Genomic DNA, 456,843 nt, shown 5'->3' with positions numbered 1-456,843 from the left:
GTAATGATCGCTGGCCGGGTCGTAGCGCATCGGATGGGTGAGGCGGCCCTGTTGTTCGAGATCGTAATCGGGCCATTGCCGCAGCTCGGTCAAGGTGTGCCGGGCGAAGAACGCGGGGTCCGCCTTGTTCGAGGTCAGTTCCCACGCCGTGGCTTTAGCGCCGTTCTCGCAGAATTCCAGCACCCGAGGATGGCCCGGCTTGGCCCAGGCGCAGCTGACGCAGGCGAAGCCGTCAGGCTTGTTCTGTTTGGCCAATGCAGTCGCAGCCTTGGCGAAGACCTGCTCGCGCCAGAGGATTCTCATCACTGCGTTCGCCGATCCCCAGCCACCGCTTGCATGGGTGTAGGGCTTGAAGTGGGCCTTGGGGTGAATGAGCATCACGAACTCCAGAAACCGGGGCAGGGCATACGGTTATGACGAATGCGGCCCCTGAAAGGTTCGAAAGGATCCGTGCAGGCAAAAAAAGGACGAGATACCCCGTGCGTGATATCCCGTCCTGTAAAGGGAACGGATCTAGGTGTTCAGGACTAGCGAGCCGTCGCTTTCCGGCAGGGGAATCTGGTCGCCGCCTGGCGTGAGGATGACCTTGCGGCATTCCTCGTCCTTCTTGTCGAAGATCCTGTAGCCTTCGGCAGCCTGCTCCAGGGCCATGCGGTGGCTGATGATGACCTCAGGGGCGAGTCGTCCGGTTTCAATGTGTTCGAGCAACTCTGGGAGATAGCGCTGAACATGGGTCTGGCCCATCTTGAATGTCAGGCCTTTGTCGAATGCATCGCCAAACAGGAAGCCGTGGATGAACCCTGCATACACACCGGGCACACTGACAACGCCACCTCGCCGGACGGCAGCGATGCATTGGCGCAGTGCCTTGCCGCTGCTGCCTTCGAGCTTGAGTGTGGCGAGTACGGTCTCGGTGGTACTGCCCTTGGCCTCGAAGCCCACCGCATCCACCACACCATCGACACCACGCATGCCTTTGGTCTGCTGGATGATGGTGTCCGCCGGGTCGTCATCCTCATCGAAATTGATGGGGATCACGCCGTAGGTTTTTTGCGCATAGGCAAGGCGGTAAGGGTGGTGGTCGACCATGAAAATCTGCTCGACCCCGAGCATCCTGGCGCAGGCCGCGCTCAACAGCCCGACCGGGCCGGCGCCATAGATCGCGAGGCTTAAGCCCTTGCCGACTGCCGCATTGGTCACCGCCTGAAACGCGGTAGGCAAGATGTCGGAGAGAAACAGCACCTTCTCGTCCGAGAGCGTGCCAGGCACTTTGAAAGGCCCGGTATTGGCCTTGGGAACCCTTACATATTCCGCTTGCCCGCCTGGAATGCCGCCATACAGATGGCTGAAACCGAACAGGGCAGCCCCTGGCGGAATGGACTTCTTGTTGAGGATCGCGCCGCGCCCGGTGTTGGTGGTTTCACAGGCGGCGAACAGATCCATCTGGCAAAAGAAGCAACTGCCGCAAGCGATCACGAAAGGAATCACCACCCGGTCGCCGGGTTGCACGGCGGTCACGCCCGAGCCCGCCTCCTCGACGATGCCCATGAATTCGTGGCCGAAGATATCGCCGTGCTCCGTTTTCGGAATCTTGCCTCGATACAGATGCAGATCGGAACCACAGATCGCTGTGGCGGTGACCCTAAGGATGATGTCGTCGTCGTTCTCGATGACGGGATCGGGAACGTTATCGACCTTGACGCTGTGGGCGCCGTGGTAGGTGAGTGCTCGCATGGCCTGTCTCTCTCATTGATGGGGTGGTAAGTGGGAGAGGCGGGTTGGCGCGGTGAAGTTCAGAGGGATGTTGAAGAGATGTGACTGGTGGTCATGAACGCGCCATCGTCCGAAGGTTATCGCGAGCAGGCTCGCTCCCACACGTGAAACAGTTTTGTCTTGACCTGTGGAGGCGAGCCTGCTCGCGATAGAGGTAAACGATAACGCGCAGGGTCAGGCAGCGATATCAGGGCGCGCCAGCGACTTTTTGTACTGTGCTTTCATTTCTTCCATCTGCGCACCCAGCTCATTGAGCTTGGCCTTGCCCAGCAGCTTGTTGGCCTGAGGGAACATCTCTTTCTCTTCTTCCTCGATGTGATGCTCCAGCAGTTCTTTGACCACTTTTACCCGGCCGGCAAATTCCGGTGTGCTCGGATCGGTGGCTTTAAGGTCGGGCAGCACCAGGGCGTCGACGGTGCGATGTTCTTCCTTGGCTTCGTAATACATTTCTGCTTCGTCCTTGCCGCCTGCTTCCTTGAACGCGGGGTACAGGATTTCTTCTTCCAGTTGAGTATGGATTGTGATTTCCATCTCCAGCTTGGCCAGCAAGTCCGTGCGTTTTTTGATGCCGCGATCAGTCGATTCACTCAACTGAGTGAGGATGGTTTTTACACGCTCGTGGTCTGCTTTCAAAAGTTCGATGGCGTTCATGTCAGGCTCCTTCATTCATCACGGTCAAAGGCGCGTCGATCAGTACGTCAACGCTGCACAGCCTTGAAAATTGCATCAGGCGTGCCAGATCTCTCGACGTAAAAATATGGTTATAAGTCAATTAGTTATCTGGATAAGTCGCATGATCCTGTCGGGCGTTCTGCATGATTGACCGCTCATCAACTTGCAGATTGCAGAAGGAAAACAGACGCACGTGTTAACGGCTCCAGAGAGCCGTTTGAATCATCGGCCCGGGTTGAGGGTCCACCGACCACGACCTTGGAACCGGACGTCTTCATGCCATACCTCCCCCTCAGCAAAGGCTGCCGTGGTGCTCCATCAGGAATGCAACATGGAAGTTGTTGATTCGGCCTTGATGGCCGCTCGCGCGCAGTTTGCGATCACCATCAGTTTTCATATCGTCCTGGCATCGCTGACGATAGGACTCGCCAACTTCCTCATGGTGCTCGAAGCGCTCTGGCTGTGGCGGCGTCAACGCGTTTATATGGACCTCTACCGTTACTGGCTGAAAATATTTGCCCTCAATGTCGCGGTGGGCACAGCCTCCGGGCTGATTCTGGAGTACCAGTTCGGGCTCAACTGGTCGCGCCTGTCGACCCAGGCCGGGGATATCCTGGGACCGTTGATGTTCTACGAAGTGCTGGTGGCTTTCTTCCTGGAGGCCGGGTTCCTCGGAATCATGGTATTCGGCTTGAAAAAGGTCGGTCCGCGCCTGCATTTTTTCGCGACTTGCGCGGTTGCCGTAGGGTCGCTGATCAGCGCCTTCTGGATACTGTCGGCCAACTCCTGGATGCAGACCCCGGCCGGTTACGCCATCGCTGCCGATGGCCGCTTCATTGCGCAGGACTGGTGGGCAATCATTTTCAACCCGTCATTCCCTTATCGGTTCGTGCACATGACCCTGGCCACGCTGCTGGGGACTGCCACCTTGCTGGCCGGTGTCAGCGCCTGGCAACTCTTGCGTGCCCCTGCCAATCCACGGGCCAGGCTGACTTACTCCATGGCGTTGTGGGTGATTGCGTTGCTCATACCGGTGCAAATTTTGGTGGGGGATCTGCACGGCAAGCACAGTCTGGAATTCCAACCCCAGAAGATAGCGGCCATCGAAGGTTCCTGGACGCGTCCGCCAGAGGGCGCTGGCGAACCTTTGCGCCTGTTCGCCATTCCCGATATGACAGAGCGACGCAATCATTGGGAGGTGGCCATTCCGCGCATCGCCTCCCTGTACTTGCGCCATGACTTGAGCAGCACCATACCGGCGCTCGATGAGTTCCCTGTGCAGGACATCCCGCCTGTGCCAGCGGTGTTCTTCGCCTTTCGCGCCATGGTCGGGCTGGGCCTGCTGATGCTGGCGCAGGGCGTGATCAGTCTGGTGTTGCGCCGGCGGCAGCGGTTGTACACGGCGCGCTGGATGCTGCATGGCAGTGTGTGGATGGCGCCAGCGGGCATGCTGGCGATGCTCAGTGGCTGGGTGGTCACGGAAATGGGGCGGCAACCCTTCACCGTGTATGGATTGCTGCGCACGGCCGACAGTCTGTCCTCGGTGTCGCGCGATCAGGTGCTCAGTGCCACGTGGACCCTCCTTGTGTTCTACCTGCTCACCTTCGGCATCGGCCTGTGGGTGTTGCTGCGCTTGTTGCGCCGTCCGCCAGGCGAGCACGAAGACGGGCCACAACCTGCCCTGGCGAAGGAGACGGGTCAGTCATGAGGGTACAGGCGCATGTTCGACACTGACTGGCTGACGCTGCTGTGCGCTGCGGCGCTGGGGTTTTCCGTACTCAATTATGTGTTGCTGGACGGCACGGACCTGGGTGTAGGCGCAATGATGGGCATGACCCGTTGCGCCAAACAGCGTCGGGCCATGGCGGTGAGTATCTTGCCCATCTGGGATGCAAACGAAACCTGGCTGGTCCTGGGCGGCGGCGGGTTGCTCGCGTTGTTCCCACGGGCCTATGCCATCCTCCTGCCCGCGCTTTACCTGCCGTTCATCCTGATGTTCCTGGCGTTGATTCTGCGCGCCATGGCGCTGGAGTTCCGAGACCATGCGCCCAATGAGCGAATCAAACGCGTGGTGGACGGCTTATTGATGTTGGGGTCGGTCGTTGCGGGAGGATGCCAGGGCATTGTGTTGGGCACTTTGGTACAGGGTGTCCCCCATGAGGGAGGGCAGTACAGCGGCACCGGATGGGAGTGGTCGAACGCGTTCCCGCTCTTCTGCGGCGCCGTGCTGGTGGTCGGCTACACGTGGCTCGGTGTTTGCTGGCTGTATTGGCGCACCGAAGGCGAACTTCAGCAGCGAGCGCGCCGGCTTTCGAGTGGCCTGGCGTTCCTGACAGTGGGGTTGCTCACGGTGCTGGTGATCTGGACGACGACTCTGCACGTGCAATATGCCCGTCGCCTGGAAAATCCGCTGGTCTGGCTGCCAGCCACGGCGATGGTCATTACGCTGCTGGCAGCTTTCCTGATGGCGTTTCGATCCAGACGTGATTTTTTGCCCTTGTTCGCGGCGCTGGGCGTGTTCATTCTCGCCTTCGCATTGATGCTCATCGCCCTGGTGCCGCTGATCATCCCACCGCAGATGACCTTGCAGGCCGCCACTTCCGGCCCCGCCACCCAGATGTTCATGCTGATCGGTTTCGCGGTGTTGATACCCGTGACGCTGGCCTATAACACCTTCGGTTTCCGGGTGTTCAGCGGCAAGATTCATCCGATTGAAGATTGAGGGAGCCGGTATTGAGATATCGCCCCCGAATCGTCCTGGGACGCCGTCCCGTCAGCCGGGGCCGGATCACCGTGCAATCGTATCTCACCCAACATCCATACGAACTTCGCCAATCGCCGGACTGTCCAGACCTATACGTGCACCGGCAAGCATCACAGCCGCAGGCTCAATGTATCAGTGAGAGGCGAAAGCGACATGACAACGACTGTAGGAGATTTTCTGGTTGAAAGGCTCAGCCAGTGGGGCGTGACACGCATCTTTGGTTACCCGGGAGATGGCATCAATGGTGTCTTCGGCGCGCTGGCCAGGGCACAGGGCAAGATCGAGTTCGTCCAGGCGCGCCACGAAGAGATGGCCGCCTTCATGGCCTCGGCGCACGCCAAGTTCACCGGTGAGTTGGGCGTGTGCATCGCCACTTCCGGCCCCGGCGCCTCGCACCTGATTACCGGCCTCTATGATGCCCGGATGGACCACATGCCAGTCCTGGCAATCGTCGGCCAGCAGGCCCGTGCCGCGCTGGGTGGGCACTATCAGCAGGAACTGGATTTGCTGTCGATGTTCAAGGACGTGGCCGGCGCCTTTGTGCAGCAGGCATCGGCACCGGCCCAGGTTCGCCACCTGATCGACAGGGCCGTGCGCACGGCCATCGGCGAGCGTCGAGTGACGGCGATCATCCTGCCCAATGACTTGCAGGACCTTGAATACGAGCCGCCGGGCAGAGAGCACGGTACGGTGCATTCCGGGGTGGGCTACACCAAGCCGAAGGTTGTGCCTTATGAAGCGGATCTGCAACGCGCCGCCGACGTTCTGAACGCGGGTGAAAAGGTCGCAATCCTGGTGGGGGCGGGCGCGTTGCAGGCGACCGACCAAGTGATTGCCGTGGCGGAAAAACTCGGTGCCGGTGTCGCCAAGGCGTTGCTTGGTAAAGCGGCGCTGCCGGACGAGTTGCCGTGGGTCACCGGCAGCATCGGGCTGCTCGGCACCGAGCCCAGCTACAAGCTGATGACTGAATGCGACACCTTGCTGATGATCGGCTCGGGGTTCCCGTACTCCGAGTTCCTGCCCAAGGAAGGGCAGGCACGCGGGGTGCAGATTGATTTGCAGCCCGACATGCTCAGCCTGCGTTATCCCATGGAGATGAACCTGGTTGGGGATGCCGGCGAAACGCTCTCGGCGTTGTTGCCATTGCTGGAGCACAAGACCTCGCGCCGGTGGCGCAAAAAGGTCGAAGGCTGGCGCAGCAGCTGGGAGAAAACCCTGGAAAAGCGCGCCATGGTCAAGGCGGACCCGATCAACCCGCAGCGGGTGGTGTTCGAGCTGTCGCCGCGTCTGCCGGAGCTTTCGATCATCACCAGCGATTCCGGCTCCTGCGCCAACTGGTTCGCCCGTGACCTCAAGGTGCGGCGCGGCATGAAGTGTTCGTTGTCCGGTGGTCTGGCTTCGATGGGCGCCGCCGTGCCCTACGCGATTGCCGCCAAGTTCGCCTTCCCGCAACGCCCGGTGATTGCTCTGGTGGGGGATGGCGCGATGCAAATGAGCAACATGGCCGAATTGATCACCGTGGCCAAGTATTGGCAGCAATGGGACAACCCCAAGTGGATCTGCGCGGTGTTCAATAACGAGGATCTCAATCAGGTCACCTGGGAACAACGGGTGATGGAAGGGGACCCCAAGTTCGAAGCCTCGCAGTCCATTCCTGACGTGCCTTATCACCTGTTCGCCATTTCCATTGGCTTGAAGGGCATCTTTGTCGAGCGTGAAGAGGACGTGGCTGCTGCGTGGGATGAAGCGTTGGCCTCGGACGTGCCGGTGCTGATCGAATTCAAGACCGACCCGAATGTGCCGCCGCTACCGCCGCACATCAAGCTCGAGCAGGCGAAGAAATTTGCCACCACCTTGCTCAAGGGTGATCCGGACCAGGCCGGCATTGTGGTACAGACCGCCAAGCAGGTGTTGGGTGCGGTGCTGCCACGCAAGAAATAGGCGCAGCCAGGATTAGCCCCATGACCAAAGTCATCAGCGCGCAGGACCTGCAGATTGATCTTGCAGATGCCAACGAACAGGGGCTGTTCAAGTGGTTGATTGCCAGCTTCCTGATGGGCAAACGCATTCAGTCCGAGATCGCCGCCGAGGCTTATCGGGTGATTGTCGACCGGCATCATTGTGATAGCCCGCGAAAGCTCGCGGCCTGTTCGCATCGTGAATTGGTGAGGATGCTCGGCGAGGGCCGTTATGTGCGATACGACGAATCCACGGCGTCTCGGCTATTGAGTCTCGCGCACACACTCAACGAGGAATACGCAGGCAAGGTGCTGAACGTGCGAGAAGCGAGTGACGATATTCGCGAATTTGAGAAGCGCTTGTCTGCCTTCGAGGGAATCGGTCCGAAGACCATCGAGATTTTCATGAGAGAAGCGGGCAGGGTGCTGTTTTGAACAAACCGCGTATTTACGTAGGTTGCGCAGGGTGGAGCATAGGGCGCGATTTTGCCGATGGATTTTCCGGCGAAGGCACGCATTTGCAGCGCTACGCTGGCAGGCTCACAGGCGTTGAAATCAGCAGCTCTTTCTACCGCCCTCATCGCCGGGCGACCTATGAGCGCTGGGCGCAATCGGTGCCTGAGGACTTTCGTTTCAGCGTTAAAATGCCGAAAGTCATCACGCACCAATTACGGTTGGCAGGTTGCGAGACGGAACTCGAAACGTTCCTTGATCAATGCGCTGGGCTCGGAGACCGTCTGGGCTGCCTTTTGGTGCAGCTTCCTCCGTCGCTGGCCTATGACGAAGCCGTAGCACAGCGCTTTTTCATGGCGCTCAGAGAGCAATGTGTCACTCCCGTTGTGCTGGAACCACGGCATGAATCTTGGTGCAGCGCGCAGCCGTTGTTGATTAGCCACCAGGTCAGTCAAGCCGCCGTCGATCCTTCACGTATCAGCACCGATAGGACGCCCGCCGGCACGCCGAGGTACTGGCGGCTGCACGGCTCTCCGCGCATTTATCACAGCCCTTACGATTTACCTTATCTGGAGAGTCTTGCGGTCCAATTGACAACGCAGCAGGCCGAGAGCACGTGGTGCATTTTCGACAACACCGCCAGCGGCGCAGCCATGGCCAATGCACTGACCCTCTTATCACTGCTTGATACCCATCTGTAGGAGCGAGCATGTCGAGGCGTCGAACCGTCGCGAAGCGATAGGCCAAACGACATCCAGATTGCCTGATACACCGCTATCGCGGGCGAGCCCGCTCCCACAGGTTCAGCGCAGAACTCCGCGCAAGTTTCCCTGTCGATTGACTTGCCGGCAATCGCTTGTCGACTACAACAATAAAAAAAGGTGATCGCGATGAACTGTCTTATTTGTGTAGGTGCGGCCGAGCGCATCCTCTGTTCGGGCCCCTGGGAAGAGCGGGACTGTCCGGAATGCGGACGCTATCGCGTTTCGGACGAGCTCATCCTGGCCTTGATCGACCAAGGCCAGATCTTTGATGTGAGCAAAACCAGGCGCTGGCTCGATGACCAGCGCACGGCAGGTTGCATCCCGTCGATTGAAGTGCACGAAGCCTTGCTGGTGACCTAGAACACTAGGCACCGATGTCTGTTGCAGCAGATGCAATCTTTCAATCAGCCAGTCACAATCGCCCTGGTTTCCAGGAAGGCTTCCAGCCCGTACAGGCCGTTCTCCCGGCCAATACCTGATTGTTTGAACCCGCCGAACGGCGCAAGCGGATCAATAGCGATCCGGTTGATCAGCACACCACCGGCCTCCAGTCGCCGCGCAATGGACTGAGCACGCTTGACGTCCGTCGAGAACACATAGGCCTGCAATCCGTAGACTGAGTCGTTGGCCATCGCCACGGCCTCGACGTCCGTTTCGTAGGTGAGGATCGACAGCACAGGGCCGAAGATTTCTTCCCGGGCGATGTCCATGTCGTTGCGCACCTGGGCGAACACGGTCGGCCTGACGTAGTAACCGCGCTCGATGCTCTCGGGGCGCCCCTCGCCACCAGTAATCAAGGTTGCGCCTTGTTCGAGACCCACGCGGATGTAGCGCTGAATGCGTTCGTATTGGTCGTGGCTGGCCAGCGGGCCGATGGCGGTGGCAGGGTCACGGGGATCGCCCACCTGCAACGTGGCCACGTAAGCGCGCACCCGTAGCAGCACTTCCTCCAGGCGCTGGCGTGGGACCAGCAAGCGGGTGCCGGCGATGCACGCCTGGCCGTTGTTCATGAAGGCGGCGGCCACGGCCTGCGGGATGACCGTGGCGAGGTCGGCATCGTCGAGCACAATGGTTGCCGATTTACCCGTGAGGCCCAGGCTTACACGCTTCATCGTGTCCACTGCTGTGCGGGCGATCCGCTTGCCGGTCTGGGTCGAGCCGGTGAAGGAGATCTTCGCCACGTCGGCGCTGGTGCTCAGTTCATCACCGACGTCTTCGCCACGCCCCAGCAGGATGTTGAAGTAGCCGTCTGGCAAGCCGGCGGCGTGCAGCGCCTGGGCAGTTACTTCGGTTTGCAATGGGCTGAGTTCGCTCGGCTTGATCACCGAGGCGCAACCGGCCCCCAGCGCCGAAGCCAGTTTGTTGCAGATGGTGCCGGCGACGCTGTTCCACGGCACGATCAGGGCCGAGACGCCGACTGGCACCTTGTGCACCACGCCGTCACCCAGGCGCTGGGTAAAGTCGTAGGTAGCGAGGATATCGGCGGTGCGGGCGAAACACTGCGAGGCGTACTGGCTGACCCACTGCGCACGGGAAACCGGGCCGCCATATTCCTCGATGGTCACGTCACGAATGTCATCGGCGCGGGCGAGCAGGGCGGCTTGCAGTGACCTGAGCATGTCGATGCGCTCGGCTTTACCGGTCTGTTCGAGCGATAGTTGTGCACGGTTGGCCGCTGCAATGGCTGCCTTGGCATCGTCGCGGTTGGCCAATGTGGTCGCACCGATGACCTCCTCGGTCGCCGGGTTGATGCTGTGTATCACCGTTTCGCCGTGCACAGGTACGAAACGGCCATTGATGTAAGCCTGGTTGAATTGGCGCATGCCATGCTCCTCAAGAGGGTTGAGCGCCAGTTTAGGGCTGAGCTATTGTCTGGACTACGCAGGCAAAGACGCTTGAGCTATCTGGAAAATCAGGACTATGCACAAGAGCGGACTTATCGAATTGCATGTGGTGCTGGCCGTGGCCCGTCGCCAGAGTTTTCGCGCCGCCGCCGTAGAGCTGGAAATGTCCACCTCGGCGGTGAGCAGCGCCGTGGCGGGGCTGGAAGCGCGCCTGGGCTCCCGGTTGTTTCATCGCACCACCCGCAGCGTGGCGTTGACCGATGCTGGCCGCGAGTTCGTCGAGCAGATCGCCCCGGCGGTCAAGCAGATCGAAGAGGCCATGATCACCGTCAGCGACCAGCGTCTGATACCGTCGGGCAGCCTGCGAATCAACAGTTCTCTTGGGGCGGCGTTGATGAGCTGGCAGCCATTCATGGCCGAGTTTTCCAGGCGCTACCCGCAAGTGACGCTGGACGTCGTCACTGAAGGCGAGTTGGTGGACATCATCGCCGAAGGCTTCGATGCCGGACTGCGACCCAGCCATCTGGTGCCCAAAGACATGATCCGTGTGCCGATCACCGAGGCGGTGCCGATGGTCATCGTGGGTTCGGCAGACTATTTTGCCGAGCATGGCAAGCCCAAGCGTATCAGCGACCTGGCCAACCACGCTTGCATCCGCGCCCGCCTGCCCAATGGCACGCCTTCACCGTGGCAGTTGCCGACCAGGGGCAAGGCGGTGGCGGTGGATGTGCCGGGCACGCTGGTGCTGGATGCGCCGTTGATGATGCGCCAGGCGGCGCTGTCTTCGATGGGGTTGGCGCAACTGGCGCGTTGGTATGTAGCGGATGATCTCGACAGCGGGGCGTTGGTAGCGGTGCTCGAGGATTGCGCAATGCAAACGCCGGGGCTTTGCCTGTATTACTCAGGCCACCGCCACGTACCGGCGGCGTTGCGGGCGTTCATTGAGTTGATACAGGAAGTGCGGGGTAAATGATCTATAGGAACACGATCCTCTCATGTGGGAGCGAGTTCACTCGCGATGGTCGTCAACGATAACGCGGGTTGTCTGGATGCCCGCGGTGTCCGGTAGAGCAATCAATGATGGGCTATTGCGGCCCAATGTCCCTCCGCTAACTGATTACGCCCCTGTGCCTTGGCGGTGTAGAGCGCCGCATCGGCCACCTCGATCACCCCTTGTAGAGGCTCCAGCTGGGCGCCCGTTGCCGTGACGATCCCAATACTCACGGTTACCCGTCCAAAAGGACTGGCGTCGTGGGCAATGTTCTCGAACTGCAATCGTTGGAGAATGCTGTGTGCCACGACCACGGCACCTTCTGTGCTGGTGTTGGGCATGATGACGGCTATTTCTTCTCCGCCATAGCGTGCCACCAGATCGGAGGGCCGCCTGACACACTCTTCAAGGATACGACCCACTGTCTGCAGGCACGCGTCGCCGGCGACATGCCCGTAGGCGTCGTTGAAACGCTTGAAGTAATCGATATCGAGCATCAGCAAAGCCAACGACGTGCCTTCGCGCTGCGCCCGCCGCGCTTCCCTGGCCAGGCTCTCGTCAAAACAGCGCCGATTGGCGAGGCCGGTCAGCGCGTCCTTCATCGCCAGCAATTCAAGCTGCCCGTTCGAGGAAAGCAATTGCTGCTGAGTCGTCAGCAGTTGGGCCTCTACCTGGGTTCGACGACGGATATCCAGGATCAAAAACCACCCGATGAGGCCGGTAAGACCCAGAAGCCCGCTCACGACGACTGCCGACAGCAAAGCCTCCATGCGCCACGCCGCCAGCGACTCTTGTTTCCCAAGGGCGACCGTCGTGACCAGTGGCAATACGTCACTCTTTCGGAAGGCATAAAGCCGCTCTACGCCATCCAGGCTGGAGGTAAACGAGGCGGTGCCGACAGATTGATCGACAAGATACTTCGCATAGATGGGCGACTTGGAAAAGTTGCGGCCCATGTCCTGCTCTCGGAATGGATAACGCACCAGCATCGTACCGTCGGTATAGGACAGCCCGATGGCCCCATCCTGGCCTACGTCGATCTTTCCAAACAGTCGAAGAAAGTTCTCGATGCCCAGGGTGACTGCGACGACTCCGGCAAACTGGCCTTGAGCATCATTGAAGCGTCGACTGACGGTGATGACCCATTCCTGGTTGGAACGGCTTTGGATCGGCGGGCCAATAAAGGTCTCACGGGAGGGATCGTTGCGATGATGAACGAAATAGGCCCGATCACGGCTGTTCGCCCCAGCCGGAATCGGCCTGTTGGAAGACATCAGCCAGTTTCCCTGATTATCGTAGACCGTCACGCCACTGAGCTGTGGCATCAGTGGCTGCTGTCGATTGATCAGCGAAGTGAATCGCTCTATCTGGGCCGGCCCGCTGCCTTCGGTTTCCAGGCGTTCGACGAGGCCAAGCAGCAGGAGCGAGCTCTGGCGGACAATGCCTTCGGAGTAGGTTTCCAGCGCCTGGGTGAGATTCAACCCCTGGATGTTCACTGCTTCCAGCACTTTTTCTCGGGACGCTATTACCTTCCAGATAGTCAGCGACGCCAGAGAAAAACCGATCACCAACATCAAAAGCACTACAAGCCGGGTATCACGCTTCACGTCACTACCTTATGGAAAGTCCTTTTCACATCCCAACAACAGTATGGAACAGGTTAATAGCTGCGGCTGTTTGCCCTCATGTTGCCAAGGATACAAGCTGCGATACGTTGCTGCAGCAACAGATTCAGAGCAAGGCAAGTGCGCCTTGACTCATGCCTTGGTCGTTGTAACGAACGCCCCCCCCCACTTGCGCAATCCGATCGAATCCTTGCCTGATCCTATGAACATGCAGGGTAATGGATAGGAATGATGGGACTCAAAGGCTACAGTCTGGCCATCAGGAGTCCTTCATCATGCGCCATGTCAATCCCAGCCAGGAATCGTCACTGGCCTTGAATATCGACCCGCGTGTCACTCACACGGGTGATTTTGCAACGTCGATTCCCGGGCTGGCTTTGTTTCGTCGCGACCAACCGATGGCACCTGCCGTGTGCATGGTCGAGCCAAGCCTGATTCTGGTGGCCCGGGGCGAAAAGCGTTTGTGGGTGGGCGGCGAGAGCTACCGTTACGACCGTAGCGGCTTTCTGATTACCTCTCTGGACTTACCGGCCAATTCCGAAGTGCTGGTTGCCAGCCGCGAGGAGCCCTGTGTCGGGCTGGTCCTGAAACTGGATGTGCCGATGCTGGCCGAAGTCATCGCCAAGGGCGGTATGCCTGCAACCCGCAGTCGTACGATCGACAAGGGCGTCGGCATCGGCACCATGACCACGGCGCTGGACGAGGCGCTCAATCGCCTGGTGGCGCTGCTCGATGAGCCCGAGGCGATTGCGGTGCTCGCGCCGTTGATCCTGCGTGAGGTTCATTACCGTTTGCTCAAGAGCGATCAAGCCGCGCGGTTGCGTCAGATCACGGCGGTGGACGGGCAGGGTTATCGCATTGCCAAGGCCATCGACTGGCTCAAGCTCAACTACACCATTCCTTTGCGGATCGACGAACTGGCGGCCCGGGTACAAATGAGCGCGCCGACCTTTCACCACCATTTCCGTCAACTGACTGCCATGAGCCCGTTGCAATATCAGAAATGGCTGCGCCTGAACGAAGCGCGGCGATTGATGCTCAGTGACCGCCTGGATGTGTCGCGGGCGGCATTTGCGGTAGGTTACGAAAGCCCGTCGCAGTTCAGTCGTGAGTACGGGCGGATGTTTGGCAGTGCACCCAGAAATGACATAGCCAGCCTGCGCGGCCAACCGGAGACCTTGTAGGAGCGAGCTTGCTCGCGATAGGGCCGTCAATTCCTGCAACAACATTGCCTGACACACCGCCATCGCGAGCAATCGAGCGTCGACCGGCTGCTCCTACAGTGGATTGGCGGTGTTTTAAAAACATAACTAGCCACACCAACCGATGATCAGCGGGTGAACCATGGAACTACGAATCAACCAGAAGACTTATCAGGTCGACGCCGACGCCGATACGCCCCTGCTGTGGGTGATTCGCGATGACCTGGGCATGACCGGCACCAAATATGGCTGCGGGCTGGCGCAGTGCGGTGCGTGCTCCGTGCTGGTGGACGGCAACGTCGTGCGCTCCTGCGTGACGCCGGTGGCCGGTGTGGTCGGTCGCGAAGTGACCACGATCGAGGCGATCGAGGCCGATGAAGTCGGCAAACGCGTGGTGGCGACCTGGGTCGAACACCAGGTGGCCCAGTGCGGCTACTGCCAGTCCGGCCAGGTCATGGCCGCCACGGCACTGCTGAAAAACAACCCCAACCCCAACGATGCCCAGATCGAGGCAGCGATGGTCAACCTCTGCCGCTGCGGCACCTATAACGCCATCCAGGCCGCCGTCCATGATCTGGCGGGCCAGCCTGCAACGAAGGGGGATGCCTGATGAACGCGCCTATCGATTCTGCACAAGCGTCCTTGCTGACCGACCCGGTCAACGTCTCCCGGCGCCGCTTCCTTGCCGGCACGGCCGTGGGCGCGCTGGTACTCGGTTTCGGCCTGCCGCTCGGTTCGGCGCGTGTTCAGGCGGCTGCCACTGTCGCCGGAGAACGTGGCACCCAGGTGCCGGCATTCCTGGAAATCCGTCCCGATAACACCGTGCGCCTGCTGTGCCCCTTCATGGAAGGCGGGCAGGGCACCTACACCGCCATGGCGCAGATCGTTGGCGAAGAACTGGATGCCGATCCGGCGACTTTCCTGGTTGAAGCCGCGCCACCGGGCGAGGCTTATGTGGTGATGGAAAACGGCATGCGCATCACTGGCGGCAGCATGTCGGTGCGCATGAGCTACCCGACGATGCGTCGCCTGGGTGCTTTGGCCCGGGCCATGATGCTGCAGGCCGGTGCCGAAAAACTCGGTGTACCGGTGGGCGAATTGACCACCGAGCCTGGCAAGGTGGTACACGCCGCATCGGGTCGGTCAGTGGCCTACGGCGAGCTGGCCGAGCGCGCCATGGACCTGCCGGTGCCGGATCCTGCGAGTGTGAAATTGCGCGACCCGAGCCAGTTCCGTTGGATCGGCAAACCCGTCAAGCGCGTCGACGCCTACGACAAGTCAACCGGCAAGGCGCTCTACAGCATCGACCTGAAAGTCGACGACATGCTGCACGCTGCGGTGCAACACGCGCCGCGCCTGGGCATGACCATTGGCAACCTGCGTAACGAAGAGCAGGTCAAGGCCATGAAAGGCGTGCACTCGGTGCATCGCCTGCCCGGCGCGGTGGCGGTGGTGGCCGAGCGCTGGTGGCATGCCAAACGCGCGGTGGAAGCGGTGCAAGTCGACTGGCTGGAACCGGGCGCCGACTCCAAGGTGCGGCCAATGCCGGCGGATTTTTCCAGCGATGATTACATCAAACGCCTGGCTGCCGAGAAGGGGCCGGCTCGTGACAGCGAAAACGAAGGCGATGTTGCCGGGGCTTTGGCCAGCGCCAAGAGCAAAATCGAGGCGACGTACCACAATCAGTACCTCAACCACGGTCAGTTGGAGCCACCTTCGGCGCTGGCACGCTATAACCCGGATGGCTCCCTGGAAGTCTGGCTTCCCAACCAGGCACCGGACATGTTCCGCGCCGACATCGCCAAGCGCACCGGCCTTGATGCTTCGCGCATCACCTTGCATTCGCCGTTGCTGGGTGGTTTTTTTGGCCGGCATTTCCTTTACGACTCGGCCAATCCTTACCCGCAGGCCATCGAGCTGGCCAAGGCCGTAGGACGCCCGGTCAAGCTGATCTGGACCCGTGAGGAGGAATTTGTGCGGGACGCGTATCGGCCCGTCGCGGCGGTCAATTTTCGCGCGGCACTGGACGCTGACGGCCTGCCGATCGCCATCGAAGCGATCAGCGCCACCGAAGGCCCCACCGAAGCCCTCGCCGGCAAGCAGGGCGAGAAAAACGACCCGACGGCCCTCGAAGGCCTGGCCGGCAAGTCGTACGCGATCCCCAACAAGCGGATTGCGCAGATTTACGTGAAAGGCCCGATGATGCTCGGCTACTGGCGGTCGGTGGGCAATTCGCTCAATGACTTCTTCTACGAAGCGTTCCTCGATGAAATCGCCGACAAGGGTGGCAAGGACCCGTTCGAACTGCGCCTGCACCTGCTGCGCGACAACCAGCGCCTGACCACGCTGCTTAACGCCGTGGGCGAGTTGTCCGGTGGCTGGAAACGCGGCCCGTTCACCGCCGAAGACGGCAGCAAACGTGCCCGTGGCGTGGCCATGGCTTCGCCGTTTGGCACGCAGACGGCTGTGATCGCCGAAGTATCGATCGAGAACGGCCAGGTCAGGGTTCACGATATCTGGCAGGCGATCGACCCGGGCAGCATCGTCAATCCGGCCATTGTCGAGGCCCAGGTCAATGGGGCGGTCGCATTGGGGCTGTCGCAGACGCTGGTGGAGGAGGCGGTGTACATCGACGGCAAGCCTCGTGCACGCAACTACGATTTGTATCCGATCCTGCCGCCTTCACGGATGGCCCGGGTGCACGTGCGCATTGTCGAAAGCGGGGAGAAAATGGGGGGTATCGGTGAGCCGCCGTTGCCGGCGGTAGCGCCTGCCGTGGCCAATGCGGTGGCAACGCTCACGGGGCAGCGTATCCGCAGCATGCCGTTAAGCCGATACACCTTCACTTGACCCGCACCGGAGCGCCCATGAATAACCGCCGATTCGCAAGAACCGCTGGCTGGTTGGCCGTGCCGTGCCTGATCGCGGCCGGCCTGCTGGCCTGGTATGTCACCCGCGAGCCTGCCTCGCCTTTGCCAACCGAGCCGGCCGCTGTGGCCGATATCGACCCGGCCCTGGTCACCCGTGGCGAGTACGTCGCCCGGCTCAGCGACTGCGTGGCCTGCCACAGCGTGCCCGGTGGCGCACCGTTTGCCGGCGTCCTGGAAATGGCCACGCCGCTGGGCAACATCCACGCCACCAACGTCACCCCGGACCGCGACACCGGCATTGGCGGCTACAGCCTCGCCGACTTCGACCGCGCCGTGCGCCACGGCGTCGCGCCGGGTGGTCGGCGGTTGTACCCGGCCATGCCATACCCTTCCTACGCCAAGCTCAGCGACGATGATGTACGCGCGTTGTATGCGTTCTTCATGAAAGGCGTGGCGCCGGTCAAGCAAGCGAATATCCCCAGTGACATTCCCTGGCCTTTGAACCTGCGCTGGCCCATCGCTCTGTGGAATGGCGTGTTCACCGACTCCGCGCCCTACGTGGACAAGCATGCCAAGGACGAACTGTGGAACCGCGGCGCCTACATCGTCCAGGGCGCCGGCCATTGCGGCAGTTGCCATACACCTCGTGGCTTGGCGTTCAACGAAAAGGCGCTGGATGAATCCGGCACGCCGTTTCTCGCCGGCGCGTTGCTCGATGGCTGGTATGCACCGAGTCTGCGCGACGATCACAACACCGGTCTAGGTCGCTGGAGCGAGCCGGACATCGTGCAGTTCCTCAAGACTGGCCGCAATAAACATGCGGTGGTCTATGGCTCGATGACCGAAGCGTTCAACAATTCCACGCAGTTCATGAGCGATGACGATCTGGCGGCGATAGCGCGTTACCTGAAATCGTTGCCCGGCGACCCACAGCGCGACGGCACGCCCTGGCAATATCAACCGGTGGCCGCCGCCGCGCTCGAGACGCCGGGGGGCCATACCTATGCGACTCGCTGCGCGTCCTGTCACGGTGCCGATGGCAAGGGGCAGCCGGAGTGGATGCCGCCGCTGGCCGGTGCCACGTCCGCCTTGGCCAAGGAAAGCGCGTCGGCGATCAACATCACCCTCAACGGCTCGCAGCGCGTGGTCGCCGCCGGTGTGCCGGACGCCTACCGCATGCCGGCGTTCCGCGAGCAGTTGTCGGACCAGCAGATTGCCGAAGTCCTGACGTTCATGCGCAGCAACTGGGGCAACCAGGCGGGGGCGGTGGATGCACAGGCGGTCGGCAAGCTGCGCGAGCACACCGACCCGGCCAGCAGCACCCCGATCATCCTGCAGATGCGCTAAGGAGAGCGAGCTTGCTCGCGATGAACGATCAGGCACCGCGGGCGTTCAGGCATCCCGCGTCATCGTTGATGTCCATCGCGACGGTGCGACGATTCGACAAGCCCGCTCCCACAGTTGACCGCATTCCCCTGTAGGAGCGGGCTTGCCCGCGATGAACGACCAGGCACCGCGTTGATTCAGGCATCCCGCGTCAAGGTTGGCGACCCTCGTGGCGGTGCGACGACTCGACAGGCTCCTCCCTGCAGGTCTGCGCCAATATGAGGTCGGCGGCGCGCTCGCCGATCACGACGCAGGGCGCCATGGTGTTGCCGGCCGTGATGCGCGGCATGATGGATGAGTCCGCGATCCGCAAGCCTTCGATGCCATACACTTTGAGTCGATGATCAACCACGGACAACGCATCTCGACCCATCTTCGCGGTGCAGGACTGGTGCCAGTAGGTCACCGCTGATTGGCGGATGAACCGCTCCATCGCGCGTCGATCACGTTGGCCGGGGACCACCTCTCGCTGCACGAGGCCAGCGAGGGCCTGGCTGTTGCCAAGCTCGCGGCACAATTGGATGGACGCGAGCGCAGCGGTCATGTCCTCGGGAGCGCTGAGCGAGTTCGCCTCGATCAGCATGTCGTCCAGCGGGCCCGCACCGGACAGGCGCAAGCGCCCGCGGCTCGCCGGGCGCGCAAGGCCGGCGAACATCGTCCAGCCATGCGCCGGCGCCTCGACACCCACCTCGGGCGGCGAGGGAACCGCAAATTCCAATTGGCAGTGCAGCAAATCCGGTGCATCCAGACGGGCATCGCTTTTCCAGTACAACGTTGTCTCGCAACCACTACCACCGATGGCCTGAGGCTGTCGATAAGCCCAGGTGCAGCCGAAGGCCACATGGTCCTGGTGATTCTGACCGACCCCAGGCAGGTGATTGATCACCTCGATACCATGGGCGCGAAGCTCATCATCCGGCCCTATGCCCGACTGCATGAGCACTTTCGGAGTGTTCACCGCGCCCATCGACAGCACAACTTCGTGTTCAGCGTAGAAGCAGCGACGCTGGTTTGCGCTCACGACCTCCACGCCGATCGCACGGGTCCCCCTGAACAGCACACGCGACACCAGTGCCCCGGTGAGGACGGTCAGGTTTGGCTGGTGCAGCCGAGGTTTGATGTAGGAGTCATACACCGACTCGCGCTGCCCCTGGTTGATGCGCAGATCCGCAATCGCGATCCCGCCGTGGCCCTCCATCATCTCGCCGTTGGCACTGTCGAACCGAGGAATGCCGAGTCCGCTCGCCGCCTCCAGGGTCGCCCAGGCCAGTGGCTGCGGGGCGGTTGGCTGAGTCACATGAACCGGGCCTGTCGTACTCCGGCGCTGCGCATCGGGCCGGCCTTGCCAGTTTTCGATGCGAGCGTAATAGCGTAGTACCGAGTCATAGCCCCAGGCCAGGTCCCCCGATTCGGCAGCGAAGTGATCCCAGTCCGAGCGATGCCCCCGCGCCCAGACCATCACGTTGATGCTCGAACCGCCACCCAGTCCCTTGCCCATATTCAATGGCAGGCGTCGGCCATCCAGATGGGCATTGGGTTGTGCTTCGAACGCCCAATCGCGTTCCGTACCCAGGTTCAATGGCCATTGTCCAGGCTCTGTGACCTCGGGACCGAAGTATCCCTGTCCGGCTTCGATCAACAGGACCCGAAGGTCAGGTCGGTCGGCCAGTCGGGCGGCGACGACGCAACCGGCCGTACCGGCTCCGCAGACGATGAAATCGTAATGGCTCATGCGTCACCTCCGCTGAAGGTGATGCTGATGCGTGTTGATCTGATTGTTTGCATGGTTGAGCTCCCTTTGAGGAAGCCCGGATTCTGCTGCCCCGTCTGGTCGCCCGGTATCGGTTGTTTATCCGACCCCTGGAGAGACCGGGTTGGCGCGTGCCAGGGCGGTGAATGCCTTGAGCGCGGCGCTGGGATTGCGTCGGTTGGGGTAGTACAGGCAGAGGTCGTCCCGGGGTGGCGTCCAGTCTTCCAGCACCCGCTCGAAAGTGCCGTTCTCGATTTCTTCCAACACATCCTGCTCCATGAAAAAACCCAGCCCCACGCCAGCCTTCACGGCGGCCTTGGCCACGCCAGGCTCATCGAGCGTGAGGGGGCCGTTGACTTCAAGCCGGGTCACTTCACCTTCGTACTCGAAATGCCAGGGATAGATCGCACCGTTGGGTAAACGGATTCGCAAGCACGGATGGCTGACGAGATCGGCGGGTGTGCGAGGTCGGCCGTGTTCGGCGAAATACGCGGCGGAGCCGACCACCGCGTAGCGTTGCCGCTGCCCCAGCGAAATCACGATCATGTCGCTGGGCACCAGGTTCGCGGACCGTACGCCGAAATCGAAACCCTCAGCGACGATATCGACCAGTCGGCCCTCGGTCACGATGTCGATGTGTACCTGCGGGTACTGCCGCAAGTACTCCAGCAACAGCGGCAGCAGTGCGGCGCGGGCAGCACTGGCAAAGGCGTTGATGCGCAGTATCCCCGAAGGTCCGGAACTGTGGGATTGCACCGCGTCGAGCGCGGCGCGCACATCCTGCAAGGCCGGGCCAACCTGCTCCAGAAACAGCCTGCCGGCTTCGGTCAGCGACACGCTGCGTGTGGTGCGATTGAACAGGCGCGTGGCGAGATGGGCTTCCAGACGAGCGATGGTGTTGCTCAACGCAGTCGTTGAAACGCCCAGGTCGATCGACGCCTGCCGAAACGATGCCCTGCGTGCCACGGCGATGACGGCGTCCAGGTCGTTGAGGCAGAGGCGCGGGTCTGACATTGGATAGTCCTGTCTGGCGGGATAGGTCATTCATATTTATCCCAGTTGAGCAAACTATCCCTCGAGCAGCAAGATCCGGGTATTCAATCAGTGAGACAGGAGAGCAAGTCATGAACCTCGAATTGAACGGCAAACGAGTCCTTGTCACCGGCGGAACACAAGGGGTCGGCCAGGCTGTCGTCAAGCTTCTCGTGGCCGAGAGGGCCAAGGTCGTGACGTCGGCACGGCATCCGACCGATGAGGTCCCGAATGTTTTGTTCGTCCCGGCCGACCTCTCGACCCGCGAAGGTTGCGCCGCGCTGGTCACCGCCATCCAGCAACACCTGGGTGGCGTGGACATCATCGTCCACGTGCTGGGAGGCTCCTCATCACCCGGTGGCGGATTTGCGGCGCTGGGCGAAGAACAATGGCAGCGTGAGTTCGACCTCAACCTGCTGCCGGCCGTACGTCTGGATCGAGCCTTGCTGCCGGACATGATCGAGCGCAAAACGGGCGTGATCATCCACGTGACGTCGATCCAGGGTCGCCTGCCGCTGCCCGAAGCCACCACCGCTTATGCCGCCGCCAAGGCGGCGCTGTCGACCTACAGCAAAAGCCTGTCGAAGGAAGTTTCACCAAAAGGTGTGCGGGTGGTGCGGGTGTCGCCGGGATGGATCGAAACCGAGGCCTCGGTGGCCCTGGCGGAGCGACTGGCCCTGGAGGCCGGCACGGATTACGAAGGCGGCAAGCAAATCATCATGGACTCACTGGGCGGCATCCCGCTGGGCCGACCCTCGACGCCGTCGGAAGTGGCTGACCTCGTCGTTTTCCTGGCTTCGTCCCGTGCGGCGTCCATTACCGGGAGTGAGTTCGTGATTGATGGGGGGACGGTGCCGACGGTTTAACGGGAGACCTGCCACTGACTGAACGCCGTGTTCATCGCTTGCCACGTCTCACCATCAGCCGGGATCAAATGTTCGATACGCAACGACTCGACCGTAATGTCCAGCGGCATGCCGAACGTGGTGAACGTGGACAGGAAATTCAGCTCGCCGTAGCTCGAGCGCACGCGGGTCAGTACCACGGGCGCAGGCGTGGTGTTCAACGCCACGGCCGGCGCGCCCGGCATGTCCCGCAGCCGCCGCGCCAGCTCGGGGTTGCTCAGCGCCTCTCTGGCGGCGCGCTGCCAGGCGATGGCACGGATCTCGTCGGCGTTGACCAGATGATCCCCCAGGCCACCGGGGCGTAACAGCGTGTCCAGCAAGTTCAGGCCCGACAGGCCGTTGGCGTCGATACCCACCATCGCCAGCAGCAGGCCGGTGCTGGCATTGGCGGCGGTGACATTCCAGTGGCTGTCGATGACGATGGCGGGCGCCGGGTTGTTCGCCTGCAAAATGTGCTCGACCGCATCAGACACCATCTTCAGCGTCGGCGCGTTGGCCCCGGATGCGACGTAGCGCGGGGCAAAACCTGCCGCGAGGAAAATCTCGTTGCAGTGCTCCAGCGGTACATCCAGCGCCGAAAGCAGGGCGTGCAGCGTGCTGGGGCTCGCCTTGGCGCGCGCGGTTTCCACGCAGCTCAAGTGGCGCTGGGAAACCCCGGCGAGCAGTGCGAGCTGCATTTGGCTCAGCCCCGCCTGACGACGCAGCCTGCGCAGTTGCTCACCCGCGCAGGTGCCTGTCGCCGGGCCGGTTGGGTGGAAAGGTAGGTGGCTCATGCTTGAACTCTGACTGTCCTTGTGAAGAGCGTCCATGACCTGTGAGGTCATTGAGGCATGGCGGACTCTAACACTACCTTGGCGCAACCACTCACCAGGGAGAACAGGATGAGAGTCAACTACCTCGCGCTGACCGTACTGATCATATTCACGCTCTATACCGGCTGGACGATGACGATCGCACAGCAATCGCTCGTGGCGTTCGGCCTTCAACTGCTGGCGCGCCCCGATACCGCACAGGTGGTCATCGACCTGTACTTGATGGCAGCACTGGCCTGTATCTGGATGGTTAACGACAGCCGATCGCGAGGCGGTAGCTGGCTCGGCGTAGTGCCGTATCTATTGATCACGGCAGTGTTCGTCTCGGCGGGCCCTTTGTTGTACATCGCGTTGAGGAAGCGCAGGCCATGAGCATCGTCCTGTCGGTCATCACAGTGCAAGTGTGTGAGGGACCTGTTCGGGAAGCTGTCGTTTGAGGCGGCTCAGAAATGCCTGAACACCGCCGCCGCCAACACCCCAGCAGCAATGGCCGGCAACGGTTTCTTCAACACCAGCATGGTTGCCGCCGTAGTCAGCAGTGCCAGGCGTGCGGCGTTGTCGCCTTCCAGTGCCATGGGCGCGAGGAGGGCGACCAGTACCGAGCCGGACATCGCGCCGATGAACTGCTTGACCCGATAGCCGATGGGCACGAAGGACATCACATAGACGCCGCCCCAGCGGGTGGCCAACGTGACCACGGCCATGATCAGCACGACGATGAAGGCGCCAGAGCCTGCGGTTTCAATGTTCATGCTTGTGCTCCGTCCACAGGGTCCCGGTAATGCCGCCGGCAACCGCGCCGACCACCACATGGCTGTTTTCCGGCAGGTACCGGTAGGCCAGCAACGACGCGCAGGCGGCGACGAACCAGATCACCAGCAGGCGCAGGTTCTTGTCGCCGCCCACCACCATCGCCAGCAGGAAGCAGCCCATCACCATGTCGAGGCCCAGCGCCTTGGGGTCGTGCAGGGTCCCGGCGAAAACCACGCCCAGCCAGGTGCCGATCACCCACGACAGCCACAATGCCAGCCCGCCGCCGAGTAACAGGCCCAGCCCAGGTTGACGGTTGCCGAAGGCTTGCATCGACAGCGCCCAGTTGGCATCGGAAGCCACCAGCATCACCGCGTAACGCTTCCTGGGTGGCACATGTTGCAGCCACTCATAGAGTGTGGCGCCCATGAGCAGGTGTCGGGCGTTGATGGCGAAAACGGTGATGGCCAGGGTGATCAGCGACACATCCGGCCCCCACAATTCCAGCGCGGCGAATTGCGAGGCGCCGGCAAACACCAGGGTGCTCATGGCCACGATGATCGACTCGCTGAGGCCCGCCTGGCTGGCCGCCAGGCCGAAAGCAGCGCCGAACACCACCACGAACAGGGAGATGGGCGCCAGTTTGGTGAATCCGACCCACACCATCTGGCGGTTGAATTCGTGCAGGTTGTCGTCGGCGTGTGTCATGCCGTGGGTATGTCCTTGTTGGGAGATTGTTCAGGGGTACTATGCCTGCTCCCCGGCATTAAGAAAAACGTATAAATCACTGATAAGCTATTCGCTAATCGAATGGTCGGGTAAGGCGATGAATTTCCAGGACTTGCAGATTGACTGGCTCAAATGCTTCGTGGCCGTGGTTGATGCGGGCTCCCTGTCGGGGGCAGCGCCTGAAGTGCATCGCAGCCAGTCGGCAGTCAGCATGCAGATCAAGAAGCTGGAAGCAGCCCTCACGTGTCAGTTGCTGGTGCGCGGCCCGCGCCAGCACCAGCTCACGCCCCAGGGGCAATTGCTGCTCGGTTACGCCCGGCGCATGCTCGACCTGCATGCAGAAACCCAGGCGGCCTTTCATGGCGAAGAGCTGAGCGGGCGGATTCGCCTTGGCGTGCCCGATGATTACGCGGCACGTTACCTGACGCCGGTGCTCAAGCGCTTCGCACCGAATTTCGGTGCGGTGGAGATCGAGCTGAACTGCGAGCAGTCGACGTCCTTGATTCCCCGGGTCAAGAGTGGCGACCTCGATCTGGCCCTGGTGTCCCGCGACAGCCCGCGCCATGGCACGCTGCTGTTCCATGAACCGATGGTGTGGGTCGGTGACCCGCAGTTCCAGGTCTGGCGCCGTGACCCGCTGCCCATCGCCGTGTACGAGGACGCCAGCCTGGCCAAACGCACGGCCTTGCATTCCCTGGCGCTCCAGGGGCGGCGCTTCAAGGTGGTCTACAACAGCTCCAGCCTCGCCGGGCAGATTGCCGCCGTCGAAAGCGGCCTGGCCGTGGCCGTGCTGACCCATTGCAGCGCGCCGGCGCACTTGCAGATACTGGGCAGTGAACAGGGCCTGGGCCCGCTGGAACCCATGGAAGTCTCGGTGTTTCGCAGCCGCGCCTCACGGGGCTCGAAGGCCGTGGACAGCCTGCATGACCTGCTGATCAGGACGCTGCGGCTGTCCGCGCCTGCCTGATCAAAATCGCAGCCAATCGACACTGCGCTCATGCATTCGGTCGCACCCCCGTGCCGTCCGGCCATTTGGCCGGTACAATGCGCAGTTCAACCGTGCCGAACCAGATAAAAAAACCTATGTCCTTGCCCAAGCATCACTTGGAACTGCTCAGCCCCGCCCGTGACGTGAGCATTGCCCGCGAAGCCATCCTGCATGGCGCTGACGCGATCTATATCGGCGGTCCGAGTTTCGGCGCCCGCCACAATGCCAGCAACGAGGTGAGTGACATCGCCGGGCTGGTGGAATTCGCCCATCGCTATCATGCCCGGGTGTTTACTACCATCAACACCATCCTGCACGACAACGAGCTGGAGCCGGCGCGCAAGTTGATCCACCAACTGTACGATGCCGGGGTCGATGCGTTGATCGTCCAGGACCTGGGCGTGATGGAGCTGGATATTCCGCCCATCGAGCTGCACGCCAGCACCCAGACCGACATCCGCACCCTCGAGCGGGCCAAGTTCCTCGATCAGGCCGGTTTCTCGCAGTTGGTGCTGGCCCGTGAGCTGAACCTCAAGGAAATTCGCGCCATTGCCGACGAAACCGAGGCGGCCATCGAGTTTTTCATCCATGGTGCGTTGTGCGTGGCGTTCTCCGGCCAATGCAACATTTCCCACGCGCAGACTGGCCGTAGCGCCAACCGTGGCGATTGCTCCCAGGCTTGCCGCCTGCCGTATACCCTCAAAGACGAAAAGGGTGGCGTGATCGCCTACGAAAAACACCTGTTGTCGATGAAGGACAACAACCAGAGCGCCAACATCCGCGCCCTGGTCGAAGCGGGTGTGCGTTCGTTCAAAATTGAAGGTCGCTATAAGGACATGGGCTATGTGAAGAACATCACCGCCTATTACCGTCAGCGCCTCGACGCCGTGCTCGAAGACCGCCCGGACCTGGCACGAGCGTCCAGTGGCCGCACCGCACACTTCTTCGTGCCCGATCCGGAAAAGACTTTCCATCGTGGCAGCACCGATTATTTCGTCAGCGATCGCAAGATCGATATCGGCGCCTTTGATTCGCCGACGTTCACCGGTTTGCCGGTAGGCGTGGTGGAAAAGGTCGGCAAGCGCGACATGCAGGTCGTGACCACCGAGCCTTTGTCCAACGGCGACGGTCTCAACGTGCTGGTCAAGCGCGAAGTGGTAGGTTTCCGCGCGAACATCGCAGAGGCCAGGGGTGAGTTCGAGGAGGAGGGCGAGAAGCGCTATCGCTACCGCGTCGAGCCCAACGAAATGCCGGAGGGCATGTACAAGCTGCGGCCCAACCATCCGCTGAGCCGCAACCTGGACCACAACTGGCAGCAGGCTTTGCTCAAGACCTCCGCTGAGCGACGCATCGGTTTGAGCTGGGTTGCCCAACTGGATGAGCAACGCCTGCACCTGACCGCCACCAGTGAAGAAGGCATCAGCGCCAGTGTGTCGCTGGACGGCCCATTCGGCCTGGCCAACAAGCCGGAACAGGCGCTGGAGCAATTGCGTGATCTGCTGGGCCAACTCGGCACCACCGAGTACCACGCCACTGATGTGAAGCTCGACGCACCGCAGGCGTACTTCATTCCCAACTCGCAGCTCAAGGCCCTGCGCCGTGAAGTGATCGAAGCCCTGACAGCCGCACGTCTGGCGGCCCATCCACGGGGTGGTCGCAAGGCGGAAACCAACCCGCCGCCCGTGTATCCGGAGTCGCACCTGTCTTTCCTGGCCAACGTCTACAACCAGAAGGCTCGCGATTTCTATCATCGTCACGGCGTGAAGTTGATCGACGCGGCGTATGAAGCGCATGAAGAAACGGGCGAAGTGCCGGTGATGATCACCAAGCACTGCCTGCGTTTCTCCTTCAATCTGTGCCCCAAACAGGCCAAGGGCGTCACGGGTGTGCGCACCAAGGTCGCGCCGATGCAGCTGGTGCACGGCAACGAGGTGCTGACCCTGAAGTTCGACTGCAAGCCGTGCGAAATGCATGTGATCGGCAAGATGAAAGGGCACATTCTTGGCCTGCCGTTACCGGGGAGCGTTGCGGAACCGGTGGTGGGTTACATCAGCCCCGAAGACCTGCTCAAGACCATTCCCCGCGCTCCGCACTGATGAAAACAAACCGGCCGAAATGGCCGGTTTTTTTGTGCCCTGTGGTAGGGGTTGCCTGGATGCCTGCGGTGTCTGGACTTGCATCGCGAGCAGAGCCGCCGCCGGACCTGTAGGAGCGGGCTTGTCGAGGCGTCGAACCGCCGCGATGGTCGTTAACGATGACGAGGGGTGCCTGGATGTAAGCGGTGCCTGGACTTGCATCGCGAGCAAGCTCGCTCCTACAGGTCCTGCGGTGGCTCGGCTTCACAACGAAGAAGGGGCAGATTGTCTTTCAACAAATCTGCCCCTTTTTTCGTGTACTGCGGTGAAGCGATGCATTCACGCGACACGGCGTTCGATCAGGCGATCCGAGCCACCTTCGGCCACGGCATCACTGAACAGTTTGTCAGTTTCGGTTGCTGCAACGGCGTCGCTGAACAACTTGTCAGTTTCGGTCGCGGCAACAGCATCACTGAACAGTTTGTCAGTCTCAGTCGCCGCTACGGCGTCGCTGAACAGACGGTCGGATTCAACGGCGGCAACGGCATCGCTGAACAGCGGATCAGTGTTGGTAGAAGCAGCGAAGGCGTTCAGTGCGAAGATCGAGAAAGCGATGCCGATGATGGTTTGGCGTTTCATGGTGTGTGCTCCTAGCGGTGGTCAGTGGGTATGGAGCTGATGTTACGCCGACGCGCCGATAAGAGAACTTCATTGAATTAATGGCTGTTATTAATTCGATCAATGATTGTCAGGTATTCAATGACATGGGTTTCTCACCTCCGGACGGGAGCCCGAAGCGATGCCGGACGAAATTCAGGAACGCGCCATAAGGTCGCCCCAGCGCCAGCATGATCACCGTCACACCGAGCGCCCCACGCAGCAATTCGTCGACGTTGGCACCAGAAATGGCCAGGATGGCGGCATAGATTGGCACTTGGAAACTGACCAGCGCGAGGGAGTCCCATGCGATCTGCGAGAACCGAGTCGTACCGGCATAGTGCATGATCCAGTCACGCCACAACCCATAGGGGCGGCCCGAAATCACCATCAACGCAGCGCCCAGCAGGCGCGCATGCAGCACCTGCTCCCAGCTCATGCCGGCCACGAAACGTTCGTTGAGGATGCCGGTCACGGTGAAGAAGAGGATCAATGCCAGTGTATCTGCAGCGAAGGATCCCCATGTGGTGTTTCCAGACAAACCGATTGTTCCTCCCGGCAGAAATGAGGGTGACGCCGCCTCAGCGAGCATCACCTTTACCACATTCAGCGAATTGAGGGTCGCCGATCACTCGTCAGGCATTCTTTTCTGCGTTGAAACCGTCGAAGTTCTCGAACACGCCCATGAATCCAGGAACGGTCGCCTCTCGTGCCCAGTCGCGTTGCAGTTCGCAATACATCTGCACTCGGCTGATAAGTTTTGCGCCGGCCTGTTCCATGCGACGCAACGCCGCCTCGTGCGCGGCGAGCGAAGTGCCACCGACCGCATCCACCGGCACATAAACCTCATAACCTTCCTGGATGGCGTCGAGTACCGGGAACGTCAGGCAAGCTTCGGTCCAAAGTGCGGTCATGATCAGCTTTTTGCGGCCGACCGCCTTCACCGCCTGCTTGAACTCGGTGTCTTCCCAACTGTTGATCGAGGTGCGGTCATAGGTGGGCAGGTGGCCGAGCACATCTTGCAATGGCTGAATCGGAGGCTTGTTGCGACCGGTAGCGACGTTCACGGTGGAGTGGATGATCGGAAGGTTGTAGTTCACCGCTGCCTTGGCGACGCTGGTGATGTTGAACACCAACTCATCGCGGGACATCGAGCGGATCGAGGAGACCTGGATTGGCTGGTAGTCGATGACGATGAGCATCGAGTTTTGCGGCGACAGCAACTGGTCTGTGTGCGGGTTGCGAAGAGTCTCGCTGGCCATGTGTACGTCCTTTTTTTTGGTTTTTTTACGTCTTTTCCCAGGCGCCATCGCCCAGGGACTGGCATTGTGTCGTTGCCAAACTCGACACGGTAGTGCCATTCTCGGACTAACTGTGTTGCACAATGAGGAACCCTGATTTGGATATCGAAGAACTGCAGACCTTCGTGGAGGTGGCTGATAGCGGCGGTGTTTCATCCGCTGCGTTGCGGCTCGGGGTGTCCAAGTCGATCGTCAGTCGCAGACTTGCCAGACTTGAGCAGGAACTGGGCGTGCAACTGCTGGCGCGATCCACCCGGGGGGCTGCACTGACGGAAGCCGGCGCCACCTTTCGCGAGCATGCGGCCAAGGTTTGCACCGAGATAGACCTGGCCAGGGAAGCGATCCTCCCCACTGGCCCGCTTCGCGGTCGCCTGCGTATTGCCGCGCCTCTGTCTTTCGGCCCGACGCACTTCGCCCCGTTGATCGCGGAGATGGCGCGGCGTCATCCTGGGCTGCAAGTCCAGGCGTGTTACAGCGACCGCTTTGTCGATCTGATCGGGGAGGGGTATGACTGTGCGATTCGTGTCGGCTACCTTCAGGATTCCAACCTGATCGCTCGATGCATAGGCCCGATCAATGGCAAACTCGTGGCCAGTCCGACCTACATCCAGACGCACGGTTCACCGCAAGTGCCGGACGACATCATCGCCCATCAGGCGCTGATGCAATCCACAGAGGCCTGGCAGTTCATGGACGGTGACAAGATCATCTCGGTTCGCCCCCAGGGGCGATTCAAGGCCGACAATGGCACTGCGCTGGTGGCGGCTGCCGTCGCCGGACTCGGCGTCGCTTACCTGCCGGATTGCCTCACGCACGCGCATCTGGAATCGGGTGCGCTCGTGCCGATCATGACCCGCTACCCACCACCGCCGGCGGGCGCCTATGTGGTACGCCCTCCCGGACAGCATCCGGCGCGCAAGATACGCTTATTGACTGAACTGCTGATTGAGTATTTCGGCGAGACCCCACACTTTGCCGGCGACGTACTCCCCTTATAGGAGGGAGCACGGTCGCGCTTGTGTCTACAGGTCATCCGGCAGGCTGAAATCGTTTCCTTCCAGGTGATGAACCGTCGGTTCCCCGCAAAAGTACTCCTCCAATGCCAGCATGAACACCCGATGGTCTTCACTCGCCTCGAAGCCTGGTGTGTGATCCTCAAGCGTTTGCCAGCGCACGATCAGGTTGAAGTGTTCAGGCGTTTCGATGCCTTGTGCAAGCACGTGGCCAAGGTAACCCTTCGCACGGCGAAGCAGTGGAACCACCTCGGCAAATGCTTCCCTGAAGCGTTCAACCTGGTGCTTGTAAACGGGGAGTACGGCGATCTCGTAAATCATGATGTTCCCTCGCGTGGGTTCAGACAGCCGACGGCTCGACGGCAATTGCAATTTTTCCTTGAAGGCCATTGTTAGGGCTCTCCAGGTGGGCATGGGCGGCGCCAATGTCGGCCAGTGAATAAACCGCACCCACATGCGGCCGCAACTGACCACGCTCTACCAGGGCACTCAACTCATCGAGCTTGCCGCGGTTTTGCCGGGTGAATACGAAGTGATAACTGGCGTTCTTGCCCCAGGCGTTGATCACGTTTTGCGGCTGGGCAATGTCAACAATCGACACCACGCGGCCCAGTTGTGCGAGCACGTCGGGGCTACGCGACAGTGTGTTGCCGCCGATAGTGTCGAACACCACATCGACGCCGTGGCCATCGGTTTCACGCAGGATAACGTCGACGTAATCTTCCTTTTCGTAGTCGATCATCACATCGGCACCCAGGCCTTTCACGAAGTCGAAGTTCGCTTCGCGCACGGTCGTGAACACCTTGGCGCCCATGGCTTTGGCCACCTGGATCGCGACATGCCCGACGCCACCTGCGCCACCGTGCACCAGAATGCTTTCGCCCACCCTGAGCACGGCTCTCACGGTCAGGGCCTCCCACACGGTTCCGCCCACCAGTGTCAGGCTTGCCGCCTCAAGATGGCTCAGGGAAGCAGGTTTTTTTGCAACGATGTTTTCGGCCGCAACGTGATATTCGGCGTAGCTGCCGGAACCTTCGAATATCTGCGGGGTGTACCAGACTTCGTCTCCTGCAGCGAAGGCGGTCACACCGGGGCCCACCGCCTCGACGACGCCGGATATGTCGTGTCCGGTGATCGCTGGCAAGGGGACCAGGTCAGCGTAGTCACCGCGTCGCACTTGATAGTCCAACGGGTTGATCGAGGTGGCGTGCACTCGCACCAGCACCTGTCCCGCGTGTGGCACGGGCTTGGGAACTTCGCGCAGTTCGAACGACTCGGGGCCGCCAAATGAGTTAAGGATCATTGCTTTCATGGGGAATTCTCGCTTCGGCAAAAAGGAATATCGGGAAAACTCGATGTATAAACTGAAAATTTTTACGACGTTTAGGCTAGGTCTTGATGGTCATGGCGGATCCTTGTTTCTGGAAAAAGGGATATCGGGAATAATCGATATGATGTGGTAAAAAAGTTACAGCTCTTTACCGATAATATCGGCCAGGGCGCTGATGGTTGCTTCATTGCGTTTGTAGTATGTCCATTGGCCAATGCGCCTGACTTCGACCAGGCCCGCGCGTTGCAGGGTGGCCAGGTAATCAGACACCGTCGACTGAGACAGTCCGACGCCTTCTTGAATGCTGCTGACGCAGACACCCACGGTATGCACGTCCCCTTCGTCCTGCGCCGGGAAGCTGTTCACGGGGTCTTTCAGGCCTTTGAGGATGTCAAGGCGAGTCCGGTTCGAAAGGGCTTTGAAGATGTCGAGTAATTCCATGGAGGTGAAGATATCGGAATTTACCGATATGTCAATCCGTCAATGCATGAATGACCGACCAACGGTCAATCAGGGACTGTGAACTTGATCTCCTTCTGCCGAGGCCGACCGGTGGTGCCAATGGGCGAACGACCCGACCGAGTGCGCCCATCGCGAGCAGGCTCGCGCCTACAGGAGAATATTCGGATTCGCTGTATGACGTATTTAAGTGACGTCTGTGTCTATCGGCAGGAATATCACGACGTTAGCGTGTGGGCACCATCGATTGAATGAGGCCGCCATGGAGCTGACAGCTATCCCGTTTGGCACGACCGACTGGTCGAGCATTGAAGTCACCGCGCACCCGGGAGAGACCGGCACGGCCTACTGGCGCACATGCCAGTTCGGGACGATTCGTGTTCGGCAGGTGGAATACAGCCCCGGCTACCTTGCCGATCATTGGTGCCACAAGGGGCATATCCTGCTTTGCCTGGAAGGCCGGCTGGAGACCGAACTGGAAGATGGGCGGGTGTTCACGCTGACCGCAGGCATGAGTTATCAGGTCGGCGACAACGCCGAAGCGCACCGCTCATCCACGCTCGTCGGTGCCAAACTGTTCATTGTGGATTGACCGGCCTGCTCAGTTCCCACCTATCCCGAGTGGCTGTTCTCGAGATAACAGCCAGTCGCCCAGCCATACCAAAGCATAAAAAGACAGCGTTGAAGTATGAGTGTCGGCCACTTGTTGAAGATTTAGAGTTTGCGGACAACAGTCCCCCAACTTGAGGTTGTCATGAACATCAAACAGATCTTGTGCGTGCTTTCCCTTGGAGTCTCCTTCATCGCCCAGGCGCAGTCGTTTTCCCTGACCAGCGACGACATCGCTCAAGGTAAATCGCTGACCCAGCGTGAGGTATTCAATGGCTTTGGCTGCGACGGCGCTAACCTCTCGCCGCAGCTTTCCTGGCGCAACCCGCCCGCAGGCACGAAAAGCTACGCCATCACTGTTTTCGATCCTGACGCACCCACCGGCAGTGGTTGGTGGCATTGGACCGTGGCCAATTTGCCGGTGACGGTCACCAGCCTGCCGCGGGGCGCGGGTTCAAACCTGCCTGTCGGAGCGGTCCAGGGGCGCACCGATTATGGCCAGGCTGGATTCGGCGGTGTTTGCCCGCCTGCGGGTGACCCACCTCATCATTACCAATTCACTGTCTGGGCATTGAAGGTCGATTCCTTGCCGGTGGATGCGCAGGCGAGCGGGGCGCTGGTGGGCTATTTACTCAATGCCAACGTCCTGGCCAAAGCGACGATTACCTCAACGTATCAGCGCTGACCTTGAGTGACGCACGACGAACCACTTCGTGCGATGCCGCCTGTCTCATGATGCACTGCGCGCTTGGCCGGGCAGGGAGAAACACATGTTCGTCCCGTGCCCCGGCGCGCTTTCAGTCCAGATGCGCCCTCCATGGGCTTCGATGATCGACCGACATATCGACAGGCCCATTCCCATCCCTTCCGGCTTGGTGGTGAAAAAAGGACTGAACAGTTTGGGCAGATTCTGCGCAGGGATGCCTGGACCATTGTCCTGAATGCGCAACAGCACGTCATTACCCGATGCCGTCTCCAGCAGGATGGAAATCCGTCGTCCTTTAGGTGGCATGCACGACAATGCCTGTAACGCATTCAACAGCAGATTGATGATGACCTGCTGCAACTGAATGCGATCACCCTGGACCCATAAACCGTCGTACCGTGGCTGAAACTCGATGTTGACCTTGTGCCGCCTTGTCTCCCTGCGTGTGAGCAGCAACGCCTCTTGCAGCACTTCCTGCAGGTTGATCGACAAGTACTGCGGTTCGGATTTTCGTGACAGTGCTCGAATGCCGCGAATGACTTCACTCGCGCGATGGGCTTCGCTCATGATGCGCTGGATGGCGCCGCAGGCTTCGGCAAAATTGGGGTCTTCGCGATTGAGCCAGCGCAAGCCTGCTTCTGCGTTGGTCGTCACCGCGGCGAGTGGCTGATTGACTTCGTGGGCAATGGACGCCGTCATTTCACCCAGGATCGTGATGCGGGTCACGTGGGCCAACTGTGACTGAGACTGATGAAGCGCCTCTTCGGCACATTTTGCAGCGGTGACATCCATCAAGGCGCAGAGGTACTCGCAGCATCCGAACGAGTCGGCCCTGCGCTGAGCGAGCATGCGAACATGTTTGCAACGGCCATCGGGCATCAGCAACCTGAACTCCGCTTCCGGACATTCGTGCTGGGCATAGGCCCCCTCAATCAGTTTTTTCAGGTCGCCCGTATCCTCGGGATGAGTGCGAGAGATCATCTGTTGCAGGGTGGGCTGCTCAGGCCCCTCGAACTCGAATATCCGCCGCGCCTCTTCAGACCAGCTCAGTTGCCCATCCGGCATTTTCAAGCCAACGCTGCCGGTGCGGCTCAGCCGCTGCGCCCCGGCCAGGCACGCTTCGCTGCGGTGCAAGAGCTGCACTTGTCGCTGCAAAGCTCCCCTGGCTGCTTTGTTCTTCAGTGCAAGGATTGCGCTGATGGTGATGGCAGCAAGGCTCACCAGGCAACGTTCGAAGGGCGGTACCTGCCATGTGTCGGCGTGAGAGACGTGGGAAAGCAGATACGCCGCCAGCGTCAGCAAGCAGCAAAGCAATGAGACCGTGCGCATGCCCCGGTAAGAGAACAGATCACTGGAGATCAGGATCACCGCAACGTAGAGCACCGCGATGGCCACATCCAGCGAGGTCAACCAGTCGACCAGGAAAATCACCAGCGTCAGCGCGACCGCTCCAAGCCTGAGCATCCATACATGGGGTGTATTGATCAATGCACGGTACTTGGACATGACTGAAGGGACCCTTTTCATTCCGACGGATTTTTCTTGTGTGGGCACATTGGAATGTCAGTGAAAGCCTGCCGTTGCCAGGTCGCCATCCGCGAAGCATCCGTCAGCGGTCAGTGCTTTGTCAGGTGGATTCGCGGGACCGAGCTTGACTGACCACAGGCCACTGCAAGCGGTTTCACCTACGCGTAGCGTTTTGCACAGGCCTCGGAATTTAACAGCGAGCCTACGGCGTACGATACTCATACCTTCGGTTAGTCAAGGTGTGTGCCGCCATGGCGCGCCTTGGAAGGGCGCTGTAGCATCAGCGCAGAATGGTTATGGAGCTGCCCATGAATCTCACGACCCTGGCGATATTCCTGCCTGCATGCTTCGCGCTGAACATGGCGCCGGGGCCTAATAATCTGCTGTCGATCAGCAACGCCACACGCTATGGATTGCGCACGGCTTGTGTGGCTGGAATGGGGCGCCTGCTGGCCTTTGCGATCATGATCGCGCTGGCGTCGGCAGGCCTTGCGGTGGTACTGCAAACCTCGGAGCTGGTGTTTTACGGGATCAAAATCATCGGTGCGGTCTACCTGTTCTACCTGGCGTATCAGCTATGGAGGGCCGACCCGCAGGCCGAGGTCGAATCACCGGAGGAGAGGGCCGGCCTGTGGCAGCTTGCGCGGCAGGAGTTCTTCGTTGCCGCCGGTAACCCCAAGGCCATCCTGATTTTTACCGCGTTCCTTCCGCAGTTTGTCGACCCTGCTGCGCAAATCAGCGCCCAGTTCGCCGTGCTCGGCTTGCTGTTTCTGGTACTGGAATGGATCGCCATCGGCATCTACGCCTACATCGGCCTGCACATGCGCCGCTGGTTCGCGCAGCCTCGGGGCAAGAGAATCTTCAATCGCTGCTGCGCCGGCCTGTTGTCTGCGGCGGCTTCGATGCTGTTGATGGCGCGGCGGGCCTGATCGAGGGAGGTCGCGCCACCCACCACTTCCTGCAAGCGAGTGGCCGAAGAGGAGGGGGCGAGGATTTTAACCGGGGTTCTGTGAAGGTCCATGTCAACGGTCTGGGAGGCGTTCAAAGTGACTGGGACACTACTGCCACTCTCAAACTACATCGACGCCTGCCCAAAGACTTCGTACAACCCGGTGAACGCTTGGGCAACACCAAAGGTAGCGATTGCGGCCGCGGAAATCGACGAGATGACCCGCATGAATGAAACGGGCATTTTTTTGCGCAGCGCCGCCGTTAGCCCGCTCAGGCACAGCCACCACGCAGCGGACCCCACAAATACCCCGGTGAGCATGGAGCAGGTGGCGAACCACATGGCGCCATCGCCCTGCTGTTGCTCGCCGGACAGTGGGTCAAGTGCTGCAAAGATCGCGATGAAAGCCAATATTGTCATTGGGTTGGAGAGGGTTAAGCCGAACGCTGTCAGAAAATCACGAGTGACCGCCACCGAGGCTTCCACCTGCGCGGCCTGCTTGGGCTTCAGCGCGTCACGGGCAATGCTCCACGCCAGCCATACCAGAAAGGCACCGCCCAACACTTTAAGCAAGACCGCGAGCGAAGGTGCAGACAAGGCGATCCCGGTAAAACCAATCGCCCCGAGGAACCCATAGACCGTATCAGCGCTTGCCGCCCCTAGCCCCGTTGCGAGCCCCGAACGGAAACCTCGCTTCAGACTTCGCTGCACGCAGAGCAGTCCAATCGGGCCCACGGGTGCGGCGATTGAAAAACCAATAACCAGTGATTTAACGAACAGCATGTTCCTCTCCCGGCAATACCCATTGATCACGGGGGAAATGGTAGGCGGCCCTTCAACTGTGCAGAATGGGTTTTCCAAGGAAAATTCACCTTCTACCTAAGGAATTAAGCCATATGGATGATATTGACTGGAAAATCGTTGAGCGGCTCCAGGCCAATGGCCGTATGACCTATACAGAGCTTGCCCGGCATGTGCACCTCTCCGTTCCGGCCGTCACCGAGCGCGTCAAGCGACTGGAGGAAGGGGGAGTCATCGAGGGATATGCGGCTCGGGTCAACCCGATAGCGGCGGGTTACCTGGTTGGCGCCATGTTGGCGATGACGGTGCCCCAAACGGCCAAGGCCAAATTTCTCAAGCTGCTGGAGACGATTCCGGAAGTTCTGGAGTGTCATCACATTACAGGAGCAGATTCCTACATCTTCCGAGTAGTCGCCGCCAGCATGAGCGATCTGGAGCGGCTGATCGAAAAGATCAACATCTACGGAGAGACGCGAACGTCGATCGTGACGTCTACTCCGATTCCTGCACGGGCGATTGAACGGCCTGCTCGATGATTATCCAAGTTGGGGCAGGGTAGGCCGCGTTTTGCCGATTTCTGCCGTTTGTGACGGGCAGAAATCGGCCAATAGTGGTCAGTCAGAAGTCGTGCTAATGCAGTTCAAAATCTGAAGACTCAGCTCGATAATAATTGTGCGTCAGGTCACTCCCTAAAACAGTGCATGCATTGACGCGCACGCCAAGTCCTTAGCTGCCCGTCGCAGAATGAACAGCGGGCAATTTTTTGCTTGCACAGAGGCTTCATCCGGTGGCGGAAATATTCCCAGACAACATTCGGATCGATATTTTCTCGGCGGGCAATCTCTTCTACTACTGCCTGATCACCACTTTTCGTGGAAACCCCCGATGATCGCTAGCGTTTCAATTGATGGGCAATAAACAGTAATTGATTCGCCGCATCGATTACAAACACGTTGACCATGGTCAGTAGACATAAATTCGTTTCAGTGCCTGGAACAGGAGATGACCTTTTTACTAGACGCTGGGTGCAGTGACAACGTCCGTTTCGGGTCGGTTGCTGCCCTTCAGACGTGACAACTACGGCACTCCGTAGCAAGTAAGCGTCAACGTGATCGTTCCCTCGCCTGGGAACGATCAGCCACTACCACTTACTCAATCGGGTCCAACTGATCCAACGCTCGATTAACCGCCAACTCCGCCAGCATGAGGACCTGAGTAATACCCAGCAGGGTGTTACGGTTGGTTCCTTCCGTATGATCCGCCACATCCATGGTCATGACGCTGGCGGATGCCAGGGATTCGCATGCGCTGCCGAGCAAGGTCTGTATGTCGACGTCGGGGTTGACGAAAAACATCGAGCATATTTTGCGGGGGGTGGCTTTGACGTCGGCGAAGAACCCGGGTTCGTAGTAGTCGGTGTCGGGTTGTTGTGAGTAGGACTTTTCGTTGGTGGATGCAGGATCGGCATCCGGTGCATCGGATTTTGACTTGGACATGAATGAAGCTCCTTACTTACAAAAAAAGAGAGCCATCACACTCGCTACCAAACAAGGGTGGCGGCCATGCACAGGTTGGTAGACCGGACGTAAGGAAACCGGCGTGCCCGTAGACACCCTGTGCATGGTCACCATGAGGCAGGGTCGAATGAACACTGCGAATCATGCCGCTATGCACCTTACGAGAAGCCGGGCTACCAAACCCCATCACTGTTTTTTCAGCGACAGGAAAACGATAAAACCCGCACCCAAGGTGCACAAGCCGGCGGATTCTGGCGTGGTGGTAGGCATCGGCGCAAGGTTGTGTAGCTTTCAGGAAGTAAATTGGCAGGCGATTAAACAAGCGGCCAGCGTCGAAAGCCAGGAGACGGACAAACGAGCCACGATAGGCGTCGTGACCACCCAATAAACTGCTCGGCAAGGGTTCCGGGGCATTTTGGGCTGAGCATGCTCGCGATGGTGGCCCAGGCACCGCGGGGCATCAGGCACCCCGCGTCATCGTTGACGACCATCGCGAGTAAACTCGCTCCTACAGGTCCGGTGTGAACCGCATGATTTGGGCGTGCCACGACCTCTGTAGGAGCGAGCTTGCTCGCAATGGTGGCCCAGGCACCGCGGGATATCAGATGCCCCGCGTCATCGTTAACGACCATCGCGAGTAAACTCGCTCCTACAGGTCCGGTGTGAACCGCATGATTTGGGCATGCCACGCCCCCTGTAGGAGCGAGCATGCTCGCGATGGTGCCCCAGGCACCGCGGGGCATCAGGCGCCCCGCGTCATCGTTAACGACCATCGCGAGCAAACCGCATGATTTGGGCATGCCACGGTCCCTGTAGGAGCGAGCATGCTCGCGATGGTGTCCCAGGCACCGCGGGGCATCAGGCGCCCCGCGTCATCGTTAACGACCATCGCGAGCAAACTCGCAAAATTCGGCCACGCCACGTCCCCTGTAGGAGCGAGCATGCTCGCGATGGTGGCCCAGGCACCGCGGGGCATCAGATGCCCCGCGTCATCGTTAACAACCATCGCGAGTAAACTCGCAAAATTCGGCCACGCCACGACCCCTGTAGGAGCGAGCTTGCTCGCGATGGTAGCGCAGACACCGCAGGGCATCAGATGCCCCGCGTCATCGTTAACGACCATCGCGAGTAAACTCGCTCCTACAGGGTGGATTGACACGAAAAACACCGCGAGGCATCAGGTCTACCTAATGCGATGACACATAAACCGAACCCGACGCCGGCGCCGGCAGCGCGTAGGTCGCTTTCATCCATTCAATCTCCGCCTGCGGCGTACGGCCAAAGAACCGTTTGAACTCGCGGCTGAATTGCGAGGCGCTTTCATAGCCGACATTGAACGCCGCCGCCGAGGCGGTCATGGCCTGGCGCAGCATCAGCAGGCGCGCTTGGTGCAAGCGCGTTGATTTCAAATATTGCATGGGCGAGGAGTCCGTCACGCTGCGAAAATGCAGGTGGAAATTGGGCACGCTCATGCTCGCTTCCTGGGCCAGTTGCTCGACATCAAGGCGTTCCTGGTAGCTGCTGTGGATCTTGCGAATGGCGCGGCTGACCTTTCCGAAATGGCCTTGGCGATTGAGCGCGGCCCGCATTGAGCCACCTTGCTCGCCGATGAGAATGCGGTAGTAGATCTCGCGTACCAGCAACGGCCCCAGGATGGCCGCCTCGCCCGACACGCTCATGGCTTCGAGAAACCGCAGCGTCGAGCGGCGCAGGGAGTCGTCCATCGGCGAGGCGTACATGCCTTTGGGTGGGGCGTCGCTGGGACCGTGTATTTCATCGACTTGCAGCATCAGCTCGCTGGCCATCTGCAAATCCAGGCGCATGTAGATTGCCAGCATCGGCTCGGCCGCGCTGGCATCGGTCTCCATGGTGAAGGGCAGGGGCACGGACACCACCAGGTAGTGCTGGGCGTCGTAGACGTAGACCTCGTCGCCCAGATAGCCGCGCTTGCGTCCCTGGCAGAGGATGACGATACCCGGGTCATAGAGCACCGGCGTACGGCTCAGCGGCTGGTTCGTGCGCAGGAAGCGTACATCGTCCAGCGCGCTGAGGTTGTAACCTTCTACCGGCGCGAGTTGGGTGAGCAACTGCACCATGCGTGCGGTGTTCGGGTCGGCCCCTTTCATCCACTCATCCTTTGCCGGGTGCTTGATAGTCGGTAGAGCGGGTCAGCGCTTCCCATTGTTCAATCTCGGCGAGCGCGCCTTGCAGTTTGTCACGAACCAGGCTCAGTGCGTCACTGCCCAGTAACAGGTGCCTGGGCGGGTTAGGACTGTCGATGATCTGCAGTATCGCCTGCGCAGCTTTGTGCGGGTCGCCCAATTGCTTGCCGCTTTTCTCTTCACGCCCCCTGCGCACCGGATCGAAACTGGCGTCGTAGTCGGCAATGCTGCGAGGCGTGCGCTGCATCGAGCGACCAGCCCAATCGGTGCGGAACGAGCCCGGAGCGACGGCGGTGACGAAGATGTTGAAGGGTTGCAGCTCTTTGCTCAGCGTATCGGAGATGCCTTCCAGGGCAAACTTGCTAGCGCAGTAATAGGCGATCCCCGGCATGGTGATGGTGCCGCCCATGGAGGTGATATTGAGGATATGTCCCGCCCGGCGCTGGCGGAAGTAGGGGAGCAACGCCTTGGTCACCGCCACCGGGCCGAACACGTTGACGTCGAACTGGTGGCGCATGTCTCCCAGTGGTGACTCTTCGAAGATGCCTTCGTGGCCGTAGCCAGCATTGTTGATCAGCACATCAATCGGGCCGTGCGTCGATTCGATCTCGGCGACCACTCGGTCGATGCGCTCGAAGTCGGTGACATCCAACATCACACCGTGTGCGTTTTGCGGGGAAAGTGCTTGAAAGGCCAGCAGGTCGGATTCGCGGCGGACAGTGCCGATGACGCGGTGACCGCGCGCAAGCGCCTCTTGTGCCAACGCGTTGCCGAACCCGCTGCTCACACCAGTAACGAATAGGGTTTTGGTGCTGATCATGGCGTACTCCCATCAATAGGTGAGGTGCCATGGTAGCCATCGCCCGATCACTGACCTATGCCGGTTTGTCTTCGAGCATTGCCTATTTCTATCAACACTTGGAATCAGGACACGAGCGGTGGGTGATCGAGTCATCAAGGTCTCGCCAGGGCGTGCTGGCGATCCAGGACTGTGTGCAGGAAGGTGCGTGAGGAAAACTTAATGCGCCCTCGCTTTCGGCTTGTGTCACTTCGCAAAACCGGCACACCACCACACCGCCTTTGAGCTGCCAATGTGCGTTCCAGGAAACGAGTTTTTCAGTCGGAGTCATGAGAAAACGGTTCGATTAACTGTACATTGAGATTGAAATTGTACAACTATTTTGAGGCCGCATCATTTAGTTCGACCGAGCGGCAATCCGTTTGAATTTTCAAAGACTTGAAGCATCACTTGCTTATGAGCAAAAGGAGACCCTCATGAGTCAAGTTGATCTTTTCGTTATTGAGTACAAGCTTCATGGGGAGCAAAAAAAGTTTGTCATTCGTACCGCCGAAATGAACAACGCGCATGCGTGGCAGTGGGCCAGTTGTGATGCTGGCGTTGCCCCCATTCCCAAGCCTGGCCGCAAGCCGCTGAAACCTATGACCAAACCGATGGCAGAGCGCTACGGCATTACCGATGTCCGGTGGCGCGCTACGCACTCGCTTGCATGGGATGAGGAGCATCAACATGGATAATCCGCAGCCGTCGTTGCATTGCGAGGATAGTTGGGAAGAAGCGCTGGCGAGTAATCGCCGGCTTTTTCGTGAGGCGGACAGATTGGAAGATGATGCCTATCGCATCATCGAGTCAGGGATGAATGACCCGGGGGGGCTGGCGCGTTTTTCCGAGGCAAAGGCATTGGCAGATGCGCAGCGAAGAGCTGCGTTTCTGGATTGGCTGCGGATCAAGCGCGAGAGGGCCGCTTCAAAGCAAGACGGCAATTAAGTCGCCCACCATCATCGCGGCACCTGACACAAATATCAGGGTCCCCAGCAGGGGCAGCGGATGAGTCACCAGATTCGTAAACGTTGTCATGAAGTCTGCCTCGTAAAAAGCCCTTGAATGGTCGACGCGGATTATCCGCGCCTTGCGTAGTGCTCGTCTGACAAGGGCAACGCATTGGGGAGAAGCGTGCCAACACCGAATACATTGACGGCCATACACACCTTGAGCGCTCTGCATGCCTGCTGACAGTCGAACTCAAAGCCTGCATGTGCTTTTTCCATTTTTTGAGCGAAGTAAGTCCTGACATTCAATTTTCGCGTGGGTTTATTCACGGCTGTAGCTCCGAAATAACAGCGACCCCGTAAAGGGGTCGCTTCAGGTTGATCAAGCATTCTTGCCTTGCACGAAACCAGAGCCCAGATCGGCTCCCGTGACAGGTTCGCTGGTGGGGTCGGAAGCAGTTCGAAGTTTCATCGCTTCAAGTACGGCTTCATCCGCTTCAGGGAGATCGACTGCTGCCAGGCCGTCGCCACCGTCGACTGCCGGTTCAGGATTTTCGACATATTCCCACTCGACACCTTCGTTCCATGGACCGCGAACATTGGGTTCGCCCGACATGTTGAAGTATGTGTTGGCGAACTCCGGCATCCCCGGGAGTTTGCCTTGCGGGAAGTTAGGCTGAATCGCATGAAGCGCTTTTTCGAACGATTTCTGGTGGGCAATTTCGCGGGTCATCAGGAACCCCAGCGCGTCCTTGATGCCTGGGTCATCGGTGACATTCATCAATCGCTCGTACACGATTTTTGCCCGTGCTTCCGCTGCGATGTTGGAGCGGAAGTCAGCAGTGGGCTCGGTGATGGAGTCCACGTAAGCGGCGGTCCAGGGGACGCCAGCGGAGTTCACCAAGGGCGCACCTGCTCCATAAAGCAGGCTGGTAATGTGGGAGTCATTACCGGCACCATTCATCGCGCGGTAAAGTTCTCCCTCTTCCTGCACGGCTTCGGCCAGTTGTCCCTTCGCACCCCGGTTGAGCATGACAATGATCGAGCCGACGATTTCGAGGTGACTCAGTTCCTCGGTCGCAATATCCATTAATAGATCCTTGCGGCCTGGATCTTCCTCGGCCAGTGCCTGGGTGAAATAGCGCGCTGCTGCTGCCAACTCGCCATTTGCGCCACCGAACTGTTCAAGTAGCAGGTTAGCCAAACCGGGGTTCGGTTCTGCTACGCGAACGGTGTATTGAAGTCGCTTGTTATGTAAAAACATTTTGATTTCCTCAGACCAGGTTTTATTCGCGTTCACCACTGTGGGTGTTGGCGTATGCCCTATTAGTGAGAGGAGGGAGGGGTCGAAATTTCCTTTTATTCGTCCGCGCCGTGACGAGCGGTATCGTTTCTAAAGTTCAAGTTTTTTTGCCAAAGACGCCCGCAAATGACGACGAAAAAAAGGGAGTCATTCACTCACACAGTTGTCTATAGCGTTAGCGGCTCGAGGCAATCACGCCACGGTTCGTATGAATTTAACGCGCACTCAATAACGAGGTAGTACTTATGAACAGCATTATTTATATCGTCGGCCTGGTCGTGGTGATCGCAGTTGTCCTGTCCTTTCTGGGCCTTGCTTGATCGTCCAACCACGAATAAAGCGGACGTCTGATTCAGCAATGTGGTTGAACGGACGTCCTTTTAAAACAGAGGTTCTCGTTCGGTTTGCTCACCCAGTTTGACAACTCGCCAACTTCCGAGGCCGTCTGTCGAACGTTCTGTAAGTTTTTGAAGTTATCCAGAACTCCGGCGCTTCAGATGTGGGGTGGCGATCTTCGTGCATCTGCCGGGGATCGCACTCACCCATTCTCTGAACAACAGGAGTTTCAAATGGCTCGCTCGAAACGCGCCGGGTTTGATCCAATACGTTCCAGCGTATTTGCCGCCACCATCGTTTCCTTTGAGCGTGAAGCTGCGCGTATCTCAAGTGGCTTGCTCTTCCATCAACCAGGCTCGGCGACCCGACGCCAGGGCCTGAATTAGGAGAAGCCATGTCGCAACCTTCATCTTCATTTCGTTTGGGGTCTCGCTCCTGGGTCAGGCATCTCAACCGATCCGGTTGGCTGGGTTGGTGTTTCTGGTTGATGGTCGTCGCAGTGGCGGTCTTGCTGTTGTTCAGCGGCTATGGCGCCTTCGTGGGTGCCAGCAGAGATTTTCTGCATCTCGCCGTTCTGGGAGGACTCTCGGGCTTTGGAGCAACTGCGCTGGGCGCTTGCGTTGCATTGATCCTCAGGGAAATCTCGTCTCGCACTCAGGACACAATGTTGGGGTTCGCTGCTGGCATGATGCTGGCTGCCAGTTCCTTTTCGCTGATCCTGCCTGGCATCGCGGCGGCCAGGGATTTGCTCGACAACCAGTTGCTGGCGGCGAGCATCGTGGTACTGGGGCTCGGCCTGGGGGTCGCGCTGATGATCGGCCTGGACCGATTTGTGCCCCACGAACATGTTGAAAGTGGCAAGCGCGGACCTGAAGCGAAGCGCATCAATCGGATCTGGCTGTTCGTGCTGGCGATTACCCTGCATAACTTGCCCGAAGGCATGGCCATCGGCGTGAGCTTTGCCTCTGGCGACATGAAGGTCGGGTTGCCGCTGACCACCGCCATCGCCATTCAGGACATTCCCGAGGGGTTGGCTATCGCGCTCGCATTGCGGGCCATTGGACTGCCGGCGAGCCGAGCGGCAATCATCGCCATTGGCTCAGGGCTCATGGAACCACTGGGGGCGATTATCGGCTTGGGTGTTTCCAGCAGTTTCGCCTTGGGATACCCGGTGGCGCTGGGCTTGGCGGCAGGCGCAATGATCTTTGTCGTGTCCCATGAAGTCATTCCCGAGACCCATCGCAATGGTCATGAAACGCCAGCCACGCTGGGACTGATGCTGGGCTTTGGGGTCATGATGTTTCTCGATACGGCACTAGGCTGACCTCTTGAATAGGGGCGTTCGTCCCGCGCGCAACAACCTCTTTGAACTCCTGTCGAGTCTGCTCCGTCCCTTCTTATGAGGGGCTCAGGGCAGTTGCACTGTGAAGTCCCGACACGACTTTTGCGAAGTGAGGGACGGCATGAATACTCAAGACAGCAGGGCGGCGACTTCGACGGGCAACCCGGGCGAGCATCAACCCGAGCAGGATTTTCAACATCTCAAGGAAGACCTGACCGAGTCGCTCGGCAGCGCGAGGGAGAAGGCTGATGCGCAGTTCGGTGAATACCGCGACACCGCCGCCGACCAGATTGAAGCGTTGGCGGAGGGCGCGAAATCGTTCGTCAATGAACTGCAGGATCACGACGGTCTCGGCATGTCGGATTACCTGACCGACATGGCAGAGTCCATGAGCGGCCTCGCGGGCAACCTGCGTGGCAAAAGTGCGGAGCAACTGTTACATGACGGTGCGCAGTTGGCGCGCAGCAATCCGGCGTTGTTCATTGCCGGCAGCATCGCCATCGGGTTTGGATTGTCGCGGTTTCTGAAGGCGGGCACTGGCGCGACAGTGGGCACCAGCGATCCGGCCGCCGGCCACTCGACGCCGCCCACCGATAGCTATGGCGTGCACCGTCCCTATGAAACCTCGGTCACGCCTGCGTCTGAACAACATCCCGGCCTGGCCACCGGCATTACGCCGGCCTCGCCCGATGCGCAGGACCATCCTGCCGATTTTGCCAGGCCTTCGACCACTCCAGATACCAAGGGAGCACTGTGATGAACAGAGACGATCCGGATCTTCGCGTGCAGCAACCTTACGCTCCCGCCGATGATGCCTCGGTGGTCGGGCTTTTGCGTCAACTCACCCGAGAAGTGCCCGCGCTTTTTATCAAGGAGCTGGCGCTGGCCAGGGCCGAACTTCAGGCCAGCCTGAATACCCTCAAGGCCGGCATCGCCGCTGTCGCAGGCGGCGCTATCGTGCTGCTGGCGGGCTTCATCATCTTGCTGATGTCTGCCGTCTACGGCTTGAGCATGTTCATGGCGCCTTGGCTGGCAGCGCTGATCGTTGGCGTGGTGGTGATGGTGATCGGCTTTGTGATGTTGCAATCCGGAAAAAAGCAATTTGAGCCTTCCCACTTCAAGCCTGATCGTACGCTGGATGCCTTGAATAAAGACCAGGAAGCGCTACGGAGGAAAGTCTGATGAAAAGCGAATTGGAAATGGAATCGCACAAAAGCCCGGAGCAGATCGAGCGTGAGATCGACGCGCAACGTGCCAACATTGGCGATATCGTCGACAAGCTGGAAAGCAAATTCACGCCGGGTCAGATGTTCGATCAGGCGTGGGGCATGATGCAGAACAACGGCACGGCTTTCCTCGGCAACCTGGGCACCAGCGTGCGCAACAATCCGGTGCCAGCGGTGCTGACATCCGTGGGTTTGTTGTGGCTGATGATGAGTCAGAACAAGCCGCCGCTACGGCAACCTGGCTATCGCACCGGCCCTGATCAGGATCGAATGGGGGAGTGGGCCGACGGATTGGCGGATGGCCTGGAGTCCGCGCGCGATCGTATGCACCACACCGCTGACTCAATCAAGGACGGGGTGCATTCGTTGAAGGACAAAGCGGCCCACGTGGGTGATCGCTTTGGCACGGCCACCGAGAACATGAGCCACGCCATGCACAACGCCAGTGATCGAATGGCGCGCAACTCACAGGTGGTTGGGCAGCAGTTCAATCAAATGCTCAAGGAGCAGCCCCTGATGGTCGCCGCTGCTGGCATTGCGCTGGGGGCGTTGATCGGTGCCGCGTTACCCACCACCAGCGCTGAGCAGCGCTACATGGGGCGCACCAGTGCGGGCCTGGTGGGCAAGGTGAAAAAGCAGGCGCAGGACGGATATGAGACGGTGCGCGATACGGTGACCAGGACAACCGACCACACGCAGCACGATGCATCCGTAAAGCCTGCGCAACGGCCTGAAGATTCCTCGCCAACGGATCTTTCCGGCGGGTTGGGGATGTCCTGAAACCTGAGATAACTCGGGGGGCTTCAAGCCCCCCGATGTTTACCCGGTTAAACGCTCTTTGCTGGATTACGCAGGACGCTGGTGCTGTACCCGGTGGCGATGACGCGCTCTGCCGCACGCTGTCGACAGGCGTCGCCAAATGCGCGGAAGATGGCCAGGTAGTCCGGATGGCCCATCACCTGCCATTCCGGATGCCATTGGATTCCGAGGGCGAAGGCCTTACTGCCTTCCACAGAGAGTCCCTCTATCAACCCGTCTTCGGCTACCGCCTCGATTCGCAGACCATGACCGACCGTTGCAATGCCTTGGCCATGGACCGAATTGACCTCGATGTTCTCCGCCAATCCCAGGCCCGACAGCACACCGCCTGACCGCACTTTAATCGCATGCGCGGGTGCGTACTGATCTTCGATGGGTTCGTTGCCCGGTGGTTCGTGCTCGGCGCCAGTGTCACCGAGCTGTTGATGCAGCGTGCCGCCGAAGGCGACGTTCATTTCCTGAAAACCGCGGCAGATCCCTAACACCGGCACGCCTGCCTCCACCGCCGCGCGCCAGAGTGGAAGCGATACTTTATCCCTGGCAGGGTCGTGCATCGTCCCCGGCGGGCTCGGATGGCCGTGGTAGTGATGCGGTTCGATATTGGACGGGCCGCCGGTGAATAGCAGCCCATCGAGACCATCGAGGATTTCCGCCGGGTCCAGCAACTCCGGTAGCAACGGTAATATCAATGGCAGCCCCTGGGCGCCGGTCGCGACCGCACGCGAGTATTTGTCGTCATTGATCTGGACGGGATGTTTGTTGATTTTCCATGAACAGGCAGTGACACCAATGATTGGCAGACGAGACATGTGAACCCCCCGATTCACGGCGATATGCCGTTTACCCGTTGGATTGCCCAACGGGCGTGGACGTTCAGTCGAATGCGCAGCGAAAGGCGTTGCCGTTACTGATGCGAGTAGAGCGCCAACGCCTTGGCGAACCCCTGCGCACGAAAGATCGCGCTGCCCTGGCCGAGATCCCCATCGCTGGCCACCAGATACACCTCGTTCGTGCCCGGCTTGAGCGCCATGCTGGTAGAGCGCAGGAAATGCCCGTCTTCACGTCCCGGAATCAGAATCTGCCCGATGGGCTGACCGTTTGGGTTAAGCACCAGCACCCGTCCCTGACTGTACATGGCCACATACAGATTGCCGTCTTCATCGACGCGCATCGAGTCGGGTGAAGGACCGTTGAAGCGATAGACGACGGCTTCGCCAAAGGGGGCGATGGTCTGCGCATCCTTGAGCTCGATGCGGTGCAGCAGGCCCGTGGCGAATTCGGTGACCCACAACGTCTTGCCGTCGGGCGAAAGCGCAATCCCGTTGGCGATCGCCAGCTTGGGCAGGATCGGAACGATCGTATCGCCGCCGGGCGCCACGTAGTAGACACCGCCACTGGGCTCGGTCGAGGTGCCTTTGAAATCGGTGAAGTAGAAACCACCCGCATTGTCGAAAACGAGATCATCGACCAGGTAATTTTTATCGCCGGCAATGATCACTTGCTTGGCGGAACCGTCGGCGTTGTAGGCAGTGAGGTTGCCGGTGTCCTTGAAGTTGCCCAGGCCAGCGACGAACAGACGGCCGTCCTTATGAATGGCCAGACCTGCCGAGCCCAACTCGTTTTTGGGCACGACAACGCTGAGCTTTTTCTGCGAGTCGAGCTTGAGTACCTGGCCACCGAACACTTCGACGAAGAACAGGTTGCCGTCGCGGTCGAACGACGGTCCTTCAAGTTGCAGCCCCTTGTCCGACACCTTGAACCACGGCTGCGCGGTGACAGTGGGCAGATTTTTTTCAGGCGCTGGGATGGCCTGCAACTGCCGCCCCTCCTTGGCGTAGGCCAAGGTGGGAATCGGCGTTTGTGCCTGGACGAGGGTGGCACTCGAGGTCAACACGAACAGCATGGAAATGAGCGTTTTCTTCTGCACAGTAATCACCTGCTTTTTATTATGTTTGCAAAACCTCAAGCGCCCAACAGTGCAGCCAGCGCCGGCACCGTGAGCACGGCGGTGTAATAGCCCATGAATTGCACGCCGATGTTGAAACCCAAAAAGCGTGACAGGAACCCGCCCAGCAAACCGACGGTGACAATGACCGAGAGGCCCAGCAAGCCACCTTCCCAGATGCCGATCACCAGGATCAGACCGACAAAGGTCGCGATCACCGCTTCATGGCTGATCTTGCGCGAGACAAACGCCGCCGCCCGGTGCGCGTAGTTCATGGTGAAGGGGTAGGCGACCAGGATTGCCACGATCACCGCCAACATGCCGTAGCCGAAGAATTCCCAGGTGCTGAGCAGCGAGTGCAGGTTGTTCACTTGCCCCGTGGCTGAGTCCACAGTGAAGCGCGGGGGCGCGTTGAACAGCGGCGCGGCGGGGCCCGCAGCCACCGGGCTCAAGGGCAGGCCAAAGGCAATCAGCGGGATCAGGGCTTCGGCAATGTAGGTGGATTCGGTAACGCCGTTGCGCGCGGTGATCACGGTGGTCAAGCGGTGGTAGACATGCTTGACGCGAGCACCCACCACTTCACCCATGATCACGGTCATGGCCACCGGGCTGAAGACGAAGGTCGCACTGGACACCGCTGCGGTAGCGGCAGTCCACAGGCTCTGTTTGCGATCCAGGACTTTGAGCGGGTTGGGAAAGAAGCCGCCCCAGCTCTTCACGTCAGGCGCCAGGGAAAAGCTGCGCACCGACTCACGACGCATGTTCGCTCGTTCGGCCGGCGCCATCATGGAAAAGAGCGCCGCGATCAAGGGGCCGATGGCGATACCGAGGAAATAACTGACGCTGAGCTTGACCCCATACTGTGCGGTGATGCTCTGCAAACCCACGATGATCATTACGAACGGGATCAACGCCAACACGGCTGCCAGGCGGCCCTTGGAGAACCAGGCAATGGCAATGGCTGCGGCCAGAAATACCCAGGGCGCCGCGTATTTGATCATGTCGCCGAACGGCGCAAGCATCACCGCGAACAACACGGCCATGGGCACCGCGATCAATGCGGCAATCACTGCACCGGAAATCATCTTGCGCAAGGCAATGTGTGGCACACCGAGGTTGCGCAGGAAGTTGGCTTCACGCATCAAGGGCGTCGCCATGGTGTCGCCCGGTATGCCCAGCAACGCCGTCGGCACCGCATGGGTCATGTGCTTGGCCACGGCCCCCGCCAGGAAGAATGTCAGCACGCCCGGCGCGGGCACGCCCAGTAATACCACCAGCAAGGTCAAAGGGGCGAGGGTGGTGGTTTCGTCGCTGCCGGAAATCAGGCCGATGCCGGCGAAGATCACGGCACCGAGAAGGCCCATGCCCAGAGCGATGAGGACTTGATCCAACAGGGCCGGCATCATGGCTGGCCTCCATTGATCGCTACGGCCGCACGTTCGGTGGCCGCAGGCTTGTCGCTGGCTCGGTCAGGCGCCGCCAACGTTCTTTCGTGCTCGGCGAACAGCTCGTAAAGGTCCATTTCGCGAAGCTCGGCGACCGTTTCCGGTGGCAGATCGGAAAGGCGCCCCAGATCGCCGAACTCGCTCTGCAATTCCTTCAGTACTTCAGCGCGCCAGGCGGGATCGGCTTGCTCCTCCACCACATGGCGCTTGGGCTTGAACAGCGCCGCACTGATGGCACCACCGGCCAGGCAGCCGACGATGCCCACCAGCATCGCGTAGGCGCGGGCCATCTGCGCCGAGGCGACCCAATGGGCCAGCACTTGTTGGGCGACGAAAAATGCGCCAAGGCTGACCATCGCGCCAATCGCGATGGAGTAGATCAGGTGACGACTGTCTACGGTGTCGCCCCAGACTTCGTACAATTGAGGTTTCAACAGAGTTCTCCCACCGCCCTAAGGGCTTTTATTGTTATGCACGCGTAGAGATGTGACGCGCGTCCGGCTTCCTGTCAATCGCCAACCCCGTGCAAGCCGCCCCGAGCGCCGACTTCGGCCAATCGCACGTTCTCTTCAGGCCCGGTCATCAGAGGGCGCGCTTTTGCTTGAGCAGTTGCTCGGCGTGATCGGCACGCACGTCCCGCGCCTCGACCATCTGCTTGACCAGCCAAGTGACTTCCTCGCCGCGAGCGCCCGCGGACAAGGCGATGTTTCGAGCGTGCAGCGCCATGTGGCCGCGCTGGATACCTTCGGTAGACAAGGCCCGCAGCGCACCAAGGTTTTGCGCCAGGCCGACGGCCACGGCAATTTCCGCGAGTTCCTGGGCCGTCTTGACGCCCAGGATGCGCAGTGACAGTTGCGCGAGCGGATGGGTTTTCGTCGCACCGCCCACCAGTCCCACAGGCATGGGCATTTCGAGGGTGCCGACCAGATGGCCGTTGCTGTCTTTTTCCCAGGTCGTCAGCGAACCGTAGTGACCGTCGCGACAGGCGTAGGCGTGTGCGCCGGCTTCCACCGCGCGCCAGTCATTGCCGGTGGCCACAATCAGCGGGTCGATGCCGTTCATGATGCCCTTGTTGTGAGTGGCAGCACGGTAGGGGTCGATGGCGGCAAAGTTGTAGGCATCGAGAATACCTTCGATCACGTCTTCGCCCGCATATTCGCGGGTGGTCAACAACTCGGGGGCGATGCGCACCTGGGCACGGGCCAGGCGCAGGTCGGCCAGGTTCGAAAGAATCCGCAGGCGCACCTTGCCGCCAGTGATTTCTTCCATCAGCGGTGCCACGGCCTCGGCCATGGTGTTGACCGTGTTGGCGCCCATGGCATCGCGCACGTCGACAATCAGGTGCGCGACCAGCATCGGGCCCCTGGGGCTGTGGGCGAAAGTATGGACCTCGACATCCCGGCAACCGCCGCCCAGCTTGTTGAGCAACTGGTCCTTGCGGTTGGCCAGTTCGATGATTTCTTCCTTGCGACGCATCAGGCTCAGGCGGGCGTTGTACGGATCGGCAACGTCGACGATCTGCACCTGGGCACGCATCAGCGGCAGGCTGCTGGAAGTCATGAAGCCACCGGCATCGCGCGCCAGTTTGGCCATGAAGGACGCCGCTGCGACCACCGAAGGTTCCTCGACCACCAGCGGCACGATGACATCGCGGCCATTGATCTGGAAGTTACTGGCAACCGCGTAGGGCAGTTCAAATGTGCCAAGCACGTTCTCGATCATGCCATCGGCAATGTCCAGCCCCAAAGCGCCGGCGTCACGCAGCAAGGCCACGTCGTCGGTGGGTAACGCGAGCACTTGTTGCAAGTGTTCAAGGCGCTGCGCAGGCGAGAGGCTGCGAAAATTCGGAAGGCGCGAATCGATACTCATGGGTAATCCTGTAGCGTTATTGTTTTCGAGTGAAACCACCCTAATGCGCTCTGTGCCTGCAAAGAAGGTACAGTTTGGACAGACAGTACCTAAGCTGTACCCTTGCGCATACATTCACTCGGGACGATGAATCATGGTGCGACTGACACTGGCCCAGCAGTTGACCGCCACACTGGTCGAGCAGATCGAGAACGGCACCTACCGCGAAGGCGACCGCCTGCCTTCGCTGCGCGAGTGCATGCGCTTGCTGGGCCATTCCAAGAACACCGTGATCAATGCCTACGAGGCGCTGGCGTCGCAAGGCCTGGTTGAGGCGCGCCACGGCCAGGGTTTTTTCGTCAGGCAAGGTGCGTCCATTCATCCCGAGCCGGAAGAACCGCCACCCTATGCCCGGGCCATGGACACCATCTGGTTGATGCGTCAGCAATTCGTTCGCGAACCGGGGCATTCGCCTTTGGGGGAGGGCTTTCCACCGGTCGACTGGTTGATGGACATGCGGCTGGATAAGTTCACCCGGCAGATCATGCGCACGGGTGTGTCCACGCTTTTTCGCTACGGCAATCGGTTGGGCAATGCCGGTCTTCGCCAACATCTGGTGCAAAAGCTGGCGAGCTACTCGATCACCGCCAATCCAAGACAAATCGTCACCACGCACGGCGCCAACCATGCGCTGGATCTGATCATCCGTCGTTTCATCGGTTTTGGTGACAGCGTTTTGGTCGAAGACCCCGGTTATTACCCACTGTTTGGCAAATTGCAGTTGCAAGGCGCGCGCATGCTTGCCGTGCCAAGGCTGGCGGACGGCCCGGATATCGACGTGCTGGAGCGTTTGCTGCAAGAGCACAGGCCCAAGTTGTTCTTCATCCAGTCCGTGGGGCATAACCCGACCGGCTCCGACATTTCACCGAGTAAGGCGCATCGCCTGGTACAACTGGCGGAGCGATACAACTTCATTCTGGTGGACGATGATGCGCTCGGGGATTTCAAATCGGCGTCGGCGATCAAAGTGTCCGCACTGGATCAACTCAAGCGCTCACTGTACGTCGGCAGTTTCTCCAAATCGGTGTCGGCGGCGCTGCGGGTTGGGTTCATTGCCGGCAGCAAGGACGTAATCGATGAGTTGGGCGACGTAAAAATGCTGCTCCACACCAGCACCTCGGAATTCTGCGAGCGCACGGTGGATGTGATCCTGGGCGAAGGGCATTTCCTGCGGCACCTGGTGAGGTTGCAGGAACGGCTACGGACAGCGACGGCCGCCGGCTTGCGGATGCTCGACGAGATCGGCGCCGAAGTGTTCTCGCGGCCGGAGCAAAGCCTTTATCTCTGGGCCAGATTCGCCCACGTGGATGACGCTCGTGAGCTGACCCGCGAACTGCTGCCAAAGGGCTTCATGATTGCTCCTGGGCATATCTTTTCTCCCGAGCAATCGCGCATCAGCCCCTGGACGCGTTTGAACGTGGCGTACCTGAATGATCCGTTGCTCAAGGCAGTATTGAAGCGCCCCAACCGTGGGCGCGAGCCTGCTCGCGATGAGTTTCAAAGGTGATGAGGGCCGCCTGGACGCGCCCGACACCTAAACCACTCCCCGACTTTTCCCGACTCAACTAGACTTGCGGCCAAAGTACATCGGCCGCGGCCAGTGAGACACCATGATTGCCCATACACCTACACTTTTTGCCTGCGTCGCCCTGGTCGCGACGATCATGGCGTTCTGTTTGATCCTGGTCGGACAGTTCAACCGGCGTGACGGCTTGCTCACCATCGGCTCGGGCCTTTTGGCGCATGCCCTGGCCTATGTCGGTTACACCCTCTATGGGCATGCACCGTTGTGGTTTACCTACGGCGCCGCCAACACCTTGCTCTCGGTAGCACTGGCGTTTTATGGGGCCAGCCTGTTCCGCATTGTCGAGTTGCCGGTGCCGTGGTGGCGGGTGTTCGCGCCGATGCTGTTGATGCTGGGGTCGATGATCAGTCTGATCGACACCCTGGAACCGCGCATGCTCGCGGCTACCATCGTGCTAATGGCGCAATGCACATTGATCATCTATTGGACGCTGCGCTACATACCCAAACAGGGAAGGGCGCGCATGCTGTTGATCATCGGCTCGAGCATCAGCCTGATCGGCCTGGGCATGCGGGTGGTGGCCATTCTCGGCGGCGGCGCTGCCGAGATGCGCTACGACATCAGCAACCTCAAGCAGACCATCTCGGTCAGTATCGGCACTTTTACCGCGATGATGATTTCACTGGGACTGGTGCTGCTGGCCAAGGAACGCAGCGAATCGTTACTGCAACGCCTGGCCTTGCGCGATGTGCTGACCGGCATTCTCAATCGCCGCGCCATTCTGGAACAGTTTGCGAAGGAGCTCGAACGGGCGCGCCGAGACAACTCGTACCTGGCGGTGGCCATGGTCGACATCGATCACTTCAAGCAGATCAATGACGTGCACGGCCATCTGGCGGGCGATGAAGTGATTTGTCATTGCGTCAACCATCTCACCCGACGGCTGCGTCAATCGGACAGCATCGGTCGATATGGCGGCGAGGAATTCCTGCTGTTATTGCCCGGCACCAGCCCCGATGGCGCCGTGGCGGTGCTCGATGATGTGCGTGCTTCGCTGGTCGGGGCACCAGCAAAATTCGGCGACACCAGCATCGACCTGCGCATCAGCATCGGCGTGTGCTGTGTCGTGCCGGATGAACGCGACACCAGCGCCAGTCTGCTGGCCCAGGCGGATGCAGCACTTTACGAGGCCAAGGCGATGGGACGTAATACCCTGCGTTTGGCACCTGTCAATCGAAGCGACGCACGGGAAGTCGATCCTTCAGCAACGTTGAGCAGGTGAACGAGTCAGCCGGCGGGTTTGCTGGTTCCCAAGCGCTGACCAGATAGCTGGCTTCAGCTATCAGGAAGCCTCTATGGGTTGAGCGGACAGCGGTAGACCGAACAGCTTGTCGAACACCAGGTTGAACGTGAAGGTGTACACCAGGAAAAACAACATCAAACCCACGTTCAACGCCAATGCCTCCAGCAGCGCAACGTGCAGGAAGTAGGCGAACAGCGGAACCAGCACGCCGAGCAGGCCAATCTCGAATCCTGTCGCATGCAGCACTCGGCGCCATAGCGTGCGGGTGCGGTCGACACGTCGAGCTTCCCAATATTCAAACACTGTGTTCCAGCAGTAATTCCACAGCATGGCAACGGTCGAGCTGGCGATTGCCAGTCCTGTGGAAAGCTGAGTGTCATGGCCTAGTGCGGTGAGGATCAAGGTATTGAATGCGACGGCGATCAATTCGAAAGATGTCACGAAAACCAACTTGCGTTTGACGCCTTGCATGTCCAATGCCTCGTACTGCGAATGTGTGTGACCGCCTACTATGGCGAAAAACTGACCCTTCGGCCAGTTTTGTCGGATACATGTTGGTACAGATGACGCGAGAAAGTCAGCGAGCCCCGGTTAGACTGGAGAGGGTTCGGTATTTCAACCTGATCTCACCGCCAGTTTTCCTGATGCCGACAAACAGTAGTTGTCAAAAAACACAACTGGCGTAGCATCGTAACCATGACAAGGATGCCCATGGACATACTCACACCATCACGTTTCGACGACGCCGGGGTTGCGCGCCCTAACGACAAGGCAGGCCTGGACCGCTGCCTACGTCTTTTGAAGGTGGCCCGACCAGAACAGTTCGCGGACCTGCAAAGGGTTTTCGGTACGCACAACGTTGACCTGTTCAAGCCCAGAGCTGCACACAATTGGGTGGTGATTGATGTAGGTGGCAATAACCTTCGGCTGATCGGCGGAGTCAATTACATCCGGCAAAAGTTTTACGTCAAACACGTCTACACCCATGCCGAGTACGACGTTGCCAACGCCTGGTATGCAAGAAACAAAGGGACAAAACGATGAACACCAGCCCAAACGATTTTCAAACCATGATTGCAACGCTTGGCGAGTTGTATGCGGTCATGGAGCGCCTGCGCAGCGAGTTCGTGCACGGCATCAAGACCCCGGCCGATTATGAGCGCGCGACCTGGTTGCTCGATGAGCTCACCGATGGCCGCGAACTGAACAAGGTCGAAGAGAAGATTCTCATTGAGCTGGAGGATGAAATGCTGGCCTACCAGCGCGATTCCGAACAGTTTCGTGAATCCAGCGCTGCACTCGGGACCACTTGCACGCCTGTGCAATTGATCAAGGATCTGATGCAGACTCTTGGTCTCACCGGTTCGGACCTCCCGGAAATCGGCGATAAAACCGCGGTGTCCAAGGTGCTCAGCGGGGACCGGCCAATCAGTCACAAGATGGCCTATGCGCTGGCAGAGCGATTTGCAATGGAGCCAGGCGCATTCGTGTCACCGGTCGCGGGGAAGACACGGAAAAAAGCCAACCTGGCTGATGCCGATAAGACACCGGTTTCTTATCGCTCGCGGGACAAGGTGGCGTTGGTGGAGTGCGCATTGGAAGCGACTGGAGAATACAAATCCGTGGGTTCCAAGGCAGACCCAGCGAAGGGCTAGCGCAATGGCGGGCCCTTCGCTGATGCAATCACTGATTGCGAGTCACCCGCCAGACCGTGTTGGAGAGATCATCGGCGATGATCAATGCACCTCGCGGATCGACCGTCACACCCACAGGCCGGCCACGGGTTTTGCCGTCATCACCGCGCAAGCCTGTGACAAAGTCGATGGGTTCTCCCGTGGCTTTACCGTTGCTGAAAGGCACGAAAATCACTTTGTAGCCCACCGGGTTATCCCGGTTCCAGCTGCCGTGCTCACCGACAAACACACCGTCGGCGAATCGCTCACCCATTGCGGCCGTCGAGAAGTCGACTCCCAGCGCCGCCACGTGCGAACCCAGGCTGTAATCCGGTTTGATCGCCGAAGCAACCTTTTTGGGATCCTGTGGCCGCGCCCGCGTATCCACATTCTGGCCCCAGTAGCTGTAAGGCCAACCGTAGAATGCCCCTTCCTTGACGGAGGTGAGGTAGTCCGGCACCAGGTCGGGCCCCAGTTCATCCCGCTCGTTGACCACTGCCCAGAGCGTTCCGGTGCCGGGCTGGATCTTCAGCGCCGTAGGGTTGCGCAGGCCGGTTGCATACGGCTTGTGCGCGCCGGTTTGGGCGTCGATTTGCCAGACCATCGCCCGATCCACTTCGACCTCCATGCCGCGCTCGGTGATGTTGCTGTTGGAGCCGATGCCCACGTAAAGCGAGCGCCCGTCCTCGCTGATGGCCAGCGATTTGGTCCAGTGGTGATTGATCGCCGAAGGCAGCTCGGTGATTTTTGCAGGCATCCCGCTGGCCTTGGTCTGCCCCTCGGTATAGTCGAAGCGCACCAGTGCATCCTGATTGGCGACGTAGATTTTGCCATCCGCGTACGCCAGTCCGTAAGGCGCATTGAGGTGCTCGGCGAACACCGTTTGCAGCTCGTACTTGCCATCCCCATCCGCGTCGCGAAGCAAGGTCAGGCGGTTACCTCCCTTGACCTTGGTGTTGCCCTGGGCCTTGATGTAGCTGGCGATGACGTCCTTGGGCTTGAGCTTGGCCGCGTTGCCGCCCCGTCCTTCGGCCACCAGGATATCGCCGTTGGGCAGCACCAGCGTCTGGCGCGGAATTTTCAAGTCTTGGGCAATGGCAGTGACACTGAAACCTTCGGGAACGGTGGGCTTCTGGTTACCCCAGGCCGCGGGTTCGGCGATTTTCATACTGGGCAACAGGCTGCGCTGCGGTTTCGGCATCTGAGGTTCAGGGCCACGAGCCTGAGGGCTGTCGGCTTCTCCACCGCAAGCGCTCAGGAGCATCGCCAGGGTCAGGGTGGCTACGGGGAAAACAGGCTTCATCGTGCACCTCCTGACCGCAAGTTGGTAAGGCCGATCCACGCCGAGGCGCCGCTCAGCACGGCAACGATGACCGACAGGATCAGGCCCGAAGGCATGACGGCCCACGCATCCTTGGCGTGCTCGAAGGCGTTGACCAGCCCCAGTACCCAATTGATCAGCAGGAGCAGGAAATACAGTGCAGGCCGGCCGGCTTTCGGTTGGGCCCGCAGTAGATTGGTCAGGGCAAACAGCAACGCGAGCCCACAGAACACCAGGCCCCCGGCAATCAGCCACGAGGCGAAATTGCTCCATTGGATCTGGTAGGTCCTGGCGTAGGTGATATCACTCAACAGCGCCCCGAGAAACAGGGCAACGGTGCCGCCCAGCAGTATCGAATGCAGCGGCCCCGGCGTGATTCGCGCAAGGGGATAGGTGGTGTCGGTCACGGCAAATCCTCATCGTTTATCGACCCTTTACGGATGCCCAGCGCCAGGCACTGATCCATCAGGTTCGCGCTGACTGCGCGCAGTAAAGGTGATCACGATGAAGGGGGCGAAGTTCAAAGAAATACCTGGCAGACCTGATCTCGCGGACCCAGGCAAGGTGACCTGGGCCTGCGAGCGATACGGACGTCAGGCGTAGTGCGGCAGCCAGAGGGCAATCTGTGGAAACATGATCAACAATGCGATCAACAGCAACAATACGAAACAGAACGGCAGGGCGCCGTACACTACATCGAGGAAGTTGCCCTTGTTGCGGATGCTCTGCACGACGAACAGGTTCATGCCGAACGGCGGGGTAATCTGGCCCATCTCGCACAGGATGATCAGGATCACGCCGAACCACAGTGGATCGAAACCCAGGGCGATAATGACGGGTACCACCAGTGGCGCGGTGGTAATCAGCATGGCGAGGGTGTCCATGAAGCACCCCAGGACAATGTAGAACACGATGATTGCCAGCAGCGTGCCCATCGGCGACATGTTGAGGTCGGTGACGAAACTCACCAGCGTTGAAGTGAGCCCGATGGACGCCAGTACGAAGTTGAGGAAAAACGCCGACAGGGTGATGAACAGGATCATCCCCGTCGTGCGCAGCGTCGACTCGAAAGCCTGGCCCAGGTTCTGCCAGGTGAAGGCACGTCTCCAAAGCCCCAGGGCGAACGCAGCGATCACCCCTAATGCGGCCGACTCGCTGGCGGTGGCAAAGCCGCTGTAGATGGCGCCCACCACCAGCACGAATATCGCCAGTGGTGGCAGCAGGTCCCTGATGCTTTCCCGGCGTTCGGCCCAGGTGGCGTGTTCCTTGGTGCCGCCCAGTTCCGGGCGCAAGAGGCAGGCAATCACGATCATCGCCACGAACATCAAACTCAGCAAAATGCCCGGGATGGTGGCGGCCAGGTACAGCTTGGGCACCGAGAGATTGGCGATCAGCGCGAACAGAATCATGTTGATCGACGGCGGAATCAGGATGCCCAGAGTGCCGCCAGCGGCGACCGAACCGAGAAAAAGCGGCGCTGGGTAGCCTTTGCGCTCCTGCTCAGGCAGGGCCAGGGTCGAAATGGTCGCGGCGGTTGCAACGCTGGAGCCACTGGTGGCAGAGAACAGGGCCGAGGCGCCGATGTTGGCGTTCATTAAACCCCCTGGCAGCCACGACAGCCATTTTGACACCGCGCCGTACATGCGCCCGGCAACGCCTGAGCACACGAGCAGTTCGCCCATCAGGATGTAGAGCGGAATCGCCACCAGCAGGAATTCGGCGCTGGTGCTCCAGGCGATTTCCCCCATGGCGTTGCTCAAGGGCAGAGTGGAAAACAGCTCGGACAGCGACATGCCCAGCAGGCCGACACTGACCGCTGCGGCCACGCTCAAACCCAGCAGCGCCAGGAGGGTGAAGAGGGTAAAGGCGAGCATTCAGTGTTCTCCAGTGGTTGGCGAAGGCGTGAACCCCGGCGCACGGCGGTGGGTTTCCTCCTCGATTTCTTCCTCGACGGAATTGATGCCGATCAGCCCGCTGATCGAAGTCCGCCGGCGCAGGCGGCTCAGGCTGGTGCAAGCCAGCACCACAATGGTCAGGGCGAAAAAGACATAACCTGCGAGCCAGATCGATTGCGGCAGCCACAACGGAATCTGCAGTGGCGTGGTGGAGGTCGAATGGAACTTGAGCGTGGTCCACAGCACCCCGGATGCATGAAACAGCAAGGTCCCGACAAACAATGCCATGCACCCCAGCGCCAGCAGGTCGAGCGCGGCCCTACTTTTGATGGACAGGCGTGAATAGACGATGTCGACCCGGATGTGCGAACGCTTGAGCAGGGCGACGGGGAACGCCCAGGTGCTGACAATGGCCAGCACATAACCGGCGATTTCGTCGGCACCGCCCATCGATACGCCAATGGTTTTACGCAGGATCAGGTCGACGCCGATCATCAAGGCGGTGCCCATCAGCGCGATACCACCGACCCAGGCACTGAGCCACGCGACGCTGTTCACAAGCCTGATGGCAGAAGATTCAGAGGGTTTCATCAGCGGTGTTCTCCGCAAACGGGGTGGATTCAAAACGCGAGGCCATTGGCCGGCGCTGTCAGGGTGTTTGCAGTTGCACGCCCAGGGTCGCTCCGGCTGTGGCATTCCAACGTTCCACGCACGGTGCACCGCAACGTTTGCCCCAGTCATTGGCGATGGCCAGCACGGCTTCTTGCATCGCCTGCCGTTCGGCGAGCGTCGGCGTGCTGACCTGCATATGTGCGGGGTGATGAATCTGGCAATCGGCTGCGCCGATGTTGCAGGCCAGGGCCGAGCGGTTCTCCCTGGTGGTTTCCTCCCACAACCGGTCTTCCAGTACCCGGGATTGCTGCTCGAGCAGGTGCTGTACCGTTTCTGGCAATGACTGCCAGCGCTTCAGGCCAATGGCATAGAAGCCGATCGACCAGTCCGTTGGCAGGTTATAGAGATGGTTGGCCACGTCGTACCAGCGGGCGGCATTGCCAGAACCAATGCCTGACACCGCGCAGTCGATGACCCCGGTTTGCATGGCGGTCACCACTTCAGCGAATGGCAGCGTCATGGGGGCGCCGCCGAGTGCCTTGACCATGTCGGACATGTTGCGTCCACGCACGCGAACTTTCCGGCCCTTGAGGTCTTGTACCGAAGCGACGGGCTCGCGGCAGAAGAACACCTGCGCCGTATAGGGGACGGTGGCCAACAGCTTGACGCCGTGACGCTCGGCCATGCGCGCGGCGAGCACGGGTTTGAATGCGCTCGATACGCGGTGGGCGGTCTCGATGTCGGCAGCCATGCCGGGCAGGTCGATACCTTCGAAAAACGGGTCGTCGCCGGCGACGAACGCGAAAACGCCCATGCCGATTTCAACGGCCCCGGAACGGATCAAACGCACCATTTCCGGTCCCTTGAGACCGCTTTCGGACAAGCCTCGCAGGCTCGCCGTGAGCTTGCCGCCGGAGTTGTCAGGTAACGTGGTGTTCCAGAACGGCGCTTCAACCGCTCGGTAGGTGTAATTGTGGCTGCCACCACCAATCACGTTGAAGTGAGTCGCTGGCACCGTATCCGCCAGGGCGGTCGGTCCAATCAGGCCACCGAGCACGGCCAGGATCCAGGGCGTTACAGGATGTAGTTTCATGGTAGTCCTGTTATTTTTTTGAAGGGGCTACATGGCAGAAACGAAAGATCGGTGATGCTGTTGTTCAGGACGCGCGGTGAATGGCCGCGTCGATGATGGCTCTGGACCCGACCACATCGGGAAATTTCTCGCCGTTTGCAAGCCGGGCGAGTGTGGTTTTTTCCCGCTCCTGAAAGTCGATGGCCTGACGAGCCAGCGTTAATACCTGCCACGGCCTGAGCACCACGATACCGTTCTCATCAGCGACCACTGCATCACCTGGGTGGATCACGACGCCACCACATTGGACCGTCGTACAAAACTCGCCTTCTTCACCCTTGAGTCGCGTGGTAATCGCACTCGCGCCCCACGACCAGATGGGCACACCATAAGTGCGCAGTTCACCCAGGTCGGTGACGTGTCCATCGATGACGATCCCGGCGATGCCGGCCTGTTTCGCGGCGTAGGCCATGGCGCCGCCCATGGCGGCAGTCACCCGTTCGCCACAGCGATCGACGATCAGGAAATCGCCGGGGCGGGCGCAGCCCATGGCGTGATGCAGGATGCCGCCATCGGCACCGGGCATTTTCACCGTGACCGCCGTGCCCACGGCCCTGACATCCTGGAAGTGCGCCTTTATGTCCGTACTCAAAATGCCTTGGGTAATGAAGTGACCAATGGTTGCCGGTTCTGCTGCGAAAAGTACTTCAAGTTCTTCTCGTGGGATTTGTTGTGGTAGTTCTCGAATAATATACATGCCGGTTTTACTTGTTTTGAGGGATGTCTGTTACATTGAGTCCATCCTAACAAGCGCATTTTTAATGCGGTAATAAAAATAGGCGACTCAGCGGCGGGACAATTTTTATCATGAGAATTACCCTGATGCAGATCGAGGCCTTTTATTGGACGGCCCGATTAGGCGGCGTGCACGCGGCCTCTCGACATCTTCATTTGACCCAACCGGCCATTTCCTCGCGTATCCGGGAGATGGAGTCCTTGCTGAGTGTGAAACTGTTCGATCGCAGCAAGCAGCGCATGACCATCACCGCCGATGGCCTGATTGCCCTGCAGCACGCCGAACTGGCGTTGAACAACAGTGTCAAGCTGGAGCAGTTTGCGGCCAAGCAGAAACAGAATCGCCGACTGCGCGTGGGCGCCGACGAGTGCTCGGCCATGGTCGGGCTGACGGCGGTAATCGCCGAAATCAAGGCACACTTTCCGGAAATCACCCTGGAAATTACCATTGACGTGGGCGCCGTGCTCAATCGCAAGTTGAATGACCACGAGCTTGATCTGGCGCTGCTGACCAATCCGATGACCCGTGATGATGTCACCGATATCTTCCTGGGGTGGATGACCTTTCAGTGGGTGGCGGCCGCGCACCTGGACATCGAAGGGGATACCTTTCTACCGGAACAGGCGTGCGCTCATCCCATCGTCACGCACTCGGCGCCGTCGACCCTGTATTCGGTGGTGGAGCGCTGGCTGAAGGAAGGTGGCGGAGTGTCCGAAGCCTTTCACTCCAGTAACTCCCTGGCGTTTATCGCCAAGATGATATCGGCCGGTCATGCCATCGGGATTCTCCCCGTTCCATTGATCCGCGATATGTTGGCCGTTGATTTGCTCAAGGTCCTGCCGTGCAATCCCCCGATAGAACCCGCCAGGTTTTGTTTATCTTATTTGACCGAAAGGCCCGATGTTCAACTTGAAGAACTGGTGTCGCTGACACGGGCTACTTTGATGAGACAGAACTTTTTGGTGAGTTGAAGTGCTCGGGTAACAGTAAAGGCCAAATCAGATTAGTTGATTTGGCCTTTAATCTTTAGGGTGATTCAATCACTTTTAGAAGGGGTAGTTATTTACCTTGAACACTTTTTTGAATGGACGAAATGTGTTGTCCCGCCTGATTCAGCCATGACAGGTCACTGCCCATCAGCAACATGTCAGCGCCCATTTGCAATAGGCGACTGGCCGTTTCGGTGTCCGCCGGGAAGCAGGGCACCATGACCTGAATGGAGCGCGCATGGCATTGCTCTATCAGCAGCGCCAGGCGATCCCGGACTTCGGGGTTGCCCAGGCGATAATCCACCGGCAACTGGCGCGACAACGAGTAATCGGCTGGGCCGAAATGCACCGCATCGATACCGTCGACGTCGAGAATCTCGTCGATGTTGTCGAAGAACTCAAAACTCTCGGCCATTGGCACGATAACGCTGCGGGCGTTTTCTGCCTCGGTGTAGCGAGCCCAGTCAAAGCCGGGCCCGGCGTAGTTCGCAGAGCGCACCGAACTGTCGCCACCTCGGCGCCCGAACGGCGGGAATTTGCTGTAGCGCACGATATCGCGCATCTGTGCAGCGTTGTGCACCTGCGGCACGATGACCCCCGAGGCGCCCATTTCCAATGCCTTGCGAATGTCCCATTCAAGGGTGCCGCGCACGCGAACCAGGCCATGGACACCGGCGTATTGCGCCGACAGCAGCAGCTTTTCCATGTCCTTGTCGACGCCCAGGGCCGTGTGTTCGGCGTCGATGAAGACAAAGTCCAGCCCCCAATTGCCGGCCACTTCGATGGCCATGCCGGAGGTGCTGTAGATGTTCATCCCGAACGTCGGACCATTGGCCATGCGCTCTTTAAGGGTCGTGATCTTGTTATGCATTGCGATTTCCTGAGCAGCGTGATGGGTCGCCTCAGACGCGATAAGTCTCTGGCAGGCGGTCGCGGAAGGGGTGGATTTCGAACACGCCGGGGTCGCGAATCAATGATTTGTTGCGTGCCTTCGCAAGGTCGATCTCCACGCTGAACACGCCGTCCTCCTGTCCTGCGCGCGTCAGGGTCTTGCCCGAGGGCTCGATGATGTGGCTCATGCCGATGAACTGCATGCCGCCGTCCATGTCGTTTCGGTTAGGTGCGACGAAATAGACGATGTTCTCGGCTGCCCGCACGGTGCTGAAAATGTCCGGCAGCATACGTGCCTGCTCGGGCCAGGCGGCAGGGAGTACCACGATGTCGGCGCCTTCCAGGGCCAGCGTGCGGATGACTTCGGGGAAGCGAATTTCGTAGCAGATCGCCAGGCCGATGCGACCGATGTCAGTGTCGAATACCGGGGCAGTCCATTCTTCAGGGCGGTCGGTGAAGCGGTCGCCGATCATGAACGGCAAATGGCGCTTGCGATGCAGGCCGACGATACCGTCAGGGCCGATCAGTGCGGCGGTGTTGAAAACTGACTCGGCGTTCTGCTCGTAAAAACCGACCACCAGATAGATCCCGGTTTCAGCCGTAACCTTGAGCAGGGGCGCGAGTGCGTCGAGGTGGATGGCGCTTTTTTCCAGTTCTTCGCGGCTGTCGAACGCGCCACCGGTCAACAGGCACTCGGCAAATGCGATCAGGCGTGAGCCCTGGCTGGCAGCCTGGCGGGTGAGTTCGGCGACTTTGTCGATGGTTTGCGCCGAGTTACCGGCGATCGGGTGGATCTGTGCGACGGAGATTTTCATGAAGCGAGGTCCTTTGATTGTCAGGCAAGCGTGCGTTTGATGGGGCAGCCAGCGCAGTGCCGGCTGCCGGGATGGCCAGGGCTATTGCGGCTTGTAGTCCACCGCTTCGTAGACTTTCTTCACCAGTTCGGGGTTGATCTGCGCCGCGTATTTGTCGATCACCGGGCGGATCTTCTGCTGGATGCGTGCAATTTCCTCGGTGGGCAGTTCGTTGACTTTCATGCCCGAACTGCCCAGCTCGGCAATCGCCTTGCTGTCAGCCTCGCGGGAAATCCGGCGCTGCTCGAGGCGCACTTCCAGCGCAACCTCCTTGAGCAACGCCTTCTCGTCATCATTGAGCTTGTCCCAGAAGGGTTTGCTGATCAGGACGATTTGCGGGTTGTAGTTGTGGTGCGTCAGGCTCAGGTATTTCTGCACTTCGTTGAATTTCGAGGCGAGGATCAGGGCGGCCGGGTTTTCCTGGCCATCCACGGTGCCGGTCTCCAGGGCCGTATGCACTTCAGTGAAGGGCAGGGGCGTTGGGTTGGCGCCCAGCGCCGACCAGACATCGAGGAACAACGGCGACTGTTGCGCGCGGATCTTCAACCCGACGATGTCTTCCATCTTTTCGACCGGGCGCACGTTATTGGTCAGGTTGCGCACACCCAGTTCCCAAAACGCCAGGCCCACCAGCTTCTTCTCCGGCAACTGGTCCGTCAGCATCTTGCCAACCTCGCCATCGAGCATGGCATCGACCTTCGCGGTGTCGGTGTAGATGAAGGGGAAGTCGAGAATGCCGAAGTCGGTCACATGATTGATCATCAGTCCGGCGTTCCAGGTCATCATCTCCACCACACCACCCTGCAGGGACGACAGTACCTGTACGTCGCCGCCGAGCACGCCGTTGGGAAAGGTCCGCACCTTGATCTTGCCGCCGCTCCGCTCGTCGATCTTCTTGGCAAACAGTTCCATGCCAATGGCGGGGGGAGTGCCCTTGGGGCTGGTGGCTGCGAACTTGATGGTGTGGCTGTTGTACTCGGCGGCGAAGCTCATGCTGCTGGCCAGCAGCAGGGCGGCCAGTGCGCTCAAATGTGTTTTCATGGTCATTCCTGTTTCTTGTTGGATTTTTAGTGGGCGAACCATTGCGCTGGAACGGTGACCAGATCGGGGAACATCACCAGCAGGAACAGCACAATGGTTTCCGCAATCAGGAACGGGAAAGTCCCCTTGAGCAGCGCTTCGTAACGGATGTTGCCGATGCCGCACACGACGTTGAGCACCGTGCCTACGGGCGGTGTGATCAGGCCGATGGAGCAATTGATCATGAACAGCACACCGAAGTAGATCGGGTCGATGTTGGCGGCGGTGACCACGGGCACGAGGATCGGCGCCAGCAGCAGGATGGTCGGCGTCAGATCCATGACCATGGAGATCGCCAGGATCAGTAGCATCAAAACAACGATCAGCAGTTTCGGGTTGTCCATGACCGGCTGGATGAGGTCGATGATCTGTCCCGGGATATCGGCGATGGTGATCATCCAGGCAGGAATCGAGGCCGCCGCGACCAGGAACATCACGGCCGCGGTGGTCTTGCCGGCGCGCAGCAACAGCTCACCCAGGGACTTGAGGCTCAGTTCACGGTAGATCAGCGACGACACCAGCAACGCATACACACTCGCCACAGCGCCGGCTTCGGTCGGAGTCACCACGCCAAAGCGCAGGCCAGCGACGATAATCACCGGCAGCATCAGCGCCCAGGTGCTGTCGACGAAGGCTTTCATGCGCTCCTTGCCGGATGCCTTGGGGCTCAGTTGCACATCGTTGTCGCGACGTGACACCAGCCACCAGGCGACTACCAGCGCCAAGGCAATCATCAGTCCTGGAGCAATGCCAGCCAGGAACAGCTTGGTGATCGACAGGCCCGAGGCGACGCCCAGGACCACAAAGCCGATGCTCGGCGGAATGATCGAACCCAGCACCGAGACCGACGCGATCAGGCCACCGGAACGGTTGCGGTTGTAGCCGGCGATCACCATCATCGGCAGCAGCAGCGCGGTCAGTGACGCGGCATCGGCCAGCGCCGAACCCGACAGGCTGGAAAGCAGCACGCCGGCAACGATGGTGACGTAGCCCAGGCCGCCGCGCAGGTGACCGACCAGGGAAATCGCCAGGTTGATGATGCGCTTGGACAGACCGCCGCTGTTCATGACCTCGCCAGCGATGATGAACAGTGGAATGGCCAGCAACGGAAAGCTGCCTGCCGAGTTGACGATGTTCTGCGCGATGATCTGGCCATCGAACAAACCGAGCAGTCCCATCAGGGCCACGCCGCAGAGGATCAATGCATAGGCGATCGGTACGCCGATGAGAATGGCGGCCATGAGCACGCCGACGAATAGGCCCAGTGCCATTATTTGAATACCCCGTGTGCGTTTTCAGGCGCTGGCTCAGCGGCCGGCGTGATCAGGTGCTTGCCCAGTTGGGCGCACAGCAAAACGGTACTCAATATCGCGAACACCAGACCGGCACCGTAGAACAGCGCCATGGAGACGCCGGTGGACGGTGCACCCACATGCAGGTTGATCAGGGTTTGTTTCCAGCTGCCTTCGAGGAACAGCCAAGTGGCGTAGAGCATCGCCAGGTAGGCCAGGGTCATCAGGTGTTTGGCCACCTTGGCCGAGACCCGGCTGGTCAGGATATCGACACCGATGTGGCCGTTCTCGTGCAGCATGAGTTGCGAACCGGCAAAGACCAGCCAGACGAACGCCAGCCTGGAAATCTCCTCGCTGAAGAACAGCCCGGAATTGAAGCCATAACGCAAAACGACGTTGGCGAAGATCAGCACGGTAATGCAAACCAGACACGCCACAATCAGTGTTTTAAGTCCGAGGAAATACAGTCTGAGGAGTTCTTTCATGGCACTTGCACTCCATTGAAGTTGGGGAGGGCGAGCAAGTAAGTCGTTGGCGGGACAGGGTCGTGAACCCTAAGTAAACGCGTGCCGATAAAGTGAGGACGATGCATGAGAAAGACCACCTTTTATTATTAGTTATACGTCGTCGTATGACCTGAGTTGAGTTTTTCTTTTTGCCCTGATGATGTCAACGCAATAGGGCTGGATGGCTGAGTCAATGTTTTTATTAAGGGGATAACGGAATTTAATCAACGTGGTTAAACGGTTGCCGGAGGAGGGTCGAGGAGGCTTCTTCAGTTATTAGGGGATTGTTTTAAGTGCGGTTGTATGATGTCGTATAAATTCAATTGCTTCTCCCATGACAATAACAAGGTGATAACAAGATGACCCCTTCCGAGCTTCAATCTGTCCTGTCCTCCGGGCTGCTGTCTTTCCCGCTGACCGACTTCGATCAGCAGGGCGACTTCAATGCGGCGGGTTATGCGCGGCGTCTGGAATGGCTGGCGCCCTACGGCACCAGCGCGCTGTTTGCGGCGGGCGGAACCGGTGAGTTTTTCTCTCTTGCCGCCAGCGAATACCGTTCGGTGATCAAGACGGCTGTCGATACCTGCGCCGGCAGCATGCCGATCCTCGCCGGCGTCGGCGGCTCGACCCGTCAGGCAATCGAATATGCGCAAGAAGCGGAGCGCCTGGGCGCCAAAGGCTTGCTGTTGTTGCCTCACTACTTGACCGAGGCGAGCCAGGAGGGTGTGGCGGCCCACGTCGAGGCCGTGTGCAAATCGGTCAAGATTGGTGTGGTGGTCTACAACCGCAACGTCTGCCGGCTGACCGCGCCATTGCTCGAACAATTGGCCGAGCGCTGCGAGAACCTGATCGGGTACAAGGACGGTTTGGGGGATGTCGAGTTGATGGTGTCGATCCGCCGTCGACTGGGTGATCGGTTCTCGTACCTGGGCGGCCTGCCGACCGCAGAAGTGTACGCCGCCGCGTACAAGGCGCTAGGCGTACCGGTTTACTCGTCAGCGGTGTTCAACTTCGTGCCGCAACTGGCGACCAATTTCTATCAGGCGATTGCCCGGGAAGACCACACAGCGGTCGGCAAAATGATTGACGATTTTTTCCTGCCTTATCTGGACATCCGCAACCGCAAGGCGGGCTACGCTGTCAGCATCGTCAAGGCCGGGGCAAAGATCGTTGGGCATGACGCCGGACCGGTTCGTACGCCGTTGACCGACCTGACGGGTGAAGAGTACGAAATGTTGGCTGCGCTGATTGAAAAGCATGGCAAATAACGGCCGCCCATGACTGGCAAGCGTCATGGATAGGCTGTGCCACGCCCCGCCAAAGCGATGCTCTGGCGGGGCGTTTTTCGTTACGATGCTGCGCTCATGGAGCGGGGTGATGTCAAGCGCCTGGCAATCTCCCCAAGCGATTCACTTCACACCATCAACCGCTGCCGGCAGCGTGAATTTGAACAAGGCTCCCTGGCCAAGCACACTCTCGGCCACGATGCGCCCACCGTGGGCCTCGACAATCCCCTGCGAGATATACAGACCCAATCCAGTGCCCGTTGGATTGCCTTCCTTCATCGTCCAGTAGCGGTCGAATACATGAGGCAGATGCTCCGCAGGTATGCCTTCACCGCTGTCGCGCACGGTGAAGACGATTTCGCCGCCGCACGATTCGGCGTGCACGCCTACCGTGCCCAGGCGCGGGGTGAACTTGATCGCGTTGCTGACCAGGTTCGACAGCACCTGGAACAAGCGCTCAGGGTCCGCCTGGATGCGCAGCTCGGGATCAGCCTCGAAGGAAATGCTGATGTCCTTGTCCAGTGCCAGAGGGGCGAGCAGCGCTTGAGCTTCCTCGAACATCTGGGCGACATCGAGCTTTTGCGGCGTGATCGTGTAGCGGCCCGCGTCGATCTTGGAGGTGTCGAGCAGGTCTTCGAGCAGCGTATTCATGCGCCCGGCGGCTTGTTGCATGGTGTCGATTGCGGTGGAAATGCGCCGCGAGGTGTGCGGGCCATCGGAGCTGAAGGTCTTTTGCATCATGCCGCATAGCATGGAAATGACCGTCATCGGATTGCGCAAGTCGTGGGACACCACGGCCACCAGTTCGTCGCGGGCGCGCACGGCTTCCTGCTCTCGACGCACCTGGCGAGCCAGGTCATTTTCCAGCGCCGAGCGGCGCAGGTCGTTGGCCGCGTAGAGGTCGCCGTGGCTCCACTTGGTGGAAATCCCGGACATTTCGACTTTCCAGATTTCGAACGAGGTGCGCGGTCGCAGTCGCAGACCCGTGTCGGAGTTCTCAAGATCCAGCGGCTTTCGCGGGTCGCCGCTCCATTGGATGTTCTCTTTGACTTCCGGACGGAACCACATCACGCCATTGTCGACAGGTTTGGGCAGGCTCATGGCAAGCACACCGCTGGCCACTTGCTGATACTGCGCGGCGGGTGGGTAGACACTGGCCAGGTGATGACTGGCGAACACCGGTTTGCCACTCTCCTGCAACCATTTGTGCAACGCGCGGATTTCGTCGGGCTCCGGGCAACTGCCGTACCGGTGCAGTTGCTTGTCCTCGATGATGGCGATGCCACACGCCCGGGCCAGCGCCATCAGTACTTGGGGTTGTTGGGCCAGGCCGTCGAAGACATTCTGTGGTGAGTCGATCATTGCCTGATTGAGCAGCGCCAGCGACTCGAGCTTCTCATCACGCTGGCGGCTCAGTTCCAGCGCCTCCATCGCGTTGATCTGCAGCGACAGCACCTGGCCGATGGTCTGGCAGGCCGTGCGCAACTCATGCGGGACATGCAACGGCTGGCGGTTGCCACAGCTGATCAGGCCCCACAGTTGGTCTCCGCGCATCAGGGAAATGCTCATCGATGAAAGCACCCCCATGTTCTTCATGTACTGGCAGTGAATGGGCGAGACGCTGCGCAGGGTCGCGAAACTGAGGTCCAGCGGGGTCTGGGTGTCGGGTCGCAGCTTCGGCACCAGCGGCACCGGCTGGTAATCGGCGTTGGGGATGATCCGCAACCAGTTGGTGCGATACAGCTCACGGGCCTGTTCGGGGATGTCCGACGCCGGGAAGAACAGGCCGTTGAACACTTCCATAGACGGGTCGGAAGCCTCGGCGATGACCTGGCCGTGGCCTTCCTCTTCGAATCGGTAGATCAGTACCCGGTCGTAACCGGTCATGGCCTGTATTTCCTTGACGCTCACGTCGTACAACTGTTGCAGCGTGGTCGCCGCTTGCAGGCGCTGGAGCATCCGCCCCAGATTCGTCTGGTTGCCGGCGACATTGCGCGGCTGGAAATTCTCGACATGAATCTCCAGTTCCAGGATCAGCACCCCTTCATGGCGATGCAGCAAGCCTTCGAACGCCGTGCCGTTGATTTTGAAGCGCAGGGGTGGGACGTCGAAGAGCGTAGGTTGCTGCAACGCTTCGCGTACGGCTTTGGCGTGTGCGTCACCGATGAGGCTTTGCAGCGGGCGCCCGATCAGCGTCTGCGGCTCTCGCGCCAATAATGTGTCGACGTTGGCACTGACCTGGATGATCTCCAGTTCAGGCTCGGTCAGGGTCAGCAGCAAGCCGTGGGGCTGGATGGCCCCGGGAAAACGGATAGGTTCGTCGGCGCAGTTGGCCAGGAGTTCTTCAAACGCGTCTTTGTCTTGTGGTGTCATACCAGAACCTCCTGGCTTTGCAGCCAACGTTCGAAACAACTGAAAGTCGTGTGTGCTGCGGCGACGACTGCCTTGCGCTCGTCGGCGTCCATTGGGCGGCTGCCCAGGTAATCGATGAAATCGCGCCAGCGGCGGCCGGTCGAGGCGCCATAGACATCCAGGAATGCGGCACCGTTTTCTGCGCCCAGGTCCAACCGTGAGGCGATTTCCCGACGCAGGATCTGCCCGCCGAGCGTTGCGCCTTCCAACACGTAGAGGACACCCAGACACGCTGCGGCGCTATCGATCACCGGCAAGTCTCGGCAGGCGGGCAGATCTTCCAGTGCTTGCTCGGACAGGCCCATGGCTTGCAGGTCGCGGCCCAAGGTCATGGCTTTGAGTCGCATGCGCAAGTCAAAATCTTCCGGCATGTACGCGCTCAACTGCAATGCGGTTTCCAGCGGTCGATAAAAACCGTAATAGGCCTGCATCAGGCGTTGGAAAGCCTGGACATCAAGGGTGTCGGAGAAAAACGGCAGACGTTTCTCCAGGGCGATATGCAGCACGGCGGTGCCGGTGCGCAGATCCTGAAGCACGGGTGGGACCTCACGGGTCTTGGGTTGCATGGTCATAAACTCTAATCCGACCTCGTTATGGCCATGACTGAAAAAATTCCGGTGTGCATACTACAGTTCTTGGGCAGAACTGGTTTGAGGGTTTTTTGTAATTGCGATGGCTGGTCCATGGTTAACTGACCGCCATTTTCTGGGAGGGTTCGCGCGATGGATACTGCATTCAAACACCCACTGTTTCTTGTAGGGCTGCCTCTGCTTGCCATCGGCATCAGTACGGAGAACACCGGTTTCTGGTTGCCCGGACTGGTGTTCATGGTCATCGGCTGGTCGCAGCGGTCGAAGAAATAACGCAGGAAAGCGTTCGATGGAAGCGCAAAGCAAAATTCTGGTGTTCTTGAGGCGCCACCGATACGTGGTTCTGACATTGATGATCGTCGCGACTCTGGTCAACGCGTTCGCCCGTTTCACCGGGGATTGGGAGCGCTTCTGGACCGTCCTGATGCTGCAGGCACTGTTCGGGCAGGCAGTGTTCAACTACCTGCGTGGGGGCACGGTGCAGTTCGCGACGGGTGGTGGGCTGTCAAAGGACGCCAACCCAATGGGCCGTGCCGCCCTGGCAACCTTCGCGCTGGCGGTTTATCTGGTGGCGTTCGCCTACGAGGGACAGCCGCGCGAGCCGTCCATTCATGATAAACGGCCAGGTGACTGGACGATGCCGACGCGGGAAGAGAACCGACCGTGAAGTACGCCAGCGAAGGGCAACCGCCTCAAATGCCGGAGGATGCGCCTTCGCTGATCATTGTTTTCAAGGCCCGCGCGATATCAAGGCGCGATTGATCGGTAATCCGCCCGGGATGCTGATCGAACATGTGCGGTGCCCCTGGATAGACATGCAATTCAATGGGCACGCCGGAGCGGGACAATCGGGTGGCGAAGGCCACGCCTTCTTCCAGGAACAAGTCCAGCGCGCCCACCGACAGGAATGTACGGGGCAGGTTGGCCAGGTTCGTCTGAAGCGCCGGTGAATACAAGCCCGCACTCGCTTGGCTCAGGGGGTGATCTGGGCGCAGGCAACTCCAGCAGAATTGGTTGGGGTGCGCGGACCAGCCAATGACGCCGGTGGTGCAATTGGTGTGCGGTGAACTTTCGGTGCCCGTGCGATGGTCAAGCATGGGATAAATCAGAACCTGACCGGCGAGTACATACTGCTCCCTGTCTCGAACCAGCATCGCCAGGGCGGCCGCCAGTCCTCCGCCCGCGCTGTGACCCATGATCACCAGGCGCTTTGCATCCACACCGAGCGATTGTTGGTTGGAATGCAGCCACGCCAGCGCCGAGTAACAATCATCCAAGGGAGCAGGGAAGGGGAATTCAGGTGCCAGCCGGTAGTCCACCGCGACGATAATTGCCTGTACCTGCTCAGCCAGATCCGCCAGATAATCATCGGCCATCTCCGGTCGGCCCAGGACGAACCCTCCGCCGTGCAGGTAGACGATTGCAGGAAGCTTGCTTTCAGGCGAGCTGCTTGGTCGGTACAGGCAGAGGCGCAATTTCTGACCATCGCAGCCCGGTATCCATCGCTGCTCGCAACGAAGCTCGTTCGCAGGCTTGAAGCCGGCATGCACACGATTACGGATGTCTGCCAGGGTATCCAGGGACCAGGTTTGTGTACCGGGCATCAGGAAACCTTGAAAGTCAGGGTCCAGCAGCTCTTCGGGTTTCATATCCGGCCTTTTTGCAGCGTCGGGCGCCTTTGTGAAGGCGCCGCTCGGGGTAGGTTTACAGCCAGGCCTTGATCTGTGCGCAGACGGCCGTTGTGGAAATGCCATAACGGTCATGCAACGTCGGCAGGGCCCCGGCATCCAGAAATGCATCGGGCAAGGCGATTTGCCGGAAGGTCGGGGTCACGCCGTTGCGCAACAACACACCGGCGACGGCCTCTCCCAATCCGCCAATCACCGAGCTGTTTTCCGCCGTCACCACGAGGCGACCCGATTTTCGAGCCTCGGCCAGAATGGCCTGCTCGTCCAGTGGCTTGATGGTCGGTACATGCAGGACCGCCACATCAATGCCATCGGCTTGCAAGTGTTTAGCGGCTTCGAGCGAGCGCATCGTCATTAAACCCGTGGAGATAATCAGCACATCATTGCCGGTGCGCAGAGTCTTGGCCTTGCCGATCTCGAACGTGTAACCGTACTCGTCTAGCACCAGGGGAACGTTACCGCGCAGCAGGCGCATGTACACCGGGCCTTGGTGAGCCGCGATAGCCGGCACAGCCTGTTCGATTTCCAGCGCATCACAGGGGTCGACGATCATCAGGTTAGGCATGGCGCGGAATATCGCCAGGTCATCCGTGGCCTGGTGGCTTGGGCCATATCCTGTGGTGAGGCCCGGCAGACCGCACACGATCTTGACGTTCAGGTTTTCCTCGGCAATTGCCATGCAGATAAAGTCATAGGCACGCCGGGAGGCGAACACGGCGTAGGTAGTGGCGAAAGGAACAAACCCTTCGCGGGCCATGCCTGCGGCCGCGCTCATCAGCAATTGCTCGGCCATGCCCATCTGGTAGAACCTGTCTGGGTGCGCTTTGGCGAAAATATGCAGGTCGGTGTACTTGGACAGGTCGGCGGACAGTCCGACAATGTCCGGGCGCTGCTCTGCCAGCGAAGCCAGGGCGTGGCCGAAGGGGGCTGAGCGGGTGGCCTGGCCCTCGGATGCGATGGAGGCGATCATTGCCGAAGTTGTCAGACGCTTTTTGCTCGGCACAGCGGCTGAAGTCGCAGGGGTGGCGTTGCTCATTGTTCTTTTCCTTCTTCAAGATTGTTCAGTGCCAGCTCCCATTCATGTTCTTCCACACGGATAAAATGGTTTTTCTCTCGTGCTTCCAGAAACGGCACACCTTTACCCATCTTGGTATCGCAGATGATGACGCGCGGCTGTGCGCCCGAATGGTTGCGGGCGGCATCGAAGGCGGCAACCAACGCTTCGAGGTCGTTGCCATCAACGCGCTGGGTGAACCAGCCAAAGGCTTGCCAGCGATCGACGATGGGCTCGAATGACAGGATTTCGCTGGAATAGCCATCGGCCTGCTGATTGTTGACGTCGACGATGGCGATCAGATTGTCCAGTTTCCAATGCGATGCCGACATCACCGCTTCCCAGGTGGAACCCTCATTCAGTTCTCCGTCCGAGAGCAGGTTGTAAACGAAGGAAGATGAGGCCTTGCGTTTGAGGCCCAAGCAAGCACCCACCGCAATGCCCAGTCCCTGGCCGAGGGAGCCACCGGTGATTTCCATCCCAGGGGTGTAAGCGGCCATGCCCGACATCGGCAGCCGGCTGTCATCCGAACCGTAGGTTTCAAGTTCATCGAGTGGAATGATCCGGGCTTCGATCAAGGCGGCGTACAAAGCAATGGCGTAGTGGCCGATCGAGAGGTAGAAGCGATCTCGTTCCTCCCACTGTGGATCTTGCGGCCGGTGGTTCATGGCGTGGAAATACGACACTGCCAACAGGTCGGCAGCGCCGAGCGCCTGTCCGACGTAGCCCTGGCCTTGAACTTGCCCCATGCGTAGCGCATGGTGGCGAATGTTGTGGGCGCGTTCGGCCAGTGTCACGGGTGATTGCGGTGCAGAGGTAGGGTTCATGGTAAAGCTCCGAGAAATCAACGATTGACCAGGGTTGCTGGGATGCGCAGGACCAGCGTGGCACCGCCCAGCAGCACGCCGGTAATCAGGTACATGCCGATGGCGCTGGAGCCGGTCTGTGTGGTGACCCAGCCGATCAGATAGGGCGAGCAGAACCCGGCGAGGTTGGCGAAGCTGTTGACGGCCGCGATGCCGGCGGCGGCCGATACGCCACCGAGCAAGGTGGTGGGCAGCATCCAGAACAGAGAGGTGGCGGACAGGATCCCCGAGGCCGCCAGGCACAGGCTGAGGATGGAAAGCGTCACATTGCCACCCACCAGGGCTGCCAGGCTCAGGCCGATGGCTCCCGCAATCATGGGCACGATGAGATGCCAGCGGCGTTCGCGATGTTTGTCACCGCTGCGCCCGACCAGCAGCATCGCCGCGATCGCGCAAAGGTAAGGCAGGCTGGTCAGGAATCCGATGTGCAGCGGATCGGAGACACCGGCATTACGCACCAGCGTCGGGAGCCAGAAAGTGATTGCGTACTGACCCATCACGACGCAGAAGTAGATGGCGGCGAGCAGCCACAGGCGCCTGTCCCGGATGAATTCGCCGACCGAGGCGTGCGTGACTTTCTGCTGGTTGTCTTCAGCGAGCTCGCGGGTGACCAGCGCTTTCTCTTCGTCGTTGAGCCAGTCTGCCTGATGCACCCCATCTTTGAGGTAGCTCAGCACCAGCAGCCCGACGATGACCGTTGGCACGGCCTCGATGACGAACATCCATTGCCACCCGGCCCATCCATGGACGCCGGCGAAATGGTTCATGATCCAGCCCGATAGCGGGCCACCGACCATGCCGGACAGCGGAATGGCGATGAACCACAGCACGGTCATGCGCGCCCGGCGATAGGACGGGAACCAGTAGGTGAGATAAAGCAGCAGACCTGGGGCAAGCCCCGCTTCGGCGATACCCAGCAAAAAGCGCAGGGCATAGAACTGCCACGCGGTTTCCACGAAGGCGAACAGGGCGGAAATGATGCCCCAAGTGATCATGATGCGGGCAATCCACACCCGTGCGCCGACTTTGTGAAGGATGATGTTGCTGGGCACTTCGCAAAGGAAATAACCGATGAAGAACATGCCCGCGCCCAGTCCATAGACGGCTTCGCTGAGCGCCAGGTCGTTCATCATTTGCAACTTGGCAAAACCGACGTTGACGCGATCCAGATAGGCGCACAGGTAGCACAACATCAGGAAGGGCATGAGGCGCCAGGCCGTTTTACGGTAGGCGTTGGAACGCACGGTCGAAACCGCTTCGAGCGACAGGGTTGTCATGATGGTCCGATCTCTTGTTTTTATTGACCGCCAGGCCATTGGCCCGGCTGCATCATCGATCCAGAACCGCACGGGCCATGCAGGCCCGCCCAGAGTGACTCAGTGAATCAGCATTCCGCCGTTCACATCCAGGGTGATACCGGTCAGGTATGAGGATAGGTCGCTGGCCAGGAAGAGCGCGGCGTTGGCGACGTCCTGTGCTTCACCCAGGCGGCCGAGCGGAATGCCGTCGATGATCGCGTGGCGGCGCTCGTCCTGCATCAGCCCACCAGTGATGTCGGTATGAATCAGGCCCGGGGCAATGGAGTTGACACGAACCTTGTCCGGCCCGAGTTCCCGCGCCATGGCCTTGGCCAGCCCCAGAACACCCGCCTTGGCAGCGCTGTAGTGCGGTCCGCCGAAAATGCCGCCACCGCGTTGTGCCGACACCGAAGACATGCACACGATGCTGCCGCCCCCCTGTTGGCGCATTGTGGGAATCACTGCTTGCGACATGAGCAGGGTGCCGCGCAGGCTGACGTCCAGCACCTTGTCGTAATCCGAAGGGCGAATGTCCAGCGTCTTGAGGGGCTGGGTGATCCCGGCGTTGTTGACCAGAATGTCGATGCGCCCGAAATGCTCGATGATTCTGGCGACGGCGTGCTGGACCTGGGTCTCGTCGGCCACGTTGGCCGCCAGGCCGAGATGGCCTTCGCCGAGCGATGCGGCAGCATCTCGCGCAGCCGATTCGTCCAGGTCGAGGATGACGACACGAGCGCCGTGTTGCGCGAAAGTGGTCGCGGTTGCGCGGCCAATCCCTCGTGCGGAGGCTGCACCGGTGATGATTGCGACTTTGCCTTGGACAAGCATGGGAGAGCACCTCTGAGTTGTTTTTATGAGGTCGGTTCATTTGGAGCCGATGACCCAGCTTGGTCTTGCGCGATGCCTGGAGCAATAAGGCAAATATCACTCGGTGCTGAAAAAATTCAGCACTCGCCAGCCTGGCTTTGCAATGATTGAATGTACCCATCCCCGGTTTCCGCCGCCTGTAAAGAAGTGAGGATGATCATGCCAACCTCCGGCGATACGCCTGCGGTGTTGCCACCGCTGAAAGCCATTCAGGCCTTTGAGCAAACAGCGCGCTTCGGTAACGTTGCCAGAGCGGCAGAAGTGCTTGACCTGACGCCTTCTGCGGTCAGCCATCAACTGGCCAAACTGGAAGCCATGATTGGCCGCCAATTGTTCCTGCGCACCGCCCGGGGAGTCACGCTGACGCCAGTCGGCGAGCAATACCTCAAGGAAATCTCGGGAATCCTGCACAGCCTGGCGGTGGCGACCGAGCGCGCCACCAGTGATGTCAGCCTGGATTGCCTGCGGTTGCATTCTTCACCCAGTTTTGGCCTGTTATGGCTGATGCCGCGGCTGGAGCAGTTTCGGCAGAGCAATCCGGACATCCAGCTGAATCTGTCCTGCTCCTACGAGTCGCTGCACTTCAGTCGCGACAAGATCGATGTCGATATTCGCCATGGCATGCCCAACTGGCCGAGCTACGAAGTGCGCACCATCGGCAACGAAACCATTTCTGTCATGGCCTCCCCAAAACTCCTTGAAAAACACCCCGTCGGCAGTGCCGCCGATTTGCTGGACAGCCAGTTGATCCTGTCGGAGGCGACGTTGATCAAATGGCCGCAACTGTTTGCCCAGCATGGGCTGTCACGTCCCGAGAAACCCTACACGCTGAGCTTCGACCGGTCTTACATGACGCTGGAGGCAGCCAGTCATGGGCTCGGTTTCGCGTTGGAAAGTACCTTGCTGGCCCGCGAATATCTGGCAAGGGGTGACCTGGTGGAGGTCGCGCCTTCGCTGAGTGCGCCCATCACTGCGCATCATCTGGTGTTTCCGCGCGCGCACTCCAGCTTCCCCCGCGTGCGCAGATTTCTCGACTGGATGCAGCAGGAGTTGGGGCACGACTTCGATTATTGAGCAGCGCGTCCCTGTCTCACGAGTCCGGCCGCTAGGCGGACCATTCGACCGTGTTGCGCAGCCGCTGTGCATCCTTGCCCGGCGGCAGTCCAAACATGCGCACATAGTCGCGGCTGAACTGCGAAGGGCTGTCGTAGCCCACGCGATAGCCGGCGCCGGCGGCATCGAACGCCTGCGCCACCATCAGGCGCCGGGCTTCCTGCAGGCGTAATTGACTGCGAAATTCCAGTGGGGTCATGGCGGTGACGGCCTTGAAGTGAGCGTGGAACGTCGAGCGGCTCATGCCTGCAACGTCGGCCATTTCTTCGATCCGGCAAGCTTCGTGGTAGTGGTTGCGTATCCACGCGATGGCACGGGCGATCTGGTTCAAGCGGCTATCTCCCCTGGCCATCTGCCGGACGATTCCGTTGGCGTTGCCGGTGAGCAGGCGATACAGCATCTCGCGAATGACCAAAGGCGCCAGCTCTTCGATGTCGGCTGGGGTATCCAGGAGCCTGGCGAGCCGGACGGCAGCATCCAGCATCGGCGCGGTGGTCGTGTTGAGCTCGATGCCCGATGTCGGCAGGTCGGTCGTGTCATCCGGTGCGCGATGGCGCAGGGCGAGCTCACTCAATACGCTCATGTCCAGATCCAGCACCAGGCACAGGTAAGGCGCCTGCTCGCTGGCCTCGATGACCGAGCCCATGACGGGAATGTCCACGGACGCCACCAGGTGCGTGGCAGCGTCGTAGACATACGACGCACTGCCCGCCACCACATGTTTGCGACCCTGGGCAATCAGGCACAGCGTCGGCTCGTAGACCACGGGCATCGGGATGGTGGGTTTGCTGGAGCGAACAAGACTGACCCCGGGGATCGGGGTGTCATGAATACCGTCAGTGGGCGCGTGGCGACTGATGAGGTCGATCAGGCTTTGCAAAGATTCCATGAGAACTCCGTTAAATGCCGGCTCGGATAATCGTGCAAGAAGGAAGGACGATTCATCTATAAGCGTGCGGGCCTTGGCGGGCAGACTTGTTTCGTACCGGTCAGCATCCACTTCTGTAAGGAGGCCATAATGCCTGCAACCACAGCACTCGACCACTACCGCCTGCTCGGACGATCAGGTATGCGCGTTTCGCCCCTTGCCCTCGGCACCATGACGTTTGGCGCCGACTGGGGCTGGGGGGCGGATGAAGCTGAAGCCCGGCAGATTTTCGATGCCTACGTCGATCATGGCGGCAACCTGATCGACACGGCGGTCAACTACACCAATGGCGCCTCTGAGCGCATTCTTGGCCAGTTCCTCAAGGGCAAACGTGACCGCCTGGTGGTGTCGACCAAGTTCACCATGGCCCGCGATCCCAGTGACCCCAACTCGGGTGGCAACCATCGCATGAACCTGATGCGCTCGGTGGAGACCAGCCTCAAGCAACTCGATACCGACCGCATCGAATTGCTCTACCTGCACGCGTGGGACTTCACCACCGGCGCCGAGGAAGTCATGCGCGCCCTTGATGATCTGGTGCGTAGCGGCAAGGTGCTCTACCTCGGTATCTGCAACACCCCGGCGTGGAAAATCGCCGAACTGCAGACCCTCGCCACATTGCGCGGCTGGTCGCCCCTGGTGGCATTGCAGATCGAGTACAGCCTGGTGGAACGCAGCGTCGAACATGAGTTGATGCCAATGGCGCAATCGATGGGGCTGGGAGTCTTGCCCTGGTCACCCTTGGGCGGCGGAATCCTCACCGGCAAATACGCTCGTGAGGATCTGGGCCAGGCCAGCGAAGCTAACGTCTCGGCGACGCGCAAGGGTGTCATCAGCTCTTCGGGGCATATGAATGAACGCTCCCTGCAAATTGCCAGCGTGGTGGCAGCCGTTGCTGACGAGGTGGGCGCCACGCCATCTCAGGTCGCCCTGGCTTGGACGCTGCTCAATCCGGCCGTGGCGGCCCCCGTGATGGGCGCCAGGACGCTGGCCCAGTCACGGGATAATCTGGGTGCCCTCAGTTTGCAACTGGCTGACGAGCACATCGCCCAGTTGAATCAAGCCAGCGCTCCCGAGCCCATCTTTCCGGGGCGCTTCGTCTCTCGGCCTATGGTCCAGCAACTGATATTCGGTGGCGCTCAATTGGAGCGCCGGGTGTGATAGCCGAAGGAGGCATATTCATGAGTTCCATCACCTTGCAACGCGTGCGCTCGATGACACTGGCATTGCTGGTTGGCCTGGGAACAGGGTCGACCGGGGCCAGCGCCAACTCAATGATGGCTGTCGAAGCACGAAACAAACAGCACGTCACCGAAGCCTTTGACCGCTGGGCCGCCGGTGGCACCACATTCTTCAGCGACATCCTGACACCGGATGTCGTCTGGACCATCAAGGGCTCAGGCCCCAGTGCGGGTGAATATCGAGGGGTGGATGCATTCGTCGAACAAGCGGTACGCCCCTTCGTTTCGCGCCTGTCCAGCCCGGTCCGGCCCGTTCGCAAGCAGATATGGGCCGATGGCGATCACGTGATCATTCAATGGGACGGCGTTGGTACGGCGCGTGATGGGCAGGCGTATCGCAACAGCTATGCCTGGATCTTCCATATGCGCGACGGTAAGGCGTTCGAGGCCACGGCCTTTCTTGACCTGGCCCCTTATGACGATGTGTTGCGGCGTATCCCTGAACAGGCGGCGAATTAGTCAGAAGGCCGATCAAACTGAATCTCTCCGTGCCTGGCGGTTCTACAACAGAACAGACAGGCACGGAGAAAGGAAAATGAGCACATCATTGAAGGTCGGGGACGCGGTGCGCTGGAATTCCGAGGCTGGGATCATCCACGGCAAGGTCGTCAAAGTGCACGTCAAGGATGTCGAGTTCATGGGGCGCCATCGCCCGGCATCGAAGGATGCCCCGCAATACGAGGTCAGGAGTGACAAGACCGGTCACCTGGCGATGCACCATGGCGAGGCGCTGCATCGCACTGGATCATGAAGCGCAACGATTCACGCGACTGCGCACGGCGTCCAGCATGCGCTGGCCGTAAAGACCGACACCCAGCCCCGCAACAATCAGCACCACCGCCACGATTTTGTTGATCGACAGCCTCTCATCGAAAATCATCACCGAACCCAGCAAACCGAACACCGGCACCAGCAAGGACAATGGAGCGACGGTGGAAACCGGGTATTGCTTCAGCAGTGAATTCCACACCCAGTAACCGAACAGCGTGTTGGGGTACACCTGGAACAGAATTGACAGCACGGCACGGTAGTCCAGTTGGTGGACCAGGGCGCTGTAACCCGCCGAACCGTTCACGGCGTATTCCAGCGCAAACAGCGGGATCGGCGAAAACGCGCTGGACCACACGAGGAAGGCGAACACCTGGGTGGTTCGGGCCTTTTTGTTGATCACGTTGGCCGCACTCCAGGCCACTGCACCCAGCAATACCAGGATCAGCCCGGCGGCGGTAACGGTGCCGTCGACAATGGAAAGAATGCTCAACAAGCCGCATAACGCGATGGCCATACCCGCCAGTTGATAGCGTGAGACCGTTTCCTTGAACACCCACGCACCCAGCAGGATGGTGAAAAACGCGCTGAACTGCAGCACCAGCGAAGCGATGCCGGCTGACAGTCCGGCCTTGATCCCCAGGTTGACCACTCCCCACAGTCCGATGCCGAATACCAGACCGTAGCCAATGATGTAGCGCCATTGCACATCGGGTTTGGGGATGAAAAAGAGGGCGGGCACGGCGCAGAGGCTGAAGCGCAGGCCGGCGAGAATCAGCGGGTCGACGGTGCTCAGCCCCAGTTTGATCACCGAGAAGTTCAGCCCCCAGATGGCGGTGATGGAAATGGCGAGCAGCAAGTGCCGTGTCTTCATGCGCAGGGTCCTTGATCGATTGCGGGGAGTTGTCGGGTGAAAAACCACAGAAGCAGTGCCGTTGCGCTGATCGACCCGCCCACCAGGCTCACCGCGGGCCAGCCCCATAGCGCGTACACCTGGGTCGCGGCGGCGGCGCCAAGCGCGCTGCCCACCGAATAAAAGCACATGTAAGCGCCGACCATGCGGCTTTGCGCGTCGGGGCGCGCGGTGAAAATCAGGCTCTGGTTGGTGACGTGAACGGCCTGCACGGCGTAGTCGAGCAGGATCACGCCGACAACCAGCGCGAGCAGCGAGGTTTGCGCAAACGCGATGGGCAGCCACGACACTGTCAGGAGCGCCAACGACAGGCCGGTCACCCGTTGGCCAAAACCTTGGTCGGCCCAGCGACCGGCTCGCCTGGCGGCCAGGGCGCCGGCAATACCCGCCAGGCCAAACAGGCCGATGGCGGTATGGGAAAGCGACAGCGGCGGGGCGCTCAAGGGCAGGACCATGGCTGTCCAGAGCACGGAGAAGGCGGCGAAGATCAGCAGGGCAAACAGGCCTCTGATGCGCAGGGTCGGTTCGGTCAGGAACAGCGCGAACAGTGAGCGGATGAGTGCTGGGTAGCTGTGCTTGACTCGCGGGGCTGCAGCGTCCGGTGCCATGTTGTAGAGCACCACCGCGAGGGCGAGCATGAGCCCGGATGAAACGAAATACACGGCGCGCCAACCGGCGAGATCGGCAATCAGCCCCGAGGTTAACCGGGCCATCAGGATGCCCAGGACGATACCGCTGGTGACGGTTCCCACCGCCTGCCCACGTTGTGCGGGTGTCGCCAGCACGGCGGCGTAGGCCACCAGCACCTGAACCACCACGGCGAGCAGCCCGACAGCGATCATCGACGCCAACAGCACCCACCACTGCTCGGCCGAGCCGACCGCCGTCAGCGCTAAGGAAGTCGCGAGCACTTGCGCCAGAATCAGCCATTTGCGGTTCAGCAAGTCGCCCAGCGGCACGATGAACAACAAGCCCAGCGCATAACCCACCTGCGTCGCCGTCACCACCCTGCCAATCAGAGACGACGCGACGTTCAGGTCTTGGGCCATGGTGTCGAGCAAGGGCTGTGCGAAGTAGATGTTGGCGACTGCAAGCGCACAGGTCATGGAAAACAGCAGGGTCAGTGATGGCGAAAGCCCCGCAGGCGAGTCGGCTTGGCGAACTGCGGTATCAGCTGTCATGTGCGGCTCCGTCGGTTAAACTGGTTTCAATTTAAAACCTGATTGACAGGTTGCTGGATCAGGTTTCAAAATGCAACCAGATTTAAGTGCGATTTCGCGAGGAGCAAGCGATGGTGCAAGACACTTCACCGCAAGCCAACGAGTGCCCGGTCGCCAGGACACTGCAAGCCATTGGCGATCGCTGGTCGCTGATGATCATCCGCGACGCGTTTGACGACATTCGCCGTTTCAGTGATTTCCAGAAGAACCTGGGCGTGGCCAAGAACATATTGACTGCGCGGTTGAAAGCACTGGTGGAGGTGGGGGTGTTCGACGTGCGACCAGCCTCGGACGGCAGTGCCTACAAGGAATACGTCCTGACGGAACAGGGACGTGAAGTCTTTCCGATAGTCGTCAGCCTGCGTCAGTGGGGGGAGCGGTTCCTGTTCGAGCCCGGTGAGACACGCTCGATGTTGCTCGACGACGAGGGCGGCGAGCCGGTGATGCCCATAGAAGTGCGCTCGGCCAGTGGCCGCAAGCTGGGGCCGGCGGATTGTCGGCGGGTGAGGGTTGTGGTCGAGTGAGGCAGTACCCACCGTTCCCCTGCAGGAGCGCCGGTCGACGCTCGATTGCTCGCGATGGTCGTAAACGATGACGCGGGCTGCCTGGACGCCCGCGGTGCCCGGGCCTCCATCGCGAGCGTGCTCGCTCCTACAGGGGCGCGGTGATCGGGGCGTCGTTGCGCTTGAACTTGATGCGCCGGCTCCAGGCGATGGCGGGGCGTTCGAACAGGCGGTAGGCAATGGCGGCCACGACGATGCAGCAGACGATGATCAGCACCGTCGCCAGGATGTCCGAGGCCAGGCCGTCGGGCATGAAACGCCGGTACACCCGCATTAATGTCCCGGTCACCGGGGAATGGAACAGGTACAGGCTGTAGGAAATCAGCGCTATCTTCTGCACCGGATAACTGGCCAGCAAACCCAGTGTGACGGACCGATTGAGCAGTAGGCAAAACGACAGGCCGGTCAATCCGGCCGCCATGGCAAATGAGTCGTCACCGAGCACCCCGATCAACAAAACCACGGCGCTGTACCCCATGGCGACAACCCGGCTCTGCAGCGTGCCGGACAGGGTTTGGGCGCACAGCACGCCTGTCATGAAACTGTACCAGAACGCAATAAAGCCGCCTTTCCAGCCGATCGAATGGATGAGTTCGGTGGGCCACAGCAGCGCCAGCAGCGCACTGGCCCAAATGAAGTGATTGCGCGATTTGAACGTTTCACTGCCGGCGGCCTGGTCAGCCAGCCACATCAGCAATGCAAAGGCGATGTAGAACTGCACCTCGATGCACAGGGTCCAGAACACTGTGATGATGTTCCTGATGCCCAGGAAATCCTGGAGAAACAGCATGTGCGCGAAAATATCCGTAGCCCCGGGAAGAGCCACATCGGGTTGACCGAACATCCGTTTGGCGGCAATCACCGCCACACCCAGGGCGATGGCCGCATAGTAGGGCGGGGCCAGGCGCACCAGACGGCGCGCGACAAAGTTGGCCGCGTTGGCATTGTTCATCGTCACCCGCGCCGTGGTGGTCGCCATGACGATACCGCTCAATACGAAAAAGATCGGCACGCCCAGGTGACCGGCATCGAACACCGCATACTTGACCCAGTGCGGGATGGCGGCAAGAAGGGTGGGGATGTGAGTGCCTTCGGACAGGTGGAACAACACCACCCAGAAGGCTGCGAAGCAGCGCAGGGCGTCGACCAGGGCGAGGCGATGCTTATCGTCAGTGGTGATTACACTCATTCCCGCGTCTCCATTGTCCAGCTACGGATTCTTATCGTTCTGTAATGCAACCACTGAGTCGCAGCTTAGCACCTGGCGGGGCTTGTCAACGGGGCAGAACGCCAACGCATGCACGCCGTCGATGACTTCCCCGCGAGACAGACGTATCTTTCCCGTTCGCTGATTCAAACAAAACAAACAACAAGGAGTCATTGATGTTACCGATCCGTCTCGGCCTGGTGGGTTACGGCAAGATCGCCCAGGATCAACACGTGCCAGCGATCAAGGCCAATCCCGCTTTCCAACTGGTGTCCGTTGCCACCCAGGGGCAGCCCTGCGCCGGGGTTGAGAACTTCAAGTCCCTGGACGAAATGCTGGAAAAGGGCCCGCAGGTGGATGCGATTGCCTTCTGCACGCCACCACAAGGACGATTCGCGCTGGTGCAACAAGCACTGGCCGCGGGCAAACACGTGTTGGTAGAAAAGCCGCCGTGCGCCACCTTGGGCGAAGCGATGGCGCTGGCGGATCAGGCCGGCAACCAGGGTGTCAGCGCATTGTTTGCCTGGCACTCACGCTACGCGCCGGGCATCGAACCCGCCCGCGACTGGCTGGCCAGCCGCACACTGCAAAGTGTGCAGATCGACTGGAAGGAAGATGTACGCAAATGGCACCCCGGCCAGGCCTGGATTTGGCAACCGGGCGGCCTGGGCGTATTCGACCCGGGCATTAACGCCCTGTCGATCGCCACTCACCTGTTGCCGCTGCCGTTGTTTGTCGAATCGGCCGAGTTGCGGGTACCGAGCAACTGCCAGTCGCCGATTGCCGCTTCCATCAAAATGGCCGACGCGCGCCAGCTCGATGTGCGGGCCGAGTTCGACTTCGATCACGGCCATGACGAGCTCTGGAGCATCGAAATTCGTTGCAGCGAAGGTACCTTGCGCCTGGATAACGGTGGCGCACGGTTGAGCATCGATGGTGTGCGCCAATCGGTATCAGAGGAGGGTGAGTATGCCGCCGTGTATCGGCACTTCCAGCAACTGATCGGCAACAAGGCCAGCGATCTGGATTTGCAGCCGCTGCGGTTGGTGGCGGACAGCTTTTTCGTCGGCAGTCGTACGCTGGCTGAGCCGTTCTACGATTAATCGGGATCGGCACCGCGGCAGGTATCTGCCTGCCGTGGTCATTCCAGCCAGGTGTTCAGCACCCGACGATCCAGCTCTTCCCATTCGGCCATGCCCAGCACTCGCGTGGTATTCAAGCCGCGCAGATAGCCGCGTAACTGATTGGCGGTCGCCCGCACCTGCTCGGGATCGGGGGTGCTTTCGCGCACCAGGATGGTTTCGTACGGGACCAGGTACTCTGCCACTCGATCACGGTATTCGGGCAGTACGGCGTCGCGAATGAGGTCAAAAGTTCTCAAGCAGGGATCCTCGGCGAATCTTGGTTTTATTGGCTGTGCATCCGTTGGTACGGAGCGCACGTATTGCTAGAAATAATCCGTGGCATGACGAAACGCAAGTGCTGCTTTGGCGTGGGGCGGTGCGCGCTGCCCAGCCCATTGCTGTCGGCGCAACGCTGTATTGCCCGTTCGATGGATTCCGGGACATGCCCGGCGAGCCTACGCTGGCCTCCTTTATCAAAAGGAGTCCGCCTAAATGACCACGTCCCTGTTCGATCCCATTCAACTGGGTAACCTGCAACTTCCCCATCGTATCGTGATGGCGCCCCTGACTCGCTCGCGGGCCAGCCGTCCCGGTAATGCCCCGACCGACCTGAACGTTGAATACTATCGCCAGCGCGCCAGTGCTGCGCTAATCATCACCGAAGCCTCGCAAATTTCCCAGCAGGCGCAGGGTTATGCCTGGACGCCAGGGATCTACACCGATGAACAGGTGGCGGGATGGGCACGTGTGGCCGATGCCGTTCACGGCGAAGGCGGCAGGATTTTCCTGCAAATGTGGCATGTCGGCCGGGTGTCCCATCCTTCATTTCAACCAGGGGGTGGTTTGCCGGTTGGTCCGAGCGCGCAGCCTGTACCGGGCAAGACTTACGTCGAAGGTGCACAGGGCAACGGGGAATGGGTCGACGTACCGGTGCCCCGTGAACTGACAAAAGACGAGATCGCCTTCATCATCGACGATTATCGTGTTGCCGCCAGACGTGCCATCGACGCAGGGATGGACGGTGTCGAAATTCACGCAGGTAACGGCTATCTGCTGGACCAGTTCATCAATTCCAACAGCAACCTGCGAACCGATGCCTACGGCGGCTCCATCGAAAACCGGGCCCGTTTCCTCACTGAGGTGGCCGATGCGGTCGTCGCGGAAGTCGGTGCGCACCGCGTTGGCGTTCGCCTTACACCCATGGGGCGCTTCATGGGCATGGGCGATGCCACACCTGAGGAGACTTTCGGATACGTGGTCAAAGCACTCGACGCACGCACGCTCGCCTATCTGCACCTGGTCGAGCCGCAAATCGTCGGCACGGTCAAGGACGAGGAGGTCGATCCCGCGTGGGACCGTATCATTCTGGCGCTGCGTGCGGCCTGGCGCGGCACGCTGATCCTGGCGGGCGGATACGACAAGCAAAGCGCGGAAAAGGCCTTGGCCAACGGCCGGGCGGATTTGATTGCGTTCGGGCGTTCATTCATTGCCAACCCGGACCTGCCACTGCGTCTGCGACTAGGCGCGCCTTTGAATCTTGCTGACGGTTCGACATTCTTCGGGGGTACGCAGGCGGGTTATACCGACTATGCGAAACTGGGCTGACCAGGGTGCAGCGTCATAAGTGATGGCAAAAAGCTCAATCACTCCATGTATCATCTCGCACGCCGTGTGCAGGGCTTAACTGGCCTCGCACGATTACCCGAGCGATACATGGAGTCTCTAATGGCTGTACGCCGCTTTACTGCTGCATTCCTGGTCTTGATCCTGGCAGGGTGTGCGACCAACACCCCGGAGAAACCCATCTCCCCAATGCCCGAAGCCGAATACGCGCAACTGATGGTGGCGCAGGCCACCGCAGGCGTTGGCTCCATTTCCGGCAAGCTCTACTTCACCGACCGCCGGGGCCGAGTGGTCCAGGGCAACAACAGCAACATGTTGATGTGGCCGGCCACGCCCTATACGGAAAAGCGCCAGCAGGCCGAACGGGCCGGCATCCGCTTGCCTGACCGCATGGACCCGCGAATCGACAAGCTGACCCGTCGCACGTTCAGCACCAGCACCGGCGAGTTCAAGTTCGATGCCGTGCCCGCTGGCACCTACTTCGTCTGGAGCTATGTCGACATGAATTCCATCGTCAGGCGGGTGGTTGTGCAGGAAGGCCAGGAAACCACGATGTTCCTGACCAACGATTGATCAGGACCGAACGCAATTTCATCACAGGGAAACAACGGATGAACAAGTGGATGCTGGTGCTCGTCGCGCTGCTGTCGTTGGGTGGCTGCGTCAGCCCCTCCAACATGATCGAGCGGGCCCGTGAGAACACCCCCATCGACCCCCGGAAAGCCATCATCGTCGGTTACGTGTCGGAGGGGTTCCTGACCCAGCCCCATGGCCTGCACGTGATGCTCAAATACCAGGACCCCAATCCGCAGGCGACGGCCACGCGCATCGAGTTGACCACGCTGGACCAGAACAACGAAGTCCAGGGTAGCCGCAATATCATGGGCAACACCTTCGTCTATGAAGTGCCGGCCGGCACCTATGAAATCACCCATTGGTTCTACCGCTTTTATGACGGCATGAGCGTCGACCTGAAAAAACCGCTTAGGTTTACCGTCAAGCCAGGAGACGCGGTCTACATCGGCAGCTTCCATGGCAATGCACTGACCCTGTGCCTGGCCAATCGCGACGACTTTGCCAAGGCGGTCGTCGATATCAAGAAGGCGCACCCGTTCCTGGCCAACGTGGCGATCACCGATCTGTCGCAGGACCTGCAATTTCCAGGCTGGCCCAGCAGCAAGGCCGAGGATGTTTTTGGAAAGGGGCTGTGCAAGTTTCAATAACGCGGGACAATGCGGGTTAGCCTGCTTGTTTCCAACGTTGAATGCCCGAGTAGAAAGACATGAATCGCCGCAAGAAAATCAATCAGATACTTAAAGCCAATGCCAAAAAGGCCAGTGCCAAGCTGGCGCCGAAGAGCAAACCCCAGTACATCAGCAAGGCTGACCGCGCGAAGTTGGCGGCCGAAGCTGGCGATGACGCCGTCACCCCGTCCGAGAGTTGATCGTCCGCCGTCAACGCCAGCTCCACGACACCCCGACATACGCCGCCAAACCCTCGCCCGGCGTGGAGCGGGCGGCGTCCAGGCCCTTGTCGTCGTAGCCCGGCGTCACCGTGGCGGCGTAGCGCTTGTCGGTCAGGTTGCGGATGTCCAGCCAGGTCTGCCAGTCATCCTTGGGGGCGTTGTAACCCAGGGTGGCGCCGAAGAGGGCGTAGGGATCGGCGTAGTAGCTGTTGGCGTAATCCACCGCGACCTTGGACACCCACTGCGTATTGATTGCGGCAAAGAAGCCTTGTGGCCAGTCGTAGCGCAGTTCGCCCTGGTAGTAATGCATCGGCAACCCCGGCAGGCGGTTGTCGCCGAAGCGATCGTCGTCGCGGTAGTGAAAATCGCTGAAGGTGTAGCTCTGGCGCAGGCTCAGTTCGCCGCCATCGTCGCCTGACCACAGCGGGCTTTGCAGGCTGGCTTCCACGCCTTGATGCACCGTGGGGCTGGCGTTGAGCTCGTAAGGCGTGGTGGCGTTGGCGTCCGGCAGCACCGAGAGCAATTCGTGGCGGACTTGCGAGTAGTACCAGGACAGACTCCATTGGCCGACGGCGCTGTCGCCACGACCGCCCAATTCCAGGGTCGTCGCCGTCTGGTTTTGCAGCTCGATCGGATCGCGTTGGGTTCCGGTCGCCGGGCCGTTGCCGGGGCCGAAGCGCTGGTTGGCGCTGTAGATCAGCGACCACGGGTGCGGCCCTTCGACGGAGCGACTGAGGTTACCGAACACCTGCAAGTCCGGCGTCACCTGATAGCGCAGGCCCAGGCGTGGCGCGTAGTCCCAATCGCCCATGCTGGTCTTGCCGCCACCCTCGGGGTAGGTCACGGCACTTTCACGACGGGTGTAGATGGCGGCCAGGCCGGTGGTCAACCACAAGTCGTCGGCAATCTCCAGGTCATTGCCTGCATGCAGGACAGTGTCCGAACCTTGATAGGTAAAATTGCGCATGTGGGTGCCCGGTGCGTAGCCCGTGGTGTTGCCACCGGGGATGCGCACCAGCTCGCTGGCCCCGGCATTGGGCAAGTGCTTGGTCACGCGCAGGCCCACGGTGCTGCGGCTTTGCAGGCCCCACAACGTATCGCGCCGCTTGTAGTCGAACGTGCCGCTGACATCGGTGTAAGCCACCTTCAAGCGGTTGGGGCCTTCGCGCAGGTCCATCGGGTAGTCGTGCCAGACAAGGCCTGTCTCGATGCTCGAATCGTCATCGAGATAAAACGTGGTCTTGTTGCCGATGAAGGTGCTGCCTGGCTGTTTGCGTCGATCATCGCGCGACACGTAGGCGGGGTTGGCCGTCCGTGGGGTGTGCTCGATGGAGTGCTTGGTCACCCGGCCGGCGAGGTCGTTGTCAGTCTGGCGGTAGCGCAGGTAGAAGCGCGTTTCCAGGTTCGGGTTGAAGCGATAACCGAAGTTGGCGATCACCCCCTGGCTCTCGCTGGCGGTGTGGTCCTGATAGCCATCGGCATTGGCGTCGGTCAGGGACAGGTAATAGTCGAAGTTACCCAGTACCTGACCAGAGCTGATTTGCCGCTGTTGATAACCATGGCTGCCCGTGGCATAGCGCACCTGCAAGCGCGGCGCCGTGTAGCCGGTGTGACTGACGTAATCGATGGCACCGCCCAGCGCCAGGGCACCGCGATCAAAACCGTTGGCGCCGCGCAACACTTCCACATGCTCGACCCACAACGGTTCGAGCAATTCGTAAGGTGTGCCACCGGGGCCGGTCAGCGGCAGGCCGTCGAGCATCGTGTACAGCCCTGACGCGTGGGCGCCCGGTGCACGGTTGATTCCCGAGCCACGGATCGAAATCTTCACCCCTTCATTGCCCGCCGATTGTGCGTAGACCCCGGGTTGATAGGCCAGCACATCCTGGTTACTGGCCACGCGTCCCTGCAAGGTGCGACGCATGTCCACCACGTTGGTGCCGCCGGGCACCTCGGCCAGTCGGGCCTTGGCGTCTTCGATCGATTGCTCTTCGCTGCCTGGCTCCTCTGCGCCGATCAGCACTTCCCCCAGCTCCAGGCCCTGGGCTTCTGCCAGGGGCGGACACACGAGCGCCAGGCCCAGCAGCGCGGCGGGCAAGGATTTGGGCGAGGGCATTGAGAAAACTCCAGACGTGCGGGAAAAGGCAGTGAAAAACTGCGACGTAGGGAAGGACGAAGGAAACACATGGGGATTTTGTTTTTTTGCTGGCATTCGTGCGCAGCTAAAGCTCGCAGCAAGGCGGCACGTTGCTCATCGTTGCGGCTCGGCGACCAGCAGCAACGACTGTGGCATGGCGCTTTGCGGGTGCTGCGGTTCCTGCAAGCCAGTCAGCCTGAACCCCGCCATGTCCAGCGCATTGATCCAGCTGGAGAGCGTGCGCATGTACCACGGCATCGGTTGCCAGTTTCCCTTGAAACTGTCGAAGGTCTCTTCGCGCCAGCCATCCTGATAGTCCCCTGCGCCGGCTACCCAGGGGTGCAGGGTCTGGATCACCAGTGCGCCACCTGGGGCGAGCAGGGCGTTCATCGCCGCGAGTAGCGCAATGATGTCCTGGTGCAGCAAGGCGAAGTTGGCGCAGATCAGGTTGTAGTCGCGGCCGATGTCCACCGTGGCCTCCACCAATTGCTGGTAGGTCGCCAGGTGCACCGCAGCTGAGCCCGCCGTCCGAGCCGCTTCGACCAATCTTGCGTCGCCATCCACGCCGACTGCCGTGATGCCGCGTTCGGCCAGCACCCGCAACAACCAGCCTTCACCGCAACCCAGGTCAAGCACCCGCTCGGGTTGCCGGCCCAGAATGGCCAGCAGAACGGCCCCGTCAGTGACCTGAACACGACTGTCGATAGCGCCACCCCGAACCGCTTCGATCCAGGCCTGGGCGTTGTGCTGCCAGCTTTGTAAAAGAATGGATTCGTTAAAATTCATGGCGAAATCCGCTGTAAAAGGACTCCCACCAGAATAAGTGTACACCCCTGTGGGAGCGAGCACGCTCGCGAAAAAAAAGCCCGCCATAAAAACAAGTGGCGGGCTTTTGGGAAGTGTTGAATTCAGCCGATGGGGGCGCTTTGCTCGAGTCGCAGTCGGTTGAACGCCAGCAACCGCATCACGTAACCCAGCTTGATCGCGGTCGGGCCAAGGATCGTCAGGGCGTGGGCACCGATCAGCTGTGGCAGGCTCAGATAGGCATCAAAGTCATAAGCCAGGAAGATACCTGTAATCAGCATCACCAGCCCTCCAATCAGCAGCAAGTGAGACAGTTTCAACACCCGATGGGGACTTTCGAAAAATATATACATGCCGATCATCCCGACGCAGGTGTCTTGAGGCGTATTGCATGTCCGCAGCACGGTGCGATCCGCACTGCGGGCAGTCACAGGCAGGCGGCTCAGGCCACTGGAATCGACGGGTCGGCCGCGGCCAGGGCGGTGGCACGGTCGGCTGCCGGAGGGTAGATCCACACGGTGTTGATCTGGGTCTTGAGGTCCTTGGCTTCTTTGCCGACCAGCTTGACCTGACGGTCCCACCCTTCGGTGTACACTGCGCCCCAGGCACCCAGGTCCAGGCAAGTCACGTACTTGGGCTGGGTGTAAGGCGTTGGTTTGACACCTAGCAAATCCGCCGCGACGTTATTGCCGGCGTAACGGCCCAGGGCGATTGCGTGCTGGCAGGACATGGCGGCATAGTTGCCGTCCGCATCGGTGGCGGCGTACGCCGTATCACCGGCCGCATAAACGTCATCGTGGCCGAGAACTTTCAGGTTGGCGTCAACGTGCAGGCGACCTTGGGGGTCTCGGGTGCCGGCCACCTGCTCGGTGAGCGGGCTGGCCCGGAAACCGACGGTCCAGATCACTGTATTGGACTCGATATGCTGACCGTCGGCCAAGGTCACGCCGCCAGCATCCACTGCAGCGACCGAGGCGTTAAGAATCCACTCGACACCCAATTCCCGCGATGCATCGATCAGCGATGGTCCGATACCGACGCCTAGCGACGCGCCCGGAGTTGGCGCCCGATCCACCACAATGACGCGGATCGGTGTGTCGTCACCCAGTGCGGCACGCAAACGGGCAGGCATTTCGGTAGCGGTTTCGATGCCGGTGAATCCACCGCCGCAAACGACCACGGTGTTACGCGCAGGTGTATAGGGCCGGTCTTTCAACGCCTTGATGTGTGTCTCGAGCTCGATGGCTGCTTCAATTTCGTCGACATCGAAAGCGTGTTCATTGACACCTTTCAACCCTGCAGGACGAATGAGCTTGCTGCCGGCAGCCACTACGAGGCGATCATAGCTGAGCGTCCCCTGAGTGCCGAACACGTCGCTGTAGCTGACCTGTTTCTTATCGGTATCGATAGTGTCCGCGGTGCCCTTGATGAATTTCACGCCTACGGCATCAAACAGTTCGCCGAGTGGTGCGGCCAGGGTGTGTGCATCAGGCTCGTAAAAACGTGGGCGAATGCGCAATTCGGCCTGTGGCGCCAGGAGCGTGATCTGTACGTCGTTGCGGTCATGCTTGTCCAACAGACGGGCGGCGCTCAACGCGCTCCAGACCCCACCGAACCCTGCGCCAATAACAAGAATTTGCTGTTTCATCGGAAGACTCCAGGAGAAAAAATCGATCGTTTACCGGGTTGGCTGTTCGAGCGTGACCGTGTTCCTGATTGAATCGCGGAACGGTTCGATTCGCTGTTGGGAGATGCTATCGATCGGCCGAATGAAGAACACTTCTACATAGGGTCAATCACGCCACGCCTAGGTGTGATAGGGATATACGAAGGTATTAATTCGATCCTGCATTGCAGATCAGGTCAGTTCAGGTGATTGAACACGTCTTCCAGGCACGCAATGAGTTCGGCGCAGGAGAACGGCTTCGGAAAGTAGGCGATGGGTTCCGGGGAGTGGAGGTTGACGGGGGGAGGGGTTCCTTGAAAGCCGGTGATGAATATCACCGGAATGTTCATGCCCCTGGCCGACAACTCGTCGTGTAATTGCGTGCCCGACATGCCGGGCATTTGAATATCGGAGATAAGGCAACGCGTATCATGCGGCCCGCTGGACGCGAGGAAGGTTTCAGCGTCAGCATATGTCCGCACTGTGTAGCCGTTCGACCGCAGCAGACTGTCCAGTGCATTACGCACGGACTCGTCATCATCGACAACGGATACAACAGCGGCCTGGGGCATTGGTCTTCCTGGGGGGCGCAGAACCCAACAGGGGTGTCCGCCGTCCCCGCAAGATACGCCCTCCCGCCGCTTGTCATACTATACGTGCGTATAAAGGCTTCATCGGGCCTGGTCCACCCCGAGTGTCTGGGCCATACGAACCAGATCGGCGAAAGAGCGCGCGAACATTTTACGCATCGCCTGGCCGCGATGAATTTTTACCGTGATTTCGCTAAGGCCAATTTCGCTGGCAATCTGCTTATTCATCAGGCCGGATGCCGCCAGTGTCATCACGGTTTGCTCTCTGGGCGTAAGCGTTGCGTAACGACTGCGTAACTCATCGTTGCCACGTTCGGCCTCACGCCGTTGTTTGTCACGCACATGCGCTGCGGATACAGCGTCAATAAGATCCTGCTCCCGAAATGGTTTTGTCAGGAAGTCCACGGCGCCGGCCTTCATCGCTCTCACCGTCATCGCAATATCTCCATGTCCGGTCATGAAAACGATTGGCAGATTGATATTGGCCATCAGTAATTCATTCTGGAAGTCCAGGCCGCTCGTGCCTTGCAGCCGCACGTCCAGTACGAGGCAACTGGGGAGGTCAGGACGAGTGAAGTTCATGAACTCGGCGACCGAGTCAAATAACTCAACCTGCAAACCGACCGAGCGCAACAAACTGCCGAGCGCGTCACGCAGGGGGGCATCGTCATCGACGATGAAAACCATGGGCTCGAGGTTGATGACTTTGTTCATGGGGTGCTGTTCGTTCATGGGGCATCCGTAGAGTGCTGAATCCTTGGATCGGCGACGCTGGGGCGGTCATTCAGCGCCCGGTGGTATTCGCCGATACGGGTATTGAAAACTTGAATGAGGTCCCCCGGCCGACCGTGCTGGTCGCCCATATTCGCCCGTCGTGAAAATTGATGATCGAGCGACAGATCGACAGACCCATGCCCAGTCCGGTCTCTTTGGTGGTGAAGAAGGGGGTGAACAGCGAAGGCATGACCTCTGCGTGTATGCCCATTCCCTGATCGGCCACTTCCACGACGGCCGCGCCGGCCACGACCCAGGTACGCACCCACAATACGCGATCGCAAACCTGCACTTGCTCCATTGCGTGGCAGGCATTAATGATCAGATTGATGATGACTTGCTGCAGCTGTACCCGATCGACGTTCACTTGACCTGAATGCGCCAGCAGCTCGACTTTCAGCGTTACGCCCTTGTGGGTCAGCTCTTGTTGAACCAGCGCGAGTGTCTCATTGACGATCTCGTCCACGAACTCGCTCTGGCGTAGAGGATCGCACTTTCGGGAGAGGGCCCGGATTCGACCGATGACGTCGCTGGCACGTCCCGCGCTGGCGACAATTCGGTCCAGTGATTGCAGCGCTTCAGGGAGGTCTGGCTCAGGCCGATCCAGCCAGCGTCGACAGGCTTCGCCACTGCTGGTGATTGCAGTGAGGGGCTGATTGACCTCGTGAGCTATGGAGGCGGCGAGTTCGCCGAGTGACGTCACGCGGGTAACGTGCGCCAGTTGTGCGTGCGCGCAAAAGAGGGCCGATTCGGCTTCCTTGCTGGCTGTAATGTCCATCAGCGCGCCAATGTATTCGCAGCGGTCATGTTGCTCGAACAACGGGCTGGCAATCATATGCACGTGCTTGATCCGGCCGTCGGGCAACAGCACCCTGTGTTTGACTTCAATCAGGGCGTCGTGGCGGGCAGCCTTGGCAAATACTTCGTGCACCAGGTGCAAATCATCGGGGTGAGTGCGTGCCAGAACCATTTGCGCACTTAGCGGGACGTTCGCCGAATACTCGAAGATCCTCGCCGATTCGTCCGACCATGACATAGCCTTGCCATCACCGCTGAAACCAACGCTGCCCGTCTGGCTCAGTCGCTGCGCGCCGATCAGATACAGCTCGTTGTGGTGCAGCCGCTCCGCAGCGTATTTGCTGCGCAGCGCCAAAAAAGTAATCGCCGACAGGGCGGTCAAGCAGCGGAAAAATCCGGTAGTCGAATTCCAGTGTTGATAACCGCCGTTGTAAAGATAGGTTGCGGTCAACAGCAATATGCACAGCAACGCGACGGAAATCACCACGTTGATCGAGAAGAGATTGGCCGCCATCAATAACAAGGTGATGTAAAGGATCGTTGGCGCGAAGTCGGTTTGCGTTTCAGAGTTGATTATCACGATCCCGCAGGCGACCACGAGTCCGATGAGCCATCCCAGGGCATTGAACCAGGGATTGGGGCTGATGTTTATCATGGTGTTGAGGGTATTCGGGCTGGAAGCGTGCGGTGTCTTGGCGAAGATGTTGGATATAAAGGGTAACGCTTTGTGCGCACTGGCAGACCGATTCTTTTTCATTATTGCCCTGCACTTCGGATAGCGGGGAGAGGGTGCATCAGGCGATATCGTACAAAGCAATGGTTCTCATCCGATAGGACATAAACCCCTGAAATTCGGCCACTGACTTGCATCTTGCGATGGCGGATTTCCCGCCCTTATTGCCCGTCGCCATACTCAGGTATGAAACGCCACACCCATGGATGAGTGCCCTGTCCTGAGGTACGACATACGTTTGCCGGTCAGCGGCATAACCTGTTCACACATTGCGCATCGTTGCTCCGGACTGTTGATAGGGGGGCGAGATGGCACGCCGATACTCCAACCTGAAAGGCTTCAATGCCGGGCGGTTTACATGATGAACAGAAATGACCTGCGTCGTGCTGACATCAATCTGCTGGTTGTCTTCGAGTCGATGATGCACGAGCGAAATGTCAGTCGAGTTGGCGAGAAGCTTTTCCTCGGCCAACCGACGATCAGCAGTGCTTTAGGCCGCTTGCGCTTGATGTTCGACGATCCATTGTTCATCCGGTCAGGGCGGGTGATGGAACCGACTTCAAGAGCCGAGGAGATTTTTTCCAATCTGGCCCCTGCGCTTGACGGCATTGCCGCAGCCCTGAGTCGCTGTCAGGCATTCGACCCTGCTACCAGCGAGGCAACGTTCCACGTAGGCCTCTCGGATGATGTCGAATACGCGCTGTTGCCTTCGCTATTGCGTCGTCTACGCATCGAGGCTCCCAACATGACGCTGGTGGTGCGTCGCGCGGACCACTGGCAAATGCCCCAGTTGTTGACCTCTGGGGAAATTTCAATCGGGATCAGTCATACCCTTGAACTGCCCGCCAACGCGCGGCGCAAGGGACTGCGTACAACCCGTCCGATGTTGTTGCGTGCCGATTCTCAGTCTGGTGAGTTGGGCCTCGACGAGTTTTGTCGCCGTCCACATGCGGTGGTGTCTTCGATGGGGAATGTCATCGAGGAGGCCGATCGCACACTCAGCCACATCGGCCGCCAACGCAAGGTGGTGTTGGCGGTGCCACAATTCAGCGCGTTGCCCGTACTGATGGCCGACAGCGACATGATCGCTATCGTGCCCGATTACATTGCCCGTTCCATGGCCATGATCGATGGCCTGCGTGCCGAGTTCGCTCCGCTGGATCTTCCACAGCAGGAGCTTTCGATGGTCTGGCGCGGGGCGACTCACAACGACCCGGCAGAACGCTGGTTACGCTCACGATGCAGCGCGTTTCTGAGCGAACAGGACGAGCCGCTGATGCAACCAGCCTGTACTGCAAATAATCTTATGTCCGTCGCTTGAGCGGATGTCAATGGCCGGGAATACACCATGCTGCTCTTTCTCCAGACTCATCCCCTGATCACCGGAGCGCTTCTGGTTTTGCTGGACTTGTCACTTTGGCGTGGGCTCGGCGTCGGCCAGCCGGTGTGGCGCATGTGTTCTCGCATCACGGTTTTCGTCGGGTTTTCCTGGGTAATGACGGCGGCGGGCATCAGCCCGTTACAGCCTCCGCTATGGCCGGAAGACGCGATTCTAAACCTGATGGCAACCATTATCGGCATCGTTTGGTGGTTGTTTGCAGCCAGGACACTTACGGTGGTGCTTGGCGCCGGCCTGACCTCGCGCGGCGGGCACACCGCACGCTTGCTCCACGACGTGCTTGGAGCGGCCATCTTCCTCATGGCGATTGTCGGCGCCGCTGCTTATGTCTTGCAGTTGCCGGTCAAGGGGTTGCTCGCGACCTCAGGGGTGATGGCAATTGTCATTGGTCTGGCGCTGCAAAGTACGCTGAGCGATGTGTTCTCGGGCATCGTGCTCAATACCACCAAACCCTACGAAGTGGATGACTGGATCGTTATCGACGGCGTTGAGGGCAGGGTGGTGGAGATCGATTGGCGTTCTACCCACCTGCTGACCAAGCTGGGCAGTACGGCCGTGGTCCCCAATTCACTCGCGGCAAAAGCCAAGATACTCAACCTCAGCCGACCCGGTAATGCTTACGGGGTCAGCATCGTGATGGCGATTCCCAGCAGCGTGCGTCCACGTCGAGCCATCGATGCCCTGGAAAAAGCCTTGCAAGGCACTCGCGCCTTGCTCCCCGGATTCAAGCCCAAGGTCTCGGTGAAAAGTTCGCACCTGGAATACAACGAATACGAACTGAAGGGGTTCATCGAGTCGTTATCCCACAAGACCGAGGTGCGCAACCTCATGTTCGATCTCGCTCATCGTCATCTCCAGGCGGCAGGCGTCACCTGGGAGGTCGCGCCGGGTAAGCAGGCGTGGAGTCGACCGCGCCATTTGTTGGAAGATGTGCGGATATTTCGCTCCCTCGGTATTGAGGATCGAGACCGGCTCGCCGACCATATGACCGCTGTTGACTACCAGGCTAACCAGGTGTTGTTGGCGTTCGACGCCGTGGCTGATTGTTTGATGATTATCAGCACGGGTGTGGTCTCGGTGTCGATCCACGACGGTGAGCGTCTCATCGAAGCCGGGCGCATGGGGCCGGGGGAAGTGCTGGGCGAGGAAGGTATCCTCAACGAAGGACGCTCGCGAGGTGAGTTTCGCAGCCTCACCAGCGGCCGGTTATTTCGCATCGAGCGCGACATGCTCGACCCCCAACTGGAGCAAAGCAGCGACCTGCATGTTGCCTTGGACAACCTGATACACCAGCGCGAGGAAATTCGAGAGTCGGTCGTGACGAAAAAAACGGTGCACGCCAAGCGCAGTGGTTTGCTCGGCTGGCTACAGAAGAAACGCCTGCCGTCAGCGTGAAAACCGGCTGCGATACTCGCGCGGCGAAATGGAAAGGTGGCGATGGAAGGTGTAGCGCATCCGCTCTTCATCGCCAAATCCGCACAACTGAGCGATTTGATCGATGTTGCGTTCGGAATCCTCCAGCATCCGCCGCGCGGCTTCCATGCGGAACATTTCCAAGGCCTTGGCCGGTGTGCGCCCGACCTTGCGCTTGTACACCCTGGAAAAGTTGCGCGGGCTCATCTGTGCCTGGCGAGCCAGGGACTCAACGGTCAAATTGGCGTCGCCCAGGTTCGCGCTGATCCATAAATGCAAGTCGTCGAAGCTGCCGCCGTCATCCATCTGCGATTGCAACAGGTGGCTGAATTGCGCCTGGCCGCCAGGACGCTTGAGATAGATTACCAACTCCCGAGCCACCTCGAGCGCCACTTCGCGACCGCAGTCGGCTTCGACCAATGCCAGTGACATGTCGATGCCGGTGCTCACCCCGGCCGAGGTCCAGACCGCGCCTTGCTGGATGAAAATGGCATCAATGTCCACATCGATCGTCGGGAAGCCGCTTTTAAGCATGTCGCACATCGCCCAGTGTGTCGCGGCGCGCAAGCCTTCCAGCAAACCCGCCTGGGCCATCAGGAACGTACCGCTGCACACAGAGGCCGTACGTCTGGCGTTCGCCGCTGCTTCGCGTAGCCAATTCACCAGCGCAACCTCGTCGTCCATGGCCTGGCGGATGTTCGGCGCGCCAGGCACGATCAGTGTGTCTACCGGCAGTCCAGTGAAATCCTTGAGTGACGTGGTGTGCACTGACAGGCCTTCGGCCGTTGGAATAAGGCCGCCTTCAAGGCTCGCCGTGTGCATGGCATAGCCCGGCAGCCCGCGTGCGGCCATGGCCTTGGACGCGGCCCAGAACACAGTCTGGGCTCCTGTCAGGTCGAGCAGTCCCATCTGTGGGTACGCCAGGAAAACAACCGTGCGTGGTTGCGAGAGGGCGGCAGTTGGGCTGGCAATTGAATTCATGTCGGCATTACCACTCGTTTTTCGCCAATCAGGGGCGAGTCAGGACCTGTGTTGAGTATCGGGTTCAGTATCATCTCAGCGAGCTGACAACCCTTGATTATCCGAAGCTCAGGCTTGGCACGAGGTCGTGCGTGCCAGGCGCCTGAAAGGTGCTTGAGGTTGCTTGTGCCGCCGTGATCAGGGGCAGGGCGAACATGAATGTCGCGCCTTGACCTTCGAAGCTCGTCGCCCAGATTCTGCCCTCATGGCACTCGATGATCGAGCGACAGATGGATAATCCCATGCCCAAGCCCTCCGCCTTCGTCGTGTAAAACGCGTTGAACAGCGAGGCGAGCTGACCGGTTTCTATGCCCTTGCCGCTGTCCTTCACCGCGATCATCACTTCGTGGCCTTCCACCCAGGTTCGAATGTTCAGGTAGCGTTTTCGTTCGCCCAGATGACTCATGGCCTGGCAGGCATTCATTACCAGGTTGATGATCACCTGTTGCAGTTGGACACGGTCGCCTTTGATGATCGCACCGCCTGCCTGCAAGAATATATTCTGTTGTATGTGTTTGTGACTCAGCTCGTACTGAATCAGGGTAAGCGTATCTGTCACGATGGTATCGAATGGGTGATCCTGAGGCTGCGACACACACTTCTTCGAGAGTGAGCGCACGCCCGTGATGATTTCATTGGCGCGTCGCGCGCTTTGAATGATTCGATGGACGGACGCCTTCACTTCACCGAGGTCCGGTCGATCACGATCCATCCAGCGCAGGCATGATTCGCCGCTGGAGACAATGGCCGCCAAGGGTTGGTTGACTTCATGGGCGATGGACGCCGCAAGCTCTCCCAGCGAAGTCACGCGGCTGACATGCGCCAACTGCGCCTGCGAATCGAACAGCGCCTGTTCCGCTTTACGCGCCGAGGTGATGTCCATCAGGGCAACCACGTATTCCCGATCATGAGCGTTGCCCAGGTTTATTGCATTGATCAGCACCTGGACGTAGCGCAGGCTACCGTCTGGCATGATCAGGCGACGCTCAAGCTCGACGTTGCTCCCCAACTCGCCCGTGGCCAGCTGGCTTAACAGCTCTTCAGCGCGGGGACGGTCGTCCGGGTGCAGCCGGTCATCCATCAAGCGCCAGGAAGGCTCGACGTCCAGGGGATATCCATAAATACGAAAAGCCTCCTCAGACCAATGAATTTCCTTGCATTGACCCCGAGCGAAGCGCATACCCATGCTGCCGGTCTGGCTGAGTCGTTGCGCGCCGTTGAGAAAGGCTTGATTGCGGCGCAGTTCATTGGTTGACCATTTGCTGCGTAAGGTCAGCAATGTGATGGTGACCAACGACACAACACATCTGACGTAGCCAGCGATACTGCCTTGCGACTCGTAGAAGTATTCGATAACGAAGCCGCCGGTAATCAGGACGAAGCAGAATAACGCGATAATCAAAACAATTCTGATGGAGAATACATGGGCAGACATGAACAACAGTGTGATGTAAAGCACTGCATGCGCCAGGTCTGAATCAAGCATCAGGTTGATGGTGGATATAGTGATGGCTGCCGAAAAGGAGGCTATGAAAGCCAGTCGGTCTGACGCCAGGAATCGTTTGCACAACCGGGTCAGCATCATCTTTTCGCCTTCTATACACATTTGAGGGTATTAACAGGAAAGAACCGCAGCATGCCGGGTCCTGAAAAAGCGCTCTTATGCAAGAGCGCCATATAACCGGTTCGGTTGACACTAACGAATTAGATGATCGATTCTGCTACTAAGTGAATCGTGGTCAGTCCATCGAAAAGTGCGCATTGATGGACATGGCAGAATCGTATCCCTGTCCGGTATATGCCACGCGGCGTTCGATCAGGCGATCAGAACCGCCCTCGGCCACGCGGCGTTCGATCAGGCGATCGGAGCCGCCCTCGGCCACGCGGCGTTCGATCAGGCGATCGGAGCCGCCTTCGGCCACGCGACGTTCAATCAGGCGATCGGAGCCGCCTTCGGCCACGCGGCGTTCGATCAGGCGATCGGAGCCGCCTTCGGCCACGCGACGTTCAATCAGGCGATCGGAGCCGCCTTCGGCCACGCGACGTTCGATCAGGCGATCGGAGCCGCCCTCGGCCACGCGACGTTCAATCAGGCGATCAGAGCCGCCTTCGGCCACGCGACGTTCGATCAGGCGATCGGAGCCGCCTTCGGCAATACGAGTGGGAGCCGATTTTGCACGATACTCTGGCTCGGGGGGAGAGGTGTCATCTTGAGCACTATTCTCGCGGCCGGCGACGACATTGGATTCAACGCAGGTCTCCCTGGCAACCGAATTTCCAGCGATCAAACCTGTTGCAGCAAGAAAAGCGATGGCGAGGCCAAAGTCGGAAGTCTTCATCATATTCACCCTACGTGGTCAGTTGGCTACGTCATGAACATTCCGGTCATTCGATGCGCTATTCATGCTGTAGAGCGTTTAACTGGGATAATGTGGTGTGCCGGAATGAGTTCAATAGTAAAGGACTGAGCGGTCGCGTCACTTATGCAAACGGTTTCTTCAGCGGTATCTAGGTATGAATTATTCACACTTAAGTATGAGTGGCTGGAAGTAAGGGTGGGTGAGCGATTTCTTGGGTGGATTGAATATAAAAAGATTATGTGCAGGAACCTATACATATGTATGTTGAAACAAGTTTTGGCGGGTGACAGTCTTCAATCAGGTGGGGGCTTGTCAAATAGCTCCCAATGCATTGAAGGTTGAGTTAATTGTTAATCACACCAATAATTTCGATCGTTGATGACGACGACACCGTCCGTATTTCTTTGGACAGCTTGGTCAGGTCAATGGGCTACAGCGCGCGGACGTATGCCTGTGCGGAAGATTACCTGGCGGACAGCGCGAATGATCTGACGGCTTGTCTTATCTCTGATATCCGCATGCCCGGCATGAGTGGGTTTCAATTGTTTCAAGCGTTGCAGGCCAGGGGGCACTGTTTCCCAGTGATCTTCATCACCGCCTGCCAGCGTGAGTCTTCCGAACAGAAGGCCCAGGAACTGGGAGCTGCAGGGTATTTCCGGAAACCGTTCAGCGGTCATCAATTGATGTCCCGGGTGCAGGCCGTTCTCAGCGCCAGGTCGGACGGTTAGCGCCGCGTCCGGAAGGCGGTTCGGCCGACTATTGTTAGAAGTAATAGTGATCATCACCAAACGCAAGTTCCACTTTGTGAGCATTGATCGGAAAATGGCCCTCATCGAGAGCAGATCATGAAGTTGCACAGATACATCGGCGAATACCGTTATGGCGCAGCTTTCGAACTGATCAACCAAACTTTTTTTCAGGATGAGACCGATGCGTCGTTTATTTTTTTCTGCCATCGCGGTGGCCTCGCTCGCCGGTTGCGCTTCGGCGCCGAATGACCCGACCCTGACCCTGCAAACCAGCAAGACCCCGGCCGAATACGCCGACTGCGTTGTACCCAGGTTGCAGGGCGATGCGATGAACCCGACGGTCTCGCAGACCCAGCGCAGCTACCGGATCGTGGTACCGAGCAAAATCTCGGCCGACAACGTGGTGGAGGCCTACAAGGCTGGCAGTGGCGGCAAGGTCTTCATCTACGAACGACACTTGCTGGCATCGAACTTCTTGCCCTCGAGTTTTGGCCGCGTTGCCCAGGATTGCATCTGACTCCCGCTGTAAACGATTTGCCCTGAGCTCCTTTGGTTGGCCGCAACCAACCAATTCCTTTGCCCCACGCCTGATCGGATGTGGGGTTTTTTTTGCCTGTTGGTAGGAGCCAGTTTGTCGAGGCGTCCAATCGCGAGCAAGCTCGTTCCCACAAGCGAAACGACAACGCCCCCGACCGCAAGGCCGGGGGCGTTGTTGTCAAATCTGCGGATCAGTAGTCCCAGAACGCTGCAATCCAGCGGAACGCGTTGCCATCCACGGCCACTCGGCCCACGGAAGGAAACGGCAGGTGGGTAGCCACGAACAGCTCACCGCTTGCAGCGGCTTCCTGCATCAGGCGCACCCGCACGCGCACCGACTCTTCGGGGTCATGTTCGAAGCCGTTGTGCCAATCCGGGTGCTCGAAGGCAACGGGGAACAGCGCGTCACCGGCAAAGGTCAGCTTCTCGCCGCCGGAGTTCACATAGACCACGCAGTGCCCCGGAGTATGACCGCCTGTGAGTTTGGCCACTACGCCCGGTGCCACCTCATGCTCGTCATCGAATGTGCGCACGTTGCTGCGGTAATCGTTAATGAACTGATTGGCGGTCGCGCGAAGCACATCGGGCACCGGAGACGGCATGTCGGTGTGCTCGAAATCGGGTGATTCCCAGAACGCCACCTCAGTCGCGGTCACGTGGATGCGTACATCCGGACGCAGGCTGTTCTTCACCTCGTCGACCAACAGTCCGCCAATATGGTCCATGTGCATGTGGGTGATGATGATGTCGGTCACGGAAGCGAGGTCGATACCGGCGTTTTCCAGACGTTTGGGGAATTGGCCGGCCCTTGGAAAGCCGGGAAATTGTCCGCCCAGTCCGGCGTCCACCAAAATGGTCTGTTCACCGGTGCGGATCACGAGCACGTTCAATGCCCAGTCGAATGCGTCGGGTCCCACGTAGATGCTCTTGAACCAGGCTGCACGAGTGGCGGGGTCGACATTGGTGGACATGGTCGAAGTCGGCAGCGGCAGCACGCCATCGCTGACTACCAGCACGTCGATCTCGCCGACACGCAGGGCGTAGCGAGACGGCACCAACTCTTCGAATCCGGCGGTGCCGGGGTTGAACGCGCTGGTAGGTTCGATGGCTTGTGGGTGGGTATCCAGATGCAAGGTCATGGTCAGTCTCCGATGGTAGTGGATAATTTCAGATGAAATTTTCCTCTGCCCCACGGCTGTTCAGTAGTGACCAGTAAAAGTTGATTAAACTTTCACAGTGCAACTATTGGACGCCGCAAGTTCAGTCTATTTATTCAAGGCAGCAGCGGTTTGCTGTGAATTCATAGTATTGGCGCAGGGGCCAGGGTGCAGTTCTACCTCGGTTCAGAAAAACCATACGTCAGTGGCATTGGCCTATACGAAGGTTTGGTTTGGTGTTGCGAGGGCGCTCAGCGTGGCTGATGGAGGGCGGTTTCTATGCAGCTCAGAAGTTTAGTGGTTTCACAGGGTTTGGGCAGGTAGGCAATCAGCGTCGGCGAATCGGAGATCGTCGAAGGCAGGGCTTCAGGGTAAGCCGTGATGAAGATCGTGGGGATGTGATAACCCATGGCGAGCAGTTTCTGGTGCAACTCAAGGCCGCTCATGCCGGGCATCTGTATGTCGGAAATCAGGCATTGGGTATGCGCCGGATCGTTTGTTTCGAGAAATGCCAGGGCGCTGCAGTAAGTCTTTATCTTGTAGCCGATGGAGCGCAGCAAGTTTTCAAGTCCAAGCCGAACCGAATCGTCATCATCAACGATTGCAACGATTTGCAGATCTTGGGTCATCAGGTGTGCTCATGAAGTGTTCTATCGTGCGTACAACATACGCGAAGTGCGAGGGGGTAAAAGTATACCTACGTATGATCGGCTAAAACCAAAGCGTCGTTGTTCTGCTGGAAACCACTGTGGAATCATTCTTTTTTTGTTGATGAGTTTTGCCCATTCAACAGCTACTCTGAATGACGGCATTTAAAACGCAGGCGGCAAAAAAATCAAAAGCATAAAAACGATGTGCTCCAGTCAATAACGTTTCTGTTGTTCCTGCCCCGATGGATGACCACATGCAGATACTCTGGAACGATGGTGAGCGTACGTTCTGTCGAGCGTCGGGCTCAGGGGGGCAAAACGGCCGTCCTTTACTGATCGCACGACCGACTGCCGAGCAACCGCCACCGGCGTGCCTTGGCCGTTTCGCTCACGAGTTCGCCCTCAAGGACGAGCTGGATAGCACCTGGGCCCTGCGTCCACTGGAAATGGTCCGGGAAAATGGGCAGGTGTACCTGCTGCTGGAGGATCCGGGCGGCACGCCGTTGCTCCAATTGCTGAATGCGCCCATGGACACCGCGACTTTTCTGCACCTGTCGATCAGCATCGCCCAGGCGCTGGGCAAGCTGCACCAGCGCGGCCTGGTGCACAAAGACATCAAACCCTCACATATCCTGGTGAACTGCGCCGATGGCCGCGCTCGGCTGACGGGCTTTGGCCTGGCTTCGTGGCTGCCCCGTGAACGCCATGCCGTGGAGACTATCGCAGGCACATTGGCCTACATGGCGCCTGAGCAGACCGGGCGGATGAATCGTTCGATCGACCTGCGCAGCGACCTTTATTCCTTTGGTGTCACTCTCTATGAAATGCTCACGGGTGCGCTGCCATTCATGGCCTCGGATCCGATCGAGTGGGTGCACTGCCACATCGCAAAAAAACCACAGTCACCGGCCGAGCGGGTCAGGTCCATACCCGAAGTGTTGTCCGCGATCGTCATGAAACTCCTGGCCAAGACTGCCGAGGAACGCTACCAGACCGCCGCCAGTATCGAGCAGGACTTGCGGGAATGTTTGGCGCAATGGCAATCCCAAGGCCGAATCGATGCCTTTGCATTGGGTGAGCAGGGCTCGTCCGACCGGTTGATGATTCCCGAGAAACTCTACGGTCGCGAGCTGGAAGTGAGTGCCCTGATCGCCGCGTTTGACCGGACCATCGCCAGCGGTTCCCCGGAGCTGATGCTGGTTACCGGTTATTCCGGGATTGGCAAATCGTCGGTGGTCAATGAGCTGCACAAGGCGCTGGTGCCTCCGCGCGGATTGTTTGCGGCGGGCAAGTTTGATCAATATCGCCGGGATGTTCCTTACGCGACACTGGTTCAGGCATTCCAAAGCCTGGTGCGCACATTGCTGGGCAAGAACGACACCGAGCTGGCGCAATGGCGCGATGCATTGCAGGGCGCGCTGGATGCCGAAGCAGGGTTGATGACTGACCTGATCCCGGAACTGAAGCTCATCATCGGTGACCCGCCGCCCGTGCAGGCCCTGGAACCACAGCAGACGCAACGCCGTTTCCTGCTGGTGTTCCGGCGATTCATCGGCGTGTTCGCCAGGGCTGAGCATCCGCTCGCGCTGTTTCTGGATGATTTGCAGTGGATCGATGCGGCAACGCTCGATCTGCTGGAAGATTTGTTGACCAGTTCCGACGTGCAGCACCTGTTGCTGGTGGGCGCTTACCGCAGCAACGAGGTCAACGACAGCCATCCCCTGACGGGCAAGCTGCACGCCATTCGCAATGGCGGCGGGCGCATCGACGAAATCACCCTGGTACCGCTGGCCAAAAAGCACATTGAGCGATTGATTGCCGATGCGCTGCACGACGAACCGGCGCATATCGAACCCCTGGCACAACTGGTGCTGGAAAAAACCGCCGGTAACCCGTTTTTCGTCATCCAGTTTTTACACGCGCTCGCCGACGAAAAACTACTGACCTTCGACCATCAACAAAAACAGTGGTGCTGGAGCCCGGACCGTATCCATGCCATGGGGTACACCGACAACATCGTCGACCTGATGGTCGGCAAGCTCACACGCCTGCCTGCGCAGACCCAGCACGCGCTGCAGCAACTGGCGTGCCTGGGCAACGTGGCCGGGACGGCGGCGCTGTCCACCGTGCTGGGCATGAGCAAGGCCCAGGTTCGCGCGGTGTTCTGGGACGCAATTCGCCAGGAACTGGTGCATCGCCTGGAAGGCGCCTATGGCTTTGCTCATGACCGCATTCACGAAGCGGCTTATTCGTTGATCGCCAAAGACGAGCGCGCCGAGGCGCATCTGCGCATCGGTCGGCTGCTGGCGGCGCAAACGTCCCCCCAGGAACTTGAGGAGGCGATCTTCGAGATCGCCGGCCAGCTCAACAGAGGGGCTGCCTTACTCACCGACCCAGCGGAGCGCGAGCAACTGGCCGCTTTCAACCTGATGGCGGGCCAGCGTGCCAAGGCGTCCACGGCTTACGCCTCGGCGCACAACTATTTGACCATGGGCGCGCAACTGTTGGGGGAGGACTGCTGGAGTCGTCTGCATGATTTGAGCTTTGCACTGGAGTTGAACCGTGCCGAATGCGAAGTGCTGACCGGGCAGTTCACGGTTGCGCAAAAGCGTCTGGACGCGCTTTTACCGCGGGCGAGCACAACGGTTGAACGCGCCAGTGTCGTGTGCCTGCAAATGGATGATTACCTGCTCATGGACCGCAGCGATGGTGCAGTTGCGGCCTGTCTGGACTACCTGCGGTACGTGGGTATCGAATGGTCGGCGCATCCCGGCGATGATGAAGTCCGTCAGGAGTACGACCACATCTGGTCGTTGCTTGGGGAGCGCGAGATCGAGTCGCTGATCGACCTGCCACTGATGGAAGATGCGGCGTCGCTGATGACCGTCAATGCATTAGGCAAGCTGTTCCCGCCCGCGCTCCAGACGAATGCGAACCTGGCGTGCCTGTCTATTTGCAAAGCCATCAGCCTGTGCCTGGAAGGCGGCAACTGCGACGCCGCGAGCCTGCACTATGCCAACGCGTTCAGGGTTTTCGGCCGGCGCTTTGGCGATCATAAGGCCGGGTTCCGCTTCGGTCAGTTGGGTTGCGCACTGGTCGAGCAACGCGGCCTGAAGCGTTTTGAGGCCAGTACCTATCTCTGTTTCTCGATTTTCGCGGTGCGCTGGATGAAACCGGTCAGTGAATGCCGGGACCTGGTGCGGCGTGCGTTTGTGGCGGCCAACCGGATCGGTGACCTGCCGTATGGCGCTTACGCTGGCAATAGCCTCATTTCCGACTCGCTGTTTGCCGGCGATCCTTTACCCGAAGTCCGGATCGAAGCCAAACGTGGCCTGAGTTTCGCGCGTAAAGTTCGCTTCGGGCTCGTGATCAATTTCATGAGCACGCAACTGGCGCTGATTCGCATGCTGCAAGGGGCATCGCCTGTTTTTGGCTCCCTCGACAATAACAAGTTCGACGAGGCGAGCATCGAGGCTCACTTCGCCAGCCACCCCGACCTGGCCCTGGCGGAGAGCAAATACTGGATACGCAAACTCCAGGCTCGCTACATGGCCGACGATTTGCCGATGGCCATGCAGGCCACCGTCAAGGCGAAGCCGTTGCTGTGGACTTCGTACCTGTTTTTCGAAGAGGCCGAGTTTTACTTCTTCGACGCATTGACCCGCGCCCGCTGGTGCGACGACTTGCAGATCGGCGAGCGTTCGCAGCACCTCGACGCCATGGCGACCGCGTTACAGAAGTTGCGGACCTGGGCGCAGCAATGCCCGGAAAACTTCGCCAGCCGCGCCGCGTTGGTCGAGGCCGAAATCGCGAGGGTGGAAGGGCGCATGATGGAAGCCGAATTGCTGTTCGAACAGGCCATCCACTCGGCACAAAGAAGCGGCTTCGTGCACATCGAAGCGCTCGCCAACGAGCTGGCGGCGCGTTTCTATGCGGCCCGAGGGCTGGGCAAAGTCGCCAACGTCTACATGCAGGATGCCCGCTATGGCTACCTGCGCTGGGGCGCTGACGGCAAGGTGCGCCAGTTGGAGGCGCGATACCCCTCGTTACGCACCGAAACCCAGGCCCTCGCGCCAACCGTGACCATGGCAGCGCCCGTCGAACATCTTGACCTGGCCACGGTGATCAAGGTGTCCCAGGCGGTATCGAGTGAAATCGTTCTGGAAAAACTCATCGACGTGATCATGCGCACAGCCATCGAGCAGGCCGGCGCCGAGCGTGGTGTGCTGGTTCTCTCGGACGCGGGCGAGCATCGCATTGCCGCGCAAGTGATCACTGGCGCGGATTCGATGCAGTTGGGCGACGAGCCGATGACCCCGAAGCTGTTGCCCGAATCGTTGCTTTACCATGTCCTGCGCACCGGCGAGAGCGTTTCGCTGGACGATGCCATGACCGAGCCGTCGTTCGCCGATGACCCCTACATCCGCCAGCGTCATGCGCGCTCGATCCTCTGCTTGCCGTTGATGAACCAGGCGAAGCTGACCGGTGCGCTCTACCTGGAAAACAACCTGGCCGCTCGGGTGTTCAGCCCGGCGCGGATTGCCGTGCTGAAACTGGTGGCCTCCCAGGCCGCCATTTCCCTGGAAAACGCACGCCTGTACCGGGAGGTGGCCGAGCGCGAAGGCAAGATCCGCCGTCTGGTGGATGCCAATATCATCGGCATCCTGGTGTGGAACGCCAACGGCGACATCGTCGAAGCCAACGATGCCTTCCTGCGCATGGTTCGCTTTGAACGCGCAGATCTCACTTCGGGGCTGCTGCGCTGGCGCGACCTGACGACACCGCCGTTTCGCGAGATGAGCGAGCGTCACCTGGCCGAGGCGATGCGCACCGGCTATGCACAGCCTTATGAGAAAGAGTACTTCACCAAGGACGGCGGTCGTCTGCCGGTGATTGTCGGCCTGGCGATGTTCGAGGCCAACAGCAAGGAAGGGGTGGCCTTCGTGCTGGACCTGACCGAGCGCAAGCAGGCGGAAGAAAAGATTCGTGAAAGCGAGCGGCGCTATCGCGAAGTGCAAACTGAACTGGCCCACGCCAACCGCGTGGCGACCATGGGGCATCTGGTGGCCTCGATTGCACACGAGGTCAACCAACCCATTGCCGCCGCCATTCTCAATGCCGATGCGGCTTTGCGCTGGATGAGCCTGCAACCGCCGCAAATCGATGAAGTGCGCAACGTACTGGGCAGCCTGATCCTCGATGCCAATCGTGCTGCCGATGTACTGGGGCGAATTCGCCAGCATATTCGTAAGACACCTCCCGAAAAGGGCCCAGTGGACATCACCGCGGCGATCGGTGAAATGATCGAACTGAGCCGAAGCCAGGTCACCAAGAATGGCGCGTCGCTGCTGACCGAGATCAACGAACAACTGCCCCGGATCGTGGGGGATCGTGTCGAGCTGCAACAGGTACTGCTCAACCTGATCATGAACGCCCTTGAAGCCATGAACGGCGTGGCAGAAGGGGAGCGCCATCTGCACATCAGTGCGCAGCTCGACGAGGCCGGTTGCGTGCGAGTCAGTGTCCGCGATTCGGGACCGGGTTTTTCCGCGGAAAATACCGAGCAGATCTTTGACTCGTTCTACACCACCAAACCCACCGGCATGGGCATGGGGCTTTCCATCTGCCGCTCTATCATCGAAGCCCACGGCGGCCGGTTGTGGGCCAGCGCCAACGCGCCCCATGGGGCTACGGTCCAATTCACGCTGCCAGTGGAACAGGGCCCAGGTAATACTTAGGTTTCAGCAGGGGTACATGAAGGGTCGTTTGAAGTAGCCGCAGGTTCAAATGAAGCCCCGCAACCCCGGCGGGGCGCTGTTGCATGACCCTCGTTACCCGTTTTCACTCATTTGTTCGTCGCAGTACTTCATTGCCTGACCACCCGCGTATTTGCAGTGGGTTCTCCGAAACTTGTGTGCTGGCCAATGTGAGATAAAGTGGTGTATTAAACTTTTTTCTCCAGTTGGGAGCTGTGCATGAGCGCCAATCCACCCAGCAATCAAGGCAGTAAAAGCCCTACGGTGTTTGTGGTGGATGATGATGCGTCCATGCGCAATGCGCTGAGCAACCTATTGCGTTCTGCGGGCATTCAAGTCGAAACCTTTGCCTCCACGGCGGAGTTCCAGGAACGTCCCAAGGACGACAGTGCCAGTTGCCTGGTTCTCGATGTCCGCCTGCAAGGGGCCAGTGGCCTGGAGTTTCAACGCCAGTTGGCCAGCAGCCATTCCAATATTCCAATCGTATTCATCACTGGGCATGGCGATATCGAAATGTCGGTCAAGGCTATGAAAGCCGGCGCGGTGGACTTCCTCGCCAAGCCGTTCCGTGAGCAGGATCTGCTGGATGCGGTGTCGGCGGCGCTGCAAGCGGATATCAAACGCCGCGAGACACAAGAGCAGTTTTCCGAACTGCACAAACACTATCAGTCGCTGACCGTACGCGAGAAGGAAGTGATGGCCCTGGCCGCCAAGGGGCTGATGAACAAGCAGATCGCCGGACAGATGAACCTCAGCGAAATCACCGTGAAGATCCACCGTGGGCATGCCATGAAAAAAATGAACGCCAAGTCGTTTGCTGATCTGGTACGCATGTCCGAGGCGCTGGGTGAACGGCTGCAGCATTGATCCCGCAAACTGCATCCTTCAAGGACGTCAACGATAACGCTGGGTCTCTGGCACCCGTGGCGCTCTCGGATTCATCGCGAGCCTGCTCGCTCCTACAGGGGGCAACGAACGTGCGCAGTTTGCGATATCCTGATTCTTTGATCGTCCACGTTAACGAGTGCTCTGAACCTTGATCGAACGTCGCCAATTCAGTGGAGGCATGAAGGGCAAGAACCTTCGCTACCTGAACGAAAACCCCGACCAGCCTGTGCAACTTTCACGGACAGGCTTCTTGCTACTTGAACATTTTTCGCTGCCGGCCTTCACACAGGCGCTCGATACTATCGTCACTGCCAACCTGCTGCGGCCCAAGCTGTTTTCCTCGCGCACCTTCGGCTTGAGTGACGGCGAGGTGGTCAGCGATCTGGGGCTGGTGATTCGCCCGGATGCGCGGATTGACGCCGCAGCCATCCACGACCTTGATTTGCTGGTCATCTGCGGTGGTTACCGTACCGAACTGAAGGCCAGTGAGGAGTTGATCAACCTGTTGCGCCAGGCCGCCGATCAAGGCATCAGCCTGGCCGGCCTGTGGAATGGCGGCTGGTTCCTGGGGGTCGCGGGCTTGCTGGACGGTTATCGTTGCGCGATCCACCCGGAACATCGGCCCGCCCTGGCGGAAATCGCCAAGGCCACGCACGTGACCAGCGAACCCTACGTGATCGATCGCGACCGGCTGACAGCGTCCAGTCCGTCGGGTGCTTTCCACATGGCGCTGGACTGGATCAAAGGCTTGTACGACAAAGCATTGGTCGAAGGTATCGAAGATATCCTGGCGTTCGAAGAGTCCCGCTACCGGCGCATCAAACCGTCTGAGAACATCTGCGTCAGCGCGCCACTGCGCGAAGTGGTGAAGTTGATGGACGCCAACCTCGAGGAACCGCTGGAGCTGGAGCAACTGGCGGTCTATGCCGGACGCTCCCGGCGTCAACTGGAGCGACTGTTCAAGGAACAGTTGGGCACCACACCGCAGCGTTATTACATGGAGCTGCGGATCACCGAAGCGCGGCGATTGCTGCAGCACACGGAACTGTCCCAGGTGGATGTGCTGGTGGCGTGCGGTTTTGTATCGCCGAGCCATTTCAGCAAGTGCTACAGCTCGTACTTTGGTTACCGGCCGTCCAAGGAAAAACGTCTGGTCAAATGAAGTCCTTCCGAGTCGGCTCTCACAGCTGACTCACATTTTTACGCGATGTGCGTTGTCGTACGACAATATCCCGGGTTTCTGATGGCCATGGCGAACCCGCCACAGGCCCGCTTGATCACGAACAATTAAAGCTTGCAGGCATGACGAACGGTTATTTTCCTGATTGACGCCGGGTGGGGGAATCGCTATAAAAGACGCAGTTGTACGACGACATATGATGTTACAAACCCAATAACAAAAAATCCGGGCCTCATCATGAACTCAATCCGCTTCTGCATTTCCCCAGCTTTTGCTCCCTGTGGTCCGGTCCTGACTGCTCCACCCGTGCCACCGCCCTCTGCGCTGCACCCGGCCCCTGCGCCGATCTCCTGAGTGCCCCTGTTCTTGCCTGACGCGACGCGCCTGGAGGCGTGCTGCGCGTAAGCACTGATCTCGATTGACCCCGAGAGATCATCACCCAACTCCAAAAATAAAAGTGATGCCATGAATCTGAACGAGCCTATCAATGCGCAACGTGTCGGCCAGGCGGTCGGTAAATACCGCTGGACCATCTGTGCGCTGTTGTTTTTCGCCACCACCGTCAACTACCTGGACCGCCAGGTGCTCAGCCTGCTGGCGCCGGACTTGTCCTCGCAATTTGGCTGGAGCAACACCGACTACGCCAACATCGCCTCGGTGTTCCAGTTTGTCTACGCGATTTCCATGCTGTTCGCTGGCCGTTTCGTCGACAAAATCGGCACCAAAAAGGCCTACGTCCTGGCGATCAGCATCTGGTCGACCGGCGCGATGATGCACGCCTTCTCCGTGCCGATGGGCGAGGGGATTGCGGCGGTGTGCAGTGCCTTCGGCCTGGCTGTCATTCCGGTGTCCATCGCCGGCTTCATGCTGTCACGTGCGGTGCTGGCCATTGGCGAAGCGGGTAACTTTCCCATCGCAATCAAGGCCACGGCCGAATACTTCCCGAAAAAGGAACGTTCGTTCGCCACGGGCATTTTCAACTCGGGCGCCAACGTCGGCGCTGTGCTGGCGCCGATCTGCGTGCCGCTGATTGCCAGTCTGTGGGGCTGGGAAGCAGCATTCATTGTGATCGGCATGCTTGGGTTCGTCTGGGTGACACTGTGGATCGCCTTGTACGAAAAACCGGAGAACCAGACTCGCCTGTCCGCTGAGGAACTGGCCTACATCCGCAGTGATGCACAGCCTATCACCGCCACGGAGTCGGGCGCGGCGCAGAAGAAGGTGTCGTGGTTCAAGCTGCTGACCTACCGCCAGACCTGGGCCTTTGCCTTCGGCAAGTTCATGACCGATGGCGTGTGGTGGTTCTTCCTGTTCTGGCTGCCCACTTACCTGTCGGCACAATACGGCATGAAGGGCGCTGCCATCGTCTGGCCGCTGGCGGTGCTCTACAGCATGACCATGGTTGGCAGTATCGGCGGTGGCTGGTTTCCGAGCTACTTCATGGCCCGTGGCGATGCGCCGTATGACGGTCGCATGAAAGCGATGCTGGTGATTGCGTTCTTCCCACTTCTGGTTCTGCTGGCGCAGCCCTTTGGCTACATCAGCTTCTGGGTGCCGGTGTTGCTGATCGGTGTGGGGGCCTCGGCGCACCAGGCGTGGTCGTGCAACATCTTTACTACCGTTTCCGACATGTTCCCGCAGAAGACTATCGCTTCGGTCGTTGGTATCGGTGGTCTGGCCGGTGGTTTGGGCGGTGTGGTAATGACCAAGATCGGTGGTTGGGTGTTCGATTATTACAAGTCGATCAACGACATTCACACCGGCTACATGATCATGTTCGCCATCTGTGCGCTGGCCTACCTGGTCGCGTGGAGCGGAATGAAACTGCTGGTTCCGCGCCACAAGGAAATCACGGATCTCTAATGCGTCAACTGTAGGAGCGAACTCATTCGCGATGGATGACGCGGGAGATCTAAGGCCCCGCGTTGGCCCTGAGACCATCGCGACGGTTCGACGCCTCGACAAGCTCGCTCCTACAGGGACGGTTGGATCCCTGTGGGATTGCTGGTGTTTACCGACCGTGCGCCTGCGCCGCCAACTGCTCGGCGTCCACGCGCACGAATGTCGAATCGCCGACCGCCGTCAGCACATCCCCCGCATACACCTCGCAGATAACACGGGTCTTGCGGCCGACTTCGCCCTCGACTTTCGCCTTGAGAACCAACGGTACGCCCATGGGCGTTGGCTTGATGAACTTGATGCCCAGGTTGCCGGTCACGCAGTTGATGCGCGGCAGGCTGGCGACTTCGCGGTTCTCCTGGCGATAGTGATAAGCCATCGCCGTCCAGTTGGAATGACAGTCCACCAGCATCGCGATCAGACCGCCGTAGACCAGATCCGGCCAGCCGCAGTATTTCGCCTCGGGCAAGTGCTCGGCGATGACATGCACGCCGTCGTCATGCCAGCGACTCTTGATGTGCAAACCGTGCGGGTTGCTGCCACCGCAGCCATAACAAACGCCATCTGGCGCTGCGCTGTCTTGCAGGGAGGTGTCGACGCTGGACATACCGGAAATCCTTGAAGTAAACCGAACCTGGCGGATTCTAACGCTGAACGGATCACCGTGAGCAGCGCAAAATCCGCCTTCGCCGGATCACTTGTCGTTGGCTTCCGGCAGTTTGGCGATCACCTTGATCTCAAAGCGAAAACCCGCGAGCCAGGTGACACCGATGCAGGTCACCGTCGGGAACGGTGCACTGCCCCAGAACGGCGGCACGACGTTTTCCCAGATTTTTTCGAAGGTCGACTCCGGGTCAACGATGAACACGGTCACGTCGACCACGTCATCGAACGAGGCACCGGCAGCCGCCAGGATCGCGTTCAGGTTGGTGAACGCCAGACGAACCTGGTCATCCAGGTCTTCCAGAGGAGAACCGTCTTCGGTGCTGCCCACCTGGCCGGAGACGAACAGGAAACCATTGGATTGGACGGCCGGCGAATAGCGATAGCGCTCATAAAGTGCCTGGCGGCCCGCCGGGAAAACCACATTGCGTTGTGTCATTACTGCCTCCATCAAAGGGTCGGGGGTCGACTCGAATCAACCTTGAGAGAACTCTAGGGGCTTGCGCCGAGGCAATAAACGAGCAACCTTGGCGATCACTGTTTGGAAAATCCAAACAATTGAATCGATGAAAGAGGCCCACATGGACCGTTTTGATGCGATGCAGGCTTTCGTGCGAGTGGTGGAGGCGGGGAGCTTTACCAAGGCGGCCGACACCCTGCACATGAGCAAAACCACGGTGACCCAACTGATCCAGCAGCTTGAGGCGCGCCTGCGGGTCAAACTGCTCAATCGCACCACGCGCAAGGTCAACGTCACCGCCGACGGCGCGGTGTTTTACGAGCGGGCGACCAAGTTGCTGGCTGACATGGACGATGCCGAGACCAGCCTGTCGGCAGCCTCGGCCTTGCCGCGCGGGCGGTTGCGGGTGGATGTGCCGAGCCCGTTGGCCAGTACGATTCTGGTGCCGGCATTGCCTGAATTTTATGCGCGCTACCCGGACATCCAGATCGACCTGGGCGTGAGCGATCGCGTCGTTGACATGATCGATGAAAACGTCGATTGCGTGGTGCGCGGGGGTGAACTGAAGGATCTGTCGCTGATGGCCCGCAAAATTGCGGATCTGCCGCTGGGCATATTTGCCGCGCCGAGCTATCTGGCGCGGGTCGGCACACCTGCGCATCCCCTGGACATGGAAGACTCCGAGCATCGCGTCGTTGGTTTCCTGTGGGCGCGCACTGGCAAACCGGTGCCGTACGCCCTGCAGAAACAGGGGGAGCGGGTGCAGGTCAAAGGTCGCTACGCCTTGGCGGTGGACGATGGCAATGCGTTTGTCGCGGCAGGGTTGGCGGGTCTGGGCATTCTCTGGTTGCCCAGGTATATGTCCGCCAGGTTCGAAGCCAGCGGTGAACTGGTGCCGCTTTTCGAGGATTGGAGCCTGGACACCATGCCACTGTACATCGCGTATCCCGCGAACCGGCATATCAGCCTCAAGTTGCGCCTATTCATAGACTGGGTCGTTGAATTGATGGCACGGCATGCTCCGCTGACCGGCGGGCTGGGCACCTTCGATTGAGCCGCAACCGAGCTGTTTGCGCCTGCTCGGCTTGGGCTACACTGCGCCCAATACACCCAGGTTCTGGGGCGAGACACCGACCTCGTAGGGAACACGCGGAGCAATAATAGAAAATGCACGATCTTCGCCCCAATCCGCAGCTCAGCCTGGAATACTGCGCTGAACGTCCGATATTCGCGGACTTTCTCAAACAGGCGCAATTGACCCCGGATGCCACGGCGGTGGATTCCCCTGGCGCACGATGCAGCTATCGCCAGCTGGAGTCCATCAGCCGCCATCTGGCGGGGGCGCTGGCTGAAAAAGGCGCCTCGGAATCCGACCGGGTGGTGATCGTCTCCAGCCGTTGTGCGGGGCTGGTCTACGCCATGCTTGGCGCATTACGCGGCGGCTTGGCCTTCACGGTGGCCGACGCGGCCTATCCCGCCGCGCGAGTGGGTCAGATCATCCGCACCCTCGATCCTGCTTTCGTGCTGCTTTGCGGCGACGCCTCGATTGATCTCACGCATGAAGCCACGGTCATTCGCATCCCGGAACTCCCCGACAATGCGTTGCAGGCTTTCGTGAGCGATCGGCCAGACTTGCCGGAGGTCGATCCCGATCGACCCGCCTATATCACCTTCACGTCAGGCAGTACCGGCGAACCCAAAGGGGTCGTGACCCACCATGCACCGCTGGTGCATTTCATCCAATGGCACACCCGGCTGCACGGCTTTACCCAGGACGACTGTTTTTCGCTGCTGTCAGGGCTGGGCCATGACCCCGTATACCGAGACGTATTCACGCCGTTGTCCATAGGCGCGAAGGTGGTTTGCCCGGCCCAGTCGACGGTGATCGATCCGTTGGCGCTGGCCACCTGGATACAGGCCAACCGGATCAGCGTCATTCACCTCACGCCGCCGCTGGGCAGGCTGATTGAAACCGGCGCGAAACTGGCCGGGTTGACATTCGACGCCCTGCGCTATTTTTTCTGGGGCGGTGATGCCCTGAGCAAAGCGCTCTACCAGCAAATCCGCCTGATTGCGCCCGGTGCTGTCAGCGTTAATTTTTATGGCACCACGGAAACGCCGCAGGCCATGGCCTTTCATTGCATCGAACCAACGGCCAAGCACGACAAAATCCCCTTGGGGCGGGGCATCGACGGCGCGCAGTTGCTGTTGGTCAACCCATCCAACCAACTGGCCGCAGAAGGCGAGGTCGGGGAAATCCTGATCCGCAGCCCATATCTGTCACTGGGTTACTGGAATGATCCGGTGCTGACCCGCGAAAAATTCGTGGTTAACCCGTTTACCGGCAATACCCAGGACATCTGTTACAAAACCGGCGACCTCGGCAGCTATCAGGTCGATGGCAGTGTCACGTTCCTGGGCCGGGGTGACAGTCAGGTGAAGATTCGCGGCCATCGCATCGAATTGAACGAGATCGAAGGGGTGCTGGCGCGCCATCCGCGTATCAAGCAATCGGTGGTGCTGGCCCACGCCGAGCAATCGACCCCGCGGCTGGTGGCCTATTGCGTGGCCACGGCAGGCGTAACCCCGCTGGAGTTGCGCGAGCACCTGGGCGGGGAGCTGCCGGACTACATGGTGCCGGCGCAGTTCGTGTTCATTGACAGCATCCCGCTGACGCCCAACGGCAAAATCGACAAGCGTGCGTTGCCAGCGATGGCGCAAACTCAGGTGACATCGCCCGCCACCACCCAGGAGTTGTCACCGCTGACGCTGGAACTGTCGCGCGCCTGGTCGGAAATACTCGAGGTCGCGCAGCTTGACGCCAACCTGTCGTTCGTCGAGCTTGGCGGGGATTCACTGTCGTTTGTCCAGGCGTCGATGGTGCTTGAAAAGTTGATCGGCCATCTGCCGGACCGTTGGGAAATGATGCCGGTGCGAGAACTGGGTGCGCTGAAACCGCAAACCCGATCTTCATGGTTTTCCCTGCGGGCCATGGAGTTGCCGGTGCTGCTGCGGGTGATTTCGATCCTGTTCATTGTGATCGGCCATTTGCATGTGTTCGCTGCCTGGCCGATCGTGGGCGAGACCAAATTGTTGTTTGTCGTCTCGGGGGTGGCACTGGCACGTTTTCAACTGCAAGCCATCCTTGAGCGCGGCAGTGTGCGTTCGTTGGGCAAATCCATAGCGGCCATTGCCGCACCGACGATTCTGTACACCATGCTGGTGCAGGTGATGTTCGACAGGGTCCACTGGCAATCTGTGCTGCTGATTTCCAACTGGTTCCCAGAGCGTGAGATCGGGGTGTTCACCTATTGGTACATTGAAGTGCTGGTGCAGATGATCGTACTGATTGGCTTGGCCTTGTCGTTCGAGCGAGTCAGGCAGTGGATCATGGCCAATCCGTTCCAGAATCTGGTCGTTGCCGCCTGTGGCCTGGCGGTGGCAGATATGGTGATCAGTGCGTTCCTGTTTGATGCCTCTGCCCTCTACAACCGGGTGCCGCAGCATCTGCTGGCGGTCGTGGTGTTGGGCATGGCCATTCATTACGCCGATTCCAGCACCCGCAAGTGGGTGGTCAGCGCAGTGGCGTTGATCATCATGGGAGGGGAGGAGCTGCTGTACCTGTACAGGCACGGAACGCTGGTGAGGGAATACATCGACATCGCCGTGCCGGCGGTGCTCGCGCTGATCTGGATCAAGTCGATTGCCGTGCCGGGGTTGCTCTCGCGAGGGCTGGCGTTGATCGCTTCGTCAACGCTGTTCATCTACCTGACGCACTTTCAGTTCTGGTCCGTGGCCAAGCGCATTGCCGAGCAACCGATGCTGGGCGTGGTGTTGGCGGTCGTCGGAGGCGTCTGCGTGGCATATGCCTGGAACAAGGGTGTGCGGATATTGGTGTTGCTCTGGAATCGAGGGAAAAAGGGCCGCCCGGATTCAATCGAGCGAGTCGCCTGAAACACCAACCCTGTAGGAGCGAGCATGCTCGCGATGGACTCCATAACACCGCTGGCTGTCAGCCAGCCAGCGTCATCGTTGACGACCATCGCGACGGTTCGACGCCTCGACGTGCTCGTCCTACAGGGGGCGGATGGATCAGCGGTTGAACCGCTCCACCAACGAGTATTGCGTCACCGCCGTCTGGGTCAGCTCCTTGCTCAAGTCCGCCGAATGCCGGGCCTGCTCGGACGTCTGGTCAGCCAGGGTGGCGATGGTGGTGATGTTGCGGCTGATTTCCTCGGCGACGGCGGTCTGCTCCTCGGTTGCGGCAGCAATCTGGGTGGTCATCTCAGTGATGTTGGCCACCGCGTCACTGATACCCACCAGGGCCTTGTCCGCTTCAAGCACCCAATTCACACCTTCTTCGGCCTGGCGATGACCGCTTTCCATGATTTTCACCGCGTTGCTGGACGAGACCTGCAACCTGGAAATCAGGTTGTGGATCTGCGCGGTTGACTCGGTGGTGCGCTGTGCCAGTTGCCGCACTTCATCGGCGACCACGGCGAAACCACGCCCCATCTCGCCGGCGCGCGCAGCCTCGATGGCGGCGTTCAGGGCCAACAGGTTGGTCTGGTCGGCGATGCCTTTGATGACGTCCACCACCATGCCGATTTCGTTGCTGTCCCTGGCCAGTTGCGCGACTGTCTCCCCGGTCTCGCCCACAACAGTCGAGAGGCGCTGGATGGCTTCGCGGGTATCGCGGGCCACCTCGCGTCCACGCCCGGTCAACACATTGGCTTGCTGGGTGGCATCCGCCGTGCGTTGGACATGGCTGGCGACTTCCTGGGTGGTCGCGGCCATCTGGTTGACCGCCGTCGACACCTGCTCGGTCTCGACCCGCTGGCGTTCCAGGCCTCGGGAGCTGTCGGTCGCCAGGCCGTCGGACCTGCCGGCCAGGCCGGTGAGTTGTTCGGCCGTGTCCTGCAAACGGGTCAGGCAGGTCTTCAGGCGCGAAGCCTGGCTGACGAAGGCGGTTTCGAGGCGTGCCTGGGGACCACGAGCGTCGCTGTACATTTTTGCGATCAACCCGTCAGACGTGGTGGCTTCGGACATTTGCAACACGTGCAGTGCGCCTTGGTTGCGCCGACGTGACACCAGCACGGCGAGGGGTGCTGACACCGCGACCGCCAGGATGGCGGCCGGTACAGGGCCGAGCAGGGCGCCGCCCAGGGTACCTGTCGCGCCCATCGCCAGCAGCGGCAGCCAGTCGAGGAGGGCGGGTAGCCATTTATCGCTGCCCGGCAGCGCCGCCTTGCCTTCACTGATGCGTTTGTAGAGCACTTGCGCACGGCGTATCTGATCGGCGTCAGGTTTCACCCGTACCGATTCGTAACCGACGATTTTGCTGCCGTCGAACACCGGCGTGACATACGCATTGACCCAATAATGGTCGCCGTTGCACGAGCGATTCTTGACGATGCCCATCCAGGGCTTGCCTTGCTTGAGCGCGCTCCACATATGGGCAAAGACAGCGGGGGGCACATCGGGGTGGCGAACGATATTCTGGGGGGCACCGATCAGATCCGAGCGGTTGAAACCGCTGATCTCGACGAAGGCGTCGTTGCAATAAGTGATGTTGCCCTGGGCGTCGGTTGTCGAGATGAGTTTCTGCTGAGGTCCCAGGGCAACTTCATGCTGCGTGACTGGTTGGTTGTTTCTCAATCTGTGTTGCTCCTTTTGCTGTTGCAGATCCATCGGCTGTCCGAAGTGAAAGGTTAGCAAGGAGAAAGAAAAACACCTGCTGTACGTCGGAAAAACGTCAGTGATGTCGTTTTGCGATCATCTGGATGCAATCATTCGTTTAATCGATGACCACCATCAACAAACGCAAGTTCTGTTTTTTCGCCAAGGGAGGAGGATGGGCACATACCGAATTCGCCTTTGTAAGGAACCCGCGCGATGAAAATGCCTACATGGCTGGTCCTTCTTGCTGTACTGACTGGCAGCTTAACCGCCACGGCCCAGGCCGCTGAACCTTCCTGCCATTTCCTGCCGGTTACCGACAGCAGTGCCACGTTGCAGTCCGGGCAGTCGGTGGGTGTGCTCTACAGCGAGAATACCTTCGACACACTGGCCTACCTTGAGCAATACCATTCGGTAGCGCTCAAGGGCGCGAGCAATCCGGCACTGGACTCGCGCATCAGCTCGGCTTTTGTCAGCAGTTCCGACCCGAAACGGGCCATCGACTGGTTACTCGGCTCGCTGCACAAGGAGTTTGCGTCGGTAACGGTCTACGAGAACCTCGATGCACTGGTGGACGCCCACCCTGACGTGGTGGTGATGCTCGACACTTACAGTCGGTTGGTGTCCAAGGGTAACAACCAGGTAGAAGCGCGCTTCCTGGCCAAGTTCTACGATTCGAACCTGCAATATATCGGCAAGGCTGAAGGTTCACAGGCGCAGCAAATGCCATCGGTCTGGGTGCAGGGTAAGGCAGCGCCGGAGATCGCCGCGCAGATAGACCAGCAAACGGCATTGCAAGTGAACGCACTTCAGCAATTTGATGCTTCGCTCAAGGCATTGGTGACCGCCGGGAATGTCGCCCAGGTTGCGAGCAATTGATCACGTTGCAGCGTTTGCCATTGTGAAAGGGTTTGGCTAATCTCGCACAAACCCGCACGTTCAGGCATTACCATGCACGAGTCGCATTCCGTCACTGATCTGCCGCATCTTCGCCGGCAGAAAATCCTGTTGATTCTCGAGCGTGACGGCAAAGTCATGTCTGGCGAGTTGAGCCAGCATTTCGCCGTCTCCGAAGACACCATTCGCCGCGACTAGTCCGAACTGGCCACGGCAGGCCTGGTCCAGCGCGTCCATGGCGGGGCGCTGCCCAGGCCGAAAGACACGGGGAAGGACTACTTTACCCGGGTCAGTGAAACCGATGAGACCAAGACCCGGTTGGCGCAACTGGCTGCGGGCCGGGTTGAAGATGGTCAGATCGTCATGTTCGACTCCGGCAGCACCACCTTGCAGATCGCTCGTTCGTTGCGCCACGACATCACCATCACCGCCGTCACCCCATCGCCGATGACCGCGATCACCCTGGCCGAATACCCGGGCATCAAAGTGATCCTCGCCGGTGGTCAATTGAACCTGGCCACCCTGTCGGTCAGCGGTCACGAAACCGTGCGCCTGTTGCAGGGGATCAAGGCCGACCTGCTGTTCACCGGAGTCTGCGCGATCCATCCGGAGGTGGGCATCAGCTCGCTGCATTTTGACGAAACGCCAGTGAAGCAGGCGTTGATCGACAGCGCTTCACAGGTGGTCGCCGTCACCACGGCGGACAAGTTGGGGGCGGTAGAGCCCTTTGTAGTCGCCCCGTGCGATCGCATCCACACCTTGATCACCGAGCACCATGTGGCATCGGGTGATATCGACGACTATCGCAAGCAGGGCATCGAGGTGATTCAGCTCAGCACATAGTCAACCGGGACGAGCACGGGCGGCAGGTTCGTGTCGCCCAGGGCCGCCAACACGTCGCGCTCGATGTTGCGCACGATGGCCTGCGTCGGCAGGTCGTTTTCGTCGCGTCCGAATGGATCTTCCAGTTCATCGCCAATCGCGTCCAGGCCAAAGAAGGTGTAGCTGACGATGGCGGTGAACAGCGGGGTCAACCAGCCCAGCGATTCCGCCATCGCAAAGGGCAGGAGGATGCAGAACAGGTAGGTGGTGCGGTGGAGCAACAGGGTGTAGGCGAACGGCAAAGGCGTGTGCTTGATCCGCTCACACACGGCTTGGGCATGGGTCAGGCTGGTCAGGTGATTGGCCATGATCGTATAGCGCCACTCACTGATCGCCCCGGATTCGACCAGCGTTGAACATTGTTGGCCGACGTTATCCAGAATGCGGCCACTGATGTCCGGTGCGTTGCCGTCCGGCTGCGGCTCAAGCCAGCCGTTGGCGGCCTCCAGTTCGTTGCGAGCGTGCAGCCTGGCATTCAACGCATAGGTGAACCCGCAGAGGTTGCGCAGAATGGCCTGGCGTTGGGCCGGGTCCTTGATGACCTGGCTTTCGCGGATCATCGAACGGATCGCCACCGTCATATCGCCCCAGGCCTTGCGCGCTTCATACCAGCGGTCGTAACAGGCGTTGTTGCGAAAGCTCATGAAGATCGACAGCGATAGACCCAGTAGCGTGAAAGGCGTCGCGTTGACCTTGGCGAAGTAGTTCGGTTGCAGCGTTTCCACCAGCACGATGGCCGATGCCAGCAGCGTCACCATCAGGCAACGCAGGACAATCTTCTTGAAAATCGAACCCTTGAGCGACGTGAGAATGTTGATCAGGTTGGGTTTTGGGCGGACGATCATTGCGCCGCACCGAACATCGTTGTCCAGTAAATCCCCGAGTCACTTTTCGGGTCCGCCGCGTACGCTGCGCCCAGTTCCTGATACTGCGGGTTCATCAGGTTGGCGCAGTGACCGGGGCTGGCGACCCAGCCTGCGACTACGCGCGCCACGCTGTCCTGACCAGCGGCGATGTTTTCGCCCACCCATTGGCCGCTGTAGCCGGCCAGTTCTGCGCGGTCACCCGGTGTACGACCGTCGCGGTCCTTGTGATCGAAGTAATTGTTGTTGGCCATCGAGCGCGAGTGTTCTTCGGCAGCCGACGCCAGCACAGGGTTCCAGGTCAGCGGTGGTGCAGCACCAAAGGATTGAGTGCCACATTGGCGTGGCTGACTGCGGGCGGCGTTGAGTTCGGTGAGCAGCTTCTGGCCTTCGGCCTGCGAGGTGCCCAGGCGTGCGCTCAGCAGCGGACGGGCGACCACGATGCGCCAGTTGCGGTCATCGCGGCTCACGCCGATGTCGACAAATTGCGGGTCGAGCACGATCTGGCAAAAGCTTTCCTGGATCGCCTTGAACGCTGACGCCGCATCCCGTGGTCCGGCCAGCGTGATGGCCTGCACATTCTTCATCGGGTACCCCGCGCTCACCATGGCCTGCTGCAAATTGCCAATGCTGGTGGCGGACAGCGCCAGTCGTGGGTCGCCCGCCAGCGGCGGCAACTCAGACGACACCTGGCCGGCACAACGCTGTATCTGGCTGCGGTAGTCGTTGATCGAATCGATCAGTTGTTTCTCATCGGCCGCCAGCGCCTGGGCGGCGAACAGCAGGCTCAATGACAACGTGGCAAGACGCAAAGCGGATGGCAGGACACCCATGGAAACCTCCCTTGATCGGACTTCGCACATGATGCGCGATGACACCCCGGTTTGCGCAATGCCTTTTACGCGAAATGCACTGCAGAGGGCGCCATGCTAAATGGCAATTGGCAACTACACTGAGGCCATGTCGCCCGAACGACGCTGTGTGCCGACATTGTGTTGATTGAATCCGCCTCATTTGAAAGGGTTGATCATGCGATTTTTCTCGATGGCAGTTTGCATCGCACTCACACTACTCAGCGGCCAGGTATCGGCCACTGAACAGGAACAGAAAGCTGCAGAAAACAAGGCAGAAGTACTCGAAGAGAAAGCGGCGCAGAAGGAGGGTGATCTGCCGGTGCCCAAGGCCGAAGCCATTACCACTTCCGAGGTGCAGGCGGTCGATCCGGCGGGCGTGGCACCCCTGGATGACGCTATCACTTGCCTGGCTCGTTCCATTTATTGGGAGGCCAAGGGCAAATCCACAGCCGACATGGAAGCGGTCGCCAGCGTGGTGATGAATCGCCTGGGGCACGAAGGATTTCCGGACACGGTGTGCGCGGTGGTCAAACAAGGCTCGGAAAGCAAGAACTGCCAGTTTTCATGGTGGTGTGACGGGCGTCCCGACACGGTCCAGGAAGCCACGCAGTACGCCATCGCCAAGGAAATCGCGCGCAAGGCGCTGAACAAGCAACTCAACGACCGCACCCATGGCGCGATGTATTTTCACGATCGCAACGTGAAGCCTGACTGGGCAAGGAAATACATCAGGACCGCAGAGACAAAGATGTTTCTCTTCTACAAGCCCAAAGGTGGGGATGCACGATAACCCGGCGGACACCTGGCCCCTGTAGGAGCGAGCTTGCTCGCGCCCACAGGGGGTCAGGGTTCAATCGCCGTTTGGCATTTCCATACCCAGGAAAATCAACGTATTGCCATGGGCTTCCGCCGCTGCACGCTGGTTGTAGCTGTCGCGATGCGAGCAGTTGAAACCGTGTTCCGCGTCCGGATACACGATGATTTCCACGTTGTCGTTGTCGTCCAGACGCTGGGCGATCAGTTCCACATCGTCCAGGGAAATGTGGCTGTCCTTCTCGCCGAATTGCAGCAGCAACGGCACCTGGATGTCATCGGCGCGATCCAGTTGATTCTGGATCCCGCCGCCGTAGTAGGCGATGGCCACGTCCACCAGGCCGTTGGCGGCGGTGAGATACGACAGCAGTCCACCGAAGCAGTAACCGATGGAAGCGACGCCGCCATCATGGTTCGGCAGGGCCTTGAGGGCATCGATGGTCAGCTCGATGTCCTTTTGCGCCTTGACGATGTCGGTGGCGTTCATCAATTCGACGGCGCGAGTCCAGCCGGCCTGGTCGTAGCTCAGCTCGATACGCTTGCCTTCGCGCCAGAACAGGTCCGGTGCGAGCACCACGTAGCCGTCGGCGGCGTATTGCTCGGCGACAGAGCGAATGTGTTCGTTGACACCGAAAATTTCCTGGATCAGCACGATCCCCGGGCCGTTCAGGGTATGCGGGATCGCCAGGTAGGCGCCGAATTTACCTTCGGCGCTGTCGATCTCGATCCATTGGGTGGTCACGCTCATGGTGGCTCCTGTCTACGCAAGTGAGGTGGAACGTACAGGCTGCCACATTAACATTTCACTGCTGGTTGCGGCGCCAGAAATATCGGGCGAGCAAGGCGTCCAGGCTGAGTTTGCCGGGACCGGACAGCAAAAGCGGGAGCATGGCGGCGAGGTAGATCAGCGGCAGTTTGAAATTGCCGTGACCCTTGTTAGTGATGGCGTAACCCTGGGCAAGTTCACTCAGTGTCGACCAATCGGACGGCCAGTGGACTGCTGCGGTTGCCACCACCGTGACCACGATCAGGACGATCGCCGAGATGCGTGTCCCCAAACCAACCAGGATGGCGAGGGCGCAGATCAGTTCGGCCCACATTGACAGTTCCCAGTTCAGCGTGGCGGGCAGTTGGTCGAACGGAAACGGAAAGCGCTCCTGAATGTCGGCGAACCAGTTTTCGCCATTCCATTTTTCCAGGCCGGACTCGAAGAACTCCCAGGCGATAAACATCCTCAAGGCGAGGGGAGCGAGCCACACGCCGGCACGGTCAAGATTGAGGTGCAGGCCTTTGACGGCTGATGAGATTGCGGTGTTCATGGACTGGATCTCCATTCAGTCAGTGATGCGGGGCTCGACGGCCCCGCGCAGGGTTCATTCGCCGGCGCCGCACTTGCCTTCGCCGCATTTACCTTCAGCGGGTTTTTCGGTGCCGTCGGCCTGAACCTGGCTGTAGCCGTGGGCCAGCTGTTTCATGCTGAACGCCTCGGATTCGGAAGCCGATGCCACGTTGGCCAGGGCCAGGCCGCCAGCGACGATCAGGCCGAGGGTCAGGGAAGAGGTCGAGAGCTTGAACATGGTGATACTCCGTGCATTGAGTGAGTTGAGTGTCTGGGTTGGCTGAGCCAGTCGACAGGCGTATTTCATCAATGGGGTGTATCTGCGATGTGTCGCTGGGGGCGGGTTTTGTTGAGGGGTGTGTCGAGAACGGGGGTTTATACACTGGGATACACTCCACTGCAGGAGCTGGCTTGTCGAACCGTCGCGAAGGCCGTTAAACGATCACGCTGGGTGCCCGATGCCTCGCGGTGTTCTTGATTCCATCGCGAGCGTGCTCGCTCCTACCGGGAGTTTGCTATACATTTCCTGGCCGCCCACTGCATGGTGAAACCGTTTCATGTCTCTCGCGCTCGAACGTCTAGTCGCTGGTACGCCTATCCCTTTCGCTGGTAACCGCGTCACCGTGGTCAGCCCCGAACTGGCCTTGCGCTTTCAGCCCGGGGACCACCTGTTGGTGGAGCAGGTCAGTGGCGAACTGTTGCTGATCCCCGTCGCGGACCAGAAGGCTGCGGCGGTGGCGATCGAGCGCGCGCAAGCGGCGTTCACGGCGATGTCGGCGGTGTCGGATGAGGCCATCAGCGAGTTCTTCGACCTGTTCGCCCAGCGCCTGGACGATCAGGATTGCTGGGACTTGATCGAGGCAGCCAACCTGGCCGATATCGAGTGGGCCAAGTCACGGGGGCGTTCGACCACGCGTCTGCTGGCCGATGAGCGCATGCGCCGGGACATGATCGCCGGCCTCAGGGCCTGGCGCGATGCACCTGCCACGCGCGGCAAGGTGATCAGTTGCGTCGAACACGAAGGCTGGAAAGTCGAGCAGGTGGTTTCACCGCTGGGCATTGTCGCGTTCGTCTTTGAAGGCAGGCCGAACGTTTTCGCCGACGCCGCGGGTGTGCTGCGCACTGGCAACACTGCGGTGCTGCGCATTGGCAGCGATGCCTTGGGCACGGCGCAAGCCATCGTCGCCCACGCCTTGAATCCTGCGTTGAGCGCCGCCGGTTTGCCGGTGGGGGCGGTGTCGCTGGTGGAAAGTGTCAACCACGCCGCCGGCTGGGCGATGTTCGCCGACCGGCGCCTGTCGCTGGCCGTGGCCCGGGGCTCGGGACGTGCAGTCAGCCAATTGGGCAGCATCGCCCAGCAGGCTGGCACCGCCGTGAGCCTCCACGGCACTGGCGGCGCCTGGTTGATCGCCGACCAGGACGCTGATGCCACGCGATTTGCCGCTGTGGTGCGCAACTCCCTGGATCGCAAGGTCTGCAACACCCTCAACGTCTGCCTGATTCACCGCGACCGCGCCGCCGAGCTGGTGCCGTTGTTCTTGCAGGCATTGAAAGCCGCCGGTGCGGCACGGGATGAAGGCTGCAAGTTGCACATTGTCGAGGGCAGCGAGTCTTGCCTGCCTTTTGAATGGCGACACGCAACGGTCGAGGTTTGCCGTGCGGAGGGCTACCAGGCCGAGGCCATGGCCGAGTCACTGCCTGAGGATCAGTTGGGTCGCGAATGGGAATGGGAAGAGACCCCGGAAGTCAGCCTGAAAATCGTCGACGACCTGGACAGCGCCATCGCCTTGTTCAATCACTACAGCCCCCAGTTCACCGTGTCGCTGATCAGTGAAACGCCTGAAGCGCACGAGCGTTTCTACAATGCGGTCAACGCGCCGTTTGTGGGCAACGGCATCACCCGTTGGGTCGACGGCCAGTACGCGCTGAACAAACCGGAGCTGGGTCTTTCGAACTGGGAGAGCGGCCGCCTGTTTGCCCGTAGCGCCATTCTCTCGGGCGATGGCGTGTTCACTGTCCGCAGTCGCATGACCCAGACCGATCTGTCGGTCAAGCGCTAGGCGAGGATCAGTCGTCGACTGACTGGCACGTCCCATTGGGTGCCTTGCCGGTCGATGACACCTCCACCGAGTCGTCATCGGCGATCACGATTGACAGGGTAATGCCCGATCCCTTGGCTTCGAAGCTGCGGTCGGTGAGCGCGCGTGTTTCGGCTTCCTTGCTGTTGATCAGCACCGGCCCGTCCTGATCGGCCTGGACGAGGAATTTGCCGGGGCATTCCACGGCGAAGGAGGGCACGCCCTGAACATTGTTGGCCTGGGCCGCACCTGCTCCCACCAGCAACAGCGCAGCGATCAGCTTGGTTCTCATTGCACATCTCCAATGGACGACATCGCGTGTGGTTAACGATAGCTGCGTTTGGCGGTTGCACATGCTCACACATAACCCTGTAGGAGCGAGCATGCTCGCGATGGAGGTACGGACACCGCGGGGAGCCAGGAAGCCAGCGTTATCGTTGACGACCATCGCGACGGTTCGACGCCTCGACATGCTCGCTCCTACAAGGATTAAAAAACATAAAAAAGGCCCCGCTCGAATAATCGAGCGGGGCCTTTTCAGTTAAGCGACTTAATTAATAAAACCGGTCAATCACCTGAACTTCGTTCTTGTTCTGCATCGAGTCCCAGGCCTGTTTGAGTGTTTGGAAAACACTGCCGATGAAATCTTTGTCGGCCGCGGCTTTCTTGCCGACGTAACCCTGGCCGCGACGGTACATCTTCAGGCGCGCCACCAGGTTCTCGTGGTTCTGTTCAAACTCGGCTTCGTGGGCGTGGGGCGCCAGGCAGTCGATCTGAACCTGGCCCGATTTGCTGATCCACAGGATATGGCTGTCATGGCTGTCTTTTTGCGCAGCGAACATACGAGCCAATTCATCGATGGTTGGTTGATTGTTCAGGTTCATCATTAAAGCCCCCTTGACCATTTGGTGATCTTTTTCAAAGTTGATTCGCTAATACAGTTAGCCCATCGGTTAGTTGATCCCTGGCACCGAAACCAGGACGTCAGCAGTCGTCCGCCGAAATTGGAGGGGCCTGCGTCTGTTGCATGTAGTCGTGTTGAATAACTGCTACGCAATAGCGTCACAACGAGGAGAAGCAGCGATAACCTTCAGGCCACTACCGACGTTTCACGGTCGGCCACAAGCTTCATGAGGATTGATCGCCAGCGCTTCTCGTCCTTGTACTGGACGTTCGGGCCAGGTCAGCTTCTTCAATCTGCCTTGTGGGCAGCGTGTATCCGGGAAAAACAGCTCGGCGGTCAGACGAGCTTGCTCAAACATGTTGCCTTACTCCCGATCGGGGAGATGGCTGCATCATGCAAGGGCAAATCGAAGTCGTCAACGGTTTTGTAGTGATTATTTCAAGTCACTACATATTGTCTGACAAAGCTGTTTGGAATGAGAGGATGGAACTCACGGCGGGTTTGACAGGGGCCGCGCATCAAGCCTCGCCCGCTGGTTTTGCCGCCCGTTTGCGGCCTGTCCCCGGCTTGCCCTTGGCAGACTTGCGCTTGTTTTTCCACGGTGTGGCGCCGCGTCCGGCCGGGCTTGCCGGCCCGCTGATGGTCAGGTTCAGCCCGGCGCAGCGGGCGACCTGCTTGCTCATCCACGCGGCCTGCTTGGTGACGAACTCTTCGAGGCTCATTTCCCCGCTCTGCACCATGTCCAGCGCCTGTTCCCAGATGGCCGTGGTGCCGGGGTCGGCGATGGCGCGGGGCACCGCATCGATCAGGCTGAACGCGGCCGGTGTCGCGGCCAGGGCCTTGCCATGCTTGATCAGGTAACCCCGGTCGAGGAGGCCCTGGATAATCGAGGCGCGAGTGGCTTCGGTGCCGATGCCGGTGGTGTCCTTGAGCTTCTGTTTGAGCACAGGGTCCTCCACCAGTTTGGCGACGTTCTTCATCGCCTTGATCAAGTCGCCTTCGGTAAAGGGTTTGGGGGGTTGGGTCCAGAGGTCCTTGAGCTTCACCTCGGCCACCGCACATTCATCCCCTTCGCTGAGTCTGGGCAGGGTTTGTGGCACCGGCGCTTCGCGGCCCCTGGCCGGGGCGAGGGCTTCAGGCAGGGCGCGTTTCCAGCCCGGTTCGACGATCTGCTTGCCGACGGCGCGCAAGGCTTGGCCGGCGCAGTCGAAGTCGGCCTGGGTGCGGTCGAATTCATGATCGGGCAGGAACTGCGCGAGGTAGCGTGCGCGGATCAGGGTATAAACCGCGCGCTGCTTGCCGGCGAGCCGTTCAAGATTTTTTGCCGCTGCGGTGGGAATGATGCCGTGGTGGGCGCTGACTTTTGCGTCGTTCCACGCCCGTGAGCGACACGCAGGTTGCAGGTGCTCGTGCAACGCTTCGAGCGTCGAATCCGCCTGCCTCAACGCCGCCAGGATGCCCGGCGCTTCGCTGTGCTGGCTAAGCGGCAAGTAGCCGCAATCGCTGCGCGGGTAGGTGATGACCTTGTGGGTTTCGTACAGCGCCTGGGCGATGTCCAGGGTTTCCTGTGCGCCCAGGCCGAGCTTCTTCGAACACACTTCCTGCAACGTACCAAGATCGAATGGCAGCGGCGCCACTTCACGCAGGCGCTCGGTGCGCAGCCTGGTTACCCTGGCATTCGCAGCACTGGACAACGCCGTTGACGCCTGTTGCGCGATAGCCTGATTGAGGCAACGGTCCTGGTCGTCACAGGCGTGGGAGGGTGCACGCCACTGCGCGGTGAATGTGCTGCCCTCGTGCCGCAGCTGCACGTCGATGGCCCAGTAGGCAACGGGGACGAAATCAGCAATGCTGCGGTCGCGGTCCACCACCAGCCGCAGCGTCGGCGTTTGCACCCGGCCGACGGGCAACACCCCCTGATAACCGGACTGGCGTCCAAGCAGGGTGAACAAGCGGCTCATGTTCATGCCGATCAGCCAGTCGGCCCGCGAACGGCCCAGCGCCGAGTGATACAGGCTGAACGTCTCGGCGCCTGGCTTTAACGCAGCCATCGCCTTGCGGATCGAAGCATCATCCAGTGCCGACAGCCACAGGCGCTGGATCGGTCCACGATAACGGCAGTGCTCAACGAGTTCCCGGGCGATCATTTCGCCCTCACGGTCGGCGTCGGTGGCGATCACCAACTCATCAGCCTCGCCGAGCAGACGTTTGACGGCCTTGTACTGGCTGGCCGTGCGCGGCTTGACGGTCATTTTCCATTTGTCCGGGATGATCGGCAGGTCGGCCAGCACCCAGCGCTTGTAGCGTGTGTCGTAGGCATCCGGCGCAGCGGTTTCCAGCAGGTGTCCGATGCACCAGGTGACCGTGACTCCCGTTCCCAGCCAGCACCCGTCGCCACGGCGCTTGGCGCCGAGCACGGCGGCAATGTCTTTGGCCTGGGAAGGTTTTTCACAGAGGTACAGCCGCATGACCACCAACGCTCATCAATAATTGCCGGAAGGTGCACAGAATGGCGGCTGATGAGCGACGGAGCAATCTTTATCTGTATGGATGTACAGTTTGTGTGTCAGGCGAGGCCGTATTCTGCGTGCCATCGACGAGAGTGGACGCCAGCCTCCGTTCGGCTGCGAAGCCGTCGTCATGGCTGAATGTGGGTTATACCTGACAGGGTGTCGTCTCGATTTTCAGGTTCACTTCGTGCCGAGGAATGCATTACATGAAGAGCTCAGGTCCCAGTCCTGTCATTACCATCGCCGAGCAGCCGGGCTGCGTGATGGTGAAGTTTCACGGTGTCGAAGTGGCGGCGTCCACCCGGACACTGGTGTTGCTGGAAGCCAACTATCCGCCGGTGTATTACCTGCCACTGGATGACATTGAGGATGAGTATTACGTGCGTACCGACCACACCAGTTACTGCCCGTACAAGGGCGATGCGAGCTATTTCAGCCTGAAGGTCGAGGGGCACGAGGCGCAAAATGCGGTGTGGAGCTACGAAGAGCCCAAGGTGTCGGTGGCGCAGATCAAGAACTACGTGGCGTTCTATCCGGACAAGGTCACCTTCGAGCTGCTTCCGGACGTTGGTTGAGCGAGGCGCCCTGCGCTGGCAGGGCGCGAGTATCAATCCTTGAGTTCGCGCGCCGCTTGCACCAGCGTCGTGGAATCGATCTGGTCAATCGAGGTGACGCCCGTCAGCGTCATCGCCACGCGCATTTCCCTGGCGAAGATGTCGAGCATGTTTTCAACCCCACGCTGGCCATCGGCAGCCAGTGCATAGGCCATGGATCGACCCAGCAGGACGCCTTTGGCACCCAGGGCGAGCATGCGCACCACGTCGAGCCCCGAGCGGATGCCAGAATCGACCAGCACCGTCAGGTCGTCGCCAATTGCTTGCTTGATCGGTGGCAAGGCCTTGGTGGTGGACAGCACGCCATCGAGTTGTCGGCCACCGTGGTTCGACACGACAATCCCGTCCGCACCAAAACTCACGGCGTCCCGGGCATCCTGGGGGTCGAGGATGCCCTTGATGATCATTGGCCCCTGCCAGAAATCCCGAATCCATTCCAGGTCGCTCCAGCTGATTGACGGGTCGAAGTTGTTGGCGAGCCAACCCATGTAGTCTTCCAGGGTGACGGCTTTGCCCAGATACCTCGAAATATTGCCCAGGTCGTGGGGGCGGCCCATGACGCCGACGTTGAAGGCCCAGTCGGGGCGAGTGATGGCCTGAAGGATCCGACGCGAGGAGGCGAACGGCCCGGACATGCCTGAGTGGGCATCCCGGTACCGTGCGCCGGGCGTTGGCATGTCCACGGTGAATACCAGGTTTTTTATCCCTGCGGCCTTGGCCCGCTCCAGGGCGTTGCGCATGAAACCGCGGTCCTTCAGCACATACAGCTGGAACCAGATGGTTTGCTCGGTCTGGCTCGTGACTTCTTCGATGGAGCACACCGAGACCGTCGACAGGCACAGCGGGATGCCTTTGTTTTGGGCGGCCTTGACTGCCTGAACTTCACCGCGACGGGCGAACATACCGGTCAACCCGACCGGTGCGAGGACGATGGGCATTGCCAACGGTTGGTCGAACAGAGTGGTTTCCAGGCTCAGGGATTCGACGTTTTTGAGGATGCGCTGGCGCAGGCTGATGCCTGAGAGGTCGGCGCTGTTAGCCCTCAGCGTATGCTCGGCGTAGGCGCCACCATCGATGTAGTCGAACAGGAAACGGGGAAGTTTGCGGCGTGCGGCCTCGCGATAGTCGGATGCGGAGGAAATGATCATGGGGCCTCGTTCGGGCAGGTGGCGGGGCGATGGTGCAAGAGTAGCGAAAGCGAAAGGTTTTGTGGGCACGATCAAGACTATTGTGGGAGCGGGCTTGCTCGCGATAGCGGTGTGCCAGTGACCGTTGATGTATCTGACACACCGCTATCGCGAGCAAGCCCGCTCCCATAGGGGGGAGGGGCTGCGGGCTAAATCAGTTGTTGTTCAAATCCACCTGCTTGGTCTCACGCAGACAGATCATCCCCACCACCAGGCTCACCGCCGTGATCAGCACCGGGTACCAGAGACCATAGAAAATATCGCCGGTGTACACCACCAGCGCAAACGACACCGTCGGCAGGAAACCACCGAACCAGCCATTGCCGATGTGATACGGCAGGGACATCGAGGTATAGCGGATGCGCGTGGGGAACAGCTCTACCATCAGGGCGGCCAGGGGACCGTAGCACATGGCCGAGATGATGATCAGCGCGACGATCAGCGCCACGATCATGGTCTTGTTGATCGACTGGGTGTCGGCCTGTGATGGATAGCCGGCCAGCGTCACGGCGCCACGCAGGGCCGCTTCGTCATAACCCTCGATCTTCACGTCGCCGATGCTGATCTGCACATTGCTGCCGGCGGGTGCGGCTTCGCTGCTGTAGGGCAGGCCCTGTTTGACCAGGAAAGTCTTGACCTTGTCGCAAGGGCTGTCGAATTTGGCCTTGCCCACCGGGTCGAACTGGAAGGTGCAGGTGGCCGGGTCGGCGTGCACCGTGATCGGCGCCTGCCGGCTGGCCAGGTCGATGGCCGGGTTGGCATAGTGGGCCAGGGTCTTGAAGATGGGGAAGTACAGCACCGTGGCCAGCAGCAGGCCGAGCATCAGCACCGGTTTGCGCCCGACCTTGTCCGACAGCCAGCCGAAGAAGATGAAGAACGGCGCGCCGATGGTCACGCTGATGATCAGCAGTGTGTTGGCCACCGCAGGGTCCATTTTCAGGAACTGGGTGAGAAAGAACAGCACATAGAATTGCGCGGCGTAGAAGGTCACGGCCTGCCCGGCGTTAATGCTGAACAAGGCGATCAGCACGACCTTGAGGTTTTCCCATTTGCCGAACGAGTCACGCAGCGGCGACTTGCACAGCTTGCCTTCTTCTTTCATTTTCACGAACGCGGGGGATTCGTGCAGGCTCAGGCGGATCCAGGTGGAGATGCCCAGCAGCACGATGGAAAACAGGAACGGAATGCGCCAGCCCCAGACTTCGAATTGATCACCGATGAAATAGCGGCAGCCGAGCACCACCAGCAACGACAGCAGCAGCCCCAGCGTGGCCGTGGACTGAATCCAGCTGGTGTGGAAACCGCGCTTGTCGATGGGGGCATGTTCGGCGACGTAAGTCGCTGCGCCGCCGTATTCGCCACCCAGGGCCAAGCCCTGGAGCATGCGCAGCACCACAAGGATGATCGGTGCGGCAATGCCGATGCTGGCGTAGGTCGGCAGCAGGCCGACGCAAAACGTCGCCACGCCCATCAGGACAATGGTGGCGAGAAATGTGTATTTACGCCCGATCATGTCCCCCAACCGGCCGAACACCAATGCACCAAACGGCCGCACGATGAAACCGGCAGCGAAGGCCATCAGGGCGAAAATGAATGCGGTGGTGTCGTTCACCCCTGCGAAAAACTGCTTGCTGATCACTGCCGCGAGGGCGCCGTAGAGGAAGAAGTCATACCACTCGAACACCGTCCCGAGCGATGAGGCAAAGATGACTTTGCGGGTGTCGCGGCCAATGTCGGCGCTGCGCGTGATGTTGAGTGGCTGAACATGTTCTGACATATCGGTTCCCTCACAGTGATTGTTTTTGTTGTTCCACTGTCGGCACCTGCCTTGTGGGCGGGTGCCGCTTCCTGTCGCACACATCTCCTGTAGGAGCGAGCTTGTCGAGGCGTCGAACCGTCGCGATGGTCGTCAACGATGACACGGGGTGTCAGGATGCCAACGTTGTCTGGTCCTCCATCGCGACGGTGAGACGATTCGACTTGCTCGCTCCTACAGAGTTTGGATTATCAATTCGTGTCGCTGCCTCAAGGATCATCTGCGCCGCCTTCTCGGCAATCATCAGCGTCGGCGTGCAGGTATTGCCCGAGGTGATGCGCGGCATGATCGACGCGTCGGCCACCCGCAAACCGGGAATGCCGTGGACCTTGAGTTGCGCATCGACCACTGCGTCCGCACCGTTGCCCATCCGGCACGTGCCGACCGGATGGAAGATGGTCGTGCCGATGCGTCCGGCAGCCTCGTGCAACTGTTCTTCACTCTGCAAACTCTGGCCAGGCAGGTACTCCATTGGCTTGAACGCTTGCAACGCCGGCGCTGAGACGATGCGCCGGGTCAGGCGAATCGCGTCGGCCGCCACGCGCAGGTCCTGGGGGTGACTCAGGTAGTTCGGCTGAATCAACGGCGCCTGCTGTGGGTCGGTCGAGCGGATGTCGACGCGACCACGACTCTGTGGGCGCAAGTCGCAGACTGATGCGGTGAAGGCGGGGAAGGGGTGCAACGGCTCGCCAAAGCGCTCCAGCGACAGCGGTTGCACATGGTATTCAAGGTTGGCCGAGGTCTGTTCCGGCCCCGATCGGGCAAACGCACCGAGCTGGCTTGGGGCCATCGACAGCGGCCCGCTGCGGTCATACAGGTAGCGCAGGCCCATGCCCATCTTGCCCCACACGCTGGCGGCAATCTGGTTGAGGGTACGGGCGTTTTCCAGTTTGTAGATCAGTCGCAGTTGCAGGTGATCCTGCAGGTTGCCGCCGACCCCCGCAAGCTCATGGACGACACCGATGCCGAGTGTTTCCAGAAGGGGACGAGGGCCGATGCCGGAGCGTTGCAGGATACCGGGGGAGCCGACAGCACCCGCACACAGAATGATTTCCCGCCGTGCCTTGAAGCTTTTTGCCTGGCCTTGCCAACGGGCGGTGACGGCCGAGGCGCGTCCGTTTTCCAACAGCACGCGATCCACTTCGACTTCGGTCAGTACGATGAGGTTGGGGCGTTGGCGGATCGGCTTGAGAAACGCCTTGGCCGCGTTCCAGCGAACGCCGCCTTTCTGATTGACCTGGAAGTAACCGCAACCTTCATTGTCGCCCTGGTTGAAGTCATCGACGCTGGCGATGCCGCTTTGCTCGGCAGCGTTGCGAAAGGCATCGAGAATCGGCCATGACAGGCGCTGGCGCTCGACGCGCCACTCACCGCTGGCACCGTGGGCTATCGAATCGCCCGCAAAATGGTTTTCACTTTTCCTGAACAGCGGCAATACGTCGTTCCAGGCCCAGCCAGGGTTGCCATCGGCCGCCCAGCCATCGTAGTCGCCACTCTGGCCACGCATGTAGATCATGCCGTTGATTGACGAGCAGCCACCGAGCACCTTGCCTCGGGGGTAACTGAGTGCCCGTCCTTGCAGGCCCGATTGCGCCTCGGTCTTGAAGCACCAGTCGGTGCGCGGATTGCCGATGCAGAACAGGTAACCGACGGGAATGTGAATCCATGGGTAGTTGTCGCGGCCACCGGCCTCCAGCAACAGCACGCGATGTTGCGGGTTCGCCGACAGGCGATTGGCCAACAAACAACCGGCCGGCCCGGCCCCGACCACGATGTAGTCGAACTCATCAAGGGAAGTCTGCATCCTTGACCTCTATTTTTGTTCTTGTTGTCGGTCATCCTAGTTGTTAGCTTTCGACAAAAGAATGTTAGTTTTTGCGCAGCTGCTGTGCGTTTTTAAACAGTAAGTTCTCGGGGACGGTTCATGTTCGACTGGAATGACCTGCGGTTTTTTCTCGAATTGCAGCGCAGCGGGCGCTTGCTGACGGCGGCGCGTCGCCTGCACACCACCCATGCCACCGTGGCCCGGCACATCGAGGCCATCGAGAAGAGCCTGGGCGCGGCGCTGTTCGTCCAGCACGCCCAGGGTTACGAGCTGACACCGGCCGGCGAGGCGCTGCTGAAGCACGCCGAAGCCATGGAAAACGTCGCGTTATTGGCCCAGGAAGAGATCAGCCAATCCACGGCGCCATTGGGCAAGATACGCGTCGGTGTGACCGAAGGCCTGGGCATCATGTTCCTGACCAGTCGCATGAACGGGCTGTTCGAGCGTTACCCTGGCCTGGAAGTGGAGTTGGTTGCGGTGCCGCGTTTCGTCAGCATCCTCAATCGCGAAGCGGAAATCAGCATTCACCTGGAACGGCCATCGGCGGACATGCTGGTCACGCGCAAGCTCACCGATTACCGCCTGGCGTTATACGCGAGCCAGGCCTACCTCGACCGGGCGCCGCCGCTGCACAGCCATGAAGACCTCAGCCGGCATGCCTGGATCGGTTACGTCGATGATTTGCTGTTCAGCCAGGAACTGATGTTCCTCAACAGTTTCTGCCGCAACCCGCAGGTGGTCTTCCACAGCACCAGCGTCATTGCCCAGCAACAGGCGGCACGCGCGGGTCTGGGCATCGCGGTGCTGCCCTGCTACATGGCCAGCGACGATCCGCAGTTGGTGCCGTTGTTCCCGGAGGAAAGCATCCAGCGCAGCTATTGGATCAGCACTCGTCGCGAACTGCACAAATCCGTGCGGCTGCGGGTGATGTGGGATTACATCGTGCAGATGTGCGAGCGTGAGCAGGGTCTGCTGCTACCCCTGTAGGAGCGAGCACGCTCGCGATGGTCGTTAACGATAACGCTGGAAGCCTGAAACCCCGCGGTGGCCGCACCACCATCGCGAGCATGCTCGCTCCTACAGAGATCACGGGTTCAGGGCAAAATATCGAAATGGGTGCTCGCCAACCGCTCCCCATTCACCAGCACATGCACCGCGTGCCGGCCAGCATAGTGCCGGCGGGTGGTCAGTTCCTTGATGGATTGACTGCGACTGACAAACTCGTTGGCGCCCACCGGCAGGGTCAGCGCCTTGAGCTTGAACACCTTGGCCGACGTGCTGCCGTTGGCTTTCACGTAGTCGATGGCGTAGTCGATCACCAGGCGCTGCCTGCTCTCTACCTTGGACCTGACCGTGAACGACAGGGTGATTTTCTCCCCGAGTGTTATCACCGCCGGTTCGACCTTGACCCCGATAATCTCGACCTCGGCCTTGCCCGTGGCACCGATGATCGCCAACGCTCGCGGGTTGCCTTGCTTGATCAGGCTGCGCAAGGCATGTTTGGCGATCCAGGCGGTGTGTTTGTTGTCCAGTGACCAGCCTTCGATGATGTCCAGCACCCAGTCGGGATGGTCCTTGGTGATGTCGTTGAGGTGGTTGGCCACGGATTTGCGCACGTACAGACTGTCGTCGGCCTTGAGGTTGTCGAGGATCGCGGCGGCCAGGCGCGGGTCGGCCTGAATCCGCTCCAGGCGAAACGACCAGGGCAGGCGCGGCCGGCTGCCTTCACTGGCCAGGCGGCGAACGTGTTCGTTGTCGTCCAGTGACCAGTCGTGCATCACGGCCAGGGTGCGCTCGAAATCGTTGCGCAGGAAATGGCGTATGGCGAACTCGGCGGAGCCGAAGGTCGTGAAATACTTCAGCGCCTCCATGGATTGCTCGAAGGCATGGCTACCGTAGGTGGCGACGTAATGCGGCAGCGAAACGCTGACGAAGCCGCTGTTGAGGCGTGGGGCGAGGGCGCGCAGTACGTCGAGCGAGTCTTCGTAACTCATTGGCAGCGTGGCGTACAGGCACTCGCTGACCCGGGCCATGCGCTGCATGATGGACAACTCGGCCAAGCCTTCGTTGGCCATTTTCAGGAAAGCCGCAGCGTTGAAATCGGGGTAAACCGCGCTCATCTCGGTGGCGATGTGCTGGAGGCGCTCGGCGTTGAAGATTTCCTTGAGGGCTGGGGCGGGTGGGTCGGTTGCCATTATTGGTTCCTTGTATTCAGGTGGACCGCGTTATCGTTCATCGTCGGAACGCCCCCCGGAGCAAGCCCGCTCCCACATTGGATATGCGAACACCGGGCCATTGTGGGAGCGGGCTTGCCCGCGATGGGGCCCTGAAGCTCACCTCAACTCTTGCCAGCCTGCTCCTCAAGCTGATCCGACTCAAACAACTTGGCCAGTTCAGCCCGGGCTTCCTGCGCCGTCTGCAACACCTTCGCTGCATCGTCATACACCGCGTGCTGCGCTTCCAGCACTTGCTCGTCATGATGCTTGAAGCGCTTGATGCGCGCATCCGCCTGAGCTTGCGTCAGTCCCAGCCCGACCAATGTGCGCCGGCTCATCTCCAGGCTTGAATAGTAGGTCTCGCGGATCGCCTCGGCACCCAGGTCCACCAGGCGGTGCACGTGCTGGCGGTTACGGGCGCGGGCGATGATCTTGATGTGCGGGTACAGGCGATGGACCACCTCGGCGGTCTTGATGTTGGTGTCCGGGTCGTCCGTCGCGATGATGAAGTACTCCGCCTGCTCGACCTTGGCGGCGCTGAGGATTTCCGGGCGCATCGGGTCGCCGTAGAACACCGGTACACCGCCAAAGCTGCGTGACAGCTCGATGGTTTCCACCGAGGTGTCGAGGGCGACGAACTTGATGTTCTGCGCGCGCAGGATACGAGCGATGATCTGACCCATGCGCCCCATGCCGGCGATAACCACGCGTGGCTCGTCGGTGTCGATTTCGCGGAATTTTTCCGGCACCACCACCGGTTGGACTTTCGGGCTGACCAGCCTTGCGCAGACCAGCAGCAACAGCGGGGTCAAGGCCATGGACAGAGTAATGGTCAGCACCAGCAGGTCGTACAGGCGCGGCTCGAACAGGCCTTGATCGCGACCGATCTTGAACACCACGAAGGCGAATTCACCGCCCGCCGCCAGCACGATACCCAGGCGAATCGCGCTGACCTTGCCCAAGCCCCCGGCCAATCGACCGACCACGAACAACAACGGCAGCTTGATCGCAATCAGCAGCAGGGTCAGGCCCAGCACGGTGATCGGCGCGCTGAGCAGCAAACTGAGGTTGGCGCCCATACCGACGCTGATGAAAAACAGACCCAGCAGCAAGCCCTTGAACGGTTCGATCTGCGCTTCCAGTTCGTGGCGATACTCCGAGTCGGCCAGCAACAGGCCGGCCAGGAAGGCGCCCAATGCCATCGACACACCGACCATGTCCATAAGCCATGCGGTGCCAATCACCACCAACAGAGCCGTGGCGGTGGACACCTCCCGCAAACCGGTACGAGCCACAACGCGAAACACCGGACGCAGCAGGTAGCGACCACCGATCACCACCACGGCGATGCTGCCCAGCACTTGCAGGGCGTGGTTCAGGCCCTGTGCGCCGCTGGTGGTGTGATCGGTGCCCGCCAGTAATGGCACCATGGCAATCAATGGGATCGCGGCGATGTCCTGGAACAGCAGGATCGCAAACGCCAGCCGGCCATGGGGGCTGGTCAGTTCCTTGCGCTCGGCCAGGCTTTGCAGGCCGAAAGCGGTGGACGACAGGGCCAGACCCAACCCGAGCACGATGGCACTGTTCAACGGCTGACCGAACAGGAACAGCGCGACCACACCGATGACTGAACCGGTCAGCAACACCTGCGCCAGGCCTACGCCAAATACGGATTTGCGCATCACCCACAAACGCCTTGGCGACAACTCCAGGCCAATGATGAACAGCAACAACACCACCCCGAGTTCGGAAATATGGCTGACGCTCTGCGGGTTGCCGATCAGGCCCAACACCGATGGGCCGATGATCACCCCGGCAAACAGATAGCCCAGCACCGCCCCCAGTTGCAGGCGCTTGGCGAGGGGAACGGTGAGCACCGCCGCGAACAGGAATACGACAGCGGCTTGTAGCAGGTTGCCTTCATGGGGCATTGAGGAAACTCCAGGAATCGGTGGGGCGGGGGCGCAAGGATAAAGGTTGAGGCTGCGTGCGTCAGTAAAAGCCATCGCGGGCAAGCCACAGTCGCCAAAAAAATCAGGCTGACAAGTCAATCAATGACCAACCGCCTGCCCACCCAGCCGGTACTGATTATTCCCGCTTCGCTTGGCCTCATACATCGCGAGGTCAGCAATGTGAATCAGGCGGTCCATGCTCGGCGCATGGTCGGGGAAAACGGCAACACCCAGACTGGTGCCGATATGGCGATGATCATTGCCGATGGCAATGGGCGGAGACAGCTCGATGAAAATCTTCTGGCAGATCACGCGCGCTTCATCTTGCAGGCAACCGCCTTGCGCCAAACCCTGGAGGATCACCACGAATTCGTCGCCTCCGATACGGGCCACCGTGTCCGTGGCGCGCAGGATTCTTTTCAGGCGAGTCGCCATGGTCACAAGCACGCGGTCGCCGGCGCCATGGCCGTAGCGGTCGTTGATCGCCTTGAAACCGTTGAGGTCGATGAACACCAGTGCTACGCGAGTACCGCTGATTCGCGCCTGTTCCAGCGCATCCGACAGTCGCTCTTCGAGCACCAGGCGGTTGGGCAGACCTGTCAGCGGGTCGAAATGGGCCAGGTGCTGCAAGTAACTGGCGGAAGCTTTCTCATCGGTGATGTCACGGACCACGCCCATCATCTTGATCGTTTCATCGTGGGCGTTCTTCACCACGTTACCGGTTTCACGCAACCAGCGAATGGTGCCGTCGGGCCAGACGACCCGGTATTCCTCGTCGTGGTTTTCACCGGTTTCCAGGCATCGCAGCTCGCCGGCTCGCACCCGCTCCCGGTCATCGGGATGTACGCAACTGCAGAACAGGGCGTAGGAGGGCACCACTTCGCCAATCTTGAACCCGAACATGCCGAAGATCGCGTCCGACCAGTACAACCGTTCAGTGTCGACATCCCAATCCCAGGTGCCGATCCGCGCAAAATACTGGCTGCGCTTGTAGCGTTCCGCATCGCCTTTTTCAACGGCGGATTGTCGGTCGGCCAAACTCGCGATCCGCCTCTGATACTCGGCCAATTGCCTGCGCAGCGTGCGCTCGCGCCAGATCATGCCGGCGATCAGGAACGCCACCGTCGCGCCAAGTCCTGCGCTGATCCAGACGAAGTTGGGTGCCATCATAGCTGGCCATCATTGCGTATTTGCGCCTATGGTAGACCACGCGCCTGCTCAATAGCAGCAAAGTCCTAATTCACTTCAGCCATTTTCGAGCACGATAGATCCCGTGCGCAGACGCAAAGCCAGGTTCCTGCGATTGCCTTTGACGGCGAATTCTGCGAAAAACTGCGTCCGCGCCCGTAGCCGGGCGACAGTGGACGAGTGAAACCATGAACGACGAATTGCAAATCATCGACATTGAGCCGGGCGACGGCAAAGCCGCCGTCAAAGGCGCGCTGATCACCACCCAGTACCGTGGCTGGCTGGAAGACGGCACGGAGTTCGATTCCTCCTACAGCCGAGGTAAACCTTTCCAATGCGTGATTGGCACCGGTCGGGTGATCAAGGGGTGGGATCAGGGCCTCATGGGCATGCAGGTCGGCGGGAAACGCAAGCTGCTGGTCCCGGCGCACCTGGCGTATGGCGAACGCACCATGGGCAAGATCACGCCGAATTCTAACCTGGTGTTCGAGATTGAATTGCTGGAAGTGCTGACGCGGGATGACTGAGTCAAGCCTCAAACGTCTCCCGATACGCATACAGCCCCGGCGTGCCTCCCGTCATGATGAACAGCACGTTGTCTCCCGAACGGAAGTGCCCTTGTTCGAAATCGGCCAGCAGGCCCGCGAAGGCTTTGCCGGAGTAAACCGGGTCGAGCAGCAGGCCCTCGCTGCGGGCCATCAGGCGGACGGCGTGCTGCATCGCGTCGGTTGGCAAGCCGTAGCCTTTACCCAGTTGGCTGCCGTCGATGACGATTGCTTCAGGGGGCAAGCTGTTCGGGTCCCCCAGCAGTGCCAGGGTGTCCTCGGTCAGACTCAGGGTACGAATGGCCGATAGGTGCCGATCGGACAGCACAGCGTAGGACTTGACCAACGAGGTGCCGCGCCCCAGTACATGGAAGCCCGCGGCCAGCCCAGCGTGGGTGCCGGCGCTGCCATTGGGCACGACGACCTGGTTGAAGGCCACGCCGAGTTCAGTTTCCTGCCGAGCGATCTCTCCGGCACAGCGGGCGTATCCGAGACTGCCCAGTGGTGTCGAACCCCCCATGGGAATGACCAGCACCTTGCGCCCCATCTCTCGAAGTTGGGTGGCGCGGTCTTCTGCCTTTGCGAGTGCATCTGTGCCTGCGGCCAACACCTGTAGCTGCGCGCCAAACAGTTGGTCGAGCAACACGTTGCCATTGAGCTCGTAGTCCGTGTCCGCCTTGGGAACCGAGCGGGTCAGGATCAGCTCACAGGCGAGGTCCAGGTTTGCGCAAGCAGCGGCGGTCAACCGCGCATGGTTCGACTGGACGCCGCCCACGGTAATGACCGTGTCGACAGCCGCAGCCTGAGCGGCGCCAAGATGGAACTCGAGCTTGCGCAACTTGTTGCCACCGCCGCCCAGCGACATGTGATCGTCACGCTTGAGAAACAGGCCGATCCCCCGAACATCCAGCCCCAGTAATCGTTCCAGCCGCCTGGCTCGCTGAATGGGCGTCGGGCCTTGCATCAGGTCTGTTCGCGTGAAGGCACTCAGGGATAGGTCCAGTGGGCTTTGCATCGTGGTGCCTCGTTGACGATCGATGGGGCGACTGTATGGACAAAGGCCCAGATGATAAACGGCAAGTCAGTCACAACAGCGTTAACGCGATGTAATGAATGGCGCATGAGATGGCCGCGAGCTGACCAAGGGTTGATGCGTGGGCTTGTGTGCTCGGCTCTGGCGATATACTGTATGGCCATACAGTAAAAGGCTGACCCATGGAACTCATCGACAAGCTCAGCATTCTCGCCGACGCCGCGAAGTACGACGCCTCTTGCGCCAGCAGTGGCGCGCCCAAGCGCACCTCCGAAGGCAAGAGTTGGTTGGGCGCCACCGATGGCATGGGTATTTGCCACAGCTACACCCCGGACGGGCGCTGCGTGTCGCTGCTGAAGGTGTTGCTGACCAACTTCTGTCTTTACGACTGCCAGTATTGCGTCAACCGACGTTCCAGCGACGTGCCCCGGGCGCGCTTCACGCCGGAAGAAGTGGTGAAGCTGACCCTGGATTTCTACCGACGCAATTGTGTCAGCGGGCTGTTTCTCAGTTCCGGGATCATTCGCTCGGCGGACTACACCATGGAGCAATTGGTTCGTGTCGCGAAACTCTTGCGTGAAGAGTACGAGTTCCGTGGTTACATTCACCTCAAGACCATTCCCGAAGCCGATCCGGCGCTGATCGAGCAAGCGGGGCGCTACGCCGATCGCCTGAGCGTCAACATAGAATTGCCTACCAACGCCAGCCTGCAGACCCTGGCACCGGAAAAACAACTCGGCTCGATTCGCCAGGCGATGCGCACGATCTACACCGGTGAGCAAACCGTGCTCAACGAGCCCCGTGCGCCGAAGTTCGCGCCTGCCGGGCAGAGCACCCAGATGATCGTGGGCGCCGACGATACCGACGACAGCACCATTCTCCACAGCGCCCAGGCGTTGTATGGCAATTACAAGTTGCGCCGGGTGTATTACTCGGCGTTCAGTCCGATCCCCAACAGCCCCAAGAGCGTGCCCCTGGCCGCGCCGCCGCTGATGCGCGAGCATCGTTTGTATCAGGCGGATTTCCTGTTGCGCAGTTATGGCTACACCGCTGGCGAACTGTTCAAGGGGCCGGGGCATCTGGCGCTCGACATCGACCCGAAACTGGCCTGGGCATTGGCCAATCGCGAGGTGTTTCCGCTGGACCTCAACCGCGCCGAGGCCACCTTGATCGCGAGGATTCCCGGCATTGGCCTGCGTACCACCGAGCGTCTGGTGGAGTTGCGCCGCCAGCGCCGGATTCGTTACGAAGACCTTGCACGCATGCGTTGCGTTCTGACCAAGGCCAAACCGTTTTTCATCACGAGCGATTACCACCCACAACAGTCGGAGGTCACCAGCGATCTGCTGTACCAGCAAATGCGTGATCGACCGCAACCGCAGCAAATGGGATTGTGGGGGTGATCAATCTCGATTGCGACGACCTGTTCGACACCTGGCGCCAGCAAGCGCGCTGGCTGTTGAGTCATGGGGTGGACCCGAGCCAGGCCAGTTGGGCTACGGAAGGCGCGACAGATCTGTTCGCCACCGACGAGCCTCTGCCGCAAGCCTTGGGGCCGTTTCAGGCACGCATCCCGCGAACGCTGCTGGAAACACTGGAACAGGCCGCCCGATATCGCGGCGACCAGCGCTGGAGCCTGCTGTATGAAGTGCTATGGCGGGTCAGCCACGGTGACCGCACGGCGATGATGGCCGGGGACAAGCTTGGAAGTGAATTACAGAGAAGAATCAAACAGATACGACGTGAAGCTCATCATCTACATGCATTTGTGCGGTTCGTTGCGTTGCCTGAAAATAGTGGGCCGCACTATGTGGCGTGGCACGAACCGGCGCACGACATCCTGCACAGCGCCAGCGAACATTTCATCGGCCGCATGGGCCGTCACCGTTGGTTGATCGCCACGCCTCGGGATGGGGTTTACTACGATGGCGAACAACTCATCTACCAGCGCGAATGCCCGGCGCCGTGGCAGCAAATGGCACAGAACGTTGACGATCCCCATGGCGACATGTGGTTGACCTATTACAGCCACATCTTCAACCCGGCGCGGCTGAACCCGAAAGTGATGCAGGGCCATCTGCCGGCCAGGTTCTGGAAAAACTTGCCCGAAGGCGCGCTGATTCCCGGACTGATCACCCAGGCCCGCACCGGCAAGCAGCAGGATGGCCAGGCGAGCGGCATCAAGGGCAGGTCGGGTAAGCGGATTGGGCATGAGGGGCGTGAGCGATGAGGCGGGCTGTCTGGTAGCCAGCGTTGCCTGGCCCACCATCGCAACGGTTCAACGCCTCGACAAGCCCGCTCCCACAGAGGTCGGCGGTGTTCACAAAACCTGTAGGAGCGAGCTTGCTCGCGATGGAGGCCAACGATAACGCTGGCTGCCTGGTGCCCCGCGGTGTCTGGTCTACCATCGCGAGCAAGCCCGCTCCTACAGGGGGAGGGGTGAATTCGCCGTTGAGACACAAAAAAGCCCCCCATCGCCAACGCGATGGGGGGCTTTTTCTTGCCGCGTCAGGTCAAACCTTGACGATCCAGCCCGCTGGCGCTTCGACGTCGCCGGTTTGTACGCCGGTCAGCTCTTTGTAGAGCTTCTGGGTAACCGGGCCGACTTCGGTTTCGCTGTGGAACACGTGCAGGTGGTCGTTGTAGCTGATGCCGCCGATCGGCGTGATCACCGCAGCGGTGCCGCAGGCGCCGGCTTCCTTGAAGTCCGACAGCTTGTCGATCAACACGTCGCCTTCCACCACTTCCAGCCCCAGACGAGTCTGGGCCAGTTCGATCAGCGACAGACGGGTGATACCCGGCAGCACCGATGGGGATTTCGGGGTCACGAACTTGTTGTCGTGGGTAATCCCGAAGAAGTTGGCAGAACCGACTTCCTCGATTTTCGAGTGGGTCATCGGGTCCAGGTAAATGGCATCGGCGAAGTTCGCCTTTTTGGCCTGCGAGCCCGGCATCAGGCTGGCAGCGTAGTTGCCACCGACCTTGGCGGCACCGGTGCCTTGTGGCGCGGCGCGGTCGAACGTGGAGATGAGGAAGTTGTGCGGGGTCAGGCCGCCCTTGAAATAAGCGCCGACCGGGATCGCGAACACCGAGAAGATGAATTCCGGCGCGGTACGCACGCCGATGTTGTCACCCACACCGATCACGAACGGGCGCAGGTACAGCGCGCCGCCAGTGCCATAAGGCGGGATGAAGCGCTCGTTGGCGCGAACCACTTCCTTGCACGCTTCGATGAACTGCTCGGTGGACACATGCGGCATCAGCAGGCGGGCGCAGCTACGCTGCATGCGTGCGGCGTTCTGGTCCGGGCGGAACAGGTTGATCGAGCCGTCCTTGCAACGGTAGGCCTTGAGGCCTTCGAAGCATTGCTGGCCGTAGTGAAGGGCAGTGGAGCCCTCGCTGATGTGCAGCACGTTATCTTCGGTCAGGGTGCCCTTGTCCCACTCGCCATTGCGAAAGTACGACAGATAGCGCTTGTCGGTCTTGATGTAGTCAAAACCCAATTTGTCCCAATTGATGCTTTCGTTACCCATGACACCCTCTATCACTGAACAACCGCCGAAACGGTTCAAGGCTTCTGACGTTTTTTGGATGGGCACAACAATACTTCATTCCGGGGTTGTTTCGCAGCCCGGACTATCGGATGACGGGCAGAAAATCTCGTCGTCCTGAAAAGATCGCGACGGTTCGACGCCTCGACAGGCTCGCTCCTACAGGGGAATGCGTTGCAATGTAGGAGCGGGCTTGCCCGCGATCGGTGCGCCGCGATCTAAAGGTGCAACGCATGCCCCAACGCACGCAACGCCGCTTCCTGTACCGCTTCGCCCAGGGTCGGGTGTGCATGGATGGTGCCGGCGATGTCTTCCAGTCGGGCACCCATCTCCAGGCTTTGGGCGAACGCGGTCGACAACTCCGACACGCCCACACCCACCGCCTGCCAACCGACAATCACATGATTGTCCCGCCGCGCGACCACCCGCACGAAACCGGTTTTAGACTCCAGAGTCATGGCCCGGCCATTGGCCGCGAAGGGGAAGTTCGACACGATGCAGTCCAGACCCGCGGCCTTGACATCGTCCGGGGTCTTGCCGACCACGACCAGTTCCGGGTCGGTAAAGCATACGGCGGCGATGGCGGTCGGGTTGAATTCGCGTGATTTGCCGCTGATCAACTCGGCGACCATCTCACCCTGGGCCATGGCCCGGTGCGCAAGCATCGGTTCGCCGCTCAGGTCACCGATGGCGTAGACGTTGCGCATGCTGGTCTGGCAACGTTCGTCGATCTTGATCGACGCGCCGTTCATGTCCAGGTTGAGTGCTTCGAGGTTCCAGCCTTGGGTGTTCGGCTTGCGACCGACCGCCACCAGTACCTGATCGGTTTCCAGGACCAAGGTATCGCCATTCGGGTCAGTGACCTGCAAAGTATTGCTATTAGAATCAAAGCTTTGGACGCTATGTTTCAAGTAAAGCTTCAAACCGAGCTTTTTCAGTTCTTCGTGTACGGCCTGAGTCAGTTCGGCGTCATAGGCCGGCAGGATACGCTCCTGTGCCTCGACCACGCTGACATCCGCGCCGAGCTTGCGGTACGCAATGCCCAGTTCCAACCCGATGTAACCACCGCCCACCACGACCAGGCGTTTTGGCAACGACTTCGGTGTCAGGGCCTCCGTGGAGGAGATGATCGGCCCGCCGATCGGCAGCATTGGCAGGTTGACGCTCTTCGAACCGGTGGCCAGCACCAGGTGCTCACAGTGGATACGGGTGTCGCCGACCTCGACGGTTTTGCCGTCGATCACCTTCGCCCAGCCCTGGACCACTTGAACCTTGTTTTTCTTCAGCAGCGCGGCGACGCCTGTCGTCAGGCGATCAACGATGCCGTCCTTCCATTCCACGCTCTTGCCGATGTCCAGGCTTGGCGCGCCAACGCTGATACCCAGCGCCGAGTTCTGGCTGTGCTGTTGCGTCTGATGGAACTGTTCGGCCACATGGATCAGCGCCTTGGAAGGGATGCAGCCGATGTTCAGGCAGGTGCCGCCCAGTGATTGGCCTTCGACCAGGATGGTCGGTATGCCCAGTTGGCCGGCGCGAATCGCCGTCACATAACCGCCAGGACCGCCACCGATGATCAGCAGCGTGGTATTCAGAGTCTGCATGCCTTACTCCACGAACAGGGTAGCGGGTTGTTCGAGCAGGCCACGCACGGCCTGGATGAATTGCGCCGCGTCCATGCCATCGACCACGCGGTGATCGAACGAACTGGAAAGGTTCATCATCTTGCGAATCACGATCTGGCCTTTGACGACCATCGGGCGCTCGACGATCTTGTTGACGCCGACGATCGCCACTTCCGGCAGGTTCAGCACCGGTGTACTGACGATGCCGCCCAGCGCGCCGAGGCTGGTCAGGGTGATGCTGGAACCGGACAACTCATCGCGGCTGGCCTTGCCAGTGCGCGCAGCGTTGGCCAGGCGGGCTATTTCACTGGCGTTGTCCCACAGGCTGCGGGCTTCGGCATGACGCACCACCGGCACCATCAGGCCGATGTCGGCCTGGGTGGCAATGCCGACGTGCACGGCCCCGAGGCGGGTGATGACCTGGGCTTCGTCGTCGTAGCGGGCATTGATCTGCGGGAAATCGCGCAGGGCAACGACCAGTGCGCGGACCAGAAACGGCAGCAAGGTCAGCTTGCCACGCGTGGCTCCATGTTTTTCGTTCAGGTGGGCGCGCAGCTCTTCCACGGCAGTCACGTCGATTTCCTCGACATAACTGAAGTGGGCGGCGCGCTGGGTGGCGTCCTGCATGCGTTGGGCGATCTTGCGGCGCATGCCGATCACCGGGATCTGTTCTTCGTCGTGACGCTGGGCATACGCAGCCGGGGCGCTTGAAGCCTGGGACTGACCCTGCGCCAGGTACGCTTCCAGATCTTCATGCAGCACCCGGCCTGCAGGCCCGGTGCCGCGCACCAGACGCAGCTGGATGCCCAGATCCAGCGCATGTTTGCGCACGGCCGGGGAGGCCAATGGGCGCTCATTCGCCTCACGTGCCACCATTGGACCCTGAGCCACGGCGGGTCTTCCCGTCGGCGCCGGTGCCGCGACAGGCTTGCTTTCCTGTTTGGCTTCAACCACGGGCGCCGGCGCTTCCTTGACCTCTTCAGGCTGGGCTGCCTGCTTGACGTTGCCCGCGCCTTCCACCTCGATGCTGATCAGCACGCTGCCGACCGCCATGACTTCGCCCGGCACGCCGCCCAGCGAAATCACCTTGCCATGCACCGGTGAAGGGATGTCGACCATCGCCTTGTCGGTCATCACATCGGCCAGTACTTGATCCTCGACGACCATGTCGCCGACCTTGACGTGCCACACCGACAACTCAACTTCTGCAATGCCTTCGCCAATGTCCGGCATCTTGATAACGTGCGTGCCCATTCAGACCTCCATAACCCGATGCAAAGCCGCGACCACACGGGACGGGCCAGGGAAATACGCCCACTCTTGCGCGTGCGGGTAGGGGGTGTCCCAACCCGTGACGCGTTCGATCGGCGCTTCCAGGTGGTGGAAGCAGTGCTCCTGTACCAGAGCAGCCAGTTCGGCACCAAACCCGCAGGTGCGGGTCGCTTCATGGACAATCACGCAGCGGCCGGTTTTCTTCACCGACCGGGTGATGGTTTCCAGGTCAAGCGGCCACAGGCTGCGCAGGTCGATGACTTCGGCGTCCACGCCGCTTTCTTCAGCGGCGACTTGCGACACATAGACGGTGGTGCCGTAAGTGAGGATGGTCACGTCCTTGCCCGGACGGGCGATGGCCGCAACGTCCAGCGGAACGGTGTAGTAACCGTCCGGAACCTGCGCGGCGGGGTGTTTCGACCACGGGGTCACTGGTCGCTCGTGGTGACCATCGAACGGGCCGTTGTACAGGCGTTTTGGCTCCAGGAAGATCACCGGGTCATCGTTTTCGATGGAGGCGATCAACAGACCCTTGGCGTCGTAGGGATTGGATGGCATGACGGTGCGCAGGCCGCACACCTGGGTGAACAGGGCCTCGATGCTCTGGCTGTGGGTCTGACCACCGTAGATGCCGCCACCGCACGGCATGCGCAGGGTCAGGGGCGCAGTGAATTCGCCGGCCGAGCGATAGCGCAGGCGGGCGGCTTCGGAAATGATCTGGTCGTAGGCCGGGTATACGTAGTCGGCGAACTGGATTTCCACCACCGGGCGCAGGCCGTAGGCACCCATGCCGACGGCGGTGCCGACGATCCCGCTTTCGGAGATCGGTGCGTCGAAAACGCGGGAGGTGCCGTATTTGTTCTGCAGGCCTTCGGTGCAACGGAACACACCGCCGAAGTAGCCGACGTCCTGGCCGAATACCACCACATTGTCGTCACGCTCAAGCATCACATCCATGGCCGAGCGCAGGGCCTGGATCATGGTCATGGTGGTCGTGGTCATGGCGGTATCCAGCGCAATATTGTTGTTGTGATCGTTCATGTCAGATCCCCAGCTGCTGACGCTGGCGCTTCAAGTGCTCCGGCATCTCTTTATAAACGTCTTCGAACATGCTCGCGGCGCTTGGAATCTGCCCGCCGGCCAGGGTGCCGAACTGTTCGGCAGCTTTCTGTGCAGCGATGACCTCAGCTTCCAGTTCGGCGCTGACCGAGGCGTGCTCCTCTTCGGACCAGTTGCCGGTCTTGATCAGGTGTTGCTTGAGGCGAGCAATCGGGTCGCCCAGCGGGAAGCAGCTCCAGTCATCGGCAGGGCGGTACTTGGACGGGTCATCGGAGGTGGAGTGCGGGCCGGCGCGGTAGGTAACCCATTCGATCATGGTCGGGCCGAGGTTGCGGCGGGCCCGTTCGGCGGCCCAGCGCGAGGCGGCGTACACCGCGACGAAGTCATTGCCATCGACCCGCAGGGAGGCGATGCCACAGCCTACGCCACGCCCGGCGAACGTGGTCGCTTCGCCACCGGCAATCGCCTGGAAGGTGGAGATCGCCCACTGGTTGTTGACCACGTTAAGGATCACTGGCGCGCGGTACACGTGGGCAAAGGTCAGGGCGGTGTGGAAGTCGGACTCGGCGGTGGCGCCGTCGCCGATCCAGGCCGAGGCGATTTTCGTGTCGCCCTTGATCGCTGAGGCCATGCCCCAGCCGACGGCCTGGACGAATTGAGTGGCGAGGTTACCGGAAATGGTGAAAAAACCGGCCTCTTTCACCGAATACATGATGGGTAGCTGGCGACCCTTGAGCGGGTCCTTCTCGTTGGACAGCAACTGGCAGATCAAACCTTCCAGAGGCACGTCACGGGCCATCAGGATGCTTTGCTGGCGGTAGGTGGGGAAGCACATGTCGTCGATGTTCAACGCCAGGGCCTGGGCGCTGCCGATGGCTTCTTCGCCAAGGCTCTGCATGTAGAACGACATTTTCTTCTGGCGCTGGGCGACCACCATGCGGTTGTCGTAGATGCGCGTCTTGAGCATGGCGCGCATGCCTTTGCGCAGAATCTCCACGGGAACGTCCTCGGCCCACGGGCCCAGGGCATTGCCTTGATCGTCGAGCACGCGAATCAGACCACGGGCCAGGTCGGCCGTGTCAGCGGGTTCAACGTCAATGGCGGGTTTGCGCACCGTACCGGCGTCGGTCAGGCGCAGGTAGGAGAAGTCGGTTTTACAGCCTGGACGGCCCGAAGGTTCAGGGACGTGCAGACGCAGCGGTTCATACGCTTGGGTCATGGCTTCTACGCTCGATCTTGTGAATTTCTTGTAGTGAGCTGACGGTCATTCCATGGGTGATGGAAATCTTGTCCTACAAACATCATAGGCCCGGCGCTGGAGAATATTTATCTCTGTTTTGTTGCGTTGGCGATCATTTGGGGATAAATAATCTGCATAACCATAAAAATCAGGTGTTTTTGTCTCATGCGCAAACTGGACCGTACCGACATCGGCATTCTCAACAGCCTTCAGGAGAATGCGCGCATCACCAACGCAGACCTGGCCCGCTCGGTGAACCTTTCGCCAACGCCGTGCTTCAACCGGGTCAAGGCCATGGAAGAACTGGGTGTGATTCGTGAGCAGGTGACCCTGCTTGACGCCGACCTCTTGGGGCTGCACGTGAACGTATTCATCCACGTCAGCTTGGAAAAGCAGGTGGAGAGGGCCTTGCAGCATTTCGAAGAAGCGATTTCCGATCGTCCGGAAGTGATGGAGTGCTACCTGATGGCGGGTGACCCGGACTATTTGATTCGGGTGCTGGTGCCGAGCATTCAGTCGCTGGAGCGCTTCATGATGGACTTCCTCACCAAGGTGCCTGGCGTGGCGAACATCCGCTCCAGCTTCGCCCTCAAACAGGTGCGCTACAAAACCGCGCTGCCGTTGCCGGCCAATGGCTTGACCCTGGGGCTTTAGCTCAGAGCTTGTTCAGGGGGATTTTCAGGTAGGTGACGCCGTTGTCCTCGGCGGGGGGCAGATGCCCGGCGCGCACATTGACCTGGATGGCAGGCAGCAGCAGGGTTGGCATGCCAAGGCCGGTGTCTCGCTGCGTGCGCATGGCGACAAAGGCTGCTTCATCGACGCCGTCGCGCACATGGATGTTGCGCTTGCGTTGCTCACCCACCGTGGTCTGGCATTGATGCTCGCGCCCATCGGGCGGGTAGTCATGGCATACATAAAGCCGCACGCCGGCGGGGAAGGCCAGCAATTTGCGGATCGAGGCGTACAGATGCCTGGCATCGCCCCCGGGAAAGTCGCAACGGGCCGTTCCGACATCCGGCATGAACAATGTGTCGCCCACCAGAATCATGTCGTTGCCGATCAGGTAGGCCATGTCTGCCGGGGTGTGGCCCGGTACATGCAATGCCATGGCGTGGAGGTTGCCGATCGCGAATGATTCGTTCGGCGCAAACAGATGATCGAACTGCGAGCCGTCCACGGCAAAATCGGCTTCCAGGTTGAACAGCCCCTTGAACACCCCCTGAACAGCGCTGATCGACTGACCAATCGCGATCCGCCCACCCAGCAACTTGCGCAGATAGGGCGCGGCGGACAAGTGATCGGCATGGGCGTGGGTCTCCAGCAACCATTGCACCTGCAAACGGTGCTCCTTCACGAACGCCACGATCTTGTCCGCCTGGGTAGTCCCGGTGCGTCCGGCGGCTGGGTCGTAGTCGAGCACCGGGTCGACGATGGCGCATTGACTGCCATCAGCTTCGTACACCACGTAACTGTAGGTCGATGAGGCGGGGTCGAGGAAGGCTTCGATCAAGGCAGGCATGGCGGCCATTTCTTCTGGGACAGGTCCAGAGGGTAGTTTCATTTTCCATGCGCTGACCAGCCCCCCGTTCATTCAATGGATGAAAAAAACTGCGCGAGCTCTATCCTGTCCTCATCGATACCGGGCGTTCCCGGCTCTTTTCGCTGATTTCGAGTGTTTTATGCTGCTGGCAAGTGTGTTTGGCGTGTTGATGGGCCTGGTTCTTGGATTGACCGGTGCTGGCGGCGGCATCCTGGCAGTGCCGGCTCTGGTGCTGGGGTTGGGCCTGAGCATGACCCAGGCCGCGCCGGTGGCCCTGCTCGCGGTGGGCAGCGCGGCGGCGGTCGGCGCCATCGATGGTTTGCGCCATGGCCTGGTGCGCTACCGCGCGGCGCTGTTGATCGCGTTGCTCGGTGCGGTGTTTTCCCCTGTCGGCATCTTCTTTGCCCACCAGTTGCCGGAAAGGGTGCTGATGGTCCTGTTCAGCGCTCTGATGGTCATGGTGGCCTGGCGCATGCTGCGTCGCGAGCGCCACGATGATGGCCCCAGCGATCATGGCCATGCCAATTGGGGCCAGAAGAACTGCATGCTCGACCAGCACACCGGACGCTTTTCCTGGACCGCCAAATGCACGGCAACCCTGGCGGCACTGGGCGCGGTCACCGGTGTTGTGTCTGGGTTGCTGGGTGTCGGGGGCGGGTTCCTGATCGTCCCGGCATTCAAGCAACTGACGGATGTGCAGATGCGCGGCATCGTCGCGACCTCGCTGATGGTCATCAGTTTGATCTCCGCCATCGGCGTGATCGGCGCATTGCATGCTGGCGTGCGCATCGACGGCCTGGGCTTCGCCTTCATCGCCGCCAGCGTGGTGGGTATGATCATCGGCCGCAAGCTCTGCGCCCGGGTGCCAGCGCGAACCCTGCAAGTCGGTTTCGCTACCGTGTGCGTGGTGGTCGCGACCTATATGTTGCTCAGTTCGCAGGGATAGACGGTCTTACACCCTAAGTGGCGGGCCCTGTCGCGGCCCGGTCCTACACCGAAGTGGCCGGGCTCGATTGACGAGCGCCAACCACCCATCCAAAGCTGCGCAAAACCGCACCGAAGGCAGCGTATGACGCCGCCGGTCAGCTTTCGATAATCGCCTCCGACATCCAGTCCCCCAGCTGCGGAGCGCGTCATGCATAACAATAAGAAATTCAAGCGTCGTTATTTGCCAGCCCTTATCGCCAGCCTTTCGGGCCTCGGCGTGAGCACCCTGGTCGAAGCCGAAATCATGCTGTACGACAAGGACCAGACCACCTTTTCCACCGATGGCTACATCAACGCCTTCTACGTGAACAGCGACGTCGATCGCGCGGGCGACCAGTACGACCGGCGGCAGGCGCGGGTCAAGATGGGTTTCCTGCCCAACTACATTGGTTTCAACATGGGCAAGCAGGTCGACGACCTCAAGCTCGGTGCCCGGGCGTCCTTCTGGGTGACCATCAACGACAGCGAAACCAACGGCACCGACACTGCCATCGATGTGCGCCAGTTCTACGGCACGGTGGCCAACCCGGAGTGGGGCGAAGTGCTGATCGGCAAGGACTTCGGCCTGTTCGCCCGCTCGAACATCCTGCTCGATGAGCTGCTGGCAGGTTATGGCCAGGTGAGCGATACCCTGGGCCTTGTCGATGGCGGCGGCGTGTCGTTCGGCAACATCGGCAGCGGTTACCCGTACCCGTTCCCGACTTCGCAGATCACCTATCGCACACCCGTGATGGACGGTTTGCGCGTGGCGGTGGGCATCATGGACCCGGTGGACACCAATGACAGCAGCCCGACCGGCAAGGCCTACCAGGAAAATCCGCGTACCGAGAGCGAGATCACCTACCAGTTCGACGTCGGCGGGGCGAAGATTTACAGCTGGATCAACGGCAGCTACCAGACCTCCGACAACACCGATTCCACCGTGCAGTCGGTCACCTCCAAGGGCGTGGGTTACGGCGTGCAGGCGAAAATGGGCGGCCTGTCCCTGACCGGCTCGGGCTTCCAGGCCAAGGGCATCAACCCGTTCTTCACCAACAACGCCGGAGAGCCGACCTTGCGTAATGTCGACAGCGACGGTTACCTCTTGCAAGGCTCGTACAAACTGGGCAAGAACCGTTTGGCCTTGTCCTATGGCAAGACCAAGGATGACGGCAACGGCGCGGTGGGTACCGGTGCCGACTACGAGACCCGCGGCATTGCGCTGTTCCATGACGTCAACGACAACCTCAAGCTGGTGGCCGAGTACAACCAGTTCGAAATCAACGGCCATCAGACCAATGCGCAGAATGAAGACACCGATACTTTTGCGGTGGGTGCGGTCTTGAACTGGTAATTCTGTCCAGCACTCACACCGCTCCCACATATGTTCTGTGGTGAATAAAAAGTCTGCCATTACTCCCTGTAGGAGCGGGCTTGCCCGCGATGGCGGTGGATCAGTCGATGGAAAGGGTGACTGACCTGACGCTATCGCGGGCAAGCCCGCTCCTACAGGGGGAAAGTTGCAGTGGCTATCAGATCCTGGTCACCTCATCCCATCGAACCGCCAGACCGCTACCCAAGTAGCATACGGCGCAGCCACCTGCCTTCGTACACTCGTCCCACAGACAGGCGCCCGCGGGAGGCGACGATGCAAGGGCTCAACAACGAAGGCATTGTCAGTGCCATGTCCCAGGCGACCGATGCCCAGCAAGCGGCCCAGGAGCTGGCGCGGCTGTTGTTGCACCCGCACCTGGGGTTCGTGCTGTTCTTCTGTTCCGCCGAGTACGACTTGCAGGCGCTGGGCCGGGCCTTGCAGGAGACTTTCGGTGGTATCCGCCTAGTCGGCTGCACCAGCGCCGGGGAAATCACGCCGACGGGGTACGGCCGCAACTGCGTAACCGCGGTGGGTTTCGACCATCGGCACTTTTCCATCGATGCCGAGCTGATCGACGAAATGGAACGCTTCAGCCTGATCGACGCGCAACAGATGGTCGAGCGCCTGGTCACGGGCTGTCGCAGCAATACCCTGGCACCGATCAAGGGCAACAGCTTCGCGCTGACGTTGCTTGATGGCCTGTCGAGTAGGGAGGAAATGGTCCTCGCCGCGCTCAGCGCGGCCCTGGGTGATATCCCGCATTTCGGTGGCTCGGCCGGGGATGACAACTACCTGACCCACACCCACGTCTACTTCGGTGGCGAATTTCACAGCGGCGCGGCGGTGGTGATGCTGGTCAACACCTGGCTGGACTTCGAAGTGTTCACCACCCACCACATCCTGCCGCGTGCGGAAAAACTGGTGGTCACCGGCGCTGACAGCACCTCGCGCCGGGTGTATGAGCTGAATGCCGAGCCGGCCGCCGAGGAATACGCCCGCCATATCGGTGTGCCGGTGGCTGAACTCGATCACCGGGTGTTCGCGGCCCACCCGCTGGCGGTGCGCATCAACGACCAGTACTACGTGCGGGCGATCCAGCAGGTCCATGCGGACCTGAGCCTGAGTTTCTACTGCGCCGTGGAAAACGGCATCGTCCTTACCGTCATGACCCCAGGCCCGATGCTGCCGAACCTGCAAAACCTGTTCGACGGGTTGCAGGCCCGTCTCGGCGATCCGTTGCTCACCATCGGATGCGACTGCTTTCTGCGGCGCATGGAGCTGGAGGCCGACGGCAGCCTGGAACAGATCGGCGGCTTTCTGCGCGATCACAGGGTGCTGGGTTTCAACACCTACGGAGAACAGTTCAATGGCATGCACATCAACCAGACCTTCACCGGGGTTGCCATTGGCAAAAGCCGCTCCCCCGGACGCAGTTGAGGCGCAGCAAGCCCGGATTGCCAGTCTTGAGCACGAAAACCAGAAACTGCGGCGTATCAACGCGGCGCTGATCGAACGCATCGAATCCGGCGTCACCCGTGGCAACGACCCATACCGGGCATTTCAGCATTCGGTGGTGCTGGCCGAACAGGTGCGCGAACGCACCGACGCCCTGAACCAGGCCATGGCCGAACTCAAGTCGGGTAATCGGCTGCTTAGCGAGGCGCGCCTGCGGGCTGAAACCGCGCACCAGCACCTGATCGATGCCATCGAGAGCATTTCAGATGCTTTCGTGCTCTTCGATGCCGAGCAACGCATCGTCCTGTTCAACAGCCGCTTCAAGGCCTTCTGGAGCAACAGCCGGGTGCGGATCAACGCCGGCATGCGCCTGGGCGAAGTGAAACGCCTGATGTTCTCCACCGGGCTGTTCACCGAAGAGCCACGCGGGCAGGCTGACGAAAACCTGCTGTATCGACTGCACAATGGCCGCTGGTTGCAAGTCAGCGAACGGCCAACCCAGGACGGTGGACGAGTCATCCTGTTCACCGACATCACGGACGTCAAACACAGCGAAACCATGCGCCGCGAACAGGCCGTGGCGCAAAAGTCACACCTGTTGCAGCGCGCCGTGGACAACCTTTCCCAGGGTGTGGCCATGGTCAATGCCGAGGGCGTGCTGGAGTTGTGGAACCGGCGTTTTCTGGAACTCAGCGGCCTGGCCCCGGTCGCGGCCCATCGACCTTTCGCCGAAGTGATCGCCGATAGCGAGTTGAGCCTGCTGACCCCAGCCAGCCGCGATCGCAATGGGCGTGCGGTGCAGGAACTGGAACAACGGCTGTACGATGGCCGGGTCCTGGAGATTCGCACCCATCCACTCCCTACGGGCGGTTTCGTCAACACCTTCACCGACATCACCGAGCGCTACCAGCACGCTGAGGCGCTCAGCGAAAGCGAGCGCTGGATTCGCCTGATCACCGACCACGTGCCGGCGCTGATCGCCTACCTCAACGCCGATCTGGTCTATGAGTTCACCAACAAGGTCTATGAGGAATGGTACTGCTGGCCGCGCGGGGTGATGCTTGGGCAGAGCCTGCGCGAAGTGCACAGCGAACAGCACTACCAGCGCCTGGAAGCCTACGTTAACCGAGCGCTGGCCGGTGAAAGCGTGACGTTCGAATTTGCCGAAACCAACGTTAACAACCAGGAGCGCTACATGCTGCGCTCCTACGTGCCCAACCGGCTCGCCAGTGGTGAAGTGGTGGGGATTTTCGTGCTGATTCGCGACATCACCGAGCGCCGGCGCACCGCTGAAGCGCTGCACCAGGCTTATCAGAACCTGGAGCTTCGAGTGCGCGAGCGCACGGCGGAACTGACCACCCTCAATGATCAGCTATTGAGGGAAATCGACGAGCGCCGCCGGGTCGAGTCACGCTTGCGCGAGGCCAAGCTCGAGGCCGAACGGGCCAACCTGTCGAAAACCAAATTCCTCGCGGCGGTCAGCCATGACCTGTTGCAACCACTCAACGCGGCGCGGCTGTTCACCAGCGCCTTGCTCGAGCGCGGCGAGCCCCTGGCCAACGAAATTCTGGTGCGCAACGTCAGCAATTCCCTGGATGACGTGGAAAGCCTGCTGGGCACGCTGGTGGATATTTCCAAGCTCGATGCCGGGGTGATCAAGGCTGATATCGCGCCGTTCGCCCTCAGCGAACTGCTGGAGAACCTTGCCGCCGAATACACTCAGGTGGCACGCAGCGAGGGGTTGCAACTGCACTTCATCCCCTGTTCGGCGCTGGTACGCAGCGACATACAATTGCTGGCGCGGATTCTGCGCAACTTGCTGAGCAATGCCATCCGCTACACCTACAGTGGCCGGGTCGTACTCGGTTGCCGGCGCCATCAGCAGAAACTGTCGATCGAGGTCTGGGACAGTGGCATGGGCATTGCCGAAGATCGTCTGGAGGAGATTTTCCAGGAGTTCAAGCGCGGCGATGTGCAGCGGCCCGATCAGGATCGTGGCCTGGGGCTGGGGCTGGCCATCGTCGAGAAGATCGCCGGGATCCTTGGGCACCGCATCCACGTGCGCTCGTGGCCGGGCAAGGGGTCGATGTTCAGTGTCGAGGTGCCGCTGAGCGCGACCGCACCCAAGGCCATGCCATCGCTGCTGATCAACGAGCCGATGCTTGAGCGCCTGCGCGGTGCGCGGGTCTGGGTGCTCGATAACGACGCCGCCATCTGCGCGGGCATGCGCACTTTGCTTGAAGGCTGGGGCTGCCAAGTGGTGACGGCGTTGTCGGAACAGGATCTGGCGCGACAAGTGGATAATTACCATGCCGAGGCGGACCTGCTGATTGCCGACTATCACCTTGATGACGACCAGAATGGCGTGGACGCGGTCGCGCGGATCAATGCGCGGCGCGGCTCAGCGATCCCGGCGATGATGATCACCGCCAACTACAGCAATGAACTGAAACTGCAGATCCGCGAATTGGGCCATACCCTGATGCACAAGCCTGTGCGGCCGATGAAGTTGAAGACGGCGATGAGTCATTTGCTCTGCAGAAAGCTCACCGCCGATTCCCTGTAGGAGCGAGCATGCTCGCGATGGTCGTTAACGATGACGCTGGCTGCCTGGCTGCCCGCGGTGTCTGGGCTACCATCGCGAGCATGCTCGCTCCTACAGGGATGGCCGCGGTCTCAACGCCGCAGGTAAGAGCCGAAATCAATATCCCCCGCACTCAAGATCGCCTGCACCCGATTGTGCACATTGAGCTTGCGCAAGATCGCCGACACGTGCGCCTTGACTGTGGTCTCGGCGATTTCCAGGGTGTAGGCGATCTGCTTGTTGGATTCACCCTTGGTCATGCGTTCCAGCACCAGCAGCTGTTTGCGTGTCAGGGCCTGCAGCAACTCGGGCGGGAAGCTCGGGGTGTCGTTCATCCTCCGGCTGGTGCCGTTCTTTTGCGTGCGGATGATGTCCGGAGGCAGGTACACGTTGCCATTGAGGATCTGCTGGATGGCATCGGTCATTTGCAGGCGTGGCGAGGATTTGGTGATGAAGCCCACCGCGCCATAGGTTATGGCTTGCAGCACGATCTGCTTGTCCTGCTCGGCGGAAACGATCACCACCGGAATGGTCGGTGCTTCGTTGCGCAGGTTGATCAGGCCGTTGAGGCCGTGCATGCCGGGCATGTTAAGGTCGAGCAGGATCAGGTCCAGGTCGTCATGCTCCTCGGTCAGCGCCAGGGCGCTGTCCAGGTCGGCGGTTTCCATGACCTCGCTGCCCGGAAAACCATCGCTGATGACGTTGTGAATGGCTTCGCGAAACAGCGGGTGATCATCGGCAATCAAAATTTTGTACATAGCCTTTCACCTCATTATTTTCGTTATGGTGTGGCAACAACACGCACGCGTAAAGCTCAAGGGAAGGGTTCCGGCTGGGCGGGGGACACGGGCAGGTTCGCCGCTTGCCACGCGTCCAGGCCATCGCGGTACCAATACAGGGTTTTATAGCCCATGGCGGCGGCCCGCTTGACCGCGTTCCAGCTCAACCAGCAATCGGAGCGGCAGTAGAACACCAGCGGTTGGCGCACATCGCCGGCGGTGAATTGTTCCAGGTGCCGGCTGAAATACGCCTGCCAGTCGGGCGTCAGGTCGCCGTCACCGGTGTTGGCCAGCCAGTGACTGCCGGGCAGGTTTTCATGGGGCTGGTCTTCGATGAAACGCCCCTGCAGGTATTGCCGACGGTAGACGTCGATCAGTACGGGACGCGGGTTTTGCCGGAGCAGGTTTTGCAGGGCCGGGGTATCGATGATGGTCGCGCCCTCGGCCTGGGCAGGCGTCGGGCTGCGGTACAGGGCGATGCGATAGCCCTCAGCGGAAAACAGCGCAGTCTCAGCCTGCGCGACGCCCAGCATCAGGCTCAGCGACAACACGGCCAGGAAAGGGCGCAGCAGACAGCGGCGGTCACGCGGCATGGGTTGGGTCCTTATAGTTATGAGCCCATTACATGCCAGTCGCGGTGCGTTGGGAATGCGACGATAGACAGGGCAAACCAGTACTAAAGTCGTAGTTTCCCGCGGATTTCACCGCCACCCCTGTAGGAGCGAGCATGCTCGCGATGGACGTTAACGATAACTCTGGCTACCTGACACCCAGCGGTGCTCTTGAGTCCATCGCGAGCATGCTCGCTCCTACAGGGGGAATTGCGGTGGTTTTCAATTAGCCTTACGCAACGCCGCATGCTGCGGATTGAACGTCAGCACCGCCAGCAGGGCGAACACCACGGTGAGCCCGGCACACACCGCCAGCGCCACTGGATTGAACCGCTCATACAAGGCAAACCGCACCAGCTCCACCGCATGGCTGAACGGGTTCAGCGCACACAGCCAGTACAACCCTTCACTCGCCTCGCGCATTTTCCACAGTGGGTACAGCGCCGAAGACAGGAAAAACAGCGGGAAGATCACGAAATTCATGACTCCGGCGAAGTTTTCCAGCTGGCGAATCGCGTTGGACAGCAGCAGGCCCAGGGCGCTCAGCATCAACGCCACCAGCAGCAGCGCCGGCAGCGCGATCAACAGTCCAAGGGCCGGGGGCTGCACGCCATACACCCAGGCAATCGCCAGGAATGCGTACACCTGCAGCAATGAAATCAACGCGGTGGCCAACAGCTTGCTGCACAGCAGAAACGTGCGGGGCAGGGGGCTGGTGAGCAGCACCCGCATGCTGCCCATTTCCCGGTCGTAGACCATCGACAGCGAACCTTGCATGCCGTTGAACAGCAGGATCATGCAGGCCAGCCCGGGAATGATGTACACCTCATAAGGGATGTAAGTGTCGTATGGCTCGATGATCGCGATGCCCAGCGCCGCTCGGAACCCGGCGGCGAACACCAGCAGCCACAAAAGCGGGCGTACCAGGGCACTGAGAAAGCGCGTGCGCTGCAACACAAAACGCAGCCACTCGCGCAGTACGATGCCGCGCAAACATTGCCAGTAGGCGTTCATTGGCGGGCTCCGGAAGTGGTCAAGCGGTTGAAGACCGAGCCCAAACTGCCGCCGTGCTCCAGGCTCAGGGCCTCGGCCTCACCGCTCGCCACCAACCGGCCCTGATGCAGGATCAGCAGGTCATCGCTGGGCTGCACTTCATCGAGCAGGTGGGTGGTCCACAGCACACTGATGCGTTGCTCGTCACACAGGCTGCGCAGATGTTGATTGAGCGCCAGGCGGCTGGCCGGGTCGAGGCCGACGCTGGCTTCATCGAGCAGCAGCAGGCGCGGCTCGTGCAGCAGCGCCCGGGCGATTTCCACCCGACGGCGATGGCCGCCATTGAGCTCGCGCACCCGTTCGCGACGGCGCTCGGTCAGCGCCTGGCGCGCCAGTTCGGCATCGACGCGGATCGCGCCCTGGCGCCGCGACAGGCCGTGCAATGCCGCGTGATAACGCAGGTTCTGCTCGACGCTCAAATCCAGGTCGAGTGTGCTCTGCTGGAACACCACGCCCAGTTGCCTCAGCGCCGGGCGCGGCGCATCGCGCAATGAATGACCGCCGACGCGGATGTCGCCGCGTTGCAGGTCGTACAGCCGGGTCAACAGCGCGATCAGCGTCGACTTGCCCGCGCCGTTGGGGCCCAGCAGCGCGGCGAATCGCCCCGGCGCCAAGTCGAAACTCACCTGGTTCAACGCCTGTCGCGCACCGTAGGCAAAGCTCAACTCACTGACCTCAAGTGCGTTCATGGCGTGACCACCACGCCCCACGGATAGCGCCCGACCTTCACCGACTTGATCACTTTAAGGCTCTCAACGTCGATCACCGACACATCGCCACTGACCCCATTGGTCGCCAGCAACTGCTTGTGATCCGGAGTGAACGCCATTTGCCACACGCGCCGGCCCACCAGCAGGTAATCGAGAATTTCATAGGTCCTGGCATCGACCACCGCGACGTGGTTGGCCGGTCCCAGCGCGACGAACGCGTATTTGCCATCGGCGCTGAGCTTGACGCCCACGGGCTGCACCTTGTCCGGGTGCACGCCCTTGATCTGGAAATGCAGCGTCTTGAGGACCTTGCGGCTATCGACATCGAGAATGGTCACCGTGCCACCGATTTCCGCCGACGCCCAGAGTTTGGAGCCGTCGGGCGAGAACTCGACGAAGCGCGGGCGTTGATCCACCAGGGTGCTGTCGGCCAGGGTCTGGGTGCTGGTGTCGATCCAGTGCAGCATGTTGGTGGTTTCACTGGTGTTCACCGCCCACTTGCCGTCGGGGCTGACCGCCATGCCTTCGGGCTCGACGCCCACGGTAATCTGGCTGAGGACTTTGGAGGTTTGTGTGTCGATCACCGTCACCAGCGCATCATCCTCGTTGGACACGTAGAGCCAGCGGTTATTGGGGTGCAGGGCGAATTGCTCGGGGTCCTTGCCCGAAGGCAGCTCCTTGATGATCTTTCGCGTGGCCACGTCCATGACCTGGACCCGGTCCGAGTCGCTGGCGCAGATGTACAACAGCTTGTTGTCGTGGGAGAGCAGCAGGCCACGCGGGCGCTGACCGACGGGCAGGGTGTCGATGACTTGCAGGGTCTGCATGTCGATCAGGCTCAGGTTGTTGTCCTTTTCGTTGGAGACCCAGGCGGTGTTGGCCACGGCGTGCCCGGCGGCGAGGAGGAGGGCGCAGGAAAGCAGGGTGCGGCGCATGGCGTGTTCCTTATTGTTGTGGGGAGTGAACGGTCAGGGGAATTGGCAACTGACCTCGGGTTTGTCGTAGCCCAGGCTGTCCATTTCGTTGAAGGGGTGCAGGAAGCCCTCTTGAGGTGAAGTGCTGACCAGCGCACGCGGCTGCACGATGGGGATCGGCTGGCGCAGTTCGCCGTTCCACGGGCGATAGCTGAGCTTGCGACCCTTGAAGCCGTCGAGGGGCAGTTGGTCGCTGATTTCCAGGTCGCGGATAGCGATCGGATCGGCCTGGCGCAACTTGCTCACCGCACTGGCGACGCTGCGCACCGCCATCCACGCGGCGAAGTCGCGGTCGTTCATCCAGCGCCCGGCCAGGGCTTCGAAGCGTCTCTGCAATTGCGCGGCGCCGAAGGTTTCCACGGTCTTGTGCCAGCCCACCGGGGTCAGGCCCTGGGTGCCAGCCACCGGCCGTGGGTACCAGGTCTGGTAGGGCACGTACTCGCCAAAGTCGCCGCGTTCATCGGCCACCAGCACCACATCGTATTCGGCAGTCTGGGTGAACAAGGGCATGTCGGCCTGGGCGCTGCGGCGTTGGTCGTTATCGAAGCTCCAGGCTTTCTCTGCCACCAGTTTCAGACCGAAACGTTTTGCTGAGCGGCGCAGGGCGGCGGCGTAGGCCTGATCGTCGACCGTAGGACCGACGATCAGCAGCGCCTTCTGCCATTTGCGTACCACCAGAAACTGCGCCAGCGCATCGGCGAGCATCGCCCGGCTGGGCAGGGTGTGCAGCACGTTGGGCAGGCACTCGCGGGTGCGCAGGGCGTCGTCCGGGCTGCCGGCGTTGAACAACAAGCTGTCGGGCAGCGCAGCGCTGAGCTGGCGCAAGCTGTCTGCCGGAGCATTGACCACAAACAGGCGCAAGCCCTGGTCGTGCTGCGCCTTTGCCGCATCGAGCAAGGCTTCGGGGCTGTCGACGCTCGTCGCCACCAGGCTGTAGCTGTGATTGAGAAAACGCCCGGTGCTATTGCTGTCGGTGATCGCCAGTTCTGCGCCGCGCAGGCCAGCGTCCGCCGGTTCGGGAATGATGTTGGACAGCAACGGGCCCGGGTCGGGGCGATAGCCCAGGTAGCCGATCTGCACTTGCAGGGGGGCATCGGCGGCCTGGGCCTGTGTCGCCAGCCCGGCGGCGCAGGCAATCGCCAGCAGGTAGATCAGGGCGTAAGGGGCAAGCTGGCGCATAAGTCACTCCGTTACAGGTAGCGCCAGCATAGGAAGCGCAACGGGGCGAGGAAATATGCAGAAAGTACCAGGCAGCCAGTACCAAGGTAGTAACACAACGCGAGCGGCGCGGTTTTAGCATGGTGTTAACGGCCATCACCCCCAAGGAGATTGAACATGCGCATTCTCAAGGCGTTATTGTTGCCGTTGCTGTTGATCCTGAGCCTGATCGGCGTCGACAAATTGCATGGCCCGCGTCCGGCGCCGTTGCAGGTCACGCCGGCGATTCCGGGGCGCTAGGCATGTCGGCGCTGTGGCGGATCATCCTCTGGGTTTGCGGGTTTTTCAGCCTGGTGACGGTGGCGTGCATGTCGCTGCTGATGCATCAGGCGCTGGCGGATGTCGACCGCGAACTGCAGTCGGCGGAGGCGGTGGTGCAATACCTGAGCGAAACCGCTGAGCGCGACCCTGCCAGCCTGCAACCACGCCTGACCCAAAGTCTGCGCCACGTGCGAGTGCGCTGGCTGGAACCGGGCGAAGCCACGATATTCCCGGTGCAGCAGGGACTCGACGCCTGGCTTGGCAGCTTGTTGTTTGACAAGGCTCAGCATGGCGCGCGTGTCCTCGACTTGCAGGATGGCCGACGCGTGCAGATCGCCGTCGACCCACGGGACGAGATCGACGAAGTCTGGGATTCCCTGCAACAACTGCTGGGCCTGTGCACCCTGGCGTTGCTCGTCAGTTTGCTGACGATTCGTTGGGCCGTGCGTCGTGGCATGGGCCTGCTCGATGATTTGCTGCATGCCTTGCAGCAAGTCTCCGGCGGCCAGCTCACGGTGCGCCTGCGTGCGCAAGGCCTGCCGGAAGCGCGGCAACTGGCGACGCATTTCAACCAGATGACCCTGGCCCTGGAGCAGGCAAGGGCCGACAACACGCAACTGACCCAGACCCTGTTGGCGTTGCAGGAACAGGAGCGCACGCATTTGGCGCAGACTCTGCACGATGACCTCGGCCAATACCTGGCGGGCATCCGCGCCCAGGCCTGCCTGTTACCGCTGGTAGCGGATCAACCTGTGGTGGTAGCGCAAACGGTGCGTGAACTGGAACACAACTGCGAACATTTGCAGCAGGGTTTCCGCGCGCTGGTCCGCGATTTGTATCCGGTGGTGTTGCAACACCTGCCCCTGGCCGAAGCGCTGGGGTTGCTGGTGGAGCAATGGCAGTTGCGGCAGGGCATCGACTGCCGGTTGCGCGTCGGCGCGCAGTTGCCGGTGCTGTCGACGCCCCACAAGACGCATCTGTATCGCTTGTTGCAGGAAGCCCTGACCAACATCGCCCGGCATGCCGACGCCAATGCCGTCAGTGTGCGTCTGCACCAGCGGGGCCAGCACTGGCGCCTGTTGATCCGCGACAACGGTTGCGGCGCCCAACAACCGCAAAGGCCGGGTGTTGGCCTGTATTCCATGTACGAACGTGCCCGCAGCCTGGGCGGCGAGCTGCGCATCATCAGCCGTCCCGGTGCCGGCTGGGCGCTGGCCTTGAACGTGCCTGTCTTGAACATGCCTGGGGAGGTGTCATGAATATTCTGCTGGTGGATGACCATGCTGTGGTCCGACAGGGCTATGCCAGCCTGTTGCGCGCCTTGCTGCCGGCGATGGAGGTGCGCGAAGCCGCCACGGGTGAGGAGGCGCTGACCAGGGTGCAGGAAGCCGTGCCGAACCTGGTGATCATGGATTTCGGCCTGCCCGGTATCAGCGGCCTGGAAACCACTCGCCGCCTGCGCCAGCGCCTGCCGCAACTGCGCGTGCTGTTTTTCAGCATGCACGATGAACTGCCACTGGTACGCCAGGCACTGGGCGCCGGCGCGTCAGGCTACCTGACCAAAACGTCCGCACCGCAGGTGTTGATCGAGGCGGTGCATCGCATCCTCGCCGGTCACGTGTACATCGAACAGCCGCTGGCCACCCAATTGGCCTGCAACCCAGAACAGCAAGACCCGCGCTTGCAAAGCATGACCCAGCGCGAATTGGAGATCTTCGTGATGCTCGCCAAAGGCACCCCGGCCCGCCAGATCGCCGAGCAACTGAGCATCAGCAGCAAGACCGTGTCCAATCACCTGACCCTGCTCAAGAGCAAGTTGCAGGTCAGCTCCCACGCCGAACTGGTGCATGTGGGGATTGATCTGGGGGTGGTGAGAAAGGCGGGATAGAGGTCTGCTCCGCTCTCCCTGTAGGAGCGAGCATGCTCGCGATGGTGGACCAGGCACCGCTGGCTCGCAGGCAGCCCGCGTCATCGTTGACGTCCATCGCGAGCATGCTCGCTCCTACAGAGGTTGGTGTTCATCTGTCCCAGGTGGTCGGGCACCCACTGCACCCCTCCATATTCGCATCCTGAAAATTCGCATAATGCTGGCGCGAGCCACTGAGGTTCGCCTGTTCGAGGTTGCTCTCCCCAAACTTGGCTTCCTGCAAATTGGCATCCCCCAGGTTGGCGCCCATGAGGTCGGCTTTGCTCAGCCAGGTCATTTCCAGGTCGGCCGCGCGCAGGTTGGCGTTGTGCAGTGTGGCACCCGAAAGCCTGGCGAATTGCAGGTAGGCGGCGCTGAGGTTGGCGTCCTGGAACTGCGCGCCCTGAGCGAACAGCCCCCAGCCCTGAATCGCCATCAGGTTGGCCCCGGTAAAATCCGCCAGCCGCGCATTGCTCTGTTGCAGGCTGGCGCGGGACAGGTTGGCACCTTGCAGTTGGGCCTTTTCAAGGTTGGCCAGGTCCAGGCGTGCATGGCGCAGGTCGGCATCGCGCAGGTCCGCGCCGCTGAGGTTCATGCTGCGCAGGTCCTGGTTGCTCAAATTGGCACCCCGCAGGTTGGCGCCGGGACACTGACTGTGTTCGGCGAGGGTGCAGCCGTTGATCGTGGGTGGGCTGTCGTCATCGGCGTGGGCGGCGGACAGGGTCAGGAGCAGGAATAGGGGAAGGTAGTTCATGAGGTGTTCTCCAGGGGCGCGCGTCCTCTGTAGGAGCGAGCTTGCTCGCGATGGGCTCCAGAACGCCGCTGGGTGTCAGGTGTCCAGCGTCATCGTTGACGACCATCGCGAGCATGCTCGCTCCTACAGGGAGGGGTGGTGAGTGAGTTATTTTTTCGCGACCTTGTTATCCCAACTCGGAATCTTGAACACCCAGAACGACCCGCCCTGGGCCACGGGTTTGGTCAGCTCGGCCATGTCGCCGCCCCACAACGGCACCGCGCCACCGTAGCCGACGGTTACGCCGATGTACTGCTCGCCGTCCTGTTCCCAGGTGATGGGCGGTGAGACGATGCCGCTGCCGGTCTGGAACTTCCACAGCTCCTTGCCGGTTTTCGCGTCGAAAGCCTTGAAGAACCCGTCGCCAGTGCCGGTGAACACCAGGTTGCCCTTGGTCGCCAACACGCCTGCCCACAACGGCAAATGCTCCTTGTGCTCCCACACCACCTTGCCGGTGGTCGGGTTCATCGCCCGCAGGGTGCCTACGTGATCGTCGTACATGCGCTTGATGCGAAAACCCATGCCCAGGTACGCCGAGCCCTTCTTGTAGTTGACCTCTTCGGTCCAGTATTCCTCTTTCCACTGGTTGCCCGGGATGTAGAACAGGCCGGTGTCCTGGCTGTACGCCATGGGGTTCCAGTTCTTGCCGCCCAGGAACGGTGGCGAGACTTCCACGGGCTTGCCCTTGGTTTCGCCGGGCAGCGGTTTGGCCGGGCGCTGGCCCTCGTTTTCCACCGGACGGCCGGTCTTGAGATCGATGTGGCTGGCCCAGGTGATGTTATCGACGAAGGGGAAGGCGTTCTGCAGCTTGCCGTTGTTGCGATCCACCACGTAGAAGAAGCCGTTACGGTCGGCGTGACCGGTGGCCTTGACGGTCTTGCCGTCCTTGTCCTTGTAGTCGAACAGCACCAGCTCGTTGTTGCCGGAAAAGTCCCAGGCATCGTTTGGCGTGTGCTGGTAGAACCATTTCACCTCGCCAGTGCTCGGGTCGACACCGACTTGCCCTGAGGTGTACAGGCTGTCGTAGTCGTGCGGGTTGCCGTCCTTGGACGTGCGTGCCCAGGTGTTCCATGGGCCGGGGTTGCCGGCGCCAACGATGATAGTGTTGGTCTCGGCGTCGAAACTGGCGCTCTGCCAGGGCGCGCCACCGCCGTGGCTCCAGGCTTCGACCTTGCCGGTTTCGGTGGTCGGGTCATCAGGCCAGGAGGGTGCCTTGACGTCGCCGGTCGGGGTGCTGTCCTTACCGTTGAGGCGCCCCATGTGGCCCTCGACGAAAGGCCGCATCCACACTTCATCGCCGGTGTCCGGGTCGCGGGCGAACAACTGGCCGACCACGCCGAACTCATCGCCGGAACTGCCGTGAATGAGCAGCACCTTGCCGCTGGCCTTGTCCTTGATCAGCACCGGCGCGCCGGTCATGGTGTAACCGGCGGCGTGGTCACCGAACTTCTTGTTCCACACCACTTTGCCGGTGTTCTTGTCCAGCGCGATCACCCGCGCGTCCAGGGTGCCGAAGTAGATCTTGTCACCGTAGATGGCTGCACCACGGTTGACCACATCGCAGCACGGACGAATGTTGTCCGGCAGGCGGTGGTTGTAGGTCCACAGGCGCTTGCCGGTCTTGGCGTCGAGGGCGAATACCCGCGAATAGGAGCCGGTGACGTACACCACGCCGTCGCTCACGATCGCCTGGGATTCCTGGCCGCGCTGCTTCTCGTCACCGAAAGAATAGGACCAGGCCGGGGTCAGCTTGAACACGTTCTTGTCATTGACCTGAGCCAACGGGCTCCAGCGTTGGGCGTTGGTGCCCATGCCGTATTGCAGCACGTCCCTGGTGGTCAGGTGATCGTTGGCAATGTCTTCCCAGGTCACGTTTCGGGACGGGGCCGCCTTGGCGTCGGCGCCATGGCTGGTGGTGCTCAGGGCGAGACTGCCCGCCAATACCAAGGCGAGGGTCAAGGGGGAAAGGGCGGGTAGCGATCTTATTGTCATGGTTTGCAGTTCCCAGTGGAGGTTTTGGCCTGCACAGGGTGGTCTGCGGGGTGGGGTGGCGACTACGGAAAAAGTCCCGCCGTTGCCGGGAACATTTCCCATGGGGCACCTGATTTGGGCGTGCACCACAAGCCCTACTACCAAGGTACTAAGCCCCGACCACCAAAGCAGCATGGGGATGGCTGCAGGTGCTTTCTAAGATGACTGCCATAGCCTCTGAGAAGAGGTTTTGCGTGCAATCCTGAGGGCATAACAATGACAACTAAACGCAACGCCTTGCTCGTTGCCGGCCTGCTGGCCGGCGTTATCAGTGCAGGTTCGGTTTTTGCTCACGGCAACGTGGTACCGCAGGCCGTGGAGACCAAGGGACTGACCCCGATCAAGGATGCCGGCGTACAGGTCGATGCCGATGGCTGGGCGACGGTCAATCCTTACCGCAAATCCCCCGAGCACGACAAAGCCGTGGAAATCGGCTCTTCGGCCTACAACCAGAACTGCGCGGCGTGCCATGGCCTGGAAGCCAAGTCCGGCGGTATCGCCCCTGACCTGCGCATGCTCGACGCCGACGACGCCGGTGATGAATGGTTCGTCGAGCGCGTGCGCCACGGTGCGGTCCGCGATGGTCGGGTGTACATGCCAAAAATGGCCGACTACCTGAGCCAGGAAGCCCTGTGGGCGGTGCGCACCTATCTCGACAGCGTTCGCGTCGAGAATTGACCCGTGCGCCTGCTCGCGTGGTTGATCAGCGCTGTGTTGTGCTGCCCGGCGGTGCAGGCGCAGGTTCGCACCTATGACGAAATGATCGCCGCCGGGGAGTTGAAAGTGGCGGTGTACAAGGACTTCGCTCCCTACAGTTTCGAAGACGCCGGCAAGGCGCGCGGCGTCGACGTCGAGCTGGCCAGCGCCCTGGCGCAAAAGCTCGGCGTGCGCCTGACGCTGATCTGGGCGCCACCCGGCGAGAAACTCGACGATGACCTGCGCGACTACATCTGGCGCGCCAGCCAGTTGCACAACCAGCAACTGGCGGACTTGATGATGCGCGTGCCCTATGATCAGGACTACGCGCGCAAGCGCAATGACGTGGGCGAACTGGAAAACGGCCATGTGGTGATGTTCGGCCCGTACCAGAACGAGCAATGGCAGGTCGCCTATGATCGCCGTCGCCTCGACTCGGTGGCGAGCGTGGCGGTGTTCCAGGAGCACCCCATTGGCGTGGAGGTCGACAGTGTGCCGTCGTTCTACCTGACTTCGGTGTTCAACGGCATGCTCGCCGGCAAGACCCGTCACTATCCCGGTGTACCCCAGGCCTTTGCCGCGATGAAGGCCGGCGAGGTGGACGCGGTCATGGCCATGCGCGGCGAGATCGACTGGCAAGTGCACGAAGCGGCTGACCCGCAAATCGCGCTGGCGGAAAACGCCTACCCGAACATGGGCAAGCAGCGCTGGGAGATCGGCATGGCCGTGCATGAAAGCAATCGCCAATTGGCCTATGCCGTGGAAGAGGGGCTGGAAGCGCTGATCCTCGATGGTTCGGTGAAAGCCATTTACGCCCGCTACGGCCTGCGTTACGACGTACCCGAGATGTACCAGCCATGAGCTGGCGCGCCTGTTGGCTGCTGGCCTGCTGGTTGCCCCTGGCCGCGCAAGCTGCGATCGATCCAGGGCCGGACCCGGTGCCATCGGTGATGTGGGCCTTCTACCACAAGCAGATACTCGGCGATGCGCCGTTCGTGTTCGATGATCGAGTCAAGCTGCTGGCGCCGCCGTTTGCCGAAGATGCGCGGCAAGTTCCGCTGGAAATCGATGCGCGGGCGTTCAAGGGCGACGTGGTGAAAATCCTCGCCTGGGCCGAACTCAACCCGCTGCCGAAAATTGTCGACTTCCAACCCCAGGCCGGTGTGCTGCCCTGGCTGTCGATCCGCATCCGCATCGAACAGGCCACACCGTTGCGCGCCGCCGTGCAGACGCGCGATGGCCTGTGGCATGTGGGCTCGGTCCTGATCGATGCGGCCGGTGGCGGCTGCACGGCACCGAGTGTGGTGCGCACCGAGCCGGGCTGGGAAGAGCGCCTGGGCCAGGTGCTTGGCGGGCGTTACCCGCGTGGCGACTTCAATCGCTTGCGCGTGCAGGTCTCGCACCCGATGGACAACGGCCTGGTCAGCGGTATCCCGGAATTTTTCATCAACCACGCCGAACTGCGCGCCGAGGATGGCCGCTTGCTGGCCAATCTGGAACTGTTTCCCGCCGTCAGCGAAAACCCCAACCTGGCCTTCGACGTCGAGGGGCCAGGGCAGACGCGCCTGATGCTGCGCGACAACAGCGGCAATGAATTCGATGCGGCCATACCTTGAGGAGCGCGCGATGCGTTGGATGCTGCTGTTGCTTGCGAGCTTGAGCCTGCCGGCCCTGGCTGATCTCGACTACACCCTGACACCCCGGCAGATCGCCGAAGACACCTGGCTGCTGGAAGGCAGCACCGACAATTTCGCCAAGAGCAACGGCGGCAACATCGTCAACACGGCGTTCATCATCACCGAGCGGGGTGTGGTGGTAATCGACACCGGGCCATCGCGCCGCTACGGCGAGGCGATGCGCAAGGCCATTGCCGCGACCACCGACAAGCCGGTGATCGAAGTGCTGTTGACTCACCATCACCCGGACCATGTGCTGGGCAACCAGGCATTCCAGGACGTGCCGATCGCCGCATTGGCCGGCACCACTGAACTGCTCCGGCAGCAGGGCGATGCCATGGCCGAGAACATGTACCGGCTGGTGGGCGATTGGATGCGCGGCACCGAAGTGGTATTGCCCACCGAAACGCTTGTGCCGGGCGTGCGAACTTTTGGGAATCACGATTTGCGTCTGCTGAGCCTGGGTGGGCATACGGGCGCGGATCTGGCTATTCTCGACCAGAAGACCGGCGTGCTGTTCGCCGGCGATCTGGTGTTTTATCAGCGGGCGCTGACCACGCCCAACAGTCCGGGGCTTTCGGTGTGGCTGGCGGACATGGCCACCCTGCAAGGCTTGCCCTGGACCCGGGTCGTACCCGGCCACGGCCCCGTGGCCACCGACGCCAAACCCTTCGAGCAGATGCGCGATTACCTCGGCTGGCTTGACCAACTGATGCGCGACGGCGCCGCCAATGGCAGCGACATGGCCGAGATGATCCGTAGCCCCATCCCCGAACGCTTCGCCGCCATCAGTCTGACCCGTTACGAGCTGATCCGCAGTGTCAGCCATCTGTATCCGCGTTATGAGCGGGAGGCGATGAAGCGCGTGGACCAGTAACCTCCCCTGTAGGAGCGAGCATGCTCGCGATGGATTCAAGAACGCCGAGGGGGATCAGGCCTCCCGCGTTATCGTTGACGACCATCGCGAGCATGCTCGCTCCTACAGGAGGGCTGCGGTGTTGATCAAGACCCCCTACCAAGGAACTACAAATCTCAACACTGCGTGCAATTGTTGCAGGGCCCCCGGCGACCAAGAATCTGCACCAGACCGGGAAAATTTCCCGGGTATAACAAAAACCCGCAGAGGTAGCCGCCATGACCCAACCCGTACGTCGCCAACCCTTCGTCCTGAGCGTGCTGCTCAGTGCCATGCTGCTGTCCGGCACGGCCTTGGCCGCCGTCAGTGACCAGGACATTCTCCAGGACCCCAAGAACCCGGAGCAGATCGTCACTAATGGTCTGGGCGTCCAGGGTCAGCGCTACAGCCCCCTCGACATCCTCAACATTGACAACGTCAAGGACCTGCGCCCGGCCTGGGCGTTCTCCTTTGGTGGTGAAAAACAACGCGGTCAGCAAGCACAGCCGATGATCAAGGACGGCGTGATGTACATGACCGGTTCCTATTCGCGGGTGTTCGCTGTCGACGCACGCACCGGCAAGAAGCTCTGGCAGTACGACGCTCGCCTGCCCGATGACATCCGTCCGTGCTGCGACGTGATCAACCGTGGCGTGGCGTTGTACGGCGACCTGGTGTTCTTTGGCACCCTGGACGCCAAGCTCGTGGCCCTGAACAAAGACACTGGCAAGGTGGTGTGGAGCAAGAAAGTCGCCGACCACAAGGAAGGCTACTCGATCAGTGCCGCGCCGCTGGTGATCAACGGCAAGCTGATCACCGGTGTGGCCGGTGGCGAGTTCGGCGTGGTCGGCAAGATCGAAGCCTACGACCCGAAAAACGGTGACCTGTTATGGAGCCGTCCGACCGTGGAAGGCCACATGGGCTACGTCTACAAGGACGGCAAGGCCATCGAGAACGGCATCTCCGGCGGCGAAGCCGGCAAGACCTGGCCGGGCGACCTGTGGAAGACCGGCGGCGCGGCCCCTTGGCTGGGCGGCTACTACGATCCGGAAACCAACCTGCTGCTGTTCGGCACCGGCAACCCGGCACCGTGGAACTCGCACCTGCGTCCCGGCGACAACCTCTACTCGTCGTCGCGCCTGGCGCTGAATCCGGATGACGGCACCATCAAGTGGCACTTCCAGAGCACACCGCACGACGGCTGGGACTACGACGGCGTCAACGAGCTGGTGTCGTTCAACTACACCGAGGGTGGCAAGGAAGTGAAAGCGGCGGCCACCGCCGACCGTAACGGGTTCTTCTACGTGCTGGACCGCACCAACGGGAAGTTCATTCGCGGCTTCCCGTTCGTGGACAAGATCACCTGGGCCACCGGCCTGGATAAGAATGGTCGGCCGATCTACAACGAAGCCAGCCGTCCTGGTGCGCCTGGCAGCGAGGCCAAGGGCAGCTCGGTGTTCGTGGCACCGGCGTTCCTGGGGGCGAAGAACTGGATGCCGATGGCCTACAACAAGGATACCGGGCTGTTTTACGTACCGTCCAACGAGTGGGGCATGGACATCTGGAACGAAGGCATCGCCTACAAGAAAGGCGCAGCGTTCCTCGGTGCCGGTTTCACCATCAAGCCGCTGAACGAAGATTACATCGGCGTGTTGCGCGCCATCGACCCTAAAACCGGCAAGGAAGTGTGGCGGCATAAAAACTATGCGCCGCTGTGGGGCGGCGTCCTGACCACCAAGGGCAATCTGGTATTCACCGGCACGCCGGAAGGTTTCCTTCAGGCCTTCAATGCCAAGACCGGGGAGAAGGTCTGGGAATTCCAGACCGGCTCCGGCGTGCTGGGTTCGCCCGTCACCTGGGAAATGGACGGTGAACAGTATGTGTCCGTGCTCTCCGGCTGGGGCGGTGCCGTACCGCTGTGGGGCGGCGAAGTGGCCAAGCGCGTGAAGGACTTCAACCAGGGCGGCATGCTCTGGACCTTCAAGTTGCCGAAGGAGTTGGTGGCCAAGCATTGATCCCGGGCTAACAGGACCTCTGTAGGAGCGAGCTTGCTCGCGATGAGGGCGTGTCAGCCGGCAACGATGTGACTGACATTCCGAGATCGCGAGCAAGCTCGCTCCCACAGAGGCCGAAGCAGCGCGAATCTACTACCAAATAACGAGAGCCCCTCCTGCCAACGGCGCATTCGTCTGGCCGGCGGGGCTCTCTACTATCGGTTCATCGCCTGTCGAACCGACGGGCAGCGACCCAGACAGAGGCTCACCATGATCTACGCACAACCCGGAACACCTGGCGCCGTCGTGTCCTTCAAGGCGCGCTACGGCAACTTCATCGGCGGTGAGTTCGTGGCGCCGGTCGGTGGCGAATACTTCACCAACACCTCGCCGGTCAACGGTGAAGTGATCGCCGAGTTCCCGCGTTCCAGCGCCGCTGATATCGACAAGGCCCTGGATGCTGCGCACGCAGCCGCTGACGCCTGGGGCAAGACCTCGGCGCAGGACCGCTCGCTGGTGTTGCTGAAAATCGCCGATCGCATCGAGCAGAACCTGGAAATCCTCGCCGTTACCGAAACCTGGGACAACGGTAAGGCCGTGCGTGAAACCCTCAACGCCGACGTACCGCTGGCCGCCGACCACTTTCGTTACTTCGCCGGCTGCATCCGTGCCCAGGAGGGCGGCGCCGCCGAGATCAACGAGCTGACCACCGCCTACCACTTCCACGAGCCACTGGGCGTGGTCGGGCAGATCATTCCGTGGAACTTCCCGCTGCTGATGGCCGCCTGGAAACTTGCGCCGGCCTTGGCTGCCGGCAACTGCATCGTCCTCAAGCCCGCCGAACAGACACCGCTGTCGATCATGGTCTTTGCCGAACTGATTGCCGACCTGCTGCCGGCCGGCGTGCTCAACATCGTCCAGGGTTTCGGTCGCGAAGCTGGCGAAGCGCTGGCCACCAGCAAGCGCATTGCCAAGATCGCGTTCACCGGCTCCACCCCCATTGGCGCGCACATCATGCATTGCGCGGCCGAGAACATCATCCCGAGCACTGTCGAGCTGGGCGGCAAGTCGCCGAACATCTTCTTCGAAGACATCATGAAGGCTGAGCCTGCGTTCATCGAGAAAGCGGCCGAAGGCCTGGTGCTGGCGTTCTTCAATCAGGGCGAAGTCTGCACCTGCCCATCCCGCGCCCTGGTGCAGGAGTCGATCTACGAGCCGTTCATGGCCGAGGTAATGAAGAAGATCGTCAAAATCAAGCGCGGCAACCCGTTGGACACCGACACCATGGTCGGTGCCCAGGCGTCTGAGCAGCAATACGACAAGATCCTCTCGTACCTGACCATCGCCCAGGAGGAGGGCGCTGAGCTGCTCACCGGCGGTGCGGCCGAGCGTCTGGAGGGCGACCTGTCCAGCGGCTATTACATTCAGCCGACCCTGCTCAAGGGCACCAACAAGATGCGCGTATTCCAGGAAGAAATCTTCGGCCCGGTGGTGGGCGTCACCACCTTCAAGGACGAAGCCGAAGCCCTGGCCATCGCCAACGACACCGAGTTCGGCCTCGGTGCCGGCCTCTGGACCCGCGACATCAACCGCGCCTACCGCATGGGCCGGGCCATCAAGGCCGGGCGCGTGTGGACCAACTGCTATCACCTGTACCCGGCCCATGCCGCGTTCGGTGGCTACAAAAAGTCCGGGGTAGGGCGTGAAAACCACAAGATGATGCTCGACCACTACCAGCAAACCAAAAACCTGCTGGTGAGCTACGACATCAATCCGTTGGGGTTCTTCTAACCCTCTGAAGCAAACACGACCCACTGTAGGAGCGGGCTTGCCCGCGATGAGGGTGTATCAGTCGCCGATGATGTGGCTGACACACCGCCATCGCGGGCAAGCCCGCTCCTACAGTGGGTATTGTGTTTTTATCAGATTGATCACCTCCTACCAACGCACCCCACACCTTCGTTCGAAAGTAGCATTCGACCCCCGCACGCACCGTGCATTAATGACCTTACCGGAATTGCCCGGCATAAGAAGAGGATTGACCCATGTGGACTAAACCCGCGTTTACCGACCTGCGCATTGGCTTCGAAGTGACGATGTATTTCGCCAACCGCTGATCGATCACCCGGCCAGCCGTGGTGTTGGCCGGGCCTGCCTTCTGGAGCATTGCCCATGCACATCCGTGTTCTCGGCTCCGCCGCTGGCGGTGGTTTTCCGCAGTGGAACTGCAATTGCCGGCAATGCTCCGGCCTGCGCAATGGCAGCCTGCGCGCGCAGCCACGGACGCAGTCCTCGATTGCCCTGAGCGACAACGGTGTGAACTGGCTGCTGTGCAATGCCTCCCCGGATATCCGCACGCAACTGGAGAGTTTCGCGCCGCTGCAACCGGGTCGCCGTCTGCGTGACACGGCGATTGCCGGCGTATTGTTGATGGACAGCCAGATCGACCATTGCACCGGTCTGTTGAGCCTGCGCGAAGGTTGTCCGCATTCGGTGTGGTGCACCGCGCGGGTGCATGAAGACCTGAGCAGCGGTTTCCCGTTGTTCAACATGCTCAAGCACTGGAATGGCGGCTTGTTGTGGCGGCCAATCGAACTGGACCACGAGCCGTTCCACATCCCGGCCTGCGAGCATTTGCGCCTGCGCGCCATTCCGCTGGTCAGCAACGCACCGCCGTACTCGCCCAATCGTGGCAACCCGCAACCCGGCGACACCATCGGCCTGTTCATCGAAGACCTGCGCTCCGGCGCGGCCGTGTTCTATGCCCCGGGCCTGGGGCAGATCGATGACCACGTGGCGAACTGGATGGACCGCGCCGATTGTCTGCTGCTGGACGGTACGTTGTGGCGTGATGACGAGATGCGGGTATGTGGCGTCGGCCAGAGCCTGGGCAGCGAAATGGGCCACCTGCCGCAAAGCGGGCCGGGTGGGATGCTGGAGTTGCTCCAGGATTTCCCCCGCCAGCGCAAGGTGCTGATTCACATCAACAACACCAACCCGATCCTGGATGAGGACTCGGCGGAGCGGGCGTTGCTGGAGCGGCGGGGGATCGAGGTGGCTTATGACGGGATGAGTATTGTGTTGTAGCTGCCGGCTTTATCGCGGCGGTGCGACGAGGCCCGCCCAGACAACAACAAAAATAACCGGAGAAACAACATGCCCCAACCCCCCATGACCCGCACCCAATTCGAGCAAGCCCTGCGCGCCAAGGGCGCCTACTACCATATCCATCATCCCTTCCATCAGGCGATGTACGCAGGCCGTGCCACCCGCGAACAAATCCAGGGCTGGGTCGCCAACCGTTTTTACTACCAGGTCAATATCCCGCTCAAGGACGCCGCCATCCTCGCCAATTGCCCCGACCGCGACGTGCGCCGGGAATGGTTGCAACGGATTCTCGATCATGACGGTGCGCCTGGCAGCGAGGGCGGCATCGAAGCCTGGTTGCGCCTGGGCGAAGCGGTCGGCCTGGACCGCGAACAGATCCTGTCCCAGGAGCTGGTGTTGCCCGGCGTGCGCTTCGCCGTGGACGCCTATGTCAACTTCGCCCGCCGCGCCTGTTGGCAGGAAGCCGCAAGCAGCTCATTGACCGAGCTGTTCGCGCCGCAGATCCATCAGTCGCGGCTCGACGCCTGGCCGACGCATTACCCGTGGATCGACGCCACAGGCTACGACTATTTCCGCACCCGCTTGAGCCAGGCTCGTCGCGACGTGGAGCATGGCTTGCGAATCACCCTGGAACATTACGTGACCTTCGAGGGCCAGCAACGCATGCTGGAAATCCTCCAGTTCAAACTCGACATTTTGTGGAGCATGCTCGACGCCATGAGCATGGCTTACGAGCTGGAGCGTCCGCCGTATCACACCGTCACCCGGGACAGCGTCTGGCACCGGGGGATCGCCTTGTGAGCCCGATCGACCGCACGCAGTCGCCGGTGTTGCGCCGGGGTTTTCGCCTGCAATGGGAGCCACGCCAGGACTGCCACGTATTGCTGTACCCCGAGGGCATGATCAAGCTCAATGGTAGCGCCGGGCAGATTCTCGGTCTGGTGGATGGCCAGCGCAGCGTTGCGGCGATCATTGAGTTGCTGGCCGCAGAGCACCCCGGCGTGCCCGGGATCGACGAGGATGTGCTGGCGTTCCTGGAGGTGGCCCATGCGCAGTTCTGGATCGAATGACACGCTGCCCGGTCCACCGCTGTGGCTGCTCGCCGAGCTGACGTATCGCTGCCCCCTGCAATGCCCGTATTGCTCGAACCCCCTTGATTTCGCCCAGCAGGGCACGGAGTTGACCACCCAGGAGTGGATACGCGTATTCGCCGAGGCCAGGGAAATGGGCGCGGCACAATTGGGCTTCTCCGGTGGCGAACCGCTGGTGCGCCAGGACTTGGCCGAACTGATCAAGGCGGCCCGGGACATGGGCTATTACACCAACCTGATCACGTCGGGTATCGGCTTGACGGAAGACAAGATTGCCCAGTTCAAGGTGGCTGGGCTCGACCACATCCAGATCAGCTTCCAGGCCGCGGACGAGACGGTCAACAACATGCTCGCCGGCTCACGCAAGGCATTCGCGCAGAAACTGGCGATGGCCAGGGCGGTGAAGGCCCAGGGTTACCCGATGGTGCTGAACTTCGTCACCCATCGGCACAATATCGATCACATCGACCGCATCATCGAGCTGTGCCTGGAGCTGGAAGCGGATTTCGTCGAATTGGCCACCTGCCAGTTCTACGGTTGGGCCGAACTCAATCGGATCGGCCTGTTGCCGACCCGCGAGCAATTGCAGCGCGCCGAACAGGTCACCCACGACTACCGCCAGCGTCTGGAAGCCCAGGGTCATCCTTGCAAACTGATCTTCGTCACCCCGGATTACTACGAGGAGCGCCCCAAGACCTGCATGAATGGCTGGGCCAATCTGTTTCTCGACATTACCCCTGATGGCACCGCGCTGCCCTGTCACAGCGCCCGTCAGTTGCCGGTGCAGTTTCCCAACGTACGTGAACACAGTATCGAGCACATCTGGAACGACTCGTTCGGCTTCAACCGCTTTCGCGGCGATACCTGGATGAAAGAGCCTTGCCGCTCGTGCGATGAAAAACACAAGGATCTCGGCGGTTGCCGCTGCCAGGCGTTCATGCTCACCGGCGATGCCGAAAATGCCGACCCTGTTTGTGCGAAGTCGCCGCACCACGGGATCATCCTCAAGGCCCGGGAGGAGGCCGATGCGCCGGGGTTGGGGATGGCGCAGCTGACGTTGCGCAACGAAAAGGCGTCGCGGCTGATCTATCGCGGTTAGGCCCAACACTGGCACTGCCCCTGTGGGAGCGGGCTTGCCCGCGATAGCGGTGTATCAGTCACACCATCAGTGCCTGACACACCCTCATCGCGGGCAAGCCCGCTCCCACAGGTCAATTGGTCTGATTGCATTCGCAGCAATATCGGTTAACGTGACCCTATCTTCCAAAACAATAAGAAACAGGCTTTCAAATGAGCCAGAGTCTCAGCCAGCTGCGTAAATTCGTTTCACCTGAAATCATCTTCGGTGCCGGGTGCCGGCACAATGTGGGCAACTACGCCAAGACCTTCGGCGCGCGCAAGGTGCTGGTCGTCAGCGACCCCGGGGTGATCGCCGCCGGGTGGGTGGCCGATGTCGAGGCCAGCCTGCAGGCGATCGGTATCGATTACTGCCTGTACACCGACGTGTCGCCCAACCCACGGGTCGAGGAAGTCATGCTCGGTGCCGAGATCTACCGGGAAAACCATTGCGATGTCATCGTCGCGGTCGGCGGCGGCAGCCCGATGGATTGTGGCAAGGGCATCGGCATCGTCGTCGCCCATGGTCGCAGCATTCTCGAATTCGAAGGCGTGGACACCATCCGCGTGCCCAGCCCGCCCTTGATCCTGATCCCGACCACGGCCGGCACGTCGGCGGACGTGTCGCAGTTCGTGATCATTTCCAACCAGCAGGAGCGCATGAAGTTCTCCATCGTCAGCAAGGCGGTGGTGCCGGACGTATCGTTGATCGACCCGGAAACCACGCTGAGCATGGACCCGTTCCTGTCCGCCTGCACCGGCATCGACGCGCTGGTGCATGCCATCGAGGCGTTTGTGTCCACCGGAAACGGGCCGTTGACCGATCCCCATGCCCTGGAGGCGATGCGCCTGATCAATGGCAACCTCGTGCAGATGATCGCCAACCCGACGGACATCGCCCTGCGCGAGAAGATCATGCTCGGCAGCATGCAGGCCGGCCTGGCATTCTCCAACGCGATTCTCGGCGCAGTGCACGCCATGTCCCACAGCCTGGGCGGCTTCCTCGACTTGCCCCACGGCCTGTGCAATGCCGTGTTGGTCGAGCACGTGGTGGCGTTCAACTACAGCTCGGCGCCGGAGCGTTTCAAGGTCATTGCCGAGACGTTTGGCATCGATTGTCGGGGCCTCAATCACCGGCAGATCTGCGGACGCCTGGTGGAACACCTGATTGCCCTCAAACATGCCATCGGCTTCCACGAAACCCTCGGCTTGCATGGCGTTCGCACGGCGGACATCCCCTTCCTGTCGCAACACGCCATGGACGACCCGTGCATCCTGACCAATCCGCGCGAGTCCAGCCAGCGTGATGTCGAGGTCGTCTATGGCGAAGCCCTCTGACGACCAGCAACGCGCACTTGCGGGGCTGCTTGGCCTGGGCAGCCACTCGGCGCGCAAAAGCCATTACCCGGAACTCGCCGCGCGCCTGGATGAACTGGAAGCCGAGCGCAACCGCTACAAATGGCTGTTCGAGAACGCCGTGCACGGGATTTTCCAGGCCAGCCTGGAGCAGGGCATGCGCGCCGCCAACCCGGCGATGGCGCGCATGCTCGGCTACCAGAACCCGCAGCAGGTGCTGTTTTCCCTGGCGGACCTGGCGAGCAACCTGTTTGTCGGCGGCGCGCAAGAGTTGGAAAACATCGGCGAAATCCTTCGTCACCAGGGCAGCCTGCACGGTTACGAAACCCAGTTGCGGCGTCAGGACGGCAGTCACCTCGATGTGTTGATGAACCTCTTGCTCAAGCCAGGCCAGGAAGGTCTGGTCGAAGGCTTCGTCGCCGACATCACCGAGCGCAAGCAGGCCCAGCAACGCCTCCAGCAACTCAACGACGAACTGGAGCAGCGAGTCACCGCGCGTACCGATGAACTGCTCGAGGCCAATCGCAACCTCCAACAGCAGATCACCCAGCGCAAGCAGATCGCCGAAGCGCTGCGCGATGCCCGCGACGCCGCCGAAGCGGCCAACCGCAGCAAGGACAAATACCTCGCCGCCGCCAGTCACGATCTGTTGCAACCGCTCAATGCCGCGCGTTTGCTGATTTCCACCTTGCGTGAACGAAAGCTGCCGGAGGTCGAGCAGGTGCTGGTCGAGCGCACTCACCAGGCCCTGGAGGGTGCGGAGGACCTGCTCACCGATTTGCTCGATATTTCCCGTCTCGATCAAGCGGCGGTGAAGCCGGACGTGGCGCTGTATCGCCTCGACGAATTGCTTGGGCCTCTGGTGTCGGAGTTTCAGTCGGTGGCGGCTGCCGCCGGGCTGAATCTGCGTGCACACATTGGCGACTACGCCATTCGCACTGACTTGCGCCTGGTGACGCGCATCCTGCGCAACTTCCTCAGCAACGCCTGCCGCTATACGGAACAGGGCAGCATCCTGCTCGGTGCACGCAAGCGCGGCGAACACTTGCGCCTGGAAGTCTGGGATACCGGGCGTGGTATCCCCGCGGATCGTCTCGATTCGATCTTCCTGGAGTTCAACCAACTGGATGTCGGTCGCGCCGCTGACCGAAAGGGCGTGGGCCTGGGGCTCGCGATCGTCGAGCGCATCGCCAAGATCCTCGACTATCGCATTCAGGTGCAGTCGCGGCCGGGGCGCGGCTCGATGTTCAGCATCGAGGTGCCGATTTCCCAGGAGGTGCCATTGCCCATCAGCCTTGCTGCGCCACAGGCGAGCACCGGCAATCCGCTGCCGGGACGTCGGCTACTGGTGCTGGACAACGAAGTGGCCATTTTGCAAAGCATGAGCGCATTGCTCGGCGAGTGGGGTTGCGAAGTGGTCACCGCCACCGACGAAGAGGCAGCGCTGGCGGCGCTGCAGGGCCGAGCGCCCGAAGTGATCCTGGCGGACTACCACCTCGATCATGGCGTGGTGGGCTGTGATGTGGTGCGCCATCTGCGCGAACATTTCCGTCGGGCGATCCCGGCGGTGATCATCACCGCCGATCGCACCGACCAATGCCGGCGTTCACTGCAAAAGCTCGAAGCGCCGTTGCTGAACAAACCGGTGAAGCCCGGCAAGTTGCGGGCGGTGTTGAGTCAGATGTTGGTCTAGTTGTGGGAGCCTTACCTGTAGGAGCGAGCTTGCTCGCGATGAGGGGTGTCAGTCACCGACGATGTGATTGATTGACCGCCATCGCGAGCAAGCTCGCTCCTACAGGTTTTGGGAACACCGTCAGCCCTTGTGAGAGCGGGCTTGCCCGCGATGGTCGTCAACGATGGCGCGGGGTGTCTGGATGCCAGCGGTGTCTGGTCCACCATCGCGAGCAAGCTCGCTCCTACAGGTTTTGGGAACACCGTCAGCCCTTGTGGGAGCGGGCTTGCCCGCGATGGTCGTTAACGATGACGCGGGGTGCCTGGATGCCAGCGGGGTCTAGTCCACCATCGCGAGCTTGCTCGCTCCTACAGGGGGTGGGTTAGAGGGGGGTGTATTGCAGGCTGAATGCCATTTCCACGCTTTGATCCTGCTCCAGCAACACCAACCCCGGACGCCCCGGCAAGTGGTGCGCGTTGACTGGGTGGCTGACCGGTTCGATGCAGAAAAATCCCAGGTCTACCGGGCAATACAGCAGGAAATAGTCGCTGCCCTGAGCCTGGCATTCCAGTTGGTAACCCAGGTCAGGTTGCTGGATCAGGCAGTAGCCATCCCAGCCGCAGAAGCCGTTGTCGACGAGGGTGTCGGGCAAGGCTCCCAGCGCCTGAAAATTCCACTCGGCCGGCAACGCCACCTGGCGGGTTGGCAACTTCGCGGCGTCGCTCAACCACACCTGATCCGCCCTGGCCTGCAGCCGCGTGGCTTGGGTACGTGGCAGGTACGGGTGCAAGCCCAGGCCATGCCACGCCGCCCGTTCGGCCAGGTGGGTGACGTGCAGTTCAATGGTCAGCTTGCCGCCACTCAACTGAAAACGCTGCCGGGCGCGGTAGGCGAAAGGCTTCACGCTGTCCAGTTGCAGGACCACTTCAGAGGAGGACTGCGAAACCACCTGCCACGGCTGTTGCCACGCCGTGCCATGGATCGGAAACGGGTCGGTCAGACTGTTCGGTTCCAACGCCAGCCAGCCATCCGGGCGGTCGAAACCACCGTCGGAAATACGGTTGGACCACGGCGCCAGAGGAAAGCAGCCGAGCTTGCCCGGCAGGCCGGTCTCGAGCGCGTGACTGTCGGCGTGACGCAACAGCGGCTGGCCGCTTTCGCGCACGCGCCAGTTGACGATGCTACCGCCAATTTCAGGGGCGAGGGTGAGGAGGGTGAATGGGTCTTCGAGTTCAAGCAGGGTTGGCGTCATGTTGACTCGCAATAGGATCGAGAACAAACAGCAGGAGCTTTAGGGGCTCCTGCTGGTCAGTGCGTGATTACAACACCAGGTGTGGCAGCCACAGCGACAGCGCAGGGATGTAGGTCACGGCCATCAGTACCAGGAACAGCACGGCGTAGAACGGCAGCAGCGCCTTCACGGTTTTCTCGATCGACACTTTGCCCACGGCCGAGCCGACGAATAACACCGCGCCCACGGGCGGTGTTATCAGGCCAATCCCCAGGTTCACCAGCATGATCATGCCGAACTGCACCGGGTCGACGCCAATGCCGAGAATCACCGGCATCAGGATCGGCGTCAGGATCAGGATCAGCGGCGCCATGTCCATCACCGTGCCGAGCAACAGCAGCATGACGTTGATGCACATCAGGATCACGTAGCGGTTGTCCGACAGGGTCAGGAACATCGTGGTGATCTTCGCCGGGATCTGCATCAGCGTCATGATGTAGCCGAAGCTCGCGGCGAAGCCGATCAGGATCATCACGATCGAAATCGTGCGCACGGTGCGGTGCATCAGTTTCGGCAACTCGCTCCACTTGTAGTCGCGGTAGATGAACATGGTCACGAAGAACGACCAAAGCACGGCGATCGCCGCCGATTCGGTGGCCGTAAAAATGCCCGACAGAATCCCGCCGAGGATGATGACCATCGCCATCAGGCCCCACAGCGCTTCGCCGCAGATCTTCAGCGCCTGGCGCATCGGGATGACTTCACCCTTGGGGTAGTCGCGCTTTTTCGCGAAGATCAGGCACAGCACCATCAGGCACGCGCTCATCAACAGGCCCGGGACAACGCCGGCCATGAACAGCGAGGCAATCGACACCGTGCCGCCCGCGGCCAGCGAGTAGAGCACCGAGTTGTGGCTGGGCGGGGTCAACAGCGCCTGTACCGAACCGCTGACGGTCACTGCCGTGGCAAATTCCCGTGGGTAGCCACGGCGTTCCATTTCCGGAATGAGCACCGAGCCCACCGACGCGGTGTCGGCCACCGACGAGCCGGAGATCGCGCCGAAGAAAGTCGAGGCCATGATGTTGACCAGTGACAGGCCGCCACGCACAAAACCTACCAGTACCCCGGCAAACGCCACCAGTCGGCGAGACATGCCGCCCTCGGCCATGATCGCGCCCGCCAGGACGAAAAACGGAATCGCCAGCAGGGAGAATTTGTTCACGCCACCGGCGACCTGAATCATCAGCGCCTGGAACGGAATATCGATCCACCACGCCCCGATCAGGGCGGAAAGACCCAGCGCATAGGCGACCGGCATGCCGATCAGGATCAATGCGATAAAACTGCCGATCAGAATCAGAGCGTCCATTAAGCGGCACCTTCGCTTTCTTCAACGAGGTCGAAACGCACGACCTTACGGTTGCTCTGGTCACCGAGCAGGAGTTTTTCCAGGACAAAAATCAGCGTCAGCACGCCGCCCACCGGAATCGGCATGTAGGTGATGCCTACGCGCAAGGTGGGCAGGGCGCTCATGAACTGATTCCAGGTGGACATGCACAGCTTGGTGCCCCAGATGGCCATGAACAGGCAGATGGTCGCCATCAGCAACTGGGAAACGATGCTCATGGTCCGGCGCAATGGCGGGGCCATGCGGTCGGTGAGCATGGCCACCGCCATGTGTGCGCCAGCGCGATAGCTGGCGGCGGCGCCGATGAAGGTGAACACCATCATCAGCAGGATGGCGGTGGGCTCGGGCCAGCTGGAGCCGGTGCCGAGGACGTAACGGGCGAACACGCCCCAGGGGATGATCAGGGAAATGGCCAGGACAGACAGGCCCGCGACCCAGATACAGGTCATGTACAGCCTGTCGTTGATACGCAGCAGTAGATTCTTCATCGGGTTCCACCGTAACCGGGCGCACACGCACGTTCACCAACGTACGCGGCGCCGGGCCTTTCATGAGTGCAGAGGGTTACTGGACGGCTTCGATGCGCTTGATCAGGTCGGCATAAGGCGCGCCGTACTTCTCACGGATCGAGGCGGTGGCCTCATAGAAGGGTTTTTTGTCGACGGTGATGAACTCGACGCCGGCTGCCTTGAGTTTTTCTTCACTGCTGGCGGACTTCGCGTCCCACAGGGCGCGTTCCTGGGCCTGCGCGGCCTTGGCGGTTTTTTTCACCAGGGCTTGCTGCTCGGGGGTGAGTTTTTCCCAGGTGATCTTCGACATCACGATGGGTTCAGGCAGGATCAGATGCCCGGTCAGGCTGTAGTACTTGGCGTTCTGGTAGTGGTTGTGTTCGAGCAGGGTCGGTGGGTTGTTCTCCGCACCGTCGATCACGCCGGTTTGCAGGGCACTGAAGATCTCGCCGGTGTCCATCGCGATGCCGTTACCGCCCATGGCATTGATGGTTTCGATGAACATCGGGTTGCCTTGCACGCGGATTTTCATGCCCTTGAGGTCTTCGATCTTGCGTACCGGCTTTTTCGTATAAAGGTTACGGGTGCCGCCGTCCATCCAGGCCAGGGCTACCAGGTTGAATTCGGAGTTGGTGATCTTGTCGAGGATCGCGTCGCCGACCTCACCGTCGATGACTTTGCGCATATGAGCCTGGTCGCGGAATACGAACGGCATGTTGAACACATTCACATCCGGCACCACCGGCCCGACGATGCCAAGGCTGACGCGAGCCATCTGGATCGCACCGACCTGAGCCTGCTCGATCACTTCCTTCTCGGAACCGAGTACGCCGCCGGCGAACATCTTGAAGGTCAGCTTGCCATCGCTCTCGGCGACCAGGGTTTTGCCCAGTTGCTCTTCCGCCACGACGGTCGGGTAGCCGGCAGGGTGGATGTCGGCGAATTTGATTTCCAGCGCATGGGCGGCGCTGCTGAGGGTGAAGGCCAGAGGGAGTGCAGCGGCGAGAAGAGTGCGTTTGAAGTCCATTGGGGGTGTCTCCAGTGTTGTTATTTTTTTTGTATTCAAGGCACAGCGGTGCAGCAGCGTTGCTGTTGTTGCTAGGGGGTGAACTGGGGTTCGGCCAGGCCCTTGACGCCGGGGTCGAGGGCGAACACGCCACCGGCCAGCGATTGCGGGTCCTGGTCATCGCCTGGGCGGATCGAGGTCACGAACAGCGTGTCCAGTCGACTGCCACCAAAGGCGCACATGCTGGGTTTCTTCACCGGCACGGTGAAGGAGCGGTCAAGGCGACCGTCCGGGGTAAATCGATGAATCAAGCCGGCATCGTTGGCACAGATCCAGTAGCAGCCCTCGGCATCGACGGCGGCGCCATCGGGGCGTCCCGGGAGCGGTTTCATGTCAACGAACAGCCTCCGATTGGACGGCGTGCCGCTGTCGGTGTCGTAGTCGAAAGCCCAGATCTGCTGGACCTGCGGATGGGAGTCGGACAGGTACATCGTCTTGCCATCCGGGCTGAAACCCAGCCCGTTTGGCACGATGAAACCATCCAGTTGCGCACCGAGTGGCCCACGTTGTCCGGCGCTGTAGCGATACAGTTTGCCCTCGACGGCATTGGCGCCCATGTCCAGTACCATGCTGCCGGCCCAGAAGCGCCCCTGGCGATCGCATCGACCGTCGTTGAGGCGCATGTCGGTGCGGGCATGATCGACGTGGGCCAGCAACTGGCTGTCGATCGTGCCGTCGGCGTGGGGGTGCAAGGCAAAAAATCCGCTTTCCATGCCGGCCACCCAATGGCCATCACGATGACGAGCGATGCAGGCGAGCATTTCCGGCGTGGTCCAGCTTTCGACCTGGCCACTGTCGGCGCTCCAGCGCTGTAGCGCGCCGACCGGGATATTCACCCAGTACAGCGCGTTTTCCTCGGGCACCCAGACGGGGCATTCACCCACGGCGTTGCGGGCATCGACAATCAGTTCGGCTTGCATGGCGCGTCATTCCCTTGGTTGTTGTTATGGGTGAAACGCAATGAATCAGTCGCCGAACGGGCCGGCCGCCACGAAGGCGCCACCCTGATAAACCATTGCTGGATCATCGGCGGCGGGCATGGGTTGCGCTTCGATCTTGTCGCGGAACACTTCGGACGTGTCCTTGGGCGCATAGCCCAGCGCGCTGGCGTAGCGGTTGTCCCACCAGACGTTCTTGTTGTCCGAGGCGCCATAGACCACGGTGTGGCCGACGTTTGGCGCGTACAGGGCGCGTTCGATCAGGTGGGTCAGGTCGCCGAAGCTCAGCCAGGTGCTCATCATTCGGCGGTTCTGTGGTTCCGGGAACGAAGAGCCGATACGGATGCTCACGGTCTCGATGCCGTAGCGGTCGAAATAAAACGTCGCCACGTCTTCGCCGTAGGACTTGGACAAGCCGTAGTAGCTGTCCGGGCGGCGCGGGGAGCGCGCGTCGATGACTTCGTCCTGCTTGTAGAAACCGATGACGTGGTTGGAACTGGCAAAAATGATGCGTTTCACGCCATGGCGTCGTGCTGCTTCGTAAATGTGGAAGACGCCACAAATGTTGGCGCCGAGGATGTCTTCGAACGAATGCTCGGTCGACACCCCACCGAGGTGCACGATTGCGTCCACGCCTTCGACCAGGTGATGGACGGCTTGCTTGTCTGCCAGGTCGCAGGTGACGACTTCTTCGCGCTCGTCGATGGCCGGCGCAATGTTGGCGATGTCCGACAGGCGAATGACTTTGGCGTAAGGCCGCAGGCTTTCGCGCAGCACTTTGCCCAGGCCACCGGCGGCACCGGTCAGCAGAAGACGATTGAAAGGGGCATTGGGCGTGGAGGTCATGGCAGTTCCTGTACGCAAAATCATTGTTGAATTTGTTGTAGGTTGTCGTACGACAAGGCGGAAGTATCGTAAGGGTTTTCAGCTCTTGTCAACGCGACTTTGGTCAAAATTGGACGAAGGGTTTCACCTGGGCCATGGGGGGCTGTAACTGTGGGAGCGGGCTTGCCCGCGATGGACGTCAACGATGACTCGGACATCCTGATGCCCTGCCATCGCGAGCAGGTTCGCTCCCACAATAAAACCATGTGATCAGGTCACGATCCGGGCGCTTACAACAACGAAATCGGATAGCTGATGAAAATCCGGTTCTCGTCGAACTCGTTGGTGCTGAAGCTCTTGCGAATGCTCGCGTTACGCCATTTGACGTTGAGATTCTTCAGCGGGCCGCTCTGCACGGTGTAGGCCAGCTCCGACTCGCGACCCCATTCCTTGCCGTCGGTAATCGTCCCGGTGTGCACGTTGTCGCCACTGATATAGCGGTTCATCAGGGTCAGGCCCGGCACGCCCAGCGCCACGAAGTTGTAGTCATGACGCAACTGCCAGGACTTCTCCTTGGCGTTGTCATAACTGGAGTTGTAGCTGTCGTTGGCCAGGGTGCCGCCACTGGTGCCGTTGACGCGCATCCACTGGTCATCGCCGCTGAGTTTTTGCAGGCCGACGTAGAAGGTGTTGCCGCCGTACTTGGCTGAGAGCAGGGCGAACGCGGTCTTGTTGTCCAGATCGCCCGCCAGTGCGCTGCCGTCTTCCTTGCCGATGAAATAGCCAAGGTTGGCGCCCAGGGTCCAGTCGCCCATGGGCTGGCTGTGGCTGAGGTTGAAATACTGCTGTTGGTAGATGTCTTTCAGCTCGGAGTACCAGACGCCGACCTGGGTGCGCTTGTCATTGAACGCATATTCGCCGCCGCCGAAGTTGAAGCGGTCAGAGTTGAACGACGCCGATTTGCCGTTCATGAACATGTCTTCCATGCTCGCATCGTTGCGCGGGCTGTTCTTCTGGAACTGGCCGCCGTACAGCGTCAGGCCGGCGATTTCGTTGGACGTGACCTGGCCGCCTTGAAAGGTCTGCGGCAGCGAACGACCGTCATCGGAGCGCAGGATCGGCAGCACCGGCATCCACTCGCCAACCTTCAGTTCGGTCTTCGAAATCTTGCCTTTGAGCGCCACGCCCAGCCGGCCGAAGTTGTCCGCCGGACGACCGTCGTCGTGGATCGGCAGCAACTGCGTACCACCGGTGCCCTTGCCACCGTCAAGCTTCTGCGAATACATGCCCAGGATGTCAACGCCAAAGCCGACAGTGCCCTGGGTGAAGCCCGACTTGGCATCGAGGATGAAGTTCTGCGTCCACTCCTCAGCCTTGCCTTGCGGGTAGGCCGGATTGACGTAGTTACGGTTGAAGTAGGCGTTACGCAGGTTCAGCGTAGCCTTGCCATCATCGACAAAACCTTCGGCGCTGGCAGTCAACGGCATGGCCAGCACGGCCAGGCTGCTGCAACCGATCAGGCTGAGGGTGTTGCGGCGGATGAAGGTAGGGCGAGGGGTGCAGATAGAGAAATTGCGGGCGAGTTGACTCACAGTGACGCTCCCTTGTTTTTTGTTGTTTTTATTTTTTGTTATACGTCGTCGTACAACATTGGGGCGAATATTTGCGAGGTTTTCGAGGCTTGTCAATCAAAAGTTATAGGATGACTTCGGGCGTATGGCACGCCCCTGTAGGAGCGGGCTTGCCCGCGAAGAGGCCGGCACATCCAACAACGATGGTGCCTGACACTGCGCTTTCGCGGGCAAGCCCGCTCCCACAGTGGATGTGTGTGCTCTGGATGATTTGTGCCTGGCAATACACCCCGTGTGGGAGCGGGCTTGCCCGCGAAGAGGCCGGCACATTCAACAACGATGGTGTCTGACCTTGCGCTTTCGCGGACAAGCCCGCTCCCACAGTGGATGTGTGTGCTCTGGATGATTTGTGCCTGGCAATACACCCCTTGTGGGAGCGGGCTTGCCCGCGAAGAGGCCGGCACATTCAACATCGATGTCGCCTGACACTGCGCTTTCGCGGGCAAGCCCGCTCCCACAGTGGATGTGTGCAGTCTGAATGATCTGTGTTCAGCGTGCGCAGGTCGCGTATCAAGAGGCGTTATCGTTTTGTTGCACTATCGACAGCCGCTGCGGTCGACATTTTCACCCAATGCCGCCCAGTGGAGAGCCAATGAGCCAGGACGTCCCAACCGCCGACACCAACCGCCGTCAATTGCAGCAAATCATCGCCGGCCTGTCCGATGGGGTGATTCTGCTGGAGCTCGATCAGACCATCCACTGGGCCAATCAGGCCGCGTTGGCCATGCATGGGGTCGGAGAGATCGGCGATCTGGGTGCTAATGCGCAGCAGTACGCCGAGCGCTTTACCCTGCGCTATCGCAACAATCACCGGGTTTCGTTCGAAAACTATCCGATCGCCCGAGTGGCGCGTGGCGAGCTGTTCGATGATGTATTGGTTGAAGTGACCAAGGCCGATGACGAGGAGCGCACCTGGGTGCACAAGGTACGCAGCATGGTCCTGACGGACAGTCGCGGCGAACCGGAGTCGCTGGCGCTGATCATGGGCGACGTGAGCGAGTGGGCCAGCGCCGAGCAGCGTTTTGAAAGAACGTTCAATGCCAACCCGGCCCCGGCGGTAATCTGCCGGCTCAGTGATTTGCGTTACATCAAGGTGAATGCCGGTTTTCTGGAAATGACGGGCTATGCCCGCGATCACGTGATCGGCTCGTCGGCTTATGAGCTGGACGTGCTTGAAGGGGCCGAAAACCGCGACCTTGCGATCCAGCGCCTGCGCGAACATGTCACCATTCCCCAGATGCAGGCCGATCTGAAATTGCCGGGCGGCGGCAGTAAACAGGTGATCGTCGCCGGGCAACCCCTGGAACTCAACGAGGAAGACTGCATGCTGTTTTCCTTCGTCGACATGGAGCCGCGCCGCAAGGCCGAGGTGGCTCTGCGCCAGAGTGAAGAGCGATTTGCGAAGGCCTATCGCATGACCCCGGTGCCGATCCTGGTGTGTGGCGCTGAAGACCAGGTGGTGCTGGATGTCAACGAAGCCTTTCTTGAAACCTTGGCTTATCCCAGTGAAGAGGTGCTGGGCAAGACCCTGGCCGAGATCGATTTCATCCAGGACAAAGGCGCACGCACGCGCATGTTTGCCGCCCTGGAAAAAGCCGGCAGCCTGGATCGAATCGACGCCAGCGTGCGCAAGAAGGACAAGGAACTGATTGATTGTGCGATTTCCGCCGACACCGTGAACATCCAGGACCGTCCCTGCTACCTACTGGTATTGATGGACATCACTGAGCGCAAACGCACCGAGCTTGAACTGGTGGCGGCGATTGAAGAGGTCATGAAAGACGCGTCGTGGTTCAGTCGCACATTGATCGAAAAACTCGCGAACGCCAAGAACGTCAACAAACCCAAGCTGCCCACGGCGTCCTTCACCGACCTGACGGCCCGGGAGCGCGACGTGTTGGGGCTGATCTGTGAAGGCCTCGCCGACAAGGAAATCGCCGCACGCCTGAAGCTGGCACCCAACACCGTGCGCAATCATGTGGCCACGGTGTATTTCAAACTGGACGTGCACAGCCGCAGCGAAGCAATTGTCTGGGCGCGTGAACGTGGGCTGTTTTCAGGGGAGTGGGGTGGCAAGGGGCAGCGCTAGGGTGCAAATGCACTAATACCCCTGGTGCAAATGGAGGTGTCTGGCTGGCGTCGGGATTCTTAGGCTTATGGCATGCGAAGGGTGTCTGCGGATGCCCCGACCGTACCCTACGAAACAGCCAAAGGACCCATTACATGATTTCACTGGCGCAACTGCGTATGTTGATAGAACGCAGTTTTTCGCCCCTGGCGTGCGAATGCGCGATCACGGGCGACCATTCGCTGACCGTCAAGCTCTATCACCCCGGTTCCGGCCAGGTCGACCTTGTTGTCAGCGGCTTGAGCATCGCCAAATTGCAGTCCGCCGAATCGGTGGCTGCATTGATCGAAGAATTGCGCTACGAACTGCAAAGCAATGCGCTGCACTCACCCCGTTCGCAGGTGCAATAGGGCTCTTCAGACGCTGGAACCTGGCGATAGGCGAAACATCGACCATATTTATGACGTAAGCACGGATTTAGCACGCCCGTTCTGTTGTCACAAACAGTGTGTCGATCACTTATCGCGGGTCAACCTATGAAAATTCCTGGGAAACGCGTTTTCACACCTCTCTCGCTGGCCTTTTGCGCGGCGATTCTCGCCGGTTGCGCCAGTCCGCCACCACCGCCGCCTCTTGCTCCGCCACCGCCTCCTCAAACCACTTGCCAGGCCATGGATAAAACCGATGTGCTCGGCGAACCTCGGGCAGAGAGCGGAGAGGTGACCCGAGTGACAACCACCACGCGCTGTGTGACTCAATAGCGATTTACAACGCGGCGCCTTGGTGTGCCATTTGCAGAGGCAGGTCCCGGGAGGTACCGGCCTGCCTCGTTGCAGTTAGACGCGTTTATTTCGATTAGATCTAACCGAACTGTCACATCTGACAGTTACCTCAACCCGTTTTTTTCTCGATAGTCGGACTTCCAGGCTTGCCCTCCGAACCCGATTATCGAGGCCCAATCATGAACAGCAAAATTCGCCAGGTTACGGTCCTCGGTCCAGTGTACATCTGCCATGGGGCTGAGAATGAACTGTGTCATGTCTTGAGCCTTGCGGGCGGAGACGATAGTCCCTGGGTCAACCATCAGGTCACCTGTCTCGAAATCGCCGGCGATCCAGCCCATGCAATTAGTCTGGAACCCGAGCTGGGCGAGTTTCAAACCCTGGCCCCGACCGGCGCTTCCTTCAAGTTGCATTGTCCCGCCACGGGTGAAGATCGCGATCTGGAGATGCGAGTGGCCAGTGAGTTCACGGCTCCTGCACTTGTAATCCCGTTGAAGCTGGGGCATTACCGCTGCGAGTTTGCAGACCTGCGGCCGCCCATCGGGGCGCCTATCGTCGGGCAAACAGTTACCGCAACCGTCCGACTGGTGTCCTTCTATACGCAGCAGCCTGCTAAAAACGTGGAGGTGGTGTGGACGTTCGACGGCAAGGACACCACTGTTGCGACAGATGCTGCGGGCGATAGCGAGTTCACTCAAACCGTCATGAATGAGGGCGAGCAGACAATTACGGTCAGCGTGCACAATCTCTACGACGATCAGCCGATTTCCACTGAGTTTCGCTTCACCGGCTACCTGGAAAGCCCGTGGCAACAGGCCAAATTGATCGTCAACGGTGCGCAGGCAGCGTTTGGCGACCCGGTGGCGCTGATACGCGGGCAGGCTAACGTGGTCAAGGTTCAAGCCACGGCGGACATTGCCAGGCAACTAACCCTCGAACTGGCCGAAGCAGGCGGGTTGACGGTTCAGGCCGTGCCGGCGTTCCAAACGCCGGTCGATCCACAGGGCGGCGAATTTACCTGGCAGGTGACACCGCAAGCCGGTGCCAGTGGCGTGGTGACCCTGGCGTTCGGCAGTGAACAGGTCGAGCGCCCGTGGGAACGGCGGTGTTGGGTAATGTCCGTCAATCTGGCAGATGAGGTGGACAAGGTCCTGGTGAACGGCGTCGAGTCGCCGCCAACCCAGGTCCTGTTCTACCGGAACGAAGCGCAGACGGTCACGCTGACCTACAAGGCCGGTAGCCCCTTGAACACGTTCCCGCTGAAGATGACCGGAACACCCCTGACGGGCGTACAGCCATCGAATCTGAGCGTGACCCCTGCGGGTGAAGCCAATGTTAACAGCTGGACCGTCAAGTCCCATACCAACAGTGGCACGTTTCAGCTGGAGTTGCTGGCGGCTGAAAGTATTACCGGTATCAAGCTCCCGGTTTGCAGTGTGATGGCGCGCTACCTGCGTGAAGAGGTGCAGGAGTTTCGGGTGGATGGTGTGGCTTACCCCGTCGAGGCCGTGTTCTTCAGGGGGACCCCAAGGACCATTACGCTGGTTTACAAGGAGCACAGCCCGCTAAGAGGTCGTGCGCTGGTGCTCAATGCCATTGCTCTTTCAGGGCTGCAACCGGGAGACCTGAAAACCACGTTGGTATCGGCCGATCCCCATTCGTGGAAGGTGGAGGCATCCAACAGAAGCGGGACGTTCAAGTTGCAGTTGGCGGGAGAAGGGTTCACCCAGAACCTGGAAACGGCAGCGAGCAAAGTCCTGTCCAGTCATCTGGCAGACGAGATGGAGCTTAAATTGAACAAGTTGCCCGTGCCCGCAGATCCTTTCGTGGAGGCACGCAAGCCGTTTGAATTATCGTTGACACCAAAAAACGCCATGGCAGACATTCCGGTCAGTTTGAAATACATCAGTGGCAGTGGAATTGATAAAAGTAAATTTACCGTGACTCCACCTTTTGATGGAAATACGACGAGTTACGCTTGGGCCATCACAGCAAATATTGATACGGCTGCCACGTTCAAACTGGCGTTGCAATCCGCTATTGTCGGGATGGCAGGTCCAATAGAATTTTCCAGCAAAGTCTATGCAAATCCTCCCCAGATTTCATTCGCGGGCAAACTTGTCGCCACGGGTGACAACGTTCAGGGGGCGATGGGGGGGCGTCATGCCCTACTCGTGGATTCAACCGGCAGCGGTTACGAGAGGACCCGAGTGAAAGTGGAGCTGGTGGGGGATGGAGCGCTCGGAGAGATTATTCCTGCGACGTGGTTGACCATGGATCCGACGGCGAAATTTACCTTTGACGCTGTGCACACGAAGACGGGCTCGGCTCAACTGAAGTTTACTTTCGAAGACAGGCCTGAATCCCCTGTCGTCCTCAATATGTCGATTGCCAAGGAACTACCCGTATTTAACCGGATTGTTCCGGATCGAGTGAAGTTCATTGCTTTTGAATTGGGGTATTTTCATGTGTATGTTGAAGCCAAAAATCATCCGTCGGTAATGCTGACTAATATTTCAGTTCAAGCAGTCATTGTAGGGATTCCCATTACTATTGATGTAACGGATAGCGATGGTTTTGCTGAAATTCCCGTACAGCTTGGAGCTGGTGACTACATACTGAAAACTTTCTTGAAATCTTATGATGATGTCGCGCAGGAAACGACCGAGATACCCTTTACCGTGCACCAACAATAAACATACTCGACCAACATGCCGATACTGATTGTTCAAATACACTCGCATTTGATCTGCCTTCGACACGGCCATCGAAGACAGATCGGTGCATCCTAATCATTCATGGCAGCAATCAGGACAAGAATCCCCCATCCACATTCAACGAAACCCCAGTCGTATAACTGGACGCATCACTGGCCAGGTACAAAACGGCCCCCGCCATCTCACTCGGATCCGCCACGCGCTTCAATGGAATCTGCGCCAGCGCGGTATTGAGGATCGCCTCGTTCTTCACCAGTGCCGAAGCGAACTTGGTATCCGTCAGCCCCGGTAGCAGGGCGTTGCAACGGATGCCGAACTGCGCGCACTCTTTGGCGAAGACCTTGGTCATGTTGATCACGGCGGCCTTGGTCACCGAGTAGATGCCCTGGAACACGCCTGGCGACACACCGTTGATCGATGCGACGTTGATGATGCTGCCGCCGCCGTTTTCGCGCATCAACTTGCCGGCTTCCACCGACATGAAGAAGTAGCCGCGGATGTTGACGTCGACGGTTTTCTGGAAGGCGCTGAGGTCGGTGTCCAGGACGTTGCAGAACTGCGGGTTGGTCGCGGCGTTGTTGACCAGGATGTCGAGGCGGCCGAATTGCTCGCGAATGCCGGCGAAGACCTGGTTGATCTGTTCCATTTCACCGATGTGGCAAGCAACGGCGGTGGCCTTGCCACCGGCGGCGATGATGGCGTCGGCGACGTGCTGGCAGCCGTCGAGTTTGCGGCTGGAGACGATGACGTGAGCGCCTTGCTGGGCCAGCAGTTTGGCAATGGCTTCACCGATGCCACGGCTGGCGCCGGAGACGAATGCGATCTTGCCGTCGAGGTCGAACAAAGGGGTCTTGGACATGGGTGTTCCTTATTGTTGGGCCTGAGTGTCGTGTTTGGCTCAGAGGCTGGATTTCTCGATGACTTGCAGGCTCATCTGCTCCAGCAGTTTGTTCACTTGAATGAATGACGCGAAGCGTTTGTCCTGGGTCTGTCCATGGAAAAAGCGGTAGTAGATCTGCTGCACGATGCCGGCGAGGCGGAACAGGCCGTAGGTGTAGTAGAAATCGAAGTTGTCGATCTGGATGCCCGAGCGCTGGGCGTAGTAGTCGACGAATTCGCGACGGGTGAGCATGCCCGGTGCGTGGCTCGGCTGACGGCGCATCATCTGGAACGGTGCCGGGTCGTCGGCCTGGATCCAGTAGGCGAGGGTGTTGCCCAGGTCCATCAGCGGGTCGCCGAGGGTGGTCAGTTCCCAGTCGAGCACACCGATGATCTGCATCGTGTTGTTCGGGTCGAGGATCACGTTGTCGAAGCGGTAGTCGTTGTGCACGATGCTCGATGTCGGGTGGTCGGCCGGCATCTTGTCATTGAGCCAGGCCTTGACCGCTTCCCAATGCGGCGCGTCAGGGGTCAGCGCTTTTTCATAACGATCACTCCAACCCTTGATCTGCCGTGCTACATAGCCTTCGGGTTTGCCGAGGTCGCCCAGGCCGTAGGCGTTGTAGTCAACCTGATGCAACTCGACGAAGCGGTCGATGAAACTCTTGCACAGGGCTTCGGTTTTTGCAGAATCCAGGCCCAGCTCCGGCGGCAGTTCCGCGCGCAGGATGATGCCCTTGACCCGTTCCATCACGTAGAACTCGGCGCCGATCACCGATTCGTCGGTGCAGTGCACGTAAGCCTTGGGGCAATAAGGGAAACCGTCACGCAGTTGATTGAGGATCCGAAATTCTCGACCCATGTCGTGCGCGGACTTGGCCTTGTGGCCAAAGGGAGGGCGGCGCAGGACAAATTCCTGCTCCGGGTATTCGAGCAAGTAGGTGAGGTTCGACGCGCCGCCCGGAAACTGGCTGATCTGTGGCAAGCCGCTGAGCCCCGGAATGTGCGTCTTGAGGTAAGGATCGATCAGGCTGGCATCGAGCTCTTCGCCGGTACGGATGCGAGTGGACTTGTCAGTGAGCGTCATGCGTATCCCTATTGTGCTTGTTCTAGAGGCCTGAGGGCTGTGATCAATCTAATGCCCACACCCGGTCCCCACAACCGCGACGAGCCCTTATAGACAGGCGTGTTGCCGGACAATCATTGCTTTTGATACAACCGTTTGAATTGTCCTACAAAAACGCCTTGGTCTCGGATGTCGGCAGTTGGATCGGGGTGATGACCGGCAGACCGGAGAAGAACGCCGTCAGGTTGCGCCCGACCAGTTCGACCGTGCCTTGCGTGGCCTCGGGGGACAAACCCGCCACGTGGGGGGTGAGCACCACGTTGCTCAATACCTTGAGTGAGTCAGGCACCTGCGGCTCGTGGTCGAACACATCCAGCGCCGCGCCGGCAATGCGCCGCTGCTCCAGCGCACTGACCAGATCCACCGTCGACACCACGCTGGCGCGGGCTATGTTGATCAGGAAACCGTTGGGACCCAGGGCCTCCAGCACCGATTTGTTGATCAGGCCGCGAGTGCCGAGGCCGCCAGGGGTGGCCACCACCAGGAAATCCGAGGCACGGGCCAGTTCGGTGGGCGTTGAGCAGAAGGAGTAGGGCACATCGCTGCGGTGCTGGCGGTTATGGTAGCTGATGCTCATGTCGAAGCCATTGGCCGCCCGTTTGGCGATGGCCATGCCGACGGCGCCAAGGCCCAGGATGCCCATGCGCTTGTGGGCCAGCGATGGGCGCATGATTTTTGGCCACTCACCCCGGCGCACGGCAGCGTCGGCTCGGGGGATGTCGCGCACCAGCGACAACAGCATCGCCATGGCGTGGTCAGCCACCGACGAGGCATTGACCCCCGCACCGTTGGTGACGGTGATGCCCCGGTCGGCGGCGGCTTGCAGGTCGACGTGTTCGTAGCCTGCACCGATCACGCAAATGATCTTCAGCGCCGTCAGTAAAGCGATTTCATCGGCGTAAAGCCCCAGTGGTCCGCGAGTCAGCACCGCATCGATCCGTGCGCCGTGGGTGGCAATGGCTTCGGCGCGTTCGGCGGGGGTGGGGGCCAGAATCAGGTGGAAGCCCTGATGTTCGAGAATGGGCAGGTAATCGTTGATGGTTTCAACCAGGACCAAAACGGTTGCGGGCATGCTGGGCTCCTGTTGCGCGAATATTCCCTGAGATTGCTGGCGTGCAAGCGCGGTGGCAACGCACGCATTGTGCGGCGCTGCCAGATGATCATAGCGGAACGGCAGAGGGTGGTTATGACGTTGTCAAAAAGCTTTGTGCGGCCTGCAGGATTTCATCCGACAGTTCATCGCCACGGGTGGCCCGGGCCAGGGTCAACGCACCGACCATCAGCGCATATTGCACCAGCGCCTGCTGCCGATCGCGCTTGGGGTCACCGCTGTCCATCAGCGGTGCAAAGGTGTCGAGCACCGAGTCGATGCCTTTGACGAAGGTCTGGCGTAGAGCGCTGTCGGTCGCTTCGTGGCACATATCGCCGACAAACGCTGCCACAGGGCAGCTTTCCCCCGGATTGTCGCGACTGGTCGCCGACAGGTAGGGCTCGATCACCGCCTGGCGAGCGGCATTTTTGTCCTGGTGGGCGTTCATCCGCTCCAGCCAGCGTTCGCCGGACTCCTTGAAGGCGCGGCCAAAGGCTTCCCGGGCCAACGCCTCTCTCGATTCGAATTGCCCATAAAAGCCGCCATGGGTCAGCCCCGCTGCACCCATGAGATCGACGACGCTGATGCCGTGCAGGCCTCGTTCGCGGAACAGCCGCGTGGCGGCCTCGACGACGATTTCGCGGTTGAGTTCGGCTTGCTTGCGGGAAACACGGGGCATTGGCGGCTCACAAAGATCAATGTGGGTTCAGAGGGCGTACTGGGCGATTCCGTTACCGAAGGACCAGTTTTCTTTTTTCACTTCCACCAGATTAATGAAAATGTCCTCAAGGCGCACGGCCAGCTCTGCGTGGAGGCTCTCGGCGATGGTTTTGTAGAGCCGTTTCTTCTGATCCACGGTACGACCTTCGCTCAGGGTGATTTGGATCACCACCAACTGATCGGTGCGATGGATCCCCAGATACTGCGGGTCGAAGATGAAATGCTGTTCGTCGTGTTCGTTGAGGATCTGGAAGTTATCATTCTCGGGCACACCAATGGACGTGTGCATGGCCGCATAGACCAATTGCCCGACACGCTTGGCGAAGGAGGGGTCCTGACGTTTTTTGATGTCGATGCGAACGAGTGGCATGAGCAGGCTCCAGAAGGGTGCAGGTACAGGCTAAAATACATGATGAAAGCACTTTATAGAATCGGTGAATGCTGACGTGCTCCCGCAAACGTTGGCGTACACGTGGCATTTCATCTGATCCGTAACGCCGTTGCTCAGCTAAGTCTTTGCTTCTGTTGATTAATCCCGGACAATCGCGCCCCTGTTTCGGCCAGGGCACTGCCTGTCGGGTTTTCCGACTCGTCCTGGCCGGGTAGCAACCGACCGGAATGCGGAGATCCCACCGGTTGAATGATCAGGCCAATAGCGTCAGCGAACGCTATGCAGCGGCGAAACCTGTCAGCCTTGAAGGCTGGAATCGTCATGACACCACCTGGATGCTGGGCCTGTTTGGCACGGCCATCGGCGCCGGCACCCTGTTTTTGCCGATCAATGCGGGCCTCGGCGGCTTCTGGCCGCTGCTGGTCCTGGCGCTGCTGGCATTTCCCATGACGTTCTACGCCCATCGCGGACTCACCCGTTTTGTATTGTCCGGCCGCGAAGGCGCGGACATCACCGAAGTGGTGGAAGAACACTTTGGCATCAAGGCCGGTGCGCTGATCACGTTGCTGTACTTTTTTGCGATCTTCCCCATCCTGTTGATTTACAGCGTGGCGCTGACCAACACCGTGGGCAGTTTCCTTGAACACCAACTGCACATCACGCCACCCCCGCGCGCGGTGCTGTCGTTTGTGTTGATTCTCGGCCTGCTGGCGGTGGTGCGTTGCGGCGAACAGGCAATCGTCAAGGCCATGAGCCTGATGGTGTATCCGTTTATCGTGGCGCTGCTGTTTCTCGCGGTGTTCCTGGTTCCGCACTGGAACGGTGGCATCCTCACCACGGTCAGCACGGTGCCTGAGCCGTCGTCGCTGCTGCACACGTTGTGGCTGGCCATTCCGGTGATGGTGTTCTCGTTCAACCATTCGCCGATCATCTCGGCGTTCGCCGTGGACCAGAAACGTCGTTATGGCGAGCACGCCGAAGAGCGCAGTTCGCAGATACTGTCTCGCGCGCACCTGTTGATGGTGGTGATGGTGCTGTTCTTCGTCTTCAGCTGCGTGCTGACCCTGTCGCCCGCGCAGCTGGTCGAAGCCAAGGCGCAAAACCTGTCGATCCTGTCGTACCTGGCGAACCATTTCAGCAATCCGACCATCGCGTTTGCGGCGCCGTTGATTGCGTTCGTGGCGATTTCCAAGTCGTTCCTTGGCCACTACATCGGTGCCAGCGAAGGCCTCAAGGGCCTGATCGTCAAGAGCGGCAAACGCCCAGCGCCCAAAACCCTGGACCGCATGACCGCCGCTTTCATGCTGGTGGTGTGCTGGATCGTCGCGACGCTGAACCCGAGCATCCTGGGCATGATTGAAACCCTGGGTGGGCCGGTGATTGCAGCCATCCTGTTTCTGATGCCGATGTACGCGATCCGCAAGGTTCCGGCCATGGCCCCTTACCGCGGCCAGGCATCGAACGTGTTTGTGGTGGCTGTCGGGCTCGTGGCGATCACGGCATTGATCTACTCCCTCAGCGCCTGATTGCCTTCGATTGATCCTGAAGGGAGCGGCCTCGCTCCCATCAGGATCTGAAGCAGCGATTGAGTCGCGATGGCGGGACCATGACGCGGTCTATCGTCCGGGCACCCGCCACAGATACCACGCTGCCACCGTGCGATAGGGCTGCCACGCCAAGCCTATCGTCATGATCTGCTTGCGCGTTGGCTGCACCTCCCATCCTTTCAACCGCCGATACCCCTCACGCACGCCGAAGTCGTCGGCGGGCAGGATATCCATGCGTTCCAGGCTGTAGATCAGCAGCATCTCGACCGTCCAGCGCCCGACGCCGCGCAGACGGGTCAGCCTTTCGATCAGCGCTTCATCGTCCATGCCCAGGGCGGTCGCATAGTCCGGCACCACTGCGTCAAGCGTTGCCTGGGCGATGCCCTGAATGGTTGCGATCTTGTTGGCGGAAAAGCCACACGCGCGCAGGTCATCGAACTGGGTGGCCAGAATCTGCTCTGGCCGTGGGAAGCTTTGGGCCTCGAACAAACCTCGGAGCCGCCCGATAATCGCATCCCCGGCGCGGGCGTGCAGTTGTTGATAGGCAATCGCCCGCACCAATGATTCGTAGGGATCACGGGCGGGGTGCGGTTGGTGCAGGCAGGGGCCGATGGCCGCGATATGGCGCGCCCAGTCGGGGTCGAGGGTGGCGAGCCATTCGCTCGCCGGCTGATAGGGATCGGGCAGGGTGCTCAGACGTGGTTTCCTTGCATAGGCTTTAAAACGCCAGTTGTTGCGTGACTTGCACGGCTGCATTTTCCAGCCGCAGCAGAAACGCCTTGCGGGGCTGCCCACCACCATAACCGGTCAAGGAGCCATCCGCGCCAATCACCCGGTGGCAAGGCACAACGATGGAAATGCGGTTATGCCCGTTGGCCAGGCCCACGGCACGGCTGGCACCAGGTTTGCCCAGCAGGGCAGCGATGGTGCCGTAGGTACTGGTCTGGCCAAAAGGGATTTTCCCAAGTTCTGCCCAGACTTGCCGGGAAAACTCGCTGCCGGGCATATGCAATGGCACCTTGAATTCGCTCATTTTCCCGTCGAAGTAGCGGGCCAGTTCATCCTCTATTTGCTGCAAATGCGCGTTGTGTCCAGGCGCTACCGCATAGCCATAGCGGTTTTGCAGGGCTTGCACTTCGCCGGTCAATGCCGGCCGGTCCAGGAACTCCAGCAGCACCAGCCCGCGCCGTTCGGCCATGGCGATCATCGGTCCCAGCGGTGTCGTCAGGCGGGTGAACAGCAAGGGTTCACTGTTGGCCGTACGGCCGGGAGTGATGTGGAAGGACTTCTGAAAGGCGTCCCGAAAGCCGCTGAGGGATTCATAACCCGAATCAAAGGCCGCACCGTCGATGGAATCTCCCTGTTTGATCCCGCCCAACGCCACGCCCAGGCGCCGGGTGCGCAGCCATGCATGAAACGTCATGCCCATGTGTTGCTTGAACCAACGTCGCAGCTTCAACGGCTCGATGCCCTCGGCCAACAAGTGTGCATCGGTCCAGCGCAGGTCGGGGGCGACGTCCACGGCCTTGAGCAGTGTTTTCACCCAGTCTGGCGCGATGGCGGCGGCATCCAGCGGTTTGCAGCGCAAACAGGCGCGGTAACCCGCGGACAGGCACTCATCGGCATGGGCGAAGAACTCGACGTTCTCCGGCTTTGGTTTGCGCGCCGTGCAACTGGGGCGGCAGAAAATGCCGGTGGTCTTGACCGCCGTGAAGAACACCCCTTCGTAGGTGGTGTCGCGCTCGAGCATGGCGCGAACCATTTCGGCGTGGGGTGGGAGCATCGCATTTTGTAGGTTCATGGGCTGAGCATACGGCCCACCGGGGCAGGTCACCACCGGAAAATCGACACGGAATTTTCTGGGCTGGACGTCACACGCATCCGCGTATTCCGCAAGGGAATACGCCCATGAAAATCATGCATTTCATTTATGGCAATGGATCTCGTAGCTTAGCGGCTTCATGCATATGGAGATGACCGCGGTGAACCATTCCCCCCTGCGCTTGTACGTTGATGCTCAATTCACCAGCCCTTATGCGATGTCCGCTTTTGTGGTGCTTCGCGAGAAGGGCATCGATTTTGAGCTGAGTACGCTGGACCTTGATGCCTGCGAAAATCAGTCCGCAGACTACGCCAACCTGTCGTTGACCCAGCGCGTGCCTACGCTGGAGCAGGGCGATTTTGCCTTGTCGGAATCCTCCGCCATCACCGAGTACCTGGAAGACGTTTACCCTCAGTTGCCGGTGTACCCGCAGGACGCGAAGCAGCGCGCGAAAGCCCGGCAAGTCCAGGCCTGGCTGCGCAGCGACCTGTTGCCGATTCGTCAGGAACGATCCACCCTGGTGGTGTTTTACGGCGAGCAATATGGCCCGCTTTCACCAGCCGCCGAGTCGGCCGCGCGCAAGTTGATCGGTGCAGCACAGGCGCTGCTGGCCGACGGTCGCCCATTCCTGTTCGGTCAATGGTCGATCGCCGACGTCGACCTGGCGGTGATGCTCAACCGATTGATCCTCAACGGTGATCGCGTGCCGCCGGCACTGGTTGAATATGCGCAACGGCAGTGGCAGCGGCCTGCGGTGCAGGAATGGGTCAACCTGCAGCGTCCGGCGTTGTGATCGACGGCGCGTCATGGACAGCACACTAATGGCGTATCGGGGGCTGCCGGTGTAGCGACAGCCTCTACACCACCCCCTTCATCTTCGAATACACCCAGGCCGCCATCAGCGCAACGGCGATCAAAATCAGCATGCCTTTGCTCTGGATCAGGTGCCAGGGTAGTCGCCCCACCTTCAGCTTGATCGCTCGTATACCACGGGCCCACAGTGAAGGCTTGCCGCCGCTCAGCGCCGCGTTGGTGAAATAAAGCGTGCCCAGGAAAACCACGACCGGGCTGACCCACTGCAACCACGTCACATGCTCGGACCAGAGGAATGCGAGGCCGGCGGGTACGACGCAGGGGATTATGTGGCGCAGCAGCAGAAGACCGGCACCTTGCCGGTACATCCGAGACGGGAGTAACCATCGACTGAGCCGCACATCCACATGGCCTGCAAATACAGCCCCGGTGTGCCACACCTGATAGACCTTGTTGCCAATCCACAACAGCGCCGGGACGAACAACGGCATCAGCAGCAAGGCACCCAGACCGTTTCCTTTCCGGGGGCCGGCGAGCAGCGAAACGATGAGCAAAACCGACAGGCTGAACCAAAGGAAAAGCGAGGCCCCACTGTAACTGGTAGCGGGCAGCCAATCGCGCCAGTTGTCGAGTGGCTTGAGGCCAAGGCGCTCAGGCAACTCGGGGTATTGGTATTCGATGGTTTCCGCCAACTGGGAAAAGCGCTGCCAGTCGAGCGCGGTGAAGGCATCAGCCATGCCCCGGCGCTGCTCGTCGCTCATGGGCCCGAGCAGCAAGGCAGCAGCCTGTCCATGGACCTTGTCTGCCTCGTATTTGCCGAGGTCGGCGCGCACGGTTTGTTCCATGGCCTGGATTTCGCAGCGCCGGATCAGGCGATCCCAACGCCAGTACTCGCACGGCAGGTTACCTTGGTTTTCATCCCAACCCATCGCCTGGCACACGCCTTCGAAGAAACCAGGGGACCAATCGGGTGCGTCTTCCAGCCACTCCAGTACCCACTGTTCGAACTGCTGGCGGCGCTCAAAAGGGAGTAGCCATTCACTGGCCAGCCAGTGGCGCAACGCGTCGACCACCTGGCGCTCCTTGCCGTCGGTCAGCCATTGCTGCATGCGCTCCAGGGAAGGTTCTGGAGGATTGATGGTGATCGTCGACTCGACGTGCCCAAGGGTGGGGGCCGGCGTGGCGTGTTCCGGGATCGGCACGGCCAAAGGAGCAACCATGACGTCCTCGTCATGCTCCTCGTCAGCGTCCGCACGCCAGCGAGCCTCGGCCAACGACGTTTCATAGGCTTCACGCAGGCGCTGGAACGCTTCAGGGTCATCGTCCGGGCGGCAGGTTTTAAGCAGCCGGGCGTACGCACGCTTGATGCTGCGTTCGTCCGCGTCCGGGGTCAAATCGAGCAACTGCCAATGGCTCATGACGGCTCAGATCTCCCGCTCGAAGTGCGCCAGGCGCTGGGTGATGTCGCTGCGTGCTTCGCGGATCTGACGTTCGTCCTGGGTGTCGAGCGTCCGCTGGAAATAGTTCGCCAGCTGCGCAATGTGCTCGCGGCCATCGCCCAGGCTTTCCTGATACAGACGGTCGAGTCGAGCCAGCAACAGGGTATTGACCTGCTGGTCGCGGGGATGCACTTTCAGCGCTTCGAGGGCCGACAGGCGCTGGGCGATTTCATCGGGCGCCAGTACACCGGGGTTGTTCTCTATCACCAGCTTGCGGGTTTCGCCGTTGATGGGCAGGTGGACCTGGGCTTCGAGCAAGCCGTTGTTGTCGTAGGTGAACCGTACGTCCAGGGCGACCTCACCGGCCTTGCGCGGTGGTACCGGGATTTCCAGTTCACCGAGGAAAATGTTGTGGCTGACCATGCGGCTTTCGCCCTGATAGATCCCCAGTGTGACCACTTTCTGGTTGTCGCTGAGGGTGTACACCGTGCGGGAACGGCTCACCGGCACGACGGTGTTGCGCTCGATGATCGGCAGGTAATGGCCGTTCTGGAAACCCGCACCTTGGCGCACTGACGTCTCGATGCCCAGGGTGTACGGGCAGACATCGGTCAGTACGACTTCTTCCAGTGATGCGTGGCGCGCCTGAAGTGCAGCCTGAATGGCCGCACCTTGTGCGACGACTTCATCCGGGTTGAGCTGCATGGCCGGAATGCGCCCGAACAGGGAGGCAACCAGCTTGCGCACCAGTGGCATGCGCGTTGTGCCGCCCACCAGCAGGATTTCGTCGAGGTCCGCGACCTTGATCCGGGCATCACGCAGCGCTCGTTCGATCGGCGCACGCAAACGGTCCAGCAACGGGCGGACAATCTCCGCCAGTTCGCCTTGGGTCAGTTCAATGCTCCACTCGCGGGATTGCTCGCGAAGGGTAAAGGCTGTGACCTGTGCCTGCCCCAGCGCATGGCGGACCTGCTGCGCTTCGCGTCGCAGGCGCTGGGCAATCGCGGGCTGGGTGGTGTCGGGCAGGTCGGCCGCACCGATTTTGTTAATGAAATGCTCCACCAGCAGGTCATCGAAATCTTCACCGCCGAGGAAGTTATCGCCGGCGCTGGCGCGAACTTCCATCACCCCTTCGAACAGTTCCAGGATGGACACGTCAAAGGTGCCGCCACCGAGGTCGAATACCAGGAAGGTGGCTTCGTTGCGCTGTTCCAAACCATAGGCCAGGGCCGCAGCAGTGGGTTCGTTGATCAATTTTTCAATTTTCAGCCCGGCCAATTCGCCGGCGATGCGTGCGGCCTTGCGCTGGGCGTCGCTGAAGTACGCCGGCACACTGATCACCGCTTCGTGAACAGGTTCACCCAAGGCGCGCTCGGCGTCTTCCTTGAGGCTGCGCAGTAGCATCGCCGAGAGTTCTTCCGCCCGATAGGCGCGCCCGCCAAGCCGCGTTTCACGGGCGCTGCCCATGTAGCGCTTGAACAGGGCGGAGGTCAGTTGCGGGTGAGTGTGCAACCGCTCACGAGCGATCTCGCCGGCCACCAGTTGGCCGTGGTCGTCGAGGCCCACGACGCTGGGGGTCAGGAAGTTGCCCAAGGCGTTTGGGAGAATCCGGGCGCGTTCGCCATCCCAGGTCGCCACGAGGCTGTTAGTGGTGCCCAGGTCGATGCCGATGATCACAGTTACTTTTCCTTCCTTGATGCGATCGGGCTGTTGGCTGGTCGGATCGCAGGTCAATCATGTGTGCCGGTGGTGCACAGACCCATGGCCGGGGTTATCGGCCATGGGGGCGGTGGCTTTAATCAGCGCACGACATCCAGCGCGGTGTAGGTGTAAACGCTTTTCGATTTATCCGACGTCGACACAAGCAAAAAAGCTGGCATCGCAACGCGTGAAAGCCTTGAGCGAATCGCTCAGCGTGGCGTCGTTGGCTTGGGCGGTCGAGGGCAGCAACAGGGCGAAAGCGATGAGCAGGGAAGGGGACGGCAACTTCATCGAGCGGGATGTCCTTATCAGCGGGCAGTGGCAGGTGGAGGCATATAGCCATTATCCAGAAAATCGGAAGTCAGCTCCAGTTGTTCGTGGGCCTGGACTCAACCGATTGTCCGACCACGATGTTGCACTGAAATGTTCGTCTAGAGTTGCCTTATCTCCACCGAATCCGGTTGAGGTCCCCCACGCACGGACGATCGCCATGCTGATATCTCAGACATTGACAGCCGTTGCTTTAACCCTCGTTGCTTCCCTTGTTTTTGCGCAAACCCCTATTACCGCAGCTGAGGCCACTCCGGCGCCGGGCGATGTTCCGATGAACATGTTTCTCAGCGTGCCGGCGTATGTGCCGGTGGATTATCAAGGGGGTGTACCGCCCAATACGGTGTACTCGATCGCCTGGCTCGATCTGACCCGGGAACCGCTGGTGGTGACGGCGCCGAACACCGAGGCAAGTGTCTACCTGCTGCCGATGCTCGATATGTGGAGCGATGTTGTGGCTTCGCCTGGCTGGAGCACGGCGGGAACCGAAGCCGATCACTTTCTGGTGACGCCGCCGGGGTGGACCGGAACCGTACCTGTGGGCCTGGTTCATCTGCCGGCGCCCAGCGCTGTGGTCTGGATCATCGGTCACAGCAAAACCGATGGCCCCTCAGATGAAACCTCCGTGCAGAAGATCCAGGCTGGCTACTCCGTGACGCCTTTGTCGCGGTTGGGAAATGCCCCTGAGGCCGTCCCAGTGAGGGTTGAGCCAGCCCCGGCCATCAAGCCGCTGCCGAAGATATGAGTCATTGGAGGAGGTCGTCATGAATCTCAACAGAACACTGACCGGTGTGTTGATCACAGCCGGACTGCTTGGCTGCACTCACTCATCCAGTCAGTCGGTGAACCTGGCGCTGCAAGCCACCGGCAGGAATGCCGGGCAGGTCGGTCGCGTGACGTTGACCGACATGGGCGATAAAACCAACTTCAACTTCTACATCACTGGTGTACCCACCGGCACCATCTTGCCGCCGCGGCTCTACAGCTTCGTCAACCAGGGCAGTTGCCAGCAACCGGGGCCCGTCGCCTTCGCCATGAACGATCAGGTCAACACGCGAAGCGATGCCGGGACCAAGGGGTGGAGTTTTTATCGCAGTGCGCCGATATCGTTGACCCATCTGCTGGCGGGCGCGCATTCGATTGTGGTGCGCAGTGCGCCGTCGGATGGCGACGGCGATATTTTCTGCGGTGACGTAGCGCAGGCGAACCGATGATAACGGCGAGCTTGCGGTTCCAGATGTTCTCCTCATCAAACCCTGATTTTCCAGGAGCATTGCCCATGAAGCTATCCCGTAACCTGTTTGTCGGCGTGACATTGGCGGTTCTGTTGCTCGGCGGTTGTACCTCGAAAGTGACAGAGCGCGCTCAATACTCGGGCTTTCTTCCCAACTACAACAACCTCAGTGAAGTCACCACCACCAGCGGCGAGAAGGCCATGCGCTGGGTCAGCCCGTCGTGGAATCCGAATGCGTACGACACGGTGGTGTTCAACAGGCTGGAACTTTATCCGGCGCCCAAGCCCAACGAACGGGTGAACCGGCAGACCCTGGACGAATTGCAGAGTTACATGACCGGCAAGGCCAAAAGCACGCTGGGGCAGAAATACCGGGTGGTGAGCAGCACGGCACCTGCCGGCTCCAAGGCGCTGATCCTGCGTGCCGCGATCACCGGCGTGAGTGCGTCCAACGAAGGCATGAAATGGTACGAAGTCGTCCCTATCGCGGCCGTGGTCGGGGCGACTCAGGCGGCTACCGGTTACCGCGATCAAGACACCAACCTGTTCATCGAAGCCGAATTCATCGACGCCAAGACCAACCAGACCGTAGCCAAGGTCGTGCGCAAGGTGTTCGGCACCCAGTTGTCGAACGAGAGCGAGAAAATCAGCACCAAGGACTTCAAGGCTGCGATCGATAAATTGAATGCCGATCTGGCGGCGTTTATTCGCTGATCAACGCATGACATGCAGGAGTTTCACTCGCGATGGTCGTTGGCGTAGACGCTGGCGGCCTGATGCCCGGCGGTGGCTCTGACTCCATCGCGAGCGTGCTCGCTCCTGCATCAACGCTGCATCAGGTAGAGCGCAACCTCAGTATCTGCGCGCCATCGAACGGGTCGGTCAGGTAATGTGCCTGCACGCCAAAGGTGTCGAGCAACCGTTGCGGCGTCAGCACCTCAAGCGGTTTGCCGAGCGCCACTAACCGGCCGTGATCAAGCACCGCCAGGCGATCACACGTCAGCGCCTGATTGAGGTCATGCAGTGCAATCAATGTGGTGACAGGCAATGACTGCACCTCGCGAAGAATCGCCAGTTGATGCTGGATATCCAGATGATTGGTCGGCTCATCCAACAACAAGATCTGCGGCCGTTGGGCGAGGGCTCGGGCGATGTGTACGCGTTGGCGCTCGCCACCCGACAGGCTGCGCCAGGTGCGCTTGCTCAGGTGCGCGGCATCCACGTCATGCAACGCCTGGCGGACAATGGCGTCATCTTCGCTCGACCATGGGCTCAACGCTGACAGCCACGGTGTACGCCCCAACGCCACCGCATCAAATACCCGAATGGCCTCGTCGGTATCCGCCTGTTGCTCGACCACTGCCAACTGCTGCGCGATGCTGCGTCGCGACAGCTCGCCCAAGCGCTGGCCACCCAGGCGCACGTCTCCGGTCGCCGGTGCACGCAACCCGGCCAGCAACTTCAGCAGCGTCGATTTGCCCGATCCATTCGGGCCGACGATGCCCAGGGTTTCGCCCAACCGGACCTCAAGATCAATGTCATTGAGCAGTTCGGCGTCCCGCACGCGAAAGCCCAGGCCAGAGCAGCTCAAGACACTCATCGAGCATTCCTCCGACCAATCAGAATCAGCGCAAACACCGGTGCGCCAACCAGTGCGGTAATCACACCGACCGGAATCACCTGACCCTTGATCAAGGTTCGCGATAACACATCCGCTGCAATCAGGAACAACGCACCGCCCAAGGCGCTGGCCGGTAACAGCCGCGAATGCCCGGTGCCCAGCATCAGCCGAGCCGCATGGGGAATCACCAGCCCGACGAAGCCGATGGAGCCGACAATCGACACCATCACCGCCGTCACCAGCGCTGCGCAACCAATGAGCACCAACTGCACGCGCCGTACCGCAATGCCCAATGACGCCGCCGAGTCGACGCCAAAGGTAAACGCATCCAGCGCACGCCGATGCCATAAACACACGACCAGGCCAGCGACGGCCACCGGTACCGCCAGCCACACCGACGGCCAGCGCACACCACTGAGATTGCCCAGCAACCAGAACAGAATGCCGCGCGCCTGCTCGGAACTGGCGGACTTGGTGATCAGGAATGCGGTCATTGCATTGAATAGTTGCGACCCGGCAATGCCCGCCAGGATAATCTGCCCGGTCCCCCCCGACGTACCGCTGACTCGCGCCAGCAACACCACCAGCGCAAAGGCGGTCATGGCGCCGACAAAGGCCCCCGCCGACAACGTCAGCAAACCCGCGCCGACACCCAGCAACGCTACCAGGACGGCACCCGTCGAAGCACCCGCGCTGATGCCCAGCAGATAAGGTTCCGCCAACGGATTGCGCAACAAGGATTGCAAGATGACTCCGCACGTCGCCAGCCCGGCGCCGCAAGCGGCGGCCACCAGCGCGCGGGTCAGGCGGTAGTTCCAGACGATGCCTTCATCGATGGGGTTCAGCGCATAACCCGCGCCCCACAGTTTATTGGCCAGCACCTGGAGCACCACGAGCGGGTCGATGGGCGTTTCACCAATGGCAACACCCGCCAGCACCGCCAGCGACAGCATCCCCAGCGCAAGCAGTGTACGTATCAAGGTTGCAGTCATTTCGGTAGATCGTAACCGTCGATGGCCGTGGCCAGTTGCTCGAGGCCGTCGAACATCCGAGCGCTGGCCTGCAGGGCCATGGCGTCGACGATGATGATGCGGTTGTGTTTCACCGCGTCCATGTTGCGGGTGACCGGATCGCTGCGCAGGAAGGCCAGTTTTTTCTCATGGTCATCCGCCGGGAAGCGGCGACGGTCCATGCGTGCGATCACCAGGAAAGTCGGGTTGGCCTTGGCGATGGTTTCCCAGCCCGCGGTTGGCCATTCTTCATCGGAGTCCACCACGTTACGCACGCCCAGGGTGCTGAGCATGAAGTCCGGAATGCCCTTGTGCCCGGCCACAAACGGATCGACGTTCATGTCGGTGCTGGAAAACCACACCAGGGCACTGGCCTGTTTGACACCTTTTTGCTGGACCTTCGCCACGGAGGCGGCCAGCTTGGCTTTAAGCTCGGTGACCCACTGCTCGCCACGGTCCTGCACGTCGAAAATCTGTGCCAGTTGCTCGATGCTCTTGTAAATGGTGTCAATGCGAAACGGCTCCAGGCGCGTGCCGTCGGCGCCTACCCGATTGTCCTTGCCCTCGCAGTCGGACGGGAGCAGGTAGGTCGCGATCTTCAGTTCATGAAACTGTTCACGGGTGCCGACCGCGCCTTGTGGCCCGACCATCCATTCGAACTCCACGGTCACCAGTTCCGGACGCTTGCCGATCACGGCTTCAAAACTCGGCTCGTTGTTCGCCAGGCGTTCGACCTTGTCGTTTTGCGTCTTGTAAGCCGGCAGCACATCGTTGAACCACAGCGAAGTGGCGGCCACCTTGTTGCCCAGGCCCAAGGCATACAGCATCTCGGTGCCGGCCTGGCCAATCGTCACGGTGCGGGTTGGCGCGTGAGCAAAGGTGAGGGGAGTGCCGCAGTTGTCGATGGTCAGCGGGTACTGCGTCGGGGCGGCTTGTGCGAAGGCGCACAGGCCAAGGCTGGTGAACAGCGCAGTAAGGCGGGGCAACAGCATGGGGCAATCTCCATTTGAACCGTACTTGAAACGGGCGCGGTACGGGTCTGGAAACACACCATCGAACGCTGCTGTAAAAGCAGGGCAAGGCCGCTCGGCACGGATGTCCTCCCCGGACACCCCGCCGGTTAGTGATTTGTCTGGCCGGCAGGTCTCCTGACTGATGCGTCGTCGCCACGCTCCAGCCTTCCCGGATCAGGTCCAGTGACTATCGAGGAGCAGGCTCAGCACCTACAGTTGCGGGGGCAGTTTCGATTGACGCCCGTTGCGGCGTTTCGAATTCCCTATTAGTCCCGTTCGGGAACCGGCGGCGTATGGTAGTCGATCAGGCCGCCGAGGGGGAGCGTGGTTTTTTTCACCTTGTACGCCGTGAACTTTTAACGGGTCAGCACCCGTCCAAGTTCCAAATACACCGACACAGGGACCGATCATGACCATGACCTTCTTCATCTTCCTCCTGGCCTGCGCGGCGGCCGCCAGCACCGGTGTGCTGTTCAAGCCGGGCGAGTGGTACCAGTCGCTGGTCAAGCCAGGCTTCACGCCGCCCAACTGGTTGTTCCCGGTTGCCTGGACGATCATCTACCTTCTGCTCGCCTGGGCCGGCTACCGCTTGAGCCTGATCCCCGGCAGCCAGATCGTGTTGGCACTCTGGGCCGCGCAAATCGCGCTCAACACCTTGTGGACGCCGGTATTCTTCGGCGCGCATCACGTGTTGGCGGGGATGGTGATTCTGGTGGTGTTGTGGCTGGTGGTCGCGGCCATGGTCGTCATGGCCCTGCGCCTGGACCTGATTACCGGTTTGATCCTGTTTCCCTACCTCGCCTGGCTCTGTGTCGCCGCTGCGCTGAACTTCTCCATTCTGCGTAACAACCCTCGATAGTTTGTTACGCGGTGTAAGAACAGAAGTGCCCGGGACGTGATTTATCCGCGTCCCGGGCAAAAATTATCATCGCGTTCCAGTTCGCAGGCGGTGCGCCGCGACAGCTTTGAGGGAACGCACACATGAAAACCATTGGCTTACGCCACGCTCTCCACGCCTTGCTTCTCGCCGCGACGACCACCACCCTCTGCGCTCCCGCGAACGCCGAGGCGCTGGACAACAAGCAATTTTCGTCAATGCGCAGCGAAGATGTGCAATGGCAGGGTTTTCCCGCGTTCCCCGACGGCGCCAAACTGGCGGTGATCGTTGGCAACCCGAGTCAGTCGGGGCCTTATGTGGTCAGGGTCAAAGTACCGAACGGCTTGAAACTGATGCCGCATACCCACTCGGAAGATCGCATCTATACCGTCATTTCCGGCGTGTTCTATATCGGCCAGGGCAGCACCTTCGACGCCGACAAACTTGTGGCCTACGGGCCGGGCAGTGTGGTCGTGCTGCCGGCGAACACGCCGCACTTCCACTGGGCGAAGTCCGGTGAGTATGTGTCGCAGGTGTATGGGATCGGGCCTCTGGGGCTCAAGTACATCAATGACGCGGATGACCCGCGTCACGACAAGTAGCCCATTGGTGTGTCAGCTGAGCAACGAAAACCGCAGACGCGGCAGTTTAAAGGCCGTCACGCTGGATGGGGTGGACTCGCGACGTTGATCGACGATCATCTGGCCGATTTCCAAACCCAGCTCTGCAGCATCCTCACGGGTCACGAACCTCAGCGCCGGCGTCTCGCGCGCCTCCCGGATTTCCTGGCCGTCGTACCAGACCGAAACGGTCGTGGTGTGATGGCTCTGCAGGCTTTGGGCCTCGCGGGGTTCCACTTTGATGGGGCCAAACGTTTCGACGAGGATTTCGTAGCCCAGGTAAGTCGCTTGTTTGATTACGGCTGAAGGTTGTGCGGTCATTGCTGCTTTCCATAGCTCTACATCGGACAATGGAAGGCAAAATACTCGAAAATTGGCGCAATGCCAAACTGATATCATGACAAAATGATTACAGTCAATAACCGAGGAAATTGCTGGGTTTCAGGGGAGGGTGGGCTGACCGGTATCCGCATGGAGTGAACCGGCCCGTGGTACGCGCGCCACCCTGAGGCTCGCGGAAGGCTTGGCGCTTTGGAAATATCGGGCGCCCGATGGTCAGTACCGGTAACCCACATTAATCATGGCCGCAGCGCCACCCAGGATTACCAGCTCGGCACCGACCGGCCCGTAAAACGTGCCAATCGCCGGAACAAGTACCGGTGCAACGCCGTAGCGATTGAGTGGAATCCGGTCCTTGTATTTGCCTTTGTAGCCATGAACCAGACCGCCACTGAGCTTGGCGTACACCGGATACTCGTCAGCCACCCAACGATGCCCGTAATAACCGTAGTACGAGCGCTGGTCGAAGGAGTTGAGAAACGTCGCGCCTCCCCAAAGCGAGCCGTCTTCACGATTGCGTTCTACGCCGATCAGCTTTTGGCGGTTGTTGTGATCAGGATCGGGTTTCCAGTGTTTGGTGTAGGCGCTTGTCTGGAAGTACCAGGACTCTCCATCCATGGCGAAGGCACATGGGCTGATCAGGAGTGCGCCCAGGGTGAGCAGTAGAGGTTTCATCGATCACCATTTTTCGGCAGCAGGCGGGAATGCCGAACAAGCGTGCCATCGAAAACGGTGACCATCCGGTCGTTTGGTTTGCCGGACGTTTCGTTCGAAATGATTGGTCATACGCTGTTTTATTTCGAGAACCTTTTCGCACCCGCGACACACACAATGACCGCCAACGTCACTGCAATCATGCCAACGCTCACGTGTTCATGCAGTAGCCCGGCCGCCAGGGCCAGACCGAAAAAAGGTTGCAGTAATTGCAGCTGGCCCACGGCAGCGATGCCACCTTGGGCCAACCCGCGATACCAGAATACAAATCCGATCAACATGCTGAACAGTGATACATAACCCAGGCTGAACCACGCCGAAAGGCTGACACCGGTGAAGGAAGCGGGTGCACGCCACACGCTTAGTAACACCATGACCGGCAATGCCAGCACCAGGGCCCAGGAAATCACCTGCCAACCACCCAGCGTGCGTGACAGTTTTGCGCCCTCGGCGTAGCCCAGGCCGCAGGCGAAGACGGCCAGCAGCATGAGGATGTCGCCGGTGGGGTTGGCGCTCAGGCCTTGGGAGAGGGCGTAGCCGGAAACGAGCATGCTGCCCAATATCGAGAACAGCCAGAACGCCGGGCGTGGCCGTTCGCCTGTGCGAATGACGCCGAAAAGAGCGGTGGCCAGCGGCAGCAGGCCAATGAAGACAATGGAGTGCGCCGAGGTAACGTATTGCAGGGCCAGGGCGGTCAGCAGCGGGAAGCCGACCACCACGCCGAGCGCGACAATCAGCAGCGGTAGAAGTTGATGGCGCGTTGGGCGTTGTTGCTTGAGCAAGGTCAGCAGGCCCAGGGCGAGCAAGCCGGCGATAGTGGCGCGCAGGACCGTGAGAAAAACCGGGTCAAACTCCAGCACGGCGACCCGGGTAGCGGGCAGGGAGCCGCTGAAAATGAGCACGCCAATAAGGCCGTTCAGCCATCCACTGGCTGATTTCTCGCGGGGCTGGGTGCTGAGGTGAGTGGCTCGTTCCATGGCGTTCGCTCGGAGGTGGTTGGGTGGCAGGTGCCGTGGGTGCATCGTGGGCCGCGCCGGGCAGACAATCAAAAAATTGTCATGGATACACCGGCACGTCGTAGTGATCGTTCCTCGACGCGACCCACCCCTGCGCATACCGATACATCGCCGTGTGCGCCTGGCGGACGGGCATCTGTGGGACTGCAGCTGAGGTAGAGGCTGGACAGCGCCTGGCCTGAGCGAGTATCAAGACAATCTGCCAATTGTCCTGGATGTCCACCGATGCCTCGCTTGCGCTACAAGTCACTGGTCGACACCTACGCCGCCGACATTCGTTCGGGACGCCTGCCGCCGGGCACGCGTCTGCCGCCGCATCGCCAGTTGGCCGCCGAACACGGCCTGGCGCTGGTGACCGCCAGCAGGGTGTATGCCGAGCTGGAGGCCATGGGACTGGTCAGTGGCGAGACCGGTCGCGGCACCTTTGTGCGGGAGATGTCACTGCCCATGGGGCAGGGGGTGAGCCAACACGTAGTGGCCGTGGGGATGGCCGATCTCAACTTCAACTATCCGTCGCTGCCGGGACAGGCGGATCTATTGCGCGTGGCGTTGCGCCAGTTGGCATTGTCCGGGGACCTGGAAGCCCATCTGCGTTATCAACCCCATGGCGGTCGCTTGCATGAGCGCGCATCGATCGCCCGGCACCTGGTCTCACGAGGGGTAAGCGTAGAGGCCGAGCAAGTGTTGATCGTCAGCGGCGCCCAGCATGGCCTGGCGGTGACGATGATGGCGCTGCTCAAGCCAGGGGATGTGATTGCGGCGGATGCAGTGACCTACACCGGGTTCAAGGTGCTGGCGCAGTCACTGCATCTGGAGATTGTGCCGATACCGGTGTCGGACAATGGGCCGGATCTTCAGGCACTTGAGGTGTTGTGCCGCAGGCGCTCGGTGCGGGCGGTGTACACGATGCCGACCCTGCACAACCCTTGCGGTTGGGTGATGGATCTGGCGTGGCGCAATCGGTTGGTGGCGATTGCGCGGCAGAATGATCTCTTGATTATCGAAGACGCGGCCTATGCGTTTCTGGTGGAGAATGCGCCTTCACCGGTCTCACAACTGGCGCCGGAGCGGACGGTGTATGTATCGGGGTTTTCCAAGAATGTTGCCACCGGGTTGCGGGTGGGCTTTGTCGCGGCGCCGTTGGAACAGGTGCCGGCGTTAGAGCGAGCGATACGGGCGACGACCTGGAACACGCCCGGGGTGATGACAGCCATTGCCTGCGGATGGATTGACGATGGCACCGTCGCTCAACTGGAAGCGCAAAAACGTGCGGATGCGCAGGCTCGGCAGGCATTGGCCGCCGAACTATTGAGCGGTTTGCGCTGCATGACGCATCCATCCTCGTACTTTCTGTGGCTGCCGCTGGGCGAGGATGCTCGGGCGGATCAAATTGCGGTGGAGCTGATGCATCAGCAGGTCGCTGTGTCCACGGCCGAGCCGTTTGCCACCTCGGTACACGTGCCCCACGCGATTCGGCTGGCTCTGGGGTCGGTGGACCTGGATTCGTTGCGCGATGCGTTGATCAAGGTCAAGCGGTTAGTCGGCGCGTATTGCTGACACAAACAGCCCCTGTAGGAGCGGGCTTGCCCACGATGGCGGTGTATCAGCCAACACAGATGTCGTCTGGTTTATCGCATCGCGGGCAAGCCCGCTCCTACAGGGGGCAATTTTCTTCAATACGCCAACCCTACCGCTCTTTATCTTCAAGCCTCTGGTTCAACTGAAGAGAAGAAGACAACCATGAGTCTGATCATGTCGATGGCCGCATTTGCCCTGGTGGCCTCCATCACGCCCGGCCCGGTGAACATCGTGGCGCTTAGTTCCGGGGCGCAGTTTGGCTTTCGCGCCAGCCAGCGGCATGTGGCCGGGGCGACATTGGGGTTTGTGTTGTTGCTGGTGTTGATGGGTTTGGGTTTGCATGAAGTGCTGGAGCAATGGCCGCAGCTGACGCGGATCGTGCAACTGGCCGGCGTGGGGTTTCTGTTGTTCATGGCCTGGAAACTGGCCGCAGACAGCGGCCAACTCGATGCGAAGGATTCGACGCGGGCGCCGTCGATGGTGTATGGCGCGGTGATGCAATGGCTCAACCCCAAGGCCTGGCTGGCCTGCGTCGCGGGTATGGGCGCGTTTGTCGCCGATGGTGAAGCACGGCTGATCTGGCAATTCGCGGCGGTGTATTTGGTGATCTGCTACCTGTCCGTCGGCTGCTGGGCCTACGCCGGGACTTTCTTGCGTGGCTACCTGAATAATCCCAAAGGCATGCGTCTGTTCAATCGTGCCATGGCAGGGTTGCTGGCCTTGAGCGCGGTATACCTGCTGTTGCCCTAAGCGTCGCGATATTGGCCTGGTGTCGCCGCCAGATGCTGTTTGAACGCCCGCTGAAAATGCGCCTGATCGGCAAACCCGGCTTCCAGCGCCACATCGGCAATCAGCCGGCCGCTGCGCAGGCGCTCGCGGGCGAACTGAATGCGCCGATTGACCAAAAAGGCATGGGGTGTCATGCCGTAATGCTGCTTGAAGGCGCGTATCAGGTAGGACGGCGACAACTGCGCTGCGTCGCAAATGTCCTCGAGCTTGAGCATCCGCGTGCAGTTATCTCGGATGAAGTCCGCCGCACGCTCCAACTTGAAATTTGGCTCGCGCAACGATTGTTCGCCCGGGTTGAGGCGCTGCTGCACCTCGGTGAAAAACTCGACGATCGCGGACTGTTTGCCCAGTACTTCGCACTCGCTGTCGATGAGCGTGGCGTGCAGCGCCTCAAGGCCGTGAAACAGGCCAATGTCCTGCGTGTGGGTGGCCGCAAAGCGTCGAAATTCAAGGTCCTGACCAAACCCAAGCTGATGCTGCAAATCGGTCAGCCACGCCGTTTCGACGTAGAGCATCAAATAGGACCAGGGCTGGTCATCGATCGGGTTGCAGGCATGCACATCGCCTGGATTCATCAACACTACGGTACCGGCGCTGACCTCGAACGACGCTTGCTCATGGAGGTAAGTACTGCGGCCGGCCGTGATTGCGCCGATGGAAAAGTGTTCGTGGGAATGCCGGCTGTAGCAAACCTCGCGGCCGTCGGCGATGGAGCGGGCTTCGATGAAGGGCAGGGCGTCGTCGCGCCAGAAGCGTGGGGCCTTGTCGGTATTTTTGGCGGTGGACTTCATCGTTGCTTCCTCGGCATATCCGAAGAGCAGTGTATGCGCTGCGTCGTCAGAAAACACAGCGTGGTACTCCGACGGTCGTTTATGGATGTCATGCGGGTTGTTGTCATTAAGACTTGAATCCGCGTCATGTTGACCAGTTTCCTGTGCGGTCAATTTGACCATTTGCGGATTAAGCTATTGATTTTATTGACGATGAGATTTGGCACGAATGGTGAAATAACCCACGTACAACTGGTCTGGTTCAGGAGTACGAAAAATGTTCGCCTATTTCAACGATCCACATAAAGTCCTCCACCTGTCGAGTGAAGTCCTGATCGCGGGGCTTGCGATGCTGCTGGTTGGCATCTATGGCGCTTACCTCTATACCGGACACCTGTCGATCGTCGTTCAGGTCGCGATGCACGCCATGACCATCGTAGGCCCGACGCTGATCAAGATCGGCTACGTCATGCGCCTGCTGTCGCAACACCGTTTGGGCAAAGGGGTGATCCGCACAATCACCGCGTAATCCCGGACGCTGCCTACCCCGTAGGAACGAGCGTGCTGGTGGTAAATTTCTTGAGATCTGCCTACATGGATTGAGCTGCTGCCGACGCGATTGGAAGACGTGCCTGATAGAACACGCAGAAATGGTGAAGCCGTAGAGCTGTTACCTTGGTCGTTCATCCAGTCTCGGACACTAGCCATGTCAAATCCAATGACGTTACCTCAGCTTCAGAGTGTTATTTTTAGCACTTCTAAAAGCACTCTTGGGAACACCCTTATGCCACATATCGTGCTTTCGCATGTTGTAGCGAGCATTTCGGAGCTGAAGAAAAACCCGATGGGCACTGTCGCCGCCGGGCGGGGGCAGCCGGTCGCGATCCTCAACCGCAACGAACCTGCCTTTTACTGCGTCCCGGCCAAAGAATATGAAAACTTGATGAATCGGTTAGACGATCTTGAGTTGGTCGCCTTATGCAAGGAACGAGAGAACGATCCCACCCTCCGGATTTCGATTGATGACCTATGACTTGGCGTTCTCTGAGAAGGCCTGGAAAGAATAAGTGTATAAGGAGGCAAGCGATCGTTCAGTTCGAGACGAAAACTAAATGCCGCCTTTGCTGACAATCCACGCTTTCGCCAGTTCGATAAAGGCCCGCAGTTTCGGCTGAGTTTGCGTGCGGCTGGGAAAGTACAGGTACAGTGCAGAACTCAGCGGCACGAACGGTTGCAACACGCGCTCGAGTCGGCCGTCCGCCAATTCTGCCGTGATCTCCAGGTCGCAGGCATAGATCAGTCCGCAACCACTGCGTGCTGCCGATACCAATAGTTGTCGATCATTGACGATAATGCCCCCTTCGACACCCACCGTGAAGTCACGCCCCTCCCGGCGGAATTCCCAGCGGTGTGCATTGCCTGACGTCGAGAAGCGAAAACCGATGCATTCATGGTCAGTGAGGGCTTCGGGGCTTTCCGGCCGCCCGACCTTGGCGAAGTACTCCGGGGAACCGACCACCGACCATTGCAGATCAGGGGTCAGGCGCACGGCGATCATGTCTTTTTCGATGGATTCGCCCAGCCTGATCCCGGCATCAAAGCCGCCCGACATCAAGTCCACCGTGGCGTCATCCAAAGAGATGTCGAGGGTCACTTGCGGGCAAGCCTCTCGAAACAGCGGAATGAGCGGCTCGATCAGTAACGCCCCTGACAACCGTGGCGCAGTGATGCGAAGCGTGCCCATGGGCTGGTCGCGATAACCGCTGAGCATCGCCATTGCTTCGTCAATTTCACTGGCCGCTGGGCGTAGCCGGGCGAACAGGCTGACGCCGGCCTCGGTCAACGCCACCCGCCGGGTGGTGCGTTGGAACAACAGCACGCCGGTGCGCCGCTCCAGCAGCTTGATCGCGTGGCTGACCGCCGTCGGTGTTACCGCCAGGCGGGTGGCCGCGAGGGTGAAGCTCTTGTATTCAGCCACCGCGAGAAACTCGGTCAAGCCATCGAACGGATCATGGTTCATTGCGGGCGCCATTATGAAAGAACGTTTCATAGTGCTTGTAGCATAAGGGCGTTTTTCCGGGCAATCATCCTGCGTACCTTGTGCCTACCCCAACGCAAACAAGGAAACACGATCATGACCGCTTCCAATACGTTTAACCGCATCTGGCTTATCACAGGCGCTTCCCGTGGCATTGGCGCGAAGATCGCGGCCGCGGCCCTGGCCAATGGTGACGCAGTGGTCGCCACCGCCCGCGACGCGTCCAGCATCACTCAGCGTTTTGGCCAACAGCCCGGCTTGCTTGCTGCCAGCCTTGATGTGACCAATGAAGCTCAGGGCATCGCCGTGGCCCAGCAGGCCATTGAGCACTTCGGGCGCATCGATGTGCTGGTCAACAATGCCGGCTTCGGTGTGCTCGGAGCTGTGGAAGAGGCCTCCGCCGATGAAGTGCGTCGCGTGTTCGAGACCAACGTCTTCGGTCTGCTTAATATTACCCGCGCCGTCCTGCCGCACATGCGCGCCGCACGCAGCGGCCACGTCATTAACCTGTCGTCGGTGGGAGGCTACCAATCGGGAGCGGGTTTTGGTGTCTACTGCTCGACCAAGTTTGCGGTCGAAGGCCTGACCGAGGCCCTTTACGCTGAATTGGCACCGCTGGGCATCAAGGTGACCGTGGTCGAACCAGGCTATTTCCGTACTGAATTCCTGGAAGGCAACTCGCTGGTGGAATCGCCGTCGACGATTGCCGATTACGACAGCACCGCTGGCGAAGTGCGTCGGATGGCCAAGAGCGTGAGCCTGAACCAGCCAGGAGACCCGGACAAACTGGCCCAGATCATGATCACCCTGGTGCAGGCGCCGAACGCGCCGCTGCGGCTGCCTCTGGGCAGTGACTGCGTGGCGGCCATCGAAGAGAAAAACAGCTTTGTTGCGGGCGAGTTGCAGGCCTGGCGTGAGGTGTCGGTGTCCACTGATTTCTAAGGCCAGACCCAGCCCCCCTGTAGGAGCGAGCTTGCTCGCGATGCGATATGACAGACACGGACAAGGTGACTGACACACCGCATCGCGAGCAAGCTCGCTTCTACAGGTCATGAGCCCCTCCAAAAGACCTTCGGTACGTTACCGGGGAGTCATACCGACTACGTGCCACTCTAAAGAACATACCCACTACTGGAGTATGTAATGCTGATTTCCGGCAAACCGCTTAAACACGGTGCCAGCGCATCACTGTCGTTGTCGCCGCAACAGATCCGCACCACCCTGCGGGACCTGGCCCGCACGGCCGAGCAGCAAGTGATGGGCGTAACCATGGCCAGCATGGACGAGCTGACCTTGCTCTCCAACCGTCACGGTTTCACCGCACTCGCGCAACTCGGTCTGGACGCCTGCCAACACCTCGAAATTCCAGCCACGCTGGTGCACTTCGATCTGGACAACTTCAAGCACATCAACTATTTGTACGGCCGCGCCGAGGGTGATGATGCGCTGAAGACCTTTGCCGACGTGTTGCGAATCGCCTTTCGTGAAAGTGACGTGATCGGGCGGTTGGGTGATGATGAGTTCGTGGCCCTGTTGACCGGTGCAAGCGCCGTAGACCTGGGCGCGATCAGGGGACGCCTCGAGGAGATCCTCGATGAGCGCAATGCGACGATGCGACGCGGTTATGCCATCAGGTTCAGCATGGGCCAGGTGGAATATGACCCCGGGCGACATGGCGTGGTGGAGGCGATGTTGCTTGAGGTCGAGAGTTGTTTAATGGCGTAGGGTGAGGCGCTTCCCCGGGTGTCATCTATTTGGCAAACAACTGCCCAATATCCTTGAATGCCTTGAATTCCAGGGCATTGCCGCAAGGGTCGAACAGGAACATGGTCGCCTGTTCTCCAACCAGCCCCTTGAAACGAATCCCCGGTTCGATCACAAACCGAGTTTCACGCGCCTTCAGTCGCTCGGCCAGCGCTTCCCACTCGGCCATTCCCAATACCACGCCAAAATGCGGCACCGGCACGTCGTGCCCATCGACGGCGTTGGTGTGTGCGGCTTCCTGTGAGGCGTTCTTCGGCGCCAGATGGATCACCAATTGATGGCCGAAAAAGTTGAAGTCGACCCAGTGATCACTGGAACGACCTTCTTCAAGGCCAAACACCTCGCCGTAGAAGCTCCGGGCGGCTTGCAGGTCGTAAACCGGGATGGCCAGGTGGAAAGGGGACAATTGCATGGTCGAGTCTCGCAGGCGATGGGGTCAGTGCCGTTGAGTTTAGCGCTGTGCTTTTTGATTGAAAGACGATAGTTTTTGCGTCGAGCTCAAATTATTTCGATCAATCGGGGGCATTATGCTGCGAGAGCTGAAGACGTTCATCGCGGTGGCGCGCTACGGTACGTTCGCGGCGGCAGGCATGCACATTGGACTGACGCAGTCGGCGGTCAGCGCCCAGATGCGTAACCTGGAGCAGGCGCTGGGCATTCGGCTATTCGACCGCACTGGACGGCAGGCCATTCTCAACGCGGCGGGGCAACGGGCATTGCCGATGGCCAGGGAAATGCTGGACACCTTCAGCCGCATGGCGGTCACCGAAGATGTCAGCGAGTACCGAGGCGAGCTGAAAATCGGCGCGGTCGCCACGGCCCAGACCGGTTTGCTGCCCCAGGCGTTGCTGCGCCTGCGCCAACAGGCACCGCTGCTGGAACCGAAACTCGTCCCTGGCGTTTCGCTCAATTTGCTGAGCCAGGTGGACACTGGCGAAGTGGACCTGGCGATCCTGATCAAGCCGCCATTCGACCTTCCCAAGGAATTGTCGGCCCAGGTCATCCGCCGCGAGCCGTTCGTGCTGATCGTCCCGCTCACACTGCAAGGTGATGATGCCGTGCAATTGCTGACTGAGCATCCGCATGTACGCTACGACCGCAATTCCTTCGGCGGGCGTTTGGTGACGCGGTTCCTGCGTGAGCAGCAAATTGACGTGCAGGTGGCGCTGGAGCTGGACGAACTGGAGGCCATCGTGAAAATGGTCGAATGCGGGCTGGGAATTTCACTGCTGCCCGAGGCCGGGTTGTGGCTGGAATATGGGGCGAGGGTCAGGGTCATCCGCTTGGGTGAATTGACCTTCTACCGCGACATCGTCCTGCTGCAGCGCTACAGCCAGAGGCAGCAGCCGATTCAGCAGTTGTTTGCCGACTGCTTGATGGCATTGCCCCTGTAGGAGCGAGCATGCTCGCGATGGATTCAAGAGCACCGAGGGGTATCAGACCACCCCCGTCATCGTTGACGACCATCGCGACGGTTCGACGCCTCGACATGCTCGCTCCTACAGGGGGGGCGCGTGGACATAAAAAACCCGCCATCAGGCGGGTTTTTTATCAGGCAAACCGATGATTACTCTTCGATGCTGCCCATGGCGGTAGTGTTGAAGCCACCGTCCACGTACATGATTTCACCGCTGATGCCGGACGCCAGGTCCGAGCACAGGAAGGCGCCGGCGTTGCCGACCTCTTCGATGGTGACGTTACGACGCAGCGGGGTTTGCGCTTCGTTGGCCGCCAGCATCTTGCGGAAGTTCTTGATGCCGGAAGCGGCGAGGGTACGGATCGGGCCGGCCGATACGCAGTTGACGCGAGTGCCGTCCGGGCCCAGGGACCCGGCCAGGTAACGTACGCCAGCTTCCAGGGAAGCCTTGGCCATGCCCATGACGTTGTAGTTAGGCATGGTGCGCTCAGCGCCCAGGTACGACAGGGTCAGCAGGCTGCCATTGCGGCCTTTCATCATTTCGCGACCGGCCTTGGCCAGGGCGACGAAGCTGTAGGCGCTGATGTCGTGGGCAATGCGGAAACCTTCACGGGTGGTGGCTTCGGTGAAGTCGCCGTCCAGTTGGTCGCCCGGTGCGAAGCCCACGGAGTGCACGATGCAGTCCAGACCGTCCCACTTCTTGCTCAGTGCTTCGAAGACCTTGGCGATCTCTTCGTCGCTGGCCACGTCGCACGGGAAGCACAGCTCAGGGTTCGAGCCCCAGCCTTGAGCGAATTCTTCAACACGACCCTTGAGTTTGTCGTTCTGATAAGTGAAGGCAAGCTCAGCGCCCTCGCGATGCATGGCGGCGGCGATGCCGGATGCGATGGACAGCTTGCTGGCGACACCGACGATCAGTACGCGCTTACCGGCGAGAAAACCCATGTGTTGCTCCTCTTTCAGGTTATTGCGCAGTGGCTGGAGCCAGGAAAGCGGCTTCCAGCAACTGCTGTGTATACGGATGTTGGGGGGCGGCAAAGATACTTTGCGCGTCTCCCTGTTCGACCACTTGGCCATGCTTGACCACCATCAGTTGGTGGCTCAGCGCCTTGACGACAGCCAGGTCATGGCTGATAAACAGATACGTCAGGTTGTACTTGCTCTGCAGTGAACGCAAAAGCTCCACCACTTGACGCTGCACTGTCCGGTCGAGTGCCGAAGTCGGCTCGTCCAGCAGGATCAGCGCCGGTTTCAACACCAGTGCCCGGGCGATGGCGATACGCTGCCGTTGCCCTCCGGAAAATTCGTGGGGGTAGCGGTTCCGGGTGTCCGGGTCCAGGCCTACCTCCTTCAATGCCGCGATTATCGCTTGTTCCTGTTCCGCTTCGGTGCCGATCTTGTGGATCCGCAGGCCTTCGCCGACGATCTGGCTCACGCACATCCGTGGGCTCAGGCTGCCGAACGGGTCCTGAAACACCACCTGCATCTCGCGCCGCAGTGGCCGAACCTGTTGTTGCGTCAAACAGTCTAGCTGCTTGCCTTCAAAACGGATCGCACCCTGGCTGGCGATCAACCGCAAAATCGCCAGGCCCAGCGTGGATTTGCCGGAACCGCTCTCGCCGACAATGCCCAGCGTCTGCCCCTGGGGCAGGCTGAAATTGATTCCGTCCACTGCCTTGATGTGGTCGACGGTCTTTTTCAGCAGGCCTTTCTTGATCGGGAACCACACTTTCAGGTCCTCGACCTGCAGCAAGGGCGGGCCAATCACGTTGGTCGCAGGCTTGCCGCTGGGCTCCGCTGCCAGCAGCTCCCGAGTGTACGGATGCTGCGGCGAACGGAACAACTCTTCGCACGATGCCTGTTCGACGATGCAACCGCGCTGCATGACACATACGCGATGCGCAATTCTTCGCACAAGGTTCAAATCGTGACTGATCAGTAACAGTGCCATGCCCAGACGAGCCTGCAATTCCTTGAGCAATTCAAGGATTTTCAGTTGCACGGTGACGTCCAGCGCGGTGGTCGGCTCGTCCGCGATCAACAGCTCTGGTTCGTTGGCCAGGGCCATCGCGATCATTACCCGTTGACGCTGGCCGCCGGACAATTCATGGGGCAGGGCCTTGAGGCGCTTTTCAGGCTCTGGAATGCCGACCATCTCCAGCAGTTCAAGGGTACGTTTGGTGGCGACCTTGCCGACCAGTCCTTTATGGATGCCCAGCACTTCGTTGATCTGCTTTTCAATCGAGTGCAGCGGGTTGAGCGAGGTCATCGGCTCCTGGAAGATCATCGCGATCCGGTTGCCCCGAATGTGACGGATGGTCTTGTCTTTCTGGTCGAGCAGGTTCTTTCCGGCGTATTCGATGGTGCCGGACGGGTGCCGGGCCAGCGGGTAGGGCAACAGGCGCAGGATTGAATGGGCGGTGACTGATTTGCCGGAACCGCTTTCACCCACCAGCGCCAGGGTTTCGCCACGCTTGATATCGAAGCTGATGCCTTCCACGACGCGCTGACAGTGTTCGCCGACGACAAATTCGACGGCGAGGTCGCGCACTTCGATCAGATTGTCCTGATTCATTTCACTTCCTCGGGTCGAAGGCATCGCGAGCGGACTCGCCGATGAACACCAGCAGGCTCAACATAAGCGCCAGCACGGCAAACGCACTCATGCCCAGCCAGGGCGCCTGAAGGTTGGATTTGCCCTGTGCCACCAGTTCACCCAACGACGGTGCGCCAGGTGGCAGGCCGAAACCCAGGAAGTCCAGCGCCGTCAGGGTGCCGATTGCGCCGGTGAGGATGAAGGGCATGAAGGTCATGGTCGATACCATGGCATTGGGCAGGATATGGCGGAACATGATCGCACCATTCTGCATGCCCAACGCCCGAGCGGCTCGCACGTATTCCAGGTTACGCCCACGCAGGAACTCGGCGCGGACCACGTCCACCAGGCTCATCCACGAAAACAGCAGCATGATGCCCAGCAGCCACCAAAAGTTCGGCTGTACGAAACTGGCCAGGATGATCAGTAGATAAAGGACCGGCAAGCCTGACCATATTTCCAGGAAACGCTGCCCCGCCAGGTCGACCCAACCGCCATAGAAACCCTGCAACGCGCCGGCAATCACGCCGATGATCGAGCTGAGCACGGTGAGGGTCAGGGCGAACAATACGGAGATGCGGAAGCCGTAGATCACCCGTGCCAGCACGTCGCGGCCCTGGTCGTCGGTGCCCAGCAGGTTGTCCGCCGAGGGCGGTGCGGGCGCCGGGACTTTCAGGTCGTAATTGATGCTCTGGTAGCTGTAGGGAATCGGCGCCCACAGTACCCAGGCGTCCTTGGCCTTGAGCAGTTCGCGGATGTACGGGCTCTTGTAGTTGGCCTCCAGCGGGAATTCGCCACCGAAAGTGGTTTCCGGGTAGCGCTTGAGCGCCGGGAAATACCAGTTGTTGTCGTAGTGCACCGCCAGCGGTTTGTCGTTGGCGATCAGTTCGGCGCCGAGGCTCAGGCCAAACAGCACCAGGAACAGCCACAGCGACCACCAGCCACGCTTGTTGGCCTTGAACAGTTCGAAACGTCGGCGATTGAGAGGGGACAGGTTCATCTCAATGCTCCCGGCTTTCGAAATCGATACGCGGATCGACGAAGGAATAGGTCAGGTCGCCGATCAGTTTCACCAGCAAGCCCAGCAAGGTGAAGATGAACAGCGTACCGAACACCACCGGGTAATCGCGGTTGATCGCCGCTTCAAAACTCATCAGGCCCAGGCCATCGAGGGAGAAAATCACTTCCACCAGCAGGGAGCCGGTGAAGAAGATGCCGATGAAGGCCGACGGGAAGCCAGCGATCACCAGCAGCATGGCGTTGCGGAACACGTGGCCGTAGAGCACGCGGTTTTTTGTAAGGCCCTTGGCCTTGGCGGTGATCACGTACTGCTTGTTGATCTCGTCCAGGAAGCTGTTCTTGGTCAGCAGGGTCATGGTCGCGAAGTTACCGATCACCAGCGCGGTCACGGGCAGCGCCAGGTGCCAGAAGTAGTCGAGGATCTTGCCACCCATGCTCAGCTCGTCGAAGTTGTTCGAGGTCAGGCCGCGTAGTGGGAACCAGTCGAGGTAGCTGCCGCCGGCAAATACCACGATGAGCAGGATGGCGAACAGGAAGGAGGGGATCGCATAGCCGACGATGATCGCCGAGCTGGTCCAGACGTCGAAGTGGCTGCCGTGTCGCGTGGCCTTGGCGATCCCCAGCGGGATCGACACCAGGTACATGATCAGGGTGCTCCACAAGCCGAGGGAGATGGACACCGGCATCTTTTCCTTGATCAGGTCGATGACCTTGGCGTCGCGGAAGAAGCTGTCGCCGAAGTCCAGGCTGGCGTAGTTCTTGATCATGATCCACAGACGTTCCGGCGCCGACTTGTCGAAGCCGTACATGTGTTCGATTTCCTTGACCAGCGCCGGGTCCAGGCCCTGCGCGCCGCGGTACGAGGAACCCGCTACCGAGACTTCGGCACCGCCGCCGGCAATGCGGCTGGTGGCGCCTTCGAAGCCTTCGAGTTTGGCGATCATTTGCTCGACCGGCCCGCCGGGAGCCGCCTGGATGATCACGAAGTTGATCAGCAGGATGCCGAACAGCGTCGGGATGATCAGCAGAAGTCGCCGAAAAATATACGCCAGCATCTATTACTCCGTGCCCGCAGGGTCGGCTTGCAGTTTGGTTTCGACTTCGATGGCCGGTGCAACGTTTGGCTTGATCCACCACGTGGCGATGCCAATGTCGTACTTGGGCGAGGTTTTCGGGTGACCGATGTGGTTCCAGTAGGCCACGCGCCAGGTCTTGATGTGCCAGTTGGGGATCACGTAATAACCCCATTGCAGCACGCGGTCCAGTGCGCGGGCGTGGGCCACCAGGCTTTTACGCGAGTCGGCGTTGATCAACTGCTCCACCAGTTGATCAACCACCGGGTCCTTGAGCCCCATGGAGTTGCGGCTACCAGGCCGGTCGGCGGCCTCGGTCTTCCAGAACTCGCGTTGTTCGTTCCCCGGTGAATTGGATTGCGGGAAGCTGCCGACAATCATGTCGAAGTCTCGCGAGCGCACGCGATTGACGTATTGAGAGACGTCCACGCGGCGGATCACCAGGTCAATGCCCAAGTCGGCCAGGTTGCGCTTGAAGGGCAGCAGCACCCGTTCGAATTCGGTTTGCGCGAGGAGAAACTCGATGGTCACCGGCTTGCCGTTGGCGTCGACCATCTTGTCGTCGACGATGCGCCAGCCGGCTTCCTGCAACAGTTGGTACGCCTTGCGTTGCTGGGTGCGGATCATGCCGCTGCCGTCGGTGACCGGGTTCTCGAAGGCTTCGGTGAACACCTGTTCGGGGATCTTGTCGCGAAACGGTTCCAGGATCGCCAGTTGCTCGGCGTCCGGCAGGCCGGTGGCGGCCATCTCGGAATTTTCGAAGAAGCTGCGGGTGCGTGCGTAAGCTCCGTTGAACAGCTGCTTGTTGGTCCACTCGAAGTCCATCAGCAATGTCAGCGCGTGGCGCACTCGCACGTCCTGGAACACCGGGCGGCGCATGTTGAAGACAAAACCCTGCATGCCGGTCGGGTTGCCGTTCGGGATCTGTTCTTTGATCAGCCGGCCTTCGGTGACCGCCGGGACGTTGTAGCCGTTGGCCCAGTTTTTTGCCGTCATCTCCAGCCAGTAGTCGAACTGGCCGGCCTTGAGCGCTTCCAGGGCCACGGTGTTGTCGCGGTAGTAATCGGTGAGCATCACGTCGAAATTGTAGAAACCACGGTTGGCCGGCAAGTCCTTGCCCCAGTAATCCTTGACCCGCTCATAGCGCACCGAGCGCCCGGCCTTGACCTGGCTGACCTTGTACGGCCCGCTGCCCAGCGGCATTTCCAGGTTGCCCTTGGTGAAGTCCCGGGTTGCCCACCAGTGCTTGGGCAACACGGGCAACTGGCCAAGAATCAACGGCAGTTCGCGATTGTTGGTGTGCTTGAACTTGAACAGCACGGTCAGCGGGTCTTCGGCTACGGCCTCTTCGACATCGCTGTAGTAGCCGCGATAGAGCGGGGCGCCGTCCTTGATCAGGGTCTGGAAGCTGAACACCACGTCTTCGGCACGTACCGGATGCCCGTCGTGGAAGCGCGCTTCAGGACGCAGGTAGAAACGCACCCAGCTGTTGTCCGGTGCTTTTTCGATCTTGCCGGCGATCAGCCCATATTCGGTGAACGGCTCGTCCAGGCCCTGTTTGGCCAGCGTGTCGTAGACCAGGCCGATATCATCCGCTGGCACACCTTTGCTGATGAACGGGTTGAGACTGTCGAAGCCGCCAAACCCGGCCTGGCGGAAGATGCCGCCCTTGGGCGCGTCGGGATTCACGTAATCGAAATGCTTGAAGTCTGCCGGGTATTTCGGCGGTTCGTTGTACAGCGTGACGGCGTGTTGTGGAGCGGCGCAGGCCAGTCCGGACAACAGCACGCCGCCCGCCTGCAGGAGCAGGGCACGTAAGGGTTTCATCGATCTTTCTCCGAAGACTTCAACCACCACGCGCTCAGGCCCAGGGTGTAGGGCGGCGTAGTGACGAAAGCGAACCGGTTGCGGTACGCCAGGCGGTGATAATTGAGATACCAGTTGGGAATCATGTAGTGCTGCCACAACAGCACCCGATCCAGCGCTTTGCCGGCGGCAACCTGTTCGTCACGGGTCTTGGCCGCGAGCAACTGATCGAGCAGGTGATCGACCACAGGGTTGGCGATGCCTGCATAGTTCTTGCTGCCTTTGATCCCAGCCTGGCTGGAATGGAAGTACTGCCATTGTTCAAGGCCTGGACTTAACGTCTGGCCCAGGGTCATGAGGATCATGTCGAAATCGAACTGATCGAGGCGCTGTTTGTACTGCGCGCGATCGACCGTACGAAGGCGGGCCTCGATGCCGATGCTGGCGAGGTTCTCGACATAGGGCTGCAGAATGCGTTCCAGGTTCGGGTTGACCAGCAGGATCTCCAGGCGCAGCGGTTGGCCGGTTGCATTCTGTACGCGCTGGCCGTTGAGTTTCCAACCGGCTTCGCCCAGCAGTCCCAGCGCCTTGCGCATGGTCTCGCGAGGAATGCCGCGACCCTGGGTTTGCGCCAGCGTGAAAGGCTCGGTGAACAACCGGTCGGGCAATTGTTCACGATACGGCTTGAGCATCAGCCACTCGTGACCCACCGGCAAGCCGCTGGCGGTGAACTCGCTGTTGGGGTAGTAACTCATGGCGCGCTTGTAGGCGCCGCTGAACAATGTACGGTTGGTCCACTCGAAATCGAACATCAGCCCCAGTGCTTCGCGCACCCTGGCGTCCGAGAACGTGGCGCGACGGGTATTCATGAACAGGCCCTGGGTCTGGGTCGGGATCTGATGGGCAATCTGCGCCTTGATCACGTCGCCGCGATTGACCGCCGGGAAGCGGTAGCCGGTGTCCCAGTTTTTCGCCTGGTGCTCGATGTAGATGTCGAATTCGCCGGCCTTGAACGCTTCGAACGCCACGTCGCTGTCGCGGTAGAACTCGACTTCCATGCGGTCGACGTTGTATTTGCCGCGGTTGACCGGCAGGTCTTTGCCCCAGTAATCCTTGACCCGTTCGAAAACAATCTGCCGGCCGGGTGTGACTGAGGTAATGCGATAGGGCCCGCTGCCCAGCGGTGGTTCGAATGTGGTCGCCTTGAAGTCACGACCTTTCCAGTAATGCTGTGGCAGCACCGGCAGTTCGCCGAGGCGCAGAATCAGCAGGGGATTACCGGCTCGCTTGAAGACAAAGCGGATCCGGTGTGGGTTGAGCACGTCGACCCGCAACACTTCCTGCAGGTTGGTGCGGTATTGCGGATGGCCTTCCTTGAGCAGTAGTCGGTAGGAAAACGCCACGTCGTAGGCGGTAATTGGCACACCATCGTGAAAGCGTGCTTCGGGACGCAGGTTGAATACCACCCAGCTGCGGTCCTCACTGTACTCGACCGACTGCGCGATCAGGCCATAACTGGACGTGGGTTCGTCGCCGGAGGGCGCATACTGGCCAGTGCCGACCATCAGCGGCTCGTTCAGCTCGTTGATGCCGTATTGCAGGAAATTCGGCGTGGCGACAGGGCTCGTGCCCTTGAAAGTATAGGGATTAAGCGTATCGAAAGTGCCAAACGCCATCACCCGCAACGTACCGCCCTTGGGCGCTTGCGGGTTAACCCAGTCGAAGTGGGTAAATCTGGCCGGGTACTTGAGCGTGCCGAACTGCGCATAACCATGGCTTTCGCTGATTGTCGCGCTTGCGGATGAGCTCAAGGCCAGGCTGATCAGTAACAGGAGGAGGGGACGCGTCAAGGGATCCGATCCAGGCGGCTTGGGCTTTTATGGCCAGTACAGTAACAGCTTGTATGGACAGGAAAAAGACGGGGCGTTAATGCGGGGTTAATTGTGGGTTACTGGCCTATGCGCACCCTGTAGGAGCAGCCGGTCGACAGGGGACCGGGTGAGCAATCCCAGATACAAAAAAGCCCCTGATTCCAGGGGCTCTTGTTTAGCGCGGTGAGGCGACCGTGAGCATTTGGCCAGGCTTGAGGGCCTTGCCCACGCGCGGGTTCCAGCGCTTGAGGTGTTGCATCTCGACGTTGAAGCGCTTGGCGACGATGTAAAGCGAATCACCTTGCTGGACCTTGTACTGGGTCTGTTCTTTCTTGCCCTTGGTCCTGGCGTTGGCTGCGACCACGGTGTCGACGCGCCCGGTGCTGCGTTTGCTGGTGTCCTGCATCACCAGGGTCTGACCGACCTTGAGGTTCTTGCCGGTGAGTTTGTTCCAGCGCTGCAGGTCCTTGACGTCGACCTTGTTGGCTTTGGCGATGGTGCCCAGGTTATCCCCACGCTTGACGCGGTAGCTGCGCTTGGCGCTGGCAATGGCGGGGCTGTCGGCGCCGTCGAAAACCGGCTTGAGCGGACGCTTGCTGATCAACTCGTCCGGGCGCATGGTCGACAGGCTGGTGGTCAGCAGTTGCGCCTTGGACGTTGGCACCAGCAAGTGTTGGGGGCCGTCGATGGTGGTGCGCTGCTTGAAGGCCGGGTTGAGCTGGAACAGTTCGTCTTCGTCGATATTGGCCACCGCGGCAACCTTGGACAGGTCCATGCGCTGGTTGATCTCGACGACCTGGAAGTACGGTTCGTTGGCGATCGGGTTGAGGTTCACGCCGTAGGCTTCGGGAGCCAGTACTACCTGCGACAGGGCCAGCAACTTGGGCACATAGGCCTGGGTTTCGGACGGCAGCGGCAGGTTCCAGTAATCGGTTGGCAGGCCAAGCTTTTCGTTGCGCTCGATGGCGCGGCTGACCGTGCCTTCACCGGCATTGTAGGCCGCCAGGGCCAGCAACCAGTCGCCGTTGAACATGTCGTGCAAGCGGGTGAGATAATCCATTGCCGCCGTGGTCGAGGCGGTAATATCGCGACGGCCATCGTAGAAGCGGGTCTGGCGAAGGTTGAAGTAGCGCCCGGTGGACGGGATGAACTGCCACAAGCCCACGGCGTCGGCCCGGGAATAGGCCATCGGGTTATACGCGCTTTCAATCACTGGCAGCAGCGCCAGTTCCAGCGGCATGTTGCGTTCTTCGAGGCGCTCGACGATGTAATGAATGTAGAGGCTGCCGCGTTCGCCGGCGTTCTCCAGGAAGGACGGGTTACTGGCGAACCACAGGCGTTGTTGCTCGATGCGCGGGTTTACGCCAATGCCTTCCTGCAATTGGAAGCCTTGACGCATACGCTCCCAGACATCCTGGGGAATCTGCGGGCTCGGCTTTTCGCTGAGCCAGATCGGCTTCTGTTTGGCCCGCGCGGCAATGTTCGGCGTGTGAGTCGCTTCAGTCTGCGGCACATGGCTGGAGCAGCCCGCCAGAGTGGCGGACACAGCCACCGCTATGGCTTGAGCCAGGCGGGTCAGTGCGTCTGAATTGATGGACTTACGAATAGATGACGACATTGGCTGGAAGTAAGTTCCGGGCAAAAATGTCGGGCGATTCTAGAAAGCGCACTCTATTCGGTCAACCATTGCGATCTGCCGCAGTGACGCAGGGGCGCTTCAGAACGTGTCTTTCCATGCCCTGAGGGCCGCAAAAACCGCACTTGGAGCCCGGTCTTGAGGGCCGTTCCGTTCGTCCACTTTATCTTTAACGGATGTTTCGGCGGTCCGCAGAAAGGGGTTCGTACGCTTTTCCAGGGCCAGCGTCGAAGGCAAGGTGATGATCCCGGCCGCCCGTTGTGCCGTGACGTTGGCCAAGCGTTCGACGGTATCAGGGTTGCCAGGCTCGACGGCCACCGCAAAGCGCAGATTGCTTAAGGTGTATTCATGGGTACAGTAGACGCGTGTCTGCTCCGGCAGGGCGGCCAGGCGGTTCAGGGATGCATGCATCTGTTCGGGGGTGCCTTCGAACAGGCGGCCGCATCCGGCAGCGAACAGGGTGTCTCCGCAAAACAGCACGCCTTCATGGTAGAACGCAATGTGTCCCAGGGTGTGGCCGGGAACGGCGTACACCTGGAACTCCAGGCCGAGCACGCTGACGCGGTCGTTGTCCTTGAGGGCGACGTCCCGCCCCGGGATTTTTTCGCTGGCCGGGCCGTAGACTTTCGCGTCCGTCGCTTTTTTCAGTGACTCTACGCCGCCGACGTGGTCGTGGTGGTGATGAGTGATCAGAATGTCGGTGAGCACCCAGCCCGGATTGTCCGCGAGCCAGGCCTGTACCGGCGCGGCGTCGCCCGGATCTACCACGGCGCAGCGGCGGGTGTCGGGGTCTTGTAACAACCAGATGTAGTTGTCGGTGAAGGCGGGCAGGGCTGTGATCTGTATCATCAAGGGATTCGCCAAGCGGTAAACAATGGCGCATCTTAGAACTTCCTGGCGCGTTGGAGAATGCAATGACTGATAAAGCGTTCGCTCAGGCCGATCCTGACTGGCTGGCGTTGATCAGCGCGGCACGTGAATGGCTGTCCGGCCCGATCGGACAGTTTTTGCTGGACGAAGAGCGGCGCATGCTCGAGGACGAGTTGGGGCGCTTCTTCGGCGGCTACCTGGTGCATTACGGTCCCTCGGCCGAGACACCGCCGTCGGCCACGCAGGTGCAGCGCAATGTACGCCTTGGCGCGCCGTTGCCGGGCGTCGAAATCGTTTGTGAAGAGCAGGCCTGGCCACTGAGCGAGCACGCCGCCGATGTGGTGGTGTTGCAGCACGGCCTGGATTTCTGCCTGTCACCACACGGGCTGCTGCGCGAGGCGGCAAGCGCTGTGCGGCCTGGCGGGCATCTGCTGATCATCGGCATCAACCCCTGGAGCTCGTGGGGATTGCGCCATGTGTTCGCCCACGACGCCTTGCGCAAGGCCCGTTGTATTTCCCCGTCACGCGTTGGCGACTGGTTGAACCTGCTGGGCTTCGCGCTGGAGAAACGCCGCTTCGGGTGCTATCGTCCGCCGCTCGCATCTCCCGCCTGGCAAGCCAGGCTGGCCGGCTGGGAGCGCAGGGCCGGTAGCTGGCAACTTTCGGGGGGCGGTTTCTATCTATTGGTGGCGCGCAAAATCGTGGTCGGCCTGCGTCCGCTGCGTCAGGAGCGTCGCGAACCAATGGGCAAGCTGATTCCGTTGCCGATGGCCAAGGTCAACCGGCGCAATATCGAACCGTAATCCCTGTTTTCATTCCGGTCGGGCGTGCCCCGGCCTCGGCCATCGTCGAGCGCGGCTCGACGAGCCATTGCATTTTTTGGAAAGACTGGCATGAGCGATAGTGTTGAACTCTTCACCGACGGCGCCTGCAAAGGCAACCCCGGCCCTGGCGGCTGGGGAGCATTGTTGGTGTGCAAGGGCGTTGAAAAAGAACTCTGGGGCGGCGAAGCCAACACCACCAATAACCGCATGGAACTGATGGGCGCGATCCGCGGGCTCGAAGAGCTCAAGCGTTCCTGCGATGTACTGCTGGTGACCGACTCGCAGTATGTCATGAAGGGCATCAATGAATGGATGGCCAACTGGAAGAAGCGCGGTTGGAAAACGGCGGCGAAAGAACCGGTGAAGAATGCGGACCTGTGGCGACAGTTGGACGAACAGGTCAACCGCCACAACGTCACCTGGAAATGGGTGCGCGGCCACATCGGCCACCACGGCAACGAGCGGGCGGACCAGTTGGCCAACCGTGGGGTGGATGAGGTTCGGGGGTTCAAGCAGGGTTAGGTTTTTTCTGTTGTACCGAGTCGCACCCAATCGCGGGCAAGCCCGCTCCCACAGTGGATTTGTGAACAGCATGGATCCCATGTGGGAGCGGGCTTGCCCGCGATTGAGACGACACAGTCCCCCTGAAACACCCCAGCAAGCATGCTAATATCCGCGCCTTTCACAAGACTCACCGATTGAGAGCTGAACACTGATGGCCACCAGATCCGTTGTACTCGATACCGAAACCACCGGCATGCCGGTGACCGACGGCCACCGGATTATCGAAATCGGTTGTGTCGAGTTGATCGGTCGGCGCCTGACGGGGCGGCACTTCCACGTTTACCTGCAACCGGACCGCGAGAGCGACGAGGGCGCCATTGGCGTCCACGGCATCACCAACGAATTCCTCGTGGGCAAGCCGCGTTTCCCTGAAGTCGCCGATGAGTTCTTCGAGTTCATCCAGGGCGCACAGCTGATCATCCATAACGCGGCGTTCGACGTTGGCTTCATCAACAACGAATTCGCCCTGATGGGGCAGCACGAGCGCGCGGATATTTCGCAACACTGCTCGATCCTCGACACCTTGTTGATGGCGCGGGAGCGTCACCCTGGCCAACGCAACAGCCTCGATGCCTTGTGCAAACGTTATGGCGTCGACAACTCTGGCCGTGAACTGCACGGCGCTCTGCTCGACTCCGAGATTCTCGCCGACGTCTACCTGACCATGACGGGTGGGCAGACCAGCCTGTCCCTGGCCGGCAATGCTTCCGATGGAGAAGGCGGCGCCAGCCGTGCCACCGAAATCCGCCGCTTGCCGGCTGATCGTCAGCCGGCGCGAATCATCCGCGCCAGCGAAGAGGAGCTCGCCCAGCACATGGCGCGCCTGGAAGTGATCGCCAAATCTGCCGGTGCTCCATCCCTGTGGCAACAACTCACCGAGGCCAAGGCCCAGGCCTGAGTCGTGGCCAAATGACAGTGCGCCGATCGGCTCGAGACCGGATTTCGCCACTCGCCACATCGGCCTCAACCCTCTACCCTGAGGTGATTGGCAAGCCTTGTCTTGTCGCCTCAGGACTCTGAGCCCCATGTACAAAGATTTGAAATTCCCGGTCTTGATCGTCCATCGCGACATCAAGGCCGATACGGTTGCCGGAGATCGTGTGCGAGGCATCGCCCGGGAGCTGGAGCAGGAAGGTTTCAGTATCGTCTCTGCGGTGGATTACACCGAGGGAAGGCTGGTCGCTTCGACCCATCACGGCCTTTCGTGCATGTTGATTGCCGCCGAAGACCCCAGCACGAATTCCCATTTGCTGCACAACATGGATGAATTGATCGCCTTGGCACGGGTGCGTGCACCGGATTTGCCAATCTTCGCCCTCGGCGAACAGGTGACGCTGGAGAACGCCCCAGCCGACGCCATGGACGAACTCAACCAACTGCGCGGCATTCTTTACCTGTTCGAGGACACCGTGCCGTTTCTGGCTCGGCAGGTGGCGCGTGCCGCACGCAAGTACCTGGACGGGCTGTTACCGCCGTTTTTCAAGGCGCTTGTGCAACACACCGCCGACTCCAACTATTCCTGGCACACGCCGGGGCATGGTGGTGGCGTGGCCTATCACAAGAGTCCGGTGGGGCAGGCCTTTCACCAGTTCTTCGGGGAAAACACCCTGCGCTCGGATTTGTCCGTATCGGTGCCCGAGCTCGGCTCGTTGCTCGATCATACCGGGCCGCTGGCGGAAGCCGAAGCCCGGGCGGCGCGCAACTTCGGCGCCGACTACACGTTTTTCGTGATCAATGGCACGTCAACCGCCAACAAGATCGTCTGGCATTCGATGGTCGCCCGTGATGACCTGGTGCTGGTGGATCGCAACTGCCACAAGTCGGTGCTGCATTCGATCATCATGACCGGGGCGATTCCCTTGTACCTGTGCCCGGAGCGCAACGAACTGGGGATTATCGGCCCGATCCCGCTCAGTGAGTTCAGTCGAGAATCGATCCAGGCCAAGATCGACGCCAGCCCGCTGACCCGGGGCCGTGAGCCCAAAGTGAAGCTGGCGGTGGTGACCAATTCGACCTATGACGGCCTGTGCTACAACGCCGAACTGATCAAGCAGAAGCTGGGCAACAGCGTCGAAGTGCTGCATTTCGACGAGGCCTGGTATGCCTATGCGGCGTTTCACGAATTCTTCGCCGGTCGTTATGGCATGGGCACATCACGCACCGAAGACAGTCCACTGGTGTTCACCACCCATTCCACCCACAAGCTGCTGGCTGCGTTCAGCCAGGCATCGATGATCCACGTGCAGGACGGCGGCGCGCGGCAACTGGATCAGGATCGCTTCAACGAAGCCTTCATGATGCACATCTCCACCTCGCCGCAGTACAGCATCATCGCTTCGCTGGATGTGGCGTCGGCGATGATGGAAGGTCCGGCGGGTCGTTCCCTGTTACAAGAAATGTTCGACGAAGCCTTGAGCTTTCGCCGGGCGCTGGCCAATCTTCGCCAGCACATTGCCGCCGATGACTGGTGGTTTTCCATCTGGCAGCCGGCGTCGGCGGAGGGCATCGACCATGTGGTGACGCAGGATTGGTTGCTGCAACCCGAGGCGGACTGGCATGGCTTCGGTGATGTCACCGACGACTATGTACTGCTCGATCCTATCAAGGTCACCCTGGTAATGCCGGGTCTCACGGCCGGTGGCGCGTTGAGTGAACGAGGGATTCCGGCTGCGGTGGTCAGCAAATTCCTGTGGGAACGCGGGCTGGTGGTCGAGAAAACAGGCTTGTATTCGTTCCTGGTGCTGTTCTCCATGGGCATCACCAAGGGTAAATGGAGCACGTTGCTGACCGAATTGCTGGAGTTCAAACGCAGCTACGACGCCAACGTCAGCCTGGCGACGTGCCTGCCTTGCGTGGCCCAGCAGGACACCACGCGCTACAGGGGCATGGGCTTGCGAGACCTGTGCGATCAGTTGCATGCCTGTTATCGCAGCAATGCCACGGCCAAGCACCTCAAACGGATGTACACGGTGTTGCCGGAGGTCGTCATGAAACCGGCCGATGCCTATGACCATCTGGTGCGTGGCGAAGTGGAGGCGGTGTCGATTGACGAACTGCAAGGACGCATCGCGGCCGTGATGCTGGTGCCTTACCCGCCGGGCATTCCATTGATCATGCCGGGTGAGCGGTTCACCGAATCGACCCGCTCGATCAACGATTACCTGGCGTTTGCGCGTACGTTCGACAGCAGCTTCCCCGGGTTCGTCGCCGACGTGCACGGCTTGCAACACGAAGATGAAGGCGATGGGCGGCGTTATACCGTCGATTGCGTTAAGGAATGAGGGTGTTCTCCAGCATGCGACCAGTCATGAATCCCAAGTATCCAGGTTTGTCGGTGCGCGTTGCCGATGAGGGTTTCCCATCTTATGTCTGGGGCAGTGATTTCAGCTTCGAAGTCGCGGCTTATGGGGCGGCGGAAATCGGCAAGCCGGTAGAGCAGTGGCGGGTGAGCCCCATCACCCCTTATCGCAAATGCTACGGCATCGATCCCGAAGAGTTCAGCGCTTTTCACGATGCCGCTGACAGTGCGATTTTCATGGCTTATCTGGATGATGAACCGGTGGGGCACCTGGTGATCAGTACCAACTGGAACGGTTTTGCCCATATCGACGAACTGGCGGTGCATGCGCCGGCTCGTCGGCATGGTGTGGCCAAGGCGCTGCTGGATGTAGCGCAATTCTGGAGTCGCAAGAAAAAACTGCCGGGCATCATGCTGGAAACCCAGAACAATAACCTGGGGGCTTGCCGGTTGTACGAACGCTGCGGCTACACGATTGGTGGGTTCGACCACCTGCGTTATCGCGGCATTGACCCCAATACCGCCGAGGTGGCGTTGTTCTGGTATCGGTTTTTCGACAACCCCCTTGAAAACCCGATCAGTTCGCCAACATCGCCGCAGCTTGTTCCGTGACGATTTCCAGCAAAGCCTGAACCGCAGGTGAGGGTTCGCCATTTTTCAGCGACAAAGCGTAGACGCTGATGGGGACCGCTGGCGCTAGCGGGCACGTGTCCAAGCCCGCCGATTTGGCGCCGAGCGCGGTGAACGGGTCGACAATCGCCAGGCCTTCGCCGGCTTCGACCATGCTGCGCATCATCTGATGGGTCTGTACGCGGGTGTGGATCACCGGGGCAGGGCGCAGGGCATGGAGTTTGTGGTCCAGCGCCGGGTTCAGCGGATCATGACCTTCAAGGCCAACCATCGCTTGCCCGGCCAGATCTTGAAGGGAAATGTACTTTTGCTTGGGTTGTAGCCAGCCATGAGGGGCCAGCAACTGCAATTTGCCCTGAGCGATGACCTGGCAGTCGATGTCAGCGTGTTCGGGGTCGTGAAGGCTCAGGCCCAGGTCGCTTTCGCGCAGTAACAGGTGACGGACGATGTCGCGGGTGGGCTGGCTCAACAGGCTGCAAGGCACATCCGGCAGGCGCCGGCGCAGGGCGGCAATGCTTTGCGGCAACAACGCCTGGGCCAGGGGCGGCGTGCAAATAATGCGAAGCGGTGGGGCGTGATACTGTTTCAGGCTGCTGGCCAGTCGCTGGACCGGTTCGAGCGCCTCGTAGATGTGGGCAATCTCGACCTGTAGTTCACGTGCTTCACGCGTCGCCTGCAAACGCCCCCGAACGCTGGAAAACAGCATGAAGCCCAACTGACTCTCGATGTCGCGCAGCGTGCTTTCGATCTCGGCCACCGGCAGTTGCAGCCATTCGGCGGCGGTGCCCAGGTGACCGGTCTGCAAAAGCGCCTGAATTACTTCGATATGGCGTAAACGCATGCGTGAAGTCCATGTTCAGCGGGTGAAGAGTCAGTGGTTGAATCCTAACTCAAGTCCGCACATGACTTCTGCTCATAACGCACGGTTATGAAGCAACGTTGGTTTCCGCCAGGCTCGTTACGAAGGTTTCGGGTTCGCGCACGAGGGTAATGTCCGACTGCACCAGCAGAAACTGATTATCATCGAGCTTCTTGACGCGGTCGCCGATGGCCAGTTTGTAGATGGTGACAGGGGTGAGGCCGTCTGCCGAAGGGTTTGATTCCTGGTACTCATGCACTGAATAAACACGGCCTTCCGCGTCTCGTGCATGGAACTGACCGACAAGTACTTCTGCCATCTGCTTAGAACCTCTGGGGATAAATCACTCAATTTGCGGCTCAGTAGACCGTGGTTGGGCGAAGTAAGTTTTCCTACGAGAAAAAAATAGTCAGGGGCGGTTTTTTCAGTCGCTTTCTGTAGGATTCGTCATCTATAACTACTAACTCTTTCAATCGGACAGTCGAGAATCTTCCATGAGCAACGTGTACCAGATTGCTGTTGTGGTCGGCAGCTTGAGAAAGGAATCGATCAATCGCAAGGTCGCATTGGCCTTGGCTGAACTGGCGCCCGCACATCTCAAGCTGAACATCGTCGAAATTGGCGATCTGCCGCTGTACAACGAAGACATCGATGTGTCGCCGCCGGCAGCCTACAGCACTTTCCGCCAGCAAGTGGCGTCATCCGACGCGCTGCTGTTTGTCACCCCGGAATACAACCGTTCAGTTCCAGCGCCGTTGAAGAACGCAATCGACGTGGGTTCCCGCCCGTACGGCCAAAGTGCCTGGAGCGGCAAGCCGGGGGCGATTATCAGTGTTTCGCCGGGGGCGATTGGCGGTTTTGGCGCGAACCACCACCTGCGCCAATCGTTGGTGTTTCTTGATGTGCCATGCATGCAGCAGCCGGAAGCCTATCTCGGCGGCGCCGGGTCGGCATTCGATGAGGCCGGCAAGCTCTCCGAGTCGGTGAAACCGTTCCTGCAGAACTTCATCAACGCCTATGCCAAGTGGGTCGAACAACACAAGAAGGCCTGACCCCAGCGTTGCTACAAAGGCGCGGGTTGTTACAGAATCTGCGCCTTTGTTCCTCTCAGGCAGTATTCCATGCTCACGGCGTCACTGATTTTCCTGCTGACCATTACCTTGGTGATATGGCAGCCCAAAGGCCTGGGCGTCGGTTGGAGCGCGATGCTGGGCGCTGTGCTGGCCCTGATTTTCGGCGTGGTGCACCTCAGTGACATCCCGTTGGTGTGGCAGATCATCTGGAATGCCACCGGGACTTTCGTTGCCCTGATCATCATCAGCCTGTTGCTGGATGAGGCCGGGTTCTTCGCCTGGGCGGCGCTGCACGTCGCGCGATGGGGGCATGGCAATGGCCGCAAGCTGTTTGCCTGGATGGTGCTGTTGGGGGCGCTGGTCTCGGCGCTGTTCGCCAATGACGGCGCGGCGCTGATTCTTACGCCGATCGTCATCTCCATGCTGTTGGCCTTGCGCTTTTCCCCGGCGGCCACCCTGGCCTTTGTGATGGGCGCAGGGTTCATCGCTGATACCGCGAGCCTGCCGCTGGTGGTGTCGAACCTGGTCAATATCGTGTCCGCCGACTACTTCAACATCGGTTTCAATCGTTATGCGGCGGTCATGATCCCGGTCAACCTGGTCAGTGTCGCCGCAACGCTGATGGTGCTGATGTGGTTTTTCCGGCGTGACATCCCAAGCAGTTACGACCCCGAGCAACTGGAACATCCAGCCACCGCGATTCACGACAAGGCGACGTTTTTTGCCGGATGGGCCGTGTTGGTGATCTTGCTGGCGGGCTGTTTTGCCCTGGAACCCCTGGGCATTCCCATCAGCGCCATCTCGGCGGTCTGTGCGGCGTTGCTGCTGGCCATCGCGGCCAGGGGACACAAGATCTCCACGCGCAAGGTCATGAAAGAAGCACCGTGGCAGATCGTGATTTTTTCCCTGGGCATGTACCTGGTGGTCTACGGCCTGCGTAACGCGGGGCTTACCGGGTATCTGGCGGGTTGGCTGGACGGTTTTGCCACCTATGGCGTCTGGGGCGCGGCGTTGGGCACCGGTCTGCTGACGGCGTTGTTGTCGTCGATCATGAACAATCTTCCCACGGTGCTGATTGGCCTGCTGTCGATCGATGCCAGCCAGGCGACGGGGGTGGTCAAGGAAGCGATGATCTACGCCAACGTGATTGGTAGCGACCTGGGGCCAAAAATCACCCCGATTGGTAGTCTGGCGACCTTGCTGTGGCTGCATGTGTTGCAGCGCAAGAACATTCGCATCGGCTGGGGTTATTACTTCAAGGTCGGGATCGTGTTGACGCTGCCGGTGTTGCTGGTGACGTTGGTGGCGCTGGCTGTGCGTTTGAGCTTTTGAATCGGGTTGGCCCTATCGCGAGCAGGCTCGCTCCCACAGTAAATCCGGTGAAAACAGCTCCTTGTGGGAGATTCTATGTTGCCCGACAAGTTTGAATTCTCAAGCTGACAGGTATTCGCTCTGATTTTTCATCAGGGCGAATGCCACTCGGCAGAGCTTTCGGGCCAAAGCTACCAAGGCCTGGGTTTTCGAGAAGCCTCTGACCAGATATGCCTCGTAAAACGGCTTCCATTTGGCCGAGCGACACGCCGCCATTGCCGCGTTGTAAGCCAAACGACGCACCTCCGGATCCCCTTTTTTGGTCAGGGATCGCAGCCCATTTTTCTTGCCGGAGTCATCGACCGCCAAGTCCATCCCTAGAAACGCGATGAATGCATCGCCGTTCGCAAAATCTCCCCGTATATAGGTCGCCGCCAACCCCGTTGCAGTTAGCTCTCCAACGCCTTCTATGGCTTTGCAGCGCTCGATATTTTCCTCAATTCCTGCCTCCTTACTGACCTTGCGCAGCAGTTTCTGGATAGCCTGATCTGCCTGCTTGAATGCCTTCTGTTGAGCGGTTTGTAGCTTTTTCAACAGAGGTTCACTGGTCCAACTCAACATCAGCCCAGTATGGTTCTTGATCAGCGTTGCCCGCCTGTGAAGAAGGCTCTTCAGTGTGCTGTAGGCTTTGGGCGGCGGGGTCCAGATCCGCAATTTGCTTTGTTCGCTCTCCAGGTAACGCGCCAGCAAGCGTGCATCGCAGGGATCATTCTTGGCTCTTTGACCGACTCCACGGCGGTAATGGCTCACACGATAAGCATCCACTACGTAGACCTGGTGGCCCATTTCGTGAGCCAGCTCGACCGTGTCCAAGTGGTAAATGTTGGTGGCTTCAAGTGCTATGGCACTTTGAGCTGGCAGCGTTTTAAGCCAACGTTTGAGGGCTGCTCGCTCGTTTTTAATGGATTCAAGGGTTTGCTGATCAGCGCGGTAGACAACGATCTCGGCCTTGGCGACATCGATACCGACAACCGTTTGCGAAGTAAGGATTGTCATAACAAATCCTCGGAGCTAGGGTTTAGGTGCTTGTTGGGGTCTACCGTTGCGCTGGCTTGTCTCTATCGTCGGTTAACCGATGAATTCCTTATCGGCGCTTTGGGTAGAAGGGGTGGGAGGAGAAGTCTCCCACGGTCTGTACTGGTCAGAGTCAGAATCGAGTCTGTAGTCCCACCCCACCCCTTCAAGTCTAAACATACAAGCGAGCCTGCTCGCGATGGTCGTCAACGATGACGCGGGACGCCTGAATGCCCGCGGTGGCTGGGCTACCATCGCGAGCAAGCTCGCTCCTACAGGGGGGCGCAAGCTAGCTGATTCCAGGCACATTCGGCCAAAGATCCGCCACCAGGAACAAACGCTCCGCTTCCTCCCAGTCACCGTCTCCATTTTCCACCAGCCGCACCAGCAACTGCGCCGGAGCCAACGGTTCCAGTTCGCTGAGCCACGCTTGAAGTTGTTCGGCATTCCACGTCTGCTCCGCCGGATAATGTGCCGGCGCCAGCCAGGCGTGGCGGGGCAGGGGCTGCCATCGACCGATCGGGCGCCGGGCGGAAAACTCGGGCCAGTCTTTCTGATGCAACCAGCGGCCACGCAAGTGTTGAGAATGGGCGCCAACCGGTGAGTAGGACTGCCCCGGCCACGGATACAGCAGGTAACCCCCGAGCCACAAATGGGAGCTGAACTCACCAATACCCAGCGCCGCCAGCACTTCTCGGCTCTCGGGGCGGTTTGCAATCGGCAGTTGATGCTGGCTCAGGTGCGTCAGCTTGCGGTCCAGTCGGTCATGGCAGCCGGGGCCGAGCCAGCGCGCCGGGTCGTGTCCGTTGCCATCCTGGGGGCCGAGGTAAAGCTTGATTGCCAATTCCAGGTGATGCACACCGTCGCCGTCACGCAGCAGCATGTCCAGCTCGCCCAGTGTGTGACCTTCACGGCGGATCGGCAGGTTGGCGGCAATCAGTTCGATGCCGGGCGCGTGGCGCACCGCGTACTGCCACAGGCGTTCGTAGTACAAACCCAGGCGTCGGGTGCGGGCCTGGGCGAGCCAATGCAGCAAGTCATAGCTGTCGCGATCCAGTTGCCGCAGCCAGGCCTCCAGGCGTTCCGGTGCCTGCACCCAGTCACTGCCGGCCAGCGGATGGCGTTGCGGCCATGGCGTGACTTCGAGCATCGGCGGCGTGAGGATGACCCAGGCCAGGTCACGCACCTCGGGGTGGCGCAACTGATGGGGCAACGACAACAGGTCGGGAAATAGGATCATCTTGCGAGCATAGCCTTAAACATGAGTACACCCTTGTCGCTGAAAGGATTTTGTCTATCCCGCGCTTTCGCCCATAATCGTGTTTTTAGTCGTCGCAGGCCCCCGCGTCCCTGCCCCCGTGTCGCTATAGGAGCCCCATGGAGCAATTTCGTAATATCGGCATCATCGGTCGCCTGGGCAGTTCCCAGGTGCTGGATACCGTCCGCCGACTGAAACGGTTTCTGCTCGATCGTCACATGCATGTGATCCTCGAAGACACCATTGCCGAAGTGCTGCCGGGTCATGGCCTGCAAACCTCGTCACGCAAGATGCTCGGTGAAGTGTGTGACATGGTGATTGTGGTTGGCGGTGATGGCAGCTTGCTCGGCGCCGCGCGCGCACTGGCCAAGCACAATATCCCGGTGCTGGGCATCAACCGCGGCAGCCTGGGTTTTCTCACCGATATCCGCCCCGACGAACTCGAAGTGAAAGTCGCCGAGGTGCTCGACGGCCATTATCTGGTGGAAAACCGCTTCCTGCTGCAAGCCGAAGTCCGGCGTCACGCCGAGGCCATCGGCCAGGGCGATGCCTTGAACGACGTGGTGCTGCACCCCGGCAAATCGACACGCATGATCGAGTTCGAGCTGTACATCGACGGCCAGTTCGTGTGCAGCCAGAAGGCCGACGGCCTGATCGTCTCGACGCCAACCGGTTCGACCGCTTACGCGCTGTCGGCGGGTGGACCGATCATGCATCCCAAGCTCGACGCTATTGTGATTGTGCCCATGTACCCCCATACCTTGTCGGGTAGGCCGATCGTGGTCGATGGCAACAGTGAGCTGAAAATCGTCGTGTCCAAGGATATGCAAATCTACCCGCAGGTTTCCTGCGATGGGCAGAACCACTTCACCTGCGCACCGGGTGACACCATCACCGTGAGCAAGAAAGCACAGAAGCTGCGGCTGATTCACCCGCTCGACCACAACTACTATGAAGTCTGCCGGACCAAGCTCGGCTGGGGCAGCAAGTTGGGTGGTGGAGGCGACTGATGCTCGATCCCGCGCGAAGTTATGACCTGATCGGTGATGTACATGGTTGCGCGTTGACCCTTGAACATCTGCTCGATCAGTTGGGTTATCACAAACAGGGTGGCGTCTGGCGGCACGCCTCGCGCATGGCGGTGTTCGTCGGCGACATCATCGACCGCGGTCCACGGATTCGCGAGGCGCTGCATATCGTCCACGACATGGTGGAGGCCGGCCAGGCGCTGTGCATCATGGGCAACCATGAGTTCAACGCCCTGGGCTGGAGCACGCCGGCGCCGCCGGGCAGCGGCAAGCAATTCGTACGCGAACATACGCCACGCCACGCGCGCCTGTTGGGCGAGACCTTGACGCAGTTCGAAAACCACCCGGCGGACTGGCATGACTTCCAGCAATGGTTCTATGAGTTGCCACTGTTCGTCGACGCCGGGCGTTTTCGTGTGGTGCACGCTTGCTGGGACGCGGGCCTGATCGAACCGCTGCGCGCGCTGTTTCCCGATGGTCGTGTCGATGAACACTTTCTCCAGGCATCCGGCATGCCCGGCAGCTTCGCCTGCACCGTATTCGACCGCCTGTTGCGCGGCACCGATATGCGCCTGCCCGGGGGCCAGACCATGACCAGCGGTGACGGCCTGACCCGGTCGTTCTTCCGCACCAAATTCTGGGAAGAGGAAAACGACCCGCAAACCTATGGCGACATCGTCTTCCAGCCTGATGCCTTGCCGGAACCGGTGGCCCGTACGCCGCTGACCTCCAGCGAAAAGAACACGTTGCTGCGTTATGGTGCCGACGAGCCATTGTTGTTCGTGGGCCATTATTGGCGCAGCGGCAAGCCGGCACCGATCCGGCCCAACCTGGCGTGCCTGGACTACAGCGCGGTGCTCTACGGCAAACTGGTGGCCTATCGCTTGGATCAGGAAACCCGCCTGGACCCGCACAAGTTCGTCTGGGTCGATGTCGAAAGACCCGAGGCCTTGCGATGAGCGCCGTGGCCGTATTACGCCTGCCGCTGGCGGTGGACCTGAGCGGGTTCGTCAAATTGCTCGAGCGCATGCAGGTGCCACACCGGGTCAGCGAAGAGCAGGGCGAGCAGGTGCTGTGGGTGCCGGCCAGCCTCAGCGACGACGTGCGTGTGCTGTACGAGCGCTACCCGGGCGGTGATCCCGAACAGAAACTCGATATCCCAGAGGCCAAAACCCAACACCGACCAGGGTTTGTCGAGCAACTGCGCCATGCCAGGGCCACGGCGCTGGTGTTGTTGCTGACGCTGGTCGTCGGCGCGGTGACATTGCTGGGGGAAAACCTCGAGTCGATGCGCTGGCTGACGTTCCTTGATTTCCGCGTTGTCGGCGAGTACATCCATTTCACCCCGTTGGCCGATAGCCTGGAAGCGGGGCAGTGGTGGCGCCTGGTGACGCCGATGCTGATCCACTTTGGCTTCCTGCACCTGGCCATGAACGGCATGTGGTACTGGGAGTTGGGGCGGCGCATTGAGTCGCGCCAGGGCAGCATCAACCTGATCGGCCTGACGCTGCTGTTCGCCGTGGTGTCCAACTATGCCCAGTTCGTTTTCAGCGGCCCGACCCTGTTCGGTGGGTTGTCGGGTGTGCTCTATGGCCTGCTCGGGCATTGCTGGATTTTCCAGTTGCTGTCGCCGAACCGCGCCTACCGCCTGCCTCGCGGCGTATTGGTCATGATGCTGGTGTGGCTGTTGTTGTGCCTTTCGGGGCTGGTCTCGTTGATCGGCTTCGGTGAAATCGCCAATGCCGCCCACGTCGGTGGGCTGCTCGTCGGATGTTTGACCGGTTTGTTGGGCGGTTTGTACAACCGCCGTAAACTGGCTGCCTAGAACCTTTTATGTGAATCATGGAGTGCGCAGAACCAATGTCCTCTTTCAATGAAATGATCAACAACATCACCCCGGACATTTACCAGAGCCTGAAAACGGCAGTTGAAATCGGTAAGTGGTCCGACGGTGGCAAGCTCACCGCCGAACAGCGCGAACTGTCGCTGCAGGCGATGATCGCCTGGGAAATCCAGAACCTGCCCGAAGACCAGCACACGGGTTACATGGGCACCCAGGAATGTGGTTCCAAGTCGATTGAAGTGCCCAACATCCTGTTCAAGTCGGATGCTGTCCATTGATCGAGATTGGCCGCGGTGCAATCAGCAAGATGTCGGCACGCCTCGAAGGTGCCGACGTGCAATACGCGTTTCGCCTGGGTGAGATCGAGGTGCCGGTCAATCCGTTGATCGGCAGCACGGTTCGCCTGGAGTACCTGGGGGCGATCTTCTGCTCCCATTGCGGGCGCAAGACCAAAACCAGTTTCAGCCAGGGTTACTGCTATCCGTGCATGACCAAGCTGGCGCAGTGCGACCTGTGCATCATGAGCCCGGAGCGCTGCCATTACGACGCCGGTACTTGTCGTGAACCGGAGTGGGGCGAGAAGTTCTGCATGACCGATCACATTGTGTATCTGTCCAACTCGTCCGGGGTGAAAGTCGGGATCACCCGCGCCACCCAACTGCCGACCCGCTGGATCGACCAGGGCGCCCGACAGGCGTTGCCGATCATGCGCGTCGCGACCCGTCAGCAATCGGGTTTCGTCGAAGACCTGCTGCGCGGTCAGGTGGCGGACAAGACCAACTGGCGTGCTTTACTCAAGGGCGAGGCGGCGCCAGTAGACCTGGCCGCGATCCGCGACCAACTCTTTGAAAGCTGCGCCGACGGTTTGCAGGCCTTGCAGGAACGATTCGGTCTGCAGGCGATCCAGACCATTGCCGATGTGGAGCCGCTGGAGATCCGTTTTCCGGTCGAGCAGTATCCGGCGAAGATCGTCAGCTTCAACCTGGACAAGCACCCGATTGCCGAAGGCACGCTGCTGGGAATCAAGGGCCAATACCTGATTTTCGACACTGGCGTGATCAATATTCGTAAGTACACGGCTTATCAGCTCGCCGTGCATCAGTAAGGACTCCAGCATGCGCACCGAACAACCGAAGATGATCTACCTGAAGGACTATCAGGCACCCGAGTACCTGATCGACGAGACGCACCTGACCTTCGAGTTGTTCGAGGACCACAGCCTGGTCCACGCGCAACTGGTGATGCGCCGCAACCCCGAGCGTGGCCCGGGCCTGCCGCCGCTGGTGCTCGATGGCCAACAGCTTGAACTGCTGTCGGTGAGCCTGGCCGACAAGGCGTTGAGCGCAGCCGACTACCAGTTGACGGAAAACCACCTGACTCTGCAGCCGACCAGCGCGACGTTCACCGTCGACACCAGCGTCAAGATTCATCCGGAAACCAACACCGCACTGGAAGGCCTGTACAAGTCCGGGACGATGTTCTGCACCCAGTGCGAAGCCGAAGGTTTCCGCAAGATCACCTACTACCTCGACCGTCCGGATGTGATGAGCAAGTTCACCACCACCGTGGTCGCCGAGCAGCACAGCTATCCGGTATTGCTGTCCAACGGCAACCCGATTGCCAGCGGTCCGGGGGAAGACGGTCGCCACTGGGCGACCTGGGAAGACCCGTTCATGAAGCCCGCGTACCTGTTTGCGCTGGTGGCCGGTGACTTGTGGTGTGTCGAAGACACTTTCACCACCATGACAGAGCGCACCGTGGCGCTGCGCATCTACGTCGAGCCGGAAAACATCGACAAGTGCCAGCACGCGATGAACAGCCTGAAGAAGTCCATGCGCTGGGACGAAGAGGTGTACGGTCGCGAGTACGATCTGGACATCTTCATGATCGTGGCGGTCAACGACTTCAACATGGGCGCGATGGAGAACAAGGGGCTCAACATCTTCAACTCCAGTGCGGTGCTGGCCCGCGCCGAAACGGCGACCGACGCTGCGCACCAGCGTGTCGAAGCGATCGTCGCCCACGAGTACTTCCACAACTGGTCGGGCAACCGCGTGACCTGCCGCGACTGGTTCCAGTTGTCGCTCAAGGAAGGCTTTACCGTATTCCGCGATTCCGGCTTCTCCGCCGACATGAACTCGGCCACGGTCAAACGAATCCAGGACGTGGCGTACCTGCGTACCCACCAGTTCGCCGAGGACGCCGGTCCCATGGCTCATGCGGTGCGCCCGGACAGCTTCATCGAAATCTCCAACTTCTACACCCTGACCGTGTACGAAAAGGGTTCGGAAGTGGTCGGCATGATCCGCACCCTGTTGGGCGCTGAAGGTTTCCGCAAGGGCAGCGACCTGTACTTCGAACGTCATGACGGCCAGGCCGTGACCTGCGACGACTTCATCAAGGCCATGGAAGATGCCAACGGTGTCGACCTGACCCAATTCAAGCGCTGGTACAGCCTGGCCGGTACGCCACGACTGGCGGTCAGCGAGTCCTATGACGCCGCGGCTAAAACCTACAGCCTGACGTTCCGCCAAAGCTGCCCGGCCACCCCGGACAAGGTTGAAAAACTGCCTTTCGTGATTCCGGTGGAGCTGGGCCTGCTGGATTCCAAAGGCTCGGCGATTGCCTTGCGCCTGGCCGGCGAGGCCAGCGCCCAGGGGACCTCCAGGGTGATTTCGGTGACCGAAGCCGAGCAGACTTTCACCTTTGTGGACATTGCCGAACAACCGCTGCCTTCGTTGCTGCGCGGTTTTTCCGCGCCGGTAAAACTGAGCTTCCCGTACAACCGCGATCAGTTGATGTTCCTGATGCAGCACGACAGCGACGGCTTCAATCGCTGGGATGCCGGCCAGCAACTGGCGGTCCAGGTGCTGCAGGAACTGATTGCGCAGCAGCAGAAGGGCGAGAAGCTGGTGCTCGACCAGCGTCTGGTGTCGGCGCTGCGCACGGTGCTATCGGATGAGACGCTGGACCAGGCGATGGTCGCCGAGATGCTTGCCTTGCCGGGCGAGGCCTACCTGACCGAAATCAGCGAAGTGGCCGATGTCGACGCTATCCATACCGCCCGCGAATTTGCCCGCAAGCAATTGGCCGAAGGCCTGTTCGAAGCCTTGTGGCTGCGTTACCAGGCCAATCGTGACCTGTCCAAACAGACGCCGTACATCGCCGAGGCCGAGCACTTTGCCCGTCGTGCGTTGCAAAACATCGCGCTGTCGTACCTGATGCTCAGCGGCAAACCCGAAGTGCTGGCCGCCACGCTTGAGCAATTCGAAAGCAGCGACAACATGACCGAGCGCCTGACGGCCCTGGCCGTGCTGGTCAACTCGCCGTATGAAGAAGACAAGGCCAAGGCACTGGCGGCGTTCGCCGATCACTTCAAGGACAACCCGCTGGTCATGGACCAGTGGTTCAGTGTCCAGGCCGGCAGCACGTTGCCGGGCGGGCTGGCGCGGGTCAAGGCGTTGATGCAGCATCCGGCGTTCAACCTCAAGAACCCAAACAAGGTGCGGGCCCTGATCGGTGCGTTCGCCGGGCAGAACCTGATCAACTTCCATGCGGCCGATGGTTCGGGTTATCGCTTCCTGGCCGATCTGGTGATCGAACTGAACGGCTTCAACCCGCAGATCGCTTCGCGCCAACTGGCGCCCTTGACGCGCTGGCGCAAGTACGACGACGCGCGCCAGGCGTTGATGAAAGGCGAACTGGAACGCATCCGCGCGTCTGGGCAGTTGTCCAGCGATGTATATGAAGTGGTGAGCAAGAGCCTGGCGTAAGCCAGGCTCTCACTGCCCTGCGCCCCCCTGTAGGAGCGAGCTTGCTCGCGATGGTCGTTAACGATGACGCTGGGCAGTCTGGAGGCCTGCGGTGTCTGGGCTACCATCGCGAGCAAGCTCGCTCCTACAGGGGACGGTGTCTCAGCGTAACGGTCCAATCACCCCACCTGATACCCCATCATTCACCCTCCCTCCCAATACCGCCGGGTTAACAAAAGATAACGTGGCGTCGATTGTCAGACCTTTCCAAACCCCGATAGGATAAGCCAGCTTCCGAAGGGGCTCTGGATTGCGGGTTTCAGGACTATGCTCCTGTTTATCCGAGCGCTGTGAGTACCCTTGCGCGACCTAACAATAATAATGGGGGAAGGTCTATGAGTGAGCCTGTCATGGGTGTGGGTACCTGCCGCCCGCTGGCGCTGCGCAAAGTCGCGCAGTTGGCCACTGCGCTCTCGCTGCTGGGTTGTGCCGTGTGGTCGGCACCGTCGCTGGCTGCCGCGACGCCGGCGTCCGAAGCTGTCTATTCCGTTGAGTCGGCCAAGGCCAGCAAAAACCTGATGCTCGATGTCGTGCACGCCGGCAAACGTCTGGTTGCCGTCGGCGATCGCGGGCACATCCTGTATTCCGATGACCAGGGTGCGACCTGGATCCAGGCCAAGGTACCAACCCGCCAACTGCTCACTTCTGTCTATTTCGTCGACGATCAGCACGGCTGGGCCGTCGGCCATGACGCGCAGATCCTCGCCAGTGAGGACGGTGGCGTCACCTGGACCAAACAATTCGAAGACCTCACCCGTGAATCGCCATTGCTCGACGTCTGGTTCCAGGACGCCAACAGCGGCTTTGCCGTAGGCGCCTACGGTAATCTGATGGCCACCACCGACGGCGGCAAACACTGGGAAGACGCCAGCGACCGCCTGGACAACGAAGACCAGTACCACCTCAACGCCATCGCCGCCGTCAAGGACGCCGGGCTGTTCATCGTTGGCGAGCAGGGCAGCATGTTCCGCTCCGCCGACTGGGGCCAGACCTGGGAAAAGCTCGAAGGCCCGTACGAAGGCTCGCTGTTCGGGGTGATCGGCACCGCCCAATCCAACACGCTGCTGGCCTACGGCCTGCGGGGCAACCTGTTCCGTTCCACCGATTTTGGCAGCACCTGGGAGCCGGTCGAGCTCAAGGCCGCACGCGGCGCACTGGAGTTTGGCCTGTCTGGCGCTACGCTGCTCGATGACGGTTCCATCGTGATCGTGGGCAACGGTGGCAGCGTGGTGCGCAGCAATGACGACGGCGAAACCTTCAGCGTATTCAACCGCCCTGACCGTATTTCGGTGTCGGCGGTGACCGCAGCAGGCAACGGCAATCTGATTCTGGCAGGACAGGGCGGCGTTCGCGCTACTTCGCCAACCGGCGCAGAGCTGGGCAAATAATAAGAAGGGCGGAGCTATGACATCCATGACAAGTCATCACCAGGACAAGGCGACGTTTCTTGAACGCCTGATTTTCAACAACCGCCCGGCAGTGATCACCATCTGCCTGCTGGTCAGTATTTTCCTGTTCTGGCAGGCGACGCTGATCCGACCTTCCACCAGTTTCGAAAAGATGATCCCGCTGGAGCATCCCTTCATCCAGAAGATGATGGAGCACCGCAACGACCTGGCGAACCTGGGCAACACCGTGCGCATTTCGGTGGAAGCCACCGACGGTGACATCTTCTCCAAGGAATACATGGAGACCCTGCGCCAGATCAATGACGAGGTGTTCTACATCTCCGGCGTCGATCGCTCCGGCCTCAAGTCGCTGTGGAGCCCGAGCGTACGCTGGACCGAGGTTACGGAGGAGGGCTTCGCCGGGGGTGAAGTGATCCCGCAGAGCTACAACGGCTCCCAGCAAAGCCTCGACCTGCTGCGCAACAACGTGCTCAAGTCCGGGCAGATCGGGCGTCTGGTGGCCAACGACTTCAAGTCGAGCATCGTCGACATTCCGTTGCTGGAGTCCTATCCGGACCCGCAGGACCAAGGCAAGTTGCTGGCGCTGGACTACCGCAAGTTCTCCCATGACCTTGAGGAAAAGATCCGCGACAAGTTCGAAAAGCAGAACCCCAACGTCAAGATCCACATCGTCGGTTTCGCCAAGAAGGTCGGCGACCTGATTGATGGCCTGGTGATGGTGGTGTTGTTCTTCGGTATCGCCTTTGTCATCACCCTGATCCTGTTGCTGTGGTTCACCAACTGCCTGCGCAGTACGGTGGCGGTACTCAGCACGACGCTGGTGGCGGTGATCTGGCAACTGGGCCTGATGCACTTCTTCGGGTTTGGTCTCGATCCGTATTCGATGCTGGTGCCGTTCCTGATCTTTGCCATCGGTATTTCCCACGGCGTACAGAAGATCAACGGTATTGCCCTGCAATCCAGCGAGGCCGATAACGCGCTGACCGCCGCACGACGCACCTTCCGCCAGTTGTTCCTGCCGGGGATGATTGCGATCCTCGCGGACGCCGTGGGCTTCATCACGCTGCTGATCATCGATATTGGCGTGATCCGGGAACTGGCCATCGGCGCGTCGATTGGTGTGGCGGTGATCGTGTTCACCAACCTGATCCTGCTGCCGGTGGCGATTTCCTATGTCGGCATCAGCAAGCGGGCGGTCGAGCGCAGCAAGAAAGACGCGCACCGTGAACACCCGTTCTGGCGCCTGCTGTCGAGTTTTGCCAGCTCGAAAGTCGCACCGGTGTCGATCGTCCTGGCGTTGCTGGCCTTCGGTGGCGGCCTCTGGTACAGCCAGAACCTGAAAATCGGTGACCTCGACCAGGGTGCCCCGGAACTGCGTCCGGACTCACGCTACAACAAGGACAACAACTTCATCATCAACAACTACTCCACTAGTTCCGACGTGCTGGTGGTGATGGTCAAGACCAAGTCCGAAGGCTGCTCGCGTTATGAAGCCATGGCGCCGATCGACGAATTGATGTGGAAGATGCAGAACACCGAGGGCGTGCAGTCGGCGATTTCCCTGGTGACCGTGTCCAAGCAGATGATCAAGGGCATGAACGAGGGCAACCTGAAATGGGAAACCCTGTCGCGCAACCCCGACGTGCTGAACAACTCCATCGCGCGTGCCGACGGCCTGTACAACAACAGTTGCTCCCTGGCGCCAGTGCTGGTGTTCCTCAACGACCACAAGGCAGAGACCCTCGACCGTGCAGTCCATGCAGTGCAGGCGTTCGCCAAGGAAAACAATAAGGATGGCCTTGAGTTCATCCTCGCTGCCGGTAATGCCGGGATCGAGGCCGCCACCAACGAGGTGATCAAGAAGTCCGAGCTGACCATCCTGATCCTGGTGTACATCTGCGTGGCGGTGATGTGCATGATCACGTTCCGCTCCTGGGCGGCGACCCTGTGCATTGTGCTGCCGCTGGTGCTGACCTCGGTACTGGGTAACGCGCTGATGGCGTTCATGGGGATTGGCGTGAAGGTGGCGACGTTGCCGGTGGTGGCGCTGGGGGTGGGGATTGGCGTGGACTACGGCATCTACATCTACAGTCGTCTGGAAAGTTTCCTGCGTGCAGGTCTGCCGTTGCAAGAGGCCTACTACCAAACGCTGAAGTCCACCGGTAAGGCGGTATTGTTCACCGGCCTGTGCCTGGCCATCGGCGTGTGCACCTGGATTTTCTCGGCCATCAAGTTCCAGGCCGACATGGGGCTGATGCTGACCTTCATGCTGCTGTGGAACATGTTCGGTGCGCTCTGGCTGCTGCCAGCATTGGCGCGGTTCCTGATCAAGCCGGAGAAGCTGGCGGGGCAGAAGGGCAATTCGTTGTTTGCTCACTGAGTCTTGGCCGCAATGAAAAAGCCGCAACCTGAGGTTGCGGTTTTTTTATGCCTGAAACTCGCACCGTTTCCCCTGTAGGAGCGGGCTTGCTCGCGATGGCGGCGTGTCAGCCAATGCATGTGCCGACTGACACACCGCCATCGCGAGCAAGCTCGCTCCTACAGGGGAATTCAGGTTGGCTCTGCGCCCAGCACCACACTCAACGCACTTCTCGCATCGTCGAGCTGCACCAGCGTCGCGTGCCGTGCGCCCAGGGCATCTCGGTTCTCGATGGCCGTGAGGATTGCCTTGTGGCGCGGCAACGCCAGTTCATGCAGGTTCGGTCGTTGGTTCGAGTGCTTCAAGGCTTCGGCAATCGCCACGGCCAGCATGTTGCACAAGTTGGCCAGCAGGTCGTTGTGGGTGGCGTCGGCGATGCGGCTGTGGAAGTCCAGGTCCGGTTGCAGCAGCGCTTCCGGGGTCGGTGCGGTTTCCATGCGTTGGTATGCTTCGCCAATGGCGGCGATGTCGGCATCCGTCGCGAATTGTGCGGCGAGGGCGGCGGCGGCCGGCTCGATGATGCTGCGCACGCTGGTCAGGAGGTCGAAGAATTCATTTTGCGGACTGCTTTGCATCAGCCAGTGCAACACGTCCGGATCGAGCATGTGCCATTCCTTGCGCTGCTTGACCACGGTGCCCACCCGTGGGCGCGAATACACCAGGCCTTTGGCAACCAAGACGCGAGTGGCCTCGCGCAGCACCGGTCGGCTGACCGCGTACTCTTCGCACAAAAGCGCTTCGGCGGGCAGTTTGTCGTCCGGCAGGAAACGCCCGGAAACGATCTGCATGCCCAGTTCCTGGACGATGCGCGAATGCATGCTCTTGCGGTCGGAGGGTTTGCGGTAATCCATGGGAAACGGCGCGATCCTGAGTGCGTGGGGGTGTGGCGCATGATAACAGGCAAGACACGAACTTGAGTTAGATGCAGTACCAAATGTGGGAGCGGGCTTGCTCGCGAAAGCGGTGTGCCAGTTGATACATGAGCTGACTGACACTCCGCTTTCGCGAGCAAGTCGAATCGTCGCACCGCCGCTCCCACAGGGAAAAGCATCCCCTCGGGGAGAGGGGATGGTGGGCTTAGTGCGAGTGCCGCGGCACCTCGGCGCCCCGGCAGCCGACCAGGAAGTCGAAGTCGCAGCCCTGGTCCGCTTGCAGCACATGGTCGATGTACAGCTGGCGATAACCGCCCACCAGTAATTGCTGCGGCGGTTGCAGGTCGGCCATGCGTGAGGCCAGTTCGGCGTCCGGGATGTCCAGGTGCAGGCGGCCGGTAGCGCAATCGAGTTCGATCCAATCGCCTTCCTTCACCGCGGCCAGAGGCCCGCCAGCCGCAGCTTCCGGCGCCACGTGCAGGACAACGGTGCCGTAGGCGGTGCCGCTCATGCGGGCGTCGGAAATGCGCACCATGTCGGTCACGCCCTGGGCCAGCAGTTTGGCCGGCAGGCCCATGTTGCCGACTTCGGCCATGCCTGGGTAACCCTTGGGACCGCAGTTTTTCATGACCAGGATCGAGTTCGCATCGACGTCCAGCTCCGGATCGTTGATACGCGCCTTGTACATGTCGAAGTTCTCGAACACCACCGCACGCCCGCGATGCTGCATCAGTTCCGGGGTGGCAGCCGAAGGCTTGAGCACGGCGCCGAGGGGGGCCAGGTTACCGCGCAGCACGCAGATCCCGCCGTCGGCGCGGATCGGGTTGTCGAGGGTGCGGATCACTTCGTCCTCGCCATAGATCGGCGCGTCCTTGGTGTTTTCGCCCAGGGACTTGCCGTTGACGGTCAGGGCGTTCGGGTTAGGAATCAGGTTGGCTTCACCCAGGCGGCGCAACACCGCAGGCAGGCCGCCAGCGTAGTAGAACTCTTCCATCAGGAAGCGCCCGGACGGTTGCAGGTCGACAATGGTCGGCATGCCGCGACCGATGCGGGTCCAGTCGTCCAGATCCAGCTCGACGCCGATGCGGCCGGCGATGGCCTTGAGGTGAATCACCGCGTTGGTCGAACCGCCAATGGCAGCATTGACACGAATGGCGTTCTCAAAGGCTTCCTTGGTCAGGATCTTCGACAGGCGCAGGTCTTCCTTGACCATCTCCACGGCGCGCATGCCGGACATGTGCGCCAGTACATAGCGACGTGCATCCACCGCCGGAATCGCCGCGTTATGGGGCAGGGAAGTGCCAAGCGCTTCGGCCATGCAGGCCATGGTCGAGGCCGTGCCCATGGTATTGCAGGTGCCTGCCGAGCGGGACATGCCGCCCTCGGCCGCGAGGAAATCATCGATGGTGATGGTGCCGGCCTTGACCTGTTCGCTGAGCTGCCAGACCACGGTGCCCGAGCCGATATCCTTGCCCTTGTGCTTGCCGTTAAGCATCGGCCCGCCAGTGACCACGATGGCGGGTACGTCGCAACTGGCGGCGCCCATCAGCAGGGCCGGGGTGGTCTTGTCACAACCGGTGAGCAAGACCACGCCATCGATCGGGTTGCCGCGAATGGCTTCTTCCACGTCCATGCTCGCCAGGTTGCGGGTGAGCATGGCGGTCGGGCGCAGGTTCGATTCACCGTTGGAGAACACCGGAAATTCCACGGGGAAACCACCGGCCTCGATCACGCCGCGTTTGACGTGCTCGGCAATCTGACGGAAATGCGCGTTGCACGGGGTCAGCTCCGACCAGGTGTTGCAGATGCCGATGATTGGCTTGCCCTGGAACTGGTGGTCGGCAATGCCCTGATTCTTCATCCAGCTGCGGTACATGAAGCCGTTTTTGTCGGCCGTGCCGAACCATTGGGCGGAGCGCAGGGTGGGTTTCTTATCAGACATGATCGATTCTCTTATTGTATGACTATATTGTTCGAACTGAAGCGTACATTAAGCGCAATTTCGTCTTATTGGAAGTGTTGCTCGATTAAATAGTATTACTATATAGTCGCCTCCACTGGAGGGATTGCCCTGGCGTTTTTAGTGCGAGAGGCGTCCCCCAAGGTTCCATAACAACAACAATCGGAGACCGATCTCATGAGCCAGGAATTGCGGCTTATTCGTCGCATCACACTCAAACTGATTCCCTTCCTGATCCTGCTGTACCTGATCGCCTATGTGGATCGCTCCGCCGTAGGCTTTGCCAAGCTGCACATGGGCGCTGACATCGGGATCGGCGATGCCGCCTACGGTCTGGGTGCCGGGCTGTTCTTTATTGGTTACTTCCTCCTGGAAATCCCCAGCAACCTGATGCTCGAACGCTTTGGTGCGCGGCGCTGGTTTGCGCGGATCATGATTACCTGGGGCGCCATCACCATCGGCATGGCCTTTGTGCAAGGGCCGCACAGCTTCTATGTGATGCGCTTTTTGCTGGGTGCCGCTGAAGCCGGGTTCTTCCCGGGCGTCCTGTACTACATCACCCAGTGGTTCCCGGTGCGTCACCGCGGCAAGATCCTTGGACTGTTCATCCTCTCTCAACCGATTGCCATGTTGATTACCGGGCCCGTGTCCGGCGGCCTGCTGGGCATGGATGGCATCCTGGGCCTGCACGGCTGGCAGTGGTTGTTCATCGTAATCGGTGCCCCGGCGATCCTGCTGACCTGGCCGGTACTGCGCTGGTTGCCGGACGGTCCGCAACAGGTGAAGTGGATGGACCAGGCCGAGAAGGACTGGCTGGCCGGCGAGCTGAAAAAGGACTTGGCGGAGTACGGCCAGACCCGCCATGGCAACCCGTTGCATGCGCTCAAGGACAAACGTGTGTTGCTGCTGGCGTTGTTCTACCTGCCAGTGACCTTGAGCATTTACGGCCTGGGCCTGTGGCTTCCGACACTGATCAAGCAGTTCGGCGGCAGCGACCTGGTGACCGGTTTCGTGTCGTCGGTGCCTTACATCTTCGGGATTATCGGCCTGCTGATCATTCCGCGCAGTTCCGACCGCTTGAACGATCGCTACGGTCACTTGGCGGTGCTCTATGTGCTGGGCGCGCTTGGCCTGTTCCTCAGTGCCTGGCTGACCTTGCCGGTGGTGCAACTGGCGGCGTTGTGCCTGGTGGCGTTCGCGCTGTTTTCCTGCACGGCGGTGTTCTGGACGTTGCCCGGTCGATTCTTTGCCGGTGCCAGTGCGGCAGCGGGGATCGCGTTGATCAACTCGGTGGGCAACCTCGGCGGCTACATCGGCCCGTTCGTGATCGGCGCGCTGAAGGAATACACCGGAAACCTGGCGTCGGGCTTGTACTTCCTGTCCTGCGTGATGGTGTTCGGATTGATCTTGACTGGCGTGGTTTATCGCCAGTTGGAGCGCAAGCATGTGTTGCCGGCTGACCAGTTCGCCGCAAGTGCGCGGGGGGCGAGTCGTATTTAAATGTGCTTCGGCCCCTGTGGGAGCGGGCTTGCCCGCGATGGCGGAGTGTCAGGCGCTGATGAGGCTGGATATGCCGGCCCCATCGCGGGCAAGCCCGCTCCAACAAGGTGTTGTGTGGTTCTGAAGAATTATTGAAGGAGATTTCCATGCGTCTGGTTCAATTCGAATTGTTAAACGGCGAGCGCCGGGTAGGTGTGGTGCAACAAGGTCAGGTTCGCGAAGTGCAGGATGCGCGCACCGTGCGCGATCTGGCCCTGGCGGCGATCGAGGCGGGTGTCAACCTTGAGCAGCAAGTCACGGCGCTGGGCCTGGGCACCAGCCATGATTACGCCGAACTGCTGGCCACGTTGCGCATCCTGCCACCGCTGGACCACCCGGACCCGGCACACATGCTGGTCAGCGGCACCGGCCTGACGCACCTGGGCAGTGCCTCGGCGCGGGACAAAATGCACCAGCAGTCCGCCGACGAAACGGCAATGACCGACACCATGCGCATCTTCAAATGGGGCGTGGAGGGCGGCAAGCCGCCAGCGGGTCAGGCGGGTGTGCAGCCGGAATGGTTCTATAAGGGTGACGGCAGTATCGTCGTGCGCCCGGGTCAGGCGTTCCCGTTGCCACCGTTCGCCGAAGACGCGGGCGAAGAGCCGGAGATCAGCGGCCTGTATGTCATCGGCCACGATGGCAAGCCGTATCGCCTGGGTTACGCCATCGGCAACGAGTTCTCCGATCACGTCATGGAGCGCAAGAATTACCTGTACCTGGCGCACTCCAAATTGCGCAGTTGCAGTTACGGTCCGGAACTTCGAGTGGGTCAATTGCCTCAACATCTGGCAGGCACCAGCCGTATCGTGCGCAACGGCGAAGTGTTGTGGCAGAACGAGTTCCTCAGTGGCGAAGCCAACATGTGCCACAGCCTGGAAAACCTCGAATACCACCATTTCAAGTACAGTCAGTTCCTGCGCCCGGGTGATGTGCACATTCACTTCTTCGGGACGGCGACGTTGTCGTTTGCCGACGGCATTCGTACGCAGCCGGGTGATGTCTTCGAAATCAGTCAGGCCGAGTTTGGCGCGCCGCTGATCAACGGTATTGCACCGGTTACAGCGGTGTTCGAACCCGGCACCATCGGTACTCTTTAAGGAATCCCCAATGAGTCAGACACTGGGTCACAACTACATCGGCGGCCAGCGTAGCGCGGCCGGCACCGTCCAACTGCAAAGCGTCGACGCCACTACTGGCGAGGCATTGCCGGGCTATTTCGTCCAGGCCACGCCCGAAGAAGTGGATGCCGCCGCCAAGGCCGCCGCTGCCGCCTACCCGGCGTATCGCCGCCTCAGCGCCGAACGTCGTGCACAGTTTCTCGATGCGATTGCCGATGAGCTGGACGCCCTGGGCGACGATTTCGTGGCGGTGGTCTGCCGCGAAACCGCGTTGCCTGCCGGCCGTATCCAGGGTGAGCGCGGTCGCACCAGCGGACAGATGCGCTTGTTCGCCAAGGTCCTGCGCCGTGGCGATTTTTATGGCGCGCGAATCGACAAGGCACTGCCGGATCGCCAGCCCCTGCCACGCCCGGATTTGCGCCAGTACCGCATTGGTCTAGGTCCGGTGGCCGTGTTTGGCGCGAGCAACTTCCCCCTGGCTTTTTCCACGGCGGGCGGCGATACCGCATCGGCTCTCGCGGCCGGTTGCCCGGTGGTTTTCAAGGCCCACAGCGGCCATATGGCCACGGCCGAGCGGGTCGCTGATGCCATCATCCGCGCTGCGGAGAAAACCGGCATGCCGGCAGGCGTGTTCAACATGATCTACGGCGGTGGCGTAGGTGAGGCGCTGGTCAAGCATGCGGCGATTCAGGCCGTTGGCTTCACCGGTTCGCTGCGCGGCGGGCGCGCCTTGTGTGACATGGCGGCGGCACGTGCGCAGCCGATCCCGGTATTCGCCGAGATGTCGAGCATCAACCCGGTGATCGTTCTGCCCCAGGCGCTGGCGGCGCGCAGCGAAACGGTCGCCCGCGACCTTACCGCTTCGGTGGTCCAGGGTTGCGGTCAGTTCTGCACCAATCCAGGCCTGGTGATCGGTATCCGCTCGCCACAGTTCAGTGCCTTCGTGGAACAGGTGGCGGGGCTGATCAACGACCAGCCGGCGCAAACCATGCTCAATGCCGGAACCTTGAGCAGCTATGGCAAGGGCCTGCAAAAATTGCTGGCGCATCCGGGCATCACTCATCTGGCCGGCAGCACACAGCAGGGCAATCAGGCGCAGCCGCAATTGTTCAAGGCCGATGTCGGTTTGCTGATCGATGGCGATGAAGTATTGCAGGAAGAAATCTTTGGTCCGACCACGGTGTTTGTCGAAGTGGCGGATCAGGCGCAACTGACGGCTGCGCTGCACGGTCTGCACGGACAGCTGACGGCCACGATCATTGGTGAACCGGCTGATTTTGAACAGTTCGGCGAGCTGACGCCGTTGCTGGAACAAAAGGTCGGCCGCATCCTGCTCAACGGTTACCCGACCGGTGTAGAAGTGTGCGACTCCATGGTCCACGGCGGGCCGTACCCGGCCACTTCCGACGCCCGTGGGACCTCGGTGGGCACCCTGGCCATCGACCGATTCCTGCGTCCGGTGTGCTTCCAGAACTACCCCGACAGCTTGCTGCCGGATGCGCTGAAGAATGCCAACCCGTTGCGCATCCAGCGCCTGGTGGATGGACAGCCGTCGCGTGAGGCGATCTGAGGATCAACTGAAGGAACCCTTTTCCTGTGGGAGCGAGCAAGCTCGCTCCCACAGGGGGGCGTGTGGTGTTTGTGAAAGGGGCTTGGCTCAATAAGCTATCATTGCGTCTTTGAACTCAAAGACTGACTGCCATGACTGCCGTAACCAACACCTTGCTCGCCGCCCTCGAAACCTGCGACATGCTGGAAATCGATGGGCTGCACGCTTTCGATTTTTCACTCGATGAACAAGACAACCTGCACATTGAATGCATGGACGGCCGCGCGCTCAAACGTTGGATATTCAGCATGGCGCAGATCGAAGCCGCGACTTTCGATACCGCCCTGCAAAGCTGGATCATCACCGGTGAGTCTGGCGAACACCGGCTGGTCTGCCTGGACGCCACTGGCGGTGACAACGAGGATGACGAGCATGAGGATGCGTAAGTTCTGGCCGCTGTTGATGGCCGGCAGCGTCGGTGCCATGGGCGTGCAAGCGGCGTTCGCCGAGCAATATCAAGTGCTGGTGGGTACGTACACGGCGGGGCAGAGTGAGGGCATCTATCGCCTGAACTTCGACAGCAACCGTGGCCAGCTCGATGCCAAGCCGCTGCAAGTGATCAAGAGCGAAAACCCTTCGTGGCTGACCCTGTCCAGGGATCAGCGGCAATTGTTCGTGGTCAACGAAAACGGTCCGGGTCAGCAGGATCCAGTCGGTCGTGTCAGCAGCTTCGCCATCGACCCCAAGAGCCATGAGCTGAGCCTGATCAGTCAGGTGCAGAGCCTGGGCAATGAGCCCACCCATTCAAGCCTCAGCGCCGACGCGAGCCACCTGTTCGTCAGCAATTACTCGGTGGCTGAAGACCCGGGCGGCACCCTGGCGGTGTTGCCGGTGGGCGCCGATGGCAAGCTGGGGCCGGTGGTGCAGATGAGCAGTCATCCCTCTAGCCGGGTCAATCCCGAGCGGCAGATGTCGGCGCACGTGCATTCGACCGTGTCTTCCCCGGATGGTCGGTTCGTGTTCTCCAATGATCTGGGCGCAGACAAGGTCTTTGCCTATCGCTTCGATCCCAAGGCCAACAAGGACTTGCCATTGGTAGCGGCTGATCCTGCGTTCGTGCAGTTGCCTGCGGGCAGCGGTCCTCGGCACCTGCTGTTCAGCGCTGACGGCAAACATGCCTGGCTGACCATGGAAATGAGCGCCCAGGTTGCGGTGTTCGACTACAGCAACGGCACACTCAAACAAACACAGATGGTTGACCTCGCCGCTGGGCAACCGGTCTCGGACAAGGCCGCCGCTGCGCTGCATGCCTCGGCTGATGGCAGGTTTCTCTACGTCAGCAACCGTGGCACCGCCAACCAGATGCTGGTGTATTCGATCGACCCGGCGACCGGGCATCTCAATGAACTGCAACGCCGCTCCGTAGAGGGCGATCATCCGCGCGAGTTCACTCTGGACCCCAGTGGCAAATTCCTGCTGATCGCCAATCAAAAGAGCAACCATATTGTCGTGGTCGAGCGGGATGCCAAGAGCGGGCTGCTGGGTAAAACCGTGCAGAAACTGCCGATGGATGCGCCAAGCGACTTGAAATTCCTGGTGCGTCAATAGACCGCAGGCCCCGAATGATGGGGCCTGTAGCTTTCTATCAATCACGATGATATGCGTTAGTGCTACAAAAGATTTCAAACGCATGCACCTCGAACGTTAAGTTTGCTCCACGGCCTTAACCGGCAAGTAAGCCCACTACTTCGAGGAACATCCCATGAACTTCAATCTCTTCTCCATCATCGCCGCTTCCGCTATCTCCGCTACCGTTGCATTGCCAGCCAGCGCCAACGCGGAAATCAGCGATAAAAAAGCCCACACCCAGAGCTACACCCAGAAATACCTGCAACAAAGTGCCAACTTCTACGCCGCACTGGATCACAAAACTCAAGCCTGAAAGCTCAACCCCGACTTTATGCAGGAGCGAAGTCACTTGTGTTGATCGAGTCGAACGTCTCGAACCCCACGAGTGATGTCGCTCCTGCATAACGCGTTCACGACAATGTCATAGTGCTACTGGCGCAATGCTTGATATCACATGGCCATACGTTTAGATTTATCGCCGAAGTCTCCTTGTCCAATAAAAAGGATCGACAATATGGCGATGCGTTTGGCTGTAGTACTTCTGTGCCTCTATTCAACTCCCATCCTTTCCGCTCACACGCCCGTTTCCGGCGAGCCTGAGGCTGCACGAGAGCGCCTGATGAGTTTTATTGAAGGCTGAAATAGACTGGCTCAATGATCAATAAAGCTGATGGTCACTATGGATAACCCTGAGTGGTTATCACGGCTTTTTTGATCGATTCTGTGGACATCGAAACATGTCCACGGAGAACATCATGGCCAGCTCACTGCTTACCTCTGCCAAATACGGCGCCTACCTGGCCATCGGTCTGTACGTGGCGCTGGTGTTGGTCGTCAGCCTCTCGGCGCAATCACAACGCGACATCGACGCACCGATCCAGGTGGCTCATCCCGGTATCCAGTTCGACCATCGCGTGCAGAACGCTGCAGTCGATCATGTTGATGCGGCGGGAGTGGCAGGCATATGAAAGGGGGCAAACTCTGGGTCATCGCCTCGTTGGCGGTCATGACCAACGGCTCGTCCCTGTTGGGTTTCAACCAGAGCTCGGCGGGGGGCGTTGCGCGGTCGATAGAGGCCAATCACAACCTCGCTCACAACATTGAAACGGCGAAAGCCATGGGCCTGTTGGCCGGCAATCCACCGGTGAAACGCCAAGGCGACTTTTTCGGCCCGTTCCAGATCGATTGCTCGGTATTGCAGATGTGCGAGGTGTTTGCCTGAACGACGTCTGTCGTCCACAAATCCGATGAACACTGAGACCCCGTGGGAGCGGGCTTGCTCGCGAATGCGGCGGATCAGTTAAAGTGATGTCGACCGACCTGACGCTATCGCGGGCGAGCCCGCTCCCACAGGTTTTTCAGTGGTCCAGGGTCATTTCTGCATTATTGATGTGAACAAATCCGAATCGATAAACCCCTGCAACCAGCGCTGCAACCTCGGGTAGGACGCCTGCCCGAACCACTCGCGATCCACATGGGCGAACTGGCGCACGAACGGCATCAGCGCCACGTCCGCCAGGCTCGGATGGTCCGCCAACAAATACTCCCGCTGTTCCAGCAACCGTTCGAGCTTGCCCAGGAACACCTCACCCTCGCTGCGATAGAACGCCATCGGATGTTCGGGATAACGCTCCGCGTACTTGTAACGATTCAGGTGCACCTTGAACACCTGATCGTTTTCCTCGACCAATGCCGCGATGGCCGCAGGCCCGGCGGGGTCATTCAACAGTCGCCAATCCTGAGGGTCATGCTGCGCCAATGCCCAGTGCATGATCGCCAGGCTTTCATCGATCACCTGACCATCGGCGTTCAACACCGGCACCGTGCCCTTGCTCGACAACGCCAGCATCTCGGCCGGCTTGGCCTTGAGGCTGACTTCGACGATCTCCAGCGCCACGCCGCTGTAGCGCAAGGCCATGCGGGCTCGCATGGCGTAGGGGCAGCGGCGGAAGGAGTACAGGGTGATCATTTCACCTCCAGGGTGCTCAAACCGTTGCCCTGGCGTTGGACCTGAATCTGTACCGGAATCCGCTCGTGCATTTCCTGCACGTGGGAGATCACCGCGACCTTGCGCCCCTGGGCCTGCAAGCCGTCGAGTGCGTCCATGGCCAGTTGCAGCGATTCCGGGTCGAGGCTGCCGAAGCCTTCGTCGATGAACAGCGATTCGATCTTCAGCGTGCTCGAAGCCATCGACGCCAGACCCAGGGCCAATGCCAGGGATACCAGGAAGGTTTCGCCGCCGGACAGCGAGTGCACCGAACGCAGTTCGTCGCCCATCTCGGTGTCCATTACCAGCAAACCGAGCATGCTGCCGCCGCGCTTGAGGCGGTAGCGCCGCACCAGTTGGCGCAATTGCACGTTGGCGTGATGCACCAGCAGGTCGAGGTTGTAGGCCTGGGCGATCTTGCGGAAGGTGTCGCCAGTGGCGGAGCCGATCAATGCATTGAGGCGTGCCCAGCGCTGATATTCGGCGTACGCCTCGGCGATTTGCCGGGCAAGCGCCTGATTGGCGTTCTGCCGGCGCTGATCTTCGGCCCGTTCGGCGCGCAGTTCGGCACACAGTTGTTCGCTGACAGCACATTGCTGTTGCAGCTCGGCGAGGGCGCTCGCCAATTGCTCGGCATCAAGGTTGCCGTTGTGCTGGGCCTGGTGACTGGCCAGGCGTTTGTCACGCTCGTGCAGCAGCACCCTGGCCTGTTCGATAGCCTTTTCGTTTTGCTGCAAGCGCTGGCGCAGTTCGCTGACCTGTTGCTCGTCCACACCGAGCAACTGCTCAAGGCCACCATCATCCAGTTCCGGATGCAAGGCGCGCCACTCGCCGATCTTCGCCGTGAGCTCGCGATCCTCGGCTTCAAGCGCGGTGAGTCGCTCCTGCTGCGCGTGGAGTTCAGCGGCCAGTTGCACTTGTTGCGTGCGTATCGATTGCAGTTCCTGATTGGCTGAGGTCTCGGCGGCGCGGGCCTGTTCGACCGCCTCATCCAATTGTTGCTGCCACTGCTCGGCGCTTTCGTGGCTGCCAAGCCATTGCGCCAGTTGTTGTTGGCAAGCCTGTTGCTGCTCGGCCAAGGCGCTGAACTGCTGTTGCGCCGCTTCCAACTGCTGGGCGCGGATCTGCTGTCGATCCTGTTCCTTTTCCAGCGTTTGCTGGCGTTGCTGCTGCTCGCCGAGTTCGTCGCGCTGCTGATCGAGTTGTTCCAGGCGTTGCGCGATCTGCCGGTCGAGTTGCATGAAGGTCGCCGCCGGCTCCACGCGCAAGGCTTCCAGCGTGTCGGCGGGCAGCAGGCTGCTGAACGCATGCAGCTCTTCGTCCAGGCGCTGGCGATCGCCGGCCAGCTCACGTTGCTGGTTGAGCAGGTGCTGGGTGGCTTGCTGGCTGGCGGTTTCAGCGTTGCGCAGTTGCTGTTGCAAGCGCGCGGCGTCCTGTTGCAGGGTCAGCAGGGCAGTTTGCCGTTGTTCGTCCTGGCTGATGCTCTGGTTCAACTGGCTGTTTTGCTGGGTCAGCCAGGCATCGCGTTTGTCCGCATCATGATTGATCAACTGCGCCGACAGCGGGTGTGCATCGAGGCTCGGCGCGAGGATTTGTTGCTGGGCCAGCAGGTGTTCCTGCTGCTGTAGCAGTTCCTTCTGCTGGGCGATCACGCCGCCGACTTCGGTGCGCAGGTCAGTCAGTTTTTCCTTGAGCGCATCCACCGCTTGCTGGGCATTGGCCTGTTCGCTTTCGTCATGACGGCCGAGGCTTTGCAGCAGTGCTTCTGGCTGATGGTAGGGGTGATCCGGGCTGCCACAAACCGGGCAGGGTTGATCGTCTTGCAGCTGCGCGCGCAGCTCTTCCACACTCGCGCTGCGAGCCACGCGCTGGCGCTCGAGCAATTGGCGGGTGACGGTCAGGGTTTGTTCGGCGACTGCCAGTTCGTTCCGGGTCTTCACCCCGGCCTCAGTCAAACGGTCGCGCTGGAGTTGAGCCTCGGCCTGGCGTTGTTGCAATTGGGCCAGACGCTGTTCCAAGTCCCGCTGGCTGCTCCACAGGCGTGCCAGTTCCTCGAAGGCGCGTAGCTGCTTGCGGTTATCTTGCAACAGGTTGCCCAGCAACTGGATCTGTTCGGCCACCGCTTCAGGTTCGGCACCGGCCTCTTTGTAGAGCACTTCCAGGTGCTGTTTTTGCGCGCTCCATTCTGCGCTGGCAACGCTGGCATTGTGTTCCAGCGTCGCCAGCTCGGCTTGCCCCTTGTCGAGGCGGTTACCGATCAACATCAATTGCTGCAAGCGATCGCGGTAGGCATTCCAGGCATCACTGAGCGGCGCCAGAGCAACGCTCTGCTCCAGCTCGGCGGCAATCTGTTGCAGGCGCCCGGCCACGCGTTGTTGCTGATCGAGCAAGCCCTGGATCGTCGTTTGCCCTTCAGTGCAGGCCTGTTCGGCTAGCTGCTTGCGGTCCGCGCTTTGGTCGGCATCCTTGATCAGGCGAGCCAGGGTTCCCTGGGCCTCAAAGGCCTGGCGCAGCAGCGGGGTGCTCGCAGCGTGTTCAGCCTGTGCGGCCGCCAGCGTGGTTTTCGCTATGGCCAAACGCTGTTCGAGTTGGGCCTGGCGTGTTTGCAAATCCTCTTGTTGGCGGGTGTGCTGCTGGATCTGCGCGGCCAGTGGCGTCAGCCGGGACCTGAGTTCGCTCTGGCGGGCAAACTGGTGCCGTTGTGGGGCCAGTTGCTCAAGGCGGGTCAGTGTCAGGCGTTCGCCGGCCAGCCGTTGCCCTTCCTGTTCGGCGCTGGTCAGCTGTTCGCTGGCGCTGAGCTGTTCGTCCTGCAACTGTCCCAGCTCCTTGAGCCAGGTATGTTGAAGCTCCAGTTGCTTGAGCTGCGCCTGCCGGGTCTTGAGTTGCTGCTGCGCCTGATCGAAGCGCTCGTCCAGTGCAGCGCGTGCTTCAGGGGCCAGCGGGGTCACACCCGTGGCCTGATCCTGCAACAACTTGTGCGCCTCACGCGCGTCCTTGGTCTTGTCGAAGGCACGCCGGCCCAAGCGCGTGTAGAGCGCGGTGTCGGTGAGTTTTTCCAGCAGTTCGCTGCGTTCGTTATCGTTGGCCTTGAGGAAGGCGCTGAATTCGCTTTGCGCCAACAGCACGGCGCGGGTGAACTGCTCGAAGTTCAGGCCCAGCACGGCTTCGAGCTGAGTCTTGAACTCGACTTTCTGGCTGGCCAGCAATTGATCCAGATCGATATCGCGAAGGCTCTGGCGGCTGGCTTGCAGCTTGCCGGCAGCCTTTTCCCGAGCGCGGTTGGCTTCCCAGCGTGCGCGGTAGCGCCGGCCATCGATGCCGACGAAATCCACCTCGGCATAACCTTCACCGGTGCCGCGACGCAGCAGGGTGCGCGGGTCCCCGGTACTGATCTCGCCGTCCGCATCCGGCGCCTTGGCCGACACCTGGGCATTGCTCAGTCGTGGCACGGCACCAAAGAGCGCCAGGCACAACGCGTCGAGCAAGGTGCTTTTACCGGCACCGGTCGGGCCGGTGATGGCGAACAGGCCAGCACTGGCCAGCGGCTCGGCGGTGAAGTCGATTTCAAACGGCCCGGCCAGCGAAGCCAGGTTTTTCAGGCGGATGGCGAGGATTTTCATGGCTGTTCGCCCTCCATCTGTACGTCTTGCAGCAACTCGGCAAAGTCTTGGAGGGTTTGCTCATCGACCTCGCTGCCGTAGTTGTCGTGCCAGGCGCGGCTGAACAGTTCCTGCGGCGTCAGTTGGTCGAGCTCGATCAGGGCTGCGCCGTCATCGACGCCTTCGCGGCCGCCGTTGCCGGCGTACTCGGCGGCGATACGCACCAGGCGCACGGCTTTGCCTTGCAGAGCGGTTTCCACCTGATTGCGCAGGTCGGGTTGTGGCTCGTCCAGGCGTACGCGCACTTCCAGCCACGGTTGACGCTGGATATCGGCCAGCAGATCGACGTTGGGCAGCTCGGCCAGTTGCAGCAGGATGTCCGCCAGTGGCGCTGGGCCGAGGCGTTGCAGGTTGACGGCGCGGGGAATCAGCTTGGGTTCGACGCTGACCAGGGTTTCGCCGTCGAGCTGAATGTCGAGGATCTGGTGCTGATAGGCGATTTCGGAAAAGGACAACGGGATCGGGGAGCCGCTGTAACGGATGCGCGTTTCGCCGTTGACCTTCTGCGGCTTGTGCAAATGGCCGAGGGCGACGTAGCTGATGCTGGGGCCGAACAGGCTGGCGGGCAGGGCTTCGGCGTTGCCGATGATCAGGCTGCGCTCGGAGTCTTCGGATACCGAACCGCCCGCCATGTGCGCGTGACTGATGGCGATCAGGGCCTGGCCACGCTTGCGCTTGGCGTTGGCCGCTTCGATCAGCCACTCGTGAACCTGGCCGATGCCGCGCAGGTAGTCATCGCCCAAGTGGGCGCCAGTGACTTCGGCCGGGCGCAGGAACGGCAGCGCCAGGCACCAGGCTACCGTCTTGCCCTTGGCGTCTGGCAGCGGCAACAGCAGGCGTTCGGCGTCGAGCTGGCCGTCGTCCAGCCACAACACGCGCCCTAGCGCATGGGTGCGCAAACGGCGCATCAGTGGCGCTGGCAACTCGATGCGGGAGCCGGAATCGTGGTTGCCGGCGATCATCACAATGGTGAGTTTCGGCTGTTGCTCGTGGGCGCTGACGATGAAATCGTACAGGCGCTCCTGGGCTTTGACCGGCGGATTGACCGTGTCGAAGATGTCACCGGCGATCAGCAGAACATCCGGCTGGTCCAGTTTGAGCTGACGCAACAGCCATTCCAGAAAGCAGGCGTGCTCGAAATCGCGATCCTGGCCGTGCAGGTTTTGCCCGAGGTGCCAGTCGGAGGTGTGAAACAGACGCAAGGCGAGCTCCGTAGGAAATAAGGTCGTGGCCGCGGGGAAATTGATGGCGGCGAAAAGGGTGGGAGTTTACGGGGAAAGCGGTGGGCACGGGTAATCGAGGTGATCTTGGGGCCCTATCGCGACGGTGGTTCAGGCGGCCACTATTTCGGATAAAGCGGCGGCAATCCGCTGTCACCCAACGGATCCTGTTTGCGCTCGGCCATCGGTATGGTCCTGATCGCCCGCCACAGTTCCTCACCTTGCCAATGCTGGCCACTTTCGCTGTACAGCGCGCCGTTCAGGCCGTCCAGGGCATCGGACAGCGGGACGAAGCGCGCGGCCATGTCGGCCAGGGTTTCCGGTTGCTGGCGGGCCCAGGCGTCCAGCGCCTGGCGGGTGGCATGGGTGTCGTTGGCCTGACAGGCGCGCTTGAGGTCGTCGAGCACGGTGCGCGGGCTGGGGCCGGCTTGCGCGGCCCGCAGGATCGCCGGTTGCCAGCGGGCGCGCCACCACAGGCCAAAACCGAGGAGGGTGGTGCACGCCAGCGTCAGGGTGCTGAGCTTCCACCACCAGAGTGCTTCGTTATCGGCGGCAGTGATAACCGGCGTCACGCCGGCGGGGGTATCGACCATCAAGCCGGGGTTGTTCGCCACGCTGAGGGTGCGCGCGGGCAGGCTGGTGTGCTCTAGGTGATCTTCGAAGGTGTTCCACCAGACCACGTCCACCGCTGGCAACTCGATGTCGCCACTGCGCACCGGCACCAGGGCTTCGCGGTCCTCGCGGCTGCCGATCAGGCCACGTTCGCTGTTCTGATTGCCCAGCACCGGCTGGTCGGGATAGCGCCGCAAGCCGTTGACGTCAGTGGCCGGTAGCGGTGGCAATTGAGTGCTGGCCAGGCCTTCGGCTTTCAGAGTCAGACTGCGGGTGAGCGAGTCACCGACCTGTGTCTGCTCAGGCTCCGGGTTCCAGCTTTCGCTCAGGCTCAAGCTTCGGGCCGGCAACCAGGGCGCGTCTGCCGGGTAGGTCGCCGGCTTGGCCTTGACCGTCAACGTCAGTTTGCCTGAGCTTACGCGCATCAGCTTGCCGGATTTTGGCACCTGCGCTTCAACTTCCTGGGCGGGCTGAGGGTCCACCAGGGTCGCACTGAAGATCTGTGCCGGCAGGGTCACCTGGCCACTGTGCTGTGGGTAGATCGCATAGCGCAGTTCGATCACGCCGTGACGCACACCCTCGATATCCTTTTCGTAGGTGCGTGATTCCCCCAACTGCTCGATGCGCGCATCGGGGATCTGCAAGGGCGTCAGGCTGCTGTCGTCGTACAGCGAGACGGAATGATAGATGCGCACGGTGAGGATCGCCTGGGCCTGCACGTATACGCTGTCCTGGTCGAGGCTGGCCTCGATGAACACCGGTCCGCGTTTGCCGACGCGGTCCTGGGTTTCGCTTTCGACCACTTGCAGGGTGATCGGCTGGCTCTGCGCGTCGCCCAGTTTCAACGGGGCAATGACCACGCTGCCATTCTGACGGGGCAGCAGGGTAATGATCCAGCGGGTGGTCGCACGGCTATCGCCGTCGATGGTGGTCAACTGGTTGACCTGGCGGGTGCCACGCACCTCGAACAGGGGTTCAAGTGCCGTCAGGTCCGGCTTGCCGAACTGCGTCACATCGTTGGATTCCAGGGTCAATTCGACCGTTTCACCGGAACTCAGGCGGGTACGGTCGACACTGGCGGCCAGCTCCGCGCCCTGGGCTTGTAAGGTCCAGAGCAGCATGGCAGCCAGCAGGGCGGTGAAGCGTGTCATCGGGTTTTTTCCTGATCCTGATGTTGTTGCTGTTCGTACCAGAATTTACGCCTGAGCAGTTCCCCCGGGTCATCCGGGATCTTGCGCAGCCATTGCTCCAGGGCCTGGCGCTGTTCGCCATCGATGGCATCGCTGGCCGGGCGCAAGGGCGGGGTGGTGCTTTGTTCATCGCCCAGTTCGCTGCCGGGCACTTCGTTGCTGCCCGGTCGTGGCGGTGTGGGTTCGGCGTCTTGTGTGTCTGGTGTGGGTGTCTGTGCCTCGGCATTGGCTTGCCCGGTGTCAGCCGGTTGGGTCGCGGCGCCGGGCGGTTGCTCCTGCGGAGCACCGGGTTTTTCGTCCTCGGGTTTTTGCGATTCGACCGGTTTCGGCGCTGTTTTCTGCTTTAGCAGGTTCTCCACCAAAGCCTTGTTGGTCAGTGCCGGGCGCAGATCCGGTTGCAGCTCCAGTGCCTGCTCGTAGGCATCCAGCGCAGCTTCCAGCTCACCACTTTTGGCCAACGCGTTACCACGATTGTAGTGGGCATGGGCGTCGTTGCCTTCGGCGAAACGCTGGGCGGCAGCGCTGTACTCGCCGGCCTCATAGAGTGCCACGCCCTGCCATTGGTGGTTATCGAAATGCTGCGCTGCCTCGGCCGGGCGCTTTTGCTTGAGCAGGTGCAGCCCCTGTTGGTCGGGACGCAGCCACAGGTCTTTGAAGTCGAACGCGTAGCTGGGTTGCGGCAATAAAAACAGCAGTGGCAGGCAGAACAACCAGCCGCGCCGACCGGCACAGGCCGCCAGTAGCAGGAGAGGCAACAACAACCAGTAACCCTGATCGGCCCAGGTGTCGAGACGTAAGGTCTGGCCATCGTTACGCAGGCTGCGTGGCCCGGCGAGCAGACCGAGACCGCGCAGGTCGGCATCCTCGAGGCGGGCATGGCGATAACGACCATCGAGGCTGTTGACGAAGGCTTTCAACCCCGGCTCGTCCAGGTGTGGCACCAGAATTGCGCCTTGTTCATCCTTGAGGAAGCTACCGTCTTCCTGGGTGATCGGCGAGCCCTCGGCGGTGCCGACTCCGAGCATCAGAAATTGCGTGGATTTGCCGTCCAGCGCCTGTTGAATGCCTTCGCGCTCCAGGTCGCTTAGAGAGGAGCCGATCAGCAGGATGCGGCCATCGCCCAACGCTCCCTGTTTGAGTAATGTCAGGGCCTTGGTCACCGCCAGGTCCGCGCGATGACCAGGCTGGGGCATTAACGACGGTTTGAGCGAATCCAGCAAATTGCGGCTGGTGGCGAGGTCGTCCGATAACGGCACCAGCGTGTGTGCACTGCCGGCGTACACGATGATGGCGGTCTGCGCGTCGCTGCGATTTTGCAACAGGTCGAACAGTTTGCGTCGGGCCTGTTCGAGTCGGTTGGGTGGCACGTCGGTGGCGAGCATTTGCGGAGTCAGTTCCAGGATCACCACCAGTGGGTCCGCTGGCTTCTGGCTGTTTTGTTCGACACGCTCCCAGCTCGGCCCGAGCAACGCCACAATGGTCAGCAGCCACGCGATACCGAGTGCGACCCACGGCAATTTGCTTTCGCGGCCGTTGCCGCCACTGAGCAACGCGGCGTGGAAGGCCGGCGGCAGGATCATTTGCCAGCGCCCGGCGCGTTTCTGCCTGTGCCAGAGTTGCCAGAGCAACCAGCCCAGCAACGGCACCAGCAACAACCAGCCGGGGCGGAACCAGTACGGCCACAGATCGCTCATCGGCGCCTCCGCAGACGCAGACGCCTGAGACGATCGCGCCAGTCGGGCAGGGCGCTCTGGGACAACAGATCCTTGGTAAACAGGCGATGCAACGGGTTATGCGGCCAGCGTTCGCGCACCACCAGCAGCATGCTCAGCAACAACGCCATTGCCAGCGGCCAGTGGTACAAGGCCAAAGCCGGGCGGGCCTGGGTCGGTTGTTGAGCCACCGGCTCCAGTTGATCGAGGGTCTCCTTGATCGCCTGCAACTGTTCGCCATCACGAGCGCGGAAATACTGGCCATGGGTGGCCGCGGCAATGGCTTGCAGCGATGGTTCATCGAGGTCCAGGCTTGGGTTGACGCCGAGAAATCCCGGCGTGCCGGACTGCTCAGGGTCGGCGCCGATGCCGATGGTGTAGATTTTCACGCCTTCCCGAGCCGCCAGCCGCGCGGCGGTCAGTGGGCCAATTTCACCGCCGTTGTTGGCACCATCGGTCACCAGGATCAGCACGCGACTTTGTGCCGGACGCATGCGCAGGCGCTTGAGGGCCAGGCCAATGGCGTCGCCGATGGCGGTGTTCTTGCCGGCGATACCAACCCGCGCTTCGTCGAGCCAGGTCCGTACGGTGCGCCGGTCGAAGGTCAGCGGCGCCTGCAAATAGGCACGGCTGCCAAACAGAATCAGGCCGACCCGGTCGCCCTCACGGCTCTCGAGAAAATCTCCGAGCAAATGTTGCACCAGCGCCAGGCGACTGACTTCATCGTCCTGCCATTGCATGTCAGGGAAATCCATGGAACCGGACACGTCCACAGCCACGAGCAAGTCGCGGCCGCTGGCGGCAATCGGCAGCGGTTCGCCCAGCCACTGCGGTCGCGCTGCAGCAATCAGCAGAAACAGCCAAAGCAACATGAAGGGCGCCTGTTGGCGCCAGGCTGGAAGATTGGCCCGTGCGCGACGACGAGCCAGGCCTTCCAGGTCGCCGAGAAAGCTGACCTTGAGCGCCGGCTCGCCGCTGTCAGCCACCGGCAATACGAGGCGCATCAGCCACGGTAGCGGCATCAGGGCGAAGATCCACGGCCAGGCGAACTCAAACATGTTTGCGAATCCAGGTTTCGACGGCCTGGGTGAGGCCGGCGATGGCCTTGTCGTCAAGTTTGCATTCGGGCTTGTAGGCGCCTTCGACCAGCACCATCCAGCGTGTCAGGCCGGCGGCGGGGCAGCGGTTGTCGAGGAAGGCCAGCCATTTGCGACCGTTGAGGGTGTGGCTCTGGCTGTAGGGGTAATGATTGCGGCACAGGCGCTTGAGCAGGCCGTTGAGTTGCTGCAGCCACGCACCGGCGGGGGCGCCATCATAAGGTTTGGGCAGCAGGGCCAGTTCCGCCAGCGCGGCGAGGCGTACCGGGTCCAGGGGTTGTTCGGCACGTACGATCAGGCGCTTGGTGGGCAGCAAGCTGCGTGCTTTCCACAGGCCGAACGCGATCAGTACCAATGCCAGCAATAACAGCCACCAGCCCGGCGCGGGTGGCCAAACGCTGATGGGCGGCGGGGAAATCAGCGGCTGCAACTGTTCCAGACTGCTCATCGACCTTTCCCCGGACTCTGCGGGTTCAGGTACTCGCGCAGTTGTTCGACCATTTCGCTTTGGGTGCTCAACGGCATCAGCAAGACCCGAAGCTTCTGCGCCAGCAGTTCCCAGCGCGCGATCCGTGCTTCGGCCTGGGCGCGGTAGCTCTGGCGCAGGTCGAAATTGAGGGTGTCGATTTCCAGTTGCGCGCCGCGCTCGGCAAAACGCAGCAAGCCGGCAGCGGGCAGGGCGTGGTCCAGCGGGTCGGATACCGGCAACAGCAACAGGTCGCAATGGCGCGACAACAGGCTCAGTTGTTGTTCGGTGCCTTCGGTCAGCGCGCGCTCATCACAGATCACGATCACCAGGCTGCCGGGGCGCAGCACTTCCCGGGCGCGGCGCAGGGCGAGGTTGAGGCTGTCGCGGTTCTGTTCGGTTTCGGTGTGCAGCGATTGATTGACCCGCACCAGCCGGTTAAGCAGTTGCAGCAGGCTTTGTTTGCTCCGCCGGGGTTTGATTTCGTAATGCTCGTTGTCGCCGAACACCAGCCCGCCAACCCGATCGTTATGACCGAGCGCTGCCCAGCCAATCAGACTGGCGGCCTGGGCCGCGAGCACCGATTTGAACATCAGCCCGGAACCGAAGAACAGCCGACGGCTTTGCTCTACGATGATGAAAATCGGGCGCTCGCGTTCTTCGTGGAACAGCTTGGTGTGGGGCTCCTGCGTGCGGGCCGTGACGCGCCAGTCGATGGTGCGCACGTCGTCGCCCGCCTGATAGACCCGCACCTGGTCAAAATCCACGCCGCGACCGCGCAGTTTGGAATGGTGCAGCCCGATCAGCGGGCTGCGCTGGCTCGGCGTGGAGAACAGCTGCACTTCGCGCACGCGGTGACGCATCTCGATCAGTTCGGCGAGACTGATGCGGATGCCCGGCTCGGGCGGCAAAAGGGCGCTCATCGGGGTCAAGCGACGGCTACGACGTCGAGAATCCGCTGGACCACCCGGTCCTGGTCAATGCCGGCGGCTTCCGCTTCGAAGGACAGGATGATGCGGTGGCGCAACACGTCGAACAGCACCGCCTGGATGTCTTCCGGACTGACGAAGTCGCGACCGGCAAGCCAGGCGTGGGCGCGGGCGCAGCGGTCCAAAGCGATGGATCCCCGGGGGCTGGCGCCATAGGCAATCCATTCAGCCATTTCCGGGTCGAACTTGGCCGGGTTGCGGGTGGCCATGACCAACTGCACCAGGTATTCCTCCACGGCGTCCGCCATGTAAAGGCCCAGGATTTCCTTGCGCGCGGCAAAGATCGCCTGCTGGCTGACTCGGCGTTCCGGCTTGGTTTCGCCGTTCAGCGCTTCGCCACGGGCCTGCTGCAGGATGCGGCGCTCGACGGCGGCGTCCGGGAAACCCATTTTCACGTGCATCAGGAAGCGGTCGAGCTGGGCTTCAGGCAGTGGGTAGGTGCCTTCCTGTTCAATGGGGTTCTGGGTGGCCATTACCAAAAACAGCGGCGACAGCTCATAAGTGCTGCGCCCGACACTGACCTGGCGCTCTGCCATGGCCTCGAGCAGGGCCGACTGAACCTTGGCCGGCGCACGGTTGATTTCGTCTGCCAGCACGAGGTTGTGGAAGATCGGGCCTTGCTGGAAGACGAAGCTGCCGGTTTCCGGTCGATAGATTTCTGTGCCGGTAATGTCGGCAGGCAGCAGGTCGGGGGTGAACTGGATTCGATGGAACTGGGCCTCGATGCCTTCGGCAAGCTCCTTGATGGCCTTGGTCTTCGCCAGGCCTGGCGCACCCTCGACCAGCATATGGCCATCGGCGAGCAAGGCGATGAGCAACCGCTCGATGAGTTTTTCCTGGCCGAGAATCTGCGTGGAAAGAAAGGTTCGCAGCGCGATGAGCGCCTCACGATGTTCCATCGATGACTGTTCCTGGAAAGGGTGACCTGAGCGTTCGACTATCGCCAAGGCTGGGGGCGTTACTTTAATCCATCGCGGGGGGCGGCGACTAACGGCATTTTGTGCAAAGTGTGGGAAATGGATGGTGGAGTGGGATCCCTGTAGGAGCGAGCATGCTCGCGATGGTCGTCAACGATGACGCGGGATGCCTGACACCCAGCGGTGTTATCGGGGCCATCGCGAGCATGCTCGCTCCTACAGGAGAGGCGCTCCTTAAATCTCGCTGATGTAGGTCCCGGTCCCATCCAGAATGTTCTTGAGGGTCAGCTCGACCTCCGCCAGATCGCTGGCATCGGTGTTGTGCGTGATCTCCAGCACATCATCGCCATTGAGCGCATCGGCATCCGCCGCCGCGATTTCGATCAGCAGGCGGGTCGGGCTGAGGGTGACCTTGACGCCGTCGAGGGTCGAAGGCTCGCCGTCCAGGGTGATTTCCAGCTCGTCCTCGTCCGGGTAACGGCTCATCAGGAACATGTCCCCCTTGTCGCTGTGGCAGGCGAGCATGGCCATGTTGTCTTCTTCGTCGTCGCACGGGTTGACGATCAACAGGGAGGTGGTCATTTGCATGGGAATTCCTGGCTCGAGGAGCAATGTGAAAGCGGTCAAAACGCAATTCTGCCAGCCTTCGACCATTTCTGCTCGTCTCACCGCCAGCGAACGTGTCGTGACTGCACGGTAGGTTACTGGTCATTTTCGATACGAGCCTGCCGCAAATCCGGCGATTAGACGCCCGTTTTTCCCGATGGCTGCTAGTGTTATTCGATGCCTGTCGCAACAGCAGCATTCCGATGACCGAATATGTCGCAGCACCGCAAGCACCGGCCTTGCCGCACTGGTTAAGCTGCGCAACGGATGGATACCTGTAAAGATCTGCCTGTAAAGACAATGTGCAATTGATCGCACAGTCGTTTTTGCACATGGCCGTTCACCGAAGATGAATGTGACCCAAGTGTCCCGTCCAGCTTCACCCACCTGTCACCCTGTTTCCTCTGCCCGAGAATCAGGAACAGGGTGACGGATCGCCCCGAAAGGGGTGTTGCACGCGACGCTTCAATCAATAACAAGCCCAAGCGGAGTACCACAGATGGCGTTCTTCACCGCAGCCAGCAAAGCCGACTTCCAGCACCAACTGCAAGCGGCACTGGCGCAGCACATCAGTGAACAGGCACTGCCACAAGTGGCGCTGTTCGCTGAACAATTCTTCGGCATCATTTCTCTGGACGAGCTGACCCAGCGTCGGCTGTCCGACCTCGCTGGCTGTACCCTTTCTGCGTGGCGCCTGCTTGAGCGCTTCGATCACGCGCAACCGCAAGTGCGCGTCTACAACCCCGATTACGAACGCCATGGCTGGCAGTCGACCCACACGGCGGTCGAAGTGCTGCACCACGACCTGCCATTTTTGGTGGACTCGGTGCGGACCGAGCTGAATCGTCGCGGCTACAGCATTCATACCCTGCAAACCACCGTGCTGAGCGTGCGTCGCGGCAGCAAGGGCGAATTGCTGGAAATCCTGCCGAAAGGCACCCAGGGCGACGACGTGCTGCAAGAGTCGTTGATGTACCTGGAAATTGACCGTTGCTCCAACACCGCCGAACTGAACGTCCTGGCCAAGGAACTCGAACAGGTCCTGGGTGAAGTGCGCGTCGCGGTCAGCGATTTCGAACCCATGAAGGCCAAGGTCCAGGAAATCCTCACCAACCTGGACAACAGCCGTTTTGCGGTAGACGCCGACGAGAAGAACGAAATCAAGAGCTTCCTGGAATGGCTGGTGGGCAACCACTTCACCTTCCTGGGCTACGAAGAGTTCGTGGTCACCGATCAGGCCGATGGCGGCCACATCGAATACGACCAGGGCTCCTTCCTGGGCCTGACCAAACTGCTGCGCACCGGCCTGACCTACGATGACCTGCGCATCGAAGACTACGCCGTGAACTACCTGCGCGAACCGACCCTGCTGTCGTTCGCCAAGGCCGCGCACCCAAGCCGTGTACACCGTCCGGCTTACCCTGACTACGTGTCGATCCGTGAAATCGACGCCGATGGCACGGTCATCAAGGAATGCCGCTTCATGGGCCTGTACACCTCGTCGGTGTATGGCGAAAGTGTGCGCAACATTCCGTACATTCGCCGCAAGGTCGCGGAAATCGAACGCCGCTCCGGCTTCCAGGCCAAGGCTCACCTGGGCAAGGAACTGGCACAGGTCCTGGAAGTACTGCCACGGGACGATCTGTTCCAGACCCCGGTGGACGAGCTGTTCAGCACCGTGATGTCGATCGTGCAGATCCAGGAACGCAACAAGATCCGCGTATTCCTGCGCAAGGACCCGTACGGTCGTTTCTGCTACTGCCTGGCCTACGTGCCGCGTGACATCTACTCCACCGAAGTGCGCCAGAAGATCCAGCAAGTGCTGATGGATCGCCTCAAGGCTTCGGACTGCGAGTTCTGGACATTCTTCTCCGAGTCCGTGCTGGCCCGCGTGCAACTGATCCTGCGTGTGGACCCGAAAAACCGCATCGACATCGACCCGCAACAACTGGAAAACGAAGTGATCCAGGCCTGCCGCAGCTGGCAGGACGATTACTCGGCGCTGACCGTCGAGAGCTTCGGCGAAGCCCAGGGCACCAACGTGCTGGCGGACTTCCCCAAAGGCTTCCCGGCGGGTTACCGCGAGCGTTTCGCCGCGCACTCGGCCGTGGTCGACATGCAGCACCTGCTGAGCCTGAACGAGAAAAACCCGCTGGTGATGAGTTTCTACCAGCCGCTGGGTCAGGTGTCCGGTCAGCGCGAACTGCATTGCAAGCTGTATCACGCCGATACCCCGCTGGCACTGTCCGACGTGTTGCCGATCCTGGAAAACCTCGGGCTGCGTGTGCTGGGTGAGTTCCCTTACCGCTTGCGTCACACCAATGGTCGCGAGTTCTGGATCCACGATTTCGCGTTCACCGCCGCCGAAGGCCTGGACCTGGACATCCAGCAGCTCAACGACACCTTGCAGGATGCCTTCGTCCACATCGTCAGCGGCGATGCCGAGAACGATGCGTTCAACCGCCTGGTGCTGACCGCCGGCCTGCCATGGCGCGACGTGGCGCTGCTGCGTGCTTATGCCCGCTACATGAAACAGATCCGTCTGGGCTTTGACCTGGGCTACATCGCCAGCACCCTGAACAACCACACCGACATCGCCCGCGAGTTGACCCGGTTGTTCAAGACCCGCTTCTACCTGGCGCGAAAGCTCAGCGGCGACGACCTGGAAGACATGCAGCAACGCCTGGAGCACGCGATCCTCAGCGCCCTGGACGAGGTTCAGGTGCTCAACGAAGACCGCATCCTGCGTCGCTACCTGGACCTGATCAAGGCGACCCTGCGCACCAACTTCTACCAGGCAGACGCCAAGGGTCATAACAAGTCGTACTTCAGCTTCAAGTTCAATCCGCACCTGATTCCTGAACTGCCGAAACCGGTGCCGAAGTTCGAAATCTTCGTTTACTCGCCGCGTGTCGAAGGCGTGCACCTGCGCTTTGGCAACGTGGCTCGCGGTGGTCTGCGCTGGTCCGACCGTGAGGAAGACTACCGCACCGAAGTGCTGGGCCTGGTAAAAGCCCAGCAGGTGAAGAACTCCGTCATCGTGCCAGTGGGCGCCAAGGGTGGCTTCCTGCCACGTCGCCTGCCACTGGGCGGCGGTCGGGACGAAATCGCAGCAGAAGGTATCGCCTGCTATCGCATCTTCATTTCCGGCCTGCTGGACATCACCGACAACCTGAAGGATGGCGCGCTGGTGCCGCCGGCCAACGTCGTGCGGCATGACGATGATGACCCGTACCTGGTGGTGGCAGCGGACAAGGGCACTGCAACCTTCTCCGACATCGCCAACGGCATCGCCATCGACTACGGCTTCTGGCTCGGCGATGCGTTTGCCTCCGGTGGCTCGGCCGGTTACGACCACAAGAAGATGGGCATTACCGCCAAGGGCGCGTGGGTGGGCGTACAACGCCATTTCCGCGAGCGCGGCATCAATGTCCAGGAAGACAGCATCACCGTGGTGGGCGTCGGCGACATGGCCGGTGACGTGTTCGGTAACGGCTTGCTGATGTCCGACAAGCTGCAGCTGGTCGCGGCATTCAACCACCTGCACATCTTCATCGACCCGAACCCGAACCCGGCGACCAGCTTCGCCGAGCGTCAACGCCTGTTCGACCTGCCGCGTTCGGCCTGGTCGGATTACGACACCAGCATCATGTCCGAAGGCGGCGGGATTTTCTCCCGTAGCGCGAAGAGCATCGCGATTTCCGCGCAGATGAAAGAGCGCTTCGACATCCAGGCTGACAAACTGACCCCGACCGAACTGCTGAACGCCTTGCTGAAGGCGCCAGTGGACCTGTTGTGGAACGGTGGCATCGGCACCTACGTCAAGGCCAGCACCGAAAGCCACGCCGACGTGGGCGACAAGGCCAACGATGCACTGCGCGTGAACGGTAACGAGCTGCGCTGCAAGGTCGTGGGTGAGGGCGGTAACCTGGGCATGACCCAACTGGGTCGCGTCGAGTTCGGTCTCAATGGCGGCGGTTCCAACACCGACTTCATCGACAACGCCGGTGGCGTGGACTGCTCCGACCACGAAGTGAACATCAAGATCCTGCTGAACGAAGTGGTTCAGGCCGGCGACATGACCGACAAGCAACGCAATGTGTTGCTGTCGAGCATGACCGACGAGGTCGGTGGGTTGGTGCTGGGCAACAACTACAAGCAGACTCAGGCCTTGTCCCTGGCGGCTCGTCGTGCATTGCCACGCATCGCTGAATACAAGCGTCTGATGAACGACCTCGAAGGCCGTGGCAAGCTGGATCGCGCCATCGAGTTCCTGCCGTCGGAAGAGCAGATCAACGAACGCGTCGCGGCAGGCCATGGCCTGACCCGTCCGGAGTTGTCCGTGCTCATCTCCTACAGCAAGATCGACCTCAAGGCCGCGTTGCTCGAATCCCTTGTGCCGGATGACGACTACCTGACCCGCGACATGGAAACCGCTTTTCCACCGACGCTGGTGAGCAAGTTCTCCGAGGCGATGCGCCGTCACCGTCTGAAGCGCGAGATCGTCAGCACCCAGATCGCCAACGATCTGGTGAACCACATGGGCATTACCTTCGTTCAGCGACTCAAGGAGTCGACCGGCATGAGCCCGGCGAACGTGGCGGGGGCCTATGTGATCGTTCGGGATATCTTCCACCTCCCGCACTGGTTCCGTCAGATCGAAGCCCTGGACTACAAGGTGTCGGCTGATGTGCAACTGGAAATGATGGACGAGCTGATGCGCCTGGGCCGTCGTGCCACTCGCTGGTTCCTGCGTACCCGTCGCAACGAGCAGAATGCGGCTCGTGACGTCGCGCATTTCGGTCCACACCTGAAGGAACTGGGCCTGAAACTCGACGAACTCCTGGAAGGTCCGACCCGCGAAGGCTGGCAGAAGCGTTACCAGGCTTACGTCGAAGCGGGTGTGCCCGAGTTGCTGGCGCGCATGGTCGCAGGTACCTCGCACCTGTATACCTTGCTCCCGGTCATCGAGGCGTCCGACGTCACCGGCCAGGATCCGGCGGAAGTGGCCAAGGCTTACTTCGCGGTGGGTGAAAAGCTGGACATCACCTGGTACCTGCAACAGATCAGTGCCTTGCCGGTTGAGAACAACTGGCAGGCTCTGGCCCGTGAAGCGTTCCGCGACGACGTCGACTGGCAGCAACGGGCGATCACCATTTCTGTCCTGCAGCTGTGCGACAGTTCGGTGGAAGCACGCCTGGACGCCTGGTTAGCGCAACACGCCAGCATGATCGAACGCTGGCGTGCCATGTTGGTGGAAATCCGTGCCGCCAGCGGCACGGACTACGCCATGTACGCAGTGGCCAACCGCGAGCTGCTCGACCTGGCGTTGAGTGGGCAAGTCGTTGTGCCAGCCCAGGCAGCCCCGGCCAGCGCCGAGCCGCAACCGGCCTGATCCGGCGTTGAATGAAAAAGCCCCGCATCGAAAGATGCGGGGTTTTTTTTGCGTGTTCTTGAGGGCGCTGGCTTGGCCGCGACGGCGGCCGTCCAGCCAACAATGACGTTGTCTTGCAGTCACATCGCAAGCCGGCTCGCTACCACAGGGCACTCAGCGCATCAATCGTCGTCCGATTGCGGGCGTGGTTCAATGAATAGCGGGTAAGGTTCGCCACTGGTTGGGTACGGTACGTTGCGTTCGAGAATCGTCAGGTTGAACGCCAATGAGTCACCGGACTGATCACCGTAGCTATACAGTTTTGGTTGTTGCATGAGTTGCCTTTTTATAACGCCAGCATTGCGTGCTTTCAGATACACCGTGGCCTGGTTGTTTGTCAGGTTGTCCAGTGTAATGATCTGCTTTTCGTTATTTAGCAAGTTGAAGGAAGTTGTCTTGCCTCCAGCAGCGGGAAATGCTCCCAGTAAACCATTGTTGTCCTTGCTGAGGTATTTTCCCAGATACGCTTCACTGCGGATCTGAATGTTGTAGTAGTCGTCATAACAGCGAAAATATACGATCATTTCCTCAGAGCGGGTACGAACCGTTTCGTCTCGCCCGCGGTGCACTTGTACCATGGCCTGCGTGGTCGCAGAGTACCGGTGAGCAGTTGTCAGCAAGTTGCCCTGGTCAGCGGGCACCTTCAGCATTTGATCGAAAAACTTCATCATGACGTTATTGCACCGGATGGATGCAATAAAGGATCTTTCTTGTTCAGTACTCATAAAGTCTCCATTAACTTGAGTTGTTCGCATCGTGCGAGCCGCCAGAATAATGGAGTTGAAGTTCAACAACAGATTTGAACAATTGCCTGATGTTACCCCGAACCTGTAGGGGCGAGCTTATTCGCGATGCGTTGTTGCAGGCAACTTACAGGGTGAGCATATAACGCATTGCGAGCAAGCTCGCTCCATGTATGTTCAGGTTCAGCGGGAATTAATTCTCCAGCGGAATCAACACTTTCTCATCCGGAGATAACACCATGAACACCAGCAACTTGGCCGGTTTGGTCTTGCTCGCGTTTTTCGAAACCAGATGTTCCGATCCCGCAGGCTCATACCAGTATTCACCGGCCTTGTAGGTTTTCGCCGGTTCGCCCTTGACCTGGGAGGTGATCGCTCCCGACAACACGTAGGCCATCGCCGTGCCCTCGTGTTTGTGCGCGATTGAGGACTGGCCAGGCAGGTAGTCGACTTCGAGCATCAGAGCTTTTTTGTCGGGGACGTTCTTCAGGACTTCGTCCTGCAGGATCGTGACCTTTTCCGAAGGGTCATGGGCGAATGCTGGAACCGGGAGCGTCAGGGCCAGGGCAGCGAGTGGGGCGGCACACAAGCGCAACATTTTCATGGGTTATTACCTGCGGTGGTTGGTCGTCAGGGACCAGATTAGCCCCCGATGTCAGAGGGGCAAACGGCCAATTCTCACGAAGGCGAGGGGACCAATGTCACCGGTGCATAAAAAAGACCGCAGCCAACGGCGGTGCTTTCAGAGGCACTGAGTGCCCTGTAGGCGCCGTCGTTGGCTGCGGCCTATTAACCGTTTCAGCGAATCGGAAAGCTGTTGAAATCCACGGCATTGGCCAACTGGTTGTCGATCAGGCCGATGAATCCCTGGACTTCAGGGCAGTTGAAATGTTGGTGCATGGCCGCTTCCGATTGCCAGCGGGCGCTGACGTTCCAGCGGTTGCTGTCCTCGGGGCAGCGGTCGACCATATAGGATTCACAGCCCGGTAATTCGCGCAGGGTTTCGACAATCTTCTGCAGTTGCTTGCCCAGCTCTTCCGAGCGACCGGAGACGGCCTGTACCTTTACGGTGTTGATCACTTCGTTGGACATTACTCACACTCCTGAATCAGGCTGTCCTGCTCATTGAGGGATAACGCCTATGCAGGATAGGCCTGCACCCCTGGACCGCCAATAGCCAATCGCGGGATAAAAACCCAGGCCAATGGCTCAGGCAATCTGCTGAAAAATGTCCCGCAGGCGATCCAGGGCGGGGTCGATGTCCAACATTTCAATGGCGCCAAAGCCCATGAGCAGGCCGTCCTGGGGCGTTCGCTGGTAGTAGAAGGGAGCGATGGGATACAGCCCGACTTCGACCTTTCTTGCCAGTTCGACCAGCAACTGCATATCGATAGGCACTTTGCATCTAAGGGATATGTGGAAACCGGCGACGCTGGGGATCGCTTCCAGCCAAGGCGAAAGATCGCTCGCCACTCGCGTGAGAATGCGCTCACGCCGAGCCGCGTAGATCGCGTGGCAGCGCCGGATATGCTTGAGCAGGCAGCCTTCGGCGATGAACTTGGCCAGCGCCCATTGGGGCAGGGTGGAGGTGTGCAGGTCGGTCAGTTGCTTGGCGCGGATCACCGCTTCGAGGATGGCCGGCGGCAGGATCATATAGCCCAGGCGCAACTCCGGCAGCAGCGTTTTCGAAAAGGTGCCCACGTAAGCGACGATTCCGTATTCATCCATGCTTTGCAGGGAATCGGTAGGCCGGCCTTCGTAGCGGAACTCACTGTCGTAGTCGTCTTCGATAATGATTGCGCCCAGCTCCCGGGCCCGTTCCAGCAACGCCACCCGACGCGCCTGGCTCATGGCGATGCCGAGTGGAAACTGGTGTGACGGCGTCACGTAGATCAGTCGGGTCCCCTCGGGGATCCTGTCGACCTGAATGCCCTCTGCGTCAACCGGCACGCCGACCACCGTGGCCCCGTGGCTGCCGAACAGCAGGCGCGCTGGCGGGTAACCGGGGTCCTCCATGGCAACGAGGCTGCCGGGACGGGTCAACACCCGGGAAATCAGGTCCAGCGCCTGCTGAGCACCGTTGCACACCACCACATCTTCATCCTGGCAATTCACCCCACGCGAGAACGCGATGTGCCGAGCGATGGCGTTACGCAGCGCCGGCAGGCCTTCAGGAAAGCTGTAGAAGCCCTTGGAGCCCGCTATTTGGCGCAGGGCGTGAGACGTGCAGCGCCGCCAGTCGTCCTGGGGAAACTGGCCCTTGCTGGTGGCGCCACCGATGAAGTCATAGCGCAGCGAGCCTTCCAGGGTCGGGTGGCGCAGGAACACCGGCAAGTTACGCCAGGACTCGATGACCTCGGCACTGGCCAGTTGGGAATGGCCCTGCCTGGGCTGTGCCTTGGCCGGCCGGGTATTGACGTAGGTGCCTTTGCCGATCACGCCGGTCAGGTAGTTCTCGTAGGTCAGTTGCGCGTAGGTGTCGGAAATGGTTTTGCGCGAGATGCCCAGTTGTTCAGCGAGCAGCCGGCTGGGCGGCAGTTGCGTGCCGGCGGCCAGGCGTCCGGACTCGATGGCGCTGCGCAACTGGTTGTACAACTGGCCTGCCAGGTCCTTGCGGCCGTTGATGACAACATGAAGTTCCATACCGACGAGGCTCCTGGGCAATTGACCGACGCGTGTTCGCGTCGCGAAAGATTAACCTCAAGCATTGCCTTGCAGAAGTTGAGTGGTGCAAAAATCGTGGATTGGTCTACCCCGTAATGGTCCGCCGTTATTTCGTCGAATTGGCACTGTCACGCCGGAGCAACAACGCCTAACTTGAAACATCCCAACGATGTCCGAGGTTTTGTCATGACGTTGCGCCTGGATTACTACAGCGCGTCACCCAAAGCGATGAAAGCCATGATGGCCATGGAGGCGCTCACGAGCAACCTGAGCATTGAACCTGCGCTGTTGCACTTGATCAAGATCCGCGCGTCGCAACTCAACGGCTGCGCTTTTTGCACCGATATGCATTCGGTGGACGCGCGCCGTCTGGGCGAGACCGACCGCCGTCTGTACTCCCTCGTGGTCTGGCGCGACAGCAACTTTTTCGACCCGCGTGAACGTGCGGCACTGGCCTGGACCGAATCGGTGACCCTACTCGCGCAAAGCCATGTTCCGGATGACGTGTACGAGCAGGCGCGTGAGCATTTCAGCGAAAACGAGATGGTCGACCTGACCATCGCCGTCACCACGATCAACAGCTGGAACCGCCTGGCCGTGAGTTTCCGGCAAACGCCAAGCGCCTGAATACCCTTTACACCTCCCAACTGTGGGAGCGAGCCTGCTCGCGATGGAGGTCCAGGTACCGCGGGCATTCAGGAAGCCCGTGTCATCGTTGGCGACCATCGCGGGCAAGCCCGCTCCTACACGGTTCCGGGTGTATTCATGATTTGCGGTGAACCGAGAGTCCTGTAGGAGCGAGCATGCTCGCGATGGTCGTCAACGATGACGCTGGCTGTCTGATGCCCAGCGGTGCTGCTCACGCCATCGCGAGCATGCTCGCTCCTACAGGGGGCAGTGATTTCACATCTCCAGATTGATATACCCGGGCCTGGCTTCCTCCGGCGCCACCGCCTTCACGACTTTGCCGGTCGCAGCTTCAACCCGACGCGCCACCTCGGGGTCATCGGCGAACGGTATCAGGCTCGCGTCCTCCAGGCTTTGTGCCGTCTCCCGCTTCAGGCAGTGCTCGACCGCCAGCCACAGGCCCGCGACGAACAGTAGGTTGAGCAGTATCTCGAACATCAAAAGCTCCTTGCCTCAGGCAATCTGCGCTTCACGTTCGGCCATGCGCACATCCGCGACCCGTACGGTGCGCCAGACGTTGTAGGCCATCAGGATCATGCCTGTCAGGAAGAACACGCCCCCGGCGAAGCGCACCACAAAGCCTGGATGGCTGGCCTGCAAGGCTTCGACGAACGAGTAGGTCAGCGTGCCGTCGTCGTTGATCGCGCGCCACATCAGGCCCTGGGTGATTCCGTTGACCCACATCGAGGCGATGTACAACACCGTGCCGATGGTCGCCAGCCAGAAGTGCGCGTTGATCAGGCCGATGCTGTGCATCTGCTCGCGACCGAAGACTTTTGGCACCATGTGGTAGGTCGCGCCAAAGGTGATCATCGCCACCCAGCCCAAGGCGCCTGCATGTACGTGGCCGATGGTCCAGTCAGTGTAGTGGGAGAGGGCGTTGACCGTCTTGATCGCCATCATGGGACCTTCGAATGTCGACATGCCGTAGAACGCCAGTGACAACACCAGGAAACGCAGGATCGGGTCGGTGCGCAACTTATGCCAGGCGCCCGACAGCGTCATCATGCCGTTGATCATCCCGCCCCAGCTTGGCGCCAGCAGGATCAGCGACATCGCCATGCCCAGCGACTGTGCCCAGTCCGGCAGCGCGGTGTAGTGCAGGTGGTGAGGACCGGCCCAGATGTACAGGGTGATCAGCGCCCAGAAGTGCACGATCGACAAACGATACGAATACACCGGCCGGCCAACCTGTTTTGGCACGAAGTAATACATCATGCCGAGGAACCCGGTGGTGAGGAAAAAGCCCACGGCGTTGTGCCCGTACCACCACTGGACCATGGCATCAGTGGCCCCGGAATACACGGGATAGGACTTGAACCAGTCCACAGGGATCGACAGGTGATTGACCACGTGCAGCATCGCGATCACCACGATGAAGGCGCCGAAGAACCAGTTGCCCACATAGATGTGCTTGGTCTTGCGTTGCACCACGGTGGTGAAAAACACGATGGCATAGGCGACCCAGACCACGGCCATCCACACCGCGCCGCTGAATTCGATCTCGGCATATTCCTTGGTGGTGGTATAGCCCAGCGGCAGGGTGATGAACATGATCACGATCACCGATTGCCAACCCCAAAAGGTGAAGGCAGCGAGTGTGTCTGAGTAAAGCCGTACCTGGCAGGTACGCTGCACCGCGTAATAACTCGCGGCGAATTGTGCGCTCCCGGCAAAACCGAAGATCACCAGGCTGGTGTGCAGCGGTCGCAGGCGCCCGAAGGTGGTCCACGGCAGGTCGAGATTCATCTCCGGCCACACCAGTTGCGAGGCGATCCACACCCCCATCGCCATCCCCACGACGCCCCAGAATACGGTCGCCACGACGAATTGGCGGACGACCTTGTAGTTATAGGCCTGTCCGATTGTTGCTGTGCTCATGGTCAATGCTTCCACGGTTGCAAAGTCTCGCCAGGCCACCCGGACTGGCATGCCCGTGCACTGTAGAAACCCTGCGGCAAACAAAACAGACTCAGTAAAATCTCATTTATACGGATCAGATAATGCGCCACGGCAGCGGTGATCCGGGGTGGCCTGATCTGGTTTATTAATGTTCAGCTGAAGCTGTAACTCACCGGCTCATCACGCGATCCTCATCCCACCCCAATCCCTGTAGGAGTGGGGACACGGGAACGAAGTCCGAACGCCCTGATGAGGTAGCCACATGTATCAATACGACGACTATGACCGGGCGCTGGTGTTCGAGCGCGTTGCGCAGTTTCGCGACCAGGTCGAACGCTTTCGGGCAGGCGAGTTGAGCGAAGAAGAGTTCCTGCCGCTACGCCTGCAGAACGGCCTGTACATGCAAAAACACGCTTATATGCTGCGCGTGGCCATCCCCTACGGCACCTTGAATGCCCGGCAGATGCGCACGCTGGCAAGCATTGCCAGGGATTACGATCGCGACTACGGCCATTTCACTACCCGACAGAACATGCAGTTCAACTGGATCGAGCTGGACCAGGTGCCCGAAATCCTCGAGCGCCTGGCCGAGGTCGACATGCATGCGATCCAGACCTCTGGCAACTGCGTGCGCAACATCACCACGGAAGCCTTCGCCGGGGTGGCCGCCGACGAACTGATCGACCCACGCCCATTGGCGGAAATCCTGCGTCAATGGTCGACCATCAATCCGGAATTCCTGTTTTTGCCACGCAAGTTCAAGATCGCCATTTGCTCCGCCGAGCAGGACCGTGCGGCCATCATGATGCATGACATCGGTCTCTATCTTTACCGTGGTGCCTATGGGCAGATGCTGCTGCGGGTGATCGTCGGGGGCGGGCTGGGGCGCACGCCGATTCTCGGTTTGCAGATCCGCGAGGGCTTGCCCTGGCATCACCTCCTGTCCTATGTCGAGGCGGTACTGCGGGTGTACAACCGACATGGCCGGCGAGACAACAAGTACAAGGCACGCATCAAGATCCTGGTCAAGGCACTGGGCATCGAAGCTTTCGCCCGGGAAGTGGAGGAGGAGTGGCAGTACCTCAAGGATGGACCCGCACAACTCACGGACCAAGAGTACGAGCGGGTCGCCAGTGCCTTCCTGCCCCCGGACTACCGCGACCTGTCCAGCACCGACCTGGCATTCGGCAGCCGCCTGGCGGAAAACGCCGACTTCGCCCGATGGGTCACGCGCAACGTGCAGCCGCACAAGGTGCCGGGCTACGCCAGTGTAGTGCTGTCGACCAAGCCGGGTGCGGCGGCACCGCCGGGCGATGTCACCAGCGAGCAGATGAATGCCGTGGCCGCGTGGTCCGAGCAGTTCGGCTTCGGTGAAATCCGAATCGCCCATGAACAGAACATTGTCCTGCCGGACGTGCCCAAGGCCGACCTGTTCAGCCTCTGGCAACTCGCGTGCGGGCAAGGCCTGGGCAGCGCCAACATTGGCCTGCTGACCGACATCATCGCCTGTCCTGGCGGTGACTTCTGCGCCTTGGCCAACGCCAAGTCGATCCCGATTGCCCAAGGCATCCAGGCACGCTTTGAGGACCTGGACTACCTGCATGACCTGGGCGATATCAGCCTGAATATTTCCGGTTGCATGAACGCCTGCGGGCATCACCACATTGGCAACATCGGCATCCTCGGCGTCGACAAGAATGGCAGCGAGTGGTACCAGGTGACCCTCGGCGGCGCCCAGGGTAAGGACAGCGCGCTGGGTAAGGTCATTGGCCCGTCGTTCAGCGCCAGCGAAATCCCCGACGTGATCGAACGCATTATCGAGACCTTTGTGCTCTACCGTGAAAGCGAGGAGCTGTTCGTTGACACCCTGCAACGCATCGGCCTGGAGCCGTTCAAGGAAGTGGTGTATCCCAAAGTGCTGGAGGTGTCGGCATGAACAACCTGCTGCGACTGGAAGCGGGTCAAGCTCGCATTGACGGCGACGACCCCTGGGCGCTGTTGCGCGATCCAGCGTCGGCTCAACCTGCCGGCCCGCTGATCCTTCCGCTGGCCATCTGGTTGCAGGACCCTGAGCGGCATGGCGTCTGGCTCGGGCCGGATGACGAGGTGGAGAGCCTGCGACCATGGCTGGGGCAGTTGCGCCTGATCGCCCTGGACTTTCCGAGCTTTCGCGACGGTCGCGCCTACAGCCAGGCATACCTGCTGCGCACGCGCATGGGCTGGGCCGGAGAATTGCGCGCAATCGGCGATGTGCTGCGCGATCAGCTCAGCCATATGCGCCAATGCGGGTTCGATAGTTTTGCGGTGCGCGAGGACAAGTCTGCCGAAGATGCACTCAAGGGACTGGCGGGGATGAGCGTGTTGTACGGACGTTCGGTGATCGAACCGCGACCCTTGTTTCGGCGGCGTTAAACAAGGAGCACTCGTCCTGGTGTGGCAGACGAAATTCTTCCCGACACAGCCCAACGCATTGGCTATACCTATTACCAGCGTGTCCAAACTGTCTCGTCCGCCTTACAGGAGTTACCGCATGAAGCTTGCCTTAATGATGAGCACACTGTGCATCGCCTCGATTGGCATGGTGGGGTGTTCCAGCAACAAGGTTGAACCGGATCAGTATTCCGGCTTTCTCAAGGATTACAGCCGGCTGCAGGAAGCGAAGTCGCCTTCGGGTGCCGTGGTGATGCGTTGGATCGATCCCAAGCTCGACACCGCCAAATATAAGAGTGTGTACATCGAACCCAGCCAGCTTTACCCCAAACCCCAGCCCACGGCGAAAATCCCTCAGACGACCCTGAACGGGATCACCAGCTATTACGACCAGGCCCTCAAGCGTGAAATCGGCAAGTCGCTACCCCTGGCTGCCGGTCCAGGCCCCGGAGTGATCGTGGTACGGCCGGCAATCACGGCGGTGAGCAGCAAGACCGAAGGCCTGAAACCCTATGAAGTGATTCCCATCGCCCTGGTAGCGGCTGCGGTCAGCACTGCCAGCGGCATCCGCGATCAGGAAACCGACCTGGCCACCGAAGCGGTATTCCTTGATGGCGGCGACAATCATGTACTCGCGCAGGTGGTCAGAAAAGGCACCGGCAAGCCACTGGAAAATGACTCGCAGGTGTTGAAGGCCGATGACGTGAAAGGCGTGATCGACGGCTGGGCGGCGGACTTGCATCAGTCTTATCTGAAACTCAAATCCAAATAACAACACTCTCCCCTGTAGGAGCGAGCCTGCTCGCGATGAAAGTCCAGACAACGCAGGCACTCAGGCCGCCAGCGCTATCGCTGACGACCATCGCCTCGATGCGACGGTCCGACACGTTCGCTCCTGCAGAGATGGGGTAATCCCCAACCCTCGAAGATACCCCCGCCGACGCGCATCACATCGCACACCCTCTGGCCACGCTGTGGTTCGCCCTCCAGGGCGCGCAGGCTTGCGTCATTCAGTTACATCACGGGCTATTCGTGGGCGTTCTTGCCGATTGAGAACCGCAGAAGGACGGGTGCTCAGCTTGTAATGCTCTGAATTAACTGAAAAGCAGACGATATAAATATCTACCGCAGCTGAAGACCGCCCCATCCACATGCTGTGCCCTACAGACTAAGGAGAGACTGTATGGCACAACAAATATTCAACGATGGATCGTCCGGGGATGTGGTTATCAGGTCAGGCCCGCCAGCATCCGGTGGTGGCGGTGGATCATGGGGCGGTGGCTTTGGCGGGAACCGCGTTGGCGCCTCCGGGGCATTCGTTGGCGTAAGCAAAAAACGCAGCAGGGCCAGGGCGCTCGCCAGGCAAGCGGATAGACAAGCCAAGGAGCAACAACGGATACAGGCAGCCGCTGCTGCCGCGCACGCTCAGGAGCAGGCTCGCCTGCTCACCCGACAGCAGACGCTGGCGGCGATGCAGGCCAGTCATGTCATTGCCCGCGCCGCGATTGACCAAAACTACGCGGCGAGAGCTGAACACCTTGGCGCAGTGACTGATCAGGAAATCAGGGCAAAACGCGGGCCTGGCATTGGTGTGCCCAGCTCCGAGCGATGGCAGTTACATTCCATCGAGAGGCAAAGAAGCCTGATTGATGAGCTCGTGGCTCAAAAAGCGGCAGCGCTCGAAGCAAACAATCATGTCGCACAGGCTTTCGATGGGTTCGACCCGCTCACGCGCACCCCCGATGACTACCTCGCACGACTCGGGCAGTTCGGCGATGCATTGGCCCAAGGTCATCAGGTTTGGGAAAACAGTTACACCGCCGCGGCTGAAGCGCGCTTGCTGGCTGCGCAGATCAGCGCGCTGCACGATAAATCCAATGCGCTGCTCAAGGAACATGCCGCCTGGGTAGAACGACTGGCTGCGTGGGAAAAGCTGCGTCAGGTTGCTGAGCAGCGTGATGCGCGCATTCGATTCAAGCAGCAGACCGATGCGCAGGCTCGTCTGGAGCGCGTCCGGCAGGCTAATACCCTCAGCGTGCCTATTGCGCCATCGACGACCGCGTTGTCGATGCTGGTCAACCCCCGTGGATTGTGGGTGGCGGGTGCAGCCGACGGCTTGGCTGCGGGCATGTCAAGAGCTGTTGCCGCCCTTGCACCGCTCGCAGGCGCGCTGGGCACACTCACGGCCGGGCAGGTCGCGATCTTTGCCGGGGGAATGGTCATCCCGTCCGAACTGGGCAATGGCGAATTGACCCCGGAGCAACGCCAACGCTTGTACCACGCCGTGGTCGTCCCGGCGCAGGCGCTGGAGCTTCATGACGTGTCGGAGTTGCAAGCCATCGCCGATACCGTTGGTTCGGTGGAAATGGAGTTCCGGGCTAAAACCCTGGAAACCCCGGAAGGCACCGCAGTCATCGTCACCAGGACCGGTGGTGAGGTCGATACCCAGGTTCCGGTACTGAACGCGACACTGGACCCGTTGACGGATCGATACACCGTCGATGTTCCAGGGGCACCTGCCCGACACCTGGAGTTCATGCCGCAGACCACGGCTGATGCCAACGCGACCGCACCCTCCGGCGCCGCGCTCACTGAGCCTCAGTTGCTGGAGATCCCGCCAGGCGTCGACTGGCGAATTCAGGATTGCGTGGTGTGCGTGCCAGGGCTGGAACCGGTCTATGTGTCCTTCAATGTCGCACCGCTGGGCAGCGGTGTGGTGACCGGTACTGGGCAACCAGCCACTTCCGACTGGTGGAAGTCCGCTACCCAGGCGAGCGGTGCAGCCATCCCGACCCAGATCGGCGATGTGTTTCGCGGGCGTGAGTTCACCTCGTTCGCGGGGTTCGATCAGGCGCTCTGGCAAACCCTCGGCGAGGATCGCGTACTCGCCTCTTCGTTCAACGAGCTGAACAGAAAACGCATCGAACAGGGCTTCGCGCCTTACGCACCAAAAAGTACCTGGATCGATGAAAACCGTGAGTTCGAACTGCGTTATGAGGAGCGCGCGCCGTTCTGGGACGATGCCCTCAACCTCGACAAAATCAGCATCAAGACGCCGGCCAGCGCAGGCGGGTGGTTGGGCATTGTCCCCGCCGTTACGCCCTGGCCGATTCCACCGGCCAGCAGCTGGAAGCCATTGCAGCCACCAGGGGCGGAACAGCTGGGTTCGACGGTGTCACCTGCGGCACCTGTAGACCCGTTGGTTTATCCCGGCAGTACGGCCATCCCGGTCCTACCGCAAATCGAGACGTTTCCGGCTGTTGAGCAAGGGCAGGGAGCTGCGAACATACCTGGGTTTCCGGCAGACATGGAGCTGCCGTCGTCGGACGTCCTGTTTCTGGACCGACGGGATGATCCGGGTGTAGCAAACGGCTTTGGCAAGGAGGTTACGGGGGTATGGTTGGGCGAAGAGGCACGAGTGAATGGGGCGCCTGTTCCGGCACGAATCGCAGGACAGTTGCGATCACAGGTATTCAGGAATTTCCATGGGTTCAGGCGTGCGTTTTGGAGGGCGGTTGCGGCGGATGTCGAGTTGAGTGGTCAATTCCTGCCCCTTGATCTGGATTTCATGCGAAAGGGGATGGCACCCATGGTAGCTCCGGTGGATAGGCGCGGAATGCGGATTAAATTTGAAATTCATCACCTCCATGAAGTTGCCCGGGGTGGGGCTGTATACGACATGGATAACCTTATGATCATGACACCAAAACTTCACATTTTTATACACTCTAAAGGAGGGGCGCAGTAATGGTATTCAAAGATAGACTTGAAGACTATTCCGAAGCAGAGTTTAGGGAGTTTCTTCGGTGTTTGTTCGAGGATGAACGTGACCTGTCTCCAGATGCATTTGATGCTTTCCTTGTAAGGGGTATTTTGCACTTTGAGAAAATTACTGAGCATCCGAGTGGACTAAACGCTCTTTTACGTCTTGGGGAGGGGGTGGAGGAATGCATAAATCGAGCGATGAAGGAGGTAGTTAAGTGGCGGCTGGCCAATAATAAGCCTGGCTTCAAATCAGAGTGAGTTTGTAATGTACCAAGTGGCGCCCACTCTCGGATGAGCGGGCGCCCGTTGTTCACTAAATAACATCAAGGAAGAACCAAGGATGGAGCTTAAACCCAATCTAACGGATTACACGGCGGCACAATTCCAGGAACTGGTTAACCGGATCTGGGCGGTAGACGTGCCGCAAGAAGACCACAATCGCCTGATCGATCATTTCGACCAGATTGTGGGCCACCCCAAAGGGGCAGACCTGTTGTTCAGCGAAGAAGAGTCTGGCATGTCGCAAGGGCCGGAAACGGTCGTCCATCACGTCCGGCAATGGCATCGCTCCCAGGGCCTGAGCGCGTTCAAGGATGAGGGCATCCATGAACCGCCACCGCCTGTCAGGGCTACGATGGTGCAGCGCAGTCTGGCGGATGCGCAAAAGATTGCCGCAGACCTGGCTGCGGCAGATTTATCGGTCGAGCAAGCCTTGGGGGGATTTGAGCGGGGTGTCCAGCACATGCGATCAGTGCAAGGCGTCACGCGCGATGTGTGGCAACAGGAAAACGATATTCGCACGTTGGAGCAGGCGCAGCATGACGCCTACATCTGCATCCAGAAATATGGGTTCCTGAAAATGCGCATCGAGTTTGCCAAAACCAGCGCACTCCAACGGCTGCGATATTCGGGGGCGGAGCAAAATCAGTGGCACGACGTCGCGCAACATCTCAATGCAACCCACGACCGTTACACGGCGCAGTTGGCCACGATCCAGCAGTCCCATCGCGCCCTGCACGACGAAGCCGAGGCGTTGTTGGTCGCGGCTCAGCAAGTATTGATCAGCGCCCGCGCTTTGGCGGGTTCGAGCCCGACTGCTTCCAATCACCAGCTTCACGCCTCGTTGCTCAACGCCGGAAAACGCCCCGAGCTATTAATGGAAGGCGAGGTATCGGCATTGGCGTATTCCCAGCAAGTCGATCTGCAAAAGTCCATTCGTTCTGCTGTCGCCGAATTTGCCTGGCGCAACACGGCGGTCGAATCGACAAGCCCGCGCACCCAGGCTGCGGTATTGCAGTTCGAGTTTGCCAGCCGGGCGGATGTGAAAGTCTACGGTCTGAGTGTTCCGCTGTCCGAGTTCATGCCCGTCGAGGGCCTGGATTGGCAGGCGGTGGCCGCCAACCGCTCAGAACTGGCCTTGCCATTCAGGATGGGGCCGGCATTGACAGCCTCCAAGCCTGGTTCGAAGTTCATGGGGTTGCGCGAAGTGGCATTGCTGGAACAGCTCCACGTTACGGCGGCGAAGGGCACGACTTCAGCGAGCAAAGTGCGCGTGCGCCGCGCCGAGCGAGCCGGGCAGCCAGGCACATACAGATTTACCAGTGACGGGGCCGCAGGGATAACTGTTTTGTGGTCTGTAGCGAACACGCTGGACAAACCTGCTCCATCAGCTCCCGGATTCAGGAGGCAGGTGGGGTTTGTTTACTCGTCACCGGTGCCGACGCTTGAGCCGGCTACCGATGCCGAGGAAAACTCGCCAGATTACATTGTGGTCTTTCCCGGTGAAGCCGGGCTCGACCCTCTCTATATTGTCCTGACCGTTCGAAATGAGTAAGCGTGGCGCGCCTTACCCGTCAGGCGGCGCACTCAGCTTTTCTTCCCGGCCGCGAACGCCCGTTCTTCCTGCTCACGCAGTTCGGGGGTGAACTCATCGCCGAAGTCAGCGGCTTCGAACACCTGGCGAATCTCGATCTCGGCGTCGGTGCCGGGCATCGGGTTGGGGCAGCGCTTGACCCATTCGATCGCTTCTTCCCTGGAGTTGACTTGCCACAACCAGAAGCCGGCGATCAGTTCCTTGGTTTCGGCGAATGGCCCGTCTATGACCGTGCGCTTGTCGCCGTTGAAGCGCACGCGCGCGCCCTTGCTGCTGGGGTGCAGGCCTTCGCCGGCCAGCAGGACACCGGCCTTGGCCAGTGCTTCGTTGTAATGACCCATGGCAGTCAGCAGTTCGGTGCTGGGCATGAGGCCGGCTTCGGAGTGGGCGCTGGCCTTGATGATGATCATGAAGCGCATGGTGGTGGTTCCTTCGGTTTGGGTGGATTCACCTAATGGTCGATTGGCGATGGGGCAAATCGACATCCTTCTGTAGGAGCGAGCTTGCTCCGGGCGGCGTTGCGACGATGGGGGTGTCTGACGCCCAGGATGTCGGATGTGCGGGCCCCATCGCGGGCAAGCCCGCTCCTACAATTGTCGTCTACAGAGTTCACAATTTGTATCCGCCCATAGGTCGCTGCCCCATTTCATGGTTAACTTCGGCCCTCTCACCACCAACGTTCAGAAGGACTCCGTTCATGGCTCAAGTCACCCTCAAAGGCAACCCGGTTCAAGTCAACGGCCAGTTGCCACAAGTCGGTTCCAAGGCGCCAGCCTTTTCCCTGGTTGCCGGTAACCTGTCCGATACCACCCTGGCGAGTTTTGCCGGCAAGCGTAAAGTGCTGAACATCTTCCCAAGCGTAGACACGCCGACCTGCGCCACTTCGGTCCGCAAATTCAATGCCCAGGCCAATGACGTCGCCAACACTGTCGTGCTGTGCATCTCCGCCGACCTGCCATTCGCCCAGGCCCGTTTCTGCGGCGCCGAAGGCCTGGAAAACGTGCAGAACCTGTCGACCCTGCGCGGCGCCGAGTTCATCGAGAACTACGGTGTGGCCATCGCCGACGGTCCCCTCAAGGGCCTGACCGCCCGTGCAGTCGTGGTACTGGACGAAAACGACAACGTGCTGCACAGCGAACTGGTCCCTGAAATCGGCCAGGAGCCGAACTACGAGGCCGCTCTCGCTGTCCTGAAATAATTCATCGTCAACAATAGTTGGCGGCACAGGGGCATTCTCGCCGGATTCCTTGCCAATCCACCGGGAATGTTCCCTTGTTCAAAGCGTTTTCATAGGCGCTTCAGTGCCTTAGACAAACCTTCCGATACGTAAGCCGAAGGTAAATTGCCGGTAAAGGCGCTTTGCTATTTGCCCGCCAGTGCTTATCGTTCAGCCTCCCGTAGAAAAAGCCCACGCGCCCAATGGTTGATCACTCCATGCAATCCTCCGCTTTCCGTAATCCTCGTCGCTGGCTGCTCGGCCTGCTTGTCCTGTTGGTCATCGCTGGCCTGTGCTGGAAGTTCTGGCCCACCGGCGCACCCAAAGAAGGGGCAGGGCAGAAAGCTGCGGCCGGTCATGTGGGGCGTTCCGGCGCCATGCGTCCGGGTTTCGGTGGCGCAGGCGGGGCAGTACCGGTGCGCGTGGCGCCAGCGGTCAAGGGCGACTTTGCGCTGTACTACAAGGCACTGGGCACCGTGACGGCGCTCAATACCATCAATGTGCGCAGCCGCGTCGGTGGTGAACTGATCAAAGTGGCCTTCCAGGAAGGGCAGATGGTAAAGGCGGGCGACTTGCTGGCCGAAATCGACCCGCGTCCTTACCAGAACGCCTTGCTGCAGGCCGAAGGCACGTTGTTGCAAAATCAGGCGCAGTTGAAAAACGCCCAGGTCGATGTCGAGCGTTATCGTGGCCTGTATCGCGAAGACAGCATTGCCAAACAGACCCTGGACACCGCCGAAGCCTTGGTGGGCCAGTATCAGGGCACGGTCAAGACCAACCAGGCAGCGGTCAACGACGCCAAACTCAATCTCGAATTCACCAAGATCCGTGCTCCGATCACCGGGCGGGTCGGTCTGCGTCAGCTCGACGTCGGCAATCTGGTTGCCGCCAATGACACCACGGCGCTGGCAATCATCACCCAGACCCAACCGATCAGCGTCGCCTTCACCCTACCGGAGAACAACCTCGATGTGGTGCTGGCCCGCTACCGCAGTGGCGCACAGTTGCCGGCGGAAGCCTGGGACCGTGGCGATGTCAAATTGCAGGCCACCGGTGTACTGAGCAGCTTCGACAACCAGATCGACGTCGCCACCGGCACCCTGAAGTTCAAGGCGCGCTACGACAACCGGGACCAGGCGCTGTTCCCCAACCAGTTCGTCAACGTTCACTTGCTGGCAGATACCCTCAAGGATGTCGTGCTTGCGCCATCGGCCGCCATTCAGTTCGGCACCAACGGTACGTTCGTCTATGCCCTGGACGGCGACAAGAAAGTCACCGTCCGCCCGTTGAAAGTTGGCGCCAGCGATGGCGAGCACACAGTGATCACCGAAGGCCTGGCGGCAGGCGACCGCGTGGTCCTGGAAGGTACCGACCGTCTCAAGGAAGGCAGCGAAGTGGAAGTGGTCAACGATTCCAAGGATGTGCCAACCGCGCCGACTGAACATCTGCAGGGCAAATCGGCGGCAAGTACGACTGAGCCGGGCACCACCGACAAGGCGAAAAAGGGCGGCGCATGAATCTCTCGCGGCTGTTCATCCTTCGCCCGGTTGCCACCACACTGAGCATGCTGGCCATTGTCCTGGCCGGCCTGATCGCCTATCGGCTGCTTCCCGTCTCTGCCTTGCCCCAGGTCGACTACCCGACTATTCGCGTGATGACGCTCTATCCCGGCGCCAGCCCGGACGTCATGACCAGCGCCGTAACGGCGCCGCTGGAGCGTCAGTTCGGACAAATGCCCGGGCTGACCCAGATGGCGTCGACCAGTTCCGGTGGCGCTTCGGTGCTGACGTTGCGCTTCAACCTCGACATCAATATGGATGTCGCCGAGCAGCAGGTGCAAGCGGCCATTAACGCCGCGACCAATCTGCTGCCCACCGATCTGCCAGCCCCCCGGTCTACAACAAGGTCAACCCGGCAGACACCCCGGTTTTGACCTTGGCGATCACCTCGAAAACCATGTTGCTGCCCAAGCTGCATGATCTGGTGGACACGCGCATGGCGCAGAAAATCGCACAGATCAGCGGTGTCGGCATGGTCAGCATTGCTGGCGGACAACGCCAGGCCGTGCGCATCAAGGTCAATCCCGAGGCGCTGGCTGCCGCCGGCCTCAACCTGTCGAACGTACGCACGCTGATTGGTGCATCGAACGTAAACCAGCCCAAGGGCAACTTCGACGGTCCGACCCGGGTTTCGATGCTCGATGCCAATGACCAGCTCAAGTCCCCCGAGGACTATGCCAACCTGATCCTGGCCTACAGCAACGGCGCGCCTTTGCGCCTCAAGGATGTGGCGGAAATCGCCGACGGTGCTGAAAACGAACGCCTGGCGGCGTGGGCGAATGAGAACCAGGCGGTGCTGCTCAACATCCAGCGCCAACCCGGTGCCAACGTCATCGAGGTGGTGGACCGGATCAAGGCCCTGCTGCCCAGCATCACCGACAACCTGCCGGCCGGGCTTGAGGTCACGGTGCTCACCGACCGTACCCAGACCATTCGTGCGTCGGTCACTGACGTGCAGCATGAACTGTTGATCGCCATCGCCCTGGTCGTGATGGTCACTTTCCTGTTCCTGCGCCGTGCCAGTGCGACCATCATCCCGTCGATCGCCGTTCCGTTGTCGCTGATCGGTACCTTCGGCGTGATGTACCTGGCCGGGTTCTCGGTCAACAACCTGACGCTGATGGCCCTGACCATTGCCACCGGCTTCGTGGTGGACGACGCGATCGTCATGCTGGAAAACATTTCCCGGTTCATCGAAGAGGGCGACAGCCCACTCAATGCTGCATTAAAGGGCGCGAAGCAGATCGGCTTTACGCTGATCTCCCTGACGTTGTCCCTGATCGCGGTATTGATTCCGCTGCTGTTCATGGCGGACGTGGTAGGGCGACTGTTCCGCGAGTTTGCGATCACCCTCGCGGTGGCGATCCTGATTTCCCTCGTGGTGTCCCTGACGCTGACGCCGATGATGTGCGCCCGGCTGCTCAAACGTGAACCCAGGGAGGAAGAGCAGGGTTGGTTCTACCGCTCCAGTGGCAATGTAATTGATTGGATGATCGCGGCTTACGGGCGCAAGTTAAAGTGGGTTCTCAAGCATCAACCACTGACGTTGCTGGTGGCGGTCGGTACCCTGGGACTGACCGTGGTCCTGTATCTGGTGGTCCCCAAGGGTTTCTTTCCGGTGCAGGACACCGGGGTGATCCAGGGCATTTCCGAAGCGCCGCAGTCGATTTCCTTCAGGGCAATGAGCGAACGGCAACAGGAACTGGCCAAGGTGATCCTCGCGGACCCAGCGGTCGAAAGCCTGTCTTCCTACATCGGGGTCGACGGTGATAACTCGACGCTCAACAGCGGTCGACTGCTGATCAATCTCAAATCCCATGGTGATCGTGACCTGACGGCCACCGAGGTCATCGCTCGCCTGCAACCTGAATTGGACAAGCTGGTTGGCATTCGCCTGTTCATGCAGCCGGTGCAGGACCTCACCATCGAAGACCGCGTCAGCCGTACGCAGTATCAATTCAGCATGTCGTCGCCGGATGCAGAGTTGCTGAGCCTGTGGAGTGGTCGTTTGGTGGAGGCGCTCGCCCAGCAGCCGGAACTGGCGGACGTCGCCAGCGATTTGCAGGACAAGGGCTTGCAGGTCTATCTGGTCATCGACCGTGATGCGGCCTCGCGGCTCGGTGTATCGGTCTCGGATATCACCAACGCGCTGTATGACGCTTTCGGCCAGCGGCAGATTTCCACCATTTACACTCAGGCCAGTCAGTACCGCGTGGTACTGCAATCGCAGTCCGGCGAGAAGATCGGCCCTGATGCGCTGAACCAGATCCACGTCAAGACCACCGATGGTGCACAGGTGCGGCTGTCGAGCCTGGCACACATCGAGGAGCGCCAGGCTCAATTGGCGATCACCCACATCGGCCAGTTCCCGGCGGTGATGATGTCCTTCAACCTGGCGCCCGGCGTGGCGCTGGGGCATGCGGTGGACATCATCGAACAGGTGCAGAAGGACATCGGCATGCCGATTGGCGTGCAGACCCAGTTCCAGGGCGCAGCGCAAGCGTTCCAGGCTTCGCTGTCGAGCACTTTGCTGCTGATCCTCGCGGCGGTGGTGACCATGTACATCGTGCTGGGCGTGCTATACGAGAGCTACATTCACCCGATCACCATTCTCTCGACCTTGCCGTCGGCTGCGGTCGGTGCCTTGCTGGCCCTGCTGCTGAGCGGAAATGACCTGGGCATGATCGCGATCATCGGCATCATCCTGCTGATCGGTATCGTGAAAAAGAACGCGATCATGATGATCGACTTCGCGCTCGATGCTGAGCGCAATCAAGGCATGGACCCGGAAACGGCGATCTATCAGGCGGCATTGTTACGTTTCAGGCCGATTCTGATGACCACGCTGGCGGCATTGTTCGGTGCGGTGCCACTGATGCTGGCCAGCGGTTCCGGGGCCGAGTTGCGCCAGCCGCTGGGCCTGGTAATGGTGGGCGGCCTGCTGCTCAGCCAGATCCTGACGCTGTTTACCACGCCGGTGATCTACCTGTATTTTGACCGTCTGGGGCGGCGCTGGGGCCGTCCATCCGAGTCGGTGGACGCGGTCGAACAGCCATGAACCTGTCCGGTCCTTTCATCAAGCGCCCGGTCGCCACCATGCTGTTGAGCCTGGCGATCATGCTGCTCGGCGGCGTCAGTTTCGGCCTGCTGCCGGTGTCGCCGCTGCCGCAGATGGACTTCCCGGTGATCGTGGTCCAGGCCAGCCTGCCGGGGGCCAGCCCTGAGGTGATGGCCTCGACCGTGGCCACGCCGCTTGAACGCTCCTTTGGTGCCATTGCCGGCGTCAACACCATGAGCAGCCGCTCCAGCCAAGGTTCGACCCGGGTGATTCTGCAGTTTGACCTCGACCGCGATATCAACGGCGCGGCGCGGGAAGTTCAGGCCGCGATCAACGCCTCGCGCAACCTTCTGCCGAGCGGCATGCGCAGCATGCCGACCTACAAGAAGGTCAACCCGTCCCAGGCGCCGATCATGGTGCTGTCGCTGACCTCGGATGTTCTGGAAAAGGGCCAGCTCTACGATCTGGCCTCGACCATTTTGTCCCAGAGCCTCTCCCAGGTGCAGGGTGTGGGGGAGGTGCAGATCGGCGGCAGCTCACTGCCGGCGGTGCGCATCGAGCTCGAGCCCCAGGCGCTGAACCAGTACGGCGTGGCGCTGGACGACGTACGAACCACCATCGCCAATGCCAACGTACGCAGGCCCAAGGGCTCGGTGGAGGATGGCCAGCGCCTGTGGCAGGTGCAAGCGAACGATCAACTGGAAAAAGCCAAGGATTACGAGTCGCTGATCATTCACTACGCGGACGGTGCAGCCCTGCGCCTGAAGGATGTGGCCAAAGTCAGCGACGGGGTCGAGGACCGCTACAACAGCGGCTTCTTCAACGATGACGCGGCGGTGCTGCTGGTGATCAACCGCCAGGCAGGCGCCAACATCATCGAGACGGTCAACGAGATCAAGGCACAACTGCCGGCGTTGCAGGCCGTGCTGCCAGCCAGCGTCAAGCTGAACCTGGCCATGGACCGCTCGCCGGTGATCAAGGCCACGCTGCACGAAGCCGAAATGACCCTGTTGATCGCCGTGGCCCTGGTGATACTGGTGGTGTTTCTATTCCTGGGCAACTTTCGGGCTTCGTTGATTCCGACCCTCGCGGTACCGGTGTCGCTGGTGGGCACCTTCGCGGTGATGTACCTGTATGGTTTTTCCCTGAACAACCTGTCGCTGATGGCCCTGATCCTGGCCACCGGGCTGGTGGTGGACGATGCCATCGTGGTGCTGGAGAACATCTCCCGGCACATCGACGAGGGTGTACCGCCCATGAAGGCGGCTTACCTGGGCGCCCAGGAAGTCGGTTTCACCTTGTTGTCCATGAACGTTTCGCTGGTGGCAGTGTTCCTCTCGATCCTGTTCATGGGCGGCATCATCGAAAGCCTGTTCCGCGAGTTTTCCATCACCCTGGCGGCGGCCATCGTGGTGTCGCTGGTGGTCTCCCTGACGCTGACGCCGATGTTGTGCGCGCGTTGGCTCAAGCCGCACACGCCAGGGCAAGAGAACCGTCTGCAACGCTGGAGCCGACGGACCAACGACTGGATGGTGGCCAAATACGCCACCAGCCTCGACTGGGTGCTTCGTCATCGGCGCTTGACGCTGCTCAGTCTCTTCGTGACAGTTGGCGTTAATATCGCGCTATATGTCGTTGTTCCAAAAACATTTATGCCGCAGCAAGACACGGGTCAACTGATTGGATTCGTGCGCGGGGACGACGGGCTGTCATTCAGCGTGATGCAGCCAAAAATGGAGATTTTCCGCCGCGCGGTGCTCAAGGACCCTGCGGTCGAAAGCGTTGCCGGATTCATCGGTGGCAGCAACGGCACCAACAACGCCTTCATGCTGGTGCGTCTCAAGCCCATCAAGGGGCGGGAGATTTCCGCACAGAAAGTCATCGAACGCATGCGCAAGGAAATGCCCAAGGTTCCCGGCGCCCAGTTGATGCTCATGGCGGACCAGGACCTTCAGTTTGGTGGCGGTCGCGAGCAGACGACCTCGCAGTACTCCTACATCATCCAGAGCGCCGACCTCGGCCAATTGCGCACCTGGTACCCGAAAGTCGTGGCGGCGCTCAGGGCATTGCCGCAACTGACCGCCATCGATGCGCGGGAGGGCGGCGGTGCGCAGCAGGTGACGCTGATCGTCGATCGCGATCAGGCCAAACGCCTGGGCGTTGACATGAACATGGCCACCGCCGTGCTCAATAACGCCTACAGCCAGCGGCAGATTTCGACGATCTACGACAGCCTCAACCAGTATCAGGTGGTGATGGAGGTCAATCCCAAGTACGCCCAGGACCCTATCACCCTCGAGCAGGTCCAGGTGATCACCGCCGACGGCGCACGGATTCCGCTGTCGACCATTGCCCATTACGAAAACAGCCTGGCCGAAGACCGCGTCAGCCACGAGGGCCAGTTCGCGTCCGAGAGCATTTCATTCGACATGGCCGAAGGCGTGACGGTGGAGCAGGGCACGGCTGCCATCGAGCGTTCGCTCGCACAACTCGGCATGCCGGAAGACGTGATCGTGAAAATGGCCGGCACCGCCGATGCTTTCGCCGCGACGCAGAAGAGCCAACCGTTCATGATCCTCGGTGCGTTGCTGGCGGTCTATCTGGTGCTGGGTGTGCTGTATGAAAGCTACATCCATCCACTGACCATTTTGTCTACCTTGCCATCAGCCGGGGTCGGCGCGTTGCTGTCGATCTATGTGCTGGGTTCGGAATTCAGCCTGATTTCCTTGCTGGGGCTGTTCCTGCTGATCGGCGTGGTGAAGAAAAACGCCATCCTGATGATTGACCTGGCATTGCAACTTGAACGGCATCAAGGCATGGAGCCACTGGAATCGATTCGCAACGCCTGCCTGCAACGGCTGCGGCCCATCCTGATGACCACGCTCGCGGCGATTCTCGGGGCCTTGCCTTTGCTGCTGGGCCGAGCCGAAGGTGCGGAAATGCGCCAGCCGCTGGGCCTGACCATCATTGGCGGACTGATCTTCAGCCAGATCCTTACGCTTTACACCACCCCGGTGGTTTACCTCTATCTCGACAAACTGCGCCATCGTTTCAACCGTTGGCGCGGCGTGCGTACCGATGCCGCTCTGGAAACTCCGCTATGACTGACCGTTCGCTTACCCACCTCACCGTGCCGCTGCTGATGGCCCGAGGCTCGCGTCTGCTCTCCCTGTCGCTGTGCGTTGCGCTGCTCAGTGCCTGCGCCATCGGCCCGGACTACCAGCGTCCGCAAACCGCCGCACCTGTGCAGTACAAGGAAGCGGCCGGCTGGCGTCAGGCCACGCCGAGCGACTCGCTGGCGCGCGGTGCATGGTGGGAGCTGTACGGCGACCAACAACTCAACGGCTTGATCGACAAACTCAACAGTGGCAACCAGACCGTCGCGCAATCCGAAGCCCAATACCGGCAGGCACAGGCGCTGGTCCGCAGTGCGCGCGGGGCGTTTTTCCCCACGGTGGACCTGACAGTCGGCAAAAACCGCTCCAGCCAGGGCACCGGCAGCAGCAGCTCGAGCCTGAGCAGTTCCTCCAGCGGCATCCGCAACACCTACACCGCCCAGGCCGGGGTCAGTTGGGAGGCCGATATCTGGGGCAAGCTGCGCCGCGGCCTGGAAGCTGACACGGCCAACGCCGAGGCGAGCTTCGCCGATCTGGCGGCGATGCGCCTGAGTCAACAGTCGGAGCTGGTGCAGAACTACCTGCAACTGCGGGTGATCGATGAGCAGAAACGCCTGCTGCAAGCGACAGTCGAGGCCTACCAGCGGTCGTTGAAAATGACCGAAAACCAATACCGCGCTGGCGTTTCCGGCAAAGACGCCGTGGCACAGGCGCAAACCCAGCTCAAGAGCACCGAGGCCGATCTGGTTGACCTGATCTGGCAGCGTGCGCAGTTCGAAAACGCCATCGCCGTGCTGATCGGCCTGCCGCCCGCCGAGTTCACCCTCGCCGAAAGCCAGGACATTCCGCAGTTGCCCGAGGTGCCACTGAGCCTGCCGTCACAACTGCTGGAACGGCGCCCCGACATTGCCTCCGCCGAACGCTCGGTGATCGCCGCCAACGCCAACATCGGCGTGGCGAAGGCTGCGTACTACCCGGACCTGACCCTGAGCATGAACGGTGGCTACAGCAGCAGTACCTCGAATGGCCTGTTCACCGTACCGAACCGCTTCTGGTCGGTTGGCCCGCAACTGGCCATGACCCTGTTCGACGGGGGGCAGCGCTCGGCAGAAGTCGACCGTAGCGAGGCGGCCTATGACGAAACCGTGGCCAAATACCGCCAGACCGTGCTCGATGGCTTCCGCGAAGTGGAAAACTACCTGGTACAACTCAAGGTCCTGGAAAACGAGTCTGAAGTCCGCCAGCAGGCGCTGGACGCTGCGCGCGAATCCCTGCGCCTGATCCAGAACCAATACAAGGCCGGGCTGATCGCCTATCTGGACGTAGTCGTGGTCCAGGCCACCACACTGAACAACGAGCGCAGCATGCTGGACCTGTTGCAGAGCCGGCTGATCGCCAGTGTGCAGTTGATCGCGGCACTGGGCGGCGGCTGGGATGGCCAGGTGGACCTGTAGGAGCGAGCTTGCTCGCGATGGCATTGGGTCAGGCGCATTGGTGTTGGATGTGCCGCCGTCATCGCGAGCAAGCTCGCTCCTACAGGGGCGTCGAACGTTTTTTGAATTCGGCACTACGTTAAAACAAGCGTTTCATCGCCTTGCTGGCATTTTGCTCATTTTCTCAGTGCGTTCCTCTGCGCGATCAGTACAATCGCCTGATTTATTCGCCGCGAATGGAAGCAGTACGGCGGGTATTTTTGAGAATTTTCATGCTCATCGGTAGCTATTCCCCCTCGCTGGTCATCATCTCGCTGTTTGTCGCCATTCTTGCCTCCTACACGGCGCTCGACCTGACCGGGCGCATCGCCACGGCGAAAGGGCGAGCGGTGCATTTCTGGACGGCGGGTGGCGCGTTTGCGATGGGGGTCGGAGTCTGGTCGATGCACTTCATCGGCATGCTCGCGTTCGAGTTGCCGATTGAACTGGGCTACGACATTACGCTCACCGGTCTGTCATTGCTCACTGCCATCCTCTCCAGCGGTTTCGCCCTGTGGCTGGTGAGACAGCCACGCCTGCCCCTGTGGCAACTGGCGTTCGGCGCACTGGTGATGGGCAGCGGCATCAGCGCGATGCATTACACCGGCATGGCGGCGATGAGCATGCAGCCCGGGATCGTCTACGACCCGGTGCTGTTCGCCGTCTCCTTGATGATCGCCGTCGGTGCATCAGGCGCGGCGCTGTGGATCGCCTTTCGCCTGCGCAAGCACACTCCGTATGTCAGCCTGATCCGTGGCGGCGCCGCCGTGGTCATGGGCATTGCCATCGTGGGCATGCATTACACGGCCATGGCGGCGGCGCAGTTCCCCGACGGGAGTTTCTGTGGTGCCATCAGCAGCGGCCTGAACGGCAAGGGCCTGGACGGACTGGTACTGGTCACTACGCTGGCGGTGTTGAGCATTGCCTTGCTGACCTCGATTCTCGATACACGCCTGGAGGCTCGCACGGCGGACCTCGCGCAGTCGTTGACCGAAGCCAATCGCGAACTCACTCAACTGGCCTTGCACGACACCCTGACCGGGCTGCCCAATCGCGTGCTGCTGGCTGACCGCATTGATCAGGCGATGTCAGTGGTCAGGGAGCAGGGCGGCTGTTTTGCCTTGATGTTCATTGACCTTGATGGTTTCAAACCGGTGAACGATGCCTTTGGTCACCACATGGGCGACCTGTTGCTACGAGAGGTTGCCGCGCGGCTGCGCGTGGACTTGCGCAGCCATGACACCCTGGCCCGCATCGGCGGTGATGAATTTGTGTTGCTGGTGCAACTGGCGGCCGAAGAGGACGCGCTTAACCTTGCCGCACGACAGGTCGGGCTGATCGCCCGCCCGTTCCGCGTGACCGAGCATGACCTGCAGATTTCCGCGAGCGTTGGCATTGCCCTGTATCCGGGCAACGGCAGCACCGCCGAAGAACTGCTGATGAACGCCGATGCGGCGATGTATCACGCCAAGGGCGCCGGCAAGAACGGCTACAGATTTTTTGATGTGTCCATGAACAATAACGCGCGCAAACAACTGCAATTGTTGCAGGACCTGCGCTGCGCCGTGGAGCAGTGCCAGTTCCGCCTGCATTATCAACCCAAGTTCGCCGCTGGTAGCCGTCGTGCCATTGGTGCGGAGGCGCTGTTGCGCTGGGAGCACCCGACTCAGGGATTGTTGCTGCCGGACAAGTTCATCGACCTGGCAGAGAAGACCGGTCTGATCATCTCCATCGGCGAATGGGTGCTCAACGAAGCGTGCCGGCAGATGCGTGAGTGGTACGTGCTGGGTTATACCCATTGGCGCATTGCGGTGAACCTGTCGGCGTTGCAATTCTGCCACGGCGGCCTGGTGCAGAGCGTGGCCAGGGCGTTGGCCACGCACAAGCTGCCGGCCAACTGCCTGACCCTGGAAATTACCGAAACCACGGCAATGAGCGATGCGGATGCGAGCATGACGGTGCTCAACGAGTTGTCGCAGATGGGCGTCGACCTGTCCATCGACGACTTTGGCACCGGCTATTCCAGCCTGATGTACCTGAAAAGACTGCCGGCCAATGAACTGAAGATCGACCGTGGTTTCGTCCGTGATCTGGAGCGCGACAGCGACGACGCGGCCATTGTCTCGGCCATCGTGGCCCTGGGCCAGGCGCTGGACTTGCGAATCGTCGCCGAGGGGGTGGAAACCGCTGTGCAGCAGGACTTCCTCACCCAGCTCGGTTGCGATTCACTGCAAGGCTTCCTGCTCGGGCATCCGGTGCCGGCGGAGCATTTCATGGCGAGCATCCAGGGTGCGCAAGACCTGCCAGTGAGCTGAAACGGCTGGCCGCTGGCAGGGCCGACCCGTGGTAAACGTGCCACAGCTCATGCAAAACCCGTGAATGGCGGTTATTCTTGGCCCCGACTGCTTACGCTTGAACGGGGAAATGCACGCATGGACAAAGTCATTGTCATCACCGGCGGCAGCCGTGGCATCGGTGCCGCGACCGCTCAGTTGGCGGCCGTGCAGGGCTACCGGATCTGCATCAATTACCAGTCGGATGAAGAAGCGGCCCATCGCGTCCTGGAGCAGGTCCGCGCCCTGGGGGCCCAGGCAATTGCGGTGCGTGCCGACGTCAGCATCGAGGATGAAGTCATTGCCCTGTTCAATCGGGTCGATGCCGAGCTGGGGCGGGTCACCGCGCTGGTCAACAATGCCGGCACCGTGGGGCAGAAGTCGCGCATCGATGAGATGTCCGAATACCGCATCCTGCGCACCCTCAAGACCAATGTCCTGGCGCCCATCCTCTGCGCCAAGCACGCCATCCTGCGCATGTCGCCCAAGCATGGCGGGCAGGGCGGCAGCATCGTCAATGTCTCCTCAGTCGCCGCTCGCCTGGGTTCGCCCAACGAATACGTGGACTACGCCGCCTCCAAAGGTGCGCTCGACACGTTCACCCTGGGGCTGTCCAAGGAAGTGGCCGGTGAGGGCATTCGGGTCAACGCCGTGCGGCCCGGCTACATCTACACGGATTTCCACGCACTCAGTGGCGACCCGGATCGGGTCAGCAAGCTGGAGTCGGCCATCCCCATGGCTCGTGGCGGCCGGCCGGATGAAGTGGCAGAAGCGATTGTGTGGCTGTTGTCGGACAAGGCGTCCTATGCGACGGGGACGTTTGTGGATTTGGGTGGGGGGCGGTAGGTCGGCAGATTTGTGGTGATTGTGAGCGCCCTATCGCGAGCAAGCTCGCTCCTACAGTGGATCGGTAGCATTCACAAATCCACTGTAGGAGCGGGCTTGCCCGCGATGGCGTCGGATCAGCCAACACTCACTCAGAACGACCGCACAATCCGCCCCAACGTCTCCATTGCCCGCTCAGCCGTCTCACTCCACGGGCTGCCATAATTCAGGCGAATACAATTCCTGAACCGCTGGGTCGGTGAAAAGATCGGCCCCGGCGCAATGCTGATGCCCTGTGCCAACGCCATCTGGAACAATTTCAACGAATCCATCTGCGGCGGCAGTTCCAGCCAGAGGAAATAGCCCCCTGCCGGTTGGCTGACGCGGGTCTGCGCCGGGAAATAGCGCGCGATCGCCGCCAGCATGGCGCTCTGCTGTTCTTCCAGTGCGTAGCGCAACTTGCGCAGGTGCCGGTCGTAGCCGCCATGTTGCAGATAATCGGCAATGGCGGCCTGAGCCGGCATCGACGCGCACAGGGAGGTCATGAGCTTCAATCGCTCGATCTTCTGCGCATAACGGCCGGCGGCGACCCAACCCACGCGATAACCCGGCGCCAGGCTTTTCGCGAACGAGCCGCAATGCATCACCAGCCCCTCGGTGTCGAATGCCTTGGCCGGTTTGGGCGCCTGTTGGCCGTAATAGAGTTCGGCGTACACATCATCCTCGATCAGCGGCACCTGATGCCGGCGCAGCAGCGCCACCAACTCCTGCTTTTTCGCCTCGGGCATGGTCGCGCCCATCGGGTTCTGGAAGCTGGTCATGGTCCAGCAGGCCTTGATCGGGTGGCGCTCCAGGGTCTGCGCAAGCACATCCAGGTCCATGCCATCGCGCGGATGCACGGGAATTTCCACGGCCTTGAGTTTCAGGCGCTCCAGGATTTGCAGGCAGGCGTAGAACGCCGGTGCCTCGATGGCCACCAGGTCGCCGGGTTCGGTCACGGCTTGCAGGCACAGGTTCAGTGCTTCCAGTGCACCGTTGGTGATCAGCAGTTCTTCCATCGGCAGCATCAAGCCGCCCACCATGTAACGCAGGGCGATCTGGCGGCGAAGTTGCGGATTGCCTGGCGACATGTCGGTGACCACCATGCGCGGGTCCATTTCCCGAGTGGCGCTCGCCAGTGAGCGCGACAACCGCTGCAAGGGGAATAGCGTCGGGCTGGGGAACGCCGAGCCGAACGGTACTGTGGTCGGGTCCTTGATCGAGTCGAGTACCGAGAAAACCAACTCGCTGACGTCGACTTCGGTGGATTCGTTGACCTGGCTGCTGATCACGGGCTCCGAAAACGGGCTCGGTGCATGGGTGTTGACGAAATACCCGGAACGCGGACGGGCGCGGATCAGGCCACGTCGCTCCAGCAGGTAATAGGCCTGGAACACGGTGGACGGGCTGACCCCGTAGGTCTGGCTGGCGTAGCGCACTGAGGGTACGCGCTGGCCGGGGCCAAGGACACCGGAGCGGATCAGTTCAGCGATGTCATCGGCGAATTTTTCGTAGCGTTTCATTTAAAGCCCGCAAGGTGTCTTTTATTGAAATCCGGGTGACCTTATCGCGAGCAAGCCCGCTCCCACAGGTATTCGATTGCACACAAATCTGTGACCAACGCCGGACCTGTTGTAGGAGCGGGCTTGCCCGCGATAAGCCGCACCGCAGTCTAAAGGATCAACGATTCATCGGCGCAACAAACCGGCTCTTCGCCACGCTTGCTATTTCAGGCTCGTCGCTGTCCGCCACCCTGAAGCTCAGGGCCTGGGAACTGCTGGTCGCCCGCTCCGTGGTCATCACCACCGACACCGGCACATCGACAATCTCGCCAGCGGCCAGGCTCAGCTCGGTCTTGCCCTGCAACTCGAAACCCTCGCTGTCGACGAGGCTCAGTGTGTAGCTCTGGCGCTGCTGGGTCTTGTTGATCACTTTCAGGGTGTAGATGTTCTCGATCTGTCCCTGGCCGTTTTCGCGGAACAATCCACGATCCTTGGTCACGTCCAGCGATACCATCGGCCGTTCGGCCAAGGCGAATACCAATGCGCCGATCATCGCCACCAGCACCAGCGTGTACCCAATCAGGCGTGGCCGCAGCAGGTGCGTCTTGCCACCCTGCAATTCTCGTTCGGAGGTGTAGCGGATCAGTCCGCGCGGGTAGTTCATCTTGTCCATGATCGAATCACAGGCGTCGATGCAGGCCGCGCAGCCGATGCATTCCATTTGCAAGCCGTCGCGGATATCGATGCCGGTAGGGCAGACCTGCACACAGAGCTGGCAATCGATACAGTCGCCCAGGCCCACCTCGGCCGGCTTGACCTCGCGTTTGCGCGGGCCACGGTTTTCACCGCGGCTTACGTCGTAGGAGATGGCCAGGGTGTCCTTGTCGAACATGACGCTCTGGAACCGCGCATAGGGGCACATGTGGATGCACACCGCTTCACGCAGCCAGCCGGCGTTGAGATAAGTGGCGCCGGTAAAAAACAGCACCCAGAACAGACTGACACCCCCGGCCTGGAAGGTCAGCAGCTCTTCTGTCAGCGGGCGGATCGGAGTGAAGTAGCCCACGAACGTCAGGCCGGTCACCAAGCTGATTGCCAGCCAAGCCGTGTGTTTGGCCGAGCGTCGAATCAGTTTGTCCAGGCTCCAGGGCGCCGCCTGTAGTTTGATCCGCTGGTTGCGTTCGCCTTCGATGACCTTTTCGGTCCACATGAAGACCCAGGTCCAGGAACTCTGCGGACAGGTGTAACCGCACCAGACTCGACCGGCGAATACCGTAATGGCAAACAGGCCGAATGCGGCGATGATCAGCAGCCCTGACAGCAGGATGAAATCCTGCGGCCAGAATGTCGCTCCGAAGATGTGGAATTTGCTTTCGGAAAGATCCCAAAGCACAGCCTGGCGATCGCCCCAGTTCAACCAGGCGGTGCCAAAGAACAGCAGATACAAAAAACCGGCCCCCAGCAGGCGCAGATTTCGGAATCTGCCGGTGAAACTGCGGGTGTGGACCAGGGTGTCGGTGGACTTGGCCTTTATCTTCGAAGGTGAAGGCTCAAATGTTTCAATGGTTCGGACGGGGATTCTATCGCTCATGGTCTTTCGCTCATCAGCCTCCATCAGGCCGAGTGACTATGAGCGGGGAACTGTTTGCATAACAGACTCAGGTCTTTCAATAAAAAGCGGATCAGATGAATGCGCTGCGTTGGCCTGCGACAACATGAAGCATTGAGTGCAACGGCACGCGGGCGCCTATACCAGACACCCGCGCGGGACGTTGATGCAGGTCACTTAAATAACCGAATCACTGTCCGTGGCCTTCAAGTGTCGGCGACCATCCTCCGCGCCTGCAACGGTCAATGCGTCGGCTTCTGCTTCGGTGATGTAAATACGCTGGCCGTTGACATCCACAGCCGACATCGCCTTGGCGCCGTCGGTGATGACCGTCACGTCGGAACACAGGCGAATTTCCTCGCCGTTGTCGGTGGTGAAAAAACAGGTCTGGTTTTCGATGCGAACAGTCATGGGGAGATCCTTTTTCGGCGGGTTCTACAGTGTTAGGGCTCGACGCGCCGTCATCGTTCTGTGCAACTGATTAATGGTCGGTGTGGTCCATTCCCTATCAAATCTTCACAAGGATTACGCCATGGATGCCTGGTGGCATGAAGTCTGGGTCACCCTGCAAGCGGAGTTCGCCGACATCGGCGATGCCGCGCAGCTGACACGCATTACCGTCAGATTGCTGATCGCTGCGCTGTTGGGCGCCATTCTTGGTTTCGAACGCGAACACAAAGGCAAAGCGGCCGGGGTTCGCACCCACATGCTGGTGGCGCTGGGCGCAGCGCTGTTTGTATTGGTTCCACAAACGGCCGGTACCCAGGCCGACGCCATGAGTCGTGTGGTGCAGGGCGTCATCGCCGGTATCGGCTTTCTCGGCGCCGGTATCATCCTGAAAAACCAGGAAGGTGACGAAAGCCACGTCAAGGGCCTGACTACCGCCGCCGGTTTGTGGATGACCGCCGCCATCGGGGTTTCGGCGGGGTTGGGCAGAGAAGCGACGGCCGTGTTCAGCACGTTATTGGCACTGGCGGTGTTCAGCGTGATGCCGAGAATCGTGGCCAGGTTCGATAAAGACAAGGACGCTCCATGACCCCATCGCGAGCAGGCTCGCTCCCACACGGCTGACACCACCCCTGTAGGAGCGAGCTTGCTCGCGATGGTCGTGAACGATGACGCTGGCAGTCAGGTCCCCCGCGGCGCCTGTGAGCCCATCGCGAGCAAGCTCGCTCCTACAGGGTGACTATGTGTCTTCGTGGAACGGCGATCATCATCCCGGCGCAACAATGACTGGCGGCATCGTCCTCGGTGGTTCTTCCACCGGAGGCGGCGTCGTGCCGGGTGGGTCTTTCTCGGGAATCGGCTGCGGATCGGTCGGGGGAATGGTTGGCTTATCGATGTTCGGATCGGGTGTTTCAGCCGGGATTGGAATACTCATGGTTCAAGCCTCCGGTGGCACATGGCGTGAGTCGTGCTTAAGTTGATTGACCGCCGGTGACGTGAATTGATTCCGCTGCAATTGGCCTGAACTTTTATCCGGGCGTGTCGCTCGGAACCTAAGTGAGTTCATTTCGGGGCTGACGCCTTCGCGTGAAGGCCGGTCCTGCACGAGAGCGTCCTTGGGGCGTACAGGAGATAGGCTCGATGACTGGTGAGAAACCGACAGAGCTGAGCTACAACGCTCATTTGCCGCTGTCGCAGGCGTTGCTGATGCCGCGAATCGCGATTGAAGACACCATGCCGACGCTTGATGGCGGGCAGTTTGCCGTCAAGGCGGTGGTGGGCCGGGAGGTGGTGGTCACCAGCAAAGTGTTCGCCGACGGGCACGACAAGCTGGCTGTGCAAGTGCGCTGGCGGGCCGAGGGGGAGGAGATCTGGCAGCGCGAGTCGATGAAGGATATTGGCAACAACGGCTGGCGTGGCCAGTTCACGGTGCACACCCAGGGCCGTTATGTGTTCTGCATCGAAGCCTGGATCGATCAGTTCGCCAGCTTTTGTTACGAACTGCAAAAGAAGCACATGGCTGCCGTCCCGGTCAGTCTTGAATTGCAGGAAGGCCGCAATATGGTCCAGCACGCGGCTGAACGCGCCGATGGGCCGCTGAGTGAAGCGCTGGCGGCGTTGCACCATGAACTGGCAGGGTTGCTCGAAACCGAGCAGGTCGCCCTGTTCTTGCAGCCACGCAGCGCTGATCTCATGGCCCAGGCCGACCACCGTCCCTACCTGAGTTTCAGTCAAGAATTTCCGCTGGATGTCGAGCGTGAGCTCGCCGAGTTCGCCAGTTGGTACGAACTGTTTCCCCGCTCGATCACCGACGATCCTGCGCGTCACGGCACCTTCAATGATGTGCATTCCAGGCTCCCGATGATTCAGGACATGGGCTTCGATGTTCTGTATTTCCCGCCGATTCACCCCATCGGGCGCAGCTTCCGCAAGGGACCGAACAACTCCCTGACCGCTGGGCCGGACGATCCCGGCAGTCCTTATGCCATCGGCAGCCCGGAAGGTGGGCATGAGGCCATTCATCCGCAACTGGGCACCCGCGATGACTTTCGCCGATTGGTGGCCGCTGCTCGAGCACATGGCCTGGAAATCGCCCTGGACTTCGCCATTCAGTGCTCCCAGGACCACCCCTGGCTGCAGCAACACCCGGGATGGTTCAACTGGCGGCCGGACGGCACCATCAAATACGCCGAGAACCCGCCCAAGAAATACCAGGACATCGTCAACGTCGACTTCTATGCCGCCGATGCAATCCCGAGCCTGTGGACCGAGTTGCGCGACATTGTGGTGGGCTGGGTCGAGGAGGGCGTCAAGATCTTCCGAGTCGACAACCCACACACCAAGCCCTTACCGTTTTGGCAGTGGCTGATTGCCGATGTCCGGGCGCTGCATCCTGAGGTGATTTTCCTCGCCGAGGCCTTCACCACGCCGGCAATGATGGCCCGTCTGGGCAAGGTCGGTTACTCGCAGAGCTACACCTATTTCACCTGGCGCAATACCAAACAGGAGCTGGCCACCTATTTTGCCGAGCTTAACCAGTCGCCATGGCGCGAGTGCTACCGGCCTAATTTTTTCGTCAATACGCCGGACATCAACCCGGCGTTCCTGCACGAGTCCGGTCGGGCCGGTTTCCTCATCCGTGCCGCGCTGGCGACCATGGGGTCCGGCCTGTGGGGCATGTATTCGGGCTTTGAACTGTGCGAATCCGCGCCGGTGCCAGGGAAGGAGGAATACCTCGACTCCGAGAAGTACGAGATCCGCCCAAGGGACTTCAACGCGCCGGGCAACATCATCGCCGAGATTGCCCAACTCAACCGCATCCGTCGGCAGAACCCGGCCCTGCACACCCACCTCGGCCTGAGGATCTACAACGCCTGGAACGACAACATCCTGTATTTCGGTAAGCGCAGCGCCGACGGCAGCAACTTTATCCTGGTAGCGGTCAGCCTCGATCCGCATAACGTTCAGGAGGCCAATTTCGAATTGCCGCTCTGGGAAATGGGCCTGGCCGATGACGCCAGCACCCAGGGCGAAGATTTGATGAATGGCCACCGCTGGACCTGGCACGGCAAGTATCAGTTCATGCGCATTGACCCGGCGTATCAACCGTTTGGTATCTGGCGGATCACGATCTAGATAAGGTCGCGGCGTTTCTCGGATTCAGCAGGAGTTTCACATGGCGAAGAAACCCAAGGCAGCCACGTTCATCAAGGACCCCCTTTGGTACAAGGACGCGGTGATCTATCAGGTTCACGTTAAATCCTTTTTTGACTCCAATAACGACGGCATCGGCGATTTTCCTGGCTTGATCGCCAAGCTTGATTACATCGCCGAGCTCGGCGTCAACACCATCTGGTTGCTGCCGTTCTACCCGTCGCCGCGCCGTGATGATGGCTATGACATCGCCGAATACCGCGGTGTGCATCCGGACTACGGCACGCTGGCCGATGCTCGGCGCTTCATCGCCGAAGCGCACAAACGCGGCCTGCGGGTGATCACCGAACTGGTCATCAACCACACGTCCGACCAGCATCCCTGGTTCCAGCGCGCTCGCAAGGCCAAGCCGGGTTCGGCCGCTCGGGATTTTTACGTGTGGTCCGATGACGATGGCAAATACGACGGTACGCGGATCATCTTTCTCGATACCGAGAAATCCAATTGGACCTGGGACCCGGTCGCCGGCCAATACTTCTGGCACCGTTTCTATTCCCATCAGCCGGACCTGAACTTTGATAACCCGCAGGTGATGAAAGCCGTGCTGTCGGTGATGCGCTACTGGCTCGACATGGGTATCGATGGCCTGCGGCTTGACGCCATTCCCTATCTGATCGAACGGGACGGCACCAACAACGAGAATCTGCCCGAGACCCACGACGTCCTCAAACAGATCCGCGCCGAGATCGATGCCAACTACCCTGACCGCATGCTGTTGGCCGAAGCCAATCAATGGCCGGAAGACACTCAACTCTACTTCGGCGACACCGACAAAAACGGCCTCAATGGCGACGAATGCCACATGGCGTTCCACTTTCCGCTGATGCCGCGCATGTACATGGCGCTGGCCCAGGAAGATCGCTTCCCGATCACCGATATCCTGCGCCAGACCCCGGAAATCCCCGCCAACTGCCAGTGGGCGATCTTCCTGCGCAATCACGATGAGCTGACCCTTGAGATGGTCACCGACAAGGAACGTGACTATTTATGGAATTACTACGCGGCTGACCGGCGCGCGCGGATCAACCTGGGAATTCGCCGCCGCCTCGCGCCGTTGATGGAGCGAGACCGCCGACGTGTTGAACTGCTAAACAGCCTGCTGCTGTCGATGCCCGGCACGCCGACCCTGTATTACGGCGATGAAATCGGCATGGGTGACAACATCTACCTCGGTGACCGCGATGGCGTGCGTACTCCGATGCAGTGGTCAATTGACCGCAACGGCGGTTTCTCCAGAGCCGATCCGGCCAGCCTGGTGCTACCTCCGATCATGGACCCGCAATACGGTTACCTGTCGGTCAACGTCGAGACCCAGGCCGGCGATCCGCATTCGATGTTGAATTGGACGCGGCGCATGCTCGCGGTGCGCAAGCAGTCGAAGGCGTTCGGGCGCGGCACCCTGAAAATGCTCTCGCCGAGCAACCGGCGGATCCTGGCGTATACCCGTGAGTACACCGCAGATGATGGCAAGCAGGAAATCATCCTGTGCGTGGCCAACGTGTCGCGCAGCGCCCAGGCGGCAGAGTTGGACCTGTCGGCGTACGTGGGCATGGTGCCGGTGGAAATGCTCGGGGGTAATGCTTTTCCGCCCATCGGCCAACTCAATTTTCTCCTGACCCTGGCGCCTTATGGCTTCTATTGGTTCGGACTCGCATTGGAGAATCAAATGCCTTCCTGGCACGTCGAACCGGCGCAAAGCCTGCCGGACTTCACCACTCTGGTGCTGAAAAAACGCATGGAAGAACTGCTCGATACGCCGTCACGCGCGACGCTGGAGCAGGGCATCCTGCCGAGCTGGTTGCAGAACCGACGCTGGTTTGCCGGCAAAGATGCCGCCATCGACAAGGTGAACCTCGCCTATGGCGTGCGTTTCGGGGATGCGCAGCATCCGGTGCTGCTCAGCGAAATTGAAGTCACCAGCGGCGGGCAGACCAACCGCTATCAACTGCCATTCGGCTTCATCGCCGACGATCAGCTAGGCCCGGCGTTGCCTCAGCAGTTGGCGTTGTCGCGAGTGCGGCGAGGGCCGCAGGTGGGGTTGATCACCGACGCGTTCACCCTGGAAAACTTCATCCGCACCGTGCTCGCCAGCATGCAAGACAACAAGGTATTGCCTTGCAATGACGGTGAAATACGCTTCGAGCCGACCTCTGAACTTGCCAGGCTGGGACTTACGAATGAGTCCGAGGTGCGTTATCTGTCGGCGGAGCAGTCCAACAGCTCAGTGGTGATTGGCAATAGCCTGGTGCTCAAGCTGATCCGCAAAGTCGCCTCGGGCGTGCACCCGGAACTGGAGATGAGCGCCTATCTGACAGAGGCGGGCTTTGCCAATATTTCGCCGCTGCTGGGCTCCGTGGTGCGTCGCGACGAGAAGGGCGAAGACAATCTGCTGATGATTGCGCAGGGCTACCTCAGTAATCAGGGCGATGCGTGGGAGTGGACCCAGAACAACCTGGAGCGGGCGCTGCGTGACGAGCTGGCCGGCGCCATGTCTGAGCAGGAGCAGCATTACAACGCGCTCGGTGAGCTGCGCGATTTCGCCGGCATGCTGGGTCAACGCCTGGGAGAGATGCACCAGGTGCTGGCGGCGCCCACTGACAATACGGATTTTGCCCCGCAGATCACCACGGCCAAGGACGCCCAGGCCTCTGCCAAGGACGTCGCCGCGCAAGTGGAGCGCGCGTTGGTATTGCTCAAGCAGCATCAAAATGAACTGAACCCTGAGGACCAGTCACTGGTCAGTCATCTGCTGGACAACAGGAAGGCCATCCTTGCGCATGTACAGGCACTGGGAAAACAGGCTGCGGGAGGCTTGCGCATCCGTGTACACGGCGACCTGCACCTGGGGCAGGTGCTGGTGATCAAGGGCGATGCTTATCTGATCGATTTCGAAGGCGAGCCGGCACGGCCATTGGTCGAGCGGCGCGGCAAGCACAGCCCGTACAAGGATGTGAGCGGCGTGCTGCGCTCCTTCGATTACGCGGCGGCGATGGCGATCAACGTGCACAACGTCGACAACACCGAACAGGCCCAGGCTGCACGGCAGCGAGTGGCCGAGCGTTACCTGAATGAAGCCAGGCAGGCATTTATCGACGCTTATCGGCTGGCAGCAGCTAGTCTGGGACATGCGTGGCAAGATCCGGGAGGCGAGGACGCCGCGCTGGCGTTGTTCGGTCTGGAAAAGGCGGCGTACGAGGTGGCCTACGAGGCAGAAAATCGACCTACCTGGTTGCCGGTGCCATTGCACGGTTTGTATGGATTATTGAATGGGCTTAAACCCTTTTCCGATCTTGGTGGAGAGTAGTCATGAGTTTCTCGAACAAGGAACAGGGGCACGCCACTAGGGCGCCATTGCCAGGATCGCGGGAGATCGACGCTTTGGTGCGCGCCGAACACCAGGATCCTTTTTCCATTCTCGGCCCCCACGGCGACGGTGCCGGCGGTCAATTCATCCGGGCTTATCTGCCCGACGCCTTGAGTGTTCAGGTGTTGAGCAAGGAGACCGGCGAAGAGCTGGGCGCACTCCAGGCCACTGACCGGCCCGGGCTTTTTGTCGGGCATTTCGAACGGGCACAACCGTACCTGTTGCGGATACGCTGGGCCGGTGGTGAACAGGTGACAGAAGATCCTTACAGCTTCGGCGAACTGCTGGGCGAGATGGACTTGTACCTGTTCGCCGAAGGCAATCACCGCGACCTCAGTGCCTGCCTTGGCGCGCAACTGAAGAATGTCGAAGGCGTTGATGGCGTGCGTTTCGCCGTATGGGCGCCCAATGCCAAGCGGGTTTCGGTGGTCGGCGACTTCAACAACTGGGACGGACGTCGCCACCCCATGCGTCTGCGTCATCCCACGGGTGTCTGGGAGTTGTTCATTCCACGCCTGGGGGCCGGTGAAGCCTACAAATACGAAATCCTTGGGGCTCATGGCATCCTGCCACTCAAGGCTGACCCGATGGCCCTTGCCACTACCTTGCCACCGGACACGGCGTCGAAAGTGGCGGCGCCCCTGAAGATCGACTGGCAGGATCAGCAATGGATGCAGGCACGGGTGGAGCGCTCGCGCCCCAGCGCCCCCCTGTCGATCTACGAGTTGCACGCCGGTTCCTGGCAATGCGAGCTGGATGAGGCGGGCGAGGTGTCTCGCCAATACAGTTGGCGTGAGCTGGGTGAACGGCTGATCCCGTACGTCAAGGAGCTGGGTTTTACCCATATCGAGCTGATGCCGATCATGGAACACCCATTTGGTGGTTCGTGGGGTTACCAGTTGCTCTCACAATTTGCCCCGAGCGCTCGCTACGGCACCGCGGATGAATTCGCCGAATTCGTCAATGCCTGCCACCTGGCTGACATTGGCGTGATCCTGGATTGGGTGCCGGCGCATTTTCCCACCGATACCCATGGCATGGCCCAGTTCGACGGCACCGCGCTGTACGAATACGGTAATCCGCAGGAAGGCTTCCACCAGGATTGGGACACGCTGATCTACAACCTGGGCCGCACCGAAGTGCACGGCTACATGCTGGCCTCGGCGCTGCACTGGCTCAAGCATTTCCATGTCGACGGCCTGCGCGTCGATGCAGTGGCGTCGATGCTTTACCGCGACTATTCACGCAAGGCGGGTGAGTGGGTGCCTAACCGTCACGGCGGTCGCGAGAACCTGGAGGCGATCGATTTCCTGCGTCACCTCAACGACGTGGTCAACATCGAAGCGCCTGGTGCGCTGGTCATTGCCGAAGAGTCGACAGCGTGGCCCGGCGTCAGTCAGACCACACAGCAGGGTGGCCTGGGCTTTGACTACAAATGGAACATGGGCTGGATGCATGACTCGCTGCATTACATCCAGCAGGACCCGGTCTACCGCGCCCATCATCACAATGAGCTGAGTTTCGGCCTGGTGTACGCTTGGTCAGAACGCTTCATCCTGCCGATTTCCCACGACGAGGTGGTTCACGGCAAGCACTCGCTGATCGACAAGATGCCCGGCGACCGCTGGCAAAAATTCGCCAACCTGCGCGCCTACCTCAGCTTCATGTGGGCGCATCCGGGCAAGAAACTGTTGTTCATGGGCTGCGAGTTCGGCCAGTGGCGCGAGTGGAACCATGACCAGCAACTGGATTGGTATCTGCTGCAATATTCGGAACACCAAGGCGTGCAGAAGCTGGTGGGTGACCTCAATCAGCTGTATCGCACGGAACCTGCGCTGCACGATCAGGACGACGTACCGCAGGGTTTCCAGTGGCTGATTGGTGACGACGCGATCAACAGCGTCTACGCCTTCCTGCGCTGGAGCAAGGACGGGCGGCCTGTACTGGTCGTTGCCAACTTCACCCCGGTGCCGCGTGCGGAATACCGCATTGGTGTGCCAATTGCCGGGCGTTGGAATGAGGTGATCAACAGCGATTCCTCGACCTATGCCGGTTCGAATTACGGCAACGGTGGCGGGGCATCGACCGAAGAAGAACCGAGCCATGGGCAAGCCTTGTCCCTGGTGCTGAACTTGCCGCCGCTGGCGGTGTTGATCCTGCGACCGGAGGGTTGAGTCGATCACGTCGCGAGCAAGCTCGCTGTAGGAGCGAGCATGCTCGCGATGGTGGCCCAGGCACCGCAGGGCGTCAGGTGCCCAGCGTCATCGTTGGCGACCATCGCGAGTAAACTCGCTCCTACAGGGGAATGCGGACAACTGTAGGAGCGAGCATGCTCGCGATGGTGGCGCAGACATCGCGGGGCAGCAGGACACCAGCGTTATCGTTGGCGACCATCGCGAGCAAGCTCGCTGTAGGAGCGAGCATGCTCGCGATGGTGGCCCAGGCACCGCAGGGCGTCAGGTGCCCAGCGTCATCGTTGGCGACCATCGCGAGTAAACTCGCTCCTACAGGGGGAATGCGGGCAACTGTAGGAGCGAGCTTGCTCGCGATGGTGGCGCGGACACCGCGGGGCAGCAGGACGCCAGCATTATCGTTGACGACCATCGCGAGCAAGCTCGCTCCTACAGTTGGTCCGCGCAGGCAATGGCCCTTCACCACCGCATCCGCACCCCCAAACTGCCAATCAACCCATTCAAGTCATTGTCATCGACATCACTGCTGTAGTCGGCGCTGACGTACAGGCTCACGACCGGCGTGACCCGCGCCACCAGGCCCAATCCCACTTCGACTGTGGACGATTTGCGGCTGCTGCTGATCTTGTCGACCTGATCCAGGCTGACGGTATTGCCGGTGTACACGGTGTGCCAGACGTTGGTGCGCACGTAGGGTTCGAATCCGAGGCCGTTGATGTCGTAGCTCCCTTTCAATCGGGCACCCACCCGTCCGCTCCAGGACGTCATATCGCTGGACGAGGCGTTACCGGACCCCGCGTAGGGTGTGTCCAGAGTGATGCGCTGGTTGATCAACTGCGCTTGCGGTTCGACTACCCAGTTTTCACTCAGGCCAATCGGAAAACCACCTTCAACCGAGAGAGTCACTGCACTGCCTTCTGTTGCCTGTCGCGCCCCTTGCTGGTTGCGGGTGAAGCCGTTGACGCGGCCACCACTCGCGGTCAAATCAACGTGCCAACCCTGGGGCCCGGTCAGGCTCCAGTAGGCGCCGAGGCTCTGGCCTTGCAGGTTCAGTGTGTCAGCGTTGGGATCGGACAGAGCGCGATTGGTCAGCGGGCCGTTGCCATTGCCCAGAATCTGGTTCAGGCCACCGATCAGGCCGACCTGCTGGACGTGGCCGCTGCCGCTCTGCAAGGTCACAATCGCCGGGCCCTTGTGAGCGTTGCTGCCGGACAGACTGCTCCCCTGGGACTCATAGTCCGTCTGGGCCTGGCGGGATGCCTGCCCGTAGAGTTGATCCCAGGCCGAGGGTGAGGCGTCTTGAGTGGTCAGGCCGGAACTTCGCGTATCGGACGCGGCGCTGAAATGGCCGGGATAGCTCATCGCAACCGAGGGCAAACTGAGTACACGGACCTGCTGGTCGTACCAGGGAGTTGTCTCTTCCTCGGCAGGTGAAGCCTGCACTTCCATGGAGGAACACAGCAGGAGTGAACTCGAAACTGTGCAGAAAGTGACTTTGATCTCTTGTTGGGTGAATGAAGTTTTCATGGAGGTCTACCTTGCAATCGCATGGGGTATCTCGCTGTGGCGTCTCTCCTACCCCGAACGAGGGGCGACCGAATGGAATGGGGCAAGCCGCTGGCCGCCCGTGTTCACGGGTGTCTGGTGGGGTGCCCCTGAGGTTACTTCGGGGGTAGTACGTGAAGCTAAGAAGACCGCTGTGTGTGCGTCAAGAAAATGGCCGATAAGTGGTATGTGATTTTTAGCGATTGCAACTGGCTGATTTATATCCTTGACCTAAGTTCATGTTTGTCGGGAAAACCGTCGTGACTTCCGCAGGCTAGAGGGGTTCGCCCAGCAACCTGGGCGTTCACCAACTGACCCTCACACCCAGGTTCGCTTGAGTTGCACGCTGCTGATTACTGTCAATATTGCTGCTGTAGTCGGTGCTGGCGTAGACACTCACGGCCGAGGACAGGCTCACTACGACCCCAACGCCGAGATCCAGCGATGATGATCGCTGCTCGCTGGTGATTTCATCGGTGCCGGCGAAGGTCACCGAGTCCTCGCCTTCGAGGGTGTGCCACAGGTTGGCACGCAAGTAGGGCTCCACTGGCCGGCCACTGAGTTCGTAAGCGCCTTTCAAGCGCGCACCGACACGCCCCGTCCAGGCACTGTCGGAGTCAAATGAGACACGTGACACACCGTCGTCCTGGCTGTCGAGGCTGACCTTCTGGTAGATCGCTTGCACCTGGGGTTCGACCACCCATCTGTCGCTGACTGAAATCGGATAGCCAACTTCGGCTGACAGGGTGGTGACATGGCCTTTATTGTCGATCTTCAGACCGCGATCAGACTGGTTGTCACCGTCCAGGCGGGTGTACATGGCCACGGTGTCCAGGTACGCGCCAGCGTTGTCGATCAGTGTCCAATAAAGACCAACGCTGTCGGCCCTGATGTCCACTTCGCCTGCGTGCTTGCCTTCGAAGCCGCCATTGAAACCGTCGACATCGCCGCGCAGGCGGCTGTGGCCGACGAAAAACCCTGCGCGCTGAGTCTGGCCGCTGTCCAGTTGGGAGGCGAACACGTCTGTGCCGGCCTGGAAACCATAGACTGAGCCATCGAGGCGGGGCGTGACGGTCCCGGCCCAGGTCTGGTCGAAATTGTTGCCGTAGACTCGGCCCCAGCCGGCACTGAGGAGGCCGGTCTGGTTGAGCAGGCGCTGGTCACCCTGGCGATCATGGAAGGTACCCAGTGCGTCGATGGCCAACTTTGCGGACGCCGGCGGCATGACCGACCACACCGGGACTTCCGGTCTGTAGGTCGGGATGGGCGCGGCACCTGGCTGCACCGTAGGTAACACGGGAACGACGCCGGCCACTGCGGCGACGACCGGAATCGGTACCACCGGCTCGACGGTGGGTGGCAGCGTCGGGTCGGCATTGGGCACGACGACGACCGGCGGGGCAACCACGGCGGAGCGCAAGTACCAGCTGTTCTCGCTACCGCGAGTAATCCCCCCCTTGAACAGGTTGTAATCGTAGGCGCCAGCCGACACCGGGGCCTTGAGCGAAAACGCGCCGTTGGCGCTGATGGCCGTCCCTTGTGCCTCGACCACCTGGATACCGTTTTGAAGGGTCAGCCCGCCAGCGCCACCCACATTGTTGGCCGTGATCAGGGTGTTACCGGTCAGAGTGCCGTTGTTGACCACCAGTTTGTCGCTGGGGGAGACGTCGTCACCCAACGCACTTTGCAGCCATAACTGACCGCCTTTGCCAGCATAGTCGCCCTGGACCGTCAGGCTGTCACGGGTGCGGGTGTTGCCCAGCGTCAGATCGATTACGCCACTGTTGTTCAGCGTGGCCGCCAACCCCGGCGTGAACGGTGCAATACCGCCGGAAACCGAGGTGAGCACGCTGCTGCCGTCAACATTGAACACGCCGGTGCCGGTGCTACTGTCGCCCAGGGCCACGATGCCATCCAGGTCGAAGCGCGAATTGTTGGTCAGGTTGAGCGTCTCCCAATTGGCGTAACGGCTGGCGCCGGAGGAGGTGGTCTGGTCGAACGTCAGTTGGTCGTTACCGGCGCCTCCATCGACATTCGGGGTGGTGGCCAGAAGGCTCTCGGTCAAATTGCGCAAGGTTGCACGATCATTGCCCACATCCATCAGGATCGCCGAGCGGATGATCCCGCCACCGGCCCACATCAGGGTGTCATCGCCTGCGCTGGCACGGATTTCACCGACGATCTCCCCCCGGTCACGGTGATGCTGTCGTTGCCGCCGCTGACGCTGACATTGCCCCCGATTTTCCCTCCGGAAACGACGATGGTGTCCCGGCCGAAACCGGTGACCAGGTTGCCCAGGATGGTGCCGCCCAGTAGCTCGAAAATGTTGTCATCGAGTTTCATGTCGACCCGGCCGATGGTGCCGCCAGTCATCCTGGCTTCGTCGCCATCTTCGAAGGCGCCGGTGATCGTGCCGGCGGTCATCAGGAAGCTGTCATGGCTGTCGCCTTGGGACAAAGCGCCGATCGTTCCGCCATTCATGATGAAACTGTCCACGCCACTGCCTTGGGTGACCGCGCCAGTGATGGTGCCGCCCGCGATGGTCACGGTGTTGGTGCCGTCACCGACATTCAGCACACCGTTGATAAGGCCGGAGTTCATGATCACCGTGTCGGCGCCTGCGCCGAAGGTCACGCCATTGATCGAGCCCGTGCCGTTGGCAGGAAACGTCAGGGTGTTGTTGCCCGAAGTATCGGTCAACGGGCCACTGGTGCCGCTGTCGCAGGTGTAGTTGTCGTTACCGGCCGTAGGCGCCAGCGTGCAAGCCGCTGACGTCATCCGGGACTCGCCGGCACACAGCAACACAGTGAGAACGCAGGCTGAATAGCGGCACGCAGGCCGTAGCGTCGATAGGGTCATCATCGTCTCCACGCATCGGTATGCGCCTGATCCCGCCACTCCTCCGGGGAGTCGCGTCGTTTCAGGCGCCCATGGCAGCGCGAATTGACGACAAATGCAGCACCCTGCTGAAAACCCTGGCAATACTTGCGCTACGATCCCGTCCGTTCGAGCCATCGATACGGACGACTGCACCGTAGCAACAGATTCGACCGCCGGCTACTGTCATAAATAACAGGTCGAGGCACTTTTTTTTGGAGAGAGCCGCCCGGCGATAACGCGTTACAAATGCACTTCGACCGCCAGCGGCAGGTGGTCGGAGAGGTGTGTCCACGGCTTGTTGCCCAATATCCGCGGCTCGTGACTGCTGGCATTGCGCAGGTAGATTCGGTCCAGGCGCAGCAGGGGGAACCGCGCCGGGTAGGTTTTGGCGGGGCGCCCATGGTGGCGCTCGAAGGCTTCGTGCAGATAGTCCCGGCGGGCCAGGGCAGCATTGCCTTGCAACTGCCAATCATTGAAGTCACCGGCAACGATCACCGGAGCCTGCTCGGGCAGGGACTCCAGCAACTGGCACAGCAGCTCCAACTGCAACTGGCGGTGGCTTTCCAGCAGGCTCAGGTGCACACAGATGGCATGAACCTCGGTGTGGCCCGGTACATCGAGAACGCAATGCAGCAGCCCACGGCGTTCGGGGCCGGTGATCGACACATCGAGGTTGCGGTATTCGCGAATCGGGTACTTCGACAGCAATGCATTGCCGTGGTGGCCGTTGGGGTAGACCGCATTACGGCCGTAGGCGAAATCGCTCCACATACTGTCGGCGAGGAATTCGTACTGGGAGGTTTGCGGCCAATCGTTGAACCGCGAGGAATGGCGCTCGTGTTCGCCCACCACTTCCTGCAGAAACACCAGGTCGGCTGACGTGCTGCGTACCGCCTCACGCAATTCCGGGAGGATGAAACGCCGGTTGAATGCGGTGAACCCCTTGTGGGTGTTGACCGTCAGCACTCTGAGTCGATGAACCACCGGGGGCGTGTTCAAAGACGCCGGTTCGACTGACTGCGGCTTGGAATCACTGGTCACTTTCGCTCCTGAATCAGGGTTGCCTATGCATGCGACTGACGCGCGGGCAGGCAGTTCACTTCACATGCGCGCTCAAACGAAGACGATTTCATACGGCAGGCGCATACGCTCCAACAGCACCGGCGGCAGCATCGGCGGCAGGCCGACCGCGGGCTCGCCGTCGAGCTGGCTGGCGTAGGCGTGGGTCGCGTGGCTTTTGCGCGCCACCGTCCAGGTATCCAGCCGAAGTTTGCGCGCACGATGCCAGGGAAACAGGCCGCTTTCGCGTGTAGGCCAGTGCCAGGCCCAGACCGGCACTTCATTGAATGCAGCGCCCACCTGTGCGGTGGCGCGGGCGCTGGCGCGGCCCACCGCATCATGATCGACATTGCCATCTTCACGCCAGGTGCTGAACACCACGTCGCCCGGGCGCAGGTAACGGGCGATGAACTCGCTCAACTGCTGCTCGCGTTCAGCCAAGGCATTGTCGGTAAACCCGCCGCGAATCCATTTGAGGCTATGCATCGGCAAGCCAAGCCGGCGCAGGGCTTCGACACTTTCCTGCGGGCGGAACACGCTCAGGCGTCTTTCCGACCATTGCTGCGAGCCGGGATGACTGGCGCTGCCGTCGGTGATCGAGATCAGTTGCAGTGGATGACCCAAGGTGCTGAGCAATTGCAGGAGTCCACCACAGGTGACCACTTCATCGCCGGGGTGCGGGGCGATCACTACGGCGCGCGCGCCAGGTGGAACCAGGGTGTGAGTGTTGATGACCGGAACATTTTCCAGCTGGGGCGCGGTGTTCCAGATCTGGGCTGACAGGCTACCGTCGAGGAGGGAGAGAGGATTCATCAGGCTACGTCCTTGTTCTGGTGGATAGCAATTTGCCGCGCTCCATACCTTGGATTGCAGCGTGCAGAGTATTGCTCAAGTCAGACTATTCGTCGCGTGCTTGTTCGTTCCAGTTAATTTACTCAATTTGCGCCAACTGACGCAGGTAGTCGCCGAACCCGCCGCGAGCGCGACTGTCCAGGCGTGCACTGGTCAATACCTGGGGGCGCTGGCTCCAGGCGATGGTCGCACCGCAGCGCTCCAGTTGACGGACAAGTTGCACGTCTTCATCGCACGCCAGGTGTTCAAAGCCGCCGGCACGCCGGTAAGCCTCGGCGCTGATGCCCAGGTTGGCCCCGTGGATGTGCCGGTGACCGTCACGATACTGGTAGTGTTGGTGGTAGCGGATTTGCGCCGATTCATCGAAGCCTGAGTCCCACCGCTCCACGGTGACCGTACCGCACACCGCGTCGGCATCGAGCGCCAACTGCGCTACCAGCCAGTCATCCGCCACCCGGCTGTCGGCGTCGGTGCAGGAGAGCCAGCGCACGCCGCGGTCCAGCAGGAAGTGAGCCCCGATGGCGCGGGCCTGGCCAACGTTTCGTACCGAGATCTCCAGGGCATGCACCGGGTAGCCACGCACGATCGCCGCGGAGCGATCGGTGCAACTGTCGAGCACGACCAGCACCTCGACCGGCTCATCGCCCAGGCATTCGTGTTCAGCGGCGCGCAGGGCAGCGCGCAGGCAATCTTCGAGCAAGTCTTCCTCGTTGTGCGCCGGAATCAGGATGCCGATCATCGCAGGCCCTCGAGCGCGGCCACGGAACGCGGCTCGCGACTCCACAGTTCCAGGATGAAATCGGCTTCCTGATGCAGCACCAGGCGTGGCAGTCCCGAATGTTCGTGCAGCAGGTCATGCACCTGCCGAGCGTTCAATGGGCAACCTTCGATCGGCGGGCGCCAATGGCAGGCCAGCAGTTGCCCGTCGGCGGTCAGGGATTGCGCAGCGAGATCGATTACGCGCTTGAGGTCTTGTGCATCCAGGTAGTAACCGATTTCGCTCAATACGATCAGGTCGAAGTGCTCGTCCGGCCAGTCCCTGGGCAGGCGGCCTTGCTGCACCTGGGCGTGGTCGAACACACTCAGGCGCGTACGGGCCAGCGACACGGCGGCAGTCGCCGTGTCGCAACACAGCAGTCGGTCACAACGACCGGCCAGTTCGGCACTCAACTCGCCATTGGCACAGCCCGGTTCGAAAATGGCACGGTAGTGGGGTCGGGGCAGGGCGGCGAGGGTGATTGCGCGCTTGCGTCGTTCGTACCACCGCTGCCGAAACGCCCAGGGATCATCATTGCCAGCGAAGAGTCCATCGAAGTACCGATCCTCGACACTCATATGAATACCACCTCGAAGGGTTGCAGCAAACGGTCGATTACGTAGGGCGCCAGGACGGGTGGCAGGCCGATCTGTGGATCACCTTCCAATTGACTGGCGAAGGCATGGATCGCGTGACGCTTGCGGGCCACCCGTTCCGGCGTCAGAACAATTTTGCGCGCGCGGTGCCAGGGCACCAGGCGATCCTCGGGCTCGGCCCAGTGCCAGGTCCAGACCGGCAGTTCGTAGACAGTCGCCCCCACCCTCTGAACCGCCTCAGCCGTGGCACGGCCGACTGCCTCATGGTCACAATGACCATCCTCGCGCCAAGTGGTAAACACCACATCACCCGGTTGCAGGTAGCGTTCGATGAAGTCCGTCAATTGGGTTTCCCGGGACGCCACTTGACTGTCGGCAAAGCCGCCTCGCAGCCATTTCAAGTTGTGCAACGGCAACCCGAGTCGACGCAACGCTTCTGCCGACTCCTGCGGACGTATCACGCTCAGGCGCTCCACCGGCCAGCGTCGGGAGCCGGGGTGACTGGCACTGCCGTCGGTGACCGAAATCAGCTGCAACGGTCGACCGGCAGCAGCCAGCAGTTGCAGCAGGCCACCGCAACCGAGCACTTCATCGTCCGGGTGCGGCGCCACGACCACTGCGCGAGAACCGACGGGTACCAGGTCGAGGATATCGATTGTCTGCAATTGCGCCAGTTGGCTGGAGGTTTGCCACACACGCAGGGGCGTGCCCTGGCCGACGATGGGATTAGGTTTCATAACGTCCATGTGCTCCCGGTGACGAGCTGGCCCAAGGCTGCGAGATCACGTTCGGCGTGACTTTGGCGCAGGAACACCGGCAGGTCGGCGCTCTGGCGGGCGAACCGACGATCCTTGCAATACGGTCCGGCGCCCAGCGCGTGGCCGACATGCTGAATAACCTGCTCGGCGGCGTGTTCGACCACGGCACGGGCCCGGCGGGCCAGGCGCTCCGCATTGTCCAGCGGTGCGGCATCAAGGCTCGATGCGCTGCTGCGCAACACCGTCGCGGCCGCCTGCAGCGAACAATCCACGGCGCCCAGGTGGGCGAGCGCATGGGGCTCTTGTCGCTCGGCGCAATGTTGTTGCAGGTGCTGCGCGAGGCTTTGGGCCGCGCCGTACCAGCAAGCGGCGATACCGATTCCGCCTTGCCAGAAACCCGGTCGACTCAGGTAGTCACCGGGGTCACCGATGGCCTCGCCGACGGCGCCGTCAAACAGCACTTCCACGCTACCCGTGGTCGCCATCCCGACGGCCTGCCATCCCTGATCGGTGATGGTGACGCCAGGTTGGTCCAGCGCAACGGCCACCAGCTGCTGGCGGTCCTGTTCATCCCACGCTGTCACCAATCCATGGCTCAGAACCGCCGCCCCGGAACACCAAGCCTTGCGACCGTGCAGCGTGACGCGTTGACCCTGGCGACTGACCCTGAGCCTTGCATTCGGCGGCTCGGCCGCCCACATGCCCCAAGTCCTGCCTGCCGGTACCGTGCCTCCCAGTTGCTCGATGATCGCCAGGGCGTCGGTGTGGCCTTCATACAGCTTGCACACGCCCAAGTCATGGGCGCCGATGGCCGCCAGGCTCTGGAAACGCTCCAGGGTTCGTCCGCTGCCTGGCAGCGGCAGCTGATCGAGCCCCACTTCCACCAGCGCGCGCAGGCATTGGCCTAATGCCGCTGTGTCCGGGTAGTCCCGCGGCTGGCGTTGCAGGAATGCCTCAAGCTCAGTCATCTTCCTCACGCTGCAATTCGAACATCAACAGAGAACGGCCGGTCACCGAGTATTCGTGTCCGAAATCGAAGCGCTCCTGGCCGCGGATGGACGGCTGATTGGTATCCACCAGACAGCTCCAGTAAATGCCTTCAGGCACCTCCGGCAAGGTGAAGTTGACGATGTCATGATGGGCGTTCACTACCAGCAGCAGCGTGGCATCGCCACCCTTGCGACGAATCCCGGTTTCCTGGGCGCGACCGTCGAGCAACATGCCCAGGCAGCGACCATGAGCGTCCTGCCATTGCTCAATGGACATCTCGTTGCCGTCAGGCGCCAGCCAGGTCACGTCCTTGACGCCGATGTCCTCGTTGTAACTGCCCACCAGGAAACGCCCGCGACGCAGGATCGGGTAGGCCAGGCGCAACTTGATCAGGCGCTTGACGAACTTGAGCAGGGCCTTGCCATCTTCGCTCAGGTCCCAATTGACCCAGCCGATCTCGCTGTCCTGGCAATAGGCATTGTTATTGCCGTCCTGGGTACGGGCGAATTCGTCACCGGCCACCAACATCGGTGTGCCCTGGGACAACAACAGGGTCGCGAAGAAGTTGCGCATCTGGCGATGACGCAGGGCGTTGATCTCGGGATCGTCGGTCGGGCCTTCGACGCCATGGTTCCAGGACAAGTTGTTGTTGCTGCCGTCCTGGTTGTTTTCGTCGTTGGCTTCGTTGTGCTTGTCGTTGTACGACACCAGGTCATTGAGGGTAAAACCGTCGTGGGCGGTGATGAAGTTCACTGAGGAATACGGACGGCGGCCTCGCTGATTGAACATCTCGCCGGAGGCGGTCATGCGGCTGGCAAAGTCGGCCAGTTGGCCGTCATCGCCTTTCCAGAACGCGCGCACGGTGTCGCGGAACTTGTCGTTCCATTCCACCCAGCCGGGCGGAAACCCACCCACCTGATAACCGCCCGGCCCGCAGTCCCAAGGCTCTGCGATCATTTTCACCTGGCGCAGCACAGGGTCCTGGCGGCAGGCGACGAGGAAACTGTGGCGCTCGTCGAACCCGTCGTGATAACGCCCAAGAATGGTCGCCAGGTCGAAGCGGAAACCATCGACGTGCATTTCCGAGGCCCAGTAGCGCAACGAATCGGTGACCATCTGCAATACGCACGGGTGGCTCAGATCCAGGGTGTTGCCGGTTCCTGAATCGTTGATGTAGAAGCGCTTGTCATCAGGCATCAGCCGGTAGTAAGAGGCATTGTCGATGCCGCGCATCGACAGCGTCGGGCCCTGTTCGTTGCCCTCGGCGGTGTGGTTGTAAACGACGTCGAGGATCACTTCGAGATTGGCTTCGTGCAGGTGCGCGACCATCTCCTTGAACTCGGCGATCTTGCCGCTGGCCAGGTAACGCGGGTCGGGAGCGAAAAACGCAATGCTGTTATAGCCCCAGTAGTTGGTCATGCCCTTGTGCAACAGGTGCTGGTCATTGACGAAGGCGTGAATGGGCAATAACTCGACGGAGGACACGCCCAGCTTGCGGATGTGTTCCAGCACATCATCGACCATCAGGCCGGCGAAGGTGCCGCGCACGTTTTCCGGCACGGAGGGATGGCGCATGCTGATGCCGCGCACGTGGGTTTCGTAGATGATGGTCTTGTCCCACGGCACGCTGACGCGATGGTCGTGGCCCCACGTGTGGGCGGGGTCGATTACCTTGCACTTGGGCACGAACGGAGCGCTGTCGCGTTCATCGAAGCTCAGGTCGGCGTCAGGGTGACCGATGGTGTAGCCGAACAGCGCCTCGGACCATTTCAACTCACCGACCAGTTGTTTGGCGTAGGGGTCGATCAGCAATTTGTTGTGGTTGAATCGGTGACCGTTGGCCGGGTCGTACGGGCCATATACACGGTAGCCATAGATCAGCCCCGGATGGGCGTCCGGAAGGTAGCCGTGGTAGATCTCGTCGGTGTACTCCGGCAACTCGATGCGTTCCAGTTCCACCTCGCCGCTGTCATCGAAGATGCACAGTTCGACCTTGGTGGCGTTGGCCGAGAACAACGCAAAGTTGACCCCAAGGCCATCCCAGGTTGCGCCCAGAGGGAAGGGCAGGCCTTCGCGGATGCGCGAGGGCTCGGCGAGCGGTTCTGGCGCGGATTTTTTTGCACTGCTCATAGGGGGCTCCTGCAAGGGCGATGTTGCCATCCCTGTAGGAGCGAGCTTGCTCGCGATGGTCGCCAACGATGACGCTGGATACCTGACACCCTGCGGTGCCTGTGACTCCATCGCGAGCAAGCTCGCTCCTACAGGTATAGAGTTGGGTTGGTTTTTTTCGGGACGAACTCGTCCACCGTGGCGAGTGACCTCGCCACGCTTGCTTCACGGGTTAAACGTCAGACCGCGGGCGGTTTACGCGGCGCGCGAGGTTTTTTCTCGGTGGATTTTTCCCCGGGCGGAATCACCTTCGCCGCAGCGGCCGGCTTGGCCTTGGCTTGGTTTTTCGGCTCGCCCGCCTTGCCGTTGGCTACCTTGGTGGTGGCCGGCTTGGTGCCTGCTGCCTTGCTGCCGGCAGCCTTGGGCGATTTCTTGGGGGCCAGGGCTTCGGCCTCGGCAAGTTTTCGGGCCATCTCCCAATGCCTTGCTTCATGGCCCTCGGGTTTCCCTTCCGATTCCCAGATCTGATACGCAAATTCGCGAATGCGTTTATCGTCGGTACTCATCGCCATGCTCCTGAACTTAACTCAAACATTGGATTAAGAGATTGACCGGGGATTCCGCCAGCGCAGCACCAATCATCAGCTCCTTGTGGTGTGTGACTGCGACGCTTGCAAAAAGTCCCTTTAGATTTTCTTCGGGTGAGGTAAACGGCAACCTCACCCGAGTATCGCCCCACTGCGACGCGTCGATGTGCGGTTCTGCACTATTGTTCAGCAACGCGGCGCAACGGATCGGTACGATCACAATGGCCCGCTCGTTCCCCGTTGTGCGCACAAATGCCAGCACCCGATGGGCTTCGCTGCCAAGCACTTCCAGCGCCTCATAGGTGCCATGACGAAACAGCTCGGCATGTTCGGCACGCAACTGCAACGTGCGCGCAATCAGGGCTTGCTTGATGCGCCCATCGCGCCAGCTCGCCAACAGTTCGGGCAGCGGTACGGGGCTTGCCAGGCTTTGTTGGCGACGCACGTAGTCCACCGGTCGACGGTTGTCGGGGTCCACCAGCGAGAAGTCCCAGTACTCGTTGCCCTGGTAAAGATCGGGAATGCCCGGCACGGTCATTCGCAGCAAGGTTTGCGCCAGACTGTTGAGGGCGCCGGGGAGGGCGATGGCCATCGCGGCCTTGGCCAGTGCGGCACGCAACAGCTCCCCTTCGGGACTGAGCAACAGACGTTCGAGAAACTGCCGGGAGGCCTGTTCGTATGAATCGTTGGGCGCACTCCAGCTGCTTTGCAGCTTGGCTTCGCGCAAGGCCTTCTGTTGCCACTGCCACACTCTTTGCGAGTAGTCCTGGAGCCCGGCGCTGTCGTCACCGCGCAAGTCCAGCGGCCAACTGCCAAGCAACGCCTGATACAAAATCAGTTCATCGCCAGCGGAGGGCATCGAGTCATCGTCGCGCAACGGCCGCGCGAGCGTTTGCCACAGCGGCACCTGTTCGGCGAACCAGGCGCTGCGCTCGCTCAACACCGCCAACCGGGCACGGGTGTCTTCGCCGCGTTTGTGGTCGTGGGTGGCAGTGGCAAGCAGGTTATCGGGAAATACTTGCTGACGTTCGAGGCAGGCGGCATGGAAATCGGCAGGCGGGGCGCTGAACTGCTCCGTGCTGAAGCCTACGTCATTGCGCGACAACAGCACCGCCGAGCGATAGAACGCAGTGTCTTCCACCGCTTTTGCCGCTGCCGGCGAGGTCAGTTGCTGAAAGCGCACGCAAGCATGCTTGATGATTTTGCGTGAGCGCCCCCTCGGCCGTGTGCGCCAGGGTTCACCGCCCAGCCACCTCGCCAGGCATTCGAGCACCGGCCAATCGGCTTCGCCCAGGGTTTGCCGTGCGCCGTCCATCGCTCGCTGGAAAAACACCTCGTCGTGCGTGGGTCGACCAACGGCGTTGATGTAGGTCCGGTAGACAGGAAAGTGCACGATCAATGCCTGCAACGAACGGCGAATCGCCCCGAGGGTCAGGTCGCGAGTCATCAAGTCGTCACGAGCCACCTGCAGCAGCGCCTGGGCGACACTCTCGAAATCGCCGGCCAGTGAACCATTGAGGATTTGCTGACGCGCCAGTTTCGCCTCCTGGAGGAAATCGGCGGGCCGTTCGCTGACGCGTTGCCACAGATCACCCAGAATTTGGGCTCCGGCGGGATCGTGCTGCAACAACGACAATTGATTCATGAACTCATAACCGGTGGTGCCATCCACCGACCAGTCCCGGTGCAGGCTTTCGCCTTCGCCAAGGATCTTCTCGACGTAGATGGGCAAGTGCCGCTGCGGTGACAGGCTGTCGACCCGACGTCGCAATTTTCGGCAATAACCTCTCGGGTCAGCCAGGCCGTCGATGTGATCGATGCGCAGGCCATCGACAAACCCTTGGGCGATCAATTCGAAGATTTTTGCGTGGGTCGCTTCGAATACCGCAGGCCGCTCTACACGCAGGCCACCGAGCTCATTGATGTCGAAAAAGCGCCGCCAGTTGATGTCATCTGCTGCCGTGCGCCAACTGGCGAGGCGATAGCTTTGCTGCTCGAGTAATTGATGCAGACGCTGGAAGCCTTGAGCAGTCCGGGAATCGTAGGCCTCGAGGTTTCGCTCGATGATGTGCAGCACGGCAGGTTCCCTGGCGAGCTCGCGCAGCTCCTCCTGCAACGGTTTGGACAGGCCGTGGGCGTCGGTCTGATAGCTCAAGGTGCTGAATCGTTCGGCCAGTGACTTGAGTTGTTCATGATCGGCACGCAGCAGTTCACCGTAATGCGTTGGGCAGATCGGAAAATGATGATCATAGTGCTCGACGAAAAATGCGCCCCGCTTGGCATCGAAGCGCAAGGGCAGGGTCCCTTCCTGCAACGCCACTCCGTAGTCACTGCCCAGGAACGGCAGCAGCAATTGGCCTTCCATCAAGGGGTCAGGCGAATGCCATTGGATGTCGAAAAATTCGCTGTAGGGGCTTAGGCGTCCCCACGCCAGCAGGTCCAGCCACCAGGGATTATCGCTGCCGCCGACGGCCATGTGATTGGACACGATATCGAGGACCAGGCCCATGTCGTGAGCGTGCAGGGCATCGACCAGGCGCCGCAGTGCCGCTTCCCCGCCCAGTTCCGGGTTGACGCTGGTCGGGTCCACCACGTCATAGCCATGCATCGACCCGGCGCGAGCGCTCAGCAGAGGCGAAGCATAAATATGGCTGATGCCGAGGCTGGCGAAGTAGGGCACCAGTGGGACCGCTTGATCCAGAGTGAAACCTTTATGAAATTGCAGGCGTAACGTCGCGCGCAACGGTTGGATATCGGGCTGGCTCATCGGTCACGCTCGGCAGCCTGAAGACGTGCACAGGCGAGCAGTTCGAGGCGGCGGGCGGCGTCATCGCCGTCCAGCAGCGCCTCGCTGATGCCGGGCAGGCGCCGGGACCAGTTCGGATGGGTGTTGACGGTGCCGGGAAGGTTGGCTTGTTGTTCGATGCCCAAAGCATCCTCCAATGGCAAAAGAACCAGGGGGGCGCGGGTATGGCCAAGGAAGCGAATGGCCGCGTCCAGCACCTGGTCGGTTTCGTTGTGTTCTTCGCGAAAGTTCTGCGGGTCCTCGCTCAGCACCCGGCGCAAGCCTTCACGTTCGCGTTCGCGGTGCTGGCGCCATTCGATTTCGCCCTGGCCGTCGATCAGTCCGAGGCGCGAGCTCCAGTCAATGTCACGGCCGTGCCACCAGCCATTGAGCGTCGGCAAGTCATGGGTGCTGGTGGTGGCCAGCGCGCTGTCGGGCCAGTCGAGAATCGGCTTGAAATGGGCGTTATCCTGTTCGAACAGCATCACGCGCATGCCCAAAATGGATCGGTCGGTGAGTTTTTCCCGCAGCCCTTCCGGTACGGTGCCGAGGTCTTCGCCCGTGACGATGGCCTGGTGCCGATGGGATTCGAGCGCCAGCAAGCGCAGCATGTCGTCAAACGGGTAATAGAGGTAGGCACCGTCGGCAGGCGATGCCCCGTTGGGGATCACCCAGAGCCGTTGCAATCCCATCACATGATCGATGCGCAGGCCCCCCGCATGGGCGAAGTTGGCCCGCAGCATTTCGATGAACGCACGGAAACCGTTGCGCACGAGGCCCTCGGGCGAAAATGCGGATATCCCCCAGCCCTGGCCCTGGCGATTGAGAATGTCGGGTGGCGCGCCAACGGTGAGGGACGCCAGCAATTCGTCCTGGCGGCTCCAGGCTTGGCTGCCGCCACCGTCGGCACCGACTGCCAGGTCGGCGATCAAGCCGATCCTCATGCCGCTGCTGCGAGCCGCCGCTTGCGCGCGCTCCAGGCAACGGGCGATCAACCACTGGCAGAATGCGAAGTACCCGATGCGCCCGGCATTTTCTTCGGCGAACGCTGCCAGTGCTTCACTTCGTGGGTCACGCCATTGCTGCGGCCAGTCGCGCCAATCCAGCGACTCGCCCCTGGCCGCGCGGATTTCCTGGATCGCCTCGAAGCGGCAATGGTTCTCCAGGGCCTCACCGGCCGCATGCCGAAAGCTGCTGAAATCGGCATGCAGCGGATGTTCACCGTGGACGAAACTTTCGTACAACGCCTGTAACAATCGCTGCTTGATTTCAGCGGCCACCGGCCAATCGATCAACGGCAGTTCTTCAAGGTGCTTGAGGTCCGCCGCCAGGCCGGTGCTGTCGATGGCTGCGCGCAGCGCACGTTCGCCCAGGATTGCACCCGGCGCGGCATAGAGGCTGTTGAGGAACAGGCGGCTGGAGGGTGAATACGGGCTGTAGCGCTGGGTGTCGCTGCTGAACATCGCGTGCAGCGGGCTGATCGCCACGGCGTCGGCACCTCGCTCGCCAGCCACACGCACGAGATCTTCCAAGGCCTGGGTATCGCCGAAGCCACCATCGCCGGGGCGACGCAGGGAGTACAACTGCACGCTAAGTCCCCAGGCACGGGGGATCGGGTTATCCACGGCATCGCCGACGCTGTAGCAACGGTTGGGGGCTACGGCGAGCGTAAACGACTGGCCATCGATTTCGACGTGCTGATAGCCCACCGGAATCAGGCCAGGCAATACCGCTTCGGCGTTCAGTTTCAGATTAAGTCGGGCGCCGTCCTCCAGGTGGATTTCGCAAGGCGTTTCAGGATCGAAGTAGTGCGACAGGTCGAGCCCGGCGCCACAGTCGACCGTCAGTAAAGGCGGCAACTGCCGCGTCTGTTGCACCTGCTGCAATTCGAGCAGGCTGGCGTCAATCTCCTGGGCGGTGCCGGCCGGGTGGCCCAGGCTCGTCAACACGTTGCGCAAAACCGCCGGGGCGACTTTTTGCGCGCGACCGTTGGCGTCGATCCAGTCCACCGCCAAGCCGGCGTGGGTGGCGAGTATTTCCAGTTGTGCATCGCTCATGGGCGCTCTCCATCCGGGGGTTGGGCTGCAGCCGAGAGGCTGACGAGCGCGCAATAAGGGGCCAGCGTGCCCCGATCCAGCAGGTCGGCGGATTGCGCAGGGTGTTCGAACAGCAGCGCAGCGTCGGCCTGTGGGGTGTGGACTACGGGCCGGTCGCTGAGGTTCAGGTCGATTCGCAGCAGGCTGCCATTACCGAGCCGCCAACGTGCCGAAACGGCTCCGGGAGCGAGCACGTCCGCGCCCAGGGCCTGGGTGCCGGGCAGGTGCTGCATCAGGTGCTCACGGCGCAGCCCAAGCAGGCGCCGATACAAAAGCTGGATGTCCGAGGGGGGACGTCAGTCATTCGAGGGCGTGATGCCTCGAAGGTCTGTGGCGCATTCGGATCGGGAATCTGCTCACGCTTGTGAGGGTCGGCGAACGCGCTGAACGCCGCGAACTCGTTACGTCTCCCTTCGCGCACCAGCTTGGCCAATTCACCGTGGTGGCTGGTGAAAAACAAAAAGGGTTGCTCGGCGGCGAACTCGTCGCCCATGAACATCAAGGGGATCATCGGTGAAAGCAACAACAGTGCGGTGGCGGCTTTCAAGGCGTCGGGATGCGCCAACTGGTGCAAGCGCTCGCCAAACGCACGGTTGCCGATCTGGTCATGGTTTTGCAGGAACAGCACGAATGCGCTGGGTGGCAGGTGGCCACTTGATTCGCCGCGGGCTTCGCCATGGCGATTGATGTGTCCCTGGAACACAAAACCCTGACTCAGGCAGCGAGCCAGTTGTTCGGTGGGATGGTCGGCATAATCGGCGTAGTACGCATCTGTTTCCCCGGTCAGCAACACATGCAGGGCGTTATGGCCGTCGTCATTCCACTGCGCGTTGTAGCCTTGCTCCAGCAGGCTGGCCTGGTTGTGTTCGTTCTCGACCGTCAGCCACACATGCCGCGCAGGATCGACGTGTTCACGCACCTGTTGCGCCAGTTCCTGGAGAAAGTCCGGGCTTTCGATGGCATGCACCGCATCAAAGCGCAGCCCGTCGAAGCGGTACTCGAGCAACCACATCAAGGCATTGTCGATGAAGAAATCGCGCACCTCGCGCCGGCGAAAATCGATCGCCGCGCCCCAGGGCGTGTGTTTGTCTTCATTGAAGAAGCCCTTGGCGTACCGATGCAGATAATTGCCGTCGGGGCCGAAGTGGTTGTAGACCACGTCGAGAATCACCGACAGGCCATGGCCGTGCGCGGTGTCGATCAGATGCTTGAGTTGTTCAGGTGTCCCATAGGACGCCTGGGGCGCGTAGGGCAGGACCCCGTCGTAGCCCCAGTTGCGATCTCCCGGAAATTGCGCGATGGGCATCAGCTCGATGGCAGTAATGCCCAGGTCCACCAGTCGTGCCAGATGTTCTTCCACACCACTGAAGCCGCCCAGCGCACCGACGTGCAGTTCGTAAATCACCGCTTCGTTCCATGGGCGTCCCAGCCAGTGAGTGTTCTGCCACGCATGGGCCAAGGGGTCGACCACGATGCTGTGCCCGGTGATATCGCCATCCTGCGCCCGGGATGCCGGGTCCGGGACACTGATCTCTCCATCAATATTGAAGCGGTAGCGGGTGCCAGCCTTGCAGCGGGTCTTGATCACGAACCAGCCATCAGCCTGAGGCAGCAGCGGTAAGGATTGTCCATTTTCCAATTCGACACTGACAAAAAACGCATCAGGCGCCCACAAGGCAAAACGCGTGTGTTCTGCGTCCAGCATGATTGCGCCGTGGGGCCAGGTTTCAAGGGTCCGTAACGGCATTACCAAAAACCTCTTATTGTTTGTGCGATTTCCCCAAGGCCTTCACGACCAGTTGCTCATAGAGATCCGCATAAGGTTCGACGGCTTTGCTCCAGTTGAACGGTGCCGCCATGGCGCGGCAGCGCATGGCATTGAGCAGGTCTGGAAATTCGAACACCTTGAACGCGCGGCTCAGGGCCTCCTGGTAGCTTTCAACCGTGGATTCGTCGAACAGGAAACCGGTCACACCGTTTTCGATGGTGTCGGCCAGGCCGCCGGTATTGCGTGCCACCGGCAACGAACCGAAGCGTTGGGCGTACATCTGGCTCAAGCCGCAAGGTTCGTAACGCGAAGGCATCAGCAGGAAGTCGCTGCCGGCGAACATGCGCCGAGCATCGGTTTCATTGAAACCGATGCGAACGCCAATCCGCCCTGGGAAGCGCAGGGCCAGTTCGCGCATGGCCTGTTCTTCTTCCGGCTCGCCGCGACCGATGATCGCGATCTGCCCTCCGGATTTGACGATGTACTCGGATACCGCTTCGGTCAGGTCCAGGCCTTTCTGGTAGACCAGGCGGGAGACCACCGCAAACAGTGGGCCTTGTGAATCATCCAGGCCGAACAGCTCACGGACATGGGCGGCGTTGACGGCCTTGCCTTCCCAGTCGCCGATGGCGAACGGGCGGAACAGGTGCGAATCGGTGGCAGCGTCCCAGCTTTCGTCGATGCCGTTGGGAATGCCACTGAGCAGGCCCTGCTGAGTCTTGGAGGCGAGGAAACCGTCCAGGCCGCAGCCGAACGCCGGGGTGGTGATTTCCTGGGCGTAGGTGGCGCTGACCGTGGTGATATGGCTTGAATAGGCCATGCCGGCCTTGAGGAACGACATCTTGCCGTAGAACTCCATGCCTTCCTGTTGCAGGGCATGGTCCGGAATACCCAGCTCAGGGCAGGAACCGAGGCTGATGACGCCCTGGTAGGCCAGGTTGTGAATGGTAAACAGGGTCGGTGTGCGTTGCCCGCGCCAGTGCATATAAGCGGGAGCCAGGCCGGCAGGCCAGTCATGTGCGTGGACGAGGTCCGGGCACCAGTGAATCTGCGCCAGGTTGGCGGCGATATCGGCGGCGGCCAAGCCCAGCCGGGCGAAACGGATATGGTTGTCCGGCCAGTCGCGACCATTGTTGGCGCCATAGGGCGAGCCTTCACGCTCATAGAGTTCAGGGCAGATCAACACGTAGATAACCAGTCCGTCGGGCATGTCCATGCGCCCGATCTTGCAGGGAGGCAATGCGGCGTGCCCGCCCAGTTCGCCGATGATGTGAATCGGGTTTTCGCTGTGCAGCACCTGAGGGTAACCGGGGATCAGCACCCGGACATCGTGCAAGTGGGCCATCGCCCGCGGCAGTGCTGCGGAAACGTCGCCCAGGCCGCCGGTTTTCACCAGATCGGCAATTTCCGAGGTCACAAACAGTACGCGCTTTCGGTTGGGATTCTGACGGGGCACCGGCGTCATTGTCCGGCTGCCAGTAACGCTGATGGGCTGGGCACCTTGGGTGCTTAATGCGCTCGATTCCCCGACCGGCTGATGAGCACGCTCTCCCTGAATATCCAATGCCGCACTTATCATCTGAATCTCCCGTGTCGTTGATCTGTTTCAAATCTGGCAAACGGTGTTTCGAGGCCAAATCCTGTGGCCAGGCGCAAACGCAAACCGCATCAACCAAAGGTTCTGGCCGTGCGATCAAGCAGATTGGCTGGAGTGGACGCTGCAAGGAATGCACCAGTCGCAACGCGCCTACCTGTCAGATGACCGATCACGCTCAGCAAAAGTTTCGATTATTTTTGCGCTTTGTGACCGACCGGTTTTGCTACGAGAAAATGAGTCTAGGCCAGAACTTAGAGCGGTGAATCGCGGATAGCAAAATTGTTCGACAATCGGTCCAAAGCGGTACGGACGTCCCGAAAGGTGATCTGAAAGTTCCGACGAAGTGCACGTTTTTCCCGGAAAAGGCCCCAAAAAGTCACCGCGTCGTCACATCAATGTGCAATGTCCGCAACGCTATGTGCACTGAGGTGGTGCGCGCGCAGGTCCCGCTTTTGGCTGAACCGCTGCCTGACGGTCACCCGGACTGCCTTGTTATAGTTCGGACCTCATTTTTGCCCGGTTAAAAAGGATCACCGCCATGTCCCAATACAGCGCGTTCGCCGTCGAGCTGGTCGATAACATTGCCCACGTGCAAATCAATCGCCCGGAAAAGATCAATTCGATGAACGCCGCTTTCTGGAGCGAAATCATCGATATTTTCCAGTGGGTCGATGACACCGACGAGGTGCGCGTGGTGGTGCTCAGCGGTGCCGGCAAACACTTTTCCTCGGGCATCGACCTGATGATGCTGGCGGGGGTCGCCAACGAGCTGAGCAAGGATGTGGGCCGCAATGCGCGCCTGCTGCGCCGCAAGATCCTGGCGTTGCAGGCGTCCTTCAATGCCGTGGACAACTGCCGCAAGCCGGTGCTCGCCGCTATCCAGGGTTACTGCCTGGGCGGGGCCATCGACCTGATCGCAGCCTGCGACATGCGCTACGCCGCCGAGGATGCGCAGTTCTCGATCAAGGAGATCGACATCGGCATGGCTGCCGACGTCGGTACGCTCCAACGCTTGCCGCGGATCATCGGTGACGGCATGCTGCGTGAACTGGCTTACACTGGTCGCTCATTCGGCGCCGAGGAAGCGCGCAGCATTGGCCTGGTCAACCGCGTCTACGCTGATGCCGCCAGCCTGCTGGACGGCGTCATGGACATTGCTCGAGAGATCGCCAGCAAGTCGCCGATTGCGATCAGCGGTACCAAGGAAATGATCAGCTACATGCGCGATCACCGCATCGACGACGGCCTCGAATACGTCGCCACGTGGAACGCCGCCATGCTGCAATCCAACGATTTGCGCGTGGCCATGGCCGCCCACATGAGCAAACAGAAACCCGAATTTCTGGATTGATTGACAATGATTTCACGCTGGACCACCGCAGTACTGGACACCGATCAACCGGGCGGCTGGGCGGTTGCGCGCAGCCCTGAAGGCTTTTTGTTCGATGACAATGGCGCACTGTTCCCGCGCGAATGGCTCAAGCGCCAGGACCTGTCGCTGATCGCCGAGCATGGCATCGGCCATCTGGACGGCGAACCCGTCTACCTGCTGGAGCTGCGTAGCAGCGCTGATGTGCCGGGTTGCAACTGGAAAGGCCTGCGGGCGTTCATGCTCGATGGCGACCACGTGATCTATAAGGTGCTCGGCTATGCGGCGCAGATCGGCACTTGGGCCCGTGAACACCGCTTTTGCGGCAATTGCGGACAGGCCACGCGGCAGGTCAGCCTGGAAAGGGCGATGTACTGCGAACCTTGCGATTTGCGGTATTACCCGCGTATTTCCCCGAGCATGATCGTGCTGATCACCCGCGGCGATGAAATCCTGCTGGCTCGCTCACCGCGCTTTGTCACCGGGGTCTACAGTACGCTGGCAGGGTTTGCCGAACCGGGGGAGTCGGCCGAGGACTGCCTGATTCGCGAGGTGCGCGAGGAAGTGCGCATCGAGGTGAAGAACATCCAGTACATGGGTAGCCAGTGCTGGCCGTTCCCGCATTCGATGATGCTGGGCTTCCACGCCGAGTACGCCGGGGGCGAGATTGTCTGTCAGGAAGACGAGATCGAGGACGCCCAGTGGTTCAATGTCCACGAGCTGCCGCCGTTGCCGGCGTCACGCTCGATTGCCCGTTACCTGATCGACGTCTATGTGGCGCGCCGTTTAGGCCACGCTGAACCAGTGCTGCCAGGCTAGGCGCACCGTCAGGCCCAGCACCACGGTGATGAACACCGGGCGAATGAACTTGGCGCCGCCGCTGATGGCGGATCGGGCGCCAAAGAATGCACCGACCATCACCGACAGGCCCATGCTCAGGCCAATGATCCAGTCCACCTGCCCGGAAAAGACAAACACCGACAGCGCCGCGATGTTGCTGACGAAGTTCATGCTGCGCGCCACGCCACTGGCCTTGACCAGATCGATGGGGTACATCAGCAGGCTGCTGACGGTCCAGAATGCGCCCGTGCCAGGACCGGCCACGCCGTCGTAGAACCCGAGACTGAAGCCTTGGGTCGACTGCCATTTCTTCTTGATCGGCGCGTTGGCATCCAGCGGCGCTTTTGGCGTGCCGCCGAACAACAGGTAGATGCCACAGGCAAAGACGATCACCGGCAGCATCTTGTTCAACCATTCGGCAGGCAGGTAATGAGCAACGACGGCGCCCGTCAGCGCACCGATCAGGGTGCCGACGATGGCGTGCGTCCATTGACGGGGATGAAACAGCTTGCGCCGATAGAAGGTGAAACTGGCGGTGGCCGAGCCGAAGGTCGAACTGAGTTTGTTGGTCCCCAGCACCAGATGCGGCGGTAGGCCAGCGGTCAGCAACGCTGGCGTGGTCAACAGCCCGCCACCGCCGGCAATGGCGTCGATGAAACCGGCAATGAAAGCGACGATGGCCAGAATGGCGAGTGTGGTGAGGTCAACGCTGAGTTCGAAAGGCATGGAATCGGCTTAATTCGGCAGGGTGCAGCAATGGGCTGCGGGGAAGGGCCGATATGTTACCTGTATCCAAAGATTGCGGCGACCTGTAGGAGCGAGCATGCTCGCGATGGAGGCCGGGACACCGCTGGGTGTCAGGCTGCCAGCGTTATCGTTGGCGACCATCGCGAGCGTGCTCGCTCCTACAGGGGTTGGTTATATCATTTTGTGGTGGGCCCATTGCCAATCTGCCACACATACGGCGGCTCGGTCCCGTTGATCGCCCAATCCCCGACTATCCTGGCCTTGTAGATCACCGGGTTATGCGAGGACACCGTGCGCGCATTGCGCCAGTGACGATCCAGGGATTTGCCTTCGCGGATGTCCGAAGCCCCCAGCGCATTGAACAGCTCGCTGGTGGCCCGCTGAATCAACTCCGAGACCACCACCTGCGCTTTGGCCGATTCGAGTTCCGCATCGACATTGGCCGCGCGTTCCTGCGCTTCATTCCCCGAAAACCGCGCCAGGTAGGCTCGTTGCGCCGGCTGCGCGGCTTTCAAGGCGCTGGCCTCGGCGGCGTACACCAGCGCTGCCACTTCACCCACCACTTGCTGGACCTGCGGGTCATCACTGACACGCGGGGCATTGCCATGGCTGTAAATACGTTTGCGGGTACGGACCTGCTGCGCCACATCGCGCAGTGCCGCACGACCGATGCCGGCCAGGGTGGCGAGCAGCACCAATTGATAGAACGCCGTCTGGTATTTGAAGCGTGTGGCGAAGTCGATGATGTTGTCTGCGTCGACCTCGGCATCCACAAACCGCGAAGTGCCACTGCCGGTCGTGCGCTGGCCGAAACCGTCCCAGTCATCGCTCTGCACGATGCCTGGCTGGCGCGTGCGGACGGCCGCGATCACGTCCCCGCCGGTGTCGCTGCGCTGGGCATAGACGTCGATCCAGTCGGAAAACAGGCTGCCGGTACTGTAGAACTTCTCGCCATTGAGTCGCCAGCCGTCGCCTTGGGGCGAGACCTTGGTCATGACGTCGCCGATGGTCACATTGCCGATTTCGGTCCAGGCGCAACCGACGATGTCACCTTCGACGAAACGTTTGAACCAGAGGTCCCGGGCCGGCCCGGGCGTTGCGTTAAGGCGGTCCTCGGCAAAGGCGAAATGTCCGCGCAGGGCTTGCGGCACATTGGAATCGGCCTCGGCCAGTTCGATCAGCAATTCAAACAACTGCGGCAAGGAGGCACCGCCGCCCCCGTATTCAGTCGGCACCCGCACGGCGCCAAACCCGGCTTCCTTGAGCCACTGAATCGGCTCGTGCGGCAGGCTGCGGGACTGCTCGCGCTCGACCGCACCGGCGGCGATGCGGTGGAAGATCGGCCGAAACCGCGCGGCCAGGCTTTCGTAGTCGCTGCCAACGGACAGCGGGTTGATGATCTGGTGTTCGGTCATGGGGACAGCTCCTTGGATCGGCAGTGGATGCCAAGGGGGATTGCAGGGTCCATGCCGGGTGCAGAGGGCCGGGGTTTACAAGGGGTGGACGTAATAAATCGCCTGTAACTGTTGCTACACCAACACCCGCAACACAATTTGACCTGACACACCACAGCCCCCCTGTAGGAGCGAGCTTGCTCGCGATGGTGGACCAGGCACCGCTGGCTCGCAGGCAGTCCGCATCATCGTTGACGTCCATCGCGAGCAAGCTCGCTCCTACAGGGGGCGTAATCCTCGGTGGCACACTTGCTGCTCTACCCCTTGGCACACCCCAACGTCCCGAGGACATGCCAATGAGTCAGCAAGCCGTCAAATTTGCCTACTGGGTGCCGAACGTCAGCGGTGGGCTGGTGGTCAGCAAGATCGAGCAACGCACCCACTGGGGCATCGACTACAACCGCAAGCTGGCGCAACTGGCCGAGGCGGCGGGATTTGAATATGCCCTGACGCAGATTCGCTTCACGGCCGGTTACGGTGCGGAGTATCAACATGAGTCGGTTGCGTTCAGTCACGCGTTGCTGGGAGCGACGACAACGCTCAAAGTGATTGCCGCGATCCTGCCCGGGCCATGGCAACCCGCCCTGGCGGCGAAACAACTGGCGACCATCGACCAGCTGACCAACGGCCGCATTGCGGTGAACATCGTCAGCGGCTGGTTCAAGGGCGAATTCCAGGCCATCGGTGAACACTGGCTGGAGCACGATGAACGTTATCGCCGTTCCGAAGAGTTCATTCGCTCACTCAAGGGGATCTGGAGCCAGGACAACTTCACTTTTCGCGGTGACTTCTATCGTTTCGACAACTACAGCCTCAAGCCCAAGCCTTTGGGCCAACCGGAAATCTTCCAGGGCGGCAGCTCACGTGCTGCACGGGACATGGCCGCGCGGGTGTCGGACTGGTATTTCACCAACGGCAACACCCCGGAGGGCATCAAGGTGCAGGTCGACGACATCCGCCGTAAAGCAGCGGCCAACCATCACTCGGTGAAAATCGGCGTGAACGCTTTTGTCATCGCCCGCGACACCGAGGAAGAAGCCCGCGCGGTACTCGCGCAGATCATCGATCAGGCCGACCCGGAAGCGGTAAACGCTTTTGGCGATGCGGCAAAGCAAGCGGGCAGGGCGTCGCCGGAGGGCGAGGGGAACTGGGCGAAATCGACTTTCGAAGACCTGGTGCAATACAACGATGGCTTCAAAACCAACCTGATTGGCACGCCTGAGCAGATTGCCGAGAGGATCGTGGCATTAAAAGCGGTGGGAGTGGATCTGGTATTGGCGGGGTTCCTGCATTTTCAGGAGGAGGTGGAGTATTTCGGGCGGCGCGTGTTGCCGTTGGTGCGGGAACTGGAGGCGCAAGTGAAACAAACTGAAGTGGCCTGATCGTCAATGCATCCAATGTGGAAGCGAGCCTGCTCGCGATAGCGGAGTGTCAGTCACAGTATTCGCGACGGGCACACCCTCATCGCGAGCAGGCTCGCTTGTATGTTTAGACTTGAAGGGGTGGGGTGGGACTACAGACTCGATTCTGACTCTGACCAGTACAGACCGTGGGAGACTTCTCCTCCCACCCCTTCTACCCAAAGCGCCGATAAGGAATTCATCGGTTAACCGACGATAGAGACAAGCCAGCGCAACGGTAGACCCCAACAAGCACCTAAACCCTAGCTCCGAGGATTTGTTATGACAATCCTTACTTCGCAAACGGTTGTCGGTATCGATGTCGCCAAGGCCGAGATCGTTGTCTACCGCGCTGATCAGCAAACCCTTGAATCCATTAAAAACGAGCGAGCAGCCCTCAAACGTTGGCTTAAAACGCTGCCAGCTCAAAGTGCCATAGCACTTGAAGCCACCAACATTTACCACTTGGACACGGTCGAGCTGGCTCACGAAATGGGCCACCAGGTCTACGTAGTGGATGCTTATCGTGTGAGCCATTACCGCCGTGGAGTCGGTCAAAGAGCCAAGAATGATCCCTGCGATGCACGCTTGCTGGCGCGTTACCTGGAGAGCGAACAAAGCAAATTGCGGATCTGGACCCCGCCGCCCAAAGCCTACAGCACACTGAAGAGCCTTCTTCACAGGCGGGCAACGCTGATCAAGAACCATACTGGGCTGATGTTGAGTTGGACCAGTGAACCTCTGTTGAAAAAGCTACAAACCGCTCAACAGAAGGCATTCAAGCAGGCAGATCAGGCTATCCAGAAACTGCTGCGCAAGGTCAGTAAGGAGGCAGGAATTGAGGAAAATATCGAGCGCTGCAAAGCCATAGAAGGCGTTGGAGAGCTAACTGCAACGGGGTTGGCGGCGACCTATATACGGGGAGATTTTGCGAACGGCGATGCATTCATCGCGTTTCTAGGGATGGACTTGGCGGTCGATGACTCCGGCAAGAAAAATGGGCTGCGATCCCTGACCAAAAAAGGGGATCCGGAGGTGCGTCGTTTGGCTTACAACGCGGCAATGGCGGCGTGTCGCTCGGCCAAATGGAAGCCGTTTTACGAGGCATATCTGGTCAGAGGCTTCTCGAAAACCCAGGCCTTGGTAGCTTTGGCCCGAAAGCTCTGCCGAGTGGCATTCGCCCTGATGAAAAATCAGAGCGAATACCTGTCAGCTTGAGAATTCAAACTTGTCGGGCAACATAGAATCTCCCACAGTTTATATCGCTTACAGGCCCAACTCAGACAACCCGGCGTGATCATCCGGGCGACGACCCAGCGGCCAGTGGAATTTGCGCTCGCTTTCCTTGATCGGCATGTCGTTGACGCAGGCGAAGCGGTGGGCCATCAGGCCGTTCTCGTCGAACTCCCAGTTTTCGTTGCCGTAGGAACGGAACCAGTTGCCCGAGTCGTCATGCCATTCATAGGCGTAGCGCACGGCGATGCGGTTGTCGGTGAAGGCCCAGAGTTCCTTGATCAGGCGGTAGTCCAGTTCCTTGGCCCATTTGCGGGTCAGGAAGGCCTTGGCTTCTTCGCGGTTGTAGGCGAATTCGGCGCGGTTACGCCATTTGGTATCGAGTGTGTAGGCCAGGGACACGCGCGCCGGGTCGCGGGAGTTCCAGCCGTCTTCGGCCAGGCGAACTTTCTCGATGGCCGATTCACGGGTGAACGGCGGCAACGGCGGACGAACTTCAGCATTGGACATTTCTGTGCTCCTAATTGAAAGTCAGTTAAAGCAAGTTGTCGGGCTTGGTTAAAGCGTTACAGGTCCAATAACTTTCGCGCCATGCATTGCGCATTATCGGCGGCACTGAGATCACCCATGACCAGCGCGAGGGTAATGGCGCCGTCGATCAAGAGCAGCAGCTGTTTGGCTTGCGTCTCCGGATCGGTTGCACCATGTGCGGTACACAGCTCGCACACGTAGTCGAGCAGTTTCTGTTTGTGTTCTTTTGCCACCAGGCGCACCGGGTCTTGCGGGTCGCCGGTTTCGCCACTGGTGTTGATGAATGCACAGCCGCGGAAACCTTCGGATGCGAACCAGGTGCCGAGCACGGTAAACAGGTTGAGCAGGCGGTCGGCCGGCGTCGGGGCCTGGTCGACAGCCGTTCTGTACCAGTGCATCCAGCGTTCGTCGCGCCGTTGCAGGGCGGCGACGACCAGCTCCTCCTTGTTGGCGAAGTAACGGTAGATGCTCTTTCTGGAGACGCCGGCGGTTTTCACCAGGAGATCCATGCCGGTGGCAGCGATGCCACTTTTGTAGATCAACTTTTCGGTGACGTCCAGAATGATGTCGCGTGTGTCGTTGCTAGTGATTTCGTTCATGGGTACACAGTAGAACGATCGTTCTCCTTGGTCAAATATTATTTGGTTTTATTTGTGCGGGCCTCATCGCGGGCAAGCCCGCTCCTACAGGGAGCGCGTTCCACACCGTTGGAGCGGGCTTGCCCGCGATGGCGCCAGAGCAGACACCCACAAGACCCCAGCCCCTCCTTGGTGTAAGCTCTCTCATTCTGTGAATTCGACCCATTGCGAGTCTTATGCCGTCGCTTTTCAAACGCTCCCTGCTGCCAAAACTGCGCAGTTTCCCGCTGACCGCCGAGTCTGTGTCCTTCCTGTCTGGCGCTGCCGAGTTCCGCCGTTGCCTGCTGGAAAAAATCGCCGCCGCCACCCAGCGCATCTACATCGTCGCGCTGTACTTGCAGCAGGACGAAGCGGGTCAGGAAATTCTCGATGCCCTGCACGCCGCGAAACTGGCCCGTCCAGAACTGGATGTGGTTGTGGTGGTGGATTGGCTGCGCGCCCAGCGTGGCTTGATCGGCGCGGGCAAGCAGCCGGGGAACTCGGCGTGGTACCAGGAAATGACCCGCACCCACAAAAGCGTGGTGCCGGTATACGGGGTGCCAGTGCAGACCCGCGAGCTGTTTGGCGTGCTGCACTTGAAAGGGTTCGTGATTGACGATTGTGTGATCTACAGCGGCGCGAGCCTCAATAACGTGTACCTGCACAAGTTCGACAAGTACCGTTACGACCGCTATCACCTGCTCAATAACCGCGCGCTCGCCGACTCGATGCAGCACTTGATCGAGCACGGCCTGGTGGCATCCAAAGCCGTCCATCGCCTGGACTTGCCCAACCTGCCCACCACCCGCAGCTTGCGCAAAGACATTGGCGATCTGCGCAGTCGACTCAAATACGCCGCGTACGACACCACGTCTGGCAATACGGACAAAACGGGTTTGACCGTCAGCCCGCTGCTGGGCGTCGGCAAGAACAACCCATTGAGCCGGGTGATCTGTGAACTGATCGCCAGCGCCCAACATCAACTGACCATCTGCACGCCGTATTTCAACCTGCCGCTGGCGGTCACCCGGGAAATCAACCGGGCGCTGGCACGAGGGGTGAAAATCGATATCGTGGTCGGCGACAAGACCGCCAACGACTTTTACATCCCGCCGAGCGAGCCATTCAGGGTGATCGCGGCGCTGCCTTACCTGTACGAGATCAGCCTGCGACGATTCGCCAAGCGCCATCACCGCAGCATCGACAGCGGCCAGTTGAACTTGCATTTGTGGAAGGACGGCGATAATACCTATCACCTGAAGGGCATGTGGGTCGATCAGCGTTACACCTTGCTGACCGGCAACAACATCAACCCACGAGCGTTCCGCCTCGACCTGGAGAACGCCTTGCTGATCGACGACCCCAAAGGTGAATTGCTGGAACCGCGACGCAAGGAATTGGGGGAGATTTTCCAGCACACCACCCGGATCGAGCGCTACCAGGCGCTGGAGACCCTGCCGGAGTACCCGGCAGGGGTGGCGAAGTTTCTCAAGCGGGTGAGCAGGGTGCGGATCGAGCGGTTGCTTTACCGAATTCTGTAAAGCCGGGAAATGGATGTTGGGACGGCTGGCCTCATCGCGGGCTTGCCCGCGAAGGCGATCTGAGGCTTAGTTCAGCCCCAACTTCCCGCGCAATGTCGACAAGTCTTCGGCCAGGGTATTGACCGGCCCGACCAGCGCCTTGCGATCGCTTTCCTTCACCTTGTCGTAGGTTTCAAAACCACCGTCCTTCGTCCGATACTTGGCCAGGGTCTTGTTCACCGTGGCGAAGTTCTTGTCGACCTTGGCGATGAAGGCGGCATCCTGTTTCTCGATCTGCGGACGGAACAGGTCGACGATTTTCTTCGCACCGTCGATATTGCCCTGGAAGTCATACAGGTCGGTGTGGCTGTAGCGGTCTTCCTCGCCGGAGATCTTGGTCGCCGCCACTTCCTCCAGCAGCGCCGCTGCGCCACCGACAACTTTCTCGGGCGGGAAGGTCAGGCCCGCGACCCGGGTTTGCAGGTCCTTGACGTCTTTGTTCAAGCCATCGGCCAGCTCGCCCAGGCCTTGGGTGCTCTTCTCGGAAAACAACGAATACTCGATGCGGTGGAAACCGGTAAAATCTTCGGCTTTCACGCCTTTTTCGTGGTCGTCGACACGGGAGTCGATGGACGCGTCCAGGTCACTGAACAGTTCGGCAATCGGCTCGATCGATTCGTAGTAAACCCGGGTGGGTGCGTAGAGTTTCTGCGCGGTGGCCAGGTCACCTTTTTTCACCGCGTCGGTGAATTGCTGGGTGTGGCTGGCCAGTTCGTCCAGTTGCTCGGTGACGTAAATCTTGTAGTCCGAGATCGGCCCCACCAACTCCAGCGGCGCCGTGCCTGCGAAAGCCGAAAAAGGGGTATTGAGCAAACCAAGGGTCAGCAGTAGGGCGAGTGGCGACTTTCTCATGAGCGGGCTCCGTTGGGGCTGTGTGTTCAGGCGGTTTTTGTCGGTTGTGTGGCGTGCAGCAGCGAGCGGCCGATGAAGTCCTGGTCGCCCGTGACACCCGGCAGGGTGAAGAAATACCCGCCGCCGACCGGCTTGAGGTATTCCTCCAGCGGCTCGCCGTTGAGTCGGGTCTGTACGGTGATGAAGCCTTTTTCCAGGTCGGCCTGGTAACAGATGAACAACAGGCCCATGTCCAATTGGCCGTTCTTGTTCACGCCGTTGGAGTAGTTGAAGGGCCGGCGCAGGATCAGGTTGGCCTGGCTGGCTGGGGTACGCGGGTTGGCCAGGCGGATGTGGGCGTCGAGCTTGGTCAGTTTGCCTTCGGGGTCACTGGCGTAGTTCGGCACCTCGGTTTCAAGGGCGCCTCCCATGGGGGCGCCACTGCTTTTGACGCGTCCAAGTATGCTTTCCTGTTCCTGCAACGGCGTGCGATCCCAGCGCTCGACGAAATTGCGGATGATGCGCACCGCCTGATAGCTGCCATGGGCGGCCCAGGCCGGCTCATCGCTGCCCGGTTGCAGCCAGACGACGCGGTCCATGGTGGTGCTGTCGTGGGAGTCCGGGTTGGCCGAGCCATCGCGAAAACCCAGGAAGTTGCGCGCACTCTGGGCCGGCACGCCCGGTTTCGCCGGGGCTTGGGGCGGCACACTGCCTTCCTGCTTCCAACGCACCAGCAGCAGGTCCGGCAGGTTTTTCACGATGTCGCGCAGGGCATGGATGTTGGTATCGGCGGTATTGGCGCAGAACTGCAGGCTGAGGTCGCCGTGGCAGCAATCGGCCTCCAGCGCGTCGTTGGGAAAACCGACCATGCGGCTAAGGCGCCTGGGCTTGGCGGCGGCGAGGCCAAAGCGCTCGTCGAACAGCGAGTCACCCACAGATACGGTGATGGTCAAGTTGTCCGGCGTGACCACCGGGCCAAGAATCCCGGAATCCACTGGCGGCAGTTTCGGATCCACCTGGGGCACCGGACCGCCCTTCATCAGGAAGGCAATGCGTTCGTTGAGGGTACGGAACAGTCGCTCCAGGTCTTCGCGGTCGCTGGCCAGTACATCGAATGAGACGAGCATGCCGGAGGTCGGACGCGGGGTGACGATGCCGCTCTGGTGCAGGCCGTGAAAATCGTGGCGATCTTCGGTGCGGTCGCTGCTCGGCGCCTCGGTGACTTGTGCGGGGCTGGCGGCCATGGCCGGGCAGCTCAAGGCCGAACCGGCCAGCGCCACACCAGCGGCGCCCATGCCCATCAATACTCGGCGACGTTGAAGGTTCAATTCGTTCATCTGCTAACTCTTCTGCTACAGGCCGGAAAGGCCGAGGGCGGGATCAATGGCGTCGAGTGCATGGGCCAGTGCCTTGGCCTTGTCGGCGATCTGTTTGCGCTGGTCGGCGCTGATGCTGTCGTAGCGGGCGTAGCCGTCGTTGACCTTGAAACGGTCCAGTTCGGCATCAAGATCAGCCACCGCGCTATCGAGTGTCGGCAGCAGATCGGCGGCGGATTTGCCCAGCAACGGGCGCAACAGGTCGACAGCCTTGCGCACCGCGTCGAGGTTGCCGGCGAATCCGTCGAGGTCGGTGTGGCTGTAGCGCTCTTCTTCGCCGCTGCTGGCGCGTACGTCACCCAGGTTGTTGAGGTTGCGAACCAGAATGCTGACCAGTTGTTCGGGGGGCAGCGATTGGGCCAGCAGTTGTTGCTTGAGCGTGGTGACATCGGCCAGCAACTGCTGGGCAATCGGCTTCAGGCCGTCGAGGTTGCGTTGTTGGAACAGCGCGTACTCCACGCGGTGGAACCCGCTGAAGCCGAGGTCCTGCTCGCGTTTTTCAAAGTAGTCGGCGCGGGCGTTGATGCGGTTATCCAGCTCGGCCAGGCGTTGCGCGGCCGGGGCCAAACGTTGATAGGCTACGCGGGCCGGGACGTAAAGGGCTTGCGCCTGGGCCAGGTCGCCGGCCTGGATGGCCTGCTCGAGCGCGGTGACCGATTTGATCAACGCCGTGCCCTGGCTGCTCAGGTACACCCGGAACTCCGACAGCGGCCCAACGAACGCCACCATCGACGGCTTGGCCTTGGCGGCGGCGTCGGACGCGGCGGTCGGTGTCACGTGCAGGGTGCCGCGCGGGTTGCTGAGCAGGCCGCAGGTGATCGCGTAATCGCCGGGCAGCAGGTTGGCGTTGATCACCTGGCTCAAACCGGGGGCAATGTTCTCCCGTTCCTCGACCACCAGCACACCGTCGAGTATTTCCCATTCAACGGCCCGGTCCGAGCGGTTGACGATTCGGAAACTGGCGCGACCTGCCGGCACCGTCAGTGCATTCGGTTCACAGCTGTGCGGATGGATAGTCACCAGCACTTCGTCATGATTGGCCTGGCGTTTGGCCGCGGCCATCTTCGAGGCGTAGTAGAACAAGCCACCGGCGGCGATCATCACGATCACCGAACCGGCCACCGCCCAGCGCAGCGCGCGGGGAGGGGAGGCTTGGGGTGGGGATTGATTTGGCATGAGGGCCCTTATCGATTAAACAAATATGGGTGCGACAGACAGGCCCCTGTGGGAGCGGGCTTGCCCGCGATGGACTTTCAGACGCCGCCGTGAATCAGGTATCCCGCGTCATCGTTAACGACCATCGCGACGGTTCGACGCCTCGACGTGCTCGCTCCTACAGTTGGGATTGGCGGAGGCCGGGAGAAAAAACCCCACCAACGCCACCACCAGATAAATCAGATACGCACCCAACGTGCTCACCGTCGGCGCTTCCTGGTAACCGAACATGCCGGCCAGCACCGACCCCAGCGGGCTGTCCATCGGCAGGGCGGCGCTGAAGTCGAAAAGTACGGTTTGCAGGTGGTTCCAGACACCGGCTTCATGCAGGGCCTGTACCGAGTTGGCGAGAATGCCGGCGGCCACCACCAGGATGAACAGGCCGGTCCAGCGAAAGAATGCGCCGAGGTTCAGGCGCATGCTGCCGCTGTAGATCAAAAAGCCGACGACGATCGCCAGGATCAGGCCAAGCAGGGCACCGATCGGCGCGCCCGGGCCTTCGCTCTGTTGAAACACGGCGAGCAGGAAAAACACCGTTTCCAGCCCTTCACGGGCGACGGCGAAGAACACCATGGCGATCAAAGCGGTGACCTGGTGTCTGGAACCGGCGAGTGCGTGATCGAGCGACTCATGCAGCGAATGCTTGATCGAACGCGCCACCTTGCGCATCCAGAAGACCATGGAGCTGAGGATGCCGACCGCCACCAGGCCGACCACGCCTTCGAACAGCTCCTGTTGTTTTTGCGGGAACTCGGCGCTGACCAGTTCCAGGCCGCCACCCACCAACAAGGCCAGCGCGGCGGCGAGGAACACGCCGATCCACACGGCGGGCATCCACTGTCCGCGCCCGGTTTGCTGGAGGTAACTGGCAATGATGCCAACGATCAGCGCGGCTTCAATGCCCTCGCGCAACATGATCAGGAAGGGAACAAGCATTCAGCACCGTGTCAGCAATTGATAGGGTGCTAAGTTGTAACATAATGACACTCATTCCCAAATGGCAATCATTGACATTTACCTGAACCTAAGCTGAACGCATAAGAAAAAGGACGATGCCCTCTCTACTTATGTGGGAGGCAGGGTGAATCAGCTAATATGCCGGCCATCCAGGCTATCCAGGTAACGGTTGTTTAATGTCGGCAAAAGACACCATTTCCATGCAACTCGTGCGTGAAGCGCTTTCGCAAAGTTGCGAACCGGGGGCAGCTACACGGGAGGTGTTGACCAAGGTCGGCATCGATCCAACCTTGCTGGAGGCACCCGAAGCCCGCGTCCCGGCCACGGCTTACGCGCGCCTGTGGCGCCTGCTGGCGCGGCGGCGCGATGATGAGTTTTTCGGCATGGACCCGCGCAAGCTCAAGTCCGGGAGCCTGGCGTTTCTGTGTCGCAGTTCGATGATTCAGCCCAGCTTGGCGGCCGGCCTGACCTCGGCCCTGGAATTTTTGTCGTTGATGCTCGAACACTTGCCAGCGCAACTGGTACGCCAGCAAAGCCTGGCGGAAATCGTCCTGTTCGAAGATGAGCAGGACCCGCGCCGTGCTTTTACCTATTTCACCTACTGGATGATCGTGCACGGCGTGGCCTGCTGGCTGGCCGGGCGGCGGATTCCCATCCTGGCGATCGAGCTGCGTTGTTGCGAGCCGGACTTTTGCGACGATTACCGGGTGATGTTCTCGGAAAACCTGCGTTTCGAGCGCCCACGCACGCGGATGATTATCTCCGCCGACTGCCTGGACCTGCCGATCAAGCGCACGCCCGACGAACTCAAACGATTCCTGGCCGAGGCGCCGGCGAACATCCTGGTCAAGTACCGCGACCCGCAAAGCCTGGCCAGCCGGATCAAGCAGGACCTGCGGCATTTGCCCGCCCAGCAATGGCCGGAAACCGAGCCGCTGGCACAGCAATTGTGCATGTCGGCTTCGACATTGCGTCGGCGACTGGCGGAGGAGGGCCAGACCTATCAAGGCCTCAAGGACAGCGTACGCAAGGAGTTGGCGATTGGCTGGCTGGCGGAACCGAGCATCAGTTTCGCCGAGATCGCCACCCGACTGGGGTTTGCCGATGCGAGTTCGTTTTACAAGGCGTTTCGCAAGTGGTCGGGGTCCAATCCGGGGCATTACCGGAGTTTGATCCTCAACGAGGTGGATTGAGTCGCCCTTTCGCAAGCCCGCTCCCACAGATGATCGTGGCCTCTGTAGGAGCTGGCTTGCCGGCGATGAGGCCCGAAAAACACCCCACCTCCAAACCCTTGGCCAAACCAGTCAAGCAACTTGATAGGTTTGACCATTGCCCGCCACCGCACACGGAGCGAGTATTTCCCTGGTTTTTACGGTTCCCCCAACCTAATAAAAATACAGAGGGATTCTGCCGATGCGCGATTACTTGTCTGCCACCTCACAGTTCAATTATCAGCACACCGTTGACGCCGCACTGGCGGGTGACCTGACGGCCCTCAATGCCTGCGTCGAGTGTTGCGACCGGCATGCGTTGCCCGGGCGTATCGCGTTGTTCTGGGAAGGGCGCGAGGGTGCCAGCGCGACGTACACCTTCAGCGAATTGCAGGAGCAAGCCGCGCGCTTCGCCAATTTCCTGTTGGCCCAGGGCGTGGGCAAGGGCGACAAGGTCGCCGGCCTGCTGCCGCGCAATATCGAGCTGTTGATCACCGTCTTCGCCACCTGGCGCATCGGCGCGGTGTATCAACCGCTGTTCACCGCATTCGGGCCCAAGGCCATCGAGCACCGTTTGGGCTGCTCCGGCGCCAAGGTGGTGGTCACGGATGCCGTCAACCGTCCGAAACTGGCGGAAGTCGCCGATTGCCCCACCATCGTCAGCGTCGGCGGTCCGAAGGGCCAGGGCATTGTGCGCGGTGATTTCAGTTTCTGGGCAGAGCTTGCCAATTATCCCGCCAAATGCGAGCCGGTCATGCTGACGGGCGAAGACCCGTTCCTGTTGATGTTCACCTCGGGCACCACTGGCCCGTCGAAAGCACTGTCGGTGCCGCTCAAGGCCATTGTCGCGTTCCAGAGCTACACCCGTGACGCCGTCGACCTGCGTCCGGAAGACGCCTTCTGGAACGTTGCCGACCCGGGCTGGGCCTATGGCATTTACTTCGGCGTGACCGGCCCTATGGGCTTGGGTCATCCGATCACCTTCTACGATGGCCCGTTCACGCTGGAAAGCACCTGCCGAGTGATCAACAAATATGGGATCACCAACCTCACCGGGTCGCCGACGGCTTACCGCCTGCTGATCGCCGGGGGCAATGAGTTCGCCAAATCGATCAAGGGCAAGCTGCGCATCGTCAGCAGCGCCGGCGAGCCGCTGAACCCGGAGGTGATCCGCTGGTTCGCCGACAACCTTGGCGTGGTCATCCACGATCATTACGGCCAGACCGAACTGGGCATGGTCCTGTGCAACCACCACGGCCTCGAACACCCAATCCATCTGGGGGCCGCCGGCTTTGCCTCGCCGGGCCACCGTATCGTGGTGCTGGACGATAACTACCAGGAACTGGGCGTCGGCCAGCCCGGCATCCTTGCCATCGACCGCACCCAGTCGCCGATGTGCTGGTTCGCCGGCTATGAAGGCGTCCCAACCAAGGCCTTCGTCGGCAACTACTACTTGAGCGGCGATACCGTGGAGTGGAACCCGGACGGCAGCATCAGCTTTGTCGGGCGCAGCGACGACGTGATTACCACCTCCGGCTACCGGGTGGGTCCGTTCGACGTGGAAAGCGCGTTGATCGAGCACCCGGCGGTGGTGGAAGCGGCCGTGGTGGGCAAGCCCGACCCGGAGCGCACCGAACTGGTCAAGGCCTTTGTGGTGCTCAGCGCCCAGTATCGTGCCGCGCCCGAGCTGGCAGAAGAGCTGCGCCAACACGTGCGCAAGCGCCTGGCCGCGCACTCGTATCCCCGTGAAATCGAATTTGTCAGCGAGTTGCCGAAAACCCCAAGCGGCAAATTGCAGCGCTTTATCTTGCGCAACCAGGAAATCGCCAAGGCTCAAGAGGCCGCGGCGAAGAACGTTTCAGCTTGAACCCAAGGAAACCATGATGCGGATTCAAAACAAGGTTTTTCTCGTCACCGGCGGCGCTTCCGGCCTCGGTGCGGCCACGGCGCAGATGCTGGTCGCCGCCGGCGCCAAAGTGATGCTGGTGGACATGAACGCCGAAGCCGTCGCGGCCCAGGCCGAGCGCCTGGGCGCACAAAGCGTGGTGGCCGACATCAGTAACGAGGCGGCTGCCGAAGCGGCGGTGCAAGCCACGGTCCAGGCCTTCGGCGGGCTCAACGGCCTGATCAACTGCGCCGGCATCGTGCGTGGCGAGAAGATCCTCGGCAAGAACGGCCCGCATGCGCTGGGCAGTTTCAGCCAGGTGATCAACGTCAACCTGATCGGCAGTTTCAACATGCTGCGCCTGGCGTCCCAGGCGATTGCCGAAACCGAGCCGGATGCAGATGGCGAACGTGGCGTGATCATCAACACCGCTTCGGCGGCGGCTTACGACGGCCAGATCGGCCAGGCGGCCTACGCCGCGTCCAAAGGGGCGATCGTCAGCCTGACCCTGCCCGCCGCCCGTGAACTGGCGCGCTTTGGCATTCGCGTCATGACCATTGCGCCGGGCATTTTCGAAACTCCGATGATGGCTGGCATGACTCCCGAAGTGCGCGATTCACTGGCCGCGGGCGTACCCTTCCCGCCGCGCTTGGGCAAACCGGACGAGTATGCTGCGCTGGTCAGGCATATCATTGAAAACAGCATGCTCAATGGCGAGGTGATCCGTCTCGACGGTGCCTTGCGCATGGCTGCCAAGTAAGAGGATGAGTCATGAACAATGATCCGATTGTCATCGTCAGCGCCGTGCGCACCCCAATGGGTGGCTTCCAGGGCGAACTCAAGAGCCTCACCGCGCCACAACTGGGCGCCGCCGCGATTCGCGCGGCGGTTGAGCGAGCCGGTGTCGCACCCGATACCGTCGATGAAGTGTTGATGGGTTGCGTCCTGCCGGCGGGCCTCGGCCAGGCGCCGGCTCGTCAGGCTGCGCTGGGCGCCGGGCTGGATAAATCGACCCGTTGCACCACCCTGAACAAAATGTGCGGCTCCGGCATGGAGGCGGCGATCCTGGCCCACGACATGCTACTGGCCGGGAGCGCCGAAGTGGTCATTGCCGGTGGCATGGAAAGCATGTCCAATGCGCCATACCTGCTGGACCGCGCTCGTGCGGGTTACCGCATGGGCCATGGCCGTGTGCTCGACTCGATGTTCCTCGACGGCCTGGAAGATGCCTACGACAAGGGACGCCTGATGGGCACCTTCGCTGAGGATTGCGCCGAAACCAACGGATTCACCCGTCAGGCCCAGGACGCGTTCGCCATTGCGTCCACTACGCGTGCGCAGCAGGCAATCAAGAATGGCAGTTTCAAGGACGAAATTGTTCCGCTGGTCGTGACCGTCGGCAAGGAACAGGTGCAGATCAGCAACGACGAACAGCCGCCCAAAGCCAGGCTGGACAAGATCGCCTCCCTGAAACCGGCGTTCCGCGAAGGCGGCACCGTGACAGCGGCCAACTCGAGTTCAATCTCCGACGGTGCGGCGGCGCTGGTACTCATGCGCCGTTCCGAAGCCGCCAAAAGAGGCCTCAAACCGCTGGCGGTGATACACGGCCATGCCGCCTTTGCCGACACCCCGGGCCTGTTCCCGGTGGCACCGATTGGCGCGATCAAGAAACTGATGAAGAAAACCGGCTGGTCGCTCAATGACGTGGACCTGATTGAAGTCAACGAAGCGTTCGCCGTGGTTGGCATGGCGGCGATGACCCATCTGGAAATCCCCCACGAAAAACTCAACGTCCACGGCGGCGCCTGCGCCCTGGGCCACCCGATTGGCGCCTCCGGCGCACGAATCCTCGTGACGCTGCTCTCGGCACTGCGCCAGAAGGGCCTGAAACGCGGCGTGGCGGCGATCTGCATCGGCGGCGGCGAAGCGACGGCGATGGCGGTGGAATGCCTCTCCTGAGGTAACCCCACCCTCCTGTAGGAGCGAGCATGCTCGCGATGGTCGTCAACGATGACGCGGGCAGTCTGAATGCCAGCGGTGCCTGAGCCACCATCGCGAGCATGCTCGCTCCTACAGGGAGGTTTGCCTTCAGCATAATTTTTTAAGGACCCGTCATGATCCCCAACGACGAACAACACCAAATCAGCGACGCCGCCCGGCAGTTTGCCCAGGAGCGGCTGAAGCCTTTTGCCGCCGAGTGGGACCGCGAGCATCGGTTCCCCAGGGAAGCCATCGGCGAGATGGCCGAACTGGGTTTTTTCGGCATGCTGGTGCCGGAACAGTGGGGCGGTTGCGACACCGGTTACCTGGCCTATGCCATGGCGCTGGAGGAAATCGCAGCCGGCGATGGCGCCTGCTCGACCATCATGAGCGTGCACAACTCGGTAGGTTGCGTGCCGATCCTCAACTACGGCAACGATGATCAGAAAGAACGCTTCCTCAAGCCCCTGGCCAGCGGCGCGATGCTCGGCGCCTTTGCCTTGACCGAACCACAAGCCGGCTCCGATGCCAGCGGCCTGAAAACCCGCGCGCGCCTGGAAGGCGATCACTATGTGCTCAACGGCAGCAAGCAATTCATCACCTCCGGGCAGAACGCCGGGGTGGTGATCGTGTTTGCGGTGACCGACCCAAGCGCGGGCAAACGCGGGATCACCGCGTTGATCGTGCCCACCGACTCACCGGGCTACAGCGTTGCAAGGGTCGAGGAGAAACTCGGCCAGCACGCCTCGGACACCTGCCAGATCCTCTTCGAGGACGTCAAGGTGCCGGTGGCCAACCGCTTGGGCGAGGAGGGTGAGGGCTACAAAATTGCCCTGGCCAACCTTGAAGGCGGCCGCGTCGGCATCGCCTCGCAGTCGGTGGGCATGGCGCGCGCAGCGTTCGAAGCAGCCCGTGATTACGCCCGAGAACGCGAGAGCTTCGGCAAGCCGATCATCGAGCATCAGGCCGTAGCCTTCCGCCTGGCGGACATGGCCACCCAGATCGCCGTCGCGCGGCAGATGGTGCATTACGCGGCGGCGCTGCGTGACAGCGGCAAGCCGGCGTTGGTGGAAGCCTCGATGGCCAAGCTGTTCGCGTCCGAAATGGCCGAGAAAGTCTGCTCCGCCGCGTTGCAAACCCTCGGTGGATACGGTTACCTGAACGACTTCCCGCTGGAGCGCATCTACCGCGACGTGCGGGTCTGTCAAATCTATGAAGGCACCAGCGACATTCAACGCATGGTCATTTCGCGCAATCTTTAAGAAGGAGTTCATTTGTGAGTTACGAAACGATTTTGCTGGAAACCCACGGCCGCGTCGGCCTGATCACGCTGAACCGTCCGCAGGCGCTCAACGCGCTGAATGCTCAGATCGTCAGCGAACTGAACCACGCCCTCGACGGCCTGGAGAAAGACGCGAACATCGGCTGTATCGTGCTGACCGGCTCGAAGAAAGCCTTCGCCGCCGGTGCCGACATCAAGGAAATGGCCGAGCTGACCTACCCGCAGATCTACCTTGACGACCTGTTCAGTGACAGTGATCGGGTGGCCAACCGTCGCAAGCCCATCATTGCTGCCGTCAACGGTTTTGCCCTGGGTGGCGGATGTGAACTGGCGCTGATGTGCGATTTCATCCTGGCCGGCGACAACGCCAAATTCGGCCAGCCGGAAATCAACCTCGGCGTGCTGCCGGGCATGGGCGGCACCCAGCGCCTGACCCGTGCCGTGGGCAAGGCCAAGGCCATGGAAATGTGCCTGAGCGGCCGCTTGATTGATGCCGTGGAAGCGGAACGCTGCGGGATCGTTGCGCGTATCGTGCCTAGCGACGAACTGCTGGAGGAAGCACTGAAGGTCGCGTCGCTGATCGCCAGCAAGTCGCTGCCGATTGCGATGATGGTCAAGGAAAGCGTCAACCGTGCCTTTGAAGTGAGCCTGTCCGAAGGCGTGCGCTTCGAGCGTCGGGTGTTTCATGCGGCGTTTGCCACCCAGGATCAGAAGGAAGGGATGGCGGCGTTTATTGGCAAGCGCGAGGCGCAGTTCGTCGGGAAGTGATGTAGCGCTCTTTCGGACGCTTTCGCGGGCAAGCCCGCTCCCACAGGGATCTCATCAACATTGAGCACCCTTGTAGGAGCGGGCTTGCCCGCGATGCTTTTGGGGGCTCAGATCAGGTAATTTTTGAGCTCGCGGGCAATTACCATTCGCTGAATCTCGCTCGACCCCTCATAGATCTGGGTAATGCGCGCATCCCGGTAGTACTTCTCGACCGGGTAATCCTCAAGATACCCATACCCGCCATGAATCTGGATGGCCGACGAGCAGACCTTCTCGGCCATCTCGGAGGCGAACAGCTTGGCTTGCGATGCCTCTGACAGGCACGGTTTGCCGGCACTGCGCAGGCGGGCGGCGTGGAGGATCAGCAGGCGTGCAGCGTTGATCTGCACCTGCATGTCCGCGAGCATATTGGCGATGCTCTGGTGCTCGATGATCGGCTTGGCGAACTGCACGCGGTCACGGGAATAGGCCAGTGCCGCTTCGAACGCCGCACGGGCGATGCCCAGGGCTTGCGCGGCGATGCCGATGCGACCGCCCTCGAGGTTGGACAGGGCAATCGCCAGCCCCTTGCCGCGTTCGCCGAGCAGGTTGGCCTCGGCAATGGTGCAATCGTTCAGGGTTACGGCACAGGTGTCGGAAGCGCGAATGCCCATCTTGTGTTCGGTACGGTCAACGATGAAACCCGGGGTATCGGTTGGCACCAGGAACGCCGAGATACCGCGTTTGCCCAGGTCTGGATCGGTCACCGCGAACACGATAGCCAGCTTGGCGCGTTTGCCGTTGCTGACAAACTGCTTGGCACCGTTGATCACCCACTGGCCGTCACGCAGTTCGGCGCGGGTGCGCAGGTTATGCGCTTCGGAACCGGCCTGGGGCTCGGTCAGGCAAAAGCAGCCGATGGTCTGCCCGCTGGCCAGATCCGCCAGCCAGGTCCGTTTCTGTTCCTCGGTGCCGTAGTTGAGCACCGGGCCGCAGCCCACCGAATTGTGGATGCTCATGAATGCGCCGGTGGCGCCATCGCCAGCGGAAATCTCTTCCACCGCAAGGGCGTAGGCGACGTAGTCGACGTAGGTGCCGCCCCATTCTTCGGGCACCACCATACCCAGCAAGCCCAGCTCGCCCATTTTTGCCACCAGCGCGTCGTCGATCCAGCCTGCCTTTTCCCAGGCCTGGGCGTGGGGGGCGATCTCGCCACGGGCAAAGTCCCGGGCCATGTCGCGGATCATGACTTGCTCTTCACTCAATTCTATATCGTGCATGGCTCAATTCCCGATCTGGTCGAAGCCGCTGAAGAAACTGGCCACGTGCTCGGCGTCCAGCGCCTGCAGAGTGGGCGGGTTCCAGCGTGGGTTCTTGTCTTTGTCGATCAGCAAGGCGCGCACGCCTTCGATCAGGTCGCCACGCTCGAACCACTGGCGGTCCAGGTGCAACTCAAGAGCGAAGCAGTCTTCCAGGCTCAGTTGGCGACCTCGTCGCAGCATTTCCAGGGTCACACCCATGGCCAACGGTGAGCGGGTCTCCAGCAGGTCCGCTGTGGTCAATGCCCATTCATGGCTGTCGGCAACAGTGACTTCGCGCAATTGCTCCACAATACTCGGCACGTCGGGCAGGGCGAAGAAGTGGTCGATGGCCGGACGCAACTTGCTCAAGGGGGCGTCGGGCAATTGCTGTACCGCCAGTCGCGCCAGCAGACCTTGCAGGTCCTTGAGTGGCGAGTCCTGCCACTCAAGGTGATCGAGAAGCTCGTCGAGGGTGCCCAGTTTTTCGCTGTCCAGGTACCAATCAGCCAGCCCGCAATACAGCGCATCGGCCGCACGCACCTGAACGCCGCTGACGCCCAGGTAAATGCCCAGCTCACCTGGAATGCGCGGCAGGAAATAGCTGCCGCCGACGTCCGGAAAATAGCCAATCCCGACTTCGGGCATCGCCAGTCGGCTCTTTTCGGTCACGACACGCAAGTCGGCGCCTTGCACCAGGCCCATGCCGCCGCCCAGAACAAAACCGTCCATCAAGGCCAGGACCGGTTTGCGATAGTGGTGGATAGTCAGGTCGAGGGCGTACTCCTCGACGAAGAAGTCCTCGTGCAGGGTGTCGCCGCTTTTGAAACTGTCATGCAGCGATCGAATGTCGCCGCCGGCGCAGAAGGCTTTCTCGCCAGCCCCGCGCAGGGCCACGGCATGGATCTGAGGGTCTTTGGCCCAGGCATCGAGCTGGCGCTGCAGCAGGCGGACCATGTTCAGCGTGATGGCGTTAAGGCCGGCGGGACGGTTGAGGGTCAGGTGACCAATATGGTTGCGAACCTCGGCCAGCACTTCAATTGGCGTGGCATCCATGGACGAAGTCCTCGGAGAAGAAACCTGAGCAGTCATCACTAACTCCCTGCTTTTATTGTTTTTTATTCAGTAGCTCGCGTGCGAGCGATCATGGATCGTACCAGTGCAATTTTGTGATGTACAACGGAGATAAATGCAGGTGGATCCTGCATTTTTGCATGAGCCAATGACACCAAGCCTCTGTAGGAGCGAGCATGCTCGCGATGGTAGCAATGACACCGCGGGGCATCAGGCTGCCAGCGTTATCGTTGACGACCATCGCGAGCATGCTCGCTCCTACAGAGGCGGGGAACTGTTAAACCGTAGTACGGCTCAACACCTCACCAATACTGCGACGTTTGGCGTGTAACTCACTGGTCTGAATCAATTTTTCCAAGTCTTCCGGCGTCACGTCGATGAACGCTTCCATCTGCGCCAAGGCATGTTTCAGATCCTCTGCGGTGATCGACTGGCTGTCCACCGGCATGTCGGCGGGCACTCGTGCCGCGGGTTCACTGGCGTTCTTGGGGTAACGGATGCGCGTCAGGTTGTTGTACGCAATGGCGCTGACCAGCATCGTCCCTGCACACAGCATCAATGGCGCCATGGCTTTCCAATCCATGGCGATGGTCGCCGGGTCGGCCAGGACCATCAATAAGGCCACTGCGCCGGCGGGTGGGTGCAGACAGCGCAGCCAGCACATCAGGATCAGCGCCATGCCGGCGGCCAGGCATGCGCTGCTCAGCGTCCGTCCGAGCACATGAGCCGCCAACAGTGCCACGACACCGGCGGTCAGATAACCGCCGATGATCGACCAGGGTTGGGCCAACGCTCCTGAGGACACCGCGAACAACAACACCGCCGACGCCCCCAGTGGCCCGATCAGATGCTGCGCGACCTCCATGCCAAAGAATTGTCCACACAGCCAGACGCTGAACAGCGTGCCAAGCGCCATGCCGATGGCGGCGCGGCTCCATTCAGAGGGGCGGGTGTTGATGGCAGCGGGGAACCAGCGAGCGAACATTGGGCAAACGATCCCTAGCAAAAATCGAGGCAAAAAAAAGGCTTAGCTGGGATATCCAGAAAGCCCTTGAAGAAGTTCCAACTATTGGGGGAGGAACGAGACACAGTGTGCCGTTCATTGGGGATGCTGACTAATTCATATTAATGCTGCTTGAGTTCACAAATTTTGCTGTAAGGCGACACGTCGACCGCTCAAGAAGCACAACGACCCACCCATCGCCGTCAATACGCTAAGGGCGTAGAACATGGTGGGTGCCGGCGTGTGCATGAGCAGGAAACCGCAGATCACTGGGCTCAAGGCACCGCCCAGCGCCGCCAGGTTCTGGGCGCCGTAGTAGCTGCCCCGCAGTTCTTCAGGCGCCAGCGTGTCAACGAACAGAAATTCCGCCGGGTAAATGATCATTTCACCGAGGGTGAAAATGAACATCGCCAGGCACCAGGTCACCAGGCTATTGGCGAAACTGAAGCCAATCAGGCCGAGAATGAACAGGCTGGTGCCGCCGGCAATCCAATAACGCAGTTGCTCACGCTTGAGGAAACGGCCGATCTGGTATTGCAGCAGGATCACGGTGATTGCATTGCAGGCCAGCAAGGCCGCCATGGTTTGCAGGGCGCGTTTGGAGTCCTCGACCACCAACAGGTATTGCGACAGGTACAGTGTGAACCGCCCGTGTACCACGGTGCTGAGCAGACAGCCACAGGTGAACATGATCAGCGTGCGGTCGTTCTTGAGGGTGATCAGGGTTTTCATGAAACTCTGGGGCTGACCGACTGCGGGGGGCGGGGCTGAGTCGCTGGGAATTCCGCTCATCAGGAAAATGCTGCCGAACGCAATGGCACCCGCGATCAAAAAGGGGGCTATCGGATACACCCCGGCGATCACCACCCCGAGCATCGGGCCCGTGGCGTAGCCAATGTTGGTCAAGGTGTAGCGTAGGGAAAACGCCTTGGCGCGTTGGCCCACAGGCAGGTTTTCGCTGAGAATTGCCTTGGAACCGATCAGGAACAGCGCAGAGGCCGTCTCTGTGATCACCAACGTCAGGGTGGTCAGGTAAAGGTTTTCAGCGAAGGTCAGCAGCACAAAACCGATGGCGCTGGACAACATGGCCAGGATCAACAACCGGCGTTTTTCCAGGCGGTCAATGATGTAGCCGCCGTACAGCGCCAGCAGGGTGGCGATGAACACGGCGATGCCCAACAGCAGACCAACGTCCTGTTGGTTGAGGCCCAGTTTGTTGCTCAGGAACAACGTGAGCAACGGGCTGGTGATGGCGCGGCTGACGACAATGGTCAATGAAACAATCATCAGGCGGCGGATGACGAGCGAGTAAGTGGCCACGGTTGGGCGGATGTCCTTATTCAGATGATTGTTGTTCGTCTCGTAACCGAGGTGCTTTTATCGCGAGCCTGCTCGCGACGATCTCGGATCAGCCAGTAACCCTTTCATCGCAACCACCGTTCGAGCGATTCGACCGACTCCAGGGTTTCCAGTCGCGCTAATTGTCCCAACAAACCTTCAGCCTGCTCACGCGCAATGACCCGTTGTGCCAGGCTGAAAAATTTCTCTTCCAGCGCCGCATCACTCAAGGGATTACCCGGTGCGCCCAGAGGTGGGTCCACGCAAAGACGTGCCTGTCGACCGTCCACGGTGCGCAGGCTGACCACGGGCTCGCCATCCTCGGACAGTTGAGGGTCCACTTCAAGGCGGATGCGTGCCAACCAATGTTCGATTCGTGGATCCCTGCGCGCAGCGTCGTCATAAGCTTGTAGCCTGCAATGCCCGTGAACCAGGCGCGCAACGAGCGCGTAACGCAGGCTCATTTGCGAGGCGGCCAGCGTGCTCACATCCTGGGCACCGCACATGTCGTACAGAAAACCGCACAGTGAAACTTCGATGTCTTCGACCTGCTCGGCACCGACCTGCAATTGGTGCAGGAGCAGCCCCAGCGCATCGATTGCCGAATGGGTGCCACGGCAGGACGCGTGGGGCTTGATCGAACAGCGCGCGAGTTTCCAGACAATGCCGAGATCCGCATCCAGTGCTTCAGTGGCCGCGGTATGCGCCGCCAGCGTCTTGAGGAAGCCGCCCCAGACATCGTCGAACAGCTTCGTCGGCCCACTGATGCCTTGCCTGGCGAATCGTGCCGCGAGCAATCCACCTTCGGCCGCCCGGCCACTGTGGAGTCGTTTGCTTTGCGAGCCGTCATGGATAAATGCCCACAAACCCCCGCTGAAGCTGCCGGCGATGCCCAGCGCAGCAAGTGTCTGCCTGGTGTCCAGACCGAGAATCCGCGCACTGGCCGCCGCAGCGCCGAACACGCCGCAGGTGGCGGTGGAATGCCATCCGGCACCGTTGTGCGCCGAGTAACCCCCACAGGCTTCGAGCACCCGCCGTCCGACTTCATAACCCAGCACGACTGCCGTGATCAGTTCGCGGCCGCTGACCGGGCCGGGCGCCATCGATACCGCCGCCATGGCCGCGGGCAGGACCACCGCACCGGAGTGATCGCAACCACCGGTGTCGTCCACCTCCAGCGCATGGGCGGCCACGCCGTTGAGCATTGCCGCCTGCGCGACGCTCAAGTGCCGATCACTGCCCCAGACCAGGCAATTCCCTGTTTCGCCTTCGAATACCTCTCGTGCTTGACGGGCGATATCGCTGTCGGCACCGGCCAGTGCCGCACCGAAGGTGTCCAGTATGTGACGTCTGGCTTGGGCCACCAGCGCCGGCGGCAAGTCGTCAAAACGTGTCTCGACGCAAAACTGCGCCAGCCGGTGCATGCGTTGGGTCATGGAAGGTAATCCCGATAGTGGCGCTCGTATACCGAAGCTGGATGGTCTTCGGTGGGGGGCGGTGCGGAGTCCGCCCACCATTGCGCGACCTCTTCACCTGTAGCGATCCACACGTCCTCATGTTGCTGGATGCCTTGCAGCAACTCGCGCAAAACGCCGATTCGCCCAGGCGTACCCATGATCTCGGGGTGCAGGCGCAACACATAACACAGGCCGAAACGATGAAACCCGGCGAAGTCCATCTGGAGATTGCCCAGGGTGTGGCTGTAGGAGGCGATCCGCGATTGCGCGGGCGGCACTGCCGGGCTCAGGTTGAAGGCAAAGTAGGGCTCATCCTCCAGTTCATAGTGCAAAGGCAGCTCGATGACCTCGGGAGCCGTCGGGTGGGCAAATGGCAGATCATCGCCACGCCACGACGACGACCAGCGGATGCCGGATTCGCCAAGGGCCTGGATAAAACCGGGCGCGCCGTTGCCCGCCGGAATGCGAAACCCGCTGGGGGCCCGACCGGTCAGCGCTTGCAGCGCTGCGCAACCGCGGGCGATTTCCTCTCGTTGCTGGGCAAGGTCGAGCGTGTCGTAGTTCTGATGGCGATAGCCGGCGCTGGCAATCTCGTGCCCGGCGGCCTGAATCGCCTGGATATGCTGCGGGTTTTCCTCGGCAACGATGCCGGGGATGAACCAACTGCTGCGCACCTTCAGTTCGTCGAACAGGCCCAGAAGCCGATCGACGCCTCGTTGGGTGCCGTAGCGCCACACCGACAAGGTCTTGTCGCGCCCGGCGACTTCCGGGGCCTGGGTCAAGATACCGTGGATATCGTTGTAATCGACCGTCAGTACGACGGCGCAGCGGTAGCCCTCGGGCCAGTACACGGGATCAGCCATGGTGATGCTCCTTGAGCCACCACTGGGCGACATCGCGGCAAGTGGCGAACCACACGTCGTCGCGCTGGCGCATGTGTTCGAAGAGTTTTTCCAGCAACAGGATGCGTCCCGGCTTGCCAGTGATCTTGGGATGGAACAGGGTGGTCAGGCACAAGCCTTCATCCATGGCGCCATCGTATTCGCGACACCAGTTATCGAGCGTCAACTCGTAACTGGCCGTGCGGTCCAGGCCCGAGGGGAAATCCGGCGCACGCGTATAGGCCAGCGAAGCGTAATCGTCCATTTCCCAGCGTCCGGGGATTTCAACCAACGGCGTGTCGAAACCGGGCACTGGCACCAGGTACGGGCGATCATCACCGCGCATGCTGCTGGAATAGGTCACGCCAGCTTCGACCAGCATTGCCGGCGTCTCGGCGCGCCAATCGCCAGAGGGGGTGCGGAAACCTTCGGCACGGATGTTCAGGTGGTTCCAGAACACCTCGCGGCTGCGCTTCATCACGTCCTTCTGCTGGTCCAGCGTCAGGGCGTAAAAGGATTCGTGTTTGTAGCCGTGATACGCCACCTCATGCCCGCGCTCGACAATCGCCTGACACTGCGTCGGCCAGTTTTCCACGACCCAGGCCGGGACGAAGAACGTGGTGGGGATGCGAAAGTCATCGAGCAAATCGAGCAAACGCGGCAGGGCGCGATAAGGGCCGTAACCACCAAAACCGAAATACTCGGGCTTGCGCCAGATCGAGCCATTGAGCATCGCATCGCCGGTGGGGCCGTCGAGGTCGAACGCCAGGGCAAGACAGGCTTTGTATGGCGCAGGCCACAGGGGGGAGGAGGACATTGTGGTGCTCCAGTTGTCTGCAGGAGCGGGCTTGCCCGCTCCTGCAGTGGTCGGTGGTGATTACTTGCCGGCGTTGATGGTTACCGTCTTGATCGCGCCCAGTTCCAGGTCCCATTTCTTCAGGATTGCCTGGTAGCTGCCATCGTCAATCATGCTCTGCAACGCGACTTTCACCGCTTCGCTCAGCTCCGGTTTTTTCTTGCTAACGCCCAGACCCGTGAACTGCGACGAGATCGGCAGGCCGACGGTCTTGTACATGTCCTTCTCTTGGGTCTTGAGGTACGGCAGGGTTTCGCTGCCCTGCATGGCTGCATCAATGCGGCTTTGACGCAGTTGCGCGCGGGCATCGGCCGAGCCTTCGGTGCCGACCACGTTGATCGCAGGTTTGCCCGCCGCTTCGCAATTGGCCTTGCTCCACTCGGCGATTTCTGCCGGGAAGGTCGTACGGCGGCTGGTGCCGACTTTCTTGCCGCACAGGTCAACGATCTCGTTGGTGTCCTTGTTTTTCTGCAAGGTGTAGAACTGCGGGCCGCTGGTGAAGTAGTCGACGAAGGTCACGCTGGCCTGACGTTCTGCAGTGTCCGTCATGCCCGACAGGACCATGTCGACACGGTCGGTGGTGAGCGCGTTGATCATCTGCTCGAAGCCGGTTTCCTGCCATTTGATCTTGATGCCCAGACGTTCGGCCAGCGCATTGCCCAGGTCATAGTCCAAGCCGGTCAACTGGTTGGTGGCCGGGTCCTTGAAATCCATCGGCGGATAGTTCGGCATGATGGCGACGACAATCTCGCCCTTTTCCTTGATGCTGGCGGGCAACTCGGCGGCGAAGCTCAAGCTGGAAGCCATGACGCCTGCGAGTACTGCTGGGATAACGAAATTCTTCATGGGTCGTTCTCTTATGTGTGTTGTGGACGCCAACCGGCGCTCAGGTTCGAACGGCAGAAATGAAGCTTTGGGTGCGCGGGTTTTGCGGACTTATTAGTATTTCTTCGGGGCTTCCTGCCTCCACGATCTGCCCGCCGTCCATGAACACCATGCGGTTTGAAACCTCACGGGCGAAGCCCAGTTCATGGGTAACGACGATCATGGTCATGCCGGTCTGCGCAAGGTCGCGCATCACCGACAGCACCTCTCCGACCAGTTCCGGGTCGAGTGCCGAAGTGGGTTCATCGAACAGCATCAGCTTGGGGCGCATGGCCAGCGCGCGGGCGATGGCCACACGTTGTTGCTGACCCCCCGAGAGTTCGATCGGATAGCTGTTGCGTTTGTCGGCCAGGCCGACACGGGCGAGCAATTCCACGGCCTCTTCGTGCGCCTCCTTGGGCGAGCGCTTGAGTACCTGGCAAGGCCCCTCGATGATGTTTTGCAGCACAGTCATGTGCGGAAACAGGTTGAAGCGCTGGAACACCATGCCGGTGGACAGGCGTTGCCGGGCAATCTGGGTCTCGGTCAGTTCGTGCAGCTTGTTGCCGACGATGCGGTAACCCACCAGTTCGCCGTCGACCCAGAGGCCGCCCTTGTCGATTTTTTCCAGCTGGTTGACGCAACGCAGCAAAGTGCTCTTGCCCGAGCCGGACGGGCCGATGATGCACAGCACTTCGCCTTGCTCGACTTCGATGTTGACGTCCTTGAGCGCGTGGAACTGGTCGTAATACTTGTTCAGGCTCACGGCCTTGACGATGTTTCTCATGTTCGACTCCTCAGGAACGCTTGCCGGCGCCGCGAGCGAAACGACGCTCCAGACGGCTTTGACCGAAGGACAGCACGGTGACGGTCGCCAGGTACCAGATGCCCGCGACGATCAGCAGCTCCATCACCCGGGCGTTGGCGTAGTAGATGTTCTGGGCGTTGTAGAGCAGTTCCGAATACTGGATGACGCTCGCCAGGGACGTCATTTTCACCATGCCGATGAACTCGTTGCCGACCGGAGGGATGATGATGCGCATGGCCTGCGGCAGGATGATGCGGCGCAACGCTTGCAAGCGCGGCATGCCGATCGACTTGGCGGCTTCGTATTGTCCGGTGTCCACCGACAGTAAACCCGCACGCACCACTTCGGCGGTGTAGGCGCCCTGGTTTATGCTCAGGCCGAGGAGGGCGGCGACGAAGGGCGTCATCAGGCTCACGGTGTCGATGGCGAACAGGCCCGGGATGCCGATGGTGGGAAAGATCAACGCCAGGTTGAACCACAACAGCAGTTGCAGGATCAGCGGTGTACCGCGAAACAGCCAGGTGTAGGTCAAAGCCACATAGCGCAGGATCGGGTTGGCCGACATGCGCATGATCGCGGTGATCACACCGAACACAATCCCCAAGGCCATGGCGAGTACGGCCATGACGATGGTGTTGAGCAGGCCCCACATGATCGCCTGGGAAGTGAGGAACTGACCAATGTATGACCATTCGATCTTGCCTTCGGCGAACGCGCGTACCAGGCCGATGATTGCGATGACGATCACCGTGGCAAAGAAGATCCGCCCGTAGTAACGCCGGGGCACGTGCTCGTACTGGGTGATATCGAACTGGTTTTCCGCCAGCTTGCGCTCCGCCTGGAGGCGCTCTGCCTGGGTCTGGCTCATGGTGTTTCTCCGTACAAATTCATTCGGGTCAAACACATCTCCCTTGTGGGAGCGAGCCTGCTCGCGATGGTGTAACTGTTGAATCGGTGTCGACTGACGGACCATCCCGAGTAGGCTCGCTCCCACAGAAAAGGCTAGGTGTTTGCTTCAGAGGCGAAAGCCCTGGTAGTTCTCGGTCCACGCCTGCTGAGCGGCGAGAGCGGTTTTCAGGCGACCGATCTGCTCGCGCACCTGTTGCGGTGCGGTCCCGCCCCAACCGCTACGCGCAGCGATGGCCGCTTCGAGGGTCAAGCTGTCGCGCACTTGCGGGGTGAGACGTTGATCGACTTCAGCCAGCAGGGCCGGAGAGGCTTCCCACAGTTCGATGTCGTGTTTCTCACAGGCTTTGACCAGCGCGCCGGTGATTTCGTGTGCTTCCTTGAACGGTACGCCGCGCACCGCCAGCCAGTCGGCGACCTCGGTGGCCAGGGTGAACCCCAGTGGCGCCTGACGCCGCAGCTCCTCGACGTTGACGGTCATGGTCGCGACCATTCCCGCCATGGCCGGCAGTACCAGCAGCAGGGTATCGACGCTGTCGAGCACGCCGTGTTTGTCTTCGCTCAGGTCGCGGTTGTACGACAGCGGCAGGGACTTGAGCGTGGAGAGCAGGCCGGTGAGGTTGCCGATCAGGCGGCCGGCTTTGCCCCGAGCCAGTTCGGCGATGTCCGGGTTTTTCTTCTGCGGCATGATCGAACTGCCGGTGGCGTAGGCATCGTCCAGTACCACCCAGCGGAACTGCCGCGAAGACCACAGGCAAAACTCTTCGGCAAGGCGGGAAATATTGATGCCCAGCATGCTGGCGATGAACAGGAATTCAGCGACGTGATCGCGACTGGCCACGGCATCGATGGAGTTTTCGCAAACGCCGCTGTAACCCATTTCCTTGGCCGACTGTTGAGGCATGCGCGCAATGGCGGAACCTGCCATAGCCGCTGCGCCCAGTGGTGACAGCGAGGTGCGGTTGTCCCAGTCCACCAGCCGTTGCACGTCACGTAACATCGACTGAGCGTGGGCCAACAAGTGGTGGGCGAAAACGATGGGCTGGGCCTGTTGCAGGTGAGTGAAACCCGGGCAGATGCTTTCGATGTGCTGTTCGGCCTGCTCGACCAAAGCCTGCTGCAAGGCCAGCACTTCAACGGTCAAGGTGCGCACGTGGTCACGCAGGAACAGGCGCAAGTCATTGGCCGTCTGGTCGTTGCGCGAGCGGCCGGCGCGCAGCTTGCCGCCCAGCGGGCCGAGGCGTTCGGTCAATAGACGCTCGATGAAGGTGTGGACGTCTTCGTCGTCCAGGGTCGGGGCGATACTGCCGGCGCGGAAGTCGTCACCAATGCGCTCCAGCGCTTCGAGCATGGCTTGGGTTTCCGACTCACTCAGCAGCCCGGCGCGTTGCAGTTCACGGGCGTGGGCCTTGGAACCGGCGAGGTCGTAGGGGGTGAGACGGAAGTAACGTTCAGGGCAACGGGACAAGGCCGCCAGGGCTTCGGACGGGCCGCTTTTGAAGCGTGCACCCCAGAGACGTTCGGTGGTTTGGGACATTGTTGTTTTCCTCGTCGGTAAAGCGAGCTGAAATCGGTATGCCAGGCCTGGAACCGTTGCCGAAATCGATACAAATCGACCGGGCGTGGTCAGACCAAAACGGTGTTCAAGGGCAGGGGAGAAGCGCAGTTACGAAAGGGGCGAAGGCTGATCGAAACGTCAGCTTTTAATAGTTCGAACCCAGTGATCTGGCACTGATGTTCTGAAATTTTTGGCGGTTGCAAAGCCAGATTTTCTGTGTTCATTATTATTAGGCCAGCTATGTTTTTGTTGTTGGACACAGGTTGTTGAATATGGCGTCTGAGGTAAATGAGCATTATGGAAACCCCACTTTCCAATTCCGGAAACCCGCCGCCAAAAACGCCTTACCGCGCGCCATTGGCCCTCAGCGGGCTGGATTTCAAACTGCTGAAAGTGTTCAAGGCCGTGGTTGAGGCCGGTGGTTTCAGTGCGGCGCAAAACGAGCTGAATGTGGGGTTGGCCGCCATCAGCAAGCAGATTTCCGACCTGGAAATTCGCATCGGCATGCGATTGTGTACGCGCGGGCGTGAAGGTTTTCATCTCACTGAAGAAGGTCGCCTGGTCTATCAGGCTTCCATTGATTTATTTGCCTCTTTCGACAACTTTAGAGACCGGCTTAGTTCGGCGCAGAACGAACTTATCGGTGACCTTGGCGTAGGCGTTATTGATAACACGATCACAGATGATAATTCACCGTTAGTTGCCGCCCTCAGACAACTTAACGAAACATCGCCGAAGGTCAGGTTTCAGATTCAGGCCTCGCAACTGGATGAGGTGGAACGCGGTGTGGTGGAAGGGCGTCTGGTGGCCGGCATCGTGCCGGTCTACCAGAAACGCGAAGAGTTCGATTATTACAAACTGTATGAAGAACGTTCCTACGTTTATTGCGCCGTCGGCCATCCGCTATTCGATTTACCGGACGCCGACATTGCCAGTCACATGCTTAAAGATTACGAATGTGTGAACCACCGTTATGCAATCCATCGCGACAAACTGAACTTCGCGCGTTATGACAGTTTTTCCGCGTCCGCCACTCAAGTAGAGGCGGTGGCATTACTGGTCAAGACTGGGCGTTTTATTGGTTTTCTGCCGCAACACTATGCGGCGGCGATGGTCGCGCAGGGGCAGCTTCGGGCGGTGCGCCCGGACCTGGTCCACATCGCGACACCGTTCGATCTGATCCTGCGCCACAACACCGTGCGCAGTCCTCTGGTGAAAGCTTTTGCTCACGCCTTGGGTGTTGATTTGAAAGCTACGGCTTAGGCCACTCCCTGCGCCACCGGCCACTGCTGATACGGTATGGGCAAGTTGCGCGACTCGCCACGGCCCATCGGGAAGTAAGTAAATCCATTGCGAGCCAGGCGTTCGGCGTCGTACAGGTTACGGCCGTCGAAGATCACCGGGGCTTTGAGGCGCTGGCGGATCAAGTTGAAATCCGGCGCCTTGAACTGCTGCCATTCGGTGCAGATGATCAACGCATCGGCGCCTGACAACACCGATTCGGGCGTGCCCATCAGCATCAACTTGTTCTCGTCGGGATACAGTTGTTGGGTTTCCTGCATGGCTTCCGGGTCGAACGCTCGTACATTGGCACCGGCCGTCCACAGGGACTCCAGTAGCACCCGGCTAGGCGCGTCGCGCATGTCATCGGTGTTGGGTTTGAACGCCAGGCCCCACACGGCGAAGGTCTTGCCGCGAAGATCGCCCTTGAAGAAGGCGTTGATGCGATCGAACAGCTTGTGTTTCTGCCGCTGGTTGATGGCTTCCACCGCTTGCAGCAGGTCGCTGGAGCAGTGGGCCTCTTCGGCGCTGTGGATCAGCGCGCGCATGTCCTTGGGGAAACACGAGCCGCCGTAACCGCAGCCCGGGTAGATGAAGTGGTAGCCAATACGCGAGTCGGCGCCGATGCCCAGGCGTACCGATTCGATGTCCGCACCCAGGTGTTCGGCCAGTTCGGCGATCTGGTTGATGAAGCTGATCTTGGTCGCCAGCATGCAATTGGCCGCGTACTTGGTGAGCTCGGCGCTGCGCAGGTCCATGAACATGATCCGGTCATGGTTGCGGTTGAACGGCGCATACAAATCGCGCATCACATCACGCACCTCATCGCTTTCGCAGCCGATGACGATACGGTCCGGACGCCGGCAATCGGCGACCGCGGATCCCTCCTTCAAGAACTCCGGGTTGGAGACGATCTCGAACTGAAGCAAACGTCCGACCTTGAGCAGGCATTTGTCGATATGCTCTCTCAGGGTGTCGCCGGTGCCCACGGGTACGGTGGATTTTTCCACCAGAATCACTGGCTGTTCCCGATGTCGTGCCACGGCTTCACCCACCGACAGCACGTATTGCAGGTCCGCCGAGCCATCGTCCCGAGAGGGCGTGCCCACCGCGATGAACAACACCTGGCCGTGCTGCACCGCGAGCTTCTCATCGGTGGTGAACTGCAGCCGCCTGGCCTCCAGGCTTTCGCGCACCAGGCTGGCCAGCCCCGGCTCGAAAATACTTACATGGCCCTGTTGCAACAGGTCGACTTTTTTCTCGTCGATGTCCATGCAAACCACGTCGTGGCCGACTTCTGCCAGCACTGCGGCCTGCACCAGGCCAACGTAACCGCTACCAAATACACTGATTTTCATGGATCACTCCTGAGTTTCTGGCGCGTGAGCGGGTCGAGAATTGATGGTGATGACGCCGAGGATGACCAGCATCACCCCGAGGCTTTTTGTAAGGCTGAACCCTTCGTTGAATACCGGCAGCGCGGCCGCCAGCAGATACACCAGGGCGTAGCTGATGCTCAACAGCGAATAGGCGCGGCCCAACGGAAGGTCTCGCAAAGCGGCGAGCCAACAGAGCATCGACAGGGCATAGGCAAAAATGGCGGCCAGCACTACGGCCACCGCGTTCGGTTCAATGGCAGCGGTCATCCAGCCTTCGGGAGACGGCAGACGCGTCATGCTCCAGCGCATGCCCAGTTGCGCGACGCTCACCAGCAGTACGCTGGCGAGGGCGAAAAACAGACCATGGCGCGGCTTCATGCGTGCAATCCCAGAAGCGTCACACCGGCTATCACCAGCGTCACGCCGAGCCAGTGCCGACGGTCGATGCGTTCATCGAAGACAAAACGGGCGATCAGAGTGATCAGGACAAAATTCAGGCTCAGCATCGGGTAGGCAATACTGACTTCAAGCCGCTGCAACACCAGCAACCACAGCAGCAACCCCGCGCCCATTGCGCCGAGCGCCAGCCAGATCCACGGCGTGCGCAGCTTGAAAGCCAGCCCCTTTGACGCTCCACGCCAGCTTTCCACGGCGCATTTCTGGGCCACCTGGCCCAGGCAGGTCAGCAGGCAGGCCACCAGCAGCAGACTCATGATGCCTCCCGAGGAAAGACCAGAATCACCAGGTTGCCTCGCTCATAACGTTTGCCATCCTTGGGCAGGCGTTCGATTTCACCCAGTTCATCCTCTCCCTTGACCCGCATCAACACGCCCACGGAACCACGCTGGCGGGCGTCGTGCAGCCACTGTTGCACGCGGTCGGGGTCGACGCGCTGGTGTGCGCCGTCAGGATAGGCGAGGCCATATTTCAGTTCGCCTATCGTGTTGTAGAGTGCGACGTCCGGGCGTTTCAGGCGCCAGGCCAGCGCTGATGCAGCGCCCAGGTCATTACTCAACAGGGAGGTGGACTGGCCAAGCTCATCGACATGTTCGAGGACGAACTGGTCAGGCGTCTTGTTCGCCACCACCGACTCAGGCAGCGCAGCCGGCAGCAAACCGATCAACAGCAAACTGCCAATGGCCGGTGCCGCCCAGCATTGCAGAGGCCGAAAGGCTTGCAGCAAGTTGGCCATGATCCAGCCGATCAGCCCGATGAACACCAGCACCAGGCTGTGCAGTTCGTGGTCGTACACCGGTTTTTTCAGTTGCACGTAAACCAGGGCGAGCAGGGTGATGACGCCCAGCAGCAGGTTGAACAGCCCATTGATGCCCAGCGCCCGCCCTTGTTCCAGGCGCAAGCGGTCGGCCAGGGCGTGGCCCAGCAACAGGGCCAGCGGCAGCAGGCACGGGAAGATGTACGTTGGCAATTTGCCGTTGCTCAGGCTGAAAAACAGCAGCGGCATCAATAGCCACAGCAGCAGGAACGCGACAGGCGCCTGCTGGCGGGTTTGCCAGGCCTGGCGCAAGGCGGGCGGCAGCATGCCGATCCACGGCAGGCTGAACGCAATCAGCAACGGCAGGTAATACCACCACGGCGCATCATGCTGCGCGTCGTCACCGGCGAAACGGCGAATGTGTTCATGCCAGAAGAAGAACCGCCAGTAATCGGGCTCCTGGGCGTGCACCGCCAAGGCCCAAGGCAGGCTCACGATGATGGCCACGGCTATCGCCAATGGGCCGTAGATCAGCAGTTCGCGCCAGCGCTTTTGCCAGAGCATCCACGGCAGGATGATCAGCACCGGCAGCAGCCAGGCGAGGAACCCCTTGGTCATGAAGCCCATGCCACACGCCAGCCCCACAACGATCCAACCGATCAGGCGCTGGACACGACCCATACTGTCCAACGCGAACCACAACGCGGCCAGGCTCAGGTTGACCCAGAATGTGAACTGGGGATCGAGATTGGCATAGCCAGCTTGCCCCCCAACCACCGTGAAACTCATGTACAGCAACGCACAGGCGAAACTCTTGCGTGGTTCGCGCCATAGACGATGCGCGATCAGAAAGCACAGCAGCACGCTGAGGGTGCAACTCAGGGCCGATACGAAACGCACACCAAACAGGTTGTGGCCGAAAATCGCCTGACTCAGGGCGATCATCCAGTAGCCGGCAATCGGCTTTTCGAAGTAGCGCAGGCCCATGAAATGAGGCGACACCCAATCACCGCTCAGCAACATGCTTTGGCTGATCTGGGCGTAACGGGTTTCGTCGGGAATCCAAAGGCCGTGGCTGGCCAGCGGCAGCAAGTAAGCCAGCAAGCAAACAACCAGCAACAACGGAAGTGTCCGGCGTGTGCTCATGCGCCTTGCACTCCCAGCCAGCCTTCTCGCCCTGCGAGTACACCGCGCGACACACGGCCAACCGGTAAGGTGCCCGGGTTGGCGGGCAGCAAGTCGCCCAAGGGACAGAATTGGATGTGTCGTTGGCGCGCAGCGGCCAGCAGTTGCCGAAAATCGTTAGCCATCACAATGCCTTCTACTTCGGCGTGAATCGTGTAGACGTTGAGGTTGTCCGCCGTAAAGCGGTCGAGGATGAACGCATTGAAACCCTCGACGGCGACGGTTGACCCCACCACTTCATCGAAGGTTGGCAAGTCGACCGGAATCTGCGGTGTGCCAAGGCTGCCGTTGGGCAATTTGGGTTGAAACAGCCGATGCCCCCGACAGTCGCTGTTGTAGCGAAAGCCAAAGGCTTGCTTCGCCTCGATCACACGCTCGTCAGCACGCCATCCGGCGGCGGCCGAACAGGTAATACGTTCCCCGAGAATGTCGCTGAGGCTGTCCACGCCCTGGCGAATCTGCTCGATCAGTTGCACGTTGCTCCAACGCCCGGCATTGGCCTGCCAACCGTGGTGATCCCAGGCATGCAGGCCCACTTCATGACCTGCATCCCGCGCCTGACGCATCAGGTGCCCCAGGTCACGGCCAATCGGCTTGCCCGGCCACGCAGTGCCGGCCAGCAGGATGTCCCACCCATACAGGCCGGCGGCGTTGGAACGCAGCATTTTCCAGAGAAACTGCGGACGTATCAGGCGCCACAAGTGCCGCCCCATGTTGTCCGGGCCCACACTGAAAAAGAACGTCGCCTTGACCTGTGCCTCATCGAGCATTTCCAACAGGCGCGGCACGCCCTCGCGGGTGCCACGGTAGGTGTCGACGTCGATGCGAAGACCCGCCTGCATCAACGCTTGTCCGCAATTTCGAGCATGGCTTCACGCAGGAAGAAATCCAGCGTATTGCCGATCGTTTCGCTCATCTGCACCGACGGCGCCCAGTCCAGCAGGCGCCTGGCGTTATCGATGCTGGGCTTGCGGTGGGAAACGTCCTGGTAGCCGTTGCCGTAGAAGGCCTTGCTTTCGACCTCGCGAAAGCCCGCAAACGGTGGGAAGTTATGGCGCAGGGGGTGAGCTTCGAATTGCCGCAGCAACTCTTCGCCCAACTGGCGGATGCTGGCTTCGTTGTCCGGATTGCCGATGTTGATGACCTGGCCATTGCAGATGTCGTTCTGGTTGTCGACGATCCGCGCCAGAGCTTCCACGCCGTCAGCGATGTCGGTGAAGCAGCGCTTCTGCTCGCCGCCGTCGAACAGGCGAATCGGCGTGCCTTCCACCAGGTTGAGGATCAATTGGGTGATTGCCCGCGAGCTGCCGATGCGCGCCGAGTCGAGGCGGTCCAGGCGCGGGCCCATCCAGTTGAACGGGCGGAACAGGGTGAAATTCAGGCCTTTCTGGCCGTAGGCCCAGATCACCCGGTCAAGCAATTGCTTGGACGTGGAGTAGATCCAACGTTGCTTGTTGATTGGCCCGACCACCAGGTTGGAGGTGTCTTCGTCGAATTTGTCGTCCTGGCACATGCCATAGACTTCCGATGTCGATGGGAAGATCACCCGCTTGTTGTACTTGACGCAGTAGCGCACCAGCTTGAGGTTTTCTTCGAAGTCCAGCTCGAATACCCGCAGCGGATTGCGCGTGTATTCGATAGGCGTGGCGATGGCCACCAGCGGCAGGACCACGTCGCACTTCTTGATGTGGTACTCGATCCATTCGGAATGAATGCTGATGTCGCCTTCCACGAAATGGAAATTGGGGTGGCTGCGCAGCCGTTCGATGGCGTCGCAGCCGATGTCCAGGCCGTAGATCTCATAGCGGTCATCGCGCAACAAACGTTCGGACAAATGATTGCCGATAAAGCCGTTGACGCCGAGGATCAGCACCCGCGTGCGTCGCCGAGCACGGCCGCTTTCGGCACCGCGCAACACCGAGCCCTCCACCAGCCCGAGTTCGCCGGCCAGTTGCGGCCCACTCAGGTACAGGCCGTTGTCGTTGCGCTGGCCGGCATGGATCACCAGGGAGTCCTCGCCACAGGCGATGCGCAGCGGGTCGACGCTGATGACCCGGCCCGGCGCCTGGCCGGCGTTGCCTTTGATGACGTCCGCGCTCCAGACAATCAGCTTGTGTTCGCCCACGGCGCAGAATGCCCCCGGATACGGTTGCGTTACTGCTCGCACCAGGTTGAACAGTTCTTCGGCCGGTTTTTTCCAGAACAACTGGCCGTCAGCCGGGGAGCGACGACCGTACACGGTGGCTTGTGTTTCATCCTGAGGGGTTTCGCTGTCCCTTCCTGCCAACAACGCTGGCAGGGTGTCGCGCAGCAGGTCCGCCGCTGCTACCCGCAGCTTGGCGTGCAGGCTCAATGCGGTGTCGCTGCGCTCAATGGCCACGCGTTGCTGGGCAAGGATCGCGCCGGCATCGGCCCGTTTGACCATGCGGTGCAAGGTCACGCCGGTTTCACTTTCGCCGTTGACCAGCACCCAGTTGGCCGGAGCGCGACCGCGATAACGTGGCAACAACGAACCGTGCAGGTTGAAGGCGCCTTTGCCCGCCGTGGCCAGGAGGGGTTCGCCCAGCAGGTTGCGGTAGTAGAACGAGAAGAGGTAATCCGGGGCGAGTTGGTTGATGCGCTCGATCCACAGGGGATGGTTGACGTCTTCCGGCGCGTGCACCGAAATACCCTTGCGGGCGCACAGTTGTGCCACCGAGGCATAGAAGGTGTTTTCCCCGGGATCGTCGGCGTGGGTGAACACGGCGGCAATCTCATAACCGGTATCGAGCAGGGCTTCGATGCCGGCACAGCCGATATCGTGATAGGCGAAGACAACAGCTTTTGCGCTCATGGATGAACCTGATCGGGAGAAAGAGAAGGGAGGCCGTCGACGGTGACCCCCGCCACAGGGGCGGCGGGTTGGCTGCGCAGAACTTTTTCGATGAAGAAACGCGGGCGGGCGCGCACATCGCTGTACATGCGCCCCAGGTATTCGCCCAAAAGGCCCATGCCGATGAACTGGCCACCGGTGAATACGAACAGCACGGCAAACAGCACGAACGTGCCGTCTCCCGCCCAACCGGCGCCAAGCACCAGGCGCAGAACAATCAGCGCAGCGGCAAACGCCAGGCCGAGTCCCGCCATGGCGAAGCCCACAATGCTCAGCAGGCGCAGCGGCGTGGTGGTCATGCACGTGATCAGGTCGAACATCAGGTTGACCAGCCGCATCGGGCTGTACTTGGATTCCCCGTGCTCGCGTTCGGCATGGGTCACCCGTATTTCCGTGGTGTGACGGGCGAAGCTGTTGGCGAGGATCGGGATGAAGGTGCTGCGCTCGCGGCAAGCGAGCATGGCCTCGACGATCGAGCGACGGTAGGCCCGCAGCATGCAGCCGTAGTCGGTCATCGCCACGCCGGTAGAGCGTTGCACGGCGAGGTTGATCAGTTTCGACGGCCAGCGCCTCAGGGCCGAGTCCTGGCGGTTTCCGCGAACCGTGGCCACGACGTCATAACCGAGCTCGGCCTGGGCCACCAGGCGCGGGATTTCCTCCGGCGGGTTTTGCAGGTCGGCGTCGAGGGTAATGACGACATCGCCCTTGCATTGCTCGAAACCGGCCATGATTGCCGCGTGCTGGCCGTAGTTGCGGTTGAGGATCACCGCCACCACCGGGCTGCACTCGCGGCTGGCAGCTTCCTCGAGGATCTGGGCCGATTGGTCGCGACTGCCGTCGTCGACCATGACGATTTCATAGTCATGATGCAGTTGCCGGCACGCCGCTTCGGTACGTCTGAGCAGCTCAGGCAGGCTGTCCTGTTCGTTGTAGACCGGGATGACAATCGACACGCATCGGATCGGGTACGGTTTCACAGGTGGGCATCCAGTGTTTGTTCAATGGCACTGACCACGCGATCGATATCGCGGGTGGTCATGTCGGGGAACAACGGAATCGAGCACAGCCGCGCGGAGTTCCACTCGGTGTTGGGCAGGCAGACGTTGGGGAATCGCTGGCGGTAGTAGGTGTGCAGGTGAGTGGCGATAAAGTGGATGCCGGTGCCGATGTTCCGCGCCTGCAGGGCTTTCATGAAGGCTTCGCGGTCCAGCCCGCAGCGTTCGGCGTCGATACGCAGGATGAATAGGTGCCAGGCATGCTGCTGCGCATACGCCGGCACGGTCAGCGGCTGCACCGGGGAATCTTCCAGCCGCTGCAGATAGGTTTTTGCCAGCGCTGCGCGGTTGAGGTTGATCTCTTCCAGGCGCTCCAGTTGGACCAGGGCGATGGCGGCGTTGATGTCGGCCAGGTTGTACTTGAACCCAGGCTCAATGACCTGGGCCTGTGGCTTGCGGCCGTGGGTCAAGCGGTCGTAGGCGTCGACGCCCAGCCCATGAAACTTGAGCATGCGCACGCGGTTGGCCAGGGCTTCGTCGTCGGTGACGAACATCGCGCCTTCCGCGCAGGTCATGTTCTTGATCGCGTGGAACGAGAAAATCGCGGTGCCCTGTGCGCCGACGGGCCGATTCTTGTAACGGGTGCCGGCGGCGTGGGCCGCGTCTTCGATAACGCGAATGCCGTGTTTGCCGGCCAAGGCGTAGAGCGGATCGAGATCGAACGCGGCGCCAGCGTAATGCACCGGAATGATTGCCCGGGTACGTGGCGTGATGGCCGCTTCGATGTGCTCGACGTTGCTCATCAGCGTGTCACGATCAACATCGACAAACACTGGTGTGGCGCCCAACAGGCAGATCATGTTGGCGGTGGAGACCCAGGTCTGGGACGGCGTGATGACTTCATCACCGGGGCCGATGCCCAGGGCCAGTAATGTGACGTGCATGGCACCGGTGGCCGAGGACAACGCTACGGCGTGCCGACACCCGACATAGTGGGCGAAGTGTTCTTCAAGTTGCTGGTTCTTCGGCCCGGTAGTAATCCAGCCGGAACGCAGGACTTGTTCTACGGCGGCTATTTCCTCATCACCGATACCGGGTCGGGAGAAGGGCAGAAAAACTTCATCCATGGAAAACCTCAGGGCGTAAGAATTCCTTCGACTAAAGTGCCGAAATAAATAAAGTGCTACGAACAATCCGCCCGGAGGGCAGGCCATGCGCCTGTCCAAGGGTTATCGGTAAGACTGAGGTTAGGCGTTTTTTTGTGAAAGAAACATCAAAAAGCGGTTGGGAAATCGTCTTTCTGAACGTTATTAAGCGAATGTTCAGACTTTGCTCGTTAAACCAGAAAAGTCCTACGGAAGTTACCCGCCTTATATGAAGAATATTTCAGTTGTTAGTTGGTTTATATCCAATCAAACGAAAAACATACCACTGACACCAAGCGGCCCACAGATTTGGCGCTGTCTCTGTAGGAGCGAGATTGCTCGCGATGGAGGCCAACGATAACGCGGGCCACCTGACACTCCACGGCGCTCTCCGGTTCATCGCGGGCAAGCCCGCTCCCACAGGTGATGTGGTCATCTGTAGGAGCGAGCATGCTCGCGATGGAGGTCAACGATAACGCTGGGCACCTGACACTCTGCGGCGCTCTCCGGCTCATCGCGGGCAAGCCCGCTCCTACAAGGGATGTGGGCATGTGTAGGAGCGAGCTTGCTCGCGATGGAGGTCAACGATGACGCTGGGCGCCTGACACTCCGTGGCGCTCTCCGGCTCATCGCGAACACGGGAGGTGGTCATCTGTAGGAGCGAGCTTGCTCGCGATGGAGGCCAACGATAACGCGGGCCACCTGACACCCCGCGGCGCTCTTCGGCTCATCGCGGGCAAGCCCGCTCCCACAGGGGAGGTGGTCATCTGTAGGAGCGAGCATGCTCGCGATGGAGCTCAACGATGACGCGGGGCACCTGACACACCGCGGCGCTCTCCGGGGCATCGCGGGCAAGCCCGCTCCTACAGGGGATGTGGTCATCTGTAGGAGCGAGCTTGCTCGCGATGGAGGTCAGCGATAACGCGGGGCATCTGACACTCCGCGGCGCTCACCGGCTCATCGCGGGCAAGCCCGCTCCCACAGGGGAGGAGTCATCTGTAGGAGCGAGCTTGCTCGCGATGGAGGCCAACAATGACGCGGGGCACCTGGCACACCGTGGCGTTCTCCGGCTCATCGCGGGCAAGCCCGCTCCTACAAGGGATGTGGGCATGTGTAGGAGCGAGCTTGCTCGCGATGGAGGCCAACGATAACGCGGGCCACCTGACACTCCACGGCGCTCTCCGGCTCATCGCGGGCAAGCCCGCTCCCACAAGGGATGTGATCATCTGTAGGAGCGAGCATGCTCGCGATGGAGGTCAACGATAACGCTGGGCACCTGACACTCTGCGGCGCTCTCCGGCTCATCGCGGGCAAGCCCGCTCCTACAAGGGATATGGTCATCTGTAGGAGCGAGCATGCTCGCGATGGAGGCCAACGATAACGCGGGGCATCTGGCACCCCGCGGCGTTCTCGGGTGCATCGCGAGCATGCTCGCTCCTACAGGGGATGTGGTCATCTGTAGGAGCTGGCTTGCCAGCGATCGCGGATCGACATTCACCCTTGATGTCGACTGATACACCGCCATCGCGGGCAAGCCCGCTCCTACAGTGGGATTGAGGGGGCTGTCAGCGCAATCGCTGGATCAGGCTGCGCTCCATCCGCGCAATACCTTCTTCGAGCAACGCACGCGGGCAGCCGAAATTCAGGCGGACGAACTGCTGATGGTCGTCGCCGAAGTCCAGACCCGGGCTCAAGCCGACCCTGGCCTGTTCGAGGAAGAATTGTTGTGGGTTATCAAGACCCAGTGCCGAGCAATCCAGCCAGGCCAGGTACGTGCTCTGCGGCGCGTTCAGGCTGACGCCCGGCAGGCGAGTGCGAACGGCATTGACCAGGTAATCACGGTTGGCTTGCAGGTACTCGCGCAGCTCGGCGAGCCACGGGCCGCCTTCGCTGTAAGCCACGCGTGTGGCTTCCATGCCCAGGGGGTTGACGCTGTCGACCATGCCACAACGGGCGTGGTTGACGCGTTCACGCAGGGTGCTGTCCTGGATGATCATGAACGAAGTTTTCAGGCCGGCAATGTTGTAGGCCTTGCTCGCCGACATCAGGGTTATTGTGCGCCGCGCCACTTCCGGGCTCAGCGAGGCGGTCGGAATGTGTTTGCGCCCGTCGAAGCACAGTTCGGCGTGGATTTCGTCAGAGATGATCCAGGCATCCTGCGCCACGCAGATGTCGGCGACCGCTTGCAGTTCTTCCCGTGGGAACGCCTTGCCCAGCGGATTGTGCGGATTGCTCAGCAACAGGGCGCCGCCCCCGGCAAGCGACTGGCGCAAGGTGGCGAGCGGCGTGCTGTAGGTACCATCCGCCTGGGCATCGAAACTCAGTTCGACCTTGTTCAACCCCCAATGGGTCGGTGCGTGACGCAGCGGTGGGTAGTTGGGTACCTGTACGACGACGTTCTGTTGCGGTTGAACCAGGGCGTGCAAGGCCATGTTGAACCCGGACTCCACGCCCGGCAGGAAGATCAGTTCCTGCGGCGCGACCCGCCAGGCGTATTTGTTCCAGAGATCTTCGACGATGGCGTTGCGCAAGTCATCCTGGGCCACGCTGTAGCCGAGCAAAGGGTGTTCCAGGCGTTTTTGCAGGGCCTGGACGATCACCGGCGGCGCGGCGAAGTCCATGTCGGCGACCCACATCGGCAACACATCGGCTGGGTAACGACTCCACTTCGTGCTGCCGGTGTGGTGACGGTCGAACACCTGATCAAAATCGAAAGTCATGCTCATCTCATAAAGGGCCGGGGTTAATTCGGCAGACATGATAAGCGCCAATGTTTGCGTGGGCGAGGGCGGTGTAACAGGTGGGGGCCGAGCGGCGCAAACCGGTCCTGACGTCTATGCTGGGCAAACCATCCCGCAGCGTTGCATCGCCCCACCAGGAGAGAGCCATGGAGCCCACGATCTTCAATGAGAAAACGATGACACGCACGTTGCTGGATGTGTTGATCCGGGCCGGGCTGATTGTGGTGCTGGTGCTGTTTTGCTTCGATATCTTCAGCCCGTTCCGCGACCTGATGCTGTGGTCGCTGATCCTGGGAATCACCCTGTATCCGCTGCAAAAGCGTCTGCGTGGGCCTCTGGGGCACAATGATGGGCGAATTGCGACGCTGATCATCGTTGTCGCCATCGTGATCCTGATGGTGCCGATCTACCTGCTGGGCATATCGATTGCCGACTCGGTCACCCGGGCCATCGACGTGGTCAAGGCGGATACCTTTCGCATTCCGCCGCCCGCTGAGTCTGTAGCCAGTTGGCCTCTGATCGGCCGGCAGTTGTCCGCCTTGTGGCTGGATGCCTCAACCAACCTGCCTGATCTCGCTGCCAAATACCTGCCGCAAATCAAGGTTGCCAGCCTGACCGTGCTGAGCAAACTCGCGGGTGTCGGCATGGGGTTCCTGGTCTTTATCTTCGCCCTGATCATTGCCGGCATCTTCATGGCCCATGGCGAATCGGGCAGCCGCAGCGCGGTTCAGATCGCTTCGCGAGTCAGTAGCCCGGAGCGCGGCCCGAAAATCGCAGCGCTGTGCACCGCAACCATTCGCGCCGTAGCACTCGGTGTCGTGGGCATCGCGTTTATCCAGATGCTGCTGGTGGGCCTCGGATTTGTTTTCCAAGGCGTCCCCGGAGCAGGTTTGCTCGCCCTGGCGGTGCTGTTGCTGGGCATCATGCAATTGCCGGTGACGCTGATAACCCTGCCGGTGATCGCCTATGTGTTCGCCACCGACGGTGCCAGCACCGGGACCATCGTCTTCGCCATCTATGTGTTCGTCGCCGGGCTGGTGGACAACGTACTCAAGCCCCTGTTACTGGGGCGCGGTGTCGATGTGCCGATGCCGGTGGTACTCATCGGGGCGCTCGGCGGCATGGTGACCAGCGGCATCATCGGGCTGTTCATCGGCCCGGTCGTGCTGGCAGTGGGGTATCAATTGTTCTGGCAGTGGGTGCAGGACGAGCCGAAGGCCGCTCCACCCGTCATTTGAGGGCAGGGGTTCAGTCCTTCATCGGTAGCTGTATGGCGTTTGACCATTGGCCATCGCGTCCTGCAGGTCATCGGTGGCCAGTTTCAGTGGCATTGGCACTCGAAGCCTTGTGACCCAGGCGCCAGGTGTTACGTGCGATCAAGTCGAACAGCGGTTGCACGCGATCGATCGCCTCCTGAGGCCCACCGACCAACACGTTGAGCTGGCCGGCGGCCGCCACATCCGGGCAGCCCATGACTGGAGCCGCGATGTAGTCGATGCCTTGCGCGGTGTGCAGAGTAACCAGTTCATCGGCGAAGGTTACAGCGATGCTGGACAGGTTGACGTGAATACGCGGTCCCCTGACCTGAGCCAGCAGCCCGGAATCGAGTAACACCGTGCGTAGGGCATTATCGTTTGCGAGCATGCTGAAGACCACGTCGGCGTCGAACGCTTGCGCGGCAGTGATGGCGTCCTTTGCGCCCATCGCAACCATATTCAGCACCGCTTGCGGCGAGCGGTTCCAGACCCATAGGTCATGACCGCCTTTGATCAGGTTAGCGGCAATCTCCTGACCCATACGGCCCAAACCCAGAAAACCGATTTTCATCAGTTGTGTTCCTTTTCTCACGAATTGTCCGGACGGGCGCTGACACTGTGTGCTGTCCGATTGCGTTAAAACAAAGCCCGGAAACCCGGGCTTGAAGCAGTACAAAGGGGCTCGCTGTTAGTAACGCTGGTATTTCGAACCGAACTCCGGGCGGTTTTCGGCAACGATCACGTTTTTTTGCACGGAGTTCTGTGCGACCCGCTCACGCAGTTCCTGGAGGCGATCGGCGCCACCCTCGGCCACACGACGCTCGATCAGGCGATCGGAACCACCCTCGGCCACACGACGCTCGATCAGGCGATCGGAACCACCTTCGGCCACACGACGCTCGATCAGGCGATCCGAGCCGCCCTCAGCCACACGCCGTTCGATCAAACGATCAGAGCCACCTTCGGCGACGCGTTCACGCAGTTCCTGCAAACGGTCTGCACCCCCTTCGACCAACAGCTGGGTCTGGGTGTACGACGCGACGTTCGCAGTGTTGGCCGAGGCCAGATTCGACAGACCCAGGCCACCCACGAGTGCCAGGCCGATTGCGAGAGAGGAGACTTTCGAGAAATTGATCATGATGATGCTCCGTGCGTTTGATTTGAGTGAGCCGGTAGCTGCTGCTATCCGGTGAACACAGTTAAACGCTCGGGTGTATCGTCGATGTGTGCTTGAACGCCGCGAAGTCGAGGTCTGCGTATCTGTCGGGGGTTCATATACAGACAGATACAAATAGATGAGAAATCGCCACCTTGGGGTGGCGGTTTCAGGGGGAGTGGTGCGTGCCAGGCACCGTCTTGCGGTTACTGTTCGTTGAACTGGTCGGAGTAACTACCTTCATTCATGAGCGCGGACGCCACACGGTCCGAGCCAATACCGTTGCGGGAATACGCGAGACGGGCTGCGCCGACGTGGTCAGCGCCATCGGCAGCGAGCCTGTTGGCACCGACTTTGTCAGCGCCGTCGGCAGCAAGCCTGTTGGCACCGACTTTGTCAGCGCCGTCGGCAGCGAGTCTGTTCGCGCCGACTTTGTCAGCGCCGTCGGCAGCGAGTTTGTTGGCCCCGACTTTGTCAGCGCCGTCGGCAGCGAGTCTGTTGGCGCCGACCTTGTCAGCGCCATCGGCAGCAAGCCTGTTGGCACCGACTTTGTCAGCGCCGTCAGCGGCGAGTCTGTCGGCGCCGACCTTGTCAGCGCCATCGGCGGCAAGTCTGTTGGCGCCGACCTTGTCAGCGCCATCGGCGGCGAGTCTGTTGGCACCGACTTTGTCAGCACCGTCAGCAGCGAGTTTGTTGGCGCCGACCTTGTCAGCGCCATCGGCGGCGAGTCTGTTGGCGCCGACTTTGTCAGCACCGTCGGCGGCGAGTTTGTTGGCGCCGACCTTGTCAGCGCCGTCAGCAGCGAGTTTGTTGGCGCCGACCTTGTCAGCGCCATCGGCGGCGAGTCTGTTGGCACCGACTTTGTCAGCACCGTCGGCGGCGAGTTTGTTGGCGCCGACCTTGTCAGCACCGTCAGCAGCGAGTTTGTTGGCGCCGACTTTATCAGCGCCATCCGCCGCCACTGCTCCCGCGCCCACATGATCCGCGCCGTCCGAGGCCAGCGCTCGCGTCTCTGCAGCCCAGGCGCCCGGTATCGTCACCGTAGCCGAGACAACCAAAACCACGCCTGAAAGAAATGTATATTTCATGGTGTTCTCCACGATCCATCAGCCACAAAGCGCTTGAGCACGCCGGTCGTTAGCGACACAGGCTGCTGGCTGGTTACGTTGGCGATAGGCACGGGTACGCCTGGCGGTGCACGGGTGCCGACGTGCTGCATGTAAACGAGAAAGAAAACCAGATGAGTATAGGCTGTCAGGCAAAAGGCGGGGGGATTGCGCGCAACTTCCGGATCAAGGGCGTTTCCGGTGTCGATTGAAGAGGCGGGCGCTGTTACTCGCTGCTCGCCTCTGGATGAATCAATGCATCTTGCTGTGATCCATTTTGCTGTGATCCATCATGTTCAGCGCACGTGCCGGGGCGTCAACGTTGATCACTTCCTTTTCACCGTTCGCGTGCTGGACGGTCAGCACCAGCGGCACCTTGTCGCCTTCTTTGACCTGAGCGACCAGGTCCATCAGCATGACATGGTAACTGTCAGTGTTGAACGCCACGGCTTTGCCAGCGGGCAGCTCGACGGACTCGACCTGTTGCATGCTCATCACGTCGTTTTTCATGCTCGATTGATGAATCTGCACGGTTTTCGCCACTGGCGATTGTGCGCTGATCAATTTGCCGTCACTGCTCGCGGTGATCGTCATGAAGGCACCAGTGGAAGGTTGCCCGGCCACCGTCGCGCGAACCCAGGCGTCATCGACCTGGGTCTGGGCGCTGGCGTAACCGGCCAGGCCGAGCATCGACAAGCCCAGCGCCAGGCGTCCCAGGCGTGCGCAAAAGCGTGGTTTAAAGGCGTTCGAGTTCATCAGCAGACCTCCATGACGGTCAGTAAGTCTTCCGTACACTCTTGTGCCGAAAGCGAATGGGACAAGCCGACGCGCAGGTTGCCCCGGGTGTCATAAACGAAGCTGGTCGCGGTATGGGAAATGGTGTAGGTGGAACCGCTTGGCACCTTTTCGTAGAACACCTCGAATTCCTTGGCTGTCTTCGCCGTTTCCTCCAGCGTTCCGTGGAGCGCGACAAACGACGGGTCGAAGGTCTTGACGTAGGCGTCGAGCATTTCCGGGGTATCGCGCTCGGGGTCCAGGGTAATGAAGACCACCTGGAGCAAATCACCATCCTTGCCCATCAGCTTCTTGATTTGCGCCGCGCGGGCCAGCGTAGTCGGGCAGACGGCGGGGCATTGGGTGAAGCCGAAGAAAATCATCGGCATCATGCCGCGAAAACTGGTCAGCGTCGTGGGATTGCCTTGGGAGTCTTTCAGCTTGAAGGTCCGCCCGAGGATCTTGTCGCTCAGGTCCTTGCCGTATTTGTACGACAAGCGGACGCTGTTGTCGCAGCCTGCGAGCAGGCCCAGACCGAGTAAACCGATTCCTGCAACCACCTTGCGGCGGGTCAACAAAACACTCATTTCTACAGCCTTTCTGAATAGCCCAGTCCAGGGGCTCGTAGCGGATGATTGGCGCGGGCACGAGGCGCAACGCTGCGTGCGGGTCAAACCGGGTGAATTCTACCGTTTTTCAACGCGGGCAATCGCTTGCGGCAAGCCGTCACAGGCCGGTTGATCACCCTGAAAACGGGTGTTGCGCGGTGTTTGTGCGGCGTACTGTCGCAGGTCTTTTTCGCCTGTTGCACATCCGTCCCAAAAACCTGCCTGGATGGCCCCGTGGGCCCTTGCCTGAATCGAATCAGCTGATCTAGAGTCAGCACATAATTTCAGAGTGCCATCACCGATGAGTGGCGCCGTAAAAAACAACAACATTGCTTCGATTCAATAAGGCTGCCGCCGACTAACAATTCTTTGAAGCACAAAGCAAATGATCGAACCAGAACGAATTGTCACGCTGTCGCGGGAAGTCGAGGCGTTGGCAAACCGTGGCATCAGCGATATCCAGATGATCACCCGACAGACCCGTTTGCTTGCCATCAATGCGCTGATCGAAGCCGCACACGCCGGCAAGGCCGGGCAGGGGTTCGCGGTGGTGGCAGAGGAGGTCAAGGTGATCTCCGAACGCATTTCGAAGATCGCGGGCACCATGACAGAACAACTGCAAGCGTCCGTCAACGAGTTGACCGCGCTGGGCGAAGGCATGTGCTTTGACGTACGGGGGCAGCGGCTGGCGGACTTGTCGCTGAACATGATCGAGATCATGGATCGCAACCTCTATGAGCGGACCTGCGATGTTCGCTGGTGGGCCACTGATGCCTCACTGGTCGATGCCCTCAAGTCGGCTGACGAGCAAAACCGTGCCTACGCTTGTGAGCGACTGGGCATCATCCTCGACAGTTACACGGTTTACCTGGACATCTGGCTCGCGGACACGCGAGGGCGCGTCATTGCTACCGGGCGTTCTGCGGTCTATGACAAGGCAATGGGGGCCAACGTCAGCGAAGCACCCTGGTTCAAAATGGCGCTGAAGCACAGTCGCAGTGATCAATATGATGCGGGCAATGTCTGTGTCGAACCCTTGCTCAATGGCGCGCAGACCTGCGCCTTCAGCGCAGCCGTGCGCAATCAGGGCTCGGTGACCGGCGTGATCGGCATTTTTTTTGATTGGGAAAACCAGGCCAGGTCGATTATTAACGGCGTGCGCCTGACCGACGAAGAACGCTCGCGCAGTTGTGTGATGCTGGTCGATGCCGGTAACAATGTCCTGGCCAGCTCCAACCCGCAGGCTGCGCTGGGCCAACGCGTTGCGCTGATGACCAAGGCGGGCCAAACCAGCGGGTACAGCGTCCAGTCCAACAACAGCTTGCAGGGCTATTCGCTCACACCCGGCTTCGAAACCTACCCGGGCATGGGCTGGTATGGCGTCATCGAGCAGCAGTTGCCCGAATAGTCCTGTGGGCGCGAGGGTACACATATCCCTGTAGGAGCGGGCTTGCTCCGGGCGGCGTTCCCACGATGGTCGTCAACGATGACACGGGGTTGTCTGATACCCAGTGGTGTCTGGGCCACCATCGTGGGAACGCCGCCCGGAGCAAGCTCGCTCCTACAGGGAGATCAGCGGATGGTGTAGCCTTTGTCCACCACCCAGTCCTGGCCATACACGCTTCGGGCGCCGTTGCTCAGTTGGAACAGGATGACATCGGCCACGGATCCCGCTTCCAGGAATTCGCCGCCCAGCAGGCGTTTGTTGACCTGGGTGGCTACGTTGGCCAGGTCGTGGTGAGCCAGGCCCAGTGTTGACCAGATCGGCGTCGCGGTAGGGCCAGGGGAAACCATATTGATGCGGATCCCCTGGGGCGCCAGCTCTACAGCCAGTGTACGAGCATGGGCTTGCAAGGCTGCCTTGGAGGCGATGTAGGCGGCCAGCCCCGGGAATGTAATGCCGGTGAGAAACGTGGTGATGAAGACCACCGACGCCGGGCTGGCCAGGTGTCCGCGAAGGTGGCTCAGGGTGTTCAACGCCCCGGCGCCATTGACCGCCCACTGGCGATCGAAGGCTTGCAGGTCCAGACAGTCCGCCAGTTCGGCGATACCGGCATTCGGTACCAGATAATGGACCGGACCCTGGCGCGACGCGTGCTGCGCCAATTGCTCGAGGTCCTCTGCCTTGGTCACGTCGCCGGATACCCAGGTCAGCTGCCCGGCAAAGTGACGAGCCAGTTCTTCCAACCCTCCCATTTTCCGTGACATGGCCAGCACTCGCGCACCTTGGGCCAGCAGACGGGCCGTCACAGCCAGGCCTATACCGGAACTGGCACCGGTGACGACAGCCAGGCGTCCTTCGAAATCATTACTCATCGCTGTTTATCCTGAATGAACTTGAATGGGTTTGCGTCCATACCCGGTAATTCAAAATGTGGGCCAGATGTCAGATGCCCGTAATACGGGGGCTTCAGGGCGCATGAGGTCTTTATGACTGCAAGAATCAGCGGTGATAAAGACCCTGTGCAGTCATTAAGACGCGCCTTCGCGGGTGAGCATGACAGTTGAAATGCACAGCGATGCCCGACAAAATCGCGCGCCGGTCTGGCCGAGCGGACCAGCCATTCATAAGCAAAGAGAGATGCCGTTGAACCAACAGACCTTGTCCAGGCGCCTTGAACGGGTGGCGGCCCATGTGCCTGCCGATGCGCGCCTGGCCGATATCGGTTCGGATCACGCTTACTTGCCGGTGGCGCTGCTGCACCGTGGCGCCATTACCGCCGCCGTGGCCGGCGAGGTGGCCTTGACGCCATTTCGCGCGGCCGAACGCACGGTGCGCGAAAACGATCTGGACCAGGCCATCAGCGTGCGCCTGGCCAATGGCCTGGCGGCGATCCAACCCGCTGACGCCATCACCGCCATCAGCCTGTGCGGCATGGGCGGTGAAACCATCCGCGACATCCTCGACAGCGGCAAGGCCTGCCTGAGCGGCCACGAGCGCCTCATCCTGCAACCCAACGGCGGCGAACAACCCTTGCGTCAGTGGCTGATGAGCAACGGTTACCGCATCCTGTTCGAGGAAGTGCTGCGCGAAAACCGCTTCGATTACGAAATCATCGTGGCCGAACGCGGCGAGCCGGTGCATTACAGCGCCGAGCAACTGTACTTCGGCCCGGTGCAGATGCAGGTGCGCAGCCCGGCGTTCCTTGCCAAGTGGCAACGTCTTCTGCGCGAGCGGCAGCGAACCCTGGCCAGTTTCTCCCGGGCGCGCAACGTGCCCGAGCAGAAGGTGCAGGACATCGCCCGACAAGTCCGTTGGATTAGCGAGCTGCTGGCCTGAGTATCGCCGCCGCTCCACCGTTCTGCCTGGCACCATTTCATCTGGTGAAATAGTGGATTGCATTCTGTGCGCATTCCGCCGGCAATGCTTGAAGCGGAAGATGAGCGCTCACGACGAGCCCTGCTTTAATAGGTAGCTCAGAGCCCTGATCGAAGCCGCTGACGCCAGCGCGAGGAGCCCCCCGATGGATGACGTCTCGAAAGCCCCATCTTCCCCCTGGCATGAGGGTGAGCTGACCTTGCAGCGCGCCGTCGGCGCCATCGACATGATGGTGGGCGTTGGCCAGCGGCAACTGGCGCGTACGTGGATGCCGGATCAACATCGTGATTTCTACGCGCAACTGCCTTTCGTAGTGCTGGGCGCCGTGGACCGACAGGGTGACGTCTGGGCGACCATCCGCACAGGCCAGCCGGGTTTCATGAATTCCCCGACACCCCCCATCCTGACCATCAACTTGCAACCGCAGCCCAACGACCCGGCGCAGGAAGGCATGCAGGTGGGCGATGCCATCGGCATGCTCGGCATCGAGTTGCATACTCGTCGGCGCAACCGCATGAACGGCAACATTTTGCGTGAGCTGGGCGAGGGCATCGAGATCGGTGTCACCCAGGCGTACGGCAATTGCCCGCGTTACATCAACCTGCGCCAGTATGCCTTTGTCGACGAGGTCAAGGACACGGTGGTCGAGGTTTCTGTAGTCGACCCGCAGGTACGCCGCATGATCACTGGCGCGGATTCGTTTTACGTCGCCACCTACGTAGAGCGTGATGGCCAGAATCAGGTCGATGCTTCCCATCGCGGCGGCAAGCCGGGCTTTGTACGAATGGAAGAGGATGGCACGCTGACCATTCCGGATTTCAACGGCAACCTCTTTTTCAACACGTTGGGCAACATCCTGCTCAATCCTCGTGCCGGGCTGCTGTTCGTCGACTTCCAGAGCGGCGACCTGCTGCAAATGAGCGGTACAGCGCAAGTGCTGCTGGATGATCCCGAGATTGCCGCCTTCCAGGGCGCTGAGCGCCTGTGGCGGTTCAAGCCGCAACGCATTGTCTACCGTCAGGCCGCGATCCCGTTGCGCTGGGTGGAGGAGGACGAGGGGGAGTCACCCAACTCCCTGATGACCGGCAGTTGGGAGCAGGTCGCCGAGCGTTTGCAGGCCGAGGCGTTGCGCAACCACTGGCGGCCCCTGCGTGTTGCGCACATCGTCGACGAGAGCCCAAGCATTCGCTCGTTCTACCTGGAATCCAACGATGGTCTGGGTTTGCCCGGGTTTGCGCCGGGGCAACACTTGCCCATCCGCATTGCACTGGAAGGGCAGCAGGCGCCCTCGATTCGCACCTACAGCGTGTCCAGCGCCTCCTCGGATGAATTCCTGCGCATCAGCGTCAAGCGCGATGGCCTGATCTCCTCACATCTGCATGATCGCGTTCAGGTCGGCGACTGGATCGAGGCGCGAGCGCCCCAAGGGCATTTCACTGTCCAGGCTGCAGAACGCCGGCCATTGGTACTGCTGGCGGCAGGTGTCGGCATCACGCCACTGTTGTCGATGCTGCGCGAGGTCGTTTACCAGGGCAAACGGATGGGCCGCATGCGCCGGACCTGGCTGGTGCAAAGCAGCCGGACCGTGAGTGACCTGGCGTTTCGCGAAGAAATCGACGCACTGGTGGAGCAGGCCGCGGACGGGGTCGAGGTGGTGCGGGTCGTCAGCCAACCGCCCATCGACGGTGATGGCGAGGACTATGACGTGGCGGGCAGGATCGATGTCGAACTGCTCAAGGCCTTGTTGCCCCTCGATGACTATGACTTCTACCTGTGCGGCCCGGGCAGTTTTACCCAGGCGCTGTACGACGGCCTGCGCAAATTGCGTATTCAGGACGATCGCATCCACGCGGAAACCTTTGGACCGTCGACGCTCAAGCGCGATGTGCAAATCAGCGTGCCGGCGCCGCCGCAGGTGCCCATGGCCACCGAGTCGGTGAGAGTGCTGTTTTCCACCTCCGGCAAGGAAGCGCGCTGGGAGCCGGGCACCGGCACGCTGCTGGAACTGGCCGAAGCCCGTGGCCTCAACCCGGATTTCAGTTGCCGCGGAGGCTCGTGCGGCACCTGCAAAACCAAACTGAGCGGCGGCCAGGTGCATTACCTCAACACCCCGGACCTGGGCCTGGCGGCGGATGAAGTGCTGATCTGCTGCTCGGTCCCGGCAGAGGGCAGCGAAACCCTGATCCTGGATATCTAGCCCCCTGTAGGAGCGAGCTTGCTCGCGAGGCGTTGTGTCAGGCGACTGCAGGTGCGTCAGGATCATCGCATCGCGAGCAAGCTCGCTCCTACAGGGCCTGGATCATTCCAGAAAATGAAATGCTGGATTGCGAAAGCTGGGGATTCCGCTGTTTGTGCCAGCAGTAGAGGATGACGCCATCGCCACGATCACCGTGCCGAGCCCTCAGAATGCCAACAAGGAGTACGTCATGTCCCAGAAAGCGATCATGCTTTACCGTCATCCGTTGTCCGGTCACTCTCACCGCGTTGAATTGGCGCTGTCCCTGCTGGGTGTGCCCACCGAACTGGTATTTGTGGACCTGATGAAGGGCGAGCACAAGACTCCGGAGTTTCTCGCGCTCAACCGCTTTGGCCAGGTGCCGGTGATCGACGACAACGGCGTAGTGCTGGCGGACTCGAACGCCATTCTGGTCTACCTTGCCGAAAAATATGACAAGGGCCACTGGTTGCCAAACGACCCGCTGGCCAAAGCCAACATCCAGCGCTGGTTGTCCGTGGCCGCAGGCCAGGTCAATTCGGGCCCGGCCGCTGCGCGGTTGATTACCGTGTTCGGCGCAGGCTACAACGCCGAAGACGTGATCAATCGCTCCCACGGCCTGCTCAAGTTGATGGAAGAGGAACTGGGCGAACGTAAATTCCTGGCCGGTGAAACACCGACCATCGCCGACGTGGCCGTCTACACCTATGTGGCCCACGCGCCCGAGGGCAACGTCTCGCTGGACGATTACCCGAACGTCCGTGCCTGGCTGGCCCGCATTGAGGCGCTGCCGCGCTTTGTCGGCATGCAACGTACCGCTGTAGGCCTGCAACAGGCTTGATACAGATAGTGGGGCCTGCCGGGAGGGTGTCTCGGCAGGCTCCAACCCCGTTCGAGTGCAACCGATTCATCCCCTCATCGTGCGAAAGTCGCCGCAACCGACAATACTGGCGATTGCCCTGCCTGCGCGTGCGACAACGACCTCAACCACAATCGGGTAACCCATGGATCGCTTTCAGGAAATGCAGATTTTTATGGCCGTTGCAGAGGAAGAGGGATTCGCTGCCGCAGCCCGCACGCTGCGCATTTCTCCTCCGAGCGTGACCCGCGCCATTGCGGCAATGGAAGAACGGATCGGCACTCAGTTGCTGTCCCGTACCACGCGCAGCCTGCACCTGACCGAGGCCGGGCAACGTTATCTCGAGGACTGTCGACGTATCCTGGGCGAACTCGACGAAGCCGAGGAGGCTGCCGCCGGTAGCTATTCGGTGCCCTGCGGCCTGCTGACCGTGACGGCCTCGGTCCTGTTTGGCGAGTTGTACATCGCGCCGCTGATGGCGGACTACCTGGATCAGTTTCCCTCCGTGCACCTCAATGCGATGTTCGTCGACCGAGTGGTCAACATGGCAGACGAAGGCATCGACGTGGCGATCCGCATCGGCCACCTGCGCGAGAGCAACCTGCACGCGGTCAAGGTGGGGGAAGTGCGCCAGGTCATCTGTGCCGCTCCCGCCTATTTCAAGCGTTATGGTCGACCGCAGCACCCTGAAGACTTGAGCACTGCCAATATCGTGATGTCATCGGCCAGTCATCTGCTCAGCGACTGGGTGTTCAACCACGGCTCCACCCCCCTGAGCTTTCGTTTCAACCCGCGCCTGGTGGTCACGGCCAATCAGGCGGCGATCAATATCGCCTGTCAGGGCTGGGGGCTTACACGGGTGCTGTCTTATCAGGTCGCCAGCCGTGTCGGCGCCGGTGAGCTGGACATCGTCCTCCAGGACTTCGAGCCTCCCGCATTGCCCATTCACGTGGTGTACCAGAAAACCAACCGAATACCGGCGAAAGTGCGCACCTTTGTCGACTTCCTGGTTGAGTGTCTGAAGCGCGACGAAGCGCTATTGCCGACAGCCAAAGGCATGACGTGATGGACCGCTATCACGAGATGCTGATGTTCACGGCGCTCTCGGAGCGCCCCAGCCTTGCGTCGGCAGCACGCCGACTCAACGTGTCGGGGCCGACCGTCATGCGCGCGGTCGCCCGGTTGGAAGCTCGCCTGGGTGTCACATTGTTGCAGCGAAGTACCCGGGGCATCACGTTGACCGACGCCGGTGCGGCGTTCATGGTCGATGCATCGCGCATCCTCAAGGCGGTTGATGAGGCCGAGGCATCTGCCAAGGGCCTTCACGTTCAGGCGCAAGGCAACCTCAATGTGTTGCTGCCGCTGCTGTTCAGCCGTTATGTGATGACGCCGGTACTGACCGGTTACATGGACCAGTATCCCGAGGTCGGTATTTTCGCGCGGTATCAGGATCACGCGGCCAACTTGTACGAAGACGGCGTGGACGTGGCGGTGCTGGTGGGGCACCTGCCCAACTCATCACTGATCGCGCGCCCCGTTGGCCATGTCCGCTCGATCGTCTGCGCAAGCCCCGACTACCTGGCGCTCCATGGCGAGCCCGATGTTCCCCAGGACCTGCACAAACATCGGCTGATCGCCACCCAACCCCATCAGCACAGCGTCCAGTGGCCCTTTCAGGATCAGGGGGAGTCCATCGTCGTCAAGGCGCGCACGCGACTCAGTTGTGCCACGTTGCAGGCCGCCATCGATGCCGCCGCCAATGGCGCCGGTGTCACTCGATGCCTGAGTTACCCGTTGTACGATTATCTGCGCACGGGGCGATTGCGCAGGGTGCTGCACGCCTACGACCCGCCTTCGACGCCAGTGCATGTGGTCTATCGGGAAAGGCGCAACGCTTCGATGCGCGTGCGCAGTTTCGTCAGTTATGTGGTTGATCGACTGCGTGAGCATCCCGCGATGCGGGCGGACGCATGACTCCAGAACAATCCCGGAGGTTGCTGAGTCCCCTTGCTGCAATCAACATAAGCGCCTTGGGGTAACCCGACTTTCAACGAAACTCCTGATCCGCCTCGCCCGTGTAACACCCCTGCAACAGCTGATAGCGGTCACGGCGGATGTGCTCGACTCGTTCCTGGACCTGTTGTTCGGGGAAACCCAGCAGCACCAGGGCGTGGGAGGCGAGCATCAGGCTGGATTCCATCAATTCGGGCACCACTTCGCTGGCCCCGGCCGCCTTGAGCTCGGGTGCACGCTGGTCATCCTGGGTGCGCACCAGAATCGGCACGCTCGTGTTTAGACTGCGGGCTGCCTGCAGGATCTTAAGCGCGGTGTCGGTATTGTCGACTGCAATCACAAGGAGGCTGGCGCGTTCTACGCCGACCGCAGTCAGCAGTTCGCCTCGTTGCGAGTCACCGTAATGCACGGCGTTGCCTGTGGCCTCAGCGTCTCGCACCGCTTGGGGATCGGTATCGAGGGCGACACAGGATTGGCCGGCGTTGCGCAGGAACCGGCCGATGGCCTGACCCACTCGACCGTATCCGCAAATCACCACATGGCTGTTCTCCTGGGCGTTGCGTGCGCTGATTTCCTCGAGTTGCGCCTCGTGGTTGGGCTTGCGGTGCAGGCGGGCCGCAATGCGCGGGGCCAGGCGCAGCAGCGAAGGAGTGAGCAGCATCGAACAAAACGTCGCGGCGAGCAGCAACCCGCCCAGCTCGGCGGGCAGCAGGTCGTTCTGTTGCATCTGCGTCATCAGGGCAAAACAGAATTCACCGCCCTGGGCCAGTGCCAGGCCGCTACGCCAGGCAGTTTCAGTGTCCTGCCCGCGCACCTTGACCAACAGCGCGACCACGCAACCCTTGATCAGCAGCAGGCCCAGCGTGAGGGCCAGAATCAGCAAGCCATGGCTGGCAAACAGGCGCAGGTCGATCAGCATGCCGATGCTGACGAAAAATACCCCCAACAGGATGTCCTTGAAGGGGCGGATGTCGGCCTCGATCTGATGCCGATAGTGGCTTTCACCAAGCAACATGCCCGCGAGGAAGGCGCCCAGTGCCGGCGACAGCCCGATCAGGTGGGTCAGCCCCGCCGCGAGCAGCACGATCACCAGGGCCAGCAGCACAAACAGTTCGGAAGAGCGCGAGGCCGCCACTTCATGAAACAGATGCGGCAACACCCAGCGACTGGCCAGGGACAGCCCGGCGAACAGCAACAGGGTCTTGCCCAGCGTGATCGGCAGCGCCCAGTACCAGGCCTGGTCACTGGCACCGGACAGCACTGGCACCAGGGTCAACAGGATCACCGCCACGACGTCCTGGAACAGCAGCACGCCGATCGCATTTTGCCCATGGCTGCTGAACACTTCGCCGAGGCTGCCCAATTCCTTGACCACGATCGCCGTGGAGGACAGCGCCAGCCCGGCGCCGAGCATGAGTGCAGCCGCCGTCGGCAACCCGGCCAGCATCAGCAACCCGCCAGCAACGGCCCCGGTGAGCAAGATCTGCAAGCTGCCCAGGCCAAACACCACGCGACGCAACTCGATCATTTTCGACAGGGAAAACTCCAGGCCCAGGGAGAACAGCAGGAACACCACCCCCAACTCCGCGACCAGCGCCAGCACCGCACTGTCGTTGACCCAGTCGAAGGCCGTGGGGCCAACCATCAGGCCAACGCAGAGGTAGCCCAGCACCGGCGGCAGGTGCAGCCGGTGGAAAAGGGCAATGATCACCAGCGAGGCGGAAAAAAGAATCAAAAGGCTGACTAACATGGTCGCTCCGTGACGGCGCTGTGCACTGCTGGAAAATTGTAGCTGGCGGACGGCAATGCGCCGGGTTGTGATGCAAAGATGTCCCGCGTCATGGCGCCTGAACTGTTTGGATCTACACTGGATTTCGAGGATGAAACCGGGGCGTTTTCAACGCTCAGCCGCTACGTCAATTTCATGAGGCTCGGTCATGGCAAAAGCAAAGAAGAAGAGCGCCCCCAAAGCCGATTCAGCCGACAGCCCAAAGCTGAAAAACAAGGACTATCTGGATGAGCTGCGTCACCTGCATGTCGAGCTGGTCAAGTTGCAGGAATGGGTGAAGCAGGAAGGCATCAAGATTTGTGTGATCTTTGAGGGGCGCGACGGCGCAGGCAAAGGCGGGACTATCAAGGCCATCACCGAGCGCGTCAGCCCGCGGGTGTTTCGGGTGCTTGCATTGCCCGCGCCCACCGACCGGGAAAAGAGCCAGATGTATCTACAGCGCTATCTGCCGCATCTTCCAGCGGCCGGTGAAATCGTCATCTTCGACCGCAGTTGGTACAACCGAGCCGGGGTCGAGCGGGTCATGGGTTTTTGCACCGAAGAGCAGGTCGAAAAGTTTCTCAAGTCCGTGCCGCAGGTGGAGCGGGCCATCGTCGATTCCGGCGTGATCCTGCTCAAATACTGGCTGGATGTGAGTCCGCAGGAGCAGACGCGACGGCTTGAAGGGCGCATCGAGGACGGCCGCAAAATCTGGAAGCTGTCACCGATGGACCTCAAGTCCTACAGCCGCTGGTACGACTATTCCCGGGCGCGCGACGAAATGTTCAAGGCCACCGACACCGAGTACGCGCCCTGGCTCGTGGCCAATTCCAATGATAAACGGCGTACGCGCCTGAACATCATTGCCGACCTGCTCAGCCGTATTCCCTACAAGGAAGTGCCGCGCGAGAAGGTCAAGCTGCCGAAGCGGCAAAAGCCCGGTGGCTACAAAGACCCGGATTATCCGTACCGGCATATTCCGCAGAAGTTCTAGGCACATGAGTGATTCCAATACGCCGCCGCCCGTGGCCGAGCCCGGCCGCATAGCCCGTAACAACACGGCGGAACAAAGCGGTTGGCAGCGTTGGTTGCCGGGCTTGCAGACGCTACGTCGTTATCAACTGGCGTGGTTGCCCAACGACATTGTCGCCGGCCTGGTGCTCACCACCATGCTGGTGCCGGTGGGCATTGCCTACGCGGTGGCGTCCGGTGTGCCAGGCATTTACGGCCTGTATGCGACCATCGTGCCGCTGTTGGCGTATGCCTTGTTCGGTCCGAGCCGCATTCTGGTGCTCGGCCCGGACTCGTCATTGGCAGCGGTGATACTCGCGGTGATCCTGCCGTTGTCCGGCGGCGACCCGCAGCGTGCGATTGCGCTGGCGGCGGCAATGGCCATTGTTTCCGGGACGGTGTGCATCCTTGCGGGCCTCGCCAAACTCGGCTTCGTCACCGAGTTGCTGTCCAAACCCATTCGCTACGGTTACATGAACGGCATAGCCTTGACTGTGCTGATCAGCCAGTTGCCCAAGTTGTTTGGCTTCTCCATAGAGAGCGACGGGCCGTTGCGCAACCTGTGGGCCATTGGTTCCGGGGTGCTTGGCGGCAGAGCCAACTGGGCGACATTCCTGATCGGCGCCGCCACCCTGGTGGTGATCCTGATGCTGAAGAACCACAAGCGTGTGCCTGGCATCCTGATCGCCGTGGCGGCCGCGACGATTGTCGTCGGTGTGTGGGACCTGGCGTCACACGGTGTCGCGGTTCTCGGTTCGCTGCCCCAGGGTTTACCCGCGTTCGCCATTCCGTGGATTACCCGGGACGATATCGTCCCGGTGCTGATTGGTGGTTGCGCCGTGGCGCTGGTGTCGTTCGCCGACACCAGCGTGCTGTCGCGGGTGTACGCGGCGCGGACCCGGACGTCGGTCGATCCGAATCAGGAGATGGTCGGGCTGGGCGTGGCCAATCTGGCCGGAGGCTTGTTCCAGGGTTTCCCCATTAGCAGCAGCTCGTCCCGTACCCCGGTGGCCGAAGCGGCGGGGGCCAAGACCCAGTTGACCGGGGTGGTCGGCGCGCTGGCCGTGGCAGTGTTGTTGATGGTGGCGCCGAACCTGCTCAAGGACCTGCCCACCAGCGCCCTGGCCGCCGTGGTGATTGCCTCGGCCATCGGCCTGATCGAAGTCAGCGACCTGCGCCGCATTTATCGCATCCAACGCTGGGAATTCTGGCTGTCGATCGTTTGTACGGTCGGTGTGGCCGTGTTCGGGGCCATCGAGGGCATCGGCATCGCCATCGTGATTGCCGTGATCGAATTCCTCTGGGACGGCTGGCGTCCGTATTCGGCGGTCCTGGGACGTGCCGAAGGCGTGCAGGGCTATCACGACATCCAGCGCTATCCACAGGCGCAAAGGGTGCCCGGGCTGGTGTTGTTTCGCTGGGATGCGCCGTTGTTTTTCGCCAATGCCGAATTATTCCATGACCGCGTGCTGGATGCCGTGGCGACTTCGCCGACACCGGTGCGCTGGTTGGTGGTGGTGGCTGAACCGGTCACCAGCGTCGACGTGACGTCCGCCGACATGCTCGCCGAATTGGACGAAACCTTGCACACTGCCGGTATCGAATTGTGCGTGGCGGGGATGAAAGATCCGGTCAAGGACAAGCTCAAGCGCTTCGGCTTGTTTGCTCGAATTGGCGAGTCGGCATTCTTTGCCACCATCGGCGCGGCGGTCAGCAGCTATCTCGCGCGGTATCCAGAGCGGTGGGGCACCGAGGAGCACGATGATTTCGATTAGCCGTCGCTCCTCTCATGGCTGAGTCGTCCGCGTATCCGCCGCGGTCAATTGCTCTGCCTCGGTCACCCAACCGCCACCGGTGGCCTTGTACAGGTTGATCATCGAGGTGAACACTGAACCACGGGTCTGCGTGTAGTTGAGTTCGGCGTCGAACAGGCTGCGCTCGGCATCCAACACTTCGATGTAGCTGGTGTAGCCGTTGTCATAACGCAAGCGTGCGTAATGGGCGTAAGTACGCAACGCCTCGACCTGACTGGCCTGGAAAGCCATTTGTTCGCGGGATTTACTCGACGCCACCAAAGCGTTTTCCACATCGCCAAACGCCGATTGAATGGCTTTCTGGTAGGTCAGCAACGCTTCCTGTTGGAAGGCTTCGGCCTGTTGAACCTGGCCGGCGATGGCGCCCCCGGTGAAGATCGGCATGTTCGCCGCGACGCCGTAGGACCAGGTGGCGGCGGGGCCGGTAAACAGGTTCGACAATTGGTTGCTGACCGAACCGAGTAGGCCCGTCAGGGAAATGGTCGGGAAGTACTGGGCCTTGGCTGCGCCGATCTGGGCGTTGGCCGAGATCAGGTTCAGTTCCGCCTGACGCAGGTCGGGACGACGCTCCAGCAAGTCCGAGGGCAGACCGGCAGGCACCGACGGCAACGTCAGTTGTGACAGGTCGCGCCCACGCAGAATGGGGCCCGGGTTACGTCCGAGCAGTATCGCCAGCAGGTTCTCCTGCTGCGCCACCAGGGGTTCGAGTTGTGCCACCGACGCGAGGGTTCGCTGATATTCGGACTGATTTTGCGCCAGCTCCATTTCGGAGATGGTCCCGGCGCCAAAACGCAGCTTGAAAATCTCAAAGGAGTCACCGCGCACCTTGGCGGTGGTGCGGGCGATTGCAAGTTCCTGATCCAGATCGCGCAGGGTGATGTAACTGGTCGCGACCGACGACACCAGACTCAGGATTACGCTGCGACGGCCTTCCTCCGAGGCCAGCAGATCGGCACGCGCGGATTCGTTGAGGCGGCGCAGGCGGCCCCAGATGTCCAGCTCCCAGTCGACACTGAGCAGCGCCTGATAATTGCTGTAGATCGGGTCGAGCCCTGAAGTCAACGATGTCGGGCCGTTATCCCGCGGCGCGCGGTTGCGTGAGCCCTGTGCGCCCAGGCCGACCTGGGGAAAGTACAGCGAACGGGTTTGGCCGTAGCGGCCCTGGAATTGCTCGACGCGGGCGGCGGCGATCTTGATGTCCTTGTTCTCGAGCAAGGCGCTGCGGATCAGCTCATTGAGCACCGGGTCCTGGAACTGCTCCCACCACAAGGTGTTGGACAGGTTTTTCGCTTCCTTGTCCGCGTAGCGCCAGCCCGCCGGTGTTTCGATCTCGGGTGCCTTGTAGTCGGGACCGACCATGCAGCCGACCAGGCCCAGGCACACCAGCAAGGCAAATGAGGGCTTATGCATGTCAGTCACCCTCGTGGCGGTGTTGGGGCGCGCCGTGTGGAACGGGGCCCGAATCAGTGGTCTTCTGCTCGGCATCCTTGCTGCCGAACATGCGTTCCACCAGGTAATAGAACAACGGGATGAAGAACACCGCGATCACCGTCGCCGCGAGCATGCCGCCGATTACTCCGGTGCCGATGGAGTGGCGGCTGTTTTCCGAAGCGCCGACCGCAATGGCCAGCGGCACGCACCCGAGGATGAATGCCAGCGAAGTCATGACGATAGGGCGCAGGCGCTCCTTCGCAGCGGTCATGGCGGCATCGTAGGCGGACATGCCGTTCTCTCGGTTGAGCACGGCAAACTCGAAGATCAGGATGGCGTTTTTCGCCGCCAGCGCCACCAGCATGGTCAGGCCGATCTGGAAGTACACGTCGTTGCTCAGGCCTCGGATCAGCACCGCAAGCAATGCGCCGAAGATGGCAAAGGGCACGGCCAGCAGCACGCCGACCGGCAACGACCACTTCTCGTATTGCGCCGCCAGGATCAGGAAGACCATCACCAGGCCGAAGATGAACACCTGTGACGAGGCGCCTCCGCTCTTTTTCTCCTCGAAAGCTTCGCCACTGAGGGCCAGCGAGTAGTCGTTCGTCATGATTTCGGCGCTTATTTCCTCCAGTGCCGCCAGGGCCTGTCCGGTGCTGTAGCCCGGCGCTGCGTTGGCCGTGAGCTTGACGGCGGGGAAGTTGTTGAAGCGGGTCAACAGGTCGGGCCCGGTGACATAACGTGTCGAAAGCACCGCCTTGAGCGGCACCATGTCCAGGCTCTTGTTGCGCACGTAGATCTGCTGCAAGTCTTCGGCCTTGAGACGGTAGGAAGGCTCAGCCTGCAAAATCACCTGCCACAGACGGCTGAACTTATTGAACTGCGACACGTACAGCGAGCCGAACATGGTCTGCATGGCGCTGTACACGTCCTCGACCGGAACGCCCAGTGACTCGGCCTTTTCCCGGTCGACGTCAACCATCAATTGCCGGGAATGGACGTTGAAGGTCGAGGTGATGGCTCCCAGTTCCGGCCGGTCCTTGGCTTTGGCAATCAGGGTGCCGACTACTTCCGCCAACTGATCAACGCCGCCGTCGCCCTTGCTCTGCACCCAGACTTCCATGCCGCCGGTGGTCCCAAGGCCCGGAATGGACGGCGGGTTGACCGGCAGGATGATGCCTTCCTGCACGGTAGAAAAGGCACGCGCAGCTTTCTGGATCACCGCCGGGGCGCTTTGCTGTTCAATGGTGTCCGAGTCCTTGTAGCGCTCCTCGAAATCCTTGAACCCGACGAAAAACGCCGCGGCGTTGTTCTTGTTCTGGCCATCGAGCAGGCTGTAGCCGTTGACGATGGCCACGCCTTCGACCGACGGATCGTTCTGGAAGAAGTCACTGGCGACCTGGCCGACCGCGCCGGTGCGATCCAGGCTGGCGGCGTCGGGCATGATTACTGCGCCCAGGAGATATCCCTGGTCTTCCGGCGGCAGGAAGGCGCTGGGGATGCGCTGAGCCATCAGCACCATCAGCACGATCATCCCGGCGAACAGCAACAACGCCAGCACAAAACGCTTGATCAGGAATGCCACCGAACGCGAGTAGCCCTCGGTCATGCGCTCGAAACTGCGTTCGAACCAACGGAAGAAGGCGTTTTTCTCGCCGTGCTGCGGCTTGAGCAGCAAGGCGGCGAGGGCGGGCGACAGTGTGAGGGCGACCAGCCCCGAAATCACCACGGAAATGGCGATGGTAATGGCGAACTGTTTATACAGCTGACCGGTGATGCCGCCCATGAACGCCACCGGTATAAACACGGCGCACAACACCAGCACGATGGCGACCACGGGGCCGGCTACTTCATCCATGGCCCGCTTGGCCGCATCCTTGGGCGTCATCTTGTGCACGTGCATGTTGCGTTCGACGTTCTCGATCACCACGATCGCGTCATCCACCACGATGCCGATGGCCAGCACCATGCCGAACAGTGTCAGCATGTTCACCGAGAACCCCAGCGCGAGCATGCCGACGAAGGTGCCGACAATCGATACCGGCACCGCAATCACCGGAATCAATGTGGCGCGCAGGCTTTGCAGGAAGAGGAACACGACGATCACCACCAAGACCAGCGCTTCGAAAAAGGTGTGGATCACCTCGGAGATCGAGGCACGGGTGAAGGCGGTGGTGTCCATCACGATCTTGTATTCAATGCCTTCGGGAAAGGTCGCCTTCATGTCGGCGAGGGTCTTGGTCACTGCCGCCGAGACGTCAAGGGCGTTGGCGCCAGGCTGCTGGTAGACGGCGATCAGCGTTGCCGGTTTGCCCTGGTACGTGCTGCGTAGCGAGTAGTCCTTCTGCCCGAGTTCGGCGCGGCCGACGTCCTTGAGCCTCACGATGGCGCCGCCCTGGTTGCTGGCGCGCAGGATAATGTTCTCGAATTCGGACGGTTCGGTCAGGCGGCCCTTGGTGGTCACGGCAAATGACTGCTCGACGGCGGTGCCGGTGGGCGACTGGCCGACCCGACCGACCGCAAACTGCTGGTTCTGGTTGGCGACGGCCTTTTGCACATCGGCGGCGGTAATGCCCAGTTGGGCCATGCGATCTGGCTTGAGCCAGATGCGCATTGCGTAGTCCGGTGTGCCGAAGATGCTGGCCTGGTTTGCGCCGGGGATGCGCTTGAGCGCATCAAGCACATAAAGGTTGGCGTAGTTGGCCACGTAAGTGCTGTCGTAACGGTCACCTGCGGAATAGACCGCCAGCACCATCATGAACGCCGATGATTTCTTCTGGACCTGGATGCCCTGGCTCTGCACGGCGGAAGGCAGTTGCGGCAGGGCCAGGTTGACCCGGTTCTGTACGTCCACCTGGGCCAGCGCCGGGTCGGTGCCGATCTCGAAGAACACGTTGAGGGTCATGTTGCCCGTCGCCGAGCTCGACGAGTTCATGTAGATCATGTTGTCCGCGCCATTGACCTGCTGCTCGATGGGGGCGGCGACGTTATTGGCCACCACCTGCGCATCCGCGCCGGGGTAGGTCGCCGCGACAGTAATTTGCGGCGGCGTGATGTCCGGGTACTGGGCAACGGGCAGCGCCAACATGGCCACGGCACCGGCCAGGGTGATGACGATGGAGATGACCGAGGCGAAGATCGGTCGGTCGATGCAGTAGTGAGAAATGCTCATGGGCTTTTCCCGCCCGTAGCCGCGCCGGCTTTTATGGTTTGACCGGTTTCAGCGGGGGCGGGCGCAGGTGCATTGGCCTCGGTGATTTTCAGCGGCCCGCCGGGTGTCACCCGCAGCGCGCCATCGACGACGATGCGTTCGCCGCTGCGCAGGCCCTTGTTGATAAACCAGTTGTCACCTTGCCATTCGCCCACCTCGACTACCCGCTGTTCGGGTTTGCCTTCGGCATTGACCACCCAGACAAAATGACTCTTGGCGCCCTCAAGCACGGCTTTTTGAGGCACCAGGATGGCGTCCGGGCGCGACGCTCCACGGGCCAGCGCACGTACGAACTGGCCTGGGCGAAGCAGGCCGTTGGGGTTGGCGAGCACGGCGCGTACCAGGAAGGTCCCGGTTTCCTGGCTGTAGGATGGGGCGAGGAAGTTGACCTTGCCTTTCTCCGGCACCAGGGTGCCATCGGCCAGCATGATTTCGACGACGAAGTCGCTGCGTGGCGGAAATTTCAGGTGTCCGGCGGCGATTTCGTCGCGGTACTTGAGGTTTTCGTTTTCCGAAAGGCTGAAGTTGACGTACATCGGGTCCATTTGCGAAACCGAGGTCAGCAAGCCGGATTCGCCGGGGGTGACGTAGCTGCCTTCCTGTTTTTTCGCGTCGCTGGACAGGCCGTTGAGTGGCGAGGAAATGGTGGTGTAGCTGAGGTTCAACTGTGCAGTGCGTACCTCGCCCTCGGCGGCAAGCACGGCGGCCTTGGTTTCGCGCTCGGCGCCCACGGCATTGTCCAGGTCCATCTTGCTCACCGCGTTTTGCGCCGCCAACGGGCGCACGCGGGCCAGGGTTGCCTTGGCGACTTCCCAGCGCGCCTGTTGCTGGGCCAATTGCCCCTGGGCCGAGACCAGCGCGGCCTCGAAGGGCTTGCGGTCCATCTGGAACAGGACCTGGCCGGTTTTAACCAGGTCCCCCTCGGTGTACTGGCGTTTGTCGAGGAAGCCGGCAACCCGTGCGCGGATCTCGACTTCACGAGAGCTCTGGGTCTGGGCGACGAATTCGAAGGTGACCGGGGTATCGCGAGCCGTGACGGTCATCACGGTGACATCCGGCGGTTGGCGGGCTGGTGCGACCGGCTCTTTGCCGCAGCCTGCAAGCAGGCTCGAGAGCCCCATCAGAACGACAACTGGCGCGCACAAGCGCTGCCAGACAACGAATGAATTCACACCCATGCCCCCGCTCCCTAAAGGTCTCCCGATCAGAAGCGTAGTCACAAAGTATGCGCTGCGCTAACCGCGATGGAATCGGCACAAAACCCTGTAGGAGCGAGCTTGCTCGCGATGGCGGTGGGTCATTCAAATGATGGGTGTCTGGGACACCGCCATCGCGGGCAAGCCCGCTCCTACAGGACCTTGTTGCGCCTGCCATCTTCTGTAGGAGCGAGCATGCTCGCGATGGACTCCAGGACAACGCGGGGCGTCAGGTATCCAGCGTTATCGTTGACCTCCATCGCGGCGGTTCGACGCCTCGACATGCTCGCTCCTACAGGGGGCTGTCATCAAATGAAAAGCCATTGTCGCCCGATGACAAGCGACTTCCCGGTCACCGCCCTACAGTCCAATCAGCGCAATTCGACAATGCTGACTGGGGAATAACAAAAATGGCCAAAGCCGTACGCTTCTACGAAACCGGTGGTCCCGAAGTGCTTCGTTATGAAGAGGTCGAGGTGGGTGACCCGGGCCCGGGCCAGGTGCGCCTGCGCCACGTGGCCGTCGGCCTGAACTACGCCGACACCTATTTCCGCAACGGCACTTACCCGATTCCGATGCCCAACGGCATGGGCGTCGAAGCGTCCGGGGTTGTCCAGGCCATTGGCGAGGGCGTGAGCAACGTCCAGGTGGGTGATCGCGTCACCTATACGGGCTTTCTCAATACCTTGGGTGCCTACAGCACCGAGCGCCTGATCCCGGCGGCACCGCTGATCAAGCTGCCGGAAACCATCAGTTTCGAAACAGCGGCGGCCATGACCATGCGCGGCCTGACGTCGTCGTACCTGATGCGCCGTATCTACGATTTCAAGGCCGGTGACAGCATCCTGCTGCACGCCGCAGCCGGCGGGGTCGGCCTGATTGTTTCGCAGTGGGCCAAACTGCTCGGCCTCAATGTGATCGGCACCGTGTCCACCGAGGCCAAGGGGGAAATCGCCAAGGCCCACGGCTGCAATCATGTCATCAACTACAGCCATGAAGACGTCGCCCAGCGCGTTCGCGAGCTGACCGATGGCGTGGGCGTCAATGTGGTGTTCGACAGCGTCGGCAAGAACACTTTCGCCGGCTCCCTGGACTCGCTCAAACGTCGGGGCCTGATGGTGTGCGTCGGCACTGCGTCCGGTCCGATCCCGGCGTTCGATCCGGTGATGCTGGCCATGAAGGGCTCGCTGTTTCTGACCCGTCCGGCCCTGGCTGACTACATCGCCGACCCTGCGGAAAAAGCTGCCCTGGCTGGCGAGTTGTTCGATCACGTCGGCAGCGGCCGGATCAAGATCGAGATCAACCAGCACTATGCGTTGCAGGACGCCGTCCAGGCCCACCGTGACCTGGAATTGCGCAAGACTACCGGCTCTTCGATTTTCGTCATCTAAGGGAGTGCCCTGCCATGAAAGTCGAACAATTGACCTGCAGCCTCGGCGCTGAACTGCAAGGCGTGAACCTCGCCGATGCAGTGCATGACGACGGGCTGTTCGCCGAGATCCGCGCGCAGTTACTCCAGCACCGGGTGTTGTTCCTGCGTGACCAGGACATCAGCCGCGCCGACCACGTGGCGTTTGCCCGGCGTTTCGGTGAGCTGGAAGACCATCCGGTGGCGGGCAGCGACCCTGACCATCCGGGGCTGGTGCGCATCTACAAGAACCCTGACCAGCCGATGGACCGCTACGAAAACGCCTGGCACACCGACGCCACCTGGCGCGAGGCGCCGCCGATGGGCTGCGTGCTGCGCTGCGTCGAGTGCCCGCCGGTAGGCGGTGACACCATGTGGGCGAACATGGTCCAGGCGTACGCCAATTTGCCGGAAGACGTGAAGGTCAAGATCGCCGACCTGCGCGCCCGCCACAGCATCGAAGCCAGTTTTGGCGCGGCGATGCCCCTGGAAAAACGCCTGGCGCTCAAGGCGATGTACCCGGACGCCGAGCACCCGGTGGTGCGCACCCATCCGGAAACCGGGGAAAAGGTGCTCTTCGTCAACGCCTTCACCACGCATTTGAGCAACTACCACACCCCGGACCGTGTGCGCTTCGGGCAGGACGCCAACCCCGGTGCCGGTGAGTTGCTGCGCTACCTGATCAGCCAGGCCTACATCCCGGAATATCAGGTGCGCTGGCGCTGGAAGCCCAACAGCATTGCCATCTGGGACAACCGCAGCACCCAGCATTACGCCGTCATGGACTACCCGCCGTGCCATCGCAAGATGGAGCGCGCCGGGATCATCGGTGACAAGACCTACTGATTTTTTGCATCCGCACTCGTAAAGCGCCCGCCCGGCAAGACTCCAGGCGGGCGGGACAATCATAAGAACTGGAGTAACCCATGCAATTCTTCGACGATTCCCTGCACCCCGAAACCATGGAAAAGGTGGTGATCACCGTGGCCCCGTACGGCCCGGAATGGATGCCGCAAGACTTTCCCGAAGACATCCCACTGACCATGGACGAGCAAGTGCAGAAGGCGGTGGACTGCTACGAAGCCGGCGCCACGGTGCTGCACCTGCATGTCCGTGAGCTGGATGGCAAGGGGTCCAAGCGTTTGTCCAAGTTCAACGAACTGATTGCCGGTGTGCGTGAAGCGGTGCCGGACATGATCATACAGGTCGGTGGTTCGATTTCCTTTGCTCCGGAAAGCGAAGGCGAAGCGGCCAAATGGCTGTCCGACGACACCCGCCACATGCTGGCGGAGCTGACGCCGAAACCGGATCAGGTGACAGTCGCCATCAACACCACCCAGATGAACATCATGGAGTTGCTGTATCCGGAGTACCTGAAGGGCACGTCGCTGGACAATCCCATGGTGCATGCCGCCTATAGCGAAATGACCGTACCGGCAGGTCCGGCCTGGGTTGCCGAGCACCTCAAGCGTCTGATGGACAACGGCATCCAGCCGCATTTCCAACTGACCGGCATGCACGCCCTGGAAACCCTGGAGCGCCTGGTGCGTCGTGGCGTGTACATGGGCCCGCTGAACCTGACCTGGATCGGTATTGGCGGTGGTTTCGACGGTCCGAACCCGTTCAACTTCTTCAACTTCATCCACCGCGCGCCGGACGGCTGCACCTTGACCAGCGAGTCGCTGCTCAAAAACGTCATGCCCTTCAACACCATGTCGATGGCGATGGGGCTGCACCCGCGTGTGGGCAATGAGGACACTATCATTGATCACAAGGGTGATCGGTTTGGTTCGGTCGATCAGATCCGGCAGACCGTGCGCATCGCCCACGAATTGGGTCGCGAAATCGCCACCGGCAAAGAAGCCCGTGAGATTTATCGCATCGGTGTGAAGTACAACAGCATCGAACAGACCCTGCTGGCCAACGGCATGGCCCCCAACCGCAAGGCTGGGCAAAAGGGCGTGCCGCAACGCGGCTGACCGGTGGCGGGTGCGGCCCTGTGGTCACGCGCTCGCCGAATCGCTACACGCTTGATAACAACAATAAAACAAAGCTTCGAGGAGGCTGAATGGCCTTTCACCCAATCGCCGCAGACGACGATGTCGTCGCGGTCGCACGCCCATACGCCTGGATCGTCTTTGCGCTGACGTTCGGCCTGTTGATTTCCGACTACATGTCGCGCCAGGTGTTGAACGCCGTGTTCCCGCTGCTCAAGGGAGAATGGGCCCTGAGCGACGGTCAGCTCGGGTTGCTCAGCGGCATCGTTGCACTGATGGTCGGGCTGCTGACGTTCCCGCTGTCGCTGCTGGCCGACCGGTTTGGTCGGGTCAAGAGCCTGGCGCTGATGGCGCTGCTCTGGAGCCTGGCCACCCTGGGCTGCGCCCTGGCCCAGGACTATCAGCAGATGTTCGTCGCCCGGTTCATGGTCGGCGTCGGCGAAGCGGCCTACGGCAGCGTCGGCATTGCCGTGGTGATTTCGGTGTTCCCCAAACACATGCGCGCCACTCTGGCGAGTGCGTTCATGGCCGGTGGCATGTTCGGCTCGGTGCTGGGCATGGCCCTTGGTGGGGCCATCGCCGCCAAGCTTGGCTGGCGCTGGTCGTTCGCCGGCATGTCGCTGTTTGGCCTGCTGCTGGGTCTGCTGTACCCGATCATCGTCAAGGAGGCGCGCATCGCTCCGCAACGTGCAGCCCAGGCGGCCAAGGCGACAGCGCGGGTCAAACAGCCCTTGCGCACGCTGTGGTCGAGCCGTTCGGTGGTGGCGACATACGTCGCCAGCGGATTGCAGTTGTTCGTCGGCGGCACGGTGATGGTGTGGATCCCCAGCTACCTCAACCGCTATTACGACATGCCCACCGACAAGGCCGGTGGCATGGCGGCGGTCATCGTACTGTGCAGCGGCGCCGGGATGATCCTGTGCGGCATGCTCAGCGACCGGCTTTGCCGAAACGCCCCCGAGCGTAAGGTCAACCTGGCCATCGCGTTCTGCCTGGGCAGTTGCCTGCTGCTGTCGGCGGCGTTTGCCCTTCAGGCCGGGCCGTTGCAACTGCTGCTGATCTGCCTGGGCATGTTGATTGCCACGGGCACTACCGGCCCTTGCGGCGCCATGGTTGCCAACCTGACCCATTACTCGGTGCACGGCACCGCGTTCGCCACGCTGACCCTGGCCAACAACATGCTGGGCCTGGCGCCGGGGCCCTTCCTGACCGGGCGAGTGTCTGACCTGATTGGCCTGCATGCAGCGTTTCAACTGGTGCCGCTGGTCAGCCTCGGAGCTGCGGCGGTGTTCTTTTATGCCAGGTGTCATTACCACAAAGATATTGCCCGGCTGGCGGGTCAGAGCGTGCCTGAGCCTGTCAGTGAAGCCGGGCTAGAGGTGAAGTTGTGAGTCGTCGTTTACGTATTGATGTGTTTTTCGATTTCATCTGCCCCTGGTGCCTGATCGGCAAGCGTCAATTGGAGCATGCCCTGGTGCAGTTTCGCAGTCGGCACCCGGACGTACAGGTCACCACCATCTGGCATGGGGTGCAGTTGTTGCAGCAATTGCCGGTAGAAGGCGAGTCTTTCACCGATTTCTACCGAAAGCGCCTGGGTAATGCCGAGGCCATGACCCTGCGCCAGTCACAGGTACAGCAGGCAGCGGCGGCGGTTGGCCTGGCGATAGATTTGAGCCGCATTGCGACGATGCCCAACACTGGCGACGCCCATCGTCTGTTTGATCGCGTCAGCGTGACCGGCAATGAAACCCAGCGAGAAATGCTGCTCGAAAGGCTCTTCGCCGCCTACTTCTACAGGCGCGAAAACCTCGGGTGCCGTGAGACTTTGCTCGCCATCTGCCGGTCCTGCGGTATTGACCCGCAATCGGTGGCCGATTGTTTGAAGGGCGACGGTACCCCCTTTGGCGGAATGCCCGGCGCTCCCAGTGGGGTGCCGAGTTTCCAGATCGATCGCCGCATCACGGTGATTGGTGCGCAACCGGCCCAGGCGCTTCTGGGAGCAATGAGCGAAGCGTTGAAGGAAGGCATTCGCGAGCGCGAGTCGGCATGACCCGGCGCATTCCCGTGCCGGCCGGCAAATACCCGCAGGCCGGTGGCCGGGCACTGTTTGAATTCGAAGACAAAAGCCTGGCGTTGTTCAACGTCGACGGGCAACTGTTCGTCATCGACGACAGTTGTCCGCATCAAGGGGCGTCGTTATGCGGAGGGCGGCTTGATGGACAGGTCATCCAATGCTGCGCCCATGGGCTGCGCTTCGACCTGCGCAGCGGTTATCTGCTCAATTCCAATCTGGTCAAAGTCAACAATTATCCGGTCGAGATCATCGACGACCAGGCGTTCATCATTCTTTGCGAGGAGGCCGCGCCATGAGCGCCATTGCCCTGACCCGAATCCACAGCCGCACCCGCGAACTGGCCCCGGGTTTCATCGTCAGCCTGATCGTTGCTGCCGCGGCTTCGTTCCTGTCCGAACACTACGGTGCGCCGGTCATGCTGTTTGCGCTGCTGTTGGGCATGGCCCTGAATTTCCTGGCCGGGGAGGGCTCGTGCAAGGCCGGCATCGAGTTTACCGCACGCAGTGTGTTGCGCATTGGCGTGGCACTGCTGGGCATGCGTATCACCCTGGAGCAGATGGTGGCGCTGGGCTGGAAACCGGTGGCGCTAGTGGTGATTCTGGTGGTGGTGACCATCGGTGTGTCGGTGGTCGCGGCCAAGGCGCTGGGTTTTCAGCGACTGTTCGGCATGCTGACCGGTGGCGCGACGGCGATCTGCGGTGCTTCGGCAGCGTTGGCACTGGCGGCGGCGCTGCCTAACCATCCGCAGAAAGAGAAGGCCACGCTGTTCACCGTGATCGGGGTGTCCGCGCTGTCGACGCTGGCAATGATTGTCTACCCGATGATTGCCAACTGGCTGGCGTTGTCGCCGCAGGTGGCCGGCGTGTTCCTGGGCGCGACCATCCATGACGTGGCCCAGGTGGTGGGCGCCGGTTACAGCATGTCCACGGAAACCGGCGATACGGCGACGGTGGTCAAGTTGATGCGCGTGGCCATGCTGCTGCCGGTGATCGTCACGGCAGCGATGATCACCCGCCTGCAAGGCGCCGACCCCACCGGCAAGCGCCCGCCGCTGTTGCCGTGGTTCGCGGTCGGCTTCCTGATCCTGGCCTGCATCAACAGCACCGGATGGGTGGCGCCAGCGGTGCAGGGGTCGGTCAATGAGCTGTCGCGCTGGTGCCTGGTGGTGTCTATCAGTGCGCTGGGCATGAAGACCCAGCTCAAGGAGCTGGCGTCGGTGGGCATCAAGCCCATCCTGCTGATGGTGGGTGAGACGGTATTCCTGGTTGCGCTGGTGCTGGTGTTGCTGCACTGGGACGCGTGAATGGCAGGGCCTCATTGCGTCCCACCTCCTCGGCGCAATGAGGTTGTCGACTGGTGTTGCACACACCGGTTGTTTTGCGGCGACTGTACCAGCAGTCGCCGTTTTTTTGTTTTGTGCTTGACCCATTCCCTGTAGGAGCGGGCTTGCCCGCTAAATAATCCTGAGGCCGCCGCGGTGAATCAGGCTTCCCGCGTCATCGTTCACCACCATCGCGAGCAAGCTCGCTCCTACAGTGATTTGGGGTTGCCGCAAGAGCAAAACCTGTAGGAGCGGGCTTGCCCGCGAAATAATCCTGAGGCCGCCGCGGTGAATCAGGCTTTCCGCGTCATCGTTCACCACCATCGCGAGCAAGCTCGCTCCTACAGTGATTTGGGGTTGCCGCAAGAGCAAAACCTGTAGGAGCGGGCTTGCCCGCTAAATAATCCTGAGGCCGCCGCGGTGAATCAGGCTTTCCGCGTCATCGTTCGCCACCATCGCGAGCAAGCTCGCTCCTACAGTGATTTGGGGTTGCCGCAAGAGCAAAACCTGTAGGAGCGGGCTTGCCCGCGAAATAATTCTGAGGCCGCCGCGGTGAATCAGGCTTTCCGCGTCATCGTTCTCCACCATCGCGAGCAAGCTCGCTCCTACAGTGATTTGGGGTTACCGCAAGAATGGGGGTGGGCTCAGGAGTCCGCCGGTGCCTTTGGTTGTTTCTGCGCCGCGCGCCACGCGGCCGGCGGCATGCCGAACTGGGTGATGAACCAGCGGGTGAAGGAGCTGGCCATCGAATAGCCGAGCATGTCGGCGATGCGGCCGAGCGAGTAGCCGGGGTTGTCCAGGTAGCGCAGCACCAGGTCGCGGCGCACCTCGTTGATGAGGTCGTTGAAGACGCAGCCATCGTCCTTGAGGCGCCGTTGCAGGGTGCGCACGTTCATGCCCTGGCTCTGGGCAACCTGTTCGATGGTGGCGCGGCCCATGGGCAACAGCAGATAGACGGCCTTGCGCACCTCGAACAGCAGTGACGCACCGTCGTTGTTCTGCAACGAGTCGAGATAGTTTTGCGCATAACGGGCCATGGCCGGGTCGGCGGCAGGGTTGGGCATGTCCAGGCTGGCGTCGGGGCAGACGATACCGTTGAACTCGCTGCCAAACTCCAGGGTACAGCCGAACAGCCGCCGATGCAGTTGCAGGTTGTCCGGCGCCTGGTGCATGAAATTCACGCTGTAGGGGTGCCAGTGTGAACCCAGTACTGCGGCGCACAGGCGGAACATCACACCAATCGCCAGTTCCGTGGCCTGGCGGCTCGGCATCGGCGCTTCGGTCACCACCTCTTCACGAATGATCACCATTTTGCCGGCCTCTTCGATGAAGATCGCCAGCGAGTTGTTCATCAGGTGCCTGTATTGCACCACCACTGCCAGGGCGTCACGCAGTGTGCGTTGATGGCTGAGCAGAAGGCTGACCACGCCGAAGTCCGAGAGCTGGCGTGATTCGGCCATGCTCAGGCCGAAGGTCTGGCAGCCGGTGGCGGCCGCCGAATCTTCCAGCAGGCGCACGGCGGCATCGATGGAAATACGGGTCTCCGGCGCCTGCAATTGCGCCTTGCTCAAGCCGACACCGGCCAGTACGTCGCGTGGGTTGAACGACAGATACTGGGTGACCTCCAGGTAGTTGGTCAGGACGGCGGCGCGAACAAGCTTGGTCATGCGAAGTCTTCCCTGGGCCGGTTGTGAGCGTGGCGACTATAGCCAGCGCATCGGCGGTTGAACAGTTGCGAACGCACCGCCAACCGTCGTCCCGCGCAGCCTGGAATCATCGTTGCCTGGCGCGCCAGATAGCGCGCATCCATTGATTACAGCGGCCTGCAGCGCATTCGTCGAGGTATTTGACCAGCGGTCGACGGTTGTCGAATGGCGCGGGTTTGTCATGAAAAGAAAAGTGCATGACGTCCAATGAAAAGCGCCGGGGGCGGGGGCTCTTTAATGTCAGTCCTACAAGAAAGTACTGACCACCGAGTCAGTCAAATCACCGTGATAGCAAAGGTGTTGACGTGGACAAACTGCATACATCCGCCACCGTTCTGATCGTTCCCGGCTTGCGCGAGCATGTGGCCGAGCACTGGCAGACATTGCTCCAGGACCGCCTGGCCAAGGTTCGCAGTGTGCCGCCGTTGACGACCGACAAGCTCGACTGCATGGCGCGCGTTCGGGCGATCCAGCATGAAATCGAGCAGATCGACGGGCCGGTGATTCTGGTCGCCCACAGCGCTGGTGTGTTGATGGTCGCGCATTGGGCCGCGCATTACCGCCGGCCCATCAAGGGCGCGTTGCTTGCCGCACCACCAGACCTCGATGCTGTTTGGCCCCAGGGCTATCCATCCGCCGAATCCCTCGGCAGCCATGGCTGGCATCCGCTTCCACAAGCGCCACTGCCGTTTCCCAGCATCGTGGCGGCCAGTACCAACGATCACCTCGCCAGTTTTCCTGCCGTGACGCGCATGGCGCAAAACTGGGGCGCCGAATTGCTCGATCTGGGCGATGTCGGCCATCTCAACCCGGCCGCAGGATTTGGCCACTGGCAGCACGCCGAGGCACTCATCCTGCAGCTGGATCGCTAATACAGGAGCCGGACTGGCAACGCACCAGACGGCATTTGCCCTCACTCCTGAAACGCCAACCCCTGGTGGTCGGCGAGAGGGCGGCTGCGCTTAAAACAAAATAAAAATGGCGGAGACAACGCAATGCACAACACCAAGACTCACGGCTTCACCGGTTTACGCTACAGCTTGCTGGCCTCGGCCGTACTCGCCGCGATCATGCCCGCGGCCCACGGCGTCGAGATCGATACGGGAAACCCGGATTGGAACGTGCGCCTGGATAACACCGTCAAGTACAACTACGGCGTGCGCACCGAAAGCGCCGACAAGCGCATGTTGGGAACGCCGAACAACAACGACGGTGACTACAACTTCCGCAAGGCCGGCACCAACATCACCAACCGTGTCGACCTGTTGACCGAGATGGATGTGGTCTATCAGAACCACATGGGTTTTCGTGTCAGTGCCGCCAGTTGGTATGACAAGGCCTACGAGAACACCGGCTCCAATTCCAACCCGTTCGTCAACGGCAATGGCTCGACATCCGGCCTGGTCGCCAACGACCCGCGCCTGGCGGGCGTGACCCGTGACAACGTGGGTTTCGGCAGCCCGCACCTGAGCAACTACGCGCAGCGTTATTACACCGGCCCGTCCGGCGAAATCCTCGATGCCTTCGTGTTCTACAGCACCGAGGTCGGCGAGGAGTCGATGCTCAGCGTCAAGGCCGGCCAGCACAACGTGTTCTGGGGTGAAACCTTGCTCAACCCGGTGCACTCGATGAGCTACGGCCAATCGGGCCTGGACCTGGCCAAGCTTGCGGCGTCGCCGGGCACCGAAGCCAAGGAGCTGTTCGTCCCGCGTAACCAGCTGTCGATGTCGTTCACCGTCAACCCCGAGTTGACCGTCGCCGCCCAGTATTTTCTCGACTGGGACGCGGCTCGGCTACCGGAAGCCGGAACCTACTACGGCGGCTCCGACCTTGTGGGTTTCGGCGCGCAGTCGTTCCTGCTCGGCAACACTAACGCTGTTGTGCCTGGCAGCCCTCTGGGTTGTGGCCTGGCGCCGTGTAACGGCCTGACCAACGTTCGCCGCGGGCATGATCTGACGCCAGACAAGCGCGGCGACTGGGGCATCATGGCCAAGTGGTCGCCGGCCTGGCTGGATGGCACCCTGGGCGTGTACTACCGCGAAACCTCCGAAATCCTGCCGCAAGCGTGGCTCGATGCCCGAGGCCTGAGCTCGGCCAACGCCAACGGCACTCGCCCGGCGGGCCAGGTGCCGGCGGTAATCAACACCCTGAACTCGCTGAGCACCGCGACCTATCAACTGGCCTACGCCGATAACATCAAGATTGTCGGCCTGAGCCTGTCCAAGGACGTCGGCGGCATCAGCGTGGGCTCGGACCTCAACGTTCGGCACAACATGCCGCTGGCGAGTATCCCGGCAATCGTCAGCACCAACAGCCCGTTGGGCCTGGGCCAGGGGCTTGGCCTGCTGCCAGCCCGCACGGCGTCTACCGGCGTGGTCTACGACACCCCGGAAAAGGGCGACAGCATGAGCGCCACCGGTGACACCCTGCACTGGACGCTCAACGGCCTGATGACCCTGCCGAAAACGCCGGTGTTCGATTCCGCCACCGTGTTGGCCGAGCTGTATTACAGCAATCTGCTCAAGCTCGATAGCAAGAACGAGGCGCTCTACAAGGGCAAGGACAGCTATCACGGCATTGACGCGCCAACCCGTGACAACTGGGGCATCGCCGTCAACTTCACCCCGACCTGGTACCAGGTGTTCCCGGGCGTCGATCTCAACGCGCCAATGTCGGTCAACGTTGGCCTGGACGGCGTGTCGCCCGTTTCCGGCGGCGGTGCCAAGGACACCGGCAACTACGCCGTGGGCGTTGGAGCGGTTGTGTACAACAAATACTTCATTGACCTGAAGTACGTGGACTCTTTCGGCAAGACCGACAAGTGCGACGTCAGTGGCGTCAGCACCGGCCCCACCGGTGGTGACGGCTCCACGCCAAACGCTTTCAGCGGCAACCAGAACTATGCCTGCTACGCCGGCGGCTATTCGGCCTTTTCCGGTGGCGGTGCCACGACCGAAGACCGTGGTGCGGTGTACCTGACGATGAAAACCACTTTCTGATTCACCACTGGCTTGCGCACTGCAAGCAGGAGAACGTCAAGATGAAATTCGCCAAAACCCTGTTGGCCGCTTCACTGGCCATGGTCCTCGCCGCCCAGGCACAGGCCGCCGTATCCACCCAGGACGCTGCCAAACTGGGCAGCAACCTGACCCTGGTCGGCGCCGAAAAGGCCGGCAACGCCGACGGTTCCATCCCTGCCTACAGCGGTGGCCTGACCACGCCGCCGGCCGGTTTCAAGTCCGGTGACAGCATGCGCCCGGATCCGTTTGCCAATGAAAAGCCGGTGCTGGTGATCGACGGCAAAAACGTTGACCAGTACAAGAACCTGCTCAGCGCCACTACCGTGGAACTGGCCAAGCGTTTCCCGACCTTTCGTGTTGACGTTTACCCGACCCACCGCACGGTGTCCTTGCCTCAGGCCGTGCTGGACAACGGCGTGAAGAACGCCACTGGCGCCAAGTCCCTGGAAGGCGGGTTGGCCATCGACAACGTGCTGCCCGGCGTACCGTTCCCGATCCCGCAGTCGGGCAACGAAGCGATGTGGAATTTCCTGTTGCGTTATCAGGGCGTCAACATCAGCTCCAAATACGACTCCTGGAACGTCGACGCAGCAGGCGTGCCGAGCCTGGCGATCACCGGACAGGCGTTCATTTCCTACCCGATCTACGAAAACCTGGCGCAGCCGATCAGCAGCGCCGATGTGTACTACCAGATGAAACTCGCCTACACAGGGCCGGCTCGCCGGGCAGGCGAGGCGGTAATGCTCAAGGACGCCGCCAACCCGCTGCAACAGCCGCGCCGCGCCTGGCAATACCTGCCGGGGCAACGCCGCGTGAAGTTGGCACCGAACCTGGCCTATGACACCCCCAACCCGGGTACTGCGGGTGCGGGCACCTACGATGACGTGTTCGTGTTCAACGGAGCGCTGGACCGCTACGACTGGAAGCTGGTCGGCAAGCAGGAAATGATCATTCCGTACAACACCTACAAGCTGACCTACGCCCAGGACCCGAAAGCGCTGACCACCGCCAATCACCTGGCCAGCGACTACGTACGGTGGGAAAAACACCGCGTGTGGGTGGTCGAGGGCAACCTCAAGGCCGGTGCCCGCCACATTTACCAGAAACGTCGCTTCTACCTGGATGAAGACAGCTGGACCGCTGTGGCTTCCGACCAGTACGACGCCCGTGGCCAGTTGTACCGGGGCTCATTCGCCTTCCTCAGCCAGAGCTACGACAAGCAGGTCCCGGACTCCACGCCATTCATGATCTATGACCTGGTCGGCGGCTCCTACAACATCAACGGTGTGGTCGGGCCTTACGGTGGGATCAAGTACATCGATCCGCTTTCGAAGGCGCAATGGTCGGCGGAATCGTTGGCGGGCGCCGGGATCCGATAGCGTTCTCTGACGCCTGGATTGCTGTAGGAGCGGGCTTGCCCGCGATGGCGGTGTACCAGACACAGCAGGTTTGAATGTCCCGCCGCCATCGCGAGCAAGCTCGCTCCTACAAGGGAACCTGTATTTCTGTAGGAGCGAGCACGCTCGCGATGGTAGTCCAGGCACCGCGGGGTGTCAGGTAGCCAACGTTATCGTTGACCACCATCGCGAGCATGCTCGCTCCTACAGGGGATGCGTATTTGTGTGGGAGCGGGCTTGCCCGCGATGGTGGTCCAGGCGCCGCGGGGTGTCAGGTTGTCAGCGTCATCGTTAACGACCATCGCGGGCAAGCCCGCTCCCACAGGGGGCGTTGCCATTGGCGGGACGGTCCTTGTGGGTGATTTTCCGGAGAGGAAGCGGTATGGGTTCGAACAACAATTACCGGCGTCTGGTACTCGGCAGTTTGCTGGCGCTGGCGCAGGGCGTCAGCCAGGCCGCCGCGTATGTCGATGTGCTGGACCTGCCAGCCAAGACCAGTGCCCTGGCGACCAGCAGCCCGCTGTCCGGAACGACGCGGGCGGGCGAGCGCCTGGTTGCCGTGGGCCAGCGTGGCCACATCGTCTACAGCGATGACGGCGGCCGTCAGTGGCAGCAGGCTCAAGTACCGGTCAGTGCTGATCTGAATGCAGTGAGCTTTCCTGACGCCACCCAAGGCTGGGCAGTGGGCGGCGACGGCGTGGTACTGCACAGCAACGACGGCGGCAAGACCTGGGAAAAACAACTGGACGGACGCCAGATCGGCCCTCTGTTGGTCAAGCATTACCAGCAACTGGCCGCCGCCGAGCCGGACAACCCGCAATGGCCGCTATGGGTGGCCGAAGGCGAACGGATGACGGAGCAGGGCGCCGACAAACCGCTGCTGGATGTGTGGTTTGCCAACGAGCGCATGGGTTACGCGATCGGCGTGTTCAACCTGATTTTGCGAACCGACGACGGTGGTCGAAGCTGGACGCCATTCCAGGATCGCACTGACAACCCGCAGGGTTTCCACCTCAACGCGATCGCCTCAACCGGCGATGCGTTGTACATCGCCGGCGAGCAGGGTCTGTTGCTCAAATGGGATGACGCCGCGCAGCGCTTCGTCGCGCGACCGACGCCTTATCAAGGCAGCTTGTTCGGCGTGGTCGGCAAACCCGGCGAGGTGCTGGTCCACGGCCTGCGCGGCAACGTGCTGCGCAGTACCGACGGCGGCGCCAGTTGGGCAGCCCTCGACAGTGGCCTGCACGTGAGCATTACCGCCGGCGTTATCGACGCCCAGGGCAATTACCGTTTCTTCACCCAGGGTGCCAGGAGTCTGGTCAGCCAGGGCCGCGGGGCGCAGATGCGCCTCGTGCAGCAGGCCGAACCGGTGCCGGTGACCGGCGTCACTCGCGCCAGCGACGGCTCGCTGTTGCTGGTGGGCGGCCGTGGCGTGCGCACGCTGACAGTTGAATAAGCCTTCGAACCCTAACAACGAGAACCCGGACATGGGCAATATCAAACAAGAAAGCATGCCGGTGATCCGCGACCTGCGCGATTTCGACCGTCAATCCGGCAATGTGCTGGAACGCCTGGTGTTCAACTCGCGCCCGCTGTTCATGCTGCTCATGGCCCTGGCCACGGTGGTGTTGGGCTACATGGCCGTGACACGCCTGGAGCTGCGCCCCAGTTTCGAAAAGATGATTCCGCAGAGCCAGCCGTACATCCAGAATTTCCTGGAGAACCGCCAGTCCTTGCGCGGCCTGGGCAACTCGGTACGGGTGGTGGTGGAAAACACCCAGGGTGACATCTTCGACCCCGGTTATCTGGATGTGCTCAAACAGGTGAACGACAAACTGTTCCTCACCGAAGGCGTCGACCGTGCGTGGATGAAATCCCTGTGGAGCCCCGCGGTGCGCTGGACCGAGGTCACTGAAGAAGGCTTCCAGGGTGGGCCGGTGATGCCTGATACCTATCAGGGCCAACCGGAACAGATCGAACAGTTGCGCCAGAACATCTCCCGCGCCGGCATCGTCGGCAGCCTGGTAGCCAGTGACTTCAAGTCGAGCATGCTGATCGTGCCCTTGCTGGACAAGGCCACGGCCAGTGGTAAACGCCTGGACTACCGGGCGTTTTCCCAACTGATCGAGGAACAGCTGCGCGACCCGATCGAATTTGCCGGTGACAGTTCGGCGCGCAAGGCCGGGGAAGAGGGCAAAGGGCCGTACAAGGTGCGGGTCATCGGTTTCGCCAAGCTGATGGGCGACCTGATCGACGGGTTGATCGAGGTGATGATGTTCTTCGGCCTGGCGGTGGTGACGTCACTGGTGATCATCTACGCCTACACCCGTTGTGTGCGCAGCACCTTGCTGGTGGTCGGCTGCTCGCTGATCGCCGTGGTCTGGCAGCTCGGCATCGTCGCCTGGCTGGGCTATGCCATCGACCCGTATTCGGTACTGGTGCCGTTCCTGATCTTCGCCATCGGGGTGTCCCATGCGGCGCAGAAAATGAACGGGATCCTGCAGGACATCGCCCGTGGCACCCACCGCCTGATTGCCGCGCGCTACACCTTTCGCCGCCTGTTCATCGCCGGCGTCACGGCGCTGCTGGCCGACGCCGTTGGCTTCGCCGTGCTGATGCTGATCGACATCCCGGTGATTCGCGACCTGGCAATTACCGCCAGCATTGGCGTCGCGGTGCTGATTTTCACATCGCTGCTATTAATGCCCGTGGCGTTGTCGTACGTCGGCGTGGGTTCCAAGGCTGCCGAGCGTGCGCTGAAAATCGACAGCCGTGCCGATCGCCACAAGGGCTTTGGCCGGCTGTGGGACCTGCTGGATCGCTTTACCACGGCGAAATGGGCGACCGGTGCCGTGCTGGTCGCGGTGCTGATGGGCATCGGTGGCTTCATGGTCAGCCTGCACCTGAAGATCGGCGACCTGGAAAGCGGGGCGCCGGAGCTGCGTGCCGACTCGCGCTACAACCGTGACAACGCCTACATTACCAGCCATTACGCGCTGTCCAGCGACCTGTTTGCGGTCATGATCAAGACGGCCCCGGAAGGTTGCCTGAACTACAAGACGCTGATTCTCGCTGATCGGCTGGCCTGGGAACTGCAGCAGTCGCCCGGTGTGCAAGCCACGGCTTCGCTGGTCAATGCCGTGCGCCAGATCACCGCCGGCACCTATGAAGGCAACCCCAAGCTCAACAGCATCCAGCGCAACCAGGACGTGCTCAACTACGCGGCGCAGCAGGCGTCGGTCAATTCACCGGAGCTGTTCAACACCGACTGCTCGTTGATGCCGGTGATCGCCTTCCTCAAGGACCACAAGGCCGAGACCCTGGATGAGGTGGTGGCGATTGCCGAAAGCTTCGCCAGGGACAACAACAGCGACGATCGCCAGTTTTTGCTGGCAGCGGGTTCGGCGGGGATCGAGGCGGCGACTAACATCGTCGTGCGCGAGGCCAATCGCACCATGCTGTTTTACGTGTACGCCGCGGTCACGCTGTTCTGCCTGATCACTTTCCGTAGCTGGCGCGCCACTGTGGTCGCGCTGTTGCCCCTGGTGCTGACCTCGATCCTGTGTGAGGCGTTGATGGTGGCCATGGGCATCGGCGTAAAAGTCGCGACCCTGCCGGTGATCGCCCTGGGCGTGGGGATTGGCGTCGACTACGCCTTGTACCTGCTCAGCGTGCAACTGCACTTCCAGCGCCAGGGCCTGCCACTCACCCAGGCGTACCGCAACGCGGTGTCGTTCACCGGTCGTGTGGTCGGGCTGGTGGGCATCACCCTCGCAGCAGGCGTGGTGTGCTGGGTCTGGTCGCCGATCAAGTTCCAGGCCGACATGGGCATCCTGCTGACCTTCATGTTCCTGTGGAACATGCTCGGCGCGCTGATCCTGATCCCCGCGCTTTCCTACTTCCTGCTGCGTGAGCGCACGCCCATGACGGCGTCTGTCGGCAGCGCTGACCACATCGAAACCACCGAACGTCCCGGCATGGCCCAGGCCGTTAACACTTGCGAGTAAGTCACTAATGTCTGATTACAAAGCTCCCTTGCGCGACATGCATTTCGTCCTCAACGAAGTTTTCCAGGTGTCCAGACTTTGGGCCAAATTGCCCGGCCTGGCCGAGGTGATCGATGAGGAGACCGCCTCGGCGATACTCGAAGAAGCGGGCAAGATCAGCGGGGAGGTGATAGCGCCCTTGAACCGCGCCAGCGATGAACAGGGTTGCACCTGGAACAACGGCGTGGTCAGCGCTGCGGATGGATTCGCCGAGGCCTACCAGGCGTTTGCCGAGGGTGGCTGGGTCGGCGTGGGCGGCGATCCGCAATACGGCGGCATGGGCATGCCCAAGGCCATTTCGGCCCAGGTCGAGGAAATGGTCAATGCCGCCAGCCTGTCGTTCGGGTTGTACCCGATGTTGACAGCGGGCGCCTGCCTGTCGATCAAGGCACACGCCAGCGAGGCATTGAAGGCCACCTACCTGCCGAACATGTACGCCGGCACCTGGACCGGCTCGATGTGCCTGACCGAAGCCCATGCCGGCACCGACCTGGGCTTGATTCGTACACGGGCCGAACCGCAGGCTGATGGCAGCTTCAGGGTCAGCGGCAGCAAGATTTTCATTACCGGTGGCGACCACGACCTGACGGAGAACATCATTCACCTGGTCCTGGCGCGCCTGCCGGATGCACCGGCAGGGCCCCGTGGCATCTCGTTGTTCCTGGTGCCCAAGGTGCTGGTCAATGCCGACGGTTCGCTGGGCGAAGCCAACGCCTTGTCCTGCGGCAGCATCGAACACAAGATGGGTATCAAGGCGTCCGCCACCTGCGTGATGAACTTCGACGGCGCTACCGGCTGGATCGTCGGTTCATCGGGCAAAGGCCTGGCAGCAATGTTTACCATGATGAACTATGAGCGGCTGGGCGTCGGGATCCAGGGCCTGGCCCAGGGTGAACGGTCTTACCAGAACGCCGTCGCTTATGCTCGCGATCGCCTGCAAAGCCGGGCGCCGACCGGGGCGCAAGACAAGGGCAAGGCTGCCGACCCAATCATCGTCCACCCGGACGTTCGGCGCATGCTGCTGACCATGAAGGCCCTGAACGAAGGGGGCCGTGCGTTCTCCAGCTATGTCGCGCTGCAACTGGACACGGCCAAGTACAGCGAGGATGCCAACCAGCGCAGCCGCGCCCAGGACCTGGTGGCACTGCTGACACCGGTGGCGAAGGCCTTCCTCACCGACATGGGCCTGGAAACCACCTTGCACGGGCAAATGGTCTTCGGTGGCCACGGCTATATTCGCGAGTGGGGCCAGGAACAATTGGTGCGTGATGTGCGCATCACCCAGATCTACGAAGGCACCAACGGCATCCAGTCGCTGGACCTGCTGGGACGCAAGATCGTCGGCAGCGATGGCGCGCTGTACCGCCTGTTCGCGGCAGAAATCCGCCACTTCATCGCCCATGCCTGCGCTGACCTCGGTGAGTTCACCCGTCCACTCAATGCCGCGGTCGACACCCTGGACGAACTGACCGAGTGGCTGCTCGACAAGGCCCGCAGCAACCCCAATGAGATCGGCGCAGCCTCAGTCGAATACCTGCACGTATTTGGTTACACCGCCTACGCCTACCTGTGGGCCCGGATGGCCAAGGCCGCCATGAGCACGCATTCAACCGATGATTTCTACGCCAGCAAACTGGCCACCGCGCGTTTCTATTTCGCCCGCTTGCTGCCACGCATTCATTCGCTGAGCACGTCGGCCATGGCCGGCAGCGCCTGCCTCTTCGCCTTGCCAGCCGATCAGTTCTGAAGGGAAGCCCACCATGATGGCGACAAAAATAATTCCGCCTGCCGACGGCGCCCACGCCTATCCATTGCTCATCAAGCAATTGTTGCTGTCCGGCGTGCGCTACGAGCCGGGGCGGGAGATCGTCTACGCCGACAAGCTGCGCTACAGTTATCAAACCCTGAACCAGCGTATCCGCCGCCTGGCCAATGCGCTGACAGCCGCCGGGGTCAAGGCCGGGGACACCGTGGCCATGCTCGATTGGGACAGTCACCGCTACCTGGAGTGTTTCTTCGCCGTGCCGATGATCGGGGCGGTGCTGCACACGGTGAACATTCGCCTGTCGCCCGAACAGGTGTTGTTCACGATGAACCACGCCGAAGATGACCTGGTGCTGGTGCATGACGACTTCCTGCCATTGGTGGAGCAGGTTCGCGACCGCCTTGAAACGGTAAAAGGTTTCATCCGCTTGAGCGACGACCAGGCTGTCGAGACTGCGCTGCCTGTGTTGGGGGAGTACGAGCAGTTGCTGGCTGGCGCATCGGATCAGTATGACTTCGCCGACTTCGACGAGCATTCGGTGGCGACGCTGTTCTACACCACCGGCACCACGGGCGACCCCAAGGGCGTGTATTTCAGTCATCGCCAACTGGTCCTGCACACCCTGAACGCCGCTGGCACTCTTGGCGCCTACCAGGGGCAACCGCTGTTGCGTTCCGACGACGTGTACATGCCCATCACTCCGATGTTTCATGTGCATGCTTGGGGCGTGCCCTATGTGGCGACGATGATGGGGCTCAAACAGGTCTATCCCGGCCGTTACGAGCCCAACACCCTGGTCCGGCTGTTCCGTGAGGAGCAGGTCAGCTTCTCTCACTGCGTGCCGACCGTGCTACAGATGATCCTCAACTGCGAGGAGGGCAGCAAGACCCGCTTCGAAGGCTGGAAGATGCTCATCGGTGGCAGCGCATTGCCGTTGGGGATCGCCAGCGAGGCCAGCGCCCGGGGCATGAGAGTGCATGCCGGCTATGGCATGTCGGAAACCTGCCCATTGCTGTGCCTGACGCACCTGCGCGATGACGACCTGGCCCAACCTATGACCGAGCAACTGTTGACGCGCATCAAGACCGGCACGCCGATCCCGCTGGTGGATTTGAAGATCATCGACGCCCGCGGCCAGGAGGTGGCCCATGACGGCGAGTCCCTGGGTGAGGTCGTGGTGCGTGCACCCTGGCTGACCCAGGGTTACCTGAAGGAGCGGGAGAAGGGCGCCGAACTGTGGCAGGGCGGTTGGCTGCACACCGGTGATATGGCCTCGATCGACCCGCAAGGCTGCGTGGAAATCAAGGATCGAATCAAGGACGTCATCAAGACCGGAGGCGAGTGGATCAGCTCGCTGGAACTGGAAAGCCTGATCAGCGAACACCCGGCGGTGATGTCGGTCGCGGTGGTGGGCATTGCCGATGAGCAGTGGGGCGAGCGTCCGATGGCGATGGTGGTGTGCGAGGCAGGGCAGTACCTGGATCGCAAGCTGCTGGAAACTCATCTGCAAGCCTTTGTCGATGGCGGGCGCATCAACAAATGGGCGATCCCCAAGCAGTTCAAGTTCGTCGCCGATATCCCGAAGACCAGCGTTGGCAAGATCAACAAGAAGCTCATCCGCGAAAGCGAACTGAGCTCCCGTTGATCGCCTGAGCCGTCGCCCCGGGAGCGTTCGCTATTGCGGGGCGACGGTGACCTCCTGCCAACTGTCATCGGGGTCGAACAGCTTCATCGCCTGCGCCAGTTTGGCGCCATCGGGGCCCAGGTCTTTCTCGAAGACCTGGCCGTCATGGCTGATCATGAAACTCATCACGCCGGTGTCGTCGTATTTGACAGGCCAGGCAATCATCGCGAAGCCGCGGCTCATCTTGTCGCCGATCAGGTAGCTGTAGGCACCACCCGGTGCCGACGGTCCCTGGCCGTCAAGGATGCGGAAGTGATAACCGTGCCAGCCTTCGCCGGCCACACTTTTGCCGAACAACGGCCCCAGTGGGCTGATCTGCCCGCTGTCGTCTTCCGCCCAATAGAGCCCGTCGTGCTTGCCGGGTGTGCTGAAGATCTTTTGCGCATATTCCAGCGCGCCGTCGCCATCACGATCCACGGTGGCATAGTCCATTTGCGCATCGTGATAGGTCAGCACCGCCTGCTGGGCGTCCAGTTCGTTGCGGCCGATGCGCCGGGTGCGCAGCTCGGCGTCGCCGGCCTTGATGTCGAAGCGCCAACCGCTTTCGCCTTTCAACAAGGGAATGGGCAGGGGCCAGTTGTCCTTGCCCACTGTCAGGGTGGCCTTGCGTTCGCTGGTTTTTTCGATGTGATGCTGCTCGTGGTATTGCCTGAGGAAAGCCTCCACATCCTCGCGCTGTGAACCTTTGCGCGGGATGTAGGTTTGCCAGTCCTTGCCCAGCAGCTCGGTCAGCCGGGCCTGATCGGCGCGCTCGGTGCCGAGCGCCTTGACGAAGGCCTCCGCGGCTTTTTCAGGGGTTGGAAAGGATTGCTGCGCTGCTGCAACACACGACCATGCCAGGCCGAACAACAGCACCGATGTTTTCAAATACCTGTTCATCGACGGCCCCCCCGCGAACGCGCCCCGGCGCCGGACGGCCGGCTGATCTGGCGACCCTCCGTTCGTGCACTACCACCGCCACGCTGGGCGGACGCCTGGCTGGCCCGGCCACGCAGGGCCTGGGCATTGGATTGCGACGGCGAGCGCACACCGGCGAAGGCGTTGTTGCGGGCGGCGCCGCGTTGCTGGGCGCCCTGGCGGTTCTGCTGCAAGTCCTGGCGGCGCTGGTTGTTCTGCGCGGCTTCACGGCGCGGTGTTTGATTTTCGCGCATGTCGCGTTGGTTGTTCTGGCTTCGGTCAGTCGCTCTCGGACGGTCCGTACCGGATTGCATGCGGTTGCCGACCGAGCCTTCGGACCGCGCCTGGCGCATCTGGTCCTGCGCCTGGCGATTGTTGGTGGCCGGACGCTGAATCCCGGCCCTGTCCATGGAATTGCGAGCCCGGTCGCGAGCCTGGGCGCGCTGGGCGGTGTCCCCGCGAAAGGCTTCGCGCTGGCGGGCACCATCCAGTTGGCGGCCGTATTGTTCACGACTGCGAGCATCTCGATAAGGCACACCGTCGCGATTGGCGGGGTTGTGCTGCCACTTGTTGCTGTTGATACGGTTGTTGATGTTGTTGCCATTGATGTTGTTGTAGCGGTTGACGTCGATGTCGACGTCGTTGTTGCCCCAGTCACAATCGCCCCACAACGAGGCGACGATCGCCACCCCGGTGCCGAACGCCAGTCCAGCCACGAGGGCCTGCCCCGGGTAGTACGCCGGTGGCGGCGGGTAGTAGGCGGGCGGTGACGCCGGGTAAGGCCAGGTGCCGTAGATGGTCGTCGGGTTATAGGTGGGGACGTACACCACCTGCGGGTCGGCGGGCTGGATGATGATGGTGGAATTGCTGCTGGCCGGTGCCGCTGGCAGGGTCTCGGCTTTTTGCCGGTCGGCGGGAGCGGGAGCGGCGACCTGTACCGTTACGTTCTGGTACTGGTTGCTCTCAAGGTTGCCGGCGGCCTGCGCCTGGCGCCGCAGATTCTGTACGCCACTCATCAGGTCGTCCGGTTGCGCGAGGAAGGCATCGCCCAGGCGCTGCACCCACACCGGGTCCTGGCCCAGCGTGGCGAGCACCTGCGGAAAAGCGACCAACGCCTGCACGCTGGGGTCCCAGGGCTGATTGGCCACCTGCTTGACCGCGTCGTCGCCCTTGGCATTCGGGTTGGCCTTGGACCAGGTCACGGCTTCGGCGACTTCCCCGGGATAAGTGCTGGCCATCAACACCTGTGCCAGCAATGGGTCGGGATAGAGCGCGATGGGGGCGGCCATTTGCTCCAGTTGTTCCTGGGTGAACACCGGGTCTTTTGCAGGTGGCGCGGCGGCCGCTGTCTCGACCGGTGCCGGGGGCGTGTCCGGCGTTTGGGCGAGAGTGGTAGCCCCACTTAGAAACACAACGACTGACACCGCGTAAACCCATGAAATACGCATTGCCTTACCCCTGTGCAACCACGTTGGTTGGAGATGAAGGGATCCATGTCGAGACCGTGCAAACAGGCGATTTTCAAGCCCATCGACAAGCGTAGCTGCTACGGCGGGCGCAGCGTGTGAAAGTTGCTGTCGATGAGGGTTTGTACGATTTCCACCGCACCGTTGATTGCAAACTGTGCGCCCATGCACACCAGCAAAAAGCCCATCAGCCGTGAAATGGCATCGATCCCTGATTTGCCGGTCAGGCGCATGATTAACCCCGAGCCGCGCAGGCATAACCAGAGAATCAGCGCGGTCAACAGGAAGATCAGCGGCGGTGCTACCCAGATTACCCAGGCGGGGAACGCCGTGCTGTGCTTGATCGTGGCGGACGAACTGATGATCATCGCAATCGTCCCGGGGCCTGCGGTACTGGGCATCGCCAGCGGGATGAAGGCGAAATCGATTTGCTCCGTGACGGCATCGGCGGGCTGGGGTGCCGGTACCGGCGGAAACAGCATCTTCAAGCCCATGATGATCAAGATCCCGCCACCGGCCATGCGCAGGCCCGGTATGGAAATGTTGAACACGTCCATGACGAGCTCACCTACGTAATAAGTGAGCGTCATGATCAGGAAGACATACAACGACGTGAGGAAGGCCTGGCGGTTCTTTTCCTGCTGGTTCAGGCCTTTGCTCAGCGCGATGAACAACGCCACCGTGGTCGGTGGGTTGGTCAAGGGCAACAGTGCGAGCAGCCCGAGCGCAACGGCGTTGAGCAGGTCGGTCATGTCGGCGCTTTCTCTGACCGGCTTAGCGTGAGGTTTCGACCTGCAGGACTTCGGTCAGAACGGCATCGACTGTCTGCCCGACCTTGAGGTTGCCCATGCGTGCCTGAAGATCAGGGTTTTCAACCTTGACCACACGCACCGGCCCTTCAGGCGGCAGCAGGGTCACTTCGTGATCCTTGAGGTTGATGGCGGTGATCTTCGACGTCACCCGAACCTGACGAATCGCCTCGCCACCGGGGTTGGGGTTGTCCTTGGCCACGCGCGCGACCATGGATTCATTGCTGATTCCCGGTTGATCACCGATATTGGTATCGAGCACATAGGCCACCGAACGCGCCACCTTGATGTCGACCTTGTCGCCGACTTGCAGGTTGTGCAGGTTCTTGGCCTGGTCGGAGAGCTGGATCACCACCGGTTTGCCCTGGGGATCTTCGATGGTCACCTGGCGATTCGCCGCGTCGACGGCCAGTACCTTGGAGATGATCTGACCTTCAAGGGTCTTGCTCCCCAACGGGATTTCGGCGGCTTGGGCCAGGGACATGATTGAGGCAAGAGCACCAGCGCAGGCAAGAAAGCGTATCGATTTCATAGGACTGCATTTCCATGTGATGTTGGATTGGGCTGCGCGATGCAAGGCTCAAGCACGGCGCATTCGCCAAAGCATAGACATTGATTGGCGATGTGCTTGACGTAATTGATCCGCCACGGCACCTGTAGTGAGCAATCGAGGCGTCGAACCGTCGCGATGGTCGGGAAGCCTGACACCCCGAGGCGCCCGAACCACCATCGCGAGCCTTCGAGCGTCGATCGGCTGCTCCTACAGAAAAGCTGCGTTTTCAGAGGCTTGCAAAAATCTGGAAACTTCCTACAGACCCGGCGCCAGAACATTTGGACGCATCCTACGCGCCCATCAGAACCGTCCTATTTCCACAATTTTCAGCTTCTAGAACACTGACCCGCATCCAACGCGGGTGGATAAAAACCTCCCCGCCAGTCCATCCAGGCCAGGGAGGCTTGACCATGAGTTCACTGCCGATTTTATTCGACCACAGCCGCCACAAACTCTGGGTGCGCAACCTCGAGCCCTCCCTCGACGTGCTGGCCTTCCACGGCGAAGAACGCCTGAGCCAACCCTTTTGCTACCACATCGAATTCACCAGCACCGAGCAGGACCTGGCTGCCCAGCAACTGCTCGGTCAGGACGCCGGCTTCAGCATGCATGCCCTGCCGATCGCGGTGATGCCCTGGGAAACGCTGACCATCGAACCGCTGCGCACCCTGCAAGGAGTGATCACCGGTTTCCAGCGCCTGTCCGCCTCCAAGGACGAAGCGCGCTACGAAATCACCCTGCAACCGCGCCTGCAACTGCTCGGCCTCGGCCGGCAATACCGCATTTACCAGCAGCAGTCGGTTCCGGAAATCGTTGAGAGCATCCTGCGCAGCCGTCACGACATGCGCGGCCATGAATTCCTGTTTCGCCTCAAGCGTGAATACCCCCGGCGCGAACAGGTCATGCAATACGGCGAGAGCGACCTGGCGTTCATCAACCGCCTGCTGGCCGAGGTCGGCATCTGGTACCGCTTCGTCAGCAACGAGCGTCTGCGCTTCGATGTGGTGGAGTTCTGCGACAACCAGTGCGGTTACCAGTTCGACGTCCATCTGCCGTACCGTCCACCCGCCGGGCTGGGCAGCGACGAGGTCGGCGTGTGGGCCCTGCAAACCCGGCACCGGGTGGTGGAACAACACGTCAACGTGCGCACCTATCAGCACCGCGATGCCAAGGCGCGGCTCGATGCGCAGGTCGATCATACCCGTGGCGCTCGCGGCACCTACGGCGAGGCCTACCACTACGCCGAACCCTACCGGGCGCTGGGCGACTCTTACCAGCGCCACGAAAAACAGCTCGGCGAAAGTGGCTACTTCTTCGCACGCCTGCGCCACGAGCGTTACCTCAACGACCAGACGCAGTTGAGCGGCACCAGCAACAGTCCGACCCTGGCGCCGGGCCAGGTGCTGTCCATCAGCGACGGCGCCCCACAAGCCTTCAACCCGAGCTGCGCGGTCATCGCCGTCAGCATCCGCGCCAGCCGCGATGGCGCGTTCATCTGCCAGTTCCAGGCCATGCCCTACAGCGAAGAGCTGTGTTTCCGCCCGCCGTTGTTACCCAAACCGCAGATCGCCGGCACCGTGCCCGCCCGCGTCACCAGCGGCCTGGCCCACGACCGCTACGCCGAAATCGACAAGGAAGGCCGCTACAAGGTCAACTTCCTGTTCGACCGCGACACCTGGCCACTCGGCCGCGAAAGCGCCTGGCTTCGCCTGGCCCGGCCCTACGCCGGCGACACCCACGGCCTGCACCTGCCGCTGATCTGCGGCACCGAAGTGGCCATCGCCTTCGAACAGGGCGACCCCGACCGCCCCTACATCGCCCACGCCCTGCACGACAGCGAACACCCCGACCACGTCACCCTCAACGCCCGCAACTACAAGCGCAACGTGCTGCGCACCCCGGCCAACAACAAGCTGCGCATGGACGACAGCCGGGGCCAGGAGCACGTCAAGCTAAGCACCGAGTATGGTGGCAAGAGCCAGCTGAATTTGGGGCATCTGGTGGATGCGCAGCAGAAAAAGCGCGGCGAAGGGTTTGAGCTGAGGACCGATGATTGGGGCAGTTTGCGGGCGGGTAAGGGGGTGTTCATCAGTGCGGATGCGCAGGGCAAGGCCCAAGGCCCGGTCCTCGACATGAGCGCTGCGGTGAACCGCCTGCAACAGGCCGGCCAACAACTGCAAAAACTCTCCACCGACGCCCAGGCCGCCCACGCTGAACCGGCGGATGTGGCGGCGCAATTGCACCTGCTGCGCCAGGACCTGGAACAACTGAAATCCTCGGTGTTGCTGCTCAGCGCCCCACAAGGTATCGCCCTCACCAGCGGCCAGCACCTGCAACTGGCCGCACAGGACAACCTCATGCTCAACGCCGGCGGCGAAGCGGACATCAGCGTGGTCAAGCGCCTGTTCATCGGCGTGGGCCAGGGCCTGAGTCTGTTCGTGCGCAAGCTGGGTATCAAGCTGATCGCCAACCAGGGCGCGGTGAGCATCCAGGCGCAGAACGACAAGTTGCAACTGCTGGCAAGGCATGGTTTGGACATCACCAGTACCGAAGATGAAATCCGCATTACGGCCAAAAAGAAAATCATCCTGAATGCCGGTGGCAGTTACCTGACCCTGGAGAAGTGTGGCATCGAGTCCGGCACGGCGGGGGACTACAACGTCAAGTCGGCCTACCACGGTTACACCCCAACCAAGGCCACCCAGCCCATGCGCCAGGGTTGGCTACCGGCGAAGATCGACCCGCCGCTGGAGTTCGACGAGCAGTTCCGGATATTCACCCCCGGTGATCAGCCTTGGGCTGGCACGCGGTACAAGATCACCGCCGCCTCCGGCCAGACCTGGAAAGGCACCACCGACAGCCAGGGGTTTACTGAGCGGGTGTACACGGAGAAGCCGCAAGCGCTGTCGTTGAGCTATGACCTGGAGGAGGAAGAAGAGGAGGAAGAGCTGGAGGGGATTACCCTGCGGATCGGGCTGTTTTTTGATGGGACCGGGAATAACTCGGGGAATTCTGCGCATACCGCAGATTGCCGTCTTGAGAATGTAGGGCATAGCGAGCGTGAGATCGAGAGCATCCTCAAACAGTGCACTGAAAGCGGATTTGGCGATTTTGACGGTGAGGCTTTTGGTAGTGCGCCGGATAACAGTTATGGGAATGCGCCGAGTAATGTGGTGCATCTGCATGATCTTTATCCAGATCATGCAAGCGATGCCTTGCTGGAGGGAAGCGGGATTGGCTATGTGCCGGTCTATTTAGAAGGTATTGGCACAACCAGTGATGAAGGTGACTCGGTCATCGTTGGCCAAGGTTTGGGGCTCGGAGAGACTGGTGTAGTGGCGCGGGTAAAGGAGGCGCCCGATCTAATTAAGAAACGTCTAAACTTCTTCCAGCAAGTTAACCCTGACATACCCATCCGACGTATCGAATTCGACATTTTCGGCTTCAGCCGTGGCGCTGCCGCAGCACGGCATTGCGCCAACGAACTGCTCAAGCCGGGACGTGGCGTATTCAAAGAGTTGCTGCAGCCAGGTCACTTCGGCCTGTTGACGAGTTTCGATCCGGCCGTAGATGTCACTATCAACTTCATCGGCCTCTTTGACACTGTCGCTGCCATCTTCGACCTCCCCGAGCTCCTTGATGGCAATTTCGGCGTGCACAACGACAACAACCCCGGTGTGAACCTGTACCTGCCGTCCAACTGCGCGCGCAAGGTAATCCAGCTTCAGGCCCGAGACGAGCGCCGTCATAACTTCGCGCTCAACAGCGTGCTGGACGACCACCAGCAAATCATCTTGCCTGGTGTGCACTCGGATATCGGCGGGGGCTATCTGCCCAAGGCCCGCGAACGGGTGTGGCTCACCAAACCAATACGTTTCACTGTACCGGCGAATCGCCCGGTGGAAGCACAACCGGCGTGGGCAGAAGCGCGCTTCAGAAAGCTTCAGTTGGAAGGAACCATGGTGGCTGTTGACGGCAAGCTCAACATCAAAGCCTGGCCGATTGTCCCGGCTCCTCGTGGGCCACAGGAGCCCACGAGCGAAGACTATTTCCTGACCATCGAACTCGACCGGCCAGTGCGCGGCGAGTTGTCGTTGATCCCGTTGCGGGTGATGCGCGATTTGGCGGTGCGGCATGGTGTGCCGTTTGACGTCATTGCTGATGAAGACGAGCGGTTCCAACTTCCCAAGGAGTTGAAACCGATCGCCGAGCGCATTCTCGATCAAACATTGGGTGAACTTGAGGTCAGCCTTGATCGCGACCAGGAAAATTTGCTGCGTAGTCGCTATATCCACCAATCCGCACATTGGATACCCAGTGGACCTTTTCTGGTCAGCAAGCCGGCAGAAAGCGGTCAGCGCAACATTTACCCGAACCGGCCGCAGAAGGGGTACCCGCAATGATTCGCCTTGCCTTGATCATTATTCTGGCGTTCAGCCTGAGCGCGTGTGCTAGTGGGCCGAAAGTGCCCCCTCGACCCAAGCTGCCTTACGACAGTTGGTACGTGGGCCTCGCGGCTCCGCGCTTTATGGAAGTGTGGGTCGAAAGCGTGGATGTGCTTGATCAACGTGGATGGGCGTTTTTTCGTGTGTCTGGCGGCGTGGCCAGCTATACCCGTCAGCCAAAAGGCTGGCACAAGGGGGGAGGGAAAATGATGCCAGTGAACAATGTTGACTTGCCAGAAAAGTTGTTTCTGCGTTGGCAATCACTGGTAGAGCCGCAGACCTACAAGATCGGAATTTCAATCCCTCAGTGGGTGCGCGATGAGATGGTCAGGCCGGAGCGGGTGTTTTGCAAAGGCTCCAAGGAGTGGATAGATGACTATCGTGACGCAATCACCTTGGGCATGGCCCCCGGCGGCATCGTTAAAGTCTGGGTAGGAGGGGCCTGCCTTGGATTCAAGGAAGTTGGTCGCTTTCAGGCCGAGATCGAACTGCTGGGGCCTCATCGTAAAGGGAACGGTAAATATTATCGGGCACCGAAACCCGAGGCCCAGGAATACATCGACGAGCACGGAATTCCTTATGGGACTTGGTAACGAGTGTCCGGTGCTTAGCGAATTGTCGTTGATCCCGTTGAGGGTGATGCGTGAGTTGGCGGTGCGTCATGGCGTGCCGTTTGATGTCATTGATGATGAAGACAAGCTGTTCCGCTTGCCTGGGGAGTTAGAACCGATTGCCGCCCGCATTCTGGATCAGGTGCTGGGTGAACTTGAGGTAAGCCTTGATCGCGGCCAGGAAAGTCTGCTGCGTCGTCGATACATCCATCAGTCCGCACATTGGGTGCCCAGTGGGCCTTTTCTCGTAAGCAAACCGACAGAAAACGGGCAGCGCAACGTTTACCCCAACCTGCCGCAGAAGGGGTATCCACAATGATGCGTCTCGTCTTGCTCATGGGACTGTTGGTCAGTTTGAGTGCATGTGCCAGTGGGCCAAAAGTGCCCCCTCGCCCCCAGTTGCCTTACGACAGTTGGTACGTCGCTTTGGCTGCTCCACGTTTTATGGAAGTGTGGGTCGAAGGCGTGGATGTACTCGATCAGCGCCGGCTGGCGTTCTACCGCGTGACTGGTGGCGTGGCCAGCTATACCCGGCAGCCAGAAGGCTGGCACAAGGGTGGAGGTGGGGGTATGCCAATGAACAATGTCGACTTGCCAGTAGAGCTTTTCCTGCGCTGGCAATCACTGGTGGAACCGCAAACCTACAAATTCGGAATCGTGATTCCACAGTGGGTGCGCGATGAGATGGTCAAGCCGCATCAGGTGTTCTGCAAGTGGGATCAAAAGGTGGTGACCCTCTACCGGGACACCATCACTCTGGGCATGGCTCCAGGCGGCATTGTCAAGGTTTGGTTGGGTTCAGGTTGTCTCGATTACAAGGAAGTCGGTCGCTTTCAGGCCGAGATCGAGCCGCTGGGACCTTACCGAGGTGGTAGCGAAGGTCAGTACGTCACCATCGAACCCGAAAACAAAGCTTACGTCGAAAAACACGGAATTCCTTATGGGACTTGGTAACGAGTGTTCGGGGCTTAGCGAGTTGTCGTTGATTCCATTGCGAGTGATGCGCGAGTTGGCGGTACGTCATGGCGTGCCGTTCAAAACGGTTGAGGGTCGGACGGACCTGAAACTACCTGAAGAATTGAAACCGATCGCCGAGCGCATTCTCGATCAAACACTGGGTGAACTTGAGGTCAACCTCGATCGCCACCAAGAGGATTTGTTGCGTCGTCGCTACATCCACCAGTCCGCGCATTGGATACCTAGCGGCCCCTTTTTGGTCAGCAAACCGACGGAAAGCGGCCAGCGCAACATCTACGCCAACCGGCCACAGAAGGGGTATCCGCAATGACGCGTCTTGCCTTGATCATTGGCCTGGTGTTCAGCCTGAGCGCCTGTGCCAGTGGGCCGAAACCACCCCCTCGACCCAAGTTACCTTATAACCATTGGAACATCGCTCTGGTGGCTCCGCGTTTCATGGAAGTGTGGGTCGAAAGCGTGGACGTGCTCGATCAACGTCGCCTGGCGTTTTACCGCGTGACTGGTGGAGTTGCCAGCTACACCGCTAAAACCGAAGGCTGGCACAAAGGTACGGGGGGGGAAGCCTATAAATAATGTCGACTTGCCAGAGCAACTTTTCTTGCGCTGGCAATCTCTGGTGGAACCACAAACCTACAAGTTTGGCATTCATATCCCACAGTGGGTGCGCGATGAGATGGTCATGCCGGAGAGAGTGTTCTGCCGAGGCTCAAAAAAATGGAAGTATGATTATCGACGGATAATTACATTGGGTATGGCCCCCGGTGGAATTGTCAAAGTTTGGTTGGGCGGGCCTTGCCTGAGTTTCAAGGAAGTCGGTCGCTTTCAGGCCGAGATCGAGGCATTGGGACCTTACCGAGGCAAGAGCGAAGCTCAATACGTCACCATCGAACCCGAGAACAAAACTTACGTAGAAAAGCACGGGATTCCTTATGGGACTTGGTAACACCCCCCGCAATTAACACCAGCAGGCACGGACTCGCAGTAATTCAAATGGATGAGGCATCACTATGCAGCAGGTCAACCTCGCAGGCTGTACCAATAGTTTAGGTAGTACTGTAGTGAAAGCACAGTCTTCCGAAGTTTCTTTAAGCTGGGTGTCACCTGCCGAGAACGCAGTGTTCACGATCACGCAAGCAGCAGAGCTACCCGAAATTATTTTCGAGTTTCGAACCCAGGCTACTGGCGAATACAAGTGGTCCTGGTCCATCAAGTGGGTGGCGAGAGTCAGCGGATTGAGAGAGCGCGCGCGAAAGACTGCCGATCTACAAGTGTTCGAAGAGAACGGTTCATTCGTCAGTTGTAGCAATCGATGGGTTGCGAACTTCGATGAAAAGGTTTTGGGCGGAACATTGAGCGTGCATGTCAGCTGCAATGGAAAAACGTTGAGTCGAACCGTCTTTATAAAAGGTCAGAACCCGAGTGCGCAGGACGTTGCGAACTATATCGACAGCCTGGAAGGTATGAGTGGCTTCGATAAGTTGCTGGAGCAGGAAACCCATACCAAGCACTTCATCGAATTGGACGGTGAGCCTATCGTTGCTTTCGATAAGGGCTATGGCATTACGCAGATGACCTGCTCGGCACCGTCCTTTGAACAGGTCTGGAGTTGGAAGGCCAATATTGTTGCCGGGTCTGCCACCTACAAGGACAAAGTTCGCATTGCCCGAAAATATCTAGGCCAGGAAGGCAGGACCTACACCAACGTACAACTGCAACATGAGGTATTCAGCCGCTGGAATGGGGGCTCCTACCATGAGTGGGACAGTGCTGGTTCGGCCTGGGTCAGGAAAAATAACCTCTTGTGTGATTCCAGTACCGGCAATATCGGTTGGTCGCTGAACAGCGAGAACAATACGGATAAAACAGAAGCACAATTACATGAGCGTGACAAGGAGAAGTATTCGAAAGGGTCCAAAGGACAGTCGGATGAACATCCCTGGGTTTATTCGGGGATTTGTTATGCAGATCACGTGCTGGGTCAGTAATTTTATTAAGGTGTCGACGGTTTTTCTGATGGTGTTCGGCAATGTCAGTTGCGTTTATGCGGCCACCGAAACAGTCTGGGTCGAAAAAAAGGGTGCAACAGTTCAGTTGCAAATGGCGGACGAAACGACCCATGAGTTTAAGTTACCCGCAACTTCGACGGGCGTCTTTTATGACGTGAACAAACACAGGGTTGAGGCGCTCGAGTTTATGTCCGTCTTGCGTGTCTATCCCTCCAACTCAGAAAACCCCGAAGGCTTCTGTGGCTCTGGAAATGAAGTCTGGTTATCCGTCTATCGAGTGGATGGCCCAGCGCTGATCAAAGAACAAAAAGTGTTGGTGAGCAGTTGCCTGCGCTCGATTTCATTGGCCAGTCAAAACTCCGGAGCGAGTGCGCAAGATACCGATTTTTCTTCGGTGCAATGGGGCCCGTATGGGTTTTCCATTGAGTGGTTCAGCAATGTCGATGCTGTTGGGCGGCCGTTACAGTCTTCCAGTTTTGTCTGGCATGGCGACGCTTTTTTACAGCACGAAGTGTTGAACCAGGAAACACCCCAGTCGTGAGTCAAACCGATCAATAAAACAGGGAAGAAAGACATGAAAGGCATCATTCGTATCGGCGACAAGAACACCAGTGGCGGCACCGTGCTCTCGGGGTCCGAGGTCATGCGCTTCAACGATATTGGCGTCGCTCGCAAGGGCGATCCCGTGCGGTGTCCGGTTCCCGGCCATGGCGAGACGGTGATCGAGGAAGGACTCTCATCGTATTGTGACAATGGTGTTCCGGTTGCTTTCGAGGGGCATCGCTGCGCCTGCGGGTGCGTGTTGATTTCCTCCATGCCGAAAGCAGGAGCGAACTAGCCATGCCGGTCGGACTGGACCGTGTCCGTGCACCTGCACGCCGGCCTGAGCGCCCGGGCATGTTGCTCTGGCTGGGTGTGCTGGGGCTGTTTTTGGCTGTGGGAATGGGGGCGACGGTGCTGTTCGCCACCCAGGCCTTGCGCGAGCAGCCGCTGGTGTTCTGGAGAGTGGCTCTGGGTGTGCCGCTGCTCGGCTGGGCGATTCTGGGGTTTGGGCGAGTGGTGCTTTACGCCGGCCAGCACAGTGCTGCCGATGGCTGGGATGAGGCGCGGGAAATCGACCTGATCCGCAAGATTCGCCGGGGGCGACGTTCCTTGCAGGTGCTGGGCGTGAGCCTGTCCCCCGCACTGCACGACCCACAGCAGCCAGCTCTGGGTAAGGCCCCTGGCCTGACGGCTCAAGCAGACACACCGGATGAATCGCCTGTGCGTCACACGCGGCTGCCTGCCGGGGCAGATGAAGCTCCTGAAGAGGTGCTGTTGCGGGCGTTGACCCAGGTGCTGACCGACCTTGGCCAACCTTTGGCGCAATTGCCGCAGGAGCAACCCCTGGCCCTGTTGCTGGAAGTCGACAGCGGTTTATCCGAAGGCCTGTTACGCCGGGTGTGGCAGCAGGCGTGGCGGGCTTGCGGCATACGCCAGTCAGTATTGGCCGTCGAGGGCTGTGGCCTGGCAGCAGTGGATCAATGGCTGGATTGGCGCATCGGTGATCAAGCCTTGCTGCTGGTGGTGGCGGTGCAGTTTGCCGTGCAGCCGCGCGAAGGCTCGGCCGAGGCGGTGGTGGGTGTGTTGCTGGGCAATCGCCTGACACAAACCACGTTGCCAGCCATTGCCTCTCTGCATCGACCGGAGCAGGAGCGCACGCTCGCCGACGCCGAGCTACTTCAGGCGGCGCGCCGGTCTCTGGACTGGGTGCCGCTGGACGGAGCGGAAATAGAGCAGGTCTGGCGAGTGGGGGTTGATGCCCAGCGCACTGCGGCCCTGACGGGCGTGATGCTTGAAGCGCCGATACCGGCAGGCTCGCCCCAGGGTGTTAGCGACCTGGATGCGCTGCTGGGGCATTCGGGCAAGGCCTCACCGTGGCTGGCTATCTCGACGGCGGCGCAAACCATAGAACGCGGCGCCGGTGCGCAATTCATTTTCAGTGGCAGCAACGACGCCGCCGGGCTCTGGTGTACGGTGCTGACGCCTGCGTCACCGCCTGCGAAACAGGAAATCTGACATGCAATTTCGACACTCTGTAGTGATAGGTGTGCTGATGGGCGTGCTGTTGCTCGCCACGCTGGCATTGGATGTATGGATCTGGCGTCAACCTGAGTCCCTGGGCATCACAGCCGGCAGTGCCGTGCAAATGCTCTGGCTTGCGCTGCTGTCGGCCAGCTTTCTGGTGGTGCTGTTTCTGGGTGGTTACAGGTTGCTGGGTCGGCAGATGGGGCAGGCCGATTATCGTCGGTTGCAGGCAGACGATGTTCGTGAACCATTGGACCCACAAGTGGCCAATGACGCGCGAGCGGCGCGTATTCGTGAGGAGATCAAGACTTACCTGCAGGAAAATCACGGCTTCTTCTGGCGCTATAAAGCTCGTCTGCTGTTGGTGGTGGGTGAAGATGCGCAGGTCGAAGCCATCGCCCCCGGCCTTAAGGACAAGTGCTGGCTCGCCGGCCACGACACCTTGCTGATTTGGGGTGGAAGCACGCAAAACCCATTCGATGAAAGCCGCTTTGCCCCATGGTCCGGCTTGAGCAGGTGGCGTGACCTGGATGGCGTGGTCTGGGCATTGAATAGTGCGCAAAGCACTGACGGCGAGGCCATGGATACAGGCGTTCGCCACCTGCAAGCCCTGGCCCGCCGCCTGCGCTGGCACCTGCCACTGCACCTCTGGCAGATCTGCACCAGCACCTGGCCGCAGGATAAGCGCGCCACGCAAACTGTCGGCTGCCTGCTGCCACGCTCGGTCACGCCGCAGGATGTGGAGCAACAACTCGAACAGCTCGTCCAGCCCCTGCGGGCCTACGGTCTTGGCCAGATGAATGAGTGCAATGGCCACGACTTCCTGCTGCGTCTGTCCGCCGATTTGCGCAGCGAGGGCATCGTCCGTTGGCGGCAGGCGCTGGCGCCACCGTTGCGATTGTTCGCCCGGGGTGTGCCGCTGCGTGGCTTGTGGTTCAGCCTGCCGTTGCCGGCCCCGGAAAAATCCGACGGCCACTTCTGGCACGCCACCGCGCCCTGGGGCGGGGTGCTCGATGATCGCCACGCCGAACAACGTCGCCTCGGCTGGGGCGTCATGCGCACTGCGCGGACCCTGGCACTCGGCCTGATGTTGCTGGCAGGCGCGGGTGTGTTGCTGTCGTTCGCGGCCAACCGCGTGCACGTCGGCCAGGTCAACACGGCGCTGACGACGTTGCAGCAGGGCGGCTCGGTGGATGATCAAGTCTTCGCCCTGCACGAACTGACCCGCGAACTCGGCCAACTGCTCGCTCGCGACGAACACGGCGCGCCCTGGTACCTGCGTTTCGGCCTGAACCAGAACGAGCGTCTGCTCGCCGCTGCCTGGCCGTCGTACGTAGAGGCCAACAACCGGCTGATGCGTGACCCGGTCGCGACTGAGCTGGCGCGTCAGCTGCAAGCGCTGATCAAACTGCCTGCGGACAGCCCTGAGCGCGTCAAGCGCGCTGCGGTCGCCCATGCCCAGCTCAAGGCCTACCTGATGCTGGCGCAGCCTGCGAAAACCGACAGTGCGTTCCTCGCCCGTACATTGACCGAGGCGTTGCCCCAGCGGGCGGACATGTCGCCGGGCCTCTGGCAAGGCGTCGCGCCCAACCTCTGGCGGTTCTACGCCGAGCAATTGGCAGCGCACCCGCAGTGGCGCATCGAGAAGGATGCGCGGCTGGTGGCCCAGGCTCGCCAGGTGCTGCTCGGACAGTTGGGCCAACGCAATGCCCAGGCCAGCCTGTACCAAAAAGTCCTCGA

401 protein-coding genes, 10 pseudogenes and 1 riboswitch (2 of these 412 running past the window's edge) are annotated in these 456,843 nt (G+C 60.6%); of the genes and pseudogenes, 192 read left to right on the top strand and 219 right to left on the bottom strand.

The features are described from left to right. The 3 genes from AB4O36_RS13545 to AB4O36_RS13535 form a co-directional block, all read right to left on the bottom strand. On the bottom strand, positions 1 to 378 hold the start of the coding sequence (locus tag AB4O36_RS13545; RefSeq protein WP_460141998.1) for an FdhF/YdeP family oxidoreductase. Its footprint begins 1,956 nt before the window's first position; the window shows 378 of its 2,334 coding nt (coding positions 1-378); the start codon lies at positions 376 to 378; its stop codon lies beyond the left edge, outside the window. 135 nt (positions 379 to 513) lie between these two features. Further along, positions 514 to 1,734, bottom strand: coding sequence for a zinc-dependent alcohol dehydrogenase (locus tag AB4O36_RS13540; RefSeq protein ID WP_460141997.1), 1,221 nt, complete (start codon positions 1,732 to 1,734; stop codon positions 514 to 516). A gap of 213 nt (positions 1,735 to 1,947) precedes the next feature. Beyond that, positions 1,948 to 2,424, bottom strand: a complete 477-nt coding sequence (locus AB4O36_RS13535) for a hemerythrin domain-containing protein (protein WP_460125966.1) — start codon at positions 2,422 to 2,424, stop codon at positions 1,948 to 1,950. A 352-nt stretch (positions 2,425 to 2,776) separates the two neighbouring features. On the opposite strand from AB4O36_RS13535, the gene AB4O36_RS13530 reads away from it, so the two are divergent. From AB4O36_RS13530 to AB4O36_RS13505, 6 genes are all read left to right on the top strand, one after another. Then, a complete protein-coding gene (locus AB4O36_RS13530) occupies positions 2,777 to 4,153 on the top strand; it encodes a cytochrome ubiquinol oxidase subunit I (protein ID WP_460141996.1) in 1,377 nt (458 codons plus the stop codon). 12 nt (positions 4,154 to 4,165) lie between these two features. Beyond that, complete coding sequence (gene cydB, locus AB4O36_RS13525) at positions 4,166 to 5,167, top strand: cytochrome d ubiquinol oxidase subunit II (protein WP_460125962.1); 1,002 nt, start codon at positions 4,166 to 4,168, stop codon at positions 5,165 to 5,167. A gap of 195 nt (positions 5,168 to 5,362) precedes the next feature. Continuing rightward, positions 5,363 to 7,150, top strand: coding sequence for a thiamine pyrophosphate-requiring protein (locus AB4O36_RS13520; protein ID WP_460141995.1), 1,788 nt, complete (start codon positions 5,363 to 5,365; stop codon positions 7,148 to 7,150). Positions 7,151 to 7,170: 20 nt separating this feature from the next. Continuing rightward, positions 7,171 to 7,602 carry an HhH-GDP family DNA glycosylase gene (locus AB4O36_RS13515; RefSeq protein WP_460141994.1) on the top strand — a complete coding sequence of 144 codons (432 nt, stop codon included), beginning with the start codon at positions 7,171 to 7,173 and terminating at the stop codon, positions 7,600 to 7,602. After that, positions 7,599 to 8,321 carry a DUF72 domain-containing protein gene (locus AB4O36_RS13510; RefSeq protein WP_460141993.1) on the top strand — a complete coding sequence of 241 codons (723 nt, stop codon included), beginning with the start codon at positions 7,599 to 7,601 and terminating at the stop codon, positions 8,319 to 8,321. The genes AB4O36_RS13515 and AB4O36_RS13510 overlap by 4 nt, the downstream gene beginning before the upstream one ends. 189 nt (positions 8,322 to 8,510) lie before the next feature. Next, entirely contained in the window at positions 8,511 to 8,744 is a 234-nt protein-coding gene (locus AB4O36_RS13505; protein ID WP_460141992.1) for a hypothetical protein, read from the top strand. 44 nt (positions 8,745 to 8,788) lie between these two features. On the opposite strand, the gene AB4O36_RS13500 is transcribed toward AB4O36_RS13505, so the two are convergent. After that, entirely contained in the window at positions 8,789 to 10,207 is a 1,419-nt protein-coding gene (locus AB4O36_RS13500; protein WP_460141991.1) for an aldehyde dehydrogenase family protein, read from the bottom strand. Positions 10,208 to 10,304: 97 nt separating this feature from the next. Here AB4O36_RS13500 and AB4O36_RS13495 point away from each other — a divergent pair, with 97 nt between their 5' ends. Continuing rightward, entirely contained in the window at positions 10,305 to 11,201 is an 897-nt protein-coding gene (locus AB4O36_RS13495; RefSeq protein WP_460141990.1) for a LysR family transcriptional regulator, read from the top strand. A 101-nt stretch (positions 11,202 to 11,302) separates the two neighbouring features. Here AB4O36_RS13495 and AB4O36_RS13490 read toward each other — a convergent pair whose 3' ends face one another. Further along, a complete protein-coding gene (locus tag AB4O36_RS13490; RefSeq protein ID WP_460141989.1) occupies positions 11,303 to 12,826 on the bottom strand; it encodes a sensor domain-containing diguanylate cyclase in 1,524 nt (507 codons plus the stop codon). 293 nt (positions 12,827 to 13,119) lie between these two features. On the opposite strand from AB4O36_RS13490, the gene AB4O36_RS13485 reads away from it, so the two are divergent. The 4 genes from AB4O36_RS13485 to AB4O36_RS13470 all read left to right on the top strand — a co-directional run bounded on the left by AB4O36_RS13485 (position 13,120) and on the right by AB4O36_RS13470 (position 18,263). After that, a complete protein-coding gene (locus tag AB4O36_RS13485) occupies positions 13,120 to 14,028 on the top strand; it encodes an AraC family transcriptional regulator (protein ID WP_460125946.1) in 909 nt (302 codons plus the stop codon). A gap of 160 nt (positions 14,029 to 14,188) precedes the next feature. Continuing rightward, positions 14,189 to 14,656, top strand: coding sequence for a (2Fe-2S)-binding protein (locus tag AB4O36_RS13480; protein ID WP_460125944.1), 468 nt, complete (start codon positions 14,189 to 14,191; stop codon positions 14,654 to 14,656). Next, entirely contained in the window at positions 14,656 to 16,896 is a 2,241-nt protein-coding gene (locus tag AB4O36_RS13475) for a xanthine dehydrogenase family protein molybdopterin-binding subunit (protein WP_460141988.1), read from the top strand. Before AB4O36_RS13480 ends, AB4O36_RS13475 begins: the two co-directional genes overlap by 1 nt. Before the next feature lie 17 nt (positions 16,897 to 16,913). After that, the gene (locus AB4O36_RS13470; RefSeq protein WP_460141987.1) at positions 16,914 to 18,263 is read left to right on the top strand and encodes a c-type cytochrome; all 1,350 of its coding nucleotides are present in this window, start codon (positions 16,914 to 16,916) and stop codon (positions 18,261 to 18,263) included. A 190-nt stretch (positions 18,264 to 18,453) separates the two neighbouring features. Here the strand turns inward: AB4O36_RS13470 and AB4O36_RS13465 are convergent, their stop codons facing one another. Beyond that, positions 18,454 to 20,034 carry a GMC family oxidoreductase gene (locus tag AB4O36_RS13465; RefSeq protein ID WP_460141986.1) on the bottom strand — a complete coding sequence of 527 codons (1,581 nt, stop codon included), beginning with the start codon at positions 20,032 to 20,034 and terminating at the stop codon, positions 18,454 to 18,456. 117 nt (positions 20,035 to 20,151) lie between these two features. Continuing rightward, positions 20,152 to 21,066, bottom strand: a complete 915-nt coding sequence (locus tag AB4O36_RS13460) for a LysR family transcriptional regulator (protein WP_460141985.1) — start codon at positions 21,064 to 21,066, stop codon at positions 20,152 to 20,154. Between the two features lie 110 nt (positions 21,067 to 21,176). Here AB4O36_RS13460 and AB4O36_RS13455 point away from each other — a divergent pair, with 110 nt between their 5' ends. Next, positions 21,177 to 21,950 (top strand): SDR family oxidoreductase, encoded by a 774-nt coding sequence (locus AB4O36_RS13455; RefSeq protein ID WP_460141984.1) that lies wholly within the window; start codon positions 21,177 to 21,179, stop codon positions 21,948 to 21,950. On the opposite strand, the gene AB4O36_RS13450 is transcribed toward AB4O36_RS13455, so the two are convergent. Beyond that, positions 21,947 to 22,762, bottom strand: coding sequence for a helix-turn-helix domain-containing protein (locus tag AB4O36_RS13450; protein WP_460141983.1), 816 nt, complete (start codon positions 22,760 to 22,762; stop codon positions 21,947 to 21,949). The genes AB4O36_RS13455 and AB4O36_RS13450 overlap by 4 nt on opposite strands. A 108-nt stretch (positions 22,763 to 22,870) precedes the next feature. Here AB4O36_RS13450 and AB4O36_RS13445 point away from each other — a divergent pair, with 108 nt between their 5' ends. Beyond that, positions 22,871 to 23,173 (top strand): DUF2834 domain-containing protein, encoded by a 303-nt coding sequence (locus AB4O36_RS13445; RefSeq protein WP_460141982.1) that lies wholly within the window; start codon positions 22,871 to 22,873, stop codon positions 23,171 to 23,173. Between the two features lie 71 nt (positions 23,174 to 23,244). Here AB4O36_RS13445 and AB4O36_RS13440 read toward each other — a convergent pair whose 3' ends face one another. After that, positions 23,245 to 23,553 (bottom strand): AzlD family protein, encoded by a 309-nt coding sequence (locus AB4O36_RS13440; RefSeq protein ID WP_368558079.1) that lies wholly within the window; start codon positions 23,551 to 23,553, stop codon positions 23,245 to 23,247. Continuing rightward, positions 23,543 to 24,259: an AzlC family ABC transporter permease gene (locus AB4O36_RS13435; protein ID WP_460125928.1), complete on the bottom strand. Its 717-nt coding sequence runs from the start codon at positions 24,257 to 24,259 to the stop codon at positions 23,543 to 23,545. The genes AB4O36_RS13440 and AB4O36_RS13435 overlap by 11 nt, the downstream gene beginning before the upstream one ends. Positions 24,260 to 24,377: 118 nt before the next feature. On the opposite strand from AB4O36_RS13435, the gene AB4O36_RS13430 reads away from it, so the two are divergent. Beyond that, entirely contained in the window at positions 24,378 to 25,247 is an 870-nt protein-coding gene (locus AB4O36_RS13430) for a LysR family transcriptional regulator (protein ID WP_460125926.1), read from the top strand. Positions 25,248 to 25,363: 116 nt separating this feature from the next. Next, positions 25,364 to 27,364: a peptidase U32 family protein gene (locus tag AB4O36_RS13425; RefSeq protein WP_460141981.1), complete on the top strand. Its 2,001-nt coding sequence runs from the start codon at positions 25,364 to 25,366 to the stop codon at positions 27,362 to 27,364. A 318-nt stretch (positions 27,365 to 27,682) separates the two neighbouring features. On the opposite strand, the gene AB4O36_RS13420 is transcribed toward AB4O36_RS13425, so the two are convergent. The 3 genes from AB4O36_RS13420 to AB4O36_RS13410 form a co-directional block, all read right to left on the bottom strand. After that, a complete protein-coding gene (locus AB4O36_RS13420; protein ID WP_460125922.1) occupies positions 27,683 to 27,982 on the bottom strand; it encodes a hypothetical protein in 300 nt (99 codons plus the stop codon). 109 nt (positions 27,983 to 28,091) lie between these two features. Continuing rightward, positions 28,092 to 28,541 (bottom strand): L-alanine exporter AlaE, encoded by a 450-nt coding sequence (alaE, locus tag AB4O36_RS13415; protein ID WP_460141980.1) that lies wholly within the window; start codon positions 28,539 to 28,541, stop codon positions 28,092 to 28,094. Positions 28,542 to 28,635: 94 nt separating this feature from the next. Then, positions 28,636 to 29,262, bottom strand: a complete 627-nt coding sequence (locus AB4O36_RS13410; protein ID WP_460125918.1) for a hydrolase — start codon at positions 29,260 to 29,262, stop codon at positions 28,636 to 28,638. Between the two features lie 137 nt (positions 29,263 to 29,399). Here AB4O36_RS13410 and AB4O36_RS13405 point away from each other — a divergent pair, with 137 nt between their 5' ends. Continuing rightward, entirely contained in the window at positions 29,400 to 30,299 is a 900-nt protein-coding gene (locus tag AB4O36_RS13405) for a LysR family transcriptional regulator (protein ID WP_460125916.1), read from the top strand. A 24-nt stretch (positions 30,300 to 30,323) separates the two neighbouring features. Here the strand turns inward: AB4O36_RS13405 and AB4O36_RS13400 are convergent, their stop codons facing one another. The 3 genes from AB4O36_RS13400 to AB4O36_RS13390 all read right to left on the bottom strand — a co-directional run bounded on the left by AB4O36_RS13400 (position 30,324) and on the right by AB4O36_RS13390 (position 32,085). Further along, positions 30,324 to 30,635 (bottom strand): antibiotic biosynthesis monooxygenase family protein, encoded by a 312-nt coding sequence (locus tag AB4O36_RS13400; RefSeq protein ID WP_460142143.1) that lies wholly within the window; start codon positions 30,633 to 30,635, stop codon positions 30,324 to 30,326. 19 nt (positions 30,636 to 30,654) lie between these two features. Beyond that, positions 30,655 to 31,626, bottom strand: coding sequence for a zinc-dependent alcohol dehydrogenase family protein (locus tag AB4O36_RS13395; protein ID WP_460125914.1), 972 nt, complete (start codon positions 31,624 to 31,626; stop codon positions 30,655 to 30,657). Positions 31,627 to 31,782: 156 nt separating this feature from the next. Then, positions 31,783 to 32,085 (bottom strand): ArsR/SmtB family transcription factor, encoded by a 303-nt coding sequence (locus AB4O36_RS13390; RefSeq protein ID WP_460125912.1) that lies wholly within the window; start codon positions 32,083 to 32,085, stop codon positions 31,783 to 31,785. Between the two features lie 280 nt (positions 32,086 to 32,365). Between AB4O36_RS13390 and AB4O36_RS13385 the strand changes: the two genes are divergently transcribed. Continuing rightward, positions 32,366 to 32,695, top strand: coding sequence for a DHCW motif cupin fold protein (locus AB4O36_RS13385; RefSeq protein WP_460125910.1), 330 nt, complete (start codon positions 32,366 to 32,368; stop codon positions 32,693 to 32,695). A 162-nt stretch (positions 32,696 to 32,857) separates the two neighbouring features. After that, positions 32,858 to 33,397, top strand: coding sequence for a YbhB/YbcL family Raf kinase inhibitor-like protein (locus AB4O36_RS13380; protein ID WP_460125908.1), 540 nt, complete (start codon positions 32,858 to 32,860; stop codon positions 33,395 to 33,397). 45 nt (positions 33,398 to 33,442) lie between these two features. Here AB4O36_RS13380 and AB4O36_RS13375 read toward each other — a convergent pair whose 3' ends face one another. Next, positions 33,443 to 34,924: a sensor histidine kinase gene (locus tag AB4O36_RS13375; protein WP_460125906.1), complete on the bottom strand. Its 1,482-nt coding sequence runs from the start codon at positions 34,922 to 34,924 to the stop codon at positions 33,443 to 33,445. 329 nt (positions 34,925 to 35,253) lie between these two features. Here AB4O36_RS13375 and AB4O36_RS13370 point away from each other — a divergent pair, with 329 nt between their 5' ends. Further along, the gene (locus tag AB4O36_RS13370; RefSeq protein WP_460141979.1) at positions 35,254 to 35,874 is read left to right on the top strand and encodes a LysE family translocator; all 621 of its coding nucleotides are present in this window, start codon (positions 35,254 to 35,256) and stop codon (positions 35,872 to 35,874) included. 146 nt (positions 35,875 to 36,020) lie between these two features. On the opposite strand, the gene AB4O36_RS13365 is transcribed toward AB4O36_RS13370, so the two are convergent. Further along, positions 36,021 to 36,677, bottom strand: coding sequence for a LysE/ArgO family amino acid transporter (locus tag AB4O36_RS13365; RefSeq protein WP_460141978.1), 657 nt, complete (start codon positions 36,675 to 36,677; stop codon positions 36,021 to 36,023). Positions 36,678 to 36,790: 113 nt separating this feature from the next. Here AB4O36_RS13365 and AB4O36_RS13360 point away from each other — a divergent pair, with 113 nt between their 5' ends. Next, on the top strand, positions 36,791 to 37,231 hold the full coding sequence (locus AB4O36_RS13360) for an Lrp/AsnC family transcriptional regulator (protein ID WP_460141977.1): 441 nt from the start codon (positions 36,791 to 36,793) through the stop codon (positions 37,229 to 37,231). Between the two features lie 612 nt (positions 37,232 to 37,843). Here AB4O36_RS13360 and AB4O36_RS13355 read toward each other — a convergent pair. The 3 genes from AB4O36_RS13355 to AB4O36_RS13345 form a co-directional block, all read right to left on the bottom strand. Then, positions 37,844 to 38,191: a DUF6124 family protein gene (locus tag AB4O36_RS13355; RefSeq protein WP_460125894.1), complete on the bottom strand. Its 348-nt coding sequence runs from the start codon at positions 38,189 to 38,191 to the stop codon at positions 37,844 to 37,846. Positions 38,192 to 39,399: 1,208 nt separating this feature from the next. Continuing rightward, positions 39,400 to 40,338, bottom strand: a complete 939-nt coding sequence (locus AB4O36_RS13350) for an AraC family transcriptional regulator (RefSeq protein ID WP_460141976.1) — start codon at positions 40,336 to 40,338, stop codon at positions 39,400 to 39,402. A 4-nt stretch (positions 40,339 to 40,342) separates the two neighbouring features. Beyond that, a complete protein-coding gene (locus AB4O36_RS13345) occupies positions 40,343 to 41,194 on the bottom strand; it encodes an oxidoreductase (protein ID WP_460141975.1) in 852 nt (283 codons plus the stop codon). Between the two features lie 29 nt (positions 41,195 to 41,223). Here AB4O36_RS13345 and AB4O36_RS13340 point away from each other — a divergent pair, with 29 nt between their 5' ends. The 3 genes from AB4O36_RS13340 to AB4O36_RS13330 all read left to right on the top strand — a co-directional run bounded on the left by AB4O36_RS13340 (position 41,224) and on the right by AB4O36_RS13330 (position 42,160). Then, entirely contained in the window at positions 41,224 to 41,385 is a 162-nt protein-coding gene (locus tag AB4O36_RS13340; protein WP_460141974.1) for a hypothetical protein, read from the top strand. A 264-nt stretch (positions 41,386 to 41,649) separates the two neighbouring features. After that, positions 41,650 to 41,910, top strand: a complete 261-nt coding sequence (locus tag AB4O36_RS13335) for a DUF6555 family protein (RefSeq protein ID WP_460125886.1) — start codon at positions 41,650 to 41,652, stop codon at positions 41,908 to 41,910. Next, entirely contained in the window at positions 41,903 to 42,160 is a 258-nt protein-coding gene (locus AB4O36_RS13330; RefSeq protein ID WP_460141973.1) for a hypothetical protein, read from the top strand. Before AB4O36_RS13335 ends, AB4O36_RS13330 begins: the two co-directional genes overlap by 8 nt. Before the next feature lie 384 nt (positions 42,161 to 42,544). On the opposite strand, the gene AB4O36_RS13325 is transcribed toward AB4O36_RS13330, so the two are convergent. Continuing rightward, the gene (locus AB4O36_RS13325) at positions 42,545 to 43,426 is read right to left on the bottom strand and encodes a manganese catalase family protein (protein WP_460125880.1); all 882 of its coding nucleotides are present in this window, start codon (positions 43,424 to 43,426) and stop codon (positions 42,545 to 42,547) included. 608 nt (positions 43,427 to 44,034) lie between these two features. Between AB4O36_RS13325 and AB4O36_RS13320 the strand changes: the two genes are divergently transcribed. From AB4O36_RS13320 to AB4O36_RS13300, 5 genes are all read left to right on the top strand, one after another. Beyond that, the gene (locus AB4O36_RS13320; RefSeq protein ID WP_460125878.1) at positions 44,035 to 44,187 is read left to right on the top strand and encodes a hypothetical protein; all 153 of its coding nucleotides are present in this window, start codon (positions 44,035 to 44,037) and stop codon (positions 44,185 to 44,187) included. Between the two features lie 8 nt (positions 44,188 to 44,195). Continuing rightward, on the top strand, positions 44,196 to 45,125 hold the full coding sequence (locus AB4O36_RS13315) for a ZIP family metal transporter (protein ID WP_460141972.1): 930 nt from the start codon (positions 44,196 to 44,198) through the stop codon (positions 45,123 to 45,125). 139 nt (positions 45,126 to 45,264) lie between these two features. After that, entirely contained in the window at positions 45,265 to 45,900 is a 636-nt protein-coding gene (locus AB4O36_RS13310) for a hypothetical protein (RefSeq protein ID WP_460141971.1), read from the top strand. Then, positions 45,900 to 46,325: a phage holin family protein gene (locus AB4O36_RS13305; RefSeq protein WP_460125872.1), complete on the top strand. Its 426-nt coding sequence runs from the start codon at positions 45,900 to 45,902 to the stop codon at positions 46,323 to 46,325. The genes AB4O36_RS13310 and AB4O36_RS13305 overlap by 1 nt, the downstream gene beginning before the upstream one ends. Next, positions 46,325 to 47,149, top strand: coding sequence for a DUF3618 domain-containing protein (locus tag AB4O36_RS13300; RefSeq protein ID WP_460125870.1), 825 nt, complete (start codon positions 46,325 to 46,327; stop codon positions 47,147 to 47,149). Before AB4O36_RS13305 ends, AB4O36_RS13300 begins: the two co-directional genes overlap by 1 nt. 47 nt (positions 47,150 to 47,196) lie before the next feature. Here AB4O36_RS13300 and AB4O36_RS13295 read toward each other — a convergent pair whose 3' ends face one another. From AB4O36_RS13295 to AB4O36_RS13275, 5 genes are all read right to left on the bottom strand, one after another. Beyond that, a complete protein-coding gene (locus AB4O36_RS13295) occupies positions 47,197 to 47,997 on the bottom strand; it encodes a gamma-glutamyl-gamma-aminobutyrate hydrolase family protein (protein WP_460141970.1) in 801 nt (266 codons plus the stop codon). A gap of 95 nt (positions 47,998 to 48,092) precedes the next feature. Beyond that, positions 48,093 to 49,115, bottom strand: a complete 1,023-nt coding sequence (locus AB4O36_RS13290) for an SMP-30/gluconolactonase/LRE family protein (protein WP_460141969.1) — start codon at positions 49,113 to 49,115, stop codon at positions 48,093 to 48,095. 35 nt (positions 49,116 to 49,150) lie between these two features. Further along, complete coding sequence (locus AB4O36_RS13285) at positions 49,151 to 50,539, bottom strand: tripartite tricarboxylate transporter permease (RefSeq protein WP_460125864.1); 1,389 nt, start codon at positions 50,537 to 50,539, stop codon at positions 49,151 to 49,153. After that, the gene (locus tag AB4O36_RS13280; RefSeq protein ID WP_460125862.1) at positions 50,536 to 51,012 is read right to left on the bottom strand and encodes a hypothetical protein; all 477 of its coding nucleotides are present in this window, start codon (positions 51,010 to 51,012) and stop codon (positions 50,536 to 50,538) included. Before AB4O36_RS13280 ends, AB4O36_RS13285 begins: the two co-directional genes overlap by 4 nt. 148 nt (positions 51,013 to 51,160) lie before the next feature. Continuing rightward, on the bottom strand, positions 51,161 to 52,447 hold the full coding sequence (locus AB4O36_RS13275) for a hydroxymethylglutaryl-CoA reductase, degradative (RefSeq protein ID WP_460125860.1): 1,287 nt from the start codon (positions 52,445 to 52,447) through the stop codon (positions 51,161 to 51,163). A 133-nt stretch (positions 52,448 to 52,580) separates the two neighbouring features. On the opposite strand from AB4O36_RS13275, the gene AB4O36_RS13270 reads away from it, so the two are divergent. After that, positions 52,581 to 53,993 carry an aminotransferase-like domain-containing protein gene (locus AB4O36_RS13270; RefSeq protein WP_460141968.1) on the top strand — a complete coding sequence of 471 codons (1,413 nt, stop codon included), beginning with the start codon at positions 52,581 to 52,583 and terminating at the stop codon, positions 53,991 to 53,993. Between the two features lie 103 nt (positions 53,994 to 54,096). Further along, positions 54,097 to 55,293 (top strand): GGDEF domain-containing protein, encoded by a 1,197-nt coding sequence (locus AB4O36_RS13265; protein ID WP_460141967.1) that lies wholly within the window; start codon positions 54,097 to 54,099, stop codon positions 55,291 to 55,293. Between the two features lie 60 nt (positions 55,294 to 55,353). Here AB4O36_RS13265 and AB4O36_RS13260 read toward each other — a convergent pair whose 3' ends face one another. Continuing rightward, positions 55,354 to 55,785 carry a PACE efflux transporter gene (locus AB4O36_RS13260; RefSeq protein WP_460141966.1) on the bottom strand — a complete coding sequence of 144 codons (432 nt, stop codon included), beginning with the start codon at positions 55,783 to 55,785 and terminating at the stop codon, positions 55,354 to 55,356. Between the two features lie 240 nt (positions 55,786 to 56,025). Between AB4O36_RS13260 and AB4O36_RS13255 the strand changes: the two genes are divergently transcribed. Beyond that, positions 56,026 to 56,358, top strand: coding sequence for a type II toxin-antitoxin system HigB family toxin (locus AB4O36_RS13255; protein WP_460125848.1), 333 nt, complete (start codon positions 56,026 to 56,028; stop codon positions 56,356 to 56,358). Next, positions 56,355 to 56,969, top strand: a complete 615-nt coding sequence (locus AB4O36_RS13250) for a helix-turn-helix domain-containing protein (protein WP_460125846.1) — start codon at positions 56,355 to 56,357, stop codon at positions 56,967 to 56,969. The genes AB4O36_RS13255 and AB4O36_RS13250 overlap by 4 nt, the downstream gene beginning before the upstream one ends. A 28-nt stretch (positions 56,970 to 56,997) precedes the next feature. On the opposite strand, the gene AB4O36_RS13245 is transcribed toward AB4O36_RS13250, so the two are convergent. The 6 genes from AB4O36_RS13245 to AB4O36_RS13220 form a co-directional block, all read right to left on the bottom strand. Next, complete coding sequence (locus AB4O36_RS13245) at positions 56,998 to 58,290, bottom strand: PQQ-dependent sugar dehydrogenase (protein ID WP_460141965.1); 1,293 nt, start codon at positions 58,288 to 58,290, stop codon at positions 56,998 to 57,000. After that, positions 58,287 to 58,715, bottom strand: coding sequence for a DUF2231 domain-containing protein (locus tag AB4O36_RS13240; RefSeq protein WP_460141964.1), 429 nt, complete (start codon positions 58,713 to 58,715; stop codon positions 58,287 to 58,289). The genes AB4O36_RS13245 and AB4O36_RS13240 overlap by 4 nt, the downstream gene beginning before the upstream one ends. Positions 58,716 to 58,901: 186 nt before the next feature. Further along, positions 58,902 to 60,182, bottom strand: a complete 1,281-nt coding sequence (locus tag AB4O36_RS13235) for a TRAP transporter large permease (protein ID WP_460125840.1) — start codon at positions 60,180 to 60,182, stop codon at positions 58,902 to 58,904. Continuing rightward, positions 60,183 to 60,794 carry a TRAP transporter small permease subunit gene (locus AB4O36_RS13230; RefSeq protein WP_460125838.1) on the bottom strand — a complete coding sequence of 204 codons (612 nt, stop codon included), beginning with the start codon at positions 60,792 to 60,794 and terminating at the stop codon, positions 60,183 to 60,185. It lies immediately after the preceding gene. A 58-nt stretch (positions 60,795 to 60,852) separates the two neighbouring features. Beyond that, positions 60,853 to 61,908 (bottom strand): TRAP transporter substrate-binding protein, encoded by a 1,056-nt coding sequence (locus AB4O36_RS13225; protein ID WP_460141963.1) that lies wholly within the window; start codon positions 61,906 to 61,908, stop codon positions 60,853 to 60,855. 64 nt (positions 61,909 to 61,972) lie between these two features. Next, positions 61,973 to 62,644: an RraA family protein gene (locus AB4O36_RS13220; protein ID WP_460141962.1), complete on the bottom strand. Its 672-nt coding sequence runs from the start codon at positions 62,642 to 62,644 to the stop codon at positions 61,973 to 61,975. 110 nt (positions 62,645 to 62,754) lie between these two features. Between AB4O36_RS13220 and AB4O36_RS13215 the strand changes: the two genes are divergently transcribed. Next, positions 62,755 to 63,654 carry a LysR family transcriptional regulator gene (locus AB4O36_RS13215; protein ID WP_460125832.1) on the top strand — a complete coding sequence of 300 codons (900 nt, stop codon included), beginning with the start codon at positions 62,755 to 62,757 and terminating at the stop codon, positions 63,652 to 63,654. 88 nt (positions 63,655 to 63,742) lie between these two features. Here the strand turns inward: AB4O36_RS13215 and AB4O36_RS13210 are convergent, their stop codons facing one another. From AB4O36_RS13210 to AB4O36_RS13190, 5 genes are all read right to left on the bottom strand, one after another. Then, positions 63,743 to 64,543 carry an HpcH/HpaI aldolase family protein gene (locus AB4O36_RS13210; protein WP_460141961.1) on the bottom strand — a complete coding sequence of 267 codons (801 nt, stop codon included), beginning with the start codon at positions 64,541 to 64,543 and terminating at the stop codon, positions 63,743 to 63,745. A 31-nt stretch (positions 64,544 to 64,574) separates the two neighbouring features. After that, complete coding sequence (locus AB4O36_RS13205) at positions 64,575 to 65,378, bottom strand: carbon-nitrogen hydrolase family protein (protein WP_460141960.1); 804 nt, start codon at positions 65,376 to 65,378, stop codon at positions 64,575 to 64,577. An 81-nt stretch (positions 65,379 to 65,459) separates the two neighbouring features. Then, a complete protein-coding gene (locus tag AB4O36_RS13200) occupies positions 65,460 to 66,458 on the bottom strand; it encodes a TRAP transporter substrate-binding protein (protein WP_460125826.1) in 999 nt (332 codons plus the stop codon). 26 nt (positions 66,459 to 66,484) lie between these two features. Next, complete coding sequence (locus AB4O36_RS13195; RefSeq protein ID WP_460141959.1) at positions 66,485 to 67,768, bottom strand: TRAP transporter large permease subunit; 1,284 nt, start codon at positions 67,766 to 67,768, stop codon at positions 66,485 to 66,487. Beyond that, the gene (locus AB4O36_RS13190; RefSeq protein ID WP_460125822.1) at positions 67,768 to 68,274 is read right to left on the bottom strand and encodes a TRAP transporter small permease; all 507 of its coding nucleotides are present in this window, start codon (positions 68,272 to 68,274) and stop codon (positions 67,768 to 67,770) included. The genes AB4O36_RS13195 and AB4O36_RS13190 overlap by 1 nt, the downstream gene beginning before the upstream one ends. A gap of 380 nt (positions 68,275 to 68,654) precedes the next feature. Between AB4O36_RS13190 and kdgD the strand changes: the two genes are divergently transcribed. After that, a complete protein-coding gene (gene kdgD, locus AB4O36_RS13185) occupies positions 68,655 to 69,563 on the top strand; it encodes a 5-dehydro-4-deoxyglucarate dehydratase (protein WP_460141958.1) in 909 nt (302 codons plus the stop codon). Between the two features lie 141 nt (positions 69,564 to 69,704). On the opposite strand, the gene AB4O36_RS13180 is transcribed toward kdgD, so the two are convergent. After that, on the bottom strand, positions 69,705 to 71,954 hold the full coding sequence (locus tag AB4O36_RS13180) for an ATP-binding protein (RefSeq protein WP_460125818.1): 2,250 nt from the start codon (positions 71,952 to 71,954) through the stop codon (positions 69,705 to 69,707). Beyond that, on the bottom strand, positions 71,951 to 72,559 hold the full coding sequence (locus AB4O36_RS13175) for a biliverdin-producing heme oxygenase (RefSeq protein ID WP_460126730.1): 609 nt from the start codon (positions 72,557 to 72,559) through the stop codon (positions 71,951 to 71,953). Before AB4O36_RS13175 ends, AB4O36_RS13180 begins: the two co-directional genes overlap by 4 nt. 156 nt (positions 72,560 to 72,715) lie before the next feature. On the opposite strand from AB4O36_RS13175, the gene AB4O36_RS13170 reads away from it, so the two are divergent. Continuing rightward, positions 72,716 to 72,856: a hypothetical protein gene (locus AB4O36_RS13170; RefSeq protein WP_460125816.1), complete on the top strand. Its 141-nt coding sequence runs from the start codon at positions 72,716 to 72,718 to the stop codon at positions 72,854 to 72,856. 16 nt (positions 72,857 to 72,872) lie between these two features. Further along, positions 72,873 to 73,250, top strand: a complete 378-nt coding sequence (locus AB4O36_RS13165) for a hypothetical protein (RefSeq protein WP_460125814.1) — start codon at positions 72,873 to 72,875, stop codon at positions 73,248 to 73,250. 25 nt (positions 73,251 to 73,275) lie between these two features. On the opposite strand, the gene AB4O36_RS13160 is transcribed toward AB4O36_RS13165, so the two are convergent. From AB4O36_RS13160 to AB4O36_RS13140, 5 genes are all read right to left on the bottom strand, one after another. Further along, on the bottom strand, positions 73,276 to 74,232 hold the full coding sequence (locus AB4O36_RS13160) for an alpha/beta hydrolase (protein WP_460125812.1): 957 nt from the start codon (positions 74,230 to 74,232) through the stop codon (positions 73,276 to 73,278). Between the two features lie 55 nt (positions 74,233 to 74,287). Further along, positions 74,288 to 75,307 (bottom strand): transketolase family protein, encoded by a 1,020-nt coding sequence (locus AB4O36_RS13155; RefSeq protein ID WP_460125810.1) that lies wholly within the window; start codon positions 75,305 to 75,307, stop codon positions 74,288 to 74,290. Next, positions 75,304 to 76,152, bottom strand: a complete 849-nt coding sequence (locus AB4O36_RS13150; RefSeq protein WP_460125808.1) for a transketolase — start codon at positions 76,150 to 76,152, stop codon at positions 75,304 to 75,306. The genes AB4O36_RS13155 and AB4O36_RS13150 overlap by 4 nt, the downstream gene beginning before the upstream one ends. 17 nt (positions 76,153 to 76,169) lie before the next feature. Next, on the bottom strand, positions 76,170 to 77,468 hold the full coding sequence (locus AB4O36_RS13145) for an MFS transporter (RefSeq protein ID WP_460125806.1): 1,299 nt from the start codon (positions 77,466 to 77,468) through the stop codon (positions 76,170 to 76,172). A gap of 99 nt (positions 77,469 to 77,567) precedes the next feature. After that, positions 77,568 to 78,317 (bottom strand): SDR family NAD(P)-dependent oxidoreductase, encoded by a 750-nt coding sequence (locus tag AB4O36_RS13140; RefSeq protein WP_460125804.1) that lies wholly within the window; start codon positions 78,315 to 78,317, stop codon positions 77,568 to 77,570. A 198-nt stretch (positions 78,318 to 78,515) separates the two neighbouring features. Between AB4O36_RS13140 and AB4O36_RS13135 the strand changes: the two genes are divergently transcribed. Continuing rightward, positions 78,516 to 79,430 (top strand): LysR substrate-binding domain-containing protein, encoded by a 915-nt coding sequence (locus tag AB4O36_RS13135; RefSeq protein ID WP_460142142.1) that lies wholly within the window; start codon positions 78,516 to 78,518, stop codon positions 79,428 to 79,430. Between the two features lie 31 nt (positions 79,431 to 79,461). On the opposite strand, the gene AB4O36_RS13130 is transcribed toward AB4O36_RS13135, so the two are convergent. Then, a complete protein-coding gene (locus AB4O36_RS13130; protein WP_460125802.1) occupies positions 79,462 to 80,358 on the bottom strand; it encodes an AraC family transcriptional regulator in 897 nt (298 codons plus the stop codon). Positions 80,359 to 80,487: 129 nt separating this feature from the next. On the opposite strand from AB4O36_RS13130, the gene AB4O36_RS13125 reads away from it, so the two are divergent. From AB4O36_RS13125 to AB4O36_RS13115, 3 genes are all read left to right on the top strand, one after another. Continuing rightward, positions 80,488 to 81,558: an aldo/keto reductase gene (locus AB4O36_RS13125; RefSeq protein ID WP_460141957.1), complete on the top strand. Its 1,071-nt coding sequence runs from the start codon at positions 80,488 to 80,490 to the stop codon at positions 81,556 to 81,558. 20 nt (positions 81,559 to 81,578) lie between these two features. Next, entirely contained in the window at positions 81,579 to 82,097 is a 519-nt protein-coding gene (locus tag AB4O36_RS13120) for a nuclear transport factor 2 family protein (RefSeq protein WP_460141956.1), read from the top strand. A gap of 76 nt (positions 82,098 to 82,173) precedes the next feature. After that, positions 82,174 to 82,389 (top strand): hypervirulence associated TUDOR domain-containing protein, encoded by a 216-nt coding sequence (locus AB4O36_RS13115; protein ID WP_460141955.1) that lies wholly within the window; start codon positions 82,174 to 82,176, stop codon positions 82,387 to 82,389. On the opposite strand, the gene AB4O36_RS13110 is transcribed toward AB4O36_RS13115, so the two are convergent. Together AB4O36_RS13110 and AB4O36_RS13105 are read right to left on the bottom strand one after the other, a co-directional pair. After that, a complete protein-coding gene (locus tag AB4O36_RS13110) occupies positions 82,384 to 83,280 on the bottom strand; it encodes an EamA family transporter (RefSeq protein ID WP_460141954.1) in 897 nt (298 codons plus the stop codon). The genes AB4O36_RS13115 and AB4O36_RS13110 overlap by 6 nt on opposite strands. Then, the gene (locus AB4O36_RS13105) at positions 83,277 to 84,500 is read right to left on the bottom strand and encodes an MFS transporter (RefSeq protein WP_460141953.1); all 1,224 of its coding nucleotides are present in this window, start codon (positions 84,498 to 84,500) and stop codon (positions 83,277 to 83,279) included. Before AB4O36_RS13105 ends, AB4O36_RS13110 begins: the two co-directional genes overlap by 4 nt. 110 nt (positions 84,501 to 84,610) lie before the next feature. On the opposite strand from AB4O36_RS13105, the gene AB4O36_RS13100 reads away from it, so the two are divergent. Beyond that, positions 84,611 to 85,063, top strand: coding sequence for a winged helix-turn-helix transcriptional regulator (locus AB4O36_RS13100; protein WP_460141952.1), 453 nt, complete (start codon positions 84,611 to 84,613; stop codon positions 85,061 to 85,063). A 127-nt stretch (positions 85,064 to 85,190) separates the two neighbouring features. On the opposite strand, the gene AB4O36_RS13095 is transcribed toward AB4O36_RS13100, so the two are convergent. Beyond that, positions 85,191 to 86,291 (bottom strand): acyltransferase family protein, encoded by a 1,101-nt coding sequence (locus AB4O36_RS13095; RefSeq protein ID WP_460141951.1) that lies wholly within the window; start codon positions 86,289 to 86,291, stop codon positions 85,191 to 85,193. 194 nt (positions 86,292 to 86,485) lie between these two features. Between AB4O36_RS13095 and AB4O36_RS13090 the strand changes: the two genes are divergently transcribed. After that, a complete protein-coding gene (locus tag AB4O36_RS13090; protein ID WP_460141950.1) occupies positions 86,486 to 87,412 on the top strand; it encodes a Gfo/Idh/MocA family protein in 927 nt (308 codons plus the stop codon). 38 nt (positions 87,413 to 87,450) lie between these two features. Here AB4O36_RS13090 and AB4O36_RS13085 read toward each other — a convergent pair whose 3' ends face one another. Continuing rightward, complete coding sequence (locus AB4O36_RS13085) at positions 87,451 to 87,690, bottom strand: hypothetical protein (RefSeq protein WP_460141949.1); 240 nt, start codon at positions 87,688 to 87,690, stop codon at positions 87,451 to 87,453. 235 nt (positions 87,691 to 87,925) lie between these two features. Between AB4O36_RS13085 and AB4O36_RS13080 the strand changes: the two genes are divergently transcribed. From AB4O36_RS13080 to AB4O36_RS13065, 4 genes are all read left to right on the top strand, one after another. After that, a complete protein-coding gene (locus tag AB4O36_RS13080) occupies positions 87,926 to 89,038 on the top strand; it encodes an alkene reductase (RefSeq protein ID WP_460141948.1) in 1,113 nt (370 codons plus the stop codon). Between the two features lie 120 nt (positions 89,039 to 89,158). Beyond that, entirely contained in the window at positions 89,159 to 89,629 is a 471-nt protein-coding gene (locus AB4O36_RS13075; RefSeq protein ID WP_460125780.1) for a hypothetical protein, read from the top strand. Positions 89,630 to 89,667: 38 nt separating this feature from the next. Continuing rightward, positions 89,668 to 90,279 carry a hypothetical protein gene (locus AB4O36_RS13070; RefSeq protein WP_460141947.1) on the top strand — a complete coding sequence of 204 codons (612 nt, stop codon included), beginning with the start codon at positions 89,668 to 89,670 and terminating at the stop codon, positions 90,277 to 90,279. A 59-nt stretch (positions 90,280 to 90,338) separates the two neighbouring features. Further along, positions 90,339 to 90,500 (top strand): DUF2986 domain-containing protein, encoded by a 162-nt coding sequence (locus AB4O36_RS13065; protein WP_460125776.1) that lies wholly within the window; start codon positions 90,339 to 90,341, stop codon positions 90,498 to 90,500. Positions 90,501 to 90,510: 10 nt separating this feature from the next. Here AB4O36_RS13065 and AB4O36_RS13060 read toward each other — a convergent pair whose 3' ends face one another. The 7 genes from AB4O36_RS13060 to AB4O36_RS13030 form a co-directional block, all read right to left on the bottom strand. Beyond that, the gene (locus tag AB4O36_RS13060; RefSeq protein ID WP_460141946.1) at positions 90,511 to 92,637 is read right to left on the bottom strand and encodes a TonB-dependent receptor family protein; all 2,127 of its coding nucleotides are present in this window, start codon (positions 92,635 to 92,637) and stop codon (positions 90,511 to 90,513) included. Between the two features lie 135 nt (positions 92,638 to 92,772). Beyond that, a complete protein-coding gene (locus AB4O36_RS13055; RefSeq protein ID WP_460141945.1) occupies positions 92,773 to 93,444 on the bottom strand; it encodes a class I SAM-dependent methyltransferase in 672 nt (223 codons plus the stop codon). 122 nt (positions 93,445 to 93,566) lie between these two features. Next, positions 93,567 to 93,815, bottom strand: a complete 249-nt coding sequence (locus AB4O36_RS13050) for a transmembrane sensor/regulator PpyR (RefSeq protein ID WP_460141944.1) — start codon at positions 93,813 to 93,815, stop codon at positions 93,567 to 93,569. An 89-nt stretch (positions 93,816 to 93,904) separates the two neighbouring features. Continuing rightward, a complete protein-coding gene (locus tag AB4O36_RS13045) occupies positions 93,905 to 95,110 on the bottom strand; it encodes an NAD(P)/FAD-dependent oxidoreductase (RefSeq protein ID WP_460141943.1) in 1,206 nt (401 codons plus the stop codon). Positions 95,111 to 95,325: 215 nt separating this feature from the next. After that, positions 95,326 to 95,700, bottom strand: a complete 375-nt coding sequence (locus AB4O36_RS13040) for a response regulator transcription factor (protein WP_460141942.1) — start codon at positions 95,698 to 95,700, stop codon at positions 95,326 to 95,328. 99 nt (positions 95,701 to 95,799) lie between these two features. Then, the gene (locus AB4O36_RS13035) at positions 95,800 to 96,450 is read right to left on the bottom strand and encodes a response regulator transcription factor (RefSeq protein ID WP_460125764.1); all 651 of its coding nucleotides are present in this window, start codon (positions 96,448 to 96,450) and stop codon (positions 95,800 to 95,802) included. A 52-nt stretch (positions 96,451 to 96,502) separates the two neighbouring features. Then, complete coding sequence (locus AB4O36_RS13030; protein ID WP_460126727.1) at positions 96,503 to 97,945, bottom strand: sensor histidine kinase; 1,443 nt, start codon at positions 97,943 to 97,945, stop codon at positions 96,503 to 96,505. 436 nt (positions 97,946 to 98,381) lie between these two features. On the opposite strand from AB4O36_RS13030, the gene AB4O36_RS13025 reads away from it, so the two are divergent. Both AB4O36_RS13025 and AB4O36_RS13020 read left to right on the top strand, forming a co-directional pair. Then, positions 98,382 to 99,344 (top strand): LysR family transcriptional regulator, encoded by a 963-nt coding sequence (locus AB4O36_RS13025; RefSeq protein ID WP_460142141.1) that lies wholly within the window; start codon positions 98,382 to 98,384, stop codon positions 99,342 to 99,344. A gap of 27 nt (positions 99,345 to 99,371) precedes the next feature. After that, complete coding sequence (locus AB4O36_RS13020) at positions 99,372 to 100,817, top strand: mechanosensitive ion channel domain-containing protein (RefSeq protein ID WP_460125760.1); 1,446 nt, start codon at positions 99,372 to 99,374, stop codon at positions 100,815 to 100,817. On the opposite strand, the gene AB4O36_RS13015 is transcribed toward AB4O36_RS13020, so the two are convergent. From AB4O36_RS13015 to AB4O36_RS13005, 3 genes are all read right to left on the bottom strand, one after another. Continuing rightward, positions 100,809 to 101,816, bottom strand: a complete 1,008-nt coding sequence (locus AB4O36_RS13015) for a GlxA family transcriptional regulator (protein WP_460125758.1) — start codon at positions 101,814 to 101,816, stop codon at positions 100,809 to 100,811. The genes AB4O36_RS13020 and AB4O36_RS13015 overlap by 9 nt on opposite strands. A 97-nt stretch (positions 101,817 to 101,913) precedes the next feature. After that, positions 101,914 to 103,440, bottom strand: coding sequence for a sensor histidine kinase (locus AB4O36_RS13010; RefSeq protein ID WP_460125756.1), 1,527 nt, complete (start codon positions 103,438 to 103,440; stop codon positions 101,914 to 101,916). 154 nt (positions 103,441 to 103,594) lie between these two features. Further along, positions 103,595 to 104,194 (bottom strand): phage infection protein, encoded by a 600-nt coding sequence (locus AB4O36_RS13005; RefSeq protein ID WP_460141941.1) that lies wholly within the window; start codon positions 104,192 to 104,194, stop codon positions 103,595 to 103,597. A gap of 446 nt (positions 104,195 to 104,640) precedes the next feature. On the opposite strand from AB4O36_RS13005, the gene AB4O36_RS13000 reads away from it, so the two are divergent. Continuing rightward, positions 104,641 to 104,943 (top strand): response regulator transcription factor, encoded by a 303-nt coding sequence (locus tag AB4O36_RS13000; RefSeq protein ID WP_460126725.1) that lies wholly within the window; start codon positions 104,641 to 104,643, stop codon positions 104,941 to 104,943. A gap of 202 nt (positions 104,944 to 105,145) precedes the next feature. Further along, the gene (locus AB4O36_RS12995; RefSeq protein ID WP_460125752.1) at positions 105,146 to 105,481 is read left to right on the top strand and encodes a hypothetical protein; all 336 of its coding nucleotides are present in this window, start codon (positions 105,146 to 105,148) and stop codon (positions 105,479 to 105,481) included. A gap of 211 nt (positions 105,482 to 105,692) precedes the next feature. Here the strand turns inward: AB4O36_RS12995 and AB4O36_RS12990 are convergent, their stop codons facing one another. Continuing rightward, positions 105,693 to 106,640, bottom strand: a complete 948-nt coding sequence (locus AB4O36_RS12990; protein WP_460125750.1) for an MBL fold metallo-hydrolase — start codon at positions 106,638 to 106,640, stop codon at positions 105,693 to 105,695. 269 nt (positions 106,641 to 106,909) lie between these two features. Next, positions 106,910 to 107,287, bottom strand: a complete 378-nt coding sequence (locus AB4O36_RS12985; protein ID WP_460125748.1) for a response regulator transcription factor — start codon at positions 107,285 to 107,287, stop codon at positions 106,910 to 106,912. A gap of 275 nt (positions 107,288 to 107,562) precedes the next feature. On the opposite strand from AB4O36_RS12985, the gene AB4O36_RS12980 reads away from it, so the two are divergent. The 4 genes from AB4O36_RS12980 (at position 107,563) to AB4O36_RS12965 (ending at position 116,995) form a co-directional block, all read left to right on the top strand. Next, on the top strand, positions 107,563 to 113,046 hold the full coding sequence (locus AB4O36_RS12980) for a trifunctional serine/threonine-protein kinase/ATP-binding protein/sensor histidine kinase (RefSeq protein WP_460141940.1): 5,484 nt from the start codon (positions 107,563 to 107,565) through the stop codon (positions 113,044 to 113,046). A 237-nt stretch (positions 113,047 to 113,283) separates the two neighbouring features. Beyond that, positions 113,284 to 113,931, top strand: a complete 648-nt coding sequence (locus tag AB4O36_RS12975) for a response regulator transcription factor (RefSeq protein WP_460125744.1) — start codon at positions 113,284 to 113,286, stop codon at positions 113,929 to 113,931. 169 nt (positions 113,932 to 114,100) lie between these two features. Then, entirely contained in the window at positions 114,101 to 115,114 is a 1,014-nt protein-coding gene (locus tag AB4O36_RS12970; RefSeq protein WP_460141939.1) for a GlxA family transcriptional regulator, read from the top strand. A 483-nt stretch (positions 115,115 to 115,597) separates the two neighbouring features. Further along, positions 115,598 to 116,995 (top strand): MFS transporter, encoded by a 1,398-nt coding sequence (locus AB4O36_RS12965; protein WP_460141938.1) that lies wholly within the window; start codon positions 115,598 to 115,600, stop codon positions 116,993 to 116,995. Between the two features lie 148 nt (positions 116,996 to 117,143). Here the strand turns inward: AB4O36_RS12965 and AB4O36_RS12960 are convergent, their stop codons facing one another. After that, entirely contained in the window at positions 117,144 to 117,638 is a 495-nt protein-coding gene (locus AB4O36_RS12960; RefSeq protein WP_460125739.1) for a PaaI family thioesterase, read from the bottom strand. Positions 117,639 to 117,725: 87 nt separating this feature from the next. Next, positions 117,726 to 118,133 carry a RidA family protein gene (locus AB4O36_RS12955; RefSeq protein ID WP_460125737.1) on the bottom strand — a complete coding sequence of 136 codons (408 nt, stop codon included), beginning with the start codon at positions 118,131 to 118,133 and terminating at the stop codon, positions 117,726 to 117,728. Positions 118,134 to 118,275: 142 nt separating this feature from the next. Between AB4O36_RS12955 and AB4O36_RS12950 the strand changes: the two genes are divergently transcribed. Together AB4O36_RS12950 and AB4O36_RS12945 are read left to right on the top strand one after the other, a co-directional pair. Continuing rightward, positions 118,276 to 119,208 carry a LysR family transcriptional regulator gene (locus AB4O36_RS12950; protein ID WP_460125735.1) on the top strand — a complete coding sequence of 311 codons (933 nt, stop codon included), beginning with the start codon at positions 118,276 to 118,278 and terminating at the stop codon, positions 119,206 to 119,208. Positions 119,209 to 119,321: 113 nt separating this feature from the next. Next, complete coding sequence (locus AB4O36_RS12945; protein WP_460141937.1) at positions 119,322 to 122,108, top strand: amino acid adenylation domain-containing protein; 2,787 nt, start codon at positions 119,322 to 119,324, stop codon at positions 122,106 to 122,108. Between the two features lie 138 nt (positions 122,109 to 122,246). On the opposite strand, the pseudogene AB4O36_RS12940 reads toward AB4O36_RS12945, so the two are convergent. Further along, a pseudogene (locus AB4O36_RS12940) lies at positions 122,247 to 123,197 on the bottom strand (methyl-accepting chemotaxis protein); the annotation flags it as partial. A gap of 348 nt (positions 123,198 to 123,545) precedes the next feature. Continuing rightward, a pseudogene (locus AB4O36_RS12935) lies at positions 123,546 to 123,845 on the bottom strand (PAS domain-containing protein); the annotation flags it as partial. Positions 123,846 to 124,049: 204 nt separating this feature from the next. Between AB4O36_RS12935 and AB4O36_RS12930 the strand changes: the two are divergent. Further along, positions 124,050 to 124,712 (top strand): ATPase, encoded by a 663-nt coding sequence (locus AB4O36_RS12930; RefSeq protein WP_460141936.1) that lies wholly within the window; start codon positions 124,050 to 124,052, stop codon positions 124,710 to 124,712. A gap of 72 nt (positions 124,713 to 124,784) precedes the next feature. Further along, positions 124,785 to 125,573, top strand: a pseudogene (locus tag AB4O36_RS12925) (DeoR/GlpR family DNA-binding transcription regulator). On the opposite strand, the gene AB4O36_RS12920 reads toward AB4O36_RS12925, so the two are convergent. Both AB4O36_RS12920 and AB4O36_RS12915 read right to left on the bottom strand, forming a co-directional pair. Continuing rightward, entirely contained in the window at positions 125,558 to 126,457 is a 900-nt protein-coding gene (locus tag AB4O36_RS12920; RefSeq protein WP_460125728.1) for a bestrophin family protein, read from the bottom strand. The pseudogene AB4O36_RS12925 and the gene AB4O36_RS12920 overlap by 16 nt on opposite strands. Beyond that, complete coding sequence (locus tag AB4O36_RS12915) at positions 126,454 to 127,308, bottom strand: CAP domain-containing protein (RefSeq protein ID WP_460141935.1); 855 nt, start codon at positions 127,306 to 127,308, stop codon at positions 126,454 to 126,456. The genes AB4O36_RS12920 and AB4O36_RS12915 overlap by 4 nt, the downstream gene beginning before the upstream one ends. Positions 127,309 to 127,504: 196 nt before the next feature. Between AB4O36_RS12915 and AB4O36_RS12910 the strand changes: the two genes are divergently transcribed. Next, positions 127,505 to 128,119 (top strand): cell wall hydrolase, encoded by a 615-nt coding sequence (locus AB4O36_RS12910; RefSeq protein WP_460141934.1) that lies wholly within the window; start codon positions 127,505 to 127,507, stop codon positions 128,117 to 128,119. Between the two features lie 60 nt (positions 128,120 to 128,179). Here the strand turns inward: AB4O36_RS12910 and AB4O36_RS12905 are convergent, their stop codons facing one another. From AB4O36_RS12905 to AB4O36_RS12895, 3 genes are read right to left on the bottom strand one after another with little or no spacing between them, the layout of a single operon-like run. Further along, positions 128,180 to 128,890 carry a dienelactone hydrolase family protein gene (locus tag AB4O36_RS12905; protein WP_460141933.1) on the bottom strand — a complete coding sequence of 237 codons (711 nt, stop codon included), beginning with the start codon at positions 128,888 to 128,890 and terminating at the stop codon, positions 128,180 to 128,182. A gap of 55 nt (positions 128,891 to 128,945) precedes the next feature. Beyond that, entirely contained in the window at positions 128,946 to 129,461 is a 516-nt protein-coding gene (locus AB4O36_RS12900) for an HvfX family Cu-binding RiPP maturation protein (RefSeq protein WP_460141932.1), read from the bottom strand. Positions 129,462 to 129,515: 54 nt separating this feature from the next. Beyond that, the gene (locus AB4O36_RS12895; protein WP_460125720.1) at positions 129,516 to 129,719 is read right to left on the bottom strand and encodes an HvfA family oxazolone/thioamide-modified RiPP metallophore; all 204 of its coding nucleotides are present in this window, start codon (positions 129,717 to 129,719) and stop codon (positions 129,516 to 129,518) included. Between the two features lie 319 nt (positions 129,720 to 130,038). Here AB4O36_RS12895 and AB4O36_RS12890 point away from each other — a divergent pair, with 319 nt between their 5' ends. After that, positions 130,039 to 131,541 (top strand): aldehyde dehydrogenase family protein, encoded by a 1,503-nt coding sequence (locus AB4O36_RS12890; protein ID WP_460141931.1) that lies wholly within the window; start codon positions 130,039 to 130,041, stop codon positions 131,539 to 131,541. Between the two features lie 7 nt (positions 131,542 to 131,548). On the opposite strand, the gene AB4O36_RS12885 is transcribed toward AB4O36_RS12890, so the two are convergent. From AB4O36_RS12885 to AB4O36_RS12870, 4 genes are all read right to left on the bottom strand, one after another. Next, positions 131,549 to 131,851 carry a hypothetical protein gene (locus tag AB4O36_RS12885; RefSeq protein ID WP_460125717.1) on the bottom strand — a complete coding sequence of 101 codons (303 nt, stop codon included), beginning with the start codon at positions 131,849 to 131,851 and terminating at the stop codon, positions 131,549 to 131,551. A 262-nt stretch (positions 131,852 to 132,113) separates the two neighbouring features. Beyond that, positions 132,114 to 132,443 carry a hypothetical protein gene (locus AB4O36_RS12880; protein ID WP_460126722.1) on the bottom strand — a complete coding sequence of 110 codons (330 nt, stop codon included), beginning with the start codon at positions 132,441 to 132,443 and terminating at the stop codon, positions 132,114 to 132,116. A gap of 225 nt (positions 132,444 to 132,668) precedes the next feature. Next, positions 132,669 to 132,821, bottom strand: coding sequence for a hypothetical protein (locus tag AB4O36_RS12875; RefSeq protein WP_007946257.1), 153 nt, complete (start codon positions 132,819 to 132,821; stop codon positions 132,669 to 132,671). A 160-nt stretch (positions 132,822 to 132,981) separates the two neighbouring features. After that, a complete protein-coding gene (locus tag AB4O36_RS12870; RefSeq protein WP_460141930.1) occupies positions 132,982 to 134,931 on the bottom strand; it encodes a DNA topoisomerase III in 1,950 nt (649 codons plus the stop codon). A 248-nt stretch (positions 134,932 to 135,179) separates the two neighbouring features. On the opposite strand from AB4O36_RS12870, the gene AB4O36_RS12865 reads away from it, so the two are divergent. After that, positions 135,180 to 135,548, top strand: coding sequence for a DUF427 domain-containing protein (locus AB4O36_RS12865; RefSeq protein WP_460125711.1), 369 nt, complete (start codon positions 135,180 to 135,182; stop codon positions 135,546 to 135,548). Positions 135,549 to 135,580: 32 nt separating this feature from the next. Here AB4O36_RS12865 and lldD read toward each other — a convergent pair whose 3' ends face one another. From lldD to AB4O36_RS12850, 3 genes are all read right to left on the bottom strand, one after another. Then, complete coding sequence (lldD, locus tag AB4O36_RS12860) at positions 135,581 to 136,735, bottom strand: FMN-dependent L-lactate dehydrogenase LldD (RefSeq protein WP_460125709.1); 1,155 nt, start codon at positions 136,733 to 136,735, stop codon at positions 135,581 to 135,583. A gap of 193 nt (positions 136,736 to 136,928) precedes the next feature. Next, positions 136,929 to 138,551 (bottom strand): MFS transporter, encoded by a 1,623-nt coding sequence (locus AB4O36_RS12855; protein WP_460141929.1) that lies wholly within the window; start codon positions 138,549 to 138,551, stop codon positions 136,929 to 136,931. A 151-nt stretch (positions 138,552 to 138,702) separates the two neighbouring features. After that, complete coding sequence (locus tag AB4O36_RS12850) at positions 138,703 to 140,394, bottom strand: GMC family oxidoreductase (protein WP_460125705.1); 1,692 nt, start codon at positions 140,392 to 140,394, stop codon at positions 138,703 to 138,705. 120 nt (positions 140,395 to 140,514) lie between these two features. On the opposite strand from AB4O36_RS12850, the gene AB4O36_RS12845 reads away from it, so the two are divergent. After that, positions 140,515 to 141,402, top strand: coding sequence for a LysR family transcriptional regulator (locus AB4O36_RS12845; RefSeq protein WP_460125703.1), 888 nt, complete (start codon positions 140,515 to 140,517; stop codon positions 141,400 to 141,402). Between the two features lie 107 nt (positions 141,403 to 141,509). On the opposite strand, the gene AB4O36_RS12840 is transcribed toward AB4O36_RS12845, so the two are convergent. The 3 genes from AB4O36_RS12840 to AB4O36_RS12830 all read right to left on the bottom strand — a co-directional run bounded on the left by AB4O36_RS12840 (position 141,510) and on the right by AB4O36_RS12830 (position 145,753). After that, entirely contained in the window at positions 141,510 to 142,610 is a 1,101-nt protein-coding gene (locus tag AB4O36_RS12840) for a DNA alkylation repair protein (protein ID WP_460141928.1), read from the bottom strand. Positions 142,611 to 142,753: 143 nt separating this feature from the next. Next, positions 142,754 to 144,562: a monovalent cation:proton antiporter-2 (CPA2) family protein gene (locus AB4O36_RS12835; protein ID WP_460125700.1), complete on the bottom strand. Its 1,809-nt coding sequence runs from the start codon at positions 144,560 to 144,562 to the stop codon at positions 142,754 to 142,756. A gap of 120 nt (positions 144,563 to 144,682) precedes the next feature. Next, entirely contained in the window at positions 144,683 to 145,753 is a 1,071-nt protein-coding gene (locus AB4O36_RS12830; RefSeq protein WP_460125699.1) for a diguanylate cyclase domain-containing protein, read from the bottom strand. 206 nt (positions 145,754 to 145,959) lie between these two features. Between AB4O36_RS12830 and AB4O36_RS12825 the strand changes: the two genes are divergently transcribed. Continuing rightward, positions 145,960 to 146,298, top strand: coding sequence for an FKBP-type peptidyl-prolyl cis-trans isomerase (locus AB4O36_RS12825; protein ID WP_460125698.1), 339 nt, complete (start codon positions 145,960 to 145,962; stop codon positions 146,296 to 146,298). A 1-nt stretch (position 146,299) separates the two neighbouring features. On the opposite strand, the gene AB4O36_RS12820 is transcribed toward AB4O36_RS12825, so the two are convergent. Next, positions 146,300 to 147,331, bottom strand: a complete 1,032-nt coding sequence (locus AB4O36_RS12820; RefSeq protein WP_460141927.1) for a D-cysteine desulfhydrase family protein — start codon at positions 147,329 to 147,331, stop codon at positions 146,300 to 146,302. A 200-nt stretch (positions 147,332 to 147,531) separates the two neighbouring features. On the opposite strand from AB4O36_RS12820, the gene AB4O36_RS12815 reads away from it, so the two are divergent. Both AB4O36_RS12815 and AB4O36_RS12810 read left to right on the top strand, forming a co-directional pair. Then, a complete protein-coding gene (locus tag AB4O36_RS12815; protein ID WP_460141926.1) occupies positions 147,532 to 148,752 on the top strand; it encodes a putative DNA modification/repair radical SAM protein in 1,221 nt (406 codons plus the stop codon). Then, on the top strand, positions 148,749 to 149,579 hold the full coding sequence (locus AB4O36_RS12810; RefSeq protein WP_460141925.1) for a TIGR03915 family putative DNA repair protein: 831 nt from the start codon (positions 148,749 to 148,751) through the stop codon (positions 149,577 to 149,579). The genes AB4O36_RS12815 and AB4O36_RS12810 overlap by 4 nt, the downstream gene beginning before the upstream one ends. Before the next feature lie 283 nt (positions 149,580 to 149,862). Here the strand turns inward: AB4O36_RS12810 and AB4O36_RS12805 are convergent, their stop codons facing one another. From AB4O36_RS12805 to AB4O36_RS12785, 5 genes are all read right to left on the bottom strand, one after another. Then, positions 149,863 to 150,882, bottom strand: a complete 1,020-nt coding sequence (locus AB4O36_RS12805) for a branched-chain amino acid aminotransferase (protein ID WP_460125689.1) — start codon at positions 150,880 to 150,882, stop codon at positions 149,863 to 149,865. Between the two features lie 236 nt (positions 150,883 to 151,118). Further along, complete coding sequence (lpdA, locus tag AB4O36_RS12800; RefSeq protein WP_460125687.1) at positions 151,119 to 152,501, bottom strand: dihydrolipoyl dehydrogenase; 1,383 nt, start codon at positions 152,499 to 152,501, stop codon at positions 151,119 to 151,121. A 3-nt stretch (positions 152,502 to 152,504) separates the two neighbouring features. Then, the gene (locus tag AB4O36_RS12795; protein ID WP_460141924.1) at positions 152,505 to 153,776 is read right to left on the bottom strand and encodes a dihydrolipoamide acetyltransferase family protein; all 1,272 of its coding nucleotides are present in this window, start codon (positions 153,774 to 153,776) and stop codon (positions 152,505 to 152,507) included. Beyond that, positions 153,777 to 154,835 carry an alpha-ketoacid dehydrogenase subunit beta gene (locus AB4O36_RS12790; RefSeq protein ID WP_460125683.1) on the bottom strand — a complete coding sequence of 353 codons (1,059 nt, stop codon included), beginning with the start codon at positions 154,833 to 154,835 and terminating at the stop codon, positions 153,777 to 153,779. It abuts the gene before it with no gap. Position 154,836: 1 nt separating this feature from the next. Further along, positions 154,837 to 156,072, bottom strand: coding sequence for a thiamine pyrophosphate-dependent enzyme (locus AB4O36_RS12785; RefSeq protein WP_460141923.1), 1,236 nt, complete (start codon positions 156,070 to 156,072; stop codon positions 154,837 to 154,839). Positions 156,073 to 156,258: 186 nt separating this feature from the next. On the opposite strand from AB4O36_RS12785, the gene bkdR reads away from it, so the two are divergent. After that, on the top strand, positions 156,259 to 156,747 hold the full coding sequence (bkdR, locus tag AB4O36_RS12780) for a Bkd operon transcriptional regulator BkdR (RefSeq protein ID WP_460125679.1): 489 nt from the start codon (positions 156,259 to 156,261) through the stop codon (positions 156,745 to 156,747). 1 nt (position 156,748) lies between these two features. Here bkdR and AB4O36_RS12775 read toward each other — a convergent pair whose 3' ends face one another. After that, positions 156,749 to 157,612: an MBL fold metallo-hydrolase gene (locus AB4O36_RS12775; RefSeq protein WP_460125677.1), complete on the bottom strand. Its 864-nt coding sequence runs from the start codon at positions 157,610 to 157,612 to the stop codon at positions 156,749 to 156,751. Positions 157,613 to 157,772: 160 nt separating this feature from the next. Between AB4O36_RS12775 and AB4O36_RS12770 the strand changes: the two genes are divergently transcribed. The 4 genes from AB4O36_RS12770 to nahK all read left to right on the top strand — a co-directional run bounded on the left by AB4O36_RS12770 (position 157,773) and on the right by nahK (position 163,995). Further along, on the top strand, positions 157,773 to 158,579 hold the full coding sequence (locus AB4O36_RS12770) for a sulfite exporter TauE/SafE family protein (protein WP_460141922.1): 807 nt from the start codon (positions 157,773 to 157,775) through the stop codon (positions 158,577 to 158,579). Between the two features lie 189 nt (positions 158,580 to 158,768). After that, the gene (locus AB4O36_RS12765; RefSeq protein WP_460125673.1) at positions 158,769 to 159,953 is read left to right on the top strand and encodes a porin; all 1,185 of its coding nucleotides are present in this window, start codon (positions 158,769 to 158,771) and stop codon (positions 159,951 to 159,953) included. Positions 159,954 to 160,247: 294 nt separating this feature from the next. After that, entirely contained in the window at positions 160,248 to 161,411 is a 1,164-nt protein-coding gene (gene nosP / locus AB4O36_RS12760; protein WP_460125671.1) for a nitric oxide-sensing protein NosP, read from the top strand. Next, positions 161,341 to 163,995, top strand: a complete 2,655-nt coding sequence (gene nahK / locus AB4O36_RS12755) for a hybrid sensor histidine kinase/response regulator NahK/ErcS' (protein WP_460125669.1) — start codon at positions 161,341 to 161,343, stop codon at positions 163,993 to 163,995. Before nosP ends, nahK begins: the two co-directional genes overlap by 71 nt. Positions 163,996 to 164,105: 110 nt before the next feature. Here nahK and AB4O36_RS12750 read toward each other — a convergent pair whose 3' ends face one another. The 6 genes from AB4O36_RS12750 to AB4O36_RS12725 all read right to left on the bottom strand — a co-directional run bounded on the left by AB4O36_RS12750 (position 164,106) and on the right by AB4O36_RS12725 (position 169,319). Next, positions 164,106 to 164,771, bottom strand: coding sequence for a response regulator (locus AB4O36_RS12750; RefSeq protein WP_460125667.1), 666 nt, complete (start codon positions 164,769 to 164,771; stop codon positions 164,106 to 164,108). Between the two features lie 56 nt (positions 164,772 to 164,827). After that, on the bottom strand, positions 164,828 to 165,385 hold the full coding sequence (locus AB4O36_RS12745; RefSeq protein ID WP_460125665.1) for a PQQ-dependent catabolism-associated CXXCW motif protein: 558 nt from the start codon (positions 165,383 to 165,385) through the stop codon (positions 164,828 to 164,830). 240 nt (positions 165,386 to 165,625) lie between these two features. Next, positions 165,626 to 166,417, bottom strand: coding sequence for an ABC transporter permease (locus AB4O36_RS12740; protein WP_460141921.1), 792 nt, complete (start codon positions 166,415 to 166,417; stop codon positions 165,626 to 165,628). After that, on the bottom strand, positions 166,414 to 167,145 hold the full coding sequence (locus AB4O36_RS12735; RefSeq protein ID WP_460141920.1) for an ATP-binding cassette domain-containing protein: 732 nt from the start codon (positions 167,143 to 167,145) through the stop codon (positions 166,414 to 166,416). The genes AB4O36_RS12740 and AB4O36_RS12735 overlap by 4 nt, the downstream gene beginning before the upstream one ends. Further along, positions 167,142 to 168,101 (bottom strand): YVTN family beta-propeller repeat protein, encoded by a 960-nt coding sequence (locus AB4O36_RS12730; protein ID WP_460141919.1) that lies wholly within the window; start codon positions 168,099 to 168,101, stop codon positions 167,142 to 167,144. Before AB4O36_RS12730 ends, AB4O36_RS12735 begins: the two co-directional genes overlap by 4 nt. A gap of 33 nt (positions 168,102 to 168,134) precedes the next feature. After that, the gene (locus AB4O36_RS12725) at positions 168,135 to 169,319 is read right to left on the bottom strand and encodes an ABC transporter substrate-binding protein (protein ID WP_460141918.1); all 1,185 of its coding nucleotides are present in this window, start codon (positions 169,317 to 169,319) and stop codon (positions 168,135 to 168,137) included. Positions 169,320 to 169,475: 156 nt separating this feature from the next. Here AB4O36_RS12725 and AB4O36_RS12720 point away from each other — a divergent pair, with 156 nt between their 5' ends. The 3 genes from AB4O36_RS12720 to AB4O36_RS12710 are packed head-to-tail and all read left to right on the top strand — an operon-like array spanning position 169,476 to position 171,507. After that, a complete protein-coding gene (locus tag AB4O36_RS12720; protein WP_460125655.1) occupies positions 169,476 to 169,598 on the top strand; it encodes a hypothetical protein in 123 nt (40 codons plus the stop codon). A 2-nt stretch (positions 169,599 to 169,600) separates the two neighbouring features. Beyond that, positions 169,601 to 170,878 carry a sensor histidine kinase gene (locus AB4O36_RS12715; RefSeq protein ID WP_460141917.1) on the top strand — a complete coding sequence of 426 codons (1,278 nt, stop codon included), beginning with the start codon at positions 169,601 to 169,603 and terminating at the stop codon, positions 170,876 to 170,878. Then, positions 170,875 to 171,507 (top strand): response regulator, encoded by a 633-nt coding sequence (locus AB4O36_RS12710; protein ID WP_460141916.1) that lies wholly within the window; start codon positions 170,875 to 170,877, stop codon positions 171,505 to 171,507. Before AB4O36_RS12715 ends, AB4O36_RS12710 begins: the two co-directional genes overlap by 4 nt. Positions 171,508 to 171,637: 130 nt before the next feature. On the opposite strand, the gene AB4O36_RS12705 is transcribed toward AB4O36_RS12710, so the two are convergent. Together AB4O36_RS12705 and exaA are read right to left on the bottom strand one after the other, a co-directional pair. Next, on the bottom strand, positions 171,638 to 172,279 hold the full coding sequence (locus tag AB4O36_RS12705; protein ID WP_460141915.1) for a pentapeptide repeat-containing protein: 642 nt from the start codon (positions 172,277 to 172,279) through the stop codon (positions 171,638 to 171,640). 147 nt (positions 172,280 to 172,426) lie between these two features. Next, positions 172,427 to 174,310 carry a quinoprotein ethanol dehydrogenase gene (exaA, locus tag AB4O36_RS12700; protein WP_460125647.1) on the bottom strand — a complete coding sequence of 628 codons (1,884 nt, stop codon included), beginning with the start codon at positions 174,308 to 174,310 and terminating at the stop codon, positions 172,427 to 172,429. 255 nt (positions 174,311 to 174,565) lie between these two features. On the opposite strand from exaA, the gene pedF reads away from it, so the two are divergent. The 13 genes from pedF to AB4O36_RS12635 all read left to right on the top strand — a co-directional run bounded on the left by pedF (position 174,566) and on the right by AB4O36_RS12635 (position 187,974). Then, entirely contained in the window at positions 174,566 to 175,027 is a 462-nt protein-coding gene (pedF, locus tag AB4O36_RS12695) for a cytochrome c-550 PedF (protein ID WP_460125645.1), read from the top strand. Positions 175,028 to 175,030: 3 nt separating this feature from the next. Continuing rightward, the gene (locus tag AB4O36_RS12690; protein ID WP_460141914.1) at positions 175,031 to 175,906 is read left to right on the top strand and encodes a substrate-binding periplasmic protein; all 876 of its coding nucleotides are present in this window, start codon (positions 175,031 to 175,033) and stop codon (positions 175,904 to 175,906) included. Then, the gene (locus AB4O36_RS12685; protein WP_460125641.1) at positions 175,903 to 176,661 is read left to right on the top strand and encodes a quinoprotein dehydrogenase-associated SoxYZ-like carrier; all 759 of its coding nucleotides are present in this window, start codon (positions 175,903 to 175,905) and stop codon (positions 176,659 to 176,661) included. The genes AB4O36_RS12690 and AB4O36_RS12685 overlap by 4 nt, the downstream gene beginning before the upstream one ends. A 10-nt stretch (positions 176,662 to 176,671) precedes the next feature. After that, positions 176,672 to 177,598 carry a quinoprotein relay system zinc metallohydrolase 1 gene (locus AB4O36_RS12680; RefSeq protein WP_460125639.1) on the top strand — a complete coding sequence of 309 codons (927 nt, stop codon included), beginning with the start codon at positions 176,672 to 176,674 and terminating at the stop codon, positions 177,596 to 177,598. Positions 177,599 to 177,855: 257 nt separating this feature from the next. Then, positions 177,856 to 179,631, top strand: a complete 1,776-nt coding sequence (locus AB4O36_RS12675; protein WP_460125637.1) for a PQQ-dependent methanol/ethanol family dehydrogenase — start codon at positions 177,856 to 177,858, stop codon at positions 179,629 to 179,631. Positions 179,632 to 179,880: 249 nt separating this feature from the next. Then, a complete protein-coding gene (gene exaC / locus AB4O36_RS12670) occupies positions 179,881 to 181,401 on the top strand; it encodes an acetaldehyde dehydrogenase ExaC (protein ID WP_460125635.1) in 1,521 nt (506 codons plus the stop codon). A gap of 254 nt (positions 181,402 to 181,655) precedes the next feature. After that, entirely contained in the window at positions 181,656 to 181,727 is a 72-nt protein-coding gene (gene pqqA / locus AB4O36_RS12665; protein WP_003253598.1) for a pyrroloquinoline quinone precursor peptide PqqA, read from the top strand. A gap of 55 nt (positions 181,728 to 181,782) precedes the next feature. Further along, positions 181,783 to 182,697 (top strand): pyrroloquinoline quinone biosynthesis protein PqqB, encoded by a 915-nt coding sequence (pqqB, locus tag AB4O36_RS12660; protein ID WP_460125633.1) that lies wholly within the window; start codon positions 181,783 to 181,785, stop codon positions 182,695 to 182,697. 69 nt (positions 182,698 to 182,766) lie between these two features. After that, complete coding sequence (pqqC, locus tag AB4O36_RS12655) at positions 182,767 to 183,519, top strand: pyrroloquinoline-quinone synthase PqqC (RefSeq protein ID WP_460125631.1); 753 nt, start codon at positions 182,767 to 182,769, stop codon at positions 183,517 to 183,519. Further along, positions 183,516 to 183,788: a pyrroloquinoline quinone biosynthesis peptide chaperone PqqD gene (gene pqqD, locus AB4O36_RS12650; RefSeq protein ID WP_460125629.1), complete on the top strand. Its 273-nt coding sequence runs from the start codon at positions 183,516 to 183,518 to the stop codon at positions 183,786 to 183,788. The genes pqqC and pqqD overlap by 4 nt, the downstream gene beginning before the upstream one ends. Continuing rightward, positions 183,766 to 184,908 (top strand): pyrroloquinoline quinone biosynthesis protein PqqE, encoded by a 1,143-nt coding sequence (pqqE, locus tag AB4O36_RS12645; RefSeq protein WP_460125627.1) that lies wholly within the window; start codon positions 183,766 to 183,768, stop codon positions 184,906 to 184,908. The genes pqqD and pqqE overlap by 23 nt, the downstream gene beginning before the upstream one ends. A gap of 191 nt (positions 184,909 to 185,099) precedes the next feature. Beyond that, entirely contained in the window at positions 185,100 to 186,263 is a 1,164-nt protein-coding gene (ercA, locus tag AB4O36_RS12640) for an alcohol dehydrogenase-like regulatory protein ErcA (protein WP_460141913.1), read from the top strand. Then, the gene (locus AB4O36_RS12635; RefSeq protein ID WP_460141912.1) at positions 186,247 to 187,974 is read left to right on the top strand and encodes a hybrid sensor histidine kinase/response regulator; all 1,728 of its coding nucleotides are present in this window, start codon (positions 186,247 to 186,249) and stop codon (positions 187,972 to 187,974) included. The genes ercA and AB4O36_RS12635 overlap by 17 nt, the downstream gene beginning before the upstream one ends. A 361-nt stretch (positions 187,975 to 188,335) precedes the next feature. Here the strand turns inward: AB4O36_RS12635 and AB4O36_RS12630 are convergent, their stop codons facing one another. The 7 genes from AB4O36_RS12630 to AB4O36_RS12600 form a co-directional block, all read right to left on the bottom strand. Beyond that, positions 188,336 to 189,205: an aldose 1-epimerase gene (locus tag AB4O36_RS12630; RefSeq protein ID WP_460141911.1), complete on the bottom strand. Its 870-nt coding sequence runs from the start codon at positions 189,203 to 189,205 to the stop codon at positions 188,336 to 188,338. Positions 189,206 to 189,272: 67 nt separating this feature from the next. Continuing rightward, positions 189,273 to 190,553 (bottom strand): TRAP transporter large permease, encoded by a 1,281-nt coding sequence (locus tag AB4O36_RS12625; protein ID WP_460125619.1) that lies wholly within the window; start codon positions 190,551 to 190,553, stop codon positions 189,273 to 189,275. Beyond that, a complete protein-coding gene (locus AB4O36_RS12620) occupies positions 190,553 to 191,080 on the bottom strand; it encodes a TRAP transporter small permease (RefSeq protein ID WP_460125617.1) in 528 nt (175 codons plus the stop codon). The genes AB4O36_RS12625 and AB4O36_RS12620 overlap by 1 nt, the downstream gene beginning before the upstream one ends. A gap of 76 nt (positions 191,081 to 191,156) precedes the next feature. Continuing rightward, a complete protein-coding gene (locus tag AB4O36_RS12615) occupies positions 191,157 to 192,128 on the bottom strand; it encodes a TRAP transporter substrate-binding protein (RefSeq protein WP_460125615.1) in 972 nt (323 codons plus the stop codon). 71 nt (positions 192,129 to 192,199) lie between these two features. Then, positions 192,200 to 193,087, bottom strand: coding sequence for an SMP-30/gluconolactonase/LRE family protein (locus tag AB4O36_RS12610; RefSeq protein WP_460141910.1), 888 nt, complete (start codon positions 193,085 to 193,087; stop codon positions 192,200 to 192,202). A gap of 45 nt (positions 193,088 to 193,132) precedes the next feature. Beyond that, positions 193,133 to 193,951: an NAD-dependent epimerase/dehydratase family protein gene (locus AB4O36_RS12605; protein WP_460125611.1), complete on the bottom strand. Its 819-nt coding sequence runs from the start codon at positions 193,949 to 193,951 to the stop codon at positions 193,133 to 193,135. Between the two features lie 269 nt (positions 193,952 to 194,220). Continuing rightward, on the bottom strand, positions 194,221 to 195,522 hold the full coding sequence (locus AB4O36_RS12600) for an OprD family porin (protein ID WP_460141909.1): 1,302 nt from the start codon (positions 195,520 to 195,522) through the stop codon (positions 194,221 to 194,223). 631 nt (positions 195,523 to 196,153) lie between these two features. On the opposite strand from AB4O36_RS12600, the gene AB4O36_RS12595 reads away from it, so the two are divergent. The 3 genes from AB4O36_RS12595 to AB4O36_RS12585 all read left to right on the top strand — a co-directional run bounded on the left by AB4O36_RS12595 (position 196,154) and on the right by AB4O36_RS12585 (position 201,107). Continuing rightward, the gene (locus AB4O36_RS12595) at positions 196,154 to 197,650 is read left to right on the top strand and encodes a helix-turn-helix transcriptional regulator (RefSeq protein ID WP_460125607.1); all 1,497 of its coding nucleotides are present in this window, start codon (positions 196,154 to 196,156) and stop codon (positions 197,648 to 197,650) included. A gap of 134 nt (positions 197,651 to 197,784) precedes the next feature. Then, positions 197,785 to 198,039 carry a DUF1652 domain-containing protein gene (locus AB4O36_RS12590; protein ID WP_460125605.1) on the top strand — a complete coding sequence of 85 codons (255 nt, stop codon included), beginning with the start codon at positions 197,785 to 197,787 and terminating at the stop codon, positions 198,037 to 198,039. Positions 198,040 to 198,590: 551 nt separating this feature from the next. Then, complete coding sequence (locus tag AB4O36_RS12585; RefSeq protein WP_460141908.1) at positions 198,591 to 201,107, top strand: hypothetical protein; 2,517 nt, start codon at positions 198,591 to 198,593, stop codon at positions 201,105 to 201,107. A 112-nt stretch (positions 201,108 to 201,219) separates the two neighbouring features. Here the strand turns inward: AB4O36_RS12585 and AB4O36_RS12580 are convergent, their stop codons facing one another. The 5 genes from AB4O36_RS12580 to AB4O36_RS12560 all read right to left on the bottom strand — a co-directional run bounded on the left by AB4O36_RS12580 (position 201,220) and on the right by AB4O36_RS12560 (position 205,313). Beyond that, positions 201,220 to 201,987: an SDR family oxidoreductase gene (locus tag AB4O36_RS12580; protein ID WP_460125601.1), complete on the bottom strand. Its 768-nt coding sequence runs from the start codon at positions 201,985 to 201,987 to the stop codon at positions 201,220 to 201,222. Positions 201,988 to 202,026: 39 nt separating this feature from the next. Beyond that, a complete protein-coding gene (locus AB4O36_RS12575) occupies positions 202,027 to 203,094 on the bottom strand; it encodes a phosphotransferase family protein (RefSeq protein WP_460125599.1) in 1,068 nt (355 codons plus the stop codon). A gap of 145 nt (positions 203,095 to 203,239) precedes the next feature. Continuing rightward, on the bottom strand, positions 203,240 to 204,205 hold the full coding sequence (locus tag AB4O36_RS12570) for a 2-hydroxyacid dehydrogenase (RefSeq protein ID WP_460125597.1): 966 nt from the start codon (positions 204,203 to 204,205) through the stop codon (positions 203,240 to 203,242). Between the two features lie 112 nt (positions 204,206 to 204,317). Beyond that, a complete protein-coding gene (locus AB4O36_RS12565) occupies positions 204,318 to 204,902 on the bottom strand; it encodes a TetR/AcrR family transcriptional regulator (RefSeq protein WP_460125595.1) in 585 nt (194 codons plus the stop codon). Between the two features lie 27 nt (positions 204,903 to 204,929). Then, positions 204,930 to 205,313 carry a tautomerase family protein gene (locus AB4O36_RS12560; protein WP_460125593.1) on the bottom strand — a complete coding sequence of 128 codons (384 nt, stop codon included), beginning with the start codon at positions 205,311 to 205,313 and terminating at the stop codon, positions 204,930 to 204,932. A gap of 266 nt (positions 205,314 to 205,579) precedes the next feature. Between AB4O36_RS12560 and AB4O36_RS12555 the strand changes: the two genes are divergently transcribed. Then, entirely contained in the window at positions 205,580 to 206,860 is a 1,281-nt protein-coding gene (locus AB4O36_RS12555) for an HAAAP family serine/threonine permease (protein WP_460125591.1), read from the top strand. A gap of 90 nt (positions 206,861 to 206,950) precedes the next feature. Here the strand turns inward: AB4O36_RS12555 and AB4O36_RS12550 are convergent, their stop codons facing one another. Beyond that, positions 206,951 to 207,568, bottom strand: coding sequence for a DNA-3-methyladenine glycosylase family protein (locus tag AB4O36_RS12550; RefSeq protein ID WP_460126720.1), 618 nt, complete (start codon positions 207,566 to 207,568; stop codon positions 206,951 to 206,953). Positions 207,569 to 207,599: 31 nt separating this feature from the next. Beyond that, a complete protein-coding gene (locus AB4O36_RS12545; protein ID WP_460125589.1) occupies positions 207,600 to 208,682 on the bottom strand; it encodes a bifunctional transcriptional activator/DNA repair enzyme AdaA in 1,083 nt (360 codons plus the stop codon). Between the two features lie 181 nt (positions 208,683 to 208,863). Between AB4O36_RS12545 and yfcF the strand changes: the two genes are divergently transcribed. Further along, positions 208,864 to 209,496: a glutathione transferase gene (yfcF, locus tag AB4O36_RS12540; RefSeq protein WP_460125587.1), complete on the top strand. Its 633-nt coding sequence runs from the start codon at positions 208,864 to 208,866 to the stop codon at positions 209,494 to 209,496. Positions 209,497 to 209,560: 64 nt separating this feature from the next. On the opposite strand, the gene AB4O36_RS12535 is transcribed toward yfcF, so the two are convergent. From AB4O36_RS12535 to AB4O36_RS12525, 3 genes are all read right to left on the bottom strand, one after another. Then, positions 209,561 to 210,934, bottom strand: a complete 1,374-nt coding sequence (locus AB4O36_RS12535; protein ID WP_460125585.1) for a J domain-containing protein — start codon at positions 210,932 to 210,934, stop codon at positions 209,561 to 209,563. Between the two features lie 6 nt (positions 210,935 to 210,940). Next, complete coding sequence (locus AB4O36_RS12530; RefSeq protein ID WP_460141907.1) at positions 210,941 to 212,632, bottom strand: Hsp70 family protein; 1,692 nt, start codon at positions 212,630 to 212,632, stop codon at positions 210,941 to 210,943. Between the two features lie 168 nt (positions 212,633 to 212,800). Continuing rightward, on the bottom strand, positions 212,801 to 212,947 hold the full coding sequence (locus AB4O36_RS12525; protein WP_460141906.1) for a hypothetical protein: 147 nt from the start codon (positions 212,945 to 212,947) through the stop codon (positions 212,801 to 212,803). A gap of 313 nt (positions 212,948 to 213,260) precedes the next feature. Here AB4O36_RS12525 and AB4O36_RS12520 point away from each other — a divergent pair, with 313 nt between their 5' ends. From AB4O36_RS12520 to AB4O36_RS12510, 3 genes are all read left to right on the top strand, one after another. Next, on the top strand, positions 213,261 to 213,731 hold the full coding sequence (locus tag AB4O36_RS12520; protein ID WP_460125579.1) for a DUF1254 domain-containing protein: 471 nt from the start codon (positions 213,261 to 213,263) through the stop codon (positions 213,729 to 213,731). 19 nt (positions 213,732 to 213,750) lie between these two features. Then, positions 213,751 to 214,200 carry a hypothetical protein gene (locus AB4O36_RS12515; protein ID WP_460125577.1) on the top strand — a complete coding sequence of 150 codons (450 nt, stop codon included), beginning with the start codon at positions 213,751 to 213,753 and terminating at the stop codon, positions 214,198 to 214,200. A 65-nt stretch (positions 214,201 to 214,265) separates the two neighbouring features. Next, positions 214,266 to 214,934, top strand: coding sequence for a DUF3313 domain-containing protein (locus AB4O36_RS12510; protein WP_460125575.1), 669 nt, complete (start codon positions 214,266 to 214,268; stop codon positions 214,932 to 214,934). Positions 214,935 to 215,055: 121 nt separating this feature from the next. Here the strand turns inward: AB4O36_RS12510 and AB4O36_RS12505 are convergent, their stop codons facing one another. From AB4O36_RS12505 to AB4O36_RS12495, 3 genes are read right to left on the bottom strand one after another with little or no spacing between them, the layout of a single operon-like run. Beyond that, a complete protein-coding gene (locus AB4O36_RS12505) occupies positions 215,056 to 215,820 on the bottom strand; it encodes an ABC transporter ATP-binding protein (RefSeq protein WP_460125573.1) in 765 nt (254 codons plus the stop codon). Further along, a complete protein-coding gene (locus AB4O36_RS12500) occupies positions 215,817 to 216,821 on the bottom strand; it encodes a FecCD family ABC transporter permease (RefSeq protein ID WP_460142140.1) in 1,005 nt (334 codons plus the stop codon). Before AB4O36_RS12500 ends, AB4O36_RS12505 begins: the two co-directional genes overlap by 4 nt. A gap of 8 nt (positions 216,822 to 216,829) precedes the next feature. Beyond that, a complete protein-coding gene (locus AB4O36_RS12495; RefSeq protein ID WP_460141905.1) occupies positions 216,830 to 217,843 on the bottom strand; it encodes an ABC transporter substrate-binding protein in 1,014 nt (337 codons plus the stop codon). A gap of 129 nt (positions 217,844 to 217,972) precedes the next feature. After that, a riboswitch (cobalamin riboswitch) is annotated at positions 217,973 to 218,167 on the bottom strand. Positions 218,168 to 218,279: 112 nt separating this feature from the next. Here AB4O36_RS12495 and tspO point away from each other — a divergent pair. Both tspO and AB4O36_RS12485 read left to right on the top strand, forming a co-directional pair. Continuing rightward, the gene (tspO, locus tag AB4O36_RS12490; RefSeq protein ID WP_460126716.1) at positions 218,280 to 218,723 is read left to right on the top strand and encodes a tryptophan-rich sensory protein TspO; all 444 of its coding nucleotides are present in this window, start codon (positions 218,280 to 218,282) and stop codon (positions 218,721 to 218,723) included. A gap of 122 nt (positions 218,724 to 218,845) precedes the next feature. Continuing rightward, positions 218,846 to 219,343 (top strand): cupin domain-containing protein, encoded by a 498-nt coding sequence (locus AB4O36_RS12485; RefSeq protein ID WP_460141904.1) that lies wholly within the window; start codon positions 218,846 to 218,848, stop codon positions 219,341 to 219,343. 12 nt (positions 219,344 to 219,355) lie between these two features. On the opposite strand, the gene AB4O36_RS12480 is transcribed toward AB4O36_RS12485, so the two are convergent. The 3 genes from AB4O36_RS12480 to AB4O36_RS12470 form a co-directional block, all read right to left on the bottom strand. Continuing rightward, complete coding sequence (locus AB4O36_RS12480) at positions 219,356 to 219,682, bottom strand: hypothetical protein (RefSeq protein ID WP_460125567.1); 327 nt, start codon at positions 219,680 to 219,682, stop codon at positions 219,356 to 219,358. A 234-nt stretch (positions 219,683 to 219,916) separates the two neighbouring features. Then, a complete protein-coding gene (locus AB4O36_RS12475; protein ID WP_460125565.1) occupies positions 219,917 to 220,375 on the bottom strand; it encodes a sn-glycerol-3-phosphate transporter in 459 nt (152 codons plus the stop codon). A 119-nt stretch (positions 220,376 to 220,494) separates the two neighbouring features. After that, positions 220,495 to 221,391, bottom strand: coding sequence for a DMT family transporter (locus AB4O36_RS12470; protein ID WP_460141903.1), 897 nt, complete (start codon positions 221,389 to 221,391; stop codon positions 220,495 to 220,497). Between the two features lie 264 nt (positions 221,392 to 221,655). On the opposite strand from AB4O36_RS12470, the gene AB4O36_RS12465 reads away from it, so the two are divergent. Further along, positions 221,656 to 222,987: an aminotransferase-like domain-containing protein gene (locus AB4O36_RS12465; protein ID WP_460141902.1), complete on the top strand. Its 1,332-nt coding sequence runs from the start codon at positions 221,656 to 221,658 to the stop codon at positions 222,985 to 222,987. 183 nt (positions 222,988 to 223,170) lie between these two features. Next, positions 223,171 to 223,758, top strand: coding sequence for a LysE family translocator (locus AB4O36_RS12460; RefSeq protein ID WP_460125559.1), 588 nt, complete (start codon positions 223,171 to 223,173; stop codon positions 223,756 to 223,758). On the opposite strand, the gene AB4O36_RS12455 is transcribed toward AB4O36_RS12460, so the two are convergent. Next, complete coding sequence (locus AB4O36_RS12455; RefSeq protein WP_460125557.1) at positions 223,755 to 224,588, bottom strand: helix-turn-helix transcriptional regulator; 834 nt, start codon at positions 224,586 to 224,588, stop codon at positions 223,755 to 223,757. The genes AB4O36_RS12460 and AB4O36_RS12455 overlap by 4 nt on opposite strands. Before the next feature lie 256 nt (positions 224,589 to 224,844). On the opposite strand from AB4O36_RS12455, the gene AB4O36_RS12450 reads away from it, so the two are divergent. Together AB4O36_RS12450 and AB4O36_RS12445 are read left to right on the top strand one after the other, a co-directional pair. After that, positions 224,845 to 225,096, top strand: coding sequence for a transmembrane sensor/regulator PpyR (locus tag AB4O36_RS12450; RefSeq protein ID WP_460125555.1), 252 nt, complete (start codon positions 224,845 to 224,847; stop codon positions 225,094 to 225,096). Between the two features lie 255 nt (positions 225,097 to 225,351). Then, positions 225,352 to 225,600: a type II toxin-antitoxin system Phd/YefM family antitoxin gene (locus AB4O36_RS12445; RefSeq protein WP_460125553.1), complete on the top strand. Its 249-nt coding sequence runs from the start codon at positions 225,352 to 225,354 to the stop codon at positions 225,598 to 225,600. A 75-nt stretch (positions 225,601 to 225,675) separates the two neighbouring features. Here the strand turns inward: AB4O36_RS12445 and AB4O36_RS12440 are convergent, their stop codons facing one another. Beyond that, positions 225,676 to 226,587, bottom strand: coding sequence for a LysR family transcriptional regulator (locus tag AB4O36_RS12440; protein ID WP_460125551.1), 912 nt, complete (start codon positions 226,585 to 226,587; stop codon positions 225,676 to 225,678). 114 nt (positions 226,588 to 226,701) lie between these two features. Here AB4O36_RS12440 and AB4O36_RS12435 point away from each other — a divergent pair, with 114 nt between their 5' ends. Then, positions 226,702 to 227,547 carry an oxidoreductase gene (locus tag AB4O36_RS12435; protein WP_460125549.1) on the top strand — a complete coding sequence of 282 codons (846 nt, stop codon included), beginning with the start codon at positions 226,702 to 226,704 and terminating at the stop codon, positions 227,545 to 227,547. 201 nt (positions 227,548 to 227,748) lie between these two features. Then, complete coding sequence (locus AB4O36_RS12430) at positions 227,749 to 228,330, top strand: GGDEF domain-containing protein (protein ID WP_460125547.1); 582 nt, start codon at positions 227,749 to 227,751, stop codon at positions 228,328 to 228,330. Between the two features lie 25 nt (positions 228,331 to 228,355). On the opposite strand, the gene AB4O36_RS12425 is transcribed toward AB4O36_RS12430, so the two are convergent. Beyond that, complete coding sequence (locus AB4O36_RS12425; protein WP_460125545.1) at positions 228,356 to 228,781, bottom strand: VOC family protein; 426 nt, start codon at positions 228,779 to 228,781, stop codon at positions 228,356 to 228,358. A 115-nt stretch (positions 228,782 to 228,896) separates the two neighbouring features. On the opposite strand from AB4O36_RS12425, the gene AB4O36_RS12420 reads away from it, so the two are divergent. Beyond that, positions 228,897 to 229,763, top strand: coding sequence for a LysR family transcriptional regulator (locus AB4O36_RS12420; RefSeq protein WP_460125543.1), 867 nt, complete (start codon positions 228,897 to 228,899; stop codon positions 229,761 to 229,763). A 173-nt stretch (positions 229,764 to 229,936) separates the two neighbouring features. Here the strand turns inward: AB4O36_RS12420 and fabI are convergent, their stop codons facing one another. The 8 genes from fabI to gloB form a co-directional block, all read right to left on the bottom strand. Beyond that, positions 229,937 to 230,731 carry an enoyl-ACP reductase FabI gene (gene fabI / locus AB4O36_RS12415; RefSeq protein ID WP_056727657.1) on the bottom strand — a complete coding sequence of 265 codons (795 nt, stop codon included), beginning with the start codon at positions 230,729 to 230,731 and terminating at the stop codon, positions 229,937 to 229,939. Between the two features lie 19 nt (positions 230,732 to 230,750). After that, positions 230,751 to 232,361: an ABC transporter ATP-binding protein gene (locus AB4O36_RS12410; protein ID WP_460125541.1), complete on the bottom strand. Its 1,611-nt coding sequence runs from the start codon at positions 232,359 to 232,361 to the stop codon at positions 230,751 to 230,753. A gap of 1 nt (position 232,362) precedes the next feature. Then, entirely contained in the window at positions 232,363 to 233,382 is a 1,020-nt protein-coding gene (locus AB4O36_RS12405; protein WP_460125539.1) for an ABC transporter permease, read from the bottom strand. Between the two features lies 1 nt (position 233,383). Then, a complete protein-coding gene (locus AB4O36_RS12400; RefSeq protein ID WP_460125537.1) occupies positions 233,384 to 234,457 on the bottom strand; it encodes a microcin C ABC transporter permease YejB in 1,074 nt (357 codons plus the stop codon). A 3-nt stretch (positions 234,458 to 234,460) separates the two neighbouring features. After that, on the bottom strand, positions 234,461 to 236,302 hold the full coding sequence (locus AB4O36_RS12395; RefSeq protein WP_460125535.1) for an extracellular solute-binding protein: 1,842 nt from the start codon (positions 236,300 to 236,302) through the stop codon (positions 234,461 to 234,463). Beyond that, on the bottom strand, positions 236,299 to 238,113 hold the full coding sequence (locus AB4O36_RS12390) for an extracellular solute-binding protein (RefSeq protein WP_460142139.1): 1,815 nt from the start codon (positions 238,111 to 238,113) through the stop codon (positions 236,299 to 236,301). The genes AB4O36_RS12395 and AB4O36_RS12390 overlap by 4 nt, the downstream gene beginning before the upstream one ends. A 214-nt stretch (positions 238,114 to 238,327) precedes the next feature. Beyond that, positions 238,328 to 239,770: a transglycosylase SLT domain-containing protein gene (locus AB4O36_RS12385; RefSeq protein ID WP_460125533.1), complete on the bottom strand. Its 1,443-nt coding sequence runs from the start codon at positions 239,768 to 239,770 to the stop codon at positions 238,328 to 238,330. A gap of 99 nt (positions 239,771 to 239,869) precedes the next feature. Further along, the gene (gene gloB / locus AB4O36_RS12380; RefSeq protein ID WP_460142138.1) at positions 239,870 to 240,637 is read right to left on the bottom strand and encodes a hydroxyacylglutathione hydrolase; all 768 of its coding nucleotides are present in this window, start codon (positions 240,635 to 240,637) and stop codon (positions 239,870 to 239,872) included. A 65-nt stretch (positions 240,638 to 240,702) separates the two neighbouring features. Here gloB and AB4O36_RS12375 point away from each other — a divergent pair, with 65 nt between their 5' ends. From AB4O36_RS12375 to AB4O36_RS12355, 5 genes are all read left to right on the top strand, one after another. After that, positions 240,703 to 241,461, top strand: a complete 759-nt coding sequence (locus tag AB4O36_RS12375; RefSeq protein WP_460125531.1) for a class I SAM-dependent methyltransferase — start codon at positions 240,703 to 240,705, stop codon at positions 241,459 to 241,461. A 90-nt stretch (positions 241,462 to 241,551) separates the two neighbouring features. Next, positions 241,552 to 242,004 (top strand): ribonuclease HI, encoded by a 453-nt coding sequence (gene rnhA / locus AB4O36_RS12370; protein WP_460125529.1) that lies wholly within the window; start codon positions 241,552 to 241,554, stop codon positions 242,002 to 242,004. Between the two features lie 193 nt (positions 242,005 to 242,197). Beyond that, the gene (gene dnaQ / locus AB4O36_RS12365) at positions 242,198 to 242,944 is read left to right on the top strand and encodes a DNA polymerase III subunit epsilon (RefSeq protein ID WP_460125527.1); all 747 of its coding nucleotides are present in this window, start codon (positions 242,198 to 242,200) and stop codon (positions 242,942 to 242,944) included. A 127-nt stretch (positions 242,945 to 243,071) separates the two neighbouring features. After that, positions 243,072 to 245,327, top strand: coding sequence for an Orn/Lys/Arg family decarboxylase (locus AB4O36_RS12360; RefSeq protein WP_460141901.1), 2,256 nt, complete (start codon positions 243,072 to 243,074; stop codon positions 245,325 to 245,327). Between the two features lie 14 nt (positions 245,328 to 245,341). Further along, positions 245,342 to 245,956, top strand: a complete 615-nt coding sequence (locus tag AB4O36_RS12355; protein ID WP_460141900.1) for a GNAT family N-acetyltransferase — start codon at positions 245,342 to 245,344, stop codon at positions 245,954 to 245,956. On the opposite strand, the gene AB4O36_RS12350 is transcribed toward AB4O36_RS12355, so the two are convergent. After that, positions 245,922 to 246,815 (bottom strand): LysR substrate-binding domain-containing protein, encoded by an 894-nt coding sequence (locus tag AB4O36_RS12350; RefSeq protein WP_460141899.1) that lies wholly within the window; start codon positions 246,813 to 246,815, stop codon positions 245,922 to 245,924. The two genes, AB4O36_RS12355 and AB4O36_RS12350, sit on opposite strands and share 35 nt — an antisense overlap. Positions 246,816 to 246,900: 85 nt before the next feature. Next, positions 246,901 to 247,152, bottom strand: a complete 252-nt coding sequence (locus AB4O36_RS12345) for a hypothetical protein (protein WP_460125519.1) — start codon at positions 247,150 to 247,152, stop codon at positions 246,901 to 246,903. Between the two features lie 175 nt (positions 247,153 to 247,327). On the opposite strand from AB4O36_RS12345, the gene AB4O36_RS12340 reads away from it, so the two are divergent. Both AB4O36_RS12340 and AB4O36_RS12335 read left to right on the top strand, forming a co-directional pair. Beyond that, positions 247,328 to 247,885 carry an NADPH-dependent FMN reductase gene (locus AB4O36_RS12340; RefSeq protein WP_460125517.1) on the top strand — a complete coding sequence of 186 codons (558 nt, stop codon included), beginning with the start codon at positions 247,328 to 247,330 and terminating at the stop codon, positions 247,883 to 247,885. 69 nt (positions 247,886 to 247,954) lie between these two features. Next, positions 247,955 to 249,238 (top strand): arsenic transporter, encoded by a 1,284-nt coding sequence (locus AB4O36_RS12335; RefSeq protein ID WP_460141898.1) that lies wholly within the window; start codon positions 247,955 to 247,957, stop codon positions 249,236 to 249,238. 99 nt (positions 249,239 to 249,337) lie between these two features. Here AB4O36_RS12335 and AB4O36_RS12330 read toward each other — a convergent pair whose 3' ends face one another. Both AB4O36_RS12330 and AB4O36_RS12325 read right to left on the bottom strand, forming a co-directional pair. Next, a complete protein-coding gene (locus AB4O36_RS12330) occupies positions 249,338 to 250,273 on the bottom strand; it encodes an IS110 family transposase (RefSeq protein ID WP_460121494.1) in 936 nt (311 codons plus the stop codon). A 307-nt stretch (positions 250,274 to 250,580) separates the two neighbouring features. Further along, positions 250,581 to 251,531, bottom strand: a complete 951-nt coding sequence (locus AB4O36_RS12325) for a DUF1853 family protein (protein WP_460141897.1) — start codon at positions 251,529 to 251,531, stop codon at positions 250,581 to 250,583. A 137-nt stretch (positions 251,532 to 251,668) separates the two neighbouring features. Between AB4O36_RS12325 and AB4O36_RS12320 the strand changes: the two genes are divergently transcribed. The 8 genes from AB4O36_RS12320 (at position 251,669) to AB4O36_RS12285 (ending at position 262,021) form a co-directional block, all read left to right on the top strand. Continuing rightward, on the top strand, positions 251,669 to 252,559 hold the full coding sequence (locus AB4O36_RS12320; protein ID WP_460141896.1) for an NAD(+) kinase: 891 nt from the start codon (positions 251,669 to 251,671) through the stop codon (positions 252,557 to 252,559). Continuing rightward, on the top strand, positions 252,556 to 253,536 hold the full coding sequence (locus AB4O36_RS12315; RefSeq protein ID WP_460126709.1) for a metallophosphoesterase: 981 nt from the start codon (positions 252,556 to 252,558) through the stop codon (positions 253,534 to 253,536). The genes AB4O36_RS12320 and AB4O36_RS12315 overlap by 4 nt, the downstream gene beginning before the upstream one ends. Further along, the gene (locus tag AB4O36_RS12310) at positions 253,533 to 254,402 is read left to right on the top strand and encodes a rhomboid family intramembrane serine protease (protein WP_460125509.1); all 870 of its coding nucleotides are present in this window, start codon (positions 253,533 to 253,535) and stop codon (positions 254,400 to 254,402) included. The genes AB4O36_RS12315 and AB4O36_RS12310 overlap by 4 nt, the downstream gene beginning before the upstream one ends. A 35-nt stretch (positions 254,403 to 254,437) precedes the next feature. Continuing rightward, positions 254,438 to 254,698, top strand: coding sequence for a YeaC family protein (locus AB4O36_RS12305; RefSeq protein ID WP_460125507.1), 261 nt, complete (start codon positions 254,438 to 254,440; stop codon positions 254,696 to 254,698). Next, on the top strand, positions 254,695 to 255,525 hold the full coding sequence (locus tag AB4O36_RS12300; protein ID WP_460125505.1) for a DUF2797 domain-containing protein: 831 nt from the start codon (positions 254,695 to 254,697) through the stop codon (positions 255,523 to 255,525). The genes AB4O36_RS12305 and AB4O36_RS12300 overlap by 4 nt, the downstream gene beginning before the upstream one ends. Before the next feature lie 10 nt (positions 255,526 to 255,535). Further along, complete coding sequence (gene pepN, locus AB4O36_RS12295) at positions 255,536 to 258,193, top strand: aminopeptidase N (RefSeq protein WP_460141895.1); 2,658 nt, start codon at positions 255,536 to 255,538, stop codon at positions 258,191 to 258,193. Positions 258,194 to 258,567: 374 nt separating this feature from the next. Then, complete coding sequence (locus AB4O36_RS12290; protein ID WP_460141894.1) at positions 258,568 to 259,620, top strand: WD40/YVTN/BNR-like repeat-containing protein; 1,053 nt, start codon at positions 258,568 to 258,570, stop codon at positions 259,618 to 259,620. A 25-nt stretch (positions 259,621 to 259,645) separates the two neighbouring features. After that, positions 259,646 to 262,021, top strand: coding sequence for an efflux RND transporter permease subunit (locus tag AB4O36_RS12285; protein WP_460141893.1), 2,376 nt, complete (start codon positions 259,646 to 259,648; stop codon positions 262,019 to 262,021). 170 nt (positions 262,022 to 262,191) lie between these two features. On the opposite strand, the gene AB4O36_RS12280 is transcribed toward AB4O36_RS12285, so the two are convergent. Further along, positions 262,192 to 262,911 (bottom strand): FadR/GntR family transcriptional regulator, encoded by a 720-nt coding sequence (locus AB4O36_RS12280; protein ID WP_460125497.1) that lies wholly within the window; start codon positions 262,909 to 262,911, stop codon positions 262,192 to 262,194. A gap of 226 nt (positions 262,912 to 263,137) precedes the next feature. Beyond that, positions 263,138 to 264,874 carry an IlvD/Edd family dehydratase gene (locus tag AB4O36_RS12275; RefSeq protein ID WP_460141892.1) on the bottom strand — a complete coding sequence of 579 codons (1,737 nt, stop codon included), beginning with the start codon at positions 264,872 to 264,874 and terminating at the stop codon, positions 263,138 to 263,140. Between the two features lie 195 nt (positions 264,875 to 265,069). Between AB4O36_RS12275 and AB4O36_RS12270 the strand changes: the two genes are divergently transcribed. The 8 genes from AB4O36_RS12270 (at position 265,070) to AB4O36_RS12235 (ending at position 271,952) form a co-directional block, all read left to right on the top strand. Continuing rightward, positions 265,070 to 266,392, top strand: a complete 1,323-nt coding sequence (locus tag AB4O36_RS12270; protein ID WP_460141891.1) for an MFS transporter — start codon at positions 265,070 to 265,072, stop codon at positions 266,390 to 266,392. A 146-nt stretch (positions 266,393 to 266,538) separates the two neighbouring features. Next, complete coding sequence (gene araD1, locus AB4O36_RS12265; RefSeq protein ID WP_460141890.1) at positions 266,539 to 267,531, top strand: AraD1 family protein; 993 nt, start codon at positions 266,539 to 266,541, stop codon at positions 267,529 to 267,531. 10 nt (positions 267,532 to 267,541) lie between these two features. Next, the gene (locus tag AB4O36_RS12260; protein WP_460141889.1) at positions 267,542 to 269,122 is read left to right on the top strand and encodes an aldehyde dehydrogenase (NADP(+)); all 1,581 of its coding nucleotides are present in this window, start codon (positions 267,542 to 267,544) and stop codon (positions 269,120 to 269,122) included. A gap of 131 nt (positions 269,123 to 269,253) precedes the next feature. Then, the gene (locus tag AB4O36_RS12255; RefSeq protein ID WP_460141888.1) at positions 269,254 to 269,547 is read left to right on the top strand and encodes a DUF5629 family protein; all 294 of its coding nucleotides are present in this window, start codon (positions 269,254 to 269,256) and stop codon (positions 269,545 to 269,547) included. Continuing rightward, positions 269,534 to 270,709, top strand: a complete 1,176-nt coding sequence (locus tag AB4O36_RS12250) for a lactonase family protein (protein WP_460141887.1) — start codon at positions 269,534 to 269,536, stop codon at positions 270,707 to 270,709. Before AB4O36_RS12255 ends, AB4O36_RS12250 begins: the two co-directional genes overlap by 14 nt. Positions 270,710 to 270,863: 154 nt before the next feature. Beyond that, positions 270,864 to 271,043: a hypothetical protein gene (locus AB4O36_RS12245; RefSeq protein WP_460125483.1), complete on the top strand. Its 180-nt coding sequence runs from the start codon at positions 270,864 to 270,866 to the stop codon at positions 271,041 to 271,043. 442 nt (positions 271,044 to 271,485) lie between these two features. Further along, entirely contained in the window at positions 271,486 to 271,698 is a 213-nt protein-coding gene (locus AB4O36_RS12240) for a hypothetical protein (RefSeq protein ID WP_460141886.1), read from the top strand. Further along, positions 271,695 to 271,952, top strand: a complete 258-nt coding sequence (locus AB4O36_RS12235) for a hypothetical protein (protein ID WP_460141885.1) — start codon at positions 271,695 to 271,697, stop codon at positions 271,950 to 271,952. Before AB4O36_RS12240 ends, AB4O36_RS12235 begins: the two co-directional genes overlap by 4 nt. A 150-nt stretch (positions 271,953 to 272,102) precedes the next feature. Here the strand turns inward: AB4O36_RS12235 and AB4O36_RS12230 are convergent, their stop codons facing one another. The 10 genes from AB4O36_RS12230 to AB4O36_RS12185 all read right to left on the bottom strand — a co-directional run bounded on the left by AB4O36_RS12230 (position 272,103) and on the right by AB4O36_RS12185 (position 285,167). After that, complete coding sequence (locus tag AB4O36_RS12230; protein ID WP_460141884.1) at positions 272,103 to 272,699, bottom strand: glutathione S-transferase; 597 nt, start codon at positions 272,697 to 272,699, stop codon at positions 272,103 to 272,105. Further along, positions 272,696 to 276,337: an AAA family ATPase gene (locus AB4O36_RS12225; protein ID WP_460141883.1), complete on the bottom strand. Its 3,642-nt coding sequence runs from the start codon at positions 276,335 to 276,337 to the stop codon at positions 272,696 to 272,698. Before AB4O36_RS12225 ends, AB4O36_RS12230 begins: the two co-directional genes overlap by 4 nt. Next, the gene (locus AB4O36_RS12220) at positions 276,334 to 277,578 is read right to left on the bottom strand and encodes an exonuclease SbcCD subunit D C-terminal domain-containing protein (protein WP_460141882.1); all 1,245 of its coding nucleotides are present in this window, start codon (positions 277,576 to 277,578) and stop codon (positions 276,334 to 276,336) included. Before AB4O36_RS12220 ends, AB4O36_RS12225 begins: the two co-directional genes overlap by 4 nt. Before the next feature lie 140 nt (positions 277,579 to 277,718). Further along, positions 277,719 to 279,359: a BatD family protein gene (locus AB4O36_RS12215; protein WP_460141881.1), complete on the bottom strand. Its 1,641-nt coding sequence runs from the start codon at positions 279,357 to 279,359 to the stop codon at positions 277,719 to 277,721. Then, a complete protein-coding gene (locus tag AB4O36_RS12210) occupies positions 279,356 to 281,092 on the bottom strand; it encodes a tetratricopeptide repeat protein (protein WP_460141880.1) in 1,737 nt (578 codons plus the stop codon). The genes AB4O36_RS12215 and AB4O36_RS12210 overlap by 4 nt, the downstream gene beginning before the upstream one ends. Beyond that, positions 281,089 to 282,168, bottom strand: coding sequence for a vWA domain-containing protein (locus AB4O36_RS12205; protein WP_460125466.1), 1,080 nt, complete (start codon positions 282,166 to 282,168; stop codon positions 281,089 to 281,091). Before AB4O36_RS12205 ends, AB4O36_RS12210 begins: the two co-directional genes overlap by 4 nt. Then, positions 282,161 to 282,655, bottom strand: a complete 495-nt coding sequence (locus tag AB4O36_RS12200; RefSeq protein WP_460125463.1) for a DUF4381 domain-containing protein — start codon at positions 282,653 to 282,655, stop codon at positions 282,161 to 282,163. Before AB4O36_RS12200 ends, AB4O36_RS12205 begins: the two co-directional genes overlap by 8 nt. After that, on the bottom strand, positions 282,652 to 283,596 hold the full coding sequence (locus AB4O36_RS12195; protein WP_460125460.1) for a DUF58 domain-containing protein: 945 nt from the start codon (positions 283,594 to 283,596) through the stop codon (positions 282,652 to 282,654). Before AB4O36_RS12195 ends, AB4O36_RS12200 begins: the two co-directional genes overlap by 4 nt. A gap of 5 nt (positions 283,597 to 283,601) precedes the next feature. Next, on the bottom strand, positions 283,602 to 284,561 hold the full coding sequence (locus AB4O36_RS12190) for an AAA family ATPase (protein WP_460125458.1): 960 nt from the start codon (positions 284,559 to 284,561) through the stop codon (positions 283,602 to 283,604). Between the two features lie 252 nt (positions 284,562 to 284,813). Next, positions 284,814 to 285,167, bottom strand: a complete 354-nt coding sequence (locus tag AB4O36_RS12185) for a hypothetical protein (protein WP_460141879.1) — start codon at positions 285,165 to 285,167, stop codon at positions 284,814 to 284,816. 517 nt (positions 285,168 to 285,684) lie between these two features. Between AB4O36_RS12185 and AB4O36_RS12180 the strand changes: the two genes are divergently transcribed. Further along, the gene (locus AB4O36_RS12180) at positions 285,685 to 290,580 is read left to right on the top strand and encodes an NAD-glutamate dehydrogenase (RefSeq protein WP_460141878.1); all 4,896 of its coding nucleotides are present in this window, start codon (positions 285,685 to 285,687) and stop codon (positions 290,578 to 290,580) included. A 161-nt stretch (positions 290,581 to 290,741) separates the two neighbouring features. On the opposite strand, the gene AB4O36_RS12175 is transcribed toward AB4O36_RS12180, so the two are convergent. From AB4O36_RS12175 to pdxR, 4 genes are all read right to left on the bottom strand, one after another. Beyond that, positions 290,742 to 291,344, bottom strand: a complete 603-nt coding sequence (locus tag AB4O36_RS12175; RefSeq protein WP_460141877.1) for a hypothetical protein — start codon at positions 291,342 to 291,344, stop codon at positions 290,742 to 290,744. A 211-nt stretch (positions 291,345 to 291,555) separates the two neighbouring features. After that, complete coding sequence (locus tag AB4O36_RS12170; RefSeq protein ID WP_460125447.1) at positions 291,556 to 291,966, bottom strand: cupin domain-containing protein; 411 nt, start codon at positions 291,964 to 291,966, stop codon at positions 291,556 to 291,558. Between the two features lie 194 nt (positions 291,967 to 292,160). Beyond that, entirely contained in the window at positions 292,161 to 292,454 is a 294-nt protein-coding gene (locus tag AB4O36_RS12165; RefSeq protein WP_460125444.1) for a putative quinol monooxygenase, read from the bottom strand. Between the two features lie 117 nt (positions 292,455 to 292,571). Then, positions 292,572 to 294,005, bottom strand: coding sequence for a MocR-like pyridoxine biosynthesis transcription factor PdxR (gene pdxR, locus AB4O36_RS12160; RefSeq protein WP_460141876.1), 1,434 nt, complete (start codon positions 294,003 to 294,005; stop codon positions 292,572 to 292,574). 207 nt (positions 294,006 to 294,212) lie between these two features. On the opposite strand from pdxR, the gene AB4O36_RS12155 reads away from it, so the two are divergent. Next, complete coding sequence (locus AB4O36_RS12155) at positions 294,213 to 294,653, top strand: carboxymuconolactone decarboxylase family protein (RefSeq protein WP_460141875.1); 441 nt, start codon at positions 294,213 to 294,215, stop codon at positions 294,651 to 294,653. A gap of 276 nt (positions 294,654 to 294,929) precedes the next feature. Here the strand turns inward: AB4O36_RS12155 and AB4O36_RS12150 are convergent, their stop codons facing one another. Both AB4O36_RS12150 and ccoN read right to left on the bottom strand, forming a co-directional pair. Next, a complete protein-coding gene (locus tag AB4O36_RS12150; RefSeq protein ID WP_460125436.1) occupies positions 294,930 to 295,151 on the bottom strand; it encodes a cbb3-type cytochrome c oxidase subunit 3 in 222 nt (73 codons plus the stop codon). Between the two features lie 15 nt (positions 295,152 to 295,166). Beyond that, the gene (ccoN, locus tag AB4O36_RS12145) at positions 295,167 to 296,594 is read right to left on the bottom strand and encodes a cytochrome-c oxidase, cbb3-type subunit I (protein ID WP_460125433.1); all 1,428 of its coding nucleotides are present in this window, start codon (positions 296,592 to 296,594) and stop codon (positions 295,167 to 295,169) included. 283 nt (positions 296,595 to 296,877) lie between these two features. Here ccoN and AB4O36_RS12140 point away from each other — a divergent pair, with 283 nt between their 5' ends. The 3 genes from AB4O36_RS12140 to AB4O36_RS12130 all read left to right on the top strand — a co-directional run bounded on the left by AB4O36_RS12140 (position 296,878) and on the right by AB4O36_RS12130 (position 299,817). Further along, positions 296,878 to 298,551: a nitrite/sulfite reductase gene (locus AB4O36_RS12140; RefSeq protein WP_460125431.1), complete on the top strand. Its 1,674-nt coding sequence runs from the start codon at positions 296,878 to 296,880 to the stop codon at positions 298,549 to 298,551. Further along, on the top strand, positions 298,548 to 299,027 hold the full coding sequence (locus AB4O36_RS12135; RefSeq protein WP_460141874.1) for a DUF934 domain-containing protein: 480 nt from the start codon (positions 298,548 to 298,550) through the stop codon (positions 299,025 to 299,027). Before AB4O36_RS12140 ends, AB4O36_RS12135 begins: the two co-directional genes overlap by 4 nt. Positions 299,028 to 299,145: 118 nt before the next feature. Further along, positions 299,146 to 299,817 (top strand): DUF3313 domain-containing protein, encoded by a 672-nt coding sequence (locus AB4O36_RS12130; RefSeq protein WP_460125425.1) that lies wholly within the window; start codon positions 299,146 to 299,148, stop codon positions 299,815 to 299,817. 495 nt (positions 299,818 to 300,312) lie between these two features. Here the strand turns inward: AB4O36_RS12130 and AB4O36_RS12125 are convergent, their stop codons facing one another. Further along, positions 300,313 to 300,531, bottom strand: a complete 219-nt coding sequence (locus tag AB4O36_RS12125) for a hypothetical protein (RefSeq protein WP_460125422.1) — start codon at positions 300,529 to 300,531, stop codon at positions 300,313 to 300,315. 171 nt (positions 300,532 to 300,702) lie between these two features. On the opposite strand from AB4O36_RS12125, the gene AB4O36_RS12120 reads away from it, so the two are divergent. The 3 genes from AB4O36_RS12120 (at position 300,703) to AB4O36_RS12110 (ending at position 304,644) form a co-directional block, all read left to right on the top strand. Beyond that, positions 300,703 to 302,793, top strand: a complete 2,091-nt coding sequence (locus tag AB4O36_RS12120) for an S-type pyocin domain-containing protein (RefSeq protein WP_460141873.1) — start codon at positions 300,703 to 300,705, stop codon at positions 302,791 to 302,793. After that, complete coding sequence (locus AB4O36_RS12115; RefSeq protein WP_460141872.1) at positions 302,793 to 303,068, top strand: bacteriocin immunity protein; 276 nt, start codon at positions 302,793 to 302,795, stop codon at positions 303,066 to 303,068. Before AB4O36_RS12120 ends, AB4O36_RS12115 begins: the two co-directional genes overlap by 1 nt. A gap of 82 nt (positions 303,069 to 303,150) precedes the next feature. Beyond that, a complete protein-coding gene (locus AB4O36_RS12110) occupies positions 303,151 to 304,644 on the top strand; it encodes a bacteriocin immunity protein (RefSeq protein WP_460141871.1) in 1,494 nt (497 codons plus the stop codon). A 32-nt stretch (positions 304,645 to 304,676) separates the two neighbouring features. Here the strand turns inward: AB4O36_RS12110 and AB4O36_RS12105 are convergent, their stop codons facing one another. After that, a complete protein-coding gene (locus AB4O36_RS12105) occupies positions 304,677 to 305,102 on the bottom strand; it encodes a YciI family protein (RefSeq protein ID WP_460141870.1) in 426 nt (141 codons plus the stop codon). A gap of 278 nt (positions 305,103 to 305,380) precedes the next feature. On the opposite strand from AB4O36_RS12105, the gene tpx reads away from it, so the two are divergent. The 7 genes and pseudogenes from tpx to AB4O36_RS12070 all read left to right on the top strand — a co-directional run bounded on the left by tpx (position 305,381) and on the right by AB4O36_RS12070 (position 318,283). Beyond that, a complete protein-coding gene (gene tpx, locus AB4O36_RS12100; RefSeq protein WP_460125408.1) occupies positions 305,381 to 305,881 on the top strand; it encodes a thiol peroxidase in 501 nt (166 codons plus the stop codon). A gap of 221 nt (positions 305,882 to 306,102) precedes the next feature. After that, positions 306,103 to 307,416: an MdtA/MuxA family multidrug efflux RND transporter periplasmic adaptor subunit gene (locus tag AB4O36_RS12095; protein ID WP_460125405.1), complete on the top strand. Its 1,314-nt coding sequence runs from the start codon at positions 306,103 to 306,105 to the stop codon at positions 307,414 to 307,416. Beyond that, positions 307,413 to 310,516: pseudogene (locus tag AB4O36_RS12090) on the top strand (MdtB/MuxB family multidrug efflux RND transporter permease subunit). Before AB4O36_RS12095 ends, AB4O36_RS12090 begins: the two are co-directional and overlap by 4 nt. Further along, positions 310,513 to 313,620 carry an efflux RND transporter permease subunit gene (locus tag AB4O36_RS12085; RefSeq protein ID WP_460141869.1) on the top strand — a complete coding sequence of 1,036 codons (3,108 nt, stop codon included), beginning with the start codon at positions 310,513 to 310,515 and terminating at the stop codon, positions 313,618 to 313,620. Before AB4O36_RS12090 ends, AB4O36_RS12085 begins: the two are co-directional and overlap by 4 nt. Continuing rightward, a complete protein-coding gene (locus tag AB4O36_RS12080; RefSeq protein ID WP_460141868.1) occupies positions 313,617 to 315,086 on the top strand; it encodes an efflux transporter outer membrane subunit in 1,470 nt (489 codons plus the stop codon). Before AB4O36_RS12085 ends, AB4O36_RS12080 begins: the two co-directional genes overlap by 4 nt. A 251-nt stretch (positions 315,087 to 315,337) precedes the next feature. Next, positions 315,338 to 317,419 carry a putative bifunctional diguanylate cyclase/phosphodiesterase gene (locus AB4O36_RS12075; RefSeq protein ID WP_460141867.1) on the top strand — a complete coding sequence of 694 codons (2,082 nt, stop codon included), beginning with the start codon at positions 315,338 to 315,340 and terminating at the stop codon, positions 317,417 to 317,419. A gap of 117 nt (positions 317,420 to 317,536) precedes the next feature. Continuing rightward, positions 317,537 to 318,283: an SDR family oxidoreductase gene (locus tag AB4O36_RS12070; RefSeq protein ID WP_460125390.1), complete on the top strand. Its 747-nt coding sequence runs from the start codon at positions 317,537 to 317,539 to the stop codon at positions 318,281 to 318,283. Positions 318,284 to 318,414: 131 nt separating this feature from the next. Here AB4O36_RS12070 and mapR read toward each other — a convergent pair whose 3' ends face one another. From mapR to AB4O36_RS12055, 3 genes are all read right to left on the bottom strand, one after another. Then, on the bottom strand, positions 318,415 to 319,824 hold the full coding sequence (mapR, locus tag AB4O36_RS12065; RefSeq protein ID WP_460141866.1) for a GntR family transcriptional regulator MpaR: 1,410 nt from the start codon (positions 319,822 to 319,824) through the stop codon (positions 318,415 to 318,417). Between the two features lie 157 nt (positions 319,825 to 319,981). Further along, positions 319,982 to 321,394: a cytochrome c oxidase accessory protein CcoG gene (gene ccoG / locus AB4O36_RS12060; RefSeq protein ID WP_460141865.1), complete on the bottom strand. Its 1,413-nt coding sequence runs from the start codon at positions 321,392 to 321,394 to the stop codon at positions 319,982 to 319,984. A 195-nt stretch (positions 321,395 to 321,589) separates the two neighbouring features. After that, positions 321,590 to 321,823 carry a DUF3203 family protein gene (locus tag AB4O36_RS12055; RefSeq protein ID WP_460125382.1) on the bottom strand — a complete coding sequence of 78 codons (234 nt, stop codon included), beginning with the start codon at positions 321,821 to 321,823 and terminating at the stop codon, positions 321,590 to 321,592. 121 nt (positions 321,824 to 321,944) lie between these two features. Here AB4O36_RS12055 and AB4O36_RS12050 point away from each other — a divergent pair, with 121 nt between their 5' ends. Continuing rightward, positions 321,945 to 322,448 carry an MgtC/SapB family protein gene (locus AB4O36_RS12050; protein WP_460141864.1) on the top strand — a complete coding sequence of 168 codons (504 nt, stop codon included), beginning with the start codon at positions 321,945 to 321,947 and terminating at the stop codon, positions 322,446 to 322,448. Between the two features lie 177 nt (positions 322,449 to 322,625). Here AB4O36_RS12050 and AB4O36_RS12045 read toward each other — a convergent pair whose 3' ends face one another. Continuing rightward, positions 322,626 to 322,793 (bottom strand): hypothetical protein, encoded by a 168-nt coding sequence (locus AB4O36_RS12045; RefSeq protein WP_460125376.1) that lies wholly within the window; start codon positions 322,791 to 322,793, stop codon positions 322,626 to 322,628. Positions 322,794 to 322,999: 206 nt separating this feature from the next. Here AB4O36_RS12045 and AB4O36_RS12040 point away from each other — a divergent pair, with 206 nt between their 5' ends. Genes AB4O36_RS12040 through glgB form a run of 3 tightly spaced genes read left to right on the top strand, consistent with a single transcriptional unit; the run spans position 323,000 to position 330,610 of the window. Further along, positions 323,000 to 324,994: an alpha-1,4-glucan--maltose-1-phosphate maltosyltransferase gene (locus AB4O36_RS12040; protein ID WP_460141863.1), complete on the top strand. Its 1,995-nt coding sequence runs from the start codon at positions 323,000 to 323,002 to the stop codon at positions 324,992 to 324,994. A gap of 40 nt (positions 324,995 to 325,034) precedes the next feature. Beyond that, the gene (gene treS / locus AB4O36_RS12035) at positions 325,035 to 328,376 is read left to right on the top strand and encodes a maltose alpha-D-glucosyltransferase (RefSeq protein WP_460125370.1); all 3,342 of its coding nucleotides are present in this window, start codon (positions 325,035 to 325,037) and stop codon (positions 328,374 to 328,376) included. A gap of 2 nt (positions 328,377 to 328,378) precedes the next feature. Then, a complete protein-coding gene (gene glgB / locus AB4O36_RS12030; protein WP_460141862.1) occupies positions 328,379 to 330,610 on the top strand; it encodes a 1,4-alpha-glucan branching protein GlgB in 2,232 nt (743 codons plus the stop codon). A gap of 121 nt (positions 330,611 to 330,731) precedes the next feature. On the opposite strand, the gene AB4O36_RS12025 is transcribed toward glgB, so the two are convergent. From AB4O36_RS12025 to glgA, 15 genes and pseudogenes are all read right to left on the bottom strand, one after another. Then, positions 330,732 to 331,049 (bottom strand): hypothetical protein, encoded by a 318-nt coding sequence (locus AB4O36_RS12025; protein WP_460141861.1) that lies wholly within the window; start codon positions 331,047 to 331,049, stop codon positions 330,732 to 330,734. A gap of 38 nt (positions 331,050 to 331,087) precedes the next feature. Beyond that, a complete protein-coding gene (locus AB4O36_RS12020) occupies positions 331,088 to 332,155 on the bottom strand; it encodes an autotransporter domain-containing protein (RefSeq protein WP_460125364.1) in 1,068 nt (355 codons plus the stop codon). 322 nt (positions 332,156 to 332,477) lie between these two features. Beyond that, positions 332,478 to 335,032 (bottom strand): annotated as a pseudogene (locus AB4O36_RS12015) (autotransporter family protein). Positions 335,033 to 335,293: 261 nt separating this feature from the next. After that, on the bottom strand, positions 335,294 to 336,094 hold the full coding sequence (locus tag AB4O36_RS12010) for an endonuclease/exonuclease/phosphatase family protein (protein WP_460125359.1): 801 nt from the start codon (positions 336,092 to 336,094) through the stop codon (positions 335,294 to 335,296). A 72-nt stretch (positions 336,095 to 336,166) separates the two neighbouring features. Then, a complete protein-coding gene (locus tag AB4O36_RS12005; protein ID WP_460125356.1) occupies positions 336,167 to 336,925 on the bottom strand; it encodes a PIG-L deacetylase family protein in 759 nt (252 codons plus the stop codon). 118 nt (positions 336,926 to 337,043) lie between these two features. Then, complete coding sequence (locus tag AB4O36_RS12000; protein WP_460125353.1) at positions 337,044 to 337,703, bottom strand: glycosyltransferase family 2 protein; 660 nt, start codon at positions 337,701 to 337,703, stop codon at positions 337,044 to 337,046. Beyond that, a complete protein-coding gene (locus AB4O36_RS11995) occupies positions 337,700 to 338,299 on the bottom strand; it encodes an SAM-dependent methyltransferase (RefSeq protein WP_460125351.1) in 600 nt (199 codons plus the stop codon). Before AB4O36_RS11995 ends, AB4O36_RS12000 begins: the two co-directional genes overlap by 4 nt. Next, positions 338,296 to 339,054 carry a PIG-L deacetylase family protein gene (locus tag AB4O36_RS11990; RefSeq protein WP_460141860.1) on the bottom strand — a complete coding sequence of 253 codons (759 nt, stop codon included), beginning with the start codon at positions 339,052 to 339,054 and terminating at the stop codon, positions 338,296 to 338,298. The genes AB4O36_RS11995 and AB4O36_RS11990 overlap by 4 nt, the downstream gene beginning before the upstream one ends. After that, positions 339,051 to 340,043 (bottom strand): acyl-CoA dehydrogenase, encoded by a 993-nt coding sequence (locus tag AB4O36_RS11985; RefSeq protein ID WP_460141859.1) that lies wholly within the window; start codon positions 340,041 to 340,043, stop codon positions 339,051 to 339,053. Before AB4O36_RS11985 ends, AB4O36_RS11990 begins: the two co-directional genes overlap by 4 nt. Beyond that, a complete protein-coding gene (gene glgX, locus AB4O36_RS11980; protein ID WP_460125342.1) occupies positions 340,036 to 342,195 on the bottom strand; it encodes a glycogen debranching protein GlgX in 2,160 nt (719 codons plus the stop codon). Before glgX ends, AB4O36_RS11985 begins: the two co-directional genes overlap by 8 nt. Positions 342,196 to 342,413: 218 nt before the next feature. After that, entirely contained in the window at positions 342,414 to 342,740 is a 327-nt protein-coding gene (locus tag AB4O36_RS11975; protein ID WP_460125339.1) for a DUF2934 domain-containing protein, read from the bottom strand. Positions 342,741 to 342,756: 16 nt separating this feature from the next. Beyond that, positions 342,757 to 345,528, bottom strand: coding sequence for a malto-oligosyltrehalose synthase (locus AB4O36_RS11970; RefSeq protein ID WP_460141858.1), 2,772 nt, complete (start codon positions 345,526 to 345,528; stop codon positions 342,757 to 342,759). Beyond that, complete coding sequence (gene malQ, locus AB4O36_RS11965; RefSeq protein WP_460125334.1) at positions 345,525 to 347,603, bottom strand: 4-alpha-glucanotransferase; 2,079 nt, start codon at positions 347,601 to 347,603, stop codon at positions 345,525 to 345,527. The genes AB4O36_RS11970 and malQ overlap by 4 nt, the downstream gene beginning before the upstream one ends. Further along, a pseudogene (treZ, locus tag AB4O36_RS11960) lies at positions 347,600 to 349,389 on the bottom strand (malto-oligosyltrehalose trehalohydrolase). Before treZ ends, malQ begins: the two are co-directional and overlap by 4 nt. Before the next feature lie 13 nt (positions 349,390 to 349,402). Next, entirely contained in the window at positions 349,403 to 350,989 is a 1,587-nt protein-coding gene (glgA, locus tag AB4O36_RS11955; protein WP_460125328.1) for a glycogen synthase GlgA, read from the bottom strand. Between the two features lie 556 nt (positions 350,990 to 351,545). On the opposite strand from glgA, the gene AB4O36_RS11950 reads away from it, so the two are divergent. Then, positions 351,546 to 352,358 (top strand): crotonase/enoyl-CoA hydratase family protein, encoded by an 813-nt coding sequence (locus AB4O36_RS11950; RefSeq protein ID WP_460141857.1) that lies wholly within the window; start codon positions 351,546 to 351,548, stop codon positions 352,356 to 352,358. A gap of 6 nt (positions 352,359 to 352,364) precedes the next feature. After that, on the top strand, positions 352,365 to 353,195 hold the full coding sequence (nudC, locus tag AB4O36_RS11945; RefSeq protein ID WP_460141856.1) for an NAD(+) diphosphatase: 831 nt from the start codon (positions 352,365 to 352,367) through the stop codon (positions 353,193 to 353,195). Here nudC and AB4O36_RS11940 read toward each other — a convergent pair. Together AB4O36_RS11940 and AB4O36_RS11935 are read right to left on the bottom strand one after the other, a co-directional pair. After that, positions 353,163 to 353,942, bottom strand: a complete 780-nt coding sequence (locus AB4O36_RS11940) for a TSUP family transporter (protein ID WP_460125319.1) — start codon at positions 353,940 to 353,942, stop codon at positions 353,163 to 353,165. The genes nudC and AB4O36_RS11940 overlap by 33 nt on opposite strands. 197 nt (positions 353,943 to 354,139) lie before the next feature. Then, positions 354,140 to 355,378 carry an acyl-CoA dehydrogenase family protein gene (locus AB4O36_RS11935; RefSeq protein WP_460141855.1) on the bottom strand — a complete coding sequence of 413 codons (1,239 nt, stop codon included), beginning with the start codon at positions 355,376 to 355,378 and terminating at the stop codon, positions 354,140 to 354,142. Between the two features lie 335 nt (positions 355,379 to 355,713). Here AB4O36_RS11935 and sfnG point away from each other — a divergent pair, with 335 nt between their 5' ends. Together sfnG and AB4O36_RS11925 are read left to right on the top strand one after the other, a co-directional pair. Continuing rightward, complete coding sequence (gene sfnG / locus AB4O36_RS11930; RefSeq protein ID WP_460141854.1) at positions 355,714 to 356,799, top strand: dimethylsulfone monooxygenase SfnG; 1,086 nt, start codon at positions 355,714 to 355,716, stop codon at positions 356,797 to 356,799. 300 nt (positions 356,800 to 357,099) lie between these two features. Next, complete coding sequence (locus AB4O36_RS11925) at positions 357,100 to 358,035, top strand: IS110 family transposase (RefSeq protein ID WP_460121494.1); 936 nt, start codon at positions 357,100 to 357,102, stop codon at positions 358,033 to 358,035. 48 nt (positions 358,036 to 358,083) lie between these two features. On the opposite strand, the gene AB4O36_RS11920 is transcribed toward AB4O36_RS11925, so the two are convergent. Continuing rightward, positions 358,084 to 358,560, bottom strand: coding sequence for a nuclear transport factor 2 family protein (locus tag AB4O36_RS11920; RefSeq protein WP_460125309.1), 477 nt, complete (start codon positions 358,558 to 358,560; stop codon positions 358,084 to 358,086). A 56-nt stretch (positions 358,561 to 358,616) separates the two neighbouring features. Further along, entirely contained in the window at positions 358,617 to 359,180 is a 564-nt protein-coding gene (locus AB4O36_RS11915) for a TetR/AcrR family transcriptional regulator (RefSeq protein ID WP_460141853.1), read from the bottom strand. Between the two features lie 215 nt (positions 359,181 to 359,395). On the opposite strand from AB4O36_RS11915, the gene pssA reads away from it, so the two are divergent. Continuing rightward, positions 359,396 to 360,739 (top strand): CDP-diacylglycerol--serine O-phosphatidyltransferase, encoded by a 1,344-nt coding sequence (pssA, locus tag AB4O36_RS11910; protein ID WP_460125303.1) that lies wholly within the window; start codon positions 359,396 to 359,398, stop codon positions 360,737 to 360,739. A gap of 66 nt (positions 360,740 to 360,805) precedes the next feature. Here the strand turns inward: pssA and efeO (AB4O36_RS11905) are convergent, their stop codons facing one another. The 4 genes from efeO (AB4O36_RS11905) to efeU form a co-directional block, all read right to left on the bottom strand. Continuing rightward, on the bottom strand, positions 360,806 to 361,630 hold the full coding sequence (efeO, locus tag AB4O36_RS11905; protein ID WP_460141852.1) for an iron uptake system protein EfeO: 825 nt from the start codon (positions 361,628 to 361,630) through the stop codon (positions 360,806 to 360,808). Positions 361,631 to 361,656: 26 nt separating this feature from the next. Beyond that, positions 361,657 to 362,946, bottom strand: a complete 1,290-nt coding sequence (gene efeB, locus AB4O36_RS11900; protein WP_460141851.1) for an iron uptake transporter deferrochelatase/peroxidase subunit — start codon at positions 362,944 to 362,946, stop codon at positions 361,657 to 361,659. Between the two features lie 15 nt (positions 362,947 to 362,961). Next, positions 362,962 to 364,161, bottom strand: coding sequence for an iron uptake system protein EfeO (gene efeO, locus AB4O36_RS11895; protein ID WP_460125294.1), 1,200 nt, complete (start codon positions 364,159 to 364,161; stop codon positions 362,962 to 362,964). Between the two features lie 114 nt (positions 364,162 to 364,275). Further along, positions 364,276 to 365,136, bottom strand: coding sequence for an iron uptake transporter permease EfeU (efeU, locus tag AB4O36_RS11890; RefSeq protein WP_460125291.1), 861 nt, complete (start codon positions 365,134 to 365,136; stop codon positions 364,276 to 364,278). Positions 365,137 to 365,333: 197 nt separating this feature from the next. Between efeU and AB4O36_RS11885 the strand changes: the two genes are divergently transcribed. From AB4O36_RS11885 to AB4O36_RS11860, 6 genes are all read left to right on the top strand, one after another. Next, a complete protein-coding gene (locus tag AB4O36_RS11885) occupies positions 365,334 to 366,350 on the top strand; it encodes an AraC family transcriptional regulator (protein ID WP_460141850.1) in 1,017 nt (338 codons plus the stop codon). Between the two features lie 220 nt (positions 366,351 to 366,570). Continuing rightward, positions 366,571 to 368,235 carry an AMP-binding protein gene (locus AB4O36_RS11880; protein WP_460141849.1) on the top strand — a complete coding sequence of 555 codons (1,665 nt, stop codon included), beginning with the start codon at positions 366,571 to 366,573 and terminating at the stop codon, positions 368,233 to 368,235. Between the two features lie 16 nt (positions 368,236 to 368,251). Then, entirely contained in the window at positions 368,252 to 369,013 is a 762-nt protein-coding gene (locus tag AB4O36_RS11875; protein WP_460125284.1) for an SDR family NAD(P)-dependent oxidoreductase, read from the top strand. An 11-nt stretch (positions 369,014 to 369,024) separates the two neighbouring features. After that, positions 369,025 to 370,212: an acetyl-CoA C-acyltransferase gene (locus AB4O36_RS11870; RefSeq protein WP_460141848.1), complete on the top strand. Its 1,188-nt coding sequence runs from the start codon at positions 369,025 to 369,027 to the stop codon at positions 370,210 to 370,212. Positions 370,213 to 370,367: 155 nt separating this feature from the next. After that, positions 370,368 to 371,495 carry an acyl-CoA dehydrogenase gene (locus AB4O36_RS11865; RefSeq protein ID WP_460125278.1) on the top strand — a complete coding sequence of 376 codons (1,128 nt, stop codon included), beginning with the start codon at positions 370,368 to 370,370 and terminating at the stop codon, positions 371,493 to 371,495. A gap of 14 nt (positions 371,496 to 371,509) precedes the next feature. Next, complete coding sequence (locus AB4O36_RS11860) at positions 371,510 to 372,283, top strand: enoyl-CoA hydratase (RefSeq protein ID WP_460125276.1); 774 nt, start codon at positions 371,510 to 371,512, stop codon at positions 372,281 to 372,283. Between the two features lie 107 nt (positions 372,284 to 372,390). On the opposite strand, the gene AB4O36_RS11855 is transcribed toward AB4O36_RS11860, so the two are convergent. The 11 genes from AB4O36_RS11855 to argH form a co-directional block, all read right to left on the bottom strand. Then, on the bottom strand, positions 372,391 to 373,542 hold the full coding sequence (locus tag AB4O36_RS11855) for an acyl-CoA dehydrogenase family protein (protein WP_460125274.1): 1,152 nt from the start codon (positions 373,540 to 373,542) through the stop codon (positions 372,391 to 372,393). A gap of 3 nt (positions 373,543 to 373,545) precedes the next feature. Continuing rightward, entirely contained in the window at positions 373,546 to 374,652 is a 1,107-nt protein-coding gene (locus AB4O36_RS11850; RefSeq protein WP_460125271.1) for an enoyl-CoA hydratase/isomerase family protein, read from the bottom strand. Positions 374,653 to 374,911: 259 nt separating this feature from the next. After that, a complete protein-coding gene (locus AB4O36_RS11845) occupies positions 374,912 to 375,619 on the bottom strand; it encodes an HPP family protein (protein WP_460141847.1) in 708 nt (235 codons plus the stop codon). 156 nt (positions 375,620 to 375,775) lie between these two features. Then, positions 375,776 to 376,957, bottom strand: coding sequence for an MFS transporter (locus AB4O36_RS11840; protein ID WP_460141846.1), 1,182 nt, complete (start codon positions 376,955 to 376,957; stop codon positions 375,776 to 375,778). A gap of 104 nt (positions 376,958 to 377,061) precedes the next feature. Further along, entirely contained in the window at positions 377,062 to 378,411 is a 1,350-nt protein-coding gene (locus AB4O36_RS11835; protein ID WP_460141845.1) for an MmgE/PrpD family protein, read from the bottom strand. Next, the gene (locus AB4O36_RS11830; protein ID WP_460141844.1) at positions 378,408 to 379,295 is read right to left on the bottom strand and encodes a polysaccharide deacetylase family protein; all 888 of its coding nucleotides are present in this window, start codon (positions 379,293 to 379,295) and stop codon (positions 378,408 to 378,410) included. Before AB4O36_RS11830 ends, AB4O36_RS11835 begins: the two co-directional genes overlap by 4 nt. Continuing rightward, positions 379,288 to 380,130, bottom strand: coding sequence for a polysaccharide deacetylase family protein (locus AB4O36_RS11825; protein WP_460141843.1), 843 nt, complete (start codon positions 380,128 to 380,130; stop codon positions 379,288 to 379,290). The genes AB4O36_RS11830 and AB4O36_RS11825 overlap by 8 nt, the downstream gene beginning before the upstream one ends. 60 nt (positions 380,131 to 380,190) lie before the next feature. After that, positions 380,191 to 381,015, bottom strand: coding sequence for an ABC transporter substrate-binding protein (locus tag AB4O36_RS11820; protein ID WP_460141842.1), 825 nt, complete (start codon positions 381,013 to 381,015; stop codon positions 380,191 to 380,193). 40 nt (positions 381,016 to 381,055) lie between these two features. Beyond that, positions 381,056 to 381,820: an amino acid ABC transporter ATP-binding protein gene (locus tag AB4O36_RS11815; protein WP_460141841.1), complete on the bottom strand. Its 765-nt coding sequence runs from the start codon at positions 381,818 to 381,820 to the stop codon at positions 381,056 to 381,058. Positions 381,821 to 381,830: 10 nt separating this feature from the next. Beyond that, complete coding sequence (locus AB4O36_RS11810; RefSeq protein WP_460141840.1) at positions 381,831 to 382,709, bottom strand: amino acid ABC transporter permease; 879 nt, start codon at positions 382,707 to 382,709, stop codon at positions 381,831 to 381,833. Between the two features lie 147 nt (positions 382,710 to 382,856). Further along, positions 382,857 to 384,284 (bottom strand): argininosuccinate lyase, encoded by a 1,428-nt coding sequence (argH, locus tag AB4O36_RS11805; RefSeq protein WP_460141839.1) that lies wholly within the window; start codon positions 384,282 to 384,284, stop codon positions 382,857 to 382,859. A gap of 318 nt (positions 384,285 to 384,602) precedes the next feature. Here argH and AB4O36_RS11800 point away from each other — a divergent pair, with 318 nt between their 5' ends. Continuing rightward, positions 384,603 to 385,568 carry a LysR family transcriptional regulator gene (locus tag AB4O36_RS11800; protein WP_460142137.1) on the top strand — a complete coding sequence of 322 codons (966 nt, stop codon included), beginning with the start codon at positions 384,603 to 384,605 and terminating at the stop codon, positions 385,566 to 385,568. Here AB4O36_RS11800 and AB4O36_RS11795 read toward each other — a convergent pair. The 9 genes from AB4O36_RS11795 to AB4O36_RS11755 form a co-directional block, all read right to left on the bottom strand. Next, positions 385,565 to 386,944: a UDP-glucose dehydrogenase family protein gene (locus AB4O36_RS11795; RefSeq protein WP_460141838.1), complete on the bottom strand. Its 1,380-nt coding sequence runs from the start codon at positions 386,942 to 386,944 to the stop codon at positions 385,565 to 385,567. The two genes, AB4O36_RS11800 and AB4O36_RS11795, sit on opposite strands and share 4 nt — an antisense overlap. Before the next feature lie 3 nt (positions 386,945 to 386,947). Continuing rightward, a complete protein-coding gene (arnF, locus tag AB4O36_RS11790; protein ID WP_460141837.1) occupies positions 386,948 to 387,343 on the bottom strand; it encodes a 4-amino-4-deoxy-L-arabinose-phosphoundecaprenol flippase subunit ArnF in 396 nt (131 codons plus the stop codon). Continuing rightward, positions 387,340 to 387,678 carry a 4-amino-4-deoxy-L-arabinose-phosphoundecaprenol flippase subunit ArnE gene (gene arnE, locus AB4O36_RS11785; RefSeq protein ID WP_460141836.1) on the bottom strand — a complete coding sequence of 113 codons (339 nt, stop codon included), beginning with the start codon at positions 387,676 to 387,678 and terminating at the stop codon, positions 387,340 to 387,342. Before arnE ends, arnF begins: the two co-directional genes overlap by 4 nt. Beyond that, positions 387,675 to 389,324, bottom strand: coding sequence for a lipid IV(A) 4-amino-4-deoxy-L-arabinosyltransferase (gene arnT / locus AB4O36_RS11780; protein ID WP_460141835.1), 1,650 nt, complete (start codon positions 389,322 to 389,324; stop codon positions 387,675 to 387,677). Before arnT ends, arnE begins: the two co-directional genes overlap by 4 nt. Beyond that, positions 389,321 to 390,205 carry a 4-deoxy-4-formamido-L-arabinose-phosphoundecaprenol deformylase gene (gene arnD / locus AB4O36_RS11775; RefSeq protein WP_460141834.1) on the bottom strand — a complete coding sequence of 295 codons (885 nt, stop codon included), beginning with the start codon at positions 390,203 to 390,205 and terminating at the stop codon, positions 389,321 to 389,323. Before arnD ends, arnT begins: the two co-directional genes overlap by 4 nt. Then, positions 390,205 to 392,196 (bottom strand): bifunctional UDP-4-amino-4-deoxy-L-arabinose formyltransferase/UDP-glucuronic acid oxidase ArnA, encoded by a 1,992-nt coding sequence (arnA, locus tag AB4O36_RS11770; protein WP_460141833.1) that lies wholly within the window; start codon positions 392,194 to 392,196, stop codon positions 390,205 to 390,207. Before arnA ends, arnD begins: the two co-directional genes overlap by 1 nt. Beyond that, the gene (gene arnC / locus AB4O36_RS11765) at positions 392,193 to 393,212 is read right to left on the bottom strand and encodes an undecaprenyl-phosphate 4-deoxy-4-formamido-L-arabinose transferase (protein ID WP_460141832.1); all 1,020 of its coding nucleotides are present in this window, start codon (positions 393,210 to 393,212) and stop codon (positions 392,193 to 392,195) included. Before arnC ends, arnA begins: the two co-directional genes overlap by 4 nt. Next, on the bottom strand, positions 393,209 to 394,357 hold the full coding sequence (gene arnB / locus AB4O36_RS11760) for a UDP-4-amino-4-deoxy-L-arabinose aminotransferase (RefSeq protein ID WP_460141831.1): 1,149 nt from the start codon (positions 394,355 to 394,357) through the stop codon (positions 393,209 to 393,211). The genes arnC and arnB overlap by 4 nt, the downstream gene beginning before the upstream one ends. Positions 394,358 to 395,940: 1,583 nt before the next feature. After that, positions 395,941 to 397,095, bottom strand: coding sequence for a MalY/PatB family protein (locus AB4O36_RS11755; protein ID WP_460141830.1), 1,155 nt, complete (start codon positions 397,093 to 397,095; stop codon positions 395,941 to 395,943). A gap of 167 nt (positions 397,096 to 397,262) precedes the next feature. Here AB4O36_RS11755 and AB4O36_RS11750 point away from each other — a divergent pair, with 167 nt between their 5' ends. Then, positions 397,263 to 398,354: an AI-2E family transporter gene (locus AB4O36_RS11750; RefSeq protein ID WP_460141829.1), complete on the top strand. Its 1,092-nt coding sequence runs from the start codon at positions 397,263 to 397,265 to the stop codon at positions 398,352 to 398,354. A 67-nt stretch (positions 398,355 to 398,421) separates the two neighbouring features. Here AB4O36_RS11750 and AB4O36_RS11745 read toward each other — a convergent pair whose 3' ends face one another. The 6 genes and pseudogenes from AB4O36_RS11745 to AB4O36_RS11720 form a co-directional block, all read right to left on the bottom strand. Then, on the bottom strand, positions 398,422 to 398,943 hold the full coding sequence (locus tag AB4O36_RS11745; protein WP_460141828.1) for an NAD(P)-dependent oxidoreductase: 522 nt from the start codon (positions 398,941 to 398,943) through the stop codon (positions 398,422 to 398,424). Positions 398,944 to 399,060: 117 nt separating this feature from the next. Continuing rightward, positions 399,061 to 399,510, bottom strand: coding sequence for a hypothetical protein (locus tag AB4O36_RS11740; RefSeq protein ID WP_460141827.1), 450 nt, complete (start codon positions 399,508 to 399,510; stop codon positions 399,061 to 399,063). Positions 399,511 to 399,980: 470 nt separating this feature from the next. Next, a pseudogene (locus AB4O36_RS11735) lies at positions 399,981 to 400,193 on the bottom strand (hypothetical protein); the annotation flags it as partial. 99 nt (positions 400,194 to 400,292) lie between these two features. Next, positions 400,293 to 400,490, bottom strand: a pseudogene (locus AB4O36_RS11730) (hypothetical protein); the annotation flags it as partial. A 396-nt stretch (positions 400,491 to 400,886) separates the two neighbouring features. After that, positions 400,887 to 401,390 (bottom strand): copper chaperone PCu(A)C, encoded by a 504-nt coding sequence (locus tag AB4O36_RS11725; protein ID WP_460125215.1) that lies wholly within the window; start codon positions 401,388 to 401,390, stop codon positions 400,887 to 400,889. Then, positions 401,390 to 401,995 (bottom strand): SCO family protein, encoded by a 606-nt coding sequence (locus AB4O36_RS11720; RefSeq protein ID WP_460141826.1) that lies wholly within the window; start codon positions 401,993 to 401,995, stop codon positions 401,390 to 401,392. Before AB4O36_RS11720 ends, AB4O36_RS11725 begins: the two co-directional genes overlap by 1 nt. Positions 401,996 to 402,401: 406 nt before the next feature. Between AB4O36_RS11720 and AB4O36_RS11715 the strand changes: the two genes are divergently transcribed. Beyond that, positions 402,402 to 403,424, top strand: coding sequence for a methyl-accepting chemotaxis protein (locus AB4O36_RS11715; protein WP_460141825.1), 1,023 nt, complete (start codon positions 402,402 to 402,404; stop codon positions 403,422 to 403,424). A 164-nt stretch (positions 403,425 to 403,588) separates the two neighbouring features. Here the strand turns inward: AB4O36_RS11715 and AB4O36_RS11710 are convergent, their stop codons facing one another. Next, the gene (locus AB4O36_RS11710) at positions 403,589 to 404,332 is read right to left on the bottom strand and encodes an SDR family NAD(P)-dependent oxidoreductase (RefSeq protein WP_460141824.1); all 744 of its coding nucleotides are present in this window, start codon (positions 404,330 to 404,332) and stop codon (positions 403,589 to 403,591) included. Positions 404,333 to 404,603: 271 nt separating this feature from the next. Here AB4O36_RS11710 and AB4O36_RS11705 point away from each other — a divergent pair, with 271 nt between their 5' ends. From AB4O36_RS11705 to AB4O36_RS11685, 5 genes are all read left to right on the top strand, one after another. Continuing rightward, positions 404,604 to 405,296: a tRNA (adenine(22)-N(1))-methyltransferase gene (locus AB4O36_RS11705; protein WP_460142136.1), complete on the top strand. Its 693-nt coding sequence runs from the start codon at positions 404,604 to 404,606 to the stop codon at positions 405,294 to 405,296. Positions 405,297 to 405,480: 184 nt separating this feature from the next. After that, positions 405,481 to 407,532 carry a 2Fe-2S iron-sulfur cluster-binding protein gene (locus tag AB4O36_RS11700; RefSeq protein WP_460141823.1) on the top strand — a complete coding sequence of 684 codons (2,052 nt, stop codon included), beginning with the start codon at positions 405,481 to 405,483 and terminating at the stop codon, positions 407,530 to 407,532. A 229-nt stretch (positions 407,533 to 407,761) separates the two neighbouring features. Further along, on the top strand, positions 407,762 to 408,391 hold the full coding sequence (locus tag AB4O36_RS11695) for a glutathione S-transferase family protein (protein WP_460141822.1): 630 nt from the start codon (positions 407,762 to 407,764) through the stop codon (positions 408,389 to 408,391). 163 nt (positions 408,392 to 408,554) lie between these two features. Beyond that, positions 408,555 to 409,475: a LysR family transcriptional regulator gene (locus AB4O36_RS11690; RefSeq protein WP_460141821.1), complete on the top strand. Its 921-nt coding sequence runs from the start codon at positions 408,555 to 408,557 to the stop codon at positions 409,473 to 409,475. Continuing rightward, positions 409,475 to 410,383: a LysR family transcriptional regulator gene (locus tag AB4O36_RS11685; RefSeq protein WP_460141820.1), complete on the top strand. Its 909-nt coding sequence runs from the start codon at positions 409,475 to 409,477 to the stop codon at positions 410,381 to 410,383. The genes AB4O36_RS11690 and AB4O36_RS11685 overlap by 1 nt, the downstream gene beginning before the upstream one ends. Positions 410,384 to 410,456: 73 nt before the next feature. Here the strand turns inward: AB4O36_RS11685 and AB4O36_RS11680 are convergent, their stop codons facing one another. Further along, positions 410,457 to 412,172, bottom strand: a complete 1,716-nt coding sequence (locus AB4O36_RS11680; protein WP_460125195.1) for a cation:proton antiporter — start codon at positions 412,170 to 412,172, stop codon at positions 410,457 to 410,459. Positions 412,173 to 412,359: 187 nt separating this feature from the next. On the opposite strand from AB4O36_RS11680, the gene ppk2 reads away from it, so the two are divergent. Both ppk2 and AB4O36_RS11670 read left to right on the top strand, forming a co-directional pair. Beyond that, the gene (ppk2, locus tag AB4O36_RS11675; RefSeq protein WP_460125192.1) at positions 412,360 to 413,184 is read left to right on the top strand and encodes a polyphosphate kinase 2; all 825 of its coding nucleotides are present in this window, start codon (positions 412,360 to 412,362) and stop codon (positions 413,182 to 413,184) included. 4 nt (positions 413,185 to 413,188) lie between these two features. After that, positions 413,189 to 414,976, top strand: coding sequence for a SulP family inorganic anion transporter (locus AB4O36_RS11670; protein ID WP_460141819.1), 1,788 nt, complete (start codon positions 413,189 to 413,191; stop codon positions 414,974 to 414,976). A 12-nt stretch (positions 414,977 to 414,988) separates the two neighbouring features. Here AB4O36_RS11670 and AB4O36_RS11665 read toward each other — a convergent pair whose 3' ends face one another. The 4 genes from AB4O36_RS11665 to AB4O36_RS11650 all read right to left on the bottom strand — a co-directional run bounded on the left by AB4O36_RS11665 (position 414,989) and on the right by AB4O36_RS11650 (position 421,137). Further along, positions 414,989 to 416,425, bottom strand: coding sequence for an efflux transporter outer membrane subunit (locus AB4O36_RS11665; RefSeq protein ID WP_460141818.1), 1,437 nt, complete (start codon positions 416,423 to 416,425; stop codon positions 414,989 to 414,991). A 1-nt stretch (position 416,426) separates the two neighbouring features. Then, on the bottom strand, positions 416,427 to 419,618 hold the full coding sequence (locus AB4O36_RS11660; RefSeq protein ID WP_460141817.1) for an efflux RND transporter permease subunit: 3,192 nt from the start codon (positions 419,616 to 419,618) through the stop codon (positions 416,427 to 416,429). Next, positions 419,615 to 420,700 carry an efflux RND transporter periplasmic adaptor subunit gene (locus tag AB4O36_RS11655; RefSeq protein WP_460126703.1) on the bottom strand — a complete coding sequence of 362 codons (1,086 nt, stop codon included), beginning with the start codon at positions 420,698 to 420,700 and terminating at the stop codon, positions 419,615 to 419,617. Before AB4O36_RS11655 ends, AB4O36_RS11660 begins: the two co-directional genes overlap by 4 nt. Positions 420,701 to 421,005: 305 nt before the next feature. Then, positions 421,006 to 421,137 carry a hypothetical protein gene (locus AB4O36_RS11650; RefSeq protein ID WP_460141816.1) on the bottom strand — a complete coding sequence of 44 codons (132 nt, stop codon included), beginning with the start codon at positions 421,135 to 421,137 and terminating at the stop codon, positions 421,006 to 421,008. A gap of 126 nt (positions 421,138 to 421,263) precedes the next feature. On the opposite strand from AB4O36_RS11650, the gene AB4O36_RS11645 reads away from it, so the two are divergent. The 7 genes from AB4O36_RS11645 to AB4O36_RS11615 all read left to right on the top strand — a co-directional run bounded on the left by AB4O36_RS11645 (position 421,264) and on the right by AB4O36_RS11615 (position 427,635). Beyond that, positions 421,264 to 422,244 (top strand): quinone oxidoreductase family protein, encoded by a 981-nt coding sequence (locus tag AB4O36_RS11645; RefSeq protein WP_460141815.1) that lies wholly within the window; start codon positions 421,264 to 421,266, stop codon positions 422,242 to 422,244. Positions 422,245 to 422,258: 14 nt separating this feature from the next. Beyond that, a complete protein-coding gene (locus AB4O36_RS11640) occupies positions 422,259 to 423,107 on the top strand; it encodes a TauD/TfdA dioxygenase family protein (RefSeq protein WP_460141814.1) in 849 nt (282 codons plus the stop codon). Between the two features lie 80 nt (positions 423,108 to 423,187). Continuing rightward, the gene (locus AB4O36_RS11635) at positions 423,188 to 424,240 is read left to right on the top strand and encodes a beta-keto acid cleavage family enzyme (RefSeq protein ID WP_460125175.1); all 1,053 of its coding nucleotides are present in this window, start codon (positions 423,188 to 423,190) and stop codon (positions 424,238 to 424,240) included. Between the two features lie 89 nt (positions 424,241 to 424,329). Next, positions 424,330 to 425,649, top strand: a complete 1,320-nt coding sequence (locus AB4O36_RS11630; RefSeq protein WP_460141813.1) for an MFS transporter — start codon at positions 424,330 to 424,332, stop codon at positions 425,647 to 425,649. Then, entirely contained in the window at positions 425,646 to 426,308 is a 663-nt protein-coding gene (locus AB4O36_RS11625) for a DsbA family protein (protein WP_460141812.1), read from the top strand. Before AB4O36_RS11630 ends, AB4O36_RS11625 begins: the two co-directional genes overlap by 4 nt. Further along, positions 426,305 to 426,628, top strand: coding sequence for a Rieske (2Fe-2S) protein (locus tag AB4O36_RS11620; protein WP_460125167.1), 324 nt, complete (start codon positions 426,305 to 426,307; stop codon positions 426,626 to 426,628). Before AB4O36_RS11625 ends, AB4O36_RS11620 begins: the two co-directional genes overlap by 4 nt. Continuing rightward, complete coding sequence (locus AB4O36_RS11615; RefSeq protein ID WP_460141811.1) at positions 426,625 to 427,635, top strand: YeiH family protein; 1,011 nt, start codon at positions 426,625 to 426,627, stop codon at positions 427,633 to 427,635. Before AB4O36_RS11620 ends, AB4O36_RS11615 begins: the two co-directional genes overlap by 4 nt. 662 nt (positions 427,636 to 428,297) lie before the next feature. On the opposite strand, the gene AB4O36_RS11610 is transcribed toward AB4O36_RS11615, so the two are convergent. Then, positions 428,298 to 429,320, bottom strand: a complete 1,023-nt coding sequence (locus AB4O36_RS11610; protein ID WP_460141810.1) for an AraC family transcriptional regulator — start codon at positions 429,318 to 429,320, stop codon at positions 428,298 to 428,300. Between the two features lie 344 nt (positions 429,321 to 429,664). On the opposite strand from AB4O36_RS11610, the gene AB4O36_RS11605 reads away from it, so the two are divergent. The 7 genes from AB4O36_RS11605 to AB4O36_RS11575 all read left to right on the top strand — a co-directional run bounded on the left by AB4O36_RS11605 (position 429,665) and on the right by AB4O36_RS11575 (position 441,232). Further along, positions 429,665 to 430,231 carry an RBBP9/YdeN family alpha/beta hydrolase gene (locus AB4O36_RS11605; RefSeq protein ID WP_460125157.1) on the top strand — a complete coding sequence of 189 codons (567 nt, stop codon included), beginning with the start codon at positions 429,665 to 429,667 and terminating at the stop codon, positions 430,229 to 430,231. Between the two features lie 123 nt (positions 430,232 to 430,354). Then, a complete protein-coding gene (locus tag AB4O36_RS11600; protein ID WP_460125154.1) occupies positions 430,355 to 432,358 on the top strand; it encodes a DUF1302 domain-containing protein in 2,004 nt (667 codons plus the stop codon). A 41-nt stretch (positions 432,359 to 432,399) separates the two neighbouring features. Next, complete coding sequence (locus AB4O36_RS11595) at positions 432,400 to 433,758, top strand: DUF1329 domain-containing protein (RefSeq protein ID WP_460141809.1); 1,359 nt, start codon at positions 432,400 to 432,402, stop codon at positions 433,756 to 433,758. Positions 433,759 to 434,158: 400 nt separating this feature from the next. Next, positions 434,159 to 435,232, top strand: coding sequence for a WD40/YVTN/BNR-like repeat-containing protein (locus AB4O36_RS11590; RefSeq protein WP_460141808.1), 1,074 nt, complete (start codon positions 434,159 to 434,161; stop codon positions 435,230 to 435,232). 31 nt (positions 435,233 to 435,263) lie between these two features. Then, the gene (locus AB4O36_RS11585) at positions 435,264 to 437,783 is read left to right on the top strand and encodes an efflux RND transporter permease subunit (protein ID WP_460141807.1); all 2,520 of its coding nucleotides are present in this window, start codon (positions 435,264 to 435,266) and stop codon (positions 437,781 to 437,783) included. A gap of 7 nt (positions 437,784 to 437,790) precedes the next feature. Continuing rightward, positions 437,791 to 439,569, top strand: a complete 1,779-nt coding sequence (locus tag AB4O36_RS11580) for an acyl-CoA dehydrogenase C-terminal domain-containing protein (RefSeq protein ID WP_460141806.1) — start codon at positions 437,791 to 437,793, stop codon at positions 439,567 to 439,569. 13 nt (positions 439,570 to 439,582) lie between these two features. Next, the gene (locus tag AB4O36_RS11575) at positions 439,583 to 441,232 is read left to right on the top strand and encodes a fatty acid--CoA ligase (protein ID WP_460141805.1); all 1,650 of its coding nucleotides are present in this window, start codon (positions 439,583 to 439,585) and stop codon (positions 441,230 to 441,232) included. A gap of 30 nt (positions 441,233 to 441,262) precedes the next feature. Here the strand turns inward: AB4O36_RS11575 and AB4O36_RS11570 are convergent, their stop codons facing one another. The 4 genes from AB4O36_RS11570 to AB4O36_RS11555 all read right to left on the bottom strand — a co-directional run bounded on the left by AB4O36_RS11570 (position 441,263) and on the right by AB4O36_RS11555 (position 444,975). Next, complete coding sequence (locus tag AB4O36_RS11570) at positions 441,263 to 442,150, bottom strand: DUF2950 domain-containing protein (protein WP_460141804.1); 888 nt, start codon at positions 442,148 to 442,150, stop codon at positions 441,263 to 441,265. After that, entirely contained in the window at positions 442,147 to 443,616 is a 1,470-nt protein-coding gene (locus AB4O36_RS11565) for a DUF3300 domain-containing protein (protein ID WP_460141803.1), read from the bottom strand. The genes AB4O36_RS11570 and AB4O36_RS11565 overlap by 4 nt, the downstream gene beginning before the upstream one ends. 98 nt (positions 443,617 to 443,714) lie before the next feature. Beyond that, positions 443,715 to 444,386 (bottom strand): MarC family NAAT transporter, encoded by a 672-nt coding sequence (locus tag AB4O36_RS11560; RefSeq protein WP_460141802.1) that lies wholly within the window; start codon positions 444,384 to 444,386, stop codon positions 443,715 to 443,717. A gap of 22 nt (positions 444,387 to 444,408) precedes the next feature. Beyond that, on the bottom strand, positions 444,409 to 444,975 hold the full coding sequence (locus AB4O36_RS11555) for a hypothetical protein (RefSeq protein ID WP_460141801.1): 567 nt from the start codon (positions 444,973 to 444,975) through the stop codon (positions 444,409 to 444,411). Between the two features lie 431 nt (positions 444,976 to 445,406). Between AB4O36_RS11555 and AB4O36_RS11550 the strand changes: the two are divergent. The 12 genes and pseudogenes from AB4O36_RS11550 to AB4O36_RS11495 form a co-directional block, all read left to right on the top strand. Next, a pseudogene (locus tag AB4O36_RS11550) lies at positions 445,407 to 447,863 on the top strand (type VI secretion system Vgr family protein); the annotation flags it as partial. Between the two features lie 12 nt (positions 447,864 to 447,875). Continuing rightward, positions 447,876 to 449,399 carry a T6SS phospholipase effector Tle1-like catalytic domain-containing protein gene (locus AB4O36_RS11545; RefSeq protein ID WP_460142135.1) on the top strand — a complete coding sequence of 508 codons (1,524 nt, stop codon included), beginning with the start codon at positions 447,876 to 447,878 and terminating at the stop codon, positions 449,397 to 449,399. After that, a complete protein-coding gene (locus tag AB4O36_RS11540) occupies positions 449,396 to 450,034 on the top strand; it encodes a DUF2931 family protein (protein ID WP_460141800.1) in 639 nt (212 codons plus the stop codon). Before AB4O36_RS11545 ends, AB4O36_RS11540 begins: the two co-directional genes overlap by 4 nt. After that, complete coding sequence (locus tag AB4O36_RS11535) at positions 450,021 to 450,371, top strand: hypothetical protein (protein ID WP_460141799.1); 351 nt, start codon at positions 450,021 to 450,023, stop codon at positions 450,369 to 450,371. Before AB4O36_RS11540 ends, AB4O36_RS11535 begins: the two co-directional genes overlap by 14 nt. Further along, positions 450,368 to 451,006, top strand: coding sequence for a DUF2931 family protein (locus AB4O36_RS11530; protein WP_460141798.1), 639 nt, complete (start codon positions 450,368 to 450,370; stop codon positions 451,004 to 451,006). The genes AB4O36_RS11535 and AB4O36_RS11530 overlap by 4 nt, the downstream gene beginning before the upstream one ends. Continuing rightward, entirely contained in the window at positions 450,993 to 451,340 is a 348-nt protein-coding gene (locus AB4O36_RS11525) for a hypothetical protein (protein ID WP_460141797.1), read from the top strand. Before AB4O36_RS11530 ends, AB4O36_RS11525 begins: the two co-directional genes overlap by 14 nt. Beyond that, a pseudogene (locus AB4O36_RS11520) lies at positions 451,337 to 451,973 on the top strand (DUF2931 family protein). The gene AB4O36_RS11525 and the pseudogene AB4O36_RS11520 overlap by 4 nt, the downstream one beginning before the upstream one ends. A gap of 64 nt (positions 451,974 to 452,037) precedes the next feature. After that, a complete protein-coding gene (locus tag AB4O36_RS11515; RefSeq protein ID WP_460141796.1) occupies positions 452,038 to 453,015 on the top strand; it encodes a hypothetical protein in 978 nt (325 codons plus the stop codon). Further along, positions 452,990 to 453,577: a hypothetical protein gene (locus AB4O36_RS11510; protein WP_460141795.1), complete on the top strand. Its 588-nt coding sequence runs from the start codon at positions 452,990 to 452,992 to the stop codon at positions 453,575 to 453,577. The genes AB4O36_RS11515 and AB4O36_RS11510 overlap by 26 nt, the downstream gene beginning before the upstream one ends. A gap of 33 nt (positions 453,578 to 453,610) precedes the next feature. After that, positions 453,611 to 453,874, top strand: a complete 264-nt coding sequence (locus AB4O36_RS11505) for a PAAR domain-containing protein (RefSeq protein WP_460125119.1) — start codon at positions 453,611 to 453,613, stop codon at positions 453,872 to 453,874. A gap of 2 nt (positions 453,875 to 453,876) precedes the next feature. Continuing rightward, a complete protein-coding gene (locus AB4O36_RS11500; protein WP_460141794.1) occupies positions 453,877 to 455,094 on the top strand; it encodes a hypothetical protein in 1,218 nt (405 codons plus the stop codon). Between the two features lies 1 nt (position 455,095). Further along, a protein-coding gene (locus tag AB4O36_RS11495; protein WP_460141793.1) for an ImcF-related family protein crosses the window boundary here: on the top strand, positions 455,096 to 456,843 show its 5' portion. The gene runs 1,591 nt beyond the window's last position; 1,748 of the gene's 3,339 nt are visible here — the first part of the coding sequence; the start codon lies at positions 455,096 to 455,098; its stop codon lies off the right edge, out of view.

It is taken from the genome of Pseudomonas sp. S2_E01 (assembly GCF_054668365.1).
This window is presented reverse-complemented; position numbering and strand designations above follow the sequence as displayed.

What these genes read in the sequence shown, in the direction of transcription:
- AB4O36_RS13540 (WP_460141997.1), bottom strand. Translation starts at nt 1,734, where the DNA reads ATGCGAGCACTCACCTACCACGGCGCCCACAGCGTCAAGGTCGATAAC.
- AB4O36_RS13535 (WP_460125966.1), bottom strand. Translation starts at nt 2,424, where the DNA reads ATGAACGCCATCGAACTTTTGAAAGCAGACCACGAGCGTGTAAAAACC.
- AB4O36_RS13530 (WP_460141996.1), top strand. Translation starts at nt 2,777, where the DNA reads ATGGAAGTTGTTGATTCGGCCTTGATGGCCGCTCGCGCGCAGTTTGCG.
- cydB (WP_460125962.1), top strand. Translation starts at nt 4,166, where the DNA reads ATGTTCGACACTGACTGGCTGACGCTGCTGTGCGCTGCGGCGCTGGGG.
- AB4O36_RS13520 (WP_460141995.1), top strand. Translation starts at nt 5,363, where the DNA reads ATGACAACGACTGTAGGAGATTTTCTGGTTGAAAGGCTCAGCCAGTGG.
- AB4O36_RS13515 (WP_460141994.1), top strand. Translation starts at nt 7,171, where the DNA reads ATGACCAAAGTCATCAGCGCGCAGGACCTGCAGATTGATCTTGCAGAT.
- AB4O36_RS13505 (WP_460141992.1), top strand. Translation starts at nt 8,511, where the DNA reads ATGAACTGTCTTATTTGTGTAGGTGCGGCCGAGCGCATCCTCTGTTCG.
- AB4O36_RS13500 (WP_460141991.1), bottom strand. Translation starts at nt 10,207, where the DNA reads ATGCGCCAATTCAACCAGGCTTACATCAATGGCCGTTTCGTACCTGTG.
- AB4O36_RS13495 (WP_460141990.1), top strand. Translation starts at nt 10,305, where the DNA reads ATGCACAAGAGCGGACTTATCGAATTGCATGTGGTGCTGGCCGTGGCC.
- AB4O36_RS13485 (WP_460125946.1), top strand. Translation starts at nt 13,120, where the DNA reads ATGCGCCATGTCAATCCCAGCCAGGAATCGTCACTGGCCTTGAATATC.
- AB4O36_RS13480 (WP_460125944.1), top strand. Translation starts at nt 14,189, where the DNA reads ATGGAACTACGAATCAACCAGAAGACTTATCAGGTCGACGCCGACGCC.
- AB4O36_RS13475 (WP_460141988.1), top strand. Translation starts at nt 14,656, where the DNA reads ATGAACGCGCCTATCGATTCTGCACAAGCGTCCTTGCTGACCGACCCG.
- AB4O36_RS13470 (WP_460141987.1), top strand. Translation starts at nt 16,914, where the DNA reads ATGAATAACCGCCGATTCGCAAGAACCGCTGGCTGGTTGGCCGTGCCG.
- AB4O36_RS13465 (WP_460141986.1), bottom strand. Translation starts at nt 20,034, where the DNA reads ATGAGCCATTACGATTTCATCGTCTGCGGAGCCGGTACGGCCGGTTGC.
- AB4O36_RS13460 (WP_460141985.1), bottom strand. Translation starts at nt 21,066, where the DNA reads ATGTCAGACCCGCGCCTCTGCCTCAACGACCTGGACGCCGTCATCGCC.
- AB4O36_RS13455 (WP_460141984.1), top strand. Translation starts at nt 21,177, where the DNA reads ATGAACCTCGAATTGAACGGCAAACGAGTCCTTGTCACCGGCGGAACA.
- AB4O36_RS13450 (WP_460141983.1), bottom strand. Translation starts at nt 22,762, where the DNA reads ATGAGCCACCTACCTTTCCACCCAACCGGCCCGGCGACAGGCACCTGC.
- AB4O36_RS13445 (WP_460141982.1), top strand. Translation starts at nt 22,871, where the DNA reads ATGAGAGTCAACTACCTCGCGCTGACCGTACTGATCATATTCACGCTC.
- AB4O36_RS13440 (WP_368558079.1), bottom strand. Translation starts at nt 23,553, where the DNA reads ATGAACATTGAAACCGCAGGCTCTGGCGCCTTCATCGTCGTGCTGATC.
- AB4O36_RS13435 (WP_460125928.1), bottom strand. Translation starts at nt 24,259, where the DNA reads ATGACACACGCCGACGACAACCTGCACGAATTCAACCGCCAGATGGTG.
- AB4O36_RS13430 (WP_460125926.1), top strand. Translation starts at nt 24,378, where the DNA reads ATGAATTTCCAGGACTTGCAGATTGACTGGCTCAAATGCTTCGTGGCC.
- AB4O36_RS13425 (WP_460141981.1), top strand. Translation starts at nt 25,364, where the DNA reads ATGTCCTTGCCCAAGCATCACTTGGAACTGCTCAGCCCCGCCCGTGAC.
- AB4O36_RS13420 (WP_460125922.1), bottom strand. Translation starts at nt 27,982, where the DNA reads ATGAAACGCCAAACCATCATCGGCATCGCTTTCTCGATCTTCGCACTG.
- AB4O36_RS13410 (WP_460125918.1), bottom strand. Translation starts at nt 29,262, where the DNA reads ATGGCCAGCGAGACTCTTCGCAACCCGCACACAGACCAGTTGCTGTCG.
- AB4O36_RS13400 (WP_460142143.1), bottom strand. Translation starts at nt 30,635, where the DNA reads ATGATTTACGAGATCGCCGTACTCCCCGTTTACAAGCACCAGGTTGAA.
- AB4O36_RS13395 (WP_460125914.1), bottom strand. Translation starts at nt 31,626, where the DNA reads ATGAAAGCAATGATCCTTAACTCATTTGGCGGCCCCGAGTCGTTCGAA.
- AB4O36_RS13390 (WP_460125912.1), bottom strand. Translation starts at nt 32,085, where the DNA reads ATGGAATTACTCGACATCTTCAAAGCCCTTTCGAACCGGACTCGCCTT.
- AB4O36_RS13385 (WP_460125910.1), top strand. Translation starts at nt 32,366, where the DNA reads ATGGAGCTGACAGCTATCCCGTTTGGCACGACCGACTGGTCGAGCATT.
- AB4O36_RS13380 (WP_460125908.1), top strand. Translation starts at nt 32,858, where the DNA reads ATGAACATCAAACAGATCTTGTGCGTGCTTTCCCTTGGAGTCTCCTTC.
- AB4O36_RS13375 (WP_460125906.1), bottom strand. Translation starts at nt 34,924, where the DNA reads ATGTCCAAGTACCGTGCATTGATCAATACACCCCATGTATGGATGCTC.
- AB4O36_RS13370 (WP_460141979.1), top strand. Translation starts at nt 35,254, where the DNA reads ATGAATCTCACGACCCTGGCGATATTCCTGCCTGCATGCTTCGCGCTG.
- AB4O36_RS13365 (WP_460141978.1), bottom strand. Translation starts at nt 36,677, where the DNA reads ATGCTGTTCGTTAAATCACTGGTTATTGGTTTTTCAATCGCCGCACCC.
- AB4O36_RS13360 (WP_460141977.1), top strand. Translation starts at nt 36,791, where the DNA reads ATGGATGATATTGACTGGAAAATCGTTGAGCGGCTCCAGGCCAATGGC.
- AB4O36_RS13355 (WP_460125894.1), bottom strand. Translation starts at nt 38,191, where the DNA reads ATGTCCAAGTCAAAATCCGATGCACCGGATGCCGATCCTGCATCCACC.
- AB4O36_RS13350 (WP_460141976.1), bottom strand. Translation starts at nt 40,338, where the DNA reads ATGAAAGGGGCCGACCCGAACACCGCACGCATGGTGCAGTTGCTCACC.
- AB4O36_RS13345 (WP_460141975.1), bottom strand. Translation starts at nt 41,194, where the DNA reads ATGATCAGCACCAAAACCCTATTCGTTACTGGTGTGAGCAGCGGGTTC.
- AB4O36_RS13340 (WP_460141974.1), top strand. Translation starts at nt 41,224, where the DNA reads ATGGTAGCCATCGCCCGATCACTGACCTATGCCGGTTTGTCTTCGAGC.
- AB4O36_RS13335 (WP_460125886.1), top strand. Translation starts at nt 41,650, where the DNA reads ATGAGTCAAGTTGATCTTTTCGTTATTGAGTACAAGCTTCATGGGGAG.
- AB4O36_RS13330 (WP_460141973.1), top strand. Translation starts at nt 41,903, where the DNA reads ATGGATAATCCGCAGCCGTCGTTGCATTGCGAGGATAGTTGGGAAGAA.
- AB4O36_RS13325 (WP_460125880.1), bottom strand. Translation starts at nt 43,426, where the DNA reads ATGTTTTTACATAACAAGCGACTTCAATACACCGTTCGCGTAGCAGAA.
- AB4O36_RS13320 (WP_460125878.1), top strand. Translation starts at nt 44,035, where the DNA reads ATGGCTCGCTCGAAACGCGCCGGGTTTGATCCAATACGTTCCAGCGTA.
- AB4O36_RS13315 (WP_460141972.1), top strand. Translation starts at nt 44,196, where the DNA reads ATGTCGCAACCTTCATCTTCATTTCGTTTGGGGTCTCGCTCCTGGGTC.
- AB4O36_RS13310 (WP_460141971.1), top strand. Translation starts at nt 45,265, where the DNA reads ATGAATACTCAAGACAGCAGGGCGGCGACTTCGACGGGCAACCCGGGC.
- AB4O36_RS13305 (WP_460125872.1), top strand. Translation starts at nt 45,900, where the DNA reads ATGAACAGAGACGATCCGGATCTTCGCGTGCAGCAACCTTACGCTCCC.
- AB4O36_RS13300 (WP_460125870.1), top strand. Translation starts at nt 46,325, where the DNA reads ATGAAAAGCGAATTGGAAATGGAATCGCACAAAAGCCCGGAGCAGATC.
- AB4O36_RS13295 (WP_460141970.1), bottom strand. Translation starts at nt 47,997, where the DNA reads ATGTCTCGTCTGCCAATCATTGGTGTCACTGCCTGTTCATGGAAAATC.
- AB4O36_RS13285 (WP_460125864.1), bottom strand. Translation starts at nt 50,539, where the DNA reads ATGATGCCGGCCCTGTTGGATCAAGTCCTCATCGCTCTGGGCATGGGC.
- AB4O36_RS13275 (WP_460125860.1), bottom strand. Translation starts at nt 52,447, where the DNA reads ATGAGTATCGATTCGCGCCTTCCGAATTTTCGCAGCCTCTCGCCTGCG.
- AB4O36_RS13270 (WP_460141968.1), top strand. Translation starts at nt 52,581, where the DNA reads ATGGTGCGACTGACACTGGCCCAGCAGTTGACCGCCACACTGGTCGAG.
- AB4O36_RS13265 (WP_460141967.1), top strand. Translation starts at nt 54,097, where the DNA reads ATGATTGCCCATACACCTACACTTTTTGCCTGCGTCGCCCTGGTCGCG.
- AB4O36_RS13260 (WP_460141966.1), bottom strand. Translation starts at nt 55,785, where the DNA reads ATGCAAGGCGTCAAACGCAAGTTGGTTTTCGTGACATCTTTCGAATTG.
- AB4O36_RS13255 (WP_460125848.1), top strand. Translation starts at nt 56,026, where the DNA reads ATGGACATACTCACACCATCACGTTTCGACGACGCCGGGGTTGCGCGC.
- AB4O36_RS13250 (WP_460125846.1), top strand. Translation starts at nt 56,355, where the DNA reads ATGAACACCAGCCCAAACGATTTTCAAACCATGATTGCAACGCTTGGC.
- AB4O36_RS13245 (WP_460141965.1), bottom strand. Translation starts at nt 58,290, where the DNA reads ATGAAGCCTGTTTTCCCCGTAGCCACCCTGACCCTGGCGATGCTCCTG.
- AB4O36_RS13235 (WP_460125840.1), bottom strand. Translation starts at nt 60,182, where the DNA reads ATGCTCGCCTTTACCCTCTTCACCCTCCTGGCGCTGCTGGGTTTGAGC.
- AB4O36_RS13230 (WP_460125838.1), bottom strand. Translation starts at nt 60,794, where the DNA reads ATGAAACCCTCTGAATCTTCTGCCATCAGGCTTGTGAACAGCGTCGCG.
- AB4O36_RS13225 (WP_460141963.1), bottom strand. Translation starts at nt 61,908, where the DNA reads ATGAAACTACATCCTGTAACGCCCTGGATCCTGGCCGTGCTCGGTGGC.
- AB4O36_RS13220 (WP_460141962.1), bottom strand. Translation starts at nt 62,644, where the DNA reads ATGTATATTATTCGAGAACTACCACAACAAATCCCACGAGAAGAACTT.
- AB4O36_RS13215 (WP_460125832.1), top strand. Translation starts at nt 62,755, where the DNA reads ATGAGAATTACCCTGATGCAGATCGAGGCCTTTTATTGGACGGCCCGA.
- AB4O36_RS13210 (WP_460141961.1), bottom strand. Translation starts at nt 64,543, where the DNA reads ATGCATAACAAGATCACGACCCTTAAAGAGCGCATGGCCAATGGTCCG.
- AB4O36_RS13205 (WP_460141960.1), bottom strand. Translation starts at nt 65,378, where the DNA reads ATGAAAATCTCCGTCGCACAGATCCACCCGATCGCCGGTAACTCGGCG.
- AB4O36_RS13200 (WP_460125826.1), bottom strand. Translation starts at nt 66,458, where the DNA reads ATGAAAACACATTTGAGCGCACTGGCCGCCCTGCTGCTGGCCAGCAGC.
- AB4O36_RS13195 (WP_460141959.1), bottom strand. Translation starts at nt 67,768, where the DNA reads ATGGCACTGGGCCTATTCGTCGGCGTGCTCATGGCCGCCATTCTCATC.
- AB4O36_RS13190 (WP_460125822.1), bottom strand. Translation starts at nt 68,274, where the DNA reads ATGAAAGAACTCCTCAGACTGTATTTCCTCGGACTTAAAACACTGATT.
- kdgD (WP_460141958.1), top strand. Translation starts at nt 68,655, where the DNA reads ATGACCCCTTCCGAGCTTCAATCTGTCCTGTCCTCCGGGCTGCTGTCT.
- AB4O36_RS13180 (WP_460125818.1), bottom strand. Translation starts at nt 71,954, where the DNA reads ATGACACCACAAGACAAAGACGCGTTTGAAGAACTCCTGGCCAACTGC.
- AB4O36_RS13175 (WP_460126730.1), bottom strand. Translation starts at nt 72,559, where the DNA reads ATGCAACCCAAGACCCGTGAGGTCCCACCCGTGCTTCAGGATCTGCGC.
- AB4O36_RS13170 (WP_460125816.1), top strand. Translation starts at nt 72,716, where the DNA reads ATGGATACTGCATTCAAACACCCACTGTTTCTTGTAGGGCTGCCTCTG.
- AB4O36_RS13165 (WP_460125814.1), top strand. Translation starts at nt 72,873, where the DNA reads ATGGAAGCGCAAAGCAAAATTCTGGTGTTCTTGAGGCGCCACCGATAC.
- AB4O36_RS13160 (WP_460125812.1), bottom strand. Translation starts at nt 74,232, where the DNA reads ATGAAACCCGAAGAGCTGCTGGACCCTGACTTTCAAGGTTTCCTGATG.
- AB4O36_RS13155 (WP_460125810.1), bottom strand. Translation starts at nt 75,307, where the DNA reads ATGAGCAACGCCACCCCTGCGACTTCAGCCGCTGTGCCGAGCAAAAAG.
- AB4O36_RS13150 (WP_460125808.1), bottom strand. Translation starts at nt 76,152, where the DNA reads ATGAACCCTACCTCTGCACCGCAATCACCCGTGACACTGGCCGAACGC.
- AB4O36_RS13145 (WP_460125806.1), bottom strand. Translation starts at nt 77,468, where the DNA reads ATGACAACCCTGTCGCTCGAAGCGGTTTCGACCGTGCGTTCCAACGCC.
- AB4O36_RS13140 (WP_460125804.1), bottom strand. Translation starts at nt 78,317, where the DNA reads ATGCTTGTCCAAGGCAAAGTCGCAATCATCACCGGTGCAGCCTCCGCA.
- AB4O36_RS13135 (WP_460142142.1), top strand. Translation starts at nt 78,516, where the DNA reads ATGCCAACCTCCGGCGATACGCCTGCGGTGTTGCCACCGCTGAAAGCC.
- AB4O36_RS13130 (WP_460125802.1), bottom strand. Translation starts at nt 80,358, where the DNA reads ATGGAATCTTTGCAAAGCCTGATCGACCTCATCAGTCGCCACGCGCCC.
- AB4O36_RS13125 (WP_460141957.1), top strand. Translation starts at nt 80,488, where the DNA reads ATGCCTGCAACCACAGCACTCGACCACTACCGCCTGCTCGGACGATCA.
- AB4O36_RS13120 (WP_460141956.1), top strand. Translation starts at nt 81,579, where the DNA reads ATGAGTTCCATCACCTTGCAACGCGTGCGCTCGATGACACTGGCATTG.
- AB4O36_RS13115 (WP_460141955.1), top strand. Translation starts at nt 82,174, where the DNA reads ATGAGCACATCATTGAAGGTCGGGGACGCGGTGCGCTGGAATTCCGAG.
- AB4O36_RS13110 (WP_460141954.1), bottom strand. Translation starts at nt 83,280, where the DNA reads ATGAAGACACGGCACTTGCTGCTCGCCATTTCCATCACCGCCATCTGG.
- AB4O36_RS13105 (WP_460141953.1), bottom strand. Translation starts at nt 84,500, where the DNA reads ATGACAGCTGATACCGCAGTTCGCCAAGCCGACTCGCCTGCGGGGCTT.
- AB4O36_RS13100 (WP_460141952.1), top strand. Translation starts at nt 84,611, where the DNA reads ATGGTGCAAGACACTTCACCGCAAGCCAACGAGTGCCCGGTCGCCAGG.
- AB4O36_RS13095 (WP_460141951.1), bottom strand. Translation starts at nt 86,291, where the DNA reads ATGAGTGTAATCACCACTGACGATAAGCATCGCCTCGCCCTGGTCGAC.
- AB4O36_RS13090 (WP_460141950.1), top strand. Translation starts at nt 86,486, where the DNA reads ATGTTACCGATCCGTCTCGGCCTGGTGGGTTACGGCAAGATCGCCCAG.
- AB4O36_RS13080 (WP_460141948.1), top strand. Translation starts at nt 87,926, where the DNA reads ATGACCACGTCCCTGTTCGATCCCATTCAACTGGGTAACCTGCAACTT.
- AB4O36_RS13075 (WP_460125780.1), top strand. Translation starts at nt 89,159, where the DNA reads ATGGCTGTACGCCGCTTTACTGCTGCATTCCTGGTCTTGATCCTGGCA.
- AB4O36_RS13070 (WP_460141947.1), top strand. Translation starts at nt 89,668, where the DNA reads ATGAACAAGTGGATGCTGGTGCTCGTCGCGCTGCTGTCGTTGGGTGGC.
- AB4O36_RS13065 (WP_460125776.1), top strand. Translation starts at nt 90,339, where the DNA reads ATGAATCGCCGCAAGAAAATCAATCAGATACTTAAAGCCAATGCCAAA.
- AB4O36_RS13060 (WP_460141946.1), bottom strand. Translation starts at nt 92,637, where the DNA reads ATGCCCTCGCCCAAATCCTTGCCCGCCGCGCTGCTGGGCCTGGCGCTC.
- AB4O36_RS13055 (WP_460141945.1), bottom strand. Translation starts at nt 93,444, where the DNA reads ATGAATTTTAACGAATCCATTCTTTTACAAAGCTGGCAGCACAACGCC.
- AB4O36_RS13050 (WP_460141944.1), bottom strand. Translation starts at nt 93,815, where the DNA reads ATGTATATATTTTTCGAAAGTCCCCATCGGGTGTTGAAACTGTCTCAC.
- AB4O36_RS13045 (WP_460141943.1), bottom strand. Translation starts at nt 95,110, where the DNA reads ATGAAACAGCAAATTCTTGTTATTGGCGCAGGGTTCGGTGGGGTCTGG.
- AB4O36_RS13040 (WP_460141942.1), bottom strand. Translation starts at nt 95,700, where the DNA reads ATGCCCCAGGCCGCTGTTGTATCCGTTGTCGATGATGACGAGTCCGTG.
- AB4O36_RS13035 (WP_460125764.1), bottom strand. Translation starts at nt 96,450, where the DNA reads ATGAACGAACAGCACCCCATGAACAAAGTCATCAACCTCGAGCCCATG.
- AB4O36_RS13030 (WP_460126727.1), bottom strand. Translation starts at nt 97,945, where the DNA reads ATGATAAACATCAGCCCCAATCCCTGGTTCAATGCCCTGGGATGGCTC.
- AB4O36_RS13025 (WP_460142141.1), top strand. Translation starts at nt 98,382, where the DNA reads ATGATGAACAGAAATGACCTGCGTCGTGCTGACATCAATCTGCTGGTT.
- AB4O36_RS13020 (WP_460125760.1), top strand. Translation starts at nt 99,372, where the DNA reads ATGCTGCTCTTTCTCCAGACTCATCCCCTGATCACCGGAGCGCTTCTG.
- AB4O36_RS13015 (WP_460125758.1), bottom strand. Translation starts at nt 101,816, where the DNA reads ATGAATTCAATTGCCAGCCCAACTGCCGCCCTCTCGCAACCACGCACG.
- AB4O36_RS13010 (WP_460125756.1), bottom strand. Translation starts at nt 103,440, where the DNA reads ATGATGCTGACCCGGTTGTGCAAACGATTCCTGGCGTCAGACCGACTG.
- AB4O36_RS13005 (WP_460141941.1), bottom strand. Translation starts at nt 104,194, where the DNA reads ATGAAGACTTCCGACTTTGGCCTCGCCATCGCTTTTCTTGCTGCAACA.
- AB4O36_RS13000 (WP_460126725.1), top strand. Translation starts at nt 104,641, where the DNA reads ATGGGCTACAGCGCGCGGACGTATGCCTGTGCGGAAGATTACCTGGCG.
- AB4O36_RS12995 (WP_460125752.1), top strand. Translation starts at nt 105,146, where the DNA reads ATGCGTCGTTTATTTTTTTCTGCCATCGCGGTGGCCTCGCTCGCCGGT.
- AB4O36_RS12990 (WP_460125750.1), bottom strand. Translation starts at nt 106,640, where the DNA reads ATGACCTTGCATCTGGATACCCACCCACAAGCCATCGAACCTACCAGC.
- AB4O36_RS12985 (WP_460125748.1), bottom strand. Translation starts at nt 107,287, where the DNA reads ATGACCCAAGATCTGCAAATCGTTGCAATCGTTGATGATGACGATTCG.
- AB4O36_RS12980 (WP_460141940.1), top strand. Translation starts at nt 107,563, where the DNA reads ATGCAGATACTCTGGAACGATGGTGAGCGTACGTTCTGTCGAGCGTCG.
- AB4O36_RS12975 (WP_460125744.1), top strand. Translation starts at nt 113,284, where the DNA reads ATGAGCGCCAATCCACCCAGCAATCAAGGCAGTAAAAGCCCTACGGTG.
- AB4O36_RS12965 (WP_460141938.1), top strand. Translation starts at nt 115,598, where the DNA reads ATGAATCTGAACGAGCCTATCAATGCGCAACGTGTCGGCCAGGCGGTC.
- AB4O36_RS12960 (WP_460125739.1), bottom strand. Translation starts at nt 117,638, where the DNA reads ATGTCCAGCGTCGACACCTCCCTGCAAGACAGCGCAGCGCCAGATGGC.
- AB4O36_RS12955 (WP_460125737.1), bottom strand. Translation starts at nt 118,133, where the DNA reads ATGACACAACGCAATGTGGTTTTCCCGGCGGGCCGCCAGGCACTTTAT.
- AB4O36_RS12950 (WP_460125735.1), top strand. Translation starts at nt 118,276, where the DNA reads ATGGACCGTTTTGATGCGATGCAGGCTTTCGTGCGAGTGGTGGAGGCG.
- AB4O36_RS12945 (WP_460141937.1), top strand. Translation starts at nt 119,322, where the DNA reads ATGCACGATCTTCGCCCCAATCCGCAGCTCAGCCTGGAATACTGCGCT.
- AB4O36_RS12930 (WP_460141936.1), top strand. Translation starts at nt 124,050, where the DNA reads ATGAAAATGCCTACATGGCTGGTCCTTCTTGCTGTACTGACTGGCAGC.
- AB4O36_RS12920 (WP_460125728.1), bottom strand. Translation starts at nt 126,457, where the DNA reads ATGATCGTCCGCCCAAAACCCAACCTGATCAACATTCTCACGTCGCTC.
- AB4O36_RS12915 (WP_460141935.1), bottom strand. Translation starts at nt 127,308, where the DNA reads ATGGGTGTCCTGCCATCCGCTTTGCGTCTTGCCACGTTGTCATTGAGC.
- AB4O36_RS12910 (WP_460141934.1), top strand. Translation starts at nt 127,505, where the DNA reads ATGCGATTTTTCTCGATGGCAGTTTGCATCGCACTCACACTACTCAGC.
- AB4O36_RS12905 (WP_460141933.1), bottom strand. Translation starts at nt 128,890, where the DNA reads ATGAGCGTGACCACCCAATGGATCGAGATCGACAGCGCCGAAGGTAAA.
- AB4O36_RS12900 (WP_460141932.1), bottom strand. Translation starts at nt 129,461, where the DNA reads ATGAACACCGCAATCTCATCAGCCGTCAAAGGCCTGCACCTCAATCTT.
- AB4O36_RS12895 (WP_460125720.1), bottom strand. Translation starts at nt 129,719, where the DNA reads ATGTTCAAGCTCTCGACCTCTTCCCTGACCCTCGGCCTGATCGTCGCT.
- AB4O36_RS12890 (WP_460141931.1), top strand. Translation starts at nt 130,039, where the DNA reads ATGTCTCTCGCGCTCGAACGTCTAGTCGCTGGTACGCCTATCCCTTTC.
- AB4O36_RS12885 (WP_460125717.1), bottom strand. Translation starts at nt 131,851, where the DNA reads ATGAGAACCAAGCTGATCGCTGCGCTGTTGCTGGTGGGAGCAGGTGCG.
- AB4O36_RS12880 (WP_460126722.1), bottom strand. Translation starts at nt 132,443, where the DNA reads ATGAACCTGAACAATCAACCAACCATCGATGAATTGGCTCGTATGTTC.
- AB4O36_RS12875 (WP_007946257.1), bottom strand. Translation starts at nt 132,821, where the DNA reads ATGTTTGAGCAAGCTCGTCTGACCGCCGAGCTGTTTTTCCCGGATACA.
- AB4O36_RS12870 (WP_460141930.1), bottom strand. Translation starts at nt 134,931, where the DNA reads ATGCGGCTGTACCTCTGTGAAAAACCTTCCCAGGCCAAAGACATTGCC.
- AB4O36_RS12865 (WP_460125711.1), top strand. Translation starts at nt 135,180, where the DNA reads ATGAAGAGCTCAGGTCCCAGTCCTGTCATTACCATCGCCGAGCAGCCG.
- lldD (WP_460125709.1), bottom strand. Translation starts at nt 136,735, where the DNA reads ATGATCATTTCCTCCGCATCCGACTATCGCGAGGCCGCACGCCGCAAA.
- AB4O36_RS12855 (WP_460141929.1), bottom strand. Translation starts at nt 138,551, where the DNA reads ATGTCAGAACATGTTCAGCCACTCAACATCACGCGCAGCGCCGACATT.
- AB4O36_RS12850 (WP_460125705.1), bottom strand. Translation starts at nt 140,394, where the DNA reads ATGCAGACTTCCCTTGATGAGTTCGACTACATCGTGGTCGGGGCCGGG.
- AB4O36_RS12845 (WP_460125703.1), top strand. Translation starts at nt 140,515, where the DNA reads ATGTTCGACTGGAATGACCTGCGGTTTTTTCTCGAATTGCAGCGCAGC.
- AB4O36_RS12840 (WP_460141928.1), bottom strand. Translation starts at nt 142,610, where the DNA reads ATGGCAACCGACCCACCCGCCCCAGCCCTCAAGGAAATCTTCAACGCC.
- AB4O36_RS12835 (WP_460125700.1), bottom strand. Translation starts at nt 144,562, where the DNA reads ATGCCCCATGAAGGCAACCTGCTACAAGCCGCTGTCGTATTCCTGTTC.
- AB4O36_RS12830 (WP_460125699.1), bottom strand. Translation starts at nt 145,753, where the DNA reads ATGATGGCACCCAACTTCGTCTGGATCAGCGCAGGACTTGGCGCGACG.
- AB4O36_RS12825 (WP_460125698.1), top strand. Translation starts at nt 145,960, where the DNA reads ATGAACGACGAATTGCAAATCATCGACATTGAGCCGGGCGACGGCAAA.
- AB4O36_RS12820 (WP_460141927.1), bottom strand. Translation starts at nt 147,331, where the DNA reads ATGCAAAGCCCACTGGACCTATCCCTGAGTGCCTTCACGCGAACAGAC.
- AB4O36_RS12815 (WP_460141926.1), top strand. Translation starts at nt 147,532, where the DNA reads ATGGAACTCATCGACAAGCTCAGCATTCTCGCCGACGCCGCGAAGTAC.
- AB4O36_RS12805 (WP_460125689.1), bottom strand. Translation starts at nt 150,882, where the DNA reads ATGGGTAACGAAAGCATCAATTGGGACAAATTGGGTTTTGACTACATC.
- lpdA (WP_460125687.1), bottom strand. Translation starts at nt 152,501, where the DNA reads ATGCAGACTCTGAATACCACGCTGCTGATCATCGGTGGCGGTCCTGGC.
- AB4O36_RS12795 (WP_460141924.1), bottom strand. Translation starts at nt 153,776, where the DNA reads ATGGGCACGCACGTTATCAAGATGCCGGACATTGGCGAAGGCATTGCA.
- AB4O36_RS12790 (WP_460125683.1), bottom strand. Translation starts at nt 154,835, where the DNA reads ATGAACGATCACAACAACAATATTGCGCTGGATACCGCCATGACCACG.
- AB4O36_RS12785 (WP_460141923.1), bottom strand. Translation starts at nt 156,072, where the DNA reads ATGACCCAAGCGTATGAACCGCTGCGTCTGCACGTCCCTGAACCTTCG.
- bkdR (WP_460125679.1), top strand. Translation starts at nt 156,259, where the DNA reads ATGCGCAAACTGGACCGTACCGACATCGGCATTCTCAACAGCCTTCAG.
- AB4O36_RS12775 (WP_460125677.1), bottom strand. Translation starts at nt 157,612, where the DNA reads ATGCCTGCCTTGATCGAAGCCTTCCTCGACCCCGCCTCATCGACCTAC.
- AB4O36_RS12770 (WP_460141922.1), top strand. Translation starts at nt 157,773, where the DNA reads ATGCTGCTGGCAAGTGTGTTTGGCGTGTTGATGGGCCTGGTTCTTGGA.
- AB4O36_RS12765 (WP_460125673.1), top strand. Translation starts at nt 158,769, where the DNA reads ATGCATAACAATAAGAAATTCAAGCGTCGTTATTTGCCAGCCCTTATC.
- nosP (WP_460125671.1), top strand. Translation starts at nt 160,248, where the DNA reads ATGCAAGGGCTCAACAACGAAGGCATTGTCAGTGCCATGTCCCAGGCG.
- nahK (WP_460125669.1), top strand. Translation starts at nt 161,341, where the DNA reads ATGGCATGCACATCAACCAGACCTTCACCGGGGTTGCCATTGGCAAAA.
- AB4O36_RS12750 (WP_460125667.1), bottom strand. Translation starts at nt 164,771, where the DNA reads ATGTACAAAATTTTGATTGCCGATGATCACCCGCTGTTTCGCGAAGCC.
- AB4O36_RS12745 (WP_460125665.1), bottom strand. Translation starts at nt 165,385, where the DNA reads ATGCCGCGTGACCGCCGCTGTCTGCTGCGCCCTTTCCTGGCCGTGTTG.
- AB4O36_RS12740 (WP_460141921.1), bottom strand. Translation starts at nt 166,417, where the DNA reads ATGAACGCCTACTGGCAATGTTTGCGCGGCATCGTACTGCGCGAGTGG.
- AB4O36_RS12735 (WP_460141920.1), bottom strand. Translation starts at nt 167,145, where the DNA reads ATGAACGCACTTGAGGTCAGTGAGTTGAGCTTTGCCTACGGTGCGCGA.
- AB4O36_RS12730 (WP_460141919.1), bottom strand. Translation starts at nt 168,101, where the DNA reads ATGCGCCGCACCCTGCTTTCCTGCGCCCTCCTCCTCGCCGCCGGGCAC.
- AB4O36_RS12725 (WP_460141918.1), bottom strand. Translation starts at nt 169,319, where the DNA reads ATGCGCCAGCTTGCCCCTTACGCCCTGATCTACCTGCTGGCGATTGCC.
- AB4O36_RS12720 (WP_460125655.1), top strand. Translation starts at nt 169,476, where the DNA reads ATGCGCATTCTCAAGGCGTTATTGTTGCCGTTGCTGTTGATCCTGAGC.
- AB4O36_RS12715 (WP_460141917.1), top strand. Translation starts at nt 169,601, where the DNA reads ATGTCGGCGCTGTGGCGGATCATCCTCTGGGTTTGCGGGTTTTTCAGC.
- AB4O36_RS12710 (WP_460141916.1), top strand. Translation starts at nt 170,875, where the DNA reads ATGAATATTCTGCTGGTGGATGACCATGCTGTGGTCCGACAGGGCTAT.
- AB4O36_RS12705 (WP_460141915.1), bottom strand. Translation starts at nt 172,279, where the DNA reads ATGAACTACCTTCCCCTATTCCTGCTCCTGACCCTGTCCGCCGCCCAC.
- exaA (WP_460125647.1), bottom strand. Translation starts at nt 174,310, where the DNA reads ATGACAATAAGATCGCTACCCGCCCTTTCCCCCTTGACCCTCGCCTTG.
- pedF (WP_460125645.1), top strand. Translation starts at nt 174,566, where the DNA reads ATGACAACTAAACGCAACGCCTTGCTCGTTGCCGGCCTGCTGGCCGGC.
- AB4O36_RS12685 (WP_460125641.1), top strand. Translation starts at nt 175,903, where the DNA reads ATGAGCTGGCGCGCCTGTTGGCTGCTGGCCTGCTGGTTGCCCCTGGCC.
- AB4O36_RS12680 (WP_460125639.1), top strand. Translation starts at nt 176,672, where the DNA reads ATGCGTTGGATGCTGCTGTTGCTTGCGAGCTTGAGCCTGCCGGCCCTG.
- AB4O36_RS12675 (WP_460125637.1), top strand. Translation starts at nt 177,856, where the DNA reads ATGACCCAACCCGTACGTCGCCAACCCTTCGTCCTGAGCGTGCTGCTC.
- exaC (WP_460125635.1), top strand. Translation starts at nt 179,881, where the DNA reads ATGATCTACGCACAACCCGGAACACCTGGCGCCGTCGTGTCCTTCAAG.
- pqqB (WP_460125633.1), top strand. Translation starts at nt 181,783, where the DNA reads ATGCACATCCGTGTTCTCGGCTCCGCCGCTGGCGGTGGTTTTCCGCAG.
- pqqC (WP_460125631.1), top strand. Translation starts at nt 182,767, where the DNA reads ATGCCCCAACCCCCCATGACCCGCACCCAATTCGAGCAAGCCCTGCGC.
- pqqE (WP_460125627.1), top strand. Translation starts at nt 183,766, where the DNA reads ATGCGCAGTTCTGGATCGAATGACACGCTGCCCGGTCCACCGCTGTGG.
- ercA (WP_460141913.1), top strand. Translation starts at nt 185,100, where the DNA reads ATGAGCCAGAGTCTCAGCCAGCTGCGTAAATTCGTTTCACCTGAAATC.
- AB4O36_RS12635 (WP_460141912.1), top strand. Translation starts at nt 186,247, where the DNA reads ATGGCGAAGCCCTCTGACGACCAGCAACGCGCACTTGCGGGGCTGCTT.
- AB4O36_RS12630 (WP_460141911.1), bottom strand. Translation starts at nt 189,205, where the DNA reads ATGACGCCAACCCTGCTTGAACTCGAAGACCCATTCACCCTCCTCACC.
- AB4O36_RS12625 (WP_460125619.1), bottom strand. Translation starts at nt 190,553, where the DNA reads ATGGACGCTCTGATTCTGATCGGCAGTTTTATCGCATTGATCCTGATC.
- AB4O36_RS12620 (WP_460125617.1), bottom strand. Translation starts at nt 191,080, where the DNA reads ATGAAGAATCTACTGCTGCGTATCAACGACAGGCTGTACATGACCTGT.
- AB4O36_RS12615 (WP_460125615.1), bottom strand. Translation starts at nt 192,128, where the DNA reads ATGGACTTCAAACGCACTCTTCTCGCCGCTGCACTCCCTCTGGCCTTC.
- AB4O36_RS12610 (WP_460141910.1), bottom strand. Translation starts at nt 193,087, where the DNA reads ATGCAAGCCGAACTGATTGTCGATGCCCGCAACGCCGTGGGTGAATGC.
- AB4O36_RS12605 (WP_460125611.1), bottom strand. Translation starts at nt 193,951, where the DNA reads ATGACCTCCACGCCCAATGCCCCTTTCAATCGTCTTCTGCTGACCGGT.
- AB4O36_RS12595 (WP_460125607.1), top strand. Translation starts at nt 196,154, where the DNA reads ATGAGCCAGGACGTCCCAACCGCCGACACCAACCGCCGTCAATTGCAG.
- AB4O36_RS12590 (WP_460125605.1), top strand. Translation starts at nt 197,785, where the DNA reads ATGATTTCACTGGCGCAACTGCGTATGTTGATAGAACGCAGTTTTTCG.
- AB4O36_RS12585 (WP_460141908.1), top strand. Translation starts at nt 198,591, where the DNA reads ATGAACAGCAAAATTCGCCAGGTTACGGTCCTCGGTCCAGTGTACATC.
- AB4O36_RS12580 (WP_460125601.1), bottom strand. Translation starts at nt 201,987, where the DNA reads ATGTCCAAGACCCCTTTGTTCGACCTCGACGGCAAGATCGCATTCGTC.
- AB4O36_RS12575 (WP_460125599.1), bottom strand. Translation starts at nt 203,094, where the DNA reads ATGACGCTCACTGACAAGTCCACTCGCATCCGTACCGGCGAAGAGCTC.
- AB4O36_RS12570 (WP_460125597.1), bottom strand. Translation starts at nt 204,205, where the DNA reads ATGCCCGCAACCGTTTTGGTCCTGGTTGAAACCATCAACGATTACCTG.
- AB4O36_RS12565 (WP_460125595.1), bottom strand. Translation starts at nt 204,902, where the DNA reads ATGCCCCGTGTTTCCCGCAAGCAAGCCGAACTCAACCGCGAAATCGTC.
- AB4O36_RS12560 (WP_460125593.1), bottom strand. Translation starts at nt 205,313, where the DNA reads ATGCCACTCGTTCGCATCGACATCAAAAAACGTCAGGACCCCTCCTTC.
- AB4O36_RS12545 (WP_460125589.1), bottom strand. Translation starts at nt 208,682, where the DNA reads ATGAACCTACAAAATGCGATGCTCCCACCCCACGCCGAAATGGTTCGC.
- AB4O36_RS12535 (WP_460125585.1), bottom strand. Translation starts at nt 210,934, where the DNA reads ATGAGCCATTGGCAGTTGCTCGATTTGACCCCGGACGCGGACGAACGC.
- AB4O36_RS12525 (WP_460141906.1), bottom strand. Translation starts at nt 212,947, where the DNA reads ATGAAGTTGCCGTCCCCTTCCCTGCTCATCGCTTTCGCCCTGTTGCTG.
- AB4O36_RS12520 (WP_460125579.1), top strand. Translation starts at nt 213,261, where the DNA reads ATGAACATGTTTCTCAGCGTGCCGGCGTATGTGCCGGTGGATTATCAA.
- AB4O36_RS12515 (WP_460125577.1), top strand. Translation starts at nt 213,751, where the DNA reads ATGAATCTCAACAGAACACTGACCGGTGTGTTGATCACAGCCGGACTG.
- AB4O36_RS12510 (WP_460125575.1), top strand. Translation starts at nt 214,266, where the DNA reads ATGAAGCTATCCCGTAACCTGTTTGTCGGCGTGACATTGGCGGTTCTG.
- AB4O36_RS12505 (WP_460125573.1), bottom strand. Translation starts at nt 215,820, where the DNA reads ATGAGTGTCTTGAGCTGCTCTGGCCTGGGCTTTCGCGTGCGGGACGCC.
- AB4O36_RS12495 (WP_460141905.1), bottom strand. Translation starts at nt 217,843, where the DNA reads ATGCTGTTGCCCCGCCTTACTGCGCTGTTCACCAGCCTTGGCCTGTGC.
- tspO (WP_460126716.1), top strand. Translation starts at nt 218,280, where the DNA reads ATGACCTTCTTCATCTTCCTCCTGGCCTGCGCGGCGGCCGCCAGCACC.
- AB4O36_RS12485 (WP_460141904.1), top strand. Translation starts at nt 218,846, where the DNA reads ATGAAAACCATTGGCTTACGCCACGCTCTCCACGCCTTGCTTCTCGCC.
- AB4O36_RS12480 (WP_460125567.1), bottom strand. Translation starts at nt 219,682, where the DNA reads ATGACCGCACAACCTTCAGCCGTAATCAAACAAGCGACTTACCTGGGC.
- AB4O36_RS12475 (WP_460125565.1), bottom strand. Translation starts at nt 220,375, where the DNA reads ATGAAACCTCTACTGCTCACCCTGGGCGCACTCCTGATCAGCCCATGT.
- AB4O36_RS12470 (WP_460141903.1), bottom strand. Translation starts at nt 221,391, where the DNA reads ATGGAACGAGCCACTCACCTCAGCACCCAGCCCCGCGAGAAATCAGCC.
- AB4O36_RS12465 (WP_460141902.1), top strand. Translation starts at nt 221,656, where the DNA reads ATGCCTCGCTTGCGCTACAAGTCACTGGTCGACACCTACGCCGCCGAC.
- AB4O36_RS12460 (WP_460125559.1), top strand. Translation starts at nt 223,171, where the DNA reads ATGAGTCTGATCATGTCGATGGCCGCATTTGCCCTGGTGGCCTCCATC.
- AB4O36_RS12455 (WP_460125557.1), bottom strand. Translation starts at nt 224,588, where the DNA reads ATGAAGTCCACCGCCAAAAATACCGACAAGGCCCCACGCTTCTGGCGC.
- AB4O36_RS12450 (WP_460125555.1), top strand. Translation starts at nt 224,845, where the DNA reads ATGTTCGCCTATTTCAACGATCCACATAAAGTCCTCCACCTGTCGAGT.
- AB4O36_RS12445 (WP_460125553.1), top strand. Translation starts at nt 225,352, where the DNA reads ATGCCACATATCGTGCTTTCGCATGTTGTAGCGAGCATTTCGGAGCTG.
- AB4O36_RS12440 (WP_460125551.1), bottom strand. Translation starts at nt 226,587, where the DNA reads ATGAACCATGATCCGTTCGATGGCTTGACCGAGTTTCTCGCGGTGGCT.
- AB4O36_RS12435 (WP_460125549.1), top strand. Translation starts at nt 226,702, where the DNA reads ATGACCGCTTCCAATACGTTTAACCGCATCTGGCTTATCACAGGCGCT.
- AB4O36_RS12430 (WP_460125547.1), top strand. Translation starts at nt 227,749, where the DNA reads ATGCTGATTTCCGGCAAACCGCTTAAACACGGTGCCAGCGCATCACTG.
- AB4O36_RS12425 (WP_460125545.1), bottom strand. Translation starts at nt 228,781, where the DNA reads ATGCAATTGTCCCCTTTCCACCTGGCCATCCCGGTTTACGACCTGCAA.
- AB4O36_RS12420 (WP_460125543.1), top strand. Translation starts at nt 228,897, where the DNA reads ATGCTGCGAGAGCTGAAGACGTTCATCGCGGTGGCGCGCTACGGTACG.
- fabI (WP_056727657.1), bottom strand. Translation starts at nt 230,731, where the DNA reads ATGGGTTTTCTCGCCGGTAAGCGCGTACTGATCGTCGGTGTCGCCAGC.
- AB4O36_RS12410 (WP_460125541.1), bottom strand. Translation starts at nt 232,361, where the DNA reads ATGAATCAGGACAATCTGATCGAAGTGCGCGACCTCGCCGTCGAATTT.
- AB4O36_RS12405 (WP_460125539.1), bottom strand. Translation starts at nt 233,382, where the DNA reads ATGAACCTGTCCCCTCTCAATCGCCGACGTTTCGAACTGTTCAAGGCC.
- AB4O36_RS12400 (WP_460125537.1), bottom strand. Translation starts at nt 234,457, where the DNA reads ATGCTGGCGTATATTTTTCGGCGACTTCTGCTGATCATCCCGACGCTG.
- AB4O36_RS12395 (WP_460125535.1), bottom strand. Translation starts at nt 236,302, where the DNA reads ATGAAACCCTTACGTGCCCTGCTCCTGCAGGCGGGCGGCGTGCTGTTG.
- AB4O36_RS12385 (WP_460125533.1), bottom strand. Translation starts at nt 239,770, where the DNA reads ATGTCGTCATCTATTCGTAAGTCCATCAATTCAGACGCACTGACCCGC.
- gloB (WP_460142138.1), bottom strand. Translation starts at nt 240,637, where the DNA reads ATGATACAGATCACAGCCCTGCCCGCCTTCACCGACAACTACATCTGG.
- AB4O36_RS12375 (WP_460125531.1), top strand. Translation starts at nt 240,703, where the DNA reads ATGACTGATAAAGCGTTCGCTCAGGCCGATCCTGACTGGCTGGCGTTG.
- rnhA (WP_460125529.1), top strand. Translation starts at nt 241,552, where the DNA reads ATGAGCGATAGTGTTGAACTCTTCACCGACGGCGCCTGCAAAGGCAAC.
- dnaQ (WP_460125527.1), top strand. Translation starts at nt 242,198, where the DNA reads ATGGCCACCAGATCCGTTGTACTCGATACCGAAACCACCGGCATGCCG.
- AB4O36_RS12360 (WP_460141901.1), top strand. Translation starts at nt 243,072, where the DNA reads ATGTACAAAGATTTGAAATTCCCGGTCTTGATCGTCCATCGCGACATC.
- AB4O36_RS12355 (WP_460141900.1), top strand. Translation starts at nt 245,342, where the DNA reads ATGCGACCAGTCATGAATCCCAAGTATCCAGGTTTGTCGGTGCGCGTT.
- AB4O36_RS12350 (WP_460141899.1), bottom strand. Translation starts at nt 246,815, where the DNA reads ATGCGTTTACGCCATATCGAAGTAATTCAGGCGCTTTTGCAGACCGGT.
- AB4O36_RS12345 (WP_460125519.1), bottom strand. Translation starts at nt 247,152, where the DNA reads ATGGCAGAAGTACTTGTCGGTCAGTTCCATGCACGAGACGCGGAAGGC.
- AB4O36_RS12340 (WP_460125517.1), top strand. Translation starts at nt 247,328, where the DNA reads ATGAGCAACGTGTACCAGATTGCTGTTGTGGTCGGCAGCTTGAGAAAG.
- AB4O36_RS12335 (WP_460141898.1), top strand. Translation starts at nt 247,955, where the DNA reads ATGCTCACGGCGTCACTGATTTTCCTGCTGACCATTACCTTGGTGATA.
- AB4O36_RS12330 (WP_460121494.1), bottom strand. Translation starts at nt 250,273, where the DNA reads ATGACAATCCTTACTTCGCAAACGGTTGTCGGTATCGATGTCGCCAAG.
- AB4O36_RS12325 (WP_460141897.1), bottom strand. Translation starts at nt 251,531, where the DNA reads ATGATCCTATTTCCCGACCTGTTGTCGTTGCCCCATCAGTTGCGCCAC.
- AB4O36_RS12320 (WP_460141896.1), top strand. Translation starts at nt 251,669, where the DNA reads ATGGAGCAATTTCGTAATATCGGCATCATCGGTCGCCTGGGCAGTTCC.
- AB4O36_RS12310 (WP_460125509.1), top strand. Translation starts at nt 253,533, where the DNA reads ATGAGCGCCGTGGCCGTATTACGCCTGCCGCTGGCGGTGGACCTGAGC.
- AB4O36_RS12305 (WP_460125507.1), top strand. Translation starts at nt 254,438, where the DNA reads ATGTCCTCTTTCAATGAAATGATCAACAACATCACCCCGGACATTTAC.
- pepN (WP_460141895.1), top strand. Translation starts at nt 255,536, where the DNA reads ATGCGCACCGAACAACCGAAGATGATCTACCTGAAGGACTATCAGGCA.
- AB4O36_RS12290 (WP_460141894.1), top strand. Translation starts at nt 258,568, where the DNA reads ATGAGTGAGCCTGTCATGGGTGTGGGTACCTGCCGCCCGCTGGCGCTG.
- AB4O36_RS12285 (WP_460141893.1), top strand. Translation starts at nt 259,646, where the DNA reads ATGACAAGTCATCACCAGGACAAGGCGACGTTTCTTGAACGCCTGATT.
- AB4O36_RS12280 (WP_460125497.1), bottom strand. Translation starts at nt 262,911, where the DNA reads ATGGATTACCGCAAACCCTCCGACCGCAAGAGCATGCATTCGCGCATC.
- AB4O36_RS12275 (WP_460141892.1), bottom strand. Translation starts at nt 264,874, where the DNA reads ATGTCTGATAAGAAACCCACCCTGCGCTCCGCCCAATGGTTCGGCACG.
- AB4O36_RS12270 (WP_460141891.1), top strand. Translation starts at nt 265,070, where the DNA reads ATGAGCCAGGAATTGCGGCTTATTCGTCGCATCACACTCAAACTGATT.
- araD1 (WP_460141890.1), top strand. Translation starts at nt 266,539, where the DNA reads ATGCGTCTGGTTCAATTCGAATTGTTAAACGGCGAGCGCCGGGTAGGT.
- AB4O36_RS12260 (WP_460141889.1), top strand. Translation starts at nt 267,542, where the DNA reads ATGAGTCAGACACTGGGTCACAACTACATCGGCGGCCAGCGTAGCGCG.
- AB4O36_RS12255 (WP_460141888.1), top strand. Translation starts at nt 269,254, where the DNA reads ATGACTGCCGTAACCAACACCTTGCTCGCCGCCCTCGAAACCTGCGAC.
- AB4O36_RS12250 (WP_460141887.1), top strand. Translation starts at nt 269,534, where the DNA reads ATGAGGATGCGTAAGTTCTGGCCGCTGTTGATGGCCGGCAGCGTCGGT.
- AB4O36_RS12245 (WP_460125483.1), top strand. Translation starts at nt 270,864, where the DNA reads ATGAACTTCAATCTCTTCTCCATCATCGCCGCTTCCGCTATCTCCGCT.
- AB4O36_RS12240 (WP_460141886.1), top strand. Translation starts at nt 271,486, where the DNA reads ATGGCCAGCTCACTGCTTACCTCTGCCAAATACGGCGCCTACCTGGCC.
- AB4O36_RS12235 (WP_460141885.1), top strand. Translation starts at nt 271,695, where the DNA reads ATGAAAGGGGGCAAACTCTGGGTCATCGCCTCGTTGGCGGTCATGACC.
- AB4O36_RS12230 (WP_460141884.1), bottom strand. Translation starts at nt 272,699, where the DNA reads ATGATCACCCTGTACTCCTTCCGCCGCTGCCCCTACGCCATGCGAGCC.
- AB4O36_RS12225 (WP_460141883.1), bottom strand. Translation starts at nt 276,337, where the DNA reads ATGAAAATCCTCGCCATCCGCCTGAAAAACCTGGCTTCGCTGGCCGGG.
- AB4O36_RS12215 (WP_460141881.1), bottom strand. Translation starts at nt 279,359, where the DNA reads ATGACACGCTTCACCGCCCTGCTGGCTGCCATGCTGCTCTGGACCTTA.
- AB4O36_RS12210 (WP_460141880.1), bottom strand. Translation starts at nt 281,092, where the DNA reads ATGAGCGATCTGTGGCCGTACTGGTTCCGCCCCGGCTGGTTGTTGCTG.
- AB4O36_RS12205 (WP_460125466.1), bottom strand. Translation starts at nt 282,168, where the DNA reads ATGTTTGAGTTCGCCTGGCCGTGGATCTTCGCCCTGATGCCGCTACCG.
- AB4O36_RS12200 (WP_460125463.1), bottom strand. Translation starts at nt 282,655, where the DNA reads ATGAGCAGTCTGGAACAGTTGCAGCCGCTGATTTCCCCGCCGCCCATC.
- AB4O36_RS12195 (WP_460125460.1), bottom strand. Translation starts at nt 283,596, where the DNA reads ATGAGCGCCCTTTTGCCGCCCGAGCCGGGCATCCGCATCAGTCTCGCC.
- AB4O36_RS12190 (WP_460125458.1), bottom strand. Translation starts at nt 284,561, where the DNA reads ATGGAACATCGTGAGGCGCTCATCGCGCTGCGAACCTTTCTTTCCACG.
- AB4O36_RS12185 (WP_460141879.1), bottom strand. Translation starts at nt 285,167, where the DNA reads ATGCAAATGACCACCTCCCTGTTGATCGTCAACCCGTGCGACGACGAA.
- AB4O36_RS12180 (WP_460141878.1), top strand. Translation starts at nt 285,685, where the DNA reads ATGGCGTTCTTCACCGCAGCCAGCAAAGCCGACTTCCAGCACCAACTG.
- AB4O36_RS12175 (WP_460141877.1), bottom strand. Translation starts at nt 291,344, where the DNA reads ATGAGTACTGAACAAGAAAGATCCTTTATTGCATCCATCCGGTGCAAT.
- AB4O36_RS12170 (WP_460125447.1), bottom strand. Translation starts at nt 291,966, where the DNA reads ATGAAAATGTTGCGCTTGTGTGCCGCCCCACTCGCTGCCCTGGCCCTG.
- AB4O36_RS12165 (WP_460125444.1), bottom strand. Translation starts at nt 292,454, where the DNA reads ATGTCCAACGAAGTGATCAACACCGTAAAGGTACAGGCCGTCTCCGGT.
- pdxR (WP_460141876.1), bottom strand. Translation starts at nt 294,005, where the DNA reads ATGGAACTTCATGTTGTCATCAACGGCCGCAAGGACCTGGCAGGCCAG.
- AB4O36_RS12155 (WP_460141875.1), top strand. Translation starts at nt 294,213, where the DNA reads ATGACGTTGCGCCTGGATTACTACAGCGCGTCACCCAAAGCGATGAAA.
- AB4O36_RS12150 (WP_460125436.1), bottom strand. Translation starts at nt 295,151, where the DNA reads ATGTTCGAGATACTGCTCAACCTACTGTTCGTCGCGGGCCTGTGGCTG.
- ccoN (WP_460125433.1), bottom strand. Translation starts at nt 296,594, where the DNA reads ATGAGCACAGCAACAATCGGACAGGCCTATAACTACAAGGTCGTCCGC.
- AB4O36_RS12140 (WP_460125431.1), top strand. Translation starts at nt 296,878, where the DNA reads ATGTATCAATACGACGACTATGACCGGGCGCTGGTGTTCGAGCGCGTT.
- AB4O36_RS12135 (WP_460141874.1), top strand. Translation starts at nt 298,548, where the DNA reads ATGAACAACCTGCTGCGACTGGAAGCGGGTCAAGCTCGCATTGACGGC.
- AB4O36_RS12130 (WP_460125425.1), top strand. Translation starts at nt 299,146, where the DNA reads ATGAAGCTTGCCTTAATGATGAGCACACTGTGCATCGCCTCGATTGGC.
- AB4O36_RS12125 (WP_460125422.1), bottom strand. Translation starts at nt 300,531, where the DNA reads ATGACTGGCCTGCATCGCCGCCAGCGTCTGCTGTCGGGTGAGCAGGCG.
- AB4O36_RS12115 (WP_460141872.1), top strand. Translation starts at nt 302,793, where the DNA reads ATGGTATTCAAAGATAGACTTGAAGACTATTCCGAAGCAGAGTTTAGG.
- AB4O36_RS12110 (WP_460141871.1), top strand. Translation starts at nt 303,151, where the DNA reads ATGGAGCTTAAACCCAATCTAACGGATTACACGGCGGCACAATTCCAG.
- AB4O36_RS12105 (WP_460141870.1), bottom strand. Translation starts at nt 305,102, where the DNA reads ATGCGCTTCATGATCATCATCAAGGCCAGCGCCCACTCCGAAGCCGGC.
- tpx (WP_460125408.1), top strand. Translation starts at nt 305,381, where the DNA reads ATGGCTCAAGTCACCCTCAAAGGCAACCCGGTTCAAGTCAACGGCCAG.
- AB4O36_RS12095 (WP_460125405.1), top strand. Translation starts at nt 306,103, where the DNA reads ATGGTTGATCACTCCATGCAATCCTCCGCTTTCCGTAATCCTCGTCGC.
- AB4O36_RS12085 (WP_460141869.1), top strand. Translation starts at nt 310,513, where the DNA reads ATGAACCTGTCCGGTCCTTTCATCAAGCGCCCGGTCGCCACCATGCTG.
- AB4O36_RS12080 (WP_460141868.1), top strand. Translation starts at nt 313,617, where the DNA reads ATGACTGACCGTTCGCTTACCCACCTCACCGTGCCGCTGCTGATGGCC.
- AB4O36_RS12075 (WP_460141867.1), top strand. Translation starts at nt 315,338, where the DNA reads ATGCTCATCGGTAGCTATTCCCCCTCGCTGGTCATCATCTCGCTGTTT.
- AB4O36_RS12070 (WP_460125390.1), top strand. Translation starts at nt 317,537, where the DNA reads ATGGACAAAGTCATTGTCATCACCGGCGGCAGCCGTGGCATCGGTGCC.
- mapR (WP_460141866.1), bottom strand. Translation starts at nt 319,824, where the DNA reads ATGAAACGCTACGAAAAATTCGCCGATGACATCGCTGAACTGATCCGC.
- ccoG (WP_460141865.1), bottom strand. Translation starts at nt 321,394, where the DNA reads ATGAGCGATAGAATCCCCGTCCGAACCATTGAAACATTTGAGCCTTCA.
- AB4O36_RS12055 (WP_460125382.1), bottom strand. Translation starts at nt 321,823, where the DNA reads ATGACTGTTCGCATCGAAAACCAGACCTGTTTTTTCACCACCGACAAC.
- AB4O36_RS12050 (WP_460141864.1), top strand. Translation starts at nt 321,945, where the DNA reads ATGGATGCCTGGTGGCATGAAGTCTGGGTCACCCTGCAAGCGGAGTTC.
- AB4O36_RS12045 (WP_460125376.1), bottom strand. Translation starts at nt 322,793, where the DNA reads ATGAGTATTCCAATCCCGGCTGAAACACCCGATCCGAACATCGATAAG.
- AB4O36_RS12040 (WP_460141863.1), top strand. Translation starts at nt 323,000, where the DNA reads ATGACTGGTGAGAAACCGACAGAGCTGAGCTACAACGCTCATTTGCCG.
- treS (WP_460125370.1), top strand. Translation starts at nt 325,035, where the DNA reads ATGGCGAAGAAACCCAAGGCAGCCACGTTCATCAAGGACCCCCTTTGG.
- glgB (WP_460141862.1), top strand. Translation starts at nt 328,379, where the DNA reads ATGAGTTTCTCGAACAAGGAACAGGGGCACGCCACTAGGGCGCCATTG.
- AB4O36_RS12020 (WP_460125364.1), bottom strand. Translation starts at nt 332,155, where the DNA reads ATGAAAACTTCATTCACCCAACAAGAGATCAAAGTCACTTTCTGCACA.
- AB4O36_RS12005 (WP_460125356.1), bottom strand. Translation starts at nt 336,925, where the DNA reads ATGAATCCTCTCTCCCTCCTCGACGGTAGCCTGTCAGCCCAGATCTGG.
- AB4O36_RS12000 (WP_460125353.1), bottom strand. Translation starts at nt 337,703, where the DNA reads ATGATCGGCATCCTGATTCCGGCGCACAACGAGGAAGACTTGCTCGAA.
- AB4O36_RS11995 (WP_460125351.1), bottom strand. Translation starts at nt 338,299, where the DNA reads ATGAGTGTCGAGGATCGGTACTTCGATGGACTCTTCGCTGGCAATGAT.
- AB4O36_RS11990 (WP_460141860.1), bottom strand. Translation starts at nt 339,054, where the DNA reads ATGAAACCTAATCCCATCGTCGGCCAGGGCACGCCCCTGCGTGTGTGG.
- AB4O36_RS11985 (WP_460141859.1), bottom strand. Translation starts at nt 340,043, where the DNA reads ATGACTGAGCTTGAGGCATTCCTGCAACGCCAGCCGCGGGACTACCCG.
- glgX (WP_460125342.1), bottom strand. Translation starts at nt 342,195, where the DNA reads ATGAGCAGTGCAAAAAAATCCGCGCCAGAACCGCTCGCCGAGCCCTCG.
- AB4O36_RS11975 (WP_460125339.1), bottom strand. Translation starts at nt 342,740, where the DNA reads ATGAGTACCGACGATAAACGCATTCGCGAATTTGCGTATCAGATCTGG.
- AB4O36_RS11970 (WP_460141858.1), bottom strand. Translation starts at nt 345,528, where the DNA reads ATGAGCCAGCCCGATATCCAACCGTTGCGCGCGACGTTACGCCTGCAA.
- malQ (WP_460125334.1), bottom strand. Translation starts at nt 347,603, where the DNA reads ATGAGCGATGCACAACTGGAAATACTCGCCACCCACGCCGGCTTGGCG.
- glgA (WP_460125328.1), bottom strand. Translation starts at nt 350,989, where the DNA reads ATGATAAGTGCGGCATTGGATATTCAGGGAGAGCGTGCTCATCAGCCG.
- AB4O36_RS11950 (WP_460141857.1), top strand. Translation starts at nt 351,546, where the DNA reads ATGTCCCAATACAGCGCGTTCGCCGTCGAGCTGGTCGATAACATTGCC.
- nudC (WP_460141856.1), top strand. Translation starts at nt 352,365, where the DNA reads ATGATTTCACGCTGGACCACCGCAGTACTGGACACCGATCAACCGGGC.
- AB4O36_RS11940 (WP_460125319.1), bottom strand. Translation starts at nt 353,942, where the DNA reads ATGCCTTTCGAACTCAGCGTTGACCTCACCACACTCGCCATTCTGGCC.
- AB4O36_RS11935 (WP_460141855.1), bottom strand. Translation starts at nt 355,378, where the DNA reads ATGACCGAACACCAGATCATCAACCCGCTGTCCGTTGGCAGCGACTAC.
- sfnG (WP_460141854.1), top strand. Translation starts at nt 355,714, where the DNA reads ATGAGTCAGCAAGCCGTCAAATTTGCCTACTGGGTGCCGAACGTCAGC.
- AB4O36_RS11925 (WP_460121494.1), top strand. Translation starts at nt 357,100, where the DNA reads ATGACAATCCTTACTTCGCAAACGGTTGTCGGTATCGATGTCGCCAAG.
- AB4O36_RS11920 (WP_460125309.1), bottom strand. Translation starts at nt 358,560, where the DNA reads ATGTCCAATGCTGAAGTTCGTCCGCCGTTGCCGCCGTTCACCCGTGAA.
- AB4O36_RS11915 (WP_460141853.1), bottom strand. Translation starts at nt 359,180, where the DNA reads ATGAACGAAATCACTAGCAACGACACACGCGACATCATTCTGGACGTC.
- pssA (WP_460125303.1), top strand. Translation starts at nt 359,396, where the DNA reads ATGCCGTCGCTTTTCAAACGCTCCCTGCTGCCAAAACTGCGCAGTTTC.
- efeO (WP_460141852.1), bottom strand. Translation starts at nt 361,630, where the DNA reads ATGAGAAAGTCGCCACTCGCCCTACTGCTGACCCTTGGTTTGCTCAAT.
- efeB (WP_460141851.1), bottom strand. Translation starts at nt 362,946, where the DNA reads ATGAACGAATTGAACCTTCAACGTCGCCGAGTATTGATGGGCATGGGC.
- efeO (WP_460125294.1), bottom strand. Translation starts at nt 364,161, where the DNA reads ATGCCAAATCAATCCCCACCCCAAGCCTCCCCTCCCCGCGCGCTGCGC.
- efeU (WP_460125291.1), bottom strand. Translation starts at nt 365,136, where the DNA reads ATGCTTGTTCCCTTCCTGATCATGTTGCGCGAGGGCATTGAAGCCGCG.
- AB4O36_RS11885 (WP_460141850.1), top strand. Translation starts at nt 365,334, where the DNA reads ATGTCGGCAAAAGACACCATTTCCATGCAACTCGTGCGTGAAGCGCTT.
- AB4O36_RS11880 (WP_460141849.1), top strand. Translation starts at nt 366,571, where the DNA reads ATGCGCGATTACTTGTCTGCCACCTCACAGTTCAATTATCAGCACACC.
- AB4O36_RS11875 (WP_460125284.1), top strand. Translation starts at nt 368,252, where the DNA reads ATGCGGATTCAAAACAAGGTTTTTCTCGTCACCGGCGGCGCTTCCGGC.
- AB4O36_RS11870 (WP_460141848.1), top strand. Translation starts at nt 369,025, where the DNA reads ATGAACAATGATCCGATTGTCATCGTCAGCGCCGTGCGCACCCCAATG.
- AB4O36_RS11865 (WP_460125278.1), top strand. Translation starts at nt 370,368, where the DNA reads ATGATCCCCAACGACGAACAACACCAAATCAGCGACGCCGCCCGGCAG.
- AB4O36_RS11855 (WP_460125274.1), bottom strand. Translation starts at nt 373,542, where the DNA reads ATGCACGATATAGAATTGAGTGAAGAGCAAGTCATGATCCGCGACATG.
- AB4O36_RS11850 (WP_460125271.1), bottom strand. Translation starts at nt 374,652, where the DNA reads ATGACTGCTCAGGTTTCTTCTCCGAGGACTTCGTCCATGGATGCCACG.
- AB4O36_RS11845 (WP_460141847.1), bottom strand. Translation starts at nt 375,619, where the DNA reads ATGTTCGCTCGCTGGTTCCCCGCTGCCATCAACACCCGCCCCTCTGAA.
- AB4O36_RS11835 (WP_460141845.1), bottom strand. Translation starts at nt 378,411, where the DNA reads ATGACCCAACGCATGCACCGGCTGGCGCAGTTTTGCGTCGAGACACGT.
- AB4O36_RS11830 (WP_460141844.1), bottom strand. Translation starts at nt 379,295, where the DNA reads ATGGCTGATCCCGTGTACTGGCCCGAGGGCTACCGCTGCGCCGTCGTA.
- AB4O36_RS11825 (WP_460141843.1), bottom strand. Translation starts at nt 380,130, where the DNA reads ATGTCCTCCTCCCCCCTGTGGCCTGCGCCATACAAAGCCTGTCTTGCC.
- AB4O36_RS11820 (WP_460141842.1), bottom strand. Translation starts at nt 381,015, where the DNA reads ATGAAGAATTTCGTTATCCCAGCAGTACTCGCAGGCGTCATGGCTTCC.
- AB4O36_RS11815 (WP_460141841.1), bottom strand. Translation starts at nt 381,820, where the DNA reads ATGAGAAACATCGTCAAGGCCGTGAGCCTGAACAAGTATTACGACCAG.
- AB4O36_RS11810 (WP_460141840.1), bottom strand. Translation starts at nt 382,709, where the DNA reads ATGAGCCAGACCCAGGCAGAGCGCCTCCAGGCGGAGCGCAAGCTGGCG.
- argH (WP_460141839.1), bottom strand. Translation starts at nt 384,284, where the DNA reads ATGTCCCAAACCACCGAACGTCTCTGGGGTGCACGCTTCAAAAGCGGC.
- AB4O36_RS11800 (WP_460142137.1), top strand. Translation starts at nt 384,603, where the DNA reads ATGGAAACCCCACTTTCCAATTCCGGAAACCCGCCGCCAAAAACGCCT.
- AB4O36_RS11795 (WP_460141838.1), bottom strand. Translation starts at nt 386,944, where the DNA reads ATGAAAATCAGTGTATTTGGTAGCGGTTACGTTGGCCTGGTGCAGGCC.
- arnF (WP_460141837.1), bottom strand. Translation starts at nt 387,343, where the DNA reads ATGAAGCCGCGCCATGGTCTGTTTTTCGCCCTCGCCAGCGTACTGCTG.
- arnE (WP_460141836.1), bottom strand. Translation starts at nt 387,678, where the DNA reads ATGAGTCTGCTGCTGGTGGCCTGCCTGCTGACCTGCCTGGGCCAGGTG.
- arnT (WP_460141835.1), bottom strand. Translation starts at nt 389,324, where the DNA reads ATGAGCACACGCCGGACACTTCCGTTGTTGCTGGTTGTTTGCTTGCTG.
- arnD (WP_460141834.1), bottom strand. Translation starts at nt 390,205, where the DNA reads ATGCAGGCGGGTCTTCGCATCGACGTCGACACCTACCGTGGCACCCGC.
- arnA (WP_460141833.1), bottom strand. Translation starts at nt 392,196, where the DNA reads ATGAGCGCAAAAGCTGTTGTCTTCGCCTATCACGATATCGGCTGTGCC.
- arnB (WP_460141831.1), bottom strand. Translation starts at nt 394,357, where the DNA reads ATGGATGAAGTTTTTCTGCCCTTCTCCCGACCCGGTATCGGTGATGAG.
- AB4O36_RS11755 (WP_460141830.1), bottom strand. Translation starts at nt 397,095, where the DNA reads ATGACTTTCGATTTTGATCAGGTGTTCGACCGTCACCACACCGGCAGC.
- AB4O36_RS11750 (WP_460141829.1), top strand. Translation starts at nt 397,263, where the DNA reads ATGGAGCCCACGATCTTCAATGAGAAAACGATGACACGCACGTTGCTG.
- AB4O36_RS11745 (WP_460141828.1), bottom strand. Translation starts at nt 398,943, where the DNA reads ATGAAAATCGGTTTTCTGGGTTTGGGCCGTATGGGTCAGGAGATTGCC.
- AB4O36_RS11740 (WP_460141827.1), bottom strand. Translation starts at nt 399,510, where the DNA reads ATGATCAATTTCTCGAAAGTCTCCTCTCTCGCAATCGGCCTGGCACTC.
- AB4O36_RS11725 (WP_460125215.1), bottom strand. Translation starts at nt 401,390, where the DNA reads ATGAACTCGAACGCCTTTAAACCACGCTTTTGCGCACGCCTGGGACGC.
- AB4O36_RS11720 (WP_460141826.1), bottom strand. Translation starts at nt 401,995, where the DNA reads ATGAGTGTTTTGTTGACCCGCCGCAAGGTGGTTGCAGGAATCGGTTTA.
- AB4O36_RS11715 (WP_460141825.1), top strand. Translation starts at nt 402,402, where the DNA reads ATGATCGAACCAGAACGAATTGTCACGCTGTCGCGGGAAGTCGAGGCG.
- AB4O36_RS11710 (WP_460141824.1), bottom strand. Translation starts at nt 404,332, where the DNA reads ATGAGTAATGATTTCGAAGGACGCCTGGCTGTCGTCACCGGTGCCAGT.
- AB4O36_RS11700 (WP_460141823.1), top strand. Translation starts at nt 405,481, where the DNA reads ATGGATGACGTCTCGAAAGCCCCATCTTCCCCCTGGCATGAGGGTGAG.
- AB4O36_RS11695 (WP_460141822.1), top strand. Translation starts at nt 407,762, where the DNA reads ATGTCCCAGAAAGCGATCATGCTTTACCGTCATCCGTTGTCCGGTCAC.
- AB4O36_RS11690 (WP_460141821.1), top strand. Translation starts at nt 408,555, where the DNA reads ATGGATCGCTTTCAGGAAATGCAGATTTTTATGGCCGTTGCAGAGGAA.
- AB4O36_RS11685 (WP_460141820.1), top strand. Translation starts at nt 409,475, where the DNA reads ATGGACCGCTATCACGAGATGCTGATGTTCACGGCGCTCTCGGAGCGC.
- AB4O36_RS11680 (WP_460125195.1), bottom strand. Translation starts at nt 412,172, where the DNA reads ATGTTAGTCAGCCTTTTGATTCTTTTTTCCGCCTCGCTGGTGATCATT.
- ppk2 (WP_460125192.1), top strand. Translation starts at nt 412,360, where the DNA reads ATGGCAAAAGCAAAGAAGAAGAGCGCCCCCAAAGCCGATTCAGCCGAC.
- AB4O36_RS11670 (WP_460141819.1), top strand. Translation starts at nt 413,189, where the DNA reads ATGAGTGATTCCAATACGCCGCCGCCCGTGGCCGAGCCCGGCCGCATA.
- AB4O36_RS11665 (WP_460141818.1), bottom strand. Translation starts at nt 416,425, where the DNA reads ATGCATAAGCCCTCATTTGCCTTGCTGGTGTGCCTGGGCCTGGTCGGC.
- AB4O36_RS11660 (WP_460141817.1), bottom strand. Translation starts at nt 419,618, where the DNA reads ATGAGCATTTCTCACTACTGCATCGACCGACCGATCTTCGCCTCGGTC.
- AB4O36_RS11655 (WP_460126703.1), bottom strand. Translation starts at nt 420,700, where the DNA reads ATGACCGTCACGGCTCGCGATACCCCGGTCACCTTCGAATTCGTCGCC.
- AB4O36_RS11650 (WP_460141816.1), bottom strand. Translation starts at nt 421,137, where the DNA reads ATGTCGAGGCGTCGAACCGCCGCGATGGAGGTCAACGATAACGCTGGA.
- AB4O36_RS11645 (WP_460141815.1), top strand. Translation starts at nt 421,264, where the DNA reads ATGGCCAAAGCCGTACGCTTCTACGAAACCGGTGGTCCCGAAGTGCTT.
- AB4O36_RS11640 (WP_460141814.1), top strand. Translation starts at nt 422,259, where the DNA reads ATGAAAGTCGAACAATTGACCTGCAGCCTCGGCGCTGAACTGCAAGGC.
- AB4O36_RS11635 (WP_460125175.1), top strand. Translation starts at nt 423,188, where the DNA reads ATGCAATTCTTCGACGATTCCCTGCACCCCGAAACCATGGAAAAGGTG.
- AB4O36_RS11630 (WP_460141813.1), top strand. Translation starts at nt 424,330, where the DNA reads ATGGCCTTTCACCCAATCGCCGCAGACGACGATGTCGTCGCGGTCGCA.
- AB4O36_RS11620 (WP_460125167.1), top strand. Translation starts at nt 426,305, where the DNA reads ATGACCCGGCGCATTCCCGTGCCGGCCGGCAAATACCCGCAGGCCGGT.
- AB4O36_RS11615 (WP_460141811.1), top strand. Translation starts at nt 426,625, where the DNA reads ATGAGCGCCATTGCCCTGACCCGAATCCACAGCCGCACCCGCGAACTG.
- AB4O36_RS11610 (WP_460141810.1), bottom strand. Translation starts at nt 429,320, where the DNA reads ATGACCAAGCTTGTTCGCGCCGCCGTCCTGACCAACTACCTGGAGGTC.
- AB4O36_RS11600 (WP_460125154.1), top strand. Translation starts at nt 430,355, where the DNA reads ATGCACAACACCAAGACTCACGGCTTCACCGGTTTACGCTACAGCTTG.
- AB4O36_RS11595 (WP_460141809.1), top strand. Translation starts at nt 432,400, where the DNA reads ATGAAATTCGCCAAAACCCTGTTGGCCGCTTCACTGGCCATGGTCCTC.
- AB4O36_RS11590 (WP_460141808.1), top strand. Translation starts at nt 434,159, where the DNA reads ATGGGTTCGAACAACAATTACCGGCGTCTGGTACTCGGCAGTTTGCTG.
- AB4O36_RS11585 (WP_460141807.1), top strand. Translation starts at nt 435,264, where the DNA reads ATGGGCAATATCAAACAAGAAAGCATGCCGGTGATCCGCGACCTGCGC.
- AB4O36_RS11580 (WP_460141806.1), top strand. Translation starts at nt 437,791, where the DNA reads ATGTCTGATTACAAAGCTCCCTTGCGCGACATGCATTTCGTCCTCAAC.
- AB4O36_RS11575 (WP_460141805.1), top strand. Translation starts at nt 439,583, where the DNA reads ATGATGGCGACAAAAATAATTCCGCCTGCCGACGGCGCCCACGCCTAT.
- AB4O36_RS11570 (WP_460141804.1), bottom strand. Translation starts at nt 442,150, where the DNA reads ATGAACAGGTATTTGAAAACATCGGTGCTGTTGTTCGGCCTGGCATGG.
- AB4O36_RS11565 (WP_460141803.1), bottom strand. Translation starts at nt 443,616, where the DNA reads ATGCGTATTTCATGGGTTTACGCGGTGTCAGTCGTTGTGTTTCTAAGT.
- AB4O36_RS11560 (WP_460141802.1), bottom strand. Translation starts at nt 444,386, where the DNA reads ATGACCGACCTGCTCAACGCCGTTGCGCTCGGGCTGCTCGCACTGTTG.
- AB4O36_RS11555 (WP_460141801.1), bottom strand. Translation starts at nt 444,975, where the DNA reads ATGAAATCGATACGCTTTCTTGCCTGCGCTGGTGCTCTTGCCTCAATC.
- AB4O36_RS11540 (WP_460141800.1), top strand. Translation starts at nt 449,396, where the DNA reads ATGATTCGCCTTGCCTTGATCATTATTCTGGCGTTCAGCCTGAGCGCG.
- AB4O36_RS11535 (WP_460141799.1), top strand. Translation starts at nt 450,021, where the DNA reads ATGGGACTTGGTAACGAGTGTCCGGTGCTTAGCGAATTGTCGTTGATC.
- AB4O36_RS11530 (WP_460141798.1), top strand. Translation starts at nt 450,368, where the DNA reads ATGATGCGTCTCGTCTTGCTCATGGGACTGTTGGTCAGTTTGAGTGCA.
- AB4O36_RS11525 (WP_460141797.1), top strand. Translation starts at nt 450,993, where the DNA reads ATGGGACTTGGTAACGAGTGTTCGGGGCTTAGCGAGTTGTCGTTGATT.
- AB4O36_RS11515 (WP_460141796.1), top strand. Translation starts at nt 452,038, where the DNA reads ATGCAGCAGGTCAACCTCGCAGGCTGTACCAATAGTTTAGGTAGTACT.
- AB4O36_RS11510 (WP_460141795.1), top strand. Translation starts at nt 452,990, where the DNA reads ATGCAGATCACGTGCTGGGTCAGTAATTTTATTAAGGTGTCGACGGTT.
- AB4O36_RS11505 (WP_460125119.1), top strand. Translation starts at nt 453,611, where the DNA reads ATGAAAGGCATCATTCGTATCGGCGACAAGAACACCAGTGGCGGCACC.
- AB4O36_RS11500 (WP_460141794.1), top strand. Translation starts at nt 453,877, where the DNA reads ATGCCGGTCGGACTGGACCGTGTCCGTGCACCTGCACGCCGGCCTGAG.